Source organism: Pseudomonas sp. F8002 (assembly GCF_013385495.1).
Classification (GTDB): domain Bacteria; phylum Pseudomonadota; class Gammaproteobacteria; order Pseudomonadales; family Pseudomonadaceae; genus Aquipseudomonas.
The window spans coordinates 1-378,961 of record NZ_JACAPW010000001.1; the positions used below are offsets into that span (position 1 = coordinate 1).

Below are 378,961 nucleotides of genomic sequence, written 5' to 3' on the forward strand. Positions count from 1 at the left end.
GGGTGGGGCCTCCCTCGCCACAAGGTTATTGTGTGGTTCAGTCTGGTGTCAGCGCGGCGTGCTCTGCGAGTTCTTGCTGGATGAACGCTGCAATCATCGCCCGGTAGACGTGCTCTGTGACGTCCGGATTGGCGCCAGCGGTATCAGCGAGATCGCGAACCTTGGCAATTACCTGCTCAACCCGCTGCGGTGCCTTGACGCCATCGCTGTCTTTTTTGAACCGCGCAGCCTGGGAAACAAAGCCGCCCCGTTCGGCCAATAGTGCGACGATCTGGCGATCAAGACGGTCGATGTTTTCTCGGACTTGTTCAAGGCTGGTGCAATTAACGGCCATGTGGGTTGAAGCTCCTTTTAGTGATCGTTCCCACGCTCTGCGTGGGAATGCCGCTATGGACGCTCTGCGTCCGCTTTTAAAGGTCGTGACGCGGAGCGTCACAGGATGCATTCCCACGCGGAGCGTGGGAACGATCTACGGCTCGGTGATTAATAGTGGTACCACTTCACCTCTAGCATCACCTCATTCACCGGTGTCGCGAGGTGGCTGTATTCCCGCTGCGCACTCAGTCTCAGCCCCAGGTTGCGCGACAATTCCCACTGTTGATTCAGGCTGATACTGCGCCGCACCTCGCCATTGGTGAAGAAGTCACCCTTGGCTTCCAGGCTCAGGTTGCCCAGCGGGTTGCGCCACAACACACCTGTATTGAACCCGGCAGCCGGGGAGATGGCTTCACCGAAGTCGCTGTTGTGCTCCACGCGCACGGTGCCGAGGGCGAAGCCAAGCATGTCGTCGCGCAGTTGCCAGGTGCCGCCCGCGCCACCGTTGACGTGGCTGACGAGTGTCTCGTCGTCATGCTTGCCCGGTACGCGCTCCAGGCCGCCGGTGACTTGCCACGACCACGGCTGCAGCAGCTCGTTGCGTGGGGTCAGTGAGCGGATGGTTGCCAGATCCAGTTGCTGCAATTGCCAGTGGTTGCCTTCGTACTGGCGCAGTTTCATTTGCAGGATTTCAATCTGTGCGCCCAAGGGGAAGCCTTCGGCGTTATCGTTCAGGTCGTGGTAGGCCATGCGCAGGCCGTATTCGCCGAAGGCCTTGTCGCCCCGGGTGCCGATGCCGGCTTGCCAGGTGCGGGATTCGTGGCCGTCTTCGGGCAGGCCGGGGCGTTCGATCTTCAGGTCCGGCGCCGGGTTCTGGTTGATCGCCCGCAGCAGTTCGAAGCTGCGCTGGGAGCGTTCGGTGTCGCGCTCCAGGCCGTTGGCGCGGTAGCGGCCAAGGCGGTAGGCGGCGTCGATGATCAGGGCCTGGCGGTCTTTGGCGATAGCCTTGAAGGCCGGGTCCTGCAGTTGTTTCTGGTCGTCGCTGATCTTCAGCACCCATTGCTGCTCGTCGCTGTCCAGCGGCTTGGCGCGTTCCAGCAGCTCCCGTTCACGGGAAGGGCGGTAATCGATTTTCTCCACCAGGCCGGCTTCTTTCACGGCTTTTACCGTGTCGGTAGGGATGGCGGTCAGCGGGAATTGTTCGGTCAACCGCAGGCTTGGGCGGGCCACTTGCAGCAGTTCCAGCAGGCGATAGGAGCAGTTTTCGTCGAAGAAGAAATAGTCGAACTGGATCTGCTTGAGTTCCCACACGTGCTCGACCATGCGCTCGGTCTCGACCTGGGTCAGGTTCAGGCGGTATTCCCACAGGTCGCGGTTCTCCAGGCTACGGTATTCCGAGAGTTTTTCCTGGTAGGGCACCAGCGCGAACAGGCCCGGGTAGCCGCCCATCAGGCCCTTCCAGGCGTAGAGGATGCTGTTGTCCGAGCCTTCGATATAGGCGCCAAAGTTGATCGCGTAGCTGAGCAGGGCGGTGTTGTTGCTCTGCACGTCAGCCTGGTCGATGCGCAGCAGGGTATGGCCGAACATCGATGACGGGCTGTTGAGGTAGGCCGCCGGGAAGATCATCACCGCGCTGTGGGGGGCGACGTCCTTGAACCATTGCTTGAACTCCTTGCAGTCCAGCGTCGGCAAGTCCGTCAGGTGCAACTGGTCCTTGAGCCAGCGTGTACGTGCCGGGTAAACGCATTGGGCGTGCTTTTCGCCGAGGCTGGCCGGGGCATACAGCGCCTCGACAGTGGCCTTCAGCTCCTGGTCCGGATGGTGGGCGCCATCGGGAGCGAGGAAGAATTTCTTGTCGCTGACATAGCTGCGCCAGCCTTTGAACTTGCCGGATTCGTAGTGCCCCAGCGAAAGCCAGAACGGGTCGTTGGCCAGTTGCTGCAAACGTTGATCATCAAGGTGCGGCGCCGCATACAGCGGGGCGCAGGCGAAGAGTGCCAGGTAGGCAAGGCGTTTGAGCATGTGGGCAACTTAAGTCGAGATAAAAAGACCCAAAGGGGAGGCAGGTCCAAAAATAATAAAAACCCGTGCCTCGAAAGGCACGGGCGGGTCGAGCTTAAGCCTGGGTAGCGTATTTCGCCAGACGGGTGTCGCTTTTCAGTACAGCCAGGGTGTTGTTGTGCACGTCATCAGCGGTTACGTCAGCCTTGCTGAAGATTTGCTGGAAGTGCTCGTGAGTCACAGCGGCAAAGTGCTCGCGGTCTTCAGGAGCAACGCCCAGTACTACAGCGTAGGTAGTCAGCGCTTCGCCGTTACCCTTGGCCATGTCTTCGGACAGCTCGTTCATCATGCCATTCATGGCAATCCACGATTTGCCACCGTAGGTCAGTGCGCTGTTGGTGCTGCAGCCGTTGGTGCCCGAGGTCATGCCGAACGTGGCGTTACCCGAGGTACCGTTGGTGGTGGAGGCCAGGAAGTGAGCCGGAGTGCCGCGTTGGCCTTCGAACAACATGTTGCCCCAACCGCAGTTCGGGCCACCTGGCGCTTCTGCCATTGCATTGAGGGAGACGACGGTGAAGAGAGTACCGAGAAGGATCCGTTTCATAGCTTTGTTCTCTTTGTGTGCAAACCAATGGACAAGGGTTCAGGTGCCTGACAGCACCCTAGGGGTCGGTTATTAGTCCAACCCGCAGCAGGTTGGAGTTTAGGCATGATCCAAGGGTTCCGTGACTTTTTATGAAACAAGCCGGAAACACTCGGTTTTTTTACAGCCCCGAACACGGGTCTATGCTTTCCCCAAGCCGTCCTTGCCAGCCGGCCCAACCCGGCGCCAGAATGCCGTCATCTGCCCCGCCTGATGTAAGGAAGCCCGATGCCTGATCCTGTTGCTGCCAGCTTGCGTCTAGCGCCCGAAGCGCTGACTCGTCCTTTTTCCGCTGAACAGTTCAGCTTCTCGACCACCAATGATTTGGAGCCCTTTCGCGGTGTGCTTGGCCAGGAACGTGCGGTCGAAGCCTTGCAGTTTGGTGTGGCCATGCCACGCCCCGGTTACAACGTATTTGTGATGGGCGAGCCCGGTACCGGGCGCTTTTCGTTCGTCAAACGCTACCTCAAGGCCGAAGGCAAGCGCCTGCAGACCCCGGCCGACTGGGTCTACGTCAATAATTTCGATGAGCCTCGCGAACCCCGCGCGCTGGAACTGCCTGCGGGCGGTGCTGCCGCGTTCATCTCCGATATCAACGGCCTGATCGACAACCTGGTCGCGACCTTCCCGGCGGTGTTTGAACACCCGACGTATCAACAGCGCAAAAGCGCCATCGACCGTGCCTTCAACCAGCGTTACGACCGTGCCCTGGACGTCATCGAGCGCCTGGCCCTGGAAAAAGACGTGGCGCTGTACCGTGACAGCACCAACATTGCGTTTACCCCGATGCTCGACGGCAAGGCCCTGGACGAGGCCGAGTTCTCGCAGTTGCCCGAAGCCGACCGCGAGCGTTTCCACACCGATATTTCCGAACTGGAAGAACGCCTCAACGAAGAACTCGCCAGCCTGCCCCAGTGGAAGCGCGAGTCCAATAACCAGATGCGTCAGTTCAACGAAGAAACCATCACGCTGGCCTTGCAGCCACTGCTGGCGCCGTTGTCCGAAAAATATGCGGAGAACGCGGCCGTCTGCGGCTACTTGCAGGCGATGCAGGTCTACCTGCTGAAAACCGTGGTCGAGCAGTTGGTGGACGACGCGAAAACCGACGCCCAGGCCCGCAAGTTGCTGGAAGAACAGTACTGCCCGAGCCTGGTGGTGGGGCATCCGATCAACGGTGGCGCGCCGGTGGTCTTCGAGCCGCATCCGACCTACGACAACCTGTTCGGCCGTATTGAATACAGCACCGACCAGGGCGCGCTCTACACCACCTATCGCCAATTGCGCCCGGGTGCGCTGCACCGTGCCAACGGTGGTTTCCTGATCCTTGAAGCCGAAAAGATGCTCAGCGAGCCGTTTGTATGGGACGCCCTCAAGCGTGCCTTGCAATCGCGCAAGCTGAAGATGGAATCACCGCTGGGCGAACTGGGCCGCCTGGCCACGGTGACCCTCAACCCGCAAGTGATCCCGTTGCAGCTCAAGGTGATCATCATCGGCTCCCGCCAGTTGTACTACGCGTTGCAGGACGCGGATCCGGACTTCCAGGAGATGTTCCGGGTACTGGTGGATTTTGACGAAGACATCCCGATGGTGGATGAAAGCCTGGAGCAGTTCGCCCAGTTGCTGAAAACCCGCACCTCGGAAGAAGGCATGGCGCCGTTGACCTCCGATGCGGTGGCGCGGCTGGCGACCTACAGCGCGCGGTTGGCGGAGAACCAGGGCCGCTTGTCGGCGCGTATCGGTGATTTGTTCCAGCTGGTCAGCGAGGCGGACTTCATTCGTCACCTGGCCGGTGATGAGCGCACCGACTCCGGGCACATCGAGCGCGCACTCAAGGCCAAGGCCACGCGTACCGGGCGGGTGTCGGCGCGGATTCTCGACGACATGCTCGCCGGGGTGATCCTGATCGACACCGCCGGCGCGGCGGTGGGCAAGTGCAACGGGCTGACGGTGCTGGAGGTGGGTGACTCCGCGTTCGGTGTGCCGGCGCGGATTTCTGCCACGGTGTACCCGGGCGGCAGCGGCATCGTCGATATCGAGCGTGAAGTTAACCTCGGCCAGCCGATTCACTCCAAGGGCGTGATGATCCTCACCGGTTACCTGGGCAGCCGTTATGCCCAGGAATTCCCGTTGGCGATCTCGGCGAGTATCGCCCTGGAGCAGTCCTACGGCTATGTTGACGGCGACAGCGCGTCCCTGGGCGAGGCCTGCACCTTGATCTCGGCCCTGTCGAAGACGCCGCTCAAGCAGTGCTTTGCCATCACCGGCTCGATCAACCAGTTTGGTGAGGTGCAGGCGGTCGGCGGGGTCAACGAGAAGATCGAAGGGTTCTTCCGTCTTTGCGAGGCCCGCGGGCTGACCGGCGAGCAGGGGGCGATCATTCCCCAGGCCAACGTCGCGACACTGATGCTCGATGAGAAGGTGTTGCAGGCCGTGCGGCAGGGGCAATTCCACGTCTATGCGGTGCGTCAGGCCGACGAGGCCTTGAGCCTGCTGGTGGGTGAGCCTGCGGGTTCGCCCGACGAGGAGGGGCAGTTCCCCGAAGGCAGCGTCAATGCGCGGGTGGTGGAGCGTCTGCGGGCGATCGCCGAGATGATCAGCGAAGATGACCTGAAGGAAGCCGAGAAGGAGTTGGCGCAGGAAGCTCTGGCTGAGACCAAGCCGGTGTAATCAATGCCGAAGGGGCCTGGTTCCAGGTCCCTTCGGCATATTTTTGACGCCGTCGTGACGGCAGTCGTCCGTTGGTCCCCCAGCCTTGGTTTGTACCGGGTTTCTTCTATTCTCAGCTCAAGGGATAGCCACAGGAGTCGCTGGATAGAAACAGTCTTGCCCTGCGAGGCTGAATACCGGATCTACCGAGGGTCGCCGCCATGTCGCGCAACCTCTGCCTCACCCGCCAGTGCCTGGGCCTGGTCACCCGTATCGAATGTTCCATTCGCCCTCTCGCGGGGGATACCGGGATGTGGACCTTGTTGTTTGCCGCCGGAATGACCGGCGAACAACCCTCCACCATCAAGTCCCAAGGCCCGTTCCACGGACCTTTCGTGGCACAAACCATCCTCGATTCGATTGTTGAAAGCCTGACCCTGCACGGGTACGAGCTGGCTGACGACCCGCAGATCTGGTGCCTGCACCTGCAGGCGCACTTGCGACAACTCAATGGTGGGCGGCAGACGGTGCTAAGCGATATCCGCTGACCGCACTCCCCGTAGCAGCTGGCGCTCGACAGCTGCTACGGGGGAGGGGCTATGGCTTGGGGGCAGGGGCCGCCTCGGGTTTGTCCAGCTTCACCTCAAACCCATACTGCACCGTGTCCAGGCCGGTGCGCTGGTAGGTTTCCAATGTCGTCGGCTGGCCGTAGAAGTAATGCACGTCGAACAGCGCCGTGCCGTATTCCTCGGCGCGGTGGCTGACGCCGAGAATTTCCTTCAGGTAGTTGCCGCTGGCGTCCTTGGCATAGAACCGCCAGCTGTCAGAGGGGAACAGCTTCTGGTCGACAATCAGCGCGTTGTCCTTCAGCTCCAGGCCCTTGGGCAGTTGCCCGGCAGTGAGGCTGCCTTTCTCGATGGTCGCCAGGAACAGCGGCATCGATCCGACGGCAAACCCCGGGTTTTCAGGAAACAGGTTCAAGTCATAGGTGATGGTGCCGCGCCCCGGGTCGACCTCGTAGGCTTCGGCGGGCAGTTCGATCGGCTCGCCAAGCTTGCCTTCGTCGTTGGCGGTGAGGAACGTCACCGGGGCATCGCCGCCGCCGCGGTCCTCGCCCAGCAGGTCGTCGTTGAAGGTGTAGGGGTGATCGAACTCAACGTGCGCCGCACTGGCGTCATCCACCGACTGGTTGATGGTGACGCTTTTCTTCAGTTGGTCTTCGGACAGGGTGGCGTCCTTGAGCCAATCCGCAGCCTGGTCGTCATACACCGTGACGGGCATCGGCAACGGCTGTACGGTTTTTTCCAGGCTGTTCTTGTCGAAGCGCCGTACGGGCAGGTCCAGGTCCTTGCGGGTCACCGTGGCCTGGGAAAAGTCGAGCACGCTGACTTGCACATTGTCGATCAGGCCATTGAAGTACACCTTGGTGTAATGGCTATTCTGCTTGAGCTCGAAGGCTTTCTGCTCGTCTTCCAGCTGTTTCTCGAAGGCGTCGGACCAGGCCTTCTGCTTCTGCATTTCGGCCAGTTGCTTCTCGTAGAACGCCAGTTGCGCGGCGTTTTCGTTGATCGAGCCCGAGCGCGAGAGAAATTGCCCGGTGGTGTCACGAGCCTGCACCAGCAACGGGTTCGGCGATTCGTCCGCGACTTCCGGCGCCAGCGGGGCGCTGTTGGTCAGTTCGATCTCGGCGTAGTTCTTTTCCAGGGCCAGCAGGGTGACGGTGACGTTTTCTTCGGTGCGCTTGCGGCCCACGTCCTTTTTCGACAAGTCGAAGGTGAAGACTTTACGCGGGGCAATCACTTCCACCTTGCCCTTGAGGGTGACGGGCTGCGGCTGGCTTTTGTTCTCCGTCTCGACGCCTTCGACGAACGGGTAGGTCACCGTCAGGTCATCGGGGTTGGTCAGGTTGGAACTGGTGGGGCTCAACTGGATGCCCGGGTCGGTTTCCGACCATTCCGGCTGGAACGGGATGACCTTGTTGTTACTCAGGGTCACCGACTGCCATTCCAGGCCGTGAGGGAAGGGGAACTGGTCGGGCATGTTGAAGTTGAACGGGAAGATCGGCTGCAGGTCCGTCAGGTAGTCCGAATGGGACGCCTTGCGCAGGACAAACAGGCCATTGATGTAGGTATCGACCAGGGCCTGCGGCGTAGGGTAATGCTTGAGCAGCGCCAGGGCGTCTTCGCTGTACTCGGCCTCGATGGGCTTGGTGGCGAGCTTGGCCCGTGCCCGTTCCAGCAACAGCAGCGAGCCTCCAAGCTCGGACACGGCGTCCTTGAGCTTGGGGTCCTGGATGGCGTCCAGGGATTGTTCGAACTTGGCGGTTTTCTCTTCGAGACTGGCTTGCTTGTGTTCATCGCTTGGGGAACAACCGCTGCCCATCAGCAACGCCGCACACAGGCCAAGGCTGGCCAAAGGGGATCGCACATCCATTATCTGAGTTTTCCTGTCCGACATCATCGAGCCGAGTTGATGAGCTCGACACTAGCAGAAAAATTCCTTAACAGATGCCGTACAGATCAGTTTTCTCGACGGTTTCTGGGGTTTGGGTGCGGCTGGTATACTCGCCGCCATTTTTAGCCAAGCTGTGTGAGATTCAATGGAACGCTTTATCGAAAATGCAATGTATGCCTCACGCTGGCTGTTGGCGCCGATCTATTTCGGGCTGTCCCTGGGGCTGCTGGCGCTGGGCCTGAAGTTCTTCCAGGAAGTGTTTCATGTGATTCCCATCGTGTTCACCATGAGCGAGTCGGATGTGATCCTGGTGCTGCTGTCGTTGATCGACATGGCCCTGGTGGGGGGCCTGCTGGTGATGGTGATGATCAGCGGCTACGAGAACTTCGTCTCCCAGCTGGACATCGACGAAAGCAAGGAGAAGCTCAACTGGCTGGGGACCATGGACTCCTCGTCGCTGAAGATGAAGGTCGCGGCGTCCATCGTGGCGATTTCGTCGATCCATCTGCTGCGGGTGTTCATGGACGCCAAGAACGTCGATCCCGAGCACCTGAAATGGTACGTGATCATTCACATGACCTTCGTGGTGTCGGCGTTTGCCATGGGCTACCTGGACAAGGTTACCAAGCATTAATCAGCCCCTGGCGCTCTCCTGCGCGGGGCTCATCAAGGGTGTGGCTTGTGTGCTAGTCTGCTCGCCCTTTTAGTTTGGACGGCACCTGTGTCGTCCTACAGCGGAGCCTTTCCATGTCCGAAGTTAATCTGTCCACCGACGAAACCCGCGTGAGCTACGGCATTGGCCGTCAGTTGGGCGACCAGCTGCGCGACAACCCGCCACCGGGCGTGAGCCTGGACGCGATCCTGGCTGGCCTGACCGACGCTTTTGCCGGCAAGCCTAGCCGTGTGGACCAGGAGCAAATGGCCGCCAGCTTCAAGGTCATCCGCGAAATCATGCAAGCCGAAGCCGCTGCAAAGGCTGAAGCTGCTGCTGGCGAAGGCCTGGCTTTCCTGGCTGAAAACGCCAAGCGTGACGGCATCACCACCCTGGCTTCCGGCCTGCAATTTGAAGTGCTGACTGCAGGTAGCGGCGCCAAGCCGACCCGCGAAGACCAGGTGCGTACTCACTACCACGGCACCCTGATCGACGGCACTGTGTTCGACAGCTCCTACGAGCGCGGCCAGCCTGCGGAATTCCCGGTTGGCGGCGTGATCGCCGGCTGGACCGAAGCCCTGCAACTGATGAATGCCGGCAGCAAATGGCGCCTGTACGTGCCGAGCGAACTGGCTTACGGCGCTCAAGGCGTTGGCAGCATCCCGCCGCACAGCGTTCTGGTGTTTGACGTCGAGCTGCTCGACGTTCTGTAAGACCTTACCTGCAGGAGCGAGCCTGCTCGCTCCTGCAGTGTTTTGCGCGGTTGCTCATGGATGAAACTTGCCATTGAGATCCGTCACCGGGCGCAACGCTCGGGCATAGCAGAACAGAAACAGATTTCTCACCACTTCCTTCAGCACCCCGGGCTCACTGGAACTCAGGCCATTGACGTCCAGGTCGCCCTGATCCTGCAGTTCGCTTAACGCCTCTTCTTCCAGCACCGCGCAGACTTCCCCGGTTTCCCGATGGAGGATTCGCAGGTAAGGGTGTGGACGGTCCAGCCAGGCATCGATCAAATAAGTCATGGGAAGTATCTCCTTGATGGGTTTCAATGAGAATAATTCTTATTCGTAGAATAGCAAGTCCCTATTGGCCATTTCCGGACTTTTCTGTGTGGATATTGTTTTTGATCAAAAGGCCTGGCCTTTTGCCGCCAGTGCGGAAGTGACGCGGGGAGGGTGAAGCGCCATCCCGTGCAGGGCGCGGGATGGAGGCAGCATATTCAGACCTTGCGGACGAACTCGGACTTGAGTTTCATCGGGCCGATACCGTCGATCTTGCAGTCGATATCGTGGTCGCCATCGCACAGGCGGATGTTCTTGACCTTGGTGCCGACCTTGACCACCAGGGACGTGCCCTTGACCTTGAGGTCCTTGATCACGGTGATGGTGTCACCGTCCTGCAGGACGTTGCCCACAGAGTCTTTCTTCACGGATTCATCGCTGGCCGCCTCGGCTTCGCCGCCGACGGCCCACTCATGGGCGCATTCCGGGCAAATCAGCTGGGCGCCATCTTCGTAGGTGTATTCGGAATTGCATTTCGGGCAGGGTGGCAACGTGCTCACTAAAGCTCCTTTGGTTTCAGGATGGCTAAAAAGCGCACATTGTATAGGGTTTTAGCCGGGCAGGGGGCAGCAACGCCAGAGAACGCTGCGGGAGCTGGCTTGCCTGCGATGCAGGCACCTCGGTTTGTCTGTTACACCGCGGTGATGCAATCGCAGGCAAGCCAGCTCCTACATGGAGCAGAGCAGAATCAGTGAGTACGGGCGACCGCGAACTCACTCAGCTCAACCAGGGCGTCCCGGTATTCGCTGGCTGGAAGGGCTTCCAGGCATTGGATCGCGCGAGCCACGTAGTCACGGGCCAGTTGCGCGGTGTATTCAAGGGAACCCGAGGCTTCCACGGCTTCGCGGATGCTTTCCAGGTCTTCGATCCCGCCTTTCTGGATCGCCTTGCGCACCAGGGCGGCCTGTTCCGGCGTGCCTTCGCGCATGGTGTAGATCAGTGGCAAGGTCGGCTTGCCCTCGGCCAGGTCGTCACCGACGTTCTTGCCCAGGGTTTCGGCGTCGCCGCGATAGTCCAGCAGGTCGTCCACGAGCTGGAAGGCCACGCCCAGGTGATCGCCGAACGTGCGCAGGGCTTCGCTCTGCTCGGGCGTCGCTTCGCACAGGGCGGCGGCGCTGTGGGTCGAGGCTTCGAAGAGCATCGCGGTTTTGCCGCGAATCACTTCCATGTAGGTTTCTTCGGTGGTGCTGGCGTCGCGAACCTTCGACAGCTGCAACACTTCGCCTTCGGCGATGATGCGCGTGGCCTGTGAAAGAATCTTCATCACCGGCATCGAGCCCAGCTCGACCATCATTTCGAACGAGCGCGAGTACAGGAAGTCGCCCACCAGCACGCTCGGCGCATTGCCCCACATCGCGTTGGCCGTCTCGCGACCACGGCGCATGCCGGACATGTCGACCACGTCGTCGTGCAGCAGGGTGGCGGTGTGCAGGAACTCGATGGTCGCGGCCAGCAGGCGCAGGTCATCGCCTTCGCGGCCCAGGGCCTTGCCACACAGCAACACTAATAAAGGACGCAGGCGTTTACCGCCGGCCGACGTAATGTAGTCGCCAATTTTGGAGACCAGCGGCACTTTAGAAGTCAGCTGCTTCTTGATGATGCCGTCGACGGCGCTAAAATCGTCCGCCACCGCGCGGTAGAAAGCTTGGGGTTGCATCAGCGACAGTCGCTCCAGAAGGGTTGCGCGGCATGCTAGGACCCACGTCCCGTAGTGTCAAGGCGCGATAGACGGCTACTTGCAACACCTCCATAGCTTGCGTACAATCGCGCACCCTGAACTTCCTGGGCAGCACCTGCCTTACGCAATTGCATTCGGGACGTCCATCCCATGCAGCCATGCCAGCCAATACCTCTTCTTATAAAGCGCTGGGTGAGCAGGATTATCGGAGAAATACCATGTCGTACGCAGTAATTGTTACTGGTGGCAAGCAATACAAGGTCGCCCCAGGTGAATACCTGAAGATCGAGAAGCTGGAAATCGCTACTGGCGAATCCGTTACTTTTGATCGCGTTCTGTTGGTCGCCAATGGCGATGACGTGAACATCGGCGCTCCAGTTGTTGCAGGCGCTACCGTTGTGGCTGAAGTGATCTCCCAAGGTCGTCACGATAAAGTCCGCATCATCAAGTTCCGTCGTCGTAAGCACCACATGAAGCGTATGGGCCACCGCCAGTGGTACACCGAGATCAAAATCACCGGTATTCAGGCTTAATTTCAGCCTAATTCCTCACTAGGAGAATTGACTCATGGCACACAAAAAAGCTGGTGGTAGTACCCGTAACGGTCGCGACTCAGAAGCCAAACGCCTTGGCGTGAAGATGTATGGCGGCCAGGTTATCATTCCGGGCAACATCATCGTGCGTCAGCGCGGCACCCAATTCCACGCCGGTTACGGTGTTGGCATGGGTAAAGATCACACTCTGTTCGCTAAAATCGACGGCGTGATCAAGTTTGAAGTAAAAGGCGCTTTCAACCGCCGTTACGTGAGCATTGTCCCGAAGACTGAAGTCGTCGCGGCATAATTACGTAGTTGCTGGAAAAGCCCTGTCTCGCGACGGGGCTTTTTCGTTTGTGGGGTGAGTCTCTTGCAAAGCTGTTTGTGATGGGCGAAAGCAGTGGATTTGCGGTCGTTGCTTGAGGTCGCTGCGCTCATTTTTGCAAGAGTCTTATGTCTTGGTTTCTTAAGCTCGTCCGTGTGGCGAGAGGCGTTTTGTTATGAAGTTTGTTGATGAAGTTTCGATCCGAGTAAAAGCTGGCGACGGCGGTAACGGTTGCATGAGTTTCCGTCGGGAAAAATTCATCGAAAACGGTGGTCCTAACGGCGGTGATGGCGGTGATGGCGGCTCGGTCTACATGATCGCCGACGAAAACCTCAACACCCTGGTGGACTACCGTTACACCCGGCACTTTGATGCCGAGCGTGGCTCCAACGGCGGCAGCACCGACTGCACCGGTAAAAAAGGCGAAGAACTGGTACTGCGGGTTCCGGTCGGCACCACCGTTATCGACTCCGCAACCCAGGAAGTCATTGGTGACCTGACCAAAGCCGGTCAGCGCCTGCTGGTGGCTCATGGCGGCTGGCACGGCCTGGGTAACACCCGTTTCAAGTCCAGTACCAACCGTGCGCCACGCCAGACCACGCCGGGCAAGCCAGGCGAGCAGCGTGACCTGAAGCTGGAAATGAAGGTGCTGGCTGATGTGGGCCTGCTGGGCTTGCCGAACGCCGGCAAAAGTACGTTCATTCGCTCGGTGTCTGCTGCCAAGCCGAAAGTCGCCGATTACCCGTTCACTACCCTGGTGCCGAACCTGGGTGTGGTCAGCGTCGACCGCTGGAAAAGCTTCGTGGTTGCGGACATTCCGGGCCTGATCGAAGGCGCTTCCGACGGCGCAGGCCTGGGGATCCGTTTCCTCAAGCACTTGTCCCGCACCCGTTTGCTGCTGCACCTCGTCGACATGGCGCCGCTGGATGACACCAGTGCACCGGACGCTGCTGAAGTGATTGTCAGCGAGCTGACCAAGTTCAGCCCGTCCCTGGCTGAGCGTGACCGCTGGTTGGTGCTGAACAAGTGCGACCAGATCCTCGAGGAAGAGCACGAAGAGCGCGTCAAGGAGATCGTTGATCGCCTGGAGTGGACCGGTCCGGTCTACGTGATCTCGGCCATTGCCAAAGAAGGCACTGAGCGCCTGACTCGCGACATCATGCGTTACCTCGAAGACCGTGCCGATCGCCTGGCCGCCGACCCTGTCTACAAGGCCGAGCTGGCTGAACTGGATCAGCGCATCGAAGACGAGGCTCGCGCCCAGTTGCAGGCGCTGGATGATCAGCGTGCCCTGCGTCGCAGTGGCGTCAAGTCGGTCCATGATATCGGTGACGATGATTGGGACGAGGAAGACGTGGATGATGAAGATGGTCCGGAAATCATTTACGTGCGCGACTGATTCGTTGCAGTAAACTTAAGCGCCGCTCAATCGAGCGGCGTTTTGGTATCTGGAAATCGGTAGTCACGAATAACGTTATGGGCGGCGCTGGGTCGCGCGGCCCTCTATCTAAGGTTGAAGATGATGCGGAGCAAGGTGACAGGTGCGCAGCGTTGGGTCGTTAAGATCGGTAGCGCGCTGCTGACGGCGGATGGCAAGGGGCTGGATCGTGCGGCCATGAGTGTCTGGGTGGACCAGATGGTGGCCTTGCATGAGGCCGGCGTCGAGTTGGTGTTGGTGTCGTCCGGGGCGGTTGCCGCCGGCATGAGCCGCCTCGGCTGGACCGCGCGACCCAGCGCGATGCATGAGCTGCAGGCTGCCGCCGCGATTGGTCAGATGGGCCTGGTACAGGCCTGGGAGTCCAGCTTTGCCGAGCACGGGCGCCACACGGCGCAGATTCTGCTGACCCATGACGACTTGTCCGACCGCAAGCGCTACCTGAATGCCCGCAGCACCCTGCGTGCCCTGGTTGAACTCAAGGTGATCCCGGTGATCAACGAGAATGACACCGTGGTGACCGACGAGATTCGCTTCGGTGACAACGACACCCTGGCAGCGCTGGTGGCCAACCTGGTTGAGGCTGATTTGCTGGTGATCCTCACGGATCGTGACGGCATGTTCGACGCTGACCCGCGCAATAACCCTGAGGCCCAGCTGATTTATGAGGCGCGTGCCGATGATCCGGCGCTGGATGCGGTGGCTGGCAGTGTCGGCGGTGCCCTGGGGCGTGGTGGCATGCAGACCAAGCTGCGTGCGGCACGGCTGGCTGCGCGTTCCGGCGCGCATACCATCATCGTTGGCGGTCGGATTGAGCGGGTGCTGGATCGTCTCAAGGCGGGCGAGCGCATCGGTACGCTGCTGTCGCCTGAGCGCGGCATGCTGGCGGCGCGCAAGCAGTGGCTGGCGGGGCATCTTCAGACGCGCGGTACCCTGGTGTTGGATGCTGGTGCGGTTTCAGCATTGTCCCAAGGCAACAAAAGCCTGCTGCCGGTGGGTGTGAAACTGGTCCAGGGCAGCTTCCGCCGTGGCGAAATGGTGGTGTGCGTGGCGCCGGACGGTCGTGAGATTGCCCGTGGCCTTGCCAACTACAGTGCCCTTGAGGCGCAGAAAATCATCGGGCAGTCGTCTGAGGCGATTGTCGGTCTGTTGGGTTACATGGCTGAGCCGGAGCTGGTTCACCGGGATAACCTGATTCTGGTTTAAGTAAAAAGGAAGTCTCGATGCGCGTAATGAAGGGATTGCTCGGTTTGCTGCTGGCGATGCCGTTGCTGGCGTCGGCCGAAGAGATTGGCCAGGTGTCGACGGTGTTCAAGTTTGTCGGCCCCAATGACCGGATCGTGGTCGAGGCCTTTGATGACCCGAAGGTGGATGGCGTGACCTGCTACCTGTCTCGCGCCAAGACGGGCGGGGTAAAGGGTGGGTTGGGTCTGGCGGAGGATCGCGCCGAGGCGTCGATTGCCTGTCGCCAGGTAGGTGCAATTCGCTTCAAGGGCGAGCTCAAGGATGGGGATGAGGTGTTCAAGGAGCGCACGTCCCTGGTCTTCAAGACCATGCAGGTGGTGCGTTTCCTCGACAAGAAGCGCAATACCCTGGTGTATCTGGTCTACAGTGACCGCTTGATCGAAGGCAGTCCGCAGAATGCGGTGACGGCGATTCCGATCCTGCCGTGGCCCACGGCGCAATAAATCTGAAGTAGAGCCGGCATGCTGGCTCTTTTTTTTGGCTTTCCCAAATCGCAGGCAATAAAAAACCGACCCTGGGGTCGGTTTTTTAACAAGCTTATCGCTTAGGCTGCAGCAGCAAGGTTCAGAGCCTTGATGTGGCCATTCAGACGACCTTTATGGCGAGCAGCTTTGTTCTTGTGGATGATGCCTTTATCGGCCATACGGTCGATAACTGGCACGGCCAGAACGTAAGCAGCTTGAGCTTTTTCAGCGTCTTTTGCGTCAATGGCTTTAACTACATTCTTGATGTAGGTACGAACCATGGAACGCAGGCTGGCGTTGTGGCTGCGACGCTTCTCAGCCTGTTTTGCACGTTTTTTGGCGGAAGGTGTGTTGGCCACCGTCGAGCTCCTCGAAAGACTTTTTAGGAAATAGCAAACAAAATAGGCCGCGAATCATGCCGATGAGTTGAAGTCTTGTCAAGGGCGTGTGATGCGAACTGCTGAGTGGTCGATCTTAAGAGGCGGGTGATTTATTTCCGGCGCTTGACCTGTAAACTCGCGAGCTTTGGCTCTGTGCTTGTTGCAGGCGCGGAGTATCGCATATGTGGGCCGTTTGTTCGCCTGCTCTTTATCTATAGGCAAAAACTCTTTCAATGAATCTGCTCAAATCGTTGGCCGCTGTTAGCTCTATCACCATGATTTCCCGGGTTCTGGGGTTTGTGCGTGACACGCTGCTGGCACGTATTTTTGGCGCCAGCATGGCCACGGATGCCTTCTTTATTGCCTTTAAACTGCCCAACCTGCTGCGGCGGATCTTCGCCGAGGGGGCTTTTTCCCAGGCATTCGTGCCGATTCTGGCGGAGTACAAGGCCCAGCAAGGCGAGGAGGCGACCCGCACCTTCATTGCCTATGTTTCGGGTTTGCTGACGTTGGTGCTGACGCTGGTGACGATCGCCGGGATGCTCGCCGCGCCCTGGGTGATCTGGGCCACGGCCCCCGGTTTTGCCAATACACCGGAAAAATTCGCCCTGACCACTGATCTGTTGCGGGTGACCTTTCCTTATATATTGCTGATTTCCCTGTCGTCCCTGGCCGGGGCGATCCTCAATACCTGGAACCGTTTCTCGGTGCCGGCCTTCGTGCCGACCCTGCTTAACGTCAGCATGATTATTTTTGCGCTGTTCCTGACACCGTATTTCGATCCGCCTGTGATGGCCCTCGGCTGGGCGGTCCTGGCGGGTGGCCTGGCACAACTGCTGTACCAGCTGCCGCACCTGAAGAAAATCGGCATGCTCGTGCTGCCGCGTTTGAATCTCAAGGACACCGGCGTCTGGCGGGTGATGCGCAACATGCTGCCGGCCATCCTCGGGGTTTCCGTCAGCCAGATTTCCCTGATCATCAACACCGCCTTCGCCTCGCTGCTGGTCTCGGGTTCGGTGTCGTGGATGTACTACGCCGACCGTCTGATGGAGTTGCCGTCCGGCGTGCTCGGCGTGGCGCTCGGCACGATCCTGCTGCCAACGCTGTCGCGCACCTATGCCAGCAAAGATCGCCACGAATATTCGCGGATTCTCGACTGGGGCCTGCGCCTGTGCTTCGTGCTGGTGCTGCCGTGTGCCGTGGCCCTGGGGTTGCTCGCCGAGCCGCTGACGGTCGCGCTGTTCCAGTACGGCCAGTTCACTGCGTTTGACGCCTCGATGACCCAGCGTGCGCTGATCGCCTATTCCGTTGGGCTGCTGGGCATTATCGTGATCAAGGTGCTGGCCCCCGGCTTTTATGCTCAACAAAACATCCGTACCCCGGTAAAGATCGCGATCTTCACCCTGGTGGTTACCCAGCTGCTCAACCTGGCGTTCATCGGTCCGCTGAAGCATGCCGGGCTGGCGCTGGCGATCAGTGTGGGGGCCTGCATCAACGCCGGGCTGCTGTTTTATCAGCTGCGTAAACAGAAAATGTTCCAGCCTCAGGCGGGCTGGGGCTCGTTTGCGCTCAAGTTGGTGGTGGCAGTGGGGACGATGGCCGCGGTACTGCTGGGCCTGATGCACTTCATGCCGGCCTGGGAGCAGGGCCATATGCTCGAGCGCTTCATGCGCCTGGGAGCGTTGGTGGCGGCTGGTGTGCTGGTGTACTTCGGCATGTTGCTGCTGATGGGCTTCCGCTTGCGGGATTTCAATCGCAAGTCGCTGAGCTAGAGACTTTTCGTCGATAAGACGGTTGTTTTATCGATTCGCGCAAATGGCCTGCGCTGTTGCCTGTCGTCCGGGGCCGGGTGTGGTTATAATCGACCACTTTATGAGCAAGAAGCGCGTTATGCAGCTGGTTCGAGGTCTCCACAACCTGCGCCCCCAGCATCGGGGCTGCGTCGCCACTATTGGCAACTTTGACGGTGTTCACCGTGGCCACCAGGCTATCCTGGCCCGCCTGCGTGAGCGTGCGGTTGAGTTGGGCGTGCCCAGCTGCGTGGTGATTTTTGAACCACAGCCGCGAGAATTCTTTACCCCGCAGACGGCGCCGGCGCGTCTGGCCCGCCTGCGGGACAAGCTGCAACTGCTGGCTGAAGAAGGTGTGGACCGCGTCCTCTGCCTGGCTTTCAACCAGCGCTTGCGCAGCCTCAGCGCCGCCGAGTTCGTCGACCGTATCCTGGTGGACGGCCTCGGCGTGCAGCATCTGGAGGTCGGCGACGACTTCCGTTTCGGTTGCGACCGGGTAGGGGATTTCGATTTCCTGCAGCAGGCCGGCGTCACCCAGGGTTTTACCGTCGAAGCCGCGCAAACCGTCGAACTGGACGGCCTGCGCGTGAGCAGTACCCAGGTGCGTAACGCCCTGGCCGCTGCCGACTTCGCCTTGGCCGAGCGTTTGCTCGGTCGCCCGTTCCGGATTGCCGGGCGGGTGCTGCACGGCCAGAAGCTGGCGCGCCAACTGGGCACGCCAACCGCCAACGTGCAGCTCAAGCGCCGTCGTGTGCCACTGACCGGGGTTTACCTGGTGAGTGTCGACATCGACGGCCAATCGTGGCCCGGAGTCGCCAACATAGGCGTCAGGCCCACGGTTGCAGGTGATGGCAAAGCCCACCTGGAAGTTCACCTTTTGGATTTTGCCGGTGATTTGTATGACCGGCGTTTGACGGTGGCTTTCCACCAAAAGCTGCGTGAAGAGCAGCGTTTCGCCTCCCTGGAGGCGTTGAAAACGGCGATCAATGCGGATGTCGCCGCCGCCCGTGCACTAGCCGCACCTAGCGCCCATCGCTAATGAAGAGCCTTAAATGACCGACTATAAAGCCACGCTAAACCTTCCGGACACCGCCTTCCCAATGAAGGCCGGCCTGCCACAGCGCGAACCGCAGATCCTGCAGCGCTGGGACAGTATTGGCCTGTACGGAAAGTTGCGCGAGATTGGCAAGGATCGTCCGAAATTCGTCCTGCACGACGGCCCTCCTTATGCCAACGGCACGATTCACATCGGTCATGCGCTGAACAAGATTCTCAAGGACATGATCATCCGCTCGAAAACCCTTTCGGGTTTCGACGCGCCTTATGTCCCGGGCTGGGACTGTCACGGCCTGCCGATCGAACACAAGGTCGAAGTGACCTACGGCAAGAACCTGGGCGCGGATAAAACCCGCGAACTGTGCCGTGCCTACGCCACCGAGCAGATCGAAGGGCAGAAGTCCGAATTCATCCGCCTGGGGGTGTTGGGCGACTGGGCCAACCCGTACAAGACCATGAACTTCAAGAACGAGGCCGGTGAAATCCGCGCCTTGGCCGAAATCGTCAAGGGCGGTTTCGTGTTCAAGGGCCTCAAGCCCGTGAACTGGTGCTTCGATTGCGGCTCGGCCCTGGCTGAAGCCGAAGTCGAGTACGAAGACAAGAAGTCCTCGACCATCGACGTGGCCTTCCCGATTGCCGACGAAGCCAAACTGGCGCAAGCCTTCGGTCTGGCGAGCCTGGCCAAGCCAGCCTCCATCGTGATCTGGACCACCACCCCGTGGACCATCCCGGCCAACCAGGCGCTGAACGTGCACCCGGAATTCACCTACGCCCTGGTGGACGTCGGTGACAAACTGCTGGTGCTGGCTGAAGAGCTGGTGGAGGCGTGCCTGGCCCGCTACAACCTGCAAGGCTCGGTGATCGCGACCACTACCGGGTCCGCGCTGGAACTGATCAACTTCCGTCACCCGTTCTACGACCGCCTGTCGCCAATCTACCTGGCCGAGTACGTTGAACTGGGCGCCGGCACCGGCGTGGTTCACTGCTCGCCTGCCTATGGCGTAGACGACTTCGTGATCTGCAAGCAGTACGGCCTGGTCAACGACGACATCATCAATCCCGTGCAAAGCAACGGCGTGTACGTGCCGTCCCTGGAATTCTTCGGTGGCCAGTTCATCTTCAAGGCCAACCCGGCGATCGTCGACAAGCTGGCGGAAGTCGGTGCGCTGCTGCACACCGAAACCATCACCCACAGCTATATGCACTGCTGGCGTCACAAGACCCCGCTGATCTACCGCGCCACTGCGCAGTGGTTTATCGGCATGGACAAAGAGCCGACCAGCGGCGAAACCCTGCGCAAGCGTGCGATCAAGGCGATCGAAGACACCAAGTTCGTTCCGGCCTGGGGCCAGGCGCGCCTGCACTCGATGATCGCCAACCGTCCGGACTGGTGCATCTCCCGCCAGCGCAACTGGGGCGTGCCGATCCCGTTCTTCCTGAACAAGGAAAGCGGCGAGTTGCACCCACGTACCGTCGAGCTGATGGAAGAGGTTGCCCAGCGCGTTGAACAAGAGGGCATCGAAGCCTGGTTCAAGCTGGACGCCGCCGAGCTGCTGGGCGACGAAGCGCCGCTGTACGACAAGATCAGCGACACCCTCGACGTCTGGTTCGACTCGGGTACCACCCACTGGCACGTACTGCGCGGCTCGCACCCGATGGGCCATGAGACCGGCCCGCGTGCCGACCTGTACCTGGAAGGTTCGGACCAACACCGTGGCTGGTTCCACTCCTCGTTGCTGACCGGTTGCGCGATCGACGATCACGCCCCGTACCGCGAGCTGCTGACTCACGGTTTCACCGTCGACGAGAACGGTCGCAAGATGTCCAAGTCCCTGGGCAACGTGATCGCGCCGCAAAAGGTCAACGACACCCTAGGCGCCGACATCATGCGCCTGTGGGTTGCCTCTACCGATTATTCGGGCGAGATGGCCGTTTCCGAGCAGATCCTGCAGCGCAGCGCCGATGCCTACCGCCGGATCCGTAATACCGCACGCTTCATGCTGTCGAACCTGACCGGTTTCAACCCGGCCACCGACATCCTGCCGGCCGAGGAAATGCTCGCCCTGGACCGTTGGGCCGTGGACCGTACCCTGTTGCTGCAGCGCGAGCTGCAAGAGCACTACGGCGAATACCGCTTCTGGAACGTCTACTCGAAGATCCACAACTTCTGCGTGCAGGAGCTGGGTGGTTTCTACCTCGACATCATCAAGGACCGCCAGTACACCACCGGCGCCAACAGCAAGGCCCGCCGTTCGGCGCAGACCGCGCTGTACCACATCTCTGAAGCGCTGGTGCGCTGGATCGCCCCGATCCTGGCATTCACCGCCGACGAACTGTGGGAATACCTGCCGGGCGAGCGGAACGAGTCCGTGATGCTCAACACCTGGTACGAAGGCCTGACCGAATTGCCGGCCGACTTCGAGCTGGGCCGCGAGTACTGGGAAGGCGTAATGGCCGTCAAGGTTGCCGTGAACAAGGAGCTGGAAGTGCAGCGCGCGGCGAAGGCCGTTGGCGGCAACCTGCAAGCCGAAGTCACGCTGTTTGCCGAAGAAGGCCTGACCGCTGACCTGGCCAAGCTGAGCAACGAACTGCGCTTCGTCCTGATCACCTCGACCGCCAGCCTGGCGCCGTTTGCCCAGGCGCCTGCAGATGCCGTCGCGACCGAAGTCCCGGGTCTCAAGCTCAAGGTGGTCAAGTCGTCCTTCGCCAAGTGCGCCCGTTGCTGGCACTGCCGTGAAGATGTCGGCGTGAACCCTGAGCATCCGGAAATCTGCGGTCGTTGCGTCGACAATATCTCTGGCGCTGGCGAGGTTCGTCACTATGCCTGAAGCCAGTCGTTTTGGACGCCTGGGCTTGCTCGTGTTGAGCGTGCTGGTGCTGGTCATTGACCAGCTCAGCAAGGCTCACTTCGAAGGCGCCCTGGAGATGTACCAGCAGATCGTGGTGATTCCCGACTACTTCAGCTGGACCCTGGCCTACAACACCGGCGCTGCGTTCAGCTTCCTGGCTGACAGCTCCGGCTGGCAGCGCTGGCTGTTTGCCCTGATCGCCGTGGTGGTCAGTGCCGTGCTGGTAGTCTGGCTCAAGCGCCTGGGGCGTAACGACACCTGGCTGGCCGTTGCGTTGGCGCTGGTGCTGGGTGGCGCATTGGGCAACCTCTACGACCGCATTGCCCTGGGCCATGTGATCGACTTTATTCTGGTGCATTGGCAGAACCGCTGGTACTTCCCGGCGTTCAACTTTGCCGACAGCGCCATCACCGTCGGTGCAATCATGCTGGCGTTGGATATGTTCAAAAGCAAGAAAACCGGAGAGACCGTTCATGACTGAACAGGTATTGGCTGAGCAACGCATTGGCCAGAACACGGAAGTCACCTTGCATTTCGCATTGCGCCTGGAGAATGGCGACACGGTCGACAGCACGTTCGACAAGGCCCCGGCGACCTTCAAGGTCGGCGACGGCAACCTGCTGCCGGGTTTCGAAGCGGCACTGTTCGGTTTCAAGGCCGGCGACAAGCGCAACCTGCAGATCCTGCCGGAAAACGCCTTTGGCCAGCCCAACCCGCAAAACGTGCAGATCATCCCGCGTTCGCAGTTCCAGGACATGGAGCTGTCGGAAGGCTTGCTGGTGATCTTCAACGATGCGGCGAATACCGAGCTGCCGGGTGTGGTGAAAGCCTTTGATGACGCGCAAGTGACCATCGACTTCAACCACCCGTTGGCCGGGAAAACCTTGACCTTTGATGTTGAAATCATCGACGTTAAAGCGCTGTAACTAACGAAATCGGCCTACTGCAGGGGCGAGCTTGTTGGGGCTGCTTCGCAGCCCAGCGGGAGCAAGCGCCCTCGCCACACAAGCTCGATCCTACAGGGCAAGACACGAGGCACAGCATGCAAATCAAACTCGCCAACCCCCGTGGCTTCTGCGCCGGCGTGGACCGGGCGATTGAAATCGTCAACCGCGCCCTGGAAGTTTTCGGGCCGCCGATTTACGTGCGCCATGAAGTCGTCCACAACAAGTTTGTGGTCGAAGACCTGCGCAGCCGCGGGGCCATCTTCGTTGAAGAACTGGACCAGGTGCCGGACGACGTTATCGTCATCTTCAGCGCTCACGGCGTTTCCCAGGCGGTACGCACCGAAGCAGCAGGCCGTGGCCTGAAAGTGTTCGACGCCACCTGCCCGCTGGTGACCAAGGTGCACATCGAGGTCGCGCGCTACAGCCGTGATGGTCGTGAGTGCATCCTGATCGGCCACGCCGGTCACCCGGAAGTCGAGGGCACCATGGGCCAGTACGATGGCAGCAATGGTGGCGCGATCTACCTGGTGGAAGACGAAAAAGACGTCGCTGCATTGCAGGTGCACAACCCTGAAAAGCTGGCTTTCGTTACCCAGACCACCTTGTCCATGGACGACACCAGCCGCGTCATCGATGCCTTGCGCTCGCGCTTCCCGGCCATCGGCGGCCCACGCAAGGATGACATCTGCTACGCCACCCAGAACCGCCAGGATGCGGTCAAGCAATTGGCCGACGAATGCGATGTTGTGCTGGTGGTGGGGAGCCCCAACAGCTCCAACTCCAACCGCCTGCGCGAACTGGCCGAGCGCATGGCCACCCCGGCCTACCTGATCGATGGTGCCGAAGACATGCAGCGCAGCTGGTTCGACGGTGTCGAACGCATCGGCATCACTGCCGGAGCCTCGGCCCCGGAAGTCCTGGTGCGTGGCGTTATTCAGCAACTGCAGGCCTGGGGCGCCACGGGCGCTGATGAACTGGCTGGCCGTGAAGAGAACATCACTTTCTCCATGCCCAAGGAGCTGCGGGTTCGTTCGCTGCTCTGAGGCCCGGAGTACCGGCATAGCCCCGGCACAAAGCCTGCTCGGTCTTGTTACTGCGCAGGCTGATACGCCCGCTGGCGGCCAGCACTATTTGATACAGGCTCAGTTGCTGGTCCGTCGCACACACGTGGACGGTGCCGGCGCTGAATGCCCCTGCTGACAGCAGCGGTTCGCCCAGGCTGCTGAAGCGTATCTGGGTTCTCACCGGCGTATTCCCCACAATCGGTATCTGCCCACTGTCCTGGCGCTCCAGCAGCACCGGGTTTTTGTCGTCCAGATGGCCGCGACCGTTCAGGTCCAGTATCACCCTCCAACCCCGGCTCCAGTCATCGTCCAATGCATGGATAACCACCGTGCGATTGCGTGCGATGGCTTCTGTGCGGGCATAACGCAGTCCGCCGGCAAGGGATTCGGCGGCGCTCTGGCGTCGTTGCGACTCGAGCAGCCCCTTGAGGCTCGGCACTGCCAGATTGGCCAGGATGCCGCTCAGGAACAGGCCGAGTATCAGTTCAATCAGCGAGAAACCTCGTTGTTTCATGGGCCGTCCCTCCGTGGACGCGGTGTGCTTTTTCAGTCGGTGCCGGATGGCAGACATAGTTATAGCGCCCAGTCCGGCGGGTCGAATGGTGGCCATTCTGTCCAAAGTATTTCGCTTTGTTCCCGGGGGCAGCGCTCAGGCAATACCGGCGCTAGTCTTGCGTCGCACAGCAGGTTTGCGCTGCTTTCTGATGACCTTCGACATGGATGGCGATGGTAATGAACGCTTTTCCCGTAACGCCCCACCCGCAACCGACCCAGGCCGGAATGACCCTGATCGAGGTTCTGGTATCTGTGCTGATCCTCGCTGTCGGCCTGCTAGGGGCGGCAGTCATTCAGCTCAATGCATTGAAATACACCGACAGTTCCAGGATGACCAGTCAGGCCAGTTTCATTGCCTACGACATGCTCGACCGGATCCGCGCCAATTCGGGTGCTGATTACTCCTGGGGCCAGGGTGAACGCGCGCCCTCCAGCACCTCGGTCGCGAGTGTGCGTGATCTGGACCTGCACGACTTTGAAGCGAATATCGCCGGGTTCGCCGGGGAAAGCGCCAAGGGGTCGGTTGCGGTCAATCAGCGAGAAGTGACCATCAGCATCAGTTGGGACGACTCCCGTGGAGCGAAGGCTCAAGGCACCCGGGAAACATTCACCCTGACCAGCCGGGTTGCAGTCGACCCGAGGGTGTTGCCATGAGAGGTCCAGTGTGCGGTTTCAGCTTGGTAGAGATGCTGCTGGCATTGGCCCTCGGCCTGATGTTGATCCTGGGGGTGACCCAGATTGCACTCAGCTCCCGAACCACTTATGCCAGCCAGAGTGCGGCTTCGCTGTTGCAGGATGATGCACGGTTCGCCCTTGGCAAGCTGATTCAGGAAATACGCCAGGCGGGCATGTTTGGCTGCTTGTCCGCTGCATCAATCAGCAACGCTCCCGCAGGTTTTGATCGTCCCATTGGATGGGGTACCACCGGCAGTTCCCGGTCCCTGACGCTGGTGACCGCCGACGTCGGGGAGGGTGGCAGCAAGCCGGACTGGACGGTGCTTTCCGATTGCACCGGTTCTGCCCACGCCTATGTTGGAAGCGCGCCGGCAGCGACGCCCGGGCAAATCCATTTCCCTCTGCGCAAGCTGACCTACACCTTTGAGGGCGGGCAGTTGAAGTTCAGCACGCTGGCGGCCCCGAGCAAAGCGGTGCTGGTGGATAACGTGGGGGCATTCGATATCAGTTTCGGCGTGGCCGACAAGCCTGGCTCAACGGTTGTCAGCCGATATGACCCCAACCCCGGCGATGAGTCGCTCATCCGCAGCGTGCGGATTCTGCTGACACTTCAGGATCCAAATGGGTTGGTGAAAGACCAGGCCTACAGCGTGGTCGCGGCACTACGTAATCGCCTGGAGTAGCGTGCCCATGGGTTATTACCTCTCCCGTTCGAGGCAGGCAGGCATGGTTTTGCTGATCAGCCTGGTATTCCTGCTGTTGTTGGCACTCCTCGGAGTGTCTTCGATGCAGGGAGCAATCTCGCAAGAAAAAATTACCGGCAGCCTTCGGCAGCGCAACCAGTCGTTTCAGCAGGCCGAAAGCGGCCTCAGGCTTGGCGAGTCTTTGGTGCAGGCGTCAGGTTTCGCCCTGCGCCCTTGCCACTCGACGGCTGCGTGCGCGCCACCTGCCGAATCGGTTTCGGTAGTGGGGCCGGGGACGAATCCCGTATCGACTGTGACCTGGATAGGGATGAAAGACGGCGTCTACGGTATTCAAAACCTGGGGCCGGGAACGGGTTTTGCTCAGCTCCCGGCAGAGGCCCAGGCCACGGTCTATCGCGTGACATCAGTGGGCGTCAGTGGGCACTCACGCTCCGTCCTGGAGTCTGTGTATGCCCGTGTGGGCAGCGGACCCGGCGAGCGTTTCCGAAGAATCATGTGGCGACAACTTCAATAAGTGAGCAGCGCGATGGGCAAGGATTGCACAGGCTTCACCCTGATCGAATTACTGATCGCCGTGGCGATCGTCGGACTCCTGGCGGGCGTCGCCTATCCCGGGTATCTCAGCCATATGAAAAAGGTCTATCGCGCGGAAATTGCCGGGTTGCTGAGTGAGCAGGCACAGTACCTTGAGCGCTATTACGCGAGGAACGGCACTTTTATTGATGCAACTGGCGTCATCGCCGGCAATGATCGCTATAGAATCACCCCTGCATTGAACCCTCAGGATTTCGTTCTGCTTGCCACGCCGGCAATTGACTCGGTGATGGCGGGCGATCCCTGTGCCGCCTTCAGCCTGAGCAGTACCGGTGCGCGAAGCAATCCGGGAGCCGCGCCTGATATGACGCGCAAGGCGTGCTGGGGGCAATGATGAGGAAGCTGGACGATTGGGCGCCGGGCGTGCCTTTTTCTTTTTATCGGCTGGATCGAACAATGGCTAAGCAACAGCAAGTAGTGGTTGTGGGTGGTGGGGTAATCGGGTTGTTGACGGCGTTCAACCTGGCGACCCAAGGGCAAGCGGTTGTGTTGCTGGATCGTTCGGCGGTCGGTCAGGAGTCTTCCTGGGCCGGCGGCGGCATTGTCTCCCCGCTCTACCCGTGGCGCTACAGCCCGGCCGTGACGGCCCTGGCGCACTGGTCCCAGGATTTTTACCCGCAACTGGCAGAGCGTCTGTTCGCGGCTACTGGCATTGACCCGGAAGTTCACACCACCGGCCTGTATTGGCTGGACCTGGATGATGAAACCGAGGCGCTTGCCTGGGCAGCCCGCGAAGGGCGCCCGCTGAGCAAGGTGGATGTTTCAGCTGCCCATGACGCTGTGCCGGTGCTGGGTGCCGGGTTTTCCCAGGCGATCTATATGGCGGATGTGGCCAATGTGCGTAATCCGCGGTTGGTCAAATCCCTCAAGGCGGCCTTGTTGGCCCTGCCGGGCGTGACGATTCACGAGCAGTGTGCGGTTGATGGGTTTATTCAGCAGGGCGGCAAGGTTGTTGGGGTGAATACGGCGCTCGGGCCGATCCATGGCGATCAGGTAGTGCTGGCCGCCGGCGCCTGGAGCGGTGAGTTGCTGGGCCGCCTGGGGCTTGAGTTGCCCGTGGAGCCGGTCAAGGGGCAGATGATCTTGTACAAGTGTGCGTCGGACTTCTTGTCGTGCATGGTCCTGGCCAAGGGGCGTTATGCGATTCCTCGGCGGGATGGGCACATTCTGATTGGTAGCACGCTGGAGCACGAGGGGTTCGACAAGACGCCCACCGACTCTGCACTGGAAAGCCTGAAAGCCTCTGCCGTCGAGTTGATTCCGGCCCTGGCCGATGCCGAAGTGGTGGGGCATTGGGCCGGTTTGCGGCCCGGCTCGCCGGAGGGCATTCCGTATATTGGCAAGGTGCCAGGTTTCGACGGGCTGTGGCTCAACTGCGGGCATTACCGCAATGGCCTGGTGCTGGCGCCGGCGTCCTGCCAACTGTTTGCCGATTTGTTGCTGGGACATGAGCCGATCATTGATCCGGCCCCGTATGCGCCGGCAGGCCGAATCAACGCTGGATAGATTTCGGCCCTTGCTCCAGATGCGCCTGGGTGCAATACCATTCCTGGCGCAGGCTCAAGGCTCGATCCTGTGGCAGGTGAAGGCCACAGTGGGCGCAACGAACCATCTGGATCGGGCCCTGTTCGCTGGGCCGCTGCTGTTTGGCGGCCGGACTTTTGAATTTGCGCCAAAACCATACCGCGGCAGCAATAACGGCGATCCAGAACAGTAGACGAACCATGGTGGGCAGCTTCTCGACAAGGAATCCCGCAGTTTAGCCAAGGACGTGATGGGCGCACAGCGCAATTATGCAGCGCAATAAAAAAGGGAGCTCCGAAGAGCTCCCTTTTTGCATCGCGGCGAACAATCAGTCAAAGATACCGAAAGTCATGTAGCTGAACCACGAGCGATCTTCGTTGTTGCCCAGGGCTTGAGGCCCTTGCTCTTCGATGATGTCGCCGTTTTCGTCACGCGGCTTGAGGTCCGATGGAATCGAATCCTTGGCGTCCTGGTATTGCTTGATGATGTCCTGGTTGGCGCGGGTTTCGCCCGGCGGCAGCGGTGGACGGGACTCGATCAGGCCCAGGGTGTACTTGCTCAACCACGAGCGGTTGTCCGCTTCGGCAACCTGTGGTACGAACTGGCCGTCCTTCAGGCTTGGGTGGTCCGGGTAGTTGAGCTTCAGGGTTTCCAGGCTGGTGGCCGCCAGGGCGTCCAGGTGCAGGCGCTGGTAAGCCTCGGTCATCACGGCCAGGCCGTCACCCACCGATGGGGTTTCCTGGAAGTTTTCCACTACGTAACGGCCACGGTTGGCGGCAGCGACATACGCCTGGCGGGTCAGGTAGTAGTCGGCTACGTGGATCTCGTAGGAAGCCAGCAGGTTGCGCAGGTAGATCATGCGCTGCTTGGCGTCCGGCGCGTAGCGGCTGTTCGGGTAGCGGCTGGTCAGCTGGGCGAACTCGTTGTAGGAGTCGCGGGCAGCGCCCGGGTCACGCTTGGTCATGTCCAGCGGCAGGAAGCGCGCCAGCAGGCCAACGTCCTGGTCAAACGAGGTCAGGCCCTTGAGGTAGTAGGCGTAGTCCACGTTCGGGTGCTGAGGGTGCAGGCGGATAAAACGCTCGGCGGCGGACTTGGCAGCTTCCGGCTCGGCGTTCTTGTAGTTGGCGTAGATCAGCTCGAGCTGGGCCTGGTCGGCGTAGCGCCCGAACGGATACCGCGACTCCAGTGCCTTCAGTTTTGCCGTGGCGCTGGTGTAGCTGTGGTTGTTCAGGTCGGTCTGAGCTTGTTGGTACAGCTCGACCTCGCTCAGGTTTTCGTCGACGACTTCCTTTGTTGACGAGCAAGCAGCAGTCATGGCGAGGATGGCGATCAGCAGCAGGTGTTTCACTTGCATGGCGGCTTGCGTCCCTATGACGGCCGCTGTCTTGGGCGGGGCCGTCCTGTTATGATGAGCGCCCCTTGGAAAGCCTCGGGGCAAAAGACGCCGTATTTAACCACAAGCGCGCAGCCGAAACCAAAGGCTGTGCCACGCCTAGTCTGAGCATGTCCGATAAAATTGAACTTCGCGCAGAGGTGCCGTCCGAATTGGGCGGCCAACGCCTCGATCAAGTCGCCGCACAATTATTCGCTGAGCACTCGCGCTCGCGCCTTTCCGCCTGGATCAAAGACGGCCGCCTGACTGTGGATGGAGCGGTTATCCGCCCGCGAGACATAGTCCATGGTGGTGCGATTCTTGAGCTGACTGCCGAGCAGGAAGCCCAGGGAGAATGGATCGCCCAGGACATTGAACTGGACATCGTCTACGAAGACGACGACATCCTGGTGATCAACAAACCTGCCGGCCTGGTGGTTCACCCGGCCGCCGGGCACGCTGATGGCACGCTGCTCAATGCCTTGTTGCACCACGTGCCGGACATCATCAATGTCCCGCGCTGCGGCATCGTGCACCGCCTGGACAAGGACACCACCGGCCTCATGGTGGTAGCCAAGACCATTCAGGCGCAGACGCAGCTGGTCACACAACTGCAGAGCCGCAGCGTCAGCCGGATCTACGAATGCATCGTGATCGGCGTGGTAACCGCCGGTGGCAAAATCAATGCCCCGATCGGCCGCCACGGCCAGCAGCGCCAGCGCATGGCGGTGATGGAAGGCGGCAAGCAAGCCGTCAGCCACTACCGCGTGCTTGAGCGTTTCCGCTCCCACACTCACGTGCGGGTAAAGCTGGAAACCGGTCGTACCCACCAGATTCGGGTGCACATGGCGCACATCAACTTCCCGTTGGTCGGAGATCCGGCCTACGGTGGCCGCTTCCGCATTCCGCCGGCGGCCAGTGCAACCATGGTTGATTCGCTGAAAACCTTCCCGCGCCAGGCGCTGCATGCACGCTTCCTGGAGCTGGATCATCCGACGAGCGGTAAACGGATGAGCTGGGAATCGCCACTCCCAGACGATTTTGTCTGGTTGTTGTCGCTGCTCAAGCAGGATCGCGAGGCGTTTATCGGATGAGTGACTGGCTGATTCCTGACTGGCCCGCGCCGGCCGGGGTGAAAGCCTGCGTTACCACCCGTGCGGGCGGCGTCAGCGTGGCGCCGTTCGACAGCCTAAATCTCGGCGATCATGTCGAGGACAGCCTCGATGCCGTGCTCGAAAATCGCCGTCGTCTCTGCGCTGCCTTCAATATCCAGCCCGCCTGGTTGCGCCAGGTTCACGGTGTGGTTGTCGTCGAGGCGGATCCCGGCCGGACTGCCGAAGCCGATGGCAGTTGGACCAGCACTCCCGGCATCGCCTGCACTTCGATGACGGCTGATTGCCTGCCTGCCTTGTTTTGCAATCGCGCCGGTACCCGCGTCGCGGCAGCCCATGCCGGCTGGCGTGGCCTGGCCGCTGGCGTATTGGAAGCGACCGTTGAAAGCCTGGATGCCGAGCCTGCCGACGTACTGGTGTGGCTGGGGCCGGCCATCGGTCCGCAAGCCTTTGAAGTCGGCCCGGAAGTGCGTGAAGCCTTTATGCAGCAACTTCCGGAAACGATTGAGGCGTTCGTGCCCAGTCAGAACCCGGGCAAGTTCATGGCCGACATTTACCAACTGGCTCGCCTGCGGCTTGCCGCCCGCGGCGTCACTGCCGTGTACGGTGGTGGCTTGTGCACCGTGACGGATCCCCGCTTCTATTCCTACCGTCGCAGCCCGCGCACCGGTCGGTTTGCCTCCCTTGTCTGGCTTGAACGCTAGACTCCTTTGACTTGGGTCAATCCTGACGCAAGTCAGCGGTCGCCCGCTTGAATCTTCCAGAATCCACCCCATCTATAAGGGTATCTGGCAGGTTTCTTCATTCAGGATGTGTTTGTTCATAGCTCCGGCCTGCTCAAAAGGAAGGTGACTAATGCGTATTGATCGTTTAACCAGCAAATTGCAGTTGGCTTTATCCGATGCCCAATCTCTGGCGGTTGGCCTGGATCATCCGGCCATCGAGCCTGCGCACTTGATGCAAGCGCTCCTGGAGCAGCAAGGCGGTTCCATCAAACCCTTGCTGATGCAGGTGGGCTTCGACGTCAACAGCCTGCGCAAGGAGTTGAGCAAAGAGCTCGACCAACTGCCGAAAATCCAAAACCCGACTGGCGACGTGAACATGTCCCAGGATCTGGCGCGTCTGCTTAACCAGGCGGATCGACTGGCGCAGCAAAAGGGTGACCAGTTCATCTCCAGTGAAGTGGTGCTGCTCGCCGCGATGGACGACAACAGCAAACTCGGCAAATTGTTGCTGGGCCAGGGCGTGAGCAAAAAAGCCCTGGAAAACGCCATCAACAACCTGCGCGGCGGCGAGGCGGTAAATGACCCTAACCACGAGGAGTCCCGCCAGGCCCTGGACAAATACACCGTCGACCTGACCAAGCGCGCCGAAGAAGGCAAGCTTGACCCGGTGATCGGCCGTGACGACGAAATTCGTCGCACCATCCAGGTCCTGCAGCGTCGCACCAAGAACAACCCGGTGCTGATCGGCGAACCTGGCGTGGGTAAAACCGCGATTGCCGAAGGCCTGGCCCAGCGCATCATCAATGGTGAAGTGCCGGACGGCCTTAAAGGCAAGCGCCTGCTGTCCCTGGACATGGGGTCGCTGATTGCCGGCGCCAAGTTCCGTGGCGAGTTCGAAGAGCGCCTCAAATCCCTGCTGAACGAACTGTCGAAGCAGGAAGGGCAGATCATTCTGTTTATCGACGAACTGCACACCATGGTCGGCGCCGGTAAAGGCGAAGGCTCGATGGACGCGGGCAACATGCTCAAGCCGGCACTGGCGCGGGGCGAGTTGCATTGCGTGGGTGCGACCACGCTGAACGAATACCGTCAGTACATCGAGAAGGACGCGGCCCTTGAGCGTCGCTTCCAGAAAGTATTGGTGGAAGAACCGAGCGAAGAAGACACCATCGCGATCCTGCGTGGCTTGAAAGAGCGGTATGAGGTCCACCATAAAGTCGCGATCACCGACGGTGCGATCATCGCGGCGGCGAAACTGAGCCATCGCTACATCACTGATCGGCAGTTGCCGGACAAGGCCATCGACTTGATCGACGAAGCGGCCAGCCGCATTCGGATGGAGATCGATTCGAAGCCCGAAGTGCTGGACCGTCTGGATCGGCGCCTGATTCAGCTGAAAGTTGAATCCCAGGCCCTGAAGAAAGAAGAAGACGAGCCGGCGAAGAAACGCCTGGAAAAACTCCAGGAAGAAATTGTTCGCCTGGAACGCGAGTATTCGGACCTCGAAGAAATCTGGACCTCGGAAAAAGCCGAAGTGCAGGGTTCTGCGCAGATCCAGCAAAAGATCGAGCAGTCCCGTCAGGAACTGGAAGCAGCCCGCCGTAAAGGCGACCTGAACCGCATGGCCGAGTTGCAGTACGGGGTGATACCGGACCTGGAGCGTAGCCTGCAGATGGTCGACCAGCACGGCAAGCCTGAGAACCAGCTGCTGCGCAGTAAGGTGACCGAGGAAGAAATCGCCGAAGTCGTCTCGAAGTGGACCGGTATCCCGGTGTCGAAAATGCTCGAAGGCGAGCGCGACAAGCTGCTGAAGATGGAAAGCCTGTTGCACCAGCGCGTCATCGGCCAGGAAGAGGCGGTGGTCGCGGTGTCCAACGCGGTGCGGCGTTCGCGGGCCGGGTTGTCCGACCCGAACCGTCCGAGCGGCTCGTTCATGTTCCTCGGCCCGACCGGCGTGGGCAAGACCGAGTTGTGCAAGGCCCTGGCCGAATTCCTCTTCGATACCGAAGAGGCGATGGTGCGGATCGATATGTCCGAGTTCATGGAGAAACATTCCGTGGCTCGCCTGATCGGGGCGCCACCAGGCTATGTAGGGTACGAGGAAGGCGGTTACCTGACTGAAGCGGTACGGCGCAAGCCTTACTCGGTGATCCTCCTGGACGAGGTCGAGAAGGCCCACCCGGATGTGTTCAACGTGTTGCTGCAAGTGCTGGAAGATGGTCGCCTGACGGACAGTCACGGGCGTACCGTGGACTTCCGCAATACGGTGATCGTGATGACCTCCAACCTGGGCTCGGTACAGATCCAGGAGCTGGTGGGTGACCGTGAAGCCCAGCGTGCAGCGGTAATGGACGCGCTGACCAGCCACTTCCGGCCGGAGTTCATCAACCGGGTCGACGAAGTGGTGATCTTCGAGCCTCTGGCGCGGGATCAGATCGCGGGCATTACCGAGATCCAGTTGGGCCGCCTGCGCAGCCGTCTGGCGGAGCGCGAGTTGTCACTGGTGCTGAGCCGCGACGCGTTGGACAAGCTGATCGCGGTTGGTTACGACCCTGTTTATGGCGCACGGCCGTTGAAACGTGCGATCCAGCGCTGGATCGAGAACCCGTTGGCGCAGCTGATCCTGTCGGGCAGCTTTATGCCGGGCACCAGCGTCGAGGCAACGGTGGAGAACGACGAAATCGTCTTCCACTAAGCCCAAGCGGTACTGCTATAAGAATAGGCCCCGCATTGCGGGGCCTTTTTTTTCGATAGGGCGTTGAACTGTAAGGCAAAGGCTTGTAAAGTGCGCCCCGCAGCAACGTCAGCCCAACGGTTTCTTCTCCCCAAGGAGAAATCAGAAAGAAGCGCAAATCATTGTCTTAAAAGCAATTTAAAGGGTTGACAGGGGTTTTTAAGATTGTAGAATAGCGCGCCTCAGAGACACTAACGTAGCGATACGGAAGCGTCGAAGAGAAGGTAACATGCAACAACGTAACACTTTGAAATATGTAGTTCCGTGATAGCTCAGTCGGTAGAGCAAATGACTGTTAATCATTGGGTCCCAGGTTCGAGTCCTGGTCACGGAGCCAATTTCAAAACCGGGGTATAGCGCAGTCCGGTAGCGCGCCTGCTTTGGGAGCAGGATGTCAGGAGTTCGAATCCCCTTACCCCGACCATATTTGGGTCGTTAGCTCAGTTGGTAGAGCAGTTGGCTTTTAACCAATTGGTCGTAGGTTCGAATCCCACACGACCCACCATTTTTGAGACCAGTTAACGCTGGAATCGAATCTTAAGATCAGAGGCCAAAAGCGCTGATCGAAGAAGGCGACTGAGAGGTCGCCTTTTTTTTACCGGGGTATAGCGCAGTCCGGTAGCGCGCCTGCTTTGGGAGCAGGATGTCAGGAGTTCGAATCCCCTTACCCCGACCATATTAAAAATCCTCGTATCGAAAGATACGGGGATTTTTTTTGTGCGCGAAATCCTGGCCTCACCACAAAACAAATGTGGGAGCGGGCTTGCTCGCGAAAGCGGTGTGTCAGTCAGTGCACCTGGCACTGAACCACCGCTTTCGCGAGCAAGCCCGCTCCCACACTCACCGAGTCCTATCCCGGAACGTGCTGTCAGTGCAGTTTCAGGCGCGGCTCGGTCCCTCGCCCGATCTTGCTCCCCAGCATCAGCATCGCCGTGCGGAAGAAGCCATACAGCGCCATCTGGTGCATGCGATACAGCGACACATAGAACATCCGCGCCAGCCAGCCTTCCAGCATCACGCTGCCCGTCAGGTTGCCCATCAAGTTACCCACCGCCGAGAAGCGCGACAGCGAGATCAGCGAGCCGTAGTCGGTGTACTTGTACGACGGCAGGTCCTTGCCCTCGATTCGCAGTTTCAGCGACTTGGCCAGCAACGATGCCTGCTGGTGAGCTGCCTGGGCCCGTGGCGGCACATTGCGATCGGTGCCGGGTTGCGGGCAGGCCGCGCAGTCACCAAAGGCGAAGATGTTCTCGTCGCGGGTGGTTTGCAGGGTCGGCAGCACTTGCAGTTGGTTGATACGGTTGGTTTCCAGGCCGTCGATGTCCTTGAGGAAGCCTGGCGCACGAATCCCGGCAGCCCATACCTTGAGGCTGGCCGGGATTACCTGGCCGCTGCTGGTGATCAGGGCGTCGGCCGTCACTTCACTCACGGCGGAGTTGGTCAGCACCGTCACTCCGAGTTTCTCCAGGGTTTTATGCACAGGGCCGCCAATACGCTCCGGCAGTGCAGGCAACACCCGTGGGCCGGCTTCGATCAGGGTGATGTGCATGTTTTCCGGCTTGATCTTGTCCAGGCCATAGGCGGCCAGTTCATGCGCGGCGTTATGCAGCTCGGCGGCCAGCTCGACGCCGGTGGCACCGGCGCCGACGATGGCGACGCTGATCTGCTCTACCACGTCCGTCTGCCCGGCATGGGCGCGCAGATAGTGATTGAGCAATTGCTGGTGGAAACGCTCAGCCTGCTTGCGGGTGTCGAGGAACAGGCAGTGTTGTGCCGCGCCTTCGGTGCCGAAGTCATTGGTGGTGCTGCCGACGGCGATCACCAAGCTGTCGTAGCCCAGCACGCGCGCGGGCACCAGCTCCCGGCCTTCTTCGTCGAGGGTGGCGGCCAGCTGGATTTTTTTCTGCTCGCGATCAAGCCCGCTCATGCGCCCCAGCTGGAACTCGAAGTGGTTCCATTTTGCTTGGGCAACATAATTGAGTTCGTCTTCCGAAGAGTTCAGCGAGCCGGCCGCCACCTCGTGGAGCAAGGGTTTCCAGATGTGGGTGAGGTTGGCATCCACCAGGGTGACGCTGGCGATGCCGCGCTTGCCCAGAGTCTTACCCAGGCGGGTAGCCAACTCCAGGCCGCCGGCGCCGCCGCCGACGATAATAATACGATGGGTCATGGGGATATCTCGCAAGGCTAAAGGAAATCGGTGCAGTTACCCGAGCGAGCGCCAGGCAGCTCATAGCGTCAGGTAACTCAAAAGGCGGCTCAGCAAACCCAGGCCGATCACAGCAACCAGCACCACCGCAAGGAGCAGCCAGGGCCGGAAAGGCTTGCGCTCGACTTGGTTCTGGGACAGTTGCAGGTACTCTTCGACATGCTGTTGGTCGTCGGGGTTCAGGCGGCTGGTCATAAAGGCCTCGTCAGGTAGACGTTGCTGAAGGGCGCCACGTTACAGTCGGGTGATTGGCGGCATTGCCTGAAGCATAGTCGCCAACCCGATCACAGGCTGATGCCCACATCGAACACTATGCTGCGCCCCAGATTGTTGCGCAAGAAGTCCGGTGCGTCCGGGTGCGCGAACAGTACGCGGGCGAAGGTCGGCCCCACGAGGGACAGCGAGCGCCAGCCCTGGCGCAGGTACTCGGTGGGAGGAGGGAAGTGACTGTTGAGGTCCAGTACTTCGCGCTTGAGGCTGGCGAAGGCGATGAGGTCCAGCTCCCCCAGGTCCATCCCGCGCTCTTTATAGTTGTGTGCCTTCTTGCGCAGGGTGGGCGCCAGGCGCAAAAGGAATTCGTGGGCGGGAATGCGCCGGGGCTTGGCTTCTCGCCGAACCAGTTGGCTCAGGGAAAACGCGCTGCGCCGCCGCAGCAGTTCGTCGCGCCATTCATCGTTCAGGCGCCGGCCTTCATCGAGTACGAAAAACACTTCGAAACTGGCGTCGCGAAACAGCACGTCCGGCGGTTCTTGCCCGGCGGCGTGGAATTCTTCGGCGCGATAGGGCACGTTCAAGCCTTGCAACAGGCGCTGGCAGACCCAACGCTCACGCTCCCATTTGCGGGCATTGGACAGGAACGCGTTGGCTTGTTCGGCCGCTACGGTGAGCAGGCGCAAATAATCTGAGTCATCCATGTCACCAGCTTAGCGTCCAAATGATGACCGCAGGAAGTCCCGCGTCAAAAGGTCGGTGTAGACTGGCCACTCGGCAGTTTCCCGTGGCATGAGGAGTATGCAGTGAAGTGTTTTGTGGTGCTGTTCCTGAGTCTTTTGCCCGTGTGGGCTCAAGCCGTCGAAGTGGGTAAGCGCGTTGCACCCTGGACGTTGCTTGATCAGTTCGACCAGGCCTACACCCTGGATGACCAGGCGCAAACCTTGCTCGTAGCGCGCAGCATGGACGCCGCCAAGATCGTCGATGCGGCGCTGCAGGGCCAGCCCAAGGGTTACCTGGAAGCTCGGCATGCGGTGTTTCTCGCCGATATCCAGCGCATGCCCCGGCTGATCGCGAAGATGTTCGCGGTGCCGGCGATGCAGGCCTACAACTATCGCGTCATGCTCGACCGCGATGCCCGTGTTACCCCGCGCTATCCCGCATCTGTGAATAAAGTGCTGTGGCTGCAACTGGATCACGGGACGCTGGTGGCGCAGCGCGAATACGATTCCGCCGCTGAACTGCGCCAGGCCCTGGAGCAGGTGCAGCCGTGATCAGCGCAGCGGTGTTGGCGCCGGAAACCCTCAGCATCGGCTGGCTGCTGTATGCGCCGGTGGTGATGTGGGCGCTCCTGCGTTCGCCGTGGGTCGAGCTGTTTGCCGACCGCCGACGCCAGCACTTGCTGTTCGGCACCGTATTCGCACTGTTCATGTTGTGGTTGGTGCGCCGGGATTTCGACACCGGGGTGTCCTATCACTTCATCGGCATGACCGCCGTGACCTTGCTGCTCGATTGGCCCCTGGCGATTGTCGGTGGCTTTGCCGCGCAGCTCGGCCTGGTGTTGCTCGGCCGCCAGGACCTGGCCGCCGTGGGGGTCAACGGCATGCTGCTGATCCTGTTGCCGGTGCTGGTCACCGAAGGCTGTGCGCTGCTGGTGGAGCGGGCGAAGCCACGCAATCCCTTTGTGTATATCTTCTGTTCGGGCTTTTTCGCCGCCGCACTGTCGGCCTTGCTGTGCCTGCTGGCAGGCCTGGGGCTGCTGTGGTTCGATGGCCGTTTTGCGATGCCGGAATGGATCGAGGATTTTGTCGGCTACTTGTGGCTGATCATTTTCCCCGAGGCCTTTATCAATGGCATGGTGATCAGCGCCCTGGTGGTGTTCTGCCCCGAGTGGCTGGAGACATTCAACCGCACTCGCTACCTCTCGGCGCCCTGGAAGGATGACGATCCGCGGCCTTGATCCAGGTCAAATGCCGCACGCGCAAGTGGTCGCATGCTCTGCAAAATTTCCAGGAGCACGAAATCATGAGTGTGTACGAGTGGGCACGGCAGGAGTTACGCAGAAGCCAGGACGCGGCGCAGGAAATCGGCTTTGACCCGGGCTTGACCCTGCGCGCCATGCTCAGTGCGGTGGTGCAGCAGAGCAAGGGCGTGCGCAGTTTTGAAGACCTGGCCGACGAGCTGCAATACCTTGCAGAGAATCTCGACGACCAGCAGGACTATGGCTTTATGCGGCCTTAGTGTTTGAGCTGAAAGTCTCCTGAGAACACTTCGTCCTCGGCGTCCGGGCTGACCGGGATCTTGTGTTCCTCGGACGCCCAGGCGCCCAGGTCGATCAGTTTGCAACGGTCCGAACAGAAGGGACGGTTGACGTTTTCTGCTTTCCATTCCACAGGTGCGCCGCAGGTTGGGCATTCGACGTTCAAGGGTTGGCTCATGATCGGCCTCCACGCAAAGTAAGGTAAAAGTGGTGCAGTCGCTCGACCTCGGCGTGCAGCCGGGCCAGGTCCTGGTCATTGACCAGCACGTCATCGGCATGGCGCAGGCGGTCTTCACGGGTGGCCTGGGCCTTGAGAATCGCCTGCACCTGCGCTTCGCTGATGCCATCGCGTTGCAGGGTACGCTGTATCTGCAACGATTGCGGCACGTCGATCACCAGCACCCGCTGGGTCATGGTGTACTGGCCGGACTCGATCAGCAGCGGTGACACCAGGATCGCGTAAGGCGATTGTGCACGCGCCAGGTGGCTGCGAATCTCCTCGGCGATCAGCGGGTGCAGCAACGCCTCCAGCCAGCGGCGCTCGTCGGGCACTTCGAAGATCAGCTTGCGCAACGCGCCGCGGTCCAGTTGCCCGTCAGGCTGCAGCACATCCGCACCGAAATGCCCGGCAATCTGCGCCAGGGCAGGGCGCCCGGGTTCGACTACCCAGCGCGCGGCGTGGTCGGCGTCAATCAAGTCCACGCCAAGCCGGACGAAGTGTTCGGCGGCCGCGCTTTTGCCACTGCCGATGCCGCCAGTGAGGCCAAGAATCCAGGGTGTTGCGACAGAAGTGGTCATCTGAAACCGACAGACTGCAAATAGAAGTCGGTTATTTGACCACCCCAGAGCAATGCAATCCAGCCGGCAATTGCCAGATACGGACCAAAAGGCATTGGAGTGGATGCGTGGGCTTTGCGCAGGCGCAATAGAATCAGGCCTCCCATCACACCCACCAGGGAAGACAGCAACAGCGTCATCGGCAGGATCTGCCAGCCGCCCCAGGCACCGAGCATGGCCAGCAGCTTGAAATCCCCGTGCCCCATCCCGTCCTTGCCGGTAATCAGCTTGAACACCCAGAACACCGACCACAGGCTCATGTAGCCGGCTACCGCGCCCCACAGCGCATCGTGCAATGACACAAAAACGCCAAAGCTGTTGAGGATCAGGCCCAGCCACAGCAACGGCAGCACCAGCACATCCGGCAGCAGTTGGTGGTCTGCATCGATCAGGCTCATCGCCAGCAAGCCCCAACTCAACAACAACACCGCTCCGGCTGCCCAGCCAAAACCGAAATGCCAGGCGACAACCGCCGAGATCAGCCCGCACGCCAGTTCGGTGATGGGATAACGCGCGCCAATAGGTTGATGGCAACTTGAGCAACGTCCCTTGAGCAGTACATAACTGAGCAGCGGAATATTCTCCCAGGGGCGAATCGGGTGGCTGCAGTGTGGGCAACAGGAGTTGGGGCGCATCAGGTTATAGGGAGCCGCGATGGGCTCGGCGGGAAGGCCCAGTACTTCATGGGCCTGGGCTCGCCATTCACGTTCCAGCATCTTCGGCAGGCGCCATACCAGCACGTTGATAAAACTGCCGACAATCATGCCCAGCAGCAACGCGCCTGACATAAACACCCACGGCTGATAAACGAGGATCTCAGTCAATGGCGTGCTCAAAAGGCTGTACCGAGTTGAAAGATCGGCAGGTACATGGCCAGCACCAATGCCCCGACGATGCCGCCGAGTACCACCATGATCAGCGGCTCCATGAGGCTGGTAAGGTTGTCCACCAGGTTGTCGACGTCAGCCTCGTAGTGGCAGGCGACTTTTTCCAGCATGTTATCGAGGGTGCCCGACTCCTCGCCGATAGCCGTCATCTGGATCGCCATGCCTGGAAACAGGCCGCTTGTGGCCATGGATTCATTCAGCTGGATTCCGGTTGCAACGTCGTGCCGCATACGATTGATTGCCTGTTTGAACTGCCCGTTACCCGTGGCGCCGGCCACGGAATCCAATGCCTGCACCAATGGAACGCCCGCCGCAAAGGTGGTCGAGAGCGTGCGAGCGTAGCGGGCGACCGCCGATTTTTTCAGCAGTGTGCCTGCCACGGGAGCTTTCAACAAACTGGCATCGAGCCAGTGGCGAAAGCCTGTGGACGAGCGATAGGCTTTGCGCATTCCTGCGAAACCGGCACCCGCGGCCAGGATCAGCATCCACCAGCTTTGCTGCATGAACTCCGACAGGCTGATGACGCCCAGGGTAAAGCCCGGCAGTTGTGCATCGACGCCGGCAAACAACCCCTGAAACTGCGGCACCACGTGAATCAGCAGGATTGCGCTGACAGCGGTGGCGACTGCCAGTACCGTCACGGGATAGGTCATGGCCTTCTTGATTCTGGCTTTCAGCTGTTCGCTTTTTTCCAGGTGAATGGCCACCCTTTCCAGCAGCGCTTCGAGTGCGCCCGCCTGTTCACCCGCCGCAACCAGGTTGCAGTACAGATCATCGAAGTAGCGTGGGTATTTCTGCAAGGCGACAGCCAGGCTGCTGCCGGCGGCGATCTCCTGCTTCAAGCCTTGTACCAGCGCCCCCATATGCCGGTTGTCGAAGCCCTCGGCGATGATATCCAGCGCCTGTAAAAGTGCGATACCTGCCTTCAGCAGCGTCGCCAGTTGGCGGGTGAATAGGGCGATCTCTGCCGGTTTGACCGGCAGGGCGAGGCTCGGCCAACCGGCGAATTTCTTGCGTACGCGCCCAGGATTGATACCTTGCTGGCGCAGCAGTGCCTTGATCAGGGCGGGATTGTGACCACGGGTTTCTCCGGATACCTTGCGCCCCTTGCGGTTGACGCCTTCCCAGGCATAGATCGCTGAAACATCATTCATTTCACGGTTCCGCACACAGACAGTGGAAGATTTATAGCTTAGTCAGGTGACGGATTCGGGCAGGCTCGCCGTGAGCGAAAAAATGTCAGTTTGTGCGTCTTGTTCAGCATTGGTTGCGCGGGGGTGAGTACACTGGCGCGGTTGCCGAGACGGGGTGCAGGATGCGCCTCGCGAAAGGTTTTATTCTGGAGAGTGAATGTGATGCGTCAGAAAGGTTTTACCTTGATCGAATTGTTGATCGTCGTGGCAATCATCGGCATTTTGGCCACCATCGGCCTGCCCATGTACACCAAGCACCAGGCCAAGGCCAAGTTCACCGCAGGGCTGGCCGAAGTCTCCGCGTTGAAGGCGGGCTTTGAAGACACGCTGAACCAGGGGACGCCACCGACCCTGGCATTGATCGGCGGGACCAGCCCCACGGCCAACTGCAGGATTGAGGTGACTGGCGACGTGGCCACGGGGGCGGGCACGATCGCCTGCGAAATCCTCGACGCACCCGCGCCGGTCCTGGGCAAGATCATCACCTTGACCCGTAGCGCCACAACCGGCTGGAAGTGCACCACCACGGCAGAAGACCAATACGCCGCTAAAGGTTGTGCTTCCGGCGGCGCCTGATCATCAGGTCGTCTACTGTTTACGCAGCAATGGAGAGCGTGTGTGTAAACCGCTCACACCCACCACAAGGAAGTAGAGGTTGCCGATGACGTTGTCTGTCCAGCAGCGGGGGAACCTATTCCTCGTCGTGGTTATGTGTCTGCTGATGCTGGCTATCTGCGCGCCGTTCAGTAGCCATGACTGGCAACGTGCGGTGCAGATATCGGTGGGGCTGTGTGCGGTGGTGTATGGGCTGTGCTTGCCGCGGGCAGAGCGATGCGTCGACAGGTCGACAGCGCTCGGGGTGTCGCTGATCGGGGGCGCGGGGCTGGTTTCGGCCCTGTTGGCCCACCAGCCACTCTGGGCGTTGACCGAGCTGGCGCTGCTCATCAGTTGCTGCGCCATTGCCGTGGCTTTCAGCCGGGCCAGGCGCAATGGGGATGAGTCCCTGGATCGTGTATTGGTGCTGTTCGTATTGCTGCTGTGCATGGTTAAAAGTATTCAATATCTGCACGCCGGGGTCCTCGCCTTCACCAGCGGCGAAGCAATCGTGAATACCGATTTGCTGTTGTCCGGGTTCTCCAATAAACGTTTCTACGGTCAGTTCCAGACCTTCACCCTGCCGCTGCTGGCGCTTCCCTTGCTGGTTTCAAACGTCGCTCGTCCAGCGCGGGGCGCAGTATTCGCCCTGCTGTGTGTCTGGTGGCTGATCGCGATCGGTGGCGGTACCCGCGGCACCTGGCTCGGTATGGGCGCTGCCGGCTGCGTCCTGATGTTCCTGGGGCCGCAGGGGCGTCGCTGGCTGGCCTGGCAGTTGGCGGCACTGGCCTGTGGGTTAGTGTTGTATTGGTTGGTCTTCACGGTGCTGGCAGGGTACTTGGGGATTGTAATTTCCAATGGTGCCGTAGATCGACTGACCACCAACCTTTCGGGGCGTGGGCCGATATGGTTGCAGGCCTGGAGCATGATTATCGAGCGGCCCTGGCTGGGTTTCGGGCCGATGCATTTTGCCGACATCGCCAATGACATTGCCGCGCATCCCCACCAGGCGATTCTGCAGTGGGCCAGCGAATGGGGCGTACCGTCGACGCTGTGCGTGATCGCGTTGGTCGCGTGGGCGGGTTGGTCAACCTTGGACGTGTTGCGTAAGCGTGCGTTGTCATTGGCGCCCGTGGACCTGCTGCGCCTGTGCCTGTTTGCCTCGCTGATCGGTGCACTGACCCAGGCACAGGTGGATGGGGTAATCGTGATGCCGGTGTCGCAACTCTGGCTGGCGCTGGTGGTTGGCTGGCTGATGGGATTGCATGTGTGGCGCGTTCCATCGGTCGCCCCGGTACCGGCGTTGTACAGGGTGTGGATGGCAGCGAGTGTCGTGGCCGTGGGCTTGCTGGTGTTCGTCGCGATTCGTGATGTGCCCCGACTCACGGAGCGCAGCGAGCACTACATGGGCCTGAGTAACGGTCACCTGCAGCCACGCTTTTGGGTGCAAGGTGTGATTGCCCTCGAAATGCAGTGAGTTGCCGGACGTCCAAGGCAGTGCTAGCTTTAGCCCACCGCCCGTGTAGCTCAGCCGGTAGAGCAGCGCACTCGTAACGCGAAGGTCGCAGGTTCGATTCCTGTCTCGGGCACAAAGGCAACACAGTTTTCAGATGATCCCAGAATGGTTCTGAAGGCCAGACGAACCGGTATTCATGCCTGTTCTTTTGTATCTGCGCGACCTTGATGACCCAGATGCATCCCCATTCCTCGATCTAAGAGAACGACATGACCACACAAGAAATGACCCAGGAAGCGCGGCACGAAGCAGCCCTCAAAAAGTACGTCGCGGAGTCGCCGGAACTGCTGGATGAGATCAAGGACCTGAGCGCCGATGATCAAAGGGACCAGATCCAATGGGCGTTTGAGGATGAGGCCGAGGCCCAGGGCCTGCAGCCATGGGAACTGACCCTGAAGTACACCTCCACCCCCGAAGCGTTCGAGGCGGCGCGCCTGGCTTTGCACAAGGAAGCGGCCGAGGTGTTGGGTGTCGACTGGAACGAGTATTGCGGGATGAACAATCTCGCGATCTGACACAAGTTTAATGTGGCGAGGGAGCTTGCTCCCGCTGGGTTGCGAAGCGACCCCAAAAACCTTGGGAGCGCTGCGCACTCCAGCGGGAGCAAGCTCCCTCGCCACAAAAGCAGGCGCTTACATTTAGGAGCGTTTCAGAGACTCAGCCGCATCGACAAATCCACCGCCTTCACATCCTTGGTCATCGCCCCGATGGAGATGTAGTCCACGCCGGTTTCAGCAATGGGCAGCAGGGTGCTTTCGTTGATCCCGCCACTGGCCTCCAGCTTGGCTTTGCCGTTGTTCAGGCGCACCGCTTCGCGCATGTCATCCAGGCTCAGCTCATCCAGCATGATGATGTCGGCGCCCGCCGCCAGTGCCTCACGCAGTTCCTCCAGGCTTTCCACTTCGATTTCCACCGGCTTGCCCGGGGCGATCTTGTGGGCGGCGCTGATGGCCTGGGCAATGCCGCCGCAGGCTGCGATATGGTTTTCCTTGATCAGGAACGCGTCATACAGGCCGATGCGGTGGTTGTGGCAACCACCGCAGGTCACTGCATATTTTTGCGCCAGGCGCAGGCCGGGCAGGGTCTTGCGGGTATCCAGCAGCTTGACCTGGGTGGACGCGACAAAGTCCGCCAGGTATTGGGCGCGGGTGGCAACGCCTGACAACAGTTGCAGGAAATTCAGCGCGCAACGCTCGCCACTGAGCAGCGAGCGGGCCGGGCCTTCGAGGTGAAACAGCGCCTGGTTGGGGCTGACACGTTCGCCGTCGCGCACCTGCCAATGCACCGCGACGCGTGGGTCCAATTGGCGAAACACCGCTTCCACCCAGGCCGTGCCGCTGATGACGGCGGCGTCGCGCGTGATGATCGTGGCCTTGGCCAGGCGTTCGGCGGGGATCAGTTGTGCGGTGATATCCCCGCTGCCGATGTCTTCCAGCAATGCGCGACGCACATTGGCTTCGATTTCGGCGGTCAGGTCGGCTAGACGAAGATTGGGCATAACAGGCTCCACAAACAAAGTGCCTGGATTATAGGGGCAGGGCGGGCCTGAACCCAAGGCAACTGGCACCACGGGTGCGGTGCGCGATGTTCATTTACACGGCAATCACAGAGTTCGCTGGCGCAACAACCCTCATTTGCAAGATAATCTCGCGCCTTGCAATTGGCGTCATAGCTTTGACGTCACGGTGATAGCCCGCTTTTCGCAGTGCCCCGGCGTGCTTCGCGCCATTGCTGCACCGATCTTTCACACAATCGAATACCGCCGTTTCAGGAGGCCAGGATGCACAATGACGGGAAGGTGGTGCCGATCAATAAGGCACGGGCGACGCCATCGCCGCTCGCCCGCCTGCCGGTGGTGTTGCTCCAGGTCCGTGACAAGGCGGCGCAGCAACTCAGGCAGGGACTGCAGGAGCTGTTTGATAACGCCGACGACACCCTGTTCGAAATGGCCGACAAGACCCGCAGTAACGTCGACCACGGTATTTTCTTTGAAGCCATGCGCGACCTGCGCCTCAAGCGCAAGAATTTCGAGCGTGGCTTCATGGAGCAACTCTACGAAGCGTTTGCCAATCTTGGCAACGTGGAGCGCGGTGAGCTGCAACTGATTCCGGTGGTGTCCTACACCGCGGCGCCCGGGGTCTCGGGCGATGAGCTGGAAAAAGCCGTCGCGCTCGAGGCCATGCTGGGCAAGGTGCTGCGCCGTGACGGGCTCGCCCTTGGGCAATTGACAGCCCGGCTGAATGCCTTGCTCGACAAACGCCTGGATGATCGGGACAACCCCCTGGGCCCGGCAATGCTGTGCGCGTTTTTTCTGCAAGCAGGACGCAGCCTTGGCGTGGAAATCCGGGTCAAGCTGATCATTCTCAAGCTGTTTGAGAAATACGTGCTCAGTGACGCTGATCTGTTGTACGGCGAAGCCAATCAGTTGCTGATCGCCACCGGCGTATTGCCCGAACTCAAGGCCGTGCCATCGCGGCGCGCCGTCGCCACGGCCGAGTTGCCTGAAGACACCCCGCCGATTGCCGGCCACCCGGCAGACGACAGCGGCCAGGAAGTTTTCGCGGCGTTGCAGGAATTGCTGTCGGCAGTGCGCGGCAGCGTGGCACCCACGCTGGAAGCCAGCGCCGAGACCCAGCCCATCTCCACCCGTGACTTGCTGCGCCTGCTCTCCCATTTGCAGCAATATGTGCCTGAGCCTGAGGTCGAGGACGATTTCGACCTGCGCAACCAGCTTGAACAATTGCTGACCCGGGTCAGCGTCAAGAGCGGCAAGTCTCGGGTGGTGGAGGATGCGGACGAGGATGTGATCAACCTGATCGCCATGCTGTTCGAGTTCATCCTCAATGACGGTACGGTGCCCGAGTCCCTCAAGGCGCTGATCGCCCGCCTGCAGATCCCGATGCTGAAAGTGGCGGTGCTGGACAAGAGTTTTTTCAGCCGCACCAATCACCCGGCGCGACGCTTGCTCAATGAAATCGCTTCGGCGGCCATGGGCTGGAGCCAGCGCGACGATTATCAGCGCGACAGCCTGTACCTGCACATCGAGCAGGTAGTGCAGCGGTTGTTGAATGATTTTGTGGATGATCCGGCAATCTTTTCCCAGTTACTGACCGAGTTCACCGCGTTTACCCATGACGAGCGACGCCGCAGCGAATTGCTGGAGCAACGTACCCGCGATGCGGAAGAAGGGCGCGCCCGTACCGAAATCGCTCGTCAGCGTGTAGCCGAAGCCCTCAATCTGCGGTTGTTGGGCAAAGTTCTGCCCGAGGTCGTGGTGCAGTTCCTGCAACAGGCCTGGAGCCAGGTGCTGTTGCTGGCGTGCCTGAAGCATGGCGAGCACTCGCCACAATGGCTGGCCGGGTTGCGCACCATGGACGAGTTGATCTGGAGTGTCGGCCTCAGCGAAGACACCGAAGCCGGCCGGCACCTGCTGGAGCAGTTGCCAGGCTTGCTGAAAGCCTTGCGCGATGGGTTGAGCGGCGCGGCATTCGATCCCTTCATTACCCGGGAATTTTTCACCCGCTTGCAAACCCTGCATGTCCAGTCGTTCCGGGGCAGTGCCGAGGAACAACCGTCGCTGTCGCAAATCGAGGTGCGCGAGGCATTCGTCCTCAGTCCCGCGGCACCGGCCATCGAGGCGAGCCTGCCGGAAGATGATCCCGACCTGCTCAAGGTTCGCCAACTGCGGATCGGTTGCTGGGTGGAATTTCAGGAAGACGCCGAAAACACCCTGCGTTGCAAGCTGACGGCGATTATTGCGCCGGGCAATACCTGTATTTTCGTCAATCGAACCGGCCTCAAGGTATTGGAAAAAAATCCGCTTGAACTGGCCCTGGAGTTCAAGCGCGGCGCGGTGCGAACCCTGGATGATGCGCTGTTGTTCGACCGCGCCCTGGCTTCGGTGATTGGCAACCTGCGCCAACTTCATCGCGCCAAGTGATCGCAACCAGACAGCGGAACGCGGCATACTGAGTCACCCCAGCCTCGTTCAAGGAACCAGTATGCAGTTGGACCCCGCCAGCGGTTGGTGCCAGGGCATTCGTCATTGCCCCTCGCCCAACTTCAACGAGCGCCCCGGTGGCGAGATTTCCCTGTTGGTGGTGCACAACATCAGCCTGCCACCGGCGCAATTCGCCACCGGCAAGGTGCACGAGTTTTTCCAGAATCGCCTGGATGTCACGGAACATCCCTACTTTGAAGGTATTGCCGACCTACGGGTTTCTGCGCATTTTCTGATTGAGCGTGATGGCGCGGTGACGCAGTTTGTCTCGTGCCGGGACCGGGCCTGGCATGCCGGGGTATCGAGCTTCGAGGGGCGTGAGACGTGTAACGACTTTTCCCTGGGGATCGAGTTGGAGGGCACTGATGACCTGCCCTTCACCGATGCCCAGTATCAATCCCTGATCGCCCTGACGCGCCAGTTACTGGCGGCGTACACGGGCATTACCCGCCAGCGCATTTGTGGCCATAGCGATATCGCCCCGGGACGCAAGACCGACCCCGGACCCGAATTTGATTGGGCGCGCTTTCGCAGCGCCTTGCAGGATGGAGGACACGCACAATGAGTTTTCTGGTGTTGGTGCTGGCGGTATGGATCGAGAAGTTCTCGGCCCTGCGTCACCGAATACAACGTGATGGCGGTTGGTTGCGGGAACTGGCCAAGCTGGAGTCGAGCGCCAGCCTGGGCAAGCAGCCGTGGCTGATCCTCACATTGCTGGTGCTGCTGCCGGTGGCCTTGCTTGCGTTGTTGTTGCTGGTGCTGGAGCCAGTGGCCTATGGCCTGTTGGCGCTGCCGGTGCACTTGCTGGTGGTGATCTACAGCCTGGGCCGTGGCGATCTCCTGGCCGGATTGGGCCCGTTCCGTGATGCCTGGCGCCGGGGTGACCTGCAAGCGGCCGAACATGTGGCCGAACGTGACTTGAGCATCAGTGCCGACAGTGGTGAGCAGTTGCTGGAGCGGGTCCAGGGCCATCTGTTGTGGCAGGCCTACCAAAGCTTCTTCGCGGTGATTTTCTGGTACTTCCTCCTCGGGCCGGTGGCCGCCCTGGCCTACCGTCTGCTGGCGCTGGCGACCGAGAACAGCAAGAACCCACTGGTGGCCGAGCGTGCCGGGCAATTGCGCCATGCCTTCGACTGGTTGCCGGTACGTTTGCTGGCGGCGAGTTTCGCCCTGGTCGGCAACTTTGTGGCGGTCGGCCGGGTGATGCTGCATGAGCTGCTGAGCTGGGACATCAGTGCTGCGCAACTGGTGGAGAAGGTGGGCCTGGTGGCCGCGGAGATCCCGCCACCGGTGGTAGGCGCCGAGGGCATCAACAGCCTTGATCGTATCTGGGAGTTGCTGCTGCGTGCCGCCGTGCTGTGGTACGCCGGCTTTGCCATCTGGACCGTGCTGCCCTGATTTGCCCCCCCCCCCTGTAGGAGCGGGCAAGCTCGCTCCTACCTCGTTAACCTTAAGTTACAAACCTCCTTTTCGAATTGAGCTATACAGACAGAGCGCCAAATAGTGGCTATCTGCCGCCGCCCTGCGCCCTCAATAAAAATAAAAGAAAAGGGAGTTCACCTGTGAAGAGCTTGCTCTATCCCGCCGTCGCGTTCATGAACCGCCTGACCTTCGGCATGAAGTTCAGCCTTATCAGCGTGCTGTTCCTGTTGCCGATGCTGGCCACCAACTACTACCTGGTGCGCGATTCCTGGCGTGAATTCCAGGGCACTCGCATCGAGCTGCAAAGCATCGACCTGCTGGGCAGCAGCCTGGCCCTGCGCCGCGACCTGGAAACTCTGAACAACCAGGTACAGATCAACGCAACCCTCGGCCAATCAGGCAAGGCCGGTGATATCGAAAACAAAATCACCGCCCTCGAAGACAGCCTGCTGCAGCGCCTGCAAAGCTTCCACGCCCTGTCCGCCGACCCAGAACAGGCCGCCGCCTTCGAAGCCAAGCGCGATGAAATGATCGCCGCCTTCAAGGCCCAGCAACAGGAAACTTCACTGCTCAGCAAAAGCGCGCTGATCGGAAAACTCCTCAACAAGGCACAGATGCTCAGCCAGATCATCGCCAGCCAGTCGGGTTTGAGCCGTGACCCCCAGGGCGACCTGCGCCAACTCAGTGAGCTGATCACCAGCGTCACCCCGCAAGTCACCCAGACCCTGGGGGAAGGCCGGGCCATGGGGGCTTATTCGTTGGGCCAGGGTTTTCTCAATTCGTCGTCCAGCACTCGTTTTGACGAGTTGCTGCAGCAACTGGAAAAGCTCCAGGCGGAATACGGCCTGAAACTGCAGGATGCCCTCGGCTCCAGCAAGCCCGCCCACGCAGCATTGGCGAGCCTGGCGGACGCGAGTAAGGCCAGCCTCAAGCAAGGCAGTGAGTTGTTCGAAGAGCAGGTCGTGGTGGCCGAAACCCTCGACGCCCCATGGCAAGGCTTCTACGACGACGTCAGCACGTTGATGGCCAAGACCTATCAGCTCGACGAAGCCACCCTGACCTTTCTCGAGCAGCAACTGGAGCAACGCCTGTCAGAAAACCGCACGCACATGATCGGATTGATGGCGGCACTGGCGTCGGTGTTTTTGCTGATCTTCTATTTGTACGCCGGTTTCTACGCCTCCACCCGCACCACCTTGCGCCGCCTGGGGGCGACGATGGACAAGGTGGCGGCCGGTGACATGACCGTCACCTTCGTCGCCCACAGCCGCGACGAACTGGGGGATTTGGGCCAGGTGTTCAACGCCACCGTGGCCAAAATCCATGACCTGATCGAGCGGGTAGGGCACACCGTCAACCAGGTCGAACACCAGGCCGGACAAGTGGAGTCAGTCTCGGCCAGCAGCAACCAGGCCGTGTCCGGCCAACGCAGCCAGATCGAGCAAGTGGCGACCGCCATGAACCAGATGTCCTCCACTGCCCAGGAAGTGGCGCGCAGTGCAGCGGCGGCGGTCAGCAGCGCCCACAGCGTCAACGATGAAACCGTCAGCGGACGCGGCCTGGTGCAGTCCCAGCAAGGCAGTATCGCGGCGTTGGCTTCGGAGATCGATCAATCGGTACGGGTCATCAACCAATTGGCCATCGACAGCCAATCCATCAGTCGCGTGCTTGAGGTGATCAAGAGCATTGCCGAACAGACCAATCTGCTGGCGTTGAATGCCGCCATCGAGGCCGCGCGCGCGGGTGAGCAAGGACGCGGTTTCGCCGTGGTGGCCGATGAGGTGCGCACTTTGGCCCGGCGCACCCAGCACTCCACCGAGGAAATCGAGCAGATGATTGCCAAGCTCCACAGCGGTGTCGGCGCTGCGGTGAAGGCCATGGGCACCAGCCACGAGATGGCCAATGGCACGGTGGGGCAGTCGGAAAAAGTCCAGCAGGCCCTCGAAAACATCCTCGGCGCGGTAGGCATGATCGTCGACCAGAACCAGCAGATTGCCGCCGCCGTCGAACAGCAGACTGCCGTGGCCCATGACATCGATCAGAACATCGTCGAGATCAATCGCGCCGGTGAACATGCAGCGCAGGGCGCGCACCAGACTGAAGAGGCCAGCCGGCAGTTGTCCTTGCAAGTGATCGAGCTGAAGCAGTTGATCGGGGCCTTTCGGGTGTGAGGCATGGCCAGGCATGCATCGGGGATGGGCCCCTACCAGTTGAACAGCTCGCAGGCATTGCGGGTGCTCGCCTCGGCCAGCGCTGAGGAGCTGATGCCCATGCGCTCCGCCAGGGCGGCACAGATGTCTGGCAGGTGTTCGGGGCTGTTGCGCTGGCCGGGGTACATCACGGGGGCCATGTCCGGTGAGTCGGTTTCCAGCACCACGCTTCCCAGCGGCAGCCGGGCGATCACCTTGTGCATGCGCAGGGCTTGCGGCCACGTGGCCGCGCCGCCCAGGCCCAGTTTGAAGCCGAGCTTGATGTACTCGCGGGCCTCTTCCTGGCTGCCGGCAAACGCGTGGATGATTCCGCCCCGTGGCAGCCGAATGCGCTTGAGGGTGGCGATCACGGCAGCGTGGCTGCGGCGCACATGCAGCAGCGCCGGCAGTTGGAAGTCCACCGCCAGCTTCAGTTGCGCTTCAAACAGGCTTTGCTGGCGTTCGCGATCCAGCTGTTCGAGGAAATAATCCAGGCCGATTTCGCCCACCGCGCACAGTTGCCGGTGGCCGTTCAGGCGGGTCAGCCAGTCGCCCAGTTCCGTCAGGTCGGCGGGGCGATGGTCGTCGAGATACACCGGGTGCAGGCCGAAGGCGGCGAATAAATCCGCGTCGGTTTGCACCAGGTCCCACAACCGTTGCCAATTCTGCTGATAGACCCCGAGCACCACCATCCTGCTCACGCCCACGCGGCGACTGCGGCTCAGGACTTCGCGGCGGTCCGTATCGAAGTCCGGAAAATCCAGATGGGTGTGGCTGTCGATCAGCTCCACACCGCTTACTCCGAGTGAATCCGCTGCTTGAACGTACGGCCGATGGCATGCACGCCGGGTTCGTAGTGCTGTTCTTCAATGGCCGCCAGCGCCAGGCGCAGCGCGGTGTCGGCAATCAACTGATGCTGCTGGGCCATGGCATTCACCGGCAGCGGCAGGAAATCCAGCAGTTGGGTGTCGCCAAACGTCCCCAGTCGCAGTGGCCGGGATTTGAGCGGGAAGTCATGCAGCGCGTCAAACACCCCTTGCAGCAGGACGTAGGACGTAGTCACCAGTGCGTCAGGCAAATGCCCCAGGCTTTGCAGCAACTGCTCCATCAGCTGTCGGCCACAGTCGCGACTGAACGACTCGCCTTGTTCGATCAGCACTTCGCCGCTGAAGTCTTTCAGCGCTTGCTTGAAACCGGCGGTACGTTCCTGGCTGATGCTCAGCTCTGGCCGCGCGCCGATCAACACGATCTGCCTGGGCAGCGGGTGCAGCAGGCTGCTGGTCAATTGCTGGCAGGCCTGGCGATCATCGCTGACCACCGAGCAAAACTGCGTAGACTCCATCACCCGGTCGATGGCGATCACCGGCAAACCCTTGGCTTGCAGTTCGCGGTAGCTGTCGTCGGTGGCCGGCAGGCAGCTGGCGACAAACAGCGCATCGCAACGGCGGGCGCGGAACAGTTGCAGCAGTTGCCGCTCACTGTTGGCGTCGTCGTCGGAGCTGGCGATCAGCAATTGATAGCCGCGGGCACGGGCGCCTTGTTCGAGCAGCTTGGCGATGCGTGCGTAACTGGGGTTTTCCAGGTCCGGCAGGATGAAACCCAAAGTACGGGTGTGCCGGCTGCGCAGCCCGGCGGCCTGGGGGTTGGGCGTAAAGCCATGTTCTTCAACCACGGCGCGCACCCGTTCTACGGTTGCGCTGCTGATCCGTTGCTGTTCGGCCTTGCCATTGATGACGTAGCTGGCGGTGGTCACAGACACACCGGCAATGCGCGCGATATCACTGAGTTTCAAACCGGGATTTCCTTGTTTTTTAGAGCTTGCCCCGACATTTTGTCCAATCGTAACCGATTACTGCAGGCGACCATTGTCGCAACTCAACAGCCGAGTGGCTCTTCAATCATGGGAAATTAACGCGTAATCTGCCATAAATTCTAGATTAAACGTTTCAGCAAGCGTATTTTTACGATTATCGCGACGAGTGTGGTCCTGCCAACTGACCACTCAGTCAATTTTATTCGAACGCTTTTGCACTGATTTATTCAAAATAATACCTAGTGCGCCCGCCGCACTAACTAGGAGAACGGCATGCTTGAGCTCACCCACGAGCAGATATCCATGGCCCAGACGGCTGTGGATAAGTCTGCTGCCTTGCAACTGCTCGCTGAAAAACTGGTGGCCGATGGCCTGGTCGCCGAGGGTTACCTCAGTGGCTTGCAAGCGCGTGAAGCCCAAGGTTCGACCTTTCTCGGCCAGGGTATCGCCATCCCCCACGGCACCCCCGAAACCCGCGACCAGGTGTTCGCCACCGGCGTGCGCCTGCTGCAATTTCCCGACGGCGTGGATTGGGGCGATGGCCAGATCGTCTACCTGGCGATCGGCATTGCCGCCAAATCCGACGAACACCTGCGCCTGCTGCAACTGCTGACCCGTGCCCTCGGCGAGACCGACCTGGGCCAGGCCCTGCGCCGCGCCAGTTCTGCCGAGGCCTTGCTGAAACTGCTGCAAGGTGCGCCGCAGGAGCTGGCGCTGGACGCACAGATGATTGGCCTGGGCGTGTCGGCTGATGATTTCGAAGAACTGGTGTGGAGAGGCGCACGGCTGTTGCGCCAGGCCGATTGCGTGAGCAATGGCTTTGCCGCCGTGCTGCAACAAGTCGACGCGCTGCCCCTGGGCGATGGCCTGTGGTGGCTGCACAGCGAGCAGACGGTGAAGCGTCCCGGCCTGGCCTTTGTCACTCCGGACAAACCCATGCGTTACCTGGGCCAGCCCTTGAGCGGCCTGTTCTGCCTGGCCAGCCTCGGCGAGGCCCACCAGACCTTGCTCGAACGCCTGTGTGCCTTGCTGATCGAAGGCCGTGGCCAGGAACTCGGCCGCGCCACCAGTAGCCGCGCCGTATTGGAAGTGCTCGGCGGTGAACTGCCCGCCGACTGGCCAAGCGTGCGCATTGCCCTGGCCAACGCCCACGGGCTGCATGCGCGCCCGGCGAAGATCCTCGCGCAATTGGCGAAAAGTTTTGACGGTGAAATCCGTGTGCGCATCGTCGATGGAGACGTCGGCGCGGTATCGGTAAAAAGCCTGAGCAAGTTGCTCAGCCTCGGTGCGCGTCGCGGCCAGGTACTGGAGTTTGTCGCCGAGCCAACCATTGCCGGTGACGCCTTGCCCGCCTTGCTGGCGGCAGTGGAAGACGGCCTCGGCGAAGAAGTCGAGCCGTTGCCGGCAGTCAGCGCCCAACAAGCCGTGGTCGAGATCGAACCGGTCATCAGCGCGCCAGTGTCCGGCAGCCTGATCCAGGCCATTGCCGCCGCCCCCGGCATTGCGATTGGCCCGGCGCATATCCAGGTGCTGCAACCTTTCGAATACCCGCTGCGCGGCGAGTCGCCGGTGATCGAGCACCAGCGCCTGCACGCGGCGTTGACCGACGTGCGCCGGGACATCCAGGGCCTGATCGAGCGCAGCAAATCCAAGGCCATCCGCGAGATCTTCATCACCCACCAGGAGATGCTCGACGACCCGGAACTGACCGACGAAGTCGAGACGCGCCTCAAGCAGGGCGAAAGCGCCGAAGCCGCGTGGATGAGCGTGATCGAAGCCGCCGCCAAACAGCAGGAATCGTTGCAGGACGCCTTGCTTGCCGAGCGCGCCGCCGATCTGCGTGACATTGGCCGCCGCGTGCTGGCGCAACTGTGCGGCGTCGAAACCGCCCAGGAGCCCGACGAACCCTACATCCTGGTGATGGACGAAGTGGGTCCCTCGGACGTGGCGCGCCTGGACCCGGTGCGTGTCGCCGGCATCCTCACTGCCCGTGGCGGCGCCACCGCCCACAGCGCCATCGTCGCCCGTGCTTTGGGCATTCCCGCGCTGGTGGGTGCAGGCCCTGCTGTATTGCTGTTGGCTTCGGGCACGCCGTTGTTGCTGGATGGCCAGCGCGGTCGCCTGCATGTGGACGCCGACGCCGCCACCTTGCAGCGCGCCACCGTCGAACGCGACACCCGCGAACAACGTCTGCAAGCCGCCGCCGCCCAACGCCATGAACCGGCCCTGACCCGCGATGGCCATGCCGTCGAAGTGTTCGCCAATATCGGCGAAAGCGCCGGGGTTGCCGGCGCGGTGGAGCAGGGCGCCGAAGGTATCGGCCTGCTGCGCACCGAACTGATTTTCATGGCCCACAAACAGGCGCCCGACGAAGCCACCCAGGAAGCCGAATACCGCCGCGTGCTCGACGGCCTGGGCGGTCGGCCGCTGGTGGTGCGCACCCTTGATGTGGGCGGTGACAAACCGCTGCCGTACTGGCCGATCGCCAAGGAAGAAAACCCCTTCCTCGGCGTGCGCGGCATCCGCCTGACCCTGCAACGCCCGCAGATCATGGAAGCGCAATTGCGCGCGCTGTTGCGTTCGGCAGACAACCGTCCACTGCGCATCATGTTCCCGATGGTTGGCAGTGTTGACGAGTGGCGCCAGGCCCGGGCCATGACCGAGCGCCTGCGCCTGGAAATCCCGGTGGCCGACCTGCAGCTGGGGATCATGATCGAAGTACCTTCGGCTGCCCTGCTCGCGCCGGTACTGGCCAAGGAGGTGGACTTCTTCAGCGTCGGTACCAACGACCTGACCCAGTACACCCTGGCCATCGACCGCGGCCACCCGACGCTGTCGGCCCAGGCGGATGGCCTGCACCCGGCGGTGTTGCAACTGATCGACATCACCGTGCGCGCGGCCCATGCCCATGGCAAATGGGTCGGCGTGTGCGGCGAATTGGCGGCCGACCCGCTGGCGGTTCCAGTGCTGGTCGGCCTGGGTGTGGATGAGCTGAGTGTGTCTGCGCGCAGCATCCCCGAGGTCAAGGCACGGGTGCGTGAATTCAGTCTGAGCGAGGCTCAGGGCCTGGCACAAAAAGCCCTGGCGGTGGGTTCTCCCGCCGAAGTGCGTGCGCTTGTGGAGGCCGTGTAAATGGCAAGGATTTTAAGCCTGACGCTGAACCCGGCGTTGGACCTGACGGTGCGCCTGGCGCGCCTGGAACCGGGCGAGGTCAATCGCAGCGAAGCGATGATCACCCACGCTGCCGGCAAGGGCGTGAACGTGGCCCAGGTGCTGGCCGACCTTGGTCATCAGGTGACCGTGGGCGGCTTTCTTGGTGAGGACAATCCCCAGGCATTCGAGATGCTGATTGCCCGTCGTGGTTTTACCGATGCGTTTATTCGGGTGCCGGGAGAAACCCGCAGCAATATCAAGATCGCCGAGCAGGACGGGCGGGTCACGGATGTCAATGCGCCGGGCCCGCTGGTCAGCGAGCAGGCGCAACACGCACTGCTTGAGCAACTGGCGCGGATTGCTCCGGGCTACGACGCCGTCGTCGTGGCCGGCAGCCTGCCACGCGGCATCACCCCTCAGTGGTTCCAGGGCCTGCTGCAGCAACTGAAAAACCTCGGCTTGAAAGTCGCCCTGGACACCAGCGGCGAAGCGCTGCGCGCCGGGTTGAAGGCCGGCCCATGGTTGGTCAAACCCAATACTGAAGAACTGTCCGATGCCCTCGGTCATGCCACAGATGCTGTCAGCCAACTGCATCGGCAAGGTGTTGAGCATGTGGTGGTCTCCGACGGTGCCGCGGGTGTGAGCTGGTACAGCCCGGATACCGCGCTGCACGCCACGCCGCCCAAGGTAACCGTGGCCAGTACCGTAGGCGCCGGCGACTCGCTGCTGGCCGGGATGCTTCACGGTTTGCTCAGTGGCGATACGCCGGAGCAGACCCTGGGCCGCGCCACCGCCATTGCCGCGATGGCGGTCACGCAGATCGGCTTTGGCATCACCGACGAAGCGCAGCTTGAGACTTTGCAGAGCGGCGTCCACGTGCGCCCGCTGACAGAACAATAAGAGGGTTGGTCATGAAGTTAGCCATTGTTACTGCCTGCCCGAACGGCATGGTCACCAGTGTGCTGTGCGCCCGCTTGCTGGATGCCGCCGCGCAACGCCAGGGCTGGAGCACCAGCGTCGAAGTGGTCGACGTGCAGCATCCGGAACGCCAATTGTCGGCGGCCACCCTTGAAGCCGCCGAGTGGGTATTGCTGGTCAGCAGCACGCCGGTGGACATGCAGCGTTTTATCGGCAAACGCGTATTCCGCAGCACGCCGGCCCAGGCGTTGCAGGATGTGGACGCGGTGTTGCGTCGCGGAGCCGAGGAGGCCCAGGTGCAGGTGGCTGACGCGGCACCGGCGAAAAGCACGCCGCGTATCGTCGCGATCACCGCGTGCCCGACCGGCGTCGCCCACACCTTCATGGCTGCCGAAGCGTTACAGCAAACCGCCAAGCGCCTCGGGTATGACTTGCAGGTGGAAACCCAGGGCTCCGTGGGCGCCCGCACGCCGCTGAGTCCCGAGGCGATTCGTGACGCCGACGTGGTGCTGCTCGCCGCCGACATCGAAGTCGCCACCGAGCGCTTTGCCGGCAAGAAAATCTATCGCTGCGGCACCGGGATCGCGCTCAAGCAATCCGAGGCGACCCTCAACAAGGCGCTGGCCGAAGGCAAACAGGAATCCGCTGCCAGTGGTGCCGCTGCCAAACCGGAGAAGACCGGTGTCTACAAACACTTGCTCACCGGCGTGTCGTTCATGCTGCCGATGGTGGTGGCGGGCGGTCTGCTTATCGCCCTGTCATTCGTGTTCGGCATTCATGCCTTTGAAGAAAAAGGCACCCTGGCCGCCGCGCTGAAAACCGTCGGCGACCAGGCGTTCATGCTGATGGTGCCGCTGCTGGCGGGTTACATCGCCTACTCGATTGCCGACCGGCCTGGATTGGCCCCCGGCATGATCGGTGGCCTGCTGGCCAGCACCTTGGGCGCGGGGTTTATCGGCGGGATCTTCGCCGGCTTTCTCGCCGGCTACTGCGTCAAATTCATCAGCCGCGCGATCCGTTTGCCCCAGAGCCTGGAAGCCCTCAAGCCGATCCTGATCATCCCGTTGCTGGCGAGTCTGTTCACCGGCCTGGCGATGATTTACCTGGTAGGGCCGCCGGTGGCGAAGATGCTCACCGGCCTCACGGATTTTCTCAGCACCATGGGCACCACCAACGCCGTGCTGCTGGGCATCTTGCTGGGCGGCATGATGTGCGTCGATCTCGGTGGCCCGATCAACAAGGCGGCCTACGCGTTTTCCGTCGGCCTGCTGGCAGCGCAAAGCGGTGCCCCCATGGCCGCGACCATGGCCGCCGGCATGGTGCCGCCGATTGGCATGGGCATCGCCACCTTCCTGGCGCGGCGCAAGTTCGCCCAGACCGAGCGTGAAGCCGGCAAGGCCGCGCTGATCCTCGGCATGTGCTTTATCTCTGAAGGCGCGATTCCGTTTGCTGCCAAGGACCCGCTGCGGGTAATCCCGGCCAGCATCGCCGGCGGTGCGCTGACCGGTGCGCTGTCGATGTATTTCGGCTGCAAGCTGATGGCGCCCCATGGTGGATTGTTTGTGATGCTGATCCCGAATGCGATCAACCATGCGCTGCTGTACCTGCTGGCGATCGTGGCGGGCAGTTTGTTGACGGCGGTGGTGTATGCATTCCTCAAGCGCCCTGAGACCGTAGAGCTTTCTGTCGCACCCGCCCAGGCATAACGCGGTTCATGTAGGAGCTGGCTTGCCTGCGATGCAGGCACCTCGGTGTATCAGCGCAACCGAGTTGAGGCTATCGCAGACAAGCCAGCTCCCACATTTGACCTCTGTGAGCAATAAGGCCGGTGTCATAACTCGTTCATCCCGTCATGCTTAAGTTTCCCTTTTGCTGCTCGAGAGGGAACCTGCATGAGCCACTTCAACCTCGGCCGCCGCCGCGTGATGCAAGCCGTCGGCGCCGGCCTGTTGCTGCCGGGCCTCGCGCCTGCGGTGATCGCCTCGGTCAAGGATCGCCCGCAACTCACCGACGGCGTGCAGTCCGGCGACCTGCTGGGCGACCGCGCGATGATCTGGAGCCGCAGCGACCGCCCGGCCCGGATGGTAGTGGAGTGGGACACCCGCAGCGTATTCAGCAACCCGCGCAAATTCGTCTCGCCCCTGGCCGACAGCCGCACCGATTTCACCGCCCGTGTCGAACTCACCGGCCTGCCCGTCGACCAGGCGATTTTCTACCGTGTGCACTTTGAAGATGCCCAGACCGGCGTGGCCAGCGAGCCCTGGTTCGGTCACCTGCGCAGCGTGCCGCAGCAACGCCGGGATATCCGCTTTGTGTGGAGCGGCGACACCGTCGGCCAGGGCTTCGGCATCAACCCGGACATCGGTGGCATGCGCATCTACGAAGCCATGCGCCTGCGTCTGCCGGACTTCTTCATTCACAGCGGCGACACCATCTACGCCGACGGCCCGGTGCCCGCGCAACTGACCACCGAGGACGGACGCATCTGGCGCAACATCACCACTGAAGCCAAAAGCAAAGTCGCTGAAACCCTGAATGAATACCGGGGCAACTACCGCTACAACCTGATGGACGAGAACGTACGTCGCTTCAACGCCGAAGTGCCGCAGATCTGGCAGTGGGACGACCACGAGGTGATCAACAACTGGTCGCCGAGCAAGCAACTGGATGAACGCTACAAGACTCGCGACATCAATACCCTGGTGGGCCGTGCGCGCCAGGCCTGGCTGGAATATTCACCGATGCGCCGGCAAAGCGCCGACCAGGGCGGGCGGATTTATCGCAAGCTCGGCTACGGCCCGTTGCTGGATGTGTTTGTGCTGGACATGCGCAGCTATCGCGGGCCGAACGATGACAACCTTGGCGGTGAAAAACCGTTCCTTGGGCGTGAGCAACTGGACTGGCTGAAGCGCGAATTGAAGGCCTCCCAGGCGCAGTGGAAAGTCATCGCCGCCGACATGCCCATTGGCCTGGGCGTGCCCGACGGTGAGGTCAGCCCCGGCGTGCCGCGTTGGGAAGCGATCGCCAACGGCGACCCGGGCCCGGCCCAGGGGCGCGAGTTGGAAATTGCCGAATTGCTCGCGTTTCTGCGGGCGCAGCAGGTGCGTAATCACGTGTGGCTGACGGCGGATGTGCATTACTGCGCGGCCCATCATTACCATCCGGATCGGGCGGCGTTTCAGGATTTTGAGCCGTTCTGGGAGTTCGTCGCCGGGCCGTTGAATGCCGGGAGTTTCGGGCCTAATCCGCTGGATAAAACCTTTGGCCCGGAAGTGGTGTTCGAGAAGGCGCCGACGGTGCAGAACAGCTCGCCGTTTGCCGGGTTCCAGTTTTTTGGCGAGGTGCAGATTGACGGGCAGACGGCGGAGCTGACGGTGATTTTGCGGGACCTGGATGGGGTTTCAGTGTTTGAACAGAAACTGCAACCCGCCTGATTTGGAATGCAATTAAACATGTGGGAGCTGGCTTGCCTGCGATGGCGGAGTGTCAGTCAATAATTTTTAACTGATACACCGCCATCGCAGGCAAGCCAGCTCCCACAGTTGACCTTCATTGTCTGGAGGAAATCAGTAGACATCCCGACGATAGCGGCCCTGCTCGATCAAACGTTCGACGGCTTCGCTGCCCAGCACATCATGCAGCACCTGATCCACACCCGCCGCCATCCCCTGCAAACTGCCGCAGACATAAATCGCGGCGCCATCGGCCACCCATTTACGCAGCACATCCGCTGATTCGCGCAGGCGATCCTGCACGTAGATTTTCTCTGCCTGGTCCCGGGAAAAGGCCAGGTCCAGTAGCGCCAGGTCACCGCTGGCCAGCCAGTCTTGCAGCTCGTCCTGGCAGTGGTAGTCATGGGCGATATTGCGTTCGCCAAACAGCAGCCAGTTGCGCTGCTGGCCGTCGGCAACCCGCGCCTTGAGCAGGCTGCGCAACCCGGCAAGGCCGGTGCCGTTGCCCAGCAGGATCATCGGGAGCGGCTCGGTCGGCAGATGGAAACCACTGTTGCGCCGCAGTCGCAGGCTGATGGTCGAACCCAGCGGTGCATGTTCGGTCAACCAGCCGGAACCCACGCCCACGCTGCCATCGGGGTGACGCTCCTGGCGCACGATCAGCTCCAGCACACCGTCGCTGGCAATCGAGGCGATGGAGTATTCGCGCATGCCCAGCGGCACCAGTGCATTGACCAGCGCCTGGGCATGCAGGCCCACCAGGTGTGCGCGATTGTCCGGCAGTTGGCGGCCGGCCAGGGCCTGGTCGAGGGTGTGTGCAAGGCCGTCGATTACCACACCTTCGCTGCCGGCCAGTCCCAGGCCTTCCAGGAAGTGTTCGATGGCCCATGGGCAGTTGCGTGGCAGCACTTCCACCAGGTCGCCGGCCAGCCAGTCCCGGGGGGCTGGCGGGGTGAGCCCGAGCAAATAGACGCCGGAGCCACTGCTGTGCGGGTTGAGCAGGGTGCGTTGCTTCAGGGTCCAGTTTTCATAGGTCGCGCTGGCCCATGCCGCAGCGGGTGCATGGCCGGTCAGTTGGCCCAGTTGTTGTTGCCAGTGCAGCAACGCATCGGTGTCGCCGCTGTCGACTTCCACCGGGGCGAACAGCGGGTTGCCGCCCTGGTTGGTCAGCCAGAAATGCAGGCGCCGGGCGAAGCCGCAGAAGTGTTGGTACTGGCGATCACCCAGGGCCAACACCGAGTAGTTCAGGCCCTTGAGGGACAGGTCCTGGCCGAGCACGCTACGCTCGAAACCGCGGGCGCTGTCCGGTGCTTCGCCGTCGCCGAAGGTGCTGACCACGAACAGCGCATGGCTCGATTGGCGCAAATCCTCTTCGCTGACGCTGCCCAGCGACTGCACGTTCACCGGCACGCCGGCGGCCTGCAACTGCCCTGCGGTCTGCCAGGCCAGTTGCTCGGCAAAGCCGCTCTGGCTGGCAAAGCCGATCAGCCAGGCCGGCGCGTCGCTGTGGTTGCCGGTCAGGCCTTTGCGGGCATCGCGCACCTGGCGTTTCTTGCGGCGGCGGTCCAGGTACAACAGCCAGCCGGTGATGAAGAACAGCGGCATCAGCAGTGCGCTGAACGTCAGGATGATCCGGCCGGGCAGGCCGAAGTAGCTGCCGGTGTGCAGCGCATAGATACTGGTCAGGATCTGTGCCTTGAAGCTTTTACCGGCGTAGGTGTCATGGGATTTGACTTCGCCGGTGGCCGGGTCGAGGTTGATCTGGTTCAGTGCGCGGTCGTGGGGCGAGGTCTTCAGCAGGTAGTAGACGGTGGCGGGTTGGCCGGCGACCGCGGGCATGCGGATGTTGTAGCCGCTCAAGCCGGGGCCGGCGTTGCTGTAGATGCTGCTCCAGATCGCGGCGTAATTGGCCACCGGCGCAGGCCCTTCGGGGGCCGGGCCGCGCTTGCGTACGCGTTCGTTCTGCGGCGCGTCGGACAGCAGTCTGGTCATGCCGTTGCTGTACCACTCGTAGGACCAGAACAGTCCGGTGAGTGCCGCCAGAAGATAGAACAGCAGGCACCAGGTGCCGAATACCGAGTGCAGGTCCCAGTTGAAACTGCGGCCTTTCTTGCGCCAGTCCACCGCCAGCCATGCACGCCAGCTTGCCACCTGGCGCGGCCAGCGCAGGTACAGGCCCGAGAGGCAGAAGAACACCAGGATCAGCGTGCAGGCGCCGGTGATTTGCCGGCCGGTGTCGCCGATGGCGAGGAAGCGGTGCAGTTGCAGCACGAAGCCGAAGAATTCCTGGCCGACGGCATCGCCCAGGTAGTCGCCGGTGTACGGGTCGAAGTAGCGCATCTGCCCGCGGCGTTCACCGGGCGGTGGGGTGAACCAGACCTTGGCTGCGTTGGTGCTGTCGGGCTGCACCGTGAGCATCGACACGACTTTGCCTTCACGGGCTTCCAGCAGGTGCACCAGTTCAGCGGGCGGCAGTACCCCGGCCGGACGCTTTTCCACCGTCAACACCGTCGGGTTCAGCAACTCGATGATTTCATCCTGGAACGACACCGTTGCGCCGGTGATCCCCATCAAGGCCAACACCAGCCCGGCGGTAATGCCGAAGAACCAATGCAACTGGAACAGGGTTTTCTTCAACACGTCGTACGGCCTCGTCATCAGGTTAGGTGTTCACGGCGCGCATTATGCCGCGAGTTGTCGAGAAACATTCTTTTTTACACGCAAAAACCCCACGCATCCGATGCGTGGGGTTTCGTGCAGTCATTTGTATCGGTTTAGAAATGGAAACTGGTGGTCAGCAGGGCCGTACGACCGGCTGCCTGGTTGGCAAAATGCGAGGCATACGCCTTGTCGTAGTAGGTCTTGTCGGTGAGGTTCTGCACGTTCAACTGCAGGTCGACGTTCTTGGTCAGCTTGTAGCTGGCCATGGCGTCGTAGCGGGTGTAGGACGGCACGTAGACGGTGTTGCCCGCATCGCCGTAGACCTCGTCGACATAGAACGCGCCGCCGCCGATGGTGAGCTTGGGTGTCACGTCATACGTCGTCCACAGGCTGAAGGTGTTCTTCGGCGTGTTGGGCATCTGGTTGCCTTTGTTCGAGCCGGCACTGACGACACCGTTACGACCGTTCAGGCCCGGGTCCACCAGTTCGCTTTTCAGGTAGCTGTAGCCGGCGAACACTTGCCATTGATCGGTCAGCTTGCCGCTGGCGGAAAGCTCCAGGCCGTCGACGCGGGATTCGCCACCGTTTTCATAGGTCAGCGCGTCCACCAGGATGCGTGTGTTTTTCTTCTCGGTGCGGAATACCGCAGCGGTCAGGGACAGGCGGTCGTGGAACATGTCCCACTTGGTGCCCAGCTCGTAGTTGACGGTCTCTTCCGGTTTCAGGTCGCTGGTGGCGGCGCCGGCAGACAGCGGGTTGCCGTCGGCGCCTTCACCTACCAGGCCGCCGGCCGGTGAGGCTGAGGTGGCGTAGGAGGCATAGATGCTGCCGTTTTCAACCGGCTTCCAGACCAGGCCCGCCTGCCAGTTGAAGAACTGGCTGTCGTTCTTGATCTTGCTGCGGGCCTTGACGGTGGCGGTCGGCACCGCATTGGTGTTGGCCACGGTGTCGAAGGTGTCGTAGCGCAGGCCGACGTTCAGCAGCCATTTCGGGTCCAGCTCGATGGTGTCGAACACATAGGCGGCACGGCTGGTGGCCTTGGTGTTGGTGCCGTTGTAGTTGCGCGCAATGCTGCCGGTCCAGGCATCGTCCGGGTTCGGGTTGCCCAGCGAGGTGCACTGGCCGCCTTTGCCGGGCGCCGGGCAACCGGGGTTGCTGTTCGGGCTGACGGTGTAGCCGCTGTAGCGGGTCTCTTCGCCGGTGAATTCCAGCCCGGTGGAGTAGGTGTTCTTGAAGCCCAGCGCCTGGAAGCTGCCAAACAGATCGGTCTGGTTGGTGGTGGTCTCGGTGGTGGACACGCGGGTGTTCGCGCGGCGCCACACGGTGCCGAACTGGTTGACGTTGTGCTGGCTGTCGTCGGGTTGGGTGACGATATAGTCCTGGCCGGTGTTGCCGTGGCGCAGGGTGTTTTTCAGCGTCATGTTGTCGTTCAGGTCGTGCTCGATGGAGAACGTGCTGATGTCGGCGCGGGTCTTGCGGAAGTCGCGATCCTTGAGGCCGTAGAAGTTGTTGCTGTCGCCGCCGTCGGTTGGCTTGTCATGCACGTGGGCGGCTCTTGCGCCGCTGTTGCTGTAGCCATACGGAATGCCCGAATCCGGCAGGTCGTTGCTTTCCATGTGGTAGTAGCTGAAGTTGACGCGGGTCGGAGTGCCCAGGCCGAAGGTCAGCGACGGCGCCACGCCCCAGCGGTCGTAGTTGACGGCATCACGCCCGGCGACGTTCTGTTCGTGGCTCATCAGGTTCAGGCGGAAGGCCGCGCTGTCGAGGAACTGACGGTTGACGTCGAGCACATAGCGGCGGGTCTGGTCGGAGCCGTAGGTGAAGCCACCGTTGGTGAAGTCCCGCGCCTGTGGCGTCTTGCTCACCAGGTTGAGACTGCCGCCGGCCGAGCCGCGGCCGCCGAATGACGAGTTGGGGCCTTTGCTGACTTCGATGGATTCGATGTCGAAGATCTCGCGGCTCTGGCCGCCGGTGTCGCGCACGCCGTCGAGGTAGGTATCGCCCTGGGCGTCGAAGCCGCGAATGAACGGACGGTCGCCCTGCGGGTTGCCGCCTTCACCGGCGCCGAAGGTAATCCCCGGCACGGTGCGCAAGGCGTCCTGCAACGAGGTGGCGGCGGTGTCCTTGAGCACTTGCTGCGGCACCACGGTGACCGAGCGCGGAGTATCTACCAGCGGCGCGGTGTACTTCTGCGAGGAGGCTTTTTCGACCTGGTAGGACGTGCTGTCCTGTTCCTGGCCGGTGATGCTGGTGGCTCCCAGGGAAATGCTGTTGCGCTCGCCTTTCTGCTCGGTGTCTTCAGCAGCTTGCGCCATTTGGGCGGCAGCGCTGGCGCTGATGGCAACGCCGATGGCCGAGGCCAGCAAACGTGGTGAACTGGCAGGTGTTTTTATCGAAGTGCGCGGCATGAGTGTGTCCTTTCCCCAAGGAGGTGAGGCCGCGGAATATAGGGAGAACAAGACTTCATATCAATTGCGATACATTATTATTCGCACTGAATTTACGTTCTTTACACTTTTTGCTTACGGTTTTGACGATCTCGTTCGTCCTTTGGGCGGGAGTAGGGTTGTACACAGTCAATAAGAATCACTACCATTGGCGTCTCACTGTTTTCAGGTAATGCCTCCATGTTGCTGCACATTCCCGGCCTGTTCTCTCGCGAGGAAGTGCTGCGCATCCGCGAAGCCCTGGCGCACACCGAATGGGCCGACGGCAAAATCACTGCCGGGCACCAATCGGCCAAGGCCAAACACAACCTGCAACTGCCGGAAGGCCACCCGTTGGCAAAGGAAATCGGCGCGGCGATCCTCGATCGCTTGTGGAAAAATCCGCTGTTCATGTCAGCGGCTTTACCGCACAAGGTCTTCCCGCCATTGCTCAACTGTTACACCGCCGGCGGCAGTTTCGACTTCCATATCGACAACGCCGTGCGCCAGTCCAAGGGCAGCCACGAGCGGGTGCGCACTGACCTTTCCGCCACCGTATTTTTCAGCGACCCCGACGACTACGACGGCGGCGAGCTGGAAATCCAGGACACCTTCGGCCTGCAGCGGGTCAAGTTGCCGGCGGGCGACATGGTGCTGTACCCCGGCTCCAGCCTGCACAAGGTCAACGCCGTGACCCGCGGCGCGCGCTACGCCTCGTTTTTCTGGACCCAAAGCCTGGTGCGCGAGGACAGCCAGCGCACCTTGCTGTTCGAGATGGACGGGGCGATCCAGCAACTGAGCCGCGACGTGCCCGACCACCCCGCGCTGATCCAGCTCACCGGCACCTATCACAACCTGCTGCGCCGCTGGGTTGAGGTCTGAGCGTGGGCTTTTTATTGCGCCGTGAAGAAGTACTCAACGTTGAGCAATTGCAGAGCATGCTCGACGACTCCCCGGTGCGCGCCGCCCAGGCGATTTTGATCGCCGCGAAAGAGGGCGTGGTGGATGCCCAGGCGCTGCTCGGGCAAATCCTGCTGGAAGGGCGCGGCATCGAGCGCGATGAAGCACTGGCAATGCGCTGGTTCCGCATCGCCGCCCAGGGCGGGCATTTGATGGCGCGCAATATGCTCGGGCGTTGCCTGGAGCATGGCTGGGGTTGCGAGGCGGATGCCGTGGCGGCGGCCCGGGAATATCGTCGGGCGGCCGAGGCCGGGCTGGATTGGGGCTTGTACAACTACGCCAACCTGCTGGCGACCGGGCGCGGGGTTGCCGAGGATCAAGCCCAGGCGCTGGCGTGTTATCGACAGGCGGCGGAACTGGGCCATGCCAAGTCGATGAACCTGCTGGGGCGTTATCTGGAAGAAGGGCAGTACTGCCCGAGGGATCTGGAGGCGGCGGTGGCGTGGTATCGCCAGTCAGCAGAAGGCGGGGATTTTCGCGGGCAGTTCAGTTATGCGGCGGTGTTGGCGGACCGGGGCGAGATAGAAACGGCACTGGAATGGTTGCGCAAGGCACTGGCGGGCGGGAATTTGAAGTTCTTGCGGGTGGCGCACAAGGCGTTGTGTGCCGCCAATGAGCCGCAGATACGGGCAATGGCCGAGATCTATCAAGAGCATGCGATTGAACTTGATCGTTCCCACGCGCTGCGTGGAAATGCCGCCCTGGACGCTCTGCGTCCGCTCTAACGGCGTGACGCAGAGCGTCACCGGATGCGTTCCCACGCAGAGCGTGGGAACGATCAGGGCGTGCGTTTACAGGTAGAACGATTTCAATGGCGGGAAGCCATTGAATTCAACTGCGCTGTAGCTGGTGGTGTACGCACCGGTGGACAACCAGTACATCCGGTCACCAATCGCCAGGTTCAGCGGCAGGCCGTACTTGTAGTTCTCGTACATGATGTCGGCGCTGTCGCAGGTCGGGCCGGCGATGACCACTTCTTCCATCTCGCCTTTCTTCTCGGTCCAGATCGGGAACTTGATGGCTTCGTCCATGGTTTCGATCAGGCCGGAGAATTTGCCCACGTCGGTGTATACCCAGCGCTCGACGGCGGTGCGGGATTTACGCGCAACCAGTACCACTTCGCTGACCAGGATCCCGGCGTTGGCGATCAACGAACGGCCCGGCTCCAGGATGATTTCCGGCAGATCGTCACCGAAGTCTTCCTTGAGGAAGCGGATGATTTCCTCGGCGTAGGTTTCCAGGCTGTTGGTGCGGGTGATGTAGTTGGCCGGGAAGCCGCCGCCCATGTTGATCAGCTTCAGGTGGATGCCGTCTTCTTCCTTCAGGCGCTCGAAGATCACTTTGACCTTGGCGATCGCCGCGTCCCACACGCTGATGTCACGCTGTTGCGAGCCGACGTGGAAGGAGATGCCGTAAGGCACCAGGCCCAGGTCGCGAGCGAGAATCAGCAGGTCCATGGCCATGTCGGTCTGGCAGCCGAATTTGCGCGACAGCGGCCAGTCGGCGGTGGTCGAGCCTTCGGTGAGGATACGCACATACACTTTCGAACCCGGGGCGGCCTTGGCGATGTTGCGCAGGTCGGCTTCGGAGTCGGTGGAGAACAGGCGCACGCCCTTCTCGTAGAAGTAGCGGATGTCCTTGGATTTCTTGATGGTGTTGCCGTAGCTGATACGGTCGGGGCTGACGCCGCGGTCCATGACCTTGTCCAGCTCGTAGATCGACGCGATGTCGAAGCTCGAACCCTTGTCCTTGAGCAGGTCGATGATCTCGACGGCCGGGTTGGCCTTGACGGCGTAGTACACCTTGGCGAATTCGAAACCGGCGCGCAGGTCATCGTAGGCCTGGCTGATCATCGCGGTGTCGATCACCACGAACGGGGTTTCCTGGGTGTCGGCGAACGCCTTCATTTTGTCAAAAGTGGCGCGCGCGAAATAGTCTTCGACCTGGATCGACATGCTGGGAACTCCTACTGGCAAACTAGATTGATCAATGGGTGCAAATGAACGTCCTCCGTATCCCCACTTTGGTTCGCCTACTTCCCAAGGCATGTCGCCGAAAGCAAAAAGGCCATGGGATCAACCGCTTCCCTTGGCCTTGCTGTCTCGTCGTCAGTACTTGAGCCGGATGGATCGTTTCCAGCATGGACGTTCGGCGCGAACTTTAGGACGTGAGGGGCTATAGATCAACTAAAAATGTCGCGTTTTTGCACGCGTTCGTCGTGCGGCCGTGTGCAGCTACTTATGTAACCGACCGGTATGACGGATTGATGTTCCCCGGTAGGGGCAATTTGAGGTGTTGCGGGTACAGTGAAGATCCAATGTGGGAGCGGGCTTGCTCGCGAATGCGGTGTATCAGCCAATGCATCCGGTGACTGACACTCCGCCTTCGCGAGCAAGCCCGCTCCCACATTTTGACCGCTGTGTGTCAGGTCAGGCCAGTGCTGTCTCGGCAGGCGACACAATGCTGGTCTTGCCCCCACGGGACTTACCGGAACTCAGGTACTCGGCAATCGACTCCTGGGTCACTTCCCCGAGGAACACCCGCTCCGCATCCATCACCGGCAACCACGAGCGGTTGAACTCGTACATCCGCGACAGCAGGATGCGCAAATGCTCGTCATACGCCGCCGTGGCGTTGAATTCCCGCAGGTATTGGCCGCAGGTACCGGTCTGACGATGCAGGTCACGACGTCGCACATAACCCAGTGCCTTATTCTCGGCATCGGTGACCACCACGTAGCGACGGTCCAGCTCGTCCATCTGCTCCAGGGCGTCCGCCACCGGGGTTTCCGGGCTGACCGACGGCGCGTTGTCCGCCGCATCTTCAGCCTTCACCAGCAGCAGGCGCTTGAGGGTGCTGTCCTGGCCAACGAAGTTGCTGACGAATTCGTCGGCAGGGTGGGCCAGCAGGGTGTCCGGGTGGTCGATCTGCAGCAGCTTGCCGGCGCGGAAGATCGCGATCTTGTCACCCAGCTTGATGGCTTCGTCGATGTCGTGGCTGACCATGATCACGGTCTTGTTCAGCGCGCGCTGCATCTCGAAAAACTCGTTCTGGATCATCTCGCGGTTGATCGGGTCGACCGCGCCGAACGGCTCATCCATCAGCAGCAACGGTGCATCCGCCGCCAGGGCGCGGATCACGCCGATCCGCTGTTGCTGGCCGCCGGACAGCTCACGCGGGTAGCGATGCAGGTACTGCTTGGGTTCGAGCTTGATCATGCTCATCAACTCGCGGGCGCGGTCGTGGCATTTCTGCTTGTCCCAGCCCAGCAGCTTGGGCACCACCACGATGTTCTCTTCGATGGTCATGTTCGGGAACAGACCGATCTGCTGGATCACGTAGCCGATGTTGCGACGCAGGGTCACTTCGTCGAGGTCGGTGGTGTCTTCGCCGTTGATCAGGATCTTGCCGGAGGTCGGCTTGATCAGGCGGTTGATCATCTTCAGCGTGGTGCTCTTGCCGCAGCCCGAGGGGCCGAGGAATACGCAAATTTCGCCTTCGTTGACGGTCAGGCTTACGGAATCAACGGCGGTGATGGTCTTGCCGTTGCTTTGGAAGGTCTTGGTCAGGTTTTGAAGTTCGATCATTTGAGCAGTCCTTTTGGAGTCAGCGTGCGTTGCAGCCATTGCAGAAGCAGGTCGGCGAAGATGGCCAGGAGACTGACCAGCACGGCGCCAACGATCAGCATCGACATGTCGCTGCGGCTGATGGAAGCCAGAATAAGTACACCCAGGCCACCGGCGCCGATGGTGGCGGCGATGGTCATCACACCAATGTTCATGACGACGGCGGTGCGCACACCGGCGAGGATCACCGGTACGGCAATCGGCAGCTCGACCATGCGCAAGCGCTGGCCGAAGGTCATGCCGATGCCTTTGGCGGCCTCGCGAATGCCCGGCTCAACGCCGGTGAGGGCGAGGTAGGTGTTGCGCATGATGGGCAGCAGGGAATAGAGGAACACGGCGGTGATGGCCGGCATCGGCCCCAGGCCCTGGCCAAATTTGGAGTAGAACGGCAGCAGCAGGCCGAACAGCGCAATCGACGGCACGGTCAGCAACACCGTGGCACTGGCTTGCAATGGGCCGGCGAGCGTCGGGAAGCGGGTCATCAGCACACCCAGGGGCACGCCTACGACGATTGCGAGGATCACTGCAATGCCGACCAGGGTGATGTGCTGCCAGGTCAGGTGCAGGACTTGGGCCCAATCAAGATGGGAAAAGGCGTTCAGGAATTCCATGTCTTCTCCTCTTAGTTGATCGGATGCTGGCGCAGGAAATCTGCGGCCACGGCGGACGGGCTTTCGTGGTCGACGTCGACCCGCGCGTTCAGCTGGCGCATGGTTTCGTCGTCGAACAGCGCAGCCAGTGGCTTGAGATCAGCGGCCAGTTGCGGATGGGCATCGAGGTAAACCTGACGCACCACCGGCGCGGCGGTGTAGTCCGGGAAGTAGTGCTTGTCGTCTTCCAGCAGCTTCAATTTGAAGGCGTTCAGGCGACCGTCGGTGGTGTAGACCAAGCCGGCAAACACCTGGCCATTACGCAGCGCGGTGTACACCAGGCCGGCGTCCATCTGCCGGGTGTTCTTGCGGGTCAGGTTCATGTCGTACAGCTTGACCATGCCGGCCATGCCGTCGGAACGGTTGGCGAACTCGGTGTCCAGGGCCACCAGGCGGTTTTCCTTGGTGTTCTCGGCCAGTGCCGCGGTCAGGTCGCTGATGCTGTTGATCTGCGGGAATTCCTTGGCCACGTTCTCTGGCAGGGCCAGGGCGTAGGTGTTGCTGAATTTCGACGGGGAGAGCCAGACCAGGCCTTTTTTCGCGTCGAGTTCTTTCACTCGGGCGTAGGACTGTTCGCTGTCGAGCTTCTCGTCGACGTGGTTGTAGGCCACCAGCGACACGCCGGTGTATTCCCAGATCAGGTCCAGTTGCCCGCTTTCCTGGGCACTGCGTGCCAGGTTGCTGCCCAGGCCGCCGGTCACACGGGTGTCGTAACCCTTGGTGCGCAGGTACTGGGAGGTGATTTCGGCGAGCAGGGTCTGTTCAGTGAACACCCGGGCACCGATGCGGATGACCGGTTTTTCAGCGGCTTGCGCAAACCCTGCGAACAGCAGGACGCAGCTCAATATCAATGTCAGTTTTTTCATGTGAATTCCTGTTTCAGGCCCAAGACGGGGCCAAAGCCTTAAGACGGACGCAACCCGCGTTCCAGCCAAAGGCGGCTGGCCATGGTCACCAGACCGTCGAGCAGCAAGGCCAGCAGCGCGGTGCATGCGGCGCCGAGCAGCAGTTGCGGCTGATTGTTCAGGGCGATGCCGGGGAAGATCAGGCTGCCCAGGCTGTTGGCGCCAATCAGGAACGCCAGGGGCGCGGTACCGACGTTGATCGCCAGGGCCACGCGTACACCACCGATGATGATCGGCACGGCGTTGGGCAATTCCACGCGAAACAGCACCTGGCGCGGCGTCATGCCGATGCCGACGGCGGCTTCTTTCAGGGAACCTTGAACGTTTTTCAGGCCTTCATAGGTGTTGCGCACGATGGGCAGCAACGAGGCGAGGAACAGCGCGAAGATCGCGGGGCCGCTGCCGATGCCAAGGACACCGAGGGCGATGGCCAGTACGGCCAGGGGAGGGACGGTATTGCCGATGTTGAAGATCTGCATGAAGCGTTCTGCGCGCCCGACCATGTTGGGTCGGCTCAGCAGGATACCGGCGGGAATCCCTACGATCAGGGCGGCCAGCATCGAAACAAGGACGAGGATCAAGTGAGCTTGCAGGTAAAACAACAAATCGTCGCGGTACAGTTCGATCGTGTTGATGCCGATCCAGTGGACCAGCAGGGCCAGGAGAGCGACGACAACCGCTCCTCCTATCAGCCCTTTGCCATAGCGAATAGCCACAGGCGGACTCCTTTTTTCTTTTGTCGGCGAACACATTTCCGAGCGGCAATGCCATTCCTGGCTGTCGGCGAATATGGTCGCGAATAGCAGCTCGCCCCTACCGGCAACGCGGTATGCGGTCGAGCCATGAGCGCAGCCTCGTCAGGCTAACTTGCTGATTTTTCAGCCCCTGTTACGAGTGCGATAGCAGGGGAGTGGACGTCTCTACCTTTTAAAAGGTTCCATACTTGGCAGCAATTAGCCACCCCCAATGGGGTGAACGGTGGTCCGTCACCCCGGGTTTGCGCTATACTCGCCGCCCTTTTTTGACTCACCTGCCAGGCGATTTCCCATGACCCACCAGGCCGCCGAAGTCGCGAAACGCCGCACTTTCGCCATTATTTCCCACCCCGATGCCGGTAAAACCACCATCACCGAGAAGCTGTTGCTGATGGGCAAGGCGATCGCGGTGGCCGGCACGGTGAAATCCCGTAAATCCGACCGCCATGCCACCTCCGACTGGATGGAAATGGAAAAGCAGCGTGGTATTTCCATTACCACGTCGGTCATGCAGTTCCCGTATCGCGACCACATGATCAACCTGCTCGACACCCCGGGCCACGAAGACTTCTCCGAAGACACCTACCGCACCCTGACGGCGGTGGACTCGGCGCTGATGGTTCTCGACGGCGGTAAAGGCGTCGAGCCACGTACCATCGCGCTGATGGACGTGTGCCGCCTGCGGGACACGCCGATTGTCAGCTTTATCAACAAACTCGACCGTGACATCCGCGACCCGATCGAACTGCTGGACGAAATCGAAGCCGTCCTGAAGATCAAGGCTGCGCCGATCACCTGGCCGATTGGTTGCTACCGCGACTTCAAGGGCGTGTACCACCTGGCCGACGACTACATCATTGTGTACACCGCCGGCCACGGCCACGAACGTACCGATGTGAAAATCATCGAGAAGCTCGACTCCGACGAAGCCCGCGCCCACCTGGGTGACGAGTACGACCGGTTTGTCGACCAGCTGGAACTGGTGCAGGGCGCCTGCCACGAGTTCAACCAGCAGGAATTCCTCGACGGCCAGCTGACGCCGGTGTTCTTCGGTACCGCCCTGGGCAACTTCGGTGTCGATCACGTGCTGGATGCCGTGGTCAATTGGGCCCCCAAGCCGCTGGCCCGGGTTGCCAACGAGCGTACCGTGGAGCCTGTGGAAGAGAAATTCGCCGGCTTCGTGTTCAAGATCCAGGCGAACATGGACCCCAAGCACCGCGACCGTATCGCCTTCATGCGTATCTGCTCCGGCAAATACGAAAAAGGCATGAAAATGCGCCACGTGCGTACCGGCAAGGACGTGCGCATCGGCGACGCCCTGACCTTCTTCTCCTCCGAGCGTGAGCAGCTGGAAGAAGCGTATGCCGGCGATATCATCGGCTTGCACAACCACGGCACCATCCAGATCGGTGACACCTTCACCGAAGGCGAAGTGCTGGGCTTCACCGGTATCCCGCACTTCGCCCCGGAACTGTTCCGCCGCGTACGCCTGCGTGACCCGCTGAAATCCAAGCAACTGCGCCAGGGTTTGCAGCAGTTGGCGGAAGAGGGTGCCACCCAGGTGTTCTTCCCGGAACGCAGCAACGACATCATCCTCGGTGCCGTCGGTGTGCTGCAGTTCGATGTAGTGGCCAGTCGCCTGAAAGAGGAATACAAGGTGGAATGCTCCTACGAGCCGATCACCGTGTACTCCGCGCGCTGGATCGACTGCAGCGATAAGAAGAAGCTGGAAGAGTTCAAGATCAAGGCCGTGGAAAACCTGGCGATCGACGGCGGTGGTCACCTGACCTACCTGGCCCCGACTCGGGTCAACCTGGCGCTGATGGAAGAGCGCTGGCCGGATGTGAAATTCCGCGCGACCCGTGAGCATCACTAAGGGTTAGCGATATAAGAGAGGGCGAAGCTGTGATGGCTTCGCCTTTTTCTTTGGCTGCTATTCAGGTTGTTTCATTGGCGAAAACTTCAGTTCGGGACTAGTTTGAAGCAAGGCGACGGTGGACAGCTGTCGTACGCAGTTCAACTCCTGACTGGGCGGAATTCGACCATGAGTATCTTTCAACGTGTGGTGCTGTTGCTCAAAGTGCTGGTGATGATGTCATTGGGCATGTCTGCCGCGTGGGCCAATACGGCTGTGCAAAGCCATGGCACGGGGTTTGTGGCGGCGAAGACGGTGCAGGCGGGTGGCTTGCAGTTGGCCAAGAGTGAATCCGAGCCCGGTGACGAAAACCAGGGCGGTTCCAAGGACGATGACGATGCCGAGAACCCGGACAATGATGGCGAAGACAGCGACACCTACAACGATGGCGACAGCGATACATAAGTAACGCAGGCAAAAGAAAGCCCCGCTTGCCGAACAGATGCGCTATCCGACAAGCAGGGCTGTAGAACACTGGAATGCTCTGGACTCACCCTCCAGAGCATTTTTTTTGCACGTCAGACCACAAATTGCTCCGCGTAGTGGCAAGCCACCTGGCGGTTGTCCAGAGGTCGCAACACCGGTTCATCGGTGCTGCACAGCTGGGTCGCGTACGGGCAGCGCTTGTGGAAGGCGCAGCCGGATGGCGGGTTCAACGGGTTGGGCAACTCGCCGACGATTTTGATCTTCGGTTTGTTCGGGTCCGGATGAATGGTCGGGGTCGCCGACAGCAACGCCTGGGTGTACGGGTGCAGCGGGCGTGCGTAGATGTCTTCCTTCGGGCCCACTTCCACCGGGCGGCCGAGGTACATCACCATTACGTCATCGGCGACGTGCTGCACCACCGCGAGGTTGTGGGAGATGAACACGTAGGCGGTGTTGAATTCCTGCTGCAGGTCCATGAACAGGTTCAGCACCTGGGCCTGGATCGATACGTCCAGCGCCGAGGTCGGTTCATCCGCCACCAGCACCTTGGGTTGCAGCATCATCGCCCGTGCCAGTGCGATCCGCTGGCGCTGGCCGCCGGAGAACATGTGCGGGTAGCGCTGATAATGCTCAGGGCGCAGGCCCACTTGCTTCATCATCGCCTGGACCTTTTCCCGGCGCTCGGCGGCAGACAGGTTGGTGTTGATCAGCAGCGGCTCGCCCAGTTGGTCACCGACCTTCTGGCGCGGGTTCAGTGAGGCGTAAGGGCTCTGGAACACCATCTGCACGTCTTTGCGCAGTTGCTTGCGCTGGGCCTTGTCGGCACCGGCGACTTCTTGCCCGGCGATTTTCAACGAGCCGGAAGACGGCTCCTCAATCAAGGTCAGGGCGCGGGCCAGGGTGGATTTGCCGCAACCGGATTCGCCCACGACCGCGAGGGTCTTGCCGGCTTCCAGTTCGAACGACACACCGTTGAGTGCGCGCACCAGGGCATGGCCCTTGAACAGGCCACGGGACACTTCGTAGTGACGGGTCAGGTCGCGGGCGGTAAGTACGACGGCCATTACGCCACCTCCTGATTCAGCGGGTAGAAGCAGCGGGCAAGGCTGTTGCTTTTCGGGTCAAGGCCCGGGCGTTGGGCGCGGCAGGACTCCTGCACATACGGGCACCGCGGCGACAGCAGGCAACCCTGCGGGCGGTCATAACGGCCGGGAACGATACCCGGCAGCGTGGCCAGGCGCGTGGCGCCCAGGCTGTGCTCTGGAATCGCCTTGAGCAACGCTTCGCTGTACGGGTGCGCCGGGATGTCGAACAACTGCGGCACCTGGCCGACTTCCACGGCTTGGCCGGCGTACATCACGCACACGCGCTGGGCGGTTTCGGCCACTACCGCGAGGTCGTGGGTGATCAGCACCAGGCCCATGTTCTGCTCTTTCTGCAAGGCCAGCAGCAGGTCCATGATCTGGGCCTGGATGGTTACGTCGAGCGCAGTAGTCGGTTCATCGGCGATCAGCAGTTTCGGCTCGCCGGCAATCGCCATGGCGATGGCCACACGTTGGCTCATACCACCGGACAGCTGGTGCGGGTAGGCATCCATACGGCTGGCTGCGCCCGGGATTTCCACCTTTTCGAGCAGTTCGATGGCACGCTTGCGCGCTTGCTTGCCGGACATTTTCAAATGCAGGCGCAGCACTTCTTCGATCTGGAAACCCACGGTGTAGCTGGGGTTCAGGGCGGTCATCGGGTCCTGGAAGACCATCGCCAGGTCTTTACCGACGATCTGCCGGCGCTGACGGTTGCTCAGCTTGAGCATGTCCTTGCCGTCGAAGTTCAGGGCGTCGGCGGTGACGATGCCGGGGTGCTCGATCAGGCCCATCAGCGCCATCATGGTCACGGATTTACCCGAACCGGACTCGCCAACGATCGCCAGTACTTCGCCTTTGTCGACGGAGATGTCGAGGCCATCGACCACTGGCACGGCGGTCTTGTCGCCGAAGCGGACATTGAGATTCTTGATTTCTAGCAGTGACATGGGAATCTCCTCAGGCGGCATTCTTGAGTTTCGGGTCCAGCGCATCGCGCAGCCCGTCGCCCATCAGGTTGATTGCCAGCACGCTGAGCAAAATGGTCAAGCCAGGCAGGCTCACGACCCACCAGGCGCGTTCGATGTAGTCGCGGGCCGAGGCCAGCATGGTGCCCCACTCAGGGGTTGGCGGTTGTACGCCAAGGCCCAGGAAGCCCAGGGCGGCAGCATCGAGAATCGCCGAGGAGAAACTCAGGGTGGCCTGAACGATCAGCGGCGCCATGCAGTTCGGCAGCACGGTGACGAACATCAGGCGCGGCAGGCCGGCGCCGGCGAGGCGGGCGGCAGTCACGTAGTCACGGTTCAGTTCGCCCATCACCGCAGCGCGGGTCAGACGGACATAGGACGGCAGCGACACGATCGCGATCGCAATCACGGTGTTGATCAGGCCAGGGCCGAGGATCGCGACAATGGCCACAGCCAGCAGCAGCGACGGCAGGGCCAGCATGATGTCCATCAGGCGCATGATGGTCGGGCCGAGCAGGCGCGGGAAGAAACCGGCGAACAGGCCCAGCAGGATCCCCGGGATCAGCGACATCACCACCGACGACAAGCCGATCAGCAACGACAGGCGCGAACCCTGGATCAGGCGCGACAGCAGGTCACGTCCGAGTTCATCGGTGCCCAGCAGGAACTGGATCTGCCCACCTTCCAGCCAGGCCGGAGGGGTCAGCAGGAAGTCACGGTATTGCTCGCTCGGGTTATGCGGGGCCACCCAAGGGGCGAAGAGCGCGCAAAACACCACCAGCAACATGAACAGCAGGCCGGCAACGGCGCCCTTGTTCTTGGAGAAGGCTTGCCAGAATTCTTTGTACGGGGACGGGTACAGCAGGCTTTGATCGACTGCTACCGCGGGAGTAGGTGTGGTCATGGTCATGATCTCAGCGCTGGTGACGGATGCGTGGGTTGGCGAAGCCGTAGAGGATATCCACCACGAAGTTCACCAGAATCACCAGGCAGGCGATTAACAGGATGCCGTTTTGCACCACGGGATAATCCCGTGCGCCAATGGCTTCGATCAGCCATTTGCCGATGCCGGGCCACGAGAAGATGGTTTCGGTCAGGACCGCACCGGCCAGCAATGTGCCGACTTGCAGGCCGACCACGGTGAGTACCGGGATCAAGGCGTTACGCAGGCCGTGGACGAACACCACGCGCGCCGGCGACAGGCCCTTGGCCTTGGCGGTGCGGATGTAATCTTCACGCAATACTTCAAGCATCGACGAACGGGTCATCCGCGCGATAACGGCCAGCGGGATGGTACCGAGCACGATGGCCGGCAGGATCAGGTGGTGCAACGCGTCCCAGAACGCGTCCGGCTCGTCGGCCAGCAGGGTGTCGATCAGCATGAAGCCGGTGCGCGGCTCGATGTCGTAGAGCAGGTCGATCCGTCCGGAGACTGGCGTCCAGCCCAGGCTGACGGAGAAGAACATGATCAGGATCAGGCCCCACCAGAAGATCGGCATCGAATATCCCGCCAGGGAGATGCCCATCACCCCATGGTCGAACAGGGATCCTCGCTTCAAGGCCGCGATCACCCCGGCTAACAGCCCCAGGATGCCGGCGAACAACAGGGCGGCCATGGACAGTTCCAGGGTCGCAGGGAAAAGGGCGGTGAATTCAGTCCACACGCTGGTACGGGTGCGCAGGGATTCGCCGAGGTCGCCGTGGGCGAGCTTGCCGACATAATCCAGGTATTGCGCGTAGAGCGGTTTATTCAGACCAAGGCGTTCCATTGCCTGAGCGTGCATCTCGGGGTCGACTCGTCGTTCGCCCATCATGACTTCGACGGGGTCGCCAGGGATCATGCGAATCAACGCGAAGGTCAGCAAGGTGATGCCGAAAAACGTGGGGATCAATAACCCCAATCGGCGGGCAATAAAACTAAACATCTTGTTGTGTACCTCAATCAGCCGGTTAGGCAGGTTCGGCACCGTCAATGTCGACGGTGCCGAGCGTCTCTTATCTACTTCACCTGGGTGGTGGCGAAGTTATTTGTGGTCAGAGGGCTTTGGGTATAACCCTCGACGTTTTTACGCATGGCGGTGAACATTTTCGGGTAAGCCATGGGAATCCATGGTTGGTCCTTGTCGAAAACGTCCATTGCTTGTTCATAGAGTGCAGCGCGCTGGGTGGGTTCAGCGATGGCGCGCGCCTTGTCGATCAAGTCTTGAAACTCCTTGTTACACCAGCGGGCGTAGTTTTCGCCGTTTTTCGCTGCATCGCAACTCAAGTTCGGGGTGAGGAAGTTATCCGGGTCCCCGTTATCCCCCGCCCAGCCGGCGGAGACCATGTCATGTTCGCCATTCTTGGCGCGCTTGAGCATTTCGCCCCATTCCATGACTTTGATGTTCACTTTCAGGCCGATCTGCGCCAGGTCCGCCTGCATGCGCTGGGCGCCGAGCATCGGGTTGGGGTTGGTCGGGCCGCCGCCGTTGCGGGTGAACAGGGTGATTTCGGTGCCTTCCGGTACGCCGGCTTCCTTGAGCAGGGCGCGGGCCTTGTCGAGGTCGCGGGGCGGGTTCTTCAGCTTGTCGCTGAAGCCCAGCAAGGTGGGCGGGTAAGGGCCGGTGGCGTCGACTGCGTTGCCTTTGCCGTACAGGGACTCGTTGTAGCCTTTCTTGTCGAACGCGATGTTGATCGCGTGACGCACCCGGGCGTCGCTCATGTACTTGTGGGTGGTGTTCATTGCGGTGTAGGCGGTGGTCATCGCCGCCAGTTCCGCGACCTTCAGGTTCGGGTCGGCCTTCATGCTCGGCACGTCATCCGGTTTCGGATACAGCGCGATCTGGCATTCGTTGGCCTTGAGCTTTTGCAGGCGCACGTTGTTGTCGGTGGTGATGGCCAGGATCAGCGGGTCAGCCGGCGGCTTGCCACGGAAGTAGTCCGGGTTGGCCTTGAAGCGCACTTGGGCGTCTTTGGCGTAGCGTGTGAAGATGAACGGGCCGGTGCCGATGGGCTTGGCGTTCAGGTCATCGGTCTTGCCGGACTTGAGCAACTGGTCGGCGTATTCGGCGGAGTGAATCGAGGAAAACGCCATGGCCAGGTCGGCCAGGAACGGTGCTTCAGGGCGGGTCAGGGTGAAGACCACGGTGTGGTCATCGGTCTTCTCTACGCTCTTGAGCAGTTCCTTGAAGCCCATGCTTTCAAAGTATGGGTAGCCCACGTTGGACTTTTTGTGCCACGGGTGATTCGGGTCCAGCTGGCGCTGGAAGCTCCAAAGCACGTCGTCGGCGTTCATGTTGCGCGTGGGTTTGAAGTAGTCGGTAGTGTGGAACTTGATGTCGTCACGCAGGTGAAAGGTGTAGGTCAGGCCATCGGCGCTGATCTCGGGCAGGTCTTTGGCCAGCGCCGGGATCACTTCGGTGGTGCCGGGCTTGAAGTCCACCAGGCGGTTGAAGATGGTTTCGGCCGCGGCGTCGGCGGTGACAGCCGTGGTGTACAGGACCGGATCGAAGCCTTCCGGGCTGGCTTCGGTGCAGACGACCAACGGTTTGGCCGAGATGCCGACAGCAACGCTCAACAGCGCAGCGGCAATGGCGGCTTGTAACGGGAGCATTTTCATCTAAGAGCCCTCTGCAATCGATTGGACCAGACAAGCGTAGGCGGCGGGCTCGTCCTGAGCCCGCCGCCGACCTGGCGCTGATTAAAGAATGTTGAACGGGATGGTGGTCACCAGGCGGAACTCACGCAGGTTGCCGTCAGCCTGGTTGGCGCTGGCACGGTGAGTCACGTAGGTACCACGAATGGTGGTGGCCTTGAGTGCGCCGCTCTGGATCGCGTAAGCCGCGCCTACACCGTATTCCTGGTGCTTTTCGCCGTCCTGGGCCTGAATGCCGTTGTAGGCAAAGCCAGCGCGGCCGCCGTCGCCGGTGTAGTGAGTACCGTCGATACCCCAGCCACGTGCCGAGTAGACGTTGAACTTCAGGCCCGGCACGCCGTATTCGGCCATGTTGATGCCGTAGGCGATCTGGAAGGACTTCTCGTTCGGACCGTTGAAGTCGGACGTCAGGGAGTTGGCCAGGTAGATGCCGTTGGTTTCGTGCAGGTAGTCGAAGTACTCGTCGCCGTTCACGGCCTGGTAGGAGAAGGTCAGGCTGTGAGCCTGGTGGGTCAGGCCGAACGACAGCGAGTAGGTATCGTTGTCGATCTTGCCCATCAACTTTTTGCCTTCGTCGACGGTCTTGTAGTAGTTCAGGCCCGTGGTCAGGGACAGGGTCTGGCTGTCACCCAGCTCGTGGGTAGCACCGAAGTAGTACTGGTTCCAGAAGTCTTCCACGTTAGCGGCGAACAGGCTGGTCTTCAGGCTCTTGAACGGCTGGTAGTTGACGCCCAGGGTGTTGACCTTGTCGGTTTCCTGGCGACCATTGCCGTATTCGGTACGGAATTTCGACAGGCTCTGCTCGGTCCGTGGCGAAACGCGGTCGAACACGCCGCCCTGGAAGGACAGGTTGCTGAACTCTTCGCTGTTGAAGCTCACACCTTCGAAGCTCGAAGGCAGTGCACGGTTACCGATGGTGTCGATGATGCCGCTGCTGAAGTTCTGGCGACCGGCGGTCAAGGTGGTGTTCGAGACACGGAACTTGACGTTGGCCAGGCCCAGTTTGCTCCACTGGTCTACAGCGTCACCGTCGGAGTCGGCCAGGGTACGGTTGGAGCCGCCCTTGATGTCGCGCTTGCTGCGGTCCAGGACCAGAGCGTTGTAGACCGCCACTTCAGTGCTCACGCCAACGGTGCCTTGGGTGAAACCCGAGGTAGCGTTGAGGATGGTGCCTTGCACCCAGTTGGTACGGTAGTTGTCAGTACGGGCTTCGCCGTGCTTCTGGTAAGTGAACTTGCTGCCACGGAAGCGTTGTTCGTTGGAGAACCAGTTGCGGGTTGTACCGCCCAGGCTTGCGCCATCGATAAAGCCTTTGGCCTCGCTTTGGGCGCTGGTGCCGGCCAGTGTGGTTGGAACGAAGTCCTGGCTTGCAGGATCAGCGTAGGCGTTAGCCGTGATGCTGCTGATGGCCAGGGCCAGTAGCGCGGTGCTGCTCAGTTTCATGGGTGAAGCTCCTTTGGTTCTCTTTTTAATGCCGGTCTTTTTAGGTGAACCGGCTATTGGGTGTGTAACTCGTTCAAGCCTTTGCAAACGTTTGCCCATGGGTAAAACCCGAAATAAGGCTGCACGTTTGCAGCAAGGCGAATGCTCGCCCTGCGCAATCCGGTTATCTTTTTATGGGTTGATGCTGACGCCCGAGAACACGTTGCGGCCGAAGGGGCTCACTTTGAAACCTTCGACTTTGGCGCTTAACGGCTGGTTGACCGTCGAGTGGGCGACTGGCGTGATCGGCACCTGCTGCTTGAGCAGTTGCTGCGCCTGTTTGTATAGAACAGTCCTTTGTTCGCGGTCGGTGACGACCTTGGCTTGCTTGATCAGCTTGTCGTACGCCGGGTCACACCACATGGAGTAGTTGTTCCCGCCGATGGCGTCGCAGCTGTAGAGGGTGCCCAGCCAGTTGTCCGGGTCACCGTTGTCGCCGGTCCAGCCGATCAGGCTGATGTCATGCTCGCCATTCTTGGTGCGCTTGATGTACTCGCCCCATTCATAGCTGACGATCTTGACCTTGAGGCCAATCTTTGCCCAATCGCTTTGCAGCATTTCGGCCATCAGCTTGGCGTTGGGGTTGTACGGCCGTTGTACCGGCATCGCCCACAGGGTGATCTCGGTGCCTTCCTTCACGCCGGCAGCCTTGAGCAATTCCTTGGCTTTTTCCGGGTTGTAGGCGGCGTCCTTGATGGTGTCGTCGTAAGACCACTGGGTCGGCGGCATGGCGTTGACCGCCAGTTGCCCCGCGCCCTGGTACACGGCGTTGAGGATGCTCTGCTTGTTCACCGCCATGTCCAGGGCCTGGCGCACTTCGAGCTGGTCGAAGGGCTTGTGCCGCACGTTATAGGCGATGTAGCCGAGGTTAAAGCCTGGCTTGGTCAGCAGTTGCAGCTTCGGATCGGCCTTCAGGGCTTCGACGTCGGCCGGGCGCGGGTGCAGGGTGATCTGGCATTCGCCGGCCTTGAGCTTTTGCACCCGTACCGAGGCGTCGGTGTTGATCGCAAAGATCAGCTGGTCGAGCTTCACGCGGCTCGGGTCCCAGTACTGTTTGTTGCCGGTGTAGCGAATCTGCGAGTCTTTCTGGTAGCGCTGGAACACGAACGGCCCGGTGCCGATCGGCTTCTGGTTGATGTCGCTGGGCTTGCCGACCTTGAGCAAATGGTCGGCGTATTCAGCCGACAGGATCGAGGCGAAGCTCATGGCGATGTTCTGGATAAACGCGGCGTCGACCGTGTTCAGGGTCATCACCACGGTGTGCGGGTCGGTTTTCTCGACCTTGGCGATATTCTTGTTCAGGCTCATCCCGTTGAAGTACGGAAACTCGGTGGGGTAGGCCTTGCGGAACGGGTGTTCGGGGTCAAGCATGCGATTGAAGGTGAACAGCACGTCGTCGGCGTTGAAGTCGCGCGTCGGCTTGAAGTCCTTGTTGCCGTGGAATTTCACCCCTTCACGCAGGTGAAAGGTATAGGTCAGGCCGTCTTCGGAAATATCCCAACGGGTTGCCAGGCCCGGTACGACATTGGTCGCGCCTTTTTCAAACTCGGCCAAGCGGTTGTAGATAGGCTCGGCGGCGTCGTTATCGGTGGCCGTCGTGTATTGCGCGGTGTCGAAGCCCGCCGGGCTGCCTTCGGAGCAAAACACCAGGCTCTTTTTCTCGGCAGCCTGGCCCATCGAGGCCACAGCCAGCAGGCTGGTGCCAAATATCGCGGATAGAACGGTGGTATGGCGCATAACAATCCCGATCCTTGTTTGTTGTTTTCGTCAGTGAGCAATCGCAAGGTCATTCACGACCTTGCGACAACACTGATCCCACAACGGCAGTTGCCCTACAGAGACGATGCGTCTGCCGTACCACGACGTTATGGGTCGGGAGCCAGGCAGTAAATGCAACGAATCTGACAGACCTTGTAGGTAACGGAGCCGCGATTCGCAGTTAGCTGCCGTAGGACGGCAGCGTGTGCGGAGGTGGTCTGTTTCCTACGGTCTTGGCGGATGCAATAACGGCGACGTTATGAAACGTCGCCGCCAGAGATCCTTACTTGCCGCTTACGCTCACGCCGTAGAAGGAGTTCAAGCCAAATGGGCTGATCTTGAAGTCCTGCACGTTGTTGCGCATGGGTTGATACACCGTCGAGTGCGCGATAGGTGTCATCGGGACTGCATCTTTGAGGATATGTTGCGCCTGCTTGTACAGCTCGGTGCGTTTGGCTACGTCGGAAGTCGCCTTGGCTTCTTTCACGATGCCGTCGAATTTCTTGTCGCACCACTTGGAGAAGTTGTTGCCGGCCAGGGAATCGCAGCCGAACAGCACGTTCAGCCAGTTGTCCGGGTCACCATTGTCGCCGCTCCAGCCAATGATCATGGCTTGGTTCTCGCCGCCTTTGGAACGCTTGATGTACTCGCCCCACTCATAGCTGACGATGTTCACTTTCAGGCCGATCTGTTTCCAGTCGTTCTGCAGCATCTCGGCCATCAGCTTGGCGTTCGGGTTGTACGGACGCTGGACCGGCATCGCCCACAGGGTGATCTCGGTGCCTTCCTTGACGCCGGCTTCCTTGAGCAAAGCCTTGGCTTTGGTCACATCAAACGGCGCATCCTTGATGGTGGTGTCATAGGACCACTGGGTTGGCGGCATGGCGTTGACAGCCAGTTGGCCTGCGCCCTGGTACACCGAGTCGATGATCTGCTGCTTGTTCACCGACATGTCCAGGGCCTCACGCACGCGCAGGTCGGACAGCGGGTTAGGCGCGGTCTGGCCCTTGAGGACCGGCATTACGTTGTAGGCGATGTAGCCCAGGTTGAAACCGGCCTGGTGCGGCAGTTTCAGGTCCTTGTCTTCACCCAGCGCCTTGAGGTCGGCCGGACGTGGGAACAGGGTCACCTGGCATTCGTTTTTCTTCAGCTTCTGGATACGCACCGACGGGTCGGTAGTGATGGCGAAGATCAGGTTGTCGATCTTCACGTCTTCAGGTTTCCAGTAATCCTTGTTGCCGGTGTAACGGATGTTGGAGTCTTTCTGGTAGCTCTTGAACACGAACGGACCAGTGCCGATTGGCTTCTGGTTGATGTCCTGTGCCTTGCCTTCCTTCAACAGCTGGGCGGCGTATTCAGCCGACTGGATGGAGGCGAAGCTCATTGCCAGGTTCTGGATGAAGGCGGCGTCCACGGTGCCAAGGGTGAACTTGACGGTGTGGTCATCGACTTTCTCAATGTTCTTGATGTTGGTGTCCATACCCATGTCCGTGAAGTACGGGAACTCGGTCGGGTAGGCTTTACGGAACGGATCGTCTTTATTGATCATCCGGTTGAAGGTGAACAGTACGTCGTCAGCCGTGAATTCACGAGTTGGCTTGAAGTACGGGGTGGTGTGGAACTTGACGCCTTCACGCAGGTGGAAGGTGTACGTCAGGCCATCCGGGGAAACGTCCCAGGTCGTGGCGAGCCCAGGAACAACAGCGGTGCCGCCGCGCTCGAACTGGGTCAGACGGTTGAACATGGTTTCGGCCGAAGCATCGAAGTCTGTTCCGGTGGTGTACTGGCCTGGATCAAAACCGGCCGGGCTCCCTTCGGAGCAGAACACCAGGTTGCTCGCCGCTTGGGCGAAAGGTGCAGCAGCCATTAAACCGGCGCTGACTAATAACGGAATGACTGCGTGTTTAAGCATGTTGGCCTCATGATTTGTTGTCATTTTTGGTAGTGAGGGCGACCTCGTGAGTCGACCTGCGGATACTTATGCAGGGCCCATACCCAATGCAAGATGTTGAGAGCCTACAACGGCTAAACAGTGGTACGAACGTACACGAATGTCGCATATGTGTAAGTTCAGACACATTTACGCACTTTTGAGGGTTTTTTTCGGTGCGAGGGCTGCACCAGGAATGCCCAACCGAGGCGTCTGGCGCACTCGGTTGGGGCGCGGCTGTTACTTATTCAGACTGACGCCGTAGAAGGGAGTGAGTCCAAAAGGACTGATCTTGAAGTCCTGCACTTCCTTTCGCAGGGGCTGGAAAACCGTCGAGTTTGCGATAGGCGTTATAGGTACTTGTTCCTTAAGGATTTTTTGTGCCTGTTGATACCACTTGATGCGCTGCTCGCGGTCGCTGCTGACCTTGGCCTGCTGTACCAGTTTGTCGTAGGCCGGGTTACACCATTTTGCATAGTTGCTGCCCTTCACCGCGGCACAACTGTAGAGCACGCCGAGCCAGTTATCCGGGTCGCCGTTGTCGCCGGTCCAGCCGTAGATCATCACGTCGTGCTCGCCGGCTTTGGCGCGTTTGATGTACTCGCCCCACTCATAGCTGACGATATTGGCCTTGATGCCAATCTTTTCCCAATCCTGCTGGATCATCTGCGCCGACATCCGGGCATTGGGATTCGACGCGCGTTGTACGGTCATCGCCCACAGGTTGAGGGTGGTACCTGGTGCAACCCCTGCTTCTTTTAGTAGCGCCCGCGCCTTGGCCGGATCGTAGGGCGCGTCCTTGATTGTCGGGTCATAAGACCACTGGGCCGGAGGCAGGGCGTTCTGCGCCAATTGTCCGGCGCTCTGGTACACCGCCTTGATAATTGCCGGCTTGTCGATGGCCATGTCCAGCGCCTGGCGCACCTTGAGCTGGTCCAGGGGCGGGTGGGTCACGTTGTAGGCGAGAAAGCCCAGGTTGAAGCCGGCTTGCTGAAGAACCCGCAGGTTGGGGTCTTGCTTCATCACTTCGATGTCGGAAGGGCGCGGGTAACCGCTGACCTGGCACTCGCCGGCCTTGAGCTTTTGCAGGCGCACGGCGGCGTCCGGGGTGATCGAGAACACCAGGTTGTCGAGCTTCACATCTTCGGGCTTCCAATACTGTTTATTGGCGCTGTAGCGAATCTGCGAATCCTTCTGGTAACGCTTGAACACAAATGGCCCGGTGCCCACCGGCTTCTGATTGATGTCCGCGGCCTTGCCTTCCTTGAGCAACTGCGCGGCATATTCGGCGGACTGCACCGAGGCGAAGCTCATGGCCAGGTTCTGCACGAAGGAGGCGTCAACGTTGTTCAGGTTGAAGCGCACGGTGTGCTCGTCGAGTTTTTCGACGCTCTTGATCGTGGTGTTCAAGCCCATGTCGGTGAAGTAGGGCGATTCCGACGGGTAGGCTTTACGGAACGGGCTCTCGGGATCCAGCAGGCGCTGGAAGGTGAACACCACGTCGTCAGCGTTGAAGTCCCGGGTCGGGGTGAAGTAGTCAGTGGTGTGGAACTTGACGCCATCCCGCAGGTGGAAGGTGTACGTCAGGCCGTCCTTGGACACGTCCCAGCTCGTCGCCAGGCCGGGTTCGACTTCAGTGCCGCCGCGCTTGAACTGGGTCAGGCGGTTGAACACGGTTTCGGCGGAGGCGTCGAAATCGGTGCCGCTGGTGTACTGGCTGGGGTCGAAGCCGGCGGGGCTGGCTTCGGAGCAGTAGACCAGGGTGCTGGCTGCCTGGGCCATGGGCATGAATGCAAGCAGGCCGGCAGCAAGGAGCAGCGGTTTTAAGGTGATTCTTTCCATGGAGACCCCTGAAGTGGCAGGCAAATAGTGCCCGAACGAAAACGGCAGTCACCGAGGTTACCGCCGTTCTTGTCACTCAGGTAGAGATAAGCATGCGAGACCCCAGTGTCTCCGGGATTCGGCTATTCCAGGTCGCTACGATTTAGCCGGAAAGTGTTCGGGTTTATAAGTGAACGCCCACCACTTGAGCGGATTCCAGTACGGGTTGTTCTTTGACGGCTTGAATTTCTTGATCCGCGCCATTTCTTCGCTGACATACTGTTCAGCCTGAGCTCTTACTGCGGTACGGACGTTGTCGGTGATCGGGATTTTTTGTGCGGATAAGTTCTCCAGGTAGAGGTGTTCTACTTTATCAATGGCTGCTTTTACTTGTTCCGGGGACAGGTTGGCGGTCAAGGTACCGCTATAACCTTTGACAGGGCGGCCAATCAACTTTTGGAATTGAGCGGCAAACGAAGCATCCCCACCGGTTGCGGAATCACATGACAGCAGGCGCACGTTGTCGAACTCTTCCGGATGGATCCCTTTGCTGTGAAGCGTATCCAGCAATTCTTCCGGACTATTGAGCTTTCCATCGTAAGAAACTTTTGCGACCCCGGTAGTCTCATCGACTTTACCGTGTACCAGTATGTTCAATCGCTGGGCCGCACCTTGTTTGTTCACATCCACGAACGTGTAAAGTTTATCGTTGATAGTGTTCAGGCTATCTATTTCTCCACTGAGAATACTGGTTTTTTCAGCAGTAGAAAAAAGGGCTTCGCCGACCGGCAGATGTTTAACCGTTTTCAGGGGCGGCAGTTCGACACCGTCTACGTTGATAGATACCGTGGCAACTTCTGGTCCACTCGGGTCAATTTCACTTAATGACGGGTCTGGAGGACTATCGCCAGATACTTTCGAAACACGTGTCAGCTCAAATTCGCTCTTCTGCGAATTATAGTTCCAGCGGTAGTCTTCAGTAACGGTGGAGTTGAACGTGATCGGAGTTTCACCCAGGCTCGCCTCGACCAAACCGGGTGCAACTTCGTGTGCCAGCATCAGGCTTGAAATGACGGCCGCAGCAGTGCCTCCCGTACGGTCGCCTGCGGTCTTGCCATAGAGGCTGTCATGCACGCCAAACACGATATTGCCTATATTGCCGACAATGGGCACATAACCAAAGGTATTGCCCCAGAAATCTTTCGCCGACTTCCAGGCTTGCTGCGAGGAACCAAATACCTCAGTCTGGTTGGCCCACACCGCATTCTTTGCATTCTCCTCCTGATAGTGGGGGGCGATACCTTTGTTCAGATCGCCAAATTGCAGCGCATAACCTGCGTCTCGCGATTCGGTGTAGTTGAATAGCTCTCGTACCGGCACGGATTTATCTTTGTACCAGTGTTCGTACCCCGGATATCGCGACCGATTATCCTGGATGAGGCTGTCGAGCACCGCCCCGGCCGGTGGCCAGTGGGCATTGTGTCCCCCTTGCATATCACCGGTATTGAAACGGCGCATCAATTCATCACGATTGTCTTTGGCCCAGTTCGCAAATTCTTCATCGCCTTTTATCTCGCGGACAGCGCCGTTCTTCAAGTCGATCATGACTCCCTGATTGGGGCGATTGGCGGGATTGCCATCGTAAGGCGTGTAGGGGATAAAGGCATACCCGCTCATGGGGTAGCCGTAAATATTGGGGATAATCACTTGCCCATTCTTGTCCAGCGTGCGATTCACCGCTTCCTGGCCGGCAGGGCTTAACCTTGCGAAGTTTTCCGAGTCACTACGAAGGCTCAGCAACGTGCCCCGTGTTACATAGGCGTCTGCTTTTCCCGATCGCTCTGCTATTGTTCCGGAGCCCTCGCGCATCGGCGCGGCTATGTCTTTCTCCCAGCGAGCTTGAAGTTGTCGGCCGAACGCTTCCAGATCATTGATTTTTGTCCGGTCTTTTTTTTCTATTTCCATTTCAGGAAAATTTAAAATCCCACCACGTGCGGGTCTGTCGTGCGCTAGAGCACCCGCTGCAATTTCCCATGCGAAATAAGTGCGTGTCTGGGTATCAGAGAGATTTTGCGCTGTGCCCATACCGACATAGGTATTGAACGTTACCGTGAACTTTTCATGCGGGTCGAACCCGGCTGCCAATAAACCCCCACTGAAGTATCCTGCGGGGTCCATGAACAGGCGCACGTTCTGGAACTTGACGTTTCGTTCGCCTTCAGTGCCACTTTCTATATTTTCGATCTGCGTCTTTACACGATTGGCATAGGCATCGATATGAGCCTCTCGCTCATTGTAGGTATACCCATCGCCTGGCGCGTGAACAAAGTCGGGTCCGTAAATAGTTGCCTTGTAGATATCAGACTCGTTCCTGGCGGCAGTGCCAACGTTGTCCGTTTCACAAATATCCGTACTCTTCAATGGCGTTGGCGGTATTCGTTCCAGCGCCTCGGTACGTTGTTCTTGAGTCGTACCGGGTAGCGGTGTTTTTGGGTAATGGACAATGTTAAGTTGAGCTGAGCTTGTCATTTCAGATTACCTGGCTGGATGTTGATTGCACGCATCTGCGCCGCCATAAACTGTGGAAGAGGAGTACGGTAATTACGCCATGAGTGGTTCAGCTCCCAGGCGTGTTCCGCTCGTTGAGGGTGAGGATGTAGTTGTCCATTGCACGGGTTATAAATTGAAAAGATTTATAACCAACGCACTTCAATGTGTCCGGACCAGCACACTCCTGGCGATTAGGTTTTTTCTGCAGCGGGTAACCGGTTATTAACTCTGAAACCTCTTGAATGAAGTGCCAGGCAAAAAATGCTGCCCGAAGGCAGCGGCATTACAGTCCTGCTCCTTGAAATGGCAAGTGAACGCTACGCGAACGAGAACGGCGGTCACCGCGGTTGCCGCCGTTCGGGTTACCCAGGTTGAGATAAGCGCCTGCGTCGCGGCGATCGCCTTAAAACACCTGTGCGCCGCCATAAACGGTGGACTGTATCCACCGCGGGTCCATGGGATCGCTCCAGACGTGCCGAGGTGGCGTACCACCATCTCCGATCAGGATTTGCCGGCCCTCGTCGCTCCATTCCTGCATGCGTTGTGCGAATTGGCCGTGGTACTCGTTGGCCGGACAAGTGATACCGGCCCATGGGTCCACTATCCACGCATCAGCCCATTCGGGCTCGGCAAATCCAGCGGTCAAGAGGTTAGGCTGACTTGCGGGGCCGCCAACCACGCTGAAGGTGTGCCCCTGCACTTGTGCAATGCGGGCAAAGCCGCCACTGGCGTTAATGGTATCGGTGGCGACCCTGGCCATCTGGTCACAATTGCCAGCCCCCGTTTTCAGGATGACCTCCGAGTAGTTGGGCGCGCCGGTTCGAGTGTATAGCCAGGTCACTATTTCATTGGCCACGTCGCTGCGCAGACCGTTACCGGCATCGGCCAGGGTTTTCTGGTTGGCCGACCGTATACCGGTTGTCTGGAACTGTTCGTCCACCGTTCTCTTGCCCCAACGGGCGTAGGCCTTGTTTTGCTCACTGACCGTGAGCTCCCCGAAGTAACCAGGCTTTTGAAGGGGGTCCAGTTTTATGGTCTTGGCGGCCACCTCTACCTTCTTGTCCCAGGCATAGGCCGCCAGTAGGACTTCACGTGCCTTTTCATCGGACAGTCCGGCCAGGACTCGGTCCAGTTGGGTGGCTTGATCGGGCGTGAAGTTGTATTCAAGGCTCAGTTTTTTTGCCAGAGAGTCCAGGGAGGGCAGTATCACCAGATCGTTATTGTGGGTTTTTCCGGAAATGTCGCGATAGAGATCCTTGTACTCGTCATGCAGTCTGATGATGTCCCGGCTGGCCGGATCGGTGTTTGCAGCGATGCGTTGAAAGTTGAGCGCAGGGTTCGAACCGTCATATTGGGCCGCGTAGTAAATGCCGGTATCGCCCTCGACCACTACATAATCTATTCCTGCGTAGGGTATTTTTATGCCCCTCAGGACGCGCTGGTCATGACTGAGATCACTGATCTGGTCCAGTTTTACTACCACGGTTTCCTGGTTGAGCGCACGTGGTTGACCGATATCTTCATAGCCGAAATCCGGCTCATTGAGCACCACCCCGCTGGTTTGGTTGCGGTAGGTAATCGGCGTGTGCCCGGGCACCGACATCAGCTCCTGGCTGGGTGTGTCGCTCACTCTATACAGCCTGTGCTCATGCACCACGGTCCGCGCGCCTTCCTGCGTTGGGGCGCCCGGCAAGAGACGCCGATGCTCAAGTGCCTGGGCGTCTTGAGCGACCGATGTATCGGCGTCTTCGATCATTTTTGTGTAGCACAAGCTGTCAATGTTGCGCTTTACGCGGCTCCCAACCGGCGCACAAACGGCTTCAAAATTCTCCAGCGGCTCGGCATGCTCGGCATGCTCGGTGGGCCCCAGCTTGGTCAAGGCGTCCGGTTGTGCGGGGTCGTAGCGGTAAACGTCATCCCCGACCACTACATCGGTATGGTTTGCACGCTTGACCAGGAAGGTCTGGTCTGCGGACAGGCCCTCAGGTACCAGCACACTTGCCCCTGCAGCTCCCGGCTCGACTTCGCGCGTGAGGGCGATGCGGGTGGAGGGCTCAAGGGCTTTCGAGGCCCTCTCTATCCCTTTCCCCACCAGTGAAGTTGCGCCCGAAGCCACTGTCGGCAGCGCATTGAGCACCCCGAACACGATATGGTCGGCGCCGCCTTTCTTGCCGTGATTGACGTCATCGATGCCGATACCGGCCTCCGCTACGCCGGAGGCGACGTAGAACACCTCGAGGGCCACGGCGACTTCAGGCATCACCAGTGCCAGCGGCGTCATCAGCATCGCGACCTTGGTGGCGGTTTCCAGGCCTTTGAGGATGTTGGCCTTCGTCACGTCGCTGTCGGTGACGATTTGGGTCTCGGCATCCTTGTAGGAGCGATTTTTCTGGCGGGCACTGATGGCCTCGAATGGGTCCTGGGTGAGGGGCTCGGCGGTGATGAAAGTCTGCGGGTTGAAGTCATTCAAGCGCTCCAGCACGCTGGCATCCGGCGCGTCTTTGCGGTGCCAGCCACCCAGCCCGGTCAGCATCTGGTTCACGCCGTCGGAGAACGTCCGGTGGGCCTGGTCACGTAGCGTGAAATGGGTCGAAATGGCTTCGCGCTTGGTGGGGGCGGCAGCTTGCTCAGCCAGCCAGTTTTTCATCTGGGCCTGGCTGTCAAAGCGATGAATAGGCGACGAGTTGCCGGGAATATACAAAAGCGTGGGGCTGATGATCTTGCCGTCATCGGTGACCTTGGGGTTTTTGTCGGTGATGTACAGCAAGTCCGAAGATTGAAAACCGTTGATGCTGAGCAGACCCACTTCCAGGCCGGGGTCCCGGGCGGCAGAGGCTTTCAGGTCCTCGACGCTGAGGTTCGACCAGTCTTTATCGGTGGTCAAGTTCGCTGCGCGTAGCGCCAGTTCCTTGTCGCTTTGGCTCAGGCTGCCGGCCTTTTCCTGCAGCAGGATGGCGGCAACGAAGGAGGCCTTGGTCAATGCCGTGTATTTGCTTTCGTGGCTGGGCCAGAACGTATCCAGGAACGTTTTATACGGCGCGGCGCGTTCGGTGTTCCATACCAATTCCCTGAATTGCTCCGGGGTCTTTTTGATCCGCATCGACTCGTTGTATTGCTGGCGCTGGCCGGGCGGGGAGGCGCGGTAGATAAACTCGTAGGTCGGCTGGGCGTTGACGGTGGAGTCAACGGCAAGCCCTGCCTGGCCCAGCGGCGAAAACGTCAGTAGCCGTTCCAGCCAGGTATGCAGGGTCGTGAGTGTTTTTTCCTCGGGCGTCTGGTGTTCATCGGTGTTGTTTTTTTTCTGCACATTTTGCAGGGCCGCCTGGGTCAAGGTTATCCGGTTCAGTACCTTTGCATTGCGAGGAGGCCTTCCCCGTGTAGGGTCGTAGTTGAAGGTGGTAATAAACGTGTTGTCCGGATCAACGTCCTCGCCCCACTTTTTCTTGATTTCGGCCTTGATAAGGTTGGCGGTGCTTTCCAGGGGCGTCTCAAACCCTGTCGTTGCACTGCGAATGTAGTTTTCGACTGTCTTGTTGTGAGGCAATCCCGGGATCAACACGTCGTGAGTGTGACGTCGGGGTCGTGATGCGGGAGTGTCCGTGGCCCGATCGGCTGCCTTTACGGGCTGCCCTGGCGAATATGTCTGCCGTGAAGTATCCGTACCTTGGCGGGGTTTTCCCTGTTCTTCGGCAATACCTGCCGAGGAGGGGGGATCGAGGAAGAAACTGTTGTTTGCCGTGATGGAACCTATGGTGGTCATATGACAAATCCCTGATGTGCACGGTGTGCAGGAATGATGTGATGTCCGCCATAGGTGGTTCAGCGTGTAGGCGTGTTCCGTTCGTTGATGGGGAGGATGTAGTTCGTCATTACACGGGTTAGAAGCTGAAAAGATTTATCGCCGCTGCGCTTCAAGGTGTGTGGACCAGAACACTCTCAGCCATTGAGTATTTTCTTAAGCTGATATCCGGTTATTACCGCTGATACTTCTTGAATGAAGTGCGCAGGCAAAAAAAACGCTGCCCGTAGGCAGCGTCATTGCAACTGGGATACCGCTCGATCAGGGCATCTGGACTTCGATCACGCCATCCGCGGTCATGTTGACCTGGCTGGTGCCGGCTTCGACTTCCGGCGTCGGTGCCGAATCCATCGCTGCGGCTTTCATCATCATCCCGCCACGTGCATACGGCTGTGGATAACCGTTGGTGTTGAAGTTCAGGTTGACGATCTTGTAGCCCTTGCCGCCCAGCGCATCGGTGGCCAGTTGGGCACGGGCCTTGAATGCGGTGACCGCCTCTTTAAGCAGGGCATCTTCGCTGGCCTTGCGGGTCGGGTTGGCGATGGCAAAGTCCATGCTGTCCATTTTCAGGTTGGTCAGCATGTCGCCGGTGAGCTTGGACAGGGCGGCGAAGTCGGCACTTTCCATGCGCAGCTCAGCGCGTTCACGCCAGCCGGTGATTTTCTGGTTCTTGTTGTCGTAGATCGGGTAGCTGTTGCGGCTGCCCTGGCGCAGGGTCACGCCTTTGACTTCGCGGGCCTGGGCCAGCGCCTTGTTCATGGTGGTGGTGATTTCGGCGGCAAGCTTGGCCGGGTCGGTGTTCTGCGACTCGGTGTACAGGGTGACGATCATCTGGTCGCGCGCCACTTCCTGGCTGACTTCGGCACGCAGGGAAATCTGGTTGTAATGAAGTTCGTCAGCGGCCATGGCCGGCAGGCTGGCGAGGGTAGCGGCGCCGAGGGTGAGGGTGGCTGCACTGCGAATGAAACGAGACATGTAAGCTCCTTGAGATGTTCGTGTTCGGTAAGACTGTAGACGCAAGGTTTCAGTTCTTCGGGTTTACACATTCGCTACAAGTTGGCGGATGCCGACGAACGGTCATGATCCTGACCCCTGCGTCAAAGAGCCACACACGCCGTGCCAGCGCTGTCGCTTCGTTTATACTCCGTGCGATCCGCCTGCAGCGCTCATCGGGAGAGCTCATGCTCGCCGCCGTAAAACTGACTTCCGCCACCCGCCAGAACCTTTGGCGCCTGACGTTCATCCGCACCCTGGTGCTGGCCGCACAGGCCGGTTCGGTGGGGCTCGCCTATTGGTTCAAGCTGCTGCCGCTGCCCTGGTTGCAGTTGGCCGTGACCCTCGGCTTCTCCACCGTGCTGTGTGTATTTACCGTGATCCGGCTGCGCACCACGTGGCCTGTGACCGAGCTGGAATACGCCCTGCAACTGGCCTGCGACCTGTTTATCCACAGTGTGTTGCTGTACTTCTCCGGCGGCTCCACCAACCCGTTCGTGTCCTATTACCTGGTGCCACTGACCATCGCGGCGGTGACCTTGCCGTGGCGTTATTCGGTGGTGCTGTCGGGTATTGCCCTGACCCTGTACACCCTGCTGCTGGCACAGTTCTACCCGTTGCAGACCTTCCCCATCGCCCGGGAAAACCTGCAGATCTACGGCATGTGGCTGAGCTTTGCCCTGTCGGCGGCGGTCATCACCTTTTTTGCCGCACGGATGGCGGAAGAGCTGCGCCGCCAGGAAGAGCTGCGCGCCATTCGCCGTGAAGAAGGCCTGCGGGACCAGCAGTTGCTGGCCGTTGCCACCCAGGCCGCCGGCGCGGCCCACGAATTGGGGACGCCGCTGGCGACCATGAGCGTACTGCTCAAGGAAATGACCCAGGACCATCACGACCCGGCCCTGCAAGACGACCTGAGTGTGCTGCAGGAACAGGTCAAGCAGTGCAAGCTGACCTTGCAGCAGTTGGTGCGCGCCGCCGAGGCCAATCGCCGCCTGGCGGTGGAGATGCAAGACGTCACCCAGTGGCTGGACGAAGCCCTGAACCGCTGGCACCTGATGCGTCCCGAAGCCAGTTACCGGTTTCACCTGCTGGGCCAGGGCACGGTGCCGCGCATGGCACCGCCGCCGGACCTGACCCAGGCGCTGCTGAACCTGCTGAACAACGCCGCCGATGCCTGCCCGGAAGGGTTGGAAGTGACCCTGGACTGGGATGCGGAAGACTTCACCATCAGCATTCGCGACCACGGCGCCGGTGTGCCGCTGGCGATTGCCGAGCAGATCGGCAAGCCCTTCTTTACCACCAAGGGCAAAGGCTTCGGCCTGGGCCTGTTTTTGAGCAAGGCCAGCGTGACCCGCGCGGGCGGCTCAGTGAAACTCTATAGTCATGAGGAAGGCGGTACGCTCACCGAGCTGCGCCTGCCCCGTGTCGCACGAGGAGACATCGATGAGTGACGAGATCCAAGTCGAAGGCGAAGAACTGCCGCACCTGCTGCTGGTAGATGACGACGCCACCTTTACCCGCGTGATGGCCCGCGCCATGAGCCGTCGTGGCTTTCGCGTCAGCACCGCAGGTTCCGCCGAGGAAGGCCTGGCCATCGCCACGGCCGACCTGCCGGAATACGCGGCCCTGGACCTGAAAATGGACGGCGACTCCGGCCTGGTGCTGCTGCCCAAGCTGCTGGAGCTGGACCCGGAAATGCGCGTGGTGATCCTCACCGGCTATTCCAGCATTGCCACCGCCGTCGAGGCGATCAAGCGTGGCGCCTGCAACTACCTGTGCAAGCCGGCAGACGCCGACGACGTGCTGGCCGCCTTGCTCTCCGAGCACGCCGACCTCGACACCCTGGTGCCGGAAAACCCGATGTCGGTGGACCGCCTGCAGTGGGAACACATCCAGCGGGTGTTGACCGAGCACGAAGGCAACATCTCCGCCACGGCCCGCGCCCTGGGCATGCATCGTCGAACGTTGCAGCGCAAGTTGCAGAAACGCCCGGTTCGACGTTGAACGGCGACTGAACAATCTGCTTCAGGCCGCACGGAGCCCTGAACCGATCGTTTATGATCGGTTCAAACGCCTGTTATTTTTTTCCTACCGAGCCTGAACAATGAATCAGAACGCTGAGTATTCCGCGGTCAATGACGCGGTGCGTGGGCAATTTTTAAGGAAAGTCTGGGCGCTGATCACCCCCTACTGGCGCAGTGAGGAGAAGTTCAAGGCCTGGCTGTTGTTGCTGGTGGTGCTGGGGCTTTCGCTGTTCAGTGTGGCCGTGTCGGTGTGGTTCAACAGCTGGAACCGCGACTTCTATAACGCCCTGGAAAAGAAGGACTACGACGCCTTCACCCACCTGCTGATGTATTTCAGCGTGATCGCCGTGGTGGCGATCGTCACCGGGGTGTTCACTTCCTATTTGCAGCAAATGCTCACCATCCGCTGGCGGCGCTGGCTGACTGAAACCTACTTCGCCAAGTGGCTGAGCGAGAAGAACTACTACCACCTGGAATATGGCGGCTACACCGATAACCCCGACCAACGTATCTCCGAAGACCTCAACGCCTTTACCAGCAGCACCCTGAGCCTGGGCCTGGGGTTTATCAGTAACCTGGTGAGCCTGGTGTCGTTCTCGGTGATCCTGTGGGGCGTGTCCGGCAGTATCGAGGTTTGGGGCATCACGATTCCCGGCTATATGTTCTGGGCGGCACTGGTATATGCCGTGCTGGGCAGTTGGTTGACCCACTTGATTGGTCGAAAACTGATCGGCTTGAGCAACCGCCAGCAACGCTTCGAGGCCGACTTGCGTTTCAGCCTGGTGCGGGTGCGCGAGAACGCGGAAAGCATCGCGCTGTTCAATGGCGAGCCGAATGAACACCAGCAACTGAGTGCACGTTTCGGGCGGGTGTGGAGCAACTTCTGGAGCATCATGCAGCTGAAGAAGCGCCTGAACTTCTTCACCAGTGGTTACTCACAGATCGCGATCATCTTCCCGTTTGTGGTGGCAGCGCCGCGTTACTTTTCCGGCCAGATAGAGCTGGGCGTGCTGATGCAAGTGGCCAGCGCGTTTGGCAGCGTGCAGGGCAGCCTGAGCTGGTTTGTCGACGCGTACACCGTGTTGGCCAGCTGGCGTGCGACCTGTGATCGTCTGCTGAGCTTTGGCGAGGCGATGGAAGAAAACGAAGGCCGCAACACGGGCATCGAGTTGCAACGCCAGGGCGGCGATTTGCAGATGAGCAACCTCAGCCTCGATCTGGCGGATGGTCGTCACCTGCTGGATGGCGCCAACCTGACGGTTGCCGAGGGTGAGCGATTGATGCTCAGCGGGCGTTCCGGCAGCGGCAAGTCAACCTTGCTGCGGGCCATGGGCAATCTCTGGCCAAACGGCCACGGCAACATCCGCTTGCCGGCCGAGCGTTATCTTTTCCTGCCGCAAAAGCCGTACCTGCCGATTGGTACCTTGCGGGGTGTGTTGAGTTATCCACAGGAGGAGGGCGCGTACCCGGCGCAACGTTATGCACAGGTCCTGGAAACCTGCCGCCTGGCGCATCTGATTCCACGCTTGGACGAAGCCAATCACTGGCAGCGCATGCTGTCGCCGGGTGAGCAACAGCGCCTGGCGTTTGCGCGGGCGTTGTTGTTTGAACCGCAATGGCTGTACATGGACGAGGCCACCTCGGCGATGGACGAGGAAGATGAGGCGGTGCTGTATCAGGCGTTGATCGATGAATTGCCGGGGTTGAGCATCGTCAGCGTCGGGCACCGCAGCAGCCTCAAGCGATTCCATGGGCGGCATGTGCGGATACAGGACGGGCAGCTACAAGAACAACCCGTGTCCTGAGGCAGGGCGCGGTCAATGTGGGAGCGGGCTTGCTCGCGAATACGGTGTGTCAGTCACCCGATGTATTAACTGACCCACCGCATTCACGAGCAAGCCCGCTCCCACATTGGATCAGTGTCGTCTGGTCGACCTGGTTCCAACAAAAAAGCCCGGCTGATCATCGATCAGCCGGGCTTTTTCATGCCGCTTGAAAAGCTATTACTTTTTCAAGCCGTAATGCTCATCCAGCATCCCCGGGGCGTTTGGCGTTTTTGGCGCGTAATCCCGTGGCGGTTCCTGATTTTCCCGCGGAGGGGTCAGGCGTTCCCGTGGAGCGTGCGGTGCATCGGAATGCAGCGCGGCCAGCAGGCGCTGGCGGGTGATGTCGTCCAGGGCCAGGCGGTTGGCACCCTCGGCGAGATGATCCTGTACTTCCTGATAGCTCTGAGTGAGCTTTTTCACCAGGGTCGCGGTGCTGTTGAAGTGGGTAACAACCTCGTTCTGATAACTGTCAAAACGTTCCTGAATGTCATCCAGCTGACGCTGCGTGCGGTTAGGCGCGGCATTCGGCAGCAGGCGGGCAACCAGGAATCCAATGGCGACACCGGCAACCAAGGCGAGAGTCGGCAACAACCAAACTAAGAGCGAGTGTTCCACGAGTCCTTCCTCTATAAACGGCTTTGCTTTACGTTAACGGCTCGGACCTGCGCTGTATACCGCGATTAAGCTCGCAATGATGCCATGCACAGACTTTTAGCTAGACGAGTCGACCCCTTGAGAGGTCACGGAGTTCCTTCCTTGCTGATGCGTGAAACCCCCGTTTTGATCGATGGCCCGGTAGGCCAACTGGAAGCCCTGTATCTGGATCACCCCGAGCCACGTGGCCTGGCGCTGATCTGTCACCCTAACCCGGTGCAGGGCGGCACCATGCTCAACAAAGTCGTATCGACCCTGCAACGCACCGCGCGCGATGCCGGCTTGATCACGTTACGTTTCAATTATCGCGGTGTCGGCACCAGTGCCGGTACGCACGATATGGGCACCGGTGAAGTCGACGACGCCGAAGCGGCAGCCACCTGGCTGCGTGAAAAGCATCCCGACCTGCCGATCACCCTGCTGGGTTTTTCCTTCGGCGGGTTTGTCGCGGCCACCCTCGGCGGCCGCCTGGAAGCCAAGGGCGAAAAACTCGCGCACCTGTTCATGGTGGCCGCGGCCGTGATGCGCCTGCGGGATAACGACGTGTTGCCACAAGGCTGCCCATTGACCGTGATCCAGCCGGAAACCGACGAAGTGGTCGACCCGCAACTCGTCTACGACTGGTCCGCGGCCCTGAATCGCCCCCATGAGCTGCTGAAAGTGGCAGAATGCGGACACTTTTTTCATGGCAAGCTGACCGATCTCAAGGATCTTGTGCTGCCACGTCTTTCGAATTGATGACAAGCGATCACCCATGACGACCCGTACCCGCATCCTCACCGGCATCACCACCACCGGCACGCCGCACCTGGGCAACTACGCCGGCGCGATTCGCCCGGCGATCCTTGCCAGCCAGGACGCCAACGCCGACTCCTTCTACTTCCTGGCCGACTACCACGCCCTGATCAAGTGCGATGACCCGCAGCGCATCCAGCGCTCGCGCATGGAAATCGCCGCGACCTGGCTGGCCGGTGGCCTGGATGTGAACCGGGTAACCTTCTACCGCCAGTCCGACATCCCGGAAATCCCCGAGCTGACCTGGTTGCTGACCTGCGTGGCGGCCAAGGGCCTGCTCAACCGTGCGCACGCCTACAAGGCCTCGGTGGACAAGAACCTGGAGAACGGCGAAGACCCGGATGCGGGGATCACCATGGGCCTGTACAGCTACCCGGTGCTGATGGCCGCGGACATCCTGATGTTCAACGCCCACAAGGTGCCGGTCGGTCGTGACCAGATCCAGCACGTGGAAATGGCTCGCGACATCGGCCAGCGCTTCAACCACCTGTTCGGCAAGGGTAAAGAATTCTTCACCATGCCCGAAGCGCTGATCGAAGAAAGCGTCGCCACCTTGCCGGGCCTGGATGGCCGCAAGATGTCGAAGAGCTACGACAACACCATCCCGTTGTTCACCAGCGCCAAGGACATGAAGGACGCAATCTCGCGGATCGTCACCGACTCCCGCGCGCCGGGCGAAGCCAAGGATCCGGACAACTCGCACCTGTTCACCCTGTACCAGGCATTTGCCACCCAGGCCCAGGAAGAAGAGTTTCGCGGTGAACTGCTGCAAGGCCTGGGCTGGGGCGAGGCGAAGAACCGTCTGTTCCAACTGCTGGACGGCCAGTTGGGTGAAGCGCGCGAGCGTTATCACCAACTGATGTCGCGCCCGTCGGACATGGAAGACCTGCTGCTGGTCGGCGCCCGCAAAGCCCGCGCCGTGGCTGCACCGTTCCTGGCCGAACTGCGTGAAGCGGTGGGCCTGCGCTCGTTCGTCAATCCGGTCGCCGTGGCTGCCACCACCAAGAAGAAAGCTGCGAAAGCCGCACGCTTTGTCAGCTTCCGCGAAGACGACGGCAGCTTCCGCTTCCGTTTGCTGGCGGCCGAAGGCGAGCAACTGCTGCTGTCGCGCAACTTTGCCGACGGTAAAACCGCAGGCGCCGTAACCAAGCAGCTGCAATCGGGTCAGGCGCTGGATGTACGCAGTGAAGCCTCGAGCTTCAGCGTGTGGCTGGACGGTGAAGTCGTCGCCGATAGCCCGGCGTTCGCCGACAGCGCCTCGCGGGATGCGGCGATCGAAGCCTTGCGCGTTGCGTTGACCCCAATCGAGGATTGACCCGACCAAGGGTTGATTGCCATTCTTCAGGGCCGTCGTTACAGTGGCGGCCCGTTTTTGTTGCCTTGCTAACGAATTATGACGCCCCTAGAACGATATCAAGCTGATCTGAAACGCCCTGAATTCTTCCATGACGCTGCCCAGGAAACTGCGGTGCGCCATTTGCAGCGCCTGTACGACGATCTGGTCCAGGCCTCGCAGAACAAGCCGGGCATGTTCAGCAAGCTGTTTGGCAAGAAAGACCACACGCCGGTCAAGGGCCTGTATTTCTGGGGTGGTGTTGGCCGGGGCAAGACTTACCTGGTGGACACCTTCTTCGAAGCGCTGCCGTTCAAGGAAAAGGTCCGCACCCACTTCCACCGCTTCATGAAGCGCGTGCATGAAGAGATGAAGACCCTGCCGGGCGAAAAGAACCCGCTGACCATCATCGCCAAGCGCTTCTCGGAAGAAGCCCGGGTGATCTGTTTCGATGAGTTCTTCGTGTCCGACATCACCGACGCGATGATCCTCGGCACCCTGATGGAAGAGTTGTTCAAGAACGGCGTGACCCTGGTCGCCACCTCGAACATCGTGCCCGACGGCCTGTACAAGGACGGTTTGCAACGCGCGCGTTTCCTGCCGGCCATCGCCCTGATCAAGCAGAACACCGACATCGTCAACGTCGACAGCGGCGTCGACTACCGCCTGCGTCACCTTGAACAAGCCGAACTGTTCCACTACCCGCTCAACGAAGTGGCCCAGGAAAGCCTGCGCAAGAGCTTCCGCGCGCTGACGCCGGAATGCACCCAGGCGATTGAAAACGACAAGCTGATCATCGAAAACCGCGAAATCATCGCACTGCGTACCTGCGATGACGTGGCCTGGTTCGAATTCCGCGAACTGTGCGACGGCCCTCGCAGCCAGAACGACTACATCGAACTGGGCAAGATCTTCCACGCGGTGATCCTGAGCGGTGTCGAGCAGATGAGCGTCACCACCGACGACATCGCGCGGCGCTTTATCAACATGGTCGACGAATTCTACGACCGCAACGTCAAGCTGATCATCTCGGCGGAAGTCGAGCTCAAGGACCTCTACACCGGCGGCCGCTTGAACTTCGAATTCCAGCGCACCTTGAGCCGCTTGCTGGAAATGCAGTCCCACGAGTTCCTGTCGCGGGCGCACAAGCCGTAAGCGATGTGCTTGAAATGAAAAAGGCCCGCAGCGATGCGGGCCTTTTTTTATGCAAAATTTCCAGGTCAACAGAAAGCAACTGTGGGAGCCGGGCTTGCCCGCGATAGCGGTCTGTCAGCTAATGCCTCTGGTGCCTGGCACGCCGCCATCGCAGGCAAGCCAGCTCCCACATTTTTACTGCGTATACCCTTTGGTTATGCGGCCTGCTGGAACTGCTGGCGATACTGGTTGGGCGACAGCTCGGTATGCTGGCGGAACAGCCTCGCAAAGAAGCTCGCGTCGTCGTAGCCCACCTCGTAACTGATGGTCTTGATGCTTTTGCGGCTGCCGGACAGCAGGCCCTTGGCTGTCTCGATGCGCAACCGTTGCAGGTAGTGCAGCGGCTTGTCACCGGTGGCGGTCTGGAAGCGGCGCATGAAGTTGCGGATGCTCATGCCGTGTTCCCGGGCCACGTCTTCGAAGCGGAACTTGTCGGCGAAGTGCTCTTCGAGCCAATGCTGGATCTGCAGGATGATCACGTCCTGGTGCAGCTTCTGCCCGCCAAAACCGATGCGCCCGGGGGCGTAGCTGCGTTGCACTTCGTAGAGGATGTCGCGGGCCACGGCCTGGGCGATGTTGGCGCCGCAGAAGCGTTCGATCAGGTAGATGTAGAGGTCGCAGGCCGAGGTGGTGCCGCCTGCGCAGTAGAGGTTGTCGGCGTCGGTCAGGTGCTTGTCCTGGTTCAGCTGCACCTTGGGAAAGCGTTCGGTGAAAGCGTTGAAGAAGCGCCAATAGGTGGTCGCTTCCTTGCCATCCAGCAGGCCGGCTTCGGCGAGCCAGAACACCCCGGTGGCTTCGCCGCACAGCACCGCGCCACGGGCGTGTTGTTCGCGCAGCCAGGGCAGCACTTGGGGGTAGCGTTGGCACAACGAGTCGAAATCGTCCCAGAAGGCCGGGAGCACGATGATGTCGGCGTTTTCGAGGCCGCCGTCCACCGGCATGATCACATCGCTGAAGCTGCGCACCGACTGCCCGTCGGGGCTGACCAGGCGGGTTTCGAAGGCGGGAGTGAGGCCCTGGCCCAGCTGTTTGCCGTAGCGCAGGCTCGCGAGGTGGAAGAAATCCTTGGCTTGCATGAGGGTTGAAGCGAATACCCGATCAATGGCCAAAATGCTGACGCGCCGCAAGGGCGTGGAGATTTGGTTAGACATAATTTCATTTATTCTTATAGGGGAAAGTGGTCACCAGACGGCTGGATCGTCTTATTTTTTGTCGCATGTGTCCAGTGTCCTGTGACGCCTTCGCGGCTTAGGCTCTGTGATCCCGGTCTTGTCCGACAATTCACACAGGTGACCCATGATTCCCAGAACCTTGTTCAGCTCGGAGCACGAACTCTTCCGCCAGAGCGTGCGCACCTTCCTCGAAAAAGACGCGGCGCCGTTCCACGGGCAATGGGAAAAGCAGGGCTACATCGACCGCAACTTGTGGAACAAGGCGGGGGAGGCGGGGATGCTCTGCTCGCATTTGCCGGAAGAGTACGGCGGCCTCGGGGCGGACTTTCTCTACAGCGCGGTGGTGATCGAGGAGATCAGCCGGCTGGGATTGACCGGGATTGGTTTCTCCCTGCATTCGGACATTGTTGCGCCCTACATCCTGCATTACGGCAGTGAGGCGCTGAAGCACAAGTACCTGCCCAAGCTGATCTCCGGGGAAATGGTCACGGCGATTGCCATGACCGAGCCGGGGGCCGGGTCCGACCTGCAAGGGGTCAAGACCACGGCGGTGCTGGATGGCGATGAATACGTGATCAACGGCTCCAAGACGTTCATCACCAATGGCTTCCTGGCTGATCTGGTGATCGTCGTGGCCAAGACCGATGCCAAGGCCGGCGCCAAGGGCACCAGCCTGTTCCTGGTGGAGGCCAATACGCCGGGTTTCGACAAGGGCAAGCGCCTGGAGAAGGTCGGGATGAAGGCCCAGGATACATCGGAGCTGTTCTTCCAGGATGTGCGGGTGCCCAAGGAGAATCTGCTGGGCCAGGCGGGGATGGGCTTTGCCTACCTGATGCAGGAGTTGCCGCAGGAGCGTTTGACGGTGGCGATTGGCGCGTTGTCGTCAGCCGAGGCGGCGTTGCAATGGACGCTGGAATACACCCGGGACCGCAAGGCGTTCGGCAAGGCGATCATCGACTTCCAGAACACCCGATTCAAACTGGCGGAGATTGCCACTGAAACCCAGATCGGCCGGGTGTTTGTCGACAAGTGCATGGAGTTGCACCTGGAAGGCAAGCTCGATGTGCCCACGGCCGCGATGGCCAAATACTGGGCCACGGACCTGCAGTGCAAGGTGCTGGATGAGTGTGTGCAACTGCACGGCGGGTATGGGTTTATGTGGGAATACCCGATTGCGCGGGCGTGGGCAGATGCGCGGGTGCAGCGGATTTATGCGGGGACGAATGAGATCATGAAGGAGATTATTGCGCGGGCGCTTTGAATCTTCTGTGTTGCTGATGGCGCCATCGCGGGCAAGCCCGGCTCCCACAGAAATACTCGGTCAACTGTGGGAGCTGGCTTGCCTGCGATAGCGGTCTAGAGATCAATCAAGGCGCAGGATTCGGATGATCCTTCTGGATCGCCTCAATCCCTGCCAGCACCTCATCCGACAGTTTCAAATCAGCACTGGCGATGTTGCTGTCCAGCTGCTCCAGGGTCGTGGCGCCAATGATGTTGCTGGTCACGAACGGTTGTTGGGTCACAAACGCCAATGCCATCTGCGCCGGGTCCAGGCCGTGCTCACGGGCCAGTGCCACGTAACGGCTGCATGCAGCTTCCGACTGCGGGTTGAAGTAGCGGCTGAAGCGGCTATAGAGGCTCAGGCGGCCCTTGGCCGGGCGTGCGCCACCTTCGTACTTGCCGCTGAGCATGCCGAACGCCAGCGGTGAATACGCCAGCAAACCGCACTGTTCACGGATGGCGATCTCCGCCAGGCCCACTTCAAAGCTGCGGTTGAGCAGGTTGTAGGGATTCTGGATCGACACCGCGCGGGTCCAGCCACGGGCTTCGGCCAGGGCCAGGAACTTCATGGTGCCCCACGGGGTTTCGTTGGACAGGCCGATGTGGCGGATCTTGCCGGCCTTGACCTGCTCATCCAGGGCTTCGAGGGTTTCTTCCAGCGGCGTCAGGTCTTCTTCGGCCTTGTGCTTGTAGCCCAGTTGGCCGAAAAAGTTGGTGCTGCGTTCCGGCCAGTGCAGCTGGTAGAGGTCGATCCAGTCGGTTTGCAGGCGCTTGAGGCTCGCGTCCAGGGCTTCGGCGATGTGCTTGCGGTTGTGCTTGAGGCTGCCATCGCGGATGTAGTCGATGGTGTTGCCGGGGCCGGCGATCTTGCTGGCGAGGATCCAGTCGGCACGGTCGCCGCGGCTTTTGAAGTAATTACCGATGTAGCGCTCGGTGGTGGCGTAGGTGTCGGCCTTGGGCGGCACCGGGTACATTTCCGCGGTGTCGAGGAAGTTGATCCCCGCGGCCTTGGCCCGTTCGATCTGTGCGAAGGCCTCTGCCTCGCTGTTCTGCTCGCCCCAGGTCATGGTGCCCAAGGCTATCGCGCTCACGTTCAGATCGGTTCGGCCCAGCTGTCGATAGTCCATCGGGTACTCCTTCGGGGAAAACAATCATAAAAGCAGGTTGAAATTTTTTTGGCAATCTGCATAATTGCCCACCTCTTTCTGCAGTGGAAGTGATGCGCCGCCTGCCGAAGAATCTTGCCGTTGAACGGACGCGCCGACCCGAGCCCCCGATAGCGTCTGTATCCGGCTGCCTTTGACTTGTCAAAGTACGCACTATTCAGTAAGATCCGCCGTCTAATTTACAGGGCGGCCCCTGAGGCTATTAAAGAATGACAACTTTTACTGCAAAACCAGAAACAGTTCAGCGCGACTGGTTTGTCGTCGACGCCGCTGGTCAGACCCTGGGTCGTCTGGCCACTGAAGTCGCCAGCCGTCTGCGTGGCAAGCACAAGCCTGAGTACACCCCTCACGTTGATACCGGTGACTACATTGTCATCATCAACGCCGAGCAGGTACGTGTTACCGGCAACAAAGCGCAAGACAAAATGTACTACCGTCACTCCGGTTTCCCAGGCGGTATCAAGTCTTCGAACTTCGAAGGCCTGATCTCCAAAAAGCCTGAAGCCCCGATTGAAATCGCGGTCAAAGGTATGCTGCCGAAGGGCCCACTGGGTCGCGACATGTATCGCAAGCTGAAAGTCTATGCGGGCGCTGCTCACCCTCATGCTGCTCAGCAGCCCCAAGAACTGAAGTTTTAACGGAATAGTTCATTATGTCGGCGACTCAAAATTACGGCACTGGCCGTCGCAAAACCGCTACCGCTCGCGTTTTCCTGCGTCCGGGTACTGGTAACATCTCGATCAACAACCGCACTCTGGAAAATTTCTTCGGTCGCGAAACTGCCCGCATGGTAGTTCGTCAGCCGCTGGAATTGACCGAGACCGTTGAAAAGTTCGACATCTACGTCACCGTTATCGGTGGCGGTGTAAGTGGTCAAGCTGGCGCAATCCGCCACGGTATCACTCGCGCTCTGATGCAGTACGACGAAACCCTGCGTGGCGCTCTGCGCAAAGCTGGCTTCGTGACTCGCGATGCTCGTGAAGTTGAACGTAAGAAAGTTGGTCTGCGTAAAGCGCGTAAGCGTCCGCAGTACTCGAAGCGTTAATTCGCTTTTACGTTCCAGAAAACGCCCAGCCTCCTCACGGAGCTGGGCGTTTTTTATTGCCTGCTATTTATGTAAAAAAATCTGTGTGACAACTTGCCACATCCGTAGAGCCCCTATACTCAAAGGCTTGGAGCCAGTGCCGGGGGTAATTACCTTGTCAGACGTGGGGCTTTTCATTACCATTCGGCAAAATTTTTATAAGTTCAGATTTAACACTTAGTAGACGCCTGATTTAACAGGCCACAAAGCTGATGGGAGAGGACTGAATGAGCAATGACGGCGTGAATGCAGGCCGGCGTCGCTTCTTGGTAGCAGCCACATCCGTGGTGGGTGCTGCAGGAGCGGTGGGGGCTGCGGTCCCGTTCGTGGGGTCATGGTTTCCCAGTGCCAAGGCGAAAGCCGCAGGTGCACCGGTGAAGGTGAATGTCAGCAAGATCGATCCAGGCCAGCAAATGATTGCTGAATGGCGCGGTCAGCCAGTGTTCATCGTTCGTCGTACCGAGGAAATCCTGGGAAATCTGAAGAAGATCGAGGGCCAGCTGTCCGACCCCGACTCGAAGAATTCCGACCAACCCGCTTACGTCGATAAGGAAATTCGCTCGATCAAGCCGGAAATTCTGCTGCTGATCGGTATCTGCACCCACTTGGGTTGCTCTCCCACCTTCCGCCCGGAAGTGGCGCCTGCGGACCTGGGCAAGGACTGGGTCGGGGGCTATTTCTGCCCGTGCCACGGTTCTCACTACGACCTCGCTGGCCGCGTCTACAAGTCACAACCTGCACCACTGAACCTGCCAGTTCCGCCACATCACTACGAGACTGACAGTGTCATTGTCATTGGCGTCGACGAGGGGGAGAAAGCCTGATGAGCAAGTTCATGGATTGGGTGGATGCGCGCTTCCCCGCGACCAAGATGTGGGAAGACCACCTCAGCAAGTACTACGCACCGAAGAATTTCAACTTCTTCTATTTCTTTGGCTCCCTGGCACTTCTGGTACTGGTCAATCAGATCGTTACCGGTGTCTGGCTGACGATGAGCTACACCCCGTCGGCCGAAGAAGCCTTCGCCTCCGTCGAATACATCATGCGCGACGTCGAGTACGGCTCGATCCTGCGTCTGCTGCACTCCACCGGCGCCTCGGCGTTCTTCATCGTCGTCTACATGCACATGTTCCGTGGCCTGCTCTACGGTTCGTACCAGAAGCCCCGCGAGCTGGTGTGGGTGTTCGGCATGCTGATCTACCTGGCACTGATGGCCGAGGCCTTCATGGGCTACCTGCTGCCGTGGGGCCAGATGTCCTATTGGGGCGCCCAGGTGATCATCTCGCTGTTCGGTGCGATCCCGGTCATCGGCAACGACCTGACCCAGTGGATTCGCGGTGACTACCTGATCTCCGGGATCACCCTGAACCGCTTCTTCGCCTTGCACGTGGTGGCCTTGCCGATCGTGATCCTGGGCCTGGTAGTGCTGCACATCCTGGCGTTGCACGAAGTGGGTTCGAACAACCCCGACGGCGTGGATATCAAGAAGCACAAGGACGAAAACGGCGTACCACTGGACGGCATTCCGTTCCACCCGTACTACACCGTGAAAGATATCGTCGGTGTGGTGGTGTTCCTGTTCATCTTCTGCTCGATCGTGTTCTTTTTCCCGGAGATGGGCGGTTATTTCCTCGAGAAACCGAACTTCGAACAGGCGAACGCCTTCAAGACCCCGGAACACATTGCCCCGGTCTGGTACTTCACTCCGTTCTACGCGATCTTGCGGGCGATTCCCGACAAACTCATGGGCGTTATCGCCATGGGCGCAGCGATTGCGGTGCTGTTCGTGCTGCCGTGGCTCGACCGTAGCCCGGTCAAGTCCATGCGCTACAAGGGCTGGCTGAGCAAGATCTGGCTGTGGGTGTTCTGCATTGCGTTCGTGATCCTGGGTGTACTGGGCGTATTGGCGCCGACCCCGGAGCGTACGTTGCTGTCGCAGGTCTGCACCTTCCTGTACTTCGCCTACTTCATTCTGATGCCGTTCTATACCCGGCTCGAGAAGACCAAACCGGTACCGGAAAGGGTGACTGGCTGATGAAAAAATTATTCGTTGCATTCATTCTTGCGGCCCTGCCGCTGCTGTCTTTCGCCGCTGAACACGGCCCAGAGCTGGAAAAAGTCGACATCGACGTCTCGGACAAAGCCGCAATGCAGGACGGGCTGCGTACGTTCACCAACTACTGCATGGGCTGCCACAGCGCCAAGTTCCAGCGTTACGAGCGAGTGGCCGACGACCTGGGCATTCCCCATGACGTGATGCTGAGCCACTCGGTGTTCACCGGGGCGAAGATCGGCGACCACATGACCATCGGCATGCAACCGGCCGACGCCAAGACCTGGTTCGGGGCTGCACCGCCCGACCTGACCCTGGTGGCCCGTGTGCGTGGCGCCGATTGGCTCTATGGCTACCTGAAATCCTTCTATGAAGACCCGACGCGTCCCTACGGCGTGAACAACAAAGTGTTCCCGAACGTCGGTATGCCTAACGTTCTGGTCGGCCTGCAAGGCCGCCAAGTGGTAGGATGCAAGCAAGTACAAATCGTCGAAGACGGCAAGAAGCAGTATGATCCGCTCACCGGTACGCCTTTGACTCATGAAGCGTGCGATCAGCTGACCATAGTGCCGAAGACCGGCACGCTGAACGAAGAGCAGTTCGACGAGAAGGTCAAGAATCTGGTGACCTTCCTGGCCTACTCGGCCAACCCAGTGAAGCTGCAGCATCAGCGCATTGGTACCTATGTGTTGCTGTACCTGGCCTTCTTCTTCGTGTTCGCCTATCTGCTGAAACGCGAATACTGGAAGGATGTGCATTGATCCAACCGTAAGTAATTGCTGTTAATCTTGCGCGCCCAGCGGCATCTCTGCAGGTAAGTCTGGTTTATCCAGGCATCACGGAGATGCTCACTGGGCGCGCTCGTTTTTGAGCTTCCGATAATTTCAACAAGCGAGGAGGACCGCCATGGGCGTGACCAATCGGTTGGCCTGTTACTCCGACCCCGCCGACCACTATTCCCACCGAGTACGCATCGTGCTCGCAGAGAAGGGTGTCAGCGCAGAGATCATCAGTGTGGAGGTGGGACGTCACCCGCCGAAACTGATCGAAGTGAACCCTTACGGCAGCTTGCCCACCCTGGTCGATCGTGACCTGGCGTTGTGGGAGTCAACCGTGGTGATGGAATACCTGGATGAGCGTTATCCCCATCCACCGTTGCTGCCGGTGTATCCGGTGGCGCGTGCCAACAGCCGCCTGCTGATCCATCGGATCCAGCGTGACTGGTGTGGCCTGGTGGACCTGATTCTGGATTCACGCAGCAAGGAAGCGGCCCGGGTTCAGGCGCGCAAGGAATTGCGCGAGAGCCTGACCGGTGTTTCGCCGTTGTTTGCCGACAAACCTTTTTTCCTCAGCGAGGAACAAAGTCTGGTGGATTGCTGCCTATTACCCATACTCTGGCGCTTGCCGATTTTGGGCATAGAACTGCCGCGGCCTGCCAAGCCGCTGCTTGACTACATGGAGCGCCAGTTTGCGCGTGAGGCTTTCCAGGCGAGTCTGTCTGGTGTCGAACGCGATATGCGCTAAGGCTTAAGGAGCCGTTGATGAACTCCAGTCGACCTTACCTGGTCCGCGCGCTCTATGAGTGGATAGTGGACAACGATTGCACCCCGCACATGCTGGTCAATTCCGAGTTTCCCGCGGTTCAGGTACCGCAAGGTTTTGCCAGTGACGGACAAATCGTCCTGAACGTTTCACCCAGTGCCGTGCGACACCTGCACATGGACAATGAAGCGGTCAGCTTTGAAGGGCGTTTCGGCGGTGTGCCGCATACGCTGTTCGTGCCCATCGGTGCCATCCTCGGGATCTACGCCCGGGAAAATGGCCAGGGCATGGTGTTTGATCTGGAGTCTTCCCTTGAGGATGACGAAGCGATCGAGCTCGAAGGCGAAGATGATGTGCCGCCGCCGGATTCCGAGCCGCCGCGTCCAAGCGGTCGGCCGAGTCTGAAAGTGGTGAAGTAACAAGGCGCGGGCCCTCGGGCCAGCGTTGAAAATGCCTCGGCGATGCCGGGGCATTTTTTTGCCTGGCGAAAACCCCGGCGGTTATAGATGAAAGTCATGACAGGACGGTGATCGTACAACCGCCATGGGCTATCATGCGTGCTTCAGATCGCCGAGATAGATGATTCATCATGGAAAACTCCAGCGCCGCCCCTCGTCTTCCCCGCAAGCGCCGCAGCCTTGCCCAGGAATTGGTCACGGTGTTGTCCGAGCAGATCCGCGACGGCCAACTCAAACGTGGCGACAAACTGCCCACCGAGTCGGCGATCATGGACGCCCATGGGGTCAGCCGCACCGTGGTGCGTGAAGCCATCTCGCGATTGCAGGCCGCCGGGCAGGTAGAAACCCGCCATGGCATCGGTACCTTTGTGCTGGATACGCCAAGCCCCAGCGGTTTCCGGATTGATCCGGCCACTGTCGTCACCCTGCGTGATGTGCTGGCCATCCTTGAACTGCGGATCAGCCTGGAAGTGGAGTCTGCCGGGCTTGCTGCCCAGCGCCGTAGCGACGAGCAATTGGCCGGCATGCGTGCTGCCCTCGATGCCCTTAACGAAAGTGCGGCCCACGCCGGTGATGCGGTGGCGTCGGACTTCCAGTTCCACCTGCAGATTGCCCTGTCCACCGGCAACCGCTACTTCACCGACATCATGACCCACCTGGGCACCAGCATCATTCCGCGCACGCGGCTGAACTCGGCACGCCTGGCCCATGATGACCAGCAGCACTACATGAGCCGCCTGAGCCGCGAACACGAAGAGATCTATGAGGCGATCGCGCGCCAGGACTCGGACGCGGCGCGGGCGGCCATGCGGTTGCACCTGACCAACAGCCGTGAGCGGCTGCGCCATGCCCATGAAGAGGCGGAAGCGCAGCGCGGTTAAGCCGTTGGGATGCGATTTGTAGAGCGATGCAGATTCAGTGTGGGAGCTGTCGAGCTTCAGCGAGGCTGCGATGCGGGCACTGAGGTCTAGCAGATTCACCGAGTCGATCCCATCGCAGCCTCGCCAAGGCTCGACAGCTCCCACATTTGATTTTTGTTGCCTGGAATATTAGCTGGCAGGTTGGTTTGGCTTGTAATCCTTCAGCAGCAGATACGTGCTCCAACCCCACCAGTCATTGGTCCACTGCTTGTCGTTCAGGTTGTTGACGTCCTTGCGTCGCAGCACCTTGTCGCCTTCAGCCTTGAACAGCGGTGAGAAGTTGTTCGCCGGGTTCTGCGCGGCGTTCAGGTCCGGCACATACAGCGGTGCCTTGAAGTTGGCCGGGGAGGGCGCCATGCCGCTGATAAACGTTTCGAAGATCTCATCGGCCGAGGCCTGCACGGCGCGTTTGACCATGGCGCGGTTGGCCGCATCGTTGCTGTCGAAATAGCGTTTATCACCGTAGGCATGCCACTGCTCGCCCAGGGCGTTGCGCACATTGAGCCCGAACTTGCTGTCTTCATCGTGCATGAAGCGGCTGATCAGCGAGCCCAGTTCACCCGGTGTCACCACCGCCGCCAGTTGCTTGCGCGGTACCCGCAGGTGCCCGGCGGAAAATAGATCGGTCAAAAAGTGATCAGCAAAGCTGTTCATGGCATAGGCCAGTTCCAGCGCCTGGTCGGTGCCGGTCTGATGCGCCACGACGGCTTGTTGCAAGGCTGCCGTATGCCCCGCCAGATAGGCCGCCAAAGCCCATTCGCCAAAGTGGTCGGCATTGTCTGCCGCCAGTTTCAGGTAGCGCCCCAGTGGAATCAGTGCCGAGACAGCACTGCCGCCGCCGGTGATGCGGTTCCATTCCTCGGACAAGGTGTCACCCAGCGCGTCATAGGCTTCATGGGGTTGCTTGCCGTCCTTGATCGCCTGGTTGACCGCATTGATCTCCTTTTGCATCACCGCCAGGATCTTGCCCGCTTCTTCCCGTGATGCTGGCAATACCGCCAGCGAGTTGAATGCATCGGTAAAGCGCTGCACACGATCAGCGGGCGATGTGCCTTCGTTGATGGGGCGCCCGGGGATGCCATAGAAATCACCGCCCAGGGCGATGATCTGGCCGTAGCTCAGCGCCAGGCCATTGGGCAGGTGCAATTCGACCTGCCGGGCGGGAATCGGCGGGGCGTCCTTGACGAAACGCAACAGGGTGTCGTCGCCGATGGCGGTGTGTTCGCCGCCTTCAAAACGCAGGGTTGGCGGGGTTTTCACAGGTGTGGCGAGTTCAAGATCTGACATGTTAGCTCCTTGCTATGTCATAGGAATCTTCCGTAATAACTGTACGTATATACAGTTATCCCGAGCATAGAGGAAAAACTTCCTACGTCAAGAAAGCAGCAATCGAGAAGGGCGGCGATGAATTGCAGTTGACGAATATTTTTATAGTTGTACGATGACGTACGACATCAAGATAACCATCCGTAATCTCACAACAGAAAGTCTTCGCCCAGGGTGTTCGAATAATGAATCCACAAGAACTGAAGTCCATCCTCTCTCACGGTCTGCTGTCTTTCCCGGTGACCGATTTCAATGCCCAGGGTGATTTCCACCAGGCGGGCTACATCAAGCGTCTGGAATGGCTGGCCCCTTACGGCGCTACCGCCTTGTTCGCCGCTGGCGGCACCGGTGAGTTTTTCTCCCTGGCGGCCAGCGAATATTCGCAAGTGGTGAAAACCGCCGTTGATACCTGCGCCACCAGCGTGCCGATTCTTGCTGGCGTCGGCGGTGCCACCCGCCAGGCCATCGAATACGCCCAGGAAGCCGAGCGTCTGGGCGCCAAAGGCCTGTTGCTGCTGCCGCACTACCTGACCGAAGCCAGCCAGGATGGGGTTGCCGCCCACGTTGAAGCGGTGTGCAAGTCGGTCAAGATCGGTGTAGTGGTCTACAACCGCAACGTCTGCCGCCTGACCGCGCCGCTGCTGGAACGCCTGGCCGAGCGCTGCCCGAACCTGATCGGTTACAAGGACGGCCTGGGTGACATTGAATTGATGGTGTCGATCCGTCGTCGCCTCGGTGACCGTTTCAGCTACCTGGGCGGCTTGCCGACTGCAGAGGTTTACGCCGCTGCCTACAAGGCCCTGGGCGTGCCGGTGTACTCCTCGGCGGTGTTCAACTTCATTCCAAAAACCGCGATGGATTTCTACCACGCCATTGCCCGGGAAGATCACGCCACCGTCGGCAAGATCATCGACGACTTCTTCCTGCCGTACCTCGACATCCGTAACCGCAAGGCCGGTTACGCGGTGAGCATCGTCAAGGCCGGGGCGAAAATCGTCGGTTACGACGCAGGCCCCGTGCGTACGCCGCTGACCGATCTGCTGCCGGAAGAATACGAAGCCCTGGCCGCGTTGATCGACAAGCAAGGCGCGCAATAACCCATCACCAAGGCCGCTGAGTAATCAGCGGCTTTTTGCGTCAGGAGAGAATTCGTGTCCCAAGCCAAGCGTTTCGAAAACTACATCGGTGGCCAGTGGGTTGCCGGCGCCGACTACTCGGCCAACATCAATCCGTCGGAGTTGTCTGATGTCATTGGCGAATACGCCAAGGCTGACCTCGCCCAGGTCCACGCGGCCATCGACGCTGCGCGCGCTGCTTTTCCGGCCTGGTCCACTTCCGGGATCCAGGCGCGTCATGATTCGCTGGATAAAGTCGGCACCGAAATCCTCGCCCGTCGCGAAGAACTCGGCACCCTGCTGGCCCGGGAAGAGGGCAAGACCCTGCCGGAAGCCATCGGCGAAGTGACCCGCGCCGGTAACATCTTCAAATTCTTCGCCGGTGAATGCCTGCGCCTGTCCGGCGACTACCTGCCGTCGGTGCGTCCGGGCGTCAACGTTGAAGTGACCCGTGAGGCGTTGGGCGTGGTTGGCCTGATCACGCCGTGGAACTTCCCGATTGCCATCCCGGCCTGGAAGATCGCCCCGGCCCTGGCCTACGGCAACTGCGTGGTGCTCAAACCGGCTGAACTGGTACCGGGCTGCGCCTGGGCCCTGGCCGAAATCATCTCCCGCGCTGGCTTCCCTGCCGGTGTGTTCAACCTGGTGATGGGCAGCGGCCGTGTGGTCGGCGATGCCATGGTCAACAGCCCGAAAGTCGACGGCATCAGCTTCACCGGCTCGGTGGGCGTGGGTCGTCAGATCGCCGTCAGCTGCGTGTCGCGCCAGGCCAAGGTGCAGTTGGAAATGGGCGGCAAGAACCCGCAGATCATTCTCGACGACGCCGACCTCAAACAAGCCGTCGAGCTGTCGGTGCAGAGCGCGTTCTACTCCACCGGCCAGCGTTGCACCGCGTCCAGCCGCTTTATCGTCACCGCCGGGATTCACGACCAGTTCGTCGCGGCCATGGCTGAGCGGATGAAGTCGATCAAGGTCGGCCACGCCCTGAAAACCGGCACCGACATCGGCCCGGTGGTTTCCCAGGCCCAGCTGGACCAGGACTTGAAGTACATCGACATCGGCCAGAGCGAAGGCGCCCGGCTGGTCAGCGGCGGTGAGCTGGTGACCTGCGACACCGAAGGCTACTTCCTCGCGCCGACGCTGTTTGCCGACAGCGAAGCCGCGATGCGCATCAGCCGTGAAGAGATCTTCGGCCCGGTGGCCAACGTGGTGCGCGTGGCGGATTACGAGGCGGCGCTGGCGATGGCCAACGACACCGAGTTCGGCCTCTCGGCCGGTATCGCCACCACCTCGCTGAAATACGCCAACCACTTCAAGCGTCATTCCCAGGCCGGGATGGTGATGGTCAATCTGCCGACTGCCGGTGTGGATTACCACGTTCCATTCGGTGGCCGTAAGGGTTCATCCTACGGTTCGCGTGAGCAGGGTCGCTATGCGCAAGAGTTCTACACCGTGGTGAAAACCAGCTACATCGGTTCGTAACGGCTGCACCCTGTGGCGGGTCCGTGCCCGTCACAGGCTTACAATTTGATTACCCGCAAAAAAAATAATTAGTGGGAGTACATCTTCATGCAAGCGACCAAGCCGACCCATGTCCGCTATTTGATCCTGCTCATGCTGTTCCTGGTGACCACGATCAACTACGCCGACCGGGCCACCATCGCCATTGCCGGCTCCAGCCTGCAAAAAGACCTCGGCATCGACGCGGTCACCCTCGGCTATATCTTCTCCGCATTCGGTTGGGCCTACGTGGCCGGGCAAATTCCCGGCGGCTGGCTGCTGGACCGATTCGGTTCGAAAAAAGTCTACGCCCTGAGTATCTTCACCTGGTCACTGTTCACCGTGCTGCAAGGCTATGTCGGTGAGTTCGGTGTTTCCACGGCCATCGTTGCGCTGTTCATGTTGCGCTTTCTGGTGGGCCTGGCTGAAGCGCCATCCTTCCCCGGAAATGCGCGCATCGTGGCGGCGTGGTTTCCTACGGCTGAGCGGGGTACGGCCTCGGCGATCTTCAACTCGGCGCAGTACTTCGCCACCGTGTTGTTCGCGCCGTTGATGGGCTGGATCGTCTACACCTTCGGCTGGCAGCACGTGTTTATCGTGATGGGCGGCATCGGCATTCTGTTCTCGTTGATCTGGCTGAAACTTATCCACAGCCCGCGCCAACACCCGATGATCAACGACGCCGAACTGCAGCACATCGCCCAGAACGGCGGCATGGTCGATATGGATCAGGACAAGGGCAAAGGCAAGAAAGTCGACGGGCCGAAGTGGGATTACATTCGTCAATTGCTGACCAATCGCATGATGCTCGGCGTGTATCTGGGCCAGTACTGCATCAACGGCATCACCTACTTCTTCCTGACCTGGTTCCCGGTGTACCTGGTCCAGGAGCGCGGCATGACGATCCTCAAGGCCGGCTTTATTGCTTCCCTGCCTGCGGTCTGTGGTTTTATCGGTGGCGTGTTGGGCGGGATCATTTCCGACTATCTGCTGCGCAAAGGCCATTCGCTGACGTTCGCCCGCAAGGCGCCGATCATTGGTGGATTGCTGATTTCCTGCAGTATCGTGGCCTGCAACTACGTAGACATCGAATGGATGGTGGTGGGCTTCATGGCCCTGGCCTTCTTCGGTAAAGGCGTTGGCGCACTGGGTTGGGCGGTAGTCTCCGACACCTCGCCAAAGCAAATCGCCGGTTTGAGCGGTGGTCTGTTCAACATGTTCGGCAACATTGCGTCGATCACCACCCCGATCGTGATTGGCTACATCATCAGCACCACCGGCTCGTTCAAGTGGGCCCTGGTGTTCGTTGGCGCCAACGCGCTGGTCGCTGTGTTCAGTTACGTGGTGATCGTCGGCCCGATCAAGCGTGTGGTGCTCAAGGAGCCGCCGGCCAAAGGCCCCGAGCTGACTAAACTTTCCCAAGCGCATTCCTGAAGGGGCCCGCGTCATGCAGTTGATTGAACATGCCGATTCGCCACGCTCCATCCGTTTGCACGCGCTGGATAACGTGGTGATTGTGGTCAACGACCAGGGCGTACCGGCGGGGACCGAGTTTCCCGACGGCCTGGTGACGGTGGATTTCATTCCCCAAAGCCACAAGGTGACGCTGGAAGACATCCCCGAAGGCGGCCGCATCATTCGCTACGGCCAGACCATCGGTTATGCCCTGCGCCCGATTCCTCGAGGCAGTTGGGTGCAGGAAGATCAACTGCGCATGCCCACGGCGCCGCCGCTGGACAGCTTGCCGCTGTCCACCGAAGTGCCCGAGGCCCAAGCGCCCCTGGAAGGTTTTACCTTCGAGGGTTATCGCAATGCCGACGGCACCGTGGGCACACGCAATATCCTCGGGATTACCACCACGGTGCAGTGCGTCACGGGCGTGCTGGACCATGCGGTGAAGCGCATCAAGGACGAGTTGCTGCCCAAGTACCCGAACGTCGATGACGTGGTGGCGCTGACCCACAGCTACGGCTGCGGCGTGGCGATCACGGCCACCGACGCCTACATCCCGATCCGCACCGTGCGTAACCTGGCGCGCAATCCGAACCTGGGCGGTGAAGCCCTGGTGATCAGCCTGGGTTGCGAAAAGTTGCAGGCCGGGCAGGTGATGCATGAAAACGACAGCTCGGTAGACCTGAGCGAGCCATGGCTGTATCGGTTGCAGGACTCCAGCCACGGCTTTACCGAAATGATCGAACAGATCATGGAACTGGCCGAAACCCGCCTGAAGAAACTCGACCTGCGCCGGCGGGAAACCGTACCGGCGTCGGAGTTGATCCTCGGTATGCAGTGTGGCGGCAGTGATGCGTTCTCGGGGATTACCGCGAACCCGGCGCTGGGTTATGCCTCGGATTTGCTGCTGCGGGCGGGCGCGACGGTGATGTTTTCCGAAGTGACCGAAGTGCGCGATGCGATCTACCTGCTGACTTCCCGTGCCGAGAACCAGGACGTGGCCCGGGAGCTGGTGCGGGAAATGGACTGGTACGACCGCTACCTGGCCAAGGGCGAGGCAGATCGCAGCGCCAACACTACGCCGGGGAACAAGAAGGGTGGGTTGTCGAATATTGTCGAGAAGTCGTTGGGTTCCATCGTCAAGTCGGGCAGCAGTGCGATCAATGGCGTGCTTGGCCCGGGCGAGCGGTTCAATCGCAAGGGCCTGATCTTTTGTGCCACGCCGGCGAGTGATTTTGTGTGCGGCACGTTGCAGTTGGCGGCGGGGATGAACCTGCACGTGTTCACCACCGGGCGTGGCACGCCGTATGGGCTGGCGATGGCGCCGGTGGTGAAGGTCTCGACCCGGACGGAGCTGGCGCAGCGTTGGCCTGACCTGATTGACATCGACGCCGGGCGGATCGCCACCGGCCGGGCGACGATTGAGGAGCTGGGTTGGGAGTTGTTCCACTTCTACCTGGATGTGGCCAGCGGCAAGAAGCAGACATGGGCGGAGCAGCACAAGCTGCATAACGACATTACGTTGTTCAATCCGGCGCCGATTACTTAAGACCGAGTCGCCTGCTTCGCGAGCAAGCCCGCTCCCACATTTGACTGCATTCCAAAGGTAGAACTCGGTCAAATGTGGGAGCGGGCTTGCTCGCGAAAGCGGTAGTCCAGACGAAGCTGGCCATGCTGGCTTATCATTAGCCACGACGCCCACCCAAGGTTCTCCCCGGCATGCTGGCAATCCTCCTACAAACCCTGAACATCACCGCGCCGGTGTTTGCCATGCTGTTCCTGGGCGTACTGCTCAAGCGCATCAACTGGATCAACGACAACTTTATCCACATCGCTTCGGCCCTGGTGTTCAACGTCACCATGCCGGCGTTGCTGTTCCTCGGGATTCTCCATGCCGACCTGCATTCAGCCCTCAAGCCCGGCCTGCTGATCTACTTCGCCGTCGCCACGCTGCTGAGTTTCGCCCTGGCCTGGGGCTGGGCGATCTTTCGGTGCCCGCGGGAAGATCGCGGCATCTATGCCCAAGGCGCGTTTCGCGGTAACAACGGGGTGATCGGCCTGGCCCTGGCCGCCAGTATGTACGGTGACTACGGGATTTCCCTTGGCGCGGTGCTCGCGGCGCTGGTGATCCTGTTCTACAACACCCTGTCGACCATTGTGCTGGCGGTGTACAGCCCGGTGATCAAGTCCGACCCGTGGAGCATTTTCAAAAGCGTGCTGGCCAACCCGTTGATCATCAGCGTGATCGCGGCGGCGCCCTTCGCGTACTTCCAGATTGGCTTGCCTGGCTGGCTGGAATCCTCCGGGCAGTACCTGGCGGACATGACGTTGCCATTGGCGTTGATCTGTATCGGTGGCACGTTGTCGTTGGCGGCACTGCGTAAAAGCGGCGACATGGCCCTGAGTGCCAGCCTGATGAAGATGGTCTGGCTGCCGGTGATCGCGACCCTGGGGGCGTGGCTGCTGGGGTTTCGCGGGCCGGAGTTGGGGATTCTGTTCCTGTACTTCGGCGCGCCCACGGCGGCGGCCAGTTTTGTCATGGCGCGGGCGGCGCAGGGCAATCATGAACTGGCGGCCGCGATTATCGTGATCACCACCCTGATGGCGGCGGTGACCACGAATATCGGGATTTTCGTGTTGCAGGCGGGTGGCTGGATCTAGGCGTCTTTCTGGTAGCTGTCGATCACTTCCTGCGCGGCGCGGAAGGCGTCAATCGCCGCCGGCACACCGGCATACACCGCACAATGCAGCAGCGCCTCGCGAATCTCCTCCACGGTGCAACCGTTGTTCAGCGCGCCGCGCACGTGGCCCTTGAGTTCCTGCGGGCACTTGAGGGCGGTCAACGCGGCGAGGGTGATCAGGCTGCGGGTTTTCAGCGGCAACCCTTCGCGATTCCACACGCTGCCCCAGGCATGCTCGTTGACGAAATCCTGCAGCGGCTGGCTGAACTCCGTGGCATTGCCCAGCGCCCGATCGACAAACACATCACCCATCACCTGGCGGCGCATTTCAACGCCGGGCTTTTTCTGTTCGGTCATTGCGATTCCCTCTTGTGTTGGCGGCGCCAGGCTTGTAGCGAGGTGAACAACAGGAAAGCCACCAGCGCTGGCAGGACGTAATACAGCATCAGTTGTTCAAGCTTGTTGGCCAGCGGCATGCCGAAGGTGAACGACACCACGTGCAGCCCGTACACCAGGTACAGGCCCAGGAACACCAGGCCTTCGGCCCGGGTGACGCGGTAGCCCGAATAAAACACCGGCAGGCACAGGGCGACCACGCCGAGCATTACCGGCAGGTCGAAATCCAGGGCATTGGGCGACACCGACAACGGCGAGGGCGCCACGAGGGCGGTAAAGCCCAGCACCCCAAGCAGGTTGAACAGGTTGCTGCCGATCACGTTGCCCACGGCAATTTCCCGCTGGCCGCGCAGGGCGGCGATCAGCGAGGTGGCCAGGCAGGGCAGGGAAGTGCCGACGCCAATCAGCGTCAGACCGATGATGCGTTCCGACAGGCCCAGGTCAGAGGCCACGTCCACCGCCGCGCCCAGCAGCAGGTGCCCGGCCAGTACGAGGATCAACAGTCCACCGAGCATCAGCAGCACGCTGCTCAGCCACGGCGCCTGCACCACAGTGTCCCGGGTGCGCGGGCGGCGGGAGTGGCGGGTCTGGTAGAGCAGCACGCCGAGGTAGGCCACCAGGGCCACCAGCAGTAACAGGCCATCGATCGGCGTGAGTTCTTCATTGGCGGCTAGCACAAACACCAGCAGGCTGGCGATGATCATCATCGGGATATCCAGGCGTACCAGTTGCCGGGAGACCCGCAGCGGAATGATCAGGGCTGCCAGGCCAAGGGTCACGAGGGTGTTGAAGATGCTGCTGCCGATCACACTGCCCACGGCGATGTCGGTGTTGTCCGCCAGGGTCGCTTGCAAGCTGATCGCCATCTGCGGCGCGCTGCTGCCGAAGGCGACGATGCTCAGGCCGATGATCAGCGGGCGCACCTTGAGGCTGGCCGCCAGGCGCACGGCGGCGCGCACTAATACTTCTGCGCCGAAGATCAACAGCAGCAGGCCGCTGATCAGTTCGATCAGGCTAAAGGGCGAGAGGGCGGTTAATGCGGAAATGGCCTGGGCTCCGTCGGTCAGTTGCTGAGTGATTGCACGCGAACGCGCGCGGTGCCGCTGCCGATCATACCGATCTGTTCGGCGGCCTTGCGTGAAAGGTCGATCAGGCGCCCACGGGTATGCGGGCCGCGATCATTGATGCGGACAACGACGCTTTTGTTGTTGTCGAGATTGGTGACCTTCACCTGCGTGCCGAAGGGCAGGCGACGATGGGCGGCGGTCAGGGCATTCTGGTTGAACGGTTCACCGCTGGCAGTGCGGTTGCCGTGGTGTTTGGCGCCGTAGTAGGACGCGGAGCCGGTTTCGTCATAGCCGTTGGGGTCGATGAGGCCGCTGGCGCAGCCGGCGAGCAGAGAGAACAGGGCCAACAGGCCGAGTAGACGCTTCATTCAAGGTGTCCCCAAAAGTGATGTGGAAACCGGCTTATGTGGGAGCCGGGCTTGCCCGCGATGCAAGCGCCTCGGTCTTGCAGGTGCACCGAGGTGATGCTATCGCAGGCAAGCCAGCTCCCACACAAGCCGGCTCCCGCAGTGAGACGACCGCGTTTAGCCTTCGAGTTTGCTTTTCAGCAGTTCGTTGACCTGTTGCGGGTTGGCCTTGCCTTTGGAGGCTTTCATCGCCTGGCCGACAAAGAAGCCGAACATCTTGCCGCGCTTGGCTTCATCCGCCGCACGGTATTGTTCAACCTGTTCGGCATTGGCTGCCAGCATCTCGTCGAGCACGGCGGAAATCGCGCCGCTGTCGGTGACTTGTTTCAGGCCGCGCTTCTCGATGATCTCGTCAGCGTTGCCTTCGCCGGCGGCCATGGCTTCAAACACGGTCTTGGCGATTTTGCCGGAGATGGTGTTGTCCTTGATCCGCAGCAACATGCCGCCCAGTTGCTCGGCCGACACCGGTGCTTCGTCGATTTCCAGGCCCTGTTTGTTCAACAGGCTGCCCAGCTCAACCATCACCCAGTTGGCCGCCAGTTTGGCGTCGCCGGCAATGCTCACGACTTTTTCGAAGTAGTTGGCTTGCTCGCGGCTCGACGCCAGCACGCTTGCGTCATACACCGAAAGACCGAACTGCGCCTGGAAACGCTCGCGTTTCTGCGGTGGCAGTTCCGGCAGCGTGGCGCGCACGTCAGCCAGGAACGAGTCCTCGATGACCACCGGCAACAGGTCCGGATCGGGGAAGTAACGGTAGTCGTTGGCTTCCTCTTTGCTGCGCATGGCGCGGGTTTCGTCTTTGTTCGGGTCGTACAGGCGAGTCTGCTGGATCACCTTGCCGCCGTCTTCGATCAGCTCGATCTGGCGACGTACTTCGGTGTTGATCGCCTTCTCGATGAAACGGAACGAGTTGACGTTCTTGATCTCGCAGCGGGTGCCGTACTCGGCCTGGCCTTTTGGCCGTACCGACACGTTGCAGTCGCAACGCAGCGAGCCTTCGGCCATGTTGCCGTCGCAGATGCCGAGGTAGCGCACCAGCGCGTGGATCGTCTTGACGTAGGCCACGGCTTCCTTGGCGCTGCGCATGTCCGGCTCGGAAACGATCTCCAGCAGCGGGGTGCCGGCGCGGTTCAGGTCGATGCCGGTGGCGCCGTTGAATTCTTCATGCAGGCTCTTGCCGGCATCTTCTTCCAGGTGCGCACGGGTCACGCCGACACGTTTGATGGTGCCGTCTTCCAGCGGGATGTCCAGGTAGCCCTTGCCGACGATCGGCAATTCCATCTGGCTGATCTGGTAGCCCTTGGGCAGGTCCGGGTAGAAGTAGTTCTTGCGGGCGAACACGTTGTGCTGGCCGATCTCGGCATCGATGGCGAGGCCGAACATCACCGCCATGCGCACCGCTTCCTGGTTCAGCACCGGCAGTACGCCGGGCATGCCCAGGTCTACCAGGCTGGCCTGGGTGTTGGGTTCTGCGCCGAACGTGGTGGCGCTACCGGAGAAAATCTTCGATTGGGTGGCGAGCTGGGTATGAATCTCCAGCCCGATCACGACTTCCCATTGCATAGTGTTCTCCTCAGAAGCCGGTAGGGGTGCGAGTGTGCCAGTCAGTGTTCAACTGGTACTGGTGCGCCACATTGAGCAGGCGGCCTTCCTGGAAATACGGGGCGAGCAGTTGCACGCCCACCGGCAAGCCATCGACGAAACCTGCAGGCATGGACAAGCCCGGCAGACCGGCGAGGTTGGCGGTGATGGTGTACAGGTCTTCCAGGTACTCGGCGATCGGGTCGCCGGTCTTGGCGCCGATCTTCCAGGCCGGGTTCGGCGTGGTTGGGCCGAGGATCACGTCGACTTCATTAAAGGCAGCCATGAAGTCGTTCTTGATCAGGCGACGGATCTTTTGCGCCTTGAGGTAGTACGCGTCGTAGTAGCCGGCCGACAGGGCGTAGGCACCGACCATGATCCGGCGTTGTACTTCCGCGCCGAAACCTTCGCCACGGGAGCGCTTGTACAGGTCGGTGAGGTCTTTCGGGTTTTCGCAGCGGTAGCCGAAGCGCACGCCGTCGAACCGCGACAGGTTGGAGGACGCTTCTGCCGGGGCGATCACGTAGTAGGCCGGAATCGCGTGCTGGTTGTTCGGCAGGCTGATTTCCTTGATCACGGCGCCGAGCTTTTCCAGCTCCTTGACGCTGTTGTGCACCAGTTCGGCGATGCGCGGGTCGAGGCCGGCGCTGAAATACTCTTTCGGCACGCCGATGCGCAGGCCTTTGATCGAGGTATTCAGGCTGGCGCTGTAGTCCGGCACGGGTTCATCAATGCTGGTGGAGTCCTGCGGATCGAAGCCTGCCATGCCTTGTAACAAAATTGCGCAGTCTTCAGCGGTGCGTGCCAGGGGGCCGCCCTGGTCGAGACTGGAGGCGTAGGCAATCATGCCCCAGCGGGAAACGCGACCGTAGGTCGGTTTCAGACCGGTGAGGTTGGTGAAAGCGGCCGGTTGGCGGATCGAGCCGCCAGTGTCGGTGGCCGTGGCGGCAGGTAACAGACGAGCGGCAACCGCGGCCGCCGAACCACCGGACGAACCACCGGGCACGTGCTCGAGGTTCCACGGGTTTTTCACCGCGCCGTAGTGGCTCGACTCGTTGGCCGAGCCCATGGCGAATTCGTCCATGTTGGTCTTGCCCAGGGTCACGGCCCCGGCAGCGGCCAGCTTGGCGACCACAGTGGCGTCGTAGGGCGCCTTGAAATTGTCGAGCATCTTCGAGCCGCAGCTGGTGCGAATGCCCTGGGTGCAGAACAGGTCCTTGTGGGCAATCGGCGCACCCAACAGGGCGCCGTTCTCACCGTTGGCGCGACGTGCGTCGGCGGCCTTGGCCTGGCTCAGGGCCAGCTCTTCGGTGATGCTGATGAAGCTGTTGACCTTAGGGTCCAGCTCGGCGATACGCGCCAGCAGGGTCGTGGTCAGCTCTTCGGAAGAAAACTTTTTGTCGGCGAGACCGCGGGCGATCTCGGCCAGAGTCAATTGATGCATTGCAGGCTCTTTCCCTTTAGTCGATGACTTTCGGAACCAGGTACAGGCCGTTTTCGACCGCTGGCGCGATGGACTGGTAAGCCTCGCGATTATTGCGCTCGGTCACGACGTCGGCGCGCAGGCGCTGGCTGGCTTCCAGCGGGTGAGCCAGGGGCTCGATGCCGTCGGTATTCACGGCTTGCATTTGGTCGACCAGCCCGAGAATGCTGTTCAGGGCTGCGGTGGTCTGTGGAAGATCGGCTTCATTGAGGCCCAGGCAGGCCAAATGAGCGATTTTTTCCACGTCGGAGCGTTCAAGCGCCATGGGATTCTCCAGTGGAAAACAGAACGGAAGCTATCCGTGTGTTAGATTGTAGGAACACTACCGCATTTCTACGGTCATATGGCCGCGATTGTGGGGGTTGGTGCACAGAAAGTCGGCCAATTTAGCACATTGGCGCCTTGCCCAAAATCCCTGTCGTTGTTAGAGTTTGCCGCACTTTTTTACCCACGCGTTGCCTAGGGTCCCTTTCCCATGTTCAAGAAACTGCGTGGCATGTTTTCCAGCGATCTTTCCATCGACCTGGGCACTGCCAACACCCTTATTTACGTGCGCGAGCGCGGTATCGTCCTGAATGAGCCATCGGTTGTGGCCATTCGGACCCATGGTAATCAGAAAAGTGTCGTTGCCGTTGGCACCGAGGCCAAGCGCATGTTGGGCCGAACACCGGGCAACATTGCTGCCATTCGTCCGATGAAGGATGGCGTGATTGCTGACTTCAGTGTCTGCGAAAAGATGCTGCAGTACTTCATCAACAAGGTTCACGAAAACAGTTTCCTGCAGCCCAGCCCTCGTGTGCTGATCTGCGTTCCGTGCAAGTCCACCCAGGTGGAACGTCGTGCCATCCGTGAGTCGGCCCTTGGCGCCGGTGCCCGTGAAGTGTTCCTGATTGAAGAGCCAATGGCCGCTGCGATCGGTGCCGGCCTGCCGGTTGAAGAAGCGCGCGGTTCGATGGTGGTGGATATCGGTGGTGGTACCACTGAAATCGCCCTGATCTCCCTCAATGGTGTGGTGTATGCCGAATCCGTACGGGTTGGCGGCGACCGCTTCGACGAAGCGATCATCACCTACGTGCGTCGCAACTACGGCAGCCTGATCGGCGAATCCACCGCCGAGCGCATCAAGCAGGAAATCGGTACCGCTTACCCGGGCGGCGAAGTTCGCGAAGTCGATGTTCGCGGTCGCAACCTGGCCGAAGGCGTTCCACGTGCCTTCACCCTGAACTCCAATGAAGTGCTGGAAGCTCTGCAAGAGTCCCTGGCCACCATCGTTCAGGCGGTGAAGAGCGCCCTGGAGCAATCGCCTCCGGAACTGGCTTCCGATATCGCCGAGCGTGGCCTGGTACTGACCGGTGGTGGCGCCTTGCTGCGCGACCTCGACAAGTTGCTGGCCCAGGAAACCGGTTTGCCAGTGATCGTCGCTGAAGACCCGTTGACCTGCGTCGCCCGCGGCGGTGGCCGTGCACTGGAAATGATGGATAAACACACCATGGACCTGCTCTCCAGCGAATAAGAATTTGCTGGTTTGCCCATGTTTCGCTCACAGGCAGCACTTTGCAGTGCTGCCTGTTGGCGTTTATCTTCTTCAATCTGCATCCGGGCCGGTTTGATGCCGTATGAATAAAGAAAACATTTGCCTGGGAGGAGCGGCTTATTAAACCGCTTTTTTCCAAAGGCCCCTCATTGGGCGTGCGCCTGTTGGTGCTGGTCGTGCTATCGGTTGCGCTGATGGTGGTCGATGCCCGCTTCACACTGCTCAAGCCAGTGCGTAGCCAGATGTCGCTGGTCCTGATGCAGACGTACTGGATCACTGACCTGCCGCAGCGTCTCTATCAGGGAGTGGCCAGTCAATTTGGCAGCCGCACCGAACTGGTGGCCGAGAACGAAAAACTCAAGACCGAAAACCTGCTGCTGCAGGGGCGCATGCAAAAGCTGGCGGCCCTCACCGAGCAGAACGTTCGGCTGCGCGAGTTGCTCAATTCCTCTGCGCTGGTCAATGAGAAGGTCGAAGTGGCCGAGTTGATCGGCATGGATCCGAACCCCTTCACCCATCGCATCATCATCAACAAGGGTGAGCGCGACGGCGTAGTCCTTGGCCAACCGGTGCTCGATGCCCGTGGCTTGATGGGCCAGGTGGTGGAGTTGATGCCTTATACCTCTCGCGTCCTGTTGCTGACCGACACCACCCACAGCATCCCGGTGCAAGTCAACCGCAACGGCCTGCGGGCGATTGCCAGCGGTACTGGTAACCCGGAACGCCTGGAGTTGCGTCACGTCGCAGACACCGCCGACATCAAGGAAGGCGACCTGCTGGTCAGCTCCGGCCTGGGTCAGCGGTTCCCGGCAGGCTACCCGGTCGCGACGGTCAAGGAAGTGATCCACGATTCCGGCCAGCCGTTCGCCATTGTGCGCGCCGTGCCGACCGCCGCATTGAACCGCAGCCGTTACCTGTTGCTGGTGTTCAGTGACAACCGCACCCCGGAAGAGCGTGCCAACGAAGCCGCCCAGGCCCAGGAAGCGGAAGACAAGCAAAACGGCACCGCGCCGATCATTCCGGCCACCGTGCCAAAACCGGCTGCACCTGCTGCCCCGGCAGCCGCTCCGGCAACGCCAGCCGCGCCGGTTGCGACACCGGTCAAGCCTGTGGCCCATAGCGCGCGTCCGGCCAAGCCTGCGGCTGCAACACCTGCCGCTGCCAAACCGCCCGCCGCCGCCAAACCACCGGCTGCTGCCCCGGCAACCACTCGGCAGAGGGAAGAATAATGGCCGGTACTCATTCGCGTAACGGCTGGATCGTCTGGCTGACCTTTGCCATCGGCTTGCTGCTCAGCGTTTCGCCGCTGCCGCAATTCATGGAGATCCTGCGCCCGCTGTGGCTCGCCTTGCTGCTGGCGTTCTGGGCCCTGGCGCTGCCGCACAAGGTCGGGATGGTCACGGCCATGTGCCTGGGGCTGATGGAGGATGTGCTCTACGGCACCCTGCTCGGGCAGAACGCGCTGATCCTGACCCTGATTACCTTCCTGGTGCTGTCATTGCAGCAGCGCCTGCGGATGTTCCCGATGTGGCAACAGTGCCTGGTGATCCTGGTGATCTTCGGCCTGGCGCAGTTGGTACAGCTGTGGCTCAGCGCCTTGACCGGCAACCGCCAACCGACCCTGGCGCTGGTGTTGCCCGCGCTGGTCAGCGCGCTGTTGTGGCCCTGGGTCAGTTTTGGCCTGCGTGGATTGCGTCGTCGCTATAAAATCAATTGAATGGATCGCGAGGCTCTGCCTGGTTATCGAACCCTACAGGGAGAGTCTGCATGAACTCGCTTTATCTGGCCTCGGGCTCCCCGAGGCGGCGTGAGCTGCTGACACAGATCGGCGTGCCGTTCACCGTCGTCAGCGCCGCCATTGATGAAACTCCCCTTACAAATGAATCGCCCGCGTCCTACGTAGAACGCCTGGCGCGCGGCAAGGCTGCGGCCGGTCGAGCGACCTTGGCCGATGCCACCGGCGCCTGTGTGCTGGGCGCGGACACAGCCGTGATCCTCGACGGCCGGATCCTCGGTAAACCCGTGGATCAAGCCGATGCCCTGGCCATGTTGCTGGCCCTTTCCGAGCGTGAACACGAAGTTTTGACGGCCATTGCCCTGATTGACGGCCCGCGTTGCGAAACGCAGCTGGTCAGCAGTCGTGTGCGCTTTCGCAGGATTTCAGCGGACGAAGCCACCACTTATTGGCACAGCGGCGAGCCCCAGGACAAAGCGGGCGGCTATGCTATCCAAGGCTTGGCGGCGGTGTTCGTCGCCGGACTCAATGGCAGCTACTCTGCCGTCGTTGGCCTGCCGGTCTGCGAAACCGCAGAACTGCTGGGCCAATTCGGCATACCCTGTTGGCAAAACCTTACCGTGCGCTAAACGCCTTATTCCAGCGCCAAGCCTTAAGCGATCGGTCACTATTGTGAAAACGCCTGAACGAGACCCAGCCATGAGTGAAGAGATTCTGATCAATATCACGCCGATGGAATCACGCGTGGCGGTGGTAGAGAACGGTGTTCTGCAAGAAGTGCACGTCGAGCGCACCCAAAAGCGCGGGATCGTCGGGAATATTTATAAAGGCAAGGTCGTGCGTGTGTTACCGGGGATGCAAGCGGCGTTCGTCGACATCGGCCTGGACCGCGCTGCGTTTATCCATGCTTCGGAAATCTCCCTGCGCGAAGGCCCGGCGGTTGAAAGCATCAGCGCCCTGGTGCACGAAGGGCAGAGCCTGGTGGTGCAAGTCACCAAGGATCCGATTGGCTCAAAGGGCGCACGGCTGACCACGCAACTGTCGATTCCTTCGCGCTACCTGGTGTACATGCCGCGCACGGCCCACGTCGGTATTTCCCTGAAAATCGAAGATGAAGCCGAGCGCGAGCGCCTGAAAAAGGTGGTCAGTGACTGCGTGGCGCTCGAAGGCATCAAGGAGGCCGGCGGCTTTATCCTGCGTACTGCCGCAGAAGGTGCCGGTGCCGATGAAATCCTCATGGACATCCGCTACCTGCGCCGCCTGTGGGACCAGATCGGCGCGCAGATCAAGACCATTGGCGCCCCCAGCGTGATCTACGAAGACCTCGGCCTGGCCCTGCGCACCTTGCGCGACCTGGTCAGCCCGAAGATCGAGAAAATTCGCATCGACTCGCGGGAAACCTTCCAGCGCACTACGCAATTTGTTGCCGAGCTGATGCCGGAAATCGCCGATCGCCTGGAGCATTACCCGGGCGAGCGGCCGATTTTCGACCTGTATGGCGTCGAAGACGAAATCCAGAAAGCCCTTGAGCGCAAAGTGCCGCTCAAGTCCGGCGGTTACCTGGTGGTGGACCCGGCGGAAGCCATGAGCACTATCGACGTGAATACCGGTGCCTTTGTAGGCCATCGCAACCTCGAAGAAACCATCTTCAAGACCAACCTCGAAGCGGCCACCGCGATCGCCCGCCAGCTGCGCCTGCGCAACCTGGGCGGGATCATCATCATCGACTTCATCGACATGGAAGACGAAGAGCACCAGCGCCAGGTGCTGCGTACCCTGGAGAAGCAACTGGAGCGCGATCACGCCAAGACCAACATCATCGGCATCACCGAGCTGGGCCTGGTGCAGATGACCCGCAAGCGCACCCGCGAAAGCCTGGAGCAAGTGCTGTGCGAGCCGTGCAGCAGTTGCCAGGGGCGCGGTAAGTTGAAGACCCCGGAAACGGTTTGCTACGAGATTTTCCGGGAAATCTTACGGGAGGCACGCGCCTACCAGGCCGAGGGCTATAGAGTCCTGGCTAACCAGAAGGTGGTCGACCGTTTGCTGGATGAAGAATCCGGCAACGTAGCCGAGCTGGAGGGTTTTATCGGGCGCACCATTCGCTTCCAGGTCGAAACCATGTATTCCCAGGAACAATATGACGTGGTGCTGCTCTGATTCGCGTTAGTTCTTATCAACGAGACGGGCAGGCCTTGATCTGCCGTCCGACTATTGCCTTTGAGGGTCGCCTGACATGGAGCGTCTGATACGCTTTTTTGCCGCATTGACCCGCTGGGGCCTCGGCCTGTGCGCCTTGCTGCTGGTATTGGCGGCGGTGTACGTGAGCCTGGGCCGTGAATTGACGCCGTTGGTGGCGGAGTACCGTGGCGAAATCGAGGCCAAGGCGCGTACTGCGCTGGATATGCCCGTGAACATCGGCAGCCTGGAAGGGCGCTGGAGTGGCTTCGCGCCGGTATTGTTGGCTCACGACGTGATGGTCGGCGAGGGCAGCAGCGCCCTGCGCCTGGACCAGGTGCAAGTGGTGCCGGATATCTGGGCCAGCCTGCTGGCGCGTGAAGTGCGCATTGCCCACCTGGAAGTCAGCGGCCTGCAAGTCAGCGTGAAGGAAGACCAGGACGGCCACTGGGCGCTGCAAGGCCTGCCGGTGCAGGATGACCAGCCGCTGGATCCCGAACAACTGCTGACGCGCCTGCAAATGGTCGGGCAGGTTTCATTGCTCGACAGCCAGGTGACGCTGCAGCCGTTCGACCAGGCTCCGCTGACCTTGACCTATGTCGGCGTGAGCCTGCAGACCGGCGCCAACCGCCAGCGCCTGGACGCGCGCCTGACCCTGCCCGACGGCCAGCCCCTGGCGTTGAACCTGCGCACCCGAATCCGCGCCAGCCAGTGGAAAGACGGCGAAGCCGAGGCTTACCTGAGCTTGCCCCAGAGTGACTGGGCAAAATGGATCCCGGCAAAACTGACCCAGCAATGGAAACTTACCGAACTCAAGGCCGGCGGCGAATTCTGGCTGACCTGGGCCAAGGGCACCGTGCAAAGCGCCGCCGTGCGCCTCAACGCCCCGCAGCTCAAGGGCAGCTATGCCGATCGCAAGCCGACGCACATCGAGAACCTGGCCCTCACTGCGTACCTGCAACGCAGTGACAGCGGCCTCAAGGTGCTGTTTGACTCGCTCGCAATGAACCTCGGCGACACCCGCTGGGAATCGCGCCTGCAACTGCAGCAAACCCTGGCCACCGACAAGGCCCAGGAAGTCTGGAACCTGCAGGCCGATCGCCTCGACCTGACGCCGATCACGCCATTGCTGCACGCCTTGGCACCCTTGCCGGAAGCCGTGGCCACCACCCTGGATCATCTGAAGGCCACCGGCACGCTGCGGAACGTGTTGCTGGATTATCGGCCTCAAGACACCACCGACCAGCGCGTGAGCTTCGCGGCCAACCTCGACCGTATTGGTTTCGACGCTTACTTCGGCGCACCGGCAGCCCGCAATGTCAGCGGCAGCATCAGCGGTGACCTGGGCAAGGGTGAGCTGCGCATGGACAGCAAGGATTTCTCCTTGCACCTGTTTCCGATCTTCGCCAAGCCCTGGCAGTACATCCAGGCCAACGCCCGCCTGACGTGGAAGCTGGACAAGGAAGGCTTCACCCTGATCGCGCCGTATATCAAGGTGCTGGGCGAGGAGGGCAAGGTCGCCGCCGACTTCCTGATTCGCCTGCATTTCGACCATAGCCAGGAAGACTACATGGACCTGCGGGTCGGTATGGTCGACGGCGATGGCCGCTTCACCCCCAAATACCTGCCGGCGGTGTTGAGCCCGGCGCTCGATGAGTGGCTGCGCACTGCGATTCTCAAGGGGGCAGTGGACGAGGGCTTCTTCCAGTACCAAGGCTCGCTGAACCACGACGCACTGCCTGCCTCGCGCAATATCAGCCTGTTCTTCAAGGTGCATGATGCCGAGCTGGCATTCCAGCCGGGCTGGCCGCACGTGAGCAAGGTCAAGGGTGAAGTGTTTGTCGAGGAAAGCGGCGTGCGCATCCTGGCCAGCAAGGGCCAGCTGCTCGACACCAAGGTCAATGATATCTACGTCAACATTCCCCACGCCCCCGAAGGCAAGGACAGCCACCTGCTGCTCACCGGCAACTTTGCCGGTGGCCTGGGCGATGGCTTGAAAATCCTTCAGGAAGCGCCGATCGGCACCGCCTCGACCTTCGCCGGCTGGAAAGGCGAGGGCGACCTGCAAGGCAAGCTGGACCTGGATATTCCCCTGGCCAAGGGCGCCGATCCCAAGATCGTGGTGGATTTCAAGACCGACAAGTCCCGCCTGCAACTGGCCGAGCCTACGCTGGACCTGAGCCAGCTCAAGGGTGATTTCCGCTTCGACAGCGCCAAGGGCCTGAGTGGCCAGAACATCAGCGCCCAGGCCTTCGACCGACCGATCACCGCGCAGATTTTCGCCGATGGCAAGCCAGGCGACCTCAACACCCGCGTCACCGCGAAAGGGCAGGTGACCGTCAAGCGGCTGACTGACTGGCTGAAGGTCAGCCAGCCGTTGCCGGTGTCCGGCGATATCCCCTACCAATTGCAGCTCAACCTCGATGGCGCCGACAGCCAGTTGATGGTCAGCTCCAACCTCAAGGGCGTGGCCGTGGACCTGCCGGCGCCGTTCGGCATGCCGGCGAGCCAGGGCCGCGACAGTGTGTTCCGCATGACCTTGCAGGGTAAGGAGCGCCGTTACTGGTTCGATTATGGCGAGTTGGGCAGCTTCACCTTCGCCGCCCCGGCGGACAATTTCGCCGACGGCCGGGGTGAGCTGTTCCTGGGAGATGGCGATGCGGTGTTGCCGGCCGGCAAGGGCTTGCGAATCCGCGGCGTGTTGTCGGAGCTGGATATCGACCCCTGGAAAAAGCTCGTGGACCGCTACGCCGGCAACGACCCGGGTGGCAGTGCCAAGCAGTTGTTGAGCGGGGCCGATTTCAAGGTCGGCAAGCTGACCGGTTTCGGCACCCAGTTCGACCAGGTCAGCTTGCAGCTGGACCGCAAACCCGCTGCCTGGGGCTTGCAGTTCGACAGCCAGCAGGCCAAGGGTACCGTGGGGTTGCCGGACGCCAAAGGCGCGCCGATTGCAGTCAACCTGCAGTACGTGAAGCTGCCTGCGGTGGATCCGACCGTGCAGGCGGATGAAAATGCGCCGGACCCATTGGCTGATGTTGATCCCAAGGATATTCCCGCGCTGGATATCTCGATTGCCCAGTTGTTCCAGGGCCCGGACCTGGTAGGTGCCTGGTCTCTGAAAGTTCGCCCGACCACCAGGGGCATGGCGTTCAACAGCCTGAACCTGGGGCTCAAGGGCATGCTGCTCCAGGGCGCCGGCGGTTGGGAAGGTGCACCCGGTGCCAGCAGCAGTTGGTACAAGGGCCGCCTCGATGGCAAGAACATTGGCGACGTGCTCAAGGGCTGGGGATTTGCGCCGAGCGTGACCAGCGAAGATTTTCACGTGGACGTGGACGGCCGCTGGCCGGGTTCGCCGGCCTGGGTAGGTCCCAAGCGTTTCTCCGGCAGCCTGGACGCCAGTTTCCGCAAAGGCCAGTTTGTTGAAGTGGACGGCGGTGCGCAGGCCCTGCGGGTGTTTGGCTTGCTGAACTTCAACTCCATCGGTCGCCGGCTGCGCCTGGACTTCTCGGACTTGCTTGGCAAGGGCTTGAGTTATGACCGGGTCAAGGGCTTGCTGGCCGCCAGTAACGGCGTGTTTGTAACCCGTGAGCCGATCACCATGACGGGCCCGTCGAGTAACCTGGAGATCAACGGCACCCTGGACCTGGTGGCAGACCGCGTCGATGCCAAGTTGCTGGTGACGCTGCCGGTCACCAACAACCTGCCGATTGCTGCATTGATCGTCGGCGCGCCGGCCATTGGCGGGGCGCTGTTCCTGATCGACAAGCTGATTGGCGACCGTGTTTCGCGTTTCGCCAGCGTGCAGTACAAGGTAGAAGGCCCGTGGAAGGACCCGAAAATCACCTTCGACAAGCCATTTGAAAAGCCAAACTGAGTACCTGTGGAGTAGCATGGCCGCATGCCTTTTCTGGAGTGTGGGCCCATGTCCTTTGCGGTAATTCAAATGGTCAGCCAAAGCGATGTGCTGGCCAACCTGGCCCAGGCTCGGCGCCTGCTGGAGCAAGCGGCGGCGGGCGGTGCAAGGCTTGCGGTACTCCCGGAAAACTTCGCCGCCATGGGCCGTCGCGATGTGGCCGATATCGGTCGCGCCGAGGCCTTGGGCGAAGGTCCGATCCTGCCATGGTTGAAACAGACCGCCCGCGACCTCACCTTATGGATAGTGGCCGGCACTTTGCCGCTGCCCCCAAAGGATCAGCCGAACGCCAAGTCCAATGCCTGCTCGCTGCTGATCGATGATCAGGGCGAAATCGTTGCCCGCTACGACAAGCTGCACCTGTTCGATGTCGATGTGGCCGATGCCCGGGGTCGTTATCGTGAATCCGATGACTATGCTCATGGTAGCCAGGTGGTCGTGGCGGATACGCCGGTCGGCCGCCTGGGGCTGACGGTGTGTTACGACTTGCGCTTCCCGGAGCTATACAGCGAATTGCGCGCTGCGGGTGCCGAGTTGATCACCGCGCCCTCGGCCTTTACAGCGGTAACCGGCGCCGCGCACTGGGATGTGCTGATCCGTGCGCGTGCCATCGAGACCCAGTGCTACCTGCTGGCGGCCGCCCAGGGTGGCGTGCATCCGGGGCCCAGGGAAACCTTCGGGCATGCAGCGATCATCGACCCATGGGGGCGCGTGCTGGCACAACAGGATCAAGGCGAGGCGGTGTTGTTGGCCGAACGCGATAGCAGCGAACAGGCGTCGATACGGACGCGCATGCCGGTGGCGGGCCACCGGCGCTTTTTCTCGCAGGGCGCGCAGCGACCTGCTTCAGAACGATGAATTTAAGGCCAAACCTATGAGCGAGTTGTTGTCCTCAGTCAGTGAACACCTCCTGGCGCCTGGTGGCGTGACCATCGAAAGCTTGCAAACGGTCCTCGGCGATCTGGCCGGGCCAGGCATCGACGCTGCGGACCTGTATTTCCAGGGGCAGATTTCCGAGTCCTGGGCCCTGGAAGACGGGATCGTCAAGGAAGGCAGCTTCAACCTCGACCAAGGCGTGGGTGTGCGTGCGCAGTCCGGTGAAAAAACCGGCTTTGCCTACAGCAACGCCATCACCCTGGAAGCCCTGGGGCTGGCGGCTCGTGCAGCGCGTTCGATCTCCCGTGCCGGGCAAAACGGCACGGTGCAGGCGTTCAGCACCCAGGACGTGGCCCAGCTGTATGCCCCGGATAACCCATTGGAAGTGATCAGCCGCGCCGAAAAGGTCGAGCTGCTCAAGCGTGTGGACGCGGCGACCCGCGCCCTGGACCCGCGTATCCAGCAAGTCACCGTAAGCATGGCCGGGGTGTGGGAACGCATCCTCGTGGCCTCCACCGATGGCGGCCTGGCGGCGGATGTGCGGCCGCTGGTGCGCTTCAATGTCAGCGTGATCGTTGAACAGAATGGCCGTCGCGAGCGCGGTGGCCATGGCGGCGGTGGGCGTACCGACTACCGTTACTTCCTCACCGAAGACCGCGCCATGGGGTATGCCCGTGAAGCGTTGCGCCAGGCCCTGGTCAATCTGGAAGCAATTCCGGCCCCGGCGGGTACGTTGCCGGTGGTATTGGGCTCTGGCTGGTCCGGCGTGCTGCTGCATGAAGCGGTGGGCCACGGCCTGGAAGGTGATTTCAACCGCAAGGGCAGTTCCGCCTACAGCGGGCGCATGGGCGAGATGGTTGCGTCCAGGCTCTGCACCATCGTCGATGACGGTACCCTGGCCGGGCGTCGCGGTTCGTTGAGCGTCGATGACGAAGGCACCCCGACCGAGTGCACCACACTGATCGAAAACGGTGTGCTCAAGGGCTACATGCAAGACAAGCTCAACGCGCGCCTGATGGGCGTGGCCCGCACCGGTAACGGTCGTCGCGAGTCCTACGCGCACCTGCCGATGCCGCGCATGACCAACACCTACATGCTCGGCGGCGAAAGCGATCCGGCCGAAATCATCGCCTCGGTGAAACGCGGCATCTACTGCGCCAACCTCGGTGGTGGGCAGGTGGACATCACCAGCGGCAAGTTCGTGTTCTCCACCAGCGAGGCGTATTTGATCGAAGACGGCAAGATCACCGCGCCGGTCAAGGGTGCAACGTTGATTGGCAACGGCCCGGAAGCCATGAGCAAGGTGTCGATGGTCGGTAACGACCTGTCGCTGGACAGCGGTGTGGGGACGTGCGGCAAGGATGGTCAGTCGGTGCCGGTGGGTGTCGGCCAGCCAACCTTGAAAATCGATGCGATCACCGTGGGGGGCACGGGGTCGTAAGAACGGGAGCTTCGGGTGGCGAAGGCCGCCACCCGGGGAAGAGGGTCAGCGCAGGCCGCGTTGACTATCGTCCAGCTCACGGATGTATTTGAAGATTTTTCGGCTGGAGGCCGGTGGCTTGCTTTGCGCCAGTTCGTGCTGGGCCTGACGGATCAGGGAGCGCAATTGTTGGCGATCGGCATCCGGGTACTCGATGACGAACTTCTCCAGTACCGCGTCATCGCCAGCGATCAGGCGATCACGCCAGCGTTCCAGGTTATGGAAGCGCTCGTTGTACTGGCGAGTGGAGGCATCGAGTTGATCGAGCAACGTCAGAATGGCGTCAGTGTCCTGGTCGCGCATCAGTTTGCCGATGAACATGAGGTGCCGTTTACGCGCGATATTCGCGGTGTGCTTGGGCGCATCGTTCAGAGCCCGGCGCAGAGCGTCGGTCAATGGCAGTTTTGCACACAAGTCAGGCTTGAGTGTTGTAAGGCGCTCGCCGAGGTCAACCAGAGCATGCAGCTCGCGTTTGACCTGAGATTTGCTTTTCTCCCCATCGAGGGAGTCGTCGTAAGAATCAACCATGGTGGCAGTCCGCAAAGAAACGCCGCCATGATAACCAGTCGGGGGCCGCTTGTCCGGCCCGGTCGCTAGAAGGCCTTAACCGAAAGCAGAATTTGAGTGGAGAAAACCATGAGTGCAGCCCAAAGCGTCGGTCCGCAAGCGTTACCGGCACTGCAGGAACAAGTCGAGCAGATCATTGCCGAGGCCAAGCGCCAGGGGGCCAGTGCCTGTGAAGTGGCGGTGTCCCTGGAGCAGGGGTTGTCGACTTCGGTGCGCCAGCGGGAAGTGGAAACCGTCGAATTCAACCGCGACCAGGGGTTTGGCATCACCTTGTACGTGGGCCAGCGCAAGGGCTCGGCCAGCACTTCTGCCAGCGGCCCGGAAGCGATTCGCGAAACCGTTGCAGCAGCGCTGGCGATTGCCAAGCACACCTCCGAAGATGAAAGCTCCGGCCTGGCTGATGCAGCCCTTATGGCTCGGGACTTGAAGGATTTTGACCTGTTCCATGCCTGGGACATCACCCCGGAACAGGCTATTGAACAGGCACTGACCTGTGAAGCGGCGGCATTCGATGCCGACAGCCGGATCAAGAACGCCGATGGCACCACCTTGAGTACTCATCAGGGTTGCCGCGTATACGGCAACAGCCACGGTTTTATCGGCGGTTATGCCTCGACGCGTCACAGCCTGAGTTGCGTGATGATCGCCGAAGCCAACGGCCAGATGCAGCGTGATTACTGGTACGACGTGAACCGCCAGGGCGAATTGCTGATGGATCCGGTACTCATCGGCCAGCGTGCCGCGCAGCGTGCTGCCAGCCGCCTGGGCGCGCGCCCGGTGCCGACCTGTGAAGTGCCGGTGTTGTTCTCGGCGGAACTGGCCGGTGGTTTGTTCGGCAGTTTCCTTGGGGCGATTTCCGGCGGCAACCTGTACCGCAAGTCGTCGTTCCTGGAAGGTGCGATTGGCCAGAAGCTGTTCCCGGAATGGCTGACCATCGATGAGCGCCCGCACCTGATGCGCGCCATGGGCAGTTCGTCGTTTGACGGTGATGGCCTGGCCACCTATGCCAAGCCGTTCGTCGAGAACGGTGAGCTGGTGTCCTATGTGCTGGGCACCTACGCCGGTCGCAAGCTCGGCCTGCCAAGCACCGCCAACTCCGGTGGCGTACACAACCTGTTCATCACCCATGGCGATGAAGACCAGGCGGCGCTGTTGCGGCGCATGGGCCGTGGCTTGCTGGTCACCGAGTTGATGGGCCATGGCCTGAATATGGTCACGGGTGATTACTCCCGTGGTGCGGCGGGTTTCTGGGTGGAAAACGGCGAAATCCAGTTCGCCGTGCAGGAAGTGACCATCGCGGGCAACATGCGTGACATGTTCAAGCAGATTGTCGCGGTGGGTAATGACCTGGAACTGCGCAGCAACATTCGCACCGGTTCGGTGTTGATCGAAAAGATGACCGTCGCCGGCAGCTAATCCGCCGACAGACGCCATAAAGAAGGCGCGCCACCCATTGGGTGGCGCGCCTTTTTTTGTGCCTGGAATTCCGGGTGATTCCCTCAGGCTCTTGTTTTGATTCTCAATATCATTTAATAATAAATATCATTACCGAATGAGTGTGGATCATGAGTTCTGTCCTGCATGAGGATCCCTACCTGGAAAGCTGGCGTTGGATGAGTCGTCAGATTCGTTGCGGCCTTGCTCCCGACGAGCCCCGCCTGATCGAACATTACCTGGCCGAAGGCCGGTACCTCGCCTGTTGCACAGCGACCCACCCGTGGACCATCGGCGAAACCTCATTCCGCCTGCTGCTGGACACCGCCTCCGACATCGCCTTGCCCTGGCACTGGCGGTCCATGTGCCTGGACCAGGCCTGGCGCCCGTTGCGCGACCTGGAAAAACTTTCCCACTGTGCCTGCCGCCTCAAGCGCTGGCAGACCTTTGCCTGGCAATTGGCGACCTGCGAATTGCTGCCTTCCATTTCTCACTCTGACCTGGTGCAAGGATCTTCCGATGAGTAACACCCGTATCGAACGCGACAGCATGGGCGAACTGCAAGTGCCCGCCGAAGCCTTGTATGGCGCGCAAACCCAGCGTGCGGTGAACAACTTTCCCATCAGCCACCAGCGCATGCCGGCGCAGTTCATTCGTGCGTTGATCCTGGCCAAGGCTGCCGCTGCTAAAGCCAACGTCGAGCTGAAACAACTGAGCGAAGCCCAGGGCAAGGCCATCGTTGATGCCGCCCAAGGCTTGCTGGAAGGCGATTTCATGCAGCATTTCCCGGTGGATATCTTCCAGACCGGTTCCGGCACCAGCTCCAACATGAACGCCAACGAAGTGATTGCGACCCTCGCCAGCCGCTTGCTGGGCGAGCCGGTCAACCCTAACGATCACGTCAACTGCGGCCAGAGCAGCAACGACATCATCCCCACCACCATTCACGTCAGCGCGGCACTGGTGCTGCACGAACAGACCCTGCCGGCGCTGCTGCACCTGGTCCAGGTGATCGAGCACAAGGCCGAGGAGGTGCACCGTTTCGTCAAGACCGGTCGGACGCATCTGATGGACGCCATGCCGGTGCGCATGAGCCAGGTGCTCAATGGCTGGGCGCAGCAGCTCAAGGCCAATATCGGCCATCTGCAAGACCTGCTGCCGAGCTTGCAGGCGCTGGCCCAGGGTGGCACTGCAGTCGGCACCGGGATCAATGCGCATCCGGAGTTTGCAGCGCGCTTCAGCCAGCAACTGAGCAGCCTGACCCACGTCCAGTTCACCCCAGGCAAGAACCTGTTCGCGCTGATCGGCTCCCAGGACACGGCCGTCGCGGTCTCCGGGCAGCTCAAGACCACCGCCGTGTCCCTGATGAAAATCGCCAACGACCTGCGCTGGATGAACTCCGGCCCATTGGCGGGCCTTGGTGAAATCGAGCTGGAAGGCCTGCAGCCGGGCTCTTCGATCATGCCCGGCAAGGTCAACCCGGTGATCCCGGAAGCCACCGCCATGGTTGCCGCACAAGTCATCGGCAACGACACGGTGATTACCATCGCCGGCCAGTCCGGCAACTTCGAACTCAACGTGATGCTGCCGATCATTGCCCAGAACCTGCTCGGCAGCCTGGAGTTGCTGGCCAACTCCAGCCGACTGCTGGCCGACAAGGCCATCGCCAGCTTCAAGGTCAACGAAGCCAAGCTCAAGGAAGCGCTGTCGCGCAATCCGATCCTGGTGACCGCACTGAACCCGATCATCGGTTACCAAAAGGCCGCCGAAATCGCCAAGAAGGCCTATCAACAAGGCCGCCCGGTGATTGATGTGGCGCTCGAACATACCGACTTGCCCCGCAGCCAACTGGAAATCCTGCTGGATCCGGAAAAGCTCACGGCCGGCGGCGTGTAATCACCGACCCTGCTTTGGAGGCTCACCATGGAGCACTGGAAACGCACGATCGAACGGGCCAATCGCTGCTTTATGGCGGGCGAGCTGGTAGATGCCCGCGAGGCCTACCTGCAAGCCCTGGCCCTGGCTCAAGTGTTGTTTGAGCGCTGGGCGGATGCCGACGAAGCGGTGGCGGCTTGCGTCATTTCCCATCACAACCTGGCCGACCTGCACTTGCGCCTGAACCAGCCGGAAGAAAGCGCGGAATACCTCTGCGCCATTCACCAGCGCCTGTTGCAGACCATGCAAGACACCCGTCTTAACCCGCTATTGCGGGAAGCGGCCCTGCGTCAGAGCAGCAAGACCTACGTCGAACTGCTGAATTTCATCAGCGATCACGGTGAGTACCCACGTACCCACCGCCTGCTGGGCAGCAACGTGGCGCCATCGGATGCGTCGACCCGCAACAGCCCTTTTTATGGAGCTCATTGATATGTCCTACACCTTGCCGGCCTTGCCTTACGCCTACGATGCCCTTGAACCGCATATCGACGCGCAAACCATGGAGATCCACTACACCAAGCACCACCAGACCTACATCAACAACCTCAACGCAGCCGTCGAAGGCACCGAGTTTGCCGCTTGGCCGGTGGAGAAACTGGTGTCCAGCGTCCAGCAACTGCCGGAAAAACTCCGGGCGGCGGTGATCAACCAGGGCGGCGGCCACGCCAACCACTCGTTGTTCTGGGCTGTCATGTCGCCCAAGGGCGGCGGCAAGCCAGACGGCGCGCTGGGTGACGCCATCGACGAGCAGTTGGGCGGTTTCGACGCCTTCAAAGAGGCCTTCACCAAAGCTGCCTTGACCCGTTTCGGCAGCGGCTGGGCGTGGTTGAGCGTGACGCCGCAAAAGACCCTGGTGGTGGAAAGCAGCGGCAACCAGGACAGCCCGTTGATGAACGGCAATACGCCAATCCTCGGCCTGGACGTCTGGGAACACGCTTATTACCTGCTGTACCAGAACCGTCGTCCGGAATACATCAATGCGTTCTACAGCGTCATCAACTGGCCGGAAGTTGCCGGCCGCTACCAGGCTGCGCTGGGCTGAAACTCCTCTATAACAAGATCTAAGGCCGACTATGGGCACTGAAACACTGGCGATCAGCAGCGTGCGAATGTTTCGTTATGCGTTTGGCTCGCTGCTGCTATTGGCAGGAACTGCATTGCTGGTGGCCCAAGGGCTGGCCTGGCTTGACCTGGAACCGCGCATCCTGCGTGCCTTGCAGGGCGGGGCCATCTGCGCGCTCGGCACCGCCCTGGGTGCCGTGCCGGTACTGGTAATCCGCCGGATGCCATTGGCGGTGAGCGACACGCTGCTCGGCTTCGGTGCCGGGGTGATGTTGGCCGCTACGGCATTTTCGCTGATCGTGCCGGGTATTGCGGCTGCCCAAAGCCTGGGGCTGACGCCATGGGCCGCCAGTGGATTGATCAGTTTCGGCATCATGCTGGGCGCGTTCGGGCTGTATCTGGTGGATCGCAAGGTCTCCGGCGCGAGCCCGGAAATGCTGGTGGGCAGTCCGGAGCATCCGGTGATACCGCCGCGTATCTGGCTGTTTGTGTTCGCCATCATTGCCCACAACATTCCCGAAGGCATGGCCGTGGGTGTCTCGGCAGGCGGCGGCATGCCGGATGCCGACAGCCTCGCCATGGGTATCGCCTTGCAGGATGTGCCGGAGGGACTGGTGATTGCGTTGGTGCTGGCCGGGGCAGGGATGTCGCGGGTCAAGGCGTTCCTGATCGGCGCGGCGTCCGGGTTGGTGGAGCCGGTGTTTGCGGTGCTGTGTGCCTGGCTGGTGAGCCTGGCTCAGGTGCTGTTGCCGCTGGGGCTGGCGCTGGCGGCCGGGGCAATGCTGCTGGTGGTAACTCACGAAGTCATTCCCGAGTCGCGGCGCAATGGCCATGACAAGCTCGCCAGCCTGGGGCTGTGTATCGGGTTTTGCTTGATGATGGTGATGGATACGGCGTTGGGCTGAGGCTGTCGCGCTTCTACAAGAAGCGCTTGCGGTAGTCGCTGGGGGTAACGCCCAGGCGGCGAACGAAGGCGCGCCGGAACCCATCAAGATTGGCATAGCCGACCTGATCGGCCAGGCGTTTGAGCGAGACATTCGACCCTTCGATCAGCCGCCGTGCCTGGTCGATACGTGCCAGCTCCACGAACTCGGCAGGGGTGAATCCACCCTCGGCCTTGAATACCCGGGCAAAGTTGCGTTCGCTCATGTCAGCGCGCTGGGCCAGCAATGCCACGCTCAGGTCTGCGGCCAGGTTGTCGACGATATAGGTCTGTATCTGGCGAATGTTCGTGCGCTCTGCGGTCTGTGCCGCCAGTTGGGCGCTGAACTGTGACTGGCCGGCCGGCCGTTTGAAGTACATCACCATTTCCCTGGCCACACTGAGCGCCAAATCCCGGCCGTGGTCCTCCTCGACTAACGCGAGCGCCAGATCCATACCGGCCGTCACACCGGCGGAGGTGTACAGGTTACCGTCGCGGATAAAAATGCTGTCCGGTTCGACCACGGCATCGGGGTATTGCCTGGCCAGCAATGCACTGGAATTCCAGTGCGTGGTGACGCGTCGCCCGACCAGCAAACCAGCAGCCCCCAGCACAAAAGCGCCACTGCAAACCGAGCCTATCCGCCGCACGCGCGTGGCCTGGTAGCGTACCCAGTCCCGCAGGTGGGCGTCGTGTGCCACGTCATTCACGCTGGGGCTTCCTGCGATCAGCAGCGTATCGATAGACCCCTTGAACGTCTCGATGGAGTCATCCGTGGCCAGGCGAAGCCCATTGGTTCCCTTGATCTGCCCCGCGACGGTACCGATGACCGAGATCCTGTATGCACGGGAATTGCCCAATTGCCTGGCCGCTTCAGCGAACACATCGGCAGGGCCCACGACATCCAGCATTTGCACACGGGGAAACGCCAGGAGGGCAATTCGCATGGTGTCGGTCTCCGTAGTGGAAATGGCTGAAATCGTCGTTAAGCGACACTATAGGACAGAGGGGAGGTAGGCGACACTGTCCGTCACGTGCTTTATCGTCAACCGGAGACCCGCATGAGCATCTGTAACGCGCCACTTCCCCCCTTCGCTGTCGAATCGAGCGAGCGGTCGGGGTCCATCAAGAATCTTCCCATCAATTTGTTTGGCGCCGTGATGGGGTTGGCCGGCCTGAGCCTGGCCTGGCAGTCCGCCAGTGAATATGTGGCTTACGCGCAAATGATCGGAGCGGTCATTGGTGGGTTTGCCATTCTGGTGTTTATCGCACTGGTGGCGGGGTATCTCACCAAATGGGTTAAATACCCTGCGGCGGTCAAAGCCGAATTCAATCACCCGATATCAGGAAATTTCTTTGGCACGGTGACGATCGCGTTGCTGCTGCTGTCGGCAGTCGTAGGCTCAGCTAGCACCCTGATCAGCCAGGGGCTTTGGATGTTGGGTAGCCTGCTGACCGTGATCCTGGCGGCAATTGTGCTCTCGCGACTGTTGTCCGGTAATCAGGAGTCGCGATATGCGGTGCCTGCCTGGCTGATCCCGGGGGTGGCGGCGCTCGACATCGCGGTGACAGGTGCCCACATGCCCATGGCGTGGGCATACGAGTTCAATCTGTTCGCGATGGCGGTAGGGAGTGTGATTGCGCTGGTGTTCTTCACGCGAATTTTTTCACGTCTGGTTCACGAGCCGGTGATGGCCAAAGGTATGACACCTTCGCTGATGATACTTATCGCCCCCTTTGAAGTCGGCTTTCTGGCTTACACCAACTTCTTTGGCAGCGTCGACTACTTTGCCAGCGTGCTCTTCTACTTTGGCCTGTTCCTGTTTGGGGTGCTGGCATTCAAAATATTCCGTCAGGCCGCGCCTTTTTCTCCTGCCTGGTGGGCAATCAGCTTTCCGATTGCGGCATTGAGCAACGCTGCGTTGAAATATGCCGATGCCAAAGGAGGCGCGATCCTGGAAGCGATTGCCTATCTGATCCTGGCTTTCCTGACGATCGCCCTGGCCGTACTGACGGTCAAGACGTTGAAGATTCTGTTCAACGGCAAACTGCTGTCCAGCTGACGCAGGGGAGGGGCGATTACCTACTCGCCCTCATCAAAGAAATTATTGATCAACGCTACCAGGGCATCCATCGCTTCCTGCTCTTGCTCGCCTTCGGTCTTCAAATGAATCTTCGTGCCCTTGCCCGCAGCCAGCATCATCATGGCCATGATGCTTTTGCCGTCGACCATGGATTCCGGGGTACGCCCGGCGCGGATCTGGCAAGGGAACTGCCCGGCGACGCCGACGAACTTGGCCGAGGCCCGGGCGTGCAGGCCCAGCTTGTTGATGATTTCAATTTCCAGAGCGGGCATCGCGGGGGTGTTCCTTTCAGCTGAGGTCGCGGTGGCGAACCTGGACGTTCTTGAGGGTTTGTTGCAGCACCTTGCCCAGGCGTTCGGTCAGGTAGACGGATCGGTGGTGGCCGCCGGTGCAGCCAATGGCGATGGTGACATAAGCCCGATTGCTGGCCGCAAAACGCGGCAGCCATTTGAGCAGGTAGCTGGAGATGTCCTGGTACATTTCCTCGACATCCGGTTGCGCCGCCAGGTACTCGGCCACAGGTTGGTCCAGCCCCGACTGATCGCGCAGTTCCGGCTTCCAGTACGGGTTGGGCAGGCAGCGCACATCGAACACCAGGTCGGCATCTACCGGCATGCCGCGCTTGAAACCGAACGACTCGACAAGGAACGCCGTGCCTGGCTCCGGCTGGTTCAGCAGACGCAGCTTGATCGCATCCCGCAGTTGATACAGGTTCAGGCTGGTGGTGTTGATCTTGAGGTCGGCCAGGTCAATGATCGGCCCCAGCAGTTTGGTCTCGTCCTCGATGGCTTCGGCCAGGGAGCGATGAGGGCTGCTCAACGGGTGGCGGCGACGGGTTTCGGAGAAGCGCTTGAGCAGGGTCTCTTCGTCGGCGTCCAGGTACAGCACATCGCAATGGATGTGCTTGGCCCGCACTTCTTCGAGCAGTTCAGGAAAGCGTGTGAGGTGGCTGGGCAGGTTGCGGGCGTCGATCGACACGGCGACCAGCGGTTGCGCCAGCTCGGTATGAATCAACGCGCGTTCCGCCAGTTCCGGTAGCAGGCCGGCGGGCAGGTTGTCGATGCAATAGAAGCCGTTGTCCTCAAGAACATTGAGGGCCGTGCTTTTACCTGAGCCGGAACGGCCGCTGACGATGATCAAACGCATGATTAATGCCCGTTTTGTTCATCCAGGACAACCTGGTAGAGCGCCTCATTGCTTGAGGCACTACGCAGTTTGTCGCGTACGTCCTTGCGGTCGAGCATGCTGGCGATCTGCCGAAGCAGCTCCAGGTGCGCATCGGTGGCAGCTTGCGGGACCAGCAGCACGAACAGCAGGTCGACCGGCGCGCCGTCGATGGCGTCGAAATCGATAGGGGCGTCCAGGTGCAGCAGGGCGCTGACTGGAGACTCACAGCCTTGCAGGCGGCAGTGAGGAATGGCGATGCCGTTGCCAAAGCCGGTGGAGCCGAGCTTTTCACGGGCGATCAGGGCCTCGTACACAGCTTGCGTATCCAGTTCGGGCACTTCGCGGCCGATCAGGTTGGCAATTTGTTCGAGGGCGCGCTTTTTACTGCCGCCCGGCACGTTCACGAGGGAACGGCCGGGGGTCAGGATGGTTTCAAGTCGGATCATGGGTGGGGAGTGTTAGCGGCCAGTGCCTTGAAGAAGGCTCTGCTGCTTTTCCTTATGCTTTTTAAGTTGGCGGTCAAGCTTGTCTGTGAGCAAGTCGATTGATGCATACATGTCTTCATGTTCGGCATTGGCGACCACTTCGCCACCGGGTATCTGAAGTGTCGCTTCGATTTTCTGCTGAAGCTTGTCGACCTTCATGATGACCTGCACGTTGGTGATCTTGTCGAAATGGCCCTCAAGCTTCTTCAGCTTCAGCTCGACGTATTCGCGCAATGGAGGGGTGACTTCTACATGGTGTCCACTGATGTTGACTTGCATACAGCTTCTCCTTCGTTGCCAGTGCATAAAGCGGCGGGTAGGAATACCCGCCACTGGAACGCTATGGCCCGCCCGTCACATCAAACGCTTACGCTCGCTGGAAGGCGCGATCCCTAGGGACTCGCGGTACTTGGCGACGGTTCGACGGGCGACCTGAATGCCTTGTGCCTCCAGTAAACCAGCGATCTTGCTGTCACTCAACGGCTTTTTCTGATTTTCCGCGGCAACCAGTTTTTTGATGATCGCGCGGATCGCCGTGGACGAGCATTCGCCGCCTTCGGAGGTGCTGACGTGGCTGGAGAAAAAGTATTTCAGCTCATATATACCCCGTGGGGTATGCATGAATTTTTGCGTGGTCACCCGGGAAATCGTTGATTCGTGCATGCCCACCGCCTCGGCGATGTCGTGCAGTACCAGCGGCTTCATTGCTTCATCGCCGTATTCCAGGAAGCCGCGCTGGTGCTCGACGATCTGGGTGGCGACTTTCATCAGGGTTTCGTTGCGGCTTTGCAGGCTCTTGATGAACCAGCGGGCTTCCTGAAGCTGGTTGCGCATGAAGGTGTTGTCGGCGCTGGTGTCGGCGCGGCGCACAAAACCTGCGTATTGCGGATTGACCCGCAGGCGCGGCACCGATTCCTGGTTCAGCTCCACCAGCCAGCGTTCGTTGTCCTTGCGCACAATCACGTCGGGCACGACATATTCGGCTTCGCTGGACTCGATTTGCGAGCCCGGGCGTGGGTTGAGGCTCTGCACCAGCTCGATGATCTGGCGCAGGTCATCTTCCTTGAGCTTCATGCGGCGCATCAGCTGGCTGTAGTCGCGGCTGCCCAGCAGGTCGATGTAGTCGGTGACCAGGCGCTGCGCTTCGCTCAGCCAAGGCGTCTTGGCCGGCAATTGGCGCAGTTGCAGCAGCAGGCACTCGCTGAGGTTGCGGGCGCCGATGCCGGCCGGCTCGAATTGCTGGATGCGGTGCAGGACGGCTTCGATTTCGTCCAGTTCGATGTCCAGTTCCGGGTCGAACGCCTCGAGGATCTCCTCAAGGGTCTCGTCCAGGTAGCCCTGGTTGTTGATGCAATCGATCAGGGTCACGGCGATCAGGCGATCGGTATCGGACATCGGTGCCAGGTTCAGCTGCCAGAGCAAATGGCTTTGCAGGCTCTCGCCGGCAGATGTGCGGGTGGTGAAGTCCCACTCGTCGTCATCGTTGCTGGGCAGGCTGCTGGCGCTGGTCTGGTAGACGTCTTCCCAGGCGGTATCCACGGGAAGTTCGTTGGGAATGCGTTCGTTCCATTCGCCTTCCTCAAGGTTATCCACCGTAGGGGCGGTTTCCTGGTAGGAGGGTTCCTGTACGTCGGGGTTGGGCTTTTGCTCGATGTTGTCGGCCAGCGGGTCTGCATTATCGAAGTCGTCGCCTTCTTCCTGGCGTTCGAGCATCGGATTGGACTCCAGGGCCTCCTGGATTTCCTGTTGCAGGTCCAGGGTCGACAATTGGAGCAGGCGGATGGCCTGTTGCAGCTGCGGTGTCATCGTCAGCTGCTGGCCCATTCTCAGGACTAGCGATGGTTTCATGGCAGGGGCTTAACACCTTATTCGCCGGCGCAATGCGCCATCCACGACAGGGCGCGTGAGCGCCAAACATAAGCAAATTATATGCCTGATATCGGGGGCTTTGCCTAGAGCGCGGTAACAATAAAAATACTGAGGTTTTTATTGACTACCGTGCTCCATGGCGAATGGCCTGATACCACCGTGTTTACAGGCGGAACTCGTGACCCAGATACACTTCCTTGACCAGTTCGTTGGCCAGGATAGTGGCAGAGTCACCTTCGGCAATCAGCTGTCCATCGTTGACGATGTAGGCGGTTTCGCAGATATCGAGCGTCTCACGGACGTTGTGGTCGGTGATCAACACGCCGATGCCCTTGGCCTTGAGATGATGGATGATCTGCTTGATGTCGCCGACCGAGATCGGGTCGACACCGGCGAAAGGTTCGTCCAGCAGGATGAACTTGGGCGCCGTGGCCAGCGCGCGGGCGATTTCCACACGACGACGCTCGCCGCCGGAAAGGCTCATGCCGAGGTTGTCGCGAATGTGGTTGATGTGGAATTCCTGCAGCAGGCTTTCCAGCTCTTTCTTGCGCCCGGCGCGGTCGAGTTCCTTGCGGGTCTCGAGGATGGCCATGATGTTGTCGGATACCGACAGTTTGCGGAAGATCGATGCTTCCTGGGGAAGATAGCCGATACCCGCTTGCGCACGGCCGTGCATAGGCTGGTGGCTCACGTCCAGGTCGTCGATCAGGACGCGGCCTTGATCGGCCTGCACCAGGCCGACGATCATGTAGAAGCAGGTGGTCTTGCCGGCACCGTTGGGGCCGAGCAAGCCGACGATCTGGCCGCTGTCGATCGACAGGCTGACGTCACGCACGACCTGACGGCTTTTATAAGCCTTGGCCAGATGCTGGGCTTTCAGGGTTGCCATTAATTCGCCTTCTTCGCGTCGGGTTTCGGCGCCGGCTGGGCTGCGCCCGGTTTCTGCTTCGGCTGGATAACCATGTCGATACGCGGCTTCGGCGTGCTGATTTTCGAGCCGGTAGCACGGCCGGCCTGGGCGATCTGCTTCACCGTGTCGTAGACGATTTTTTCGCCGTCGGTGGTGTTGCCGTCATTGATGACCCGGGCCTGGTCGATCAGCACGATGCGATTTTGCTGGGCGTGGTACTGGATCGTCTTGCCATAGCCTTTGACCGGCGTAGGGTCGCCCACTTTCTGCAGTTGTTCGAAATACGCCAGGTTGCCCACCGAGGTGACCACGTCGATATCGCCTGCCGGGGTACGAGTCAGTGTCACGGTGTTACCCGTCACTTTCATCGAGCCCTGGGTGATGATCACGCTGCCCGTGTAGGTCGCGATACCTTGCTTGTCATCCAGCTGCGCATCGTCAGCCTGAATGTGGATCGGTTGCTGGCTATCGTTCGGCAGAGCCCAGGCGCTCACGCTTCCCAGTGCTGCGCCCAGGCCGAGCAAAATAGGGAGGGTTTTAACGAGCCTCATACTGTCCTCTTACGTTCGATAGCAGGTGTATCCTGCTTTCTTTCAAATACGCTTTCATTCCCTTGCCAGTCGATACACCGCCAGCGCCGTCAATTCTAACGTCTTGCTCGGTCTGCGCATATTGCTTCTGTGGGAATACGGTCATGCGACTGCTGGTAATAATGGTGTCGCGGTTCTTGGCGTCAGTGCGGGCTACCCGCACCGAGTCAATCAGTTCCACTTGGGTGCCGTCCGGGTTGACTTCGCCACGCTCGCTGGTGACGTGCCACGGAAATTCGGCGCCGCGGTACAGGTTCATGTCCGGCTTGGTCAGCAAAGTGACCTCGGATGCCTTCAAGTGTTCGACCTTGTCGGAGGTCATTTCATACTGGACCTTGCCATCGGGCAGGTACTGGATGCTGTGGGCGTTGATGGCGTAATAGTCGATAGCACTCTCGTCAACCTGTGCAACCGGCTTGTCGAGGAAGCGCTCCGGGCTGATATTCCAGTAGCCGACCGCGAGGAAAACCGCGGCGATGACTGCAAGTATCAGGAAATTGCGAATCTTTTTACTCAGCATAAAACGCTCTATAGGTAGGCGGCGTGGGCCGCTTCAAGGCTGCCTTGGGCGCGCAGAATCAACTCGCAGAACTCGCGGGCGGCGCCTTCGCCGCCGCGGGCGGTGGTTACACCATGGGCGTGTTCGCGAACGAACGCCGCCGCATTGGCCACGGCCATGCCCAGGCCGACCCGGCGAATCACCGGCAGGTCGGGTAAATCGTCACCCAGGTACGCAACCTGCTCATAGCTTAGGTTGAGTTGGCCAAGAAGCTCGTCCAGAACCACCAGTTTATCCTCGCGGCCCTGATACAGGTGAGGAATACCCAGGTTTTGTGCGCGGCGTTCCACAACCGGGGTCTTGCGACCGCTGATGATGCCGGTTTGCACGCCCGCCGCCATCAGCATCTTGATGCCCTGGCCGTCGAGGGTGTTGAACGTCTTGAATTCGCTGCCGTCTTCCAGGAAGTACAGGCGGCCATCCGTCAGCACGCCGTCGACGTCGAAAATCGCCAGCTTGATGTGCTTGCCCCGTTGCATCAGGTCGGTGGTCATTTACATCACTCCCGCACGCAGCAAGTCGTGCATGTTCAGGGCGCCAACCGGACGGTCGTCGCTGTCGACCACCACCAGCGCCAGGATCTTGTGGTCTTCCATGATCTTCAGTGCTTCGGCCGCGAGCATGTCAGGGCGTGCGGTCTTGCCGTGAGGCGTCATGACTTCGTCGATGGTGGCGGTCTGGATGTCGAGGTTGCGGTCCAGGGTGCGGCGCAGGTCGCCGTCGGTGAAGACCCCGGCCAGCCGCCCGTCGGACTCCAGGATTACGGTCATGCCCAGGCGCTTGAGGGTCATTTCCATCAAGGCATCTTTCAGCAAGGTGCCGCGTGGCACTTGTGGCAGCTCGTCGCCGGCGTGCATGACGTTTTCCACTTTCAGCAGCAGGCGACGGCCAAGGGCGCCGCCCGGGTGGGAAAACGCGAAGTCTTCGGCGGTAAACCCGCGGGCTTCCAGCAATGCCACGGCCAGCGCATCGCCCATGACCAGGGCGGCGGTGGTGGAGGAGGTCGGTGCCAGGTTCAGCGGGCAGGCCTCGTGGGCAACGTGCACGTTCAAATTCACTTCGGCGGCTTTTGCCAGCGTCGAGTCCGGGTTGCCGGTCACGCTGATCAGCTGGATACCCAGGCGCTTGATCAGCGGCAGCAGGGTCACGATTTCGTTGGTGGTGCCGGAGTTGGACAGTGCCAGGATGATGTCGTCCCGGGTGATCATGCCCATGTCGCCGTGGCTGGCTTCGGCCGGATGCACGAAGAACGCGGTGGTCCCGGTGCTCGCCAGGGTGGCGGCGATCTTGTTGCCGACATGCCCGGATTTGCCCATGCCGACCACCACTACGCGGCCCTTGCTGGCCAGAATCATCTCGCAGGCGCGTACGAAATCCGCGTCGATATGGGCCAGCAAGCCTTCTACGGCTTCAAGCTCGAGGCGGATGGTGCGTTGTGCGGATTGAATAAGGTCGCTGGATTGGCTCATGTCTGAAATCGTATAGCCTGACGAAAAGTCGGCGATTATAACGGTAATGATCAATTCCCTCACACAAGTTCGTCAGGCTTTATTCAATCCACCTGTGGTTGAGATTGAACCTCAGCCAGGATTTTTTAGCTGTCCTGTTTCTGAACAAGCTCTGTTCCGGCCTTGGGGGCGCTGTACCAGCAGTGATATAGTTCGCGGCCAGTTCGGTCCGCACGGCCTTTTTGTCTATTCGGCGCAAGCATTTGTCGAAAACAAAGTGTCTGAGTGAAAGGCTGCATCCCAAGGAGTTTAGATGAGTGCCGATAACGCCTACGCGGTCGAGCTGAAGGGCCTTTCCTTCAAGCGCGGTACGCGCAGCATCTTCAATAATGTGGATATTCGCATTCCCCGCGGCAAAGTCACGGGCATCATGGGGCCTTCCGGCTGCGGCAAGACTACGCTGCTGCGCCTGATGGGCATGCAATTGCGCCCCTCCGCCGGTGAAGTCTGGGTCAATGGCCAGAACCTGCCGACCCTTTCGCGCAGTGACCTGTTCGATGCCCGCAAACACATGGGCGTCCTGTTCCAGAGCGGCGCGTTGTTTACCGATCTCGATGTTTTCGAAAACGTGGCGTTCCCGCTGCGGGTGCATACACAGCTGTCCGATGAAATGATTCGTGACATTGTGTTGCTGAAATTGCAGGCCGTCGGGCTGCGCGGTGCTATCGATTTGATGCCCGACGAGTTGTCCGGAGGCATGAAGCGTCGTGTCGCCCTGGCGCGTGCCATCGCCCTCGACCCGCAGATTCTCATGTACGACGAGCCTTTCGTTGGCCAGGACCCGATTGCCATGGGGGTGCTGGTACGCCTGATCCGCCTGCTCAATGATGCGTTGGGTATCACCAGTATCGTGGTTTCCCACGACCTGGCCGAGACCGCGAGCATTGCCGACTACCTATATGTAGTGGGCGATGGCCAGGTGCTGGGGCAGGGCACGCCTGAAGAACTGATGAACGCAGACAACCCGCGCATTCGCCAATTCATGACCGGCGATCCCGATGGCCCGGTGCCTTTTCACTTTCCGGCAGCGGACTACCGCTCAGATCTTCTGGGGAAGCGCTGATGCGCAAGACATCATTACTCGAAAAGGTTCGCCTTTTCGGTCGCTCCGGCATCGATATCATCGGTGTGCTGGGGCGTTCGACGATTTTCCTGTTTCATGCCTTGCTCGGCCGCGGCGGTATTGGCGGCGGTTTCGGCCTGCTGATCAAGCAACTGCACTCCGTGGGCGTGATGTCCCTGGTGATCATCGTGGTCTCCGGGGTGTTCATCGGCATGGTGCTGGCGCTGCAAGGCTTCAATATCCTCTCCAGCTACGGGTCCGAGCAGGCTGTTGGGCAGATGGTTGCCCTGACGCTGTTGCGTGAGTTGGGCCCGGTGGTGACCGCTCTCCTGTTTGCCGGGCGTGCCGGTTCGGCACTGACGGCCGAAATCGGCAACATGAAGGCCACCGAACAGCTGTCCAGCCTGGAAATGATCGGTGTCGATCCGCTCAAGTACATTGTTGCCCCGCGTCTGTGGGCCGGCTTCATTTCCCTGCCACTGCTGGCGATGGTGTTCAGCGTGGTGGGAATCTGGGGCGGTTCCTGGGTCGCGGTTGACTGGCTGGGGGTCTACGACGGCTCCTACTGGGGCAACATGCAAAACAGCGTGACCTTCAGCGGCGACGTGCTCAACGGCATCATTAAAAGCATCGTCTTCGCCTTTGTAGTGACCTGGATCGCCGTATTCCAAGGCTATGACTGTGAGCCCACCTCAGAAGGGATCAGTCGCGCCACCACCAAGACCGTTGTGTACGCCTCGCTGGCGGTACTGGGCCTTGACTTCATTTTGACCGCCTTGATGTTTGGAGATTTCTGATGCAAAACCGCACTGTGGAAATCGGTGTCGGCCTTTTCTTGCTGGCTGGCATCCTGGCTTTACTGTTGCTCGCCCTGCGAGTCAGCGGCCTATCGGCCAGCCCCACCGCCGATACTTATAAACTTTACGCCTACTTCGACAATATCGCCGGTTTGACTGTCAGAGCTAAAGTGACCATGGCGGGTGTAACCATCGGCAAGGTCACGGCAATCGATCTGGACCGCGACAGCTTCACCGGCCGTGTGACCATGCAGGTGGACAAGAAGGTAGATAACCTGCCGACTGACTCCACTGCGTCTATTCTCACCGCTGGCCTGCTGGGCGAGAAGTACATCGGCATCAGCGTCGGCGGGGAATCTGCCCTGCTCAAGGATGGTTCGACCATTCATGACACACAGTCGTCGTTGGTGCTGGAGGACTTGATCGGTAAATTCCTGCTCAATACCGTCAATAAAGACGCCAAATGAGGAATGTGTTCATGATCTCTACTTTGCGACGTGGCCTGTTGGTACTGCTCGCGGCACTGCCGTTGATGGCTAACGCCGCTGCCGGCGGTTCTGCGCATGACCTGGTGCAGGACACCACCAACAAGATGTTGGCTGACCTGAGTGCCAACAAGGAAAAGTACAAGCAGGACCCGAGTCAGTTCTATAACGCGCTGAACACGATTGTCGGGCCTGTTGTTGATGCTGAAGGTATTTCCAAAAGCATCATGACCGTCAAGTACTCGCGCAAGGCTACGCCTGCGCAGATGCAGACATTCCAGGAAAACTTCAAGAAGGGCTTGTTCCAGTTCTACGGCAACGCCCTGCTGGAGTACAACAACCAGGGGATTACCGTCGCCCCTGCCGGGGATGAGTCGGGTGACCGCACCAGCGTCAACATGAGCGTCAAGGGCAACAACGGCGCGGTCTACCCTGTGCAGTACACGCTCGAGAAGGTCAACGGCGAGTGGAAACTGCGTAACGTGATCATCAACGGCATCAACATTGGCAAGCTGTTCCGTGACCAGTTCGCGGATGCCATGCAGCGCAATGGCAACGACCTGGACAAAACCATCAACGGTTGGGCCGGTGAAGTGGCCAAGGCCAAGGAAGAAACCGACAAAGCTGCCGGGAAGCCTGCCCAATGACCGAGTCGGCCATTCGCCTTGGCGAGTCCGGTGAGCTGTTGCTCAGCGGCGTGCTGGATTACAGCACTGGGCCCGCCCTGCGCAAGCAGGGCCAGGCGCTGATCAATGCCAGTACCGCTCCTGCGCTGGTGCTGGATTGCTCGGCGGTGGTGAAGTCCAGCAGTGTCGGCTTGTCGTTGCTGCTGTGTTTCATGCGCGATGCGCAGGCCGTCAAAAAGCCGGTGAGCATTCGTGCATTGCCCGAAGACATGCGTGAAATCGCTGAGGTTTCCGGTCTGACCGAGCTGTTGGCGCATCCTTAATACACATTATTAAAGAAGCCCCCCGTCAGAGTCCTGCTATGCGGGGTTCGCAGGCGCGGGGCTTTTTTGTATGATGTGCGACCCGCGCGCACTGGGCGCCCATAGAGGTTGATCATGCAGGCCCTAGAAGTTAAAAGCTTCCTTGAAGGAAAGCTGCCCGAAACTAATGTTGAAGTTGAGGGCGAAGGCTGCAATTTCCAGCTGAACGTGATTAGCGATGAACTGGCGGCATTGAGCCCGGTCAAGCGTCAGCAGCAGATCTATGCCCATTTGAACCCGTGGATCACCGATGGCAGCATCCATGCGGTCACTATGAAATTTTTCAGCCGCGCGGCCTGGGCCGAGCGCACCTGAGCCCCCAAGGCGTCGAGATTCTTATGGATAAATTGATTATTACCGGCGGTGCTCGTCTTGATGGCGAGATCCGTATTTCCGGGGCGAAGAACTCCGCCCTGCCGATCCTGGCAGCGACCTTGCTGTGCGATGGCCCGGTTACCGTGGCCAACCTGCCGCACCTGCATGACATCACCACCATGATCGAGTTGTTCGGTCGCATGGGCATCGAGCCGGTGATCGACGAGAAACTCAGCGTCGAAATCGACCCGCGCACCATCAAGACCCTGATCGCACCGTACGAGCTGGTGAAAACCATGCGCGCCTCGATCCTGGTACTGGGCCCGATGGTTGCCCGGTTCGGCGAAGCCGAAGTCGCACTGCCTGGCGGTTGCGCCATCGGTTCGCGTCCGGTGGACCTGCACATCCGTGGCCTCGAAGCCATGGGTGCAACCATTGACGTCGAAGGCGGCTACATCAAGGCCAAGGCGCCGGAAGGCGGCCTGCGTGGCGCGAACTTCTTCTTTGATACCGTCAGCGTGACCGGTACCGAGAACATCATGATGGCCGCTGCCCTGGCCAATGGCCGCAGCGTGCTGCAAAACGCCGCGCGCGAGCCGGAAGTGGTCGACCTGGCCAACTTCCTGATCGCCATGGGTGCCAACATCACCGGCGCCGGCACCGACACCATCACCATTGATGGCGTGAAACGCCTGCATTCGGCTACCTACAAGGTGATGCCGGACCGCATCGAGACCGGTACCTACCTGGTCGCGGCTGCCGTCACCGGTGGCCGTGTCAAGGTCAAGGACACTGATCCGACCATCCTCGAAGCCGTCCTGGAAAAACTCAAGGAAGCCGGCGCCGAGATCACCACCGGTGAAGACTGGATCGAGCTGAACATGCATGGCAAGCGGCCAAAAGCCGTTAACGTGCGTACCGCTCCGTACCCGGCGTTCCCGACCGACATGCAGGCGCAGTTCATTTCCCTGAACGCGATTGCCGAAGGCACCGGTGCCGTGATCGAGACCATCTTCGAAAACCGCTTCATGCACGTGTACGAGCTGCACCGCATGGGCGCCAAGATCCAGGTCGAAGGCAACACCGCCATCGTGACCGGCATCGAGAAGCTCAAGGGCGCGCCAGTGATGGCTACCGACCTGCGTGCCTCCGCCAGCCTGGTGATCTCGGCGTTGTGCGCTGACGGCGACACCCTCATCGACCGCATCTACCACATAGACCGTGGTTACGAGTGCATCGAAGAGAAGCTGCAGATGCTCGGCGCGAAAATCCGCCGCGTACCGGGCTAGTTCCAGGAACTGCAAACACGTTCATTGTGGCGAGGGAGCTTGCTCCCGCTGGACTGCGCAGCAGTCCCAGTCTTTTTAAACAAAGATCAGGGCCGCTTCGCGCCCCAGCCGGAGCAAGCTCCCTCGCCACATGACGATGTATGCTGTTAACTGATTTGTTTCAAGTCGAGGCTGTAATGGCCTCGATCTGTGTCTGGCGCCGATTGCGACCGGACAGCAATAGCCTGATGAAGGACTGACGTTTCCCATGTTGACCATCGCACTGTCCAAGGGCCGCATCCTTGACGACACTTTGCCGCTTCTGGCTGAAGCGGGCATCGTGCCGACCGAGAATCCGGACAAGAGCCGCAAGCTGATCATCCCCACGACCCAGGACGATGTTCGCCTGCTGATCGTGCGTGCCACCGATGTGCCAACCTACGTTGAACATGGCGCGGCCGACCTCGGCGTCGCGGGCAAAGACGTGCTGATGGAATACGGCGGCCAGGGCCTGTACGAGCCGCTGGACCTGCGTATTGCCCTGTGCAAGCTGATGACCGCCGGCCGTGTCGGTGACGTCGAGCCTAAAGGCCGCCTGCGGGTGGCGACCAAGTTCGTCAACGTTGCCAAGCGCTACTACGCCGAGCAAGGCCGCCAGGTCGACATCATCAAGCTCTACGGCTCGATGGAGCTGGCACCGCTGATCGGCCTGGCCGACAAGATCATCGACGTGGTCGACACCGGTAACACCCTGCGCGCCAACGGCCTGGAGCCCCAGGACTTTATCGCCGACATCAGCTCCCGGCTGATCGTCAACAAAGCTTCGATGAAAATGCAGCACGCCCGTATCCAGGCGTTGATCGACACCCTGCGCAAGGCAGTGGAGTCTCGACACCGCGGTTGACTCACCCGCGCGGCCCCAAGCCGCGCCCGTCTATCCGCCTCATAGCCAGAATTCTCAGGTGCCCAAGCGGATCGACTGCTAACTTTCGGCGCCTGAGCATTTTTGCCATTCCTATGAGGCCCTCGCTATGACCACGTCCACTGCAATTGCCCGACTCAACGCTGCCGACCCGGATTTCGCCCATCATCTGGATCATCTGCTGAGCTGGGAAAGCGTGTCCGACGATTCGGTCAACCAGCGGGTGCTCGACATCATCAAGGCCGTGCGCGAGCGCGGTGACGCGGCGCTGGTTGATTTTACCCGGCAGTTCGATGGCCTGGATGTCGCCTCCATGGCCGACCTGATCCTGCCCCGCGAACGCCTGGAGCTGGCGCTGACCCGCATCACCGCGCCCCAGCGCGAAGCCCTGGAAGTGGCGGCCGCGCGGGTGCGCAGCTACCACGAGAAACAGAAACAGGATTCCTGGAGCTACACCGAGGCCGACGGCACCGTACTGGGCCAGAAGGTCACGCCGCTGGACCGCGCCGGCCTGTACGTGCCGGGCGGCAAAGCGTCGTACCCGTCCTCGGTACTGATGAACGCGATTCCGGCCAAGGTCGCCGGCGTGACCGAAGTGGTCATGGTGGTGCCTACCCCGCGCGGCGAAATCAACGAACTGGTGCTGGCAGCGGCCTGCATCGCGGGCGTTGATCGCGTGTTCACCATCGGTGGCGCCCAAGCGGTAGCGGCCCTGGCCTACGGTACCGAAAGCGTGCCGAAGGTCGACAAGGTGGTTGGCCCGGGCAACATCTACGTGGCCACGGCCAAGCGCCATGTATTTGGCCAGGTCGGCATCGACATGATCGCCGGCCCTTCGGAAATCCTCGTGGTGTGTGACGGCCAGACCGACCCGGACTGGATCGCCATGGACCTGTTCTCCCAGGCCGAACACGACGAAGACGCCCAGGCGATCCTCGTCAGCCCGGATGCCGAATTCCTGGACAAGGTCGCCGCCAGCATCGCCAAGCTGCTGCCGACCATGGAGCGCGCCGAGATCATCGAGAAGTCGATCAATGGCCGTGGCGCCCTGATCCTGGTCCGCGACATGGAGCAGGCCATCGAAGTGGCCAACCGTATCGCCCCGGAACACCTGGAGTTGTCCGTCGCCGACCCACAAGCCTGGCTGCCGCTGATTCGCCACGCCGGCGCGATCTTCATGGGCCGCCACACCAGCGAAGCCCTGGGCGACTACTGCGCAGGTCCCAATCACGTGCTGCCCACGTCGGGCACTGCGCGGTTCTCCTCGCCGCTGGGCGTATATGACTTCCAGAAGCGCTCGTCGATCATCTTCTGCTCGCCAGAGGGCGCGTCGGAGTTGGGCAAGACCGCTTCCGTGCTGGCCCGTGGCGAGTCGCTGACCGCCCACGCCCGCAGCGCCGAATACCGCATCGTTGACGATAAGCAGGGGAACTGAAACATGAGCAAATTCTGGAGCCCGCTCGTCAAGGATCTCGTGCCTTACGTGCCCGGTGAGCAACCGAAGCTGACCAAGCTGGTAAAACTCAACACCAATGAAAACCCCTACGGCCCATCGCCCAAGGCGCTGGCTGCCATGCAGGCCGAGCTGAACGACAATCTGCGTTTGTACCCGGACCCCAACAGCGACCTGCTCAAGCAGGCGGTGGCCAAGTACTACGGGATCGACGCGGGCAAGGTGTTCCTCGGCAACGGCTCCGATGAAGTCCTGGCGCACATCTTCCACGGTTTGTTCCAGCACGACCTGCCGCTGCTGTTCCCGGACATCAGCTACAGCTTCTACCCGGTGTACTGCGGCCTGTACCGCATTGCCTTCGACGCAGTGCCGCTGGATGAACAGTTCCAGATCCGCGTGTCGGACTACGCCAGGCCCAACGGCGGGATCATCTTCCCGAACCCGAACGCGCCGACCGGTTGCGTGATGGCGCTGGACGCCGTTGAGCAAATCCTCAAGGCCAGCCCGGACTCGGTGGTGGTGGTCGATGAAGCCTATATCGACTTCGGCGGCGAGACCGCCATCAGCCTGGTGGATCGTTACCCGAACCTGCTGGTGACCCAGACCCTCTCCAAGTCGCGCTCCCTGGCCGGTTTGCGGGTGGGCCTGGCCGTGGGCCACCCGGACCTGATCGAGGCGCTGGAGCGGGTCAAGAACAGCTTCAACTCCTACCCGCTGGACCGTCTGGCGATTGTCGGCGCGGCCGCCGCTTTTGAAGACCGCGAATACTTCCGGAACACCTGCAAGTTGGTGATCGATAGCCGTGAAAAGCTGGTGGCGCAACTGCAGGCCAAGGGGTTTGAAGTACTGCCGTCGGCGGCCAACTTCATCTTTGCCCGGCATCCAGGGCACGACGCTGCCGGGCTGGCGGCCAAGGTGCGGGAGCAGGGGGTGATTGTGCGGCACTTCAAGCAGGAGCGGATTGCCCAGTTCCTGCGGATCAGCATCGGCACGCCTGAGCAGAACCAGGCGCTGATCGATGCGTTGGGCGAGCTGTAATCTCTATTGACTGAACCGGCGCCATCGCGGACAAGCCCGGCTCCCACAGGGGACTGCATTCTTTCTGAGAATGCATTCCAATATGGGAGCCGGGCTTGCCCGCGATGAGGCCATCAGCAACACCAAAAAGCTAAAGCCTTACAGCAGCGGCTCATCCGGCTTCTTGTTCTTCCAGCCGTCATTGCCCGGCAGTAGCAGATTCAATGCAATCGCTACCACCGCACACAGGGCGATGCCCTTCAGGCCAAAGTCATCTGGGCCAGTGCCGGTGCCTACCAGCACACCGCCAATTCCGAACACCAGGGTCACCGACACAATCACCAGGTTGCGCGCTTCGCCCAGGTCGATCTTGTGGCGGATCAGGGTGTTCATCCCCACTGCGGCAATCGAGCCGAACAGCAGGCACAGAATCCCGCCCATTACCGGGACTGGAATGCTCTGCAGCAGCGCGCCGAACTTGCCGATAAACGCCAGGCTGATGGCAAACACCGCCGCCCAGGTCATGATCTTCGGGTTGTAGTTCTTGGTCAGCATCACCGCGCCCGTCACTTCCGCGTAGGTCGTGTTGGGCGGGCCGCCGAACAGGCCGGCAGCGGTGGTGGCGATCCCGTCACCCAGCAGGGTGCGGTGCAGGCCGGGCTTCTTCAGGTAGTCGCGACCGGTCACACTGCCCACCGCAATCACACCACCGATGTGTTCGATCGCCGGGGCCAGGGCCACCGGGACGATAAACAGGATCGCCTGCCAGTTGAATTCCGGCGCGGTGAAGTGGGGCAGGGCGAACCACGGTGCGGCGGCGATCTTCGCGGTGTCGACCACGCCGAAGTAGAACGACATGGCGAAACCCACCAGCACGCCGGAGATGATCGGCACCAGGCGGAAAATGCCTTTGCCGAACACCGCCACGATCAGCGTGGTCAGCAGCGCCGGCATCGAGATCAGCATGGCGGTCTGGTAGTGGATCAACTCGCTGCCGTCACCGGCCTTGCCCATCGCCATATTGGCCGCAATCGGCGCCATGGCCAGGCCAATGGAAATGATCACCGGCCCGATCACCACCGGCGGCAGCAGCCGGTCGATGAAACCGGTGCCCTTGATCTTCACGGCCAGGCCCAGGAAGGTGTAAACGAAGCCGGCCGCCATCACGCCGCCCATGGTCGCCGCGAGGCCGAACTGGCCCTTGGCGAGAATGATCGGGGTGATAAACGCAAAGCTCGACGCCAGGAACACCGGTACCTGGCGCCCGGTAACCACCTGGAACAACAAGGTGCCCAAGCCTGCGGTAAACAGGGCGACGTTTGGATCGAGACCGGTGATCAGCGGCATCAACACCAGCGCGCCAAATGCTACGAAGAGCATCTGTGCGCCAGACAGGATCTGGCGCCAAAGCGGGTCGTTGAACTCATCCTGCATGGTCACGCGTCCTTCTGCTTGGTACCGAAGATCTTGTCGCCGGCATCGCCCAGGCCCGGGATGATGTAGCCATGTTCATTCAGGCGTTCATCGATGGATGCGGTGTAGATCAACACGTCCGGGTGGGCTTTCTCGACGGCGGCGATGCCTTCGGGAGCGGCCACCAGCACCATGGCGCGGATGTCCTTGCAACCGGCTTTTTTCAGCAGGTCGATGGTGGCAACCATGGAGCTGCCGGTGGCGAGCATCGGGTCGATGATCATCGCCAGGCGCTCGTCGATTTCCGGTACCAGTTTTTCCAGGTAGGTGTGGGCCTGCAGCGTCTCTTCGTTGCGGGCCACGCCTACGGCGCTGACCTTGGCACCCGGGATCAGGCTGAGCACGCCTTCGAGCATGCCGATACCGGCACGCAGGATCGGCACCACGGTAATCTTCTTGCCGGCGATTTTCTCGACCTGGACGGGACCACACCAACCGGCGATCTCGTAGTTTTCCAGGGGCAGGTCTTTGGTCGCCTCGTAGGTGAGCAGCGCTCCGACTTCCTGAGCAAGCTCACGGAAGTTCTTCGTGCTAATGTCGGCGCGGCGCATAAGGCCGAGTTTATGTCGGATCAGCGGATGGCGGATCTCACGGATGGGCATGGGGAAAGGCTCCGGCGGCGGGCAAAAAAACCGGCCTAGATTAATCTATCCGAGGGTGTTGTCCTATAGACATCTAGTACGTTAGTCCATTAAGGCTTGAACGTTGGGCCTCACATGCGTACCTTTGCCCGCTTTTCTTGCCACAGCACCCCCTTGGAGAGCGCCATGTCCGCTGATCTCGAGCATATCCGTCAAATCATGCGCGAGGCTGACTGCCTGTACACCGAAGCGCAAGTCGAAGAGGCCATCGCCAAGGTCGGCGCGCACATCTCCCGTGAAATGGCCGACACCAACCCGGTGGTCTTTTGCGTGATGAACGGTGGCCTGATTTTCGCCGGTAAATTGCTCACCCACCTGCAATTCCCGCTGGAAGCGTCCTACCTGCACGCCACTCGCTATCGCAATGAAACCAGTGGCGGCGACCTGTTCTGGAAAGCCAAGCCGGAAGTCTCGTTCATCGACCGCGACGTGCTGATCATCGACGACATCCTCGACGAAGGTCACACCCTGGGCGCGATCATCGACTTCTGCAAACACGCCGGCGCGCGCAAGGTGCACACTGCCGTGCTGATCGACAAGGACCACGACCGCAAGGCCCGTCCGGACCTGAAAGCCGATTACGTGGGCCTGCCGTGCATTGACCGTTACATCTTCGGTTACGGCATGGACTACAAAGGCTACTGGCGCAACGCCAATGGGATCTACGCCGTTAAGGGAATGTAATCAATGGCCAGCTTTCTTGATCAAACGCTGTTTGCGGAGCTGGCCGAGAAAGCGGCTGGCAGCCCTCGTGGCCGGCATCATCACAACTTCCACCAGATGGAAGAACCGTGCCATCGCATGGCTGTCGGCATGCAGCCCAGCACCTATGTGCCGCCTCATCGTCATTTGAGTGCCGATAAGGCGGAAACCTTGCTGGTGCTGAAGGGCAGCCTGGGCTTGTTGATCTTCAGCGAGACCGGCGAGGTGCTGGCCAAGCGCGTGATGCAGGCGGGCGGCGACTGCCAGGGCGTCGATTTGCCGCCCGGTGTGTTTCACGGCCTGGTAGTGCTGGAGCCCGATACCTTGATGTTCGAGTGCAAAGCCGGACCGTATCGGCCGGTGAGCGAGGGTGAGCTGGCCAGTTGGGCCCCCCGTGAAGGCGATGCTGATGTGGCCGAGTATCAGCGCTGGATGCTTGCCCAGTTCGATTGAGCTAAAGTGCTGGGCCAACTTCTACGGAGCGGCCCATGCGCTTTTTGATCCGCAGTTGCGCCGCCCTGGCGCTGACCCTCAGTTTGCCCCTGGCGGCTGCTCCGGCGCCGCTGCACAGCCAATTCCTGCCGCCCGACGACCTGACCCTGCGCGCCGAAACCCCGGACCAGCAGCAATTGCTGCAAGTCACCGAGTATTCGGTGGTGGTGGGTAACCAGCGCCAATCCACCCAGCAGCCGATCCCGGTGACCTCGCCGTTGATGATCCGCCTCAAGGGCAAGTCCCTGAACAAAGGCGCGACCATCGCCCAGGTGATCCTGAACTTCGATGCCGAAAGCAAAAGCCTGAAAAAGCCGGTGTTCGACGACAAAAGCAAAACCCTGACCTTGTCGTATCCGGTGACCCAGTATCGGGTGATCGTCGACTTGTTGCGCAATGACACGGTCTATGTGCAATTCCTCACTTACGCCAACGGCCATATCTGGGCCGACTTGCACACCGGGGCGGTGCGCGCCAAATAATCCAGCCGACGCGCATTCGGCGGTGTAAATACAGTCAATGTGGGAGCTGGCTTGCCTGCGATAGCGGTGGCTCCGTTGGCCCATCTGTTACTGATGCACCGCTATCGCAGGCAAGCCAGCTCCCACATTGGTTCGCGTAGCTTTCGAAGCCGCGGTGCCGCAGGTAAACTGCTTTTCCCGTGTAAATGTCTGCAGGCTGGAGTCGGTAATGCGTAAAGATAAGAAACAGCTGATTGGTGATGAAATCGGCGACGAGCAAATCAAGCTGTTCCTGGATTTCGAGCCGGTAGACGCCACTTCGCCGTCCCTGCACAAACTGATCAAGGCCTACCGTGGCCTGCGTATCGACGACTTCGAGCGCTTCCTGGTGTTTTTCAAGGAAGCCGGCCTGGACCTCGACGGCAAGGACGAGCATGGCCAGACCTTCGTTGAAGTGATCAAGGACCAGCGCAACGCCGCCGAGTACATCGAGTTGATCGAACAAGCCCGCGGCTGATTGTTGCGGACGAAAAAAAACGCCCCTTTGGGGGCGTTTTTCGTTCCCACGCTCTGCGTGGGAATGCATCCACTGACACTCTGCGTCACGACGCTCAAGCGTAGCTTTCGGTCTCGCTGCTCTGCTCAACCAGTTCCAGGCTGATGTTGTTCTGCGTGTTGATCTTGCGATACAGCTCGGCATCGGTCTCCAGGACCTTTTCCCGAGCCGGGAAGATCTCGTGCAGCTTGGCCGCCCACTCACCGGCCGCTTTCGTCGGGAAGCAGCGTTCGATCAGTTCCAGCATGATCGATACGGTCACCGAAGCACCTGGAGACGCGCCGAGCAGGGCGGCCAGCGAACCGTCCTTGGCCGCAACCAGTTCGGTACCGAATTGCAGCACGCCGCCTTTCTTCGGGTCTTTCTTGATGATCTGCACCCGTTGGCCGGCCACTTCCAGGCGCCAGTCTTCGGCTTTTGCCTCAGGGTAGAAGCGACGCAGGGATTCCAGGCGCTGCTCCATGGACTGGCGCACTTCGCTGACCAGGTACTTGGTCAGGTCCATGTTGTCCCGGGCCACGGCCAGCATCGGGCCGATGTTGCCGGCACGAATCGACAGGGGCAGGTCAAGGAACGAGCCGTGTTTGAGGAACTTGGTGGTGAAACCGGCGTATGGCCCGAACAGCAGGGATTTCTTGCCGTCGACCACACGGGTGTCGAGGTGCGGCACCGACATCGGTGGCGAACCCACCGCCGCCTGGCTGTAGACCTTGGCCTGGTGGTGCTTGACCACTTCCGGGTTGTCGCAACGCAGCCACTGGCCGCTGACCGGGAAGCCGCCGAAGCCCTTGCTTTCCTCGATGCCCGAGGCTTGCAACAGCGGCAGGGCCGCGCCACCGGCGCCGAGGAACACGAACTTGGCGTCCACATCACGGGAGTTGCCGCTGTTGACGTCCTTGATGCTCACGGTCCAGCCGGCGCCGTTGCGCTTGAGGCCGGTGACGCGCTTGCTGTACTTGACCTGGGCATCCGGGGCGCTGGTCAGGTGCGAGAGCAACTGGTTGGTCAGGGCGCCGAAGTTGACGTCGGTGCCGTTCATCACGCGGGTGGCGGCGATTTTTTCGTCCAGCGGGCGGCCGGGCATCATCAGCGGCATCCACTCGGCCATCTCGCTGCGGTCTTCGGTGTAGTGCATGTCCGAGAACGCGTGGTGCTGGCTGAGGGTTTCAAAGCGCTTCTTGAGGAACGACACGCCTTTCTCACCCTGTACGAAGCTCAGGTGCGGCACGGGGCTGATAAAGGATTTGGACGAGCCAAAGGTGCCTTTCTTGGTCAGGTACGCCCAGAACTGCTTCGACACCTCGAATTGGGTGTTGATGTGCACGGCTTTCTTGATGTCGATGGAGCCGTCGGCGGCCTGCGGTGTGTAGTTCAGCTCACACAGCCCGGCGTGGCCGGTACCGGCGTTGTTCCACGGGTTGGAACTTTCCGCGGCACCCGAATCCATCAGCTCAACGACTTCCAGCTTGAGGCCGGGGTCGAGCTCTTTGAGCAGTACGGCGAGGGTGGCACTCATGATGCCCGCACCTACCAGTACTACGTCGACTGCTTCGTTATGCGCCATTTAACGCGTCTCCAAAATCTGCAGCACCAAATTGACGGCATGGCTGCCAGGAGTGACGGGGCGGTTCACGTGATGCCCCAGGTTACCCATGGCCAGGATCGCCATGTCCGATTCTTCGCAATTTATCGCAAGCGGACGCTGCCGACCGGGCCTGATCTGCGTATGAACGCATTTAAGGGCGCCTGTGGCAATTCGACTTATGGTCAAGCTCGTCCGATCGTGCAACCAAATCCGTAGCGGACAGGCTTCAAGCTCCGGTTCTTGAGGAGTGCTCGGTCCTGTGTGGTGGGGCTGTTCCAGACGCTGATGGTGCTTGTACAAACGCAAAACTATTCATTTGCTCGCCACACTCTTGTGAAGTTGTGAAAACCCGTTTTTTTCACGCTCTTTTGAAGACGTGAACCTCAAAAAAGGGCTGCCCCAGCCTGGCACCTGGCCCGAAATCACTGCCGGCAAGCGGCAAAACGGGCAAACAACTCAAGTGGCCGAGCGCATGGCAGCTCTGGCAGATTCGGGTAAAGACGATGGTTTGCAGAGAAAACAGCAAGCTCGCCAGCTTCACACGATCTGTGTGGGCGGCTCTCTGTGGGCGGTGCGGGGGAGCTAATACAAGTGCATTAGCGATGCTGCGAGGCCCGATCAGGAGACGTCCTTATAATCGGGGGGAGATTGTAGCGAAGAAATGCGCGCAAATGGACGTGTTTAATGACTTTTATTAGCAGTCTGGTCAGGAGGCCAACGCGTGCCGTGCCTGTGGCTGCGAAACCCGGAGGCTGACGCGCGCGCTGGCGGGCAGCGGGCGGTGCATCCAGCTCAGGCGGGTCTCTTCGACTTCGACCCAGCCTTCACCGACGGGCGGCAGGCTGCACTGCTTGAAAGCCTGGCAGCAGCCTTGGGCGTCGAGCAGGGCAAAGTGGCGATGGCTGGTGTGGGAAAAGAACAAAGATTTGAGAAGGCGCATGGCTGTGTACCCGGTTCGTTACATGCTGCGAAGGTTGGCAGTCTGGCATGACATTGAGGTGACGGTTCTGTGTGAAAATTGTAATTTCGCCGACAGTTCAGGCGCCGTTCAGGAATTCTGGTGAGTGGCGAGCGCTCACCGTTATACTGGCGCCCTGTTTGCATCTAGTCCTGGAGAAATGAGTATGTTGCAACGCCTGTTGTTCGGTTTGATCACTGTGACCAGTTTGACCCTGGTTGGCTGCGCCCACAGCCCGCAACAACTCAGCCCGCAACCGAAAATCACCACCCAGCTGGCGCCTGTCGGCCATGGCCAGCCGGTGTCGGTGCGTGTGGTTGACGGGCGTCCGTCGCCGACCCTCGGCACCCGTGGCGGCCTGTACCCGGAAACCAGCGCCATTACGGTCACCGGTGCGGACGTGCTGCCCAAGCTGCAAGCCCAGGCCGAAGCGGCCGTGCGCCTGTTGGGCTTCACCCCGTCTAACTCGCCAGGTGCGCCACAACTGACCATCACCCTGGCCGAGCTGAAGTATCAGTCGCCCAAGGAAGGCCTGTACGTGACTGAAGCCACCATCGGCGCGACCTTCAAGTCCGACGTGACGGCCGGTACCCGTCGCTACAGCGGCCGTTACGGCGCATCCCTGGACCAGCGCTTCGGCATGGCGCCGAACCAGGAAACCAACACCAAGCTGGTCAGCGACGTGTTGAGCGATGCCCTGACGCGCCTGTTCAAGGACCCGAGCATCGGTTCGCTGCTCAGCTCGCAGTAACCGTCAGGCGGGCGCGGAGCGCCCCAGTCGGCATTCCTTTGCGGCGCGTGGGAACGATGACCGGGCTCAGCGATGAGCCCGGTTTTTTTACGCCTGCCGTTTTCATGCAGCCGTTTCGATATAAAAGTCCAGCACACTCACGCCAGTGAGCAAGTCCAGCTCCGGCAGGTCGGCATGTTGATGCCCGCCGAGGGCGCAATACACCAGCCAGTGGCGGTCCTGCACATTGAACGCGAGGCCGCCCACCAGGGCCTCTTGCTCATCGCTTGGGGCAATCAGATACAGCCGATCCTGGTTCTGCGCGTGCAACATGACAAGCTCCCGGGCTTTCGAAGGGCAACAGAGTGGCTTGTTAAGGTGACGTTCAGGTGACGCTGTAAATTACTGGATACATTAGCCGTCAATGGGGAAGGAGTAATGACGCGCAGGCGGCGCATATCATTCAGGTTTGTATCTGGATTGATACCAAGACACTGATACATCAAGGTTTGCGATGTCGCTGACCGCACTACTGCTCAATTCCCTTGCCCTGTTACTGGCCTGCCCGGCGGCATGGCTGCTGTTTGTTACGCGCCTGCATGAACAGCGCGCGATGGCCCGCCTTGCCGCGCAAAGCGAACTGCGTGCCATTGATCAGCCGATGCTGTATCTGGACGTGTTGACGCAGCGTACCTATCGCCTGTTCTACCGGTTGGGGTTTGCCTGTCTGGGGCTGGCGTTGCTGGTGTCTTTTTTCAGCTCCCGATTGTAAGAACACCCTGAAACAAATGTGGGAGCGGGCTTGCTCGCGAATGCGGTGTATCAGTCACCAGATGTATTGACTGACACTCTGCATTCGCGAGCAAGCCCGCTCCCACATTAGGTTTGCGCTGTTGCTGGTACCGGGTTACAGGGCAATCCCGGCCTTGACCCGGTACTGATTCCTCACCGGCGTCGCGTATTGCAACACCAGATACGGCCGATGCTCGGCCGGGCACGCATTCAAGCGCCGCTCCCACTCTGCCTTCGCCTTGGCCAACTCATCCGCCGGGAATACCTCGGCTGCGGTCGGTACCTGCAATTGCGGATCGGCATCGCTCCATTGGGCGTACGCCAGGTAATGCACCGGGAACAACCGATAACCGCCCAGGATCTGCCGGTCCATTTCGATCGCCAACAGCTTGGTGTCTTCGAACGCCTCGGTGATCGGCGGCGCGAAGTTGACGTGTACCCGGCCCTTGTAGCCGGTGATGCCCAGGGCAATGCTCACGTCATCTTCCCCCGGCGCCTTGCTGTAGGTGCCGGTGGTGGCGCGGATGTACAGCTCGCGGGCCTTGGCTGCGTCGCACGGGTCGTATTCGTAGCTGATGGACACCGGCGTCAGGTTCAGTGACTGGATGACCTCGGCGAACGGCTCGTCCTTGCGGCTCATGTGGAACATCTTGAGGATCGCCGACTCGGTGCGATCATCCCCATCCTTGGCGCGGCCTTCGGCCTGGGCGATCCAGATCGACTGGCAGTCGTTGCGAATCGAATGGTTGATGTAGGCCGACAGCAACTGGTAGGCCGCCATCTTCTCTTTGCGCCCGGTGATCGAGCGGTGCACGATGAAACTCTTGTTCAGGCGCATCAGGTCGCTGACAAACGGCTTTTGCAGCAGGTTGTCGCCGATGGCGATGCGTGGCGTCGGCAGGCCGGCGTGATACACGGCGTAGTTGACGAAGGCCGGGTCCATCACGATGTCGCGGTGGTTGGCCAGGAACAGGTAGGCGCTGCCGGACTTGAACTGCTCCACGCCGGTATAGGTCACGCCGTCGGTTGCCCGCTCGATGGTGTGGTCGACGTAAAACTCGACTTTGTCCTGCAGCGTGGCCACGGTGGTGACGCCGGCGAACTCACGGCGCAGTTTATGAGCGATCATCGGCTTGAGCAGCCAGCCGAAAGCTCCGGCAAAGCGCGGGAAGCGAAAGTGGGTCAGGATGTCCAGAAAGGCCTTGTCACTGAACAGTCGGGCCAGCACTGCCGGGACTTCGCTGTCGTTGTAAGGTCGGATGGTATCGAATTCGCCCATCATGCTCTCTTGTTAGAAACGGCTAGGGTAAGTAAAGGTTGGAACAATAAATATCAGGGCGTGGTCCGGGCAATTGGCCGGGACGAAAAATAGCCCTGTAAATAGACCGGCGATTATACGCACAAGTCACCTTGGAGACCGCGATGGAAGAGGAGTCGTACGAATGTCCTTATTGTGGGGAGGTTGTCACGGCGTTACTGGACCTGTCCGGGGGTGATCAGGAATATATAGAAGACTGCCCGGTGTGCTGCCGGCCCATTGTTTTCGAGCTGCAGGTTCATGACGACGAATGGATGCTCAACGTGCGCAGCGAGAACGAATAAAGGTACGCCCATGCAGCGAATCTACGAGCCGGAAAACCTGATGGAAGGTGAGCTGCTGCAAGGCATGCTCGAAAGCGAGGGCATCACCGCGCACCTGGTGGGGCGCGATTTGCTCGGGGGTACCGGCGAACTGCCGATCTATGGCCTGCTGGCGCTGGCGGTGAAGAACGACCAGGCCGCCTACGCCCGCGAGCTGATCACCGCCTACAACGGTGCGCAACCACTGCCCGGTGATGAACCCGACAGCTTTCCCGACGTGCTGGTCTGTTAGGCTGTCGGCCAGTTTCTCCAAGAGTCGTGTTGCCCCATGTGTGGACGTTATGCCCTGTTTCGCTGGAACCCCGCGTTTGCTGCCTTGCCGGGCTTCCCGGCCGACCAGCAGGCCCAGTGGAACATCTCTCCCAATGACTCGGTGCTGATCCAGCGCCTGAGCGACGGCCAGCACACCCTGGCGCGGGCGCGCTGGGGCCTGACGCCGCCCTGGCTGACCGACCTCTCTCGTACACCGGCCCATGCCCGGGCGGAAACCCTCGCCGAACAGCCGATGTTTCGCGAAGCGTTTCGCCAGCGCCGCTGCCTGCTGCCGGCCAATGGTTTCTACGAATGGCGCGGCACCCAGCGCAAGCGCCCGTACTGGCTGACGCCGGGGGAGGGCAGCACACTGTTCTTTGCGGCGATCTGGGAGGCGTATCCGGTGCAGGAGCAGGTTTGGTTGAGTACGGCGGTGGTGACCCAGGCGGCGCAGAGTCAACGCCGACCGTTGATTCTGGATGCGGCGGGGCAGGCAGCCTGGCTGAACCCCGAGACGCCGCTGCACACCTTGCAGGCCTTGTTGGCCAGTGAACCCACCGCGTTGCGCGAGCGGGTGCTGGCCAATATGGTCAACGATCCGAAGCTGAATGGACCGGAGTGCCTGACGCCGGGTTGAGCGTTGTGTTGAATCGGCCGGCCTCTTCGCGAGCAAGCCCGCTCCCACATTTGATTGCATTTCAACTGAAGGAATGCGATCGAATGTGGGAGCGGGCTTGCTCGCGAAGGCGCCCGAAAGGGCGCTGCTTGACTCAAACCTTGAACTGATTGATCAACCGCCGCTGCTGCTCCGCCAGCTTGGTCAGGTCTGCGCTGGCCGCGCTCGACTCATCCGCTCCGCCGGCCACTTCATTGGCCACCTGTCCGATATTGATCACGTTACGGTTAATGTCCTCGGCCACCGCGCTCTGTTCCTCGGCGGCGCTGGCGATCTGGGTGTTCATGTCGTTGATCACCGACACCGCCCGGGTAATGGTCTCCAGCGCCTGAGCCGCCTTGGCCGCGTGCTGCACGCTTTCATCGGTGCGGTTCTGGCTGTCTTCCATCACTCGCACCACGTCGCGGGTGCCCTGCTGCAGTTGCTGGATCATGGCCTGGATTTCTTCGGTAGCCTTCTGGGTCTTCTGCGCCAGGTTGCGCACCTCGTCGGCCACCACCGCAAACCCGCGCCCTTGCTCACCGGCCCGTGCTGCTTCGATTGCCGCGTTGAGCGCCAGCAGGTTGGTCTGCTCGGCAATCCCGCGAATCGCCGTGAGGATGGCATTGATGTTCTCGCTGTCCTTGGCCAGCGCCTGCACCACACCGACCGCCTTGCCGATTTCCTCGGCGAGGGCGCCGATGGAGGTGGAGGTGTCGCGCACAATCTGCATGCCCTGGCTCGCCGCTTGATCAGCGTGGCTGGCGGCCTGTGCGGCCTGGGTGGCGTTGCGCGCCACGTCCTGTGCGGTCGCGGTCATCTCGTGCACGGCGGTAGCCACCTGGTCGATCTCGACCATTTGCTTGTGCACGCCCTGGTTGGTGCGAATCGCAATGTCGGCGGTGTGCTCCGACGAGTCGCTGACCTTCTGCACCGAACTCACCACCTGGGTAATCATCCCCTGCAACTTTGCCAGGAATGTATTGAAGCCGCTGGCAATCGCCCCCAGTTCGTCGGCGCGATCACTGGTCAGGCGCCGGGTCAGGTCGCCTTCGCCCTGGGCGATGTCATTGAGCATCGCCACCATTTGCTTGAGCGGCCGGGCAATGCCGTGGCCCACCAGCCAGATCACCAGCAAGCCGATGCCGGCGATCAGCAGCCCGGCCACGGCCATGCCGAAAATATCGGTTTTGCGCTGGGCGTCGAGGTCGTGCTGCATCGCCTGCAAGTCCGCCATCACCGCGCTCAAGGGCAGTTGCAGCAACAGGGTCCAGCGGGCATCGGTCTGGCCGATGTTGAACGGCAGGAACAACTCGATATGCCCGTGTTGCTTGTCCACGTCGTAGCGCACTTCGCCGATCTTCAGCTGGCCGAGGTTGGCCAGTTCGTTGCTGTCCAGCAGGTCGCTGGCCTTTTCCCCGAGCTTGCTGGCGTCCTTGGTGTAGGCCACCAGGCGACCGTTGCTGGAAATCAGCGCCAGTTCACCAGCACCGTTGTACAAATTCTGATCGGCCTTGGTGAGCATTTCCTGGATGAAGTTCACCGACAGGTCGGCGCCGACGATGCCCTGGAAGGTGCCGTCGATCATGATTGGTTCGATAAACGAGGCGAGCATCACCATCGCATTCCCGACTTTATAAGGGGCCGGATCGATGGCGCAGGGCTTTTTGCTTTCCTTGGAACACAGGTAGTACTCACTGGCGCGCACGCCGGTGGACAGGATGGTCTGGTCGGCCACGTCAGCCAGTTTATCCAGGCCCAGGCTGCCGTCGGCATTGCGGAACCACCACGGCAGGAAGCGGCCGTTGGTTTCGATGCCGACCACCGGGCTGTTGACGTAGGCAGCATCGTTGTGGTCGATGGCGTTGGCTTCCCAGCCTATATAGGCGCCGAGAATCTTCGGGTTACGCACCACGGTTTCGTGGATCAGGTTGATCAGTTGTTCACGGGAGACCGCCAGTTGCGGATTGCCGTTGGCGTCTTTCATGCCCATCAGGGCGTTGGCGGTGGCCAGGCCCTTGGCCGTCACCAGCGGCGCTTCGAGTTCGCGCTGGATCAGCGTCGCCTGGGTTTGCGCCAGGGCGGTCAGGCGCTGTTCGATGATTTGTTCGAATTGGCCCTGGGTGCGTTCCTGCACCATCTCCTGGGTGCGCGCCCCGGCGAACAAGGCATACAGCACCAACACCGCCACCACGCTCAGGACAATGGCCCCGGCCAGTGCCGCGACAGAAAATTGAATCGACTTGAACTTCATGACGGCTCCGAGCGCAGGGGGAGATTGGCTGCTTGTGTATATCGGCCGCGGGCGGGGGAGACATGAGGGCCATTACTTCAAAATGACTGTGCCGGATGGGCGAATGTCGTAAATGGAATGGTTGCCAGCGTTTGTGAATTTTTTGCGGCAGTGTGGGATGTATCTGAAATCAGGTGGCTATACGTCTGTTGTATCTGGCGTCGATACAATTGGCCGACTACGATACGCGCCATGTTTTCAGGGAGCAGGTTGATGAAAAAGACAGTGGCGGTATGTGCGTTGGGCGCGGCTTTGTTGCTCGCCGGTTGTCAGTCGGTCAACACCACCAGCGGCGGCGCCGTGGGGGTTGAGCGCAAGCAGTACATGTTCAGCATGTTGTCGAGCCAGGAAGTCGACCAGATGTATGCGCAGTCCTACCAGCAGACCCTGGGTGAAGCCAGCGGCAAGGGCCTGGTGGACAAGACCAGCGCCAACGCCAAGCGCGTGCAGGCGATTGCCAACCGCCTGATCGCCCAGGCGCCCACCTTCCGCCCGGATGCGGCGCAGTGGAAGTGGGAAGTGAACCTAATCAAAAGTGACGAGATGAACGCCAACTGCGGGCCTGGCGGCAAGATCTTTGTCTACAGCGCGTTGATCGACAATCTCAAGTTGACCGACGACGAACTCGCCGCCGTGATGGGCCATGAAATTGCCCACGCCTTGCGTGAGCACGGCCGCGAAGCCATGTCCAAGGCCTACGGTATCGAAATGGCGAAGCAGGGGGCCGGTGCGTTGTTCGGCCTCGGTCAGGACAGCCTGGCGCTGGCCGATACCGTGGCCAACTACGGCATGACCTTGCCCAACAGCCGCAGCAATGAAAACGAAGCGGACCTGATCGGCCTGGAGTTGTCGGCGCGTGCCGGTTACAACCCGAACGCGGCGATTACCTTGTGGAACAAAATGGCCAAGGCTTCGGAAGGCTCGCCACCTGAATTCATGAGCACTCACCCTGCCTCCGACAGCCGGATCGCCTCGTTGCAGGCGGCGATTCCGAAGGTGATGCCGTTGTATCAGCAGGCGAAAAAATCCTGATTTATAAGGCTGAAATGCAAATCTGAATGTGGGTGCCCGGCTTGTGTGGGAGTCGGGCTTGCCCGCGATGCAGGCACCTCGGTGTGTCAGTTGCACCGAGGTGATGCTGTCGCAGGCAAGCCAGCTCCCACCAAAGCCCAGCCCCCATATGGGGTTGCGTTTAGATCCAGCCGCTGCTTTGCATGGCCTTGTACACCGCAACAATGGCCAGGATGAAGAATGCCGTAGCCGCCAGTCGACGAATCAGCGTCAGCGGCAATTTGTCCGCGGCAAAATTACCCGCCAGCACCACCGGCACGTTGGCAATCAACATGCCCAGGGTGGTGCCGATAATCACCAGCCACAGTTCCGGGTATTGCGCCGCGAGCATCACGGTAGCGATCTGGGTCTTGTCGCCGATTTCCGCGAGGAAGAACGCGATCAGCGTGGTCAGGAAGGGCCCGAACTTGCGGGAAGTGCTGGCTTCGTCATCGTCGAGCTTGTCGGGCACCAGGGTCCACAGCGCCGTGGCGCAGAAGCTCGCCGCGAGGATCCAGTGCAGCACCGCATCCGAGAAGAAACTCCCGAACCAGGCCCCCACGGCACCGGCGGCCGCATGGTTGGCCAGGGTCGCGGCAACGATGCCGGCGATGATCGGCCAGGGTTTGCGAAAGCGTGCAGCGAGAATGAGCGCGAGCAGTTGCGTCTTGTCGCCAATTTCGGCCAAGGCAACGATTGCGGTAGGGACGAGCAGAGAATCCAGCATCAGGTAAGTTCCAGGGGCGGGTCGACACGGCTATGACACGTACAGCCTTCCCGCCCCGGGTAAGGTGTTCGTGTCATAGGTCTTGTCAAACCCCGGTCCGTCTGTGCGGACTCCTGGGTCGCATACGCCATGGCCTGTTGACCAAGTATGTTGACGTATGCCGGACGAGCGTGGCGCTCGTGGGAGACTACTCCCCTAGGACGGAGCGGATTCTGCCTAGGCAAAATCCATTCGGCAAGCCTTCTTTTGGAAAAAGATCTCAGCCGCGCTTGGCACGGTAAATGCGAAAACCCTGGCCTTCTGCCTTGATTGCGCACACCCCAAGATGCTCTTCAATCAGCGGCTGATACTTCAGGAAGCTGTTGGCGACCAAGCGAAGTTCTCCGCCTTTTGCCAGATGTTTGGCCGCTTTTCGCAGCAGGTTCTCGGTGGCGAAATAATCGGTGTGCACCCCGACGTGGAACGGCGGGTTGCTCAGAATCGCGTTCAGATTCATCGGAGCAGCGTCGATGCCATCACCGGTCAACACCTCGGCTTCCAGGCCATTGGCCGCCAGTGTCAGGCGACTGCTGGCAGCGGCAAAGGCATCCACGTCGAGCATTGTCACCGTGTTATGCGGGTAGCGACGCTTGACCGCTGCCCCGAGCACACCCGCGCCACAACCGAAATCCAGCAAGTGACCGCTCGGCAACTTGTCCAGGTGCTCCAGCAGCAACGCCGTGCCGCGATCCAGGCGACCGTGGCTGAACACGCCCGGCAGGCTCACCACCTTGAGCGGGCCCTCAGCCAGCGGCACCTCGAACACCTGCGCCAGGCTCTCCAGTTCTACCGGCTCGGGGGCGTTGGCCACCGTCACCAGCCACAACTGGCAGTGCCGCGCGTTGTCGAGCTTGCGCGGCTTGCCGAACGGATTCAGTTGCTTGGCCGCGCTTTCGATGCCGCCTTTCTTCTCCCCCACCAGGTACAACTCCTTGCCGGGCAAACGCGCCGCCACGGCATTGAGCAGGTAGTCGGTGAGGTCCTTGGACTTGGGCAGGAACACCACCGCGGTCTCGAACGAACGCTCGGGCACGTTCACACCGAACTGGCTGCGCTCGGCAAAACGTGCGTCCAGTGCGGCCTGGTCGCCGGCGTGCCAGCTCCAGCCATGGGCATTGGGCAGGCGGCCCAGCAGGTCGTCGGCGGGCAAGCCCACCAGCAGCACGTCGCCTTGAAAAAGTTCGGCCTGGCGAAGCAGTACTTCACTGCGCGGATCCATGGTCTGCTCCTTGAAAAGGGGCGCAGTTTATCAACTGACGACGCGCAGCGGGGCGCCGCAGAAAAAGCCCTCGGCGTTTTCGATCAATTGGCCGACGATCCGCTGCCGGGCTTCGCGGCTGCCCCAGGCGTTGTGCGGGGTGACGATCAAGCGCGGGATGTCGCCGGCCAGCAACGGGTTGCCGTTCACCGGCGGTTCCACGCTCAATACATCGGTCGCCGCGCCGCCCAGGTGCCCACTGCGCAAGGCATCGGCCAGGGCCTGTTCGTTGATCAAGCCACCACGGGCGGTGTTGACGATAAACGCGCCGGGCTTGAGCAAGGCGAGTTCACGGGCACCGATAAAGTCGCGGGTGTGTTCGTTGAGCGGGCAGTGCAGGGTCAGCGCGTCGACCTGCGCCAGCAACTCATCCAGCGGCACGCGATCGGCGCGGGCCGGGCGGCCTGGAATCGCACCCAGGATCACGCGCATGCCAAAGGCTTCAGCCAGGCGCGCAACGGCACCGCCCAATTCACCATGGCCCAGCAGCCCGAGGGTTTTGCCTTCCAGTTCGACGATCGGGTAGTCCAGCAGGCAGAACTGCTTGGCTTGTTGCCAGTGCCCCGCCTGCACATCCCGTTGATAGTCGTTCAGGCGCGTCGCCAGGTTCAGCAGCAGCATGATCGTATGCTGCGCCACCGATGGCGTGCCGTAACCCTGGCAATTGCTCACGGTAACGCCGTGGGCGCGGGCGGCGGCGAGGTCGACGTTGTTGGTGCCGGTGGCGGTCACCAGGATCAGCTTCAGCTCGGGGCAGGCCGCCAGGGTCTCGGCATTCAGCGCGATCTTGTTGCTGATGGCCACCTGCGCGCCTTGCAGGCGTTCGATAATGTTTTCGGGTGTGGTCTGCTGGTGCAGGCTCAGCTCGCTGAAGAGTGCCCGCAACCCGCTGAGGTCCAGGTCCCCGAGGTCCAGGGAAGGGTGATCAAGGAAGACGGCGCGGCGATTGTTCATTATCAACTGTACCTTTTGCGACGAGGTTCGAAGGCGTAATCTGCCGAGCCTATCAGATGAAATAATCAGTTACTTCCTGGAGTGTGCATGTACCTCACCGAGTTCTTGACCGTGGCACTGATTCACCTGTTGGCGGTGGCCAGCCCTGGCCCGGATTTCGCCGTGGTGGTACGTGAAAGCGTGACCCATGGCCGACGTGCCGGCACCTGGACGGCATTGGGCGTCGGTTCGGCGATTTTCCTGCACGTGGGGTATTCGCTGCTGGGCATCGGCTTGATCGTGTCCCAGTCCATCGTGCTGTTCAATGCGCTGAAATGGGCGGCGGCGGCCTACCTGCTGTACATCGGCTTCAAGGCCCTGCGCGCCCAGCCGGCCAAGCCTGCCAGTGAAGAAGACCTGCACCTGGAAGCGGGCGAGCGCACTGCCCGTGGTGCGTTTACCTCAGGGTTTGTCACCAACGGCTTGAACCCCAAGGCCACGCTGTTCTTCCTGTCGCTGTTCACCGTGGTGATCAATCCCCACACGCCGTTGGCGGTCCAGGCCGGTTACGGCGTGTACCTGGCCGTGGCGACCGCGATCTGGTTTTGCCTGGTGGCCATGCTGTTCAGCCAGCAACGCGTACGCGCCGGTTTTGCACGCATGGGCCACTGGTTCGACCGCACCATGGGCGCGGTGCTGATTGCCATCGGCGTGAAGCTGGCGTTTACCAGCATGAAATAAGCCGGATGCTGGCGCAAAGCTAGCATTCATTGGGTTCTGCAAATCATTCCTTTGGGTGATTTGGCTGAAACATAAGCGCTCTAAAGTGCAGATGTTTCAGCCAAGACCGTGCAGTCAGATAAGGGATTCGTATGTTGCAGACTCGTGTTATCCCGCCCGCCGAAGGCGCCTACCAATACCCGCTGTTGATCAAACGCCTGTTGATGTCCGGGACACGCTACGAGAAGACCCGGGAAATCGTCTACCGCGACCAGTTGCGCTACACCTATCCGACCCTGATCGAGCGCGTCGCCCGCCTGGCCAATGTGCTGACCGAGGCCGGGGTCAAGGCCGGTGATACCGTGGCCGTGATGGACTGGGACAGCCATCGCTACCTGGAATGCATGTTTGCCATTCCGATGATTGGTGCGGTAATCCACACCATCAACGTGCGCCTGTCCCCGGAACAGATTCTGTACACCATGAACCACGCCGAGGACCGCTTTGTGCTGGTCAACAGCGAGTTCGTGGGGCTCTACCAGGCCATCGCCGGCCACCTCACCACCGTCGACAAAACCCTGCTGCTCACCGACGGCGCGGACAAAACCGCCGAGCTGCCCAACCTCGTGGGTGAGTACGAAACGTTGCTGGCGGCGGCGAGCCCCCGCTATGACTTCGAGGATTTCGACGAAAACTCCGTCGCCACCACCTTCTACACCACCGGCACCACGGGCAATCCCAAGGGCGTGTACTTCACCCACCGCCAACTGGTGCTGCACACCATGGGCGTGGCGACCATCATGGGCAGCGTCGACAGCGTGCGTCTGTTGGGCACCAACGACGTCTACATGCCGATCACTCCGATGTTCCACGTGCACGCCTGGGGCTTGCCGTATGTGGCGACCATGCTCGGCCTGAAGCAGGTTTATCCAGGCCGCTACGACCCCGAATACCTGGTGGAGCTGTGGCGCAAGGAGAAGGTCACCTTCTCCCATTGTGTGCCGACCATCCTGCAAATGGTGCTCAACGCCAAGGCCGGCCAGGGCGTGGATTTCGGCGGATGGAAAATCGTCATCGGTGGCAGCGCCCTCAATCGTTCGCTGTATGAAGCCTCCAAGGCCCGCGGGATTCAGCTGACGGCGGCGTACGGCATGTCCGAGACCGGGCCGCTGGTGTCCTGCGCCCACCTCAATGAAGAACTGATGGCGGGTACCGAAGACGAGCGCACCACTTACCGCATCAAGGCTGGCGTGCCCGGGCCATTGGTGGAAGCGGCGATCATCGATGGCGAGGGCAACTTCCTGCCCGCCGACGGTGAATCCCAGGGCGAGCTGGTGCTGCGCGCGCCATGGCTCAGCGAAGGCTATTTCAACGAGCCGCAGAAGGGCGCTGAGTTGTGGGCCGGCGGCTGGATGCACACCGGCGATGTGGCCACCCTCGATGCCTTCGGCGTGATCGATATTCGCGACCGCATCAAGGACGTGATCAAGACCGGCGGCGAGTGGATCTCCTCGCTGGCCCTTGAGGACCTGGTCAGCCGCCACCCGGCGGTACGCGAAGTAGCGGTGGTGGGGATTGCCGACCCGCAGTGGGGTGAGCGCCCGTTTGCGTTGCTGGTGGTGCGTGATGGCCATGTGATAGGGGCCAAGGAGCTGAAGGAACATCTCAAGCCATTCGTGGAATTGGGCCACCTGAGCAAGTGGGCGATTCCAAGCCAGATCGCCGTTGTTACGGAAATTCCCAAGACCAGCGTCGGCAAGCTCGACAAAAAACGTATCCGTGTCGACATCATCGAATGGCAGGCCAACAACAGCACCTTCCTCTCTACTCTCTGACGCTGCTTGCCGTGCCCTCGTGGGCACGGCAGCGCTCTAGTCCAAGCCTTCACTTGTGATTTGCCAATTTTCAGCCATCCTTCCGTCGCTGACCTTCGTCAGCATGGCGAAAAGGACTGTGGCAGACGGGTTGGTGATGCAAATCACACTTTAGAGGGATCAAGCGGTACCCCCTGCTGGCTATAGTTCATCCCAGAGTTTTTCAAGGTGCGGTGCTGTGAGCCCGGCGGGTTCATGTGTTCGCCCGGCATTGGAATCGTTGTATTCCGGCCGTTACAAGCCCTTGGAAACGACTCACTGCCATAACAATAATGCACATGGAGTAGCGTCGATGATCTCAGCAAACCAGTTCTGGCGCCGGGCAAAACTGCCCTTGGCCGTCAGCCTCGCCTCTACGCTCGCCGGGCCTGCATTCGGCGTCAGTTTCAACATCGGTGAAATCGAAGGCAGCTTTGACTCCTCCCTGTCGGTCGGGGCCAGTTGGTCGACGGCGGGTCGCAATAAAGACCTGATCGGTGCCAACAACGGTGGCAGGGGGTTGTCGCAAACCTCGGATGACGGTCACCTGAACTTCGACAAAGGTGATTCCTTCTCGAAGATCTTCAAAGGCATTCATGACCTTGAGTTGAAATACGGCGACACCGGCGTGTTTGTCCGGGGCAAGTACTGGTATGACTTCGCGCTGCAAAACGAAGACCTGGACTTCAAGAATGTCAGCAACAACAACCGCAAAGAGGGCGCCAAGTCTTCTGGCGGGCAGATTCTCGATGCCTTCATCTATCACAACTACACCATTGCCGATCTGCCAGGTAACGTGCGGTTCGGCAAGCAGGTGGTGAGTTGGGGTGAAAGTACCTTTATTGGTGGCGGTATCAACTCCATCAACCCGATCGACGTGTCCGCATTCCGTCGTCCCGGGGCCGAGATCAAGGAAGGCCTGATCCCGGTCAACATGTTCTATGTGTCGCAGACGCTGACCGATAACTTGTCGGCAGAAGCGTTCTATCAGTTGGAGTGGGACCAGACGGTGACCGACAACTGCGGGACGTTCTTCTCGCAGCCGGATGTGGTTTCCGATGGTTGTAACAACAACCTGCGGGTGTTGAACAAGCGCTCCACCATTCCTGGCGCTGCACTGCCTACCCTTGGCGCCCTGGGCGTGGACGTGAACGAAGAAGGCGTGCTGGTGCGCCGTGGTCCGGACCGTGACGCCCGCGACAGCGGCCAGTTCGGCGTGGCCATGCACTACAACTTCGAGCCGCTGGATACCGAGTTCGGCGCCTACTTCATGAACTACCACAGCCGTGCGCCGATCTTCAGCGCCCAAGGCGCTCCAGCTTCGGCCTACACGCGGCCTCTGGGGCCTTTGGGAGCACTGCGGCCGCTGATTGTTGCGGGCAGTTCCAATTACTTCATCGAATACCCTGAAGACATTCGTCTTTACGGCTTGAGCTTCTCCACCACGCTGCCTACCGGTACTGCCTGGAGCGGTGAGTTGAGCTATCGGCCAAATGCGCCAGTACAGTTAAGCACCACCGACATTCTTTATGCGGGTGTCACGCCGATTCCGGGCTACGGGAATGCCTCGGTGCTGAAGGGCACGCCAGGCCAGGATCTGCATGGCTACAATCGCAAGGAAGTGACGCAGTTCCAGACCACCTTTACGCACTTCTTTGATCAGGTCATGGGCGCCAGTCGTTTGACCACGGTCGGTGAAATTGGCGTGACCCACGTCGGTGGCCTGGAAAGCAAATCCGACGCACGTTATGGCCGAGATCCGGTCTTCGGTCCTGGCACGCTGCCAGGCGGGTTCTGTAACGCCCTTAACAACTCGACGGCCAACGGCGCCGGTCTGCCGAACGCCGCTGGCCTGAACACCAACTGCAACAACGACGGCTACACCACGGCCACCTCCTGGGGCTATCGCGCTCGTGCCATCTGGGAGTACCCGGACGTCTTCGCCGGTGTAAACCTCAAGCCCAACGTGGCGTGGTCCCATGACGTCAAAGGCTACTCGCCAGGTCCTGGCGGCAACTTTGAAGAGGGGCGCAAGGCCGTCAGCCTGGGTGTCGATGCCGAGTACCAGAACACCTACACCGTCAGCCTCAACTACACCAACTTCTTTGGCGGCAAATTCACCACGGTGGATGACCGTGACTTTATCGCCTTGAGCGCTGGCGTGAACTTCTAAGCACACTCTCTTTAAGCAGTATGTTTTAAGGAAGAACCAGAACATGAAAATAACTAAAAATCTGTTGCAGGTGGGTGTGCTGGGGCTGTCGATCATGGCGGGTAGCGTCATGGCGGCGGTCTCGGCGGATGAAGCCGCCAAGCTCGGCACGACCCTGACCCCGATGGGCGCCGAAATGGCCGGTAACGCGGCCGGCACCATCCCTAAATGGTCGCCACTGCCCACCAACGCCGGTGCCGTGGATGCCCGTGGCTTCCTGGCCAACCCGTACGCCAGCGAACAGCCGCAATTCACCATCACCGCGCAGAACGTCGAGCAGTACAAGGACAAGCTGGCGCCGGGGCAGTACGCGATGTTCAAGCGCTACCCCGACACCTTCAAGATGCCGGTCTACCCGACCCATCGCGGCGCCACGGTGCCAGCTGATGTGTTCGCCGCCATCAAGAAAAACGCCACCAGCACCAACCTGGTGTCCGGCGGCAACGGCCTGGAAAACTTTGAAACCGCCGTACCGTTCCCGATTCCGAAAAGCGGCGTTGAAGTGATCTGGAACCACATCACCCGCTATCGCGGCGGCAGCGTGACCCGCCTGGTGACCCAGGCCACGCCGCAAACCAACGGCTCGTTCAGCCTGGTGTACTTCCGCGATCAGTTCGTGTTCCGCGACAAGATGAAGGACTACGACCCGAAAAACCCGGGCAACATCCTGTTCTACTTCAAGCAGCAAGTGACTGCGCCGGCACGTCTGGCCGGTGGTGTGCTGCTGGTGCACGAAACCCTCGACCAGGTGAAAGAGCCCCGTTCGGCGTGGGTCTACAACGCCGGCCAGCGCCGTGTGCGCCGGGCACCGCAAGTGTCGTATGACGGCCCGGGTACCGCCGCCGACGGCCTGCGGACTTCCGACAACCTCGACATGTTCAACGGTGCACCGGACCGCTACGACTGGAAACTGGAAGGCAAGAAGGAACTGTACATCGCCGAAAACAGCTACAAGCTTGACGATCCGAAGCTCAAGTATGTCGACATCATCAAGGCCGGCCACATCAACCAGGACCTGGCGCGCTACGAGCTGCGCCGTGTGTGGCATGTGGTTGCAACCCTGAAGGAAGGCCAGCGCCACATTTACGCCAAGCGTGACTTCTTCATCGACGAAGACACCTGGCAAGCCGCGGTGATCGACCACTACGACGGTCGTGGCCAACTGTGGCGCGTGGCGGAAGCCCATGCCGAGAACTACTACGACAAGCAAGTGCCGTGGTACGCCCTCGAAACCCTCTACGACCTGCAGTCCGGCCGCTACCTGGCACTGGGCATGAAGAACGAAGAGAAACAGGCCTATGACTTCGGTTTCACCGCCACCACCAGCGACTTCACCCCGGCGGCCCTGCGTCAGGATGGTGTTCGCTAACTTGCTGTAAACGAGGCCGCATCCTCGAAAGACGCCCCGACTGGTTCGGGGCTTTTTTTTGCCGGACCACTGTGGCGAGGGAGCTTGCTCCCGCAGGGATGCGTAGCAGCCCCAAAAACGGGAGCGCTGCGCACTCCAGCGGGAGCAAGCTCCCTCGCCACAGAGTGTCGGTCGTTACAGAAGAAGTCCGGATATTTTTTGTTGTAGTCTTTTTCAGACAAATGTTGCAAAGATCTACAAAGCTGTCGCTTTTACCGCTAGTCTGCGGACATCTGCAATGCCGACAACAGCCTTCTACAAGAGCCCGGCGATGACTGATCTGTCCCGAATTCAAGGGCCTGCCAGCGCGGTGATTCCGACCCTGGAAGGGCGCTTCTATCGACCCCCACTGCCTGACGGCTATGTGTTGCGACCGCGCCTGTGCGAACGGCTGAGTGAAGGTTTGGCCGGGCGTCTGTTGCTGGTCAGCGCCCCGGCCGGGTTCGGCAAGAGTTCGCTGGCGGTGGAGTTCTGCCAGAGCCTGCCGGCCCACTGGCAAAGCCTGTGGTTGGGGCTGAGTCCCCGGGACAACGACCCGGGACGTTTTCTTGAACGCCTGCTCGACGGCTTGCAGCAATACTTCCCGCAGTTGGGCGCCCAATCCCTGGGCCTGCTGAAAATGCGCCAGCGTCACCAACCCTTCGCCTTTGAAGAATGGCTCGACGGCCTGCTGGATGAACTGACGGTGCACCTGTCGACCCAGGCGCCGCTGTTGCTGGTGCTGGATGACTACCATCTGGCCCAGGGCCCGGTACTCGACCGCTGCCTGCAATTTTTCCTCAATCACCTGCCCGACGGCCTGCTGGTGCTGGTCACCAGCCGCCAGCGTCCCGACTGGCACCTGGCCCGACTGCGCCTGTCCCGGCATTTGCTGGAACTGCACGAGCAGGACCTGCGCCTGACTCACGGCGAATCCCTGGCGCTGCTGGATCGCCACAGCAGTTCATTGCGTGGTGAAGCCCTGGATAACCTGATCCGGCGCAGCGAAGGCTGGGTGGCCGGCCTGCGTTTCTGGCTGCTGGCGGCTTCCGAGGCCGGCAGCGAAGGTACGCTGCCCCAGGGTTTGCACGGCGGGGAAGGGCTGATCCGCGATTACCTGCTCGAAGAAGTCATCGACTGCCTGCCCTCGGAAGTCCAGGCGTTCCTCTACGACACCGCGTCCCAGGAGCGCTTTTGCAGCGAGCTGTGCGACGCCGTGCGCGAGGCCCACGACAGCACGGAAATCCTGCGCTACCTGCAAGCCCACCAGGTATTCCTGGTGCCGCTGGACGAGCAGGGCCATTGGTACCGTTATCACCATCTGTTTTCCGACCTGCTGCGCACCCGGCGCGCGAGCAATGCTGTGTTGCCGGCAGCCAGTCTGCACCTGCGGGCCTGCCGCTGGTTCAATGCCCAGGGCTTGATCGACGAGGCAGTGGAGCAGGCGCTGCGTGCGGGCCACCTGGATGTGGCGGCAAACCTGGTGCAGAACCTGTCCGAAGAGCAACTGCTGGCGGAGCAGAATGTCGGCATGCTGCTGCGCTGGAAAATGGACTTGCCCGACAGTTTGCTGATGAGTACGCCACGCCTGATCGTGCTCTACAGCTGGGCGTTGGGCCTGGCCTGCCAGCTGGATGCGGCGCAGGAACTGGCCAGCCACCTCAGCCGTTTTTTACCGGCCCCGTCGGCCACCGCGCAAAAGTCGATGCTGGCGCAATGGCTGGCCCTCAGCGGGATTATTGCCCGGGGCCGTGGTGATCGTGAGCTGACCCAGTCGTATTGCAGCGAGGCCATGGAAAGCCTGCCGCACAAACGCTATGGCCAGCGGTTGATGTGCCTGTCGACCCTGTCCAACCTGGCCATTGTCGACGCCGACCTGTGGCGCGCCCGCGGCCTGAACCGCGAATCCCTGGAGTTGGCGCAGCGGGTCGGCAATCCATTGTTTGAAGCGCTGGCCCATTACGACCGAGCGCGTGTACTTCAGGCCCGTGGCGAGATCCTGCGGTCGCTGGATGAAGTGCGCCAGGGCCTGCAACGTTTGCAAGGCCTGGCGCCGCAACGCCTGTACGCAGTGCGCGCGCGCCTGGCGTTGTACGAAGGCTATTTGCTGCTGATGCGCTGCCAGCCTGAAGCCGGGCTCGCTCGGCTGCGTGCCGGATTGACGGAGGCGCGAGCCTGTCGGGATATCAGCGTGTTGATCGGCCACTGTGTGATCGCCAGCTTCGAAGGTCGCCGTGGCGACTTCTCCGTGGCCTTTGCCGAATTGGCCGAGGCCGAGCGCTTGATGCATATCTGGGACGTGCCGCCGATTTTCTATCTGGCGATGATCACCCTGGTCAAATGCGAGCTATGGCTGGCTCAGGGGCGCACCGACCTGGCCGATGCCTGGCTGACGCGGCTGGGGCAAACCTACAACGGTGAACAGGCCGCTGCCGCACCGGAGTTCCACCCGCACCTGCCGCAACATATCGAGTTGCAACAGGCGGCACTCGACGCCATCCGTCATCAGCCGGCGGCTTCACTGCAACGGCTCGATGAACTGGCACGCCAGGCCCATAACAGCGGCCGGCAGATGATCAGCCTGATGGCGCTGACCCAGCAGGCACTGTTACTGCTGGACGGTGGCCAGGAAGCCCAGGCCCGCCCGGTGTTTGCCCGCGCGCTTGAAGCGGCTGCCGGTGGCGCGATGCAACCTTTCCAGCGCCTGTTGGAACGCTATCCCGAGTGGACGCGGGAGCAGCTTTCCCGGGATCCCCATGGACTGTTGAACCAAGGCCTGCTGGCACTCTTGCCGGATGTTGCAGTAGTTGAAACCCCACACACACTGGAGACCCTGAGCACCCGTGAACTGGCGGTGCTGCACCTGATCGCACAGGGTTGTTCAAACCAGGAGATCAGCAATCAGCTGTTTATCTCCCTGCACACCGTGAAAACCCACGCCAGCCATATCAACAGCAAGCTCGGGGTGGAGCGGCGCACACAGGCGGTGGCGCGGGCGCAGGAGATGGGATTGCTGGGGTAGAAACCTGGATCAATGGGATCGAAAGCCCCAGACGATTTCCACCACGCGGGCTGCCACCAGCACATAGATCAGGATAAGCAGCAGCTGAAGGACCAGGTGATAACGCAGCTTGGCGAGCCGGCGGATGCCATCGCTCACATTCAGCACCATCAGCAAGCTTGAGACCACGATCAAGCCCCACCCGGCCACGCTTGACGCCAGGATGCCGAGGAACAGCTCATGTTTCCCGGCCAGTGCGTTGGTGCCCGCAGCAAACAACAGCGCGCATACCAGCAGGTTCTTCACATTGTCGAAGACCTGGGTGCTGAAGTCATTCTCCAGCAGTTGCTGATACCACTTCCAGAATGTGCGCATGGCTCGATCCCCTGGATCAATGTTTACCGCACGGCGGGGCACTCACTCGATGACTTGTCGGCGGCCTGGCTGAGCAGCGCGGCAAACCGCTTGACGTTGTTTTGCTGCGCGATCACCAGGTCGTCAATGGTCGGGCCGGAAGGCGACTGCACCACCGTGCGACACGTCAGCGGCGTGCGTTCGTCCGTGCCCGTCTGGCGAAGCCGCCATTTGACGTCGAGCAGGGCGTACTGCCCGGGGATCGAGTCAAAGCGCTGGACCTCAATGCGCACCGCCAGGTTTTTCCGGCTGCTGGCGAGTTGATCCACCAACGCGCTGCGCAACTCATCCACCAGGCTGGCAGCCCACCATTGCGTCTCGAGAATGGCCACGCCGCTGTCACCCTGGCGGATGACAATCTGCGGCCGGTCGACCTGTGGCGGGACCGTGATGCTTTCAATCCGGATCTCGCCCCCCGCGGCTAATGACGCATTGCTGCGCTGCACCGGCGTCAGGGTATGAAATTGAATGGGCTCACTGCGGCACGCCGTCAGCAGCAGCAACCCGGTGAGCAGCGTGATCTTCAGCGGCAAAGCCATGGTGGTTGCTCCTGTGGTCATTTGCGCGGTGGCCCTTGCAGGTCGGAGGGCGCGGCGTTGTCGGGGCGACCGCGAATCAGCGATTCGGGATGGCGTGCCAGGTAGTCCGACAGCTCTCGCAGGGAGCGCGACATGCGGCTCAGTTCGTCCAGGGTCTGGGTCAACTGTTCCCGTTGCGGCGAATCCTCGGCCAGGGTCGAACTGGCGGATTGCAGGGTTTTACTCACGTCGGCCAGCGTGTTTTGCACCCCCGGCAGTGTCTTGGCGTTGAACTGGCCGAGACCCTTGCGCAGTTCCACCAGGCTGCCGTCGAGGTTGCCGGCAATTCGCTCGATTGGCAGCTGGTTGATCTTGTTGACGATGCCTTCGAGTTTTTCCTGCAGTTGTTCCAGGTTGCCGGGGATGGTCGGAATACTGACGGGGCGCTGGTTCGGGTCAAACACGACTTTGTCGGCCTTGGGGAAGAAGTCCAGGGCGATATAGAGCTGGCCAGTGAGCAGGTTGCCGCTGCGGGCCTGGGCGCGCAGGCCGTGTTCGATGAAGCTGCCCATCAGGCGCACACCGCCGGCTTCGTCGTTGGGGTCATGCTTCAAGACCGTGAGCATTTTGGTGTTGGCTTCGCCGAGGCGCTGCGGGTAGATCACGATGCCGACGTTGACCGGGAAGCTGCGTTTTTTCTCGTCGAAATCCAGGTTGATCGACACCACTTTGCCGAATTCGATACCCAGGAATTCCACTGGCGCACCCACCGTAAGCCCGCGCAAGGCTTGATCGAAACGCAAGGTCAGGTATTGCGCCTTGCCATTGGGCGGCGCCAGCGCGGTTTGCTGGTCGGCGAACAGTTCATAGGAATGCTCCTCACTGGCCGGCTTGTCGTCGGGGCTGTAGGGCGGAGCCAGGAAAGCGATGCCGCCCACCAGCATGGACGACAAGGATTCGGTCTTCAGCGCAAACCCGTTGGCGCCGACACTCACATCAATCCCGCTGGCGTTCCAGAACCGGGTGTTCTCGGTGACGTAGGCGTCATTGGGTGCATGCACGAACACGTCGATGTTCACGCCCTTGCCGTCAGCGTCCAGGGCATAGGCCACCACCTGGCCAACGGGAATCTTGCGGTAGTACACGGGGGAGCCGATATCCAGCGAACCCAGATCCTGGGTGTGCAGCGTGAAGCGTTTGCCCGGTTCGCCATAGGTGATGGGCGGCGGGTTTTCCAGGCCGGTGAACCGGTTGGCGCGGGTATCGGACTGGCCGATATCGGCGCCGATATAATCCCCGGAGAGGAGCGTGTCGATACCGGAAACGCCACCGGCGCCGATACGTGGGCGCACCACCCAGAACTGCGAGTCTTCACGGGTGAAGCTTTCAGCCTGCTTGGACAGTTTGATCGTGGCGTTGACGCTTTTCTGATCGTCGCTCAACTCCACGTCAGTCACCTGGCCGATCACCACGTTGCGGTATTTCACGTCGGTCTTGTTGGCGGTCAGGCCGCTGCCGGTCTTGAAGGTAATGGTAATGCTCGGCCCTTGCTGAAGGATGCTGTGCACCACCAGCGAAATGCCCACCAGCACCGCGACAATCGGCACGATCCACACCAGCGAGACGCTGAAGCGCCGCGTCTTGATCGCAGGCTGCGGTTTGTCAGTGGTTTGCGACGCCATCCGGCATCTCCTCGTTGTGTGGGTTTTCCCAGATCAGGCGCGGGTCGAAACTCATTGCCGAGAGCATGGTGAAAACCACCACCAGGCCAAAGAACAGAATGCCCAGGCGCGGCTCGATGGTGCCCAGGGCCTGGAACCGCACCAGGGCGGCCACCAAGGCCACCACGATTACATCCAGCATCGACCAGTAGCCAATCACTTCGACGAAGCGAAACAGCTTCGAGCGCTCCTTGCGCGCCCACTGGTTATTGCGCTGCACGGTAACCAGCAGCAACGTCAATGCGACGAACTTGATACCCGGCACCGCGATGCTGGCGATGAAAATGATCAGGGCGATGTCCCAGGCGCCGTGCTGCCAGAACTCCAGCACGCCGCTCATGATGGTGCTGTCGGCGCCCGAGCCGAGCATCGAGGTGTTCATCACCGGCAGTAAGTTGGCGGGCACGTAAAACGCCAGCGCCGTCAGCATATAGGCCCAGGTACGGGTCAGCGAATGGACCTTGCGCCGGTGCAGCGGCGCGCCGCAACGCTCGCATTCGTCGGGCGCGGTGCTGACGTCGCAAGCCTGGCCGCAGCTGTGGCACAGGCACAGGTTCAGCTCGCTGGCGGTCGGTGGATGGCTCATAAAATGTCCCACAGGTCGCGAATATCACGCCCCGCAATGCGGATCAGCAACAGGCTGAGGGCGGCCAGGGCAAACAGGCCGGTGCCGGGCAATACATCCAGCATGCCGGCGAGTTTGAACACCGCCACCATGGCGCCCAGCAGGCAGACTTCGAGCATGCTCCAGGGCCGAAGCGCTTCGAGCCAGCGCATGCACAGCTTGAACGCCGGCGAGCGTTTGCCCTTCATCGCAAAGCCCAGCACCCAGATCAACAGCAGCAACTGGAACACCGGCGCGATGATGATGGAAATCGCCGCCACCAGCGCGATGAAGGTGATCGGGCCCTGGGCCAGTGCGACCACCGAATCCCATAACGTGGCGCTGCTTTTCAGGCCTTGCAGGCTGATGCTCATCACCGGGTAGAAGTTGGCGAAAATCCACAGCACGGTGGCGGTCAGGGTCAGGGCCAGGCGTTGTTCCACCGACAGCCCGTTATAACGCTGGAGTACGCCTGCGCAGCGGGTGCAAAGGGTCTTCTGATGTTTGGCGAGCGTGACTTTTTCGTACACGCAATCGCAGTGTTCGCAGATGATCAATGGGCTGAGGGTCGCCATAAGTCCCACTCCATGCGCTATACGTTGCGCGTTGTATGACTGGCGCCAGAGTAGCTTAGCAGTTGCCGGGTTTGACAGCCGTGCGCTCGCGAGCGCTTTCGGATCGGGTGCAGGGTCGAACATACTGTGCGCCGGAATGCAGTACAAAAGAGTGTGCCTTTGAATTTGCAGGAATACCCATGAATATTCAGTCTCCCGCGCTGATCCGCGAAACGTTCCCGGTAGGCCCGTTGCAGTGCAACTGCACGATCATCGGCGACCCCGTCACCAAAAAAGCCATCGTCGTCGACCCGGGCGGCAACCATGAGCTGATCCTGGCGCGCCTCGATGCGCTGGGCCTGAAAGTGGTCAGCATTATTCACACCCACGCCCATCTTGATCACTTCCTGGCCTCCGGGCAGTTGAAGGAAAAAACCGGCGCTACCCTGCACTTGCACAAGGACGACCAGTTTCTGTGGGACAACCTGGAAATGCAGTGCCAGATGTTCCGCGTGCCTTACACGCCAGTGCCGTCGCCGGATCGTTGGCTGGAGGATGAAGAAGAGCTGGCCTGTGGTTGCGGGGTTGCCTTGCATACACCTGGACACACACCCGGCTCGATGAGTTTCTGGTTCGCCGATGCGAAGTTGCTGATTGCCGGCGACACCCTGTTTCGGCGCGGCGTGGGCCGTACGGATTTGTGGGGCGGTGACCAGGCGACCATCGTGCGCTCGATCAAGCAACGGCTCTACACCCTGGATGAAGCGGCGGTGGTGGTGACAGGGCATGGTCCGGATACGCGCCTGGGAGATGAAATGCGTGAGAATCCGTTTGTCCGCGCGTGAAGCAAAATGTGGGTAGTTTTTCGGATACCAAGTGGCAACTATCAGACGAAACATATAGAGAAAATGACAATTACCGTTCAGGAAGTCTCTGCTAGGGTTTGAGTGTGGCCGGGCTTGTGTGGAGATGGAATTTTTACCGTTTGTCGTGTTCCAAGCTCGGCACAGGTCCAATGCCAATGTCCTCTGCATCACCGAATGCAAAAGTAGGAGCTTCCTTCATGTTCACTTCTCGTCGTCTGCTTGTTGTTGCTACTGCCGTAGCCCTGTTGTCGGGCTGCGCTTCACCTAATCCTTATGATGGCAGCCAGGCACAGGGTGGTGGCTCTTCCGGTGTGAGCAATACCGCCAAGTATGGTGGCCTGGGCGCCCTGGCCGGTGCGTTGGCGGGTGCAGCCATCGACCACAACAACCGCGGCAAGGGTGCGCTGATCGGCGCTGCCGTCGCCGGTATCGGTGGTGCGGGCTACGGCTACTACGCCGACCAGCAGGAAAAGAAACTGCGCGCCAGCATGGCCAACACCGGTGTCGAAGTGCAGCGCCAGGGCGACCAGATCAAGCTGATCATGCCGGGTAACATCACCTTCGCCACCAACTCGGATGCGATCTCCAGCAGCTTCTACACGCCGCTGAACAACCTGGCGAACTCGCTGAAGCAGTTCAACCAGAACACCATCCAGATCGTTGGCTACACCGACAGCACCGGCAGCCGTCAGCTCAACATGGACCTGTCCCAGCGTCGTGCGCAGAGCGTGGCCAATTACCTGACCTCCCAAGGTGTCAGCCCGACCAACCTGAGTGCCCGCGGTGCCGGCCCGGATAACCCGATCGCCAGCAACGCCGATGTCAATGGCCGTGCCCAGAACCGTCGTGTGGAGGTCAACCTGGGCCCGATCCCGGGCCAGCAGTACGGTCAGCCTGCCGCCCAGCAGCAACAGGCGCCACAGCAGAACAACCAGTTCCAGGGCAACCCGTACCAGCAGTACCAGTAACCAATAGTCAATAAAAAGGGCGCCGTGCAATCCATGCACGGCGCCCTTTTTTGTGGCTGACGATAAATCAGTCGATGTATTCGAACAGCTTCACGATCTTCTGTACGCCGGACACACTTTGTACCAGGTTGGCGGCGCGGGTGGCTTCTGCCTGGGTCAGCAGGCCCATCATGTAGACGATGCCGTTGTCGGTGACGATCTTGATCCGAGAGCCGGGAATGGCGCTGTCGGTCAGCATCTGGGTCTTGATCTTGGTGGTCAGCAGGGCGTCGTTGCTGATAGCCAGCAGGGTGATCGGCTCCATCACCTGCAGTTCGTTGTGAACCTTCTTGACCCGCTGCACAGTGGCGGCAGCTTGTTCAGCCTGGGCCTTCAAGTCGGCGCGCGGGGTTTGGCCGGTGAGCAGCACCACGCCGTTGAAGCTGACGACCACGATGCGCGACGCGCCGTTGCCCAGGTCTGGAGCGGCCTTGGACACGTTGACGGAAACCTTGGTCTCGATCAGTGAGTCATCGATTTTGCTGCCGAAAGTGCGGGTGCCTTTATCGTCCTGGATGGGCGTGTCGCGGCTCGCTTCGATTACCGAGCTGCAGCCGCTGATGCCTAGGCACAGCGTGATTGCCAATAGGCTAAGGCGTTTAACGGTCATTCTTCACTCCCGAACAGTTGGCTGTCGATCAGATCGCACAGGCAGTGGATCGCCAGCAGGTGGACTTCCTGGATACGTGCGGTGACATTGGCCGGGACGCGGATTTCCACGTCTTCGGGCAACAGCAGCGAGGCCATGCCGCCGCCGTCGCGTCCGGTCAATGCTACGACAATCATTTCACGATCATGTGCGGCCTGGATCGCTTGAATAATATTCGCCGAGTTACCGCTGGTGGAGATCGCCAGCAGTACGTCCCCCGGCTGGCCAAGGGCGCGGATCTGTTTGGAGAAGATTTCGTTGTAGCTGTAGTCGTTGGCGATCGAGGTGATCGTCGAGGTGTCGGTGGTCAGGGCGATGGCCGGCAGGCTCGGGCGCTCACGCTCGAAGCGGTTGAGCAGCTCGGAGGAGAAATGCTGGGCATCGCCGGCCGAACCGCCGTTGCCGCACGAAAGCATTTTGCCTTCGTTGAGCAAGGCGTTGACCATGACCTGACTGGCTTGCTCGATGTGCGGTGCAAGTACGTCCATCGCCTGTTGCTTGGTATCGATACTGGCCTGGAAAAGCTGGCGAATTCGGGATTGCATGTCCATCTGTGTGACCTTAAGTAGCGCGGCTGTTTGGCACAGGAATGTGCAGCCCGCAAAGCAAAGAGCAAAAGTGTGCGGTGTAGATGTCCGGCGAATCAGCTGTCAAAGGCATCTTGCAGCCAGTTCAGATCGGCTGTTCCCCGGGGAGTGCTTTCTATGGCAACCACATCGAAACGGCAGGGATGATCGGCCCAGCGACGCTCCTTGAGCAGGAAAAACTGCGCGGCGAGTATCAGCTTCTGGCGCTTGCGCCCGTCGATACTGGCGAGCGCGCCACCCCATTGTGCGTGTTTTCTGTAGCGGACTTCGACAAATACTACTGTATCGCCGTCAAGCATGACCAGATCAAGCTCGCCGCGTTTGCATAACCAGTTCTGCGCCAGGAGGCGCAGACCTTGTCGTTGCAGGTACTCGAGAGCTTGAAGTTCGGCGTCCTTGCCGCTTTGTGCGCTTGACCGCTCGGGCATCAGCGCGGGGTATCAGGCAGGCGCTGGATCTCGCCACCGACGAACTTCGCCCATGGCATCTGGCGGTCGACACGCTGGCTGGCGCTGACACCCAGGTTGCCCGACAGGCCGTCGACACGAGTGTCCGGCAGTGCCTTGAGCTGCCCCAGGCGCGGCGCCAGGCGGTAGGCATCCACACCCATCGCGTACAGGCGGCCAAGGCTGCCGTTGGCTTGCGGCCATTGGGCGGCGACCTGGTTGCGCAGCGGGTCGGTGGTGTTCAGCAGCCAAGGGGTTTCGCAGAACATCACGTTGGTCATGTCCAGGTACTGGTTCTTGTCGCCACTGGCGCTGAACACGTGGGACGTCGCATACACCGGCACGTCGCCAGCGTATTGGAAGTTCAGGGTCGGCTTGATCTGCTGGGCCAGTTGCGGAGTCACGGCCAGGAAGATGAACTCGATGTCCTGGCGGCGCGATGGCTGGGCGGAAACATCCGAACCTACCGTGCTTTGCAGGCTCTTGGCGCGGCCTTCGCTCTTGCGCAGCTGGAACAGGTCGGCAATCTGCTGGGCCAGGGCTACCGGCTGGTCAACGTACTCGACGCCCACCACGGTGCCGCCATTGGCTTCCCAATCCTGACGGAATGCCTTGTAGACGCGCTCGCCCCATTCGCCTTTCGGCACCATGGCGGCGGCGCGGTGCAGGCCATCGGCGCGAGCACGACGGGACACTTCACGGGCTTCGTCTTCAGCGGCCAGGCCAAACTGGAACAGTTGCGCCGGGTTCTGGTCGGCTTCGCTGTAGTTCAGGGCCAGGGTGGTGATCGGCAATTGCGGGCGTGCGCTGAGTTGCTTGACCAGCGGTTTCTCCAACGGGCCGACCACCAGTTGCACGCCGGCGGCCTGGGCCTTGGCGTAGAAGTCGTCGATGGAAGTCAGGCGCGAGCTGTCGTAGAACTCGATCACCGGCGGCTTCTGCCCGGCTTGTTCAGCCTGGTAGTGCGCGGCCATGAAGCCTTCGCGCAGCGCCTTGGCAACGCCGGCCAGCGGACCTTCCTGCGGCAGCAGCAGGGCGATCTTGTTCAGCGGCTGGCTGGCCAGTTCCTTGAGCTTGGTCAGCGGCTGCGGCAATTGCGAGGCTGCCGGGTGGCCAGGGTTCTGGGCGCGCCAGGTGTCGATGGCCGCCTGCTGTTGCTCCAGAGTGCCGGCGCCCTTGACTGCCTGGGCCAGGCTGATCCAGCCGTCCAGCGTCGGGTTGCCGCTGGCTTGCAGCTGATCGGCAGGCAAGGCGGCAATCAGTGCCCAGATGGCTTCGTGGTTGCTGTTGTAGGCATCGCCCGTCAGCAGCGGGGCCATGGCGACGCGCTCGCGGGCGGCGGCCAGGGTCTGGCCGTCGGCCTCATAGGCGCGGGCATGCACGGTGCCCGTGCGGATCTGCTGTTCAGGCGGCAGTTCCTTGAGGCTTTGCAGGCTCGGGTGATTCAAGGCCGTCAACGCTGCCTTGGGCTGGTTGCGGGCCATCGCCAGTTCAGCCGACAGGGTGCTGGCAAATACCTGCGCCGCCGGTTTCAGGACGTCCAGTGGCACCTGGGCAAGAATCTGCGCCGAGCGTCCCGGATTGTTTTGGTGGAACGCCAGGTCAGCCGCACTCAAGCGAAATAGCGCGGCTTTTTCCGGAGTCTTGGCCGAAGTCGCCTGTTCGAGCAGTTGCTCGATGCTGGCATCCGGAGTCCGGGGGAGGTCGCCAAGGCTGGACGAGGGCGAGCTGGCGCAAGCCGCCAACAGGGCAGCGAGGCAGAGGGCAGAGAACAGCCGCAGGCAAGCGATCATGTAAGTGTTCCTGATACCGATCAAATTAGCGTGGAATTGTACCCAAGCACTGGCCGGGGCGCGATGTTACTGGCGTGAAACCGTCTATTTAGGTCGTGTAAATGTTGCAGGACCCTATAGGCGGCTGAAATAGAACCCGCCCCGAGGGCATATATTCAAGGCGTCTACGCGCTACAATGTGGCTTTTGCCAACCATCGAGGTGTGCGTTTTGACTGCTCCAGGTCCTTTGAATTCCACTGCAGGCTCGCTTTTTGTCGTGGCGACGCCCATTGGCAACCTGGACGACATCAGTGCGCGTGCGCTGAAAGTGTTGCGCGACGTAAAACTGATCGCGGCTGAAGACACTCGGCACTCCCAGCGGTTGATGCAGCATTTCGGTATTCCGACCCCCTTGGCCGCCTGTCACGAACACAACGAGCGTGAAGAAGGCAGTCGTTTTATCACTCGTTTGCTGGCGGGTGATGACGTGGCGTTGATCTCGGATGCGGGTACGCCGCTGATTTCCGACCCTGGCTATCATCTGGTTCGCCAGGCGCGGGCGGCTGGTATCAATGTAGTGCCTGTTCCGGGAGCGTGCGCGCTGATTGCTGCATTGTCTGCTGCCGGCTTGCCGTCGGACCGGTTTATCTTCGAAGGCTTCCTGCCTGCCAAGGCCGTCGGGCGCCGGGCGCGCCTGGAATTGGTAAAGGAAGAGCCACGCACGCTGATCTTCTACGAAGCCCCGCACCGCATCCTTGAGTGCCTGCAAGATATGGAGCTGGTGTTCGGCGGCGATCGCCTGGCACTGCTGGCGCGGGAAATCACCAAGACCTTCGAAACCCTCAAGGGCTTGCCGCTGCAGGAACTGCGCGAATTTGTCGAGGGCGACAGCAATCAGCAGCGCGGCGAGTGCGTGGTGTTGGTGGCGGGGTGGTCGGCGCCGGAAAGCGAAGATGCGGTGGGCAGCGAGGCAATGCGCATTCTTGACCTGCTGCTCAGGGAGATGCCATTGAAGCGCGCCGCTGCATTGGCCGCGGAAATAACCGGCGTACGCAAGAACGTCCTGTATCAAGTGGCGCTGGATAAACAAAAGGGCGAATAGTTCCGGGTTCCAGCCTGCACTCCGTCTGAACATGATGGCATTAGTGTCTTTTAATACTTGTTCTAACGCCGCCGTGCCGTTAACCTGCGCGGCGGAGAGTCGATTGGACAGTCGCTGCCTTCTATGAAAATTAGAGGGGGGAGGAAAGTCCGGGCTCCATAGGGCGAAGTGCCAGGTAATGCCTGGGAGGCGTGAGCCTACGGAAAGTGCCACAGAAAATAACCGCCTAAGTACTTCGGTACCGGTAAGGGTGAAAAGGTGCGGTAAGAGCGCACCGCACGACTGGCAACAGTTCGTGGCTAGGTAAACCCCACTTGGAGCAAGACCAAATAGGGTCCCAAGGCGTGGCCCGCGCTGGGACCGGGTAGGTTGCTAAAGATGTCCAGTGATGGCCATCGTAGACGAATGACTGTTCAAGACAGAACCCGGCTTACAGATCGACTCTCCACCTTTTTTCCTTCTGTCCGAATCTCGGGCAGGAACCTGGTAGTAACGCGAGAATCCCTCCCTGCTGAATCGTCAGCAGATGCGTCTTCGTAATACCGAAAAAATCTTACTCTTAATAAATTACTTTAACTTTAAGCCTTAGCTCTTTGAGCTATTTGGTGTTGTTGAGTCAAAATCGCCGTCAAACTCTCGTTTCTCCTCCCTTTACCTTCCTAAATCTCCGTTCTGTAAGGCTTTTCCTTGAATCCGCGCCTTGACGGTGTGGTGGGCGCATTCCTATAGTGTGCGCAAGTGGCGGAAAGTGGCACAAAGTGGGTTTTTTGAACGTAAAACGCTAAAATTTGGAGAAACGCATCTGTGTTTCGCGGAGCTAACGCTATCAGTCTCGATGCAAAAGGCCGTCTCGCCATGCCGAGCCGGTATCGTGACGAGCTCATTTCGCGAAGTTCCGGGCAATTAATCATCACCATCGATGCCGTTGATCCCTGTTTATGTGTGTACCCACTCGATGAGTGGGAGCTGATTGAAACCAAGTTGCGTGCACTGCCTTCACTGCGTGAAGAGAACCGCCGCCTGCAACGCTTGCTGATTGGTAATGCCGTCGACCTCGAACTCGATGGCAGTGGTCGTTTCCTGGTTCCACCGCGTCTGCGCGAATACGCCAAATTGGACAAGCGCGCGATGCTGGTAGGCCAACTGAACAAGTTCCAATTGTGGGACGAAGATGCCTGGGATGCTGTTTCTGCAGCTGACCTGGCTGCTATTCAACAACCGGGCGCCATGCCTGATGAACTGCGTGATTTGATCCTGTGACTATTGATAGCGGCTTTAACCACATCACCGTACTGCTTGACGAAGCCGTTGAGGCTCTCGCCGTACGCGCGGATGGCTGCTATTTGGATGGCACCTTCGGCAGGGGCGGGCACAGTCGGCTGATCCTCAGTCAGCTGGGTCCGGACGGTAAGCTCCTCGGGTTCGACAAAGACCCTCAAGCGATTGCCACCGGGCAAGCGCTAGCGGCCGAAGACGGCCGCTTTGTCGTTGTGCAGCGCAGCTTTGCCGAGCTCGGTGCAGAAGTCGCCGAACGTGGCATGGCGGGCAAGGTGGCCGGGGTTCTGCTGGACCTGGGCGTGTCTTCCCCACAGCTGGACGACCCTGAGCGTGGCTTCAGTTTCATGAACGACGGCCCGCTGGACATGCGCATGGACCCAAGCCGTGGCATCAGCGCCGCGCAGTTCATCGCTACCGCTCCCCACGAAGAAATCACCCGTGTGTTCAAGGAATACGGCGAAGAGCGCTTCGCTGGCCGCATGGCGCGTGCCGTGGTCGAACGCCGGGAAATCCAGCCGTTCGAGCGCACGGCCGACCTGGCTGAGGTGCTGAAAGTCGCCAACCCTGCATGGGAAAAGGGCAAGAACCCGGCAACCCGTGCGTTCCAGGGCCTGCGTATTCACGTCAACAACGAATTGGGCGACCTGGAAGCCGGCCTCGAAGCCGCCCTGGAAGCCCTGGAAGTGGGTGGTCGCCTGGTGGTGATCAGCTTCCACTCCCTGGAAGACCGTATCGTAAAATTGTTCATGCGTCGCCTGGTCAAGGGCGAGTCCGACAACCTGCCGCGCAACCTGCCGGTGCGTTACGAAGCTTTTGTGCCGAAAATCAAAATCCATGGCAAAGCGCAGTTCGCTTCCGAAGCCGAACTCAAGGCCAACCCACGTGCCCGTAGCGCTGTCATGCGCGTTGCGGAGAAGTTGCGGTGAGCAAACTTTTCGCCAAGCCCCTCCCGGGCGGCAGCTTCTTTATGTTGCTGCTATTTGTTGGCGTGCTGGTGTCCGCGATTGCGGTGTCCTACAGCGCCCATTACAACCGCCAACTGCTCAATACCCTGTACGGGGAGTTGAGCGTGCGCGACAAGGCGCAGGCGGAGTGGGGCCGGTTGATCCTCGAGCAAAGTACCTGGACGGCCCACAGCCGCATCGAAGTGCTGGCCACTGAACAACTGAAGATGCACATCCCGGGCGCTGCAGAAGTTCGCATGGTGGCGCCATGATGAAACTCGAGGGCGCACTCTACCCGTGGCGTTTCCGCGTAGTGCTGGGGTTGCTGGCACTGATGGTGGGCGCGATTGCCTGGCGGATTATCGACCTGCAAGTGGTGGACCGTGACTTCCTGATCGGCCAGGGCGATGCCCGTAGCCTGCGGCATATCCCGATTCCTGCACACCGCGGCCTGATCACCGACCGTAACGGCGAGCCCCTGGCCGTCAGTACCCCGGTGACCACCCTGTGGGCCAACGCCAAGGAAATGCAGACCGCCAAGGACAAATGGCCGGAACTCGCTGCTGCCCTGGGCCAGGACCCGAAAGCCCTGAGCGAACGCCTCGAAGCCCAGGCCAATAAAGAATTCATCTACCTGGTTCGCGGGCTCACCCCCGAACAAGGCCAGCAAGTACTCGACCTTAAAGTCCCCGGTGTCTACGGCATCGAGGAATTTCGGCGTTTCTACCCGGCCGGCGAAACCACTGCCCATATGGTGGGTTTCACCGACATTGATGATCACGGTCGCGAAGGCGTGGAACTCGCCTACGACGAATGGCTGGCCGGGGTTCCCGGCAAGCGACAGGTCATCAAGGATCGGCGCGGCAGACTGATCAAGGATGTCCAGGTCACCAAAAACGCCAAGGCCGGTAAGCCCTTGGCGTTGTCGATTGACCTGCGCCTGCAATACCTGGCCAACCGTGAGCTGCGTAACGCGATCATCGAGAACGGTGCGAAAGCCGGCAGCCTGGTGATCATGGACGTGAAGACCGGCGAGATTCTCGCCATGGTCAACCAGCCGACCTACAACCCCAACAACCGTCGCAACCTGCAACCGGCGATGATGCGCAACCGCGCCATGATCGACGTGTTCGAGCCGGGTTCGACCATGAAAGCCATTTCCATGAGTGCCGCCCTGGAAACCGGGCGCTGGAAACCGGCCGACAAGGTCGAGGTTTACCCGGGCACATTGCAGCTGGGCAAATACACCATTCGTGACGTGTCGCGCACCGAAGGTCCGGTGCTGGATTTGACAGGTATCCTGATCAACTCCAGTAACGTGGGCATGAGTAAAGTCGCCTTCGATATCGGCGGCGAAGCCATCTACCACCTCGCGCAGAAAGTCGGCCTGGGGCAACCCACCGGCCTGGACTTCCCGGGCGAGCGTGTGGGTAACCTGCCGAACTACCGTGACTGGAAAAAGGCCGAAACCGCCACGCTTTCCTATGGTTATGGCCTGTCGGTGACAGCCATCCAACTGGCCCACGCCTTCTCGGTGCTGGCCAACAACGGCCGCATGGTGCCGCTGAGCCTGATCCACCTGGACGAGGCGCCGCCTGCGACCCAGGTGATCCCGGAAAACGTCGCGAAGACCATGCAAGGCATGCTGCAACAAGTGATCGAAGCACCGCGTGGCGTGTTCCGTGCCCAGGTGCCGGCGTATCACGTGGCAGGCAAGTCCGGTACCGCGCGTAAAACCGCCGTGGGCACCAAGGGCTACGCCGAAAACTCCTACCGCTCGCTGTTCGCAGGCTTCGGCCCGATGAGCGATCCGCGCTACGCCATCGTCGTGGTGATCGATGAGCCGAGCAAAGCCGGTTACTTCGGTGGCCTGGTATCGGCGCCGGTGTTCAGCAAGGTGATGTCCGGGACGTTGCGCCTGATGAACATCACACCGGACAACCTGCCGGCTACCCAACAAGCGAACGCCGGCCCCCCGGCCGCTGCTGTAAAAGCCAATGGAGGGCGCGGCTGATGTCTCTGAGCCTGAACAAGATTTTTGCCCACGCCGGCCGCGATCTGCTGATTCGCGAGTTGACCCTGGACAGCCGTAATGTGCGTGCCGGCGACCTGTTCCTGGCAGTGCCGGGTGGCAAGTTCGACGGCCGTGACCATATCGCCGACGCGCTGCAACGCGGCGCTGCGGCAGTGGCCTATGAAGTGGAAGGCGCCACCGTGCTGCCGATCACCGACGTGCCTTTGATTCCGGTCAAGGGCCTGGCTGCGCAACTGTCGGACATCGCCGGGCGCTTTTATGGCGACCCGAGCCGCACCCTGAACCTGGTGGGCGTGACCGGTACCAACGGCAAGACCAGCGTGACCCAACTGGTCGCCCAGGCGCTTGACCTGCTGGGTCAGCATTGCGGCATCGTGGGCACCCTGGGCACCGGTTTCTACGGCGCGCTGCAAAGCGGGCTGCACACCACGCCTAACCCGATTGCCGTGCAAGCGACCCTGGCCGACCTGAAAAAGGCCGGTGCCAAGGCGGTTGCCATGGAAGTCTCGTCCCACGGTCTGGACCAGGGGCGCGTGACTGCCCTGGCGTTCGACGTGGCGGTGATGACCAACCTGTCCCGCGATCACCTGGATTACCACGGGACCATGGAGGCCTACGCCGCCACCAAGGCCCGGTTGTTTGCCTGGAATGACCTGAAGTGCCGGGTGGTCAACCTGGACGACGAATTCGGTCGCCAACTGGCCGCCGCCCAAGGCGACGGCCGCCTGATCAGCTACAGCCTGGAAGACTCCAGCGCCTACCTGTATTGCCGTGAAGCCACCTTTGATGACGAAGGCGTGCGCGCCACGCTGGTTACGCCGCAGGGCGAGCACCATTTGCGCAGCACCTTGCTCGGGCGTTTCAACCTGAGCAACGTATTGGCCGCCGTCGGTGCCTTGCTTGGCCTGGATTACGCCCTCGACGAAATCCTGCGGGTGTTGCCGAAGCTCGAAGGCCCGGCCGGTCGCATGCAGCGCCTCGGCGGCGGCACCCAGCCGCTGGTGGTGGTCGATTACGCCCACACGCCGGACGCCCTGGAAAAAATCCTGCAGGCCCTGCGCCCCCACGCCAAGGGTAAATTGCTGTGCCTGTTCGGCTGTGGCGGTGACCGCGATCGCGGCAAGCGCCCGCTGATGGCGGAAATCGTCGAGCGCCTGGCCGACGGTGTGCTCGTGACTGACGACAACCCGCGCAGCGAAGACCCAAGCCAGATTTTCGATGACATTCGTGTCGGCTTTAAAGATGCGTCCAAGGCGACGTTCGTCGCCGGTCGCGGTGCAGCCATCGCCCAATTGATCGCCGGCGCAAGTGCTGACGACGTGGTGGTGCTGGCCGGTAAAGGTCACGAGGACTATCAGGAAATCAACGGCGAACGCCACGCCTTCTCCGATCTGGTCGAGGCTGATCACGCCCTGACCGCGTGGGAGGTGGCCCATGCTTAAGCCGCTTAAATTCAGCGAACTGACCCAGGCCTTGTCGGCCCGCGTGCTGTCGGCTGATTGCAGCTTTGATGGCGTCAGCATCGACAGCCGGACGATCAAGCCCGGGCAACTGTTTGTCGCCTTGGCCGGCCCGAGCTTCGATGGCCATGACTACCTGAATGACGTCGCTGCCAAAGGCGCTGTCGGCGCTCTGGTGCAGCGCGAAGTCGCTGACTCGACGCTGCCACAATTGCTGGTCGCCGACACCCGCCTGGCCCTCGGCCAACTGGGGGCGCTGAACCGTGCCGCCTTCACCAAGCCTGTTGCGGCGATCACCGGTTCCAGCGGCAAGACCACGGTCAAGGAGCTGCTGGCCGGCATCCTGCGCACGCGCGGCCCGGTCCTGGCGACCCGTGGCAACCTGAACAATGACTTCGGCGCTCCGCTGACCCTGCTCGAACTGGCCCCGGAACACACGGCGGCCGTCATTGAGCTGGGTGCTTCGCGCATCGGCGAAATCGCCTACACCGTGGCCATGACCAAGCCTCATGTCGCGGTGATCAGCAACGCCGGTACTGCCCACGTCGGCGAGTTTGGCGGCCCTGAAAAGATCGTCGAAGCCAAGGGCGAAATCATCGAAGGCCTCGACGCATCCGGCACTGCCGTGCTGAACCTCGATGACAAGGCCTTCGAAACCTGGCGTGTACGCGCCGCCGGTCGCAAGGTGTTGAGCTTCGCGGTGCACAACGCCGCTGCCGATTTCCATGCCTCGAATATCAAGGCCGACGCCCGTGGCTGCCCGTCCTTCACCCTGCATACCCCGCAAGGTGACGAGCACGTACAACTGAACCTGCTGGGCAACCACAACGTCGCCAATGCCCTGGCTGCCGCCGCCGCCGCCCACGTGCTGGGCGTGTCGTTGTTTGGCATCGCCACCGGCCTTGGCGCCGTGCAACCGGTCAAGGGCCGCACCGTCGCGCAACTGGCCAGCAACGGCATGCGCGTGATTGATGACACCTACAACGCCAACCAGTCCTCGATCTGTGCCGCCATCGACCTGCTGACCGGTTTCGCCGGTCGCAAGGTGCTGGTGCTGGGGGATATCGCCGAGCTGGGCGAGTGGGCCGAACAGTCTCACCGTGAAGTCGGCGCGTACGCAACTGGCAAGGTCGATGCCCTGTACGCCGTTGGCCCGAACATGCTGCACGCCGTGGACACCTTCGGGCCGGGCGCCAGGCATTTCGCCAGCCAGGCCGAACTGATCCAGGCACTGAGTGCGGCTGAACAAGACAAACACACCACTATTTTGATCAAGGGATCGCGCAGCGCGGTGATGGAAAACGTCGTCGCGGCCTTGTGTGGCTCAAGTACGGAGAAACATTAATGCTGCTGCTGCTGGCTGAGTATCTGCAACAGTTCCACAAAGGCTTCGCGGTCTTTCAGTACCTGACCCTGCGCGGGATCCTGGGTGTGCTGACCGCGCTGTCGTTGTCGCTGTTCCTCGGGCCATGGATGATCCGTACCCTGCAAAACCTGCAGATTGGCCAGTCGGTACGCAACGACGGCCCGCAGTCGCACCTGTCCAAATCCGGCACCCCGACCATGGGCGGCGCGTTGATCCTGTCGTCCATCGGCATCAGTACGCTGCTGTGGGCTGACCTGCATAACCGTTATGTCTGGACCGTGCTGCTGGTGACCCTGCTGTTCGGCGCCATCGGTTGGGTAGATGACTACCGCAAGGTGATCGAGAAGAACTCCAAGGGGCTGCCAAGCCGCTGGAAGTATTTCTGGCAGTCGGTGTTCGGCCTCGGCGCGGCGATCTTCCTGTTCATGACTGCGCCAAGCGCGGTGGAAACCACCCTGATCATCCCGATGCTCAAGGACGCCAGCATTCCACTGGGCGTCGGCTTCGTGGTGCTGACCTACTTCGTGATCGTCGGCTCCAGCAACGCGGTCAACCTGACGGACGGCCTCGACGGCCTGGCGATCATGCCGACGGTGATGGTGGGCGGTGCCCTCGGCATCTTCTGCTACCTGTCGGGTAACGTGAAATTCGCTGAGTACCTGCTGATCCCGTATGTACCGGGCGCAGGCGAACTGATTGTGTTCTGCGGCGCGTTGATCGGTGCGGGCCTGGGCTTCCTGTGGTTCAACACCTACCCCGCACAAGTCTTCATGGGCGACGTCGGCGCACTGGCGCTGGGCGCGGCCCTGGGCACCATCGCGGTGATCGTCCGCCAGGAAATCGTCCTGTTCATCATGGGCGGTGTGTTCGTGATGGAAACCCTGTCGGTGGTGATCCAGGTTGCCTCCTTCAAATTGACCGGGCGCCGCGTATTCCGCATGGCGCCGATTCACCACCACTTTGAACTCAAGGGCTGGCCTGAGCCGCGGGTGATTGTCCGTTTCTGGATTATCACCGTGATTCTGGTTCTGTTCGGCCTTGCCACCCTGAAACTGAGGTAGAAACGAGTGTCCCTGATCGCTTCAGACCACTTCCGCATCGTTGTCGGCCTCGGCAAGAGCGGCATGTCCCTGGTTCGCTTCCTGGCGAACCGGGGCACGTCGTTTGCCGTGGCCGATACGCGGGAAAATCCGCCGGAGCTGGTCACGCTGCGCCGTGACTACCCGCACGTGGAAGTGCGTTGTGGCGAGCTGAATGTCGAGTTTCTGTGCCGTGCCGATGAGCTCTACGTGAGCCCCGGCCTGGCCCTGGCGACCCCGGCCCTGCAAGCGGCGGCGGCCCGTGGCGTGAAGTTGTCCGGCGATATCGAGCTGTTCGCGCGTAACGCGAAGGCGCCGATCGTGGCCATCAGCGGTTCCAATGCCAAAAGCACCGTGACCACCCTGGTGGGCGAGATGGCGGCTGCGGCCGGCAAGCGCGTGGCCGTGGGCGGCAACCTCGGCACGCCGGCGCTGGACCTGCTCAACGACGACGTCGAGCTGTACGTGATGGAGCTGTCGAGCTTCCAGCTGGAAACCACTGACCAGCTCAACGCCGAAGTGGCCACCGTGCTCAACGTCAGCGAAGACCACATGGACCGCTACAGCGGTCTGCCGGCCTATCACCTGGCCAAGCACCGGATCTTCCGTGGCGCGCGGCAAGTGGTGGTGAACCGTCAGGATGCCCTGAGCCGTCCGCTGATCGGCGAAGGTCTGCCGTGCTGGACCTTCGGCCTGAACAAGCCTGACTTCAAGGCCTTCGGCCTTCGGGAAGAGAACGGCGAGAAATACCTGGCCTTCGAATTCCAGAACCTGATGCCGGTGCGCGAACTGAAAATCCGTGGTGCCCACAACCAGGCCAACGCCCTGGCGGCGCTGGCGCTCGGTCACGCAGTTGGCTTGCCGTTCGACGCCATGCTCTCGGCCCTGCGCAGCTTTGCCGGCCTTGAGCATCGCTGCCAGTGGGTTCGCGAGCTGGATGGCGTTGGCTATTACAACGATTCCAAGGCCACCAACGTCGGTGCGGCACTCGCTGCCATCGAAGGTTTGGGTGCCGACATTCAGGGCAAGGTCGTGCTGATCGCCGGTGGCGACGGCAAGGGTGCCGACTTCAAGGACCTTAAAGGCCCGGTCGCCGCCAACTGCCGCGCCGTGGTGTTGATGGGCCGTGATTCCGGCCTGATCGCCGATGCCCTGGGCGACGCCGTACCGCAGGTGCGCGCGCAGTCCCTGGACGATGCCATCGCCCAATCCAAAGCCTTGGCTCAGCCGGGCGATGTGGTGCTGCTGTCGCCTGCCTGCGCCAGTTTCGACATGTTCAAGAACTACGAAGAGCGCGGCCAGCTGTTCGCCCGCGCCGTGGAGGCCTTGGCATGAGTATCAATTTCCGTAACATCATCAAGCCGTACCCGTCGCCGATCATTACCGGGCGCGGTATCGACCTTGATTTCCCGATGCTTGCCGGTTGCCTCGCGCTGCTGGGCCTGGGCCTGGTGATGATCACCTCGGCCTCCTCGGAAGTGGCTGCGGTGCAATCGGGCAACACCCTGTACATGATGATCCGTCACCTGGTGTACCTGGTGATTGGCCTTGGCGCATGCATCGTCACCATGATGATCCCGATCGCCACCTGGCAGCGCCTGGGTTGGCTGATGCTGGTGGGCGCCTTCGGCCTGTTGGTGATGGTGATCCTGCCCGGCATCGGGCGTGAGGTGAACGGTTCGATGCGCTGGATCGGCTTCGGTGCGTTCAACGTGCAGCCCTCGGAAATCGCCAAGGTGTTCGTGGTGATCTACCTCGCCGGCTACCTGGTGCGGCGCCAGAAAGAAGTACGCGAAAGCTGGATGGGCTTCTTCAAGCCGTTCATCGTGCTGCTGCCCATGGCCGGCCTGTTGCTGATGGAGCCGGACTTCGGTGCCACCGTTGTAATGATGGGCGCGGCGGCGGCGATGCTGTTCCTCGGCGGCGTCGGCCTGTTCCGCTTCACCCTGATGGTGGTGCTGGCGGTGGCCGCCGTGACCATTCTGGTGCAGGCGCAACCCTACCGGATGGCCCGTCTGATTACCTTTACCGACCCGTGGTCCGATCAGTTCGGTTCCGGCTACCAGTTGACCCAGGCGTTGATCGCCTTCGGTCGCGGCGAGTGGCTGGGCGTGGGCCTGGGCAACAGCGTGCAGAAGCAGTTCTACCTGCCGGAAGCCCACACCGACTTCGTGTTCTCGGTACTCGCCGAAGAGCTGGGCGTGGTCGGTTCGCTGTGCACCGTCGCGCTGTTCGTGTTCGTGTGTGTTCGCGGCATGTACATCGGCTTGTGGGCCGAAAAGGCCAAGCAATATTTCGCCGCCTACGTGGCGTACGGCTTGTCGTTCCTGTGGATCGGCCAGTTCCTGATCAACATCGGGGTGAACGTCGGCCTGCTGCCGACCAAGGGCCTGACCTTGCCGTTCCTCAGTTACGGCGGCAGCTCGTTGGTGATTTGCTGCGCCTGTCTCGGGTTGTTGCTGCGCATCGAGTGGGAGAGTCGGACCCACCTGGGCAGCGAAGAGATGGAGTTCAGCGAAAGCGACTTCGCCGAGGAGCCGAACCATGGGCGCTAACGTGCTGATCATGGCAGGCGGCACCGGTGGCCACGTGTTCCCGGCGCTGGCCTGTGCCCGTGAGTTCCAGAACCGTGGCTACACCGTGCATTGGCTCGGTACGCCGCGGGGCATCGAAAACGATCTGGTACCGAATGCCGGCTTGCCGCTGCATTTGATCAACGTCACCGGCTTGCGTGGCAAGGGCAAATTGTCCCTGCTGAAGGCGCCGTTCGTGTTGCTCAAGGCCGTGTGGCAAGCGCGCAAGGTGATCCGCGAAGTGAAGCCGGTATGCGTGCTGGGCTTTGGTGGCTACGTGACCGGCCCGGGCGGTGTTGCGGCAAGACTCGCCGGCGTGCCAGTGATCGTCCACGAGCAGAATGCCGTGGCCGGCACTGCCAACCGCCTGCTGGTGCCCTTGGCTGCACGGGTATGCGAGGCGTTTCCGAAGACCTTTGGTGCCGCGGACAAGCTGCGTACCACCGGCAACCCGGTGCGTACCGAACTGTTCATGGACATCGCCCGCCAGCCATTGGCCGGTCGCAAGGCGCACCTGTTGATCCTGGGCGGAAGCCTGGGCGCCGAACCGTTGAACAAATTGCTGCCTGAAGCGGTGTCGCAACTCCCCGTGGAGTTGCGCCCGGAGATCTTCCATCAGGCCGGCAAGAACCACGATGAAGTGACCGCCACGCGTTATCGCGATGCGGGTGTGGAGGCGAATGTGCAGCCCTTCATCAAAGACATGGCCCAAGCCTATGGCTGGGCCGACCTGGTGGTCTGTCGCGCAGGTGCGTTGACCGTCAGTGAACTGGCCGCCGCCGGTCTGCCGTCCTTGCTGGTGCCTTTGCCCCACGCGATCGACGATCACCAGACCCGCAACGCCGAATATTTGGCCGGGGAGGGCGCTGCCTTCCTGCTGCCGCAAAGAACGACTGGCGCCGCCGATTTGGCCGCACGCCTGACCGAGGTTTTGATGCAACCGGAACGACTGAACAGCATGGCGAGCACCGCAAGCCGCCTGGCCAAACCTGACGCAACCCGCACCGTGGTCGATATCTGCCTGGAGGTGGCCCATGGTTGAGAATCAGAAAGCCATGCCACAGCCGGAAATGCGCCGCATCCGTCGCATCCACTTCGTCGGTATCGGCGGCGTGGGCATGTGCGGGATCGCCGAAGTGTTGCTGAACCTGGGTTACCAGGTGTCCGGCTCCGACCTGAAAATGTCGCCGGTCACCGAGCGCCTGGAATCGTTTGGCGCAAAAATCTTTATCGGCCACCGCGCCGAGAACGCTGCCGAAGCCGACGTGCTGGTGGTCTCCAGTGCCGTGAACACCTCCAACCCGGAAGTGGCCACCGCCCTTGAACGCCGCATTCCCGTAGTGCCGCGTGCCGAAATGCTGGCTGAGCTGATGCGCTACCGCCACGGCATCGCCGTCGCCGGTACCCACGGCAAGACCACCACCACCAGCCTGATCGCCTCGGTGTTCGCCGCCGGTGGCCTGGACCCGACGTTCGTCATCGGTGGCCGCCTGAATGCAGCCGGCACCAATGCACAGCTTGGTACCAGCCGTTACCTGATCGCCGAAGCCGATGAAAGCGACGCCAGCTTCCTGCACCTGCAACCGCTGGTGGCCGTGGTGACCAACATCGACGCCGACCACATGGCGACCTACGACGGTGACTTCAACAAACTGAAGAAAACCTTCGTCGAGTTCCTGCACAACCTGCCGTTCTACGGTCTGGCCGTGGTGTGCCTGGACGATCCGGTGGTGCGCGAAATCCTGCCGCTGGTGAAGCGTCCGACCGTGACCTACGGCTTCAGCGAAGACTGCGACGTGCGCGCGATCAATGTGCGCCAGCAAGGCATGCAGACTTTCTTCACCGTGCTGCGTCCTGACCGCGAGCCGCTGGATGTCTCGGTGAACATGCCGGGCAACCACAACGTACTCAACTCCCTGGCGACCATCTGCATCGCCTCCGACGAAGGCGTCAGCGATGAAGCCATCGTCGAAGGCCTGTCGGGTTTTGCCGGCGTGGGTCGTCGCTTCCAGGTCTACGGCGAACTGCCGGTGGACGGCGGCAACGTGATGCTGGTGGACGACTACGGTCACCACCCGACCGAAGTGGCAGCGGTGATCAAGGCCGTACGCGGTGGTTGGCCGGAACGCCGCCTGGTGATGGTGTACCAGCCGCACCGCTACAGCCGTACCCGCGACCTGTACGACGATTTCGTCAATGTACTGGCGGATGCCAACGTGTTGCTGCTGATGGAAGTCTACCCGGCCGGTGAAGAACCGATCCCGGGTGCCGACAGCCGCAAGCTGTGCAACAGCATCCGTCAACGCGGCCAGTTGGACCCGATCTACATCGAGCGTGGTGTGGACCTGGCGCCGATCGTCAAGCCGCTGCTGCGTGCCGGCGACATCCTGCTGTGCCAGGGTGCCGGTGACATCGGTGGCCTCGCCCCTAAATTGCTGGCAAGCCCGCTGTTTGCCGCCGCACAGGGGAAGTCGAAATGACGACTGACTACGGCTCCCTGTTCTCGACCATTCAACCTGCCGACTTCGGCCGGGTTGCGGTGCTGTTCGGTGGCAAGAGCGCTGAGCGTGAAGTGTCGCTGAAGTCCGGCAATGCCGTGCTGGAAGCGCTGCAAAGTGCCGGTGTGAATGCGTTCGGCATCGACGTGGGTGATGACTTCCTGTCGCGCCTGCAGGCCGAGAAGATCGACCGCGCCTTCATCATTCTTCACGGCCGTGGCGGTGAAGACGGCAGCATGCAGGGCCTGCTGGAGTGCCTGGGCATTCCGTATACCGGCAGCGGCATCCTCGCTTCGGCCCTGGCCATGGACAAGTTGCGGACCAAGCAGGTGTGGCACAGCCTGGGTATTCCGACCCCGCGTCACAGCGTGCTGTGCAGCGAAGACGATTGTATTTCTGCAGCCAAGGAACTGGGCCTGCCTTTGATCGTCAAACCAGCCCATGAAGGCTCCAGTATCGGCATGGCTAAAGTGAACTCAGCCGCCGAATTGATTGACGCATGGAAAGCGGCCAGTACCTACGATTCGCAAGTGTTGGTGGAACAGTGGATTCAAGGTCCCGAGTTCACCATCGCTACTCTGCGTGGCCAGGTATTGCCGCCCATCGCATTGGGCACGCCCCACACCTTTTACGACTACGACGCCAAGTATGTGGCCTCCGATACCCAGTACCGGATCCCGTGCGGCCTCGACGCAGCCAAGGAACAGGAATTGATGGACCTCACGGCGAAAGCCTGTGAGGCGCTGGGTATCGCCGGTTGGGCGCGGGCAGACGTGATGCAGGATGACGAGGGGAACTTCTGGTTCCTGGAAGTCAACACTGCACCCGGGATGACCGACCACAGCCTGGTACCCATGGCCGCTCGTGCCGCCGGCCTGGATTTCCAGCAGTTGGTGCTGGCGATCCTGGCAGCAAGCATAGAGCCACGAGGCTAAGACCATGAACGGCGCATCGCTTCGTCATCAGCAACCCGCTCCCGGCCGCAAGCCGGTGCCGCGTGGTGCCAGCCGAATGGTGGCTAAAGAGCCGATGTCGGCGCGCATGCCGAAAGCCAACTTTGGTTTTCTCAAGGCGCTGTTCTGGCCGGTGATCCTGGTGGCCCTGGGGTTTGGTACGTATGAAGGCGCCCAGCGCCTGCTGCCGTATGCCGACCGGCCGATCACCAAGATCAGCGTGCAGGGTGACTTGAGCTACATCAGCCAGCAAGCCGTGCAGCAGCGAATCGCCCCGTTTGTGGCGTCGAGCTTCTTCACCATCGACCTGGCAGGCATGCGCTCCGAGCTGGAACAGATGCCATGGATTGCCCACGCCGAAGTACGTCGCGTGTGGCCGGATCAAGTGACGATCCGCCTGGAAGAACAACTGCCCGTGGCCCGTTGGGGTGATGGTGCGCTGTTGAACAACCAGGGCCAGGCGTTTGCACCTCGCGAAGTGGCGAATTACGAGCACCTGCCGCAGTTGTTCGGACCGCAGCGGGCGCAGCAGCAAGTGATGCAGCAGTACCAGGCGTTGAGCCAGATGCTGCGGCCGTTGGGCTTCTCGATTGCGCGACTGGAATTGCGCGAGCGGGGCAGCTGGTTTTTGACCACGGGTGCAGGCAGTTCCGGCCCGGGCATCGAGTTGTTGCTGGGACGCGGCAACCTGGTGGAAAAGATGCGCCGTTTTATCGCCATCTATGAAAAGACCTTGAAAGAACAGATTACGAACATTGCGAGCATCGACCTGCGTTACGCCAACGGCCTTGCCGTCGGCTGGCGGGCCCCTGCGGCGCCCACGGCAGCGCAACCTGCTGTCGCGAAGAATTAAGAAGAGGCAGGACCCATGGCAAACGTGCAAAGCGGCAAAATGATCGTCGGTCTGGATATCGGCACCTCCAAGGTGGTGGCGCTGGTAGGCGAGGTCGCGGACGACGGCACGCTGGAAATCGTCGGAATCGGCACGCATCCGTCCCGGGGCCTGAAGAAGGGCGTGGTGGTGAATATTGAATCCACCGTGCAATCGATCCAGCGCGCCATCGAAGAAGCGCAGCTGATGGCCGGTTGCCGGATTCACTCGGCATTTGTCGGCGTTGCCGGCAACCACATCCGCAGCCTGAATTCCCACGGCATCGTGGCGATTCGCGACCGCGAAGTCAGCTCGGCCGACCTGGAGCGGGTACTCGACGCAGCGCAAGCCGTGGCGATCCCGGCTGACCAGCGCGTGCTGCACACCCTGCCGCAGGACTACGTGATCGATAACCAGGAAGGCGTTCGCGAGCCCCTGGGCATGTCGGGCGTACGTCTGGAAGCCAAGGTTCACGTGGTGACCTGCGCCGTCAACGCTGCACAGAACATTGAAAAATGCGTGCGCCGCTGCGGCCTGGAAATCGACGACATCATTCTCGAGCAGTTGGCTTCGGCTTACTCGGTACTGACCGACGACGAAAAAGAACTGGGCGTGTGCCTGGTGGACATCGGCGGCGGCACCACGGACATCGCGATCTTCACCGAGGGTGCGATTCGTCACACCGCCGTGATCCCGATTGCCGGTGACCAGGTGACCAACGACATCGCCATGGCGTTGCGCACACCGACCCAGTACGCCGAAGAAATCAAGATCCGTTACGCCTGCGCCCTGGCCAAGCTGGCCGGTGCCGGTGAAACCATCAAGGTGCCAAGCGTGGGCGACCGTCCACCGCGCGAACTGTCGCGCCAGGCATTGGCCGAAGTGGTCGAGCCGCGCTACGACGAACTGTTCACCCTGATCCAGGCTGAACTGCGTCGCAGCGGCTACGAAGATTTGATCCCGGCCGGCATCGTGCTGACCGGTGGCACCTCGAAGATGGAAGGCGCGGTCGAACTGGCCGAGGAAATCTTCCACATGCCGGTCCGCCTGGGCGTGCCCCATGGCGTGAAAGGCCTGGGCGACGTAGTGCGCAACCCGATTTATTCCACCGGTGTGGGCTTGCTGTTGTACGGGCTGCAAAAGCAGACCGACGGCATTTCCCTGTCGGGCCCGAGCAACCGCGACAGCTACAGAAGCGACGACGAAGCGAAAGCGCCGTTGTTCGAGCGGTTGCAGGCTTGGGTGAAAGGCAATTTCTAAAGATTTACCGCAACACCGTTTCAAGTAGTAGGCGAAAAAACTAGAGAAATGAAAGGAGAGGGAAAATGTTCGAACTCGTAGACAACATCCCCGCAAGCCCGGTCATCAAAGTGATCGGCGTCGGCGGTGGCGGCGGCAACGCTGTCAACCACATGGTCAAGAGCAACATTGAAGGCGTTGAATTCATCTGCGCCAACACTGACGCCCAGGCCCTCAAAAGCATCGGTGCACGCACCATCCTGCAATTGGGCACAGCCGTGACCAAGGGCCTGGGTGCCGGCGCGAATCCGGAAGTCGGCCGTCAAGCCGCCCTGGAAGACCGCGAGCGCATCGCTGAAGTGCTGCAAGGCACCAACATGGTGTTCATCACCACGGGCATGGGCGGTGGTACCGGTACCGGTGCTGCGCCGATCATTGCCGAAGTGGCCAAGGAAATGGGGATCCTGACGGTTGCCGTCGTGACCCGTCCATTCCCGTTCGAAGGTCGCAAGCGCATGCAGATCGCCGATGAAGGCATCCGTCTGCTGTCCGAAAGCGTCGACTCGTTGATCACCATTCCCAACGAGAAGCTGCTGACCATCCTCGGCAAGGACGCAAGCCTGCTGTCTGCGTTTGCCAAGGCTGACGATGTACTGGCCGGTGCCGTTCGCGGTATCTCCGACATCATCAAGCGTCCGGGCATGATCAACGTCGACTTTGCCGACGTACGTACCGTGATGAGCGAAATGGGCATGGCGATGATGGGCACTGGCTGCGCCAGCGGTCCGAACCGTGCACGTGAAGCTACCGAAGCGGCCATCCGCAACCCGTTGCTGGAAGACGTGAACCTGCAAGGCGCACGCGGCATCCTGGTGAACATCACCGCCGGTCCTGACCTGTCCCTGGGTGAGTACTCCGACGTGGGTAGCATCATCGAAGCCTTCGCTTCCGAGCACGCCATGGTCAAGGTCGGTACCGTTATCGATCCGGACATGCGCGACGAACTGCACGTGACCGTTGTTGCGACCGGCCTGGGTGCGAAAATCGAGAAGCCTGTAAAGGTCATCGACAACACCGTCCATACCAGCCACGCCAGCCAGCAAGCTGCCGCTCCAGCGCCTTCGCGCCAGGAACTGCCGTCTGTGAACTATCGTGACCTGGATCGTCCGACCGTGATGCGCAACCAGGCTCAGGCCGGTGCTGCTGCATCCCGCAGCCCGAATCCGCAAGATGACCTGGACTACCTGGACATCCCGGCTTTCCTGCGTCGTCAGGCCGATTAATGGAATGTATCAGGGCTATGAAGGTGATTGGTGTTCAGCAAAGGTCTGGTCTGCTATTATCGCCAGCCTTTGTTGATACCAGTTCGCAATTTGCGCTGAAGCGGTCCAAGCCATGATTAAACAACGCACCCTGAAGAATATTATCCGTGCCACAGGTGTAGGTCTGCACTCCGGGGAGAAGGTATACCTGACCCTCAAGCCCGCACCTGTCGACACCGGCATCGTGTTTGTTCGTGCCGACCTGGACCCTGTGGTGCAGATACCTGCTCGCGCGGAAAATGTTGGCGAAACCACGATGTCGACCACGTTGGTCAACGGTGACGTCAAAGTGGACACGGTGGAGCACTTGCTCTCGGCCATGGCCGGTCTGGGCATCGATAACGCCTACGTCGAGCTCTCCGCGTCCGAAGTCCCGATCATGGATGGCAGCGCCGGACCCTTCGTATTCTTGATTCAATCTGCCGGCCTGGAAGAACAGGACGCAGCCAAGAAGTTCATTCGCATTCTGCGGGAAGTGACAGTAGAAGACGGCGACAAGCGCGCCACCTTCGTCCCGTTCGAAGGCTTTAAAGTGAGCTTTGAGATCGATTTCGATCACCCGGTATTCCGTGACCGCACCCAAAGTGCAAGCGTGGATTTTTCCAGCACTTCGTTCGTAAAAGAAGTCAGCCGCGCCCGTACCTTTGGTTTCATGAGTGACATCGAGTACCTGCGCAAGCACAACCTCGCACTCGGCGGCAGCGTTGAAAACGCCATTGTGGTCGACGCGGATGGTGTACTGAACGAAGACGGCCTTCGCTATGAAGACGAATTCGTGAAGCACAAGATCCTCGATGCAATCGGTGACCTCTACCTGCTGGGCAATAGCCTGATAGGCGAGTTCAAAGGCTTCAAGTCTGGCCACGCCCTGAACAACCAACTGCTGCGCAAGCTGATTGCACAGACAGATGCCTGGGAAGTCGTGACCTTCGAAGATGCCAGCACCGCACCGATCTCTTACATGCGTCCCGTCGCGGCGGTGTAAGTAACAACTCTCTTTCCTTTTGTTTTTAAAGGCCGCCTTCGGGTGGCCTTTTTTTTGATCGTTCCCACGCTCTGCGTGGTAACGCCTCCTGTGACGCTCCGCGTCACGGCTTTAAAGCGCCGGCATCAACAACGCGGTTACGCCCGGTATGCTTGGCCTCATACAGCGCCTGATCGGCGTTGAGCAGTAATTCCTCCAGCGTGGTGCGGCTGTTTTTGGTCCAGGTACTGAGGCCGATGCTGACGGTAATCGGCACCGTATCCCCGCCCACTCGCGGCAGGTGTTCGACACTGCTGCGGATATGTTCAGCAATCACGCGTGCACCCTGGCTGTCGGTATGCGGCAGCACCACTGCAAATTCTTCCCCGCCATAGCGAGCAGCGAGGTCGGCCGGGCGGCGGATATTGCCCTCGATCACCTGCGCCACCGTGCGCAGTGCCTCGTCGCCACCTTGATGGCCATGTCGGTCGTTGAACGCCTTGAAGTGGTCCACGTCAATCATCAGCACCGTCAACGGCTCGGCCGAACGCTGGGCGCGGTCCCATTCCAGGCGCAGGCGCTGGTCCAGGGTGCGGCGGTTGGCCAGGCCGGTGAGCGCGTCGGTGGCTGCCAGTTCTGACAGCACCTGTTCGGCACGGTGGCGCCTGCGCAGTTCCATGCAGAGCATCCAGGTCAGCCACAAAAGGCCGATGCACAAAATCCCGGTAGCGCCGCTGATCACCAGTGCTGCGCGCTTCCAGGGGGCGAATATGTCATTCGTGGACAGCCCTACGACGACGATCAGCGGTAGATCGCCCACCGTTGAGAAGGTATACAGGCGGTGCTCCTCATCCACACTGGAGGTGCCGCGAAAGTTGCCGTCGCGCTCGTGCAATATGCGCGCGACGTTGGGCCGCTGGCTGAGGTCCTTGTCGATCATGTCCCGTTCCAGCAACGGCTGCTGGGCCAGCAGGATGCCTTGCCGGTTGATCAGGTTGATGGTGCTGTCGCTGCCGATATTCAGGCTGCGGAACAGTTGCTGAAAGTACGACAGGCGCATGGTGGCCACGGCCACGCCGAGGAATCGCCCATCCGGCCCGGAAACCCGGCGGCTGAATGCGATACGCCATTGGTCGTCACACACGCAGCGCGCCGTGAAGGGCCGGCTGATGAACAGGCCCAGGTCGGGATTCTGCCGATGGGCCTGGAAGTAATCGCGGTCGGCGAAGTTGGCGGATTTGGGCGTCTGCAGGGCTGAGTCGGCGATCACGTTGCCATCCTTGTCCAACAACAGGATGTCGCCTTTGTAGGGCGCCGCTTCCGAACGGTCGAACAGCACCAGGTGACGGATGCCGGCCGATACCCCAGCCAAATCAGTGCGTTCGGTGGCGGCGATCAGGCCTTTGATCGACAAGTCGTACAGCTCGACGTTGCGCAGCACGTCGGCGTCGATCAGTTGGGTGATGTTATTGGCCGTGCGCTGGGCCGCCTGCAACGTGTTGGCGTGTTCGCGAATCAGCAGCACCGCGACCACCAGCATGATCAGCAGCACCGTGACGCAACTGCCGATGATCAGCAGCAGCTCCGGGCGGTGGGTGGGGCGGGGCGGGCGGGTAGTGCCTGGGCTCATCGGGCGTACTTCTGCTTCGAGGATGCCCTTAGCGTAGTTGCTGATAACGGCTTATGTGGCCTGGCTGTGAACGATGCGGTTGCGCCCGGAATGCTTGGCGTCATACAGCGCCCGATCGGCACTCAGCAGCAGCTCTTCCAGCGAGCCACGGCTGCGTTTGTCCCAGGTACTGAGCCCGACGCTGACGGTGACCGACAGCGCGTCGCCGTCCGCCGGTGGCAAGTGCTCCACCGCACTGCGGATATGTTCGGCGATGGTGCTTGCGCCCTCGCCGTCGGTATCCGGCAGGATCACCGCGAACTCTTCACCGCCGTAGCGCGCGGCCAGGTCGGCGGGGCGACGAATATTGCTGCCGATGACCCGGACCACGTTGCGCAAGGCCTCATCGCCACCCTGGTGACCATGGCGGTCGTTGAAGGCCTTGAAGTGGTCGACATCAATCATCAGCAAGGCCAGTGGCTCGCCTGAGCGTTGCGCGCGCTCCCATTCCAGGCGCAGGCGCTGGTCGAGGGTGCGGCGGTTGGCCAGGCCGGTGAGGCCGTCGGTGGCCGCCAGTTCCGACAACACCTTCTCGGCGCGATAGCGGCGGCGCAGTTCCAGGCGCAGCATCCAGGTCAGCCACAACAGCCCCACACACAGTACGCCGGTGGCGCCACTGATCAGCAGGGCGGAGCGCTTCCAGGCGGCAAACACGTCATCGCTCGACAACGCCACCACCACAATCAGCGGCAGCGCGCCGACGCTGGTGAAGGTGTACAGCCGTTGCGCGCCACTGATGGCGGAGATGGCGCTGAAACTGCCGCTGCCTTCGCGCAGCATTCGCTTGAAGTTGGGCCGCGCGCTCAGGTCCTTGTTGATCATGTCTCTTTCGAGCAGCGGCTGCTGGGCCAACAGGATGCCGTCGTTATTCAGCAGGTTGATACTGCTGCCGCTGCCGATGGTCAGGCTATTGAACAGCTGGTCGAAATACGCCAGGCGCATGGTTGCCACCGCCACACCGGCAAACTCGCCATTGGGTCCGGGCACCCGGCGGCTGAAGGCGATGCGCCAGACTTGATCGCAGTCGCAACGAATCCTGAAGGGCCGACTGATGAACAGCCCGGCATCGGGGTTCTGCTGGTGCACCTGGAAATAATCGCGATTGGCGAAGTTGCGGGGTGTGGGCGCCAGCGTGGAAGAGTCGGCGGTGACCGCGCCGGTTTTGTCCAGTAGCAGGACTTCGCCTTTGAAAGGGGCGGCCGTGGACTGGTCGAACTGCACCATATGCAGGACTTCGGCGGAAACCTGGGGCAGGTCATCGCGAGTGGTTGCGGTGATCAGGCCGTTCAGCGCCAGGTCGTAGAGCTCGACGTTGCGCAGCACATCGGCATTGATCAGTTGGGTGATATTGCTGGTGGAACGCTTGGCTGCCTGCAAGGCGCTGGCGTGTTCGCGGATCAGCAGTACGGCAACGATGACCACGATCAGCACGACAGTAAGGCCACTGCCCAGAATCAGCAAAAGCTCCGGGCGTGCAGGCAGGGTGAAGGCGCGGCGTTGACTCATGGGACTGGCTTCGGCACTCAAGATGCTGGCAGTTTAGTTCCATGCTGTGAAAAATAAGTCGTCGCCGCTAAAAGAAAGCCTGAAGGTTAAAAAACGTCAATCGGATAGTCGACGATCACGCGGTACTCATCCACGTCCCGGTCCACTGCCGCGTAGCCATTGCCACCGCGATTGGTCGCCCATTGCAGGCGCACGGCCAGGTCCTTGGCCTTGCCGCCTTGCACCACGTACTTGAGGTCGATGTCCCGTTCCCAGTGCTTGGCGTTCTTGCCGTCGGCACTGTACCAGGATGAGTAAGCACGGCTGTCCGGATCGACCGTGGTCAGGTCGGTCTTGCCGCTGATATACGACACCGCCGAGGTCAGGCCCGGCAGGCCCAGCCCGACGAAGTCATAGGCGTACTTGAGCTTCCACGAGCGCTCGTTGGGGCCGTTGAAGTCGGAGTATTGCTGGGAGTTGTCCAGGTAGATGCTGTCGCCCTGGCTGATGTAGTCGAACGGCGTGTTGCCGTTGACCCGCTGGTAGGCGGCGGTAATGCTGTGATTGCCCACGCCCACGGTGAAATGCAGGCTGTAGGTGTTGTTGTCGATGTTGCCCAGCAAGGCTTTGCCGGTCTCCTGGGTGTGGTAGTAGTGCAGGCCCGGGTTCAGGCTGACCAGCTCGTTCAACTGCCAGGTGTAGTCCAGGTCGTAGTAGTACTGGTTCCAGATGTCCTTGAGTTCGGACGCGTACAGGTTGCTGGTCAGCCCCGGCACGCCGCTGAAGGACACGCCGGCCCAGTCCAGGTGGCGGCTGTCTTCGCCATTGGGCAATGCGCCGTAGCTGGTGCCGATGCGGCGACGGCCGCTCTGGTTGTAGAGCTTGGTGAAGCTGGCCTGGCCGCCCTCGAACATCCAGCCGTCCAGGCTGTGGTTGGTCAGGCTCACGCCGCGGAAGGTCTGGGGCAGCATGCGGGTCATGCCGCCGGCAATCACCGGGTTGTTGAGGAACAGGTCGCCGGCTTTCAGTTCGGTATCGAAGGCGCGCATTTTCAGGGTGGCGCCGGCGGTGGAGAACGAGCCGGGCGCTTTGCCGTTGCCGGAGCTTACCGGCAGGATGCTCGAGCCGTCGGTGCCGCCACCGCCGTCGAGCTTGAGGCCGAGCATGGCGTTGGCGTCCAGGCCGAAGCCGACGATGCCGGGGGTGTAGCCGGATTCGAAGATGCCGATGAAGCCCTGGCCCCATTCCTTGCTGTCATCGGTGTGAATGTCGCGACGGTCGCGGTTCATGTAGTAGTTGCGGGTGTTGATCTTGAAGCTGGAACCTTCGACGAAGCCGTCGGTGGCCGGGGTGTCTGCCGCGTGGGCAAGGGGAACGATCGTTGCAGCAATCGCGAGGAATAACGGGGTGAACGTCAGCGAGGTTTTCACCGGTGGAGCTCCTTTGGGTCAATCGAAACCGGCCAGTGTTGTTGGGGTTCCTGGCCTTTTTTCAGCGCAAAAAAAAGCCGCTGAACTCAGCGGCTTTAAGACAGATTCCCAGTGTAGAGCCCTGGAAATAAGTCGAGGGAAATCGGGGGAGAGCGGGTCGGTCTTAACCGCTACGCTCATCGATGCGACAAATTAGCGCAGGTGAGCGGTGCGATACAGAGTGTAACAAGATAATGACTGTTGCCCAAATCGCAACAGTCTGGCAGTGGGGTGTGAGGGGCGGCCTGACAAGCCCTACCCAAGAATGTTAGCGTGCTTGCCATTCCCACGTAGTCGATGAGCCCGCCTTCCATGAAAAAGACCGTCCTCGCCTTCAGCCGCGTCACCCCGGAAATGATCGAACGCCTGCAACAGGATTTCGATGTCATCGCCCCCAACCCCAAGCAGGGCGACATCAACGCTCAGTTCAACGAAGCCTTGCCCCATGCCCACGGCCTGATCGGCGTAGGCCGCAAACTGGGCCGCGCGCAACTGGAAGGTGCGAGCAAACTGGAAGTGGTTTCCAGCGTATCGGTGGGCTACGACAACTACGACCTGGCGTACTTCAATGAGCGCGGGATCATGCTCACCAACACCCCGGATGTGCTCACCGAAAGCACCGCCGACCTGGCCTTCGCCCTGCTGATGAGCAGCGCCCGCCGTGTCGCCGAACTGGACGCCTGGACCAAGGCCGGCCAGTGGAAAGCCAGCGTCGGCGCGCCGTTGTTTGGCTGTGACGTCCACGGCAAGACCCTGGGCATCGTCGGCATGGGCAACATCGGCGCGGCCGTCGCCCGTCGGGGTCGCCTGGGTTTCAATATGCCGATTCTGTACAGCGGCAACAGCCGCAAGACCGAACTGGAACAGGAACTCGGCGCGCAGTTTCGCAGCCTCGACCAGTTGCTGGCCGAAGCCGATTTCGTCTGCCTGGTGGTGCCACTGAGCGAGAAAACCCGCCACCTGATCAGCCATCGCGAGCTGGGCCTGATGAAATCCAGTGCGATCCTGGTGAACATCTCCCGTGGCCCGGTGGTGGATGAGCCGGCGCTGATCCAGGCCCTGCAAAACCAGACCATCCGTGGTGCCGGCCTGGATGTGTACGAGCAGGAGCCGCTGTCCGAGTCGCCGCTGTTCCAACTGAGCAATGCGGTGACCCTGCCGCACATCGGCTCGGCCACCAACGAGACCCGCGAAGCCATGGCCAACCGTGCCCTGGAAAACCTGCGCAGCGCCTTGCTGGGCGAGCGTCCGCAGGATCTGGTGAACCCGCAGGTGTGGAAGGGTTAAGTCCGGGCGATTTTCGCGGCCTAATGCGCTAAAGCATGGGCCGTGGGGGTCGATAACCTTCTATAGATCGTCATCCCTGATCCACAGAAGGTTTTTATGTCCACCACCAAAGCCCGCGCAGATTCACTCTCGCTTCTGCTCTTTACCTTGCGCAGCGGCAAGCTGATGGCGATCAACCTGCTGAAAGTCAGTGAAATCATTCCCTGCCCGCCGCTGACCAAGCTGCCGGAGTCGCACCCCCACGTCAAAGGCATCGCCACCTTGCGCGGCACCGCGTTGTCGGTGATCGACCTGAGCCGCGCCCTGGGGGAAATGCCCCTGCAAGACCCGGACGGCGGCTGCCTGATCGTCACCGATGTAAGCCGTTCCAAGCAGGGCCTGCATGTGCAGGCGGTAAGCAAGATCGTGCACTGCCTGACCACCGACATTCGCCCGCCGCCGTTTGGTTCCGGCGGTACGCGTTCGTTTATCACCGGGGTGACCCAGGTCGAAGGCGCCCTGGTGCAAGTGCTGGACATCGAGAAAGTCATCCACGGCATCGCCCCGGCACAGATCGAAGCGGCGCCCACCGACCTGACCATGGAAGAAGCCGAAGTGCTGGGCAACGCCCGAATCCTGGTGGTGGACGACAGCCAGGTAGCGCTGCAGCAATCGGTGCACACCCTGCGCAACCTCGGCCTCACCTGCCACACCGCCCGCAGCGCCAAGGAAGCCATTGACCGTTTGCTGGAGCTGCAAGGCACCGTCGAGCAAATCAACGTGGTGGTCTCGGACATCGAAATGTCCGAAATGGACGGCTACGCCTTCACCCGTACCCTGCGGGAAACCCCGGACTTCCAGGACCTCTATGTGCTGCTGCACACCTCCCTGGACAGTGCGATGAACAGCGAAAAAGCCCGCCTGGCCGGCGCCAATGCGGTACTCACCAAGTTTTCTTCGCCGGAACTGACCAAGTGCCTGGTGGTAGCCGCCCAGACCGTGGCGCAACAGGGCCTGTGACCGGTGGGTGAATATTTCCAGCTGCTGCGCCGCGACCTCACCGGCAGCCTGCCCGCCCCGCAATGGCCGGCGGATATCCAGCTGGATCATTACCGCGACGCCATGGCCCCGGCGATCCACGCGGTATTGAGCCTGGCCCAGGAACAAGGCGGCGGACGCGTCGGCTCCCTTGAGCACTGGCGCCAGCAGTTCGTTACCGATGCCGAGTTCGACCCAAACCTGTGCCTGGTGGCGAGTAACGCCAGCGGCATCCTGGGTGTGTCCCAATGCTGGACCAGCGCCTACATCAAGAACCTGGCCATTCACCCCTGTGCCCAGGGCATGGGGTTGGGCCGTGCGTTATTGCTGCACACCTTCCAGGTGTTCAAGCAACGCGGCGAAGCGTTTGTCGACCTCAAGGTGCTGGAGTCCAACTTGCGGGCACGGCAGCTGTATGAGCGCGCGGGCATGGTGTTTGTGCTTCGCGACCTTGTCCCCGAGGACTGACGGCGCTGGCGCATAACTTGCTTTGCACAGAGGCAGAACGGTGAACAGAGGCAAAAACCCGCCACCGTTCATGAGTGCCTTCTGACCTTGCCTGGTGACAGATCCTCCATGAATACCCATTTTTCCTGCGTCGGTTGCGGCAAATGCTGCACCGACCACCATGTGCCCTTGACCCTTGAAGAAGCCCGCAGCTGGGCGGCTGACGGCGGTAATGTCATCGTGCTGGTGGAAGGTTTCCTGGGCAGTGGCCTGGGGCTGCCCGAGTTGCAACGTGACCACGCGCAACGCCGTTCCGCCATCGTGCCCAGCGGCAATACCGAGGCGTATGTGGCAATCACCTTTGCCGCCTATAACGCCGGGCGCTGCCGGAATCTTGACGAAGACGACCGTTGCCGCATTTACGAGCGGCGGCCGTTGGTGTGCCGCATCTACCCCATGGAAATCAACCCGCACATCCCGTTGAACCCGGCCGCCAAGGACTGCCCGCCGGAATCCTGGGAGCAGGGGCCGGCGCTGATCGTGGGGGGCGAGTTGATGGACAAGGAGCTGGCCGAGTTGATCCGCCGCTCACGCCAGGCTGACCGCGATGATATCCAGGCCAAGGAAGCCGTGTGCGGGTTGCTGGGCATCCATACCACAGCGCTCAAGGGCGATGGGTTTACCGCGTACTTGCCCGACATGGGCCTGTTTGCCCAGGCGATCGAGTTGGCGACGCAAGAAGTCGTGCAGGCCAATGAGTGGGTGTTTCATGTGTCCGGGATGGACATTGCCGAGCAACTGCTGGATGCCGGCGCCCGGATTGCCACCGAGGTGCCGGCGAACTACGCCTTCATTTCATTGCGGGCGGCTTAAGTGCTAGCGCCGCTTGCCCCAGAATTCCTCCGCCAACCGCCGCAAGTCATCCGCCAGCCCCGCCACGTCCCCTGAGCTGAGCTGGCTCTGCTGGCCAGCGTTGACCGTCACTTCCCCGGCATTGCGAATGCCGATGATGTTGCGGTTGATGTCCTCGCTCACCGCACTCTGTTCTTCCACCGCCGCCGCGATCTGCTGGCTCATGGCGGTAATCCGGGTCACTCGCTGGCTGATCCCGTCCAGTGCGGCAGCGGCGCGCTGGGCCTGATCGACGCTGGCCTCCACATGCTGGCTGCTTTGCGCCATCGCCTGCACCGCATCCCGGGCGCCGCCTTGCAGGGTGCTGATCATGCGCTGGATCTCATTGGTCGAATCCTGCGTACGCTGGGCCAGGCCTCGTACCTCATCGGCCACCACGGCAAACCCGCGTCCTTGCTCCCCGGCCCGCGCTGCTTCGATGGCGGCATTCAGCGCCAGCAGGTTGGTCTGTTCGGCAATCGCCCGGATCACTTCCAGCACCCCGGAAATATCGCCGCTGTGGCTTTCCAGTTGATGGATCACGTCGGTGGCCCGCGCCAGTTCCTCGGACAAACGCAGCACCGCGTCGCGGCTTTCATCCACCCGTTGATGGCCCTCGCGGGTTTCGCTGCCGGCCTGGTCTGCGGCCCTGGACGCCTGCAGCGCGTGCTCGGCGACTTGCGCCACGCTGGCGGCCATTTGATTGATCGCGGCGGCGACCTGATCCGTCTGGGTCTGCTGGCCGAGGCTGCTGGTGTGGCTGCTGTCCAGTTGTTGCACCAGCGCCGCGGCATGGCCGGACAGACGTTGCGACGCATCGCCAATCCGGCCGACCACTGCGCCCACCTGGGCCTCCAGCATCTGCATGGCAAACTCGATGCGTCCGAACTCGTCCTTGCGCCCGGTGTAGATCGCCTGGCTCAGCGGGTTATCGGCAATCAGCCGTGCCCGCTGGTTCAACTGTGCCAGGGGCCGTAACAAGCCATGCACACCCGCTACCCCCACGGCGCAGGCCGCCGTTCCCGCCAGCAGTTGCCAGGTCAGCGGATAAGTCGCCAGCCCAAGGCCCAATGCCCAGGTTGCGGCGCAAGCCCCCAGGACCCATGCCGACAGCTTGAAGGTCATGCCCACCACGGGCCGTGCTCGACGAGTGCCGGCACGCAGGCGGGCATAGGCCCGTTCGGCCCGATGCACCCGCCGTGCATCGGGCTTGGTGCGCACCGATTGATACTCCACCGTCACGCCGTCCCGGGTGACCGGCGTGGCATAGGCACTGACCCAATAGTGATCGCCGTTCTTGCAGCGATTTTTCACCATACCCATCCACGAGCGACCGCTTTTCAATACCTGCCACATGTGCGCAAACGCCGCGGCCGGCATGTCCGGGTGACGCAGCAGGTTGTGCGGCGTGCCCAGCAGCTCCTCGCGGGTGTAGCCGCTGATATCGATGAAGTCCTGGTTGGCGTAGGTAATTGCGCTGGTCAGGTCGGTGGTCGAGAGGATATTGGCGTCGGGGGCAAAATCCACATTTCGACCGGTGACCGGCAGATTGATCTTCATGGAAAAGCGCGCTCGTGATTGTTGGAGGAGTCGGCAGGGCGTCGACTCTAAGCGCACCGGTTGGGCAAATACTGATCCAGCTCATGTTCCGCGCAATTAATTGGCCATTACGGTCTGGAGAGCGGCGCGTCCAGGCGGTAGGGCTCGATGATGCGTTGGTATTCGCCGCTCTGTTTCAGTTGCTCGAGGGCGTGATTGAGGGCGCTGCGCAAGGCGGTGTCGGGCTTGCGCAGTGCGATCGCCACGCCGTTACCCAGCAGTTCGGTGGAGACGTGAGGGCCGAGGAAGTCGAAAACCTGACCATCAGCGGTGTCGAGCAGCGCCTCACGGATTTCCACGGTGCCTTGCAATGTTGCATCGATGTCGCCTGCCAGCAGGCTGCGGATCAGCTCGTCATTGCGCCAGAATGCCTTGACGATGACCCCCTTGGGCGCCCATTTCGACAGGGCGAAGGCTTCGCGGTTGCTGCCCACCAGAACGCCCACGCGCTTGCCCTTCAGTGACCGTGGGGTCGGCTTCAACCCCGATGTCTTGCGGGCCACCAGGCGCGTGGTGATCGGATAAAGGTTATCGGTGAAATTCACCCGCTGGCGCCGTTTCAGTGTAGGGGCCATGCCCATGATCGCGTCGAATTGCCTGGCCTCAAGGGCGGGGAAGTTTTCCACAAGGACCTGGTCGACCCAGGTACACCGCACATTGAGCTGTATGCACAGGGCATTGCCCAGCTCGATGTTCAGCCCTGCAAGCTGGCCATGTTGATTGCGGCTTTGGAAAGGTGGAAATTGCGCAGCAACGGCGAAACGAATTTCATGCCGTGGTTGACCGCTGGCCGCAGTGGTGGAGAAAACGCTGGCCATCAGCGACAACAACAGCACGACACAGGTGCGTATCAGAAACACAGGGGACGTCCTTTTCCAGAAAACCAGCTTTACCACGTCCAGCCCCGAGCGAAAGAGTCGGGGCAAGCGGGTGTCATGCAAGCTTTCAAGAATTGGCCGCAGGCCTACAAGGCGAAACGTCAGTAACTGTTGTAGGCATAAATCTCCATTACGGAGGATTTATTACCGGTCAGCGCTTGCCCATCGAGCGACGGGTGCCGGGAGGCGCCATGCCCGGGCTCTTGGTGTGGCCGTTCTTGGCGCCGTTTTTGTACCACGGCTGGCTGGCGTTTTTTGCCCCGGCCAGTTCGCCCGGCTTGAACGGAAACTTGAACGCCGGGATCTCGGCCTTGGTTTCGCCTTCGACGCTGTCAGGGTTGGCCTGTTGGTCGATGTCGACCGCTTCAACAGCGGGTTGTGTCGGGGAATTCATGGAAGCTCCGGGGAGTACTGAAAATGACGCGGGCCCGACTTGCAGGCCACACCGCCGCGCAGTATACCTGCGCGCCTCGGATCTTTAACCACTGCTCGTACGAATGGTCGGACTTTACTGACGGCGCTGTCAGTTAGCAGTCACTTTGCTGACCCGATTGGCGGGCTATAAAGAACCTTCATTCTTCCGATCCTTTGCCCTGGCGCCTCACCCCATGCACATTCAACGAAAACCTGCCTTGATCGTGGGCGTCCTTGTGGTACTGGCCGTGGTTGCCTGGGTGGTGACTCGCCCGGCCAAGACCAAACTGACCGCATCGTCGGCGATCCCGGTGCGGGTGATCAGCGTCAAACAGCAGGACATCCCGCGGTTTGTCAGCGGCATCGGCTCGGTGCTGTCGTTGCACAGTGTGGTGATTCGCCCGCAGATCGACGGCATCCTTACCAAATTGCTGGTCAAGGAAGGTCAACTGGTGAAGGCCGGCGACCTGCTGGCGACCATTGATGACCGCTCGATCCGCGCCAGCCTGGACCAGGCCAAGGCGCAACTCGGGGAAAGCCAGGCGCAACTGCAAGTCGCGCTGGTCAACCTCAAGCGCTACAAGGAACTGAGCATCGACGACGGCGTGTCCAAGCAGACCTATGACCAGCAACAAGCCCTGGTCAACCAGCTCAAGGCCACGGCCCAAGGCAACCAGGCCGCGATTGATTCGGCCCAGGTGCAACTTTCGTACACCCAGATTCGCTCGCCGGTTACCGGTCGCGTCGGGATTCGCACAGTGGATGAAGGCAACTTCCTGCGCATGAGCGACACCCAGGGCCTGTTCTCCGTGACCCAGATCGACCCGATTGCCGTCGAGTTCTCCCTGCCGCAACAGATGCTGCCGACCCTGCAAGGCCTGATCGCCGCGCAACTGCCCGCCGACGTCAACGCCTACATGGGCGCCGACACCGACGGCCAGACCGGCGACCTGCTGGGGGAGGGCCGCCTGAGCCTGATCGACAACCAGATCAGCGGCACCACCGGCACCATTCGCGCCAAGGCCGAGTTCAGCAACGGCGCACAGAAACTCTGGCCGGGGCAGTTGGTGACGATCCGCATCCAGACCGCCCTGCACAAGAATGCCCTGGTGGTGCCGCCCACGGTGGTGCAACGCGGCCTGGATTCGCACTTCGTGTACCGGCTCAAGGGGGACAAGGTAGAGGTGGTGCCGGTGCAGGTGCTGTACCAGAACAGCGACATGAACATTCTCCAGGGTGTGCAGGCCGGCGATGTGCTGGTCAGCGACGGCCAGTCACGGCTCAAGGCGGGCGCCCAGGTCGATGTGCTCAAGGAGCCGCCGCAGGTGATCCAGACCGTTGATGCCAAGGTGCAGCCATGAGTGGCAGTCGTTCGCCGTCGGCCTGGTGCGTCGACCACCCGGTCGCCACCTTGCTGCTGACCTTTGCCCTGGTGCTGCTCGGGATGATTGCCTTCCCACGCCTGGCCATCGCCCCACTGCCGGAAGCGGAATTTCCGACGATCCAGGTCAGCGCCACGCTGCCCGGCGCCAGCCCGGACACCATGGCCTCATCCGTGGCAACGCCGCTGGAGGTGCAATTCAGCGCCATCCCCGGCATGACCCAGATGACCTCCAGCAGTGCCTTGGGCTCCAGCCTGCTGACCCTGCAATTCACCCTCACCAAGAGCATCGACACCGCCGCCCAGGAAGTGCAGGCGGCGATCAATACCGCGTCCGGCAAACTGCCCAGCGACATGCCGAGCCTGCCGACCTGGAAGAAGGTCAACCCGGCGGACAGCCCGGTGCTGATCCTCAGCGTCAGCTCCGACAGCATGCCCAGCACCGAGCTGAGCGACTACGTGGAAACCCTGCTGGCCCGGCAGATCAGCCAGATCGACGGGGTCGGCCAGATCAACATTACCGGCCAGCAACGCCCGGCCATCCGGGTGCAGGCGTCGGCCGATAAACTCGCGGCCATCGGCCTGACCCTGGCGGACGTGCGCCTGGCGATCCAGCAATCGAGCCTGAACCTGGCCAAGGGCGCGATCTACGGCGAGAACAGCGTGTCGACCCTCTCGACCAACGACCAGTTGTTCCACCCCGAGGATTACGCCCAACTGATCGTGTCCTACAAGGACGGGGCACCGGTACAACTGCGGGATATCGCCAAAGTCATCAACGGCTCGGAAAACGCCTACGTGCAGGCCTGGTCCGGCGACACCCCAGGGGTCAACCTGGTGATCTCCCGCCAGCCCGGCGCGAACATCGTCGAGACCGTGGACCGCATTCAAGCCGAGCTGCCACGCCTGCAAGCCATGCTGCCGGCCTCGGTGCAGGTCAGCGTGTTGACCGACCGCACCAAGACCATCCGCGCGTCCCTGCATGAAGTGGAAGTGACCCTGCTGATCGCCATCCTGCTGGTGGTGGCAGTGATGGCGCTGTTCCTGCGCCAGTTGTCGGCCACGTTGATCGTGTCCAGCGTGCTCGGCGTGTCGCTGGTCGCCAGTTTTGCCCTGATGTACCTGATGGGCTTCAGCCTGAACAACCTGACCCTGGTGGCAATCGTGATCGCCGTGGGGTTTGTGGTGGACGATGCGATCGTGGTGGTGGAGAACATTCACCGCCACCTGGAAGCGGGTCTCGACAAACGCGAAGCCGCGATCAAGGGCGCGGGTGAAATCGGTTTTACCGTGGTCTCCATCAGCTTCTCGCTGGTGGCGGCGTTTATCCCGCTGTTGTTCATGGGCGGTGTCGTGGGGCGGTTGTTCAAGGAGTTTGCCTTGACAGCCACCTCGACCATCCTGATTTCGGTGGTGGTCTCGCTGACCCTGGCGCCGACCCTGGCCGCGTTGTTCATGCGCGCACCAACCCATCATGCCCACGACAAACCCGGTTTCAGCGAACGCCTGCTGGCCGGCTATGCGCGCAATCTGCGCCGCGCCCTGGCCCATCAACGCACCATGGCCGCGATCTTCATGGTGACCCTGGCCCTGGCCGTGGTCGGCTACGTGTTTATCCCCAAGGGTTTCTTTCCGGTACAAGACACCGGCTTCGTCCTCGGCACCAGCGAAGCGGCGGCCGACGTGTCGTTCCCGGACATGGTCGCCAAGCACAAGGCAATCGCCGAGATCGTCAAGGATGACCCGGCGGTGGAAGCGTTCTCCCATTCGGTGGGCGTGACCGGCAGCAACCAGACCATCGCCAACGGCCGGTTCTGGATTGCCTTGAAAGATCGCGGGGATCGTGACGTGTCGGCCAGCCAGTTTATCGACCGGATCCGCCCGAAACTGGCGAAAGTGCCGGGCATCGTCCTGTACCTGCGGGCCGGCCAGGACATCAACTTGAGCTCCGGCCCCAGCCGCGCCCAGTACCAGTACGTGCTCAAGAGCAATGACGGCCCGACCCTGAATACCTGGACCCAGCGCCTCACCGAAAAACTGCGGGCCAACCCGGCGTTCCGCGACCTGTCCAACGACTTGCAGCTGGGCGGCAGCATCACCCACATCAGCATCGACCGTCAGGCCGCCGCGCGGTTTGGCCTCACCGCCACCGATGTGGACCAGGCGCTGTACGACGCCTTCGGCCAGCGCCAGATCAACGAATTCCAGACCGAGATCAACCAGTACCAGGTGGTGCTGGAACTGGACACCCAGCAACGCGGCAAGGCCGAAAGCCTGAACTACTTCTACCTGCGCTCGCCGTTGACCAACGAGATGGTGCCGCTGTCGGCGGTGGCCAAGGTCGACCCGCCCACCGTCGGGCCCTTGTCCATCAGCCATGACGGCATGTTCCCGGCGGCCAACCTCTCGTTCAACCTGGCACCCGGCGTCGCGTTGGGCGATGCGGTGATCCTGCTCAACCAGGCGAAGAATGAAATCGGCATGCCGACCACCATCATCGGCAACTTCCAGGGCGCGGCCCAGGCGTTCCAGAGTTCATTGGCCAGCCAGCCCTGGCTGATCCTCGCGGCACTGGTGGCGGTCTACATTATCCTGGGTGTGCTGTACGAAAGCTTCGTGCACCCGCTGACGATCATCTCCACCTTGCCGTCGGCGGGGTTGGGGGCGCTGATCATGTTGTCACTGATGGGCCAGGACTTTTCGATCATGGCGTTGATCGGCCTGGTGCTGTTGATCGGGATCGTGAAGAAGAACGGTATCCTGATGATCGACTTCGCCCTGGACGCCCAGCGCGTACGCGGCCTGCCGCCCGAGGAAGCGATTTATGAGGCGTGTGTCACGCGGTTCCGGCCGATCATCATGACCACCCTGGCCGCCCTGCTGGGTGCGGTGCCGCTGATGCTGGGCTCCGGCCCCGGCGCGGAAATGCGCCAGCCGCTGGGTATCGCGGTGGTGGGCGGGTTGCTGGTGAGCCAGGCGCTGACGCTGTTCACCACACCGGTCATATACTTGTACCTCGAGAAGTTTTTCCACAGACCCAAACCAGCTCCCCAGCTGGCAATCACACACTGAGGCTGAGGCCCCGTCCTGGAACAAAAGGCTCATGCGTGTACTGATTATTGAAGACGAAGAAAAAACCGCCGACTACCTGCACCGCGGCCTGACGGAGCAAGGCTATACCGTCGACGTCGCCCGTGAAGGCGTCGAAGGGTTGCACCTGGCCCTGGAGAACGATTACGCGGTCATCGTGCTCGACGTGATGCTGCCCGGCCTGGATGGCTTTGGTGTTTTGCGCGCGCTGCGGGCGCGCAAGCAGACGCCGGTGATCATGCTCACCGCCCGCGAGCGCGTGGAAGACCGTATTCGCGGCCTGCGCGAAGGCGCGGATGATTACCTCGGCAAGCCGTTCTCGTTCCTCGAACTGGTGGCGCGCCTGCAAGCCCTTACCCGTCGCAGTGGCGGGCATGAGCCGGTGCAGGTGACCATCGCCGACCTGTGGATCGACCTGATCAGCCGCAAGGCCAGTCGCAACGGCGTTCGCCTGGACCTGACCGCCAAGGAGTTCTCGCTGCTCAGCGTATTGGCCCGGCGCCAGGGTGAAATCCTGTCCAAGACCTCGATTGCGGAAATGGTCTGGGACATCAATTTCGACAGTGACGCCAATGTGGTGGAAGTAGCGATCAAACGCCTGCGGGCCAAGCTCGACGGGCCGTTCGAACAGAAACTGCTGCACACCATCCGTGGCATGGGTTACGTGCTGGAGAACCGCAGTGTCGGCTAACTCCATCGCCCTGCGCCTGAGCGGCATGTTCACCCTGGTGGCGCTGCTGATCTTCCTGTTGATCGGCGGCGCGCTGTACCAGCAGGTGGACAAAGGCCTGGGCCTGCTGCCCGGGGCCGAGCTGGATGCGCGCTACAGCGTGCTGGAGTCTTCGGTCAATCGCTTCGGTACGCCGGACCATTGGGCGAAGATCACCGCCAAGCTCAAGTTGTTGGGAGAGGAAGACAAGCGCATTCGCTTCTGGGTGGTGAGCAGCGACCCGACCTACGAATACGGCAACCCGGACGCGCAGATTCGCGCCTTCGCCGCCGGCCCGACCGGCAAGCGCGACTTGCGCCTGCCGGGCCATGCCTACCCGTTCAAAGTATTGGTCAGCCAGTTTCCAGCCAAGGAGCAGCGCCCGCCGCTGCGTTTCCTGATCGCGGTCGACACCGAGAACTTCCGCGCCACCCAGCATCAACTGCTGGTGGCGCTGATCGGCCTGGCGTTTGTCGGCGTGCTGCTGGCCTCGCTGCTGGGGTTCTGGGTGGCGCGCATCGGTCTCAAGCCGCTGATCAAGCTGTCGGACGAGGCGCAGAAACTTGCACCGCCGAAACTCTCCGGGCGCCTGCAATTGTCGCCATTGCCGCCGGAGCTGAAGCAGTTCGTCAACTCCTTCAACTCGACCCTCGACCGGGTGGAGCAGGCCTATTCGCGCCTGGAGTCATTCAACGCCGATGTGGCCCATGAGCTGCGCTCGCCGCTGACCAACCTGATCGGCCAGACCCAGGTGGCGCTGACCCGTGGGCGTTCGGCCGAGCATTATTTCGAGGTGCTGCAATCGAACCTCGAAGAGCTGGAACGGCTGCGCTCGATCATCAATGACATGCTGTTCCTGGCCAGTGCCGACCAGGGCAGCAAGGCCACCAAACTGATCACCAGTTCGCTGGCGGATGAAGTGGCGACCACCCTGGATTACCTGGACTTTATCCTCGAGGACGCCCAGGTGCAGGTGCGTGTGACCGGCGATGCCCAGGTGCAGATCGAGAAGGCGCACTTGCGCCGGGCGTTGATCAACCTGTTGAGCAATGCGGTGCAGCATACGGCGCCTGGCCAGGTGATCGAGGTGAAGATCGAAGTGCTGGAGGACCACGTGGCGATCGGGGTGACCAACCCGGGCGATGAGATTGCCAGCGAGCATCTGCCCCGGTTGTTCGAGCGGTTCTATCGGGTGGACGCGTCCCGCAGCAATAGTGGGGCGAATCACGGGTTGGGACTGGCGATCGTCAAGGCGATCGCGCTGATGCACGGCGGAGATGTGTTTGTGCGCAGCGAGGGCGGCGGCAACACCTTTGGCATTACGCTGCCGGTGTAGCGGCTGCCCCCCTCAGTTACTCAGTCGTACCCCGCCCAAACTGCCACTTAGCTCATAGGCCGCCAGTTCCGCCTGATGCGCGGCCATGATTTCCGGCAGGGAGCTGCGCAGGTATTCCACCCACGTCTTGATCTTCGCATCCAGGTATTGGCGCGACGGGTAGATGGCGTACAGGTTGAGCTCCTGGGAGCGGTAGTTGGGCATCACCCGCACCAGGGTGCCGTTGCGCAGCCCTTCAATCGCCGCATACACCGGCAACAGGCCAACGCCCATGCCGCTGGTGATCGCGGTCTTCATCGCATCCGCCGAATTCACCAGGAACGGTGAGCTGTTGATCGCCACACTTTCCTGGCCTTCCGGGCCATTGAACGACCATTTATCCAGCTGAATGACCGGGCTGACCAGGCGCAGGCACGCGTGGTTGAGCAGGTCGCTGGGCCGTTGCGCGCAGCCATTGGCCTTGACGTAGGCCGGCGAGGCACAGGCGATGCTGTAAGTTATCCCCAGGCGCTGCGAGACAAACCCCGAATCCGGCAGCTCGCTGGCGAGCACGATGGACACGTCGTAACCCTCATCCAGCAGGTCCGGCACGCGGTTGGCCATGGTCAGGTCAAAGGTCACGTCCGGGTGGGTGCGGCGGTAGCGGGCAATCGCATCGATCACGAAGTGCTGGCCGATGCCGGTCATGGTGTGCACTTTCAGCTGCCCGGCGGGGCGGGCGTGGGCGTCGCTGGCTTCGGCCTCGGCTTCCTCGACATACGCCAGGATCTGCTCGCAACGCAGCAAATAGCGCTTGCCGGCCTCGGTCAAGGCGATGCGGCGGGTGGTGCGGTTGAGCAAACGGGTTTGCAGATGGGCCTCAAGGTTGGAGACCGCGCGCGAGACGTTGGCAGTGGTGGTATCCAGCTGCACGGCGGCGGCGGTGAAGCTGCCGGCTTCGGCCACACAACTGAAGGCGCGCATGTTTTGCAAGGTGTCCATTAAGGTGCTCTCAGGGGAGATGGCAAATTGTGACACGAAGTTGCAGGATCCAGTGATCCCTACGAACGGATTATCGCCTGAACGGTAACAAAGATTCACAAGAATCCCACCTTATCGCCATCCGGCCCGCCCCTTAGAATTGCGCCACCTTCCCCGCAACACCCTCTCAGGAATTCGCAGCAGTGCCGCGTCGCATCAGCAGAGAGCTGAAGACTCTCAGTGTTTGGGCCTTATCGTTAGCAATCAGCGGCTGCATCGGAACCGGAGGAATTGCCCCTCAAGGCCAGTCACTCGTCGCCAATTCATTGGCCACCGACGAGGCGATCAAAAGCGCCGCCCAGGACGCCCACTGGCCCACCGCGCAATGGTGGCAAGCCTACGGCGACCCGCAACTCAACCACTGGATCGACCTCGCCGTGCAAGGCAGCCCGAGCATGGCCATGGCCGCTGCACGTGTGCGTGAAGCCCGGGCCATGGCCGGGATCGCCGAGTCGGCCGAGTCGTTGCAGATCAATGGTGACGCCACGCTCAAGCGCCATAACTGGCCCAGCGACCAATTCTACGGCCCGGGCGCGCTGGACAATTCCACCACCTGGGACAACAACGCGTCCCTGGGCTTGAGCTATGCCCTCGACCTCTGGGGCCGCGAAAGCAACGCCACCGAGCGCGCCGTGGACATGGCCCACATGAGCGCCGCCGAAGCGCGCCAGGCGCAGCTCGAATTGCAGAACAACGTGGTGCGCGCCTATATCCAGCTGTCGTTGCACTTCGCCCAGCGCGATATCGTGGCCGCCACCCTGGCCCAGCAACAACAGATTCTCGACCTTGCGCAAAAGCGTTTGAATGGTGGGATCGGCACCCACTTCGAAGTCAGCCAGGCCGAGACGCCCCTGCCGGAAACCCATCGCCAGCTGGACGCCCTGGATGAACAGATCGCCCTGAGTCGCAACCAGTTGGCCGCGCTGGCGGGCAAAGGGCCGGGGGCGGGCGCGCAGTTGCAGCGGCCCACCTTGTCCCTGGCCGCGCCGCTGAAACTGCCGTCGAGCTTGCCCGCCGAACTGCTCGGCCAGCGCCCGGACGTGGTCGCCAGCCGCTGGCAAGTGGCGGCCCAGGCCCGTGGCATTGATGTGGCCCACGCCGGTTTCTACCCCAACGTCGACCTGGTGGGCAGCCTCGGCTACGTCGCCACCGGCGGCGGAATGCTGAGTTTCCTGACCGGCAAGAAACTCAACTACACCGCCGGCCCGGCCATCAGCCTGCCGATCTTCGACGGTGGCCGCCTGCGCTCGCAACTGGGTGAAGCCAGCGCCGGCTACGACATCGCCGTCGCGCACTACAACCAGACCCTGGTCAACGCGCTCAAGGGTATCAGCGACCAGTTGATCCGCCGCGAGTCGATGGACAAGCAGCAGGCCTTTGCCGCCGAATCCGTGGCCTCGGCGCAGAAAACCTATGACATCGCGATGATCGCCTACCAGCGCGGCCTCACCGACTACCTCAACGTGCTGAATGCCCAGAGCCTGTTGTTCCGCCAACAGCAGGTGCAGCAGCAGGTCCAGGCCGCGCGCCTGAGTGCCCACGCCGAACTGGTGACCGCATTGGGCGGTGGCCTCGGCGCCGGCAGCGACGTGCCTCAGGACAGCCAGACCTTACCGAGCAAGACCCCGGCGGCCCTCGCCGTGTTTGATCACTGAGTAGGATGCAATGACTCCCTTGCCTGCACCGCTGCGCTGGTTGCACTCGCTTGAGTGGCGCCGTGGTTTCTTCGATTGGGCACGCAGTGATGGCGTGACCTGGGTCTATATCTTCAAGGTGCTGATCGCGGCCTTCCTGACGTTGTGGCTGGCCATGCGCCTGGAATTGCCGCAACCGCGTACCGCGATGATCACGGTGTTTATCGTGATGCAACCGCAAAGCGGCCAGGTGTTCGCCAAGAGTTTCTACCGCTTCCTGGGCACCCTGGCGGGCTCGGCGGTGATGGTGTTCCTGATCGCGTTGTTTGCGCAGAACACTGAACTGTTCCTCGGTTCGCTGGCGATCTGGGTCGGCATCTGCACTGCTGGCGCGACCCGCAATCGCAACTTTCGCGCCTACGGTTTTGTGCTGGCCGGCTACACCGCGGCGATGGTCGGCTTGCCGGCCCTGGCCCATCCCGACGGCGCGTTTATGGCGGCGGTGTGGCGAGTCCTGGAAATCTCGTTGGGGATTGTCTGCTCCACGCTGGTCAGCGCCGCGATCCTGCCGCAAACCTCCAGCGCTGCGATGCGCAACGCCCTGTACCAGCGCTTCGGTGTGTTCGCGCTGTTCGTCACCGATGGCCTGCGCGGTCGCAGTGAGCGTGAAGGGTTTGAGCGCAGCAACGTGCGCTTTATCGCCGAAGCCGTGGGCCTGGAAGGGCTGCGCAGCATCACCGTGTTCGAAGACCCGCACATGCGTCGGCGCAATGGCCGGCTGACGCGCTTGAACAGCGAGTTCATGGGCATCACCACGCGCTTCAACGCCTTGCACCAATTGCTTGAGCGCCTGCGCAGCCAGGAGGCCGATCACGTGGTGGCTGCGATCAAGCCGGGCCTGCAAGACCTGGCGGAACTGCTCGACGGTTTTTCCGGCCGTGCGCTCACCAGCCCCGATGCGGCGCGCCTGGCCAATCAGTTGAACGCCTACAAGGAAGGCCTGCCCGCCAAGGTGCGCAGCCTGCGCACCCGCTTCCAGGAAAGCGCCCCCAGCGACGCCGAACTGTTGGACTTTCACACCGCCTATGAGCTGCTGTACCGCTTCGTCGACGACTTGCACAACTACGCCCAGACCCACGCCTCCCTGGCGGATCACAGCCACGAGCGCGAACACTGGGACGAACCCTACACCCCCAAAACCAACTGGCTGGCCTGCGCCGCCTCGGGGATTCGCGCCTCGTTTATCCTGATCGTGCTCGGCAGTTACTGGGTGGCTACGGCCTGGCCCAGTGGCGCGACCATGACCCTGATCGCCGCGGCGACGGTGGGTTTGTCGGCCGCCACCCCCAACCCCAAGCGCATGGCCTTTCAAATGGCTTGCGGCACCTTGATCGGGGCGCTGGTGGGCTTTGTCGAAATGTTCTTCGTGTTCCCCTGGATCGACGGTTTCCCGTTGCTGTGCGTGATGCTCGCGCCGGTGATCATCTTCGGTTCGTTCCTGGCTTCGCGCCCGCAGTACGCGGGAGTCGGCGTCGGGTTGCTGATCTTCTTCAGCACCGGCTCGGTGCCGGACAACCTCACGATCTACAACCCCTACACCTTCATCAACGACTACATCGCCATGGTCATCGGCATGCTGGTGTGTGCGGCGGCGGGCGCGATCATCCTGCCGCCCAACAGTCGCTGGTTGTGGCGTCGGCTGGAGCAGGACTTGCGCGAGCAAGTGGTGTTCGCCATCAGCGGCAAACTCAAGGGCCTGGCGTCGGGTTTCGAAAGCCGCACCCGCGACCTGCTGCACCAGGCCTACGGCTTTGCCGCCGGGCAACCCCAGGTGCAACGCAACCTGCTGCGCTGGATGTTCGTGGTGCTGGAAGTCGGCCACGCGATCATCGAGTTGCGCAAGGAACAGGCGATCCTGCCGGTGCACCCGGCGTATGCCGAATCCCAGCCGTGGCGCCAGGCGATCCGGGTGATGGGCCGCTCGTTGGTGCGGCTGTTCCTGCAACCCAGCGCCAGCAACCTGGAGCGCAGCCTGATCGCCGTGGACCACGCCATCAGCCGCGTGCAGGCCACCGACGAACCCTTCGCCCCGCACTTCGACACCTCGGCCCTGCGCCGGGTGAAAAGCTACCTGCACTTTATCCGCACCTCATTGCTGGACCCGCAATCACCCCTGGCTGCCCTCAAGCCCGAAGGACCCGCCCATGCCTCGTGAAATCGCCTTCCACGGCGTCTACATGCCCACCATGACCCTGATGTTTCTGATCGCGGCGGGCCTGGCCTGGGCCCTTGACCGGTTTCTGGCCGGCTTTGACCTGTACCGTTTTTTCTGGCACCCGGCGCTGCTGCGCCTGAGCCTGTTCGCTTGCTTGTTCGGCGCCCTGGCGCTGACCGTCTACCGTTGAGAATGCCCCGATGAAAAAGTTTTTCAGCCTGCTCGCGACCTTGCTGGTACTGGCCCTGGCGATCTGGATTGGCCGCACGTTGTGGGTGCACTACATGGAAACTCCCTGGACCCGCGATGGCCGGGTGCGCGCCGACATCATCAACGTCGCTGCCGACGTCACCGGCGAAGTGGTCAACGTTCCGGTGCGTGACAACCAGTTGGTGAAAAAGGGCGACCTGCTGATGCAGATCGACCCCGAGCATTACCAGATTGCGGTCAAGCAGGCGCAATCCCTGGTGGCTTCCCGCAAGGCCACCTGGGAGATGCGCAAGGTCAACGCCCACCGCCGCGCCGACCTCGACGCCCTGGTGATCTCCAAGGAAAACCGCGACGACGCCAGTAACATCGCCGACTCGGCCCTGGCCGACTACCAACATGCCCTGGCCCAGCTTGAAGCGGCGCAACTGAACCTCAAGCGCACCCAGGTGGTGGCGGCGGTGGACGGCTACGTCACCAACCTCAACGTGCACCGTGGCGACTACGCGCGTATTGGCGAGGCGAAGATGGCGGTGGTGGATATGAACTCGTTCTGGGTGTACGGCTTCTTCGAAGAAACCAAGCTGCCCCACGTCAAAGTCGGGGACAAGGCCGACATGCAGTTGATGAGCGGCGAAACCCTCAAGGGGCACGTGGAAAGCATTTCGCGCGGCATCTACGACCGGGACAACCCGGAGAGCCGCGAGTTGATCGCCGATGTGAACCCGACGTTCAACTGGGTGCGCCTGGCTCAGCGGGTGCCGGTGCGGATTCATATCGATGAAGTGCCGGAAGGTGTGCTGTTGGCGGCGGGGATCACCTGCACCGTGATCGTCAACCAAACACAGAACTGAATGTGGGAGCGGGCTTGCTCGCGAAGGCAGTGTGTCAGTCAACGAAAATATCGACTGATCCACCGCATTCGCGAGCAAGCCCGCTCCCACATTTTGACCGTGTCAGGCCTGTAGAAACGTCTCGTGCAAGTGGCGCCACAGCAGGGCGCCACTGGCCTGTTTTTCAAACACCACGGTCGATCGCCGATCGGTTTGGGCACCGCTGCCATCCACCTGCTGTTCGCGATAACTTACCGTTGCGCCACGGGCATGTCGGTCAATCCCGGCAAACTCGCTGAGGCTGATCCTGAACCCGGGCCGCTTGCCGCCAGCCTGGCTGAACAGCTGGTTGAGCAGTGCAAAATCCAGTTGTTTGCCCGCCGGGGTGATCATGGAAAAGTCCGGCGAAAAACGCCTCAGCAAAACCTCCAGTGTTCCCTCGGGGGCTGTGCCGGCAAACCATTGTTCGATTTCGACATGGGCCTGGATCACTTCATCAAAAAAATCGCGGTAGTCAATCATCGTGTGGGCTCGCTGGCAGGGTGAAGCAGTGTCCGTACCTTGGACGCATCCAGGCACAGTACGGCAAATAACGGAAACAGGGTCAACGCTGCGGCAATCGCGAAGGTGACGGTGAACGAGTCCAGCGCAGCCAGCACCCCACTGAGCACGGCGGCACCGAGGCAAAAACTCAATTGCCGATTGATGTTCCACAAGGCGCTGGCATGCCCCATGCGCTCGGCCGGAATGTCGAGAAAGGCCAGGGTTTGCGCGGTGCTGCTGCACAGGCTGCCGCCCAGGCCCATCAGGAGGTAGGCGAGCACCACGACAACCGGGTGCGGCTCGATCAGCAACAGGATGCCGAGGGCTTGCAGCAGCATGCCCGCCAGCAGCAGCGGCCTCGGCCCGCAGCGATTGAACAGTTTTTTGCTCAAGGCAATCGCCAGCCCCGAGGCCAGCGCCCACGGCAGCATCAGCGCGCCGATGTGGCTGGCGGTAAAGCCGAGGCCGTGCAGATAAAGAATCGCCACCAGGCTGGTGCCGATAAACACCCCCGGGATGAACAGGTAAACCAGCATCGCGACCCGCAGCATCGGGCGGCGAGCCTGGCCCAATACGTGACCGAGCTCCAGCGCCGGGCGTGTGGACGCGGGCGTGTCTGCCACCAGCCAGCGCAAGGTCAGCATCACGGTGATCAGCGCCAGCGGCAGGTTGGCGAAAAAGATCCAGCGCCACGACACGCTGTCCACCACCAGGCCGCCCAATGCTGGCGACAACGCCGGAATCAGCAGCGCCACCAGCATGACCCTGGCTGTCAGTTGGCTGCGTTCTGCCGGCGGAAAATGCCGATAGGCCAAGGCTTGCCCCACCGGAATCAACAAGCCGCCACCCAAGCCCTGCAACAGGCGCCAGCCGATCAGTGCTTCAATCGAGGCGGCCTGGCCCACCAGCACCGAGGCTACGCCGAACAGCAACAGGCTGACGGCAATCAACCGGCGCTCACCCAGCAGCGCCGCCAGCCAAACGCTCAGGGGAATGACGACGGTCAGGCCGAGCATGTAGGCGTTGCCGATCCATGCCAGTTGCGTGACCGAGGCGTGCAACTCGCGGGCGATGTCCGGGTAAGCGATGGTGGCGACAAACATGTTCACCAGGTCGAGGGCGAAGCCCATTAGAAAGATCCAGGTGACTTTCGAGCGGTAGGTCATTGCGCAGTTCCTGCTGTGGATGGCGGCAGGGTAGGCGGGTGCGGGCACTTGGGAAACAGCGGTTTGACTGTTAGTTTGTCAAAAATATTTTGACAAAGGAGCGCGTGGCATATGGTCAGCCTGGATCGTTTCGACACCTTCAAGGCCGTGGTCGAGGCCGGATCGTTGACGGCAGCCGCTGATGTCCTCGGGCAGACGCGAGCGGTGGTGAGCTTCAACCTCAAGCGCCTGGAAGCCGAGCTGGGCGTGACCCTGCTGACCCGCAGTACTCGGCAACTGGCACTGACCGATGCGGGCGAACGCTTTTACCTGCGCTGCACGCGCATGCTGGAAGAAGCGCGCCTGGCGGTGGAAGAGGCCCGTTCGGAGCACAGCCAGCTCAAGGGCACATTGCGGATCACCACCACCGTCGAATACGGATTGGCGGTGGTGGTGCCGGCAGTGGAAACCTTTCGCGGCCTGCACCCGGAATTGAACATCCAGTTATCCACCTCCTCCAGCCACGCCGACCTGATCTCCGAGCGCTTCGATGTGGCTATTCGATTGGGGCGGATGCTCGACTCCAATCATCGGGCGGTGCAGCTGTCGAGCTACGAAATCCTCGCCGTGGCTGCACCGGGGTTTGCCGGGGTCGCCACGCTGGAAGAACTGGAGCAACTGCCCAAGCTGGGGCACGGGCGGCTGACGGAGTTGACGGTGGTCGACCCGGCCGGCCATGAGCACCTGTACCGTCCAGGCCCCGGCAAGGCTTCACTGGTTGCCGACAGTGCCGCGATTCTCCAGGCGTTTGCGGTGCGCGGGCATGGCGTGGCGATCCTGCCCCAGTGGCTGGTGCAGGAAGACCTGGATGCGGGGCGTTTGGTGCGGTTGCTGCCGGGGTATCGATTTGCGCCGCAGGGGGTGTACGCGTTGTACCCGGATACCCGGCATTTGCCCCTGAAAGTGCGGGCCTTCATTGATTTCATGAAAGGCTGATCAGCCGAGAAACCGTGTGGCGAGGGAGCTTGCTCCCGCTGGGGGGCGAAGCACCCCTGAAAAGGTCAGCGCATTCTTTCAGGAAACTTGGATGGGTGGTTTTGGGGCTGCTGCGCAGCCCAGCGGGAGCAAGCTCCCTCGCCACGGGGAGGCGGGGGCTCTTAGAGCTGGCCGCTCAGGCCAAAGCGCTTTTTCAATACGGTCTCCAGCAAGCCCTTGGGCAACAGCGCCGCCATCCACGGCAGTGCCCGGCAACCATTACCCGAGCGCAACAGGCGCGGCGGCGTGGTCTGTTGCACGGCCTTGAGCACGTCTGCCGCAAACTGGCTGGCGGGCGTAGGCCGATCCTGGGAGGCCTTGGCCCGGGCGCGGATGCTTTCGCGCAGTGGCCACCAGGGCGACTTTTCATTGATCAACAGTTCCGCCTGGGTGCCGGCGTTTTTTGCAAAACTTGTATCGATGGCGCCTGGCTGCACTTCCATCACCCGCACGCCAAACGGTGCGAGCTCCATGCGCAACGCATCACTCAAGGCATGCACTGCGGCTTTCGAGGCGCAATACGCACCGGCGAACGGTGTGACCAACACGCCGGACACGCTGCCGATATTCACCACCAACCCTTTACGGCGACGCAGGGCCGGGAACAGCGCCTGAGTCACGCCCACCACTGAGAATACGTTGGTCTCGAATTGCTGCTGCATCGCCTGGGTGCCGCCGTCGAGCAACGGGCCCATGGCGCCATAGCCGGCGTTGTTGATCAGCACGTCCAGCTCGCCGACCTGCCCGGCCAACTGCGCCAGTGCAGCGCTGTCGTTGACGTCCAGTTGCACCGCGTTAAAGCCGGCGCTGGCGAGTGCCGCCACATCCTCGCTGCGCCGGGCGCTGGCCCACACGTCAAAGCCGGCTTGCTTGAAGGCGTCCGCCAGGGCACGGCCAATGCCACTGGAGCACCCGGTGATCAGTACGTTGGGCATGGATCAGTCCTTTGTCGTTATCAGTCAGAGAAGCTGCCTTGCAAATGCTCGGCACGAAATTCCAGGGTTTGCGGGCGGTAGCCGGGGCGCAGCGGCGGCACTGGCAGGCAGTCTTCCCAGGTGGCGCCGGCCTGCAGTTCGCCGGGGCCGCGATAGCGCGGGGCAGCGTACACGTTGTCTGCCAGGTTGACCGTATCGCCCGGCGCATACGCGGCGATGCGCCAACGCAGTTCGGTCAGCGGTACGTTGTTGCCGTTGTTCAAGGTGAGCTTGAGCGGGCGGTCTGCCGGGCATTCTTTCGGCGCGTAGACGGTACGCAGTTCCAGGCGTGCCAATTGCTGGGCCTCGCGGTTGTCCAGCCACACCACCCCTACCGCCACTAATCCCAGGCCGGCCGCTGCGGCCAAAGACACCGGCAGCGCTTTGGCCGGGTAGCGCAGGAGCAGGATCAGCCAGGTAATGACCAGCAGAACGCCGATGAACACGATAAGTACCTCGCTTGCGGTGAGAAACCATCGTAGCTGACCCCAGGTAGGAAACCAATTTGATCGTCAAACGGGCAAGTCCAGCTTACATGCAGATATATATTCGAATTTTCCCACTGGAACGTCGCGTCTGTCTTACGCCACTGATTGATTTGTCATCGGATCGATATCACTTTTTCAGGAGTAACAATGGACTGGCTCCCTTTACGCGAAGGGTTAATTTTTAATGATCGTCAAACGCCACACCCACTATCACCCTGATCTCCCTCAACCGTCTCCTGCCCCGGAAGAGTCCCAAAAAAACCAGGCGCCTGCCTCAGTGAATCCTGCGCCGTATTCTGACCAGCCCATCACTGGCACACCTGTTGTCCCGGCCGTTCGGAGCATTCATCCGGCCACCCTCAACGCGTATGATTCTGGTAATCCCGCTTCTGCCCAGAAAGGGTTTTTCCGTCAGCACGAAGCACTCAACGATAAAATCAACCGGTTGCTCAGCCAGCAGCCCACCTATGAGATGTTTGTGAAGGCGTATCAGGAGTACGTTGCCAGCACTCCGGGGGCGGTGGGCGAAATTGGCTCCCTGTTTGCCAATGCTGTCAGCCGGTTTTGGACGACCCCCAAACAGTCCGAAGAAAATCCTGAGACCCCACAAGATGAACTGATCAACCTGCACCGGCAAATGCTCTCCAACCAGGCGGCCCTGCGCCTCGCGGACGGTACGCTAAGCTCTGTGAGTAAGGCGCTGATCGATAAGGCGTTCCGCTATCCCACTCTGGCGGCTCGGGAGAGTGCATTTCCCGATGGTTCTCGACCCGGTGTATATCCGATCACGGTTGATGACAACACGCCAAACGGCGCGCGCCTGGCGGGTTCCTTCATGATCACCGCCACCGATGGCTCCCGGGCAACGAGCCCTCACTGGCCCAATGGCAACAAAAATATCATGGCCGACAACGGTAATGGCCCCGTGGTGCTCTATACCCCTGGCGAAGGGTTTGAGGAATTTTCGACGCCTGCTCAATTGCAGGCGACGCTGATGCACCGCATTGATAAAGGGGGCGTTCCCGCAGCGCTGCTGTCTGAAAGTTTGCCCTTGTCGGCGGAAAACCTCCGTAAGCCGTTGCGCGGGGAAGACCTGACACTCAGTTTCGCTCCCACCAACGGAGATGTTGTAGCAGAAGCAATCCCTCAGCTTTTGGCGCGGCAAAAAGACGAACTGGTGGCTTTGACTCATTCAGACACCAGCGACTTGAACAATGCGCAAATCGAGCGAGCCATGAACAATGCTGCCAACTGGTCCTCTCAGTTGGACGGTAGCAACGCGATGCTGGCGCGGGGTGAAAAGCTTGAAGATAAACAAGAGCCGCAATGGTTGAAAAAACTGTCGCCCATGAACGAAGGGCACTATCAGTTTCTGGACGCAAGCGAGCAAAAATCCCTGCAGACCCTGGTGCCATTGCTGGAAAAAATCCCCTCGCTGCCGAGGTTTGCCAATCAGCAACTGAGTGATGAACTCAAGAAAAAATACCCGACGGCGAATGTCGATCCAGACACGATCGTGGTTACCACTACAACGCAATCCAGGGTCCATACCGGTCGGCCCGGAGCCTACGTTCCACGCAATGTCAGCAGAACACGAAGTTCACTGACTGACCTTGCCCTGAAAAACCCCACGGCGTGGCCTGCGGCAGAAAGTCATCAGTACAGTTCCGTGACATTCTCCGCACAACTGAAGGACTCATCAGGCAAACCGTTACTCGGAGCCGATGGTCAGCCTGTGGTCCTGGGAACGAATGAACTCAAGGCGCTGGTTAATAAACTGGACGTGGGTGGTCATTACGTCCAGTTGCTCAAGACGCGTATGACGCCGGACGCCGTGACGGGAGAGCCGGGGGAGCTTCGCACTGCGTGGAAAGCCAACCTGTCCGATGTCATGAAGAAACAGGCTTTCCTGGGGGAAATGAACCCGCAGGCTTATCCGCCAGGATCCCCGGCACCCGAGTGGGTGCAGACCCTGCTGGATTTCCCAGACCCCGCCACTCGGCCCCAGGTAGATGGAAAAACCATCATCGCCAACACGGTCAGTCATCTTGGCCAGGCACTTCAGGGCGTAGTCGTCATTGGCAACGGCGGGGACGGGCCGCTGGTGCTGTATAGCCCGGATGCGCCTGATGGTATGTCCTTTCGGCAAGTCGCCGACCAGGCGGCCCTGGAGGCGCTTTTTAAACAGCCGCAATGGCGCGCCTACGCTAAAAGCAAAGCGTCGCCACTCAATCCCGACAGTTTGGGCGCCGTCATCCAGGATTATAAAGACGGCAACATCGTCAAGAACCTGAGCCGTATTGGAAGGTTCAACGAGCTTACAAGCGATGCTTACCTCAAGCCTATCCAGGGCAACTTTCAGGACACTCTGTACAAACAGTTGACCGAAGTACTGATCGATAACGCGGATGTCAGTACTGTCAGCTCTGCCGAGGTGGCTAAAGAGTCGGCCTACAATAAGACGATGTTCGGCATCGAAATCGCCAGCATGTTCATGGACCTCCTTCCCGTTATCGGAAAGGGCATTTCGACTGCTGCGCGGATCACAAAAGCCGGGCTAAGGGTTATCAGGTCGCCAGGCCAATCCATCGTAAGCGTGCTCAACAAGCCCAACCGCCTTGCCATGATCTACGCTCGTTACGGCGGTGGCGGGGCGACGGCGGGTCAGACCGCCAGTCCAATCATGCGGCCGGTTCTGAAAGCCTTGCCGCCCAGCAGGGTCATTGAGCCACTGGCAAACACCACGATGGCCGCCGGGGCGCCTGCACCGCGCTTGGTGCCCGATATCAGCGCCCACTCCGTACCTGAAAGCCTGCTTGCCGGTCGTCCGATCAGGGGCGACGGCACTTATCAGGTGGGCGATCAGTTCTATGTGCGGTACACCGATGGTACCGGCGTCAACAAGCCGTATGAAATCAGCCCGATTTACAACGTCGAGGGCGGATATGTCCGGGTCATCGATCCGCAAACCAAAAAAACCGTGGCGTTCCTGCAGTCTGCGGGTGGTGGCGAATGGCGACAGAACAAGATGTTGGGTGGCGCGAGGGGAGACGCTGGTCAGGGCGTCAAACGCCCAGGCACCCTGGATATACAACCCGGGCCTTCCGGCGCCACCAAAAGACCGAGAACGCCCGAAGCCTTTCCAGGTGAAAAAGCCGGGCTGGAAGCCCCCGTCAAAGGCGAGAATGTTTATTACCACTACACGGGAAACAAGGCGTCCGCATCCATCAATAGCGACTGGCATCTGCAGTCTTCCTCCAAGGACCTGAAAGGAGCAGATTTACCCCGTGGTCAGGGACGGCATTACTTTACGGACCTGGGGCCTGAGGACATGACCCAGGATGATTTATCCAGGACGATTTTCGGTCGGCGCTCCGGTGGGAATACGAAGGATAAAATGACGCAATTCTATGAGATCAACACGTCGGGCTTGACGATAATGCCGACTGAAAATCCACATATTTTTTATGTGGATACGAAGTTTTCCATTCCCTTGAAGTATCGGGATGGTGATGGAAACCCGGTGGATCGGATCATTAAGAAGGGCCCGTTTACATAACGTCAAGGCTGATTGTACAAAGACAAGACCGCCCGTCACTCACTGCGGATAGGGGACGCAGTCAGTGACGGGCGCTTGTTTTTCCGCGATGTTACTGCGCGATGGTTTTCACCGACACACCACGCTCGATTGGCGTGGATCGACCGTAGATATCTTCAAAGCGCTCGATATCGTCTTCACCCAGGTAGCTGCCGGACTGCACCTCGATAATCTCCAATGGAATCTTGCCCGGGTTACGCAAACGGTGCACCGAGGCAATCGGGATGTAGGTGGACTGGTTTTCGGTGAGCAGGAACACGTTCTCGTCACAGGTGACTTCGGCGGTGCCGCTGACCACGATCCAGTGTTCGGCGCGGTGGTGGTGCATCTGCAACGACAGGCACGCGCCCGGTTTCACCGAGATGTGCTTGACCTGGAAGCGCCCGCCCATATCCACCGAGTCGTACGAGCCCCATGGACGGTACACCTCGCAGTGGTTCTGGGTTTCGCTGCGGCCCTGCTCGTTGAGGGTGTTGACCATCTGCTTGACGCCCTGGACCTTGTCCTTGTGGGCAATCATCATCGCGTCCTTGGTTTCCACCACCACGATGTTTTCCAGGCCGATCACCGACACCAGCTTGCCATTGCCGTGGATCATGCAGTTCTTGCTGTCCTGGATCACCACGTCGCCTTTGCTGACGTTGCCGTTGGCATCTTTTTCATTCACGTCCCACAGCGACGCCCAGCAACCCACATCGCTCCAGCCGGCGGTCAATGGCACCACGCAGGCCAGTTGGGTTTTTTCCATCACGGCGTAGTCGATGGAATTGTCCGGGCAGCAGGCGAAAGTGGCTTCGTCGATGTCGATGGTGTCGGCGGTATGGTTGCTGCGTTCCAGAGTCAGCAGGCAGGTGTCGTAGATGTCCGGGTCGTGTTTTTTCAGCTCTTCGAGGAAGCGGCTGGCCCGGAACAGGAACATGCCGCTGTTCCAGAAATAACCACCGCTCTTGACGAACTCGGTGGCACGTTTTTCATCCGGTTTTTCCACGAACTGCTGCACGCGGCTGACGCCCTCGGGCAGCAGCGAATCGTTGGTCGACTTGATGTAGCCATAGCCGGTTTCCGGACGGGTGGCCGGTACGCCGAACAGCACCATTTCGCCACGCTCAGCCGCCACAGTGGCCAGGGCCAGGGCGCGTTGCAGGGCTTTCTGGTCATCCAGCACATGGTCGGCGGGCAGCACCAGCATCAGCTCGTCGCGGCCTTCGTTGACCAGCATCATCGCCGTCAGGGCCACGGCCGGCGCGGTATTGCGGCCGAACGGCTCCATCAGGATGCGCTGGGTTTCCAGTTTGCGGGCAGCCAGTTGCTCGTTGACGATAAAGCGGTGGTCCTTGTTGCACACCACGATGGGCGCGTCCATGCCGTCGAACACCAGGCGCTCCAGGGTTTGCTGGAACAAGGTGTGCTCGCCGGTCAGGGCCAGGAACTGCTTGGGAAACTGTTTACGCGAAAGCGGCCAAAGACGTGAGCCGCTACCACCGGAAAGGATTACTGGGATCATGGTGTTTCTCCTTGAATCAAATTTGGTTAGAGCCTGTGGGAGCCGGGCTTGCCCGCGATGGCATCACCTCGGTGTACCTGATACACCGAGTTGTTCGCATCGCAGGCAAGCCAGCTCCCACAGGGGGCAGCGTCAATCTGAAAATCTAATCAGCGGGTCGACACAGGGCGTTTCACCCACACTGGCGACAGGTTGGCGCCGGTGCCGGTGACGTACAGCACTGCGGCCTCACCGCGTTCCAGAGCTACCGGCTTCACGTCGCCGACTTTTTTATCGCCTTCATACAGCGCCAGGCTGACCTTCACCGGGTTGATCTCGCGCTCGCCACGGCCCTTGGCGGCCACGGCCTGGACCACGTCGGTCTTGCCATCGGCGGTTTTCAGGGTCAGCGACTTGTCACTGAGGTTCTGCACGCGCACCAGGGATTTCTGCTTGTTCTTGAACGGCGGTTCTTCGATCAGTTGCGGTTGGCCGCTGCCGCTGCTGACCAGGGTGTAGTAGTGGTCGGCGGCGAGCTTGACCGGCAGGGTCTGGCTGCCGACCTTGGCGCTGTAGTCACCGCCCGGCATGAAGCTGAAGTCACTGCTGGCCAGCGGTGCAACCTCGTTGAGGTTGGTGCTGCCGACGGTGGCGCTGACTTCCTGGTTGCTGGCGTTGTACACCCGCACAAAGCTCGAGCCTTTTGGCGCGACGGGACCGTAGAGGGCGGCGTCGCCACCGGCGAAGGCGGACATCGAAACAACGCTCATGCCGGCGACGAGGGCAAAAGTTTTTGCGAGGTTAGTAGTGAAAGTCATGTGAGTTACCTCTCTTTCAGTTTTGCGCCCGGTCGGGCGTCTCGGAGTTCATGTTTTTAACGGTGGGGGTGTTGATAGCCATGTTCTGTTGGCGCATACCGGCTTGTTTGAGCTGCGCAACCCACTGCGGGTCGGCATCGCCGATTTCGTTGTTCACAGGCAGATAACGCTCGGGAAACTCCCAGATCAGCACCTGTGGCGGGCTGTTCTTGAAGTCGTCGCTTTTCAGGTAGCTGAGCATCGGCAGGATCGGGCCGTGGCCGTCTTCGGAGTAGTTGATGACGTCGCTGCCCAGGGCTTGCTTCAGCGCGCCGACAAAGTTCCAGTTCGGGTTGGCGCTGTAGCTGGTGCCCACCAGGGCCACCGGGGTTTCACTGTCGGTGAACAGCGCGTCGTCGCCTTTGGTTTCAGCCAGGTGCGTCACGCGTTTTTGCAGTGGCTCCTTGGGCGGCATCAGGTTTTCGAACAGCGGGTCCAGCGGCAGGAACAGGCGCAGGTCGCCCTTGTGTGGCTCGGTCTTCTCGGCTTCGGTGACAAAGCGTTGAGGCTCGCCGCTCAGGGGCGTTTTGTTGGCAATTGTCTTGGCCAATTCTTTGGCCGCCACTTCAGCGCCGTCCGGGGTCCAGTGGGTGTCGGTGCGCAGGAACACTTGCTGGCCGTGCAGCTTGGCCTGTTGCAGCGGGCCCATCAGGTCAGGGGCGACGATCTTGTCGGCGGCCATGCGGGCATGGAAGTCCTGGTACAGACCGGCGCGGATGCTCGCCGGCTGCACTTCACCCAGGTGTTCCGGGTACAGCCGCACCTTGGCCGGCACGATCGCCATCACCAGTTGGATACCCTGGGCCTTGAGCTTCTGGCGCACGCCTTCCACCAAGGCATAGTTGCCTTGCAGGTTCTGGTCTTCGTTGACGATGGGGTTGAATTCCTCGTCGCTGTACAACCAGTGGTCGCGGCCAATCACCACGCCAGGGCGGCCTTCGTTGAACAGCTTGTAGTCCAGCGCTGCCCAGAGGTTGGTGCCCAGGCGCTTGATCGGGAACTGGTCGTCGTAGTGGGTCTCGACAGCCTTGGTCCAGCGGCCGTTGAGCACGGTGGCGTCGGCGTTGGTGCTGAAGCCCAGGAAACTGCGCATCGACCAGGCGCCCAACGCCAGCAGCACGGCGAGGAACAAGGCGATGTAGAGGACGCGTAATGAACGGGTCATGGTCGGCTCCCTCAGAACTGGAAGTAAAGGAACGGCGAGAAGCTCTGCGCCGAAAGTTTGAGAATCGACGCCACGAACAGCAGCAGTACGGCGGCGCGCATGGCGTAGCGTGGCCAGGTGGCGCTCCAGTAGGCCGGTTGCACGGTGGCCTCGGTGCCCACGGTATAGCCGGGCTCATGGATGCTGCCCGGGTTGTCGCCCGGTACGGCCTTGATCAAGCCCGGTTGCGCAGTCGCCGGGCCATCGGCCTGGGTGTTCACCGCAGGCTTGGTTTTTTCCGGTGGGCGGTTGCTGTAGAAGTCCCGCAGGCCGAAGAACGCCAGGGTTGCGTACGCCACCACCAGGGTTGCCACTTGCAGGCCGGTGAGGCTGGCGCGGTTGAGTTCCGACAGCGACCACTCGCCGAAGCTGAACATCGCGCCGTACATACGGCCGGCGACGTGCAGGTTTTCCGAGCGGAAGATCACCCAGCCCATCACCACCAGCAGGAAGGTGAAGGCCCAGCGCACAACGTTGAAACTGCGCGGTGCGGTGTTGAGGCCGATGGCTTTTTCAATCGCCAGCCACATGCCGTGCCAGGCGCCCCACACGATGTAGGTGATGTTCGCACCGTGCCACAGGCCACCGAGGAGCATGGTCAGGAACAGGTTGCGGTAGGTGGTCAGCGTGCCTTTACGGTTGCCGCCCAGGGTGATGTACAGGTAGTCACGCAGCCAGGTGGACAGGCTGATGTGCCAGCGCCGCCAGAACTCGGTGATCGACTGGCTGATGTACGGCTGCTTGAAGTTTTCCATGAAGCGAAAACCCATCATCAAGCCCAGGCCGATGGCCATGTCGCTGTAGCCGGAGAAGTCGAAGTACAGCTGCGCGGTGTACGCCAGTGCGCCGAGCCAGGCATCGCCGGTGGTGGGGTTTTGCAGGGCGAAGCAATGATCGGCGACCACCGCCAGGGTGTCGGCGATAAACACCTTCTTGATGAAACCCTGCATGAACCGCGTGCAGCCCTCGGAGAATTTATCGAGGGTGTGGGTGCGGTTGTTGAACTGGTCGGCCAGGTCGCGAAAGCGCAACACCGGGCCGGCAATCAGGTGCGGGAAGATCGCCACGAACGCCGCAAAGTCGATCAGGTTGCGGGTGGCCGGGGTGTCGCCGCGGTACACGTCGATGATGTAGCTGATGGACTCGAAGATGTAGAACGAGATCCCGATCGGCAACAGCACGTGGGTGAGGATGAAGGGTTCCAGGCCCGCCGACTTCATCATCAGGTTGATGCTGTCGACACCGAAGTTGGCGTACTTGAAGTAGCCGAGGATGCACAGATCGACCGCCACGCCCAGCAGCAGCCAGCGCTGGGCGGGCTTGGTGCGCACGCCTGCCGCACCGACCTTGAGGCCGATCCAGTAGTTCCACAGCGTCACGGCGGCGAACAGCGCCAGGAAGTCCACTCGCCACCAGGCGTAGAACACATAACTGGCAACCAGCAGCAGCAGATTGCGATAGCGTTGCCCGCTCAGGTAGTACAAGCCGAGGAAGATCGGCAAGAACAGGAACAGGAACACATTGGACGAGAAAACCATCCCGATCTCTCCATGTTTAACCAACAGTCAAGGGCCAACGGCCCCCCCAAACCCCCCACCGAAATGAGAGGGCTATGTGATCGTTCCCACGCTCTGCGTGGGAATGCCTCACTGGACGCTCTGCGTCCGCTTTTGGGACGCGGAGCGTCCCTGGCTGCATTCCCACGCGGAGCGTGGGAACGATCAGCGACTAGCTGCCTTTGTTGCCTTTCTCATGCGCCGGGTCGTAGACCTTGGTCAGGTCACCCCCCAGGCGGAACGTCTTGAACGGCTGCATCCCGTGCTTGCGCTCGATCACATCCGGGGCGCAGGTGTAGAGGGTGCAGAAGGGCTCAAGCCAGGCAAATTTCATGTCTTCCTTGAGGTCCTTCATGTCCTGTTCCTTGCCGTTCTTCTGCTCGAAGATCTCCGGGTCTTTCACCCCGGCCAGCACCTTGTCACCCAGGCGTTTCAACGCGCCGTTGTTTTCCTGGCGCAGGTCCACACCGTTCACCAGGGCAAAACTGGCGATCATCGCCAGCGGCGGCAGGGCGTAGTTGTGGTACGACAGGGCCCGTTGCTGACGCTTCAATTCGTTGGGCAGGAAGCCTTGGGCATCCACCTGGTTGGCGCCGACCTTGTATTCCTTCACGGCCCAGTCAAACAGGTCGCGGCGGTTCACGGCGACGGAGGTCGCCATCACCGACCAGGCAGCCCAGTAGGAGTGGTTGTTGGTTTTATCCAGCGGCAGGTTGTCCCAGTCGCTCACCACCTGGTCGGCCATTTTGCTGAACCAGGCTTCGATCAACTGCGACTCCTGCTGGTGGTTGGCCAGCGGATGAGAGTCGGAGAACTTCAGGCGCACATAGGCCGACGCCATGCTGCCCAGTGCCCATTTGCGCATGGACTTGCCGGTGTGGTTGAAGTCCTTGGACATCAATGCATCGGCCTTGGCCCAGCTCGTGAGCCAGTTCAGCGTGCATTCCAACTGCTCCGGACGGCCGTCGCGCATGAATTGCATCACGCGCTTGCTGGTGTCTTTTTCCAGCTTGGTGATGTCGGCGGTGCTGTCGCGAAAGGCTTTTTCGGACTGCACATTCAGGGTGGAACGAGCCTTGTCCGAACCTTCGTACTTGCTGCGAAACTGCAGCGAGCCGGTGTACGGCGCGGGCATGGCGTCGCAGTCATTCTTGAAGTCGCCGGTCTTGAATGCTTCCACCGGGGCGAAATAACCCTGGGGCGGACGCAGTGGTGCGGCGGCGTTGACTTGGCCGGCAAACATCGCCAGGCCCAGCAGCGTTGGAATCAATAACTTCTGCATAAGTAACCTCATTGCCCCGTTGAAGCAGTCTGTTGACCACCGGCGGGGAATACGTTGCGTGTGCAAATTTTCGCTTCGACTTTCTGCGCGGCCTGGCCCGCTTCAGGGCCCTGCACTTCCACGGCCAGCAGGTTTTGCGTGGCCCAGTCTTCATCGGTGCGCAGTTCAAAGGCGAAACGCCCGTCTGTATTGGATGTTTCGGGTTTCTCGATCTTGATGTCCTCGTGGCGCCCGTTCATGTACCAGAGGGTGGCTTGCAGGGTTTTCACCGATGGGTCGGCGAAGCGGATGTCGACCTGGTGACTGCTGTTGCGCAGGTCTTTGTTCGAACTGTTCACCAGCAATTCGTTCTTGCCGGGTTTCAGCGTGGTGCTGGCGCTCATCTGGGCGGTCTTGCCTTCACAGCCGTTGTCCAGCAGCGACATCATCTGGCGGTAGATGGTCTCCTGGTCCAGGCGATACAGCGGCGAGAATTCCCAGATCAGGATCTTCGGCGGGGTCTTCTGGAATTCTTCGCTGCCCAGGTACTGGATCATCGAGCCTTCCAGGCCACCACCGGGGAAGGCGACGTTAAGGATGTCGGCACCGATTTCCTGTTCCAGGAAGCCGGCGAAATTGTAGTTCTTGCCACTGTGGCTGGTACCCACGAGGGTGATCTGCGGGTTGCCGGAATCACCGAACAGGTCGCCGTCTGCCGCTTCGCCCTTGGGCTCGGTGGTGAACTGGTCCATGTACTGGATCGCGTAGCTGGTGCCGCACAGTTGCCCGGCCATGTTGTGCAGGGTGCCGGTCTTGCCCATGCGCCCGGAGCGCTTGGTCTCGAATTCGCGCTGGGGGATGCCGGCAAATTCAGGCATCGCCCGCACTTTCGCGCCGACGATTTTGGCGGTGCGCTGGGCGCCGTATGGCGTCCAGTGTTGGTCGCCGCGGAAGTAGAAATCGTGGGCCGGCAATTCATCCGGCAGTTGCTCGTTGGTCAGCGGCGACAGGTCCGGTACGACGTAGCCCATCTTGGCGAAGCGCCCGAGCATGGTCTTGTAATTGCCCAGGGCCTTGTCGAAATCGAACTTGGCTTTCTCTTCAGGGTTGAGCTTGTTGCGGTTCACCAAGCCACGGGTCGGCTGGTAGACCACCACCAGTTCCACGCCCTTGCTCTTGAACGCATCGTGCAGCTGCTGCATGCGTTTGTAGCCGGCGGGGCTGGTGTCGAATTCGGTGCGCAAGTCTTCCTGGGTCCGGAACAGCCAATCGCCCTGAGCTTGCACCAGGGTGGTGAAGTTCTGCTGGTAGCGCGTGGTGTAGTTCTTCGCGTCGTGGGCGGCCGGGCACAGGCTGCAGCACGGTTCGGCGGTGAAGGTTGGCGCCTTGATTTCGTCGGCGCGCACGCCCTGGCTGGCCGCGAGCAGGCCGAGGGTCAAACCCGAAAGGCTGAGCAGTTTGATCATGTGTGGGTGCATAAAGGTCATCCTCAGTCCTGCATTTCGGTCTGGCGTTCGACAGGGTCGATCAGCACGGCTTTCTTCTGGCGTACCAGCAAGTCGAGGATCTCTTCCTGGCGATCGCCAAGAACGCCCGAGAAGCTGATGCCACTGGATTTGGTCGGCGCAAGCATCGATACGCGGTACAGCTCGACACTCAACGGCGAGTCGATGGACAGCGGCCCGCTGCCGTTGGCGGCCAGCTCACCGCCCACCACAATCAGCGAGACCTTGGTGTCGAACGGGTCGAGGGCGATGTCGCGGTCGGTGTCGGTCAAATCCTTGATGTGGCCGTACACGCCGGTCAGCCCGTTGGCCATGGCAACGTTCTCGTACAGGCGAATGTTCACGCTGTTACGCACGCGGATGCCGTGGCGACGGTTGCTGATCACCTTGTTGCCCCACAGCAGGTTATCGCCGCTCTCATAGAGGGTGATGCCGTCGGTGTGGTTGCGGTAGATCTCGTTGTCGGCGATCAGGTTGTTGACGCTGTTACGGTCGATCACCAGGCCCGAGAGCTTGTTGTCGAAGCTGCGGTTGTTGAAGATGAAGCTGTCGTTCACTTCCCGGGAAATGATGATGCCGTGCTTCTTCTTCGTGCCGTAGACGGTGTTGTCGGTGATGATCAGACCGTGTGAACGGTCGTGGGGGTCAATGCCGTAGACGATGTTGTCCTTGTAGGTATTGCCCTTGAGCACAAAGCCGGTGGTTTCGTAGCAGTAGAAGCCGTACCACATGTCCGAGAACTCGGAGTCGACGATCCAGCCCGTCGGTTCAGGACGCTTGAGCACCTTGGCCATGTTCGGCGTGTATTGGGAAATACTCACGCCATACGACTTACTGTTGGCGTAGCCGAAACTGGCCATCTTGCTATTGGCGATGTAGGTCTCGGTGCCGCCCCAGGCCAGCAGGAACGGGCGGAATTCCTTGGGCGACTGGAAGGTCGCCGGGCCGTTGGTCTTCTCGCGCCAGCCGGTGATTCTGGTGTCACGTACGAACAGCTGGCCGTCGTTGATCAGGAACGAACCGGCTTCCTGGGACAGTCGCAGCTCTTGAGTCTGCTTGTCGATTTCGAGGATGCCTTTACGGCCCACCACGATCGGCAACTTGGCCAGGAACACCCCCGGCGAGGTTTCGCTGAAGTACTGCTTGGGCACTTTCTTCAGCAGGTCCTTGAGGTTCATGTAGCCGTCGTCGACAAAGATCGCCTGGGGAATGCCGTGCTGACGCACTACCCATTCGGCCATCTTGTTGTCGCCGCCGATGAAGTCCTTCAGGGCGTCTTCCTGCATCATCCGGCGGATGCTGATTTTGCCTGGCTTGGTACGCACGATCTTTTTCGCGATATTGGCCGCGGTGTAGCCGGACACGTCCGGCAGCGCAGGCTTGGCCATCTCCAGCGGCTCGGTCGGCGGGCTGGAGATGGTGTAGGTCTTGGCCTGTTGCAGCTCTTTGGCGATGGTCGGCGCTTTGTCGGCGAAGGCCGAGGCGCTGGCCAGCAGCATGGCCGCGACGAGCAGGCTTTGAGACTTCATTGCGCAGGCTCCCATCAGAACTTCCAGATCACGTCGACAAAGGCGCGATGCATGTACGAGTCGACCTGGCTGCCATAGGCGTCGCCCGGCTTGAACACGCCTGCACGGAAGCGCACCAGGGCCGACGGCTCGTCGATCGACTGGCTGAGCCCGGCCGGCAGCAGGCCTTTCTTGAAGTACTTGGTGACCACCAGGTCCATCTCCTGGCCGAGATCTTTCTTGCCGTCTTCAAGCGGCAGGGACGTGCTGGACAGGATCGCTCCGGTCACGTCATCGGTGTTGTTCTGCACGGCATCGATGCCGTTGCTGCCCACCGGCTTGTTGCCGTCTACGCGCCAGAACTTGTGGTACACAAGGCTTGCGTCATAGTCCTCGCGCAGCTGCCAGGACCCGAACAGGCTCATGGACTGCATGTTGTTCATCTCGCCGCGAAACGCTTCGCCGAAGCGGTGGACGCGGGACTGGGTACCGGTCCAGTTTGAACGGTTGCTTTGCAGGCCGTTCTGCTCGTATTCGGCACTGGCGCGGGAGTAGGCGGCGCCCACTTGCCACTGCGGGTCGAGGCGCAGGCGTACACCCAAATCGGTGGCCCAGCCATTCACGTCATCGCTGCGCTTGGCGTTGGCCGGGCGGGTGCCGTCGGCGTTCAAGGCGTTGACCGTGTCGCGGTCGCCCTGCATGCCGGTGACGCTCGCCCAGTAGTTGACGGTGTTGGTGTTGCGCCAGTTGTAGGCGTCGCTGTTGGCTTCGATGCCGAGCCAGGTCAGGTCGCCGTTCTCGCGCTTGTCCAGCGAGTCGGTGGCCACGCCCGGTTCCGGGTAGTCGAGCTTGCCGTCATCATGGGTGTGGTGAGCGCGCAGGCCGATCCACTGGCCTGGCGTCCACTGGTAGGCGGCGTCGGCGTACAGGTGCTGACGGTCCTTGTCCTTGGGCGACAGTTCCTTGAGGTCGGTGCGGTATTCGCTGAAGCGCTCGGCGACGCCGACATTGGCCTTGAGCAAGGTGGTGTCGAAGGTCCAGTTCAGCGCTTCGATATTGGTGTCGCGCCATTGGCCGTCGTCATTGCGCAGGCGTTGGCGACCGAGCTTGAGGATCTCGCCGGGGTAGGGCGTGAAGCCGCCATAGGCGACCCAGAACTCGCGCATCGCCAGGTAGTTCTTCTTGCTCTTGCGGTCGTCATTGCTGGTCTGTTGAGTGGCGTCATCCGAGGACTGTTGCAGGGTGTCGGTCTCGATGATGTCGCTGGAGGTCACGGCCTGGCCCATGGCGTAGGCGCTCCAGTTGCCGCTTTCACCGTAGATCCACGGGCGCAGGTCAAGGCCGATGCCGTTGACGTCGCCGCCTTTCTGGGTGCCCAGGTCGCGGTCATCTTCGGACTGGCCGGTGACTTTGACTTCCAGGCCGAAGTTCTTGGCTTCGGTCAGCGCCGCCAGGGTCGGGCACGACCACAGCAGGGCGAAGGTCAGGCCGATACCGGCCTTGACGAATGGGTTGAGCTTCATAGGGATTCCTCGCCGTCTTCTTCTTGCAGGGCGTGCAATTGCAGCGTGCTTTGGGCCAGGGTGCCGCGCACGGCCAGCTCCTGTTGCACCAGGCGTTGGCCTTCGGCGCGTTGTTCCGGGGTCAGCGGCGCTTCGAGCTGGGTCGCCAGGTCGTTGGCTTCCGGCGTGTCCTGGGCCTTGGCCAACTGGCTGAAGACATAGGCGTTAAGCGGGTCGGGCTTGGTGCCTTTGCCTTGGGAAAACAGTTGGGCAATCGCGAAGTCGGCGCTGTTCTGGCCGTTGCGCGCAGCGGTCAACAGATGGTCCAGGGCCTTTTGCGAATAGACCTTGCCCAGGTAGCCACGGCGGTAGATCTGGCCGAGGTAGTAGTCGGCGGCGACTTCGCGGCCGACGGCTTTCTGGAAGTGTTCTTCGGCGGCCTTGGCGTCAGCCGGGACCCACTTGCCTTCGTAGTAGAGCTTGCCCAGCAACAGTTCGGCGCGGGGCTGGTCGGCGGCGCGGCCGTTGTCGAGGTACTTCATCATCTGGTCGACGTCGCCCAGTTCCGGGAAGTCGTAGAGCAGTTGCGCCAGGCTGACCCAGGAGGCCGGGTAGCCGGGGGCGATTTTTTCCAGCAGGGCCTGGGCGGTTTTTTCGTCGGTCTTGCCCAGGCTTGCATCACCCAGTACACGCGCCACGCTGTCGACTCGCTGGGCGGTGACGGTGCCGCGGCTGTAGCCGGCTTCCATCTGCTTGAGCAGGTCGGCCTGTTTTTCCGGCTCGGCTTTTTTCTGGTAGACCGTGGCCAGCTCGACGTAGCAGATATCGGTGGTGTTCAGCGCCGCCTTGCAGATGCTTTCCACTTCATCCAGGTGCTGGTCGTAGGTGTCCTGGGTGCGGTACAGCAGCACCTGGGCGAGACCGGCTTCCGGGTAACCCGAGGCGCGCCATTTGCTGATCTGCTGCTGGGCGTTGATGTTCGGGAAACTGTGCGGGTATTGCAGGTAGAGCATTGCCAGCGGGATCAGGGTGTTGCCTTCGCCATTGGCAAAGGCTTTTTTCAGCAGGCCTTCGGCTTCATGGTGTTCGGCTTCGGTCGCGCCGGGCTTGGCCACCAGCAGGCGGCCCAGGCGTGCCTGGGCACGGGGCGAGGTATCGGCGGCCGCGCGGTACGTCGCTTCGGCCTGCTTGATTTGCTCGGGGTCGCGGGTGCCGACCTGGATATCCGCCAGGCCCACTTGGGCCTCGCTGTAGCCCAAATCCGCGAGCTGCTGGTAGTTCTGCTGCGCAGTGACGGTGTCGCCACGTTTCAGCGCTTCATTGGCCAGGCGTTGGTCGGGCAGGCCGGCGCAACCGGCGAGGCTGACCGCAACAGCCAGCAACGCCGCAGTTCCCATGTAGGAGCGGGCTTGCTCGCGAAGGGGCCCTGTCAGTTGATGCATGTGTTGGCTGACACACTGCTTTCGCGAGCAAGCCCGCTCCCACAGGGATTGCGGTATTTTTGAGAGAGTCATCACAGGCATGTCCTCTGCTTACAGACCGTTGGCCATGGCTTTGTCGATCAGCCAGTTCAGGGACGGGCCGCGATCGCTGGTCACTTCAACCGGGCGACCGGCGTAGGTGCTGTCCAGCGGGGCATCGGGTTTGATCTGCACGCGGATGTCGGAGGACATTTCGCTGCTGTTCAGGCTGGTGCTGCTGACGATGGTGCCGGTGCGTACCTGCTCTTCATCCGCTACCTGGAAGTTCACGCGGGTGCCCGGGCGAACGTCGGCAAACTGGCGATAGGAGAAGCGTGCATCAACGTTGGCCTGGCTGCCGCGTGGCACCAGTTGGAAGATCACGTCGCCCTTGCTGGCGTACTGACCGTCGGCGACCAGTTGCTGGGCCACGACGCAGTCGCACGGGGAGGTGAGGGTGCCGGTCATTTGCTTGCCGAACAGCTCTTCGACCTTGGCCGGTTGCAGCTGGTCTTCGTCCAGATGGCCCTTGAGCACGTCGAGCATGCTGGTGCTGAAGGTTGCCAATGGCGCGCCTTTGGCGGCGACCGCATCGCCTTTGATCAGGCTTTGCACGGTGCCATCGCGGGGCATGGTCACGTTCATCCCGGGCACGCTCACCAGGCCGGAGGTGGCGTGGCTGACGAAGTACATGCCGTACACCGATTTGACGACAAAACCGAAGGCAACCAACCCCACCACAAAGATCCCGAGGCTGAAGGTCACCGCCCGCAGGCGGCCCGCCGCAGTCATGTTGCTGCCGCCGTCCTTGACCTTGCGCGCCTTGGTGAAGTTGTCGCGTTGCAGGGTTGCCAGCACGTCACCCATGGTCACGATGTCACCGGCCAGGTGCGAGGTGATCAGGTGGCGCAAGGTGGAGATGTCTTGTGCATCGAGGTTCTGGAACTGGCAACCGGTGCGGCCGGTCTGGCGGTCGTGGGAACGGATCAGCAGCTCTACGTCCATCGCCAGGCCGAGGTTATCGATCACGAACTGCAGGCGACCCTTGTGCACATCACCGACTTTCAGGGGTTGCTGCGCGGCGTTGAACGCCAGGCCGCCGGCGGACAGGTCGATGACCCGTACTTCCATGGGCGTGCGGTCGGCGCCGAAGAAGCGCAGCTTGGCCGGGATTTTGACCCGGGCGTGTTGGCGCTGGGCTTCGGATTCGTGGACAACGTTGGCGTTTACTGGGCTATTCATGGTGTTTAGTTCCTAGTTAATTCAGGCTTGGCAGGGTCAAACCATCATCAGCAACACGGCGACGAAAATGCTGCCGGCGGAGAAGGTCATGGTCCGAGACGACCAGGTGTTGAACCAACGTTGAAAGCTGGCCAAATCGCGGGTCAGTTTGGTGTCCTGGCGGGTCCAGGACTGTTGATCGAGGCGGAAGAACACGTAGATCTTCACCAGCGCGCCCATGATCTGGTTGTAATAGAGAATCACCGGGTAAGCCGGGCCGATCTTGTGGCCGGAGCACGACAGCAGCAGGGTCAGAATCAGGCGGGTGATGCCGATCCACAGCAGGTAGGCGAGGATGAACGCGCCGCCGTATTTGAAGGTGGCAATGATCGCCACGGTCAGCCCCAGCAGGGAGGTCCACATCGACACTCGTTGATCAAACAGCACGATGCTGGTGAACAGGCCCAGGCGACGCATACCCAGGCCCAGGGCACGTGAGTTCTGGCGCAGGTTGTTGCCGTACCAGCGGAACATCAGTTTGCGGCTGGCCTTGATAAAGCTCTTTTCCGGCGGGTGTTCCACGGTGTGGATCGCGGCGTCCGGTACGTAGAAAGTGTCGTAGCCCAGGCGCATCAGGCTGAACCAGCTGGACTTGTCGTCACCGGTCAAAAACTTGAAGCGGCCCAGGCGCCAGTGTTGCAGCGAGTCGCTTTCCACATCGGCAATGAAGCCCGGGTCGGTGACCACGTTGGCGCGGAATACCGACATGCGGCCGGTCATGGTCAGCACGCGTTTGGACAGGGCCATGGAGCACATGTTGATGTGGCGCTGGGCGAAGCGCAGCTTGTGCCACTCGCTCATGATGTAGCCGCCGCGCACTTCGCAGAACTCGTTGGTGGTCAGGCCGCCGACATTGCCGAACAGCTGGAACCACGGCACGGTCTTGCGCACTACGCCCTCGGCGAGCACGGTGTCGCCATCGATCACGGCCACTACGGCACGGTCGTCCGGCAGGTGGCGGGAGATGGCGCGAAAACCGAAGGCCAGGCCGTCACGCTTGCCGGTGCCGGCGATGCGCACGAAGTCCAGTTTGACGTGGTCGGGCGGGTTCATCCTGGCCCACAGGCTCTTGACCAGCAGCTCATCGGACATTTCCACCAGGGAGCAGACCACGGTGGTAGGGAAGCCACATTCGATGGCCTCGCGGATCACCGAGCTGTAGACCTGGGCCGTGGTCAGCGCGTCGATCCGAAAGCTGGTAACCATCAGGAATACATGGGACGGGTCTGCTGCCTTGCCCAGCTTGCGCACTTTGCGCCGCAGGTGCGGGTAGACCACGTACAGGAACAGCATGCCGCGAAAGAAATGCGTAGCACCCATCGAGTAGCGCCAGATACCGACGGCGCCAATCAGGAAAATAAAATTCTTCGACTCTGAGTCGAACGTACTCGCCGGCAACAGCAGGGCGAGTCCCATCAGCAGGCTCAGGAAAAACAGCCAGCCGGCAGATTGGAGGAGTACGTGTTTTAACTTGGACATAGGCGTCATTCCGCAGGTGAAGGAGGCTTCAAGCAGCAAGCGCCGGGGATCAGGACGCTTGCCGCTTGAAACTTGCCGTTGCTGTTACCAGCAAATGCCTTCGGTACGGCCGCTCACGCTGGTGGCTTTGGACATGAAGCCCACCAGGTCGACCACTTGCTTGCCGTGGGGTGCGTTGTGCGCCAGGGCACGGAACTTCTCGTCGCGGTTGCCCAGGATGATCACGTCGGAGTTGTTGATCACTTCGTCGAAGTCCGAGTTGAGCAGGGACGACACGTGAGGGATCTTGCCTTCGATGTAGTCCTTGTTGGCGCCGTGCACGCGAGCGTATTCGACGTTGCTGTCGTAGATGCTCAGGTCGAAACCCTTGCCGATCAGCATCTCCGCCAGTTCCACCAGCGGGCTTTCGCGCAGGTCATCGGTGCCGGCCTTGAAGCTCAGACCCAGCAGGGCGACTTTGCGTTTGTCGTGGCTGGAAACGATGTCGAAGGCGTTCTGCACCTGGGACTCGTTGCTGCGCATCAGCGAGTTGAGCAGCGGCGCATCCACGTCCAGGGAACCGGCGCGGTATGTCAGGGCGCGCACGTCCTTGGGCAGGCAGGAGCCGCCGAAGGCAAAGCCTGGGCGCATGTAGTACTGGGACAGGTTGAGGGTCTTGTCCTGGCAGACCACTTCCATCACTTCGCGACCGTCGACACCCACCGCCTTGGCGATGTTGCCGATCTCGTTGGCGAAGGTCACTTTGGTCGCATGCCAGACGTTGCAGGTGTACTTGATCATTTCGGCGACGGCGATGTCCTTGCGGATGATCGGCGCGTCGAGTTCTTCGTACAGCGACTGCAGGACATCGCCGGAAGCGGTGTCGAATTCACCGATGACGGTCATCGGCGGCAGGTCGTAGTCGGCGATGGCGGTGCTTTCACGCAGGAACTCAGGGTTTACGGCGACGCCGAAGTCGACGCCGGCTTTCTTGCCCGAGCAGTCTTCGAGAATCGGGATCACCACATTGGCCACGGTACCTGGCAGCACGGTGCTGCGGACCACGATGGTGTGGCGGGTGGTCTTGTCACGCAGGACAAAACCGATCTCGCGGCACACCGATTCGATGTAGTTGAGTTCCAGGTCGCCGTTCTTCTTGCTCGGCGTGCCGACGCAAATCATCGACAGGTCGGTATCACGGATTGCCTCGGCGAAATTGGTGGTGCCGCGCAGTCGGCCGGTTTGAATGCCCTGGCTTAACAGCTCGCCCAGACCCGGTTCAACGATGGGGGATTTACCCGCGTTGATCAGGTCGATCTTTTCCTTGGAGATGTCTACGCCAACGACCTCATGGCCCCGTGCAGACAGGCAACCGGCACATACCGCGCCGACGTAACCCAAACCAAATATGCTGATGCGCATCGCATTTACCTCATTGTTAATCGTGCCACTAGATGGCCGGAGTTCATGTTTTGAAGCGTCACTCAGGCACTGGGAAGTGCGACGAATAAACGTCGGTATATCCAGTGCGGGCATACTAAAAGTCGAGTGACTAACTAATGCACTCAAGTTGTGCGCAACTTGGCCTTATTGTTGGGGCTTGCCCTGAAATGCAGCCAGCCTTCCTGGGGAAGGGCCTGGCGCCAGTGCCGCAAGGCGTTGACAGGGGCTTTGAGCCCTTATATATCAACGGCTTGGGTTGTCTCACTGACCCATACAGGTGAGCTCAGCCTTGGCCTTGTCGGAGAAAGTAGTGAAACCTTTGCGTCCGCCTTCAACTAATCAGTTGATGATTTGACCATTGAGTCAAAGTTATATGACAACTTTGCTACTTCCGTTGGTCGCCACGTAAGTCATCTCTTACATCTGCAGAGATAATCGTTACCGGTGGTATGAGCGGTGCTTTAGGACATAGTTCCTGTCCACTCATCCTGTTTCCTGAAATTTCTTGAAATATTAGGAAAGATGGCACTAGTACTATTCTGATAGCACTTGCTATTTAGGCCAGTAGTTGCGGGGAGTTGCGAGGGGTAAATAGTTTTGTGCCACTACTGTTTTAAAAAAGTGGTGCCACTACGAAAAAAATTGACGAATGTCGAGTGAAATAAATGTTAGGGAATCTGAAGAAATATTTTTGACGCCAAATAAATGACGAATTCGGAGTTGGAATGCAAACAAAATGTGGGAGCGGGCTTGCTCGCGAAAGCGGCGTGTCAGGCAACAAAGGCATCGACTGAACCACCGCTTTCGCGAGCAAGCCCGCTCCCACATTTGGATCTTCGTTGTCAGGTTATTCCGGGGCGTGATCCCGCAGGAACACCAGATTGTCGGGCTTCGACTGCTCCGCATTGAAGCGATAACCCTGCACGTCAAACTCCTTGAGTCGGGCCGGGTCGTTGATGCGTTCTTCAATCACAAAGCGGCTCATCATGCCGCGGGCCTTCTTGGCGTAGAAGCTGATGATCTTGTACTGGCCGTTTTTCAGGTCCTTGAACTCGGTGTTGATGATTCGCGCGTTCAGTGCAGGACGTTTGACTGCTGAAAAGTACTCGTTGGAGCCCAGGTTGAGCAGCACGTCATCGCCTTGTTCGGCCAGGGCTTCGTTGAGCCACTCGCTGATGCGGGTACCCCAGAAAGCGTACAGGTCCTTGCCACGGGCGTTGGGCAGTTTGGTGCCCATTTCGAGGCGGTACGGCATCATCAGGTCCAGCGGCCGCAGCAGACCGTACAGGCCGGAGAGCATGCGCAGGTGGTCCTGGGCGTAGGTGAAGTCGGCGTCCTTGAGGGTTTCGGCGTTGAGGCCGGTGTAGACGTCGCCCTTGAATGCCAGCAGGGCTTGTTTGGCGTTGGCGGGGGTGAAGGCGGGGGTCCAGCTGCCGAAGCGTGCGGCGTTGAGGCCGCCGATTTTGTCGGAGACGTGCATCAGTTCGCTGATTTGCGCCGGGCTGAGTTCGCGCAGTTGTTCGATCAGCTCCTGGGAGTGGTCGAGGTATTGCGGCTGGGTGAAGCGCGGGGTGACCGGCTTTGACTCGAAATCGAGGGTTTTGGCGGGGGAAATCACCGTCAGCATGAAGTCGTCTCCTTTAATCGTGGGGGGATTCTAGGGGGTAGGGCGGTTTGACTCCACCTATGATGGTGATAGATAGCTGTGCGGTCGTTGGGGGGCATATCCGTTTCTGCGGTTACGGCGGCTTATGGTTTCGCTCTTACAGCGAGTCACTTTGCAAAAGCGTTCAAAAGTGAGCCGCTGTAAGAGCGGAACCAATACAAGCCATCACTCAAATAACGCATATACACACCAACCCAATAGCGCCCCCACACGATCGGCTATAGTGCCCGACGACTCTGGAAAGGGAGACCCTTCGTGCGAATTGCGCTTTTACTGTCAGCCTGGCTCATCTGCCTGGGCGCCCAAGCCGCCCCCGTGGACGTCGCCACCCTGGACCGCGGCACCTGGCCCGAACGCCTCGGCAGCCCCGCCCTGTTCGACGTCGCCTCACGCGCAGAAATCCTGATGTTCGCCCATACCCTGCTCGCCAGCGAATCCCTCGACGAACCCGCCCTCAAGCAGCGCCTGGGCCTGAAGATCATCAACCAGGCCTCGATCGACGACCTGCGTCGCCAACTCTGGCAACGGCTACTGGAAAACTACACCTTCGCCCAACAAAGCTGCGAACAGGACGCCTCCTTCTGCTACCTGGTGGAAAACATGGACGACCTGCGCGAACAAGCCGCCAAATTCGAAGTCAGCGACAACTCCTTCTATATAGGCTGGGCCGGCCCCAGCCGCGCATTCCACGAACGCTACCTGGATGAACAGTTGCGCAAGGCCGCCCTGTTCCCCCAGATCAGCAGCGAAATCGCCCGCTTCGGCGACCACGAGCGCAACGGCGACGAACTCAACGATCGGATGTTCCTGCTGACCTTCGACAGCGGACCGTCCCCGGTCAGCGGCAATACCGACTGGCTCGCCGACTACCTGCGCAAACAGAAAATGCACAGCCTCTTCTTCGTGCTGGGCAACAGCCTGCAAACCCGCGTCGAGAAAAGCTCGGCCACCGATGTGCAGGCGCTGTACCAGGGCCAATGCGTTGGCATCCAGGGCTGGCAGTACCGCTCCCATAGCCACTGGGTCGACTGGCAGTCGTCCATCACCCGCAGCGCCTCCCTGGCGCAAAACCTGATGCCGGAAAACTACCTGCCGCTGTTCCGCCCGCCGTACGGTCAGCGCCGGTCCGACAGCCAGGGATTTTTCCAGTCACAAGGGCTGCAAGTGGCCTTGTGGGACATCGACTCGGAAGACGAACCCGGCAAGCTCAAGGCTGATGAGTCGGCGAACCGCGTGCTCACACTGATGCTGTTGTGGCGGCGCGGGGTGATCGTCTTCCACGACACCCAGGACAAGGCGCGCATCGCTTTACCCTGGCTTTTACACGCCACGGCAGAAAGTGGACTCGGCTGGCAGGATTGCCGCGAAGCGTTTCGCTGAAAAAGCACGAAAAGCCCGGCCCTGTTGGGGCTGAGGTTTTTCAGGGGGGAATTTGAGAGGTATTTCGATACAGGCGGACTTCCGACTTTAACGGTGCAATGCCGGCGCGCCTAGTGCTATTCGTCATCCTGAAAAATAAACTTCAAAAAAGCGTCAAAGTGCTTTTTCCTGTCATGTGTTTTGCGGTATTACGAAGACAGACAGCCGAAACCTGCAACACAGGTGGCGTCTTCCAAGACACCTCTTGTGTGCACCGCACTTGACGCCCCTCAAGTGCGTTCGACGGTCGAATCGAGGCGCAGCACTGTCGCGGTATTGCGTCGACTGGCTCCCACAAAGGTGACCGAGTATGGATGATCATGGACGTAACCCTTCTTCCGACCAGCCAATCCTTTATGTGCTTGATACCAATGTACTGATTCACGATCCAAACGCACTGCTCAACTTCGAAGAACACCACGTCGCCATCCCGATGATCGTGCTTGAGGAGCTCGACAAACTCAAAAGCGGGCACCACAGCGTTGCCGCCGAATGCCGCCAGGCCATCCGCCTGATCGACAAGACCCTCGGCGAAGCCTCCCCCGACGACGTCGAGGTGGGCGTACCGATCCAGCGTGGCAAAAGCGGGCCCAAGGGCTTGCTGTCGATTCTGATGAGCAAGCGCAGCGAGCCCAACAGCCTGCTGCCGGAAAATCTGAACGACAACAAAATCATCAACCAATTGATCGACCTGCACGCACGCGACAAGGACCTGCGCCTGGTGCTGGTGACCAAAGACATCAATATGCGCCTCAAGGCACGAGCGTGTGGGATCGCTGCCGAGGACTACAGTACTGACCAACTGGTTGACGACGTGTCGATGCTGTCTCGTGGTTATCACACCATGACCGGCTCGTTCTGGGATCGCGTCAGCAAGGTCGAAACCCGTCAGGACCATGGCCGCACCTGGCACCAGGTACAGCTGATCGACAACCTGCCGGCTGTGCACATCAACGAATTCATCATCGACGAACAGGGTTTTGTGGGCTGGATCAAAGAGATCCAGGTCGACAAGCTGCTGATCCTCGACCTGCATCAGGAACCCCTGTTGCACCAGGAAGCCTGGGGCCTGAAACCGCGTGATATCTACCAGAGCCTGGCGCTGTATGCCTTGCTTGATCCGGACATCCACCTGGTCAACCTGACCGGCGCCGCAGGTTCGGGGAAAACCATCCTCGCCCTGGCCGCCGCCATCGAACAGACCATGGTTACCAAACGCTATCGCCGCATCATCGCCACCCGCAGCGTGCAGGGCCTGGACCAGGAAATCGGTTTCCTGCCCGGCACCGAAGCGGAAAAAATGGAGCCGTGGCTGGGGGCGATCACCGACAACCTCGAAGCCTTGCACATGGATGACGAAAACACCCATGGCAGCGTCGATTACATCCTCAGCAAAGTGCCGTTGCAGTTCAAATCCCTCAACTACATTCGAGGTCGCAGCTTCCAGCAGAGCCTGATTTTGATCGATGAATGCCAGAACCTCACGCCGCACCAGATGAAAACCATCATCACCCGTGCCGGCGCCGGTTCCAAAGTGGTGTGCCTGGGCAACCTGGCACAGATCGACACCCCTTACTTGTCCGCGACCAGCTCCGGGCTGACTTACCTGACGGAACGCTTCAAGGACTTCCCGAACGGCGTGCACATTGCGCTGCAAGGTGTCCCTCGCTCGATTCTGGCCGAATACGCCGAATCTCACCTGTAACCACGGTCAATGTGGGAGCTGGCTTGCCTGCGATAGCATCACCTCGGTGTAACTGACATACCGAGGTGCCTGCATCGCGGGCAAGCCCGACTCCCACAAAAGCCAGCTCCCACATTTGATCGGCGTTGGGTTTACAATCGGAGCTCCTGATCAGGAGTATCCCTGTGCTGACTCATCTCGATTCCCAAGGTCGCGCCCACATGGTCGACGTCACTGAAAAAGCCGTGACGTTCCGTGAAGCCGTGGCCGAAGCGCGGGTGCGCATGTTGCCCGAGACCCTGAAAATGATTGTCGACGGCGCCCACCCCAAGGGCGACGTGTTTGCCGTGGCCCGTATCGCCGGGATCCAGGCCGCAAAAAAAACCAGTGATCTCATTCCCCTGTGCCACCCGTTGATGCTCACCGGGGTCAAGGTCGAGCTCAGTGCCGATGGCCTGGACGCGGTGCGCATCGTCGCCCGCTGCAAACTCTCCGGGCAGACCGGCGTGGAGATGGAAGCGCTGACCGCGGCCAGTGTTGCCGCCCTGACGATCTACGACATGTGCAAGGCCGTGGACCGTGGCATGACCATCGAAACCATTCGGCTGCTGGAGAAACTCGGCGGCAAGAGCGGGCATTTCAAGGCGGACCAGGCATGAGCATCAACGTACTGTTTTTTGCGCGCTACAGCGAAGCGATTGGCCTGGACTCCCTGGAGATGGAAGGTGACTTCGCGACGGTCGACGCTGTACGCCAGGCATTGGCCGGTGACCCGGAATTCGCAGTGCTCAATGAGGCCAGCCTGATGTGCGCTCGTAACCAGGAACTGTGCGACCTTGAAGAGCCGCTGCAAGCTGGCGACGAAGTGGCATTCTTCCCGCCCGTGACCGGAGGCTGACCATGGCGATTCGGGTGCAGGCCGAGGCGTTTGATCCCGGCGCCGAGGTCAATGCGATGCATGCGGCCAATGTGGGCGTAGGCGCGGTGGTGAGTTTTGTCGGCTATGTGCGCGACTTCAATGATGGCCTGGATGTGGCGGGGATGTTCCTTGAGCACTATCCGGGCATGACTGAAAAAGCCCTCGGCAAAATTGCCGTGGAGGCTGAACAGCGTTGGCCACTGCTCAAGCTGGAAGTGTTGCACCGCATTGGCACCCTGGAGCCGGGTGAGCCGATCGTGTTCGTCGCGGCGGCCAGTGCCCATCGCCAGGCCGCGTTCGATGCCTGCGCCTTTGTAATGGACTACTTGAAGACGCGGGCGCCATTCTGGAAGAAGGAGAACACCAGCGAAGGGCCGCGCTGGGTGGAAGGTCGCGAAAGCGATCACGCAGCCGCTGACCGCTGGAAATAACGTGTGGCGAGGGGCTTGCTGTGGGGAGGGAGCTCCCTCGCCACAGCAAGCTCCCCCGCCACACAGGTCAGGTCGAGGTTTGCAGCCGGTGGGGCGACAGCATCGCTTCGGTCAACCCGAACGCCGCCAATGCATCCGGCAAAGGCTTGCCGCGCACCAGCGCCGCACTGGCCTGGCCCATCGCCGGAGACGTCTGGATCCCGTAGCCGCCCTGGGCCGCAACCCAGAACAAACCCTCCACCTGTGGATCGAACCCGCAGACCAGATCCCCATCGCTGACGAAACTGCGCAGCCCGGCCCAGGTCCGCGCAGGCCGGCGGATGCTCAGGGTGGTGGCTTCCTCGATGTGATAGATGCCCGTGGCGATGTCCAGCTCTTCCGGCTGCACATCGTGGGGCTCCACCGGGTCGGCATTGGCCGGTGAACCGAGGAACATGCCGGCGTCGGGTTTCATATAGAACGAGCCGTCGAGGGCGGCCAGCTCCGGCCATGCATGGATGTTCAGCTCGGCAGGCGGGGCGAAGACGAACGCACTGCGACGTTTGGGCTGCAGGCCGATTTTCTGTGCACCTGCCAACTCGCCGATATGGTCGGCCCAGGCGCCGGCGGCGTTGAGGATCACTGGGGCGCTGAAGTGCTGTTGGGCCGTGCGCACCTGCCAGAGTCCTTGAGCGTCACGGGTCAGTTTCTGCACCTCACTGTCGGTGTGGATTTCTCCGCCATTGCGCCGAATGCCGCGCAGGTAACCTTGATAGAGCGCATCGGTATCGATGTCACACACGCTGGGGTCGTAGATTCCGCCGTGGACTTTTTCCCTGCGCAGGATCGGCATCATGGCCATCGACTCCTCGACGTCGAGCAGTCGCGTTTCTGGCACAAGGGCTCTGGCGCTCAGGTATTGGCGCTGCAACTCATCGGGGTCGCCAATCAAGTCCACCAGCAATTCGCCTCGTGGCGTGAGCAAGGGGTGTTCGGCAAAGCCTGCGGGCGGCTGATCGAAGAAGGCGCGACTGCCCAGCGTCAGTGCGCGGACCTGGGACGTGCCATAGGCGGCGATGTACAGGGCGGCGGAACGGCCGGTGGAGTGGTAACCCGGCATCGACTCGCGTTCCAGCACGATGACGCGGGCATGGTGTGACAGCCAGTAACCGGCGGATGCGCCGGCGATGCCACCGCCGATGATGAGGTAGTCGGCCTGGTTCATGTGTTCCTCCTGGATTTGAAAGTGCTGGAGCCAAATGTGCAGGCTTGTTCGTTCTCCCACAAGCCCGCCTACCTATTTTTATTTCGAATGGCGCTAATGCATATCCATGTTAATTCCAATCAGCTCTCGCTATTTCTGAAAAACTGTTATTTCTAACAGTAGTCGCCCGCTTTTATAACGCGTCTACTATCGTCATGCCGGTAATAGGTCGGTGTAAGTGGTAAGCGTCTTTTTCTAGAAAAAAGGAGAAAGGAATGAAAACGGCGGAAGAGTCAGAAGTTCCAGAAAAACCAGAATTCCGTTTGGACGTGTTTGAGGTTGAACTTCCTCGCCCGGGTGGCGGGAATGTAGTTGAATCTGGAGTCTATGTGGGCGGCCGGCAGCAATGCCAAGTGAATATAATTGTTAAAAAGGAGAAAAGAAACGAAGAGGGTAAGTGGGTTGCGGTTACACTTGAGGACCATGAGCGTAAGAGTGCTACGCTGGTTGAATATTCTACGGATAAAAAAGCGACACTGCCTAAAGGGTGGAGTTGTGATACTGAAAGGAATGGATTTGTCATGGGGCCGTGGGTGGGGCGGTTGGAGGGAGCCGGCAGTAAAACAGATTATACGAACCCTATCATACAGCCGATTCCTGGTATGGGCCCGCTTGAAGATATCAAACGTTACATGCGCTTCGATAAGGGAAACGCTCTTAATCAAAAATTTATGGCAAAGATCGTAATCGAGGGCGTTACCTATATCACTAATATGGTTAGGGAAGATGATGATGAAATCTTCCAATCGTCCGTCACCTTAACTCCGCGCGAGCCCTATGCATTGCCCGCTGAACGACTGGACCATTGGGCCGACACCTACGCCCTGACAGAGTATAAGCTGGATGTGGATATATATTATTGGACGCCACCCCCTGGGTTGAGATTTGTCGAAAATATAGTTCCCGAAAACGCGGTTAAACTACTGGATCCCACTGTTCAGGGGGATAGGTTTGCAATTTACTATACTCATGATGTTGGATCGGGTATCAGGCAAATCGGCGGCGTGATTCCAGGGAATACGGTAAATAACATCACAATGAACGATCTGCTGAAAAAAACCGTAGGGCAAAATAAAGAAATCATTGCGAACAAGCGCAATACAATAATGCGTGCTGCGCGAGTCAAGGCATGGTTGGATAACCCCGATGTGGATCGCCAAGGCTCCAGCGTCTGGACACTGGTAGATAATTATGGCTGCGAGCATCACTACTTTCTGTCCTGGGCCGACGATCGAAATGTGTTGCAGTTGATCGCCACTTCAAAACCCATATCCTCTTAGCGAGTTTGTTAAACGGCGGTCCTATGGATATCTATTCGAACGCATTTAATTTCAGTGCCCATCTGGGCGGTTCGGTTGACCTGCGTACCGGGCAATATGGGTGTCTGATTCGCCTGGTAACCTTGAGCCCAAAAGGCCCGCTGGAGGTGACTCGAGAGATTGCCTTGTCGTTCTCGATGATGGATACCCGCAACATCCCCTACGGTAAAGGCTGGAACTTGTCGAATACGGAGTTTGACGCGGCCAGTTCGAAGTTAACACTGCTCAATGGCGAACAGTATCTCACCCAGGGGCTGCCCTCCATAGGGCAAAACGCCGTTATCCTCGACCATAAGTTGAAAGACCTGACTCTTAAACGGGTTGATCAATCTACGCTGCATGTACTTTACAAAGATGGCACTCTCGAAATCCTGCGTCGCCTCACCACCGGTCGCCCCTTTAAAATCATGGCCATCCAGTTCGAAAATGGCGAACGGCTGAGCTTCGAATACACCAACAATGATAATTTGCAGCGCATCGTTGACGAGAAAGAAAACGAGCTGTTGGTGTTGAGGTACAGCGGCGGATCGCTGGTCACCGCTGATACGCGGTTGGAGGGTAATCGTTATGCCCGCACGCGATTCGAGCATTCTCATACCGACAACCAACTGACCAAGGTCACGGTGCCTTACGACCTGACTGGGCCGTACGCGGATGAGGGCTATTCGTTTCAGTACCTCAGGTTGCCTGAATCAATGGTGGCTATTTCCCAGGTTTTGACACCCATGGGGGGGCAGGAAATCATCCGGTATAACCTCAGAGGGCATCAATATGAGGGTGGTTTATACATTCCGGTCGTCACCACGTGGGAGCAAAACCCGGGGCGCGGGCAGCCCTCGATCATGCGTTCCTATCGCTACAGCCCCAGCCGTAACTTCACTGGATATCCTTATAATGGCGGGTTCCGCCAGGGTCAGGATAATTTGTACCGGGTGGATGGCGATTACTTCTACTGGGGGGAAGAAACTTACATTGATAGCGCTAATCAGGGCGCTCAGCTGCGGTATACCCGTGTTACCTATAATCGATTTCACCTGATTACCGAAGAACTGGTATTGGCCAAAGGGAGCCAGGTTAAAACCGAGACCGTCTACAACGAAGTTCGTGGTTTGAAGTTTCCGGATCAGCCCGCCAACCTCCAACTACCCAGCCGTATTACCAAGACTTTTGAGCTGTATCCCACAGGTAGCACCCCCCCAAGGACGGAAGTGGTCAGTATCACCACCGATGACTTCGGCAACGAACTAAGCCGCACCGAAGCCTCCGGCGTACGCACCGAATACGCTTATTACCCGGTGACCGGGGAGCCAGGAAAATGCCCCGCTGACCCCCTTGGTCTCTTTCAGCGTTACCTGAAGCTGGAAAAACTTTTCCCGGCCAGATCGACCACTGCGGCTCGGACCACTGAACATTCCCACACTGGCGTCTCAATGACAGGGGGCGGCTATTTCGTCATGCCGCTTGCCGTTGACCTGGAAGGGGGAACCCAGACGTCGCATACCTACCATTCAGAGGCTGCCAACCCCGCCCTGCATGGTCGCTTGAAAAGCTCCACGATGACGATTGACGAACTCTCTCTGGTTACCGACTTTACCTACACCCTCAACGGTGATTCGATCACCGAAGTCCGGAGCTTGAAGGGGCGTGAGCCTGGCCAATGGCTCGAGTCCGCGCGCACGTGGTCATTGACCAATCAGCGTCTGTTCGCCATGACGCGTGACTCCCTCGGCAGCCTGGAGATGACGTACGATGCCGGTGGGCGGCTGACATCGGAAACCGCCGCGCCAGGCAAGCCCCAGATGGCCCGACGTCGTTATGCCTATCACTTTTCGGCCGGGGCCAAGATGGCCCATTTGGTCACCACGGACGCACAAGGCACCGTGCTCTTCACGTATTTCGATGGTATGGGACGCCAGCTCTCTGCTGCACAATCGCTTGATGGTATTGCAGACAATGACAGGCTCCTGGGTTCCTGGGGGTACGACGCACTCGGGCGGCTCGTGAAGCAAACCCGTCTGGATTATCTGGGGGATGGGCCGCGTACGTTGAAAACCAGTCACGCCTATAACATCTGGGGCAATCCGTGGACGGTAACTCAACCCGATGGTCGGGTAGTGATCGACGAGTATGACCCGCTTCTCAATCGCAGGGTGACGGGGGTACAAGGTGGAGCGCAACTGGAAACCTGGTTCAACGAACACAATCAGCCAGCACGGGTTGAGCGGGTGAGCGCTGGCGGTGCACGCATCGTGGTGGAGACCCGGACTTATGACGGGCTGGGCCGCTGCACGGAGCGCGTCGATGCCAGGAAGACCAGGACCGAATACACCTATGACATTTTTGATCGTGTGGTGCGCAGCCTGGAAACCCCTTCCGACGAAACGCCACCCCGTGAGACGTTGACGACGTATGCGCTTGGCACCAGCGAGCCAATGGTGCGCACCCTCACCGTAGACAGGAAGCTGGTCGGCACGCGTGAATACGACAGCCTGGACCGCGTCATTTCCCAGGCGCGCGGCAGCGCAACAGCCACGACCTGGGAGTACAAGCCCAACCAAATTGCGCCAGTGGCGGTGACTTCGCCGCGCGGTGATCGTCAAGAGTACGGTCATGATCCTGAGCTGGAGACATTAACGAGCGTCAAGATGGCAGGGCATGCACCGATAGACCTTGAGTACGACCCCATCAGTGGAGCGATGCGACAATCACTCACCGCCGGGCTCAAGCATGAGATGAGTTACGACGAGAACGGCTATCTCGCCAAGGAAGTTCAGACGCTGGGCAGTCAGGCCTTGACTAGCCTGACGAGTTATTCGCCGGGTGGGCGGCTGTTGCGGCACTCCGCGGCGGATGGGCAGCACAGTGACCTGGTATATGACCAGTTCGGACGCCTCCAACAGACCACCACCGGTTTCGTCCGCATGATCCGGACTTACGACAGTCTGGGCCGCCTTTCGGCGCGAATCCTCAATTATCAAATGCGTCTTACCGACTCGGTGACCTTTGACGCATGGGGGCGTGAGTCGGAACGCAAACTGGAACAGGACGGTGCGCTACTGCAGAACATTGTCAGCACCTATTACGACGATGGCCTGCTGGCCACTCGCACGTTGAAAGGCGCGAATGACGCCGTGGTCACGGGCGAGACGTTCACTTACGATGGTTATTCGCGACTCAAATCCTATGTATGCGAGGGCACGCAATACCCGATGGATAAATTGGATCGGGCGATCAAGGAACAGCGTTTCAGTTATGACGGTCTCGATAATATGACTGAAGTGCGGACAACGTTTATCGATGGCAGTAGCGACCGCAGCGAGCGGTTTTTCCAGGGTAAGGACCCTGCCTGCCTGACGCACCTGACCCATACAAACCCGGTACGAAACCTGACCCTGAGCTATGACGCCTCCGGTAATTTGCAACAGGGCACCTTCGGTCGCGGTTTCACGTACAACGGTTTTGACCAGCTCACTGCTGTACAGACCGCCACAGACAAGTACAGCTACCAGTACGACGGCGAAGCACGCCAGGTGCTTGCTGCGCGAGGCAACGAAGCTCCCGTGATGCTGGCCTATGCCGGGGATCGGCTCGACACGCTGGCGCAGGTCAGTATGCGGGCACGTTACGTGCGCGACGGTGACCAGGTGGTGGCCTACCGAGATAGTGGTAATTACCAGAAACTACTGGTTCTTGACGGCGCTGGCAGCGTCCGCGGTGTGGTGGCACCGATCACGGACCAGGTGCGCCGGCATTACGCACCCTACGGTGACGCCAGGATCGAGTTGCGGGATGACGTGTCGCCCACGATGATGGAAATGCAATTGCCCGCCTACAACGGCGAGCGGCTGGACGTACCGGTCAACCTCTATCACCTGGGTAATGGGCGCCGTGCGTATGATCCCGAACTCATGGTGTTTCTCTCTCCTGATCCCCTCAGTCCTTTTGACGAGGGCGGGATCAACAGCTACGCCTATTGTGGCGGTGACCCGGTGAATTGGTCGGACCCCAGCGGCCTCTTCAGTTTTCCAACATGGGCCCGGTGGGCACTGACCGGTGTTGCACTGGGCATGTCGGTGGCCACCGCTGGGCTTGCAACTGCGGGCTTGCTCGCTGCCATCGGCGCTCAAGCCGCTGCACTGACCATTGCCGGCAAGACCGCGCTGTTGCTGGCCTCAGGCGCGGCCTCAGTAGGTGGGACGTTGGGGATTGCCGCACTGAGCGTTGAGGCGGTCGACAATCAGATGGGCTGGGATCGCTCCAGTCAAATCAACGTCCTGAACTGGGCATCGCTGACCTTTGCAGTGGTGGGTGTCGCGGCCAGTTTAGGGGGCGCAGGCATAGCGGCGACGGGCGCTTCCCGGGCGGTTGCAGCCGCCGCAAGCCCGGCGGTCCGAAGCTTCAGTCTATTGAGTTCCCAAGCCAGGGCTGGATTGCAGGCCGCTGGCAAGTTGCTGACCGGTGCTTCTTACAAGTTCTTCAATGACATTACGCTGCCAAGCCAAGCCTGGGGGATGACGCGGTTTGGCTTGCGCGTGGTCAATCTGTACCGCTCGGTCGACGGTCGGATCAGAAAGCGCCAGCCGGCAGCGCCTATCGGGGGCGGTGCAGAGAACTTGCAGCAGCCATTGGGACAGCCGCAACCCGCGCCTCAGGCCCATCGCCTTGTCGATATGTCGGGCAGCAGCTTCACCTTCCATGAGACCTTTTCGCAGGAGGCCTCGCGTGTTCGCCAACCCATCCTGGCCGAATGGAATTCGGCCTGAGGCCTTCCAGCTTAAGGGCGTTTGCGCTCCACCGGACGCAACAAATGCGTCGGCGGCGTTTCGCAACTGATCTTGCGGCCCAGCAAGGTTTCGATTGACGGCAACTGGTACGAATCGTCTTCACCGGCAAAGCTGATGGACACCCCCGCAGCACCGGCACGGCCGGTACGGCCAATCCGGTGCACGTAGTCGTCCGGCACTTCCGGCAGGGTGAAGTTGATCACGTGGCTGATGCCATCGATGTGAATCCCGCGCCCGGCCACGTCGGTGGCCACCAGCACGCGAATCTTGCCTTCGCGGAAACCTTCCAGGGTCTTGATGCGCTTGTGCTGCGGCACGTCGCCGGACAGTTGCGCGGCATTCACGCCATCACGCACCAGGCGTTCTTCGATGCGGCGCACTTCGTCCTTGCGGTTGGCAAACACCATGACCCGCTCCCAACCGTTGTCGTTGACCAGGTTGTAGAGCAGCTTGTATTTGTCGGCACCGGCCACGGCATAGATATGCTGTTCGACGTTCTCGCTGGCGACGTTGAGTGCCTCGATCTCGACGATGGACGGGTCAGTGGTCCACTGCTTGGCGAGGTTCATCACGTCTTCGGTGAAGGTCGCGGAGAACAGCAGGGTCTGACGCTCGTTCTTCGGCGGGGTCTGGCGAATGATCTGACGCACTTGCGGGATGAAGCCCATGTCGAGCATGCGGTCGGCTTCGTCCAGCACCATCACTTCGACCATGTCCAGGTGCACATCGCCGCGCTGGTTGAAGTCCAGCAAGCGCCCCGGGGTGGCCACCAGGATGTCGCAGTGGCGCGCTTCCAGGTGCTTGAGCTGCTTGTCGAAGTCCATCCCGCCAACAAACGTCATCACGTTGAGGCCGGTGTACTTGGTCAGGTCGGCGGCGTCCTTGGCGATCTGTACCACCAGCTCCCGGGTCGGGGCGATGATCAGTGCGCGGGGTTCACCCATGTAGCGCTCTTTTGGCGGTGGGGTCTGCAACAACTGCGTAATGATCGAGATCAGGAAAGCAGCGGTCTTGCCGGTACCGGTCTGGGCGCGACCGATGGCGTCTTTGCCGGCGAGGGTGAAGCCCAGCACTTGCGCCTGGATCGGCGTGCAGTACGGGAAACCCAGGTCCTGGATGGCGTGCATCAGTTCCGGGGCGAGCTTGAAATCATGAAAGCGGGTTTTGCCTTCCTGGGGTTCGACAACGAAGTCTTCCAGTTTCCAGGGAATAACCACAGGTTTGGGCGCGCGTTCACGGCGCGGCTTCTCCTGGCGTGGCTCCTGGCGTGGTTGGTCGGCGGCTGGCTCTTCAGCGACGTTAACCGTGGCGGGTGTGGTCACCGGCTCTTTTTTTGGCGAGGCTACAGGTGCGGTCCGGCCAGGCTGCTGGCCGTCATTGCGGCTGCCTTGAACGTGGGCGGGGGCACTGGAACCTGGCGCGAGCTGCTCAGCCTCGCTTTTACCGAACATCTTCTTGAGTGCTTTGAGCACGGTCATCTCATCAATTGGTTAAGGAATGTACGCCGGCCAGTGTAATGCAAGAATCGGGCGCGGCGTAGTGCGTTGGTCATGCGGCTACACAATGGGTGGTTTTCAGCCCAGGCGGGCGGCCAACCAGTCACCGATATCGTGTATCTCCTGGGGTAACACTTCGTGGCCCATTGGGTATTCCTGCCATGCAACGGTGACACCGCGCGACTTCAAATGCTCATAGGCGCTGCGCCCCATGGCGTTCTGCACCACGTCGTCGTATTGGCCGTGCAGGCACAGCGCCGGAATCCGTTGCTGGCTCGCCGACAATTCGAGTTCGTCACCGAAAGTGGGAGCGTAGGTGGAAAGGGCGATCACGCCACCCAAGGCGCCCTGCCATTTCAGGAAAGCGGTGTGGAACACCACGGCGCCACCCTGGGAAAAACCGGCGAGGAAAATCCGCGAGGCGTCTATCCCGCTGCTTTTTTGTTCCTTGATCAGGTCGGTAACCATTTTTGCCGAGGCTTCCAGCTCTTCAACACTGATGGAACGCGCCGGGCTCATGGCCTTGATGTCGTACCAACTGGGCATCTCATAACCGCCGTTGATGGTCACCGGGCGTGTCGGCGCCTGGGGCAGGACAAAGCGCGTCGACAGGAGTTTTTCCTGCAGGGCTTCGGCCACGGGCAGGAAGTCGTAGCGATCGGCACCCAGGCCATGCAACCAGATTACGCAGGCGTCTGCGGGCTTGGCGGGCTGAAGAATCAAGGGTTCGGTCATGTCTGCTCCATATATGTGCGTGCGCTCCGATTGAGTGCATCGGAACGGTGCGCGACGGGTTGATCTGTTAAGAGAATGTCGCAAGGTTGAATCTTTTGCTCTTGACCATGGGCTGAAACGACTCAGCCATCAGTCTGGTACGGGGCTTGCTATGTGAAACCCGATGTCAAGGCTCACCCCAGGCGGTAACACTATCAGTGACTGACGCCTGTGGGATAGCAACTGGACTTAAAGCAAAAACCTCATGCTGTTTGACCCCAAAAAAAGCCAACACGGGTCGATGTCGCCTCATAAGGGTGCGGTGGGGTTTGAGCGCAGGCACAACAAGAGCAAAACTGGAGGTTTGAATGAAGGTATTGAAATCCACCCTGGCCATCGTGACCGCGGCTACCGTACTGGGTGTCAGTGGTTTCGCCCAGGCTGGCGCCACGCTGGATGCCGTGCAGAAGAAAGGCTTTGTGCAGTGTGGCGTGAGCGACGGTCTGCCGGGCTTCTCGGTGCCGGACGCCAGCGGCAAGATCCTCGGGATCGACGCTGACGTGTGCCGTGCTGTTGCCGCTGCCGTATTCGGCGACGCAACCAAGGTCAAATTCAGCCAGTTGAATGCCAAGGAGCGTTTCACCGCGCTTCAGTCTGGCGAAGTCGACATCCTGTCGCGCAACACCACCATGACCAGCTCCCGCGATGCCGGCATGGGCCTGAAATTCCCTGGCTTCATCACCTACTACGACGGTGTTGGTTTCCTGGTGAACAACAAGCTGGGCGTTAAAAGTGCCAAGGAACTGGACGGTGCAACCATCTGCATCCAGGCCGGTACCACCACTGAGCTGAACGTTTCCGACTACTTCCGCGCCAACAACCTGAAGTACACCCCGATCACGTTCGACACCTCCGATGAAAGCGCCAAGTCGCTGGAATCCGGTCGTTGCGACGTACTGACCTCCGACAAGTCCCAGCTCTACGCACAGCGCAGCAAGCTGGCTTCGCCGAAAGACTACGTGGTACTGCCGGAAACCATTTCCAAAGAACCACTGGGCCCTGTCGTGCGTAACGGCGACGACGAGTGGCTGGCCATCGTGCGCTGGGTTGGCTACGCCATGCTCAACGCTGAAGAAGCCGGTATCACCTCCAAAAACGTCGAAGCTGAAGCCAAGTCCACCAAGAACCCGGACGTTGCCCGTCTGCTGGGTGCTGACGGCGAATACGGCAAAGACCTGAAAGTGAAGAAGGACTGGGTCGTACAGATCGTCAAGCAGGTCGGTAACTACGGCGAAGTGTTCGAGAAAAACCTCGGCAAGAGCACGCCTCTGGAAATCGATCGTGGCCTGAACGCTCTGTGGACCAACGGTGGCATTCAATACGCACCACCTGTGCGCTGATCGCTGATGGTTCTATCACCCGGTGGGCCAACCGCCGGGTGATGTTCTGTTCCATTATTTCTGGGGCACTTAATGCAAAATCAAATCGGCGCACCAAAACAGAAGCTCAGCTTCAGTGATCCAAAAGTGCGTGCGTGGCTATTCCAGATCATCACGATTGTGGCGGTGGTCTCGTTGGGCTGGTACCTGTTCAACAACACGCAAACCAACCTTCAACACCGGGGCATTACCTCGGGTTTCGACTTTCTTGAGCGCAGTGCCGGCTTCGGCATCGCTCAGCACCTGATCGACTACACCGAATCGGACAGCTATGCCCGGGTCTTTGTGATCGGTCTGCTCAACACCCTGCTGGTGACGGTGATCGGTGTGGTCCTGGCGACCATCCTCGGGTTCATCATCGGTGTGGCGCGCTTGTCGCCCAACTGGATGATCAACAAGCTGGCCACGGTGTATGTGGAAGTGTTCCGCAACATTCCGCCGCTGCTGCAAATCCTGTTCTGGTACTTCGCGGTATTCCTGACGATGCCGGGGCCGCGCAACAGCCACAACTTCGGCGACACGTTCTTTGTCAGCAGCCGTGGCCTGAACATGCCCGCCGCGTTGATGGCGGAGGGTTTCTGGCCGTTTGTGATCAGCGTCGTGGTGGCAATCATCGCCATTGTGCTGATGGCCCGTTGGGCAAATAAACGCTTTGAAGCCACCGGTGTTCCGTTCCACAAGTTCTGGGCCGGCCTGGCGCTGTTGGTGGTGATCCCTGCGCTGTGCGCTTTGGTGTTCGGCGCGCCGCTGCACTGGGAAATGCCCAAGCTGCAAGGCTTCAACTTCGTCGGCGGCTGGGTGCTGATTCCCGAGTTGCTGGCGCTGACCCTGGCCCTGACCGTGTATACCGCGGCGTTTATCGCCGAGATCGTGCGTTCAGGCATCAAGTCCGTCAGCCACGGCCAGACCGAAGCGGCGCGTTCCCTCGGGCTGCGCAACGGTCCGACCCTGCGTAAGGTGATCATCCCGCAAGCCCTGCGCGTGATCATTCCGCCGCTGACCAGCCAATACCTGAACCTGGCGAAAAACTCGTCACTGGCCGCCGGTATCGGTTACCCGGAAATGGTTTCGCTGTTTGCCGGCACGGTGCTCAACCAGACCGGCCAGGCCATCGAGGTTATTGCCATCACCATGAGCGTGTACCTGGCGATCAGCATCAGCATTTCCCTGCTGATGAACTGGTACAACAAGCGCATTGCGCTGATCGAGCGGTGAGGAAACCTGCATGAGTACGCATACTTTCAAACCTGATATGCCGCCACCTAACAAAGTGTTCGGGCCGATGGCATGGATGCGCGCCAACCTGTTTTCCAGCTGGCTCAACACCCTGCTGACATTGCTGGCGTTCTACCTGATCTACCTGGTCGTGCCGCCGATCCTGCACTGGGCGATCCTCGATGCAAACTGGGTCGGTACCACCCGCGCCGACTGCACCAAGGAGGGCGCCTGCTGGGTGTTTATCCAACAGCGCTTCGGGCAGTTCATGTACGGCTACTACCCCGGCGACCTGCGCTGGCGCGTGGACCTGACCGTGTGGCTGGCCATCGTGGGTGTGGCGCCGTTGTTCATCTCGCGTTTCACGCGCAAGGCGGTCTACGGCCTGAGCTTTTTGGTGGTGTACCCGATCGTTGCCTACTTCCTGCTGCACGGCGGGATCTTCGGCATGACCAACGTGGCCACCAGCCAGTGGGGCGGCTTGATGCTGACCCTGGTGATCGCCACCGTCGGCATTGCCGGGGCCTTGCCGCTGGGCATTGTGCTGGCGTTGGGTCGGCGTTCGAACATGCCGGCGATTCGTGTGGTCTGCGTGACCTTCATCGAGTTCTGGCGCGGCGTGCCGTTGATCACGGTGTTGTTCATGTCGTCGGTAATGTTGCCGCTGTTCCTGCCGGAAGGCATGGGCATCGACAAATTGCTGCGGGCCTTGATCGGCGTGATCCTGTTCCAGTCGGCCTATGTAGCCGAAGTGGTGCGCGGTGGCTTGCAGGCGATTCCCAAGGGCCAATACGAGGCTGCGGCCGCGATGGGCCTGGGTTACTGGCGCAGCATGGGCCTGGTGATTTTGCCCCAGGCACTGAAGATGGTGATCCCGGGCATCGTCAACACGTTTATCGCGTTGTTCAAGGACACTAGCCTGGTGATCATCATCGGCCTGTTCGACCTGCTCAACAGCGTCAAGCAAGCCGCCGCCGATCCGAAATGGTTGGGCATGGCCACTGAAGGCTACGTGTTCGCCGCCCTGGTGTTCTGGATTTTCTGTTTTGGTATGTCCCGCTATTCCATTCATTTGGAACACAAGCTGGACACAGGCCACAAGCGTTAGGAGTGTTGTGATGAGTGAAGCGATCAAACAGCCTGTGAGCCCTGAAGGCATTATTCAGATGCAGGGCGTCAACAAGTGGTACGGCCAGTTCCACGTGTTGAAAGACATCAACCTGAACGTCAAGCAGGGCGAGCGTATCGTGCTGTGCGGCCCGTCGGGTTCCGGCAAGTCCACCACCATCCGCTGCCTCAACCGCCTGGAAGAGCACCAGCAGGGCCGCATCGTGGTCGATGGCGTGGAACTGACCAACGACCTCAAGCAGATCGAAGCGATCCGCCGCGAAGTCGGCATGGTGTTCCAGCACTTCAACCTGTTCCCGCACCTGACCATCCTGCAGAACTGCACGCTGGCCCCGATGTGGGTACGCAAGATGCCCAAGCGCAAGGCTGAAGAAATTGCCATGCACTACCTTGAGCGCGTGCGTATTCCGGAGCAGGCCCACAAGTTTCCGGGCCAACTCTCCGGCGGCCAGCAACAGCGCGTGGCGATTGCCCGTGCGCTGTGCATGAAGCCGAAAATCATGCTGTTCGATGAGCCGACCTCGGCACTCGATCCAGAGATGGTGAAAGAGGTGCTGGACACCATGATCGGCCTGGCGGAAGACGGCATGACCATGCTCTGCGTGACTCACGAAATGGGTTTCGCGCGCACTGTGGCCAACCGCGTGATCTTCATGGACAAGGGCGAGATCGTTGAACAGGCAGCGCCGAATGACTTCTTCGACAACCCGCAGAATGATCGGACCAAGTTGTTCCTGAGCCAGATTCTGCATTGATCGATGAGTGATGCTTGAAACCATAAACCCGGCCTGGCGCCGGGTTTATTTTTGCCATCAATCAAGTTGTAGTCAGGGTCTCGTGCTCTTTATGTACCGTATGCACGGAATTGCGAAGATCTGCGCCTTCACTCAGGATTTTTGCTTCGACCAGCAAGTGGGGGTGACGCTCAAGCAAACGCATCAGGACTACCAGGGATTTGGGGGGCAATACCTCACCGCGCTCGTAACGAGATAAGGCGTTGTGGCCGCCACCCGATAGCAGTTGTACCGTTTCTTTTTGTGAAAGGTGCAGTTTGCGGCGTATGCGCTTCATCTCGGTGCCGACCATCTGCCTGAAACTGTGAACGATTTCATCGCAGTGGTCTGAATAGCGTTCCGCGTCTTCGGGGTCCAGGATCACCTCTCCACATGCCTGGCACTCCCATCCAGACAGATCGTCTATACGGCGATGCAAACCTTTGACTTCCGATGTTTCGCTACGTCCTGAGAAGTGATGCATTCCGTCATGCCTGCCGCAGCTGAAGCATTGCTCTGTTTTCATGGGTTTTTCTCCTTGAAGGAGATCACCGGAGGTTTACCGTCCGTGCGGTAGGTCACCTTGATGTAGATCTCCAGATCATGTGAGTGAATGTGATAAACATCTTGCCAAACTCGATGGTCGTCATGAGTCGTCATCGACTTGTACAACATCGTGTTTTTCAACTCGAAAATGACCGCCTGCATTTGTTCGAGGCTTAAACCAAGATCCTCGCCGCAACGGCGTGCGCTGTGAGTAAATGCTTGCTTTCCTAGCCGCCTGACATCCGCCTTTATCACCGCCAGATCGTAATGAGGTGTGTACTTTTCCATAAGACACCTGAGTCCAATAATTACCCTCTGAGGGTAATTTTACCAATCGAAAATACTGCTCCTTTGCCTGCCCAAGAACCCTAGTGCGTTGCCTTTGTAGGCAACTCCGAATAGGCTGTGGGAAAATTCATCCTATGATTGGATGAAAGGACGAAACCCATGACAGACATCGCCCCCCTGATCAAACGCTCCCTCGTCGATCAAGCCCTCGAACAGTTGCGCCAGCGCATCACCCAAGGCGTATGGGCCATCGGCGAACGCCTGCCCACCGAGCCCGAGTTGTCTGCCGAGTTGGGGATCAGCCGCAACACCGTGCGTGAAGCCATGCGCGTATTGGCATTCTCCGGGTTGATCGAGATCCGCCAGGGCGACGGCAGCTATTTGCGCTCCATGACCGACCCGCTGGGCGCGATGAAAGCCTTGTCCCACTGCACCCTGGCTCAGGCGCAGGAGACGCGGCAGATTCTTGAAGTCGAGGCAGTCGGCTTGGCCGCGTTGCGCCGCACCGATGCAGACCTGATCGCTTTGCGCGCGGCCCTCAACGCCAGCGGCGACCATTACCACGGTGATCTTGAGCACTACATCAGCTGCGACCTGGTGTTCCACAAACGCCTGGTGGACGCGGCCCACAACCCGGCCTTGAGCGAGCTGTACCAGTACTTCTCGAGCATCGTCGGCGCGCAACTGCGCCAGACCCTGAACATCCAGCCACGCCGGCAAGCGGTATTCGACCTGCACGGCGCCTTGCTCGATGCCGTGGAGCAACAGGACCCGGAACGCGCCAAGGCCCTGTCCCGGCAGTTGATCAATGAACCTTGAACCCGAGACCACCATGCCCCGTTCAGAAAATGCCCTTGATGAACTGCTGATCGACGCCGAAGCCGATGACGATGAGGTCCAGCACAGCCCGCCGGTGGTAAGCCGTCCGTGGTTGTTGCTGTTGGGCCTGATCCTGGTGGCGCTGAACCTGCGCCCGGCGTTGTCGAGCATGGCGCCGCTGCTCGCTGAGGTCTCCCACAGCCTGGGTCTCTCGGCGGCCAAGGCCGGGTTGCTGACGACGCTGCCCGTCTTGTGCCTGGGCCTGTTCGCGCCACTGGCTCCGATCCTGGCCCGACGTTTTGGCGCCGAGCGGGTGGTGCTGGGCATTCTGCTGACCCTGGCCGGCGGCATCATCCTGCGCAGTTCATACGGTGAGGCCGGGCTGTTCGCCGGCAGCCTGCTGGCGGGCGCGAGTATCGGCATCATCGGGGTGCTGTTGCCCGGTATCGTCAAGCGCGATTTCGCCAAACAGGCCGGCACCATGACCGGCGTGTACACCATGGCCCTGTGCCTGGGTGCAGCGCTGGCGGCGGGATCCACGGTGCCCCTGAGTCATTACTTCGGCGACAGCTGGAACATCGGCCTGGGGTTCTGGATTCTCCCGGCGTTGGTCGCGGCGTTGTTCTGGTTGCCGCAAGTTGGCCAGAAACACGGCGCGCACCAGGTGGCCTATCGCGTGAAGGGCTTGTTGCGTGATCCGCTGGCCTGGCAGGTGACCCTGTACATGGGCCTGCAATCCTCCCTGGCGTACATTGTGTTTGGCTGGCTGCCGTCGATCCTGATCGGCCGTGGCCTGAGCGCCACCCAGGCGGGCCTGGTGCTTTCCGGTTCGGTGATTGTGCAGTTGGCCAGTTCCCTGGCCGCGCCCTGGTTGGCCACCCGTGGCAAGGACCAGCGCCTGGCCATCGTGGTGGTGATGGTGCTGACCCTGGGCGGCCTGTTCGGTTGCCTGTATGCACCGTTGGACGGCTTGTGGGGCTGGGCGATTCTGCTGGGCCTGGGCCAGGGTGGCACCTTCAGCCTGGCGCTGACCTTGATCGTGCTGCGTTCACGGGACTCCCACGTAGCCGCCAACCTGTCGAGCATGGCCCAGGGCATCGGCTACACGCTGGCGTCCATGGGGCCGTTCGCGGTCGGCCTGGTGCATGACTGGACCGGTGGCTGGAACGCCACCGGCTGGATTTTCGCGGTGATCGGCCTGGGCGCGATCATCGCGGGGTTGGGCGCCGGGCGTGCGCGGTATGTCGGCGTGACCAGCGAAAAGGTCTAGAGGTACAGCACTTCCATAGTGCTGGAACCATCGATATGCACGTCGCTGCTGAGGTCGAGATTGTTCTTGGCAGCGATCACCGTATCGACCCTGACCAGGCTGCTCAGCGTCTGGAAGGCCGTCGGCCCGCTGGTGCTGCCGACGGTGTCGGTAAAGCCGAGAAAGCTGCGCGAACCGATGTCGATCGGGTTGCTGTTGGCGGTGCGCCAGGCGATCCCGCCGCTGGTGGACTCGGTGCCGTAAACCTCCGGCAGGCTGTCGATCACCGTCTGTTTGGGGTCGAAGGTCAGGGAGTACAGCCCGATCTTGTTGCCGCTCGGGTCCAGTCCCAGCCCGTAGTAGATTTCGCTGTTGACGTTGGCGGTGCCGTCGCGGTTGTCGCTCATGCGCAGGGCGTAGCGAGTCGCTGCCTCGCAGTTGATGGTCACGCTCAGGTAGCGCACCGGCAGGCGTTTGCCGCGATCAATGTTCAACTCCTGTTGGGAAATCTTGCCGTAGTCGATCAGCCCGTTGCTCGACAGCGCCGGTGTACAGGCACTGGGAGTGAGCAAGCCGGTGACGCCGAGTTCGACACTGGAGGCTGCCGTGGCACCGCTGCTGAGGGTCAGCAGGGCAAGTGTTGCGAGAGAAAGCTGGCGTAGGTGCATGACCATACTCCTTGATCAGAGGTAGATAATTTCAATCGTGCCCGAACCATCGAGCAGTACTTCCGTACGCAGGTCCAGGCTGTTCATGGGCGACAGAACGGCGCGCACGCTGACCTGCCCGCTCAGGTTCTGAATCGCCGAGGGGCCGGCATTGCTGCCGGGTAGAGCGGTAAAGCCGAGCAAACTGCTGCTGCCGATGGGAATGGGGTAGGCATTGGAACTGCTCCAGGCCACGCCACCGGTGGTGGAGTCGGTGCGGTACACCTGAGGCAGGGCGTCAGCGCGCAGATCGAAGGGGTCGAAATAGAGAAAGTAGCGACCGATCTTATTGCGGCTGTCATCGACGCCCAGGCCGTAGGCGGTTTCATCGGTGCCGCCGGTGGCCGAGCCTTTTCGGTTGTCGTGCATGCGCAAGGCAAAGTGAGTCGGACCGTCGCAGCCGATACTCAGCAGCAGGCTGCGGGAAGCCAGGCCGGTTTCCTTGTCGGCGTTCAGGCTCTTGGCCCACATACGGCCAAAATCGATGATGCCGCCGTTGGACAGAGTGGTTTCGCAGGCAGCAGGGGCGAAGCCGGCTTGCACCGACAACTCCCGGGCGCGGCCAGTGGCGACGGCGTCGATCAACCCGGTGGTTTCCCAGGTCACCGCGTCACGCACTTGCGTGGCGTCGGCCTGTGCCCAGGCATCGACCTGCAACTGCGCCGAGAAGCTGCTGCCGATGGTCGGCACGCCGTCGCGCAACGGCACGATGGCCTGGTCGGGCCGCCAGTCGAGCGTCCTGCCCCTGGCACCGGGCGCCTGGCCTTGCCCGCTGGTCAACCCCAGTTCAACAGCCTGGCCGTCGAGTACCGCATCGCTGATGTGCACGCGGTAACTGCCACGCTCGGTAAAACGGTAGCGCTCGGCGGTCGCGGCCAGGGCCCGGTAGAATACGTGCATATCGGTGGGCGTCGGGCAGTTCAGGTTGAGGCTCAGGCGGCGTTCTCCCAGCAGGATTTCTGCGCCGGGGTTGCGCTGCACGGCGCGGTTCATCACGCCGAAATCCAGGCGCGACTGGCTTAGGGTCAGTTGGCATTCGTCGGCGTGCGCCCGGCTCTGGACGATGGCGCCCAGGGCCAATCCCAGCAGTAACAATCGCTTCATCACAGTCTTCCTCATGGCGTCACACAGCGGGCCGGGGCGGTTTCGAAATACACCTGCGGGTCGGCTTTTTCCGCGAGTTCAACCTGCAGTTCACAGCGGCTCATGCCCGGTGCCTTGACCCACAGGGGGCGTGGGTCCAGCACGTTCGGCAGGAACACCTGGCTGCCTTCCTGCACCAGGGTCACGAACTCGCCATCGGCGGTACTCACCGTGGCGCCACGGGGCAGTGGCGTACCGTGGTCGGTGGTCACTGTGAGCAAGGCACGACGGGTCAGGGCCACGCCGAATTCCACGCGATCCACCGCGCCGCGCCCGGCGCTGATGACGGCCAGGCCGTTGCTGATATCGGCGTTGCGCGGCAGCGACTGGGTTTGCACTTCCACGGGGCTGCGCCCGTAGGCGGACACCTGCGGTACCACGGCCTGGCCCTGGAAGTCGGTCCATACCGGGCCGCTGGGCGTGGTGAGCTTGACCCCGGCCATATCGCCGACAGACACCAGCGCAAAGGTGTCGCGCACCGGATAAGGCGAGAAGGTCACGCCACCGCTGTGGGCCACCACCGCACCGCGCACACCGCCCTGGTAGCTGGAGCGCTCGGCGTCAGAGCGGCTGTAGTTCATGTCCAGTTGTGCATAGCGCGGCAGATAGGACACGCCGAGGGTGGATTCCACTTGTTGGTCGCGGCTGTCGTGCTCGGCACTGACCCGGTAACTGAGTTGATCGTTGACCTGCTCGTTCACCCCCAGACCGATGCGATGCTCGCCACCCGAGTTACGCACCCAGGCACGCCCGCGGCGGTTCTCGCCCAGTGGCACGCTCAGGTTCAGGTACACCGCGTTCTCGTTATTCTGCCGGCCGCTGACCTGCCACTCGGCACTGGCCGACAGCGACACGCCGCGCACGCTGGTGCCCCATGAGGCCAGGGCACGGCTGCTGTTTTCGCCGTTGAACGTGGTGGTGCGCGACAGGCCGGCATTGAAGGCTCCCAGCCATGGATGGGCCCAGCCCAGGGCCAGGCTCTGCTGGTCGCGATAGCGGGTGAGGCGACCTTCGTCGTCCCGCGAATCGTAGTAGGCGGCGTCTTCCAGCTCCCGGTAGCCCAGGGTGCGGTGGGAGGCGCCGGCGGTGATCGACCATTGCCGGCCCAGGCGCTGGGACAGGCTCAGGTCGGTCTGTACGCCGCGTTCACCCAGGCGTTGGGCATCGGCAATCTGGGTCGACAGTTGTACCTGGCCGTCTGGCCACGGCAACAGGCCGAGGCTGGCACCCGTGGCACGGTAGTCTTCGGCGGCAAGCGCGCCGGCCCCCAGGCTCAGGCGCGGGTTCAACGCACCGCTCCAGCCGCCGCTGATTACCCATGGATCGTCGCCCCGTGTATCGCCGATATTGCGCACCCGGCCTGCTCCCAACGAGTAACCCGGCGCTGGCAAGCCGATGCCGAGCATCGCCGCCGGCACGGTGAAGCGCCGCTCTTCGCCGGTGCTTTCCTTGACCGTCACTTCAACGTCCGAGCGTGTGTTCAGGCGCCGTACGTCGGTGAGGGAGAACGGCCCGGCCGGCACCACGGTGGAGTGAATCAGCGCGCCGTTCTGGCGTACCTCGACCTGGGCCGGGCTGTTGGCGATGCCGCTGATGGTCGAGCCCTGTTCCTGGTCCTGCAGGGCCTGTTCGGTAAACAGCTGCATGCCGGTGATCTGCGCGGACGACAGCACCGGGTTGTAGAGGTTGATCTGCCCGGCCTGCAACACCGCCTGCTGCTCGGCGAAGGTGCGCTGGGCATAGGCTTCCAGGTGGGTACTGCGGGACCGGGAGTCTTGCCAGGTCTGTACCTGGCGGCTGCGCACGATCCAGTCGCCGGCGTTGAAGCCCAGCTCGGTATTTGCCGAGCCGAAGCGGCTGGCGTCGTCGCCATAGCGGTTGTACAAACCGGTGAGGTCGTAGTTGAGCAAGCCGGCGAACCCTCCGGTTTCATAACCGGACAGCTCACGCTGGCGCGGGCGCAGGGCGTCGGTGGGCACCATCAGGCTCACACCCAGGCTGGCGGGGTCTTGCTCCACCACGGTTTGCGGGTATTCGCCGAGGAAGTCATGGCAGTGGCTGTCGCCCAGCGGCGCCGGTATCACCAGGTCGGCGGCGTCCAGCAGCGGGCGGTCGAAGCACAGCGCGCCCTGGCTGTCGAACTGCACATCGAGGCGGCCACGGCGCTGGCCATTCACCGTCAGGCTCACGGCATGGCGGCCGCTGGTGTAGCGCGGTGCGTCGAGCAGCAGGTAGGCCAGCTCCGGGTCGATACCGCGCTGGTGCAGGGTTTGCGCGTCGAAGGCATCGGCCCAGGCATCGGCCGACAGCAACGCCATGGTCAGTGGCAGCGCGGCCCGCACCCGGGCGGGGCGTAAAGGACAGTCGGGCACGGCTTCGCCAGCCGGGTCAGTGGTTACTGTGTTCACGTAAAGGCACTCAGGTTATGGAAGCCGGCAACGGTTGGCGGGCTTCCCGGTGACAGTCACAGGGCTGTCACTTCGTTATTCAGCGTTTGCGGCGGTTATCGGTGCTTCATAGGCGGCGACGGCAAAGCCGTACACGGTGGCCGGTTGCAGGCGTACAGCCGTGGCGGTGTGGGGTGTGCTGAGCCGCAGGGTTTCGCCGGGCAACACATAAGTGCGCGGCAGCACCAGGCTCTGCTTGCCGGGCAGCAATTGCAGTTCCTGGGCCAGGCGCACCACATAAGGCGTAGGGTTGGCGACGTTCAGGTGGCCAGCGTTCAGCGACCAGGTCAGCCCGGTCCAGGGGGTGCGATTCGGCGCCAGGCCCTTGGGGTGAATGATCACCGGCAGGTTCTGGCGCACGGTCACGCCCACCCGTGCATGGCCTGCCTGGGCGGCATCACGGTCCTTGGGCATGCCTTCGAAGATCACCCGTTTCAGGCGTTGAGTTGTCAGGGGCGTGGGGTTGCGCAGGATAAAGCGCACCAACTGGCTTTTGTCGGCCTCGACCCGGGACAGGGGCGGGGTGACAAATAGCAACGACTCGGTGTCTTCCGGAATGTCTTCCAGGGTGACGTGCAACAGGGCCAGTTTGCCGTCGGTGTTGGTCACCGACACCGAAGCTTCGCCGTCGGCCTCGTTGACGATCACCACCGAGGTGTCGGGCACCATGCCGTCGGCAAACGCCTGGGTGCTCAGCAGCCAGCCCAGGGCCAGCAAGGTTGGATAGGTCTTCATGACGCACTTCCTAAAATGATCACAGGGCTTAGAGGTAACGCAAATCCAGAACCAGTGAGCCATCGAGGGGAACGTCTTGCCTGAGGGTCAGACGGTTCGCCGGGTGGATGGTGGTCTGTGCGCGGATCCGGGTAGTCAGGGTGACGATGGGTTCCGGAAACGGTCGGCCGGGACGGGCAAAGCCCATCAGGGTCTTGGGGTGGATGGCTGGTTGGGGGAACCAGAGGCCGGCCCCGGGGTTTGACACCAGTGACTGCATGGCCTGGCCGTCCCCCAGCGCGGCTTCGAACGCCAGGCCGACGGTGCCCAGGTGTTCCGTGGGGGCGTTGGGGTTTTTCCCCAGGCCGTAGGCGGTGTCCGGTGTAGCAGACGAATCTTCGCGGCTGTCGATGCCGATCAGCGCAAACAACAAGGGGCCGCTGCAGTGGATCTCCACGTCGAGCCATTGGCTGGGCAACGGGGTGGGCGCCTCTTGGTTGAGGGTATGGGCAGGGATGTTGCCGTGGTCGATGACGCCGCTGCCGGAGAGCGCGATGGTGCAGGAACTGGGGGTGACCAGGCCCGAGAGGGTCATGTCGGTGGCGGTGCTGGCAAACACGCTAGAGCCGGTGTTGAGCAATAACAGCGCCGCGTACAGGCGTAGGGTTCTGTTCATCATTCGGTCTTCGATGTGTTCGGTGCGCTAAGGCGCCTCGCCGCGAACGGCGAGGCCGCGGGCTTACAGGTACTTGACTTCGAATGTGGCGGAACCGTCGATGGGGTGTTCATCGCTCAGATCCAGACTGTCGGCCCGGGCGATTTGCCCGTAGACAAGCAAGTCGGTAGTCACTTGCTGGATCGACACCGGTAACCAGACACCGCTGGACTTGTCACCGAAAGCTCCCAGCGCGTTGACTGGCAATATTGCGTCTGCTGAATCGGACCAGGTGATGCCGTTATCCATTGATTCCAGCACGCTGACAGCACCCGAGTCGGCGACTGCGTTCAGCAGGACCACGTCATAGGCGCCCAGCTTCTGCGTGCCGTTGATCAACCCCAGCCCATAACCGCCGGCGCTGGAGTTGGATCCGGCACGGTTGTCGGTGCCCTTGATGGCGAAGAGGGTGCCGCCTTCGCAGGTAATGGTCAGTTGCAGGGTGGTACGCGGCAGTTGTGTGACGGTGGTGAGGTTCAGGTCTTTGGCGGAAATCTTGCCGTAGTCGACCACCCCGCTGCCGGACAGGCTGGGCGTGCAGGCATTGGGGGTAATCACCCCTTGGACAGTCAGGTCGACGGTTGACGCCGCCAGGGCAGAGGCGCTGGTGCTGATCAGCAGCGCGGTGGCCAGGGCATTAAGCGTAAGTTTCATGGGGCACACGTTTCCTTTCGAGTGGGGCCGGTTGAAAAAACGTTACAAGTACTTCAGTTGCACGGTGGCATGGCCGTCCAGCGGCACTTCGTCGAGTACGGTCAAGCGGTCGGTACCGTCAACCATCGTGTACACGCGCAGATCGGCACTGAAGCGCTCCACGGCAATCGGCGTCACGCTGTTGCCGGCGGCGGCGATGGACGTAATCAAGCTATGGCCGAGGAACACCGACGGGCTCCATGTGGCGCCGCCATCGGTTGAGGTAATGGTTTTGGCGGCGAGACCATCGGCCACTGCGTTGTAGAGACCGAAGCCGGTACTGCCAAGTTTTTCGTCGTTGGCCGTCGTGCCCAGCCCGTGCCAGTTCTGGTTGATCGCCGCACTACCTGCGCGGTTGTCGATGGTGTTCAGCGCAATGAACGTCGGCGCGTCACACAGGATTTCCAGTTGCATGACCTGCCACGGCAGAGAGGTGGGGCGATCCGCGCTGAGTTCCTTGGCCGCCATCTTTCCGTAATCCACGACACCTCCGCTGGAGAGCATGGGTTCACAGGCATTCGGCGTGATGGTGCCCGTGACGGCGAGGTCGGCGCTGCTGGCAGCCAGGACGGTGGGGGCGAGCAGCAACGTGGCGAGAAAGACAGCGGGTGAGGAATTCATGGGCAAGCGGCACCTTGTTGGTTGCAGGGTCGATGGCGTAAGGGGTTACAGGTACAGCACTTCAATGGTGGCCGAACCGTCGATGTTGACTTCGTTGCTCAGGTCCAGGCCATCGGTGCGGTTGATGTAACCGCTGTAATTGACCTCGGTCACCAGTTCCTGAGTAGGGCGTGGGTTGCTGACGTCTGCCAGGGTGGCTACGGAGAGCATCAGGCGATGCTCAAAGGAGGAATATTTCTCCCACGTGGTGCCCTCGTCGAAAGAGGCGATGGCTTGCACCACTTCGCCGTCCGCCATGGGCGGGTTGGCGGTCGAGCCCAGGGTTAACGTGTAGGAACCGAGTTTTTGTGTGCTGTTGATAAAGCCCAGGCCGAAACCTGCACCAGACCCCGACCCGATACGGTTATCCATTGCCCTGAGGGCAAAGCTCACGGCTGCATCGCAGCTCACGGTCAGTTGCAAGCTGGCTTTTGGCAACGGGGTGATCTGGGTGGCGTTCAGGTCCTTGGCCGACATCTTGCCGTGGTCGATGACGCCACCACCGGACAGGGAAGGGGTGCAGGCATTCGGGGTGATGATGCCCTTGACCGTCAGGTCCACAGTGCTGGCGGCGAAGGCTGGGGCGCTGCCAGTGATCAGCAGGGCGCTGGCGACGGCGATCAGGTGCTTGTTCATGGTCTGTTGTCTCGGTGTTGGGTCAACTGACGGGTGCACGTCACCGCAGCGCAGAAAGAGGCGCGGTTGGGCGTCGGGTCAGTTCGGATAGTTGGCCGCCAGGTGAGTTGGCGGATTGCCCTCTTGGGGTGGGGCGCAATTTAGCGCCGGGGGAGAGGAGGGGAAATACAAGAATTACGACAATCCGCTATCCCTCTAGCTCGCCTGCGTCAAGTCGGAATAGGTGGGCGGAGCTGTAGGAAAAACTGTCTTTTCGTAGTTCTTGTATCGCAAGAGTGGTATTCATGTGGATAGCTTGATTCGGTAATGGGTGCCAGGCGGATGGGTTAAGGATCACCGTCAAGCGCACCCTCACTAGACGATATGCCAGGGCCGTCTGATGGCCCTGGCAGGTCGGCGCCGATATCGAGGTGGCCATGATGCCAAGCGTGTTTGCTGACGACGCCCCCAGGCAGCAAACGGTGCCATGGCGCAGTCCTCCTGTTCACTGGAAGCACCTGAGCGTGCTGATCGTCGAGGACCATCAGGCCTATCGCGCCTTGATGGGCTGGTTCCTGCAAAAATTCGAAGTCGATCACGAACTGGTGTGCAACGGGCAGGCCGCGTTGACCGCCATCGCCCTGCGGCATTTCGACCTGGTGATCAGCGATTGCCGCATGCCGGTGCTGGATGGCTATAGCATGGCTCGTGAGATCAGGCGGCGAGAGGCCGTACACAGCCGCCCGCGTGTGCCGATCATTGCCTTGACCGCCAAACTCTCTGCGGACGATGCGCGCCGCTGCCTTGAGGCCGGCATGGATGCCTGGCTGCTCAAGCCGCTGACCCTGGAACAATTGCGCGGGGTGCTGGAGCAGTGGCTGCCACAGCCGCCGGGCGCCAGTACGAACCCGCCTGCCACAGCCTGCGCCGGGGCGCACTGGCCGACTCGTGCCGAACTGATCAGGACATTTGGTGATGAACAGGTGGTGAACCAGATGTTGCGCACCCTGGTGCGCGAGGCCGAGGCTGATTACGCAGGCCTGGTACAGGCTTGCCGTATCGTCGACCCGCATGCATTGGTCGATTGCCTGCATCGCCTGGCGGGAAGCCTGGCGTTTTTTGGCGAGACGGAGCTGGATCGCTGTGCGGGGGAGTTGATCGAACAGGTGCGCAAGCACGGGATCCGGTGCAACAGGCGGGCATTGCAGCGGTTCGACCAGGACCTGCTGGTGTATCTGCGCTATTTGACAGATTTATGACATTTTCAACGATTCTGTAGGGGGTATTACCTCTGTCTGTGGGCTTGGTTTGTAGGTGGTTTCCTTTTTTGTTGTAGGTAAAAAATCACCCGCTTAAGAACACGGGACGCCATTGAAAACCGCTCCCAGGTAGGCGGTTGTTGCCCGGGACGGACAGGGTTATTTTGCGCAAATCAATTTGCCATCACTCATGGATTTCTATGCTTCGCGTAATTATTGCTGACGATCATCCCATTGTTCGGATCGGGCAGAAGGTGGTGATCGAGGCCAACGGCAAGTGCAAGGTGGTCGGTGAGGCCAACGGCCCGGATGAGCTGCTGCGGGTACTGGGCAGCACCCCTTGCGATGTGCTGGTGACGGACTTCGCCATGCCGGGCGGGCAGCAGGCTGACGGCTATGTGTTGTTGGGCTTGTTGCAACGCCAATACCCCGGGGTGCCGGTGATCCTGGTGACGATGTTCGCCAATATCGCCACCCTGCGTGCCTCGTTCGCCGAGGGCGCCCGAGGCATAGTCGCCAAGAGTGCATCGGCCAAGGAGTTGCCCACGGCCATCAAGGAAGTCTGCGAGGGCAAGACCTTCGTCAGCGAGTCCCTGCGGACCCAGTTGGTGCAGGCCGGCACGGGCGATCAATCACAACCGCCGCAACTGTCGGGCAAGGAGCGCGAAGTGGTGCGCATGCTGGCCAGCGGCATGACCGTCAGCCAGATTGCCGCGCGGGTCAATCGCAGCATCTCCACCATCAGCAAACAGAAAAGTACCGCGATGAACCGGCTGTGTATCTCCACCGATGTGGATTTGTTCCACTATGCTCGCAGCAGCGGAATGGTGCCCTGAAGGGACGGGATGAGGTATTCCTGGCGTTGATGCCAGTAGTGTTCCCCGGCCTTGGGGATTATCGTACCGGCCATCCCAACTTCTTTTGCGGAACCTGCCCATGAGCGACGCCCATAACGCCTTGATCACCGAGTTCTACAGTGCCTTCCAGCGCCTGGATGCCGAGGCCATGAGCGCCTGCTACAGCGACGACGTGGTGTTCAGCGACCCGGCATTCGGTGAACTGCGTGGCCGTGATGCCGGCGACATGTGGCGCATGCTGACCACCCGGGCCAAGGACTTTTCCCTGACCTTCGACAGTGTGCGCAGCGATGAAATCACCGGCAGCGCCCACTGGGTGGCGACCTACCTGTTCAGTGCGACGGGCAACACCGTGGTCAACGATATCCGGGCGCGCTTTGTGTTTCGTGACGGCAAGATCTGCGAGCATCACGACCACTTTGACCTGTGGCGCTGGTCGCGGCAGGCGTTGGGCACCAAAGGCCTGTTGCTGGGCTGGACGCCGCTGGTGAAAAACGCCGTGCGGGCCCAGGCGCTGAAAGGGTTGAAGGCGTTCCAGGCCAGTCGTTGATAAGATTGGCGTTCCTTTGGTTTGCCGAATTGATCCGTGACGACTCCTTCTGAAGCCAAACCGTGGTTTGTCTACCTGGTGCGCGCCGCCAATGGCTCGCTCTATTGCGGCATCAGCAATGACCCGGTGCGCCGCTTTGCCATGCACCAAAGTGGCAAGGGCGCACGGTTTTTCCTCTCGAGCCCCGCCGTGGCGCTGGTGTACACCGAGGCATGCATCAGCAAGGCCGAGGCGCTGCGCCAGGAACGGCTGATCAAGAAACTCAAGAAAAGCGCCAAGGAGTGCCTGGCGGCGATCGGCCCATCAGTTTGACTGATAGGTTCCCATGCGCGCCTTTGCCGGGTTTGCAGGCTAAGCTGGACGCTCACTCATTGAGCGGAGCCTGGCATGACTGAGTTGATCCTCCACCACTACCCGCAATCCCCATTTGCCGAAAAAGCCCGCCTGTTGCTGGGCTTCAAGGGCTTGTCCTGGCGTTCGGTGCACATCTCGCCGGTGATGCCCAAGCCTGACTTGACGGCCCTCACCGGTGGTTATCGCAAGACCCCGGTGTTGCAAGTGGGCGCCGATATCTACTGCGACACCGCACTGATCGCCCGCCGCCTGGAGCAGGAAAAGTCCGCGCCGGCGTTGTTTCCCCAAGGCCTGGAACTGGTCAGCCAAAGCTTCGCCGCCTGGGCTGATTCGACGGTGTTCTCCCATGCCGTGAGTCTGGTGTTCCAGCCGGAATCCCTGGCGGTCAAGTTCGCCAAAGTGCCGCCGGAAATGCTCCAGGTGCTGGTGGCCGACCGCAGCAAATTGTTCAGTGGCGGCACGGCCACCCGTGTGCAACTGGATCAGGCCAAGCATCAATGGCCGGTGATCATCGGTCGTATCAATCAGCAGTTGCAGCACCAGCAGGGCGACTTCCTGTTCGGCGAGCCGTCGATTGCCGACTTCGCCCTGGCGCACCCGTTGTGGTTCCTCATGGGATCGTCGGTGACCTCGCCGCTGGTGGAAACCTATCCTGCGGTGGCCGCCTGGCTCGCCCGGGTGTTGGGTTTCGGGCATGGCACGTCGAGCCAGATGAGTGCCGAGCAAGCCTTGGAAGTCGCGCGCAATGCCACGCCGGCCAACCTGCCGGAAGAAATCTTCGAAGACCCGAACGGCTTCAAGCCCGGCCAGCAAGTGACCATCAGCGCCACCGACTACGGCACCGATCCGGTGGCCGGGGAGTTGCTGTTTGCCGGCCGCGAAGAGCTGATTCTGCGGCGCACCGATGAGCGCGCCGGCACCGTGCATGTGCACGTTCCGCGCTTCGGATTTCGGATCCAACCGGCGTGACTGAAATTATTTTCAAATCGGTGTGAGGTAAACCTGTCGGCCATCCGTGTAGTGCTTGAAACTGCGATTAATTCGCATTAACAGCGTTTTTACACACGGGTTCTCAAGCATGAAGTCCAGGGCAACGTCGGCGGGTTCGGTTAAACATTGGCTGGGAGCCTCGGTATTGGCAGTTTCGGGGCTGGCGCTGTTGCCCCTGGGCGTGGCGCAGGCGGCCGAGGCGCAGCAGCAGAGCACGCTGTTCAACTTTGCCCTGGCCGCCAAGCCGCTGCCCCAGGCCTTGAGCGACTTCACCCGGGTGACCGGCATCAGCGTGGTCTACACCGACGAAGCGCCGTACGCCATCAAGGCCCCGGCCATCACCGGGCAGATGAGTGCGGCCCAGGCCATGCAACGCCTGCTGGGTAATTCCGGCTTCACCTTCCGCCAGATCGACGCCCGCACCCTGGCCCTGGAACCGCTGCCCACCGACGGCGCGCTGAACCTCGGCGCCACCACCATCAACGGTGCCGCCCTGGCCTCGGATACCACCAGCTATCAGCCGCCGCCCACCAGTTCGGTGATGCGTTCCCACGGCCTGCTGCTGGAAACCCCACAGACTGTCAACGTTGTACCGGCCCAGGTGATGCGCGATCAACAGCCGCGCAACCTCGACGATGCCCTGACCAACATCAGTGGCATCACCCAGGCCAACACCTTGGGCAGCACCCAGGACGCGGTGATGCTGCGGGGTTTTGGTGACAACCGAAACGGTTCGATCATGCAGGACGGCATGCCGCTGGTGCAGGGCCGCGCGCTGAATTCCACCGCCGAGCGCGTCGAAGTGCTCAAGGGCCCGTCGTCGTTGCTGTATGGCATTCAGGATCCGGGCGGCGTGGTCAATATCGTCAGCAAGAAACCCGAGCTGATCCAATCCACCTCGCTGACCGTGCGCGGCTCGACCTTTGGCGACGGCAAGAACGGCAGCGGCGGCAACCTCGACACCACAGGGCCCATCGGTGACAGCGGGTTGGCGTACCGCTTGATCGTCGATCACGAAGACGAAGATTACTGGCGCAACTACGGCACTCACCGCGAGAGCCTGATCGCACCGTCGCTGGCCTGGTACGGCGACAACACCAAGCTGTTGTTTGCCTATGAGCACCGGGAGTTTCTCTCGCCGTTCGACCGGGGCACCGCCATCGACCCCAAGACCAACCACCCGCTCAACATCCCGTCGACTCGCCGCCTGGACGAGCCCTTCAACAACATGGAAGGCCGCTCCGACCTGTACCGCTTCGAGGCCGACCACGATTTGAATGACGACTGGAAAGCCCACTTCGGCTACAGCTGGAACCGCGAGACCTACGACGCCAGCCAGGTGCGTGTGGTCAAGGTCAACGCCAATGGCACCCTGACCCGCAGCATGGACGGCACCCAGGGCGCACTGACCACCGACCGCTTCGCCACCGCCAGCCTTGAAGGCAAGGTCAACGTCGCGGGCATGCAGCACGACCTGACCTTCGGCCTGGATGACGAGTACCGCAAGATCTACCGGGCCGACCTGATCCGCCAGGCGCCCCGTGGCACGTTCAACTACAACGATCCGGTCTATGGCAATGAAGTGGCGGGCACCACCGTCAGCGCGCCGGACAGCAACCAGACGGACCTGCTGCGCAGCGACTCGCTGTTCCTGCAGGATGCGATCCACCTCACTGACCAGTGGATCCTGGTGGGCGGCGCGCGTTATCAGATGTACGACCAATACGCCGGCAAGGGTGTCCCGTTCACCGCCAACACCGACGGCAATGGCCAGAAGTGGGTGCCACGCGCGGGCCTGGTGTACCGCTACACTGACGAGCTGTCGTTCTATGGCAGCTACACCGAGTCGTTCAAGCCCAACTCCACCATCGCACCGCTGGCGAACAAAAGTGTGCTGGATGGCAGCCTTGAGCCGGAGCAGTCGAAGTCCTGGGAGTTGGGGACCAAGCTCGATATACCGGGGCGCATCACCGCCAGCGCCGCCCTGTTCAACATCGAAAAACGCAACGTGCTGGTGCAGGTCGGCGATGGCCTGACCTCGGTGTACAGTGTCGCCGGCAAAGTGCGCTCCCGAGGCCTGGAACTGGATGCCAGCGGCCAACTGACGGATAAGTGGAGCGTGATCGGCAGCTATGCCTACACCGATGCAGAGGTTACCGAAGACCCGGAATACAAAGGTAATCGCCTGCAAAACGTGGCGAAGAACACCGGCTCGCTGTCGGCGGTGTATGACTTCGGCAGCATTCTCGGTGGCGACCAACTGCGGGTCGGCGCCGGGGCACGTTATGTCGGCGAGCGCGCAGGGGACGCGGCCAACAGCTTCGAACTGCCGGGCTACACCGTGGCCGATGCGTTCGCCACCTATGACACTAAAATCGAGGGGCAGAAGGTCAAGTTCCAGCTCAACGTGAAGAACCTGTTTGACCGCACCTATTACACCTCGGCCGTGAACACCCAGTTCGTGTCCATCGGCGATGCGCGGCAGGTGTCGGTGTCCAGCACCCTGACGTTCTAAATTCGGCTACACCGTATGGCGCGGTAGCCGGCTGCCTCGCCATACGGTTGTCGAGCTGCTAGCGTGGCCGCCATTAATGACTTTGCGGGAACACGATAGCGATGCAGTTGGGACGATGGATACACACCGGCGGGCTGCTGCTGGGCTTGAGCTTGTTGCTGGGCGGTTGCGCCACGGCGCCGAAAACTTCCACCAGCGCCAGCCTCGACCAGTTGCTGGCCGACCCGGCACTGCACGGCGCCAGCGTGTCGCTGATGGTGCGCGATGCCCGCAGCGGCAACACGCTCTACCAGCACAACCCACGCACACGGCTGACCCCGGCTTCGAGCCTCAAGCTGTTGACCACTGCGGCGGCGATGGATGTGCTGGGGCCGCAGTATCGGTTTTCCACGCAACTGTTGAGCGACGGCATCCGCCAGGGCGCGGTGCTTGACGGCAACCTCTACCTGCGCGGCCTGGGCGACCCGACGATCCAGTGGGCGGATTACCAGGCGCTGGCGGCCAACCTGGCGCAGCAGGGCATCCGGCAGGTGCGGGGCGACCTTGTGTTCGACGACACGTTCTTCGACGCCGAGCGCCTGGGCACCGACTGGTCCCAGGACGATGAAAGCACCTACTACGGCGCGCAGATTTCGGCGCTGACGGTGTCGCCCAATGACGACTTTGATGCGGGCTCCCTGCTGGTCACGGCCAGGGCGCCGGTCGTGGCAGGGCGCCCGGTGACGGTGGAGATCAGCCCGGCTACCGATTACGTGCAGCTCAGCAACCGTGCGGTCAGCGGCACAGGCAACAGCTATGGAATCAATCGCCAGCACGGCACCAACCTGTTGCGCCTCAGTGGCGCGTTGGCGCCGGGCAGGCAGAGCCCGCAACTGGTCAGTGTGTGGGAGCCGACGCAACTGGTGGCCAACCTGTTTGAACAGGCCTTGGCGCAGCAGGGGATTGTCGTGCAGGGGCGTCGGATGATCGGGGGTGTGACGCCGACCACGGCGACGGTGCTCGCGCTGCATGAGTCGGCGCCGTTGCAGGAACTGATCACGCCGTTGCTCAAGCTTTCCAATAACAACATGTCTGAAGCCTTGCTCAAGAGCATGGGGCGCAAGACCGTGAATGCCGGTACGGCGCCTGCCGGTGTGGCGGCGGTGGCCGGGTTCCTGAAGCGTCAGGGGATTGATACGGCGACGTTGAACCAGGTGGACGGTTCAGGGTTGTCCCGGCGTAACCTGGTGTCGTCGCAGAACCTCACGGATGTGCTGCTGGCCGCCAGCAAACAGCCCTGGTTCAACGCCTGGTACAACGCGTTGCCGGTTGCCGGTAATCCGCAGCGACTGGTGGGCGGCAGCCTGCGCTACCGCCTGCGGGGCACCGCTGCGGAAAACAACCTGCAGGGCAAGACCGGCTCCATGAGCGGCGTGTCGTCGTTGACCGGTTACGTCACCGATGCCAATGGGCGCAAGCTGGTGTTTTCGATGGTGACCAACAATTACGTGGTCGCAGGCGCGCGGGTCAAGGCGCTGGAAAACCGCCTGGCCACGGCACTGGCCAACAGCACGGACTATTGAGCACCGAAGATCAACGGTGGGAGCGTGCTTGCTCGCGAATGCGCTGGTTCAGTCAGTACATGTGTTGACTGTCACACCGCTTTCGCGAGCAAGCCCGCTCCCACATGGGACCTGTGCCGTCAGGCAGATTGCATTTCAAGGCAGGAACGCCTGCCGGTATTCACCAGGGGTTGCGCCCATCGCCTGGCGGAACCGGTTGGTAAAGTGGCTGGCGCTGGAAAACCCGCACGCCAGGGCAATATCGCCCAGCGGCAACGACCCACCCCGCAACAACTCCCGGGCCCGGGCCAGGCGCCGCGCCAGCAGATATTGATGGGGCGGCAGTCCAAAACTCTCGCGAAACATCCGCGCAAAGTGGTACTCCGACAACGCACACAAGCCTGCCAACTGCCCCAGGCTGATCGGCTCCGCCAGCTGCTGGTCGATGTGCTCCACCAGTTGCCGGCGCTGGTGGGCGGCCAGCCCGCCTTTCAAACGCAAACCCTCGCGCATCCCCACCTGGCTGAGCAAGGTATGGCTGAGCATTTCATGGGCCAGGCTGCTGGTCAGCAGGCGTTCGCCGGGCTCTTTCCAGTTCAGGCCGATCAACTGGTGAAAACGCCGGGCCTGCCGCGCATCGTCGAGGAAGGTGCTCTCGCGCAATTGCAACTCGCGGGGTTCGCGGTCCAGCAAGGTGACGCAGCCCAGGGCGAATTGCTCGGGGCTGAAATACACGTGGGCCAGGCGGATTTCGCCGTTGATCACCCAGGCCGACTGATGCTCGGCCGGCAGGATGCACAGCTTGTCCGGGCCGCCCTTGGTGCCGGGCTGGTCGCGGCGAAAGGTGCCGGTGCCGCCGCCGATGTAGCAGGACAAGGTGTGGTGGTCGGGGGCTTCGTAATCCTGGGCGTCGTGATGGTTGCTCCACAAGGCTGCAGACAAGCCGTCACCGAGCTCGGCGCACAGCTCGAGGCGAGCGTTGGGCGAGCGGTTGAGGGATTGAAAGACTTGCAGGGTTTCCAGTGGCGGCATATTCGTACTCTCTGACGGCTTGCATCCTACTCCCAGCGGCGGCGGCTGTGATCCCGGCAGCCGACAAAAGCGCAAGAATGTGCAAGAGACCTGGTGCCGCCAGGGGCGAAACTGTGGCTCAACCCTCGGAGCCCGCCATGAACCTTTTCCTGTATTTACTCACCGTATTGATCTGGGGCACCACCTGGATTGCCCTCAAGTGGCAACTGGGCGTGGTGGCGATTCCGGTGTCCATCGTCTATCGCTTTGGCCTCGCGGCGCTGGTGCTGTTCGTGATGCTGCTGCTCAGCCGCAAGCTGCAGGTGATGAACCGGCGCGGGCATCTGATCTGCCTGGCCCAGGGCCTGTGCCTGTTTTGCGTCAACTTCATGTGCTTCCTGACCGCCAGCCAGTGGATTCCCAGCGGCCTGGTGGCGGTGGTGTTCTCGACGGCCACCTTGTGGAACGCGCTGAACGCCCGGGTGTTCTTCGGGCAGAAGGTCGCACGCAATGTGTTGATGGGCGGCGGCCTTGGCTTGCTCGGCCTCGGGCTGTTGTTCTGGCCGGAACTGGTGGGGCACACCGCCAGCCCGCAAACCCTGCTCGGCCTGGGCCTGGCACTGCTCGGCACCATGTGTTTCTCGGCGGGCAATCTGCTTTCCAGCTTGCAGCAGAAGGCCGGCCTCAAGCCGCTGACCACCAATGCCTGGGGCATGGCCTATGGTGCGTCGATGCTGGCGATGTACTGCGCGGTGCAGGGCATTCCGTTCGACATGGAATGGAACAGCCGCTACATCGGTTCGCTGCTGTACCTGGTGATCCCGGGTTCGGTGATTGGCTTTACCGCCTACCTGACCCTGGTCGGGCGCATGGGCCCGGAGCGAGCGGCGTATTGCACCGTGCTGTTCCCGGTGGTGGCGTTGAACGTCTCGGCGTTTGCCGAGGGCTATCAGTGGACAGCGCCGGCGTTGGCGGGGTTGGTGCTGGTGATGCTGGGGAATGTGTTGGTGTTTCGCAAGCCCAAGGCTGGCGCGCCGATCAATCCAATCTACAAGGCGAAGCAGGTTTAGTGTGGGGGCTCGACAGCTCCTACATTTGATCTCCTTTACCTGAGAATCACCGTTCATTACTTCAGGCCCAGGCGCTTGGCCATTCGTCCCAGGTTGGCCCGGTCCAGGCCCAGCTCACGGGCGGCACTGGCCCAGTTGTGCTGGTGGCGTTCCAGGCAGGCGCTGATGACCTGGCGCTGGTAGTTCTCGGTGGCCAGGCGCAGGTCGCCGGTGACGTCCGGCACGGGGTCGGGCTGCGCTTCGAGCGGTGGCGCGGTGGCGTTCGGCAAGTCCAGGTCTGCCGCGCTGAGGCTGAGAATCTTCGGGCGCTCCCGGCAGTTACCCAGGGCTTTCAAGGCGCTGCGGCCGATCAAGTGTTCCAGTTCGCGCACATTCCCCGGCCAGGTATAAGCCAGCAGTGCCGCCTGGGCATCGCTGGTAAGGCGCAGGCTGCCCAGGCCCATGCGTGAGCGGTTCTGTTCAAGGAAAAAGCCCGCCAGCAACAGCACATCGCGACCGCGCTCACGCAGCGCCGGGACTTGCAGCGGGTACACACTCAAACGGTGATAAAAGTCGGCACGATAGCGGCCGCTGCGTACTTCTTCGGCCAGATCCCGGTTAGTGGCAGCGATCAGGCGCACATCCACCTGGTGCTCCTTGTCAGACCCCAGGCGCTGCAACTGGCCACTTTGCAGCACCCGCAGCAGCTTGGCCTGCACGGTGAGGGACAACTCGCCCACTTCATCAAGAAACAGCGTGCCGCCATTCGCCAGCTCGAACTTGCCCCGGCGTTCGTTGAGCGCGCCGGTAAACGCCCCGCGCACGTGGCCGAACAGTTCGCTTTCCACCAGGGTTTCCGGCAGGGCGGCGCAGTTGAGGCTGATCAGCGGTTTCTCGGCGCGGTTTGATGCGGCATGGATCGCCTGGGCCACCAGCTCCTTGCCCACGCCAGTCTCGCCGGTGATCAATACCGTCAGGTCACTGCCACCCACCAGGTTGATTTCTTCCACCAGGCGTTTGTGGCTCTTGCTCTGGCCGATCATTTCCTTGTGCTGCTGGCCGCTGGCCTGGCGGTAGATTTCGGCGCGCTGGTGTTCGTCTTCGGCACGCAGGGCCAGGCGTTCAATGCGTTCAGCGACATTGACGGTGGCGGCGGCGAGGCTGGCAAAGGCTTGCAGGGCGTCCAGTTCCACCCGTTCGAAGCGCTCGGTATCCAGGGCGTCGAGGGTCAGCAGGCCCCAGGGCCGGTCGTCGACAAACAGTGGGCAGCCCATGCAGTCGTGAACCTCCAAGTGGCCGTGCAGGCCATCCACCAGGCCGTCATAGGGGTCGGGCAGTTCGCTGTCGCTGTCAAAGCGGGTAGGGCCGGGGCTGCTGAGCAGCACGGCGAAACGCGGATGTTCGCTGACCTTGAAGCGCCGACCGAGGGTGTCGGTACTCAAGCCATCCACCGCCAGCGGCACCAGCCATTCGCCGTCGAGGCGCAGCAGGGCGGCCGCGTCGCAGGGTAGCAGGGCGCGCATGGCCTGGAGCAGGCGCCGGTAACGCTCGCCTTCGGGCAACTCGCGGGACAGGTCGGCGACCAGGGGCAGCAGGGTGGTGAGCAGCGGCTTCGCAGTCATAATGACTCCTTGTGGTCATAGTGACTATATAGCGTAGGAAGTCATACTGACTACATTAATATTAAGTATCTGATTTATAAGGATTTATTAGTTGGCACGAATACTGAGTAGTAAAGGGTATTCAGTAAGAAGACCCAGGAGTCTGCCATGCTTAGTGCCCAAGACCGTGCCATCGTCAAATCCACCGTGCCCCTGCTGGAAAGTGGCGGCGAAGCCCTGATCACCCATTTCTACCGGATGATGCTGTCCGAATACCCGGAAGTACGCCCGCTGTTCAACCAGGCCCACCAGGCCAGCGGCGACCAGCCCCGGGCCTTGGCCAACGGCGTGCTGATGTACGCCCGGCATATCGACCAACTCGACCAGTTGGGCGATCTGGTGGCAAAGATCATCAACAAGCACGTGGCCCTGCAGATCCTGCCGGAGCATTACCCGATTGTCGGTACCTGCCTGCTGCGGGCAATTTCCGAAGTGCTGGGCAGCGAAATCGCCACCCCTGAAGTGATGAGTGCCTGGGGCGCCGCCTATGGCCAATTGGCCGACATCCTGATCGGTGCCGAAGCGGCTATCTATAAAGAGAAGGAGCAAGCGCCGGGCGGCTGGCGTGGCGCGCGGCCGTTCACCTTGGTCAAGCGTGTGGAGGAGAGCGCGGAAATTATCTCGTTTTACTTCGCGCCTGTGGATAACGGCCCGATCCTGGCCGCCGAGCCTGGGCAGTACATCGGCATGAAGCTGGTGCTGGAGAGCGAGGAAGTGCGCCGCAACTATTCCCTGTCGGCGCGTGGCGATTCGGGCCAGTACCGCATCAGCGTCAAGCGCGAAGCCGGTGGGCGGGTGTCGAACTACCTGCATGACCAGTTCCAGGTGGGTGCGACCATCGATCTGTTCCCGCCTTCGGGGGAGTTCACCCTGGCGGCCAGCGACAAGCCATTGGTGCTGATCAGCGGCGGCGTGGGCATCACGCCAACATTGCCGATGCTCGAAGCGGCGCTGGCCACCGAGCGTCCGGTTCACTTTATCCACTGCGCGCGTAATGGCGGCGTGCATGCGTTCCGCGAATGGGTGGACGGCCTGGCGGCGCAGCATCCACAGCTCAAGCGCTTCTATTGCTACGCCGAGGATGATGGCGTGAGCCCGGCGGCGGACAAGGTCGGGATGCTGAGCCAGGAGCAACTGGCGGCGTGGCTGCCGCAGGAGCGCGATGTGGATGCGTACTTCCTGGGGCCTAAAGGCTTCATGGCGGCGATCAAGCGTCACTTGAAGGCCCTGGGTGTGCCGGAAGCGCAGAGCCGGTATGAGTTCTTTGGGCCGGCGTCGGCTCTGGAATAACTTACTCGGTCAAAAATGTGGGAGCGGCGGTGCGACGATTCGACTTGCTCGCGAAGGCGGTGTATCAGGCACACATTCAGTGACTGACACTCCGCTTTCGCGAGCAAGCCCGCTCCCACATTTTGATCTCCATTTTCCCTGATTAATCTCCTGTTAATGCCTCCTGTTTAAACCTCCACACGCCAACTGCTCAACTTTCACCGTCCGCGTGTAAACTTGCGGCCATTGGCACAACCATCATTGGCTAAAGGGAAACGGGGATGATCGACGAATTGCGTTTGGGCAGGGAGCGACGCTTTCTGGTACTGCTGGGCATCATTTGCCTGGCGCTGATCGGCGGGGCGCTGTACATGCAGGTGGTGCTGGGCGAGGCCCCTTGCCCGCTGTGCATCCTGCAACGTTATGCCTTGCTGCTGATCGCGATCTTCGCCTTCATCGGTGCCGCCATGCGCACCACCCGCAGTGTCACGGTGTTTGAAGCACTGGTGACCCTCAGCGCCCTGGGTGGCGTCGCCGCTGCCGGCTATCACGTGTACATCCAGTACTTTCCGAAGGTCAGCTGCGGCATCGACGTGCTGCAACCGATTGTCGATGGCTTGCCGCTGGCCTCGGTGTTTCCCCTGGGGTTCCAGGTCGACGGCTTCTGTGAGACGCCGTACCCGCCCGTGCTCGGCCTGTCCCTGGCACAGTGGGCGCTGGTGGCCTTTGTGCTGACGGTGATCCTGGTGCCACTGGGCATTTACCGTAATCGCCAGGGCAAAGCCTAAGCGGTTACAACTCAACGCCCCGGCCTTCCTCTAAAGAAGGCTGGGGCGTTTTTGTTTGTAGGCATTTGTGAAGAGGCCGTGACGCGGGGCAAGTTTGGGTGTGCGCAGCGTGCGACATGTTGTCACACGGAAGCTGTCGCAGGACGTTTCTGACGCTCGTAAACGCGCCATAAATTTGCATGAAGCGGCGTTTTATGGCTGTCAGTTCGTCGTCTGGCCGACGCCGCGAGTGGCGTGCGGTCGGCGACATTGCCCGATGTCCGAATGCCTTGTTTTTAGGGGACTTGGATCCGTTTTCGATGCCCTTACAGGCTGTAAGGGATGTGGCAGATTGCCCAATAACACGGCAATTTTTGTGGTTTTTGTCGAGAATCAAACGCGATACGATCGCGGACCTTTGCAATAATGGTGAAGGATTATTGCTGGAAACGATAAAAATTATTTCTGGATAAGACATGGTTTATACATCGCTAGCTAACTACAATCGCCCGCACTGAATGTCCGGTGCTGCTCACCCCTGAGCAAACTAGGGCGGTCGAGAAGCGGATGTAACGTTTCATGCGACCCCAGGTGCCGGCAGCCTTTCAACTATCCGCACCAAATGGAATTGGTCTGTAACAAGGCCTTTGACCAACGAATTCGAATAAGAACTCACCGCTAGCCCGGGACGTGTCGATTCGCGCAAGGTGCGACGGGCAGGCCCTTATTCAATCGAAGAGAAATGCCAACCCTTGGCAGGGTGAAGTGTTGGCGATCAAAACCCAACTGCATTGCGCAAGCTGCTTTAGAGGTCGTGAGATGAGTAAAAACAGGTACCCCCGATTACTAGGCTTTTTGCCGCTGCTCGGCATGATGTTAATGCTGGGAGGCTGCAAGTGGACCTTGCTCGACCCTAAAGGTCAGGTCGGTCTGGATCAACGCAACCTGATCATCACCGCCACCCTGCTGATGCTGTTGGTCGTGGTGCCCGTGATCATCATGACGTTCGCGTTCGCCTGGAAATACCGCGCGTCGAACACCAGCGCCACCTACGCGCCGAAGTGGTCGCACTCCACCAAGATTGAAATCGCGGTGTGGCTGGTGCCGATCCTCATCATCATCGCCCTGGGTTACATCACCTATAAGTCGACCCATGAGCTGGACCCGTACCGTCCGCTGGACTCCGACGTCAAGCCGATCAACATCGAAGTGGTCGCGCTGGACTGGAAGTGGCTGTTCATCTACCCGGACCTGGGTATCGCCACTGTGAACCAGATCCGGTTCCCGGAGAACACCCCGCTTAACTTCCGGATCACCTCCGACGCCGTGATGAACTCGTTCTTCATCCCTGCACTGGGTGGCCAGATCTACGCGATGGCAGGCATGCAGACCCGTCTGCACCTGATCGCGAACGAGAAAGCTGAAATGGAAGGCATCTCCGCCAACTACAGCGGTGCTGGCTTCACCGGCATGAAATTCAAAGCGATCTCGACGAGCCAGGAAGATTTCAACGCCTGGGTAGCCGAAGTCAAGGCCGCACCTAAACAGCTTGATCAAGCTGAATACGACGCCCTTGCCAAACCAAGCCAGAACAACCCAGTCGCCCTGTACTCCACGTACGAGCCGGACCTGTTTCAGAAAATCGTCGACAAGTACGAAGGTATGAAGCCAGGCAAGCCGATCGAGCACGAGAAGAAAGAAGTGGCCGCGGTTGAAGGTTCTGACACGGGCTCGCATTCAACTGCTGGGGCAGAGGAGTAAACGATGTTTGGTAAATTAAGTTGGGATGCGGTCCCGTTCCACGAGCCGATCGTGATGGTGACCATCGCCATGATCGCGCTGGGTGGTCTGGCACTGTTTGCAGGGATCACTTACTTCAAGAAGTGGACCTACCTGTGGACCGAGTGGCTGACTTCGGTCGACCACAAGAAAATCGGCGTCATGTACGTCATCGTTGCCATGGTCATGCTGCTGCGTGGTTTTGCCGACGCCATCATGATGCGTACCCAGTTGGCCATGGCCACCGAGGGTTCGCCTGGCTACCTGCCTCCTGAACACTATGACCAGATCTTCACCGCCCACGGTGTGATCATGATCATCTTCATGGCGATGCCTTTCTTCACCGGCCTGATGAACCTTGCCTTGCCGCTGCAGATCGGTGCGCGTGACGTTGCGTTCCCGTTCCTGAACTCCCTGAGCTTCTGGCTGCTGGTATCCGGCGTAGTGCTGATCAACCTGTCCCTGGGCGTCGGCGAATTCGCCAAGACCGGTTGGGTTGCGTATCCGCCATTGTCGGGCCTGGCCTACAGTCCGGGCGTGGGTGTGGATTACTACATCTGGGCGCTACAGTTATCAGGACTCGGGACGACACTGACGGGGGTCAACTTCCTGGCCACCGTCTTGAAAATGCGCGCCCCGGGCATGAAGCTGATGGACATGCCGATCTTCACCTGGACCTGCACCTGGGCCAACGTACTGATCGTTGCATCGTTCCCGATCCTGGCTGCAACCATGGCGTTGCTGTCGCTTGACCGTTACCTGGATTTCCACATTTTCACCAATGAACTTGGTGGCAATCCAATGATGTACGTGAACCTGTTCTGGGCATGGGGTCACCCTGAGGTGTACATCCTGATCCTGCCAGCGTTCGGTATCTTCTCTGAAGTGATCTCGACCTTCTCGGGCAAGCGCCTGTTCGGTCACCACTCGATGATCTACGCCTCGGGCGCGATCTCGGTACTGGGCTTCATGGTTTGGCTGCACCACTTCTTCACCATGGGTTCGGGGGCCAGCGTCAACGCGTTCTTCGGACTGGCGACGATGCTGATTTCCATCCCGACGGGGGTGAAGCTATTTAACTGGCTATTCACCATCTATCACGGTCGTCTGCGTATCACCAGCCAGGTTCTGTGGACCCTGGGCTTCATGGTGACCTTCGCGATCGGCGGCATGACCGGCGTACTGCTGGCCATCCCGGGTGCTGACTTCGTACTGCACAACAGCCTGTTCGTCATTGCTCACTTCCATAACGTGATCATCGGCGGCGCAGTATTCGGCTACATCGCAGGTTTCAGCTTCTACTTCCCGAAAGCGTTCGGCTTCAAGCTGCACGAAGGCTGGGGCAAGGCTGCATTCTGGTTCTGGATCTCGGGCTTCTTCGTCGCGTTCATGCCGCTCTACGCTCTGGGCTTCATGGGCATGACCCGTCGTCTGAACGCCACGACCAACCCTGAGTGGGTACCGTACCTGTACGTTGCCATGGTGGGTGCACTGATGATCGCTGTGGGTATCGCCTGCCAGCTGATCCAGCTGTATGTCAGCGTGCGTGATCGCAAGCAGAACATGTGCGAATCCGGCGACCCATGGAATGCACACACCCTGGAATGGTCGACTTCGTCGCCACCGCCGTTCTACAACTTTGCCGTACTGCCGAAGGCTGACAGCATCGATCCGTTCACCGAAGCCAAGGAAGACGGTACTGCGTACCAGAAGCCTGCGCGTTACGAACCGATCCACATGCCTAACAACACCGCTACCGGCGTTGTGATGGGCGCGCTGTTGACCGTGTTCGGTTTCGCGATGATCTGGCACATCTGGTGGCTGGCCATCGTGAGCCTGGTGGGCACCATCGGCTACTTCATCGTTCACGCTGCCCGTGATGACCAAGGCTACATGGTGCCGGTCGACGTGATCGAACGCATCGAAGCCGAGCAACACGCTCGCCTGGTTGCCGAGAAGAAGATCCCGGCCAACCGTGTTGAAACCTCGTTGGAACAGGCTTAAACCATGTCGAACTTAGTGACCAATGCTGGACACGCCCATGTCGATGACCATGGGCACGATGACCATCACCACGACTCGGGGCCAATGACCGTATTCGGTTTCTGGCTCTACCTGATGACCGACTGCATCTTGTTTGCGTCGATCTTCGCGGTGTACGCGGTACTGGTAAACAACGTAGCGGGTGGCCCGTCGGGCCACGACATCTTCGAACTGCCTTACGTGCTCGGCGAAACCGCCTTGCTGTTGTTCAGCTCGATCACCTACGGCTTCGCCATGCTGGCCTTCTACAAGGGCAGCAAGAAAGGCGTCCTGAGCTGGTTGGCACTGACCTTCCTGTTCGGCCTGGGCTTCATCGGCATGGAGGTCAACGAGTTCCACCTGCTGATTTCCGAAGGTTACGGCCCGCACCGTAGCGGCTTCCTGTCGGCGTTCTTCACGCTGGTAGGCACCCACGGTCTGCACGTGACTGCCGGTCTGATCTGGATGGCGACCATGATGTATCAGGTCAACAAACATGGCCTGACCAACACCAACAAGACTCGCCTGAGCTGCCTGAGCCTGTTCTGGCACTTCCTGGACGTGGTCTGGATCTGCGTCTTCACCGTTGTCTACCTGATGGGGACTCTGTAATGGCTAATGCACATTCCCATGACAGCCATGATGACAGCCACGGCAGCGTCAAGTCGTACGCCATTGGCTTCATCCTGTCGGTCATCCTGACGCTGATCCCGTTCGGCCTGGTGATGTACCCAACCTTGCCGAAGTCGATCACCTTGATGATCGTCCTGGCGTTCGCGGTGATCCAGGTCCTGGTTCACCTGGTGTACTTCCTGCACCTGGACCGCTCGAAGGCTCAGCGCGATAACGTGATTGCGTTCGTGTTCGCAGGTTTGGTGATCCTCCTGCTGGTTGGCCTGTCGGTATGGATCATGTTCAGCATCCATACGTTCATGATGGCGAAGTGAGGTAAGACCCGATGTCGCTTAAGCACTTTATCCAAATCACCAAACCGGGGATCATTTTCGGTAACGTGCTTTCTGTGGCAGGCGGTTTCTTCCTGGCCTCCAAGGGGCATGTCGATCTGGCCATTTTCCTGGCTGCGATGATCGGCACGTCCCTGGTGGTAGCTTCCGGTTGTGTATTCAACAACTGCATCGACCGCGATATCGACATCAAGATGGAACGCACCAAGAATCGTGTGCTGGTCCAGGGCCTTATCTCCCTGAAACTGGCACTGATCTTCGCGACCATCCTGGGTATCGCCGGCGTGGTGTTGCTGTACAAGGTGGCCAACCCGCTGGCGGCGCTGTTTGCCGTGATCGGCTTTGTCATCTACGTCGGCTTCTACAGCCTGTACCTCAAGCGCAAGTCGGTTCACGGCACGCTGGTGGGCAGTCTGTCGGGGGCGATGCCGCCGGTGATTGGTTATGTGGCTGTGACCAATAGCTTCGACATGGCCGCGCTGGTGCTACTGGTGATGTTCAGCCTGTGGCAGATGCCGCACTCCTATGCCATCGCGATCTTCCGCTTCAATGACTACCTGGCTGCCTCGATTCCGGTTCTGCCGGTCAAGCGTGGCATCAAGGTCGCCAAGAAACACATCCTGCTCTACATCCTGGCCTTCCTCGTGGCGACCTTGATGTTGACCTTCAGTGGCTACGCCGGCATGAGCTACCTTGCCGTTGCCGCCGCCATGGGCATGTACTGGTTGTACATGGCCTGGACTGGCTACAAGGCGGTGGATGACACCGTCTGGGCACGCAAGCTGTTCGTCTTCTCGATATTCACCATCACCGCCTTGAGCGTGATGATGTCCCTGGATTTCCAGGTGCCGAAAGAGTTGCTGCTGACGTACGCTCACTGAGTGATCGAGCAGTAAAAAACCCCGCCTTCGAAAGAAGCGCGGGGTTTTTTATTGAGGGGCCTTTAAACTATGCCAAATCTTACAAATGCAGGAAGCAGCGTGATGAGTAAAAAAGCCGTTATCGTATTCAGTGGTGGGCAGGATTCGACCACCTGCCTGATCCAGGCACTGGCGCTGTATGACGAGGTGCACTGCATTACCTTCGATTATGGCCAGCGCCATGTGGCGGAAATCGAAGTCGCACAGAAACTCGCCAAACAGCTGGGCGCCACCGTTCACAAAGTGATGGACGTGTCGCTGTTGAACGAGCTGGCCATCAGCAGCCTGACCCGCGACAACATTCCGGTACCCACGGTGAACAGCTCGGGCGAGAGTTTGCCGAGCACCTTCGTGCCAGGCAGGAACATTCTGTTTCTGACCCTCGCGGCGATCTACGCCTACCAGGTCAAGGCGGAAACGGTGATCACCGGGGTGTGTGAAACCGACTTCTCCGGCTATCCCGATTGCCGGGACGAGTTCGTCAAGGCGCTGAACAAAGCGCTGCAACTGGGCATGGAATACGACGTACGCCTGGAAACGCCGTTGATGTGGCTGAACAAGGCCGAGACCTGGGCCCTGGCGGACGATCACCAGCAGCTGGACCTGATCCGCAACCAGACCCTGACCTGCTACAACGGCATTATCGGTACGGGTTGTGGCAACTGCGACGCGTGCAACCTTCGCGCACGTGGATTGAACGACTACCTCGAAAACAAGGCAGCCGTCATGCAGAGCCTGAAAAGCAAGCTGGCGTGATGTCGATCGTTCCCACGCTCCGCGTGGGCACGCATCCCGTGACGCTCCGCGTCACAAGAGCGGACGCGGAGCGTCCAACGCGGCATTCCCACGCGGAGCGTGGGAACGATCATCAGCTGGCGAGCGGTTGGGCCTCGATCGTTCCCACGCTCCGCGTGGGCACGCATCCCGTGACGCTCCGCGTCACAAAGGCGGACGCAGAGCGTCCAAGGCGGCATTCCCACGCAGAGCGTGGGAACGATCATCAGCTGGCGTGCGGTTGGGCCTTGATCGTGCCCACGCTCCGCGTGGGCACGCATCCCGTGACGCTCCGCGTCACAAAGGCGGACGCGGAGCGTCCAAGGCGGCATTCCCACGCAGAGCGTGGGAACGATCATCAGTTGGCGTGTGGTTGGGGCTGGGTATCGCCGGTGATGTAGCGCTTGAACAGCGAGCGGGCGCCATAGGCCGGCAGGATGTTGAAGAAGGCAAAGCAGACCTTGATCGCAATCTGCACGTAGATCATGTTCAGGATGTCGCTGGTCTGCATGGCGCCGTAGAACGCGATGAAGCAGAACAGGAAACTGTCGATGATCACCGCGAAGAACGTACTCAGGAAAATCCGCAGGAACAGGTACCTGGAATTGGTCAGCTCCTTGATCTTGCACAGCAGGTACGAGTTGATGTTCTCCGACACCAGGAACGAAACCGAAGAGGCGATGAGCACCGACGACACCTGGATGATCACGTCGTTGTAAGGCCCGTCGAGCTTCCAGCCTGGCAAGCCGGGGAGGAAGGTCGAGCCGTAGAGCAGGATGATGATCATCGCGTTACTGGCAAACGCAAACAGGATGGCCCGTCTCGCCAGCCGCAGGCCGAACTGTTCGTTGAGCAAGTCCACGATCAGAAACGTCAGCGGGTAAAGGAACGTGCCGGGCGTGACGATAATGCCCAGCGACTCCAGGTAAATAGGTTTGGTCGCGGCGATGCTGGTGAAGATATAGAACGTAAAGAGCAGCAGGTTCAGGATGATGTAAATCATCCATGAGTTCTCGTTGCGGTCGTTGAGGTCGTACGCGGTCAGCGCTCCTCCCTGTGAGTAGAACTTCTTGTACATGTTCTTGACTTCCATTTTATTTAAATTGTCCATGATTTCGCTGTTCAGCACTTCGCTCAGCTTTATCCGAATGATCTTGCCCGTGGCGATCACCATGATCACCGCCAGGCTCTTGTCATTCTCGAACCCCAGCAACTTGTATTTGCTGTTCTCGACTTCGTGCTCATACGTTGTCATTGAAGCGCTCCTCGATGATATCTCCCACCACACAGATATGATCCGAGCTGACACACGCTTGATCCGTGATAAATAGTTTTTTGCTGAGCCTGTCGTACACCAACTTTTCCTTGTCGTCGCTCGACGTGCCTTTCTGCACGATCAACAAATCGCCCGGCTCGTTGACGCCGGCAATCGCATGTTCCAGCAGCACGGCGATCAAGTTGTAGGAAGTGCCGAAGTAGTAGGTCAGCGGGTACAGCGTGGCGAGTTCGCCAATGCGCTTGTCCATGCTCGCCATGACCTGGCTTTGCTTGATGATCGGCACGGCAGCAGGGTTCATGTTGCCCTGGGGGGAAATACTGCTGTCGATGATCTCTTTTTCTTCGAAGTCGAGGGTCTCGATTTCTTCATAGGAAACGCCGAAGAAATCCGAGATCTTGCGGATGGTGGACTGCTGTACGTTGACGACCTTGCCTTCCAGAATGTTGTAGATCGTGGTTCTGGTCAGGCCGGCCGCGTTGCACAACGACAGCTGCGTCTCTCCGCGGCTTTTGATCAGGTATTTGATATTGCTCTTCAAATACTCGGTGCGTTCTTTTCTGTGAATCAAATGCCCACCACTTCCTTATGTTCTACACAGAGCGTCCATGTTGCGCTGGGGGTGCGTGCTTCGCCGCGGCGCGAAGTGTTGCATGCGCCTGCCACAAGAATAAAGACCGTGATCAGTTTTTTGGCGATTGGCCAGCATTCAGCCAGGAAAAACCGCGTCTTGTCCCCCTGTGTGCGGCCAAAAAGAATCATTTAATTTGGAAAATGTTCATTTTTCTGCTTAATTGCCCTGCGCCCAACGGAAAGGCGCACGGGATTTTCAGGGAAGGAACACAGGACAATGGCAGTCGACACGCAACCACTTACCCACCAGGCCGACCTGCTGCAACGAGGGCTGGCGGATCTACGGGCAGAAGACGCGGAGCTGGCAGCGTTGCTGGATGCGGAAGTCACGCGCCAACACCAGACGCTGTCGCTGGCCGCTTCGTCCTGCGCAGTGAGGCCGAATATCCTGGCGGCGTCCGCCTCGCTGCTGGTCAACGTGACCGCCGAGGGCACGCCCGGCTGGCGTCATCACGCCGGCTGCGAGAATGCCGACCGGGTCGAAGCCCTGGCTGTGCGCCGAGCGCGTGAGCTGTTCGGTGCACAATACGCCGGCGTGCAATCACACTCGGGGTCGACTGCCAACTATCAGGTACTGGCGGCCTTGCTGGAGCCGGGAGACACCGTGCTCGGCATGGCCCCCGATCATGGCGGGCATCTGAGCCACGCCAGCCCCGTCGCGTTCACCGGCGCGAACTACAAGGCGCTCAGGTACGGCACTACCTCCAAGGGTGTTATCGACTACGACCAGGTGCGCACACTGGCGCTGGCCCATCGCCCGCGCGTGATCATCTGCGGGGCGACGGCCTACTCGCACACCATTGATTTCGCGCGCTTGCGTGGGATTGCCGACGAAGCCGGGTCGATCCTGCTGGCGGACATTTCGACCATCGCCGGCCTGGTCGCCACCGGGCGCCATCCGAGCCCGATCGACGCAGCCCACGTCACTACGCTGTGCACCCATAAACAACTGGGCGGCCCGCGTGGCGGCCTGATCCTTTCCGGTCGCGACGCCGAAACCAAGGTGCCGGGCCTTAAGACCAGCTTCAGCCGGCTCCTCGATCAAGCCGTGTTCCCACGAATGCAGGGCGCACCGGCCTTCAACATGATCGCGGCAAAGGCGGCGGCGTTCGGCTACGCCATGTCCGCGGATTTCGACGCCTGGATGGCGCGTATTCGCACCACGGCCGACGAACTGGCCAACGCGTTCCAGGCCTGTGACTACGAGGTGGTGGGCGGGCGCAGTGAAAACCACTCGGTGCTGATTCGCTTGCGTGGCGGCATCACCGGCGCCATCGCCCAGGCGGCGCTGGAGCAGTGCGGCATCATCGTGGACAAGCATCGCGCACCGGGAGAGACGCGACCATCATTCGTCGCTGGCGGGTTGTGTATCGGCACCGGCTCCCTGGCGCAACGCCAGTTCGACGCCGATGGATGTCGGCAGGTCGTCGAACTGGTGTGCCGGGTACTCGATGCGGTCACGCCCCTCAACGAGCACAAGTTCACCCTGGATCCGAATGCACAGGAATCCCTGCGCTTGCAGGCTCAAGCCTTGTGCGCGAAGTATCCCCTCGCGGATTACCTGCACAACTGAGCAAACATCCAAATGGATGTTTCATGTTATTGCAGGATAAATTGCTGTACGGTGTTTAAGCGGCTGTTATAGACGGTCGCGTTGTTGCTCATTCTCATCATTAACAAGCTGCACGACAGCTTGGCGTTCTCCTGGCAGTTATAAAAAGGGCTCTTAAAGTCCGTTCAACCTCCGTGAACGAAGTACTCAGCCTTTTGCAGTGAAGTCGAACTAGGCCCGTGCGCCGATAGTTGTTCGACTCATGAGGAGATATCCCGTGATAACCCGAAGAAAACTCCTGTATTCAGGCGCAGCCTTGACCGGTGCTGGCCTGTTTGCCCCGCTGTGGGCAGGTGCCGCGCTGGCGCAGGAAGTCAGCAGCGCCGCCAGCGACGACATTGAATCCTTCCGCCAACTGTCGATGTTCCTCCTCGAACGCTCGAACCTGGATGCCGCCTTGTCCTTGCGCATCCTGGCCCAGTGCACCCGGAACGACCCTGCATTCCCCGAGAAGATCAAAGCCTTGTGGAGCAAGGTTGGCCAGCATCACTTGCGCAATGTCGGCCAGTTGTCCGGCAGCCCGTTCTACGCCGACCCGGTGATAAAGGACACGACGCAGAAAATCGTCTCCGCCTGGTACCTGGGCTACACCGGCACGCCGGTGTCCCTGCGCGCCACCGACGGCACGCGCCTGGTCACCTTCACCGGCGCCCTGGCCTATGCGCCGACCGCGGACGCCACGGTGATCCCGACGTACTCCCGGGGAAAAACCAATTACTGGGTTAATCCTCCGGCCACGCTGGCCAACGACTAAGACAAGGCACTTTTATGAATCAGGATTTTGACGCCGATGTCATTGTGGTTGGCTCCGGCGCATTAGGCAGTAACGCAGCCTTTGAATTGGCCAAACTCGGCAAGTCGGTGATTATTCTGGAAGCGGGTGAACATATTCCCCGCTGGAAGATAGTCGAGAACTTCCGTAATTCGTCGAACAAGGGCAATTACAACTCACCCTATCCGAATGAGCCGTGGGCCCATCATTCTTATGATGAGCAATACATCGAGAACACCGGTTCTTTCGAGTTCCGCCCCGGCATGTTGAAACTGGTGGGCGGTACCACCTGGCACTGGGCAGCAGCGTGCTGGCGTTACTTGCCCAACGATATGAAACTCAAGACGCTCTACGGCGTAGGTCGCGACTGGCCGCTGGAATACAGCGAGCTGGAACCCTATTACGTGCGTGCGGAAATTGCCCTGGGCGTATGCGGCAGTGACACCCAGGACCAGAGCGGGCAGGGCGGCGGCGCGTTCCCGCCACGCTCAAGCCCGTACCCGATGGCGCCGGAAGGTGATACCTACCTGTTCCAGCGCCTGCGCGAACGCATGGCACCGGCGGGGTATCACTTTATCCATGAGCCCAATGGCCGTGCCACTGAACCCTACGACGGGCGCCCGGCGTGCAGCGGCAACAACAACTGCATGCCGGTCTGCCCCATCGGCGCGATGTACAGCGGCGACGTGCACGCCCGCCATGCGGAACAGGCCGGCGCCAAGCTGATCACCGACGCCACCGCCTACAAGCTGGAAAAAGGCGCGGACGACAAGATCGTCGCCATCCATTACCGCAGCTCCACCGGCGCCGATGTGCGGCTCACTGCCAAGTACTTCATCGTTGCCGCCCACGGCCTGGAAACCCCCAAGCTGCTGCTGATTTCGGAGGTGGCCAACTCCTCCGACCAGGTCGGTCGCAACCTGATGGACCACACCGGCCAGGGCCTGCAATTTATCGCCGACGAGCCGTTGTGGCCGGGACGCGGCGCGGTGCAGCAGGGCGGGATTTTCAACCGCCGCGACGGCGAGTTCCGCAAGGAGCGGGCCTCGGTCAAACACTCGATCTCCAACAACGTGCCGAACATTGCCGTGGCCAAGCGGCTGATCGCCCAGGGCGTGTACGGCAAGGAGCTGGACGAACGCATCCGCCACGATGCGGCGCGTTGGGTCGACGTCTCTACCGTGTATGAAACCCTGCCATTGCAGACCAACACCGTGCGCCCGAGCCGCACCCGCAAGGACGCCCTGGGCATTCCGATGCTGGTGGTCAACTACGAGGTGGGCGACTACGTGAAGGCGGCCAAGGCCGGCGTCACTGAAGACTATGCGCACTTCGTGCAGCTGATGGGCGGCACGGTGGTGGAAGACAACACCGGCTACCAGAACCGCGACCACCTGATGGGCACCGTGATCATGGGCGCCAACCCCAAGGATTCGGTGGTCAACCACGAGTGCCGCACCCACGACCACGCCAACCTGTTTCTCGCCACCACCGGGGTGATACCGGCCTCCGGCACCATCAACCCGACCCTGGCCGGCGTGGCGCTGAGTATCCGTATGGCCGACATCATTGCGCGGGAGGTCTAGGTCATGGGATTGCTTAAATTTCCATTGCTGGCCTTGCTGCTCACCGCGTTGCCGGTGTTTGCCGCTGAAGACACCGCCGCGCTGATCCAGAAAGGTGCGTATGTCGCCCGTGCCGGCGACTGCGAAGCCTGCCACCGTACCGCCGAGAATGGCGGCGCGCCGCTGGCCGGCGGGTATGTGATCGACTCGCCCATGGGCAAGATCATCTCCAGCAACATCACCCCGTCCAAGGCCTACGGCATCGGCGACTACACCGAGCAACAACTGGCGGACGCCTTGCGCAAAGGCATCAACGCCAAGGGCCAGCACCTGTACCCGGCGATGCCCTACACCTCTTACCAGGGCATGAGCGATGACGACATCCACGCCTTGTATGTGTACCTGCAACAGGGCGTCAAAGCCGTGGACCAGCCGGTGCCGGAAACGCACCTGGCGTTCCCGTTCAACATCCGCCAACTGATGTTCGGCTGGAACCTGGTGTTCCTCGACAGCCAGGGTTTTGTGCCCAAGCCCGGCGCCACCGAACAGACCAGCCGTGGCCAGTACCTGGTGGACAACCTCGCCCACTGCGGCGCCTGCCACACCCCACGTAATGCCTTGATGGCCGAGGACAACAGCCAGTACCTGGCCGGTGCGAAACTGGGGGGCTGGGTTGCGCCCAACATCACCTCCGACAAGGTCAGTGGCCTCGGCGACTGGAGCGAGGACGACCTGGTCAACTTCCTGAAAAACGGTCACCTCGCCGACAAGGCTCAAGCCGCGGGCGGCATGGCCGAAGCCGTGGAAAACAGCTTCCGCTACCTCAGCGACAGCGACCTGCATGCCATGGCCGCCTACCTGCACAACGTGCCGCCGATCCGCGATCCCGGGCAAACCGAGCGGGTGGTGCGTGACGTCAAGCCGGTGGACATGAGCACCCTGGAAACCGGCCAGGGCGATCAAGCCTCACTGGCCGACGCCACCGGACTGGATGGCGCACGCCTCTACAACTCGGCCTGCTCCAGCTGCCACGGCCGCGATGGCCAGGGCTCGGCTGACAAGTTCTACCCGTCCCTGAGCCTCAACACCGCGCTCAACGGCAACCAGGCCAACAACCTGGTGATGGCGATCATCGCGGGCATCGACCGCAAAGGTGCCGACGGCGCCGTGAGCATGCCGGCCCTGGGCGGTGACCTGAACGACGCGCAAATCGCCGCCATCGCCAACTACAGCCTGCACACCTTCGGCAACCCGGCGTTGAGCGTCAGTTCCGAAGAAGTCACCAGCCTGCGTCGCGGTGGGGATGCGCCGTTGTTGATCACGGCCATGCCGTACCTGCTGTGGGGCGGTGGCCTGGTGGTGCTGGTGCTGATCATCGTGCTGTTGCTGTGGCGCCGTCACCACCAACACCTGCGGGCAGTGGAGGCCAAGCGGATCGCGTTGAACCGGCGTTTTCATTCCAACTAGCCGCAAACGCAAAAGCCCCGCCTTCGGTATGAAGTGCGGGGCTTTTTGTTGGTTGGGTAAATCACCGGCTGTTTTCCTCGTCATACCCAATTGCAGGAACGGGGGCGAATCCCGCACCTGAAGCTGCGAGCTGACAAGGAGAGGTCTTCATGGTCAACGTGAGTCGTCGTTCCCTGATCGCACTGGGCGCGGCCTTGCCGTTGCTGGGTCGCCTGGACTGGGCTGAGGCAAGCCCCGCCGTGGCGGCGCCCGAGGTGCTGCTCAACTACAACGAAAGCCCCTACGGGCCCTCGCCGGCTGCGCGGCAGGCCATGCAGCGCGGTATTGCCGTTTCGGGGCGCTACCCGTACCCGGACATGTACGCGCTGGTTGAACAATTTGCCCGGCAGCAGGGCATTTTGGAGGAGCAGGTGGCGGTGTTCGCCGGCTCCATGGCTGCGTTGCGCTACGCGGTGCTGGCGTTTACCAGCGAAACCCGCAGCCTGGTGATGGCCACGCCTTCCTACGAAGTTCCGCGCCAGGCAGCCGAGTCGTGCAAGGCCAGGGTGCATGAAGTGGACCTCACCGCCGATCACGCCCATGACCTTCCCGCCATGCTCACCGTTGACCGCCAGCCCGGCCTGATCTACCTCTGCAACCCGAACAATCCCACCGGCACCCTCACACCCGCCAAGGCCATCGAACAGGCACTGGCGCGCAAACCCCAGGGCAGCATTTTGCTGGTGGACGAGGCCTACATCGACTTCAGTGACGCACCCAGTTGTGTGGCGTGGGTCAAGGACCATGACGACTTGCTGGTGCTGCGCACGTTCTCGAAAATCTATGGCCTGGCCGGCGCACGCCTGGGGCTGGCGATCGGTCATCCGCAGCTGCTGGAACAACTGGCGGTGTTTGGCGGCGATAACGTGCCGGCGGCCGCCAGCCTGCTCGCCGCCCGCGCCAGCCTTGCAGATGTGCAACTGGTGCCGGCGCGCAAGGCGCTCAATACCCGGTTGCGGGATGAGACGGTGGCCTGGCTAAAAAACCGCGGATTCACCTGCACGGCGTCTCACAGCAACTGCTTCATGATTGATGTGCGCCGTCCGGCGGGACAGGTCATCGAGCGGCTGGGCGAGCAGGGCGTGAAGATAGGGCGCGTGTGGCAAAACTGGCCGCAGTGGGTGCGGGTTACCGTGGGCAACGCTGATGAGATGCAGCGGTTTCGCGAGGTGTTTGCGGCTCAAGTCGTAGGCTGAATTCGCTGCGACGCAGGTCAAATGTGGGAGCGGGCGTGCTCGCGAAAGCGGAGTGTCAGTCAATGCGTACGTGACTGACCCACCGTCTTCGCGAGCAAGCCCGCTCCCACATTTAGATCGAGTTACTGCTGGGCGATGCTGTAGCCCTCAAACGCCGTCTGCTGCTGCAGCGCGGTGATGATGCTTTTACGCGTCAGTGGCTGCTCGGCGCCCGAGTTATCCACAAAGGTTTCAACCTCAAGTTCCGCCTCGTCACCTTCACCGACAAAGCTGAAACCGAGGAACTCAAACGCCTCACGGTCCACGTTCGGCTTGGAGCGCGGCGAACGCAGCGGCAGGGTGACGCTGATGCCGTCCTTGCTGATGGCGAACACTTCCACTTCCTTCTTCGGGCGGGAAGCCTTGCCTTTGCCGGCGCTCGGGTTGCTGATGGCCTGGTGGGTCTGGTTCAGCACCTTGAGGGCCAGGCCGTAGACCAGCTCCTGAAACTCCGGGTCGTCCTTGAAGCTGGACAGGATGCGGCTGATGGAGAACTTGCTGTTCAGGTCTTCGAGGGCGGCGTTGTCGGCGGCTTCGGCGTCCTTGAGCTGCTTGAGCTCGCCCATCAGGTCGTAGGCCTTGTCGTCGTCGAAAGCGTCGTGGGCCTGGCGGATGGCCACGCGCAGCTCGCGGATCTGGTCGCTTTCCTTGGAGGTGTGGAACGCGTCCAGCACCATTTCACTGATGGTCTTGGCCGCCGGCACGTGCTGTGAAAGATTGATGGCGTTTTCGTATTCAGCTTTGGATTGCAAGGCGACTACGGATTCTTCGGTGCGGGAATCGGACATTGAAATTTCACTACTTCAGTAAACGGGGAGACGGGAAAAGCGTCGCGCATTTTCAGCGGGGAGGGGGATCAGGTCAAGGCAGGATCCTGACGGTAAATGGCGTCAATAGTGATAACGACACATGAGGATCTGTATTCACCCTCCTCAATCCCGTACACCAAACGATGTTCCGCTGTGATTCGCCGGGACCAGAAACCACTGAGGTTATGTTTGAGTGGTTCTGGTTTGCCAACGCCGTCAAAAGGATCACGCTGGATCGATTTGATCAGTAAGTTGATGCGTTTGAGCCCAGCGTTGTCGTTTTGTTGAAACCAGAGGTAGTCGTCCCAGCCTTCAGGCGTAAGGAGTATTTTCATTCTTCAATCAACTGCCTCGGCTTGGCCTTTCCGGCTCGCAGGCTGTTGATCGATTTGATCAAGCGTTCCGCGTTGTTGGGAGAGCGCAGCAGATAGGCCGTCTCTTCAAGAGCGTTGAACTCTGAGAGAGAGATCATGACCACCGGTTCACCTTTTTGCCGGGTCACCAACAGAGGGGCACGATCTTCGTTTACCCGATCCATCGTGTCCGAGAGATGGGCGCGTGCATGGGTGTAGTTGATAGTTTCCATAATTGAGTCCTCGCTTAATGGCTGAAACGTACAGAATACGTACAGGTCATCAAGGGGCATCTTACCAACGGTTGATTTAACCGAGGCGCTTGCCCATTTCGAAGGCGCGTTTTTCGTAGCCCAATTCCTGGTACAGCCGCTACCTGTTATCGGCGATCACGTAAAGGCGCGGCGTCGGCCCCAAGCCCTTCAACGAAGCCGGCAATGCGCTGGCAAGCCTCCCTGAGGGTGTCATCGGCGACGGTAAACGAAACCCGCACAAACCCTTCGGCGCTGGGGCCAAACGCCTGGGCGTCAAGCACCGATACGCCGGTCTGGCGATACAGTTGCCAGGCGAATTCCCGGCCGCTGAGCCCGGTGCGGCGTACGTCCACCAGCATGAACATGCCCGCCTGGGGGGCTCGGCAGTCCAGCTCGCTGATCGCACTCAACGCGTTCACCACCAGGTCACGCCGGCGCCGATACACCGCACGGGCATCGCTGACCAAGGCCTCATCCAGTTCCAGTGCCTTGATCGCCGCCGCCTGGATAAACCCTGGCAGGCCGTAAATCATGCACAGCAGCAAGTTTTCCAGATGGTTGATCAATGTGGGCGGGCCGGCCACCCAGCCAACCCGCCAGCCGGTCATGGCGTGGCTTTTCGACAGGCTGTTGAGCACCACCGTGCGCTCGGCCATGCCGGGTAACGCGCTGATGCTCAGGTGTTGATCGTCATAAATGAGCTGCCCATACACTTCATCGCAAATCACCCACAGGTCGTGGGCGCGTGCCACTTCGGCGACGGCTTCCAGCTCTTCGCGGCAGTAGACGTTGCCGGTGGGGTTGCACGGTGTAGCGAGGGCGATGCCCCGGGTCTTGTCGGTAATCGCGGCTTGCAGCGCGGTACGGGTCAGGCGAAAGCCGTTGGCGGCCGGTTGTTCGACGGTTCTAATGCGCGCCCCCGAGGCTTGGACACAGGCCTCGTAGGTCAGGTACATCGGCTCTGGCACCAGCACTTCATCGCCGTGGCTGAACAGGCACAAGCAGGCCGCGAACAGGCCATTCTGCGCGCCGGCGACCAGGGCGATATTGTCGGCGTGCACCGCAATCCCTTGCAGCAGGCTCTGCCGGGCCGCGATGGCTTCCCGCAGTTTCGGGCGGCCGAGCACAGGGGTGTAGTGGGTGTCGCCGGCGCGCAGGGCGTCCACGGCGGTTTCACAGATCGCGCTGTGCGTGGCGAAATCCGGGTCGCCGACACTGAGCACAATCACGTCTTCGCCCCGCAGTTGGGCTTCGGCGGCGGCGTAGTGAATATCCCAGGCACTGACGGATTCGCCGCCAATGCGCCCCACAAAGGGTGAATAACGCATCCTTGCTCTCCTCGCCGACATCGATGCCCGCGTCAATTAGTCAATTTCAGTTCCACTGTAGAACATGCCGCCTGATCCACATCAAGGGCCGCGCGCAAAAAATCCGCTACAACGAAGCTGGGGCTGGCCATGCCCCGGTTATCTGCCTGATGACCCAATAAAAACGATTGCAGACCTGCGCCGAGGGGACCGCCCCAGGCCGGGTTATTAAAGGAATAGTGCGATGATGTTTCCCCTGTCACGTCTGGGCCTTGTGGGGGTGGTGCTGTGCCTGTCCCTTCCCCTGCACGCCAACGAAGCCGACCCCACGCTGATCGAACAGGGCAAATACGTTGCCCAACTGGGCGACTGCATCGCCTGCCACACCGCCAGGCAAGGCGCGCAGATGGCCGGCGGGCTGGAACTGGGCACGCCGATGGGCACGATCTATTCGAACAACATCACCCCGGACCGTGACACCGGCATCGGCCAGTACACCTTCGAGCAGTTCGACCGGGTGATGCGTGAAGGCGTAACGCCGGCCGGGCAGAACCTGTACCCGGCGATGCCTTACCCGTCCTACGCGAAGATGAGCGAAGGCGACATGCGCGCCCTGTTCGCCTACCTGATGCAGGGCGTGGAAGCGGTGAACAAACCCAATCTGGGAGCGGAGATGGGCTTCCCGTTCAACCAGCGCTGGGGCCTGGCGTTGTGGAATTTGGCGTTTCTCGACAAGCAACCATTCGTGCCGGACCCGGCGAAGGATGACGTGCTTAACCGTGGCGCCTACCTCGTCCAGGGCCTGGGCCACTGCGGCTCGTGCCACACCCCGCGCGGCATCGCCTTCCAGGAAAAAGCCATGAGCGACGCGGGCCGCAGTGGCCGGCATTACCTGGCCGGGGAGACTGTCGAGCACTGGCGCGCCTTGAGCCTGCGCAACCTGTGGACGGTGGACGACACCGTGCAATTGCTCAAGACCGGGCAGAACCGCTTTGCCACGGTCTCGGGCAATATGGCGGATGTGGTTCATCACAGTACCCAACACTTCACCGATGCCGATTTGACCGCCATCGCGACGTATCTCAAATCCCTGCCGCCGGGCAAGGACGACCTGCCGATGCCCGCCGTGGCCCACGAACCCGCCGCACCGCCCAAGGACTTGTTCACCAGCCGTGGTGGCCTGGGTTACATGCAGTTTTGCAGTGACTGCCACCGCAGCGATGGCGGCGGGGTGAAAGGGCTGTTCCCGCCGTTGGCCGGCAACCCGAGCGTTGCCTCGAACAACCCGACGTCACTGCTGCACATCACCCTCACCGGTTGGGAAACCGCCGAGACCGCAGCCCATCCACGGGTCTACACCATGCCTGGGTTTGCGCGGTTGGCGAATCAGGAAATCGCTGAAATCCTCAGTTTCGTGCGCAGCAGTTGGGGCAACGAAGGCACGCCTGTCACGGCTGCCCAAGTGAAGAAAATGCGCGGCCAGCTCAACCCGGTCACCACCGATTCGTCAGCGTTTGAAACCCCACGCCTGGCCGAATTGTTGGCGGCGCCGAATGCCGATCAGGTGGTACGCGGCATGCGCCTGCACCTGCAGACCAAGGAACTGCTGCCCAATAACGTGGGCAACTCGCTGAACTGCACCAGCTGCCATCTCAACGCCGGCACCGTGGCGGATGGTTCGCCGTTTGTGGGCGTCTCGGCATTTTTCCCGAGCTATGCGCCGCGTGCGGGCAAGGTGGTGAGCCTGGAAGAGCGGATCAACGGCTGCTTCCGTCGCTCGATGAATGGCAAGCCGTTGCCAGCGGAATCGGCGGAGATGCAGGCGATGGTGGCGTACTTCGACTGGATGAAAAACAACACCAGGCCCGAAGACAAGGTCGCCGGGCGCGGGGTGGCAAGGTCGACCCGGCGATCAAGCCGGATATGCAGAATGGCAGGCAGGTGTACGCCCGGCAATGCGCGGTGTGCCATGGCGACAATGGCCAAGGGTTGACGCGGGCGGATGGCGAGTTGGTGTACCCGCCGTTGTGGGGCGAGCAGTCGTTCAATATCGGGGCGGGGATGGCGCGGCTGTACACGGCGGCGGCGTTCGTCAAACGCAACATGCCGATCGGTTTCCACGAGAAATTCCCGTTGGGGCAGGGCGGGTTGTCGGATCAGGAGGCGGTGGATGTGGCAGCGTACTTCTCCCAACAACCTCGTCCGGATTTCCCGGACAAGGTGAAGGACTGGCCGAAGGGGGGTAAGCCGGTGGATGCGCGGTACTAACCTCACAACCTGTTCGAAGTGGGCACAGTCAATGTGGGAGCGGGCTTGCTCGCGAAGACGGTGGGTCAGTCACACATGTATTGACTGACACTGCGCTTTCGCGAGCAAGCCCGCTCCCACAGTTTTAACCGAGTGCCGTCAGTTAGAAGGTGGTACGCAGTCCGACCTGCACACTTCGACCCGGCGCCGGGGCGATGTCCCGCAGGATCGAGCTGGCGTAGCGCACGGTCTGGTTCGTCAGGTTCTCGCCGTTGACGAACGCCAGCCACTGGCTGCCGCCGACATTGAAGCGGTAGCCGGCGCTGGCGCCCAAGGTGGTGTAGCCGTCGGTGCCGCTTTCGTTATCCGGCACCCGGCCCTGGCCCGCCGCGTGTTCAACGTCAATCCGCGCCTGCCAGCGGTCCAGTTCCCACAACAAACCGCTGTTCAAACGCAACGGCGCAATCCGTGGCAAGGCTTCACCCGTGTCCAGGTTGGTTGCACGGGTGTAGTCGCCCGACAGTTCCAGCGCGAACTTGCCGTAGGCACCTTCCCCCAGCTTGATGTGATCCTGGGCTTCAAAGCCTGCGAAACGCGCACGCACACCGGAATATTTGTACTCAGGGATGCCGCCGGCGTCTTCCTCGCCTTCGTCATTCAAGGTGCGACCGCTGCCCAGCAGGCCGATGTAGTTGGAGAAGTGGCTGTAGAACACCCCGAAGCTGCCCTTGTGGGTGCCGTTGTCGAAGCGCAGTGCCAGGTCGCTGGACACGGCTTTTTCTTTCGACAGGTTGGCGTCGCCCAGTTCGTAGGTGCCGGTGGCGACGTGAGCGCCGTTGGCATACAGCTCGTAGAAGGTCGGGGCACGTTCGGTGTAGCCGAGGGTGGCGGCCAGGGACCAGATCGGCGTGAGGGTGTACACCGCGCCGGACGACAGGCTGCCGGCGGTGAAGTCGGCGGATTTGTCGGCATTGGCGAAGCGTGCGTTGCCTTTGCCGTCCGGGTCGACGTTGGTGTGTTCCAGGCGCCCGCCGAGGCTCAGCTTGAGGCGCTCGGTGGCCTGCATTTCTTCGAGGATAAACAGCGCGCCGGCGTTGGTATCGGTCTGCGGCACGAAGGCTTCTTCACCCAGGGCCGAGAATTCATTGCGACTGACTTGGGCACCCACCACGCCGTTGAACGGCCCGATCGGCAAGTGTCGCGCTTCCACCCGGGCTTCGTAGCCCTTGTTCTTGAAGGTGGTGCCGGTCTCGCCGCCTTCGATTTCCATGTGTTTGTAGTCGGTATAGCCAGCGTCGAGTTTGACCGAGGTGAACGGGCCTTGCAGGTTTCGGATTTCGGACGCAAAGGCGTAGTGATCCTGCTTCATGCGGATGCGCACGTCCTGCTCGGCCGGGGAGCCGTAGTTGCTGTCGTAGTTGCTGTAGGACAGCCCGGCGTAACCGTCGTCCCAGGTGTAGGAACCGCCGACTGCACCACCGTCCTGGCGTCCGTCGCTGTTGCCGAGGCGACCGTTCTTGCCTTCACCGTCGTCGCTTGGCGGTGCATGGCGGCTGCGGGCAAAGCCGGGGATTTTCAGGTCGTTGAATTCCCGCGCGCTGGCGTCCAGGTGCAAGGCGAAAGTGCCGTTGCCGGCTTCCAGTTTGCCGGCGCTGCTGCGGGTGGTGTCGGCGCCGCCGTAGCGCAATTCACCGGCACCGTGAATGCCTTCGATGGCTTCGGTGGGGATGCGGTTGTCGAAGGTATTGACCACGCCGCCGATGGCGCTGCCGCCATAGAGCAGGGCGGCCGGGCCGCGCACGATTTCGATGCGGTCGACGTTGACCGGGTCCAGCGGCACCGCGTGGTCATAGGACAACGACGAGGCATCCAGCGCGCCCACGCCGTTGCGCAGGAGGCGAATACGGTCGCCATCCTGGCCACGAATGATCGGCCGGCTGGCCCCCGGGCCGAAGTACGACGAAGACACACCGGGCTGCTTGTTCAGGGTTTCACCCAGGCTGCCTTTTTGTTGCAGGGTCAGGTCATCGCCTTCCAGCACGGTGGTGGGCGAGGCGAGGGTTTCGCTGCCCAGCGGGTTGCCGGTGATGATTTGGGGTTGCAGTTCCAGGGCGTTGGCCTGGGAGGTGATCAACAGGGCGGCGGCCAGCGGGGTGAGGCGCCAGAGAGAAGAGAGGGACATCGGTCGTTCCTTGGCAAACGGCAAAAAGAGAAGGCTGAAAACGGTAAGGGATTCGATACCCCTTGATAGTTATCGTTACAATATAACATCACTTTTTTCTCTGCCAAGGGGAACTTTCCCAAACCCCGCTCGATCATTCCCACGTTGATCGTTCCCACGCTCTGCGTGGAAATGCATCCTGTGACGCTCTGCGTCACCATTGCGCAGGGTCAAAATTTGCGTCGACCGCGGGACGCAGAGCGTCCAGTTCGGCATTCCCACGCAGAGCGTGGGAACGATCGAACAGTGGGAACTTTCTCAAACCCTGCTCGATCTCTCCCACGCTGATTGTTCCCACGCTCTGCGTGGAAATGCATCCTTGACGCTCTGCGTCACCATTGCGCAGGGTTAAAATTTGCGTCGACCGCGGGACGCAGAGCGTCCAATTCGGCATTCCCATGCAGAGCGTGGGAACGATCGAACAAGGGGAACTTTCCCAAAACCCGTTCGATCACTCCCACGTTGATCGTTCCCACGCTCTGCGTGGAAATGCATCCTGTGACGCTCTGCGTCACCATTGCGCAGGGTCAAAATTTGCGTCGACCGCGGGACGCAGAGCGTCCAGTTCGGCATTCCCACGCAGAGCGTGGGAATGATCGAACAAGGGGAGCTTTCTCAAACCCTGCTCGATCTCTCCCACGCTGATTGTTCCCACGCTCTGCGTGGAAATGCATCCTTGACGCTCTGCGTCACCATTGCGCAGGGTTAAAATTTGCGTCGACCGCGGGACGCAGAGCGTCCAATTCGGCATTCCCACGCAGAGCGTGGGAACGATCGAACAAGGGGAACTTTCCCAAAACCCGTTCGATCACTCCCACGCTGATCGTTCCCACGCTCTGCGTGGAAATGCATCCCGTGACGCTCTGCGTCACCATTGCGCAGGGTCAAAATTTGCGTCGACCGCGGGACGCAGAGCGTCCAGTTCGGCATTCCCACGCAGAGCGTGGGAACGATCGAACAGTGGCCTATAGTGAAGGCAGCGCTTCCACCCGCACGGCCCGTCCGCTAAGGTGCGCGGCTTCGTTTTCTTCTTTTCGCAAAAGGCCCGGCATGACCGCGACAAACAAAGACCCACTGCACGGCGTCACCCTGGAACAGGTCCTCACCGCGCTGGTGGCGCATTACCAATGGGAAGGCCTGGCCGAGCGCATCAATATCCGCTGTTTTTCCAGTGACCCGAGCATCAAGTCGAGTCTGTCGTTCCTGCGCAAGACCCCGTGGGCGCGGGAGAAGGTCGAAGGTTTGTACGTGAAGTTGATGCGCACCAAGCGACCGGTCGAGGATTGAGGTGAAACGTCACCTTATCGGCCTCGCAGCCCTCGGCGGTTGGGCCGGCCTGGCGCTGCAGCAGTACATCATTTTCTACTTCCGCTGGGTCGATGGCGCCAGCCTGTTGCCGGGCCTGGTGAATTTCTTCAGCTTCTTCACCGTGCTCACCAACACCCTGGTGGCGGTGGTGTTGACCCATGCGTGGGTGCAACGGCCGACCGCGGCGAGGCGGTTCTTCCTTGGCCCCGTGGTCAGCAGCGGGATTGCCGTGAGCATTGTCGTGGTCAGCCTCGCCTACAGCCTGTTGTTGCGCCACATGTGGCAGCCTGCGGGGGTGCAATTTGTGGCGGACGAGCTGCTGCACGATGTGATGCCGTTGGTATTTGTCGCGTATTGGTGGTGGTGCGTGCCCAAGGGCAGCCTGCGCCTCAAACACATCGGGCTGTGGGTGATTTACCCGGTGGTGTACTTCGCCTATGCGTTGTTGCGCGGGTATGTGTGGGGGCTGTATCAGTACCCGTTCATTAACGTGGACACCCTGGGTTATCCACAGGTGTTCATCAATGCCGGGGGGATTCTGGTGGGGTTTGTGCTGATTGCTCTGGGGGTGGTGGGGCTGGATAAAATCATCAAGCCCCGCACTTGATTCACGCTTCTTCGCTGTCTTCCGCGCGCCAGTAACCCACGGCCTTGAGGAACGCCTCATTGACCTGGTGCGTGTCCAGCAACACCCGTCGCAGTTGGCGCGAGAGCTTGGTTTCGGTGGCGACAAAGCTGTACAGCGAACCGCCCGGCAGCGTCAGGTTCTGCACCGTCTCGAGCAGGTCATCCTGGCCGCGCACCACCCAGATCACTTCCACTTCGGCAGCGCTGGCCAGCGGCTGCTGTTCCGCCGCATTGGCGATCTCGATCACCGCCAATACCTTGCGCCCCGCCGGCAATTCGTCCAGGCGCCGGGCAATCGCCGGAATCGCGGTTTCATCGCCGATCAACAGGTAGCTGTCGAAGATATCCGGCACGATCATCGAGCCACGCGGCCCACCGATATGCAGCTGCTGGCCGACCTTGGCCTGCTCGGCCCAGGTGGAGGCAGGGCCATCGCCATGCAGCACGAAGTCGATGTCCAGTTCGCCAATGGCCAGGTCGTACCGGCGTGGGGTGTAGTCGCGCATGGCGGGTTGCGGGCCGTCGCCGCGCAAGTTGAAGTCGGGGCTGTCCAGCGCCGCTTGTTCGGCGGCGTTCTGTGGGAACAGCAGCTTGATGTGATCGTCACTGCCCAGGCTGATAAAGCCCGCCAGTTCCGGCCCGCCCAGGGTGATGCGGCGCATGCGCGGGGTGATGTCGACCACCCGCAGGACTTCGAGGCGGCGGCGTTTGATTTCGTGGGTCACGCGGTGGATGGCTTGGGTATTCATTGAGCTTTCCCGTCGGCAATGGCTTGGGCGGTGCTGTTGAGCAGCGCCGCGACACGAACGATTTCTTCCGGGCTCCAGCGCCCGTGGTGCGAATGCAAGGCGTGGCGCAGGTTGTGCACCGCCTCGTGGATTTCCGGCGGACGGTCCTGGCCCCGCAGCGAACGTTTGCTCACATCCATGCGCATTCGAATGCCTTCGAGGGCAACCGCCTGTTCGCTTAAGAAGAGACGACCGGCGTCGGTGATTGTGTAGCGTTTTTTTCCGTCTTCGGCGTCGCCGGTAATCAATTCGCTTTCTTCGAGAAAGGTCAGCGTGGGGTAGATCACGCCGGGGCTGGGGCTGTAGGCGCCGTCGAACAGGGTCTCGATCCGGCGAATCAGGTCGTAGCCATGGCACGGCTGTTCGGCGATCAGCGCCGGCAGCAGCAGTTTCAGGTCGCCGGGGGCGAAGACCCGTGGGCCACGGCCGCCGCGCTCGCGGCCTGGGCGTTTGTCGAAGCCGTCGCGGCTGTCACCGGGGTCGCGGTGTGAATGATGGTCTCTCATTTCGGGTGCTCTCGTTTGGTTTAGATACAACGTAAGATATATCTTATTGCCGCCGCAACCCCGGCAGACGAACGGTCATCTCGCGTCTTGTGAGACGGGACTCGAAACGGGCCGATCAGCGCACTGACCCTTTCGACATATTCGCCAACTTGTTAGTTGGCGTGCCCCAGTAATTACTGTTGTTTTTTATAATATGTAATCCTATTCTTACGGACTTGTTCTGCACTAAATCATTCTCGTTAAGTTGATGTAGTCCGTTTCTTACGGCTGATTCAAAAGTTTTGGCAAGGTGCCATAATTTTCCTATGTGTCTTGGTGTGACAAGGCTACGTGAATAAGCGAATCGACCGGCTTTCATATTCAAAATCGAAATGGATAATTGCCCGGCCTCGAACGAACTCCTGAATTGCAATACAAGTAGTTGGAAATTCTTCGATTTCCACTGCTTCAGGAAACTGTTCCGGCGCTTGGTTAATAAGTCCTGTGCACAACTAAGCCAGGATTTCGTTTTGATTTTTAATACATATGAGCATCTGCAAATGAAGACTAAAGTAAAAGCTGCGCTGTTGACTGTCGGCCTGTTGGCGGGTTCGATCTCTGTTGCTAATGCGGCGGACGGGACGATTACATTTACCGGTTCGGTCCATTCGGGTGCTTGCTCTATCAAGCCTGAGTCTGTGGATCAGTCAGTTGCACTTGGCGCTATTGCAAAGCATCAGTTGCAATCCGGCGGCAAGTCCACCGCCCGCCCCGTGAGTATCGAACTTGAAGGTTGCGACCTGTCTGGCCTCACCGACAACACCGTGACCACTACCTTCACCGGTGCACCGTCCAGCGTTGTGCCTGGCGGCATCGGCACGGTCGGCAGCGCGGGCGGCATCGGCATCATGATGACCCACGGCGGCAAAGCGATTGAGCTGGGCGTGCCAACCACTCCGCAGGCCATTGTTGCCGGTAATAACACCCTGCAGTTCGGCGCCTACGTACAAGGCCAGGCGACAGGCGACATCGTTCCTGGTGATTTCAGCGCGGTCACCAACTTCACCTTGGCTTATCAGTAAGTGTTTCCCCCGCCACCACTGGTGGCGGGGGAAAACTGGCGGGAGATCAAGGTGAAAACATTCATAAGTCTCGCTATTGCCTCTTCATTGACCCTGTTCATCAGCCCTTGTGATGCCGCGCAGGCACGTGTGCAAGGCGATGGGCTCGTCACGCTGGGAGGCGAGATCATTGACTCGGCCTGCGGGCTGGAAGCGGTCACTGCCGATCAGACCATCGAAATGCCTCCCGAACCCATAGGCCGCCTGTTGCGAGAGGGCGCGGGGCAAATGCAGCCGTTCCAGCTGCGGCTGGTCAATTGCACCGTGACCCGACCCGACCCGTTGCGCCCCGGCGAAACGCTGCCGGACTGGGAGCACCTTCGCGTGACGTTCGACGGGCCCAGCGATATGGGCGGGCGCTCCTTTGCAGCCTTTGGTGCCTCACAGGGGGTTGCTTTCCATATTGAGGACGCGGCTGGCCAGGTAAGCGTGCCGGGAGTGCCAATGGCGTTGCTGCCGTTGGTTGATGGCGACATGACACTTCATTACAGGCTCCGCCTGGTGGGCAACGGAGTGCCGCTGTTGGCAGGGGCTCACCGCGCGGCGGTGCGGTTCAAGTTGGAATACTTCTGAAGATTGAGTTGCGTGTATGTTGAATACGTCGAAAGTCATGAATACGCTGCGCCCCGGCCTCTTTGGCGGGTTGATATCGCTGGCTGGAACTGCAATGGGCGCCGGGGATATTGAGTTTAATACCGACGTTCTTGATCTGATTGATCGCTCCAATATTGACCTGTCTCAGTTTGCACGCAGTGGGTTTATCTTGCCTGGCACCTACTCGATGGTGGTCCAGCTCAATACCCAACCCATATCTGAACAATCGGTGGCGTTCTTTCACCCCGATGATGATCCCAAAGGCAGTGTGCCTTGTTTATCGCGCGAGCTTGTTGGGCAACTGGGCCTCAAGGCATCCGGTGCCGACCAGCTGAAGTGGTGGAAAGGCGGGCAGTGCCTGGATGTCACGGGCTTGCCCGGCATGGAGGTCAGTGCCGACCTGGGCACGTCCACCCTGGACATCAACCTTCCCCAGGCCTACCTGGAATACAGCGCCATCAACTGGGACCCGCCGTCACGTTGGGACGAGGGGGTGCCGGGGTTGCTGGTTGACTACAACATGACGGCGCAGTCCAGCTACCGCAAAGGTGACGGTACGCGCAATGACCTCAGCGGTAACGGCACACTCGGGGCCAATGCCGGGGCCTGGCGCCTGCGGGCGGATTGGCAAGGGCGTGTCGAGAAAGACCGCGAGGCGCAGGCCCGCCGGCAAAAACTGGAATGGAGCCGCTATTACGCGTATCGCGCCATTCCAGCGCTGAAGGCACGCCTGGTGCTGGGCGAGGACTACCTGTATTCGGACCTGTTCGACAGCTTCCGCTTTACCGGTGCCGGGCTCAAGTCAGACGAAAGCCAGCTGCCGCCCAACCTGCGGGGCTATGCACCGGAAGTGGTCGGGGTGGCCAAGACCAATGCAAAGGTTGTCATCAGCCAGCAAGGGCGTGTGCTCTATGAAACGCTGGTGGCGGCAGGCCCTTTTCGGATCCAGGACCTTAACGACGCCGTGTCCGGCAAGCTGGATGTGCGGGTCGAAGAGCAGGACGGTTCGGTGCAGAAATTCCAGCTCGATACGGCGGGCGTTCCCTACCTGACGCGTCCCGGGCAGGTTCGTTACAAGCTGTCTGCCGGGCGGCCGTCCAACCTGCAGTACCACTCCCACGGTGACTTTTTCGGCACCGGCGAGTTTTCCTGGGGGATCAGCAATGGTTGGTCGCTTTTGGGCGGTGCGATAACGGATAACAACTACCGTGCGCTGTCGGTGGGCGCGGGTCGGGATTTGCTGTCGTTCGGCGCCATTTCCCTGGATGTCACCCAGTCCCGTGCCAGCCTGTGGAACCAGACACTCTCGGGTAAATCCTACCGCCTTCAATATTCCAAGAACTTTGAAGAGTACGACAGCCAGGTCACCTTCGCCGGTTACCGGTTCTCCGAGAAGAACTACTTGAGCATGAGCCAATACCTGGATGCTCGGCACTACGGGTTGAACGGTGAGCTGGGCGGACGCGGTGTATTCGATGAAGACGGTAACTTTATTGAACACTGGCAACCCATTGGCGGTAACAAGGCGCTGTATACGGTCACGGTGAACAAACAGTTCCGCGATCTGAACACCACGGTGTATGCCAGCTACAACAAACAAACCTATTGGAACCGGCCGGACACCCAGCGCTGGAACCTGTCGGCGTCTCGTTACTTCAACGTGGGCTCTGTCAGGAACATGAGCCTGTCGCTGAATTTATATCGCACCCATGAATACCAATATAAGGACAACGGAGCAGCGCTGACGGTCAGCCTGCCATTGGGACCCACCGGCACTCTGTCGATGGATGCCAACAGGGCCGGCGGCAAAAACAGCTTTACCACACGCTACGCCGATCGCCTGGATGAACGTAACAGCTACCAGGTCAGTGCCAGCGACACCTCGGCCAGCGGCTACCTGAGCCATATTGGTGACCAGGCCGACATCGACCTCAGCGCCACGACGCAACAAGGCAACAACCGCACCCTCAGCGCATCCGTGCGTGGCGGCGGCACGCTCACGCCTTACGGCGGGGCACTGCATCGAACCACCAGTACCGGCGGAACCCGGCTGATGGTCGATACCGCCGGAGTGCCCGATGTGCCTGTGCGGGGTTACGGCACGCCGACCCGCAGCAACGCGTTCGGCAAGGCGGTCATCTCCGATATCACCAGCTACCAGCGTACGGCGGCCAGTGTTGACCTGGAGAAATTGCCCAGCGATGTCGAGGCCACTCAGTCCGTGACGCAACTGACCCTCACCGAGGGGGCCATTGGCTACCGATCCCTGGAAGTGATTTCCGGCCAGAAGGCCATGGCGGTTCTTCGCCTGCCGGATGGCAGCGCACCGCCCTTCGGCGCCACGGTGAAGAACCGCAAGCAGCAGGACACAGGGGTGGTGAATGACGGCGGGGATGTCTACCTGAGCGGCATTCAGGCCGGCGAGCAGATGATCGTCAGCTGGGGCGGCACCGAGCGTTGCGTCCTGACGCTGCCTGTCGAGTTGCCAACGGATGCGTTCACCGATGCCCTGCAACTGCGCTGCCAGAGGGTAGCCGTCGATCAAGCCTCACCCGAGCCAGCCAGCCTGACCGGCCAGCGAAACACTATGGAGAACCCATCCTCATGAAACACCACATACGTTTTACCTACGCACTGCTGCTGGCGGTCTTGAGCCAGAGCGCCAACGCCGCTGTCGGCCTGGACCGTACCCGCGTGATTTTCGACGGTGGCAAAGACGCAACCAGCGTCAACATCACCAACAACAACCCCCAGTTGCCGTACCTGGCCCAGGGCTGGATCGAGGATGAAGAGGGCAACAAGATCACCTCGCCGTTGATCGTGCTGCCACCGGTCCAACGCCTGGAGCCCGGCAAGCAAAGCCAGGTGAAAGTCCAGGCGTTGCCGGCCGCCAAATCGCTGCCCCAGGATCGGGAAACGGTCTACTACTTCAACCTGCGGGAAATCCCGCCGCGCAGCGACAAGCCCAACACCCTGCAAATCGCCCTGCAAACCCGGATCAAATTGTTTTACCGGCCGCAGGCAATTACCCCCACCCAGCAGGACCTGTCCAACCCATGGCAGGAAAAGCTGACCCTTACCCGGCAAGGCGATCACTACCAGGTGAATAACCCCACGCCTTACTACGTGACCCTGGTGGATGCGCGCAGCAGCAAGGACGGCAAGACCATACCGGGCTTCGAGCCGGTGATGGTCCCGCCCAAAGGCACGCAGGCCCTGGGGCCGACTGCCAGGGAGCTCGGCACCACCCCCTATTTGTCCTACGTGAATGATTACGGTGGCCGTCCGCTGCTGGCGTTCACCTGCAGTGGCGAGACGTGCAAGGTGAACACGCAACTGTCTGTGGCCAATCAGTAGTGCCTGCTGCCGGAGAACGTCATGAAGTTGCACACAGTGAAGGTGTTGGGCGGTCTGTTGCTGATGGCCTTGATGGGTCCGGCGCACGCCGCGGATGACGAGGATGTGGAGGGCCTTGTCGGGATGCTCAACATTCTCGGGTCCATGCATGAAACCCCCTGCAGTTTGGAGATGGCATCCCTGCACCAGACGATTGACCTGGGTCCGGTGTCGGCCAGCCAGTTGCAACGACCGGGTGACCAGGCGACCTCCGTGGCCTTTCAACTGCTGTTCGAGGATTGTCGGCGTTCCGCCGGCCGCATCGCCAGTGAGCGTACGGGGAACCTGACCTGGAGCGCTCATCAGCCGGTGCTGTCGGTGGCATTTCTCGCCCCCGCCGATGCTGATGACCCACGGCTGGTCAAGGTGCAAGGCATCACCGGGATGGGCCTGCGCCTGACCGATTCCGAGGGGCGCGATGTTCAGCTGGGTTCAAGGGGAGAGCCGTTGTTCTTGCCCTTGGGCCGCAACACCCAGACCTGGAATGTCCAGCCCACGCGCACCCCGGCACCCCTGACCAGCGGTGCATTCCGGGCCGTGGTGGATTTCAGGCTCAATTATGACTAAGGGCAGAACAATGACCAGGTTAACCGGCCCGTGGGCCATTTTTATCGGTGCGGGACTGCTGTGGGCGGTCAGCCAGGGCGTGCAGGCCGATACCAACCTGACGATCCGCGCGACCATCATTGCACCTCCACCATGTGTGATTAACGGCGGCGGCACGCTGAATGTGCCGTTCGGCAATGACCTGCTGACGTCGCGGATCGATGGCGTGAATTATCGACGGGACGTGCCGTATACCGTCACCTGCAGTCCCCCCGTTTACAGCAACGCGATGACCCTGGAGCTCAAGGGCACGGCGGCCGGGTTTGATAACAAAGTGCTCTCGACCCCCAAGACCGACCTGGGGATAAAACTCTTCGCCAATGGGGCGGACTGGCCGCTGAACACGCCGTTGAGGTTCACCCATCCGACCTTTCCGGCCGTGCAGGCGGTGCCGGTCAAACGCGCGGGCAGCACGTTGACCGGAGGGGCCTTTGCGACCGCCGCCACCCTGGTGATCGAGTACCAATGACGAGCCCAAATAAAGAGGAACGATCAATGACAAGTTGGCCGCAGCGAGCGTTGCTCGCCTTGTGTTCCATCGGCTTTTGCAGTGCTGCGTCGGCCAACCTGACGTTCAACGGAACGCTGAACGAGCCGCCGCCCTGCACGATTGATTCGGGCAGCACGATTGAAGTCGATTTCGGGGATGTCGGCACCAAGCGCGTCGATGGCGTGAAATACCGCAGGGCCGTCGGCTACACCATCCGCTGTAGCGCCTCGACGCTGCCGTGGTTGTTGAAGCTGAGCGTCAAGGGCACAGAGACAACCTTTGATAACGCAGCCTTGCAAACCACTGCGCGTGACCTGGGCATTCGGCTGTACCAGAACAACGCACCGTTTCGCCTCAACACGCCGCTGGACATCAGCCTGGCGGCACCGCCGACATTGGAAGTGGTACCGGTCAAACGGCCGGGTTCGGTCCTGACAGCCCAAGGGTTCACGGCGGTGGCCACGCTGTTGGCTGAATACCAGTAGGAGTCGAGTGTATGCGACACGCAATGATTCATAAGGGGCTGGCCCTGCTGCTGACCTTCGGCCTGGCGGCCACGGCGCATGGGGTGGACAACCTGAGGTTCAAGGGCAACCTGGTGGAACAGGCCTGCACCATCCGCCCGGGCGATGAAGCCATCACCCTGGAACTGTGGGACCTGACCAGCAAGCACCTCTACATCAACACGCGCTCAGTGGGCAAACGTTTCACCCTGCACCTGGATGACTGCAATACCACCATCAGCGATTCGATGACCATCCTGTTCAACGGTGCGGAAAACCGCGCGTTGCCCGGCTTGTTCGCCCTGGACGGTGGCAGTGGTGCCTCGGGTATCGGGCTCGGCCTGGAGACGCTGAGCGATAAGCCAGTGCCGGTGAACAAGGTCGGCGACGAACAGAAATTGGTCCCCGGTAACAACGTCATCCAGCTCAAGGCCTATATACAGGGCGAGCCGGACGCCCTGCGCGACAAGACCATCGGGCACGGCAGCTACCGTGTGACTTCGACGTTTACGCTGGATTATCCGTAACGCTAAAGCGTTATTCATGGGACGAAAGAGAACAACATGAAACGACTATTTGGAGCCGTTGTACTCCTTGCTTTGAGCCTCGTGACGACGGTCGTGAAAGCTGCGGACTGCCGTGTGAATGGTGGTGCGTGGCAAAATATACGCAACAATCTGGTTCTGTCGGTTCCCGTAGAGGTCAGACTTAGCACCGATGTCACCCGTATCATCCTTGATGGTGTGAGGCTGGAGTGCAAATTTACCTGGTTTCCCGGTAGCCCGGAATGGCATGAGGACTATTGGGCGACGGGGATTCCGGGAGGGAGCCCTTGGAATCCGGGCCCGAAATTCACGGGCTATCGCAGCGGACTACGAATACTCGGGGCTTTTCATAACACGCCGATCCCGCATGGAGTTCGCGTGGCTACCATGCCCAGCAGAGAAAACCTGGGGGTCTGGATTGATGTGGCTCCCTTTATTTTGATCCGCAATGAGCCGTTGAATCCTATCGACGTTCGAGCAGGGGACAGGCTTGGTAGTCTGGAGCTAAGCCAGACAAACAACTATAACCCTACCGGTACAAGGCTCTTTCTTGTCTATACGGCCAGCAACAATTTCAGCATCTCCCCATCCACCTGCACAATCAACAACAACAACCCGATCGAGATCAATTTCGGCGACGTAAACCAGTTGGCAATCGGCACCGACCCACTGTCCTCGTCCATCCGCACCAACCGGACGTTGACCTACGCCTGCCCGGATGGCGGGATCAACACGGACATCACCATTACCTACAAAGGCACCCCGTCCTCGTTCAACGCCAACCTGCTGAGGATGAGCAACCCGGATGTGGGCACCGCCCTGGTCCGAGGGGGCGCTGCGGTTCCGGTAAATGGTGCGTATCGGACCCGCATCAACAACAGTACCGGGAGCGACACGGTGACGTTTTCCCTGGTCAAGCGAGCAGGGTCCGTGCCCATCTCCGGGCCCATCAGCGGCACCGGGGTGCTGGTAATGGGTGTGCCATGACACACCCATAGGGTCAGACCTGGCGCGTGACGCGGTTACGTTGTTCGTTGTGGCGTTCCAGGGCCTGGTGGGTCAGCTCGCGCATCCATTGTTTTTCGCGGTAACCCAGCTCATTGAGCAACAGGTTGTAGCGGTCGTCCGTCATGGGTTGCCCGGTCAGCACGTGCGGCTGCGGCACAGCCAGGGCGTCGGCGAGGCCCATCAGCGAGACCCGCAACGCTTCCTTTTGCTCGGCGGGCAAGCCATTGGCCTGGGCCAGCGTGGCCTGGGCTTCCTGCAGTTCATCCAGACGCGCGCATTGCTCGTCGAAATGCCGGGCATTGGCCTCAAGCGTGTTTGGGTGGTGGTCGTGCAGGTATTGCTCCCAGTACGGCTCCAGCAACATCTGGTTGACAAGGCCGTCGCCTTCCCCCAGCCCGAGCACGGTGGCGTAGGCCTGCTCGATCTGCGCCGGTTCGACCCTGGCCACGTCGCGGTACAGCATGTGTTCCGATAGCCAGGGCAGGTCCAGGCGGTTGGCCAACCGGGTCTGGTAGGCCAGGTAGATCTCCACGTCATCGACCTCGCCCGAAACGCCATTTATCATCTGCGAGCGCAAGCGTTGGCCGAGCCCACCTTCGGCGACGGGCTTGAGCCGGTGCGCGATGTCTTCGCCGACAATGCGGTTCAATTGCTTGAGGCGTGCGCTGCCCCTGGCCAGTGTCACCAGCCGGGCTTCGCATTCAAGGCTTGAGTTGGAGTAACGTTGCGCCTCACTGGCCATTACTTCGATGCCCATGTCGTTGAAAATCTGGGCGCTGCCATCGGCGCACAACCCTGGAAAGCTGGCCATTTTGAACAGCTTTTCACGCAACGGCGTATCGTTGTAGGCCGCTCCCAGCAAGCGCCAGACCCGCTGGCGCAAATCTTCCTGGGCATTCCAGTAAGCGTCGCGATCCTGCGCGGTATTGAACGCCTGTGGGGTTTCCAGCGCCTTGATCACCTCGAACATACCCTGGGAGCCATGCTCGCGTTCCACCTCATCCCACAGCCGCTCGCGCCGTTCGCGCAGGGGCTGTCCTATCCCTTCCAGCCAATGGGCGCTTTCCCCACGGGGGGCGTAGCTGCGGTTGGGGTCCAGCCCGGCGGCCTCACGGTATTGTTCGTACAGCAGGCGCTGATCGTTGCGCAGCGTATTGCGGTCCAGACGAGCGTGGGCGATGGTGCGGGCTTCGGCACTGCCCGGTGCGAAGACCGGCACATGGTTGATGCGGGTCTGGCTCAGTTCGAGCAGGAACCCTTCTTCGCGCGGGTGGGCAAATAGCCCGGCAGGCCATTGTTCGATGGGCGTGCGGTTTACGAACAAGCGGCGCAGGTGCGGCATTTTAACGACGTTCGGCGCTTGCGTGAGCGGGTTGCGGGACAGGTTCAGGTTGCGCAGCTGTTTCAGGTTTTTCAGGCGGGCGAGGTCGCCATTGAGCAACTGGATCTGATTCTCCCCCAGGTTGAGGTCACGCAGATGGCGCATGTCGGCAATGGCTTCGGGCAGCCGTGTCAACTGGTTCGCGCTTAGATCCAGCGCCCGCAGCGACGGGAACGCCTGGAGAAACGGCCATTGGCTGTCGCTCAGCATGCAGTCGGCCAGTTTCAGGCGGGTGACGTGGGCAAAGCCATCACCCAGCGTCGGCAGCCGGCCGGGCAGTTCCAGGTTGCTCAGGTCGAGGCTTGCGCCGCTCTGAAGCTGGCCCCAGTCGTTGAGATGTTCGGCCAGGCGGTCTTCCCAGCAGCGATAGAGTTTTTGGGCAATGATGTTTTTACGGCGTTTTTCATCACGGGCCATGTCGCTGTGCTTGGGGAAGGGGCTGGGCAGGCGCTTCCACTGTTCCAGTTCGGTTTGCAGAGCGTACCGCTGTGCCACCAGGCGATTGAGCACCTGGTTTTGGGGCCCTGGCCCAATCTCATTGAGAAATCGATCCAGACGCGCTTCGTCCAGGGTCGGGAACAGATTTTCCAGCACCGTACGTGCGTGGGCCTGGCTCAGGTGTTCCCGGGTATCGCGCAGCCGCCCGAGCACCGGACCGCCCAGCAGGGTGGTGGTGTGCACATCAGCTGTGCTGCGCAGCGGTGGCTCGGCCAGCACCCGGCGCCGTTCGGCCAGAGATTCGAGGGTTTCCATCAGCCAATGCTTGAGCCCGGCCCCCTGGCCGGGGCGGTAACCCAATTCACGTTGCTGTGCTTCGGACAGGGCGCGCAACAGGCATTCATACAGAGTGTCCGGCCCGTGCAGGCGCTGGCCCAACTGATCGAACAGTTCGTAGCCCACGTGGTTCTGGCGCACCAGTACTCGGCGTCGACTCGCATCGGTTGGCCCTGCTTCACAGCGCAACGCACCGCTGACCTGGCGATCACGGATTTGCACGTGCAGGTCGCCAAAGCCATCGCTGTGGTGCTTGAGGGCGTTGAGCACCAGGCGCTCGGTACCTTCGGTGATTGGCCAGGGCGAGAAGAACCCGGCGTAGGCCTGGACGCTGTGCTGGGCGAAGCTCAGTTCGCTGGCCTGGTTGAGCAGGCGCAGCGGAACGTGCTGGTCCAGGGTTTGCCGTTCGGCGGGGGTGGTGCCCGCCAGCAGGGTATCCGCCAGGTGCTTGTCCAAAGAACTGGCCCGCTCGCGCAACGAACGTCCATGGGGATCGGTGCTGACCTGACGGGCCTGGTGGATGTAGTCGGCGATATCGCCGGTCTGGCGCGCCACCGAGTCTGCCAGTTGATCGCGCAAGGTTTGTACGCGCAACGCTGGCGGTACGTCGCCGCCCAGCAGTTGCCGGATTGACGGCTCATCGAGAAAGGCCAGGGCCCGTGCCGGCAGCTCACCGGACATCACCTCGGCCAGACTCAGTTGCAGGGTATTGGCCGGCGAAGCATCCGGGTTGACGTATTTATGGGAGTTGCCGGTTTTATCGGAGCGTACGAATACTTCAAGTGCCTTGTCCCCAGGCCATCCTGGCAGCTCGGTGATGGTCTGTTCAAACCACGCCGATGTCGGGTCCAGAGGCAGCGGTGCACCGCTGCGGATAGTGTCCACGGTTTGTGTGGCAGCCTGGTAAGCCTCGTAGCGGTTGAGGGTAGCGTCCAGCAGCGGCGGAGTGGGTTGATTACGCACATACAGGTTGCGCAACACGCCGTCGTCGGTGCCGCTGATGCGTTTCATCCGTAGCAGTTGATCATCGGTAAACGGCGCGGTACGCGGCCCCAGGCGGCGCATCAGGGTGGTGCTGTCCCAGGTGCGCGGCTGCTCGGCTTCATGCACGAAGGCGCCACTGCCGTTGAACCGCACCTGGGGTCGATAGGCGTTGGCGCGCTCCGGGTGAGCGATACGCGTGTCGCCGGTTTCCGCGTCTGCCTGCACTTCGAAGTGAGCACCTTGCAGCGCCAGGATCTGCTTGCCCTGATGGGTGTGCAGGCCGTCGACAATGGGCGGCTGGTCGAGGTTTTTCACCGCATAGGGCGCGATATCCGGGTGCCACAGGCGCTTGCTGCCGTCGGGCCGCACTACCGGGCGCAAACCTTCGACGAAGGGGCTGAGCTTGAGCCGTGCGACATGGCCCAACTGGCTGGCAGCACCGAACAGGGCAAACTGGATCACGCTGTCGGCCACCGCGACCACTTGCTCCGCCGCCTCGGCACCGCGCCCCTGAGCCCAATCGACAATCCCCTCGAACACCTCGTCGGTGATCTGGTACAGGCTGTAGGCGAGCATCGCTTCCCCCAGCAGCGGCACGAAGGGCGTCAGCACCAGTAGCGCGGCGTTGAAGATATCCCCGAGGATTTTTTCCAGGTTGTCCCACCAGGCCCAGCGCGCGTGGCGGTCGGCGGTGGCGGTGGGCACGGCGATGTCCAGGGCATCATTGACGATCTTGTTCAACTTGAGGCGGTACTGGTAATTCCACAGGTCATTTTCGGCGGCGAGCGTTGAGCGATTGACGTGATCGTCGCGGATAGCCAGCAGGCTGAATTGCAGATTGGGCTGGGTGATCGGCGTGTCGCGCCAGCTGGGGCGCGGGTCGGTGTGTGGGGTTTGATGCCAACGTACACGGCTCAAGCGCGTATTGAGCCCGGCAAAGAATTCGCCGCGCCGGGCATGGTCGATGAACTGGCTGAAGAAGGTCTGGTAGCGCTGCTTGTCCCGCAGTTTTTCCGTGAGATGACTGAGGAAGGCCGCGGGCGAAGGGTATTGCTTCAAGGGGTGTTCGGGGTCTGCGGGGATATACACCAGCACCTTGCCCACCGGCCGGGTGGGCTGCGGCACAAATAGCAGCAGGATGCCGGTCAATGCCGTGCTCATCAGGCTCAGGGTATGGCATTCAAGGGGCAGCCCCTCCAGCAGTGCGACGCGGCCGGCGATCAGGTCGAGCACGGCGCCATGGGCATCGGCGTCGATGTCCCGATTGATCAGGGCCAGGTGCGCGGCCGTACCCAGGGCCTTCTTCTGGGTGGCAATCATCTGCAGGCGCACGGCCCGGGTTACCGTCGCATCATAGAACCCCAGGGCTTGGCGCAGGCTCTTCTGATAGCGGGCGCCCAGGTCCAGGGTACGGCAGATGTGCTTGAACTGGTCAGCGGTCAATACCGCGCCGGTGGTGGTGTGGCGCAAGGTCAGTGTATCCCGCTGCCCGCGTGGGTCCTCGGCGGACAGGAAGGCGTAGTCGAGGAAGGTGTCCGAGGCGGCGAAGTTGGCCAGCGCGGCGTCCAGCAGCGACAGGGTTTTGCTCTGCTCACCGCGAGTGAAGTCATGCACCCACCAGGCAACCGTGGCGCTGGCATACAGGCGCAGGTAGGTGGTTTTGACGTCGATATCGCCATAGGGCTTCAAGGCATTTTTCAGCAGCGGTTCGGCGAAGGCGTACACGTCGGTCAAGGCCTGGAATCGCTGCTCCATCGCCGTCTGTTGCTGCCAGTGTTCGGCAATGGCGGGCTTGAGCGCCTGATGCTGTTCGGCGCTGGCGTGGGGATAGTGGCGGATGCCTTGGCGAGCGATGTCGTTGAGTGCGTGCAGGCGATGGGGCGAGGTGGTTTTCAGCCAGTGCGGCAGGGCGTTTTCGATAAACGCGTGGTGCAGGGACTGGTCGGGTATGTCGGCCATGGGGGCAACCTGTAGAGCTCAAAAAGAAGGCTTGAGTCTATGCACCGGCACGGCTGCGGATAAGTTTGAATAGTGGGTGGAAACTGCGGCGGATCCCTCAGTAATCCGCAAGTGAAAAGCGCAGGGATAGGCCCATCAGCGCACGCTGCATAAGCTGTTGTTGCCCGGTTGCAGATAGGGCGTAAGAATCGGCGCCATGCCCTTGAGTACCTGTACCGGCAACGCCGAAGTGAACTTGAAACCCTGGGCCGAAGCGCCGGGGACGAAGGCGGTCAGCGTGCCGAAATGATGCTCGCCGATGTAGAACACGAAGGTCGCCGTGCGGTTGATCGCCTTGGAGCTGAGAATCCGCCCGCCGGCGCCGATGGCTTCGATCCGGTTGTCGCCGGTACCGGTCTTGCCGCCCATGGCCAAAGGCGTACCGTCCGCCAGTTTGAAACTGCCGGACACGCGCCGTGCAGTGCCCGCGTCCACCACCTGGGACAGCGCGCCCTTGAGTGCCGTGGCCACCTCGGAAGGCATCACGCGTTTGCCGCGATTGGGGTCGTTGACCAAGCGGGTTTCGTACGGGGTGTCGGCGGCAAAGCGCAGGCTGTCGATACGCAGGGTGGGCTGGCGCACGCCATCATTGAGGATGATCCCCACCAGTTCCGCCAGGGCCGCCGGGCGGTCGCCGGAGCTGCCGATGGCCGTGGCAAGCGACGGCACCAGATGGTCGAAGGGGTAGCCGACTTTCTGCCAGCGCTGGTGAATATCGAGGAAGGCTTCGATCTCCAGCATGGTGCGGATGCGACTGTCGCGGGCACTCTTGTGGCGGCTCTTGAACAGCCAGCTGTAAACCTCCTGGCGCTCGTGTTCACTGGCGGCGGTGGCCTGGGTGAAGGTGGCGTCGGGGTTGTTCAGCAGGTAGCCCATCAGCCACAAATCCAGCGGGTGAACCTTGGCGATATAGCCTTGGTCAGGCAGATCGTAGGCGCCGGGGCCGTAATTCTGGTAGAGCTTTTCGAGGCGCTCGTCGGTGAGTTTTTCAGGGCTTTTGACGCTGCTCAAGTGCGAGCGGACGAAGCTGTTGAAACTCGCCTGGCTGGCGTTGGGCAGCAGATAGCGGTGTACGGCGGCCAGGCGAATGGCGGTGGGGTGCATGCTGTCGAGGAAGGTGTCGAGGCGCGCCTGGGTGTTCTTGTTGCGGTATTTCTTCCAGAACTTGAGCAGGAAGGTGGTGCCTTCGCGGTCGGCGAATTTGGCCAGGTATTCCTGGCGCCTCGGGTCACTGTCGTCCTTGAGCAACTCGGCACTGTTGTTCGCACCGTGATAGGTGCTGTAGCGCACCAGGTCACGCATCAGGCGAATGAACGGCAAGTTGATCGACTCGCGCAGGGCTTCGATCAACGTGGGATTGCGACCGTTGTCCTGGCTGCGGAAGTTATGGAAGTGGTGCATGCCGCCGCCGGTGAAAAAACCTTCGCCGGTGTTGGCCGAGTATTGGCGGTTGAGGGCGGCGTCGAGCATGGCCGGCAGGTTGCGGTCGCTGTTCTGGGCCAGGTAGTCGAGGGCCCAGCGGGTAATGCGGTCGGTGTCGTCGACCGGGACTTTGCGCAGCTCGGCGGCAGGCGTTGCAGCGTATTTATCATGCAGTTCACTGACGATTTGCAGGTAGGTGGTCATCACCCGCAGCTTGGCGGTTGAACCCAGTTCCAGCTTGCTGCCTTCGTTGATGTCGAATGGCTGGTCGGTGCTGTCGGTTTGCACGCGCACGCGGGCACCGTCGGGTGTCATCTCGTAGAGGTTGAAACTGTAGCGAACCTGAGCGGTGCTGGCGGGCGTCAGCAGCGTGGGCCCGAGCAGGCCGATCTGCGCGGCGAAGGCGGGGTCGGCGAGTTGCTTGAGGTACGTGCTGGCCTGGCTTTGCAGGTCGGCTTGCAAGGTGCTCGTGGCAGAGAGATCGAGCCGGTCGAGGTCGTACAGCGGCTGGTTGAGCAGGGCGGCCAGGCGCGTGCGGGCGACGCTGATGCCCTTGTTGGTTTCGATTGGCTGGATCGTCGGTTGTTGCTGCCAGTCACGGTAGGTGACTTTGCTGGCGAGGGCTGCGCTGGCCAGCGCCGGGTCGATCACGTTGTTTTGTGCGAGCAGGCGGATGTGGCTGTCGGTGAGGTCCGCCAGTTCCTTGTGGCCCTTGGACAGATAGTGAGACGGGCGACGCTGGGCGATCATCAGCGACAGCACCTCGCGCAACGCCAGACCCTTTTGCGGCAGCTGTTTGGGGTCGGTGCCGATGAGCAGCGCGTTTGTCTGGTTGAAGTCGGCGCCGTACCACACGCGCAAGCCTTCGGCCATGCCGTGCACTTCGCCATGGCCGGGTACCGCCGACAGGGGCACGCTGTTGAGGTAGTCGCGCACGATATCCTGGCGAGCGGCAAGGGTTTGCGGGCCGTCCTGATACGCGCGCACGCTGGCAGAAATCATCTGGCGGATTTTCTCGCCGCCGGACAGGGTCAGGCCGTCGGGCGAGTGGCGGTATTTCTCCAGTTGCGTGGCCAGGGTACTGCCGCCTGCCGTCTGGCCGGGCAGGTGCAAAAGCTTCGCCACCTGGGACCAGGCGGCCTTGGCAAAGCGCGGCCAATCCACGGCCGGGTTGAGTTGCGGGTTTTTCGGGTCCAGCAGGTCGCGGTCTTCGATAAACAGCAGGCTGCTGACCACCACCGGCGGGATCGCCGCAAAGCTTGGGTAGAACTGTTGTGGATACGTGAACTGATACAGCGGTGCGGCGCGGCAATCGGTGATGGTCAGACCGGCCTGGATTTTTTCCGGGTAGGGCACGAACAGGCCGCGCTGGGCGTAGGCCATCAGGTCGGGGGAGAAACGCGCTTGAGCCTGGATCAGGTAGTCACGCTTGATCAAGCGCGGCAGGAACTCGCCGAGGGCGCTGTAGCCCAGGCGCTTGTCAAAGGGCCCGGCGCCAGGGTAAACCCGCGCATAGCTGGGGCCCGAATGCATTTGGTAGGTGAGGGTTGAGGCAATGTCGGAGAAGGTCTTGGCCTGCAACCTTGAAGTGCGCATTTCCCGCAGGGCGGCAAAGCCCAGGGCGATCAGCGCAATCAGCAGCACCAGCCAGAACAGCCGCCACCACAACCGTCGGCGGGGAGGAGGGCTTTGTGGCAACGGCTGTTCATCCGGGCTATCGGTGGATACCGCAGCCTTGGTCGAAGCGTTTTGCCATAAAGCGCCCATAGTCGATTGATCCATTTACGCAGATTGATCGGACTTGGTTGAAGCTTAGACGGTGGTGGGCGAGTGGGAGGGATTTGTGAGTGTGATGTGGTGAGGGAGTTTGTTTTGGTAAAGGGAGTTTGCTGTGGCGAGGGAGCTTGCTCCCGCTGGAGTGCGAAGCACTCCCCAAGAACCCGCCCCGGTCTGATTGATAAACCGCATGCCCAGGTTTTGGGTCCGCTGCGCAGCCCAGCGGGAGCAAGCTCCCTCGCCACAGTGGTTGCTATTCCGGCTCATAGCCAGCAGGCATCCCACAGAGGGTAATCGCCGGCGCGTTTCACCAGTCCCGCTCTGATGGGATTGGCGATGATGTATCGAGCCAAGTGGCGCAAGTCTTCACCGTCCCGGATTCCCCTGTCGTGATAGCCGTTCTGCCAAAAAGCGCCTGTCCGGTTCCTCGCCCGGTTGATGGTGCAGGTGCTGCGGGATTTAACCGCCTGCATCAGTTGCGGCAGGCTGCGTTGCTCAAGCTGGACCAGCCAATGAAAGTGGTCAGGCATGATGACCCAGGCGATGGAGCTCCCCCATTTTTGCTCTTGTGCGCGCTTGAACTCTGCTACCAACAAGCGACCCAGACGAAAGTCGGCAAACAGGGGCTGACGATTGTGTGCCACCGCAGTCACCAGATAAGTCCTGCCGGGCTCGCTGAATCTGCCGGTCCGCAGGCGATGGGATTGAGGGCGAGTTGGCATTCCATTGCATTCCTTTGCTCCAGATGAATTGACGCTAGCAGCCTGATAAAGGCGTCGATCCCGGAATTATTGAGTACGTATTTCCGTGCCTGGAAATTCTCCGTGGCGAGGGAGCTTGCTGTGGCGAGGGAGCTTGCTCCCGCTGGAGTGCGAAGCACTCCCAAAGAACCCACCCCGGTCTAACTGATAAACCGTATGCCCAGGCTTTGGGTCTGCTGCGCAGCCCAGCGGGAGCAAGCTCCCTCGCCACAGCAAGCTCCTTCACCACAGCAAGCCCCTTCGCCACAGCAAGCTCCTCGCCACACCAAGCTCTTTCCCCACAATGGCCCTTGGTTGTCAGGAAGTGCCGCTCTAGAGCCTCCCCCACCGGTAAATCCGCCAAAGGTAGGGGCATGACGCTGCACCATTACCGTGCAATACTCGCCGCCGTTTGGTGGCGATGATTCCTACGCTAACCAGGTGATGCTCCTCCGCAAAAGGCGCCTTTACCGAGAGTTCCCGCTGAATCTTGCCGTTTATAGAGTGAAAACCCCTGGGTTTAGCTTTTTATACTGCACCCCCGCTGATCTGGCCCGGCCAGACCGTTTTACCCAAAAGGTGATCCGGCAACGGTACGCCATGGCAGACCCGCCATGACGCCCCGGACTCGGTGGCTCATATCCAATAACAAGACGAGGTTGTATCCCTATGCCAGCTGGCAATCATCTGCCCCACGGCGAGACCGCTCAGGGCGGTCCGCTGAAACGCGAACTCGGCGAACGGCATATTCGCCTGATGGCCCTCGGTGCATGCATCGGCGTCGGCCTGTTCCTAGGCTCGGCCAAGGCCATTGAAATGGCCGGCCCGGCGATCATGCTGTCGTACATCATCGGCGGCCTGGCGATCCTGGTGATCATGCGCGCCCTCGGCGAGATGGCCGTGCACAACCCGGTGGCCGGTTCGTTCAGCCGCTACGCCCAGGATTACCTCGGCCCGCTGGCGGGCTTTCTCACCGGCTGGAACTATTGGTTCCTGTGGCTGGTGACCTGCGTGGCAGAAATCACGGCCGTCGCCGTGTACATGGGCGTGTGGTTCCCCGATACACCCCGCTGGATCTGGGCCCTGGCAGCACTGATCAGCATGGGCACCATTAACCTGATCGCGGTCAAGGCCTTCGGTGAGTTCGAGTTCTGGTTCGCACTGATCAAGATCGTCACCATCATTGCCATGGTGATCGGCGGCGTCGGCATCATCGCGTTCGGCTTTGGCAACGATGGCGTGGCCCTGGGCATTTCCAACCTGTGGACCCACGGCGGCTTTATGCCCAATGGCGTGCAGGGTGTATTGATGTCCCTGCAGATGGTGATGTTCGCCTACCTGGGCGTGGAGATGATCGGCCTCACCGCCGGTGAAGCGAAGAACCCGCAGAAGACCATCCCGAGTGCCATCGGCTCGGTGTTCTGGCGCATCCTGCTGTTCTACGTCGGTGCGTTGTTCGTGATCCTGTCGATCTACCCGTGGAACGAAATCGGCACCCAGGGCAGCCCGTTCGTGATGACCTTCGAGCGCCTGGGTATCAAGACCGCCGCCGGCATCATCAACTTCGTGGTGATCACCGCGGCGTTGTCGTCGTGCAACGGCGGTATCTTCAGCACCGGGCGCATGCTCTACAGCCTGGCACAGAACGGCCAGGCCCCGGCCACGTTCGGTACCACCTCAAGCAACGGCGTGCCGCGCAAGGCGCTGCTGCTGTCGATCTTCGTGCTGTTGCTGGGCGTGCTGCTCAACTACATGGTTCCGGAAAAAGTCTTCGTCTGGGTCACTTCCATCGCTACCTTCGGCGCGATCTGGACCTGGCTGATGATCCTCCTGGCCCAGCTCAAGTTCCGCAAGAGCCTGACCCAGGCCGAACGTGACGGCCTTAAATACCGCATGTGGCTGTACCCGGTCAGCTCCTACCTGGCCTTGGCGTTCCTGGTGCTGGTGGTGGGCCTGATGGCGTACTTCCCGGACACCCGTGTGGCGCTCTACGTGGGGCCGGTGTTCCTGGTGCTGCTGACGGTGTTGTTCTACGTGTTCAAGTTGCAGCCGACTCAAGCGGCGGCACGCACCGCGAGCTGAGTTTCCTGCGCTCAACAAAAAGCCCCTTACGGGGCTTTTTGTTTTTCAGGCGGTGGCGGGAGGCGCCGGTTGGGTGAGCCGCTTGTTTAAATCCAGCCAGGCCCCCAGCAGCGCCATCAGCCCGGCGCCTATCAATGCGGTGAAGAGTTGCATGGCGAAGGCATCGCCGGTGATCGCATTGATCATGTCCGCCAGCGGTGCCAGCAGCACCCCCAGGCAGAACACCTCCAGGGAGTAGCGGCCCATGCGGCAGGTTTGCTGCGCCAGCCAGTTTTGCGTCCAGGCGTGGCCAGGCAACAGCTTGGCGGTGACATAGGCCAGGGCCAGGAAGTGCAGCAAACGCACGGGCGACAGGTCGGTCTTGCTGATGGGGTACAGCAGGTCACTGAGCGCCGACGGCATCAGCGCGTCGTGGATTTCCGGCCAGCGCCACGAGAGCGTGAGAACCCCCGCCAACAGCGCATACACCGCCGCAGCGACGAACAACGGTTGACGCAACAGGCGCCGAGTCTCGACAGGGCGGGGTTGCCCGGCATGAATCGCCGCCGCGCCGCCCAGCACAAACAGCAACTGCCAGGTCACCGGGTTGAAGTACCACACGCCGTCGGCAATCGCCGCCAGGTTCCAGCCCAGGTGCGGGGCCAGCAAGTACACCGCCAGCGAAACAGCCACCACCGCCCAGGTCTTGCGCAACAGCAACGGCAACACCAGCGGCAGGCAACCCAGCAGCACGATGTACAGCGGCAACGGGTCCATCAGGTTGGGTTTGAAGCGCAGCAACAGTTCATCCACCAGGGCTTGCTGGGGATGGGTGACGAAGTGCGTCAGGCCCATCTCTTCAACGAGGTCGCGGGTTTCCACATGGCTGTTGGCGAAGAACACGATGCCCATCAGCATCGCCAGCAAGAAGATGTGCACCACGTACAGCACCCAGGTGCGCCGCCAGATCTTCACGCAGGCGATCAGATAACCGTCGCGCTGCAGGATCTTGCCGTAGGCCAGCACGGCCGCATAACCGGCCAGGAACACGAAGACCTCCGCCGCGTCGCTGAAACCGAAGTTGCGCAGGGTGATCTGGCCCAGAGGGTTGTGGGGCACGTGATCCCAGAAAATAAAGATCAACGCCAGGCCCCGAAAAAAATCGATGCGCGGGTCGCGTCCGTTCAGCATGGCAGCGGGCTCTTGAACAAGGGGTTTAGTAATGACAAGTGGACGACGGCTTCAGTCGAGCCGTACGTCGGGCGGGCGCAGGTTGGCGGTATTTGTAAGCAATTGCAAAGCTGAGTTTTTTGCTGAATGTCTCATCGCTTTGTTTAAACGTCGATGATCACCAGCGTGCCTTGGCTGCCGGCGAGTACCGCGTGGGCGATGCCGGCTTCAACCAGGTACATCTGACCGGCGCCGACGTCGATGGCCTCCTCGCCAATAGACAGGCGCAAAGGCCGTCGATCACCAACAGCCCTTCGTTGTAGTCGTGGGTTTCTTCTTCATAAGCCTGTGCATCCATGCGCAGCACCTTGATCCGCGCCGGGCCGACCTGGCCCACGCGGGTGGATTTCCAGGTGTCCGGCAGTTGGGCGGCAAGGGCGGTGAAGTCGAGTAACGGCATGGTGAAGCTCCTTGTTTCAACGATGCCGTTCGGTGGTCCGGTTCAGCGGGGTTGTTCAGTGCGGGCTCAGGCCGCGGCGATTTCATTCGGCTCAAAACTATCGGCCCGCGCCATCTGCCACATGCGCGAATAAAACTCGCCGTTCACTTCGCCGGTGAGCAATTCGCCAGGTTTCAGGAACACATGCAGCTGCGAAAACAACTTGATCTCGGTGGCCGACATGCGCCGCACCAGGTGCTTGGCCGAGAGTTGCGAAGGGTGGTCGAGACCGGCGGCAGCGAGCATTTCGGCCAGGGCCTTCAGCGTGTTGCGGTGGAAGTTGAACACGCGCTGGGCCTTGTCCGGCACCACCAGTGCGCGCTGGCGCAACGGGTCCTGGGTGGCTACCCCGGTGGGGCATTTGTTGGTGTGGCAGCTTTGCGACTGGATACAGCCGATGGCGAACATGAAGCCCCGCGCCGAGTTGGCCCAGTCGGCACCGATGGCCAGGACGCTGGCGATGTCGAACGCGCTGACGATCTTGCCGCTGGCGCCGAGCTTGATCTTGTCCCGCAGGTTCAAGCCCACCAGGGTGTTGTGCACGAACAACAAGCCTTCACGCAGCGGCACGCCGATGTGGTCGGTGAACTCCACCGGCGCGGCGCCGGTGCCGCCTTCCTTGCCGTCCACCACGATAAAGTCCGGGAGGATGCCGGTTTCGAGCATGGCCTTGGCGATGCCCATGAATTCCCACGGGTGGCCCAGGCAGAACTTGAAGCCCACCGGTTTGCCGCCCGACAGTTCACGCAGCTGGGCGATGAAGTGCATCATTTCGATAGGAGTGGAAAACGCGCTGTGGCGCGACGGCGAGATGCAGTCCTCGCCCATCATGATGCCGCGGGTGTCGGCGATTTCCTGGGTGACCTTGTGCTTGGGCAGGATCCCGCCGTGGCCCGGTTTGGCGCCCTGGCTCATCTTGATTTCGATCATCCGCACTTGCGGGTTCTGCGCCTGCACGGCGAAGCGTTCCGGGTCGAAAAGGCCGGCGCTGGTGCGGCAGCCGAAGTAGCCGCTGCCGAGCTCCCAGGTCAGGTCGCCGCCGTTTTCCCGGTGATAGGGGCTGATGCTGCCTTCACCGGTGTCATGGGCGAAGTTGCCGAGCTTGGCCCCCTGGTTGAGCGCGCGAATCGCGTTGGCGCTCAGCGAACCGAAGCTCATGGCCGAGATGTTGAACACCGAGGCCGAGTAGGGCTGCTTGCATTGCGGGCCGCCGACGATCACGCGAAACGCGCTGGGGTCGCTCAGTGGCGCGGGGCGCATGGAGTGGCCGATAAACTCAAAGCCCGACTGGTACACGTCGATCAGCGTGCCGAAGGGTTTGTCGGCACTTTCATTCTTGGCGCGGGAATAGACCAGCGAGCGCTGGGCCCGGGAGAAGGGCAGGGCGTCGCTGTCGGATTCCAGCAGGTACTGGCGGATTTCCGGACGGATGCCTTCCACCAGGTAACGGATATTGCCCAGGATCGGGTAGTTGCGGCGCACCGCGTGGGGGCTTTGCAGCAGGTCGAAAATGCCGATCAGGCTAAGGATGCCGGTGACCACGGCGATCGGCCACAGCCATTCGTGTTCGATAAACGGCATGCTGGCGAGGGTGAAAATGACGCAGACGGCAAAGAACGCGTAACGGCTTAGTAACGACAGGCTCATACGGTTTTCCTTAGGTTCCACTCATCAGTAATACGATTTTCAGGCGTTTTGCGCCTGCAGAAAAATCGAGAACAGCTCCGACTGGGATTTGATCCCTAGCTTGCTGTACATGTGTTTCTTATGGACTTTCACGGTTTCAACAGAGATTTCCAGCTTACGAGCGATTTCCTTGCTGGAGCAACCACTGAGCATCAAACGGCCCACATCCAGCTCCCGCGCGGTGAGTTGCGCGCCCCAGCCATCGTTGTGGATCGGCTGCTCCGGAGCGCTCACCTGGTTGAGTTCATGGGGCAGGCGCTGGCGCAGCAAGCCCAGTACCCACGGTTGAATCAGCGACAGCAGGGCAATCTGCTGTGGGTCAAAGCGCTGTTTGGAGCCCAGGGAAAGGCACAGGGTTCGCCCGTCCGGTTGCTGGCAGTTGAACTGGATTTCATCGGCCACCACGTTCAGCCGGAAGTAGCGCTGGTAATACTCGGTCAGCTCGAAATGCTCCGGGGCCACTTCGGCCAGGCGAAACAGTCCGGTGCGCGAGTGTTCGCGGCTGGCGATGTAGAAGGGATCGAGCAGGTATAAACCGTTGAGGTAATCCTGGAACAGATGGTCGGGTTCGCCGTCCTGGCCCGGGCATTCGGCGAACACCAGGGGTTTGTGCTCGCTGCTGAACAGCAACACCACCCAACTGTCGAACGGCACATATTGGTCGAGCAACCGGACCAGCTGCGTCCAGAAATTCGGCTGGTCCAGGGCGTCTATCATCTGCCCCACCGAACGGTGCCAGGCGATGTCTTCCAGCGACAATGTCATGCATCTACCCCCATAGGGTTAACCCGGCTGCGTGATTTCCCGAGTGTTCGCGGCTGCGCATACTGCGCCACAGATAAAGAACAAGGAATAACCATGAAGGTCGAATTTGCCCAGCTGGCAGGCCGCGATAACGGCACAGCTTACAACCTTGAGCGCGCGTTGGCGGCAATTGCTGCGTGTGCGGCGGATACCCAATTGGTCGTATTCCCGGAAACCCACCTGATGGGCTTCCCGACCGCCGGCACCGTGGCCGAGGTGGCCGAGCCGGTGTACGGCCCGACCGTGCAGGCGATTATCCAGGCCGCCCGTGCGCGCAATGTCGCCGTGGTGATCGGCATGGCCGAGAGCGACGCGGGCCAATTCTATAACACCACCTTGATGATCACCCCGGACGGCATCGCCCTGCGCTATCGCAAGACCCACCTGTGGGCCTCGGACCGCGGCGTCTTCACCCCGGGTGACCGCTACGCCACCTGCGTGTGGAACGGCGTGCGAGTCGGCCTGTTGATCTGCTACGACATCGAATTCCCGGAAACCGCCCGGGCCCTGGCGCAGTTGGGGGCTGAAGTGTTGATCGTCACCAACGGCAACATGGACCCGTACGGCCCCACCCACCGCACCGCGATCATGGCCCGCGCCCAGGAAAACCAGGCGTTCGCGCTGATGGTCAACCGGGTGGAAGAGGGCGATGACGGCCTGATGTTCGCCGGTGGCAGTGCGCTGGTCGACCCGTTCGGCAGCTTGCTGTTTGAAGCCGGGCGCGGGGAAGGGCAGTTCAGGGTTGAACTGGACCTGGGGCAACTGGCGGCGGCGCGACAGGACTATCGCTACCTGGATGACCAGCGCTTGAAATTGCCGGGGGAGGTGATTGAGCGCGAGGACGGGACGCGGGAATTGTTGATCCCCAAACCCTGACACGGGTCTCGTGGCAAGGATGCTGTTGTGGCGAGGGAGCTTGCTCCCGCTGGGGCGCGAAGCGGCCCCAAGATTTTTGGGTCTGCTGCGCAGCCCGGCGGGAGCAAGCTCCCTCGCCACAAGAGGCGTTATCGCCACAAAAGTTGCACCCAGTCAAAAAGCTGCTTCAACCATAAAAATTATTGCGTTCGCTGCACCGACTTCAGTTCTGCCATAAATCTAATAATTGCGCGGAGAATCGCTCATGGCTCGTTTGCAACGCACCCTGTCGTTAGGGTCGGTGGTGCTGTTTGGCATCGCCTATATGACACCGATCATTGTCCTGGGCACCTTCGGTATCCTGGCGCAATCCACCGCCGGCATGGTCCCGGCCGCTTACCTGGCCGCCCTGGTGGCGATGTTCTTCACCGCCATGAGCTACGGCCGCATGGCCTCCGCGTTCCCGGTGGCCGGGTCCGCCTACAGCTATGTGCGCAAGGCCATCAGCCCCAAGCTGGGGTTTATCGCCGGTTGGGCGGTGTTGCTCGACTACCTGTTCCTGCCCATGGCCATCTGGCTGATCGGCGCGGCCTACCTGCATTCGGCCTTCCCGGCCGTGCCGCAATGGGTCTGGGTACTGGCGTTTATCGGGGTCACCAGTGTGATCAACATCATCGGCCTGAAACTCGCCAACGGCATCAACGCCTTGCTGATGCTGGTGCAGTTCCTGGTGCTGGTCGCCTTCGTCGCGCTGTGCATCCACTACATCGGCGGTGATGCGAGCAAGCCGCTGTGGACCATCACCCCGTTCTTCAACGGCCAGATGCAAATGCCGTTGATCATGAGCGGCGCGGCAATCGCCTGCTATTCGTTCCTGGGCTTTGACGCGGTCAGCACCCTGACCGAAGAAACCCGCGACCCGCGCCGCACGATTCCCCGGGCGATCATGCTGATCACCCTGATCGGCGGGCTGATCTTCGTCGGTGTGTCGTACTTCGTGCAGATCGCCCACCCATCGTTCGAGTTCACCGACGTGGATTCTGCCGCTTACGAGATTGCCCGCAACATTGGCGGCGACCTGTTTGTGTCGATCTTCCTGATCGGCCTGATCGTCGGCCAGTTCGCCTCGGGGCTGTCGGCGCAGGCTAGCGGTTCGCGGTTGCTGTTTGCGATGGGGCGCGACGGGGTGTTGCCCAAGTCGTTCTTCGGTACTTTGCACGCGCGCTTCGGTACGCCGGTCAACAGCATCCTGCTGTGTGCGGTGGTTGCGTTACTGGCGTTGAGACTGGACGTCACCACCTCCACCTCGTTCATCAACTTCGGTGCGTTCCTGGCTTTCAGCCTGGTGAACCTGTCGGTGATCTTCCACTACTGGATCGGTGCCAAGCAGCGCGGTTTGCGGGAGTTGGTGCTGTTCCTGGTGTTCCCGACCATCGGCCTGGTGGCGGATTTGTGGTTGATGGTCAGCCTTGATCACCTGGCGATTTACCTGGGCCTGAGCTGGTTGGCGATTGGCCTGGTGTACCTGGGTTTCCTGACGCGGGGCTTCTCCCGGCAGCCCCCGGAAATGGACTTTCAGGAAGCCGCATAGAAGCTTGGGGTCTATTCTTATTGCAATCGGTTCTCGTTTGGGTGCATCATTTGTGTTACTGTATAACACTTGATGTTCACCCAGACGCCCCGGAGGCCTTATGAAACCTGGTATCCACCCCGACTACCGCACCGTGTTGTTCCATGACACCGCCGCCGACGTTTTCTTCCTGATCGGTTCCACCGTGGAAACCGACCGTACGCAGCAACACAGCGACGGCAATACCTATCCCTACGTGCTCCTGGACGTGTCCAGCGCCTCGCACCCGGTGTACACCGGCCAACAGCGCAAGACCCAGTCCGAAGGCCGCATCGCCGGCTTCAACAAGCGGTTTGCGTCGTTTGGTTCGGCCGGTAAAACCGCCGAGGCGTGATGCATCGCGCGTTACCTCAGGGCCGCTTCATTCAATGAAGTGGCCCTTTTTTATGCCCACCTGACGAAGTGATGTCGCAAGGCCATCACTGCAAAGAAAAACCGACTAAACTGCTGGGTAATGGCCAGGAGGCTGTTACCTTGACCGTAGGACACGCACATCGACGCTATACGAGGTGCCCCATGGGAGAGTCAGTGACCTTCGCAAATCCCGACCGCCCGGTGGTGCTGTTGATTGACGCACACCCGGACGTGCTGGACCGCCTGACGCAGTTGCTGCGCCTGGAACCCTTTGAATTATGCCGCGCCACCGACGCCGCTCACGCGCTGGCGATTCTGGCGCAGCAACCCGTCGACCTGGTGATGAGCGCCGCGCGCCTGCCGGACATGGACGGCGCCACCCTGCTTGCGCAGATCCACCATGATTACCCGCACACCGTGCGCATCCTGCTGACCGGTGAAACCGACCTGACGCTGATCATCAAGGCCATCAACGAAGGGCAGATCTACCGCTACCTGAGCAAACCCTGGAAAGACGAAGAACTGCTGCTGGCGTTGCGGCAATCCCTGGCCCATCAACACTCCGAGCGTGAGCGCCTGCGCCTGGAGCAATTGACCCGCCAGCAGAACGACGAACTCAAGCAACTCAACGCCAGCCTGGAAAAACGCGTGGCCTCACGCACCAGCGAGCTGCAGCAAACCGCTGACATGCTCGACCTGGCCTACGAAGAACTCAAACACAGCTACGCCACCGGCACCGAAGTGTTCTCGCTGCTGGCCAACCTGCGCTTGCCCCGAGCCAAGCAAACCAACCGGCAGATCATCGAGCTGGTGCGCACCTGGTGCCACGGCCGCGGCCTGGATGAGGCCAGCAATCGCGACCTGACCATGGCCGCCGCGCTCTACAACATCGGCAAGTTGAGTTGGAGCGACAACATGATGGTCTCTCCCAGCGACCTGCTGCACAGCACCTACCGTGAGCGGTACCGGGCGTATCCGGCCCAGAGCGAATCGTTGCTGATGACCCTGGAACCGATGAAAGACGCGGCACGCTTGATCCGCCATCACCAGGAACGCTGGGACGGCAGCGGCTTTCCCGACCACCTCAAGGGCGAAGCAATACCTGTAGGTTCGCGCCTGTTGAAACTGGCGGTGGACTTCATCGAATTGCAACGCGGCTTGATCCTTGAGCGGCAGATGAACAGCGACGAAGCGCTGCTCTACATCCGCAAATACGCCGGGCGCCTTTACGACCCGGACATGGTCGAGGACTTCGTCCAGGCCTGCGCCGCGTTCCTCAGCGACGTGACCCTGGGCGACCCGTCGGTGAAGGTCCTGACCACCCGCGAACTGGCCGAAGGCATGGTGCTGGCGCGCAACCTCAACGCCGACAACGGCATGCTGCTGCTCAACGCCGGCAAGGTGTTGAACCTGCCGCTGGTGGACAAGCTGATTGCGTTCGAGGCCATGGAAGGGGCGAAGTACAGCGTGTTCATCAAGGAGCCGGATGAGGCACTGCTTTCGGGGTGAGACCGGTTCATGGGATCCTTGCGCCTTTGTATTCAAGGCGACCTTTTCATGACCTCCACCATTCGCATCGCCGCCGCCCTGCTGATCGGCAGCGACGGCCAGACCCTGCTGGTACGCAAGCGCGGCACCCAGGCCTTCATGCAGCCGGGCGGCAAGATCGATGCCGGCGAGCAACCCGCAGAGGCTTTGGCCCGTGAGCTGCACGAAGAACTGGGCCTGCGAGTTGATCCGGCGGCGGCTGTGTACCTTGGGCAGTTCTCGGCGCCGGCGGCGAATGAGCCGGGGTTTGTGGTGCAGGCCGATTTGTTCCAGGTGCACATCGACGTGGCGGTGATGCCGGCTGCCGAGATTGAAGAGGTTTGCTGGATCGACCCGGCTGGCGACGGTGGTTTGCAGCTTGCGCCGCTGACTCGGGATTTGATTCTGCCGTTCTACCGCGCGTCGCTGATCCCTGCCTGACCTTGTGGCGAGGGAGCTTGCTCCCGCTGGGGCGCGAAGCGGCCCCAGGATTTTTGGGTCTGCTGCGCAGCCCAGCGGGAGCAAGCTCCCTCGCCACAGGTAGCCGCTACAGGTCAGCGTACGGCGCTGACCCCGTCCAGGGTCGAAAACGAAGTGTCCTTGGCCGTCAGCAGAAAATCACGCATGTAGGGCGCGTCCAGCATGTCGGCGCGAATCCCGGCGTACAGCGTGGCAAACAAACCTTTCTCCCCCAGCCGCTTGGCCTTCACATACCCCCGGGAGCTGTATTCATGCAGCGCCCAATGGGGCATGCCGCACACGCCGCGACCGCTGGCCACCAACTGCATCATCATCACCGTCAGTTCCGAGGTGCGCACCTGGGCCGGTTCTACATCCGCCGGTTCCAGGAAGCGGGTGAAGATGTCCAGGCGATCCCGCTCCACCGGGTAGGTGATCAGGGTTTCGCTGATCAGGTCTTCGGGCACGATGTACGGCTTGTTCGCCAGCGGGTGCTGGTTGGCCACGGCGAGCATGGCTTCGTAGGTGAACAGCGGTACATAGGTGATGCCGGGCAGCTCCAGCGGATCCGAGGTCACCACCAGGTCCAGGTCGCCACGGGCCAGGGCCGGCAGCGGCGCGAAGGCGAAGCCGGAGGCCAGGTCCAGCTCGACTTCCGGCCAGGCATCGCGGAACTGGTCGATGGTCGGCATCAACCACTGGAAGCAACTGTGGCACTCGATGGCCATGTGCAAACGCCCGGCCGTGCCGCCGGCCAGGCGCGCGATGTCGCGTTCGGCACCGCGCAGCAAGGGCAGGGTGGCGTCCGCCAGTTGCAGCAGGCGCAGGCCGGCGCTGGTGAAGCGCAGCGGCTTGGTCTTGCGCACGAATAACTGCATGCCCATGCGCTCTTCCAGTTCCTTGAACTGGTGGGAGAGTGCTGATTGCGTCAGGTGCAGGCGCTCAGCGGCCTCCACCAGGCTGTCGGCTTCGCGCAAGGCGTGCAGGGTCTTGAGATGGCGGATTTCGAGCACGGGGTCTCCATGAATATAACTTGTGACAAATTCGGATCGGTTGAGTTTGTCTCATGTTGATAGGCCTGTCGACCGTCGTGCTCAAGTCCCGCCGTCTTCACACCCCGGCAAAGTGCCGGGTGGCCAGCGCTCGCCCGATATTGCCGCGCCAGATAGGATCTACCGTGGCCCCGGCTTGCGCCTGGGCGACTTGCCATTGCAGGCCCAGGTTGCGCTGCTCGGGAATCTTCAAGTGGGCCTTGATGAACTCGTCTAACTGCGCCCCGGCCTTGTCGTAATGAAAGTGCGCGTACCACAGGGTGGCGGGCGGCGTTTGTGTCAGGTCCTGAATCACGTATTCCTGAAGAAAATCCGCCCGTCCTTTCTTGCCTTCATTGAGGTTGCGGGCCGGTTCGCCCTTGCGAATCTCCACCACCCGTTGTTCGCGAAGGTAGTCCAGATAACCTTCGGTAGGGGTTTTGCTGGCGAGGGTCTGGCGGATTCGCAGGTTGCGGCCCTTGATGGTCAGCTCCGCGGCCTTGGCCCGCAGCTGGCGCACGAGGTCCTCGGTGGGGTCCAGGCGTTCCAGGCGATTGGCCCGCAGGTTCAACTCGGCCGCTTCACTGACCAGCAGGTGCTCCAGGTCCACCGGCAGCATTTTTTGCTCGGTGTAGGCGATGGCGCGGCTTTCGTACTGCGCGACGTTGTCGAGGCGAGCCCTGGCTTCGCTTACCACGAACGGCTTGACGTTGGACTCCGGAGGCGCAGGTTCCGAGGCAGCACTGTCCTTGAGTCGGGATTTGCCGCCGGGGCCCTTCACCCAGGTCTCGACGCGCCCGCTGGCGCTCTCAACCCGGTAAGTGGTGGCCTGGGTTTGCGGGTCGATGCTCTCGGTGCCCACCAGGGAAATATTGTCCTCGGTGTCGAATACCCGCCGCACAGGTTGCCCGGCCGGTGGGCGGCTTGCCGGCGACTCCTTGATGGCCCGGCGGGCGAGTTCGATCATCTGGTCAATGTCGACGAAAAACGCACTGAGTTGCGCTTGGTCGAAATGCTGCGGGTAACCGAGGTTCCAGGTGCGGATGGTCAGCCGGAATTGTTCATAGGCCTGTATGCAGTCTTCCAGCACCTTGCGCCGCTGTGTGATGTTGGCGCTGGCGTTGGGCAGTTCAAAATGCGAAGCCCATGCCCGGTTGACTTTGGCGTAGCTTTCCCGGGCCTGGGCCCGCAAGTAGAACCAAGACAGCTCGGCAACTTCGGGGTAAGTCTCAAGGGTATCGAAGCGGTGTAACAATTTCAGGTGCGTGCGGTAGCTGTCATTGAGCGTACGTCGGAATTGCTCCAGCATCGGGCTTAGCCGGGTACGGTGTGCGGCATCGGTAACCTGATCGAACCAGCGGTTGAACTGGGAAAAGTCGGCATCGATCCGGTCCAAGTCACGCAGAATCTCGCTGCTGATTCTTTTACGCTGCCGCAGGATCTCCAGCATGGCGGGAACGATTGCCAAGGTGTCGAAAACCTCGGGGGAGATAGCGGTCATGTTATGGGTTCCAAGCTCCAGGATCCGTGCCTCGATCTGCTTGAAGTGATAGCGCGCCCGGTTCAGGGTGGTCAGGGTCAGGCGCGCCGCGTTGCGGCTCATGTCCTCTCTGATCGCGCGCTGGCGGTTGCCGCTGGTAAAGGGCGCGAACTCTGTCAGTTCCTGATACTGGCGGCTGTACAGTTCGATGTCCTGCTCGAAGGATCTGCGGATCGCCGGGCCTGCGCTGTCGGTGCGGGCCATCAGTTCTTCGGTTCGGTTAATGGAGAGCGCAATCAGGTCTTCGCGGCTGTTGATACTGTTGGCCAGCGCCTGTTGGCGGCGCAGGGCGCGGTCGGTCCACCAGCGTGGCAAGTAATCACGGATCGACTGGGGCCAGATCGGATCAAGCACTTCGGCCATATGCCCGAGCACGCTGCCGCCACCCGCCAGGCCGCCCTTGAATGCGCTGCCGTAGACGCCGTAGTGAGTGTCCCATTCGCCGTTTTCATCCAGGGCAATCGGCTGCTTGTAGGTTTTGCTGCGGGTCGGGCTCAGGCGCCAGTCCAGGGGATCGCCGGCCAGCTCAACCTGATAGATGCGTCCGCGCCGCACGATGAAGTCGCCTTCGGTATGCCGGTACACGTTGCGATAAAAACCGTGGGTTTGAGGGTGCAGCCCGGACAGCGAGATCACTCCTTCATATTCATAACCGGCGAAACGCTGTGCCGCCCGCCGAGCCTGGGTGACCGAGGGCAGGTGCAGGCTGGCGGCGCTGCTGGCCAGATGGCGCAATTGACGCTGGCGCGTGGCGGCGCGGGCGTTGACCGGCAGGGCGAGGCTGCCCGGCAGAATATCCATGGCGCAGTCGATCAGCGACAACAGCACCGCCTCGACCTCGGCCAGGCCATGGCCGACGTTCCCGCGCAGGAACGCAGCAGTGGCCAGGTTGGCACTGGACCAGGCGTCATACAACGCGACGACCGAACCCACGAAAGGCACCAGCCCCAGGGCGATTTTCAGGTAGTTGAAGATCAGCCCGGCGCGCAGCGCATTCTGCTCCAGCAACAAGGCCGCGTTGGAGCGCGAGGTCGCGCGATGCGCTTCTATGACGCGGCCCATATGGGCGTTCAGCAAATGGGCGGCCAGCGATGTGGTGGCCGGCCACGGGGTTCCGACGGCAAAGACCGGATCAAAATTCCGTTGCTGGGCCTGGGCGATCCGGGCGAGGTGGGCGGCGGTGTCGCCCTTGATGGCCAGGCCGGCCAGGTAGGCGCTCATGCCGCTGACCAGGCTGAGGTCGTAGAGCGCCTTGCGGGCCAGTTCCAGGCTCGCGTAGCGCCGCAGATCCTGGTTGTCCGGGCTGTTTGGCAGGTACAGCAGGGTTGTGCCGGAGATTTGTTCCTGGATGAAGGTGACCCCTGACAGGGTGGTCGGACCGAAGTCGGTATCTTCACCGCCCGCACTCAGGGTGGCCGGCAGCAGCACGATTTTCTTGTCTTCCACCTGCCAGGCATCCGCGTTGTCGGCGTCGATGGCGATGTTCAGCACCCGCAGATCGTTGTCGTCGAATCGCCCCAGGGCCCGCGCGCGTTTGCCTTGCAGCATGAGCATCAGGCGCAGCGGCTCGGTCAGGCATTCGCGACGGTGCTGCGTGGTGAAAGGCGCCGCCGCGGGATCACCGAGGAAGGTGCGGGTGATCAAGCTTTCGTAGGCCCCGGCGAGGTCGAGTTCCTTGACCAGGGTCTTCAGGTACTCCAGGGACAGGCCGGCGGTCAGCCGGGTGGTTTCAAGGGCATTGGGGCCGGTGACATCGAGCTTCATGTAGGTCAGGCGCTGGGCCAGCGTCGGGTCGATGTTTTGCTGGGCCAGTTGCAACAATGACAGGGTGCTGCGGCGGGTACTGGGCACCGTCACATACTTGAACGGTGTACCCGGGCCCGCGTATTCGGACAGGTATTCGCGCTCCTGGCTGACCGTGTCGGGCAGGTCCAGTTGCACCGACCAGGTGTGTTCAAGCTGGAAGTCTTCGCGCAGGCGTTGGTCCAGGCGGCGCTGGCCGAAGTCGTCGAAGGGTTCCAGCTCGCGCTCGAGCAATTGCTGCGAGCGATGCAGGGCGCTGATCTGCGCGTGTATCAGGTGCTTGAGCGCCAGGCGTTCATCTGCCGGCAACTGGCTCAACTCCCCAGGCAATGACCCGGCCAGGGTGGTGCTGCGTTGTTGTTCGAGCAGTTGTCCGTACGCCAGTTCCCGCGCCGGGCACATCGGGGTTTGCAGGGTAAACAGGGTTTGCTCTTTGAGTTTGTCCAGGGCTTCGGTTCGCTCCTGGCCGAACGGAGGCACCGGGAAGAGGGAGATCAGCGCATACGCCTGTTGTTCGCTGGCGTACAGCTGCTGTTGCAACGAGTATTCAATCGGGTCGCCGGTCAGCGGCGACAATTGCAGGGTGACGTCCTGCGCTTCGCTCGACAGCTTGAACAGCGAGTGTTCCAGGGCTTGGCGGGATTCGAAACGCTGCAGGCCCCCTGCATTGCCGGGCCAGTACAGCAACAGGCTGTGGGGCGCCGAAGAGGTCAGCGCGCTGGTCTGGGTGATGAGCAACAGGCCTGTCAGCTCCTCGGAACCTTCCCTTGGGTCACGGCTGGAGAGGATCAGGCGGGTCACCGCGACAGCCGGGCGGCGTTCCGGGGCCGCGGGGTGTTCCGTGACGGCCAGGAGCAGGCCGTGTTCTTCATCGCTGATCTGCTGGAGCGCATGCTGGATGGCGCCCTCGGCGCGCAGGGCGGCGAGCCGCGCCTGGTAGAGCGCGTCATAGTCCGGATTGGGTTTTTGCCTCAGCTCAAGTTGATCGAAGGCGGCTTTTTTTGCCAGCAGGCCGCTGGCGGCATCATTGCCGGCCTGCTCTGCGTCTTTCAGCGCTTGCATCAAACCCTTCAACTGCGCCAGCCGGGCGGTTTGCTCAGGGCCATCGCCCAGGAAGCGCTCCAGTGCGCTGCGTTGCAGCCTGATCGCGGCCCAGCGTTGGCCCAGGGCAATGTCGGCGCTGAGATGGCCGAAGGGCAGGGCAGGAGGCAGGTCGTCAGCGTCCGGGCCGGGCGTATCTGCCGGTTGATGCGGTGCGATAAGCATCGGGATTTTCCGGCGCTGGCTGTCCAGGCGGTCGGCATCATCCAGGGCATGGCTGGCGTAACGGGCCAGGTCACTGCCATTGCGATGACGGTTGCGCAGGCTTTCCAGCTGAGCCGCGTGCAGGTGCGACAGCAGGTCCAGAATGCCGTGCTCCAGGGGTTCGGTGCGCGAGCTGTATTCGACGGTGACAGCGTCAGCCGCGACGTCCGGCGGGATCAGTTGCTGATGCGCTGCGACCAGCCACTGCTCCATGTCGCTGCGTTGGCTGAAGACCATCACGCCGGGTTGCCGGCAGGGCAAGTACAGGGTTTGTGTCAACAGCGGCTCCTGGCCCACGGAGATGACCCAGGCACCAGGCAATTTGACCTTGCTCAAGTCGGGCAGCAGCAACGCCAGCTGGCAGGTCTCGACGGGGCGTATGCCATTGGGGGTGGTGACCGGGTTGAGCACTGTCTGCAACGAGATCAGTTGTTGGGCACCCAGTCTTCCCTGGGCATAGGCCGATTGCCCGCAGGCCTCGAAATGCTGGCAGTACAGTTGTGCCGCCCGCTCGCGACGGGACAACGGCGTACCCGGCGCCCGGGTACTCCAATAGTTTTCCCAGCGGGCGCTGAGCAGTTTCCCCAGGCCCAGTGCCTGGAGCCGCTTGAGCAATTGCACGGGCGTGAGGGCTGACAGGCGGTGGGACGCCAGGCCGACCACGGTGCTGCGGGCATCCAGGGTGGGGGAGATGTCTGGAAACTGGCAGATAAATCCCCAGGCATCCACCAGGCTGACGAAGTGCTCGTCGTGATCTTCGGTCTTGAGAAAACCCAGGCCGACCGGTGCGGTGCCCAGTTGCCAATGCTCTGTGAGCAGTTGTTCGATGGAGTCACGTACGCCGGGTGCCTGGGCAATCAGTTGATGCAGCTCCTGTTGGCTTTCGCGCCAGCGCGCTGAGGCTTGCAGGGACAGGCTCTGGTCCTGGAGGCGGGCCTGGCCTGGAAGCGACGGTGAGGCGAAGTCGCTCAGGGTGGCAGACGGGGGAAGTAGGGTGAGGTCACTCATGATGGTGTGTTCATGCTCTGGTGAGACCGGGCTTGCCGGTGAATGCACCATTAAAAAGGCGGGGCCAGGGCGTGAGGTGATAGATAGATACGCGGATGACCGTTGGGCGCCCTTCATCAAACTGTCACTGAACTGTGGCAGCGCGCTTGTACAAAGTTCATCAGACTCGCGCTCTACTGGGGTTCTGCGTTTCGGTGTTTTTCATGCGCGTGTTGTTTTTCATGGCCGCTCTGTTATTCGGCCTGCCGTCCTTTGCGGCTTCTCGATGTGATGTGAATGTCCCGACTGAACGGGTTGATCTGGACCAGGTGAGCCTGGCCTACCAGAGCATTGGTCGTGCCTCCGACCCGGCCTTGCTGCTGGTGATGGGCCTGGGCGGGCAGTTGATCCACTGGCCGGACGAAGTGGTGGTAGCCCTGTGTGAGCAGGGCTTTCGGGTGATTCGTTATGACAACCGTGATGTCGGGCTGTCCACCTGGCGCCAGGCACCGGCCAGCGCCAACCTGACCTTCGAAGTGCTGCGCTACAAGCTCGGCCTGCCGGTGGCGGCGCCCTACACCCTGACCGACATGGCGGACGACGCACTGGGCTTGATGGACGGCTTGCACATCCAACAATTCCACGTGCTGGGCGCGAGCATGGGCGGCATGATCGCCCAGCACCTGGCGGCCATGGCGCCGCAACGGGTGGAAAGCCTGACGCTGATCATGACCAGCTCCGGCGCCGAAGGCCTGCCGGCACCGAGTGCGGCGCTGGTGCAACTGTTGTCGCGCCGCAGCGCGCCCAATCGTGAAGTGGCCCTGGAACAACAGGCCGACCTGCTGGCGGCGCTGGGCAGTCCTTATGTGAAGGATGATCGCAAGGTGCTGTTGCAGCAGGCGGCGCAGTCGTACGACCGGGCGTTCAACCCTGACGGTGTGAAGCGCCAGATCATGGCGATCCTTGCCGAACCGAGCCGAGTGCCGTTGCTCAATCAACTGCGGGTGCCGACGCTGGTGGTGCATGGCACGGCCGATCCGTTGTTGCCGGTGATGCATGGAGTGCACCTGGCGGCGCATATCCAGGGCAGCCAGTTGCGGCTGATTCCGGGGCTGGCCCATCGTTTCCAGGAGGCGTTCAAGGCGCCGTTGCTGGCGGCGGTCTTGCCCTACTTGCAGGAGCATCGGCAGGATGCGGCGCATTGGGCGCAGATCGACCCGGTGGTGCCTGCGAAGGTTTTGTAAGGGCTTGACGGGGTGTATCGTGGGACCTTTCCGGCGTTTAATGCCAGCGAGGTTGCCTAGTCATGAGTACTCCCCTGAAAATCGATTTCGTCAGCGACGTGTCGTGTCCCTGGTGCATCATTGGCCTGCGTGGCTTGACCGAGGCCCTGGACCAACTGGGTCCGGAGGTGCAGGCCGAGATTCATTTCCAGCCGTTTGAGCTGAACCCCAACATGGCTGCCGAAGGGCAGAACATTACCGAGCACATCACTGAAAAGTACGGTTCCACGGCTGAGCAGTCCCAGGCTAACCGGGCGCGGATTCGTGATATGGGTGCGGAGTTGGGGTTTGCGTTTCGTACCGACGGGCAGAGTCGTATCTACAACACATTTGATGCGCATCGTCTGTTGCATTGGGCGGGGATTGAGGGGTTGCAGTACAACCTCAAGGAAGCATTGTTCAAGGCGTATTTCACTGACCAGCAGGATCCGTCTGATCACGGGACGTTGGCGGGGATTGCCGGGGGTGTTGGGCTGGATCGTGTGCGGGCAGAGGAAATTCTGGCTTCGGACGAATATGCCGCCGAGGTGCGGGAGCAGGAGCAGTTGTGGGTATCTCGCGGGGTGACTTCTGTGCCTACCATCGTGTTCAACGACCAGTATGCGGTGAGTGGTGGGCAGCCGGCTGAGGCGTTTGTCGGGGCGATTCGGCAGATTATCAGTGAGGCCAAGGGCTGAATGGGGCTGTCAGATAAAAATCAAAAGCAGCCGACCTGAGTGTTAGAAGCAAACGCAGAGCCGCTTTATGTGGGAGCGGGCTTGCTCGCGAAGAACCAGAGGGCGCCGCGTTGAATCAGGATGCCCGAGTCATCGTTAACGACCTTCGCGAGCAAGCCCGCTCCCACATTTGGAGCGTGCCCGCCTTTGATTTTGCTGTTGCTTCAATCAAACTTATAGCTGATGGCCGTCTGCACCTGCCCCTGATTCACATCCCCGGTCTCCTTGACGATGCTGCTATTGGCCGCTGACCCCACCAGGTGTATCCAACTGGCACTGGTCAACAGCGACCACTTCGCATCCAAAGGAAACTCAAAACTCTGCGTCAACGTCAGGTTCTGAAACCCGGCACTGGCGTTATACGGCCGAAACCCGGAGGCCGCAGCCTCATTGGCATCCACCCCGAAAAACGTCTGCGCCTGGCGGGCATCGGCAAAGTGCGCCATCAGGCCGGTGCTGCCGATAATGCCGCTCCCCAACGGATAACCCAACTCGCCGCCGAGCTTGCCCACCACGCCGCTTTGATCACGCGCCCCGCCCACGGCCTGGCCCACCTGTGCATACACCCGCCAGAAATCAGCCGGAGCGTATTGGATGAAACCGCCGATCTCGGCCATGTCCGAAACATCGCGTAACCCACGCAACGAGCCATTGGCCGTGCGCCCCGGCAGGTAATTGATATAGGGCCCCGCGGTAAAACCGTTGGTATTGAGCGCACTCCAGGTCAGCCCATCGTCGGTACCCAGGCTGACACTCCCCCAATCCAGATCGAAATACGGGATCGGCCGCGTTTCGTAGCGGCTGCCCGTCGGATCATGGGGCTGATAGCTGACGCCTGCGCCGACCTCGCCGGTAATTCCGTCCGCCAGCGCAGCGCCGCAAATGCCCCACAGCCCCAGCAAACCGGTGAATACAGCAAAAGTAACCCTGAACATGGAGCCATTTCCTTTTGTGAACATGCGCGCATGAACGCGCAAACACCCGACCTTAGGCAAGCACTCATCTAGGTTGTAGCAAGCTACAAAAATTGTAGCCAGTTCCGACACAACCAAATGCAAATACCCGCCAAACCCTTTGAAAACAGGGGGTGCGAGCACTTGGCACAGTCCATGCTCTAGCACTCTGCAAGCGCAACAGCGCGCTCCTACTTCATAGGTAAATGCAGATGATCCACTGGCATATCGTGTGTGACTTCGACGGGACCATCACCCCTACCGACGTCATCGACAACGTCCTCCAACGCTTCGCCGGCCCCGAGTGGGAAACCATCGAGCAGGAATGGCTGGATGGGCACATCGGTTCGCGCGAATGCCTGAGCCGTCAACTGGCGCTGATCAAGGCGACCCCGGCCGAGTTGCTGGCGTATTTCGACAGCGTCGAGATCGACCCGGACTTCCCGGACTTCGTCGACCATGTCATGGGCCTGGGCGCTTCCATTGAAGTGGTCAGCGATGGCATCGAACAAGGCATCGCGCGGATTCTCTCGCGCAACTACGTGACCTTGCTGCCGATCCTCGCCAACCGCCTGCGCCAGGTCGACCAGAACAGCTGGCGCATCGACTTCCCGTATGCCAGCGACGCCTGCCGTGCCGCCTCCGGCAACTGCAAGTGCAAGTCCACGCCGCGCAACAAGCGCGTGCTGGTGATCGGCGACGGCAAGTCCGACATGTGCGTGGCCTCCACCGCCGACTTCGTCTTCGCCAAGGCCAGCCTGGCCGACTACTGCGAAGCCAACAACATCCCTTACGCGCGGTTCGACACCTTCGCCGAACTGCCGGCATTGCTGGCCAAGCTGCCTCAGGGCATCGCCGCCAACGCCACCTCCTTCAGCACCTCTTCCGACAATCAGGAACTCTTCCACCATGTCTGATATCCGCATCGCTACCGCAGAAGACCAGGTTCTTCTGGATAAAGAAGCCAAGTACTGCTCCTACGGCGACACCGTTCACTACATCGACCCGCCGCGCATTTTCAGCCGCTGCGAAGGCTCCTACGTGTGGGACACCGAAGACCAGGCTTACCTCGACCTGCAAATGTGGTACTCGGCCGTTAACTTCGGTTACGCCAACCCGCGCCTGAACAACGCGCTGAAACAGCAGATCGACACCCTCCCGCAAATCGCCAGCCAGTACCTGCACAAAGGCAAGATCGAGCTGTCGGAAATGATCGCAGTCGACGCCAAGAAAAAATTCGGCCTCGACGGTCGTGTGCACTTCAACGTGGGCGGTTCGCAGTCCATCGAAGACTCCCTGAAGGTGGTGCGTAACGCCACCAACGGCAAGAGCCTGATGTTCGCCTTCGAAGGCGGCTACCACGGCCGTACCCTTGGCGCTTCGTCGATCACTTCGAGCTACCGCTACCGTCGCCGCTACGGCCACTTCGGCGAGCGCGCCAACTTCATTCCGTTCCCGTACCACTTCCGCGGCCCTAAAGGCATGACCAAGGAAGAATACGGCAGCCACTGCGTGCAGCAGTTCGCCCGTCTGTTCGAAACCGAATACAACGGTGTGTGGGACCCGAAAGTCGGCCAGAGCGAATACGCCGCCTTCTACGTCGAGCCGATCCAGGGCACCGGCGGCTACGTGATCCCGCCGATGAACTTCTACAGCGAGCTCAAGCAGGTCCTCGACCAGCACGGCATCCTGATGGTCGTCGACGAAATCCAGATGGGCTTCTGGCGTACCGGCAAGCTGTGGTCGATCGAACACTTCGACGTCAAGCCGGACGTGATCGTCTTCGGCAAGGCATTGACCAACGGCCTGAACCCGCTGGGCGGCATCTGGGCCAAGGAAGAGTTGATCAACCCTAAGATCTTCCCGCCAGGCTCCACCCACTCCACCTTCGCGTCCAACCCGTTGGGCACCGCGGTAGGCCTGGAAATGTTCAAGATGACCAGCGAAGTCGACTACGGCGCGATGGTCATGGCCAAGGGCAAATACTTCCTGGCCGGCCTGCAAGAGCTGCAAAAGCGCTTCCCGATCATCGGCGACGTCGACGGCCTGGGCCTGGCACTGCGCTGCGAAATCTGCGGCCCGGACGGCTTCACTCCGGACAAGGCGACCCTGGACTACATGGTCGAGGAAGGCATGAAGGGCGACATGGTGGTTGACGGTCAGAAACTCGGCCTGATCCTCGACGTGGGCGGCTACTACAAGAACGTGATCACCCTGGCACCGTCGCTGGAAATCAGCTACCCGGAAATCGACCTGGGCCTGAAGCTGCTCGAGCAACTGCTTGTGCGAGCGACCAAACGGTGAGCAGCCACGAGATCGACCTCGGTGAAGGTGATGCCGGCTTCGTTCTCGGTAGCGGTCCGATTGGGATCTTGTTGATCCACGGCCTGACGGGCACCCCGACGGAACTCCGTCGGGTGGCCCAGGGGTTGGCCAAGGTCGGTAACTGCACGGTGTACGTGCCGACCCTGGCCGGCCACTGCGGGGACAACAGCGACCTGCAAGCCACCGGCTGGCAGGACTGGTACGAAGGCGTGCGCAAGACCTTCGTCGCGGTGAAACAGCGCCACGAGCAGGTGTTCGTCGGCGGCTTGTCGATGGGCGCGGTGATGTCGATGTACGTGGCGTCGCAGTTCCCCGGCCAGGTTGCCGGCTTGCTGATGTACTCCACGACGTTGAAGTACGACGGCTGGAGCATCAACAAGATGGCGTTCATCACGCCCTTGCTGATCCGTATTCCCTTCGGTGTGCGCCTGTTCCGCTTTACTGAAAAGCCGCCCTACGGCATCAAGAACGAGCGCCTGCGGGCGATCGTCGAGCGGCAGATGAAGGAAGGGGAGAGCAGCGAGGCGGGTCTCTTGACCATGGAGGGCGTCACGGTGCGCGAGTTGCACTGGATGAATGCCGTGGTGAAGAAGCTCATGCCATCGATCAAGACCCCGGCCCTGGTGCTGCATTCCATCGAGGATGACATCACCAGCCGTTGGAACGCCGATTACGTGGAACGCCATCTCGGCGGCCCCGTGACCAAGATCCTGCTGGACAACTGCTACCACATGATCACCGTCGACCTGCAATACCGTCGGGTGATCGAGTTGAGTGCCGAGTTTGTCGGGCAGCACGCACACGCCACAGAGGCACCTGAAGATTATCGACAGCTAGCTTGAACCCTAAGGATTTGACGTGATCACCGCCCAAGCCTTTTCGACCATTCGGGCCATCGAACGCAGTGCCTGGAACGACTGTTTTCCCGATGCCCTGGAGGATTGGGACTATTACGTGGCCGTGGAAAATGCCGCTATTGATGACTTTCAGTGGCGCTACCTCGCGGTGTTTGACGATGCAAGGCTGGTGGCGGTCGCACCGGCGTTCATCACGCGGTATCGCCTCGACACCACCGTGTCAGGCGTAGGCAAGCGCTTTACCGAGCGCCTGGAGCGACTGTGGCCGGGTGTTTTGAAGCTGGGCCTGTATGCCATCGGCTCGCCGGTGGCGGAGCAGTGCAATGCGGGCATCGCCAGTCATGTTGCCGAATCCGGGCGCGAGGCGTTGCTTGCGCAGTTACTCGCCGCCGCACGCCGGGATGCCGATGCGTTCGGCGTCGGGCTGGTGGCGGTCAAGGATGCACCGACCAGGGACGAAGGCTGGTCAAACAGCTGCCTTGGCGCGGGTTTCCAGAGCATGCCCAGCCTGCCAACGGCCTTGTTGCCGATCCCTTTTGGTTCAGTGGACGCCTACCTCGGTTCCCTGGACAAAGCCACCCGCAAGGACCTGCGCCGCAAACTGCGTGCGCCGGGGCCGCGTGTCGAGTGGCGACGCAACATCGACGACGTACTGCCGCGCATCATGGCGCTGTATGAGGCCACCCTGGAACGCTCCGACCTGCAGTTCGAGCGACTGCCGGCAGGCTATTTCACCGGTATCCTTGAACAGCTGCAGGAACGTGCGGTCTGTGTGCTTTATTGGGTGGACGAGCAACTGGTGGCGTTCAACCTGATCCTGTTGAACCAGGATCGCCTGATTGACAAGTTTTTCGGCGAAGACAGTGACTACAGTCGCGAATACAGCCTGGCGGTGCGCAGTTGGTTAACCAACATCGACTACTGTATTCGCAACGATATTGCGTTATATGAATGTGGTCAGGCCGGCTATGCCAGCAAGTTGCTGCTGGGCTGCGAGTTCCAGGGCAACAGCATGTTTTTCCGCCACCGTAACTGGCTGGTCAACCGTGCGCTGTTCGTTGCAAAAGTGTTTCTCCGACCGGATCGATCCGACCCTGCCATGGCTGCTGCGATAAGCGAAACCTGATGATCAACAAGACCCGCCAAAAAGCCCGCCCCTTTGCCATTTCGCGTTGGAGCGTCCAGCGCAAGCTGGTGTTGGCGTTCTGGCTGGTGACGGTGATCCCGACGATGATCGCGGCGGAGCTGGCCGCGACGACGCTGTCGCAGATCTTCGACAGTAACGTGCGTATCTGGCTGCAGGAGTCGACCAAGATCGTCAAGGACGAGATCGGCGACATCCTCCACGACAACGCCCGGGTCGCCCAACTGTTCCTGCGCTATACCAAGCCGCCGTCGTCACGCCAGGCCGAGAAACACGACAAGCTGACCGCTGATATTGCCGCCGCCACCGACATCGACGTGGTCGCGCTGATCCGCAGCAGTGACCACAAAATCGTGTTTACAACCGCCGCCGACGACATCGTCAAGCAAATAAACCTGGCCAGTAATGCGGTGTTGCAGACGGTCGAAGTGGGTGGCGTGACCACCGGGGTTGTGGTGTCCACCTTCGAGACCAGCGAGGACGGCGTCGATTATCAACTGCTGGTGGCCACTTATCTGGACAGCAGTTTCCTGACCAGCGTGGCCGATGTGCATTCCCTCGACCTGCGCTTGTACCTGGCCAACCCCAGCGGGTTTTCGGAGATTTTCTCCACCCAGCGCTTTGTCGATCACCCCGCGCGGATTCCTTCGAGTATCGAATCTGCGCTGCGCAGCACCAAGCAGCCCAGCGAACAGTTCACCAACAACTACAGCGGTTTGTACTGGCCGATCTTCAACGATGCCGGCGAGCTGCAAGGGGTGATCTTCAGTGGCTTGCTGCGCCATACCAGCCTGGTGGGCCTGGTGAACCAGAGCAATCTGTTCGTGTTGATCTTCCTGCTCAGCTCGGCGTTGTCCCTTGGTGCGGGCATGCTGGTGTCCCAGCGCCTGACCCGGCCATTGCGCGATCTGTCCGAAGGCGTCAGCGCGGTGATCTCGGGTAACTATCAGCATCGTGTGGCGGTCAGCGGCGGCGACGAGCTGGCGCAACTGAGCAGCACCTTCAACCACATGACCGAGCGCCTCGGTGAGTTGCATCACCTGGAAGCGCAACTGCGCCGCCGCGACCGCCTGCATGCACTGGGCGAAGTCGCGATGGGCCTGGCCCACGAAATCCGCAACCCGCTGGGCATTATCAAGACGGCCACCCAGTTGCTGCATCGCCGCGCCGATTTGCCGGAAACCGACAAACGCCATCTCGAATACGTGATCAGCGAAGTCAGCCGGATCAACGACCTGATCACCGAATTCCTCGACTTCGCCAAACCCAGTGCGCCGCTGCGCACCGTGCAGGCGGCACGCCCGGTGGTGGAGGAGATCCTCGGCTTCTGCGGGCCTGAGCTTGCGACCCATAACATCGACGCGCAAATTGATGATGCGGCTCCCGGTGCGACGATTTATGCCGATGCCAAGCAGCTCAAGCAGGCGTGCCTGAACCTGATTCTCAACGCCATCGATGCGATGCCCGGAGGCGGGCGCCTGACCCTGGGCATCCACAGCGTGGGCGGCAACACGGTGATCAGCATCGGCGATACCGGCGAGGGCATTGCGCCGGACATGATCGAGCGGATCTTCACACCATTCGTCACCACCAAGGCCTCGGGTACGGGGTTGGGTCTGGCCAAAGTCTTCTCGATCATGGAAAGTCATGACGGCAGCATCGAATGTGTCAGCGAGACAGATGCCGGCGCCACCTTCAGCCTGTACATTCCGGCCCAGGGTGCAGACGACGGCGATGATGAGGATGGTGATGACGCATAACGTATTGGTAGTTGACGACGAACCCAAGCTCTGTGACTTGCTTTCGTCGGCCTTGAGCCAGAGCGGGATCCAGGTGTTTACCGCCGGCAACGGCCTGCACGCGCTCAAGGTGCTGGAGCAGGAAGACATCGACCTGGTGATCAGCGACTGGCGCATGCCCGGCATGGACGGGCCGGCGCTGCTGGCGGAAATCAAGGTGCGCTACCCGCAGTTGCCGGTGATCGTGATGACCGCCTACAGCACCGTGAAAAACGCGGTGCAGTCGATGCGCAACGGCGCCTACGACTATATCGCCAAGCCCTTCGATATCGACGAGCTGGACATCACGGTGGCGAAGGCCCTGCAGTTTCGCGACATCATGCGCGACAACGCGCGCATGCGTGCCGAGCTGGATGAACATGCGCAGTTCGACAGCCTGGTGGGTGACAGCCCGGCGTTCCGCCGCGTGCTGCACGCCGTGGACTCGGTGCGCGACAGCAACGCTACGGTGCTGCTGACGGGCGAAAGCGGCACCGGCAAGGAGATGGTCGCCCGCGCCATCCACAAGCACGGCAACCGCGCCGAAAAGCCGTTTGTGGCGGTCAACTGCGCGGCAATCCCCGAAGGTTTGCTGGAAAGCGAGATGTTCGGCCACCGCAAGGGCGCCTTTACCGGCGCGGTGGCGGACCGGGTCGGGCGCTTCATGCAGGCCGACAAGGGCACGTTGTTTCTCGATGAAGTGGGTGACATGCCGTTGGCGTTGCAGGCGAAAATCCTGCGGGCCTTGCAGGAGCGGGTGATCGAGCCGGTGGGTGACCCGCGCGAGCGCAAGGTGGATGTGCGAGTGATCGCTGCCACCAACAAGAACTTGCTGGATGCGGTGGCGAACAAAGAGTTTCGTGAAGACCTTTACTACCGCTTGAACGTATTTCCGATTCCGCTGCCGGCCTTGCGTGAGCGGGTGGAAGATATCGCGCCGCTGGCCCGGCACTTTGCCCAGACCTTGAGTGCCACGGCGGGCAAACGCATCACCGGTTTCAGCCCCGAGGCGTTGCAGGCCATGGCGGCGTATTCCTGGCCGGGCAATATTCGTGAGCTGCAGAACTGTGTGGAACGGGCGACCATTGTCGCGGCGACGCCGGTGATCGAGGATATTGATTTGCCGGCGTATCTGTTTGCTTCGACGCCGGCTGAGGATGGGGTGGGCGCGATACTCAGCAACGGGCCGGGTGTGCCGCAGGATCTGGATGCGGCGCTGGCTGAGGTTGAGAAGGCTTACATCATGGCTGCGTTGCAGGAGAGCAACGGGGTGCAGGCTGCGGCGGCGCAGAAGATCGGGATTTCCGAGCGCAGTTTTTGGTATCGGTTGAAGAAGCTGGGGATTCAGGTGGACAAGATTGTTCGCTAGGGGGCTAAACCTGTGTTCGGCCTCGGGCTTATTGGGGCAGTCAGGTCAAGATCAAAAGCAAGAACACGGCGGCCTGAGAGCCGACCTGAGTGTTAAAAGCAAAGACCA

330 protein-coding genes, 5 tRNA genes, 1 other RNA gene, 5 pseudogenes and 1 riboswitch are annotated in these 378,961 nt (G+C 60.9%); of the genes and pseudogenes, 200 read left to right on the plus strand and 141 right to left on the minus strand.

Going from position 1 to position 378,961, the window contains the following annotated elements; all coding sequences use genetic code 11:
- Positions 1-37 precede the first annotated feature (37 nt).
- The 3 genes from HX811_RS00005 to HX811_RS00015 all read right to left on the minus strand — a co-directional run bounded on the left by HX811_RS00005 (position 38) and on the right by HX811_RS00015 (position 2,920).
- Positions 38-334, minus strand: a complete 297-nt coding sequence (locus HX811_RS00005) for a chorismate mutase (protein WP_003215840.1) — start codon at positions 332-334, stop codon at positions 38-40.
- 149 nt (positions 335-483) lie between these two features.
- Positions 484-2,337 (minus strand): DUF4105 domain-containing protein, encoded by a 1,854-nt coding sequence (locus HX811_RS00010; RefSeq protein WP_177020432.1) that lies wholly within the window; start codon positions 2,335-2,337, stop codon positions 484-486.
- 94 nt (positions 2,338-2,431) lie between these two features.
- A complete protein-coding gene (locus HX811_RS00015; RefSeq protein WP_003215845.1) occupies positions 2,432-2,920 on the minus strand; it encodes a DUF3015 domain-containing protein in 489 nt (162 codons plus the stop codon).
- A 267-nt stretch (positions 2,921-3,187) separates the two neighbouring features.
- Between HX811_RS00015 and HX811_RS00020 the strand changes: the two genes are divergently transcribed.
- Positions 3,188-5,626 (plus strand): Lon protease family protein, encoded by a 2,439-nt coding sequence (locus HX811_RS00020; RefSeq protein WP_003215847.1) that lies wholly within the window; start codon positions 3,188-3,190, stop codon positions 5,624-5,626.
- Positions 5,627-5,826: 200 nt separating this feature from the next.
- Complete coding sequence (locus tag HX811_RS00025; RefSeq protein WP_003215849.1) at positions 5,827-6,153, plus strand: hypothetical protein; 327 nt, start codon at positions 5,827-5,829, stop codon at positions 6,151-6,153.
- Between the two features lie 49 nt (positions 6,154-6,202).
- Here HX811_RS00025 and HX811_RS00030 read toward each other — a convergent pair whose 3' ends face one another.
- On the minus strand, positions 6,203-8,038 hold the full coding sequence (locus HX811_RS00030) for a hypothetical protein (protein WP_003215851.1): 1,836 nt from the start codon (positions 8,036-8,038) through the stop codon (positions 6,203-6,205).
- 166 nt (positions 8,039-8,204) lie between these two features.
- Here HX811_RS00030 and HX811_RS00035 point away from each other — a divergent pair, with 166 nt between their 5' ends.
- Together HX811_RS00035 and HX811_RS00040 are read left to right on the plus strand one after the other, a co-directional pair.
- Positions 8,205-8,693 (plus strand): TIGR00645 family protein, encoded by a 489-nt coding sequence (locus tag HX811_RS00035; protein ID WP_003215853.1) that lies wholly within the window; start codon positions 8,205-8,207, stop codon positions 8,691-8,693.
- Between the two features lie 113 nt (positions 8,694-8,806).
- A complete protein-coding gene (locus HX811_RS00040) occupies positions 8,807-9,424 on the plus strand; it encodes an FKBP-type peptidyl-prolyl cis-trans isomerase (RefSeq protein WP_003215854.1) in 618 nt (205 codons plus the stop codon).
- Between the two features lie 54 nt (positions 9,425-9,478).
- On the opposite strand, the gene HX811_RS00045 is transcribed toward HX811_RS00040, so the two are convergent.
- The 3 genes from HX811_RS00045 to HX811_RS00055 all read right to left on the minus strand — a co-directional run bounded on the left by HX811_RS00045 (position 9,479) and on the right by HX811_RS00055 (position 11,432).
- Positions 9,479-9,736, minus strand: coding sequence for a hypothetical protein (locus tag HX811_RS00045; protein WP_003215856.1), 258 nt, complete (start codon positions 9,734-9,736; stop codon positions 9,479-9,481).
- Between the two features lie 197 nt (positions 9,737-9,933).
- Positions 9,934-10,275, minus strand: a complete 342-nt coding sequence (locus tag HX811_RS00050) for a zinc ribbon domain-containing protein YjdM (protein ID WP_003215858.1) — start codon at positions 10,273-10,275, stop codon at positions 9,934-9,936.
- Between the two features lie 188 nt (positions 10,276-10,463).
- A complete protein-coding gene (locus HX811_RS00055) occupies positions 10,464-11,432 on the minus strand; it encodes a polyprenyl synthetase family protein (RefSeq protein ID WP_003215860.1) in 969 nt (322 codons plus the stop codon).
- 239 nt (positions 11,433-11,671) lie between these two features.
- On the opposite strand from HX811_RS00055, the gene rplU reads away from it, so the two are divergent.
- The 5 genes from rplU (at position 11,672) to HX811_RS00080 (ending at position 15,437) form a co-directional block, all read left to right on the plus strand.
- Positions 11,672-11,986: a 50S ribosomal protein L21 gene (rplU, locus tag HX811_RS00060; RefSeq protein WP_003176051.1), complete on the plus strand. Its 315-nt coding sequence runs from the start codon at positions 11,672-11,674 to the stop codon at positions 11,984-11,986.
- 34 nt (positions 11,987-12,020) lie between these two features.
- The gene (rpmA, locus tag HX811_RS00065) at positions 12,021-12,296 is read left to right on the plus strand and encodes a 50S ribosomal protein L27 (protein WP_003215862.1); all 276 of its coding nucleotides are present in this window, start codon (positions 12,021-12,023) and stop codon (positions 12,294-12,296) included.
- Positions 12,297-12,489: 193 nt separating this feature from the next.
- Positions 12,490-13,713, plus strand: a complete 1,224-nt coding sequence (cgtA, locus tag HX811_RS00070; RefSeq protein ID WP_003215864.1) for an Obg family GTPase CgtA — start codon at positions 12,490-12,492, stop codon at positions 13,711-13,713.
- A 123-nt stretch (positions 13,714-13,836) separates the two neighbouring features.
- Positions 13,837-14,955, plus strand: a complete 1,119-nt coding sequence (gene proB / locus HX811_RS00075) for a glutamate 5-kinase (protein ID WP_003215866.1) — start codon at positions 13,837-13,839, stop codon at positions 14,953-14,955.
- Between the two features lie 17 nt (positions 14,956-14,972).
- Positions 14,973-15,437 (plus strand): CreA family protein, encoded by a 465-nt coding sequence (locus tag HX811_RS00080; protein ID WP_008432835.1) that lies wholly within the window; start codon positions 14,973-14,975, stop codon positions 15,435-15,437.
- 101 nt (positions 15,438-15,538) lie between these two features.
- Here HX811_RS00080 and rpsT read toward each other — a convergent pair whose 3' ends face one another.
- Complete coding sequence (gene rpsT / locus HX811_RS00085; protein ID WP_003215870.1) at positions 15,539-15,817, minus strand: 30S ribosomal protein S20; 279 nt, start codon at positions 15,815-15,817, stop codon at positions 15,539-15,541.
- Between the two features lie 254 nt (positions 15,818-16,071).
- On the opposite strand from rpsT, the gene murJ reads away from it, so the two are divergent.
- The 6 genes from murJ to ispH all read left to right on the plus strand — a co-directional run bounded on the left by murJ (position 16,072) and on the right by ispH (position 23,523).
- Positions 16,072-17,610: a murein biosynthesis integral membrane protein MurJ gene (gene murJ / locus HX811_RS00090; protein WP_008432837.1), complete on the plus strand. Its 1,539-nt coding sequence runs from the start codon at positions 16,072-16,074 to the stop codon at positions 17,608-17,610.
- A 118-nt stretch (positions 17,611-17,728) separates the two neighbouring features.
- The gene (gene ribF / locus HX811_RS00095) at positions 17,729-18,667 is read left to right on the plus strand and encodes a bifunctional riboflavin kinase/FAD synthetase (RefSeq protein WP_003215874.1); all 939 of its coding nucleotides are present in this window, start codon (positions 17,729-17,731) and stop codon (positions 18,665-18,667) included.
- Between the two features lie 13 nt (positions 18,668-18,680).
- Positions 18,681-21,512, plus strand: coding sequence for an isoleucine--tRNA ligase (gene ileS, locus HX811_RS00100; protein WP_008432838.1), 2,832 nt, complete (start codon positions 18,681-18,683; stop codon positions 21,510-21,512).
- Positions 21,505-22,014 (plus strand): signal peptidase II, encoded by a 510-nt coding sequence (gene lspA, locus HX811_RS00105; RefSeq protein ID WP_003215877.1) that lies wholly within the window; start codon positions 21,505-21,507, stop codon positions 22,012-22,014. Before ileS ends, lspA begins: the two co-directional genes overlap by 8 nt.
- 7 nt (positions 22,015-22,021) lie before the next feature.
- On the plus strand, positions 22,022-22,459 hold the full coding sequence (gene fkpB / locus HX811_RS00110) for an FKBP-type peptidyl-prolyl cis-trans isomerase (protein WP_003215879.1): 438 nt from the start codon (positions 22,022-22,024) through the stop codon (positions 22,457-22,459).
- Positions 22,460-22,575: 116 nt separating this feature from the next.
- A complete protein-coding gene (gene ispH, locus HX811_RS00115; protein WP_003215881.1) occupies positions 22,576-23,523 on the plus strand; it encodes a 4-hydroxy-3-methylbut-2-enyl diphosphate reductase in 948 nt (315 codons plus the stop codon).
- On the opposite strand, the gene HX811_RS00120 is transcribed toward ispH, so the two are convergent.
- Complete coding sequence (locus HX811_RS00120; RefSeq protein ID WP_003215883.1) at positions 23,477-24,058, minus strand: GspH/FimT family pseudopilin; 582 nt, start codon at positions 24,056-24,058, stop codon at positions 23,477-23,479. The genes ispH and HX811_RS00120 overlap by 47 nt on opposite strands.
- A gap of 218 nt (positions 24,059-24,276) precedes the next feature.
- Here HX811_RS00120 and pilV point away from each other — a divergent pair, with 218 nt between their 5' ends.
- The 5 genes from pilV to thiO all read left to right on the plus strand — a co-directional run bounded on the left by pilV (position 24,277) and on the right by thiO (position 27,578).
- Complete coding sequence (gene pilV / locus HX811_RS00125) at positions 24,277-24,753, plus strand: type IV pilus modification protein PilV (RefSeq protein WP_177027818.1); 477 nt, start codon at positions 24,277-24,279, stop codon at positions 24,751-24,753.
- Positions 24,750-25,457 carry a PilW family protein gene (locus HX811_RS00130; RefSeq protein WP_102369925.1) on the plus strand — a complete coding sequence of 236 codons (708 nt, stop codon included), beginning with the start codon at positions 24,750-24,752 and terminating at the stop codon, positions 25,455-25,457. Before pilV ends, HX811_RS00130 begins: the two co-directional genes overlap by 4 nt.
- Before the next feature lie 7 nt (positions 25,458-25,464).
- Positions 25,465-25,992, plus strand: coding sequence for a PilX N-terminal domain-containing pilus assembly protein (locus HX811_RS00135; protein ID WP_177044319.1), 528 nt, complete (start codon positions 25,465-25,467; stop codon positions 25,990-25,992).
- Positions 25,993-26,004: 12 nt separating this feature from the next.
- Positions 26,005-26,406 carry a type IV pilin protein gene (locus HX811_RS00140; RefSeq protein ID WP_003215892.1) on the plus strand — a complete coding sequence of 134 codons (402 nt, stop codon included), beginning with the start codon at positions 26,005-26,007 and terminating at the stop codon, positions 26,404-26,406.
- Positions 26,407-26,468: 62 nt separating this feature from the next.
- Complete coding sequence (gene thiO / locus HX811_RS00145; RefSeq protein WP_003215894.1) at positions 26,469-27,578, plus strand: glycine oxidase ThiO; 1,110 nt, start codon at positions 26,469-26,471, stop codon at positions 27,576-27,578.
- Here thiO and HX811_RS00150 read toward each other — a convergent pair.
- Both HX811_RS00150 and HX811_RS00155 read right to left on the minus strand, forming a co-directional pair.
- A complete protein-coding gene (locus HX811_RS00150; protein ID WP_026078011.1) occupies positions 27,565-27,798 on the minus strand; it encodes a PP0621 family protein in 234 nt (77 codons plus the stop codon). The genes thiO and HX811_RS00150 overlap by 14 nt on opposite strands.
- A gap of 126 nt (positions 27,799-27,924) precedes the next feature.
- Positions 27,925-28,950, minus strand: coding sequence for an outer membrane protein assembly factor BamD (locus HX811_RS00155; protein WP_102369923.1), 1,026 nt, complete (start codon positions 28,948-28,950; stop codon positions 27,925-27,927).
- A 149-nt stretch (positions 28,951-29,099) separates the two neighbouring features.
- Here HX811_RS00155 and rluD point away from each other — a divergent pair, with 149 nt between their 5' ends.
- The 7 genes from rluD to HX811_RS00190 all read left to right on the plus strand — a co-directional run bounded on the left by rluD (position 29,100) and on the right by HX811_RS00190 (position 34,215).
- Complete coding sequence (rluD, locus tag HX811_RS00160) at positions 29,100-30,062, plus strand: 23S rRNA pseudouridine(1911/1915/1917) synthase RluD (protein ID WP_003215899.1); 963 nt, start codon at positions 29,100-29,102, stop codon at positions 30,060-30,062.
- The gene (gene pgeF, locus HX811_RS00165; RefSeq protein WP_177044321.1) at positions 30,059-30,784 is read left to right on the plus strand and encodes a peptidoglycan editing factor PgeF; all 726 of its coding nucleotides are present in this window, start codon (positions 30,059-30,061) and stop codon (positions 30,782-30,784) included. The genes rluD and pgeF overlap by 4 nt, the downstream gene beginning before the upstream one ends.
- 151 nt (positions 30,785-30,935) lie before the next feature.
- Positions 30,936-33,500: an ATP-dependent chaperone ClpB gene (clpB, locus tag HX811_RS00170; RefSeq protein WP_177044323.1), complete on the plus strand. Its 2,565-nt coding sequence runs from the start codon at positions 30,936-30,938 to the stop codon at positions 33,498-33,500.
- Between the two features lie 300 nt (positions 33,501-33,800).
- A tRNA-Asn gene (locus HX811_RS00175) sits at positions 33,801-33,876 on the plus strand.
- A 10-nt stretch (positions 33,877-33,886) separates the two neighbouring features.
- A tRNA-Pro gene (locus HX811_RS00180) sits at positions 33,887-33,963 on the plus strand.
- A gap of 5 nt (positions 33,964-33,968) precedes the next feature.
- Positions 33,969-34,044, plus strand: a tRNA-Lys gene (locus HX811_RS00185).
- Positions 34,045-34,138: 94 nt separating this feature from the next.
- Positions 34,139-34,215: transfer RNA gene (locus tag HX811_RS00190), tRNA-Pro, on the plus strand.
- A 192-nt stretch (positions 34,216-34,407) separates the two neighbouring features.
- Here HX811_RS00190 and HX811_RS00195 read toward each other — a convergent pair.
- The 3 genes from HX811_RS00195 to HX811_RS00205 form a co-directional block, all read right to left on the minus strand.
- Positions 34,408-35,706, minus strand: coding sequence for an NAD(P)/FAD-dependent oxidoreductase (locus tag HX811_RS00195; RefSeq protein WP_003215906.1), 1,299 nt, complete (start codon positions 35,704-35,706; stop codon positions 34,408-34,410).
- Between the two features lie 60 nt (positions 35,707-35,766).
- Positions 35,767-35,940, minus strand: coding sequence for a DUF3094 family protein (locus HX811_RS00200; RefSeq protein ID WP_010174986.1), 174 nt, complete (start codon positions 35,938-35,940; stop codon positions 35,767-35,769).
- An 89-nt stretch (positions 35,941-36,029) separates the two neighbouring features.
- Positions 36,030-36,659: a DUF1780 domain-containing protein gene (locus tag HX811_RS00205; RefSeq protein WP_008437312.1), complete on the minus strand. Its 630-nt coding sequence runs from the start codon at positions 36,657-36,659 to the stop codon at positions 36,030-36,032.
- 102 nt (positions 36,660-36,761) lie between these two features.
- Here HX811_RS00205 and HX811_RS00210 point away from each other — a divergent pair, with 102 nt between their 5' ends.
- From HX811_RS00210 to HX811_RS00220, 3 genes are all read left to right on the plus strand, one after another.
- Positions 36,762-37,229: an FAD/FMN-containing dehydrogenase gene (locus tag HX811_RS00210; RefSeq protein ID WP_177044325.1), complete on the plus strand. Its 468-nt coding sequence runs from the start codon at positions 36,762-36,764 to the stop codon at positions 37,227-37,229.
- Positions 37,226-37,915, plus strand: coding sequence for an energy-coupling factor ABC transporter permease (locus tag HX811_RS00215; protein ID WP_177044330.1), 690 nt, complete (start codon positions 37,226-37,228; stop codon positions 37,913-37,915). The genes HX811_RS00210 and HX811_RS00215 overlap by 4 nt, the downstream gene beginning before the upstream one ends.
- Positions 37,916-37,980: 65 nt before the next feature.
- On the plus strand, positions 37,981-38,196 hold the full coding sequence (locus HX811_RS00220) for a hypothetical protein (RefSeq protein ID WP_003215917.1): 216 nt from the start codon (positions 37,981-37,983) through the stop codon (positions 38,194-38,196).
- Here HX811_RS00220 and yacG read toward each other — a convergent pair.
- Genes yacG through HX811_RS00240 form a run of 4 tightly spaced genes read right to left on the minus strand, consistent with a single transcriptional unit; the run spans position 38,193 to position 41,093 of the window.
- A complete protein-coding gene (gene yacG / locus HX811_RS00225; protein WP_177044331.1) occupies positions 38,193-38,393 on the minus strand; it encodes a DNA gyrase inhibitor YacG in 201 nt (66 codons plus the stop codon). The genes HX811_RS00220 and yacG overlap by 4 nt on opposite strands.
- Complete coding sequence (gene coaE / locus HX811_RS00230; RefSeq protein ID WP_003215920.1) at positions 38,390-39,013, minus strand: dephospho-CoA kinase; 624 nt, start codon at positions 39,011-39,013, stop codon at positions 38,390-38,392. Before coaE ends, yacG begins: the two co-directional genes overlap by 4 nt.
- Positions 39,010-39,840: an A24 family peptidase gene (locus HX811_RS00235; protein WP_177044535.1), complete on the minus strand. Its 831-nt coding sequence runs from the start codon at positions 39,838-39,840 to the stop codon at positions 39,010-39,012. The genes coaE and HX811_RS00235 overlap by 4 nt, the downstream gene beginning before the upstream one ends.
- A gap of 44 nt (positions 39,841-39,884) precedes the next feature.
- Positions 39,885-41,093, minus strand: coding sequence for a type II secretion system F family protein (locus HX811_RS00240; RefSeq protein ID WP_218172216.1), 1,209 nt, complete (start codon positions 41,091-41,093; stop codon positions 39,885-39,887).
- Between the two features lie 201 nt (positions 41,094-41,294).
- Between HX811_RS00240 and HX811_RS00245 the strand changes: the two genes are divergently transcribed.
- From HX811_RS00245 to HX811_RS00260, 4 genes are all read left to right on the plus strand, one after another.
- Positions 41,295-41,708: a pilin gene (locus HX811_RS00245; protein WP_177044332.1), complete on the plus strand. Its 414-nt coding sequence runs from the start codon at positions 41,295-41,297 to the stop codon at positions 41,706-41,708.
- 85 nt (positions 41,709-41,793) lie between these two features.
- Positions 41,794-43,203 carry an O-antigen ligase gene (locus tag HX811_RS00250; protein WP_177044333.1) on the plus strand — a complete coding sequence of 470 codons (1,410 nt, stop codon included), beginning with the start codon at positions 41,794-41,796 and terminating at the stop codon, positions 43,201-43,203.
- Between the two features lie 39 nt (positions 43,204-43,242).
- Positions 43,243-43,315 (plus strand) — tRNA-Thr (locus HX811_RS00255).
- A gap of 136 nt (positions 43,316-43,451) precedes the next feature.
- Positions 43,452-43,757, plus strand: coding sequence for a DUF6388 family protein (locus tag HX811_RS00260; protein ID WP_008437299.1), 306 nt, complete (start codon positions 43,452-43,454; stop codon positions 43,755-43,757).
- A gap of 134 nt (positions 43,758-43,891) precedes the next feature.
- On the opposite strand, the gene nadC is transcribed toward HX811_RS00260, so the two are convergent.
- A complete protein-coding gene (gene nadC, locus HX811_RS00265; RefSeq protein WP_008437288.1) occupies positions 43,892-44,740 on the minus strand; it encodes a carboxylating nicotinate-nucleotide diphosphorylase in 849 nt (282 codons plus the stop codon).
- 282 nt (positions 44,741-45,022) lie between these two features.
- Here nadC and HX811_RS00270 point away from each other — a divergent pair, with 282 nt between their 5' ends.
- The 4 genes from HX811_RS00270 (at position 45,023) to HX811_RS32150 (ending at position 50,835) form a co-directional block, all read left to right on the plus strand.
- A complete protein-coding gene (locus HX811_RS00270; RefSeq protein WP_177044334.1) occupies positions 45,023-47,182 on the plus strand; it encodes a DUF1631 domain-containing protein in 2,160 nt (719 codons plus the stop codon).
- A gap of 61 nt (positions 47,183-47,243) precedes the next feature.
- Entirely contained in the window at positions 47,244-47,807 is a 564-nt protein-coding gene (gene ampD / locus HX811_RS00275) for a 1,6-anhydro-N-acetylmuramyl-L-alanine amidase AmpD (RefSeq protein ID WP_003215934.1), read from the plus strand.
- Positions 47,804-48,640, plus strand: coding sequence for a regulatory signaling modulator protein AmpE (gene ampE / locus HX811_RS00280; RefSeq protein ID WP_003215936.1), 837 nt, complete (start codon positions 47,804-47,806; stop codon positions 48,638-48,640). Before ampD ends, ampE begins: the two co-directional genes overlap by 4 nt.
- Before the next feature lie 1,490 nt (positions 48,641-50,130).
- Positions 50,131-50,835: a methyl-accepting chemotaxis protein gene (locus HX811_RS32150; RefSeq protein WP_371132334.1), complete on the plus strand. Its 705-nt coding sequence runs from the start codon at positions 50,131-50,133 to the stop codon at positions 50,833-50,835.
- A gap of 32 nt (positions 50,836-50,867) precedes the next feature.
- Here HX811_RS32150 and HX811_RS00290 read toward each other — a convergent pair whose 3' ends face one another.
- Positions 50,868-51,644, minus strand: coding sequence for a TatD family hydrolase (locus tag HX811_RS00290; RefSeq protein ID WP_177044336.1), 777 nt, complete (start codon positions 51,642-51,644; stop codon positions 50,868-50,870).
- A gap of 5 nt (positions 51,645-51,649) precedes the next feature.
- Entirely contained in the window at positions 51,650-52,645 is a 996-nt protein-coding gene (gene cra, locus HX811_RS00295) for a catabolite repressor/activator (protein ID WP_177044338.1), read from the minus strand.
- Between the two features lie 294 nt (positions 52,646-52,939).
- Between cra and ptsP the strand changes: the two genes are divergently transcribed.
- The 4 genes from ptsP (at position 52,940) to HX811_RS00315 (ending at position 60,171) form a co-directional block, all read left to right on the plus strand.
- Positions 52,940-55,798, plus strand: coding sequence for a phosphoenolpyruvate--protein phosphotransferase (gene ptsP, locus HX811_RS00300; protein WP_177044339.1), 2,859 nt, complete (start codon positions 52,940-52,942; stop codon positions 55,796-55,798).
- Positions 55,799-56,719: a 1-phosphofructokinase gene (gene pfkB / locus HX811_RS00305; protein WP_177044340.1), complete on the plus strand. Its 921-nt coding sequence runs from the start codon at positions 55,799-55,801 to the stop codon at positions 56,717-56,719.
- 11 nt (positions 56,720-56,730) lie between these two features.
- Complete coding sequence (locus tag HX811_RS00310) at positions 56,731-58,443, plus strand: PTS fructose-like transporter subunit IIB (protein ID WP_177044341.1); 1,713 nt, start codon at positions 56,731-56,733, stop codon at positions 58,441-58,443.
- Between the two features lie 186 nt (positions 58,444-58,629).
- Positions 58,630-60,171, plus strand: coding sequence for an alkaline phosphatase (locus tag HX811_RS00315; protein WP_177044342.1), 1,542 nt, complete (start codon positions 58,630-58,632; stop codon positions 60,169-60,171).
- Between the two features lie 132 nt (positions 60,172-60,303).
- Here HX811_RS00315 and HX811_RS00320 read toward each other — a convergent pair whose 3' ends face one another.
- Both HX811_RS00320 and HX811_RS00325 read right to left on the minus strand, forming a co-directional pair.
- A complete protein-coding gene (locus HX811_RS00320) occupies positions 60,304-62,829 on the minus strand; it encodes a sulfite reductase flavoprotein subunit alpha (protein ID WP_177044539.1) in 2,526 nt (841 codons plus the stop codon).
- A 134-nt stretch (positions 62,830-62,963) separates the two neighbouring features.
- Complete coding sequence (locus HX811_RS00325) at positions 62,964-65,258, minus strand: TonB-dependent siderophore receptor (protein ID WP_087694615.1); 2,295 nt, start codon at positions 65,256-65,258, stop codon at positions 62,964-62,966.
- Positions 65,259-65,477: 219 nt separating this feature from the next.
- On the opposite strand from HX811_RS00325, the gene HX811_RS00330 reads away from it, so the two are divergent.
- Positions 65,478-66,158 (plus strand): Fe2+-dependent dioxygenase, encoded by a 681-nt coding sequence (locus HX811_RS00330; RefSeq protein ID WP_177044343.1) that lies wholly within the window; start codon positions 65,478-65,480, stop codon positions 66,156-66,158.
- A 2-nt stretch (positions 66,159-66,160) separates the two neighbouring features.
- Positions 66,161-66,961 carry a tetratricopeptide repeat protein gene (locus tag HX811_RS00335; RefSeq protein WP_177036230.1) on the plus strand — a complete coding sequence of 267 codons (801 nt, stop codon included), beginning with the start codon at positions 66,161-66,163 and terminating at the stop codon, positions 66,959-66,961.
- A 66-nt stretch (positions 66,962-67,027) separates the two neighbouring features.
- On the opposite strand, the gene HX811_RS00340 is transcribed toward HX811_RS00335, so the two are convergent.
- From HX811_RS00340 to HX811_RS00360, 5 genes are all read right to left on the minus strand, one after another.
- Positions 67,028-68,191, minus strand: a complete 1,164-nt coding sequence (locus HX811_RS00340) for a type III PLP-dependent enzyme (RefSeq protein ID WP_003215969.1) — start codon at positions 68,189-68,191, stop codon at positions 67,028-67,030.
- 474 nt (positions 68,192-68,665) lie between these two features.
- Entirely contained in the window at positions 68,666-69,823 is a 1,158-nt protein-coding gene (locus HX811_RS00345) for a betaine/proline/choline family ABC transporter ATP-binding protein (protein ID WP_008437274.1), read from the minus strand.
- The gene (locus HX811_RS00350; protein WP_003215973.1) at positions 69,820-70,473 is read right to left on the minus strand and encodes an ABC transporter permease; all 654 of its coding nucleotides are present in this window, start codon (positions 70,471-70,473) and stop codon (positions 69,820-69,822) included. The genes HX811_RS00345 and HX811_RS00350 overlap by 4 nt, the downstream gene beginning before the upstream one ends.
- Positions 70,474-70,484: 11 nt before the next feature.
- On the minus strand, positions 70,485-71,378 hold the full coding sequence (locus HX811_RS00355) for a glycine betaine ABC transporter substrate-binding protein (RefSeq protein ID WP_177044344.1): 894 nt from the start codon (positions 71,376-71,378) through the stop codon (positions 70,485-70,487).
- A 38-nt stretch (positions 71,379-71,416) separates the two neighbouring features.
- Positions 71,417-72,133 carry an ABC transporter permease gene (locus tag HX811_RS00360; protein ID WP_003215977.1) on the minus strand — a complete coding sequence of 239 codons (717 nt, stop codon included), beginning with the start codon at positions 72,131-72,133 and terminating at the stop codon, positions 71,417-71,419.
- A 331-nt stretch (positions 72,134-72,464) separates the two neighbouring features.
- On the opposite strand from HX811_RS00360, the gene HX811_RS00365 reads away from it, so the two are divergent.
- Both HX811_RS00365 and HX811_RS00370 read left to right on the plus strand, forming a co-directional pair.
- Positions 72,465-74,048 carry a peptide chain release factor 3 gene (locus HX811_RS00365; protein WP_003215978.1) on the plus strand — a complete coding sequence of 528 codons (1,584 nt, stop codon included), beginning with the start codon at positions 72,465-72,467 and terminating at the stop codon, positions 74,046-74,048.
- A gap of 168 nt (positions 74,049-74,216) precedes the next feature.
- On the plus strand, positions 74,217-74,492 hold the full coding sequence (locus HX811_RS00370) for a hypothetical protein (protein ID WP_003215984.1): 276 nt from the start codon (positions 74,217-74,219) through the stop codon (positions 74,490-74,492).
- A 113-nt stretch (positions 74,493-74,605) separates the two neighbouring features.
- On the opposite strand, the gene HX811_RS00375 is transcribed toward HX811_RS00370, so the two are convergent.
- The 12 genes from HX811_RS00375 to HX811_RS00430 all read right to left on the minus strand — a co-directional run bounded on the left by HX811_RS00375 (position 74,606) and on the right by HX811_RS00430 (position 94,512).
- On the minus strand, positions 74,606-75,577 hold the full coding sequence (locus HX811_RS00375) for a peptide ABC transporter ATP-binding protein (RefSeq protein ID WP_003215987.1): 972 nt from the start codon (positions 75,575-75,577) through the stop codon (positions 74,606-74,608).
- Positions 75,577-76,545, minus strand: coding sequence for an ABC transporter ATP-binding protein (locus tag HX811_RS00380; protein WP_008437263.1), 969 nt, complete (start codon positions 76,543-76,545; stop codon positions 75,577-75,579). The genes HX811_RS00375 and HX811_RS00380 overlap by 1 nt, the downstream gene beginning before the upstream one ends.
- Positions 76,546-76,555: 10 nt before the next feature.
- Complete coding sequence (locus tag HX811_RS00385) at positions 76,556-77,467, minus strand: ABC transporter permease subunit (RefSeq protein WP_003215991.1); 912 nt, start codon at positions 77,465-77,467, stop codon at positions 76,556-76,558.
- Between the two features lie 10 nt (positions 77,468-77,477).
- Positions 77,478-78,488 (minus strand): ABC transporter permease subunit, encoded by a 1,011-nt coding sequence (locus tag HX811_RS00390; protein WP_003215992.1) that lies wholly within the window; start codon positions 78,486-78,488, stop codon positions 77,478-77,480.
- A 74-nt stretch (positions 78,489-78,562) separates the two neighbouring features.
- Positions 78,563-80,161, minus strand: a complete 1,599-nt coding sequence (locus tag HX811_RS00395; RefSeq protein WP_177044345.1) for an ABC transporter substrate-binding protein — start codon at positions 80,159-80,161, stop codon at positions 78,563-78,565.
- An 81-nt stretch (positions 80,162-80,242) separates the two neighbouring features.
- The gene (locus tag HX811_RS00400) at positions 80,243-81,640 is read right to left on the minus strand and encodes an OprD family porin (protein WP_003215995.1); all 1,398 of its coding nucleotides are present in this window, start codon (positions 81,638-81,640) and stop codon (positions 80,243-80,245) included.
- Between the two features lie 171 nt (positions 81,641-81,811).
- A complete protein-coding gene (locus tag HX811_RS00405; protein WP_371132335.1) occupies positions 81,812-83,356 on the minus strand; it encodes an ABC transporter substrate-binding protein in 1,545 nt (514 codons plus the stop codon).
- Between the two features lie 364 nt (positions 83,357-83,720).
- Complete coding sequence (locus tag HX811_RS00410) at positions 83,721-85,349, minus strand: ABC transporter substrate-binding protein (protein WP_003216000.1); 1,629 nt, start codon at positions 85,347-85,349, stop codon at positions 83,721-83,723.
- A gap of 258 nt (positions 85,350-85,607) precedes the next feature.
- Positions 85,608-87,209, minus strand: a complete 1,602-nt coding sequence (locus HX811_RS00415; RefSeq protein WP_177044346.1) for an ABC transporter substrate-binding protein — start codon at positions 87,207-87,209, stop codon at positions 85,608-85,610.
- Positions 87,210-87,344: 135 nt separating this feature from the next.
- The gene (locus HX811_RS00420; protein ID WP_218172218.1) at positions 87,345-89,717 is read right to left on the minus strand and encodes a hypothetical protein; all 2,373 of its coding nucleotides are present in this window, start codon (positions 89,715-89,717) and stop codon (positions 87,345-87,347) included.
- A 424-nt stretch (positions 89,718-90,141) separates the two neighbouring features.
- Positions 90,142-93,498 carry a dermonecrotic toxin domain-containing protein gene (locus tag HX811_RS00425; RefSeq protein ID WP_177044348.1) on the minus strand — a complete coding sequence of 1,119 codons (3,357 nt, stop codon included), beginning with the start codon at positions 93,496-93,498 and terminating at the stop codon, positions 90,142-90,144.
- Between the two features lie 300 nt (positions 93,499-93,798).
- Positions 93,799-94,512, minus strand: a complete 714-nt coding sequence (locus tag HX811_RS00430) for an SIMPL domain-containing protein (RefSeq protein WP_003216012.1) — start codon at positions 94,510-94,512, stop codon at positions 93,799-93,801.
- Positions 94,513-94,718: 206 nt separating this feature from the next.
- Between HX811_RS00430 and HX811_RS00435 the strand changes: the two genes are divergently transcribed.
- The 3 genes from HX811_RS00435 to HX811_RS00445 all read left to right on the plus strand — a co-directional run bounded on the left by HX811_RS00435 (position 94,719) and on the right by HX811_RS00445 (position 98,359).
- Positions 94,719-95,981 carry an ATP-binding protein gene (locus tag HX811_RS00435; protein WP_003216013.1) on the plus strand — a complete coding sequence of 421 codons (1,263 nt, stop codon included), beginning with the start codon at positions 94,719-94,721 and terminating at the stop codon, positions 95,979-95,981.
- Positions 95,974-96,534, plus strand: coding sequence for a response regulator transcription factor (locus HX811_RS00440; protein WP_003216016.1), 561 nt, complete (start codon positions 95,974-95,976; stop codon positions 96,532-96,534). The genes HX811_RS00435 and HX811_RS00440 overlap by 8 nt, the downstream gene beginning before the upstream one ends.
- Positions 96,535-96,634: 100 nt before the next feature.
- Positions 96,635-98,359 (plus strand): ABC transporter ATP-binding protein/permease, encoded by a 1,725-nt coding sequence (locus tag HX811_RS00445; RefSeq protein WP_177044350.1) that lies wholly within the window; start codon positions 96,635-96,637, stop codon positions 98,357-98,359.
- Positions 98,360-98,557: 198 nt separating this feature from the next.
- Here the strand turns inward: HX811_RS00445 and HX811_RS00450 are convergent, their stop codons facing one another.
- Positions 98,558-98,995, minus strand: a complete 438-nt coding sequence (locus HX811_RS00450) for a YhcB family protein (protein ID WP_003216019.1) — start codon at positions 98,993-98,995, stop codon at positions 98,558-98,560.
- 147 nt (positions 98,996-99,142) lie between these two features.
- Here HX811_RS00450 and HX811_RS00455 point away from each other — a divergent pair, with 147 nt between their 5' ends.
- From HX811_RS00455 to zapE, 3 genes are all read left to right on the plus strand, one after another.
- Positions 99,143-99,772, plus strand: a complete 630-nt coding sequence (locus HX811_RS00455; RefSeq protein WP_023659190.1) for an alpha/beta hydrolase — start codon at positions 99,143-99,145, stop codon at positions 99,770-99,772.
- Positions 99,773-99,788: 16 nt separating this feature from the next.
- Positions 99,789-101,144 (plus strand): tryptophan--tRNA ligase, encoded by a 1,356-nt coding sequence (locus HX811_RS00460; protein ID WP_008437254.1) that lies wholly within the window; start codon positions 99,789-99,791, stop codon positions 101,142-101,144.
- A gap of 78 nt (positions 101,145-101,222) precedes the next feature.
- Positions 101,223-102,317, plus strand: a complete 1,095-nt coding sequence (gene zapE, locus HX811_RS00465; RefSeq protein ID WP_003216025.1) for a cell division protein ZapE — start codon at positions 101,223-101,225, stop codon at positions 102,315-102,317.
- Between the two features lie 194 nt (positions 102,318-102,511).
- On the opposite strand, the gene HX811_RS00470 is transcribed toward zapE, so the two are convergent.
- On the minus strand, positions 102,512-103,432 hold the full coding sequence (locus HX811_RS00470; RefSeq protein WP_173406101.1) for a GlxA family transcriptional regulator: 921 nt from the start codon (positions 103,430-103,432) through the stop codon (positions 102,512-102,514).
- Between the two features lie 220 nt (positions 103,433-103,652).
- Between HX811_RS00470 and HX811_RS00475 the strand changes: the two genes are divergently transcribed.
- The gene (locus tag HX811_RS00475) at positions 103,653-104,789 is read left to right on the plus strand and encodes an acyl-CoA dehydrogenase family protein (protein ID WP_177044352.1); all 1,137 of its coding nucleotides are present in this window, start codon (positions 103,653-103,655) and stop codon (positions 104,787-104,789) included.
- A gap of 106 nt (positions 104,790-104,895) precedes the next feature.
- Here the strand turns inward: HX811_RS00475 and HX811_RS00480 are convergent, their stop codons facing one another.
- Positions 104,896-105,936, minus strand: a complete 1,041-nt coding sequence (locus tag HX811_RS00480) for an NADP(H)-dependent aldo-keto reductase (RefSeq protein WP_008437253.1) — start codon at positions 105,934-105,936, stop codon at positions 104,896-104,898.
- Positions 105,937-106,184: 248 nt separating this feature from the next.
- On the opposite strand from HX811_RS00480, the gene rplM reads away from it, so the two are divergent.
- From rplM to HX811_RS00520, 8 genes are all read left to right on the plus strand, one after another.
- The gene (gene rplM, locus HX811_RS00485; RefSeq protein ID WP_003216032.1) at positions 106,185-106,613 is read left to right on the plus strand and encodes a 50S ribosomal protein L13; all 429 of its coding nucleotides are present in this window, start codon (positions 106,185-106,187) and stop codon (positions 106,611-106,613) included.
- Positions 106,614-106,627: 14 nt separating this feature from the next.
- Positions 106,628-107,020 carry a 30S ribosomal protein S9 gene (rpsI, locus tag HX811_RS00490; RefSeq protein ID WP_003216038.1) on the plus strand — a complete coding sequence of 131 codons (393 nt, stop codon included), beginning with the start codon at positions 106,628-106,630 and terminating at the stop codon, positions 107,018-107,020.
- A gap of 266 nt (positions 107,021-107,286) precedes the next feature.
- Positions 107,287-107,883 (plus strand): ubiquinol-cytochrome c reductase iron-sulfur subunit, encoded by a 597-nt coding sequence (petA, locus tag HX811_RS00495; RefSeq protein ID WP_003216040.1) that lies wholly within the window; start codon positions 107,287-107,289, stop codon positions 107,881-107,883.
- The gene (locus HX811_RS00500; RefSeq protein ID WP_003216042.1) at positions 107,883-109,094 is read left to right on the plus strand and encodes a cytochrome bc complex cytochrome b subunit; all 1,212 of its coding nucleotides are present in this window, start codon (positions 107,883-107,885) and stop codon (positions 109,092-109,094) included. The genes petA and HX811_RS00500 overlap by 1 nt, the downstream gene beginning before the upstream one ends.
- Positions 109,094-109,873 (plus strand): cytochrome c1, encoded by a 780-nt coding sequence (locus tag HX811_RS00505; RefSeq protein WP_177044354.1) that lies wholly within the window; start codon positions 109,094-109,096, stop codon positions 109,871-109,873. Before HX811_RS00500 ends, HX811_RS00505 begins: the two co-directional genes overlap by 1 nt.
- Positions 109,874-110,018: 145 nt before the next feature.
- Positions 110,019-110,636 (plus strand): glutathione S-transferase N-terminal domain-containing protein, encoded by a 618-nt coding sequence (locus HX811_RS00510; protein WP_003216049.1) that lies wholly within the window; start codon positions 110,019-110,021, stop codon positions 110,634-110,636.
- A gap of 17 nt (positions 110,637-110,653) precedes the next feature.
- Complete coding sequence (locus HX811_RS00515; RefSeq protein WP_003216051.1) at positions 110,654-111,073, plus strand: ClpXP protease specificity-enhancing factor; 420 nt, start codon at positions 110,654-110,656, stop codon at positions 111,071-111,073.
- Between the two features lie 170 nt (positions 111,074-111,243).
- Entirely contained in the window at positions 111,244-111,993 is a 750-nt protein-coding gene (locus HX811_RS00520) for a FadR/GntR family transcriptional regulator (protein WP_008437251.1), read from the plus strand.
- 168 nt (positions 111,994-112,161) lie between these two features.
- Here HX811_RS00520 and HX811_RS00525 read toward each other — a convergent pair whose 3' ends face one another.
- A complete protein-coding gene (locus HX811_RS00525; protein WP_177044356.1) occupies positions 112,162-113,319 on the minus strand; it encodes a phospholipase in 1,158 nt (385 codons plus the stop codon).
- Positions 113,320-113,543: 224 nt separating this feature from the next.
- Between HX811_RS00525 and kdgD the strand changes: the two genes are divergently transcribed.
- The 5 genes from kdgD to HX811_RS00550 all read left to right on the plus strand — a co-directional run bounded on the left by kdgD (position 113,544) and on the right by HX811_RS00550 (position 120,086).
- Positions 113,544-114,455: a 5-dehydro-4-deoxyglucarate dehydratase gene (gene kdgD / locus HX811_RS00530; protein WP_003216058.1), complete on the plus strand. Its 912-nt coding sequence runs from the start codon at positions 113,544-113,546 to the stop codon at positions 114,453-114,455.
- A 54-nt stretch (positions 114,456-114,509) separates the two neighbouring features.
- Entirely contained in the window at positions 114,510-115,955 is a 1,446-nt protein-coding gene (locus HX811_RS00535; protein ID WP_003216060.1) for an aldehyde dehydrogenase family protein, read from the plus strand.
- An 87-nt stretch (positions 115,956-116,042) separates the two neighbouring features.
- Positions 116,043-117,407: an MFS transporter gene (locus HX811_RS00540; protein WP_003216062.1), complete on the plus strand. Its 1,365-nt coding sequence runs from the start codon at positions 116,043-116,045 to the stop codon at positions 117,405-117,407.
- Between the two features lie 13 nt (positions 117,408-117,420).
- A complete protein-coding gene (gene garD, locus HX811_RS00545) occupies positions 117,421-118,974 on the plus strand; it encodes a galactarate dehydratase (RefSeq protein WP_088422717.1) in 1,554 nt (517 codons plus the stop codon).
- A 170-nt stretch (positions 118,975-119,144) separates the two neighbouring features.
- Complete coding sequence (locus tag HX811_RS00550) at positions 119,145-120,086, plus strand: AEC family transporter (RefSeq protein ID WP_177044358.1); 942 nt, start codon at positions 119,145-119,147, stop codon at positions 120,084-120,086.
- On the opposite strand, the gene HX811_RS00555 is transcribed toward HX811_RS00550, so the two are convergent.
- The 6 genes from HX811_RS00555 to gatC all read right to left on the minus strand — a co-directional run bounded on the left by HX811_RS00555 (position 120,083) and on the right by gatC (position 125,305).
- A complete protein-coding gene (locus tag HX811_RS00555) occupies positions 120,083-120,463 on the minus strand; it encodes a carboxymuconolactone decarboxylase family protein (RefSeq protein WP_003216068.1) in 381 nt (126 codons plus the stop codon). The two genes, HX811_RS00550 and HX811_RS00555, sit on opposite strands and share 4 nt — an antisense overlap.
- A complete protein-coding gene (locus tag HX811_RS00560) occupies positions 120,460-121,506 on the minus strand; it encodes a calcium/sodium antiporter (protein WP_032899620.1) in 1,047 nt (348 codons plus the stop codon). The genes HX811_RS00555 and HX811_RS00560 overlap by 4 nt, the downstream gene beginning before the upstream one ends.
- A 59-nt stretch (positions 121,507-121,565) precedes the next feature.
- Positions 121,566-121,937, minus strand: coding sequence for a septal ring lytic transglycosylase RlpA family protein (locus HX811_RS00565; RefSeq protein ID WP_177044360.1), 372 nt, complete (start codon positions 121,935-121,937; stop codon positions 121,566-121,568).
- A 156-nt stretch (positions 121,938-122,093) separates the two neighbouring features.
- Positions 122,094-123,539: an Asp-tRNA(Asn)/Glu-tRNA(Gln) amidotransferase subunit GatB gene (gene gatB / locus HX811_RS00570; protein ID WP_003216073.1), complete on the minus strand. Its 1,446-nt coding sequence runs from the start codon at positions 123,537-123,539 to the stop codon at positions 122,094-122,096.
- A gap of 10 nt (positions 123,540-123,549) precedes the next feature.
- Complete coding sequence (gatA, locus tag HX811_RS00575) at positions 123,550-125,001, minus strand: Asp-tRNA(Asn)/Glu-tRNA(Gln) amidotransferase subunit GatA (protein WP_177044362.1); 1,452 nt, start codon at positions 124,999-125,001, stop codon at positions 123,550-123,552.
- Between the two features lie 16 nt (positions 125,002-125,017).
- Positions 125,018-125,305 carry an Asp-tRNA(Asn)/Glu-tRNA(Gln) amidotransferase subunit GatC gene (gene gatC / locus HX811_RS00580; RefSeq protein ID WP_003216077.1) on the minus strand — a complete coding sequence of 96 codons (288 nt, stop codon included), beginning with the start codon at positions 125,303-125,305 and terminating at the stop codon, positions 125,018-125,020.
- Between the two features lie 210 nt (positions 125,306-125,515).
- Here gatC and mreB point away from each other — a divergent pair, with 210 nt between their 5' ends.
- From mreB to tldD, 8 genes are all read left to right on the plus strand, one after another.
- Entirely contained in the window at positions 125,516-126,553 is a 1,038-nt protein-coding gene (gene mreB / locus HX811_RS00585) for a rod shape-determining protein MreB (protein ID WP_002555108.1), read from the plus strand.
- Positions 126,554-126,693: 140 nt separating this feature from the next.
- Positions 126,694-127,803 (plus strand): rod shape-determining protein MreC, encoded by a 1,110-nt coding sequence (gene mreC / locus HX811_RS00590; protein ID WP_080673268.1) that lies wholly within the window; start codon positions 126,694-126,696, stop codon positions 127,801-127,803.
- Positions 127,803-128,291, plus strand: a complete 489-nt coding sequence (mreD, locus tag HX811_RS00595) for a rod shape-determining protein MreD (RefSeq protein WP_003216081.1) — start codon at positions 127,803-127,805, stop codon at positions 128,289-128,291. The genes mreC and mreD overlap by 1 nt, the downstream gene beginning before the upstream one ends.
- A gap of 50 nt (positions 128,292-128,341) precedes the next feature.
- The gene (locus HX811_RS00600; RefSeq protein ID WP_008437228.1) at positions 128,342-128,938 is read left to right on the plus strand and encodes a nucleoside triphosphate pyrophosphatase; all 597 of its coding nucleotides are present in this window, start codon (positions 128,342-128,344) and stop codon (positions 128,936-128,938) included.
- Between the two features lie 70 nt (positions 128,939-129,008).
- Positions 129,009-130,466: a ribonuclease G gene (gene rng, locus HX811_RS00605; RefSeq protein WP_003216085.1), complete on the plus strand. Its 1,458-nt coding sequence runs from the start codon at positions 129,009-129,011 to the stop codon at positions 130,464-130,466.
- Positions 130,467-130,542: 76 nt separating this feature from the next.
- Positions 130,543-134,358 (plus strand): YhdP family protein, encoded by a 3,816-nt coding sequence (locus HX811_RS00610; RefSeq protein ID WP_177044363.1) that lies wholly within the window; start codon positions 130,543-130,545, stop codon positions 134,356-134,358.
- 48 nt (positions 134,359-134,406) lie between these two features.
- On the plus strand, positions 134,407-135,255 hold the full coding sequence (locus HX811_RS00615; protein ID WP_008437218.1) for a carbon-nitrogen hydrolase family protein: 849 nt from the start codon (positions 134,407-134,409) through the stop codon (positions 135,253-135,255).
- Positions 135,256-135,271: 16 nt separating this feature from the next.
- Positions 135,272-136,714 carry a metalloprotease TldD gene (gene tldD / locus HX811_RS00620; RefSeq protein ID WP_003216090.1) on the plus strand — a complete coding sequence of 481 codons (1,443 nt, stop codon included), beginning with the start codon at positions 135,272-135,274 and terminating at the stop codon, positions 136,712-136,714.
- Positions 136,715-136,759: 45 nt separating this feature from the next.
- On the opposite strand, the gene yjgA is transcribed toward tldD, so the two are convergent.
- Positions 136,760-137,281, minus strand: coding sequence for a ribosome biogenesis factor YjgA (gene yjgA / locus HX811_RS00625; RefSeq protein ID WP_003216092.1), 522 nt, complete (start codon positions 137,279-137,281; stop codon positions 136,760-136,762).
- A 108-nt stretch (positions 137,282-137,389) separates the two neighbouring features.
- Between yjgA and pmbA the strand changes: the two genes are divergently transcribed.
- From pmbA to HX811_RS00655, 6 genes are all read left to right on the plus strand, one after another.
- Positions 137,390-138,736, plus strand: a complete 1,347-nt coding sequence (gene pmbA / locus HX811_RS00630; RefSeq protein ID WP_003216094.1) for a metalloprotease PmbA — start codon at positions 137,390-137,392, stop codon at positions 138,734-138,736.
- 149 nt (positions 138,737-138,885) lie between these two features.
- Positions 138,886-139,281, plus strand: coding sequence for a hypothetical protein (locus HX811_RS00635; RefSeq protein WP_008434319.1), 396 nt, complete (start codon positions 138,886-138,888; stop codon positions 139,279-139,281).
- Entirely contained in the window at positions 139,274-140,650 is a 1,377-nt protein-coding gene (locus HX811_RS00640) for an aspartate ammonia-lyase (RefSeq protein WP_008434316.1), read from the plus strand. The genes HX811_RS00635 and HX811_RS00640 overlap by 8 nt, the downstream gene beginning before the upstream one ends.
- Positions 140,651-140,677: 27 nt before the next feature.
- Positions 140,678-141,121: a hypothetical protein gene (locus HX811_RS00645; protein WP_003216099.1), complete on the plus strand. Its 444-nt coding sequence runs from the start codon at positions 140,678-140,680 to the stop codon at positions 141,119-141,121.
- A 1-nt stretch (position 141,122) separates the two neighbouring features.
- A complete protein-coding gene (locus HX811_RS00650) occupies positions 141,123-141,734 on the plus strand; it encodes a superoxide dismutase (protein WP_008434313.1) in 612 nt (203 codons plus the stop codon).
- Positions 141,735-141,765: 31 nt separating this feature from the next.
- Positions 141,766-142,659 carry a ZIP family metal transporter gene (locus tag HX811_RS00655; RefSeq protein WP_177044364.1) on the plus strand — a complete coding sequence of 298 codons (894 nt, stop codon included), beginning with the start codon at positions 141,766-141,768 and terminating at the stop codon, positions 142,657-142,659.
- A 13-nt stretch (positions 142,660-142,672) separates the two neighbouring features.
- On the opposite strand, the gene HX811_RS00660 is transcribed toward HX811_RS00655, so the two are convergent.
- On the minus strand, positions 142,673-143,623 hold the full coding sequence (locus tag HX811_RS00660) for a GlxA family transcriptional regulator (RefSeq protein WP_177044365.1): 951 nt from the start codon (positions 143,621-143,623) through the stop codon (positions 142,673-142,675).
- Positions 143,624-143,737: 114 nt separating this feature from the next.
- Between HX811_RS00660 and HX811_RS00665 the strand changes: the two genes are divergently transcribed.
- Entirely contained in the window at positions 143,738-144,739 is a 1,002-nt protein-coding gene (locus HX811_RS00665) for an SLAC1 anion channel family protein (protein WP_177044366.1), read from the plus strand.
- Positions 144,740-144,759: 20 nt separating this feature from the next.
- Here HX811_RS00665 and HX811_RS00670 read toward each other — a convergent pair whose 3' ends face one another.
- The 10 genes from HX811_RS00670 to HX811_RS00715 form a co-directional block, all read right to left on the minus strand.
- The gene (locus HX811_RS00670) at positions 144,760-145,032 is read right to left on the minus strand and encodes an HPr family phosphocarrier protein (RefSeq protein ID WP_003216108.1); all 273 of its coding nucleotides are present in this window, start codon (positions 145,030-145,032) and stop codon (positions 144,760-144,762) included.
- A 16-nt stretch (positions 145,033-145,048) separates the two neighbouring features.
- Entirely contained in the window at positions 145,049-145,906 is an 858-nt protein-coding gene (gene rapZ, locus HX811_RS00675; RefSeq protein WP_003216111.1) for an RNase adapter RapZ, read from the minus strand.
- A gap of 2 nt (positions 145,907-145,908) precedes the next feature.
- The gene (gene ptsN, locus HX811_RS00680; protein ID WP_003216114.1) at positions 145,909-146,373 is read right to left on the minus strand and encodes a PTS IIA-like nitrogen regulatory protein PtsN; all 465 of its coding nucleotides are present in this window, start codon (positions 146,371-146,373) and stop codon (positions 145,909-145,911) included.
- A gap of 12 nt (positions 146,374-146,385) precedes the next feature.
- Complete coding sequence (hpf, locus tag HX811_RS00685; protein WP_003216115.1) at positions 146,386-146,691, minus strand: ribosome hibernation-promoting factor, HPF/YfiA family; 306 nt, start codon at positions 146,689-146,691, stop codon at positions 146,386-146,388.
- Positions 146,692-146,766: 75 nt separating this feature from the next.
- Positions 146,767-148,260 (minus strand): RNA polymerase factor sigma-54, encoded by a 1,494-nt coding sequence (locus HX811_RS00690; RefSeq protein ID WP_003216117.1) that lies wholly within the window; start codon positions 148,258-148,260, stop codon positions 146,767-146,769.
- A gap of 184 nt (positions 148,261-148,444) precedes the next feature.
- Positions 148,445-149,170, minus strand: a complete 726-nt coding sequence (lptB, locus tag HX811_RS00695; protein ID WP_003216119.1) for an LPS export ABC transporter ATP-binding protein — start codon at positions 149,168-149,170, stop codon at positions 148,445-148,447.
- Positions 149,170-149,742, minus strand: a complete 573-nt coding sequence (gene lptA / locus HX811_RS00700; protein ID WP_023659193.1) for a lipopolysaccharide transport periplasmic protein LptA — start codon at positions 149,740-149,742, stop codon at positions 149,170-149,172. Before lptA ends, lptB begins: the two co-directional genes overlap by 1 nt.
- Entirely contained in the window at positions 149,729-150,301 is a 573-nt protein-coding gene (gene lptC, locus HX811_RS00705; protein WP_003216122.1) for an LPS export ABC transporter periplasmic protein LptC, read from the minus strand. The genes lptA and lptC overlap by 14 nt, the downstream gene beginning before the upstream one ends.
- An 8-nt stretch (positions 150,302-150,309) precedes the next feature.
- Positions 150,310-150,834 carry an HAD family hydrolase gene (locus HX811_RS00710; RefSeq protein ID WP_003216124.1) on the minus strand — a complete coding sequence of 175 codons (525 nt, stop codon included), beginning with the start codon at positions 150,832-150,834 and terminating at the stop codon, positions 150,310-150,312.
- On the minus strand, positions 150,835-151,809 hold the full coding sequence (locus HX811_RS00715; protein WP_003216126.1) for a KpsF/GutQ family sugar-phosphate isomerase: 975 nt from the start codon (positions 151,807-151,809) through the stop codon (positions 150,835-150,837).
- A gap of 292 nt (positions 151,810-152,101) precedes the next feature.
- Between HX811_RS00715 and HX811_RS00720 the strand changes: the two genes are divergently transcribed.
- The 10 genes from HX811_RS00720 to hisC all read left to right on the plus strand — a co-directional run bounded on the left by HX811_RS00720 (position 152,102) and on the right by hisC (position 160,177).
- A complete protein-coding gene (locus HX811_RS00720; RefSeq protein ID WP_003216128.1) occupies positions 152,102-152,911 on the plus strand; it encodes an ATP-binding cassette domain-containing protein in 810 nt (269 codons plus the stop codon).
- Entirely contained in the window at positions 152,911-153,708 is a 798-nt protein-coding gene (gene mlaE, locus HX811_RS00725; RefSeq protein ID WP_003216131.1) for a lipid asymmetry maintenance ABC transporter permease subunit MlaE, read from the plus strand. The genes HX811_RS00720 and mlaE overlap by 1 nt, the downstream gene beginning before the upstream one ends.
- Positions 153,708-154,175: an outer membrane lipid asymmetry maintenance protein MlaD gene (gene mlaD, locus HX811_RS00730; protein WP_003216133.1), complete on the plus strand. Its 468-nt coding sequence runs from the start codon at positions 153,708-153,710 to the stop codon at positions 154,173-154,175. Before mlaE ends, mlaD begins: the two co-directional genes overlap by 1 nt.
- Positions 154,176-154,186: 11 nt before the next feature.
- Positions 154,187-154,840 (plus strand): phospholipid-binding protein MlaC, encoded by a 654-nt coding sequence (locus tag HX811_RS00735; RefSeq protein ID WP_003216135.1) that lies wholly within the window; start codon positions 154,187-154,189, stop codon positions 154,838-154,840.
- Positions 154,837-155,142, plus strand: coding sequence for a lipid asymmetry maintenance protein MlaB (locus tag HX811_RS00740; protein WP_003216137.1), 306 nt, complete (start codon positions 154,837-154,839; stop codon positions 155,140-155,142). Before HX811_RS00735 ends, HX811_RS00740 begins: the two co-directional genes overlap by 4 nt.
- Positions 155,143-155,256: 114 nt before the next feature.
- Positions 155,257-155,496: a BolA family protein gene (locus tag HX811_RS00745; RefSeq protein ID WP_008434291.1), complete on the plus strand. Its 240-nt coding sequence runs from the start codon at positions 155,257-155,259 to the stop codon at positions 155,494-155,496.
- A gap of 23 nt (positions 155,497-155,519) precedes the next feature.
- On the plus strand, positions 155,520-156,785 hold the full coding sequence (gene murA / locus HX811_RS00750) for a UDP-N-acetylglucosamine 1-carboxyvinyltransferase (protein WP_003216140.1): 1,266 nt from the start codon (positions 155,520-155,522) through the stop codon (positions 156,783-156,785).
- Positions 156,786-157,032: 247 nt separating this feature from the next.
- Positions 157,033-157,668, plus strand: coding sequence for an ATP phosphoribosyltransferase (gene hisG, locus HX811_RS00755; RefSeq protein WP_003188599.1), 636 nt, complete (start codon positions 157,033-157,035; stop codon positions 157,666-157,668).
- A 127-nt stretch (positions 157,669-157,795) separates the two neighbouring features.
- Positions 157,796-159,121: a histidinol dehydrogenase gene (hisD, locus tag HX811_RS00760; protein WP_008434283.1), complete on the plus strand. Its 1,326-nt coding sequence runs from the start codon at positions 157,796-157,798 to the stop codon at positions 159,119-159,121.
- A gap of 3 nt (positions 159,122-159,124) precedes the next feature.
- Positions 159,125-160,177, plus strand: coding sequence for a histidinol-phosphate transaminase (gene hisC, locus HX811_RS00765; protein ID WP_003216145.1), 1,053 nt, complete (start codon positions 159,125-159,127; stop codon positions 160,175-160,177).
- A 138-nt stretch (positions 160,178-160,315) separates the two neighbouring features.
- Here hisC and HX811_RS00770 read toward each other — a convergent pair whose 3' ends face one another.
- Both HX811_RS00770 and upp read right to left on the minus strand, forming a co-directional pair.
- Complete coding sequence (locus HX811_RS00770; RefSeq protein WP_010170563.1) at positions 160,316-161,590, minus strand: uracil-xanthine permease family protein; 1,275 nt, start codon at positions 161,588-161,590, stop codon at positions 160,316-160,318.
- A 2-nt stretch (positions 161,591-161,592) separates the two neighbouring features.
- Positions 161,593-162,231 carry a uracil phosphoribosyltransferase gene (gene upp, locus HX811_RS00775; protein ID WP_003216149.1) on the minus strand — a complete coding sequence of 213 codons (639 nt, stop codon included), beginning with the start codon at positions 162,229-162,231 and terminating at the stop codon, positions 161,593-161,595.
- Between the two features lie 165 nt (positions 162,232-162,396).
- Between upp and HX811_RS00780 the strand changes: the two genes are divergently transcribed.
- The 4 genes from HX811_RS00780 (at position 162,397) to HX811_RS00795 (ending at position 164,442) form a co-directional block, all read left to right on the plus strand.
- Positions 162,397-162,954, plus strand: a complete 558-nt coding sequence (locus tag HX811_RS00780) for a hypoxanthine-guanine phosphoribosyltransferase (RefSeq protein ID WP_003216150.1) — start codon at positions 162,397-162,399, stop codon at positions 162,952-162,954.
- Positions 162,955-162,957: 3 nt separating this feature from the next.
- Positions 162,958-163,425: a WbuC family cupin fold metalloprotein gene (locus HX811_RS00785; RefSeq protein ID WP_177044367.1), complete on the plus strand. Its 468-nt coding sequence runs from the start codon at positions 162,958-162,960 to the stop codon at positions 163,423-163,425.
- A 35-nt stretch (positions 163,426-163,460) separates the two neighbouring features.
- Positions 163,461-163,946 (plus strand): hypothetical protein, encoded by a 486-nt coding sequence (locus HX811_RS00790; RefSeq protein WP_177044368.1) that lies wholly within the window; start codon positions 163,461-163,463, stop codon positions 163,944-163,946.
- Between the two features lie 208 nt (positions 163,947-164,154).
- Positions 164,155-164,442, plus strand: a complete 288-nt coding sequence (locus HX811_RS00795; protein WP_177044369.1) for a PA4642 family protein — start codon at positions 164,155-164,157, stop codon at positions 164,440-164,442.
- A gap of 94 nt (positions 164,443-164,536) precedes the next feature.
- Here the strand turns inward: HX811_RS00795 and mqo are convergent, their stop codons facing one another.
- Positions 164,537-166,045 (minus strand): malate dehydrogenase (quinone), encoded by a 1,509-nt coding sequence (gene mqo, locus HX811_RS00800; protein WP_063027175.1) that lies wholly within the window; start codon positions 166,043-166,045, stop codon positions 164,537-164,539.
- A 727-nt stretch (positions 166,046-166,772) separates the two neighbouring features.
- Positions 166,773-167,006 carry a hypothetical protein gene (locus tag HX811_RS00805; protein ID WP_177044370.1) on the minus strand — a complete coding sequence of 78 codons (234 nt, stop codon included), beginning with the start codon at positions 167,004-167,006 and terminating at the stop codon, positions 166,773-166,775.
- Positions 167,007-167,190: 184 nt separating this feature from the next.
- Here HX811_RS00805 and HX811_RS00810 point away from each other — a divergent pair, with 184 nt between their 5' ends.
- The gene (locus HX811_RS00810) at positions 167,191-167,775 is read left to right on the plus strand and encodes a YajG family lipoprotein (protein ID WP_003216157.1); all 585 of its coding nucleotides are present in this window, start codon (positions 167,191-167,193) and stop codon (positions 167,773-167,775) included.
- Positions 167,776-167,877: 102 nt separating this feature from the next.
- On the opposite strand, the gene HX811_RS00815 is transcribed toward HX811_RS00810, so the two are convergent.
- Positions 167,878-168,087 (minus strand): hypothetical protein, encoded by a 210-nt coding sequence (locus HX811_RS00815; protein ID WP_102369898.1) that lies wholly within the window; start codon positions 168,085-168,087, stop codon positions 167,878-167,880.
- Between the two features lie 181 nt (positions 168,088-168,268).
- Between HX811_RS00815 and HX811_RS00820 the strand changes: the two genes are divergently transcribed.
- Positions 168,269-168,526, plus strand: coding sequence for a hypothetical protein (locus HX811_RS00820; RefSeq protein ID WP_177044371.1), 258 nt, complete (start codon positions 168,269-168,271; stop codon positions 168,524-168,526).
- Between the two features lie 135 nt (positions 168,527-168,661).
- Here HX811_RS00820 and HX811_RS00825 read toward each other — a convergent pair whose 3' ends face one another.
- The gene (locus tag HX811_RS00825; protein WP_029615884.1) at positions 168,662-169,825 is read right to left on the minus strand and encodes a 1-acyl-sn-glycerol-3-phosphate acyltransferase; all 1,164 of its coding nucleotides are present in this window, start codon (positions 169,823-169,825) and stop codon (positions 168,662-168,664) included.
- Between the two features lie 143 nt (positions 169,826-169,968).
- On the opposite strand from HX811_RS00825, the gene HX811_RS00830 reads away from it, so the two are divergent.
- From HX811_RS00830 to HX811_RS00840, 3 genes are read left to right on the plus strand one after another with little or no spacing between them, the layout of a single operon-like run.
- Positions 169,969-170,148: a CPXCG motif-containing cysteine-rich protein gene (locus tag HX811_RS00830; RefSeq protein WP_177008734.1), complete on the plus strand. Its 180-nt coding sequence runs from the start codon at positions 169,969-169,971 to the stop codon at positions 170,146-170,148.
- A gap of 10 nt (positions 170,149-170,158) precedes the next feature.
- Positions 170,159-170,419, plus strand: coding sequence for a putative signal transducing protein (locus HX811_RS00835; RefSeq protein ID WP_177044372.1), 261 nt, complete (start codon positions 170,159-170,161; stop codon positions 170,417-170,419).
- A gap of 36 nt (positions 170,420-170,455) precedes the next feature.
- On the plus strand, positions 170,456-171,076 hold the full coding sequence (locus HX811_RS00840) for an SOS response-associated peptidase (RefSeq protein ID WP_003216163.1): 621 nt from the start codon (positions 170,456-170,458) through the stop codon (positions 171,074-171,076).
- A gap of 133 nt (positions 171,077-171,209) precedes the next feature.
- Here HX811_RS00840 and HX811_RS32155 read toward each other — a convergent pair whose 3' ends face one another.
- On the minus strand, positions 171,210-172,052 hold the full coding sequence (locus tag HX811_RS32155) for a methyl-accepting chemotaxis protein (protein WP_371132336.1): 843 nt from the start codon (positions 172,050-172,052) through the stop codon (positions 171,210-171,212).
- Between the two features lie 15 nt (positions 172,053-172,067).
- Positions 172,068-173,348, minus strand: a pseudogene (locus HX811_RS32160) (HAMP domain-containing protein); the annotation flags it as partial.
- A gap of 252 nt (positions 173,349-173,600) precedes the next feature.
- Here HX811_RS32160 and HX811_RS00850 point away from each other — a divergent pair.
- Complete coding sequence (locus HX811_RS00850) at positions 173,601-174,419, plus strand: M48 family metallopeptidase (protein ID WP_003216165.1); 819 nt, start codon at positions 173,601-173,603, stop codon at positions 174,417-174,419.
- Between the two features lie 160 nt (positions 174,420-174,579).
- Here HX811_RS00850 and HX811_RS00855 read toward each other — a convergent pair whose 3' ends face one another.
- The 3 genes from HX811_RS00855 to HX811_RS00865 all read right to left on the minus strand — a co-directional run bounded on the left by HX811_RS00855 (position 174,580) and on the right by HX811_RS00865 (position 177,415).
- The gene (locus tag HX811_RS00855) at positions 174,580-175,164 is read right to left on the minus strand and encodes a TMEM165/GDT1 family protein (protein ID WP_003216166.1); all 585 of its coding nucleotides are present in this window, start codon (positions 175,162-175,164) and stop codon (positions 174,580-174,582) included.
- An 88-nt stretch (positions 175,165-175,252) separates the two neighbouring features.
- Positions 175,253-175,372, minus strand: a riboswitch (yybP-ykoY riboswitch).
- A gap of 51 nt (positions 175,373-175,423) precedes the next feature.
- Positions 175,424-176,422, minus strand: a complete 999-nt coding sequence (locus HX811_RS00860; protein ID WP_008434258.1) for a class I SAM-dependent methyltransferase — start codon at positions 176,420-176,422, stop codon at positions 175,424-175,426.
- Positions 176,423-176,452: 30 nt separating this feature from the next.
- Positions 176,453-177,415, minus strand: a complete 963-nt coding sequence (locus HX811_RS00865; protein ID WP_218172219.1) for a 2-hydroxyacid dehydrogenase — start codon at positions 177,413-177,415, stop codon at positions 176,453-176,455.
- Between the two features lie 87 nt (positions 177,416-177,502).
- On the opposite strand from HX811_RS00865, the gene HX811_RS00870 reads away from it, so the two are divergent.
- From HX811_RS00870 to HX811_RS00890, 5 genes are all read left to right on the plus strand, one after another.
- A complete protein-coding gene (locus HX811_RS00870; RefSeq protein WP_003216169.1) occupies positions 177,503-178,135 on the plus strand; it encodes a LysE family translocator in 633 nt (210 codons plus the stop codon).
- Between the two features lie 131 nt (positions 178,136-178,266).
- Positions 178,267-179,949 carry a fatty acid--CoA ligase gene (locus tag HX811_RS00875; protein ID WP_003216170.1) on the plus strand — a complete coding sequence of 561 codons (1,683 nt, stop codon included), beginning with the start codon at positions 178,267-178,269 and terminating at the stop codon, positions 179,947-179,949.
- Between the two features lie 331 nt (positions 179,950-180,280).
- A complete protein-coding gene (locus HX811_RS00880) occupies positions 180,281-182,140 on the plus strand; it encodes a DUF1302 domain-containing protein (RefSeq protein ID WP_177044373.1) in 1,860 nt (619 codons plus the stop codon).
- A 43-nt stretch (positions 182,141-182,183) separates the two neighbouring features.
- Entirely contained in the window at positions 182,184-183,548 is a 1,365-nt protein-coding gene (locus HX811_RS00885; protein WP_008434250.1) for a DUF1329 domain-containing protein, read from the plus strand.
- Positions 183,549-183,858: 310 nt separating this feature from the next.
- Entirely contained in the window at positions 183,859-186,588 is a 2,730-nt protein-coding gene (locus tag HX811_RS00890) for a LuxR C-terminal-related transcriptional regulator (protein ID WP_177044374.1), read from the plus strand.
- 9 nt (positions 186,589-186,597) lie between these two features.
- Here HX811_RS00890 and HX811_RS00895 read toward each other — a convergent pair whose 3' ends face one another.
- Genes HX811_RS00895 through HX811_RS00915 form a run of 5 tightly spaced genes read right to left on the minus strand, consistent with a single transcriptional unit; the run spans position 186,598 to position 190,399 of the window.
- Positions 186,598-186,942, minus strand: coding sequence for a hypothetical protein (locus HX811_RS00895; RefSeq protein WP_003216175.1), 345 nt, complete (start codon positions 186,940-186,942; stop codon positions 186,598-186,600).
- Between the two features lie 23 nt (positions 186,943-186,965).
- Positions 186,966-187,520 (minus strand): membrane integrity-associated transporter subunit PqiC, encoded by a 555-nt coding sequence (locus HX811_RS00900; protein ID WP_008434246.1) that lies wholly within the window; start codon positions 187,518-187,520, stop codon positions 186,966-186,968.
- Between the two features lie 17 nt (positions 187,521-187,537).
- The gene (locus HX811_RS00905) at positions 187,538-189,181 is read right to left on the minus strand and encodes an intermembrane transport protein PqiB (RefSeq protein WP_177044375.1); all 1,644 of its coding nucleotides are present in this window, start codon (positions 189,179-189,181) and stop codon (positions 187,538-187,540) included.
- Complete coding sequence (locus HX811_RS00910; RefSeq protein ID WP_177044376.1) at positions 189,162-189,806, minus strand: paraquat-inducible protein A; 645 nt, start codon at positions 189,804-189,806, stop codon at positions 189,162-189,164. The genes HX811_RS00905 and HX811_RS00910 overlap by 20 nt, the downstream gene beginning before the upstream one ends.
- Positions 189,803-190,399: a paraquat-inducible protein A gene (locus tag HX811_RS00915; protein ID WP_177044377.1), complete on the minus strand. Its 597-nt coding sequence runs from the start codon at positions 190,397-190,399 to the stop codon at positions 189,803-189,805. Before HX811_RS00915 ends, HX811_RS00910 begins: the two co-directional genes overlap by 4 nt.
- 179 nt (positions 190,400-190,578) lie before the next feature.
- Between HX811_RS00915 and HX811_RS00920 the strand changes: the two genes are divergently transcribed.
- Positions 190,579-191,223: an MBL fold metallo-hydrolase gene (locus HX811_RS00920; RefSeq protein WP_177040264.1), complete on the plus strand. Its 645-nt coding sequence runs from the start codon at positions 190,579-190,581 to the stop codon at positions 191,221-191,223.
- 218 nt (positions 191,224-191,441) lie between these two features.
- A complete protein-coding gene (locus HX811_RS00925) occupies positions 191,442-192,212 on the plus strand; it encodes an OmpA family protein (protein WP_032899265.1) in 771 nt (256 codons plus the stop codon).
- A gap of 67 nt (positions 192,213-192,279) precedes the next feature.
- On the opposite strand, the gene HX811_RS00930 is transcribed toward HX811_RS00925, so the two are convergent.
- From HX811_RS00930 to HX811_RS00945, 4 genes are all read right to left on the minus strand, one after another.
- Positions 192,280-192,861 carry a BON domain-containing protein gene (locus HX811_RS00930; RefSeq protein ID WP_087692852.1) on the minus strand — a complete coding sequence of 194 codons (582 nt, stop codon included), beginning with the start codon at positions 192,859-192,861 and terminating at the stop codon, positions 192,280-192,282.
- Positions 192,858-193,451, minus strand: coding sequence for a phosphoheptose isomerase (locus HX811_RS00935; protein WP_003216190.1), 594 nt, complete (start codon positions 193,449-193,451; stop codon positions 192,858-192,860). Before HX811_RS00935 ends, HX811_RS00930 begins: the two co-directional genes overlap by 4 nt.
- Positions 193,452-193,543: 92 nt before the next feature.
- Positions 193,544-193,915: a YraN family protein gene (locus HX811_RS00940; protein ID WP_003216193.1), complete on the minus strand. Its 372-nt coding sequence runs from the start codon at positions 193,913-193,915 to the stop codon at positions 193,544-193,546.
- Positions 193,915-195,726 (minus strand): penicillin-binding protein activator, encoded by a 1,812-nt coding sequence (locus HX811_RS00945; RefSeq protein ID WP_177044378.1) that lies wholly within the window; start codon positions 195,724-195,726, stop codon positions 193,915-193,917. The genes HX811_RS00940 and HX811_RS00945 overlap by 1 nt, the downstream gene beginning before the upstream one ends.
- Positions 195,727-195,902: 176 nt before the next feature.
- Here HX811_RS00945 and rsmI point away from each other — a divergent pair, with 176 nt between their 5' ends.
- The 18 genes from rsmI (at position 195,903) to lpxC (ending at position 215,411) form a co-directional block, all read left to right on the plus strand.
- Entirely contained in the window at positions 195,903-196,808 is a 906-nt protein-coding gene (rsmI, locus tag HX811_RS00950; RefSeq protein ID WP_177044380.1) for a 16S rRNA (cytidine(1402)-2'-O)-methyltransferase, read from the plus strand.
- Positions 196,809-196,903: 95 nt separating this feature from the next.
- Positions 196,904-197,257: RNase P RNA component class A (rnpB, locus tag HX811_RS00955), an RNA gene on the plus strand.
- A 355-nt stretch (positions 197,258-197,612) separates the two neighbouring features.
- Positions 197,613-198,068 (plus strand): division/cell wall cluster transcriptional repressor MraZ, encoded by a 456-nt coding sequence (mraZ, locus tag HX811_RS00960; protein ID WP_003171868.1) that lies wholly within the window; start codon positions 197,613-197,615, stop codon positions 198,066-198,068.
- Positions 198,065-199,012 carry a 16S rRNA (cytosine(1402)-N(4))-methyltransferase RsmH gene (rsmH, locus tag HX811_RS00965; RefSeq protein ID WP_003216201.1) on the plus strand — a complete coding sequence of 316 codons (948 nt, stop codon included), beginning with the start codon at positions 198,065-198,067 and terminating at the stop codon, positions 199,010-199,012. The genes mraZ and rsmH overlap by 4 nt, the downstream gene beginning before the upstream one ends.
- On the plus strand, positions 199,009-199,302 hold the full coding sequence (gene ftsL / locus HX811_RS00970; protein ID WP_003216203.1) for a cell division protein FtsL: 294 nt from the start codon (positions 199,009-199,011) through the stop codon (positions 199,300-199,302). The genes rsmH and ftsL overlap by 4 nt, the downstream gene beginning before the upstream one ends.
- Positions 199,302-201,044, plus strand: a complete 1,743-nt coding sequence (locus HX811_RS00975; RefSeq protein ID WP_166742205.1) for a penicillin-binding protein 2 — start codon at positions 199,302-199,304, stop codon at positions 201,042-201,044. The genes ftsL and HX811_RS00975 overlap by 1 nt, the downstream gene beginning before the upstream one ends.
- Positions 201,044-202,507 carry a UDP-N-acetylmuramoyl-L-alanyl-D-glutamate--2,6-diaminopimelate ligase gene (locus HX811_RS00980; protein ID WP_003216207.1) on the plus strand — a complete coding sequence of 488 codons (1,464 nt, stop codon included), beginning with the start codon at positions 201,044-201,046 and terminating at the stop codon, positions 202,505-202,507. Before HX811_RS00975 ends, HX811_RS00980 begins: the two co-directional genes overlap by 1 nt.
- Positions 202,500-203,870 (plus strand): UDP-N-acetylmuramoyl-tripeptide--D-alanyl-D-alanine ligase, encoded by a 1,371-nt coding sequence (gene murF, locus HX811_RS00985; RefSeq protein WP_177021828.1) that lies wholly within the window; start codon positions 202,500-202,502, stop codon positions 203,868-203,870. The genes HX811_RS00980 and murF overlap by 8 nt, the downstream gene beginning before the upstream one ends.
- Positions 203,870-204,952: a phospho-N-acetylmuramoyl-pentapeptide-transferase gene (mraY, locus tag HX811_RS00990; protein ID WP_008434230.1), complete on the plus strand. Its 1,083-nt coding sequence runs from the start codon at positions 203,870-203,872 to the stop codon at positions 204,950-204,952. The genes murF and mraY overlap by 1 nt, the downstream gene beginning before the upstream one ends.
- Positions 204,953-204,958: 6 nt before the next feature.
- The gene (gene murD, locus HX811_RS00995) at positions 204,959-206,305 is read left to right on the plus strand and encodes a UDP-N-acetylmuramoyl-L-alanine--D-glutamate ligase (RefSeq protein WP_177044381.1); all 1,347 of its coding nucleotides are present in this window, start codon (positions 204,959-204,961) and stop codon (positions 206,303-206,305) included.
- Complete coding sequence (gene ftsW, locus HX811_RS01000) at positions 206,302-207,525, plus strand: putative lipid II flippase FtsW (RefSeq protein ID WP_003216215.1); 1,224 nt, start codon at positions 206,302-206,304, stop codon at positions 207,523-207,525. The genes murD and ftsW overlap by 4 nt, the downstream gene beginning before the upstream one ends.
- Entirely contained in the window at positions 207,515-208,585 is a 1,071-nt protein-coding gene (gene murG, locus HX811_RS01005) for an undecaprenyldiphospho-muramoylpentapeptide beta-N-acetylglucosaminyltransferase (RefSeq protein ID WP_003216217.1), read from the plus strand. The genes ftsW and murG overlap by 11 nt, the downstream gene beginning before the upstream one ends.
- Complete coding sequence (murC, locus tag HX811_RS01010) at positions 208,578-210,023, plus strand: UDP-N-acetylmuramate--L-alanine ligase (protein ID WP_003216219.1); 1,446 nt, start codon at positions 208,578-208,580, stop codon at positions 210,021-210,023. Before murG ends, murC begins: the two co-directional genes overlap by 8 nt.
- Positions 210,020-210,976 (plus strand): D-alanine--D-alanine ligase, encoded by a 957-nt coding sequence (locus HX811_RS01015; protein WP_177044383.1) that lies wholly within the window; start codon positions 210,020-210,022, stop codon positions 210,974-210,976. Before murC ends, HX811_RS01015 begins: the two co-directional genes overlap by 4 nt.
- 4 nt (positions 210,977-210,980) lie before the next feature.
- Positions 210,981-211,847, plus strand: a complete 867-nt coding sequence (locus tag HX811_RS01020; RefSeq protein ID WP_023659197.1) for a cell division protein FtsQ/DivIB — start codon at positions 210,981-210,983, stop codon at positions 211,845-211,847.
- 15 nt (positions 211,848-211,862) lie between these two features.
- Complete coding sequence (gene ftsA, locus HX811_RS01025; protein ID WP_003216224.1) at positions 211,863-213,125, plus strand: cell division protein FtsA; 1,263 nt, start codon at positions 211,863-211,865, stop codon at positions 213,123-213,125.
- Between the two features lie 65 nt (positions 213,126-213,190).
- On the plus strand, positions 213,191-214,387 hold the full coding sequence (ftsZ, locus tag HX811_RS01030) for a cell division protein FtsZ (RefSeq protein WP_003216225.1): 1,197 nt from the start codon (positions 213,191-213,193) through the stop codon (positions 214,385-214,387).
- Between the two features lie 112 nt (positions 214,388-214,499).
- The gene (gene lpxC, locus HX811_RS01035; protein WP_003216227.1) at positions 214,500-215,411 is read left to right on the plus strand and encodes a UDP-3-O-acyl-N-acetylglucosamine deacetylase; all 912 of its coding nucleotides are present in this window, start codon (positions 214,500-214,502) and stop codon (positions 215,409-215,411) included.
- Between the two features lie 103 nt (positions 215,412-215,514).
- On the opposite strand, the gene HX811_RS01040 is transcribed toward lpxC, so the two are convergent.
- From HX811_RS01040 to HX811_RS01050, 3 genes are all read right to left on the minus strand, one after another.
- Positions 215,515-217,020, minus strand: a complete 1,506-nt coding sequence (locus tag HX811_RS01040; protein WP_003216229.1) for a diguanylate cyclase — start codon at positions 217,018-217,020, stop codon at positions 215,515-215,517.
- A gap of 51 nt (positions 217,021-217,071) precedes the next feature.
- Positions 217,072-218,565 (minus strand): sensor domain-containing diguanylate cyclase, encoded by a 1,494-nt coding sequence (locus HX811_RS01045; protein WP_177044385.1) that lies wholly within the window; start codon positions 218,563-218,565, stop codon positions 217,072-217,074.
- 86 nt (positions 218,566-218,651) lie between these two features.
- Positions 218,652-219,974, minus strand: a complete 1,323-nt coding sequence (locus tag HX811_RS01050; protein ID WP_177044387.1) for an OprD family porin — start codon at positions 219,972-219,974, stop codon at positions 218,652-218,654.
- 351 nt (positions 219,975-220,325) lie between these two features.
- Here HX811_RS01050 and HX811_RS01055 point away from each other — a divergent pair, with 351 nt between their 5' ends.
- From HX811_RS01055 to HX811_RS01070, 4 genes are all read left to right on the plus strand, one after another.
- Positions 220,326-221,300 carry a D-glycerate dehydrogenase gene (locus HX811_RS01055; protein ID WP_003216236.1) on the plus strand — a complete coding sequence of 325 codons (975 nt, stop codon included), beginning with the start codon at positions 220,326-220,328 and terminating at the stop codon, positions 221,298-221,300.
- A 96-nt stretch (positions 221,301-221,396) separates the two neighbouring features.
- Positions 221,397-222,299, plus strand: a complete 903-nt coding sequence (locus HX811_RS01060) for a chemotaxis protein CheV (RefSeq protein WP_102369883.1) — start codon at positions 221,397-221,399, stop codon at positions 222,297-222,299.
- A 3-nt stretch (positions 222,300-222,302) separates the two neighbouring features.
- Positions 222,303-222,785 carry an N-acetyltransferase gene (locus tag HX811_RS01065; protein ID WP_177044389.1) on the plus strand — a complete coding sequence of 161 codons (483 nt, stop codon included), beginning with the start codon at positions 222,303-222,305 and terminating at the stop codon, positions 222,783-222,785.
- A gap of 108 nt (positions 222,786-222,893) precedes the next feature.
- A complete protein-coding gene (locus HX811_RS01070) occupies positions 222,894-223,637 on the plus strand; it encodes a YkgJ family cysteine cluster protein (protein ID WP_003216242.1) in 744 nt (247 codons plus the stop codon).
- Between the two features lie 3 nt (positions 223,638-223,640).
- Here the strand turns inward: HX811_RS01070 and HX811_RS01075 are convergent, their stop codons facing one another.
- The 4 genes and pseudogenes from HX811_RS01075 to HX811_RS01085 all read right to left on the minus strand — a co-directional run bounded on the left by HX811_RS01075 (position 223,641) and on the right by HX811_RS01085 (position 226,526).
- Positions 223,641-224,687, minus strand: coding sequence for a methyl-accepting chemotaxis protein (locus HX811_RS01075; RefSeq protein WP_371132337.1), 1,047 nt, complete (start codon positions 224,685-224,687; stop codon positions 223,641-223,643).
- A 246-nt stretch (positions 224,688-224,933) separates the two neighbouring features.
- Positions 224,934-225,215 (minus strand): annotated as a pseudogene (locus HX811_RS32165) (PAS domain-containing protein); the annotation flags it as partial.
- Between the two features lie 107 nt (positions 225,216-225,322).
- Entirely contained in the window at positions 225,323-226,114 is a 792-nt protein-coding gene (locus HX811_RS01080; protein ID WP_177044393.1) for a transporter substrate-binding domain-containing protein, read from the minus strand.
- Positions 226,115-226,283: 169 nt separating this feature from the next.
- Positions 226,284-226,526 carry a hypothetical protein gene (locus HX811_RS01085; protein WP_003216247.1) on the minus strand — a complete coding sequence of 81 codons (243 nt, stop codon included), beginning with the start codon at positions 226,524-226,526 and terminating at the stop codon, positions 226,284-226,286.
- A gap of 214 nt (positions 226,527-226,740) precedes the next feature.
- Between HX811_RS01085 and HX811_RS01090 the strand changes: the two genes are divergently transcribed.
- Genes HX811_RS01090 through HX811_RS01105 form a run of 4 tightly spaced genes read left to right on the plus strand, consistent with a single transcriptional unit; the run spans position 226,741 to position 233,062 of the window.
- On the plus strand, positions 226,741-227,907 hold the full coding sequence (locus HX811_RS01090; protein ID WP_003216249.1) for an efflux RND transporter periplasmic adaptor subunit: 1,167 nt from the start codon (positions 226,741-226,743) through the stop codon (positions 227,905-227,907).
- Positions 227,904-230,999: a multidrug efflux RND transporter permease subunit gene (locus HX811_RS01095; RefSeq protein ID WP_008434191.1), complete on the plus strand. Its 3,096-nt coding sequence runs from the start codon at positions 227,904-227,906 to the stop codon at positions 230,997-230,999. Before HX811_RS01090 ends, HX811_RS01095 begins: the two co-directional genes overlap by 4 nt.
- 31 nt (positions 231,000-231,030) lie before the next feature.
- Complete coding sequence (locus HX811_RS01100) at positions 231,031-231,708, plus strand: heavy metal response regulator transcription factor (RefSeq protein WP_003216255.1); 678 nt, start codon at positions 231,031-231,033, stop codon at positions 231,706-231,708.
- Complete coding sequence (locus HX811_RS01105) at positions 231,698-233,062, plus strand: heavy metal sensor histidine kinase (protein WP_003216256.1); 1,365 nt, start codon at positions 231,698-231,700, stop codon at positions 233,060-233,062. Before HX811_RS01100 ends, HX811_RS01105 begins: the two co-directional genes overlap by 11 nt.
- Before the next feature lie 12 nt (positions 233,063-233,074).
- On the opposite strand, the gene HX811_RS01110 is transcribed toward HX811_RS01105, so the two are convergent.
- Entirely contained in the window at positions 233,075-234,043 is a 969-nt protein-coding gene (locus HX811_RS01110) for a LysR family transcriptional regulator (protein ID WP_003216257.1), read from the minus strand.
- A gap of 182 nt (positions 234,044-234,225) precedes the next feature.
- Between HX811_RS01110 and HX811_RS01115 the strand changes: the two genes are divergently transcribed.
- The 4 genes from HX811_RS01115 to HX811_RS01130 are packed head-to-tail and all read left to right on the plus strand — an operon-like array spanning position 234,226 to position 238,992.
- On the plus strand, positions 234,226-235,737 hold the full coding sequence (locus tag HX811_RS01115) for an efflux transporter outer membrane subunit (RefSeq protein WP_032899258.1): 1,512 nt from the start codon (positions 234,226-234,228) through the stop codon (positions 235,735-235,737).
- Positions 235,738-235,747: 10 nt separating this feature from the next.
- Positions 235,748-237,931 (plus strand): FUSC family protein, encoded by a 2,184-nt coding sequence (locus HX811_RS01120; RefSeq protein ID WP_008434187.1) that lies wholly within the window; start codon positions 235,748-235,750, stop codon positions 237,929-237,931.
- The gene (locus HX811_RS01125) at positions 237,921-238,121 is read left to right on the plus strand and encodes a DUF1656 domain-containing protein (protein WP_003216262.1); all 201 of its coding nucleotides are present in this window, start codon (positions 237,921-237,923) and stop codon (positions 238,119-238,121) included. The genes HX811_RS01120 and HX811_RS01125 overlap by 11 nt, the downstream gene beginning before the upstream one ends.
- Positions 238,122-238,131: 10 nt before the next feature.
- A complete protein-coding gene (locus HX811_RS01130; RefSeq protein WP_087692839.1) occupies positions 238,132-238,992 on the plus strand; it encodes an HlyD family secretion protein in 861 nt (286 codons plus the stop codon).
- Positions 238,993-239,094: 102 nt separating this feature from the next.
- Here HX811_RS01130 and HX811_RS01135 read toward each other — a convergent pair whose 3' ends face one another.
- Together HX811_RS01135 and HX811_RS01140 are read right to left on the minus strand one after the other, a co-directional pair.
- Positions 239,095-239,493 (minus strand): hypothetical protein, encoded by a 399-nt coding sequence (locus tag HX811_RS01135; protein WP_008434185.1) that lies wholly within the window; start codon positions 239,491-239,493, stop codon positions 239,095-239,097.
- Complete coding sequence (locus HX811_RS01140) at positions 239,490-240,680, minus strand: MFS transporter (RefSeq protein ID WP_177044395.1); 1,191 nt, start codon at positions 240,678-240,680, stop codon at positions 239,490-239,492. The genes HX811_RS01135 and HX811_RS01140 overlap by 4 nt, the downstream gene beginning before the upstream one ends.
- A 111-nt stretch (positions 240,681-240,791) precedes the next feature.
- On the opposite strand from HX811_RS01140, the gene HX811_RS01145 reads away from it, so the two are divergent.
- Positions 240,792-241,655, plus strand: coding sequence for a LysR family transcriptional regulator (locus HX811_RS01145; protein WP_177044397.1), 864 nt, complete (start codon positions 240,792-240,794; stop codon positions 241,653-241,655).
- A 161-nt stretch (positions 241,656-241,816) separates the two neighbouring features.
- Here HX811_RS01145 and HX811_RS01150 read toward each other — a convergent pair whose 3' ends face one another.
- Together HX811_RS01150 and HX811_RS01155 are read right to left on the minus strand one after the other, a co-directional pair.
- Positions 241,817-242,629: an SDR family oxidoreductase gene (locus HX811_RS01150; protein WP_134327298.1), complete on the minus strand. Its 813-nt coding sequence runs from the start codon at positions 242,627-242,629 to the stop codon at positions 241,817-241,819.
- A 20-nt stretch (positions 242,630-242,649) separates the two neighbouring features.
- A complete protein-coding gene (locus HX811_RS01155) occupies positions 242,650-243,114 on the minus strand; it encodes a multidrug transporter (protein WP_177044399.1) in 465 nt (154 codons plus the stop codon).
- A gap of 226 nt (positions 243,115-243,340) precedes the next feature.
- Here HX811_RS01155 and HX811_RS01160 point away from each other — a divergent pair, with 226 nt between their 5' ends.
- Complete coding sequence (locus HX811_RS01160) at positions 243,341-246,715, plus strand: dermonecrotic toxin domain-containing protein (protein ID WP_177044401.1); 3,375 nt, start codon at positions 243,341-243,343, stop codon at positions 246,713-246,715.
- Positions 246,716-246,806: 91 nt separating this feature from the next.
- Here HX811_RS01160 and HX811_RS01165 read toward each other — a convergent pair whose 3' ends face one another.
- The 13 genes from HX811_RS01165 to yaaA form a co-directional block, all read right to left on the minus strand.
- A complete protein-coding gene (locus HX811_RS01165) occupies positions 246,807-248,258 on the minus strand; it encodes a mannose-1-phosphate guanylyltransferase/mannose-6-phosphate isomerase (RefSeq protein ID WP_177044403.1) in 1,452 nt (483 codons plus the stop codon).
- Between the two features lie 149 nt (positions 248,259-248,407).
- Positions 248,408-249,055, minus strand: a complete 648-nt coding sequence (locus HX811_RS01170) for an alginate O-acetyltransferase AlgF (RefSeq protein ID WP_008434181.1) — start codon at positions 249,053-249,055, stop codon at positions 248,408-248,410.
- Positions 249,056-249,071: 16 nt separating this feature from the next.
- Positions 249,072-250,259: an alginate O-acetyltransferase gene (locus HX811_RS01175; RefSeq protein WP_102369877.1), complete on the minus strand. Its 1,188-nt coding sequence runs from the start codon at positions 250,257-250,259 to the stop codon at positions 249,072-249,074.
- An 11-nt stretch (positions 250,260-250,270) separates the two neighbouring features.
- Positions 250,271-251,836 carry an MBOAT family protein gene (locus HX811_RS01180; RefSeq protein ID WP_008434176.1) on the minus strand — a complete coding sequence of 522 codons (1,566 nt, stop codon included), beginning with the start codon at positions 251,834-251,836 and terminating at the stop codon, positions 250,271-250,273.
- 190 nt (positions 251,837-252,026) lie between these two features.
- Positions 252,027-253,136 (minus strand): mannuronate-specific alginate lyase, encoded by a 1,110-nt coding sequence (locus HX811_RS01185; RefSeq protein ID WP_008434173.1) that lies wholly within the window; start codon positions 253,134-253,136, stop codon positions 252,027-252,029.
- An 8-nt stretch (positions 253,137-253,144) separates the two neighbouring features.
- Positions 253,145-254,593: an alginate O-acetyltransferase gene (locus HX811_RS01190; RefSeq protein WP_177044542.1), complete on the minus strand. Its 1,449-nt coding sequence runs from the start codon at positions 254,591-254,593 to the stop codon at positions 253,145-253,147.
- An 11-nt stretch (positions 254,594-254,604) separates the two neighbouring features.
- Complete coding sequence (gene algG, locus HX811_RS01195; protein ID WP_032899433.1) at positions 254,605-256,164, minus strand: mannuronan 5-epimerase AlgG; 1,560 nt, start codon at positions 256,162-256,164, stop codon at positions 254,605-254,607.
- On the minus strand, positions 256,164-257,651 hold the full coding sequence (locus HX811_RS01200) for an alginate export family protein (protein WP_003216288.1): 1,488 nt from the start codon (positions 257,649-257,651) through the stop codon (positions 256,164-256,166). Before HX811_RS01200 ends, algG begins: the two co-directional genes overlap by 1 nt.
- Positions 257,648-259,072 (minus strand): alginate biosynthesis TPR repeat lipoprotein AlgK, encoded by a 1,425-nt coding sequence (gene algK, locus HX811_RS01205; protein ID WP_371132329.1) that lies wholly within the window; start codon positions 259,070-259,072, stop codon positions 257,648-257,650. The genes HX811_RS01200 and algK overlap by 4 nt, the downstream gene beginning before the upstream one ends.
- A gap of 90 nt (positions 259,073-259,162) precedes the next feature.
- Complete coding sequence (locus HX811_RS01210; RefSeq protein ID WP_177044408.1) at positions 259,163-260,332, minus strand: alginate biosynthesis protein Alg44; 1,170 nt, start codon at positions 260,330-260,332, stop codon at positions 259,163-259,165.
- A 36-nt stretch (positions 260,333-260,368) separates the two neighbouring features.
- On the minus strand, positions 260,369-261,850 hold the full coding sequence (gene alg8 / locus HX811_RS01215) for a mannuronan synthase (protein ID WP_017477650.1): 1,482 nt from the start codon (positions 261,848-261,850) through the stop codon (positions 260,369-260,371).
- A gap of 84 nt (positions 261,851-261,934) precedes the next feature.
- Positions 261,935-263,251, minus strand: coding sequence for a nucleotide sugar dehydrogenase (locus tag HX811_RS01220; protein ID WP_177044410.1), 1,317 nt, complete (start codon positions 263,249-263,251; stop codon positions 261,935-261,937).
- An 868-nt stretch (positions 263,252-264,119) separates the two neighbouring features.
- Positions 264,120-264,899 carry a peroxide stress protein YaaA gene (gene yaaA / locus HX811_RS01225; RefSeq protein WP_177044412.1) on the minus strand — a complete coding sequence of 260 codons (780 nt, stop codon included), beginning with the start codon at positions 264,897-264,899 and terminating at the stop codon, positions 264,120-264,122.
- Positions 264,900-265,193: 294 nt separating this feature from the next.
- Here yaaA and HX811_RS01230 point away from each other — a divergent pair, with 294 nt between their 5' ends.
- From HX811_RS01230 to moaE, 5 genes are all read left to right on the plus strand, one after another.
- Positions 265,194-266,318, plus strand: coding sequence for a polysaccharide deacetylase family protein (locus HX811_RS01230; protein ID WP_177044414.1), 1,125 nt, complete (start codon positions 265,194-265,196; stop codon positions 266,316-266,318).
- Positions 266,319-266,667: 349 nt separating this feature from the next.
- Positions 266,668-268,062, plus strand: a complete 1,395-nt coding sequence (locus tag HX811_RS01235) for a PhoH family protein (RefSeq protein ID WP_010170407.1) — start codon at positions 266,668-266,670, stop codon at positions 268,060-268,062.
- A 164-nt stretch (positions 268,063-268,226) separates the two neighbouring features.
- Entirely contained in the window at positions 268,227-268,700 is a 474-nt protein-coding gene (gene moaC / locus HX811_RS01240) for a cyclic pyranopterin monophosphate synthase MoaC (RefSeq protein WP_008435663.1), read from the plus strand.
- A complete protein-coding gene (gene moaD, locus HX811_RS01245) occupies positions 268,697-268,939 on the plus strand; it encodes a molybdopterin converting factor subunit 1 (RefSeq protein WP_003216306.1) in 243 nt (80 codons plus the stop codon). Before moaC ends, moaD begins: the two co-directional genes overlap by 4 nt.
- Before the next feature lie 2 nt (positions 268,940-268,941).
- Positions 268,942-269,391 (plus strand): molybdopterin synthase catalytic subunit MoaE, encoded by a 450-nt coding sequence (gene moaE, locus HX811_RS01250; RefSeq protein ID WP_177044416.1) that lies wholly within the window; start codon positions 268,942-268,944, stop codon positions 269,389-269,391.
- A gap of 67 nt (positions 269,392-269,458) precedes the next feature.
- Here the strand turns inward: moaE and HX811_RS01255 are convergent, their stop codons facing one another.
- Positions 269,459-270,595 carry an FAD-binding oxidoreductase gene (locus HX811_RS01255; protein ID WP_177044418.1) on the minus strand — a complete coding sequence of 379 codons (1,137 nt, stop codon included), beginning with the start codon at positions 270,593-270,595 and terminating at the stop codon, positions 269,459-269,461.
- 254 nt (positions 270,596-270,849) lie between these two features.
- Between HX811_RS01255 and HX811_RS01260 the strand changes: the two genes are divergently transcribed.
- Both HX811_RS01260 and HX811_RS01265 read left to right on the plus strand, forming a co-directional pair.
- The gene (locus HX811_RS01260) at positions 270,850-271,914 is read left to right on the plus strand and encodes a hypothetical protein (RefSeq protein ID WP_177044420.1); all 1,065 of its coding nucleotides are present in this window, start codon (positions 270,850-270,852) and stop codon (positions 271,912-271,914) included.
- 23 nt (positions 271,915-271,937) lie between these two features.
- A complete protein-coding gene (locus HX811_RS01265) occupies positions 271,938-276,716 on the plus strand; it encodes an RHS repeat domain-containing protein (protein WP_177044422.1) in 4,779 nt (1,592 codons plus the stop codon).
- Positions 276,717-276,727: 11 nt separating this feature from the next.
- Here the strand turns inward: HX811_RS01265 and rhlB are convergent, their stop codons facing one another.
- Together rhlB and HX811_RS01275 are read right to left on the minus strand one after the other, a co-directional pair.
- The gene (gene rhlB, locus HX811_RS01270; RefSeq protein ID WP_023659203.1) at positions 276,728-278,215 is read right to left on the minus strand and encodes an ATP-dependent RNA helicase RhlB; all 1,488 of its coding nucleotides are present in this window, start codon (positions 278,213-278,215) and stop codon (positions 276,728-276,730) included.
- Positions 278,216-278,311: 96 nt separating this feature from the next.
- Entirely contained in the window at positions 278,312-278,968 is a 657-nt protein-coding gene (locus HX811_RS01275) for an alpha/beta hydrolase (protein WP_003216319.1), read from the minus strand.
- A 347-nt stretch (positions 278,969-279,315) separates the two neighbouring features.
- Between HX811_RS01275 and HX811_RS01280 the strand changes: the two genes are divergently transcribed.
- From HX811_RS01280 to HX811_RS01295, 4 genes are all read left to right on the plus strand, one after another.
- A complete protein-coding gene (locus tag HX811_RS01280; protein WP_003216321.1) occupies positions 279,316-280,347 on the plus strand; it encodes an amino acid ABC transporter substrate-binding protein in 1,032 nt (343 codons plus the stop codon).
- Between the two features lie 72 nt (positions 280,348-280,419).
- Positions 280,420-281,601 (plus strand): amino acid ABC transporter permease, encoded by a 1,182-nt coding sequence (locus tag HX811_RS01285; protein ID WP_003216323.1) that lies wholly within the window; start codon positions 280,420-280,422, stop codon positions 281,599-281,601.
- A gap of 10 nt (positions 281,602-281,611) precedes the next feature.
- Entirely contained in the window at positions 281,612-282,709 is a 1,098-nt protein-coding gene (locus HX811_RS01290) for an amino acid ABC transporter permease (protein WP_003216325.1), read from the plus strand.
- A 10-nt stretch (positions 282,710-282,719) separates the two neighbouring features.
- Positions 282,720-283,484 carry an amino acid ABC transporter ATP-binding protein gene (locus tag HX811_RS01295; RefSeq protein ID WP_003171943.1) on the plus strand — a complete coding sequence of 255 codons (765 nt, stop codon included), beginning with the start codon at positions 282,720-282,722 and terminating at the stop codon, positions 283,482-283,484.
- 61 nt (positions 283,485-283,545) lie between these two features.
- Here HX811_RS01295 and HX811_RS01300 read toward each other — a convergent pair whose 3' ends face one another.
- Positions 283,546-284,028, minus strand: a complete 483-nt coding sequence (locus HX811_RS01300; RefSeq protein ID WP_003216327.1) for a type II toxin-antitoxin system MqsA family antitoxin — start codon at positions 284,026-284,028, stop codon at positions 283,546-283,548.
- Positions 284,025-284,336, minus strand: coding sequence for a type II toxin-antitoxin system MqsR family toxin (locus HX811_RS01305; RefSeq protein WP_177044423.1), 312 nt, complete (start codon positions 284,334-284,336; stop codon positions 284,025-284,027). Before HX811_RS01305 ends, HX811_RS01300 begins: the two co-directional genes overlap by 4 nt.
- A 159-nt stretch (positions 284,337-284,495) precedes the next feature.
- On the opposite strand from HX811_RS01305, the gene HX811_RS01310 reads away from it, so the two are divergent.
- Complete coding sequence (locus HX811_RS01310; protein WP_177044426.1) at positions 284,496-285,155, plus strand: FadR/GntR family transcriptional regulator; 660 nt, start codon at positions 284,496-284,498, stop codon at positions 285,153-285,155.
- On the plus strand, positions 285,145-286,425 hold the full coding sequence (locus HX811_RS01315; RefSeq protein WP_177044428.1) for a CynX/NimT family MFS transporter: 1,281 nt from the start codon (positions 285,145-285,147) through the stop codon (positions 286,423-286,425). The genes HX811_RS01310 and HX811_RS01315 overlap by 11 nt, the downstream gene beginning before the upstream one ends.
- On the opposite strand, the gene HX811_RS01320 is transcribed toward HX811_RS01315, so the two are convergent.
- The 8 genes from HX811_RS01320 to HX811_RS01355 form a co-directional block, all read right to left on the minus strand.
- Positions 286,422-287,072, minus strand: a complete 651-nt coding sequence (locus HX811_RS01320) for a DUF1120 domain-containing protein (RefSeq protein WP_102369868.1) — start codon at positions 287,070-287,072, stop codon at positions 286,422-286,424. The two genes, HX811_RS01315 and HX811_RS01320, sit on opposite strands and share 4 nt — an antisense overlap.
- Before the next feature lie 15 nt (positions 287,073-287,087).
- Positions 287,088-288,215 carry a DUF1120 domain-containing protein gene (locus HX811_RS01325; RefSeq protein ID WP_177044430.1) on the minus strand — a complete coding sequence of 376 codons (1,128 nt, stop codon included), beginning with the start codon at positions 288,213-288,215 and terminating at the stop codon, positions 287,088-287,090.
- A gap of 11 nt (positions 288,216-288,226) precedes the next feature.
- Positions 288,227-290,596: a fimbria/pilus outer membrane usher protein gene (locus HX811_RS01330; RefSeq protein ID WP_177044543.1), complete on the minus strand. Its 2,370-nt coding sequence runs from the start codon at positions 290,594-290,596 to the stop codon at positions 288,227-288,229.
- Between the two features lie 141 nt (positions 290,597-290,737).
- Positions 290,738-291,436 (minus strand): fimbria/pilus chaperone family protein, encoded by a 699-nt coding sequence (locus HX811_RS01335; protein WP_003216340.1) that lies wholly within the window; start codon positions 291,434-291,436, stop codon positions 290,738-290,740.
- Positions 291,437-291,464: 28 nt separating this feature from the next.
- The gene (locus HX811_RS01340) at positions 291,465-292,091 is read right to left on the minus strand and encodes a DUF1120 domain-containing protein (protein ID WP_256344356.1); all 627 of its coding nucleotides are present in this window, start codon (positions 292,089-292,091) and stop codon (positions 291,465-291,467) included.
- Positions 292,092-292,154: 63 nt separating this feature from the next.
- Positions 292,155-292,784 (minus strand): DUF1120 domain-containing protein, encoded by a 630-nt coding sequence (locus tag HX811_RS01345; RefSeq protein ID WP_177044434.1) that lies wholly within the window; start codon positions 292,782-292,784, stop codon positions 292,155-292,157.
- 42 nt (positions 292,785-292,826) lie between these two features.
- The gene (locus tag HX811_RS01350) at positions 292,827-293,444 is read right to left on the minus strand and encodes a DUF1120 domain-containing protein (protein ID WP_177044436.1); all 618 of its coding nucleotides are present in this window, start codon (positions 293,442-293,444) and stop codon (positions 292,827-292,829) included.
- 45 nt (positions 293,445-293,489) lie between these two features.
- Positions 293,490-294,119, minus strand: coding sequence for a DUF1120 domain-containing protein (locus HX811_RS01355; protein WP_177044437.1), 630 nt, complete (start codon positions 294,117-294,119; stop codon positions 293,490-293,492).
- Between the two features lie 503 nt (positions 294,120-294,622).
- On the opposite strand from HX811_RS01355, the gene HX811_RS01360 reads away from it, so the two are divergent.
- The 7 genes from HX811_RS01360 to dacB all read left to right on the plus strand — a co-directional run bounded on the left by HX811_RS01360 (position 294,623) and on the right by dacB (position 302,185).
- Positions 294,623-295,357, plus strand: coding sequence for a response regulator (locus HX811_RS01360; protein ID WP_003216349.1), 735 nt, complete (start codon positions 294,623-294,625; stop codon positions 295,355-295,357).
- Positions 295,358-295,557: 200 nt separating this feature from the next.
- Positions 295,558-296,193 carry a response regulator transcription factor gene (locus HX811_RS01365; protein ID WP_003216351.1) on the plus strand — a complete coding sequence of 212 codons (636 nt, stop codon included), beginning with the start codon at positions 295,558-295,560 and terminating at the stop codon, positions 296,191-296,193.
- Between the two features lie 100 nt (positions 296,194-296,293).
- Positions 296,294-296,764 carry a nuclear transport factor 2 family protein gene (locus HX811_RS01370; protein WP_008435632.1) on the plus strand — a complete coding sequence of 157 codons (471 nt, stop codon included), beginning with the start codon at positions 296,294-296,296 and terminating at the stop codon, positions 296,762-296,764.
- 36 nt (positions 296,765-296,800) lie between these two features.
- Positions 296,801-297,076: a GIY-YIG nuclease family protein gene (locus HX811_RS01375; protein WP_003216354.1), complete on the plus strand. Its 276-nt coding sequence runs from the start codon at positions 296,801-296,803 to the stop codon at positions 297,074-297,076.
- A 75-nt stretch (positions 297,077-297,151) separates the two neighbouring features.
- Positions 297,152-298,087, plus strand: coding sequence for a glutathione S-transferase family protein (locus HX811_RS01380; protein WP_177044439.1), 936 nt, complete (start codon positions 297,152-297,154; stop codon positions 298,085-298,087).
- Positions 298,088-298,196: 109 nt separating this feature from the next.
- Positions 298,197-300,623 carry a TonB-dependent receptor gene (locus HX811_RS01385; RefSeq protein WP_177044441.1) on the plus strand — a complete coding sequence of 809 codons (2,427 nt, stop codon included), beginning with the start codon at positions 298,197-298,199 and terminating at the stop codon, positions 300,621-300,623.
- Positions 300,624-300,724: 101 nt separating this feature from the next.
- Positions 300,725-302,185: a D-alanyl-D-alanine carboxypeptidase/D-alanyl-D-alanine-endopeptidase gene (gene dacB / locus HX811_RS01390; RefSeq protein WP_177044444.1), complete on the plus strand. Its 1,461-nt coding sequence runs from the start codon at positions 300,725-300,727 to the stop codon at positions 302,183-302,185.
- 135 nt (positions 302,186-302,320) lie between these two features.
- Here dacB and HX811_RS01395 read toward each other — a convergent pair whose 3' ends face one another.
- Positions 302,321-303,196 carry a helix-turn-helix domain-containing protein gene (locus HX811_RS01395; RefSeq protein ID WP_177044445.1) on the minus strand — a complete coding sequence of 292 codons (876 nt, stop codon included), beginning with the start codon at positions 303,194-303,196 and terminating at the stop codon, positions 302,321-302,323.
- Positions 303,197-303,333: 137 nt separating this feature from the next.
- Between HX811_RS01395 and HX811_RS01400 the strand changes: the two genes are divergently transcribed.
- The gene (locus tag HX811_RS01400; RefSeq protein ID WP_177044446.1) at positions 303,334-304,245 is read left to right on the plus strand and encodes a DMT family transporter; all 912 of its coding nucleotides are present in this window, start codon (positions 303,334-303,336) and stop codon (positions 304,243-304,245) included.
- Between the two features lie 56 nt (positions 304,246-304,301).
- Here HX811_RS01400 and norR read toward each other — a convergent pair whose 3' ends face one another.
- Entirely contained in the window at positions 304,302-305,846 is a 1,545-nt protein-coding gene (gene norR, locus HX811_RS01405) for a nitric oxide reductase transcriptional regulator NorR (RefSeq protein WP_087692812.1), read from the minus strand.
- Positions 305,847-305,993: 147 nt separating this feature from the next.
- On the opposite strand from norR, the gene hmpA reads away from it, so the two are divergent.
- The 8 genes from hmpA to queC all read left to right on the plus strand — a co-directional run bounded on the left by hmpA (position 305,994) and on the right by queC (position 314,363).
- Complete coding sequence (gene hmpA / locus HX811_RS01410; RefSeq protein ID WP_177044447.1) at positions 305,994-307,175, plus strand: NO-inducible flavohemoprotein; 1,182 nt, start codon at positions 305,994-305,996, stop codon at positions 307,173-307,175.
- Between the two features lie 260 nt (positions 307,176-307,435).
- On the plus strand, positions 307,436-307,942 hold the full coding sequence (locus tag HX811_RS01415; RefSeq protein ID WP_177044448.1) for a disulfide bond formation protein B: 507 nt from the start codon (positions 307,436-307,438) through the stop codon (positions 307,940-307,942).
- Between the two features lie 798 nt (positions 307,943-308,740).
- Complete coding sequence (gene cyoA, locus HX811_RS01420) at positions 308,741-309,682, plus strand: ubiquinol oxidase subunit II (protein ID WP_008435619.1); 942 nt, start codon at positions 308,741-308,743, stop codon at positions 309,680-309,682.
- A gap of 3 nt (positions 309,683-309,685) precedes the next feature.
- Positions 309,686-311,704 carry a cytochrome o ubiquinol oxidase subunit I gene (gene cyoB, locus HX811_RS01425; protein WP_003216371.1) on the plus strand — a complete coding sequence of 673 codons (2,019 nt, stop codon included), beginning with the start codon at positions 309,686-309,688 and terminating at the stop codon, positions 311,702-311,704.
- A gap of 3 nt (positions 311,705-311,707) precedes the next feature.
- Positions 311,708-312,334, plus strand: a complete 627-nt coding sequence (locus HX811_RS01430) for a cytochrome o ubiquinol oxidase subunit III (protein ID WP_008435616.1) — start codon at positions 311,708-311,710, stop codon at positions 312,332-312,334.
- Entirely contained in the window at positions 312,334-312,669 is a 336-nt protein-coding gene (cyoD, locus tag HX811_RS01435; protein ID WP_003216374.1) for a cytochrome o ubiquinol oxidase subunit IV, read from the plus strand. Before HX811_RS01430 ends, cyoD begins: the two co-directional genes overlap by 1 nt.
- 11 nt (positions 312,670-312,680) lie before the next feature.
- On the plus strand, positions 312,681-313,568 hold the full coding sequence (cyoE, locus tag HX811_RS01440; RefSeq protein ID WP_003216376.1) for a heme o synthase: 888 nt from the start codon (positions 312,681-312,683) through the stop codon (positions 313,566-313,568).
- A gap of 102 nt (positions 313,569-313,670) precedes the next feature.
- Positions 313,671-314,363, plus strand: coding sequence for a 7-cyano-7-deazaguanine synthase QueC (gene queC, locus HX811_RS01445; RefSeq protein ID WP_003216378.1), 693 nt, complete (start codon positions 313,671-313,673; stop codon positions 314,361-314,363).
- Positions 314,364-314,739: 376 nt separating this feature from the next.
- Here the strand turns inward: queC and HX811_RS01450 are convergent, their stop codons facing one another.
- Positions 314,740-315,636 (minus strand): queuosine precursor transporter, encoded by an 897-nt coding sequence (locus HX811_RS01450; protein ID WP_177044449.1) that lies wholly within the window; start codon positions 315,634-315,636, stop codon positions 314,740-314,742.
- A complete protein-coding gene (locus HX811_RS01455) occupies positions 315,623-316,228 on the minus strand; it encodes a helix-turn-helix transcriptional regulator (protein WP_177044450.1) in 606 nt (201 codons plus the stop codon). Before HX811_RS01455 ends, HX811_RS01450 begins: the two co-directional genes overlap by 14 nt.
- A gap of 279 nt (positions 316,229-316,507) precedes the next feature.
- Between HX811_RS01455 and glyA the strand changes: the two genes are divergently transcribed.
- The 5 genes from glyA (at position 316,508) to HX811_RS01480 (ending at position 322,941) form a co-directional block, all read left to right on the plus strand.
- A complete protein-coding gene (glyA, locus tag HX811_RS01460) occupies positions 316,508-317,863 on the plus strand; it encodes a serine hydroxymethyltransferase (protein WP_177044451.1) in 1,356 nt (451 codons plus the stop codon).
- A gap of 256 nt (positions 317,864-318,119) precedes the next feature.
- Positions 318,120-318,656 (plus strand): sugar dehydrogenase complex small subunit, encoded by a 537-nt coding sequence (locus HX811_RS01465; protein WP_023659207.1) that lies wholly within the window; start codon positions 318,120-318,122, stop codon positions 318,654-318,656.
- 14 nt (positions 318,657-318,670) lie between these two features.
- A complete protein-coding gene (locus HX811_RS01470) occupies positions 318,671-320,260 on the plus strand; it encodes a GMC family oxidoreductase (protein WP_102369856.1) in 1,590 nt (529 codons plus the stop codon).
- A gap of 3 nt (positions 320,261-320,263) precedes the next feature.
- A complete protein-coding gene (locus HX811_RS01475; protein ID WP_102369855.1) occupies positions 320,264-321,706 on the plus strand; it encodes a cytochrome c in 1,443 nt (480 codons plus the stop codon).
- A 149-nt stretch (positions 321,707-321,855) separates the two neighbouring features.
- On the plus strand, positions 321,856-322,941 hold the full coding sequence (locus HX811_RS01480) for a pyridoxal phosphate-dependent aminotransferase (RefSeq protein ID WP_177044452.1): 1,086 nt from the start codon (positions 321,856-321,858) through the stop codon (positions 322,939-322,941).
- A 122-nt stretch (positions 322,942-323,063) separates the two neighbouring features.
- Here the strand turns inward: HX811_RS01480 and HX811_RS01485 are convergent, their stop codons facing one another.
- The 4 genes and pseudogenes from HX811_RS01485 to HX811_RS01500 form a co-directional block, all read right to left on the minus strand.
- Positions 323,064-323,768: a hypothetical protein gene (locus HX811_RS01485; protein WP_177044454.1), complete on the minus strand. Its 705-nt coding sequence runs from the start codon at positions 323,766-323,768 to the stop codon at positions 323,064-323,066.
- A 102-nt stretch (positions 323,769-323,870) separates the two neighbouring features.
- Positions 323,871-324,124, minus strand: a pseudogene (locus HX811_RS01490) (Txe/YoeB family addiction module toxin).
- On the minus strand, positions 324,121-324,375 hold the full coding sequence (locus HX811_RS01495; protein WP_087692805.1) for a type II toxin-antitoxin system prevent-host-death family antitoxin: 255 nt from the start codon (positions 324,373-324,375) through the stop codon (positions 324,121-324,123). Before HX811_RS01495 ends, HX811_RS01490 begins: the two are co-directional and overlap by 4 nt.
- A 146-nt stretch (positions 324,376-324,521) precedes the next feature.
- Positions 324,522-325,724, minus strand: a complete 1,203-nt coding sequence (locus HX811_RS01500; RefSeq protein WP_177044456.1) for a pyridoxal phosphate-dependent aminotransferase — start codon at positions 325,722-325,724, stop codon at positions 324,522-324,524.
- A gap of 223 nt (positions 325,725-325,947) precedes the next feature.
- Here HX811_RS01500 and HX811_RS01505 point away from each other — a divergent pair.
- Positions 325,948-327,971 (plus strand): annotated as a pseudogene (locus HX811_RS01505) (c-type cytochrome).
- Between the two features lie 142 nt (positions 327,972-328,113).
- On the opposite strand, the gene HX811_RS01510 reads toward HX811_RS01505, so the two are convergent.
- On the minus strand, positions 328,114-330,132 hold the full coding sequence (locus HX811_RS01510; protein WP_177044458.1) for a TonB-dependent receptor: 2,019 nt from the start codon (positions 330,130-330,132) through the stop codon (positions 328,114-328,116).
- Between the two features lie 1,089 nt (positions 330,133-331,221).
- Here HX811_RS01510 and HX811_RS01515 point away from each other — a divergent pair.
- Together HX811_RS01515 and HX811_RS01520 are read left to right on the plus strand one after the other, a co-directional pair.
- Complete coding sequence (locus HX811_RS01515; protein ID WP_003216406.1) at positions 331,222-331,458, plus strand: VF530 family DNA-binding protein; 237 nt, start codon at positions 331,222-331,224, stop codon at positions 331,456-331,458.
- 1 nt (position 331,459) lies between these two features.
- The gene (locus tag HX811_RS01520) at positions 331,460-332,086 is read left to right on the plus strand and encodes a Pr6Pr family membrane protein (protein ID WP_177044459.1); all 627 of its coding nucleotides are present in this window, start codon (positions 331,460-331,462) and stop codon (positions 332,084-332,086) included.
- A gap of 1 nt (position 332,087) precedes the next feature.
- Here HX811_RS01520 and HX811_RS01525 read toward each other — a convergent pair whose 3' ends face one another.
- Together HX811_RS01525 and HX811_RS01530 are read right to left on the minus strand one after the other, a co-directional pair.
- Positions 332,088-332,855 (minus strand): siderophore-interacting protein, encoded by a 768-nt coding sequence (locus HX811_RS01525; protein ID WP_177044461.1) that lies wholly within the window; start codon positions 332,853-332,855, stop codon positions 332,088-332,090.
- A complete protein-coding gene (locus tag HX811_RS01530) occupies positions 332,852-333,400 on the minus strand; it encodes a PadR family transcriptional regulator (protein WP_003216412.1) in 549 nt (182 codons plus the stop codon). The genes HX811_RS01525 and HX811_RS01530 overlap by 4 nt, the downstream gene beginning before the upstream one ends.
- Positions 333,401-333,939: 539 nt before the next feature.
- Here HX811_RS01530 and HX811_RS01535 point away from each other — a divergent pair.
- Genes HX811_RS01535 through HX811_RS01575 form a run of 9 tightly spaced genes read left to right on the plus strand, consistent with a single transcriptional unit; the run spans position 333,940 to position 341,621 of the window.
- The gene (locus tag HX811_RS01535; protein WP_177044463.1) at positions 333,940-334,461 is read left to right on the plus strand and encodes a fimbrial protein; all 522 of its coding nucleotides are present in this window, start codon (positions 333,940-333,942) and stop codon (positions 334,459-334,461) included.
- A 51-nt stretch (positions 334,462-334,512) separates the two neighbouring features.
- The gene (locus HX811_RS01540) at positions 334,513-335,073 is read left to right on the plus strand and encodes a fimbrial protein (RefSeq protein WP_177044465.1); all 561 of its coding nucleotides are present in this window, start codon (positions 334,513-334,515) and stop codon (positions 335,071-335,073) included.
- A 16-nt stretch (positions 335,074-335,089) separates the two neighbouring features.
- Entirely contained in the window at positions 335,090-337,702 is a 2,613-nt protein-coding gene (locus HX811_RS01545) for an outer membrane usher protein (protein WP_177044467.1), read from the plus strand.
- Positions 337,699-338,451: a fimbria/pilus periplasmic chaperone gene (locus HX811_RS01550; protein ID WP_177044469.1), complete on the plus strand. Its 753-nt coding sequence runs from the start codon at positions 337,699-337,701 to the stop codon at positions 338,449-338,451. Before HX811_RS01545 ends, HX811_RS01550 begins: the two co-directional genes overlap by 4 nt.
- Positions 338,452-338,472: 21 nt before the next feature.
- The gene (locus HX811_RS01555; protein ID WP_177044471.1) at positions 338,473-339,057 is read left to right on the plus strand and encodes a fimbrial protein; all 585 of its coding nucleotides are present in this window, start codon (positions 338,473-338,475) and stop codon (positions 339,055-339,057) included.
- Positions 339,058-339,067: 10 nt separating this feature from the next.
- On the plus strand, positions 339,068-339,565 hold the full coding sequence (locus tag HX811_RS01560; RefSeq protein WP_177044473.1) for a fimbrial protein: 498 nt from the start codon (positions 339,068-339,070) through the stop codon (positions 339,563-339,565).
- Between the two features lie 26 nt (positions 339,566-339,591).
- Positions 339,592-340,071, plus strand: a complete 480-nt coding sequence (locus HX811_RS01565; RefSeq protein ID WP_177044475.1) for a fimbrial protein — start codon at positions 339,592-339,594, stop codon at positions 340,069-340,071.
- An 11-nt stretch (positions 340,072-340,082) separates the two neighbouring features.
- Positions 340,083-340,616, plus strand: a complete 534-nt coding sequence (locus HX811_RS01570) for a fimbrial protein (protein ID WP_177044477.1) — start codon at positions 340,083-340,085, stop codon at positions 340,614-340,616.
- 36 nt (positions 340,617-340,652) lie between these two features.
- On the plus strand, positions 340,653-341,621 hold the full coding sequence (locus HX811_RS01575; RefSeq protein WP_177044479.1) for a fimbrial protein: 969 nt from the start codon (positions 340,653-340,655) through the stop codon (positions 341,619-341,621).
- Positions 341,622-341,634: 13 nt separating this feature from the next.
- On the opposite strand, the gene HX811_RS01580 is transcribed toward HX811_RS01575, so the two are convergent.
- The 3 genes from HX811_RS01580 to HX811_RS01590 all read right to left on the minus strand — a co-directional run bounded on the left by HX811_RS01580 (position 341,635) and on the right by HX811_RS01590 (position 350,699).
- Positions 341,635-346,740 (minus strand): NEL-type E3 ubiquitin ligase domain-containing protein, encoded by a 5,106-nt coding sequence (locus tag HX811_RS01580; RefSeq protein WP_177044480.1) that lies wholly within the window; start codon positions 346,738-346,740, stop codon positions 341,635-341,637.
- A 135-nt stretch (positions 346,741-346,875) separates the two neighbouring features.
- On the minus strand, positions 346,876-349,968 hold the full coding sequence (locus HX811_RS01585) for a biosynthetic peptidoglycan transglycosylase (RefSeq protein ID WP_177044481.1): 3,093 nt from the start codon (positions 349,966-349,968) through the stop codon (positions 346,876-346,878).
- Between the two features lie 272 nt (positions 349,969-350,240).
- On the minus strand, positions 350,241-350,699 hold the full coding sequence (locus HX811_RS01590; RefSeq protein WP_177044482.1) for a transposase: 459 nt from the start codon (positions 350,697-350,699) through the stop codon (positions 350,241-350,243).
- Positions 350,700-351,386: 687 nt separating this feature from the next.
- On the opposite strand from HX811_RS01590, the gene HX811_RS01595 reads away from it, so the two are divergent.
- A complete protein-coding gene (locus tag HX811_RS01595) occupies positions 351,387-352,799 on the plus strand; it encodes an amino acid permease (RefSeq protein WP_003216436.1) in 1,413 nt (470 codons plus the stop codon).
- Between the two features lie 45 nt (positions 352,800-352,844).
- Here HX811_RS01595 and HX811_RS01600 read toward each other — a convergent pair whose 3' ends face one another.
- The 4 genes and pseudogenes from HX811_RS01600 to HX811_RS01615 form a co-directional block, all read right to left on the minus strand.
- Positions 352,845-353,969 carry an OpgC family protein gene (locus HX811_RS01600; RefSeq protein ID WP_177044483.1) on the minus strand — a complete coding sequence of 375 codons (1,125 nt, stop codon included), beginning with the start codon at positions 353,967-353,969 and terminating at the stop codon, positions 352,845-352,847.
- A 143-nt stretch (positions 353,970-354,112) separates the two neighbouring features.
- A pseudogene (locus tag HX811_RS01605) lies at positions 354,113-354,408 on the minus strand (cupin domain-containing protein).
- A 66-nt stretch (positions 354,409-354,474) separates the two neighbouring features.
- Positions 354,475-356,094, minus strand: coding sequence for an FMN-binding glutamate synthase family protein (locus tag HX811_RS01610; RefSeq protein WP_003216444.1), 1,620 nt, complete (start codon positions 356,092-356,094; stop codon positions 354,475-354,477).
- Positions 356,095-356,133: 39 nt separating this feature from the next.
- Positions 356,134-356,898: a LuxR C-terminal-related transcriptional regulator gene (locus tag HX811_RS01615; protein ID WP_003216446.1), complete on the minus strand. Its 765-nt coding sequence runs from the start codon at positions 356,896-356,898 to the stop codon at positions 356,134-356,136.
- Positions 356,899-356,991: 93 nt separating this feature from the next.
- On the opposite strand from HX811_RS01615, the gene HX811_RS01620 reads away from it, so the two are divergent.
- The 5 genes from HX811_RS01620 to HX811_RS01640 all read left to right on the plus strand — a co-directional run bounded on the left by HX811_RS01620 (position 356,992) and on the right by HX811_RS01640 (position 361,744).
- Complete coding sequence (locus HX811_RS01620) at positions 356,992-357,813, plus strand: carbon-nitrogen hydrolase family protein (RefSeq protein ID WP_177044484.1); 822 nt, start codon at positions 356,992-356,994, stop codon at positions 357,811-357,813.
- Positions 357,814-358,057: 244 nt separating this feature from the next.
- Positions 358,058-359,383, plus strand: coding sequence for an APC family permease (locus HX811_RS01625; RefSeq protein ID WP_003216451.1), 1,326 nt, complete (start codon positions 358,058-358,060; stop codon positions 359,381-359,383).
- A gap of 100 nt (positions 359,384-359,483) precedes the next feature.
- Entirely contained in the window at positions 359,484-359,756 is a 273-nt protein-coding gene (locus HX811_RS01630; RefSeq protein WP_003216453.1) for a type B 50S ribosomal protein L31, read from the plus strand.
- 182 nt (positions 359,757-359,938) lie between these two features.
- Positions 359,939-361,285 (plus strand): HD domain-containing phosphohydrolase, encoded by a 1,347-nt coding sequence (locus HX811_RS01635; protein ID WP_177044485.1) that lies wholly within the window; start codon positions 359,939-359,941, stop codon positions 361,283-361,285.
- A 48-nt stretch (positions 361,286-361,333) separates the two neighbouring features.
- Positions 361,334-361,744, plus strand: a complete 411-nt coding sequence (locus HX811_RS01640; protein WP_177036176.1) for an NUDIX domain-containing protein — start codon at positions 361,334-361,336, stop codon at positions 361,742-361,744.
- A gap of 113 nt (positions 361,745-361,857) precedes the next feature.
- Here the strand turns inward: HX811_RS01640 and metR are convergent, their stop codons facing one another.
- Both metR and HX811_RS01650 read right to left on the minus strand, forming a co-directional pair.
- Entirely contained in the window at positions 361,858-362,775 is a 918-nt protein-coding gene (gene metR / locus HX811_RS01645) for a transcriptional regulator MetR (RefSeq protein ID WP_003216460.1), read from the minus strand.
- Positions 362,776-362,872: 97 nt separating this feature from the next.
- Positions 362,873-368,449, minus strand: a complete 5,577-nt coding sequence (locus HX811_RS01650; protein WP_177044486.1) for a dermonecrotic toxin domain-containing protein — start codon at positions 368,447-368,449, stop codon at positions 362,873-362,875.
- Between the two features lie 203 nt (positions 368,450-368,652).
- Between HX811_RS01650 and HX811_RS01655 the strand changes: the two genes are divergently transcribed.
- Both HX811_RS01655 and HX811_RS01660 read left to right on the plus strand, forming a co-directional pair.
- Positions 368,653-369,672, plus strand: a complete 1,020-nt coding sequence (locus HX811_RS01655; protein WP_177044488.1) for an alpha/beta fold hydrolase — start codon at positions 368,653-368,655, stop codon at positions 369,670-369,672.
- Positions 369,673-369,734: 62 nt separating this feature from the next.
- On the plus strand, positions 369,735-370,388 hold the full coding sequence (locus HX811_RS01660) for a DsbA family oxidoreductase (RefSeq protein ID WP_177044489.1): 654 nt from the start codon (positions 369,735-369,737) through the stop codon (positions 370,386-370,388).
- A gap of 203 nt (positions 370,389-370,591) precedes the next feature.
- On the opposite strand, the gene HX811_RS01665 is transcribed toward HX811_RS01660, so the two are convergent.
- Positions 370,592-371,362 (minus strand): MipA/OmpV family protein, encoded by a 771-nt coding sequence (locus HX811_RS01665; RefSeq protein ID WP_177044490.1) that lies wholly within the window; start codon positions 371,360-371,362, stop codon positions 370,592-370,594.
- A gap of 230 nt (positions 371,363-371,592) precedes the next feature.
- Between HX811_RS01665 and HX811_RS01670 the strand changes: the two genes are divergently transcribed.
- From HX811_RS01670 to HX811_RS01695, 6 genes are read left to right on the plus strand one after another with little or no spacing between them, the layout of a single operon-like run.
- Positions 371,593-372,297, plus strand: a complete 705-nt coding sequence (locus tag HX811_RS01670; protein WP_177020513.1) for an MtnX-like HAD-IB family phosphatase — start codon at positions 371,593-371,595, stop codon at positions 372,295-372,297.
- On the plus strand, positions 372,290-373,684 hold the full coding sequence (locus HX811_RS01675; protein ID WP_003216473.1) for an aspartate aminotransferase family protein: 1,395 nt from the start codon (positions 372,290-372,292) through the stop codon (positions 373,682-373,684). Before HX811_RS01670 ends, HX811_RS01675 begins: the two co-directional genes overlap by 8 nt.
- Positions 373,681-374,547: a carboxylesterase gene (locus HX811_RS01680; protein WP_003216475.1), complete on the plus strand. Its 867-nt coding sequence runs from the start codon at positions 373,681-373,683 to the stop codon at positions 374,545-374,547. Before HX811_RS01675 ends, HX811_RS01680 begins: the two co-directional genes overlap by 4 nt.
- A 16-nt stretch (positions 374,548-374,563) precedes the next feature.
- Entirely contained in the window at positions 374,564-375,688 is a 1,125-nt protein-coding gene (locus HX811_RS01685; protein ID WP_177044491.1) for a GNAT family N-acetyltransferase, read from the plus strand.
- Positions 375,688-377,466 (plus strand): HAMP domain-containing sensor histidine kinase, encoded by a 1,779-nt coding sequence (locus HX811_RS01690; protein WP_102369840.1) that lies wholly within the window; start codon positions 375,688-375,690, stop codon positions 377,464-377,466. The genes HX811_RS01685 and HX811_RS01690 overlap by 1 nt, the downstream gene beginning before the upstream one ends.
- The gene (locus tag HX811_RS01695; protein ID WP_177044492.1) at positions 377,456-378,853 is read left to right on the plus strand and encodes a sigma-54 dependent transcriptional regulator; all 1,398 of its coding nucleotides are present in this window, start codon (positions 377,456-377,458) and stop codon (positions 378,851-378,853) included. Before HX811_RS01690 ends, HX811_RS01695 begins: the two co-directional genes overlap by 11 nt.
- The last annotated feature ends 108 nt before the right edge of the window (positions 378,854-378,961 follow it).

Excerpts from the sequence above, each read along its gene's own strand:
- HX811_RS00005 (WP_003215840.1), bottom strand. The coding sequence starts at position 334 with ATGGCCGTTAATTGCACCAGCCTTGAACAAGTCCGAGAAAACATCGAC.
- HX811_RS00010 (WP_177020432.1), bottom strand. The coding sequence starts at position 2,337 with ATGCTCAAACGCCTTGCCTACCTGGCACTCTTCGCCTGCGCCCCGCTG.
- HX811_RS00015 (WP_003215845.1), bottom strand. The coding sequence starts at position 2,920 with ATGAAACGGATCCTTCTCGGTACTCTCTTCACCGTCGTCTCCCTCAAT.
- HX811_RS00020 (WP_003215847.1), top strand. The coding sequence starts at position 3,188 with ATGCCTGATCCTGTTGCTGCCAGCTTGCGTCTAGCGCCCGAAGCGCTG.
- HX811_RS00025 (WP_003215849.1), top strand. The coding sequence starts at position 5,827 with ATGTCGCGCAACCTCTGCCTCACCCGCCAGTGCCTGGGCCTGGTCACC.
- HX811_RS00030 (WP_003215851.1), bottom strand. The coding sequence starts at position 8,038 with ATGGATGTGCGATCCCCTTTGGCCAGCCTTGGCCTGTGTGCGGCGTTG.
- HX811_RS00035 (WP_003215853.1), top strand. The coding sequence starts at position 8,205 with ATGGAACGCTTTATCGAAAATGCAATGTATGCCTCACGCTGGCTGTTG.
- HX811_RS00040 (WP_003215854.1), top strand. The coding sequence starts at position 8,807 with ATGTCCGAAGTTAATCTGTCCACCGACGAAACCCGCGTGAGCTACGGC.
- HX811_RS00045 (WP_003215856.1), bottom strand. The coding sequence starts at position 9,736 with ATGACTTATTTGATCGATGCCTGGCTGGACCGTCCACACCCTTACCTG.
- HX811_RS00055 (WP_003215860.1), bottom strand. The coding sequence starts at position 11,432 with ATGCAACCCCAAGCTTTCTACCGCGCGGTGGCGGACGATTTTAGCGCC.
- rplU (WP_003176051.1), top strand. The coding sequence starts at position 11,672 with ATGTCGTACGCAGTAATTGTTACTGGTGGCAAGCAATACAAGGTCGCC.
- rpmA (WP_003215862.1), top strand. The coding sequence starts at position 12,021 with ATGGCACACAAAAAAGCTGGTGGTAGTACCCGTAACGGTCGCGACTCA.
- cgtA (WP_003215864.1), top strand. The coding sequence starts at position 12,490 with ATGAAGTTTGTTGATGAAGTTTCGATCCGAGTAAAAGCTGGCGACGGC.
- proB (WP_003215866.1), top strand. The coding sequence starts at position 13,837 with ATGCGGAGCAAGGTGACAGGTGCGCAGCGTTGGGTCGTTAAGATCGGT.
- HX811_RS00080 (WP_008432835.1), top strand. The coding sequence starts at position 14,973 with ATGCGCGTAATGAAGGGATTGCTCGGTTTGCTGCTGGCGATGCCGTTG.
- murJ (WP_008432837.1), top strand. The coding sequence starts at position 16,072 with ATGAATCTGCTCAAATCGTTGGCCGCTGTTAGCTCTATCACCATGATT.
- ribF (WP_003215874.1), top strand. The coding sequence starts at position 17,729 with ATGCAGCTGGTTCGAGGTCTCCACAACCTGCGCCCCCAGCATCGGGGC.
- ileS (WP_008432838.1), top strand. The coding sequence starts at position 18,681 with ATGACCGACTATAAAGCCACGCTAAACCTTCCGGACACCGCCTTCCCA.
- lspA (WP_003215877.1), top strand. The coding sequence starts at position 21,505 with ATGCCTGAAGCCAGTCGTTTTGGACGCCTGGGCTTGCTCGTGTTGAGC.
- ispH (WP_003215881.1), top strand. The coding sequence starts at position 22,576 with ATGCAAATCAAACTCGCCAACCCCCGTGGCTTCTGCGCCGGCGTGGAC.
- HX811_RS00120 (WP_003215883.1), bottom strand. The coding sequence starts at position 24,058 with ATGAAACAACGAGGTTTCTCGCTGATTGAACTGATACTCGGCCTGTTC.
- pilV (WP_177027818.1), top strand. The coding sequence starts at position 24,277 with ATGAACGCTTTTCCCGTAACGCCCCACCCGCAACCGACCCAGGCCGGA.
- HX811_RS00130 (WP_102369925.1), top strand. The coding sequence starts at position 24,750 with ATGAGAGGTCCAGTGTGCGGTTTCAGCTTGGTAGAGATGCTGCTGGCA.
- HX811_RS00135 (WP_177044319.1), top strand. The coding sequence starts at position 25,465 with ATGGGTTATTACCTCTCCCGTTCGAGGCAGGCAGGCATGGTTTTGCTG.
- HX811_RS00140 (WP_003215892.1), top strand. The coding sequence starts at position 26,005 with ATGGGCAAGGATTGCACAGGCTTCACCCTGATCGAATTACTGATCGCC.
- thiO (WP_003215894.1), top strand. The coding sequence starts at position 26,469 with ATGGCTAAGCAACAGCAAGTAGTGGTTGTGGGTGGTGGGGTAATCGGG.
- HX811_RS00150 (WP_026078011.1), bottom strand. The coding sequence starts at position 27,798 with ATGGTTCGTCTACTGTTCTGGATCGCCGTTATTGCTGCCGCGGTATGG.
- HX811_RS00155 (WP_102369923.1), bottom strand. The coding sequence starts at position 28,950 with ATGCAAGTGAAACACCTGCTGCTGATCGCCATCCTCGCCATGACTGCT.
- rluD (WP_003215899.1), top strand. The coding sequence starts at position 29,100 with ATGTCCGATAAAATTGAACTTCGCGCAGAGGTGCCGTCCGAATTGGGC.
- pgeF (WP_177044321.1), top strand. The coding sequence starts at position 30,059 with ATGAGTGACTGGCTGATTCCTGACTGGCCCGCGCCGGCCGGGGTGAAA.
- clpB (WP_177044323.1), top strand. The coding sequence starts at position 30,936 with ATGCGTATTGATCGTTTAACCAGCAAATTGCAGTTGGCTTTATCCGAT.
- HX811_RS00195 (WP_003215906.1), bottom strand. The coding sequence starts at position 35,706 with ATGACCCATCGTATTATTATCGTCGGCGGCGGCGCCGGCGGCCTGGAG.
- HX811_RS00200 (WP_010174986.1), bottom strand. The coding sequence starts at position 35,940 with ATGACCAGCCGCCTGAACCCCGACGACCAACAGCATGTCGAAGAGTAC.
- HX811_RS00205 (WP_008437312.1), bottom strand. The coding sequence starts at position 36,659 with ATGGATGACTCAGATTATTTGCGCCTGCTCACCGTAGCGGCCGAACAA.
- HX811_RS00220 (WP_003215917.1), top strand. The coding sequence starts at position 37,981 with ATGAGTGTGTACGAGTGGGCACGGCAGGAGTTACGCAGAAGCCAGGAC.
- yacG (WP_177044331.1), bottom strand. The coding sequence starts at position 38,393 with ATGAGCCAACCCTTGAACGTCGAATGCCCAACCTGCGGCGCACCTGTG.
- coaE (WP_003215920.1), bottom strand. The coding sequence starts at position 39,013 with ATGACCACTTCTGTCGCAACACCCTGGATTCTTGGCCTCACTGGCGGC.
- HX811_RS00235 (WP_177044535.1), bottom strand. The coding sequence starts at position 39,840 with ATGTCAGGCGCGTTGCTGCTGGGCATGATTGTCGGCAGTTTTATCAAC.
- HX811_RS00240 (WP_218172216.1), bottom strand. The coding sequence starts at position 41,093 with ATGAATGATGTTTCAGCGATCTATGCCTGGGAAGGCGTCAACCGCAAG.
- HX811_RS00245 (WP_177044332.1), top strand. The coding sequence starts at position 41,295 with ATGCGTCAGAAAGGTTTTACCTTGATCGAATTGTTGATCGTCGTGGCA.
- HX811_RS00250 (WP_177044333.1), top strand. The coding sequence starts at position 41,794 with ATGACGTTGTCTGTCCAGCAGCGGGGGAACCTATTCCTCGTCGTGGTT.
- HX811_RS00260 (WP_008437299.1), top strand. The coding sequence starts at position 43,452 with ATGACCACACAAGAAATGACCCAGGAAGCGCGGCACGAAGCAGCCCTC.
- nadC (WP_008437288.1), bottom strand. The coding sequence starts at position 44,740 with ATGCCCAATCTTCGTCTAGCCGACCTGACCGCCGAAATCGAAGCCAAT.
- HX811_RS00270 (WP_177044334.1), top strand. The coding sequence starts at position 45,023 with ATGCACAATGACGGGAAGGTGGTGCCGATCAATAAGGCACGGGCGACG.
- ampD (WP_003215934.1), top strand. The coding sequence starts at position 47,244 with ATGCAGTTGGACCCCGCCAGCGGTTGGTGCCAGGGCATTCGTCATTGC.
- ampE (WP_003215936.1), top strand. The coding sequence starts at position 47,804 with ATGAGTTTTCTGGTGTTGGTGCTGGCGGTATGGATCGAGAAGTTCTCG.
- HX811_RS32150 (WP_371132334.1), top strand. The coding sequence starts at position 50,131 with ATGTCCTCCACTGCCCAGGAAGTGGCGCGCAGTGCAGCGGCGGCGGTC.
- ptsP (WP_177044339.1), top strand. The coding sequence starts at position 52,940 with ATGCTTGAGCTCACCCACGAGCAGATATCCATGGCCCAGACGGCTGTG.
- pfkB (WP_177044340.1), top strand. The coding sequence starts at position 55,799 with ATGGCAAGGATTTTAAGCCTGACGCTGAACCCGGCGTTGGACCTGACG.
- HX811_RS00310 (WP_177044341.1), top strand. The coding sequence starts at position 56,731 with ATGAAGTTAGCCATTGTTACTGCCTGCCCGAACGGCATGGTCACCAGT.
- HX811_RS00315 (WP_177044342.1), top strand. The coding sequence starts at position 58,630 with ATGAGCCACTTCAACCTCGGCCGCCGCCGCGTGATGCAAGCCGTCGGC.
- HX811_RS00325 (WP_087694615.1), bottom strand. The coding sequence starts at position 65,258 with ATGCCGCGCACTTCGATAAAAACACCTGCCAGTTCACCACGTTTGCTG.
- HX811_RS00330 (WP_177044343.1), top strand. The coding sequence starts at position 65,478 with ATGTTGCTGCACATTCCCGGCCTGTTCTCTCGCGAGGAAGTGCTGCGC.
- HX811_RS00340 (WP_003215969.1), bottom strand. The coding sequence starts at position 68,191 with ATGTCGATCCAGGTCGAAGACTATTTCGCGCGCGCCACTTTTGACAAA.
- HX811_RS00345 (WP_008437274.1), bottom strand. The coding sequence starts at position 69,823 with ATGATCGAACTTCAAAACCTGACCAAGACCTTCCAAAGCAACGGCAAG.
- HX811_RS00350 (WP_003215973.1), bottom strand. The coding sequence starts at position 70,473 with ATGGAATTCCTGAACGCCTTTTCCCATCTTGATTGGGCCCAAGTCCTG.
- HX811_RS00355 (WP_177044344.1), bottom strand. The coding sequence starts at position 71,378 with ATGAAAAAACTGACATTGATATTGAGCTGCGTCCTGCTGTTCGCAGGG.
- HX811_RS00365 (WP_003215978.1), top strand. The coding sequence starts at position 72,465 with ATGACCCACCAGGCCGCCGAAGTCGCGAAACGCCGCACTTTCGCCATT.
- HX811_RS00370 (WP_003215984.1), top strand. The coding sequence starts at position 74,217 with ATGAGTATCTTTCAACGTGTGGTGCTGTTGCTCAAAGTGCTGGTGATG.
- HX811_RS00375 (WP_003215987.1), bottom strand. The coding sequence starts at position 75,577 with ATGGCCGTCGTACTTACCGCCCGCGACCTGACCCGTCACTACGAAGTG.
- HX811_RS00380 (WP_008437263.1), bottom strand. The coding sequence starts at position 76,545 with ATGTCACTGCTAGAAATCAAGAATCTCAATGTCCGCTTCGGCGACAAG.
- HX811_RS00385 (WP_003215991.1), bottom strand. The coding sequence starts at position 77,467 with ATGACCACACCTACTCCCGCGGTAGCAGTCGATCAAAGCCTGCTGTAC.
- HX811_RS00390 (WP_003215992.1), bottom strand. The coding sequence starts at position 78,488 with ATGTTTAGTTTTATTGCCCGCCGATTGGGGTTATTGATCCCCACGTTT.
- HX811_RS00395 (WP_177044345.1), bottom strand. The coding sequence starts at position 80,161 with ATGAAAATGCTCCCGTTACAAGCCGCCATTGCCGCTGCGCTGTTGAGC.
- HX811_RS00400 (WP_003215995.1), bottom strand. The coding sequence starts at position 81,640 with ATGAAACTGAGCAGCACCGCGCTACTGGCCCTGGCCATCAGCAGCATC.
- HX811_RS00405 (WP_371132335.1), bottom strand. The coding sequence starts at position 83,356 with ATGGGCCAGGCTGCCGAGAAAAAGAGCCTGGTGTTTTGCTCCGAAGGC.
- HX811_RS00410 (WP_003216000.1), bottom strand. The coding sequence starts at position 85,349 with ATGCTTAAACACGCAGTCATTCCGTTATTAGTCAGCGCCGGTTTAATG.
- HX811_RS00415 (WP_177044346.1), bottom strand. The coding sequence starts at position 87,209 with ATGGAAAGAATCACCTTAAAACCGCTGCTCCTTGCTGCCGGCCTGCTT.
- HX811_RS00420 (WP_218172218.1), bottom strand. The coding sequence starts at position 89,717 with ATGACAAGCTCAGCTCAACTTAACATTGTCCATTACCCAAAAACACCG.
- HX811_RS00425 (WP_177044348.1), bottom strand. The coding sequence starts at position 93,498 with ATGACCACCATAGGTTCCATCACGGCAAACAACAGTTTCTTCCTCGAT.
- HX811_RS00430 (WP_003216012.1), bottom strand. The coding sequence starts at position 94,512 with ATGTCTCGTTTCATTCGCAGTGCAGCCACCCTCACCCTCGGCGCCGCT.
- HX811_RS00435 (WP_003216013.1), top strand. The coding sequence starts at position 94,719 with ATGCTCGCCGCCGTAAAACTGACTTCCGCCACCCGCCAGAACCTTTGG.
- HX811_RS00440 (WP_003216016.1), top strand. The coding sequence starts at position 95,974 with ATGAGTGACGAGATCCAAGTCGAAGGCGAAGAACTGCCGCACCTGCTG.
- HX811_RS00445 (WP_177044350.1), top strand. The coding sequence starts at position 96,635 with ATGAATCAGAACGCTGAGTATTCCGCGGTCAATGACGCGGTGCGTGGG.
- HX811_RS00455 (WP_023659190.1), top strand. The coding sequence starts at position 99,143 with ATGCGTGAAACCCCCGTTTTGATCGATGGCCCGGTAGGCCAACTGGAA.
- HX811_RS00460 (WP_008437254.1), top strand. The coding sequence starts at position 99,789 with ATGACGACCCGTACCCGCATCCTCACCGGCATCACCACCACCGGCACG.
- zapE (WP_003216025.1), top strand. The coding sequence starts at position 101,223 with ATGACGCCCCTAGAACGATATCAAGCTGATCTGAAACGCCCTGAATTC.
- HX811_RS00470 (WP_173406101.1), bottom strand. The coding sequence starts at position 103,432 with ATGCAAGCCAAGGATTTCTTCCACCTCGCGAGCCTGCGCTACGGCAAA.
- HX811_RS00475 (WP_177044352.1), top strand. The coding sequence starts at position 103,653 with ATGATTCCCAGAACCTTGTTCAGCTCGGAGCACGAACTCTTCCGCCAG.
- HX811_RS00480 (WP_008437253.1), bottom strand. The coding sequence starts at position 105,936 with ATGGACTATCGACAGCTGGGCCGAACCGATCTGAACGTGAGCGCGATA.
- rplM (WP_003216032.1), top strand. The coding sequence starts at position 106,185 with ATGACAACTTTTACTGCAAAACCAGAAACAGTTCAGCGCGACTGGTTT.
- rpsI (WP_003216038.1), top strand. The coding sequence starts at position 106,628 with ATGTCGGCGACTCAAAATTACGGCACTGGCCGTCGCAAAACCGCTACC.
- petA (WP_003216040.1), top strand. The coding sequence starts at position 107,287 with ATGAGCAATGACGGCGTGAATGCAGGCCGGCGTCGCTTCTTGGTAGCA.
- HX811_RS00500 (WP_003216042.1), top strand. The coding sequence starts at position 107,883 with ATGAGCAAGTTCATGGATTGGGTGGATGCGCGCTTCCCCGCGACCAAG.
- HX811_RS00505 (WP_177044354.1), top strand. The coding sequence starts at position 109,094 with ATGAAAAAATTATTCGTTGCATTCATTCTTGCGGCCCTGCCGCTGCTG.
- HX811_RS00510 (WP_003216049.1), top strand. The coding sequence starts at position 110,019 with ATGGGCGTGACCAATCGGTTGGCCTGTTACTCCGACCCCGCCGACCAC.
- HX811_RS00515 (WP_003216051.1), top strand. The coding sequence starts at position 110,654 with ATGAACTCCAGTCGACCTTACCTGGTCCGCGCGCTCTATGAGTGGATA.
- HX811_RS00520 (WP_008437251.1), top strand. The coding sequence starts at position 111,244 with ATGGAAAACTCCAGCGCCGCCCCTCGTCTTCCCCGCAAGCGCCGCAGC.
- HX811_RS00525 (WP_177044356.1), bottom strand. The coding sequence starts at position 113,319 with ATGTCAGATCTTGAACTCGCCACACCTGTGAAAACCCCGCCAACCCTG.
- kdgD (WP_003216058.1), top strand. The coding sequence starts at position 113,544 with ATGAATCCACAAGAACTGAAGTCCATCCTCTCTCACGGTCTGCTGTCT.
- HX811_RS00540 (WP_003216062.1), top strand. The coding sequence starts at position 116,043 with ATGCAAGCGACCAAGCCGACCCATGTCCGCTATTTGATCCTGCTCATG.
- garD (WP_088422717.1), top strand. The coding sequence starts at position 117,421 with ATGCAGTTGATTGAACATGCCGATTCGCCACGCTCCATCCGTTTGCAC.
- HX811_RS00550 (WP_177044358.1), top strand. The coding sequence starts at position 119,145 with ATGCTGGCAATCCTCCTACAAACCCTGAACATCACCGCGCCGGTGTTT.
- HX811_RS00555 (WP_003216068.1), bottom strand. The coding sequence starts at position 120,463 with ATGACCGAACAGAAAAAGCCCGGCGTTGAAATGCGCCGCCAGGTGATG.
- HX811_RS00565 (WP_177044360.1), bottom strand. The coding sequence starts at position 121,937 with ATGAAGCGTCTACTCGGCCTGTTGGCCCTGTTCTCTCTGCTCGCCGGC.
- gatB (WP_003216073.1), bottom strand. The coding sequence starts at position 123,539 with ATGCAATGGGAAGTCGTGATCGGGCTGGAGATTCATACCCAGCTCGCC.
- gatA (WP_177044362.1), bottom strand. The coding sequence starts at position 125,001 with ATGCATCAATTGACTCTGGCCGAGATCGCCCGCGGTCTCGCCGACAAA.
- gatC (WP_003216077.1), bottom strand. The coding sequence starts at position 125,305 with ATGGCGCTTGAACGCTCCGACGTGGAAAAAATCGCTCATTTGGCCTGC.
- mreB (WP_002555108.1), top strand. The coding sequence starts at position 125,516 with ATGTTCAAGAAACTGCGTGGCATGTTTTCCAGCGATCTTTCCATCGAC.
- mreD (WP_003216081.1), top strand. The coding sequence starts at position 127,803 with ATGGCCGGTACTCATTCGCGTAACGGCTGGATCGTCTGGCTGACCTTT.
- HX811_RS00600 (WP_008437228.1), top strand. The coding sequence starts at position 128,342 with ATGAACTCGCTTTATCTGGCCTCGGGCTCCCCGAGGCGGCGTGAGCTG.
- rng (WP_003216085.1), top strand. The coding sequence starts at position 129,009 with ATGAGTGAAGAGATTCTGATCAATATCACGCCGATGGAATCACGCGTG.
- HX811_RS00610 (WP_177044363.1), top strand. The coding sequence starts at position 130,543 with ATGGAGCGTCTGATACGCTTTTTTGCCGCATTGACCCGCTGGGGCCTC.
- HX811_RS00615 (WP_008437218.1), top strand. The coding sequence starts at position 134,407 with ATGTCCTTTGCGGTAATTCAAATGGTCAGCCAAAGCGATGTGCTGGCC.
- tldD (WP_003216090.1), top strand. The coding sequence starts at position 135,272 with ATGAGCGAGTTGTTGTCCTCAGTCAGTGAACACCTCCTGGCGCCTGGT.
- yjgA (WP_003216092.1), bottom strand. The coding sequence starts at position 137,281 with ATGGTTGATTCTTACGACGACTCCCTCGATGGGGAGAAAAGCAAATCT.
- pmbA (WP_003216094.1), top strand. The coding sequence starts at position 137,390 with ATGAGTGCAGCCCAAAGCGTCGGTCCGCAAGCGTTACCGGCACTGCAG.
- HX811_RS00635 (WP_008434319.1), top strand. The coding sequence starts at position 138,886 with ATGAGTTCTGTCCTGCATGAGGATCCCTACCTGGAAAGCTGGCGTTGG.
- HX811_RS00640 (WP_008434316.1), top strand. The coding sequence starts at position 139,274 with ATGAGTAACACCCGTATCGAACGCGACAGCATGGGCGAACTGCAAGTG.
- HX811_RS00645 (WP_003216099.1), top strand. The coding sequence starts at position 140,678 with ATGGAGCACTGGAAACGCACGATCGAACGGGCCAATCGCTGCTTTATG.
- HX811_RS00650 (WP_008434313.1), top strand. The coding sequence starts at position 141,123 with ATGTCCTACACCTTGCCGGCCTTGCCTTACGCCTACGATGCCCTTGAA.
- HX811_RS00655 (WP_177044364.1), top strand. The coding sequence starts at position 141,766 with ATGGGCACTGAAACACTGGCGATCAGCAGCGTGCGAATGTTTCGTTAT.
- HX811_RS00660 (WP_177044365.1), bottom strand. The coding sequence starts at position 143,623 with ATGCGAATTGCCCTCCTGGCGTTTCCCCGTGTGCAAATGCTGGATGTC.
- HX811_RS00665 (WP_177044366.1), top strand. The coding sequence starts at position 143,738 with ATGAGCATCTGTAACGCGCCACTTCCCCCCTTCGCTGTCGAATCGAGC.
- HX811_RS00670 (WP_003216108.1), bottom strand. The coding sequence starts at position 145,032 with ATGCCCGCTCTGGAAATTGAAATCATCAACAAGCTGGGCCTGCACGCC.
- rapZ (WP_003216111.1), bottom strand. The coding sequence starts at position 145,906 with ATGCGTTTGATCATCGTCAGCGGCCGTTCCGGCTCAGGTAAAAGCACG.
- ptsN (WP_003216114.1), bottom strand. The coding sequence starts at position 146,373 with ATGATCCGACTTGAAACCATCCTGACCCCCGGCCGTTCCCTCGTGAAC.
- hpf (WP_003216115.1), bottom strand. The coding sequence starts at position 146,691 with ATGCAAGTCAACATCAGTGGACACCATGTAGAAGTCACCCCTCCATTG.
- HX811_RS00690 (WP_003216117.1), bottom strand. The coding sequence starts at position 148,260 with ATGAAACCATCGCTAGTCCTGAGAATGGGCCAGCAGCTGACGATGACA.
- lptB (WP_003216119.1), bottom strand. The coding sequence starts at position 149,170 with ATGGCAACCCTGAAAGCCCAGCATCTGGCCAAGGCTTATAAAAGCCGT.
- lptA (WP_023659193.1), bottom strand. The coding sequence starts at position 149,742 with ATGAGGCTCGTTAAAACCCTCCCTATTTTGCTCGGCCTGGGCGCAGCA.
- lptC (WP_003216122.1), bottom strand. The coding sequence starts at position 150,301 with ATGCTGAGTAAAAAGATTCGCAATTTCCTGATACTTGCAGTCATCGCC.
- HX811_RS00710 (WP_003216124.1), bottom strand. The coding sequence starts at position 150,834 with ATGACCACCGACCTGATGCAACGGGGCAAGCACATCAAGCTGGCGATT.
- HX811_RS00715 (WP_003216126.1), bottom strand. The coding sequence starts at position 151,809 with ATGAGCCAATCCAGCGACCTTATTCAATCCGCACAACGCACCATCCGC.
- HX811_RS00720 (WP_003216128.1), top strand. The coding sequence starts at position 152,102 with ATGAGTGCCGATAACGCCTACGCGGTCGAGCTGAAGGGCCTTTCCTTC.
- mlaE (WP_003216131.1), top strand. The coding sequence starts at position 152,911 with ATGCGCAAGACATCATTACTCGAAAAGGTTCGCCTTTTCGGTCGCTCC.
- mlaD (WP_003216133.1), top strand. The coding sequence starts at position 153,708 with ATGCAAAACCGCACTGTGGAAATCGGTGTCGGCCTTTTCTTGCTGGCT.
- HX811_RS00735 (WP_003216135.1), top strand. The coding sequence starts at position 154,187 with ATGATCTCTACTTTGCGACGTGGCCTGTTGGTACTGCTCGCGGCACTG.
- HX811_RS00740 (WP_003216137.1), top strand. The coding sequence starts at position 154,837 with ATGACCGAGTCGGCCATTCGCCTTGGCGAGTCCGGTGAGCTGTTGCTC.
- HX811_RS00745 (WP_008434291.1), top strand. The coding sequence starts at position 155,257 with ATGCAGGCCCTAGAAGTTAAAAGCTTCCTTGAAGGAAAGCTGCCCGAA.
- murA (WP_003216140.1), top strand. The coding sequence starts at position 155,520 with ATGGATAAATTGATTATTACCGGCGGTGCTCGTCTTGATGGCGAGATC.
- hisG (WP_003188599.1), top strand. The coding sequence starts at position 157,033 with ATGTTGACCATCGCACTGTCCAAGGGCCGCATCCTTGACGACACTTTG.
- hisD (WP_008434283.1), top strand. The coding sequence starts at position 157,796 with ATGACCACGTCCACTGCAATTGCCCGACTCAACGCTGCCGACCCGGAT.
- hisC (WP_003216145.1), top strand. The coding sequence starts at position 159,125 with ATGAGCAAATTCTGGAGCCCGCTCGTCAAGGATCTCGTGCCTTACGTG.
- HX811_RS00770 (WP_010170563.1), bottom strand. The coding sequence starts at position 161,590 with ATGCAGGATGAGTTCAACGACCCGCTTTGGCGCCAGATCCTGTCTGGC.
- upp (WP_003216149.1), bottom strand. The coding sequence starts at position 162,231 with ATGCCCATCCGTGAGATCCGCCATCCGCTGATCCGACATAAACTCGGC.
- HX811_RS00780 (WP_003216150.1), top strand. The coding sequence starts at position 162,397 with ATGTCCGCTGATCTCGAGCATATCCGTCAAATCATGCGCGAGGCTGAC.
- HX811_RS00785 (WP_177044367.1), top strand. The coding sequence starts at position 162,958 with ATGGCCAGCTTTCTTGATCAAACGCTGTTTGCGGAGCTGGCCGAGAAA.
- HX811_RS00790 (WP_177044368.1), top strand. The coding sequence starts at position 163,461 with ATGCGCTTTTTGATCCGCAGTTGCGCCGCCCTGGCGCTGACCCTCAGT.
- HX811_RS00795 (WP_177044369.1), top strand. The coding sequence starts at position 164,155 with ATGCGTAAAGATAAGAAACAGCTGATTGGTGATGAAATCGGCGACGAG.
- mqo (WP_063027175.1), bottom strand. The coding sequence starts at position 166,045 with ATGGCGCATAACGAAGCAGTCGACGTAGTACTGGTAGGTGCGGGCATC.
- HX811_RS00805 (WP_177044370.1), bottom strand. The coding sequence starts at position 167,006 with ATGCGCCTTCTCAAATCTTTGTTCTTTTCCCACACCAGCCATCGCCAC.
- HX811_RS00810 (WP_003216157.1), top strand. The coding sequence starts at position 167,191 with ATGTTGCAACGCCTGTTGTTCGGTTTGATCACTGTGACCAGTTTGACC.
- HX811_RS00815 (WP_102369898.1), bottom strand. The coding sequence starts at position 168,087 with ATGTTGCACGCGCAGAACCAGGATCGGCTGTATCTGATTGCCCCAAGC.
- HX811_RS00820 (WP_177044371.1), top strand. The coding sequence starts at position 168,269 with ATGTCGCTGACCGCACTACTGCTCAATTCCCTTGCCCTGTTACTGGCC.
- HX811_RS00825 (WP_029615884.1), bottom strand. The coding sequence starts at position 169,825 with ATGGGCGAATTCGATACCATCCGACCTTACAACGACAGCGAAGTCCCG.
- HX811_RS00830 (WP_177008734.1), top strand. The coding sequence starts at position 169,969 with ATGGAAGAGGAGTCGTACGAATGTCCTTATTGTGGGGAGGTTGTCACG.
- HX811_RS00835 (WP_177044372.1), top strand. The coding sequence starts at position 170,159 with ATGCAGCGAATCTACGAGCCGGAAAACCTGATGGAAGGTGAGCTGCTG.
- HX811_RS00840 (WP_003216163.1), top strand. The coding sequence starts at position 170,456 with ATGTGTGGACGTTATGCCCTGTTTCGCTGGAACCCCGCGTTTGCTGCC.
- HX811_RS32155 (WP_371132336.1), bottom strand. The coding sequence starts at position 172,052 with ATGATTACCCAGGTGGTGAGTTCGGTGCAGAAGGTCAGCGACTCGTCG.
- HX811_RS00850 (WP_003216165.1), top strand. The coding sequence starts at position 173,601 with ATGAAAAAGACAGTGGCGGTATGTGCGTTGGGCGCGGCTTTGTTGCTC.
- HX811_RS00855 (WP_003216166.1), bottom strand. The coding sequence starts at position 175,164 with ATGCTGGATTCTCTGCTCGTCCCTACCGCAATCGTTGCCTTGGCCGAA.
- HX811_RS00860 (WP_008434258.1), bottom strand. The coding sequence starts at position 176,422 with ATGGATCCGCGCAGTGAAGTACTGCTTCGCCAGGCCGAACTTTTTCAA.
- HX811_RS00865 (WP_218172219.1), bottom strand. The coding sequence starts at position 177,415 with ATGAACAATCGCCGCGCCGTCTTCCTTGATCACCCTTCCCTGGACCTC.
- HX811_RS00870 (WP_003216169.1), top strand. The coding sequence starts at position 177,503 with ATGTACCTCACCGAGTTCTTGACCGTGGCACTGATTCACCTGTTGGCG.
- HX811_RS00875 (WP_003216170.1), top strand. The coding sequence starts at position 178,267 with ATGTTGCAGACTCGTGTTATCCCGCCCGCCGAAGGCGCCTACCAATAC.
- HX811_RS00880 (WP_177044373.1), top strand. The coding sequence starts at position 180,281 with ATGATCTCAGCAAACCAGTTCTGGCGCCGGGCAAAACTGCCCTTGGCC.
- HX811_RS00885 (WP_008434250.1), top strand. The coding sequence starts at position 182,184 with ATGAAAATAACTAAAAATCTGTTGCAGGTGGGTGTGCTGGGGCTGTCG.
- HX811_RS00890 (WP_177044374.1), top strand. The coding sequence starts at position 183,859 with ATGACTGATCTGTCCCGAATTCAAGGGCCTGCCAGCGCGGTGATTCCG.
- HX811_RS00895 (WP_003216175.1), bottom strand. The coding sequence starts at position 186,942 with ATGCGCACATTCTGGAAGTGGTATCAGCAACTGCTGGAGAATGACTTC.
- HX811_RS00900 (WP_008434246.1), bottom strand. The coding sequence starts at position 187,520 with ATGGCTTTGCCGCTGAAGATCACGCTGCTCACCGGGTTGCTGCTGCTG.
- HX811_RS00905 (WP_177044375.1), bottom strand. The coding sequence starts at position 189,181 with ATGGCGTCGCAAACCACTGACAAACCGCAGCCTGCGATCAAGACGCGG.
- HX811_RS00910 (WP_177044376.1), bottom strand. The coding sequence starts at position 189,806 with ATGAGCCATCCACCGACCGCCAGCGAGCTGAACCTGTGCCTGTGCCAC.
- HX811_RS00915 (WP_177044377.1), bottom strand. The coding sequence starts at position 190,399 with ATGGCGACCCTCAGCCCATTGATCATCTGCGAACACTGCGATTGCGTG.
- HX811_RS00920 (WP_177040264.1), top strand. The coding sequence starts at position 190,579 with ATGAATATTCAGTCTCCCGCGCTGATCCGCGAAACGTTCCCGGTAGGC.
- HX811_RS00925 (WP_032899265.1), top strand. The coding sequence starts at position 191,442 with ATGTTCACTTCTCGTCGTCTGCTTGTTGTTGCTACTGCCGTAGCCCTG.
- HX811_RS00930 (WP_087692852.1), bottom strand. The coding sequence starts at position 192,861 with ATGACCGTTAAACGCCTTAGCCTATTGGCAATCACGCTGTGCCTAGGC.
- HX811_RS00935 (WP_003216190.1), bottom strand. The coding sequence starts at position 193,451 with ATGGACATGCAATCCCGAATTCGCCAGCTTTTCCAGGCCAGTATCGAT.
- HX811_RS00940 (WP_003216193.1), bottom strand. The coding sequence starts at position 193,915 with ATGCCCGAGCGGTCAAGCGCACAAAGCGGCAAGGACGCCGAACTTCAA.
- HX811_RS00945 (WP_177044378.1), bottom strand. The coding sequence starts at position 195,726 with ATGATCGCTTGCCTGCGGCTGTTCTCTGCCCTCTGCCTCGCTGCCCTG.
- rsmI (WP_177044380.1), top strand. The coding sequence starts at position 195,903 with ATGTGGCTTTTGCCAACCATCGAGGTGTGCGTTTTGACTGCTCCAGGT.
- HX811_RS00975 (WP_166742205.1), top strand. The coding sequence starts at position 199,302 with ATGAAACTCGAGGGCGCACTCTACCCGTGGCGTTTCCGCGTAGTGCTG.
- HX811_RS00980 (WP_003216207.1), top strand. The coding sequence starts at position 201,044 with ATGTCTCTGAGCCTGAACAAGATTTTTGCCCACGCCGGCCGCGATCTG.
- murF (WP_177021828.1), top strand. The coding sequence starts at position 202,500 with ATGCTTAAGCCGCTTAAATTCAGCGAACTGACCCAGGCCTTGTCGGCC.
- mraY (WP_008434230.1), top strand. The coding sequence starts at position 203,870 with ATGCTGCTGCTGCTGGCTGAGTATCTGCAACAGTTCCACAAAGGCTTC.
- ftsW (WP_003216215.1), top strand. The coding sequence starts at position 206,302 with ATGAGTATCAATTTCCGTAACATCATCAAGCCGTACCCGTCGCCGATC.
- murG (WP_003216217.1), top strand. The coding sequence starts at position 207,515 with ATGGGCGCTAACGTGCTGATCATGGCAGGCGGCACCGGTGGCCACGTG.
- murC (WP_003216219.1), top strand. The coding sequence starts at position 208,578 with ATGGTTGAGAATCAGAAAGCCATGCCACAGCCGGAAATGCGCCGCATC.
- HX811_RS01015 (WP_177044383.1), top strand. The coding sequence starts at position 210,020 with ATGACGACTGACTACGGCTCCCTGTTCTCGACCATTCAACCTGCCGAC.
- HX811_RS01020 (WP_023659197.1), top strand. The coding sequence starts at position 210,981 with ATGAACGGCGCATCGCTTCGTCATCAGCAACCCGCTCCCGGCCGCAAG.
- ftsA (WP_003216224.1), top strand. The coding sequence starts at position 211,863 with ATGGCAAACGTGCAAAGCGGCAAAATGATCGTCGGTCTGGATATCGGC.
- ftsZ (WP_003216225.1), top strand. The coding sequence starts at position 213,191 with ATGTTCGAACTCGTAGACAACATCCCCGCAAGCCCGGTCATCAAAGTG.
- lpxC (WP_003216227.1), top strand. The coding sequence starts at position 214,500 with ATGATTAAACAACGCACCCTGAAGAATATTATCCGTGCCACAGGTGTA.
- HX811_RS01040 (WP_003216229.1), bottom strand. The coding sequence starts at position 217,020 with ATGAGCCCAGGCACTACCCGCCCGCCCCGCCCCACCCACCGCCCGGAG.
- HX811_RS01045 (WP_177044385.1), bottom strand. The coding sequence starts at position 218,565 with ATGAGTCAACGCCGCGCCTTCACCCTGCCTGCACGCCCGGAGCTTTTG.
- HX811_RS01055 (WP_003216236.1), top strand. The coding sequence starts at position 220,326 with ATGAAAAAGACCGTCCTCGCCTTCAGCCGCGTCACCCCGGAAATGATC.
- HX811_RS01060 (WP_102369883.1), top strand. The coding sequence starts at position 221,397 with ATGTCCACCACCAAAGCCCGCGCAGATTCACTCTCGCTTCTGCTCTTT.
- HX811_RS01070 (WP_003216242.1), top strand. The coding sequence starts at position 222,894 with ATGAATACCCATTTTTCCTGCGTCGGTTGCGGCAAATGCTGCACCGAC.
- HX811_RS01085 (WP_003216247.1), bottom strand. The coding sequence starts at position 226,526 with ATGAATTCCCCGACACAACCCGCTGTTGAAGCGGTCGACATCGACCAA.
- HX811_RS01090 (WP_003216249.1), top strand. The coding sequence starts at position 226,741 with ATGCACATTCAACGAAAACCTGCCTTGATCGTGGGCGTCCTTGTGGTA.
- HX811_RS01095 (WP_008434191.1), top strand. The coding sequence starts at position 227,904 with ATGAGTGGCAGTCGTTCGCCGTCGGCCTGGTGCGTCGACCACCCGGTC.
- HX811_RS01100 (WP_003216255.1), top strand. The coding sequence starts at position 231,031 with ATGCGTGTACTGATTATTGAAGACGAAGAAAAAACCGCCGACTACCTG.
- HX811_RS01110 (WP_003216257.1), bottom strand. The coding sequence starts at position 234,043 with ATGGACACCTTGCAAAACATGCGCGCCTTCAGTTGTGTGGCCGAAGCC.
- HX811_RS01120 (WP_008434187.1), top strand. The coding sequence starts at position 235,748 with ATGACTCCCTTGCCTGCACCGCTGCGCTGGTTGCACTCGCTTGAGTGG.
- HX811_RS01125 (WP_003216262.1), top strand. The coding sequence starts at position 237,921 with ATGCCTCGTGAAATCGCCTTCCACGGCGTCTACATGCCCACCATGACC.
- HX811_RS01130 (WP_087692839.1), top strand. The coding sequence starts at position 238,132 with ATGAAAAAGTTTTTCAGCCTGCTCGCGACCTTGCTGGTACTGGCCCTG.
- HX811_RS01135 (WP_008434185.1), bottom strand. The coding sequence starts at position 239,493 with ATGATTGACTACCGCGATTTTTTTGATGAAGTGATCCAGGCCCATGTC.
- HX811_RS01140 (WP_177044395.1), bottom strand. The coding sequence starts at position 240,680 with ATGACCTACCGCTCGAAAGTCACCTGGATCTTTCTAATGGGCTTCGCC.
- HX811_RS01145 (WP_177044397.1), top strand. The coding sequence starts at position 240,792 with ATGGTCAGCCTGGATCGTTTCGACACCTTCAAGGCCGTGGTCGAGGCC.
- HX811_RS01150 (WP_134327298.1), bottom strand. The coding sequence starts at position 242,629 with ATGCCCAACGTACTGATCACCGGGTGCTCCAGTGGCATTGGCCGTGCC.
- HX811_RS01160 (WP_177044401.1), top strand. The coding sequence starts at position 243,341 with ATGATCGTCAAACGCCACACCCACTATCACCCTGATCTCCCTCAACCG.
- HX811_RS01165 (WP_177044403.1), bottom strand. The coding sequence starts at position 248,258 with ATGATCCCAGTAATCCTTTCCGGTGGTAGCGGCTCACGTCTTTGGCCG.
- HX811_RS01170 (WP_008434181.1), bottom strand. The coding sequence starts at position 249,055 with ATGACTTTCACTACTAACCTCGCAAAAACTTTTGCCCTCGTCGCCGGC.
- HX811_RS01175 (WP_102369877.1), bottom strand. The coding sequence starts at position 250,259 with ATGACCCGTTCATTACGCGTCCTCTACATCGCCTTGTTCCTCGCCGTG.
- HX811_RS01180 (WP_008434176.1), bottom strand. The coding sequence starts at position 251,836 with ATGGTTTTCTCGTCCAATGTGTTCCTGTTCCTGTTCTTGCCGATCTTC.
- HX811_RS01185 (WP_008434173.1), bottom strand. The coding sequence starts at position 253,136 with ATGCAGAAGTTATTGATTCCAACGCTGCTGGGCCTGGCGATGTTTGCC.
- HX811_RS01190 (WP_177044542.1), bottom strand. The coding sequence starts at position 254,593 with ATGCACCCACACATGATCAAACTGCTCAGCCTTTCGGGTTTGACCCTC.
- algG (WP_032899433.1), bottom strand. The coding sequence starts at position 256,164 with ATGGGAGCCTGCGCAATGAAGTCTCAAAGCCTGCTCGTCGCGGCCATG.
- HX811_RS01200 (WP_003216288.1), bottom strand. The coding sequence starts at position 257,651 with ATGAAGCTCAACCCATTCGTCAAGGCCGGTATCGGCCTGACCTTCGCC.
- algK (WP_371132329.1), bottom strand. The coding sequence starts at position 259,072 with ATGCATCAACTGACAGGGCCCCTTCGCGAGCAAGCCCGCTCCTACATG.
- HX811_RS01210 (WP_177044408.1), bottom strand. The coding sequence starts at position 260,332 with ATGAATAGCCCAGTAAACGCCAACGTTGTCCACGAATCCGAAGCCCAG.
- alg8 (WP_017477650.1), bottom strand. The coding sequence starts at position 261,850 with ATGTCCAAGTTAAAACACGTACTCCTCCAATCTGCCGGCTGGCTGTTT.
- HX811_RS01220 (WP_177044410.1), bottom strand. The coding sequence starts at position 263,251 with ATGCGCATCAGCATATTTGGTTTGGGTTACGTCGGCGCGGTATGTGCC.
- yaaA (WP_177044412.1), bottom strand. The coding sequence starts at position 264,899 with ATGCTGACGGTGATTTCCCCCGCCAAAACCCTCGATTTCGAGTCAAAG.
- HX811_RS01235 (WP_010170407.1), top strand. The coding sequence starts at position 266,668 with ATGGATGATCATGGACGTAACCCTTCTTCCGACCAGCCAATCCTTTAT.
- moaD (WP_003216306.1), top strand. The coding sequence starts at position 268,697 with ATGAGCATCAACGTACTGTTTTTTGCGCGCTACAGCGAAGCGATTGGC.
- moaE (WP_177044416.1), top strand. The coding sequence starts at position 268,942 with ATGGCGATTCGGGTGCAGGCCGAGGCGTTTGATCCCGGCGCCGAGGTC.
- HX811_RS01255 (WP_177044418.1), bottom strand. The coding sequence starts at position 270,595 with ATGAACCAGGCCGACTACCTCATCATCGGCGGTGGCATCGCCGGCGCA.
- HX811_RS01260 (WP_177044420.1), top strand. The coding sequence starts at position 270,850 with ATGAAAACGGCGGAAGAGTCAGAAGTTCCAGAAAAACCAGAATTCCGT.
- HX811_RS01265 (WP_177044422.1), top strand. The coding sequence starts at position 271,938 with ATGGATATCTATTCGAACGCATTTAATTTCAGTGCCCATCTGGGCGGT.
- rhlB (WP_023659203.1), bottom strand. The coding sequence starts at position 278,215 with ATGACCGTGCTCAAAGCACTCAAGAAGATGTTCGGTAAAAGCGAGGCT.
- HX811_RS01275 (WP_003216319.1), bottom strand. The coding sequence starts at position 278,968 with ATGACCGAACCCTTGATTCTTCAGCCCGCCAAGCCCGCAGACGCCTGC.
- HX811_RS01280 (WP_003216321.1), top strand. The coding sequence starts at position 279,316 with ATGAAGGTATTGAAATCCACCCTGGCCATCGTGACCGCGGCTACCGTA.
- HX811_RS01285 (WP_003216323.1), top strand. The coding sequence starts at position 280,420 with ATGCAAAATCAAATCGGCGCACCAAAACAGAAGCTCAGCTTCAGTGAT.
- HX811_RS01290 (WP_003216325.1), top strand. The coding sequence starts at position 281,612 with ATGAGTACGCATACTTTCAAACCTGATATGCCGCCACCTAACAAAGTG.
- HX811_RS01295 (WP_003171943.1), top strand. The coding sequence starts at position 282,720 with ATGAGTGAAGCGATCAAACAGCCTGTGAGCCCTGAAGGCATTATTCAG.
- HX811_RS01300 (WP_003216327.1), bottom strand. The coding sequence starts at position 284,028 with ATGAAAACAGAGCAATGCTTCAGCTGCGGCAGGCATGACGGAATGCAT.
- HX811_RS01305 (WP_177044423.1), bottom strand. The coding sequence starts at position 284,336 with ATGGAAAAGTACACACCTCATTACGATCTGGCGGTGATAAAGGCGGAT.
- HX811_RS01310 (WP_177044426.1), top strand. The coding sequence starts at position 284,496 with ATGACAGACATCGCCCCCCTGATCAAACGCTCCCTCGTCGATCAAGCC.
- HX811_RS01315 (WP_177044428.1), top strand. The coding sequence starts at position 285,145 with ATGAACCTTGAACCCGAGACCACCATGCCCCGTTCAGAAAATGCCCTT.
- HX811_RS01320 (WP_102369868.1), bottom strand. The coding sequence starts at position 287,072 with ATGCACCTACGCCAGCTTTCTCTCGCAACACTTGCCCTGCTGACCCTC.
- HX811_RS01325 (WP_177044430.1), bottom strand. The coding sequence starts at position 288,215 with ATGAAGCGATTGTTACTGCTGGGATTGGCCCTGGGCGCCATCGTCCAG.
- HX811_RS01335 (WP_003216340.1), bottom strand. The coding sequence starts at position 291,436 with ATGAAGACCTATCCAACCTTGCTGGCCCTGGGCTGGCTGCTGAGCACC.
- HX811_RS01340 (WP_256344356.1), bottom strand. The coding sequence starts at position 292,091 with ATGAACAGAACCCTACGCCTGTACGCGGCGCTGTTATTGCTCAACACC.
- HX811_RS01345 (WP_177044434.1), bottom strand. The coding sequence starts at position 292,784 with ATGAAACTTACGCTTAATGCCCTGGCCACCGCGCTGCTGATCAGCACC.
- HX811_RS01350 (WP_177044436.1), bottom strand. The coding sequence starts at position 293,444 with ATGAATTCCTCACCCGCTGTCTTTCTCGCCACGTTGCTGCTCGCCCCC.
- HX811_RS01355 (WP_177044437.1), bottom strand. The coding sequence starts at position 294,119 with ATGAACAAGCACCTGATCGCCGTCGCCAGCGCCCTGCTGATCACTGGC.
- HX811_RS01365 (WP_003216351.1), top strand. The coding sequence starts at position 295,558 with ATGCTTCGCGTAATTATTGCTGACGATCATCCCATTGTTCGGATCGGG.
- HX811_RS01370 (WP_008435632.1), top strand. The coding sequence starts at position 296,294 with ATGAGCGACGCCCATAACGCCTTGATCACCGAGTTCTACAGTGCCTTC.
- HX811_RS01380 (WP_177044439.1), top strand. The coding sequence starts at position 297,152 with ATGACTGAGTTGATCCTCCACCACTACCCGCAATCCCCATTTGCCGAA.
- HX811_RS01385 (WP_177044441.1), top strand. The coding sequence starts at position 298,197 with ATGAAGTCCAGGGCAACGTCGGCGGGTTCGGTTAAACATTGGCTGGGA.
- dacB (WP_177044444.1), top strand. The coding sequence starts at position 300,725 with ATGCAGTTGGGACGATGGATACACACCGGCGGGCTGCTGCTGGGCTTG.
- HX811_RS01395 (WP_177044445.1), bottom strand. The coding sequence starts at position 303,196 with ATGCCGCCACTGGAAACCCTGCAAGTCTTTCAATCCCTCAACCGCTCG.
- HX811_RS01400 (WP_177044446.1), top strand. The coding sequence starts at position 303,334 with ATGAACCTTTTCCTGTATTTACTCACCGTATTGATCTGGGGCACCACC.
- norR (WP_087692812.1), bottom strand. The coding sequence starts at position 305,846 with ATGACTGCGAAGCCGCTGCTCACCACCCTGCTGCCCCTGGTCGCCGAC.
- hmpA (WP_177044447.1), top strand. The coding sequence starts at position 305,994 with ATGCTTAGTGCCCAAGACCGTGCCATCGTCAAATCCACCGTGCCCCTG.
- HX811_RS01415 (WP_177044448.1), top strand. The coding sequence starts at position 307,436 with ATGATCGACGAATTGCGTTTGGGCAGGGAGCGACGCTTTCTGGTACTG.
- cyoA (WP_008435619.1), top strand. The coding sequence starts at position 308,741 with ATGAGTAAAAACAGGTACCCCCGATTACTAGGCTTTTTGCCGCTGCTC.
- cyoB (WP_003216371.1), top strand. The coding sequence starts at position 309,686 with ATGTTTGGTAAATTAAGTTGGGATGCGGTCCCGTTCCACGAGCCGATC.
- HX811_RS01430 (WP_008435616.1), top strand. The coding sequence starts at position 311,708 with ATGTCGAACTTAGTGACCAATGCTGGACACGCCCATGTCGATGACCAT.
- cyoD (WP_003216374.1), top strand. The coding sequence starts at position 312,334 with ATGGCTAATGCACATTCCCATGACAGCCATGATGACAGCCACGGCAGC.
- cyoE (WP_003216376.1), top strand. The coding sequence starts at position 312,681 with ATGTCGCTTAAGCACTTTATCCAAATCACCAAACCGGGGATCATTTTC.
- queC (WP_003216378.1), top strand. The coding sequence starts at position 313,671 with ATGAGTAAAAAAGCCGTTATCGTATTCAGTGGTGGGCAGGATTCGACC.
- HX811_RS01450 (WP_177044449.1), bottom strand. The coding sequence starts at position 315,636 with ATGACAACGTATGAGCACGAAGTCGAGAACAGCAAATACAAGTTGCTG.
- glyA (WP_177044451.1), top strand. The coding sequence starts at position 316,508 with ATGGCAGTCGACACGCAACCACTTACCCACCAGGCCGACCTGCTGCAA.
- HX811_RS01470 (WP_102369856.1), top strand. The coding sequence starts at position 318,671 with ATGAATCAGGATTTTGACGCCGATGTCATTGTGGTTGGCTCCGGCGCA.
- HX811_RS01475 (WP_102369855.1), top strand. The coding sequence starts at position 320,264 with ATGGGATTGCTTAAATTTCCATTGCTGGCCTTGCTGCTCACCGCGTTG.
- HX811_RS01480 (WP_177044452.1), top strand. The coding sequence starts at position 321,856 with ATGGTCAACGTGAGTCGTCGTTCCCTGATCGCACTGGGCGCGGCCTTG.
- HX811_RS01485 (WP_177044454.1), bottom strand. The coding sequence starts at position 323,768 with ATGTCCGATTCCCGCACCGAAGAATCCGTAGTCGCCTTGCAATCCAAA.
- HX811_RS01495 (WP_087692805.1), bottom strand. The coding sequence starts at position 324,375 with ATGGAAACTATCAACTACACCCATGCACGCGCCCATCTCTCGGACACG.
- HX811_RS01500 (WP_177044456.1), bottom strand. The coding sequence starts at position 325,724 with ATGCGTTATTCACCCTTTGTGGGGCGCATTGGCGGCGAATCCGTCAGT.
- HX811_RS01510 (WP_177044458.1), bottom strand. The coding sequence starts at position 330,132 with ATGTCCCTCTCTTCTCTCTGGCGCCTCACCCCGCTGGCCGCCGCCCTG.
- HX811_RS01515 (WP_003216406.1), top strand. The coding sequence starts at position 331,222 with ATGACCGCGACAAACAAAGACCCACTGCACGGCGTCACCCTGGAACAG.
- HX811_RS01525 (WP_177044461.1), bottom strand. The coding sequence starts at position 332,855 with ATGAATACCCAAGCCATCCACCGCGTGACCCACGAAATCAAACGCCGC.
- HX811_RS01530 (WP_003216412.1), bottom strand. The coding sequence starts at position 333,400 with ATGAGAGACCATCATTCACACCGCGACCCCGGTGACAGCCGCGACGGC.
- HX811_RS01535 (WP_177044463.1), top strand. The coding sequence starts at position 333,940 with ATGAAGACTAAAGTAAAAGCTGCGCTGTTGACTGTCGGCCTGTTGGCG.
- HX811_RS01545 (WP_177044467.1), top strand. The coding sequence starts at position 335,090 with ATGTTGAATACGTCGAAAGTCATGAATACGCTGCGCCCCGGCCTCTTT.
- HX811_RS01550 (WP_177044469.1), top strand. The coding sequence starts at position 337,699 with ATGAAACACCACATACGTTTTACCTACGCACTGCTGCTGGCGGTCTTG.
- HX811_RS01555 (WP_177044471.1), top strand. The coding sequence starts at position 338,473 with ATGAAGTTGCACACAGTGAAGGTGTTGGGCGGTCTGTTGCTGATGGCC.
- HX811_RS01560 (WP_177044473.1), top strand. The coding sequence starts at position 339,068 with ATGACCAGGTTAACCGGCCCGTGGGCCATTTTTATCGGTGCGGGACTG.
- HX811_RS01565 (WP_177044475.1), top strand. The coding sequence starts at position 339,592 with ATGACAAGTTGGCCGCAGCGAGCGTTGCTCGCCTTGTGTTCCATCGGC.
- HX811_RS01570 (WP_177044477.1), top strand. The coding sequence starts at position 340,083 with ATGCGACACGCAATGATTCATAAGGGGCTGGCCCTGCTGCTGACCTTC.
- HX811_RS01575 (WP_177044479.1), top strand. The coding sequence starts at position 340,653 with ATGAAACGACTATTTGGAGCCGTTGTACTCCTTGCTTTGAGCCTCGTG.
- HX811_RS01580 (WP_177044480.1), bottom strand. The coding sequence starts at position 346,740 with ATGGCCGACATACCCGACCAGTCCCTGCACCACGCGTTTATCGAAAAC.
- HX811_RS01585 (WP_177044481.1), bottom strand. The coding sequence starts at position 349,968 with ATGGGCGCTTTATGGCAAAACGCTTCGACCAAGGCTGCGGTATCCACC.
- HX811_RS01590 (WP_177044482.1), bottom strand. The coding sequence starts at position 350,699 with ATGCCAACTCGCCCTCAATCCCATCGCCTGCGGACCGGCAGATTCAGC.
- HX811_RS01595 (WP_003216436.1), top strand. The coding sequence starts at position 351,387 with ATGCCAGCTGGCAATCATCTGCCCCACGGCGAGACCGCTCAGGGCGGT.
- HX811_RS01600 (WP_177044483.1), bottom strand. The coding sequence starts at position 353,969 with ATGCTGAACGGACGCGACCCGCGCATCGATTTTTTTCGGGGCCTGGCG.
- HX811_RS01610 (WP_003216444.1), bottom strand. The coding sequence starts at position 356,094 with ATGAGCCTGTCGTTACTAAGCCGTTACGCGTTCTTTGCCGTCTGCGTC.
- HX811_RS01615 (WP_003216446.1), bottom strand. The coding sequence starts at position 356,898 with ATGACATTGTCGCTGGAAGACATCGCCTGGCACCGTTCGGTGGGGCAG.
- HX811_RS01620 (WP_177044484.1), top strand. The coding sequence starts at position 356,992 with ATGAAGGTCGAATTTGCCCAGCTGGCAGGCCGCGATAACGGCACAGCT.
- HX811_RS01625 (WP_003216451.1), top strand. The coding sequence starts at position 358,058 with ATGGCTCGTTTGCAACGCACCCTGTCGTTAGGGTCGGTGGTGCTGTTT.
- HX811_RS01630 (WP_003216453.1), top strand. The coding sequence starts at position 359,484 with ATGAAACCTGGTATCCACCCCGACTACCGCACCGTGTTGTTCCATGAC.
- HX811_RS01635 (WP_177044485.1), top strand. The coding sequence starts at position 359,939 with ATGGGAGAGTCAGTGACCTTCGCAAATCCCGACCGCCCGGTGGTGCTG.
- HX811_RS01640 (WP_177036176.1), top strand. The coding sequence starts at position 361,334 with ATGACCTCCACCATTCGCATCGCCGCCGCCCTGCTGATCGGCAGCGAC.
- HX811_RS01650 (WP_177044486.1), bottom strand. The coding sequence starts at position 368,449 with ATGAGTGACCTCACCCTACTTCCCCCGTCTGCCACCCTGAGCGACTTC.
- HX811_RS01655 (WP_177044488.1), top strand. The coding sequence starts at position 368,653 with ATGCGCGTGTTGTTTTTCATGGCCGCTCTGTTATTCGGCCTGCCGTCC.
- HX811_RS01660 (WP_177044489.1), top strand. The coding sequence starts at position 369,735 with ATGAGTACTCCCCTGAAAATCGATTTCGTCAGCGACGTGTCGTGTCCC.
- HX811_RS01665 (WP_177044490.1), bottom strand. The coding sequence starts at position 371,362 with ATGTTCAGGGTTACTTTTGCTGTATTCACCGGTTTGCTGGGGCTGTGG.
- HX811_RS01670 (WP_177020513.1), top strand. The coding sequence starts at position 371,593 with ATGATCCACTGGCATATCGTGTGTGACTTCGACGGGACCATCACCCCT.
- HX811_RS01675 (WP_003216473.1), top strand. The coding sequence starts at position 372,290 with ATGTCTGATATCCGCATCGCTACCGCAGAAGACCAGGTTCTTCTGGAT.
- HX811_RS01690 (WP_102369840.1), top strand. The coding sequence starts at position 375,688 with ATGATCAACAAGACCCGCCAAAAAGCCCGCCCCTTTGCCATTTCGCGT.
- HX811_RS01695 (WP_177044492.1), top strand. The coding sequence starts at position 377,456 with ATGACGCATAACGTATTGGTAGTTGACGACGAACCCAAGCTCTGTGAC.